Source organism: Pedobacter sp. AC379 (genome assembly GCF_979258145.1).
In genome coordinates this window covers 2,249,190-2,710,562 of the sequence record NZ_OZ409839.1, presented here as the reverse complement: position 1 = coordinate 2,710,562, position 461,373 = coordinate 2,249,190, and the positions used below count along the sequence as shown (strand labels likewise).

General features: G+C 37.9%; 443 protein-coding genes, 5 tRNA genes, 5 pseudogenes and 1 riboswitch (2 of these 454 running past the window's edge). Of the genes and pseudogenes, 205 read left to right on the top strand and 248 right to left on the bottom strand.

Translation table 11 applies throughout. From position 1 onward, the window contains the following. The 5 genes from ACZZZW_RS12215 to ACZZZW_RS12195 form a co-directional block, all read left to right on the top strand. A protein-coding gene (locus ACZZZW_RS12215; protein ID WP_055903941.1) for an efflux RND transporter permease subunit crosses the window boundary here: on the top strand, window positions 1-479 show its 3' portion. The gene continues 2,806 nt to the left of window position 1, outside the view; only the last 479 of its 3,285 coding nucleotides appear in the window; its start codon lies beyond the left edge, outside the window; its stop codon occupies window positions 477-479. Window positions 480-493: 14 nt separating this feature from the next. Further along, entirely contained in the window at window positions 494-1,594 is a 1,101-nt protein-coding gene (locus ACZZZW_RS12210) for an efflux RND transporter periplasmic adaptor subunit (protein ID WP_055903938.1), read from the top strand. Between the two features lie 24 nt (window positions 1,595-1,618). Continuing rightward, a complete protein-coding gene (locus tag ACZZZW_RS12205; protein ID WP_055903935.1) occupies window positions 1,619-2,560 on the top strand; it encodes a helix-turn-helix domain-containing protein in 942 nt (313 codons plus the stop codon). 289 nt (window positions 2,561-2,849) lie between these two features. Continuing rightward, window positions 2,850-3,854, top strand: coding sequence for a phosphotransferase enzyme family protein (locus ACZZZW_RS12200; protein WP_055903931.1), 1,005 nt, complete (start codon window positions 2,850-2,852; stop codon window positions 3,852-3,854). A gap of 61 nt (window positions 3,855-3,915) precedes the next feature. Further along, window positions 3,916-4,779 carry a dienelactone hydrolase family protein gene (locus ACZZZW_RS12195; RefSeq protein WP_055903928.1) on the top strand — a complete coding sequence of 288 codons (864 nt, stop codon included), beginning with the start codon at window positions 3,916-3,918 and terminating at the stop codon, window positions 4,777-4,779. A gap of 365 nt (window positions 4,780-5,144) precedes the next feature. Here the strand turns inward: ACZZZW_RS12195 and ACZZZW_RS12190 are convergent, their stop codons facing one another. From ACZZZW_RS12190 to ACZZZW_RS12125, 14 genes are all read right to left on the bottom strand, one after another. Next, entirely contained in the window at window positions 5,145-6,107 is a 963-nt protein-coding gene (locus ACZZZW_RS12190) for a hypothetical protein (RefSeq protein ID WP_055903925.1), read from the bottom strand. Window positions 6,108-6,115: 8 nt separating this feature from the next. Continuing rightward, window positions 6,116-7,213 carry a toxic anion resistance protein gene (locus tag ACZZZW_RS12185; RefSeq protein ID WP_055903923.1) on the bottom strand — a complete coding sequence of 366 codons (1,098 nt, stop codon included), beginning with the start codon at window positions 7,211-7,213 and terminating at the stop codon, window positions 6,116-6,118. Window positions 7,214-7,240: 27 nt separating this feature from the next. Beyond that, window positions 7,241-7,855 carry a TerD family protein gene (locus ACZZZW_RS12180; protein WP_055903920.1) on the bottom strand — a complete coding sequence of 205 codons (615 nt, stop codon included), beginning with the start codon at window positions 7,853-7,855 and terminating at the stop codon, window positions 7,241-7,243. A 4-nt stretch (window positions 7,856-7,859) separates the two neighbouring features. Continuing rightward, complete coding sequence (locus ACZZZW_RS12175) at window positions 7,860-8,414, bottom strand: TerD family protein (protein WP_055903917.1); 555 nt, start codon at window positions 8,412-8,414, stop codon at window positions 7,860-7,862. 2 nt (window positions 8,415-8,416) lie between these two features. After that, the gene (locus tag ACZZZW_RS12170) at window positions 8,417-9,253 is read right to left on the bottom strand and encodes a phosphoribosyltransferase family protein (RefSeq protein ID WP_055903913.1); all 837 of its coding nucleotides are present in this window, start codon (window positions 9,251-9,253) and stop codon (window positions 8,417-8,419) included. Next, on the bottom strand, window positions 9,240-9,944 hold the full coding sequence (locus ACZZZW_RS12165) for an HAD family hydrolase (protein ID WP_055903910.1): 705 nt from the start codon (window positions 9,942-9,944) through the stop codon (window positions 9,240-9,242). The genes ACZZZW_RS12170 and ACZZZW_RS12165 overlap by 14 nt, the downstream gene beginning before the upstream one ends. Window positions 9,945-9,990: 46 nt before the next feature. Further along, on the bottom strand, window positions 9,991-10,806 hold the full coding sequence (locus ACZZZW_RS12160; protein WP_055903906.1) for a DUF475 domain-containing protein: 816 nt from the start codon (window positions 10,804-10,806) through the stop codon (window positions 9,991-9,993). Window positions 10,807-11,141: 335 nt separating this feature from the next. Further along, window positions 11,142-12,158 carry a WD40/YVTN/BNR-like repeat-containing protein gene (locus ACZZZW_RS12155; RefSeq protein ID WP_463493728.1) on the bottom strand — a complete coding sequence of 339 codons (1,017 nt, stop codon included), beginning with the start codon at window positions 12,156-12,158 and terminating at the stop codon, window positions 11,142-11,144. Window positions 12,159-12,165: 7 nt separating this feature from the next. Further along, complete coding sequence (locus tag ACZZZW_RS12150; protein ID WP_055903901.1) at window positions 12,166-12,597, bottom strand: DUF2147 domain-containing protein; 432 nt, start codon at window positions 12,595-12,597, stop codon at window positions 12,166-12,168. A gap of 99 nt (window positions 12,598-12,696) precedes the next feature. After that, window positions 12,697-13,077: a DoxX family membrane protein gene (locus ACZZZW_RS12145; RefSeq protein ID WP_463493727.1), complete on the bottom strand. Its 381-nt coding sequence runs from the start codon at window positions 13,075-13,077 to the stop codon at window positions 12,697-12,699. Between the two features lie 349 nt (window positions 13,078-13,426). After that, window positions 13,427-13,843: a VOC family protein gene (locus ACZZZW_RS12140; RefSeq protein ID WP_055903895.1), complete on the bottom strand. Its 417-nt coding sequence runs from the start codon at window positions 13,841-13,843 to the stop codon at window positions 13,427-13,429. Window positions 13,844-14,160: 317 nt separating this feature from the next. After that, complete coding sequence (locus ACZZZW_RS12135) at window positions 14,161-14,577, bottom strand: hypothetical protein (protein WP_055903892.1); 417 nt, start codon at window positions 14,575-14,577, stop codon at window positions 14,161-14,163. Next, window positions 14,578-15,093, bottom strand: coding sequence for a DinB family protein (locus ACZZZW_RS12130; RefSeq protein ID WP_055903889.1), 516 nt, complete (start codon window positions 15,091-15,093; stop codon window positions 14,578-14,580). A gap of 2 nt (window positions 15,094-15,095) precedes the next feature. After that, window positions 15,096-15,590, bottom strand: a complete 495-nt coding sequence (locus ACZZZW_RS12125) for a DinB family protein (protein ID WP_055904007.1) — start codon at window positions 15,588-15,590, stop codon at window positions 15,096-15,098. 135 nt (window positions 15,591-15,725) lie between these two features. Here ACZZZW_RS12125 and ACZZZW_RS12120 point away from each other — a divergent pair, with 135 nt between their 5' ends. Beyond that, entirely contained in the window at window positions 15,726-16,685 is a 960-nt protein-coding gene (locus ACZZZW_RS12120) for a GlxA family transcriptional regulator (protein WP_055903886.1), read from the top strand. Window positions 16,686-17,097: 412 nt separating this feature from the next. On the opposite strand, the gene ACZZZW_RS12115 is transcribed toward ACZZZW_RS12120, so the two are convergent. Then, entirely contained in the window at window positions 17,098-17,310 is a 213-nt protein-coding gene (locus tag ACZZZW_RS12115) for a hypothetical protein (RefSeq protein WP_055903882.1), read from the bottom strand. A gap of 251 nt (window positions 17,311-17,561) precedes the next feature. Then, window positions 17,562-18,431 (bottom strand): AraC family transcriptional regulator, encoded by an 870-nt coding sequence (locus ACZZZW_RS12110; RefSeq protein WP_055903879.1) that lies wholly within the window; start codon window positions 18,429-18,431, stop codon window positions 17,562-17,564. A gap of 183 nt (window positions 18,432-18,614) precedes the next feature. Between ACZZZW_RS12110 and fucP the strand changes: the two genes are divergently transcribed. From fucP to ACZZZW_RS12095, 3 genes are all read left to right on the top strand, one after another. Continuing rightward, window positions 18,615-19,925, top strand: a complete 1,311-nt coding sequence (gene fucP, locus ACZZZW_RS12105; protein ID WP_463493720.1) for an L-fucose:H+ symporter permease — start codon at window positions 18,615-18,617, stop codon at window positions 19,923-19,925. Window positions 19,926-19,931: 6 nt separating this feature from the next. Continuing rightward, window positions 19,932-21,569: a UxaA family hydrolase gene (locus ACZZZW_RS12100; RefSeq protein ID WP_463493718.1), complete on the top strand. Its 1,638-nt coding sequence runs from the start codon at window positions 19,932-19,934 to the stop codon at window positions 21,567-21,569. Window positions 21,570-21,752: 183 nt separating this feature from the next. Then, window positions 21,753-22,535 carry an L-fucose dehydrogenase gene (locus ACZZZW_RS12095; protein WP_463493716.1) on the top strand — a complete coding sequence of 261 codons (783 nt, stop codon included), beginning with the start codon at window positions 21,753-21,755 and terminating at the stop codon, window positions 22,533-22,535. 304 nt (window positions 22,536-22,839) lie between these two features. Here ACZZZW_RS12095 and ACZZZW_RS12090 read toward each other — a convergent pair whose 3' ends face one another. The 6 genes from ACZZZW_RS12090 to ACZZZW_RS12065 form a co-directional block, all read right to left on the bottom strand. After that, window positions 22,840-23,469, bottom strand: a complete 630-nt coding sequence (locus ACZZZW_RS12090; protein WP_463493714.1) for a DNA-3-methyladenine glycosylase family protein — start codon at window positions 23,467-23,469, stop codon at window positions 22,840-22,842. 177 nt (window positions 23,470-23,646) lie between these two features. After that, window positions 23,647-23,733: transfer RNA gene (locus ACZZZW_RS12085), tRNA-Leu, on the bottom strand. 87 nt (window positions 23,734-23,820) lie between these two features. Next, the gene (locus tag ACZZZW_RS12080) at window positions 23,821-24,585 is read right to left on the bottom strand and encodes an MBL fold metallo-hydrolase (RefSeq protein ID WP_463493712.1); all 765 of its coding nucleotides are present in this window, start codon (window positions 24,583-24,585) and stop codon (window positions 23,821-23,823) included. Window positions 24,586-24,628: 43 nt separating this feature from the next. Beyond that, on the bottom strand, window positions 24,629-24,901 hold the full coding sequence (locus ACZZZW_RS12075; protein ID WP_055903999.1) for a hypothetical protein: 273 nt from the start codon (window positions 24,899-24,901) through the stop codon (window positions 24,629-24,631). 587 nt (window positions 24,902-25,488) lie between these two features. Then, window positions 25,489-26,139, bottom strand: coding sequence for an outer membrane lipoprotein periplasmic chaperone LolA1 (gene lolA1, locus ACZZZW_RS12070; protein ID WP_055903838.1), 651 nt, complete (start codon window positions 26,137-26,139; stop codon window positions 25,489-25,491). A 61-nt stretch (window positions 26,140-26,200) separates the two neighbouring features. After that, window positions 26,201-28,798 carry an FtsK/SpoIIIE family DNA translocase gene (locus ACZZZW_RS12065; RefSeq protein WP_463493709.1) on the bottom strand — a complete coding sequence of 866 codons (2,598 nt, stop codon included), beginning with the start codon at window positions 28,796-28,798 and terminating at the stop codon, window positions 26,201-26,203. Between the two features lie 905 nt (window positions 28,799-29,703). Between ACZZZW_RS12065 and ACZZZW_RS12060 the strand changes: the two genes are divergently transcribed. Continuing rightward, window positions 29,704-30,360 carry an ankyrin repeat domain-containing protein gene (locus tag ACZZZW_RS12060; protein ID WP_463493707.1) on the top strand — a complete coding sequence of 219 codons (657 nt, stop codon included), beginning with the start codon at window positions 29,704-29,706 and terminating at the stop codon, window positions 30,358-30,360. A 68-nt stretch (window positions 30,361-30,428) separates the two neighbouring features. On the opposite strand, the gene ACZZZW_RS12055 is transcribed toward ACZZZW_RS12060, so the two are convergent. From ACZZZW_RS12055 to pyrF, 6 genes and pseudogenes are all read right to left on the bottom strand, one after another. Then, a complete protein-coding gene (locus tag ACZZZW_RS12055) occupies window positions 30,429-30,647 on the bottom strand; it encodes a PspC family transcriptional regulator (protein WP_086545426.1) in 219 nt (72 codons plus the stop codon). A gap of 110 nt (window positions 30,648-30,757) precedes the next feature. Next, window positions 30,758-30,973 carry a hypothetical protein gene (locus ACZZZW_RS12050; RefSeq protein WP_055903824.1) on the bottom strand — a complete coding sequence of 72 codons (216 nt, stop codon included), beginning with the start codon at window positions 30,971-30,973 and terminating at the stop codon, window positions 30,758-30,760. 51 nt (window positions 30,974-31,024) lie between these two features. Continuing rightward, window positions 31,025-32,308 carry a DUF2851 family protein gene (locus tag ACZZZW_RS12045; RefSeq protein WP_463493704.1) on the bottom strand — a complete coding sequence of 428 codons (1,284 nt, stop codon included), beginning with the start codon at window positions 32,306-32,308 and terminating at the stop codon, window positions 31,025-31,027. A gap of 96 nt (window positions 32,309-32,404) precedes the next feature. Beyond that, window positions 32,405-33,313 carry a DMT family transporter gene (locus ACZZZW_RS12040; protein WP_463493702.1) on the bottom strand — a complete coding sequence of 303 codons (909 nt, stop codon included), beginning with the start codon at window positions 33,311-33,313 and terminating at the stop codon, window positions 32,405-32,407. 48 nt (window positions 33,314-33,361) lie between these two features. Beyond that, window positions 33,362-33,670 (bottom strand): annotated as a pseudogene (locus ACZZZW_RS12035) (GxxExxY protein); the annotation flags it as partial. 132 nt (window positions 33,671-33,802) lie between these two features. After that, window positions 33,803-34,642: an orotidine-5'-phosphate decarboxylase gene (gene pyrF, locus ACZZZW_RS12030; RefSeq protein WP_463493700.1), complete on the bottom strand. Its 840-nt coding sequence runs from the start codon at window positions 34,640-34,642 to the stop codon at window positions 33,803-33,805. A gap of 425 nt (window positions 34,643-35,067) precedes the next feature. Here pyrF and rho point away from each other — a divergent pair, with 425 nt between their 5' ends. Further along, entirely contained in the window at window positions 35,068-36,822 is a 1,755-nt protein-coding gene (rho, locus tag ACZZZW_RS12025; protein WP_055903813.1) for a transcription termination factor Rho, read from the top strand. Window positions 36,823-36,887: 65 nt separating this feature from the next. After that, entirely contained in the window at window positions 36,888-37,583 is a 696-nt protein-coding gene (pssA, locus tag ACZZZW_RS12020) for a CDP-diacylglycerol--serine O-phosphatidyltransferase (protein WP_463493697.1), read from the top strand. Between the two features lie 112 nt (window positions 37,584-37,695). Here pssA and folK read toward each other — a convergent pair whose 3' ends face one another. After that, on the bottom strand, window positions 37,696-38,202 hold the full coding sequence (gene folK / locus ACZZZW_RS12015) for a 2-amino-4-hydroxy-6-hydroxymethyldihydropteridine diphosphokinase (RefSeq protein WP_463493694.1): 507 nt from the start codon (window positions 38,200-38,202) through the stop codon (window positions 37,696-37,698). Between the two features lie 40 nt (window positions 38,203-38,242). On the opposite strand from folK, the gene sppA reads away from it, so the two are divergent. Continuing rightward, the gene (gene sppA / locus ACZZZW_RS12010; RefSeq protein WP_463493692.1) at window positions 38,243-40,009 is read left to right on the top strand and encodes a signal peptide peptidase SppA; all 1,767 of its coding nucleotides are present in this window, start codon (window positions 38,243-38,245) and stop codon (window positions 40,007-40,009) included. A gap of 88 nt (window positions 40,010-40,097) precedes the next feature. Here the strand turns inward: sppA and ACZZZW_RS12005 are convergent, their stop codons facing one another. Continuing rightward, the gene (locus tag ACZZZW_RS12005) at window positions 40,098-40,265 is read right to left on the bottom strand and encodes a hypothetical protein (RefSeq protein ID WP_463493690.1); all 168 of its coding nucleotides are present in this window, start codon (window positions 40,263-40,265) and stop codon (window positions 40,098-40,100) included. A gap of 671 nt (window positions 40,266-40,936) precedes the next feature. Further along, on the bottom strand, window positions 40,937-41,566 hold the full coding sequence (locus ACZZZW_RS12000) for a hypothetical protein (RefSeq protein WP_463493688.1): 630 nt from the start codon (window positions 41,564-41,566) through the stop codon (window positions 40,937-40,939). Window positions 41,567-41,655: 89 nt separating this feature from the next. Here ACZZZW_RS12000 and ACZZZW_RS11995 point away from each other — a divergent pair, with 89 nt between their 5' ends. From ACZZZW_RS11995 to murA, 6 genes are all read left to right on the top strand, one after another. After that, on the top strand, window positions 41,656-43,335 hold the full coding sequence (locus tag ACZZZW_RS11995; protein ID WP_463493686.1) for a helix-hairpin-helix domain-containing protein: 1,680 nt from the start codon (window positions 41,656-41,658) through the stop codon (window positions 43,333-43,335). Window positions 43,336-43,395: 60 nt separating this feature from the next. Next, window positions 43,396-43,998 (top strand): DUF4254 domain-containing protein, encoded by a 603-nt coding sequence (locus tag ACZZZW_RS11990; protein WP_463493684.1) that lies wholly within the window; start codon window positions 43,396-43,398, stop codon window positions 43,996-43,998. Between the two features lie 34 nt (window positions 43,999-44,032). Continuing rightward, a complete protein-coding gene (locus tag ACZZZW_RS11985; RefSeq protein WP_463493682.1) occupies window positions 44,033-45,064 on the top strand; it encodes a glycosyltransferase family 9 protein in 1,032 nt (343 codons plus the stop codon). Further along, window positions 45,057-45,554 carry a SixA phosphatase family protein gene (locus ACZZZW_RS11980; protein WP_463493680.1) on the top strand — a complete coding sequence of 166 codons (498 nt, stop codon included), beginning with the start codon at window positions 45,057-45,059 and terminating at the stop codon, window positions 45,552-45,554. The genes ACZZZW_RS11985 and ACZZZW_RS11980 overlap by 8 nt, the downstream gene beginning before the upstream one ends. A gap of 640 nt (window positions 45,555-46,194) precedes the next feature. Next, the gene (locus ACZZZW_RS11975; RefSeq protein ID WP_055903785.1) at window positions 46,195-46,887 is read left to right on the top strand and encodes a DUF4290 domain-containing protein; all 693 of its coding nucleotides are present in this window, start codon (window positions 46,195-46,197) and stop codon (window positions 46,885-46,887) included. A gap of 93 nt (window positions 46,888-46,980) precedes the next feature. Beyond that, entirely contained in the window at window positions 46,981-48,306 is a 1,326-nt protein-coding gene (gene murA / locus ACZZZW_RS11970; RefSeq protein WP_463493677.1) for a UDP-N-acetylglucosamine 1-carboxyvinyltransferase, read from the top strand. A gap of 560 nt (window positions 48,307-48,866) precedes the next feature. Here the strand turns inward: murA and ACZZZW_RS11965 are convergent. The 8 genes from ACZZZW_RS11965 to ACZZZW_RS11930 all read right to left on the bottom strand — a co-directional run bounded on the left by ACZZZW_RS11965 (window position 48,867) and on the right by ACZZZW_RS11930 (window position 55,265). Beyond that, entirely contained in the window at window positions 48,867-50,228 is a 1,362-nt protein-coding gene (locus ACZZZW_RS11965; protein WP_463493675.1) for a pyridoxal-phosphate dependent enzyme, read from the bottom strand. Between the two features lie 155 nt (window positions 50,229-50,383). Further along, window positions 50,384-50,569, bottom strand: a complete 186-nt coding sequence (locus tag ACZZZW_RS11960) for a DprA-like winged helix domain-containing protein (RefSeq protein WP_463493673.1) — start codon at window positions 50,567-50,569, stop codon at window positions 50,384-50,386. Continuing rightward, window positions 50,554-51,477: a DNA-processing protein DprA gene (dprA, locus tag ACZZZW_RS11955; protein ID WP_463493671.1), complete on the bottom strand. Its 924-nt coding sequence runs from the start codon at window positions 51,475-51,477 to the stop codon at window positions 50,554-50,556. The genes ACZZZW_RS11960 and dprA overlap by 16 nt, the downstream gene beginning before the upstream one ends. Window positions 51,478-51,528: 51 nt before the next feature. Beyond that, complete coding sequence (locus ACZZZW_RS11950) at window positions 51,529-51,795, bottom strand: hypothetical protein (protein ID WP_055903776.1); 267 nt, start codon at window positions 51,793-51,795, stop codon at window positions 51,529-51,531. A gap of 146 nt (window positions 51,796-51,941) precedes the next feature. Further along, entirely contained in the window at window positions 51,942-53,432 is a 1,491-nt protein-coding gene (locus ACZZZW_RS11945; RefSeq protein WP_463493669.1) for a S41 family peptidase, read from the bottom strand. 2 nt (window positions 53,433-53,434) lie between these two features. Beyond that, window positions 53,435-54,043: an HAD hydrolase-like protein gene (locus tag ACZZZW_RS11940; RefSeq protein ID WP_463493667.1), complete on the bottom strand. Its 609-nt coding sequence runs from the start codon at window positions 54,041-54,043 to the stop codon at window positions 53,435-53,437. Continuing rightward, window positions 54,043-54,522, bottom strand: coding sequence for a hypothetical protein (locus tag ACZZZW_RS11935; RefSeq protein ID WP_463493665.1), 480 nt, complete (start codon window positions 54,520-54,522; stop codon window positions 54,043-54,045). The genes ACZZZW_RS11940 and ACZZZW_RS11935 overlap by 1 nt, the downstream gene beginning before the upstream one ends. A gap of 92 nt (window positions 54,523-54,614) precedes the next feature. Further along, window positions 54,615-55,265 carry an ABC transporter ATP-binding protein gene (locus tag ACZZZW_RS11930; RefSeq protein ID WP_055903763.1) on the bottom strand — a complete coding sequence of 217 codons (651 nt, stop codon included), beginning with the start codon at window positions 55,263-55,265 and terminating at the stop codon, window positions 54,615-54,617. 258 nt (window positions 55,266-55,523) lie between these two features. Between ACZZZW_RS11930 and ACZZZW_RS11925 the strand changes: the two genes are divergently transcribed. The 8 genes from ACZZZW_RS11925 (at window position 55,524) to sucC (ending at window position 61,560) form a co-directional block, all read left to right on the top strand. Continuing rightward, window positions 55,524-56,159, top strand: a complete 636-nt coding sequence (locus ACZZZW_RS11925; RefSeq protein ID WP_463493662.1) for a hypothetical protein — start codon at window positions 55,524-55,526, stop codon at window positions 56,157-56,159. A gap of 2 nt (window positions 56,160-56,161) precedes the next feature. Further along, window positions 56,162-56,458, top strand: a complete 297-nt coding sequence (locus ACZZZW_RS11920) for a winged helix-turn-helix domain-containing protein (RefSeq protein WP_025142943.1) — start codon at window positions 56,162-56,164, stop codon at window positions 56,456-56,458. A gap of 43 nt (window positions 56,459-56,501) precedes the next feature. Next, window positions 56,502-56,813, top strand: a complete 312-nt coding sequence (locus ACZZZW_RS11915) for a hypothetical protein (protein ID WP_463493659.1) — start codon at window positions 56,502-56,504, stop codon at window positions 56,811-56,813. Window positions 56,814-56,815: 2 nt separating this feature from the next. Then, entirely contained in the window at window positions 56,816-58,381 is a 1,566-nt protein-coding gene (locus ACZZZW_RS11910) for a DUF4153 domain-containing protein (protein ID WP_463493657.1), read from the top strand. Between the two features lie 16 nt (window positions 58,382-58,397). Next, the gene (locus tag ACZZZW_RS11905) at window positions 58,398-58,946 is read left to right on the top strand and encodes a hypothetical protein (RefSeq protein WP_463493655.1); all 549 of its coding nucleotides are present in this window, start codon (window positions 58,398-58,400) and stop codon (window positions 58,944-58,946) included. Window positions 58,947-59,090: 144 nt separating this feature from the next. After that, window positions 59,091-59,399, top strand: a complete 309-nt coding sequence (locus ACZZZW_RS11900) for a hypothetical protein (protein WP_463493653.1) — start codon at window positions 59,091-59,093, stop codon at window positions 59,397-59,399. 110 nt (window positions 59,400-59,509) lie between these two features. Next, on the top strand, window positions 59,510-60,196 hold the full coding sequence (locus tag ACZZZW_RS11895) for a hypothetical protein (RefSeq protein ID WP_463493651.1): 687 nt from the start codon (window positions 59,510-59,512) through the stop codon (window positions 60,194-60,196). A 164-nt stretch (window positions 60,197-60,360) separates the two neighbouring features. Continuing rightward, a complete protein-coding gene (gene sucC / locus ACZZZW_RS11890; protein WP_055903741.1) occupies window positions 60,361-61,560 on the top strand; it encodes an ADP-forming succinate--CoA ligase subunit beta in 1,200 nt (399 codons plus the stop codon). Window positions 61,561-61,948: 388 nt separating this feature from the next. Here sucC and ACZZZW_RS11885 read toward each other — a convergent pair whose 3' ends face one another. Genes ACZZZW_RS11885 through ACZZZW_RS11870 form a run of 4 tightly spaced genes read right to left on the bottom strand, consistent with a single transcriptional unit; the run spans window position 61,949 to window position 63,666 of the window. Beyond that, complete coding sequence (locus ACZZZW_RS11885; protein ID WP_082458621.1) at window positions 61,949-62,155, bottom strand: helix-turn-helix domain-containing protein; 207 nt, start codon at window positions 62,153-62,155, stop codon at window positions 61,949-61,951. 4 nt (window positions 62,156-62,159) lie between these two features. Next, window positions 62,160-62,651 (bottom strand): DUF2975 domain-containing protein, encoded by a 492-nt coding sequence (locus tag ACZZZW_RS11880; RefSeq protein WP_463493648.1) that lies wholly within the window; start codon window positions 62,649-62,651, stop codon window positions 62,160-62,162. 2 nt (window positions 62,652-62,653) lie between these two features. After that, complete coding sequence (locus ACZZZW_RS11875) at window positions 62,654-63,247, bottom strand: hypothetical protein (RefSeq protein ID WP_463493646.1); 594 nt, start codon at window positions 63,245-63,247, stop codon at window positions 62,654-62,656. A gap of 2 nt (window positions 63,248-63,249) precedes the next feature. Further along, complete coding sequence (locus tag ACZZZW_RS11870) at window positions 63,250-63,666, bottom strand: hypothetical protein (protein ID WP_463493644.1); 417 nt, start codon at window positions 63,664-63,666, stop codon at window positions 63,250-63,252. 372 nt (window positions 63,667-64,038) lie between these two features. On the opposite strand from ACZZZW_RS11870, the gene ACZZZW_RS11865 reads away from it, so the two are divergent. Then, complete coding sequence (locus ACZZZW_RS11865; protein ID WP_010601359.1) at window positions 64,039-64,899, top strand: sigma-70 family RNA polymerase sigma factor; 861 nt, start codon at window positions 64,039-64,041, stop codon at window positions 64,897-64,899. Window positions 64,900-65,305: 406 nt separating this feature from the next. Beyond that, window positions 65,306-65,965: an ATP-binding cassette domain-containing protein gene (locus ACZZZW_RS11860; protein WP_463493642.1), complete on the top strand. Its 660-nt coding sequence runs from the start codon at window positions 65,306-65,308 to the stop codon at window positions 65,963-65,965. A gap of 368 nt (window positions 65,966-66,333) precedes the next feature. Here the strand turns inward: ACZZZW_RS11860 and ACZZZW_RS11855 are convergent, their stop codons facing one another. From ACZZZW_RS11855 to ACZZZW_RS11770, 18 genes are all read right to left on the bottom strand, one after another. Continuing rightward, entirely contained in the window at window positions 66,334-67,197 is an 864-nt protein-coding gene (locus ACZZZW_RS11855) for an AMP nucleosidase (protein WP_055903993.1), read from the bottom strand. Window positions 67,198-67,289: 92 nt separating this feature from the next. Further along, on the bottom strand, window positions 67,290-68,528 hold the full coding sequence (clpX, locus tag ACZZZW_RS11850; RefSeq protein WP_055903726.1) for an ATP-dependent Clp protease ATP-binding subunit ClpX: 1,239 nt from the start codon (window positions 68,526-68,528) through the stop codon (window positions 67,290-67,292). After that, window positions 68,512-69,219: an ATP-dependent Clp endopeptidase proteolytic subunit ClpP gene (gene clpP / locus ACZZZW_RS11845; protein WP_055903722.1), complete on the bottom strand. Its 708-nt coding sequence runs from the start codon at window positions 69,217-69,219 to the stop codon at window positions 68,512-68,514. The genes clpX and clpP overlap by 17 nt, the downstream gene beginning before the upstream one ends. A 156-nt stretch (window positions 69,220-69,375) precedes the next feature. Next, on the bottom strand, window positions 69,376-69,735 hold the full coding sequence (locus tag ACZZZW_RS11840) for a four helix bundle protein (protein ID WP_463493639.1): 360 nt from the start codon (window positions 69,733-69,735) through the stop codon (window positions 69,376-69,378). 69 nt (window positions 69,736-69,804) lie between these two features. Further along, window positions 69,805-71,154 carry a trigger factor gene (tig, locus tag ACZZZW_RS11835; RefSeq protein WP_463493637.1) on the bottom strand — a complete coding sequence of 450 codons (1,350 nt, stop codon included), beginning with the start codon at window positions 71,152-71,154 and terminating at the stop codon, window positions 69,805-69,807. Between the two features lie 166 nt (window positions 71,155-71,320). Next, window positions 71,321-71,402: transfer RNA gene (locus ACZZZW_RS11830), tRNA-Leu, on the bottom strand. 211 nt (window positions 71,403-71,613) lie between these two features. Next, window positions 71,614-71,695, bottom strand: a tRNA-Leu gene (locus ACZZZW_RS11825). A 164-nt stretch (window positions 71,696-71,859) separates the two neighbouring features. Next, a complete protein-coding gene (locus tag ACZZZW_RS11820; RefSeq protein WP_463493635.1) occupies window positions 71,860-72,162 on the bottom strand; it encodes a hypothetical protein in 303 nt (100 codons plus the stop codon). Window positions 72,163-72,239: 77 nt separating this feature from the next. After that, on the bottom strand, window positions 72,240-73,037 hold the full coding sequence (locus ACZZZW_RS11815) for an ABC transporter substrate-binding protein (RefSeq protein WP_463493633.1): 798 nt from the start codon (window positions 73,035-73,037) through the stop codon (window positions 72,240-72,242). A gap of 99 nt (window positions 73,038-73,136) precedes the next feature. Next, a complete protein-coding gene (locus tag ACZZZW_RS11810) occupies window positions 73,137-73,820 on the bottom strand; it encodes an ABC transporter ATP-binding protein (RefSeq protein WP_055903709.1) in 684 nt (227 codons plus the stop codon). A gap of 74 nt (window positions 73,821-73,894) precedes the next feature. After that, the gene (locus ACZZZW_RS11805) at window positions 73,895-76,315 is read right to left on the bottom strand and encodes an ABC transporter permease (protein WP_463493630.1); all 2,421 of its coding nucleotides are present in this window, start codon (window positions 76,313-76,315) and stop codon (window positions 73,895-73,897) included. Between the two features lie 77 nt (window positions 76,316-76,392). Beyond that, window positions 76,393-78,792, bottom strand: coding sequence for an ABC transporter permease (locus tag ACZZZW_RS11800; RefSeq protein ID WP_463493628.1), 2,400 nt, complete (start codon window positions 78,790-78,792; stop codon window positions 76,393-76,395). A 236-nt stretch (window positions 78,793-79,028) separates the two neighbouring features. Then, window positions 79,029-81,404, bottom strand: coding sequence for an ABC transporter permease (locus ACZZZW_RS11795; protein WP_463493626.1), 2,376 nt, complete (start codon window positions 81,402-81,404; stop codon window positions 79,029-79,031). Window positions 81,405-81,470: 66 nt separating this feature from the next. Next, on the bottom strand, window positions 81,471-83,852 hold the full coding sequence (locus ACZZZW_RS11790) for an ABC transporter permease (protein WP_463493624.1): 2,382 nt from the start codon (window positions 83,850-83,852) through the stop codon (window positions 81,471-81,473). 73 nt (window positions 83,853-83,925) lie between these two features. Further along, window positions 83,926-86,298, bottom strand: a complete 2,373-nt coding sequence (locus tag ACZZZW_RS11785; RefSeq protein WP_463493622.1) for an ABC transporter permease — start codon at window positions 86,296-86,298, stop codon at window positions 83,926-83,928. Window positions 86,299-86,382: 84 nt separating this feature from the next. Next, window positions 86,383-88,752: an ABC transporter permease gene (locus ACZZZW_RS11780; protein WP_463493620.1), complete on the bottom strand. Its 2,370-nt coding sequence runs from the start codon at window positions 88,750-88,752 to the stop codon at window positions 86,383-86,385. Window positions 88,753-88,922: 170 nt separating this feature from the next. After that, entirely contained in the window at window positions 88,923-89,621 is a 699-nt protein-coding gene (locus tag ACZZZW_RS11775; protein ID WP_055903687.1) for an ABC transporter ATP-binding protein, read from the bottom strand. A 244-nt stretch (window positions 89,622-89,865) separates the two neighbouring features. Further along, window positions 89,866-91,110: an efflux RND transporter periplasmic adaptor subunit gene (locus tag ACZZZW_RS11770; RefSeq protein WP_463493617.1), complete on the bottom strand. Its 1,245-nt coding sequence runs from the start codon at window positions 91,108-91,110 to the stop codon at window positions 89,866-89,868. Between the two features lie 270 nt (window positions 91,111-91,380). Between ACZZZW_RS11770 and ACZZZW_RS11765 the strand changes: the two genes are divergently transcribed. The 3 genes from ACZZZW_RS11765 to ACZZZW_RS11755 all read left to right on the top strand — a co-directional run bounded on the left by ACZZZW_RS11765 (window position 91,381) and on the right by ACZZZW_RS11755 (window position 96,450). Then, window positions 91,381-92,751 carry a sigma-54-dependent transcriptional regulator gene (locus ACZZZW_RS11765; RefSeq protein WP_463493616.1) on the top strand — a complete coding sequence of 457 codons (1,371 nt, stop codon included), beginning with the start codon at window positions 91,381-91,383 and terminating at the stop codon, window positions 92,749-92,751. Between the two features lie 69 nt (window positions 92,752-92,820). Then, entirely contained in the window at window positions 92,821-94,176 is a 1,356-nt protein-coding gene (locus ACZZZW_RS11760; RefSeq protein ID WP_463493614.1) for a sensor histidine kinase, read from the top strand. 84 nt (window positions 94,177-94,260) lie between these two features. After that, window positions 94,261-96,450, top strand: a complete 2,190-nt coding sequence (locus ACZZZW_RS11755; RefSeq protein ID WP_463493612.1) for a bifunctional alpha,alpha-trehalose-phosphate synthase (UDP-forming)/trehalose-phosphatase — start codon at window positions 94,261-94,263, stop codon at window positions 96,448-96,450. Between the two features lie 589 nt (window positions 96,451-97,039). Here the strand turns inward: ACZZZW_RS11755 and ACZZZW_RS11750 are convergent. From ACZZZW_RS11750 to ACZZZW_RS11695, 12 genes are all read right to left on the bottom strand, one after another. Further along, the gene (locus ACZZZW_RS11750; RefSeq protein WP_463493609.1) at window positions 97,040-98,824 is read right to left on the bottom strand and encodes a glycoside hydrolase family 15 protein; all 1,785 of its coding nucleotides are present in this window, start codon (window positions 98,822-98,824) and stop codon (window positions 97,040-97,042) included. Between the two features lie 1,534 nt (window positions 98,825-100,358). Then, window positions 100,359-101,627: a glucose-1-phosphate adenylyltransferase gene (locus ACZZZW_RS11745; RefSeq protein ID WP_055903669.1), complete on the bottom strand. Its 1,269-nt coding sequence runs from the start codon at window positions 101,625-101,627 to the stop codon at window positions 100,359-100,361. Between the two features lie 8 nt (window positions 101,628-101,635). Next, entirely contained in the window at window positions 101,636-103,048 is a 1,413-nt protein-coding gene (locus tag ACZZZW_RS11740; RefSeq protein ID WP_463493607.1) for a glycogen synthase, read from the bottom strand. 1,111 nt (window positions 103,049-104,159) lie between these two features. Then, window positions 104,160-104,954, bottom strand: a complete 795-nt coding sequence (gene cobA / locus ACZZZW_RS11735) for a uroporphyrinogen-III C-methyltransferase (RefSeq protein ID WP_055903662.1) — start codon at window positions 104,952-104,954, stop codon at window positions 104,160-104,162. A 256-nt stretch (window positions 104,955-105,210) separates the two neighbouring features. Continuing rightward, a complete protein-coding gene (locus ACZZZW_RS11730) occupies window positions 105,211-105,675 on the bottom strand; it encodes a hypothetical protein (RefSeq protein ID WP_463493604.1) in 465 nt (154 codons plus the stop codon). 228 nt (window positions 105,676-105,903) lie between these two features. Further along, window positions 105,904-107,154 (bottom strand): sulfate adenylyltransferase subunit 1, encoded by a 1,251-nt coding sequence (locus ACZZZW_RS11725; protein ID WP_463493602.1) that lies wholly within the window; start codon window positions 107,152-107,154, stop codon window positions 105,904-105,906. A 173-nt stretch (window positions 107,155-107,327) separates the two neighbouring features. Then, on the bottom strand, window positions 107,328-108,233 hold the full coding sequence (gene cysD / locus ACZZZW_RS11720) for a sulfate adenylyltransferase subunit CysD (protein ID WP_463493600.1): 906 nt from the start codon (window positions 108,231-108,233) through the stop codon (window positions 107,328-107,330). A gap of 255 nt (window positions 108,234-108,488) precedes the next feature. After that, a complete protein-coding gene (locus ACZZZW_RS11715) occupies window positions 108,489-109,193 on the bottom strand; it encodes a phosphoadenylyl-sulfate reductase (RefSeq protein ID WP_055903651.1) in 705 nt (234 codons plus the stop codon). Continuing rightward, window positions 109,193-110,704 (bottom strand): TSUP family transporter, encoded by a 1,512-nt coding sequence (locus ACZZZW_RS11710; protein WP_463493597.1) that lies wholly within the window; start codon window positions 110,702-110,704, stop codon window positions 109,193-109,195. The genes ACZZZW_RS11715 and ACZZZW_RS11710 overlap by 1 nt, the downstream gene beginning before the upstream one ends. Continuing rightward, a complete protein-coding gene (gene cobA / locus ACZZZW_RS11705; RefSeq protein WP_463493595.1) occupies window positions 110,688-111,458 on the bottom strand; it encodes a uroporphyrinogen-III C-methyltransferase in 771 nt (256 codons plus the stop codon). Before cobA (ACZZZW_RS11705) ends, ACZZZW_RS11710 begins: the two co-directional genes overlap by 17 nt. 103 nt (window positions 111,459-111,561) lie before the next feature. After that, window positions 111,562-113,652, bottom strand: coding sequence for a nitrite reductase (locus tag ACZZZW_RS11700; protein WP_463493593.1), 2,091 nt, complete (start codon window positions 113,650-113,652; stop codon window positions 111,562-111,564). Between the two features lie 1,817 nt (window positions 113,653-115,469). Then, on the bottom strand, window positions 115,470-115,916 hold the full coding sequence (locus ACZZZW_RS11695) for an RrF2 family transcriptional regulator (RefSeq protein WP_055903643.1): 447 nt from the start codon (window positions 115,914-115,916) through the stop codon (window positions 115,470-115,472). Window positions 115,917-116,185: 269 nt separating this feature from the next. Here ACZZZW_RS11695 and ACZZZW_RS11690 point away from each other — a divergent pair, with 269 nt between their 5' ends. Next, a complete protein-coding gene (locus ACZZZW_RS11690; RefSeq protein ID WP_463493591.1) occupies window positions 116,186-117,406 on the top strand; it encodes a metallophosphoesterase in 1,221 nt (406 codons plus the stop codon). 178 nt (window positions 117,407-117,584) lie between these two features. Next, window positions 117,585-118,211: a M23 family metallopeptidase gene (locus ACZZZW_RS11685; RefSeq protein WP_463493589.1), complete on the top strand. Its 627-nt coding sequence runs from the start codon at window positions 117,585-117,587 to the stop codon at window positions 118,209-118,211. 75 nt (window positions 118,212-118,286) lie between these two features. Here the strand turns inward: ACZZZW_RS11685 and ACZZZW_RS11680 are convergent, their stop codons facing one another. The 15 genes from ACZZZW_RS11680 to ACZZZW_RS11610 all read right to left on the bottom strand — a co-directional run bounded on the left by ACZZZW_RS11680 (window position 118,287) and on the right by ACZZZW_RS11610 (window position 145,428). Next, the gene (locus ACZZZW_RS11680) at window positions 118,287-118,673 is read right to left on the bottom strand and encodes a hypothetical protein (protein WP_463493587.1); all 387 of its coding nucleotides are present in this window, start codon (window positions 118,671-118,673) and stop codon (window positions 118,287-118,289) included. A 136-nt stretch (window positions 118,674-118,809) separates the two neighbouring features. Further along, window positions 118,810-120,012: a glycoside hydrolase family 27 protein gene (locus tag ACZZZW_RS11675; protein WP_463493585.1), complete on the bottom strand. Its 1,203-nt coding sequence runs from the start codon at window positions 120,010-120,012 to the stop codon at window positions 118,810-118,812. A 137-nt stretch (window positions 120,013-120,149) separates the two neighbouring features. Further along, on the bottom strand, window positions 120,150-123,314 hold the full coding sequence (lacZ, locus tag ACZZZW_RS11670) for a beta-galactosidase, LacZ type (protein WP_463493583.1): 3,165 nt from the start codon (window positions 123,312-123,314) through the stop codon (window positions 120,150-120,152). Between the two features lie 300 nt (window positions 123,315-123,614). Continuing rightward, the gene (locus ACZZZW_RS11665; RefSeq protein WP_463493581.1) at window positions 123,615-125,315 is read right to left on the bottom strand and encodes an alkaline phosphatase family protein; all 1,701 of its coding nucleotides are present in this window, start codon (window positions 125,313-125,315) and stop codon (window positions 123,615-123,617) included. Window positions 125,316-125,326: 11 nt separating this feature from the next. After that, window positions 125,327-127,285, bottom strand: a complete 1,959-nt coding sequence (locus ACZZZW_RS11660) for a M60 family metallopeptidase (protein WP_463493579.1) — start codon at window positions 127,283-127,285, stop codon at window positions 125,327-125,329. 17 nt (window positions 127,286-127,302) lie between these two features. After that, window positions 127,303-129,036 (bottom strand): hypothetical protein, encoded by a 1,734-nt coding sequence (locus ACZZZW_RS11655; RefSeq protein WP_463493577.1) that lies wholly within the window; start codon window positions 129,034-129,036, stop codon window positions 127,303-127,305. A gap of 27 nt (window positions 129,037-129,063) precedes the next feature. Beyond that, window positions 129,064-130,746 (bottom strand): DUF5008 domain-containing protein, encoded by a 1,683-nt coding sequence (locus ACZZZW_RS11650; RefSeq protein WP_463493575.1) that lies wholly within the window; start codon window positions 130,744-130,746, stop codon window positions 129,064-129,066. A gap of 31 nt (window positions 130,747-130,777) precedes the next feature. Next, on the bottom strand, window positions 130,778-131,443 hold the full coding sequence (locus tag ACZZZW_RS11645; RefSeq protein ID WP_162235781.1) for a fasciclin domain-containing protein: 666 nt from the start codon (window positions 131,441-131,443) through the stop codon (window positions 130,778-130,780). A gap of 86 nt (window positions 131,444-131,529) precedes the next feature. Beyond that, window positions 131,530-133,071, bottom strand: coding sequence for a RagB/SusD family nutrient uptake outer membrane protein (locus tag ACZZZW_RS11640; RefSeq protein ID WP_463493573.1), 1,542 nt, complete (start codon window positions 133,069-133,071; stop codon window positions 131,530-131,532). An 11-nt stretch (window positions 133,072-133,082) separates the two neighbouring features. Continuing rightward, window positions 133,083-136,241, bottom strand: a complete 3,159-nt coding sequence (locus tag ACZZZW_RS11635; RefSeq protein WP_463493571.1) for a SusC/RagA family TonB-linked outer membrane protein — start codon at window positions 136,239-136,241, stop codon at window positions 133,083-133,085. 35 nt (window positions 136,242-136,276) lie between these two features. Beyond that, window positions 136,277-137,323, bottom strand: coding sequence for a DUF5007 domain-containing protein (locus ACZZZW_RS11630; protein ID WP_082458617.1), 1,047 nt, complete (start codon window positions 137,321-137,323; stop codon window positions 136,277-136,279). Window positions 137,324-137,327: 4 nt separating this feature from the next. Beyond that, window positions 137,328-138,002, bottom strand: a complete 675-nt coding sequence (locus ACZZZW_RS11625) for a hypothetical protein (RefSeq protein WP_463493569.1) — start codon at window positions 138,000-138,002, stop codon at window positions 137,328-137,330. Between the two features lie 14 nt (window positions 138,003-138,016). Then, the gene (locus ACZZZW_RS11620; protein WP_463493567.1) at window positions 138,017-139,615 is read right to left on the bottom strand and encodes a RagB/SusD family nutrient uptake outer membrane protein; all 1,599 of its coding nucleotides are present in this window, start codon (window positions 139,613-139,615) and stop codon (window positions 138,017-138,019) included. 18 nt (window positions 139,616-139,633) lie between these two features. Beyond that, entirely contained in the window at window positions 139,634-142,627 is a 2,994-nt protein-coding gene (locus ACZZZW_RS11615) for a SusC/RagA family TonB-linked outer membrane protein (RefSeq protein ID WP_463493565.1), read from the bottom strand. A gap of 1,094 nt (window positions 142,628-143,721) precedes the next feature. Further along, on the bottom strand, window positions 143,722-145,428 hold the full coding sequence (locus tag ACZZZW_RS11610) for an FAD/NAD(P)-binding protein (RefSeq protein ID WP_463493563.1): 1,707 nt from the start codon (window positions 145,426-145,428) through the stop codon (window positions 143,722-143,724). Between the two features lie 442 nt (window positions 145,429-145,870). Between ACZZZW_RS11610 and ACZZZW_RS11605 the strand changes: the two genes are divergently transcribed. Next, complete coding sequence (locus ACZZZW_RS11605; RefSeq protein WP_463493561.1) at window positions 145,871-146,431, top strand: DUF1543 domain-containing protein; 561 nt, start codon at window positions 145,871-145,873, stop codon at window positions 146,429-146,431. An 11-nt stretch (window positions 146,432-146,442) separates the two neighbouring features. Here ACZZZW_RS11605 and ACZZZW_RS11600 read toward each other — a convergent pair whose 3' ends face one another. After that, window positions 146,443-147,234, bottom strand: a complete 792-nt coding sequence (locus tag ACZZZW_RS11600; RefSeq protein ID WP_463493559.1) for a DUF4350 domain-containing protein — start codon at window positions 147,232-147,234, stop codon at window positions 146,443-146,445. Window positions 147,235-147,441: 207 nt separating this feature from the next. Beyond that, window positions 147,442-148,557, bottom strand: coding sequence for a DUF1015 family protein (locus ACZZZW_RS11595; RefSeq protein ID WP_463493557.1), 1,116 nt, complete (start codon window positions 148,555-148,557; stop codon window positions 147,442-147,444). Between the two features lie 467 nt (window positions 148,558-149,024). On the opposite strand from ACZZZW_RS11595, the gene ACZZZW_RS11590 reads away from it, so the two are divergent. Beyond that, window positions 149,025-149,492 (top strand): Lrp/AsnC family transcriptional regulator, encoded by a 468-nt coding sequence (locus ACZZZW_RS11590; RefSeq protein ID WP_463493555.1) that lies wholly within the window; start codon window positions 149,025-149,027, stop codon window positions 149,490-149,492. A gap of 52 nt (window positions 149,493-149,544) precedes the next feature. Here ACZZZW_RS11590 and ACZZZW_RS11585 read toward each other — a convergent pair whose 3' ends face one another. Further along, window positions 149,545-150,132, bottom strand: a complete 588-nt coding sequence (locus ACZZZW_RS11585) for a pentapeptide repeat-containing protein (RefSeq protein WP_463493553.1) — start codon at window positions 150,130-150,132, stop codon at window positions 149,545-149,547. Window positions 150,133-150,164: 32 nt separating this feature from the next. Further along, window positions 150,165-150,710 (bottom strand): TetR/AcrR family transcriptional regulator, encoded by a 546-nt coding sequence (locus tag ACZZZW_RS11580; protein ID WP_463493551.1) that lies wholly within the window; start codon window positions 150,708-150,710, stop codon window positions 150,165-150,167. A 115-nt stretch (window positions 150,711-150,825) separates the two neighbouring features. Here ACZZZW_RS11580 and ACZZZW_RS11575 point away from each other — a divergent pair, with 115 nt between their 5' ends. Continuing rightward, window positions 150,826-151,071, top strand: a complete 246-nt coding sequence (locus ACZZZW_RS11575) for a hypothetical protein (protein WP_463493549.1) — start codon at window positions 150,826-150,828, stop codon at window positions 151,069-151,071. 45 nt (window positions 151,072-151,116) lie between these two features. Here the strand turns inward: ACZZZW_RS11575 and ACZZZW_RS11570 are convergent, their stop codons facing one another. Continuing rightward, complete coding sequence (locus ACZZZW_RS11570) at window positions 151,117-151,746, bottom strand: DUF4159 domain-containing protein (RefSeq protein WP_463493547.1); 630 nt, start codon at window positions 151,744-151,746, stop codon at window positions 151,117-151,119. 150 nt (window positions 151,747-151,896) lie between these two features. Here ACZZZW_RS11570 and ACZZZW_RS11565 point away from each other — a divergent pair, with 150 nt between their 5' ends. The 8 genes from ACZZZW_RS11565 (at window position 151,897) to ACZZZW_RS11530 (ending at window position 164,257) form a co-directional block, all read left to right on the top strand. After that, window positions 151,897-152,895, top strand: coding sequence for an AAA family ATPase (locus ACZZZW_RS11565; protein WP_463493545.1), 999 nt, complete (start codon window positions 151,897-151,899; stop codon window positions 152,893-152,895). Further along, window positions 152,895-153,782 (top strand): DUF58 domain-containing protein, encoded by an 888-nt coding sequence (locus ACZZZW_RS11560; RefSeq protein ID WP_463493543.1) that lies wholly within the window; start codon window positions 152,895-152,897, stop codon window positions 153,780-153,782. Before ACZZZW_RS11565 ends, ACZZZW_RS11560 begins: the two co-directional genes overlap by 1 nt. A 3-nt stretch (window positions 153,783-153,785) precedes the next feature. Continuing rightward, window positions 153,786-155,156, top strand: a complete 1,371-nt coding sequence (locus tag ACZZZW_RS11555; protein ID WP_463493541.1) for a BatA domain-containing protein — start codon at window positions 153,786-153,788, stop codon at window positions 155,154-155,156. Next, window positions 155,143-157,275, top strand: a complete 2,133-nt coding sequence (locus ACZZZW_RS11550; RefSeq protein WP_463493539.1) for a DUF4175 family protein — start codon at window positions 155,143-155,145, stop codon at window positions 157,273-157,275. The genes ACZZZW_RS11555 and ACZZZW_RS11550 overlap by 14 nt, the downstream gene beginning before the upstream one ends. 2 nt (window positions 157,276-157,277) lie before the next feature. After that, entirely contained in the window at window positions 157,278-159,062 is a 1,785-nt protein-coding gene (locus ACZZZW_RS11545) for a hypothetical protein (RefSeq protein WP_463493537.1), read from the top strand. 461 nt (window positions 159,063-159,523) lie between these two features. Continuing rightward, window positions 159,524-161,158 carry a TldD/PmbA family protein gene (locus tag ACZZZW_RS11540; protein ID WP_055903557.1) on the top strand — a complete coding sequence of 545 codons (1,635 nt, stop codon included), beginning with the start codon at window positions 159,524-159,526 and terminating at the stop codon, window positions 161,156-161,158. 2 nt (window positions 161,159-161,160) lie between these two features. Then, entirely contained in the window at window positions 161,161-162,477 is a 1,317-nt protein-coding gene (locus tag ACZZZW_RS11535) for a TldD/PmbA family protein (protein ID WP_463493535.1), read from the top strand. A 139-nt stretch (window positions 162,478-162,616) separates the two neighbouring features. Next, on the top strand, window positions 162,617-164,257 hold the full coding sequence (locus tag ACZZZW_RS11530; RefSeq protein WP_463493533.1) for a TldD/PmbA family protein: 1,641 nt from the start codon (window positions 162,617-162,619) through the stop codon (window positions 164,255-164,257). Between the two features lie 1,080 nt (window positions 164,258-165,337). Here the strand turns inward: ACZZZW_RS11530 and ACZZZW_RS11525 are convergent. Together ACZZZW_RS11525 and ACZZZW_RS11520 are read right to left on the bottom strand one after the other, a co-directional pair. Continuing rightward, the gene (locus ACZZZW_RS11525; RefSeq protein WP_463493531.1) at window positions 165,338-165,676 is read right to left on the bottom strand and encodes a luciferase domain-containing protein; all 339 of its coding nucleotides are present in this window, start codon (window positions 165,674-165,676) and stop codon (window positions 165,338-165,340) included. Window positions 165,677-165,765: 89 nt separating this feature from the next. Beyond that, the gene (locus tag ACZZZW_RS11520) at window positions 165,766-166,677 is read right to left on the bottom strand and encodes an SRPBCC family protein (RefSeq protein ID WP_463493529.1); all 912 of its coding nucleotides are present in this window, start codon (window positions 166,675-166,677) and stop codon (window positions 165,766-165,768) included. A gap of 215 nt (window positions 166,678-166,892) precedes the next feature. On the opposite strand from ACZZZW_RS11520, the gene ACZZZW_RS11515 reads away from it, so the two are divergent. From ACZZZW_RS11515 to ACZZZW_RS11505, 3 genes are all read left to right on the top strand, one after another. Continuing rightward, window positions 166,893-166,963 (top strand) — tRNA-Cys (locus ACZZZW_RS11515). A 25-nt stretch (window positions 166,964-166,988) separates the two neighbouring features. Beyond that, a riboswitch (SAM riboswitch) is annotated at window positions 166,989-167,088 on the top strand. A gap of 82 nt (window positions 167,089-167,170) precedes the next feature. Then, window positions 167,171-167,377 (top strand): hypothetical protein, encoded by a 207-nt coding sequence (locus tag ACZZZW_RS11510; RefSeq protein ID WP_463493527.1) that lies wholly within the window; start codon window positions 167,171-167,173, stop codon window positions 167,375-167,377. 9 nt (window positions 167,378-167,386) lie between these two features. Continuing rightward, window positions 167,387-167,959 carry a DUF4833 domain-containing protein gene (locus ACZZZW_RS11505; RefSeq protein WP_463493525.1) on the top strand — a complete coding sequence of 191 codons (573 nt, stop codon included), beginning with the start codon at window positions 167,387-167,389 and terminating at the stop codon, window positions 167,957-167,959. Window positions 167,960-168,113: 154 nt separating this feature from the next. Here ACZZZW_RS11505 and ACZZZW_RS11500 read toward each other — a convergent pair whose 3' ends face one another. Next, complete coding sequence (locus tag ACZZZW_RS11500) at window positions 168,114-168,653, bottom strand: hypothetical protein (RefSeq protein ID WP_463493523.1); 540 nt, start codon at window positions 168,651-168,653, stop codon at window positions 168,114-168,116. Window positions 168,654-168,830: 177 nt separating this feature from the next. On the opposite strand from ACZZZW_RS11500, the gene ACZZZW_RS11495 reads away from it, so the two are divergent. Next, entirely contained in the window at window positions 168,831-169,724 is an 894-nt protein-coding gene (locus ACZZZW_RS11495; RefSeq protein ID WP_463493521.1) for a winged helix-turn-helix domain-containing protein, read from the top strand. A 111-nt stretch (window positions 169,725-169,835) separates the two neighbouring features. Here the strand turns inward: ACZZZW_RS11495 and ACZZZW_RS11490 are convergent, their stop codons facing one another. Both ACZZZW_RS11490 and ACZZZW_RS11485 read right to left on the bottom strand, forming a co-directional pair. Continuing rightward, complete coding sequence (locus tag ACZZZW_RS11490) at window positions 169,836-170,024, bottom strand: hypothetical protein (protein ID WP_055903536.1); 189 nt, start codon at window positions 170,022-170,024, stop codon at window positions 169,836-169,838. Window positions 170,025-170,088: 64 nt separating this feature from the next. After that, entirely contained in the window at window positions 170,089-170,922 is an 834-nt protein-coding gene (locus ACZZZW_RS11485) for an LCP family protein (RefSeq protein ID WP_055903533.1), read from the bottom strand. A 240-nt stretch (window positions 170,923-171,162) separates the two neighbouring features. On the opposite strand from ACZZZW_RS11485, the gene ACZZZW_RS11480 reads away from it, so the two are divergent. The 8 genes from ACZZZW_RS11480 (at window position 171,163) to ACZZZW_RS11445 (ending at window position 188,292) form a co-directional block, all read left to right on the top strand. Beyond that, window positions 171,163-172,110, top strand: coding sequence for a glycosyltransferase family 2 protein (locus ACZZZW_RS11480; RefSeq protein ID WP_463493518.1), 948 nt, complete (start codon window positions 171,163-171,165; stop codon window positions 172,108-172,110). Window positions 172,111-172,230: 120 nt separating this feature from the next. Further along, window positions 172,231-173,397 (top strand): glycosyltransferase family 2 protein, encoded by a 1,167-nt coding sequence (locus ACZZZW_RS11475; RefSeq protein WP_463493516.1) that lies wholly within the window; start codon window positions 172,231-172,233, stop codon window positions 173,395-173,397. A gap of 340 nt (window positions 173,398-173,737) precedes the next feature. Beyond that, window positions 173,738-180,241, top strand: a complete 6,504-nt coding sequence (locus tag ACZZZW_RS11470) for an amino acid adenylation domain-containing protein (RefSeq protein WP_463493514.1) — start codon at window positions 173,738-173,740, stop codon at window positions 180,239-180,241. A gap of 10 nt (window positions 180,242-180,251) precedes the next feature. Continuing rightward, on the top strand, window positions 180,252-184,301 hold the full coding sequence (locus ACZZZW_RS11465; protein ID WP_463493512.1) for a non-ribosomal peptide synthetase: 4,050 nt from the start codon (window positions 180,252-180,254) through the stop codon (window positions 184,299-184,301). Continuing rightward, window positions 184,291-184,995 (top strand): 4'-phosphopantetheinyl transferase family protein, encoded by a 705-nt coding sequence (locus tag ACZZZW_RS11460; protein ID WP_463493510.1) that lies wholly within the window; start codon window positions 184,291-184,293, stop codon window positions 184,993-184,995. Before ACZZZW_RS11465 ends, ACZZZW_RS11460 begins: the two co-directional genes overlap by 11 nt. A gap of 13 nt (window positions 184,996-185,008) precedes the next feature. Next, window positions 185,009-185,863, top strand: a complete 855-nt coding sequence (locus ACZZZW_RS11455) for a cupin-like domain-containing protein (protein WP_463493508.1) — start codon at window positions 185,009-185,011, stop codon at window positions 185,861-185,863. A gap of 171 nt (window positions 185,864-186,034) precedes the next feature. Then, complete coding sequence (locus ACZZZW_RS11450; RefSeq protein WP_463493506.1) at window positions 186,035-187,375, top strand: UDP-glucose dehydrogenase family protein; 1,341 nt, start codon at window positions 186,035-186,037, stop codon at window positions 187,373-187,375. A gap of 23 nt (window positions 187,376-187,398) precedes the next feature. Further along, entirely contained in the window at window positions 187,399-188,292 is an 894-nt protein-coding gene (locus tag ACZZZW_RS11445; protein ID WP_463493504.1) for a glycosyltransferase family 8 protein, read from the top strand. A gap of 217 nt (window positions 188,293-188,509) precedes the next feature. Here ACZZZW_RS11445 and ACZZZW_RS11440 read toward each other — a convergent pair whose 3' ends face one another. Next, the gene (locus ACZZZW_RS11440) at window positions 188,510-188,845 is read right to left on the bottom strand and encodes a serine O-acetyltransferase (protein WP_463493502.1); all 336 of its coding nucleotides are present in this window, start codon (window positions 188,843-188,845) and stop codon (window positions 188,510-188,512) included. A gap of 430 nt (window positions 188,846-189,275) precedes the next feature. On the opposite strand from ACZZZW_RS11440, the gene ACZZZW_RS11435 reads away from it, so the two are divergent. Genes ACZZZW_RS11435 through ACZZZW_RS11425 form a run of 3 tightly spaced genes read left to right on the top strand, consistent with a single transcriptional unit; the run spans window position 189,276 to window position 192,297 of the window. Next, window positions 189,276-190,631 carry a lipopolysaccharide biosynthesis protein gene (locus tag ACZZZW_RS11435; protein ID WP_463493500.1) on the top strand — a complete coding sequence of 452 codons (1,356 nt, stop codon included), beginning with the start codon at window positions 189,276-189,278 and terminating at the stop codon, window positions 190,629-190,631. 15 nt (window positions 190,632-190,646) lie between these two features. Next, complete coding sequence (locus ACZZZW_RS11430) at window positions 190,647-191,510, top strand: glycosyltransferase family 2 protein (protein ID WP_463493498.1); 864 nt, start codon at window positions 190,647-190,649, stop codon at window positions 191,508-191,510. Between the two features lie 7 nt (window positions 191,511-191,517). Further along, the gene (locus tag ACZZZW_RS11425; RefSeq protein WP_463493497.1) at window positions 191,518-192,297 is read left to right on the top strand and encodes a glycosyltransferase; all 780 of its coding nucleotides are present in this window, start codon (window positions 191,518-191,520) and stop codon (window positions 192,295-192,297) included. Here ACZZZW_RS11425 and ACZZZW_RS11420 read toward each other — a convergent pair whose 3' ends face one another. The 13 genes from ACZZZW_RS11420 to ACZZZW_RS11360 form a co-directional block, all read right to left on the bottom strand. Then, window positions 192,298-193,395: an acyltransferase family protein gene (locus ACZZZW_RS11420; RefSeq protein ID WP_463493495.1), complete on the bottom strand. Its 1,098-nt coding sequence runs from the start codon at window positions 193,393-193,395 to the stop codon at window positions 192,298-192,300. It abuts the gene before it with no gap. Window positions 193,396-193,595: 200 nt separating this feature from the next. Next, window positions 193,596-193,799, bottom strand: a complete 204-nt coding sequence (locus ACZZZW_RS11415; RefSeq protein WP_463493493.1) for a hypothetical protein — start codon at window positions 193,797-193,799, stop codon at window positions 193,596-193,598. Beyond that, window positions 193,796-194,995 carry a glycosyltransferase gene (locus ACZZZW_RS11410; RefSeq protein ID WP_463493491.1) on the bottom strand — a complete coding sequence of 400 codons (1,200 nt, stop codon included), beginning with the start codon at window positions 194,993-194,995 and terminating at the stop codon, window positions 193,796-193,798. Before ACZZZW_RS11410 ends, ACZZZW_RS11415 begins: the two co-directional genes overlap by 4 nt. A 10-nt stretch (window positions 194,996-195,005) precedes the next feature. Then, window positions 195,006-196,172: a glycosyltransferase gene (locus tag ACZZZW_RS11405; RefSeq protein WP_463493489.1), complete on the bottom strand. Its 1,167-nt coding sequence runs from the start codon at window positions 196,170-196,172 to the stop codon at window positions 195,006-195,008. Window positions 196,173-196,267: 95 nt separating this feature from the next. Further along, window positions 196,268-197,545, bottom strand: a complete 1,278-nt coding sequence (locus tag ACZZZW_RS11400) for an O-antigen ligase family protein (RefSeq protein ID WP_463493487.1) — start codon at window positions 197,543-197,545, stop codon at window positions 196,268-196,270. 13 nt (window positions 197,546-197,558) lie between these two features. Continuing rightward, on the bottom strand, window positions 197,559-199,691 hold the full coding sequence (locus ACZZZW_RS11395) for an exopolysaccharide transport family protein (RefSeq protein ID WP_463493485.1): 2,133 nt from the start codon (window positions 199,689-199,691) through the stop codon (window positions 197,559-197,561). Window positions 199,692-199,705: 14 nt separating this feature from the next. Then, window positions 199,706-200,383 (bottom strand): TolC family protein, encoded by a 678-nt coding sequence (locus tag ACZZZW_RS11390; RefSeq protein WP_463493483.1) that lies wholly within the window; start codon window positions 200,381-200,383, stop codon window positions 199,706-199,708. A 33-nt stretch (window positions 200,384-200,416) separates the two neighbouring features. Further along, a complete protein-coding gene (locus ACZZZW_RS11385; RefSeq protein WP_055903482.1) occupies window positions 200,417-201,490 on the bottom strand; it encodes a sugar transferase in 1,074 nt (357 codons plus the stop codon). Further along, on the bottom strand, window positions 201,490-201,894 hold the full coding sequence (locus tag ACZZZW_RS11380; RefSeq protein WP_463493480.1) for a response regulator: 405 nt from the start codon (window positions 201,892-201,894) through the stop codon (window positions 201,490-201,492). Before ACZZZW_RS11380 ends, ACZZZW_RS11385 begins: the two co-directional genes overlap by 1 nt. 212 nt (window positions 201,895-202,106) lie before the next feature. Then, on the bottom strand, window positions 202,107-202,463 hold the full coding sequence (locus ACZZZW_RS11375) for a serine O-acetyltransferase (protein WP_463493478.1): 357 nt from the start codon (window positions 202,461-202,463) through the stop codon (window positions 202,107-202,109). A gap of 801 nt (window positions 202,464-203,264) precedes the next feature. Then, a complete protein-coding gene (locus ACZZZW_RS11370) occupies window positions 203,265-204,875 on the bottom strand; it encodes a hypothetical protein (protein ID WP_463493476.1) in 1,611 nt (536 codons plus the stop codon). A gap of 109 nt (window positions 204,876-204,984) precedes the next feature. After that, complete coding sequence (locus tag ACZZZW_RS11365) at window positions 204,985-205,176, bottom strand: hypothetical protein (protein WP_055903471.1); 192 nt, start codon at window positions 205,174-205,176, stop codon at window positions 204,985-204,987. A 284-nt stretch (window positions 205,177-205,460) separates the two neighbouring features. Next, complete coding sequence (locus ACZZZW_RS11360; RefSeq protein ID WP_055903467.1) at window positions 205,461-206,096, bottom strand: response regulator transcription factor; 636 nt, start codon at window positions 206,094-206,096, stop codon at window positions 205,461-205,463. A 378-nt stretch (window positions 206,097-206,474) separates the two neighbouring features. Here ACZZZW_RS11360 and ACZZZW_RS11355 point away from each other — a divergent pair, with 378 nt between their 5' ends. Continuing rightward, on the top strand, window positions 206,475-207,224 hold the full coding sequence (locus ACZZZW_RS11355) for a sensor histidine kinase (RefSeq protein WP_055903464.1): 750 nt from the start codon (window positions 206,475-206,477) through the stop codon (window positions 207,222-207,224). Window positions 207,225-207,574: 350 nt separating this feature from the next. On the opposite strand, the gene ACZZZW_RS11350 is transcribed toward ACZZZW_RS11355, so the two are convergent. The 3 genes from ACZZZW_RS11350 to ACZZZW_RS11340 all read right to left on the bottom strand — a co-directional run bounded on the left by ACZZZW_RS11350 (window position 207,575) and on the right by ACZZZW_RS11340 (window position 209,327). Beyond that, entirely contained in the window at window positions 207,575-207,829 is a 255-nt protein-coding gene (locus ACZZZW_RS11350; RefSeq protein WP_055903459.1) for a hypothetical protein, read from the bottom strand. A 370-nt stretch (window positions 207,830-208,199) separates the two neighbouring features. Next, the gene (locus tag ACZZZW_RS11345; RefSeq protein ID WP_463493473.1) at window positions 208,200-208,808 is read right to left on the bottom strand and encodes a hypothetical protein; all 609 of its coding nucleotides are present in this window, start codon (window positions 208,806-208,808) and stop codon (window positions 208,200-208,202) included. Between the two features lie 237 nt (window positions 208,809-209,045). After that, window positions 209,046-209,327, bottom strand: coding sequence for a helix-turn-helix domain-containing protein (locus ACZZZW_RS11340; RefSeq protein WP_463493471.1), 282 nt, complete (start codon window positions 209,325-209,327; stop codon window positions 209,046-209,048). A 143-nt stretch (window positions 209,328-209,470) separates the two neighbouring features. Here ACZZZW_RS11340 and ACZZZW_RS11335 point away from each other — a divergent pair, with 143 nt between their 5' ends. Next, on the top strand, window positions 209,471-210,271 hold the full coding sequence (locus ACZZZW_RS11335) for an SDR family NAD(P)-dependent oxidoreductase (RefSeq protein WP_463493469.1): 801 nt from the start codon (window positions 209,471-209,473) through the stop codon (window positions 210,269-210,271). A gap of 91 nt (window positions 210,272-210,362) precedes the next feature. On the opposite strand, the gene ACZZZW_RS11330 is transcribed toward ACZZZW_RS11335, so the two are convergent. Together ACZZZW_RS11330 and ACZZZW_RS11325 are read right to left on the bottom strand one after the other, a co-directional pair. Beyond that, a complete protein-coding gene (locus ACZZZW_RS11330) occupies window positions 210,363-211,130 on the bottom strand; it encodes a DUF72 domain-containing protein (RefSeq protein WP_463493467.1) in 768 nt (255 codons plus the stop codon). Window positions 211,131-211,182: 52 nt separating this feature from the next. After that, complete coding sequence (locus ACZZZW_RS11325) at window positions 211,183-211,365, bottom strand: hypothetical protein (RefSeq protein WP_463493465.1); 183 nt, start codon at window positions 211,363-211,365, stop codon at window positions 211,183-211,185. A 248-nt stretch (window positions 211,366-211,613) separates the two neighbouring features. On the opposite strand from ACZZZW_RS11325, the gene ACZZZW_RS11320 reads away from it, so the two are divergent. The 10 genes and pseudogenes from ACZZZW_RS11320 to ACZZZW_RS11275 all read left to right on the top strand — a co-directional run bounded on the left by ACZZZW_RS11320 (window position 211,614) and on the right by ACZZZW_RS11275 (window position 220,912). Next, a complete protein-coding gene (locus ACZZZW_RS11320) occupies window positions 211,614-212,615 on the top strand; it encodes an SDR family oxidoreductase (RefSeq protein ID WP_463493463.1) in 1,002 nt (333 codons plus the stop codon). Window positions 212,616-212,627: 12 nt separating this feature from the next. After that, window positions 212,628-213,122 (top strand): DUF421 domain-containing protein, encoded by a 495-nt coding sequence (locus ACZZZW_RS11315; RefSeq protein WP_463493461.1) that lies wholly within the window; start codon window positions 212,628-212,630, stop codon window positions 213,120-213,122. A 251-nt stretch (window positions 213,123-213,373) separates the two neighbouring features. Next, a complete protein-coding gene (locus ACZZZW_RS11310) occupies window positions 213,374-213,883 on the top strand; it encodes an RNA polymerase sigma factor (RefSeq protein ID WP_463493460.1) in 510 nt (169 codons plus the stop codon). Window positions 213,884-214,452: 569 nt separating this feature from the next. Beyond that, window positions 214,453-215,199 (top strand): chemotaxis protein CheB, encoded by a 747-nt coding sequence (locus ACZZZW_RS11305; RefSeq protein ID WP_463493458.1) that lies wholly within the window; start codon window positions 214,453-214,455, stop codon window positions 215,197-215,199. Between the two features lie 12 nt (window positions 215,200-215,211). Next, a pseudogene (locus ACZZZW_RS11300) lies at window positions 215,212-215,286 on the top strand (hypothetical protein); the annotation flags it as partial. A 42-nt stretch (window positions 215,287-215,328) separates the two neighbouring features. Continuing rightward, window positions 215,329-217,389, top strand: a complete 2,061-nt coding sequence (locus ACZZZW_RS11295; RefSeq protein WP_463493456.1) for a CheR family methyltransferase — start codon at window positions 215,329-215,331, stop codon at window positions 217,387-217,389. Window positions 217,390-217,394: 5 nt separating this feature from the next. Further along, window positions 217,395-219,008, top strand: coding sequence for a PAS domain-containing sensor histidine kinase (locus ACZZZW_RS11290; protein WP_463493454.1), 1,614 nt, complete (start codon window positions 217,395-217,397; stop codon window positions 219,006-219,008). Between the two features lie 2 nt (window positions 219,009-219,010). Continuing rightward, window positions 219,011-220,000: a chemotaxis protein CheB gene (locus tag ACZZZW_RS11285; protein ID WP_463493452.1), complete on the top strand. Its 990-nt coding sequence runs from the start codon at window positions 219,011-219,013 to the stop codon at window positions 219,998-220,000. Between the two features lie 21 nt (window positions 220,001-220,021). Next, a complete protein-coding gene (locus tag ACZZZW_RS11280) occupies window positions 220,022-220,669 on the top strand; it encodes a response regulator transcription factor (protein ID WP_463493450.1) in 648 nt (215 codons plus the stop codon). A gap of 60 nt (window positions 220,670-220,729) precedes the next feature. After that, on the top strand, window positions 220,730-220,912 hold the full coding sequence (locus tag ACZZZW_RS11275; RefSeq protein WP_463493448.1) for a hypothetical protein: 183 nt from the start codon (window positions 220,730-220,732) through the stop codon (window positions 220,910-220,912). Window positions 220,913-220,976: 64 nt separating this feature from the next. Here ACZZZW_RS11275 and ACZZZW_RS11270 read toward each other — a convergent pair whose 3' ends face one another. The 4 genes from ACZZZW_RS11270 to ACZZZW_RS11255 all read right to left on the bottom strand — a co-directional run bounded on the left by ACZZZW_RS11270 (window position 220,977) and on the right by ACZZZW_RS11255 (window position 225,594). After that, entirely contained in the window at window positions 220,977-221,417 is a 441-nt protein-coding gene (locus ACZZZW_RS11270) for a response regulator (protein WP_463493446.1), read from the bottom strand. 453 nt (window positions 221,418-221,870) lie between these two features. Then, the gene (locus ACZZZW_RS11265; RefSeq protein WP_463493444.1) at window positions 221,871-222,380 is read right to left on the bottom strand and encodes a hypothetical protein; all 510 of its coding nucleotides are present in this window, start codon (window positions 222,378-222,380) and stop codon (window positions 221,871-221,873) included. Further along, complete coding sequence (locus tag ACZZZW_RS11260; protein WP_463493442.1) at window positions 222,380-223,816, bottom strand: hypothetical protein; 1,437 nt, start codon at window positions 223,814-223,816, stop codon at window positions 222,380-222,382. The genes ACZZZW_RS11265 and ACZZZW_RS11260 overlap by 1 nt, the downstream gene beginning before the upstream one ends. Further along, window positions 223,813-225,594 carry an O-antigen ligase family protein gene (locus ACZZZW_RS11255; RefSeq protein WP_463493440.1) on the bottom strand — a complete coding sequence of 594 codons (1,782 nt, stop codon included), beginning with the start codon at window positions 225,592-225,594 and terminating at the stop codon, window positions 223,813-223,815. Before ACZZZW_RS11255 ends, ACZZZW_RS11260 begins: the two co-directional genes overlap by 4 nt. A 335-nt stretch (window positions 225,595-225,929) precedes the next feature. On the opposite strand from ACZZZW_RS11255, the gene ACZZZW_RS11250 reads away from it, so the two are divergent. Both ACZZZW_RS11250 and ACZZZW_RS11245 read left to right on the top strand, forming a co-directional pair. Continuing rightward, on the top strand, window positions 225,930-226,199 hold the full coding sequence (locus tag ACZZZW_RS11250) for a hypothetical protein (protein WP_463493438.1): 270 nt from the start codon (window positions 225,930-225,932) through the stop codon (window positions 226,197-226,199). Window positions 226,200-226,259: 60 nt separating this feature from the next. Then, window positions 226,260-226,646 carry a response regulator transcription factor gene (locus ACZZZW_RS11245; protein WP_463493436.1) on the top strand — a complete coding sequence of 129 codons (387 nt, stop codon included), beginning with the start codon at window positions 226,260-226,262 and terminating at the stop codon, window positions 226,644-226,646. Between the two features lie 174 nt (window positions 226,647-226,820). Here the strand turns inward: ACZZZW_RS11245 and ACZZZW_RS11240 are convergent, their stop codons facing one another. Then, window positions 226,821-227,321 (bottom strand): hypothetical protein, encoded by a 501-nt coding sequence (locus ACZZZW_RS11240; RefSeq protein WP_463493434.1) that lies wholly within the window; start codon window positions 227,319-227,321, stop codon window positions 226,821-226,823. A 264-nt stretch (window positions 227,322-227,585) separates the two neighbouring features. Between ACZZZW_RS11240 and ACZZZW_RS11235 the strand changes: the two genes are divergently transcribed. Both ACZZZW_RS11235 and ACZZZW_RS11230 read left to right on the top strand, forming a co-directional pair. Continuing rightward, the gene (locus ACZZZW_RS11235; RefSeq protein ID WP_463493432.1) at window positions 227,586-227,783 is read left to right on the top strand and encodes a hypothetical protein; all 198 of its coding nucleotides are present in this window, start codon (window positions 227,586-227,588) and stop codon (window positions 227,781-227,783) included. Window positions 227,784-228,025: 242 nt separating this feature from the next. Next, complete coding sequence (locus tag ACZZZW_RS11230) at window positions 228,026-228,922, top strand: SDR family oxidoreductase (protein WP_463493430.1); 897 nt, start codon at window positions 228,026-228,028, stop codon at window positions 228,920-228,922. A gap of 45 nt (window positions 228,923-228,967) precedes the next feature. Here the strand turns inward: ACZZZW_RS11230 and ACZZZW_RS11225 are convergent, their stop codons facing one another. Further along, the gene (locus ACZZZW_RS11225; protein WP_463493428.1) at window positions 228,968-230,035 is read right to left on the bottom strand and encodes a PAS domain-containing sensor histidine kinase; all 1,068 of its coding nucleotides are present in this window, start codon (window positions 230,033-230,035) and stop codon (window positions 228,968-228,970) included. 573 nt (window positions 230,036-230,608) lie between these two features. Here ACZZZW_RS11225 and ACZZZW_RS11220 point away from each other — a divergent pair. From ACZZZW_RS11220 to ACZZZW_RS11200, 5 genes are read left to right on the top strand one after another with little or no spacing between them, the layout of a single operon-like run. Continuing rightward, window positions 230,609-231,586, top strand: coding sequence for a glycosyltransferase (locus ACZZZW_RS11220; RefSeq protein ID WP_463493426.1), 978 nt, complete (start codon window positions 230,609-230,611; stop codon window positions 231,584-231,586). A gap of 10 nt (window positions 231,587-231,596) precedes the next feature. Then, window positions 231,597-233,498, top strand: a complete 1,902-nt coding sequence (locus tag ACZZZW_RS11215) for a glycosyltransferase (RefSeq protein ID WP_463493424.1) — start codon at window positions 231,597-231,599, stop codon at window positions 233,496-233,498. After that, complete coding sequence (locus tag ACZZZW_RS11210; protein ID WP_463493422.1) at window positions 233,488-234,108, top strand: D-glycero-alpha-D-manno-heptose-1,7-bisphosphate 7-phosphatase; 621 nt, start codon at window positions 233,488-233,490, stop codon at window positions 234,106-234,108. Before ACZZZW_RS11215 ends, ACZZZW_RS11210 begins: the two co-directional genes overlap by 11 nt. Further along, window positions 234,056-235,558, top strand: a complete 1,503-nt coding sequence (locus tag ACZZZW_RS11205; protein ID WP_463493420.1) for a PfkB family carbohydrate kinase — start codon at window positions 234,056-234,058, stop codon at window positions 235,556-235,558. Before ACZZZW_RS11210 ends, ACZZZW_RS11205 begins: the two co-directional genes overlap by 53 nt. Beyond that, on the top strand, window positions 235,558-236,628 hold the full coding sequence (locus tag ACZZZW_RS11200; protein WP_463493418.1) for a glycosyltransferase family 9 protein: 1,071 nt from the start codon (window positions 235,558-235,560) through the stop codon (window positions 236,626-236,628). The genes ACZZZW_RS11205 and ACZZZW_RS11200 overlap by 1 nt, the downstream gene beginning before the upstream one ends. Here the strand turns inward: ACZZZW_RS11200 and ACZZZW_RS11195 are convergent. The 4 genes from ACZZZW_RS11195 to ACZZZW_RS11180 all read right to left on the bottom strand — a co-directional run bounded on the left by ACZZZW_RS11195 (window position 236,606) and on the right by ACZZZW_RS11180 (window position 241,946). Then, window positions 236,606-237,586, bottom strand: coding sequence for a glycosyltransferase family 9 protein (locus ACZZZW_RS11195; protein ID WP_463493416.1), 981 nt, complete (start codon window positions 237,584-237,586; stop codon window positions 236,606-236,608). The genes ACZZZW_RS11200 and ACZZZW_RS11195 overlap by 23 nt on opposite strands. A gap of 1 nt (window position 237,587) precedes the next feature. Further along, a complete protein-coding gene (locus ACZZZW_RS11190; protein WP_463493414.1) occupies window positions 237,588-238,559 on the bottom strand; it encodes a glycosyltransferase family 2 protein in 972 nt (323 codons plus the stop codon). Continuing rightward, a complete protein-coding gene (locus tag ACZZZW_RS11185; protein WP_463493412.1) occupies window positions 238,501-240,276 on the bottom strand; it encodes a carbamoyltransferase family protein in 1,776 nt (591 codons plus the stop codon). The genes ACZZZW_RS11190 and ACZZZW_RS11185 overlap by 59 nt, the downstream gene beginning before the upstream one ends. Before the next feature lie 170 nt (window positions 240,277-240,446). Then, the gene (locus ACZZZW_RS11180; protein ID WP_463493410.1) at window positions 240,447-241,946 is read right to left on the bottom strand and encodes an MFS transporter; all 1,500 of its coding nucleotides are present in this window, start codon (window positions 241,944-241,946) and stop codon (window positions 240,447-240,449) included. Window positions 241,947-242,594: 648 nt separating this feature from the next. Between ACZZZW_RS11180 and ACZZZW_RS11175 the strand changes: the two genes are divergently transcribed. Next, on the top strand, window positions 242,595-242,951 hold the full coding sequence (locus tag ACZZZW_RS11175) for a response regulator (RefSeq protein WP_055903433.1): 357 nt from the start codon (window positions 242,595-242,597) through the stop codon (window positions 242,949-242,951). 204 nt (window positions 242,952-243,155) lie between these two features. Then, window positions 243,156-243,404, top strand: a complete 249-nt coding sequence (locus ACZZZW_RS11170; protein ID WP_463493407.1) for a hypothetical protein — start codon at window positions 243,156-243,158, stop codon at window positions 243,402-243,404. A 230-nt stretch (window positions 243,405-243,634) separates the two neighbouring features. Here ACZZZW_RS11170 and ACZZZW_RS11165 read toward each other — a convergent pair whose 3' ends face one another. From ACZZZW_RS11165 to ACZZZW_RS11155, 3 genes and pseudogenes are all read right to left on the bottom strand, one after another. Then, on the bottom strand, window positions 243,635-244,930 hold the full coding sequence (locus ACZZZW_RS11165) for an NAD(P)/FAD-dependent oxidoreductase (RefSeq protein ID WP_463493405.1): 1,296 nt from the start codon (window positions 244,928-244,930) through the stop codon (window positions 243,635-243,637). 185 nt (window positions 244,931-245,115) lie between these two features. Then, window positions 245,116-246,750, bottom strand: a pseudogene (locus tag ACZZZW_RS11160) (alpha-amylase family protein). Window positions 246,751-246,830: 80 nt separating this feature from the next. Further along, window positions 246,831-247,088: a hypothetical protein gene (locus tag ACZZZW_RS11155; protein ID WP_463493403.1), complete on the bottom strand. Its 258-nt coding sequence runs from the start codon at window positions 247,086-247,088 to the stop codon at window positions 246,831-246,833. Window positions 247,089-247,428: 340 nt separating this feature from the next. Here ACZZZW_RS11155 and ACZZZW_RS11150 point away from each other — a divergent pair, with 340 nt between their 5' ends. After that, a complete protein-coding gene (locus ACZZZW_RS11150) occupies window positions 247,429-247,623 on the top strand; it encodes a hypothetical protein (RefSeq protein WP_463493401.1) in 195 nt (64 codons plus the stop codon). Between the two features lie 224 nt (window positions 247,624-247,847). After that, window positions 247,848-248,318, top strand: a complete 471-nt coding sequence (locus tag ACZZZW_RS11145; RefSeq protein WP_463493399.1) for a BON domain-containing protein — start codon at window positions 247,848-247,850, stop codon at window positions 248,316-248,318. 91 nt (window positions 248,319-248,409) lie between these two features. Here ACZZZW_RS11145 and ACZZZW_RS11140 read toward each other — a convergent pair whose 3' ends face one another. The 5 genes from ACZZZW_RS11140 to ACZZZW_RS11120 all read right to left on the bottom strand — a co-directional run bounded on the left by ACZZZW_RS11140 (window position 248,410) and on the right by ACZZZW_RS11120 (window position 252,391). After that, window positions 248,410-248,895 (bottom strand): hypothetical protein, encoded by a 486-nt coding sequence (locus ACZZZW_RS11140; protein WP_463493397.1) that lies wholly within the window; start codon window positions 248,893-248,895, stop codon window positions 248,410-248,412. A gap of 63 nt (window positions 248,896-248,958) precedes the next feature. Beyond that, complete coding sequence (locus tag ACZZZW_RS11135) at window positions 248,959-249,261, bottom strand: hypothetical protein (protein WP_463493395.1); 303 nt, start codon at window positions 249,259-249,261, stop codon at window positions 248,959-248,961. 148 nt (window positions 249,262-249,409) lie between these two features. Beyond that, on the bottom strand, window positions 249,410-251,602 hold the full coding sequence (locus tag ACZZZW_RS11130; RefSeq protein WP_463493393.1) for a catalase: 2,193 nt from the start codon (window positions 251,600-251,602) through the stop codon (window positions 249,410-249,412). A gap of 8 nt (window positions 251,603-251,610) precedes the next feature. After that, complete coding sequence (locus ACZZZW_RS11125) at window positions 251,611-252,165, bottom strand: YciE/YciF ferroxidase family protein (RefSeq protein WP_055903403.1); 555 nt, start codon at window positions 252,163-252,165, stop codon at window positions 251,611-251,613. Window positions 252,166-252,187: 22 nt separating this feature from the next. After that, entirely contained in the window at window positions 252,188-252,391 is a 204-nt protein-coding gene (locus ACZZZW_RS11120; protein WP_055903399.1) for a hypothetical protein, read from the bottom strand. A 226-nt stretch (window positions 252,392-252,617) separates the two neighbouring features. Here ACZZZW_RS11120 and ACZZZW_RS11115 point away from each other — a divergent pair, with 226 nt between their 5' ends. From ACZZZW_RS11115 to ACZZZW_RS11100, 4 genes are all read left to right on the top strand, one after another. Continuing rightward, complete coding sequence (locus ACZZZW_RS11115; RefSeq protein ID WP_463493390.1) at window positions 252,618-253,103, top strand: CinA family protein; 486 nt, start codon at window positions 252,618-252,620, stop codon at window positions 253,101-253,103. An 11-nt stretch (window positions 253,104-253,114) separates the two neighbouring features. Next, a complete protein-coding gene (locus ACZZZW_RS11110) occupies window positions 253,115-253,792 on the top strand; it encodes a DUF6766 family protein (RefSeq protein WP_463493388.1) in 678 nt (225 codons plus the stop codon). Window positions 253,793-253,999: 207 nt separating this feature from the next. Then, complete coding sequence (locus ACZZZW_RS11105) at window positions 254,000-254,500, top strand: ankyrin repeat domain-containing protein (protein ID WP_463493386.1); 501 nt, start codon at window positions 254,000-254,002, stop codon at window positions 254,498-254,500. 48 nt (window positions 254,501-254,548) lie between these two features. Continuing rightward, complete coding sequence (locus ACZZZW_RS11100) at window positions 254,549-256,108, top strand: FAD-dependent oxidoreductase (protein WP_463493384.1); 1,560 nt, start codon at window positions 254,549-254,551, stop codon at window positions 256,106-256,108. A 649-nt stretch (window positions 256,109-256,757) separates the two neighbouring features. Here the strand turns inward: ACZZZW_RS11100 and ACZZZW_RS11095 are convergent. From ACZZZW_RS11095 to ACZZZW_RS11065, 7 genes are all read right to left on the bottom strand, one after another. Beyond that, window positions 256,758-257,585 (bottom strand): transporter, encoded by an 828-nt coding sequence (locus ACZZZW_RS11095; RefSeq protein WP_463493382.1) that lies wholly within the window; start codon window positions 257,583-257,585, stop codon window positions 256,758-256,760. A 40-nt stretch (window positions 257,586-257,625) separates the two neighbouring features. Continuing rightward, window positions 257,626-258,357: a DUF3891 family protein gene (locus tag ACZZZW_RS11090; protein WP_463493380.1), complete on the bottom strand. Its 732-nt coding sequence runs from the start codon at window positions 258,355-258,357 to the stop codon at window positions 257,626-257,628. 137 nt (window positions 258,358-258,494) lie between these two features. Further along, window positions 258,495-259,469 (bottom strand): TIGR03885 family FMN-dependent LLM class oxidoreductase, encoded by a 975-nt coding sequence (locus tag ACZZZW_RS11085; protein ID WP_463493378.1) that lies wholly within the window; start codon window positions 259,467-259,469, stop codon window positions 258,495-258,497. A gap of 201 nt (window positions 259,470-259,670) precedes the next feature. Next, window positions 259,671-260,192, bottom strand: coding sequence for a YciE/YciF ferroxidase family protein (locus ACZZZW_RS11080; protein ID WP_463493376.1), 522 nt, complete (start codon window positions 260,190-260,192; stop codon window positions 259,671-259,673). Window positions 260,193-260,267: 75 nt separating this feature from the next. Next, complete coding sequence (treY, locus tag ACZZZW_RS11075; RefSeq protein ID WP_463493374.1) at window positions 260,268-264,320, bottom strand: malto-oligosyltrehalose synthase; 4,053 nt, start codon at window positions 264,318-264,320, stop codon at window positions 260,268-260,270. Continuing rightward, the gene (gene treZ / locus ACZZZW_RS11070; protein ID WP_463493372.1) at window positions 264,313-266,181 is read right to left on the bottom strand and encodes a malto-oligosyltrehalose trehalohydrolase; all 1,869 of its coding nucleotides are present in this window, start codon (window positions 266,179-266,181) and stop codon (window positions 264,313-264,315) included. The genes treY and treZ overlap by 8 nt, the downstream gene beginning before the upstream one ends. A gap of 147 nt (window positions 266,182-266,328) precedes the next feature. After that, entirely contained in the window at window positions 266,329-266,868 is a 540-nt protein-coding gene (locus ACZZZW_RS11065) for a DUF4142 domain-containing protein (protein ID WP_463493370.1), read from the bottom strand. Between the two features lie 434 nt (window positions 266,869-267,302). Here ACZZZW_RS11065 and ACZZZW_RS11060 point away from each other — a divergent pair, with 434 nt between their 5' ends. Further along, window positions 267,303-268,778, top strand: a complete 1,476-nt coding sequence (locus ACZZZW_RS11060) for a sensor histidine kinase (RefSeq protein WP_463493368.1) — start codon at window positions 267,303-267,305, stop codon at window positions 268,776-268,778. Between the two features lie 117 nt (window positions 268,779-268,895). Here the strand turns inward: ACZZZW_RS11060 and ACZZZW_RS11055 are convergent, their stop codons facing one another. After that, a complete protein-coding gene (locus ACZZZW_RS11055; protein ID WP_463493366.1) occupies window positions 268,896-269,345 on the bottom strand; it encodes a BLUF domain-containing protein in 450 nt (149 codons plus the stop codon). A 187-nt stretch (window positions 269,346-269,532) separates the two neighbouring features. On the opposite strand from ACZZZW_RS11055, the gene ACZZZW_RS11050 reads away from it, so the two are divergent. From ACZZZW_RS11050 to ACZZZW_RS11040, 3 genes are read left to right on the top strand one after another with little or no spacing between them, the layout of a single operon-like run. Beyond that, window positions 269,533-270,663, top strand: coding sequence for a Gfo/Idh/MocA family oxidoreductase (locus tag ACZZZW_RS11050; RefSeq protein WP_463493364.1), 1,131 nt, complete (start codon window positions 269,533-269,535; stop codon window positions 270,661-270,663). A 41-nt stretch (window positions 270,664-270,704) separates the two neighbouring features. Further along, window positions 270,705-270,953 (top strand): DUF72 domain-containing protein, encoded by a 249-nt coding sequence (locus tag ACZZZW_RS11045; RefSeq protein ID WP_463493362.1) that lies wholly within the window; start codon window positions 270,705-270,707, stop codon window positions 270,951-270,953. Beyond that, window positions 270,887-271,444 carry a DUF72 domain-containing protein gene (locus tag ACZZZW_RS11040; RefSeq protein WP_463493360.1) on the top strand — a complete coding sequence of 186 codons (558 nt, stop codon included), beginning with the start codon at window positions 270,887-270,889 and terminating at the stop codon, window positions 271,442-271,444. The genes ACZZZW_RS11045 and ACZZZW_RS11040 overlap by 67 nt, the downstream gene beginning before the upstream one ends. A 71-nt stretch (window positions 271,445-271,515) precedes the next feature. On the opposite strand, the gene ACZZZW_RS11035 is transcribed toward ACZZZW_RS11040, so the two are convergent. From ACZZZW_RS11035 to ACZZZW_RS11025, 3 genes are all read right to left on the bottom strand, one after another. After that, window positions 271,516-271,686, bottom strand: a complete 171-nt coding sequence (locus tag ACZZZW_RS11035) for a hypothetical protein (protein WP_463493358.1) — start codon at window positions 271,684-271,686, stop codon at window positions 271,516-271,518. Between the two features lie 63 nt (window positions 271,687-271,749). Then, on the bottom strand, window positions 271,750-271,995 hold the full coding sequence (locus ACZZZW_RS11030; RefSeq protein ID WP_463493356.1) for a DUF4142 domain-containing protein: 246 nt from the start codon (window positions 271,993-271,995) through the stop codon (window positions 271,750-271,752). Beyond that, window positions 271,977-272,345: a hypothetical protein gene (locus ACZZZW_RS11025; RefSeq protein ID WP_463493354.1), complete on the bottom strand. Its 369-nt coding sequence runs from the start codon at window positions 272,343-272,345 to the stop codon at window positions 271,977-271,979. The genes ACZZZW_RS11030 and ACZZZW_RS11025 overlap by 19 nt, the downstream gene beginning before the upstream one ends. 253 nt (window positions 272,346-272,598) lie before the next feature. On the opposite strand from ACZZZW_RS11025, the gene ACZZZW_RS11020 reads away from it, so the two are divergent. The 4 genes from ACZZZW_RS11020 to ACZZZW_RS11005 all read left to right on the top strand — a co-directional run bounded on the left by ACZZZW_RS11020 (window position 272,599) and on the right by ACZZZW_RS11005 (window position 276,919). Next, on the top strand, window positions 272,599-273,237 hold the full coding sequence (locus ACZZZW_RS11020) for an MgtC/SapB family protein (RefSeq protein WP_463493352.1): 639 nt from the start codon (window positions 272,599-272,601) through the stop codon (window positions 273,235-273,237). Between the two features lie 39 nt (window positions 273,238-273,276). Further along, entirely contained in the window at window positions 273,277-274,104 is an 828-nt protein-coding gene (locus tag ACZZZW_RS11015) for an MBL fold metallo-hydrolase (protein WP_463493350.1), read from the top strand. Window positions 274,105-274,298: 194 nt separating this feature from the next. Then, window positions 274,299-274,658, top strand: coding sequence for an SPW repeat domain-containing protein (locus tag ACZZZW_RS11010; protein ID WP_055903338.1), 360 nt, complete (start codon window positions 274,299-274,301; stop codon window positions 274,656-274,658). An 80-nt stretch (window positions 274,659-274,738) separates the two neighbouring features. Further along, the gene (locus tag ACZZZW_RS11005; protein WP_463493347.1) at window positions 274,739-276,919 is read left to right on the top strand and encodes a hypothetical protein; all 2,181 of its coding nucleotides are present in this window, start codon (window positions 274,739-274,741) and stop codon (window positions 276,917-276,919) included. Window positions 276,920-277,436: 517 nt separating this feature from the next. Here the strand turns inward: ACZZZW_RS11005 and ACZZZW_RS11000 are convergent. Together ACZZZW_RS11000 and ACZZZW_RS10995 are read right to left on the bottom strand one after the other, a co-directional pair. Beyond that, the gene (locus tag ACZZZW_RS11000; RefSeq protein ID WP_463493345.1) at window positions 277,437-278,501 is read right to left on the bottom strand and encodes a zinc-dependent alcohol dehydrogenase; all 1,065 of its coding nucleotides are present in this window, start codon (window positions 278,499-278,501) and stop codon (window positions 277,437-277,439) included. 54 nt (window positions 278,502-278,555) lie between these two features. Further along, a complete protein-coding gene (locus tag ACZZZW_RS10995; protein ID WP_463493343.1) occupies window positions 278,556-279,311 on the bottom strand; it encodes an SDR family oxidoreductase in 756 nt (251 codons plus the stop codon). Window positions 279,312-279,610: 299 nt separating this feature from the next. Between ACZZZW_RS10995 and ACZZZW_RS10990 the strand changes: the two genes are divergently transcribed. Next, the gene (locus ACZZZW_RS10990; protein ID WP_463493341.1) at window positions 279,611-280,303 is read left to right on the top strand and encodes a DUF421 domain-containing protein; all 693 of its coding nucleotides are present in this window, start codon (window positions 279,611-279,613) and stop codon (window positions 280,301-280,303) included. A 2-nt stretch (window positions 280,304-280,305) separates the two neighbouring features. Then, window positions 280,306-281,013 carry a DUF421 domain-containing protein gene (locus ACZZZW_RS10985; protein ID WP_463493339.1) on the top strand — a complete coding sequence of 236 codons (708 nt, stop codon included), beginning with the start codon at window positions 280,306-280,308 and terminating at the stop codon, window positions 281,011-281,013. Window positions 281,014-281,371: 358 nt separating this feature from the next. On the opposite strand, the gene ACZZZW_RS10980 is transcribed toward ACZZZW_RS10985, so the two are convergent. Further along, window positions 281,372-281,548: a hypothetical protein gene (locus ACZZZW_RS10980; RefSeq protein WP_463493337.1), complete on the bottom strand. Its 177-nt coding sequence runs from the start codon at window positions 281,546-281,548 to the stop codon at window positions 281,372-281,374. A 196-nt stretch (window positions 281,549-281,744) separates the two neighbouring features. Between ACZZZW_RS10980 and ACZZZW_RS10975 the strand changes: the two genes are divergently transcribed. The 5 genes from ACZZZW_RS10975 (at window position 281,745) to ACZZZW_RS10955 (ending at window position 284,827) form a co-directional block, all read left to right on the top strand. Then, complete coding sequence (locus tag ACZZZW_RS10975) at window positions 281,745-282,266, top strand: DUF4142 domain-containing protein (protein ID WP_463493335.1); 522 nt, start codon at window positions 281,745-281,747, stop codon at window positions 282,264-282,266. 45 nt (window positions 282,267-282,311) lie between these two features. Beyond that, entirely contained in the window at window positions 282,312-282,503 is a 192-nt protein-coding gene (locus ACZZZW_RS10970) for a hypothetical protein (protein WP_463493333.1), read from the top strand. Beyond that, window positions 282,496-282,711 carry a hypothetical protein gene (locus ACZZZW_RS10965; RefSeq protein ID WP_463493331.1) on the top strand — a complete coding sequence of 72 codons (216 nt, stop codon included), beginning with the start codon at window positions 282,496-282,498 and terminating at the stop codon, window positions 282,709-282,711. The genes ACZZZW_RS10970 and ACZZZW_RS10965 overlap by 8 nt, the downstream gene beginning before the upstream one ends. A 477-nt stretch (window positions 282,712-283,188) precedes the next feature. Continuing rightward, window positions 283,189-284,340 carry a zinc-dependent alcohol dehydrogenase gene (locus ACZZZW_RS10960; RefSeq protein WP_055903310.1) on the top strand — a complete coding sequence of 384 codons (1,152 nt, stop codon included), beginning with the start codon at window positions 283,189-283,191 and terminating at the stop codon, window positions 284,338-284,340. Window positions 284,341-284,344: 4 nt separating this feature from the next. Then, window positions 284,345-284,827, top strand: a complete 483-nt coding sequence (locus ACZZZW_RS10955) for a hypothetical protein (RefSeq protein WP_463493328.1) — start codon at window positions 284,345-284,347, stop codon at window positions 284,825-284,827. A 107-nt stretch (window positions 284,828-284,934) separates the two neighbouring features. Here the strand turns inward: ACZZZW_RS10955 and ACZZZW_RS10950 are convergent, their stop codons facing one another. The 4 genes from ACZZZW_RS10950 to ACZZZW_RS10935 form a co-directional block, all read right to left on the bottom strand. Further along, window positions 284,935-285,147 (bottom strand): hypothetical protein, encoded by a 213-nt coding sequence (locus ACZZZW_RS10950; RefSeq protein ID WP_463493326.1) that lies wholly within the window; start codon window positions 285,145-285,147, stop codon window positions 284,935-284,937. A 56-nt stretch (window positions 285,148-285,203) separates the two neighbouring features. Continuing rightward, on the bottom strand, window positions 285,204-285,422 hold the full coding sequence (locus ACZZZW_RS10945; protein ID WP_157255318.1) for a hypothetical protein: 219 nt from the start codon (window positions 285,420-285,422) through the stop codon (window positions 285,204-285,206). 159 nt (window positions 285,423-285,581) lie between these two features. After that, entirely contained in the window at window positions 285,582-285,848 is a 267-nt protein-coding gene (locus ACZZZW_RS10940; RefSeq protein WP_463493324.1) for a hypothetical protein, read from the bottom strand. 95 nt (window positions 285,849-285,943) lie between these two features. Then, the gene (locus tag ACZZZW_RS10935) at window positions 285,944-286,168 is read right to left on the bottom strand and encodes a hypothetical protein (RefSeq protein WP_463493322.1); all 225 of its coding nucleotides are present in this window, start codon (window positions 286,166-286,168) and stop codon (window positions 285,944-285,946) included. Window positions 286,169-286,533: 365 nt separating this feature from the next. Here ACZZZW_RS10935 and ACZZZW_RS10930 point away from each other — a divergent pair, with 365 nt between their 5' ends. Continuing rightward, window positions 286,534-286,731 (top strand): hypothetical protein, encoded by a 198-nt coding sequence (locus tag ACZZZW_RS10930; protein ID WP_463493320.1) that lies wholly within the window; start codon window positions 286,534-286,536, stop codon window positions 286,729-286,731. A gap of 70 nt (window positions 286,732-286,801) precedes the next feature. Here the strand turns inward: ACZZZW_RS10930 and glgX are convergent, their stop codons facing one another. Then, the gene (gene glgX, locus ACZZZW_RS10925) at window positions 286,802-288,919 is read right to left on the bottom strand and encodes a glycogen debranching protein GlgX (RefSeq protein WP_463493318.1); all 2,118 of its coding nucleotides are present in this window, start codon (window positions 288,917-288,919) and stop codon (window positions 286,802-286,804) included. A gap of 254 nt (window positions 288,920-289,173) precedes the next feature. Between glgX and ACZZZW_RS10920 the strand changes: the two genes are divergently transcribed. The 3 genes from ACZZZW_RS10920 to ACZZZW_RS10910 all read left to right on the top strand — a co-directional run bounded on the left by ACZZZW_RS10920 (window position 289,174) and on the right by ACZZZW_RS10910 (window position 290,790). Continuing rightward, window positions 289,174-289,425: a hypothetical protein gene (locus tag ACZZZW_RS10920; RefSeq protein WP_055903305.1), complete on the top strand. Its 252-nt coding sequence runs from the start codon at window positions 289,174-289,176 to the stop codon at window positions 289,423-289,425. 570 nt (window positions 289,426-289,995) lie between these two features. After that, entirely contained in the window at window positions 289,996-290,319 is a 324-nt protein-coding gene (locus ACZZZW_RS10915; RefSeq protein WP_463493316.1) for a hypothetical protein, read from the top strand. 9 nt (window positions 290,320-290,328) lie between these two features. Next, window positions 290,329-290,790 (top strand): DUF4385 domain-containing protein, encoded by a 462-nt coding sequence (locus ACZZZW_RS10910; RefSeq protein WP_463493314.1) that lies wholly within the window; start codon window positions 290,329-290,331, stop codon window positions 290,788-290,790. Between the two features lie 78 nt (window positions 290,791-290,868). On the opposite strand, the gene ltrA is transcribed toward ACZZZW_RS10910, so the two are convergent. The 3 genes from ltrA to ACZZZW_RS10895 form a co-directional block, all read right to left on the bottom strand. Further along, window positions 290,869-292,143, bottom strand: a complete 1,275-nt coding sequence (ltrA, locus tag ACZZZW_RS10905) for a group II intron reverse transcriptase/maturase (RefSeq protein ID WP_463492318.1) — start codon at window positions 292,141-292,143, stop codon at window positions 290,869-290,871. Window positions 292,144-292,878: 735 nt separating this feature from the next. Beyond that, the gene (locus tag ACZZZW_RS10900; RefSeq protein ID WP_463493312.1) at window positions 292,879-293,166 is read right to left on the bottom strand and encodes a hypothetical protein; all 288 of its coding nucleotides are present in this window, start codon (window positions 293,164-293,166) and stop codon (window positions 292,879-292,881) included. 72 nt (window positions 293,167-293,238) lie between these two features. Beyond that, complete coding sequence (locus tag ACZZZW_RS10895) at window positions 293,239-293,421, bottom strand: hypothetical protein (RefSeq protein ID WP_055904749.1); 183 nt, start codon at window positions 293,419-293,421, stop codon at window positions 293,239-293,241. A 112-nt stretch (window positions 293,422-293,533) separates the two neighbouring features. Between ACZZZW_RS10895 and ACZZZW_RS10890 the strand changes: the two genes are divergently transcribed. From ACZZZW_RS10890 to ACZZZW_RS10875, 4 genes are all read left to right on the top strand, one after another. Next, a complete protein-coding gene (locus tag ACZZZW_RS10890) occupies window positions 293,534-293,749 on the top strand; it encodes a hypothetical protein (RefSeq protein WP_463493310.1) in 216 nt (71 codons plus the stop codon). A gap of 7 nt (window positions 293,750-293,756) precedes the next feature. Continuing rightward, window positions 293,757-294,503 (top strand): type 1 glutamine amidotransferase domain-containing protein, encoded by a 747-nt coding sequence (locus ACZZZW_RS10885; RefSeq protein WP_463493308.1) that lies wholly within the window; start codon window positions 293,757-293,759, stop codon window positions 294,501-294,503. Window positions 294,504-294,526: 23 nt separating this feature from the next. Then, window positions 294,527-294,724: a hypothetical protein gene (locus ACZZZW_RS10880; RefSeq protein ID WP_055904752.1), complete on the top strand. Its 198-nt coding sequence runs from the start codon at window positions 294,527-294,529 to the stop codon at window positions 294,722-294,724. An 88-nt stretch (window positions 294,725-294,812) separates the two neighbouring features. Continuing rightward, window positions 294,813-295,595 (top strand): inorganic diphosphatase, encoded by a 783-nt coding sequence (locus tag ACZZZW_RS10875; RefSeq protein WP_463497740.1) that lies wholly within the window; start codon window positions 294,813-294,815, stop codon window positions 295,593-295,595. Window positions 295,596-296,322: 727 nt separating this feature from the next. Here the strand turns inward: ACZZZW_RS10875 and ACZZZW_RS10870 are convergent. Further along, window positions 296,323-297,567 carry a Y-family DNA polymerase gene (locus ACZZZW_RS10870; protein ID WP_463493305.1) on the bottom strand — a complete coding sequence of 415 codons (1,245 nt, stop codon included), beginning with the start codon at window positions 297,565-297,567 and terminating at the stop codon, window positions 296,323-296,325. After that, window positions 297,551-297,979: a LexA family protein gene (locus tag ACZZZW_RS10865; RefSeq protein ID WP_463493303.1), complete on the bottom strand. Its 429-nt coding sequence runs from the start codon at window positions 297,977-297,979 to the stop codon at window positions 297,551-297,553. The genes ACZZZW_RS10870 and ACZZZW_RS10865 overlap by 17 nt, the downstream gene beginning before the upstream one ends. A gap of 172 nt (window positions 297,980-298,151) precedes the next feature. On the opposite strand from ACZZZW_RS10865, the gene ACZZZW_RS10860 reads away from it, so the two are divergent. From ACZZZW_RS10860 to ACZZZW_RS10850, 3 genes are all read left to right on the top strand, one after another. Further along, complete coding sequence (locus ACZZZW_RS10860; protein ID WP_463493301.1) at window positions 298,152-298,391, top strand: hypothetical protein; 240 nt, start codon at window positions 298,152-298,154, stop codon at window positions 298,389-298,391. A gap of 27 nt (window positions 298,392-298,418) precedes the next feature. Then, window positions 298,419-298,847 (top strand): hypothetical protein, encoded by a 429-nt coding sequence (locus ACZZZW_RS10855; RefSeq protein ID WP_055904770.1) that lies wholly within the window; start codon window positions 298,419-298,421, stop codon window positions 298,845-298,847. 63 nt (window positions 298,848-298,910) lie between these two features. Continuing rightward, window positions 298,911-299,192 (top strand): hypothetical protein, encoded by a 282-nt coding sequence (locus ACZZZW_RS10850; protein WP_055904773.1) that lies wholly within the window; start codon window positions 298,911-298,913, stop codon window positions 299,190-299,192. 45 nt (window positions 299,193-299,237) lie between these two features. Here ACZZZW_RS10850 and ACZZZW_RS10845 read toward each other — a convergent pair whose 3' ends face one another. Beyond that, window positions 299,238-299,390: a hypothetical protein gene (locus ACZZZW_RS10845; protein ID WP_463493298.1), complete on the bottom strand. Its 153-nt coding sequence runs from the start codon at window positions 299,388-299,390 to the stop codon at window positions 299,238-299,240. 183 nt (window positions 299,391-299,573) lie between these two features. Between ACZZZW_RS10845 and ACZZZW_RS10840 the strand changes: the two genes are divergently transcribed. The 4 genes from ACZZZW_RS10840 to ACZZZW_RS10825 all read left to right on the top strand — a co-directional run bounded on the left by ACZZZW_RS10840 (window position 299,574) and on the right by ACZZZW_RS10825 (window position 304,097). After that, complete coding sequence (locus tag ACZZZW_RS10840; RefSeq protein WP_055904776.1) at window positions 299,574-300,086, top strand: RNA polymerase sigma factor; 513 nt, start codon at window positions 299,574-299,576, stop codon at window positions 300,084-300,086. Window positions 300,087-300,349: 263 nt separating this feature from the next. Beyond that, window positions 300,350-300,820 carry a (2Fe-2S)-binding protein gene (locus tag ACZZZW_RS10835; RefSeq protein ID WP_463493295.1) on the top strand — a complete coding sequence of 157 codons (471 nt, stop codon included), beginning with the start codon at window positions 300,350-300,352 and terminating at the stop codon, window positions 300,818-300,820. Continuing rightward, window positions 300,813-301,832 (top strand): FAD binding domain-containing protein, encoded by a 1,020-nt coding sequence (locus ACZZZW_RS10830; RefSeq protein ID WP_463493293.1) that lies wholly within the window; start codon window positions 300,813-300,815, stop codon window positions 301,830-301,832. The genes ACZZZW_RS10835 and ACZZZW_RS10830 overlap by 8 nt, the downstream gene beginning before the upstream one ends. A gap of 27 nt (window positions 301,833-301,859) precedes the next feature. Further along, a complete protein-coding gene (locus ACZZZW_RS10825) occupies window positions 301,860-304,097 on the top strand; it encodes a xanthine dehydrogenase family protein molybdopterin-binding subunit (RefSeq protein WP_463493292.1) in 2,238 nt (745 codons plus the stop codon). Between the two features lie 91 nt (window positions 304,098-304,188). On the opposite strand, the gene ACZZZW_RS10820 is transcribed toward ACZZZW_RS10825, so the two are convergent. Together ACZZZW_RS10820 and ACZZZW_RS10815 are read right to left on the bottom strand one after the other, a co-directional pair. Then, entirely contained in the window at window positions 304,189-304,701 is a 513-nt protein-coding gene (locus ACZZZW_RS10820) for an HAD domain-containing protein (protein ID WP_463493291.1), read from the bottom strand. Beyond that, complete coding sequence (locus tag ACZZZW_RS10815) at window positions 304,698-305,183, bottom strand: hypothetical protein (protein ID WP_463493290.1); 486 nt, start codon at window positions 305,181-305,183, stop codon at window positions 304,698-304,700. Before ACZZZW_RS10815 ends, ACZZZW_RS10820 begins: the two co-directional genes overlap by 4 nt. Before the next feature lie 206 nt (window positions 305,184-305,389). Here ACZZZW_RS10815 and ACZZZW_RS10810 point away from each other — a divergent pair, with 206 nt between their 5' ends. Genes ACZZZW_RS10810 through ACZZZW_RS10800 form a run of 3 tightly spaced genes read left to right on the top strand, consistent with a single transcriptional unit; the run spans window position 305,390 to window position 307,458 of the window. Then, window positions 305,390-306,367 carry an SDR family oxidoreductase gene (locus ACZZZW_RS10810; protein WP_463493289.1) on the top strand — a complete coding sequence of 326 codons (978 nt, stop codon included), beginning with the start codon at window positions 305,390-305,392 and terminating at the stop codon, window positions 306,365-306,367. Window positions 306,368-306,370: 3 nt separating this feature from the next. Further along, window positions 306,371-306,967, top strand: a complete 597-nt coding sequence (locus ACZZZW_RS10805) for an arylesterase (RefSeq protein ID WP_463493288.1) — start codon at window positions 306,371-306,373, stop codon at window positions 306,965-306,967. Then, on the top strand, window positions 306,964-307,458 hold the full coding sequence (locus ACZZZW_RS10800) for a hypothetical protein (protein ID WP_463493287.1): 495 nt from the start codon (window positions 306,964-306,966) through the stop codon (window positions 307,456-307,458). The genes ACZZZW_RS10805 and ACZZZW_RS10800 overlap by 4 nt, the downstream gene beginning before the upstream one ends. Before the next feature lie 16 nt (window positions 307,459-307,474). Here ACZZZW_RS10800 and ACZZZW_RS10795 read toward each other — a convergent pair whose 3' ends face one another. The 3 genes from ACZZZW_RS10795 to ACZZZW_RS10785 all read right to left on the bottom strand — a co-directional run bounded on the left by ACZZZW_RS10795 (window position 307,475) and on the right by ACZZZW_RS10785 (window position 308,924). Further along, the gene (locus tag ACZZZW_RS10795; RefSeq protein ID WP_463493286.1) at window positions 307,475-307,789 is read right to left on the bottom strand and encodes a hypothetical protein; all 315 of its coding nucleotides are present in this window, start codon (window positions 307,787-307,789) and stop codon (window positions 307,475-307,477) included. A 173-nt stretch (window positions 307,790-307,962) separates the two neighbouring features. Beyond that, window positions 307,963-308,382, bottom strand: coding sequence for a hypothetical protein (locus tag ACZZZW_RS10790; RefSeq protein WP_463493285.1), 420 nt, complete (start codon window positions 308,380-308,382; stop codon window positions 307,963-307,965). A gap of 182 nt (window positions 308,383-308,564) precedes the next feature. Then, window positions 308,565-308,924 (bottom strand): response regulator transcription factor, encoded by a 360-nt coding sequence (locus ACZZZW_RS10785; protein ID WP_463493283.1) that lies wholly within the window; start codon window positions 308,922-308,924, stop codon window positions 308,565-308,567. 402 nt (window positions 308,925-309,326) lie between these two features. Between ACZZZW_RS10785 and ACZZZW_RS10780 the strand changes: the two genes are divergently transcribed. From ACZZZW_RS10780 to ACZZZW_RS10740, 9 genes are all read left to right on the top strand, one after another. Further along, window positions 309,327-309,542 carry a hypothetical protein gene (locus tag ACZZZW_RS10780; RefSeq protein WP_463493282.1) on the top strand — a complete coding sequence of 72 codons (216 nt, stop codon included), beginning with the start codon at window positions 309,327-309,329 and terminating at the stop codon, window positions 309,540-309,542. A 191-nt stretch (window positions 309,543-309,733) separates the two neighbouring features. Further along, window positions 309,734-311,710 carry a PAS domain-containing sensor histidine kinase gene (locus ACZZZW_RS10775; protein WP_463493281.1) on the top strand — a complete coding sequence of 659 codons (1,977 nt, stop codon included), beginning with the start codon at window positions 309,734-309,736 and terminating at the stop codon, window positions 311,708-311,710. Window positions 311,711-312,205: 495 nt separating this feature from the next. Next, on the top strand, window positions 312,206-314,089 hold the full coding sequence (locus ACZZZW_RS10770) for a phage baseplate assembly protein V (RefSeq protein WP_463493279.1): 1,884 nt from the start codon (window positions 312,206-312,208) through the stop codon (window positions 314,087-314,089). 2 nt (window positions 314,090-314,091) lie between these two features. Then, window positions 314,092-314,952 (top strand): hypothetical protein, encoded by an 861-nt coding sequence (locus tag ACZZZW_RS10765; RefSeq protein ID WP_463493277.1) that lies wholly within the window; start codon window positions 314,092-314,094, stop codon window positions 314,950-314,952. Window positions 314,953-314,992: 40 nt separating this feature from the next. Beyond that, window positions 314,993-316,459, top strand: coding sequence for a DUF4280 domain-containing protein (locus ACZZZW_RS10760; RefSeq protein ID WP_463493276.1), 1,467 nt, complete (start codon window positions 314,993-314,995; stop codon window positions 316,457-316,459). 3 nt (window positions 316,460-316,462) lie between these two features. Next, window positions 316,463-317,158, top strand: a complete 696-nt coding sequence (locus tag ACZZZW_RS10755) for a HEAT repeat domain-containing protein (RefSeq protein WP_463493274.1) — start codon at window positions 316,463-316,465, stop codon at window positions 317,156-317,158. Continuing rightward, window positions 317,159-317,494 (top strand): hypothetical protein, encoded by a 336-nt coding sequence (locus ACZZZW_RS10750; RefSeq protein ID WP_463493272.1) that lies wholly within the window; start codon window positions 317,159-317,161, stop codon window positions 317,492-317,494. Between the two features lie 94 nt (window positions 317,495-317,588). Continuing rightward, a complete protein-coding gene (locus ACZZZW_RS10745) occupies window positions 317,589-318,056 on the top strand; it encodes a hypothetical protein (protein ID WP_463493270.1) in 468 nt (155 codons plus the stop codon). Between the two features lie 10 nt (window positions 318,057-318,066). Then, on the top strand, window positions 318,067-318,408 hold the full coding sequence (locus ACZZZW_RS10740) for an immunity protein YezG family protein (RefSeq protein ID WP_463493268.1): 342 nt from the start codon (window positions 318,067-318,069) through the stop codon (window positions 318,406-318,408). Window positions 318,409-318,923: 515 nt separating this feature from the next. Here ACZZZW_RS10740 and ACZZZW_RS10735 read toward each other — a convergent pair. Beyond that, window positions 318,924-319,262 (bottom strand): hypothetical protein, encoded by a 339-nt coding sequence (locus ACZZZW_RS10735; RefSeq protein ID WP_463493266.1) that lies wholly within the window; start codon window positions 319,260-319,262, stop codon window positions 318,924-318,926. Window positions 319,263-319,624: 362 nt separating this feature from the next. Between ACZZZW_RS10735 and ACZZZW_RS10730 the strand changes: the two genes are divergently transcribed. From ACZZZW_RS10730 to ACZZZW_RS10720, 3 genes are all read left to right on the top strand, one after another. After that, window positions 319,625-320,395, top strand: coding sequence for a DUF4142 domain-containing protein (locus ACZZZW_RS10730; RefSeq protein WP_463493264.1), 771 nt, complete (start codon window positions 319,625-319,627; stop codon window positions 320,393-320,395). Between the two features lie 200 nt (window positions 320,396-320,595). Next, on the top strand, window positions 320,596-321,486 hold the full coding sequence (locus ACZZZW_RS10725; protein ID WP_463493262.1) for an AraC family transcriptional regulator: 891 nt from the start codon (window positions 320,596-320,598) through the stop codon (window positions 321,484-321,486). 66 nt (window positions 321,487-321,552) lie between these two features. Then, on the top strand, window positions 321,553-322,290 hold the full coding sequence (locus tag ACZZZW_RS10720) for an SDR family oxidoreductase (protein WP_463493260.1): 738 nt from the start codon (window positions 321,553-321,555) through the stop codon (window positions 322,288-322,290). Window positions 322,291-322,491: 201 nt separating this feature from the next. Here the strand turns inward: ACZZZW_RS10720 and ACZZZW_RS10715 are convergent, their stop codons facing one another. Together ACZZZW_RS10715 and ACZZZW_RS10710 are read right to left on the bottom strand one after the other, a co-directional pair. Next, the gene (locus ACZZZW_RS10715) at window positions 322,492-323,433 is read right to left on the bottom strand and encodes an alpha/beta hydrolase family protein (RefSeq protein ID WP_463493258.1); all 942 of its coding nucleotides are present in this window, start codon (window positions 323,431-323,433) and stop codon (window positions 322,492-322,494) included. 139 nt (window positions 323,434-323,572) lie between these two features. Then, window positions 323,573-324,445 (bottom strand): helix-turn-helix domain-containing protein, encoded by an 873-nt coding sequence (locus tag ACZZZW_RS10710; RefSeq protein WP_463493256.1) that lies wholly within the window; start codon window positions 324,443-324,445, stop codon window positions 323,573-323,575. Window positions 324,446-324,711: 266 nt separating this feature from the next. Between ACZZZW_RS10710 and ACZZZW_RS10705 the strand changes: the two genes are divergently transcribed. The 8 genes from ACZZZW_RS10705 to ACZZZW_RS10670 all read left to right on the top strand — a co-directional run bounded on the left by ACZZZW_RS10705 (window position 324,712) and on the right by ACZZZW_RS10670 (window position 328,970). After that, window positions 324,712-324,930, top strand: a complete 219-nt coding sequence (locus ACZZZW_RS10705; protein WP_463493254.1) for a hypothetical protein — start codon at window positions 324,712-324,714, stop codon at window positions 324,928-324,930. A gap of 354 nt (window positions 324,931-325,284) precedes the next feature. Further along, window positions 325,285-325,641 carry a response regulator gene (locus ACZZZW_RS10700; RefSeq protein WP_463493252.1) on the top strand — a complete coding sequence of 119 codons (357 nt, stop codon included), beginning with the start codon at window positions 325,285-325,287 and terminating at the stop codon, window positions 325,639-325,641. Window positions 325,642-325,890: 249 nt separating this feature from the next. After that, complete coding sequence (locus ACZZZW_RS10695; RefSeq protein ID WP_463493250.1) at window positions 325,891-326,145, top strand: hypothetical protein; 255 nt, start codon at window positions 325,891-325,893, stop codon at window positions 326,143-326,145. A gap of 230 nt (window positions 326,146-326,375) precedes the next feature. Next, window positions 326,376-326,702, top strand: coding sequence for a hypothetical protein (locus ACZZZW_RS10690; protein WP_055904851.1), 327 nt, complete (start codon window positions 326,376-326,378; stop codon window positions 326,700-326,702). 103 nt (window positions 326,703-326,805) lie between these two features. Then, window positions 326,806-327,168, top strand: a complete 363-nt coding sequence (locus tag ACZZZW_RS10685; RefSeq protein ID WP_055904854.1) for a response regulator transcription factor — start codon at window positions 326,806-326,808, stop codon at window positions 327,166-327,168. Window positions 327,169-327,593: 425 nt separating this feature from the next. Beyond that, the gene (locus ACZZZW_RS10680) at window positions 327,594-328,034 is read left to right on the top strand and encodes an Hsp20/alpha crystallin family protein (protein ID WP_463493247.1); all 441 of its coding nucleotides are present in this window, start codon (window positions 327,594-327,596) and stop codon (window positions 328,032-328,034) included. 82 nt (window positions 328,035-328,116) lie between these two features. Beyond that, window positions 328,117-328,425 (top strand): hypothetical protein, encoded by a 309-nt coding sequence (locus ACZZZW_RS10675; protein WP_463493245.1) that lies wholly within the window; start codon window positions 328,117-328,119, stop codon window positions 328,423-328,425. A 98-nt stretch (window positions 328,426-328,523) separates the two neighbouring features. Continuing rightward, a complete protein-coding gene (locus tag ACZZZW_RS10670) occupies window positions 328,524-328,970 on the top strand; it encodes a response regulator (RefSeq protein WP_463493243.1) in 447 nt (148 codons plus the stop codon). Between the two features lie 46 nt (window positions 328,971-329,016). Here ACZZZW_RS10670 and ACZZZW_RS10665 read toward each other — a convergent pair whose 3' ends face one another. From ACZZZW_RS10665 to ACZZZW_RS10640, 6 genes are all read right to left on the bottom strand, one after another. Continuing rightward, a complete protein-coding gene (locus ACZZZW_RS10665) occupies window positions 329,017-329,406 on the bottom strand; it encodes a response regulator (RefSeq protein ID WP_463493241.1) in 390 nt (129 codons plus the stop codon). A gap of 501 nt (window positions 329,407-329,907) precedes the next feature. After that, window positions 329,908-330,681: a DNA-formamidopyrimidine glycosylase family protein gene (locus ACZZZW_RS10660; protein WP_463493239.1), complete on the bottom strand. Its 774-nt coding sequence runs from the start codon at window positions 330,679-330,681 to the stop codon at window positions 329,908-329,910. A 2-nt stretch (window positions 330,682-330,683) separates the two neighbouring features. After that, a complete protein-coding gene (locus tag ACZZZW_RS10655) occupies window positions 330,684-330,956 on the bottom strand; it encodes a DUF3606 domain-containing protein (protein ID WP_463493237.1) in 273 nt (90 codons plus the stop codon). A 1-nt stretch (window position 330,957) separates the two neighbouring features. Further along, entirely contained in the window at window positions 330,958-331,149 is a 192-nt protein-coding gene (locus ACZZZW_RS10650) for a hypothetical protein (protein ID WP_463493235.1), read from the bottom strand. Window positions 331,150-331,156: 7 nt separating this feature from the next. Beyond that, window positions 331,157-331,363, bottom strand: coding sequence for a DUF2188 domain-containing protein (locus ACZZZW_RS10645; protein WP_463493233.1), 207 nt, complete (start codon window positions 331,361-331,363; stop codon window positions 331,157-331,159). A gap of 132 nt (window positions 331,364-331,495) precedes the next feature. Then, window positions 331,496-331,813 (bottom strand): hypothetical protein, encoded by a 318-nt coding sequence (locus ACZZZW_RS10640; RefSeq protein ID WP_463493231.1) that lies wholly within the window; start codon window positions 331,811-331,813, stop codon window positions 331,496-331,498. Between the two features lie 270 nt (window positions 331,814-332,083). Here ACZZZW_RS10640 and ACZZZW_RS10635 point away from each other — a divergent pair, with 270 nt between their 5' ends. Together ACZZZW_RS10635 and ACZZZW_RS10630 are read left to right on the top strand one after the other, a co-directional pair. Next, window positions 332,084-333,622 (top strand): sensor histidine kinase, encoded by a 1,539-nt coding sequence (locus ACZZZW_RS10635; RefSeq protein WP_463493229.1) that lies wholly within the window; start codon window positions 332,084-332,086, stop codon window positions 333,620-333,622. Between the two features lie 105 nt (window positions 333,623-333,727). Continuing rightward, entirely contained in the window at window positions 333,728-334,201 is a 474-nt protein-coding gene (locus ACZZZW_RS10630) for a DinB family protein (RefSeq protein ID WP_463493227.1), read from the top strand. A gap of 169 nt (window positions 334,202-334,370) precedes the next feature. On the opposite strand, the gene ACZZZW_RS10625 is transcribed toward ACZZZW_RS10630, so the two are convergent. From ACZZZW_RS10625 to ACZZZW_RS10545, 17 genes and pseudogenes are all read right to left on the bottom strand, one after another. Next, window positions 334,371-334,450, bottom strand: a tRNA-Leu gene (locus ACZZZW_RS10625). Window positions 334,451-334,538: 88 nt separating this feature from the next. After that, window positions 334,539-334,832 (bottom strand): DUF3817 domain-containing protein, encoded by a 294-nt coding sequence (locus ACZZZW_RS10620; protein WP_463493225.1) that lies wholly within the window; start codon window positions 334,830-334,832, stop codon window positions 334,539-334,541. Window positions 334,833-335,019: 187 nt separating this feature from the next. Continuing rightward, a complete protein-coding gene (gene hscB, locus ACZZZW_RS10615) occupies window positions 335,020-335,556 on the bottom strand; it encodes a Fe-S protein assembly co-chaperone HscB (protein ID WP_463493223.1) in 537 nt (178 codons plus the stop codon). A gap of 84 nt (window positions 335,557-335,640) precedes the next feature. After that, entirely contained in the window at window positions 335,641-337,029 is a 1,389-nt protein-coding gene (locus ACZZZW_RS10610) for a site-2 protease family protein (RefSeq protein ID WP_055914471.1), read from the bottom strand. Between the two features lie 29 nt (window positions 337,030-337,058). Beyond that, window positions 337,059-338,218: pseudogene (locus ACZZZW_RS10605) on the bottom strand (1-deoxy-D-xylulose-5-phosphate reductoisomerase). 232 nt (window positions 338,219-338,450) lie between these two features. Beyond that, on the bottom strand, window positions 338,451-339,998 hold the full coding sequence (locus tag ACZZZW_RS10600) for a GH3 auxin-responsive promoter family protein (protein WP_463493220.1): 1,548 nt from the start codon (window positions 339,996-339,998) through the stop codon (window positions 338,451-338,453). A 42-nt stretch (window positions 339,999-340,040) separates the two neighbouring features. Next, window positions 340,041-340,829 (bottom strand): hypothetical protein, encoded by a 789-nt coding sequence (locus tag ACZZZW_RS10595; RefSeq protein ID WP_055914480.1) that lies wholly within the window; start codon window positions 340,827-340,829, stop codon window positions 340,041-340,043. After that, window positions 340,826-341,794 carry a glycosyltransferase family 2 protein gene (locus tag ACZZZW_RS10590; RefSeq protein ID WP_463493218.1) on the bottom strand — a complete coding sequence of 323 codons (969 nt, stop codon included), beginning with the start codon at window positions 341,792-341,794 and terminating at the stop codon, window positions 340,826-340,828. The genes ACZZZW_RS10595 and ACZZZW_RS10590 overlap by 4 nt, the downstream gene beginning before the upstream one ends. A gap of 68 nt (window positions 341,795-341,862) precedes the next feature. After that, window positions 341,863-342,813, bottom strand: coding sequence for a glycosyltransferase family 2 protein (locus ACZZZW_RS10585; RefSeq protein ID WP_463493216.1), 951 nt, complete (start codon window positions 342,811-342,813; stop codon window positions 341,863-341,865). A gap of 115 nt (window positions 342,814-342,928) precedes the next feature. After that, complete coding sequence (locus tag ACZZZW_RS10580) at window positions 342,929-343,462, bottom strand: DUF4199 domain-containing protein (RefSeq protein WP_055914488.1); 534 nt, start codon at window positions 343,460-343,462, stop codon at window positions 342,929-342,931. A 12-nt stretch (window positions 343,463-343,474) separates the two neighbouring features. Further along, window positions 343,475-344,143 (bottom strand): hypothetical protein, encoded by a 669-nt coding sequence (locus tag ACZZZW_RS10575; protein WP_463493214.1) that lies wholly within the window; start codon window positions 344,141-344,143, stop codon window positions 343,475-343,477. 101 nt (window positions 344,144-344,244) lie between these two features. Then, the gene (locus ACZZZW_RS10570) at window positions 344,245-345,501 is read right to left on the bottom strand and encodes a dihydroorotase (protein WP_463493213.1); all 1,257 of its coding nucleotides are present in this window, start codon (window positions 345,499-345,501) and stop codon (window positions 344,245-344,247) included. Further along, the gene (locus ACZZZW_RS10565) at window positions 345,498-347,537 is read right to left on the bottom strand and encodes a BatA domain-containing protein (RefSeq protein ID WP_463493212.1); all 2,040 of its coding nucleotides are present in this window, start codon (window positions 347,535-347,537) and stop codon (window positions 345,498-345,500) included. The genes ACZZZW_RS10570 and ACZZZW_RS10565 overlap by 4 nt, the downstream gene beginning before the upstream one ends. A gap of 101 nt (window positions 347,538-347,638) precedes the next feature. After that, on the bottom strand, window positions 347,639-347,911 hold the full coding sequence (locus tag ACZZZW_RS10560; RefSeq protein WP_463493211.1) for a Txe/YoeB family addiction module toxin: 273 nt from the start codon (window positions 347,909-347,911) through the stop codon (window positions 347,639-347,641). Next, window positions 347,911-348,165, bottom strand: coding sequence for a hypothetical protein (locus ACZZZW_RS10555; RefSeq protein WP_463493210.1), 255 nt, complete (start codon window positions 348,163-348,165; stop codon window positions 347,911-347,913). Before ACZZZW_RS10555 ends, ACZZZW_RS10560 begins: the two co-directional genes overlap by 1 nt. An 87-nt stretch (window positions 348,166-348,252) precedes the next feature. After that, complete coding sequence (locus tag ACZZZW_RS10550) at window positions 348,253-348,657, bottom strand: hypothetical protein (RefSeq protein WP_055914500.1); 405 nt, start codon at window positions 348,655-348,657, stop codon at window positions 348,253-348,255. A gap of 19 nt (window positions 348,658-348,676) precedes the next feature. Then, window positions 348,677-350,239, bottom strand: coding sequence for a L,D-transpeptidase family protein (locus ACZZZW_RS10545; RefSeq protein WP_463493209.1), 1,563 nt, complete (start codon window positions 350,237-350,239; stop codon window positions 348,677-348,679). Window positions 350,240-350,514: 275 nt separating this feature from the next. Between ACZZZW_RS10545 and hisG the strand changes: the two genes are divergently transcribed. From hisG to ACZZZW_RS10495, 10 genes and pseudogenes are all read left to right on the top strand, one after another. Continuing rightward, window positions 350,515-351,366, top strand: a complete 852-nt coding sequence (gene hisG / locus ACZZZW_RS10540) for an ATP phosphoribosyltransferase (RefSeq protein WP_463493208.1) — start codon at window positions 350,515-350,517, stop codon at window positions 351,364-351,366. A 49-nt stretch (window positions 351,367-351,415) separates the two neighbouring features. Then, window positions 351,416-352,696 carry a histidinol dehydrogenase gene (gene hisD / locus ACZZZW_RS10535; protein ID WP_463493207.1) on the top strand — a complete coding sequence of 427 codons (1,281 nt, stop codon included), beginning with the start codon at window positions 351,416-351,418 and terminating at the stop codon, window positions 352,694-352,696. 96 nt (window positions 352,697-352,792) lie between these two features. Beyond that, window positions 352,793-353,833: a histidinol-phosphate transaminase gene (gene hisC, locus ACZZZW_RS10530; protein WP_463493206.1), complete on the top strand. Its 1,041-nt coding sequence runs from the start codon at window positions 352,793-352,795 to the stop codon at window positions 353,831-353,833. A gap of 1 nt (window position 353,834) precedes the next feature. Then, window positions 353,835-354,968, top strand: a complete 1,134-nt coding sequence (gene hisB / locus ACZZZW_RS10525; RefSeq protein ID WP_463493205.1) for a bifunctional histidinol-phosphatase/imidazoleglycerol-phosphate dehydratase HisB — start codon at window positions 353,835-353,837, stop codon at window positions 354,966-354,968. A gap of 200 nt (window positions 354,969-355,168) precedes the next feature. Then, window positions 355,169-355,762 carry an imidazole glycerol phosphate synthase subunit HisH gene (gene hisH / locus ACZZZW_RS10520; RefSeq protein WP_055914522.1) on the top strand — a complete coding sequence of 198 codons (594 nt, stop codon included), beginning with the start codon at window positions 355,169-355,171 and terminating at the stop codon, window positions 355,760-355,762. A 1-nt stretch (window position 355,763) separates the two neighbouring features. Then, entirely contained in the window at window positions 355,764-356,513 is a 750-nt protein-coding gene (hisA, locus tag ACZZZW_RS10515) for a 1-(5-phosphoribosyl)-5-[(5-phosphoribosylamino)methylideneamino]imidazole-4-carboxamide isomerase (protein WP_055914524.1), read from the top strand. A gap of 42 nt (window positions 356,514-356,555) precedes the next feature. Beyond that, window positions 356,556-356,945: pseudogene (locus ACZZZW_RS10510) on the top strand (endonuclease domain-containing protein); the annotation flags it as partial. A gap of 9 nt (window positions 356,946-356,954) precedes the next feature. Beyond that, on the top strand, window positions 356,955-357,752 hold the full coding sequence (gene hisF / locus ACZZZW_RS10505) for an imidazole glycerol phosphate synthase subunit HisF (protein ID WP_463497737.1): 798 nt from the start codon (window positions 356,955-356,957) through the stop codon (window positions 357,750-357,752). A gap of 64 nt (window positions 357,753-357,816) precedes the next feature. Then, window positions 357,817-358,440: a bifunctional phosphoribosyl-AMP cyclohydrolase/phosphoribosyl-ATP diphosphatase HisIE gene (gene hisIE, locus ACZZZW_RS10500; protein ID WP_463493204.1), complete on the top strand. Its 624-nt coding sequence runs from the start codon at window positions 357,817-357,819 to the stop codon at window positions 358,438-358,440. Between the two features lie 89 nt (window positions 358,441-358,529). Beyond that, entirely contained in the window at window positions 358,530-359,426 is an 897-nt protein-coding gene (locus ACZZZW_RS10495) for a WD40 repeat domain-containing protein (RefSeq protein ID WP_463493203.1), read from the top strand. Window position 359,427: 1 nt separating this feature from the next. Here ACZZZW_RS10495 and ACZZZW_RS10490 read toward each other — a convergent pair whose 3' ends face one another. The 3 genes from ACZZZW_RS10490 to ACZZZW_RS10480 form a co-directional block, all read right to left on the bottom strand. After that, window positions 359,428-359,892, bottom strand: coding sequence for a nucleotidyltransferase (locus ACZZZW_RS10490; protein WP_463493202.1), 465 nt, complete (start codon window positions 359,890-359,892; stop codon window positions 359,428-359,430). Beyond that, on the bottom strand, window positions 359,889-360,095 hold the full coding sequence (locus ACZZZW_RS10485; protein WP_055914532.1) for a hypothetical protein: 207 nt from the start codon (window positions 360,093-360,095) through the stop codon (window positions 359,889-359,891). The genes ACZZZW_RS10490 and ACZZZW_RS10485 overlap by 4 nt, the downstream gene beginning before the upstream one ends. A 281-nt stretch (window positions 360,096-360,376) precedes the next feature. Next, complete coding sequence (locus tag ACZZZW_RS10480; protein WP_463493201.1) at window positions 360,377-361,162, bottom strand: C40 family peptidase; 786 nt, start codon at window positions 361,160-361,162, stop codon at window positions 360,377-360,379. A gap of 110 nt (window positions 361,163-361,272) precedes the next feature. Here ACZZZW_RS10480 and ACZZZW_RS10475 point away from each other — a divergent pair, with 110 nt between their 5' ends. Next, complete coding sequence (locus tag ACZZZW_RS10475) at window positions 361,273-361,725, top strand: universal stress protein (RefSeq protein ID WP_055914956.1); 453 nt, start codon at window positions 361,273-361,275, stop codon at window positions 361,723-361,725. 314 nt (window positions 361,726-362,039) lie between these two features. Here the strand turns inward: ACZZZW_RS10475 and ACZZZW_RS10470 are convergent, their stop codons facing one another. Next, complete coding sequence (locus ACZZZW_RS10470) at window positions 362,040-362,390, bottom strand: 4Fe-4S dicluster domain-containing protein (RefSeq protein ID WP_055914541.1); 351 nt, start codon at window positions 362,388-362,390, stop codon at window positions 362,040-362,042. A 78-nt stretch (window positions 362,391-362,468) separates the two neighbouring features. On the opposite strand from ACZZZW_RS10470, the gene ACZZZW_RS10465 reads away from it, so the two are divergent. From ACZZZW_RS10465 to ACZZZW_RS10440, 6 genes are all read left to right on the top strand, one after another. After that, entirely contained in the window at window positions 362,469-363,485 is a 1,017-nt protein-coding gene (locus tag ACZZZW_RS10465) for an acyl-CoA reductase (RefSeq protein WP_463493200.1), read from the top strand. Window positions 363,486-363,553: 68 nt separating this feature from the next. Then, window positions 363,554-363,757, top strand: a complete 204-nt coding sequence (locus ACZZZW_RS10460) for a hypothetical protein (protein WP_057932355.1) — start codon at window positions 363,554-363,556, stop codon at window positions 363,755-363,757. A 1-nt stretch (window position 363,758) separates the two neighbouring features. Continuing rightward, window positions 363,759-364,442, top strand: coding sequence for a cell division ATP-binding protein FtsE (locus tag ACZZZW_RS10455; protein ID WP_055914548.1), 684 nt, complete (start codon window positions 363,759-363,761; stop codon window positions 364,440-364,442). Window positions 364,443-364,570: 128 nt separating this feature from the next. Next, window positions 364,571-365,152: a nucleotide exchange factor GrpE gene (locus tag ACZZZW_RS10450; RefSeq protein ID WP_463493199.1), complete on the top strand. Its 582-nt coding sequence runs from the start codon at window positions 364,571-364,573 to the stop codon at window positions 365,150-365,152. A 176-nt stretch (window positions 365,153-365,328) separates the two neighbouring features. After that, a complete protein-coding gene (dnaJ, locus tag ACZZZW_RS10445) occupies window positions 365,329-366,492 on the top strand; it encodes a molecular chaperone DnaJ (protein ID WP_055914551.1) in 1,164 nt (387 codons plus the stop codon). A gap of 690 nt (window positions 366,493-367,182) precedes the next feature. Beyond that, window positions 367,183-368,163 (top strand): Ppx/GppA phosphatase family protein, encoded by a 981-nt coding sequence (locus ACZZZW_RS10440; RefSeq protein ID WP_463493198.1) that lies wholly within the window; start codon window positions 367,183-367,185, stop codon window positions 368,161-368,163. Between the two features lie 33 nt (window positions 368,164-368,196). Here ACZZZW_RS10440 and ACZZZW_RS10435 read toward each other — a convergent pair whose 3' ends face one another. From ACZZZW_RS10435 to ACZZZW_RS10395, 9 genes are all read right to left on the bottom strand, one after another. After that, window positions 368,197-368,883, bottom strand: a complete 687-nt coding sequence (locus ACZZZW_RS10435; protein ID WP_463493197.1) for a carboxypeptidase-like regulatory domain-containing protein — start codon at window positions 368,881-368,883, stop codon at window positions 368,197-368,199. A gap of 52 nt (window positions 368,884-368,935) precedes the next feature. Next, a complete protein-coding gene (locus ACZZZW_RS10430) occupies window positions 368,936-369,502 on the bottom strand; it encodes a Maf family protein (protein WP_463493196.1) in 567 nt (188 codons plus the stop codon). A 69-nt stretch (window positions 369,503-369,571) separates the two neighbouring features. Then, window positions 369,572-369,961 (bottom strand): Spy/CpxP family protein refolding chaperone, encoded by a 390-nt coding sequence (locus ACZZZW_RS10425; RefSeq protein ID WP_055914962.1) that lies wholly within the window; start codon window positions 369,959-369,961, stop codon window positions 369,572-369,574. 183 nt (window positions 369,962-370,144) lie between these two features. Continuing rightward, on the bottom strand, window positions 370,145-370,672 hold the full coding sequence (locus ACZZZW_RS10420) for a KdsC family phosphatase (protein WP_463493195.1): 528 nt from the start codon (window positions 370,670-370,672) through the stop codon (window positions 370,145-370,147). Between the two features lie 75 nt (window positions 370,673-370,747). Next, the gene (gene iscX / locus ACZZZW_RS10415) at window positions 370,748-370,990 is read right to left on the bottom strand and encodes a Fe-S cluster assembly protein IscX (protein ID WP_025143141.1); all 243 of its coding nucleotides are present in this window, start codon (window positions 370,988-370,990) and stop codon (window positions 370,748-370,750) included. Window positions 370,991-371,080: 90 nt separating this feature from the next. Then, complete coding sequence (locus tag ACZZZW_RS10410; RefSeq protein WP_029275355.1) at window positions 371,081-371,413, bottom strand: 2Fe-2S iron-sulfur cluster-binding protein; 333 nt, start codon at window positions 371,411-371,413, stop codon at window positions 371,081-371,083. A gap of 40 nt (window positions 371,414-371,453) precedes the next feature. After that, window positions 371,454-372,218 carry a Rossmann-like and DUF2520 domain-containing protein gene (locus ACZZZW_RS10405; RefSeq protein ID WP_463493194.1) on the bottom strand — a complete coding sequence of 255 codons (765 nt, stop codon included), beginning with the start codon at window positions 372,216-372,218 and terminating at the stop codon, window positions 371,454-371,456. A gap of 4 nt (window positions 372,219-372,222) precedes the next feature. Further along, complete coding sequence (gene ccsA / locus ACZZZW_RS10400; protein ID WP_055914575.1) at window positions 372,223-374,688, bottom strand: cytochrome c biogenesis protein CcsA; 2,466 nt, start codon at window positions 374,686-374,688, stop codon at window positions 372,223-372,225. A 5-nt stretch (window positions 374,689-374,693) separates the two neighbouring features. Then, window positions 374,694-375,128 (bottom strand): cytochrome c maturation protein CcmE domain-containing protein, encoded by a 435-nt coding sequence (locus tag ACZZZW_RS10395; protein ID WP_463493193.1) that lies wholly within the window; start codon window positions 375,126-375,128, stop codon window positions 374,694-374,696. A 252-nt stretch (window positions 375,129-375,380) separates the two neighbouring features. Between ACZZZW_RS10395 and ACZZZW_RS10390 the strand changes: the two genes are divergently transcribed. The 3 genes from ACZZZW_RS10390 to ACZZZW_RS10380 all read left to right on the top strand — a co-directional run bounded on the left by ACZZZW_RS10390 (window position 375,381) and on the right by ACZZZW_RS10380 (window position 379,623). Further along, window positions 375,381-376,061, top strand: a complete 681-nt coding sequence (locus ACZZZW_RS10390) for a hypothetical protein (RefSeq protein WP_463493192.1) — start codon at window positions 375,381-375,383, stop codon at window positions 376,059-376,061. A 29-nt stretch (window positions 376,062-376,090) separates the two neighbouring features. Beyond that, on the top strand, window positions 376,091-378,151 hold the full coding sequence (locus ACZZZW_RS10385; protein WP_463493191.1) for a hypothetical protein: 2,061 nt from the start codon (window positions 376,091-376,093) through the stop codon (window positions 378,149-378,151). 71 nt (window positions 378,152-378,222) lie between these two features. Then, entirely contained in the window at window positions 378,223-379,623 is a 1,401-nt protein-coding gene (locus ACZZZW_RS10380; RefSeq protein ID WP_463493190.1) for a hypothetical protein, read from the top strand. Window positions 379,624-379,846: 223 nt separating this feature from the next. On the opposite strand, the gene ACZZZW_RS10375 is transcribed toward ACZZZW_RS10380, so the two are convergent. The 4 genes from ACZZZW_RS10375 to ACZZZW_RS10360 form a co-directional block, all read right to left on the bottom strand. After that, the gene (locus ACZZZW_RS10375; protein WP_055914591.1) at window positions 379,847-381,268 is read right to left on the bottom strand and encodes a Glu/Leu/Phe/Val family dehydrogenase; all 1,422 of its coding nucleotides are present in this window, start codon (window positions 381,266-381,268) and stop codon (window positions 379,847-379,849) included. Between the two features lie 653 nt (window positions 381,269-381,921). Then, window positions 381,922-382,140 (bottom strand): CcmD family protein, encoded by a 219-nt coding sequence (locus tag ACZZZW_RS10370; protein WP_463493189.1) that lies wholly within the window; start codon window positions 382,138-382,140, stop codon window positions 381,922-381,924. A gap of 1 nt (window position 382,141) precedes the next feature. After that, complete coding sequence (gene ccsA / locus ACZZZW_RS10365; protein ID WP_463493188.1) at window positions 382,142-382,804, bottom strand: cytochrome c biogenesis protein CcsA; 663 nt, start codon at window positions 382,802-382,804, stop codon at window positions 382,142-382,144. 41 nt (window positions 382,805-382,845) lie between these two features. Next, a complete protein-coding gene (locus ACZZZW_RS10360; protein WP_463493187.1) occupies window positions 382,846-383,511 on the bottom strand; it encodes a heme exporter protein CcmB in 666 nt (221 codons plus the stop codon). A gap of 119 nt (window positions 383,512-383,630) precedes the next feature. Between ACZZZW_RS10360 and ACZZZW_RS10355 the strand changes: the two genes are divergently transcribed. Genes ACZZZW_RS10355 through ACZZZW_RS10345 form a run of 3 tightly spaced genes read left to right on the top strand, consistent with a single transcriptional unit; the run spans window position 383,631 to window position 385,079 of the window. After that, on the top strand, window positions 383,631-384,110 hold the full coding sequence (locus tag ACZZZW_RS10355) for a methylated-DNA--[protein]-cysteine S-methyltransferase (RefSeq protein WP_463493186.1): 480 nt from the start codon (window positions 383,631-383,633) through the stop codon (window positions 384,108-384,110). A gap of 14 nt (window positions 384,111-384,124) precedes the next feature. Continuing rightward, complete coding sequence (locus tag ACZZZW_RS10350; RefSeq protein WP_463493185.1) at window positions 384,125-384,514, top strand: cupin domain-containing protein; 390 nt, start codon at window positions 384,125-384,127, stop codon at window positions 384,512-384,514. A gap of 55 nt (window positions 384,515-384,569) precedes the next feature. Further along, window positions 384,570-385,079: a lipocalin family protein gene (locus tag ACZZZW_RS10345; RefSeq protein ID WP_463493184.1), complete on the top strand. Its 510-nt coding sequence runs from the start codon at window positions 384,570-384,572 to the stop codon at window positions 385,077-385,079. Here the strand turns inward: ACZZZW_RS10345 and ACZZZW_RS10340 are convergent. The 4 genes from ACZZZW_RS10340 to ACZZZW_RS10325 all read right to left on the bottom strand — a co-directional run bounded on the left by ACZZZW_RS10340 (window position 385,076) and on the right by ACZZZW_RS10325 (window position 387,976). Continuing rightward, window positions 385,076-385,474: a hypothetical protein gene (locus tag ACZZZW_RS10340; protein WP_463493183.1), complete on the bottom strand. Its 399-nt coding sequence runs from the start codon at window positions 385,472-385,474 to the stop codon at window positions 385,076-385,078. The genes ACZZZW_RS10345 and ACZZZW_RS10340 overlap by 4 nt on opposite strands. A 307-nt stretch (window positions 385,475-385,781) precedes the next feature. Next, window positions 385,782-386,117: a gliding motility protein GldC gene (gene gldC / locus ACZZZW_RS10335; protein WP_055914613.1), complete on the bottom strand. Its 336-nt coding sequence runs from the start codon at window positions 386,115-386,117 to the stop codon at window positions 385,782-385,784. A gap of 142 nt (window positions 386,118-386,259) precedes the next feature. After that, a complete protein-coding gene (locus ACZZZW_RS10330) occupies window positions 386,260-386,532 on the bottom strand; it encodes a hypothetical protein (protein ID WP_055914616.1) in 273 nt (90 codons plus the stop codon). 97 nt (window positions 386,533-386,629) lie between these two features. After that, window positions 386,630-387,976, bottom strand: coding sequence for a DEAD/DEAH box helicase (locus ACZZZW_RS10325; protein WP_463493182.1), 1,347 nt, complete (start codon window positions 387,974-387,976; stop codon window positions 386,630-386,632). A 290-nt stretch (window positions 387,977-388,266) separates the two neighbouring features. Here ACZZZW_RS10325 and ACZZZW_RS10320 point away from each other — a divergent pair, with 290 nt between their 5' ends. The 4 genes from ACZZZW_RS10320 (at window position 388,267) to ACZZZW_RS10305 (ending at window position 391,226) form a co-directional block, all read left to right on the top strand. Next, on the top strand, window positions 388,267-389,601 hold the full coding sequence (locus tag ACZZZW_RS10320) for a dihydroorotase (protein ID WP_463493181.1): 1,335 nt from the start codon (window positions 388,267-388,269) through the stop codon (window positions 389,599-389,601). Window positions 389,602-389,637: 36 nt separating this feature from the next. Continuing rightward, complete coding sequence (locus ACZZZW_RS10315) at window positions 389,638-389,835, top strand: DUF2683 family protein (RefSeq protein ID WP_055914625.1); 198 nt, start codon at window positions 389,638-389,640, stop codon at window positions 389,833-389,835. Between the two features lie 54 nt (window positions 389,836-389,889). Beyond that, window positions 389,890-390,072 carry a Txe/YoeB family addiction module toxin gene (locus ACZZZW_RS10310; protein ID WP_463493180.1) on the top strand — a complete coding sequence of 61 codons (183 nt, stop codon included), beginning with the start codon at window positions 389,890-389,892 and terminating at the stop codon, window positions 390,070-390,072. An 80-nt stretch (window positions 390,073-390,152) separates the two neighbouring features. Next, entirely contained in the window at window positions 390,153-391,226 is a 1,074-nt protein-coding gene (locus tag ACZZZW_RS10305; RefSeq protein WP_463493179.1) for a DUF3810 domain-containing protein, read from the top strand. A gap of 36 nt (window positions 391,227-391,262) precedes the next feature. On the opposite strand, the gene ACZZZW_RS10300 is transcribed toward ACZZZW_RS10305, so the two are convergent. Next, a complete protein-coding gene (locus ACZZZW_RS10300; protein ID WP_463493178.1) occupies window positions 391,263-391,844 on the bottom strand; it encodes a MiaE family protein in 582 nt (193 codons plus the stop codon). Between the two features lie 151 nt (window positions 391,845-391,995). Between ACZZZW_RS10300 and ACZZZW_RS10295 the strand changes: the two genes are divergently transcribed. From ACZZZW_RS10295 to ACZZZW_RS10285, 3 genes are all read left to right on the top strand, one after another. Continuing rightward, a complete protein-coding gene (locus ACZZZW_RS10295) occupies window positions 391,996-393,231 on the top strand; it encodes a glycosyltransferase (protein WP_463493177.1) in 1,236 nt (411 codons plus the stop codon). A 307-nt stretch (window positions 393,232-393,538) separates the two neighbouring features. Continuing rightward, window positions 393,539-395,395, top strand: a complete 1,857-nt coding sequence (gene hscA, locus ACZZZW_RS10290) for a Fe-S protein assembly chaperone HscA (protein WP_463493176.1) — start codon at window positions 393,539-393,541, stop codon at window positions 395,393-395,395. 605 nt (window positions 395,396-396,000) lie between these two features. After that, the gene (locus ACZZZW_RS10285; RefSeq protein WP_463493175.1) at window positions 396,001-397,032 is read left to right on the top strand and encodes an Atu2307/SP_0267 family LLM class monooxygenase; all 1,032 of its coding nucleotides are present in this window, start codon (window positions 396,001-396,003) and stop codon (window positions 397,030-397,032) included. A gap of 1 nt (window position 397,033) precedes the next feature. Here ACZZZW_RS10285 and ACZZZW_RS10280 read toward each other — a convergent pair whose 3' ends face one another. Continuing rightward, a complete protein-coding gene (locus ACZZZW_RS10280) occupies window positions 397,034-397,477 on the bottom strand; it encodes a DUF4395 domain-containing protein (RefSeq protein WP_463493174.1) in 444 nt (147 codons plus the stop codon). A gap of 205 nt (window positions 397,478-397,682) precedes the next feature. Between ACZZZW_RS10280 and ACZZZW_RS10275 the strand changes: the two genes are divergently transcribed. Further along, window positions 397,683-398,321, top strand: a complete 639-nt coding sequence (locus ACZZZW_RS10275) for a zinc dependent phospholipase C family protein (RefSeq protein WP_463493173.1) — start codon at window positions 397,683-397,685, stop codon at window positions 398,319-398,321. Between the two features lie 14 nt (window positions 398,322-398,335). After that, window positions 398,336-398,638: a hypothetical protein gene (locus ACZZZW_RS10270; protein WP_463493172.1), complete on the top strand. Its 303-nt coding sequence runs from the start codon at window positions 398,336-398,338 to the stop codon at window positions 398,636-398,638. Here the strand turns inward: ACZZZW_RS10270 and ACZZZW_RS10265 are convergent, their stop codons facing one another. From ACZZZW_RS10265 to ACZZZW_RS10190, 16 genes are all read right to left on the bottom strand, one after another. Continuing rightward, entirely contained in the window at window positions 398,639-399,325 is a 687-nt protein-coding gene (locus ACZZZW_RS10265; protein WP_463493171.1) for a DedA family protein, read from the bottom strand. Window positions 399,326-399,391: 66 nt separating this feature from the next. After that, window positions 399,392-400,093 carry a DUF4397 domain-containing protein gene (locus ACZZZW_RS10260; protein WP_055914658.1) on the bottom strand — a complete coding sequence of 234 codons (702 nt, stop codon included), beginning with the start codon at window positions 400,091-400,093 and terminating at the stop codon, window positions 399,392-399,394. A 60-nt stretch (window positions 400,094-400,153) separates the two neighbouring features. Further along, window positions 400,154-400,831, bottom strand: coding sequence for a DUF4397 domain-containing protein (locus tag ACZZZW_RS10255; RefSeq protein ID WP_055914662.1), 678 nt, complete (start codon window positions 400,829-400,831; stop codon window positions 400,154-400,156). A gap of 80 nt (window positions 400,832-400,911) precedes the next feature. Next, entirely contained in the window at window positions 400,912-402,036 is a 1,125-nt protein-coding gene (dnaN, locus tag ACZZZW_RS10250) for a DNA polymerase III subunit beta (RefSeq protein WP_055914665.1), read from the bottom strand. A 34-nt stretch (window positions 402,037-402,070) separates the two neighbouring features. Continuing rightward, window positions 402,071-403,690, bottom strand: a complete 1,620-nt coding sequence (gene gldG, locus ACZZZW_RS10245; RefSeq protein WP_463493170.1) for a gliding motility-associated ABC transporter substrate-binding protein GldG — start codon at window positions 403,688-403,690, stop codon at window positions 402,071-402,073. A gap of 66 nt (window positions 403,691-403,756) precedes the next feature. Beyond that, window positions 403,757-404,482, bottom strand: a complete 726-nt coding sequence (gene gldF / locus ACZZZW_RS10240; protein ID WP_463493169.1) for a gliding motility-associated ABC transporter permease subunit GldF — start codon at window positions 404,480-404,482, stop codon at window positions 403,757-403,759. Window positions 404,483-404,643: 161 nt separating this feature from the next. Beyond that, window positions 404,644-405,300: a porin family protein gene (locus tag ACZZZW_RS10235; protein ID WP_157255511.1), complete on the bottom strand. Its 657-nt coding sequence runs from the start codon at window positions 405,298-405,300 to the stop codon at window positions 404,644-404,646. Between the two features lie 172 nt (window positions 405,301-405,472). Next, window positions 405,473-406,003, bottom strand: coding sequence for a hypothetical protein (locus ACZZZW_RS10230; protein WP_463493168.1), 531 nt, complete (start codon window positions 406,001-406,003; stop codon window positions 405,473-405,475). A 160-nt stretch (window positions 406,004-406,163) separates the two neighbouring features. Then, a complete protein-coding gene (locus tag ACZZZW_RS10225) occupies window positions 406,164-406,694 on the bottom strand; it encodes a DUF3575 domain-containing protein (protein WP_463493167.1) in 531 nt (176 codons plus the stop codon). Window positions 406,695-406,933: 239 nt separating this feature from the next. Continuing rightward, window positions 406,934-407,476, bottom strand: coding sequence for a hypothetical protein (locus ACZZZW_RS10220; protein WP_463493166.1), 543 nt, complete (start codon window positions 407,474-407,476; stop codon window positions 406,934-406,936). A 3-nt stretch (window positions 407,477-407,479) separates the two neighbouring features. After that, window positions 407,480-408,187 (bottom strand): ATP-binding cassette domain-containing protein, encoded by a 708-nt coding sequence (locus ACZZZW_RS10215; protein ID WP_463493165.1) that lies wholly within the window; start codon window positions 408,185-408,187, stop codon window positions 407,480-407,482. Window positions 408,188-408,333: 146 nt separating this feature from the next. Further along, window positions 408,334-409,254, bottom strand: coding sequence for a glycerophosphodiester phosphodiesterase family protein (locus ACZZZW_RS10210; RefSeq protein ID WP_463493164.1), 921 nt, complete (start codon window positions 409,252-409,254; stop codon window positions 408,334-408,336). Between the two features lie 129 nt (window positions 409,255-409,383). Then, window positions 409,384-410,016, bottom strand: a complete 633-nt coding sequence (locus tag ACZZZW_RS10205; protein WP_055914691.1) for a response regulator transcription factor — start codon at window positions 410,014-410,016, stop codon at window positions 409,384-409,386. After that, window positions 410,013-410,798 carry a sensor histidine kinase gene (locus tag ACZZZW_RS10200; protein WP_463493163.1) on the bottom strand — a complete coding sequence of 262 codons (786 nt, stop codon included), beginning with the start codon at window positions 410,796-410,798 and terminating at the stop codon, window positions 410,013-410,015. The genes ACZZZW_RS10205 and ACZZZW_RS10200 overlap by 4 nt, the downstream gene beginning before the upstream one ends. Continuing rightward, window positions 410,777-411,424 (bottom strand): hypothetical protein, encoded by a 648-nt coding sequence (locus ACZZZW_RS10195; protein ID WP_463493162.1) that lies wholly within the window; start codon window positions 411,422-411,424, stop codon window positions 410,777-410,779. Before ACZZZW_RS10195 ends, ACZZZW_RS10200 begins: the two co-directional genes overlap by 22 nt. A 10-nt stretch (window positions 411,425-411,434) precedes the next feature. Then, a complete protein-coding gene (locus ACZZZW_RS10190) occupies window positions 411,435-412,073 on the bottom strand; it encodes a hypothetical protein (RefSeq protein ID WP_463493161.1) in 639 nt (212 codons plus the stop codon). Between the two features lie 253 nt (window positions 412,074-412,326). On the opposite strand from ACZZZW_RS10190, the gene ACZZZW_RS10185 reads away from it, so the two are divergent. The 13 genes from ACZZZW_RS10185 (at window position 412,327) to ACZZZW_RS10125 (ending at window position 426,203) form a co-directional block, all read left to right on the top strand. Continuing rightward, window positions 412,327-413,733, top strand: a complete 1,407-nt coding sequence (locus ACZZZW_RS10185) for a S8 family peptidase (RefSeq protein WP_463493160.1) — start codon at window positions 412,327-412,329, stop codon at window positions 413,731-413,733. After that, window positions 413,730-413,933, top strand: a complete 204-nt coding sequence (locus ACZZZW_RS10180; RefSeq protein WP_055914702.1) for a hypothetical protein — start codon at window positions 413,730-413,732, stop codon at window positions 413,931-413,933. The genes ACZZZW_RS10185 and ACZZZW_RS10180 overlap by 4 nt, the downstream gene beginning before the upstream one ends. 294 nt (window positions 413,934-414,227) lie before the next feature. Then, window positions 414,228-415,871 (top strand): glycine--tRNA ligase, encoded by a 1,644-nt coding sequence (locus tag ACZZZW_RS10175; RefSeq protein ID WP_463493159.1) that lies wholly within the window; start codon window positions 414,228-414,230, stop codon window positions 415,869-415,871. A gap of 527 nt (window positions 415,872-416,398) precedes the next feature. Further along, on the top strand, window positions 416,399-417,169 hold the full coding sequence (locus ACZZZW_RS10170) for a DUF6252 domain-containing protein (RefSeq protein ID WP_463493158.1): 771 nt from the start codon (window positions 416,399-416,401) through the stop codon (window positions 417,167-417,169). Window positions 417,170-417,440: 271 nt separating this feature from the next. Then, the gene (locus ACZZZW_RS10165; RefSeq protein WP_055914709.1) at window positions 417,441-417,848 is read left to right on the top strand and encodes a helix-turn-helix domain-containing protein; all 408 of its coding nucleotides are present in this window, start codon (window positions 417,441-417,443) and stop codon (window positions 417,846-417,848) included. An 86-nt stretch (window positions 417,849-417,934) separates the two neighbouring features. Beyond that, the gene (locus tag ACZZZW_RS10160; RefSeq protein ID WP_463493157.1) at window positions 417,935-418,699 is read left to right on the top strand and encodes an SDR family NAD(P)-dependent oxidoreductase; all 765 of its coding nucleotides are present in this window, start codon (window positions 417,935-417,937) and stop codon (window positions 418,697-418,699) included. Between the two features lie 187 nt (window positions 418,700-418,886). Further along, a complete protein-coding gene (locus tag ACZZZW_RS10155; protein ID WP_463493156.1) occupies window positions 418,887-419,576 on the top strand; it encodes a CAP domain-containing protein in 690 nt (229 codons plus the stop codon). Between the two features lie 128 nt (window positions 419,577-419,704). After that, window positions 419,705-421,225: a catalase gene (locus tag ACZZZW_RS10150; protein ID WP_463493155.1), complete on the top strand. Its 1,521-nt coding sequence runs from the start codon at window positions 419,705-419,707 to the stop codon at window positions 421,223-421,225. Window positions 421,226-421,365: 140 nt separating this feature from the next. Further along, window positions 421,366-421,878, top strand: a complete 513-nt coding sequence (locus tag ACZZZW_RS10145; RefSeq protein ID WP_055914721.1) for a GtrA family protein — start codon at window positions 421,366-421,368, stop codon at window positions 421,876-421,878. Between the two features lie 512 nt (window positions 421,879-422,390). Next, entirely contained in the window at window positions 422,391-424,172 is a 1,782-nt protein-coding gene (locus tag ACZZZW_RS10140; RefSeq protein WP_463493154.1) for an aromatic amino acid hydroxylase, read from the top strand. A gap of 251 nt (window positions 424,173-424,423) precedes the next feature. Then, window positions 424,424-425,125 (top strand): SDR family oxidoreductase, encoded by a 702-nt coding sequence (locus tag ACZZZW_RS10135; protein ID WP_463493153.1) that lies wholly within the window; start codon window positions 424,424-424,426, stop codon window positions 425,123-425,125. A gap of 52 nt (window positions 425,126-425,177) precedes the next feature. Next, window positions 425,178-425,540 carry a DUF4870 domain-containing protein gene (locus ACZZZW_RS10130; protein WP_463493152.1) on the top strand — a complete coding sequence of 121 codons (363 nt, stop codon included), beginning with the start codon at window positions 425,178-425,180 and terminating at the stop codon, window positions 425,538-425,540. Between the two features lie 117 nt (window positions 425,541-425,657). After that, window positions 425,658-426,203 (top strand): C40 family peptidase, encoded by a 546-nt coding sequence (locus ACZZZW_RS10125; RefSeq protein WP_463493151.1) that lies wholly within the window; start codon window positions 425,658-425,660, stop codon window positions 426,201-426,203. On the opposite strand, the gene ACZZZW_RS10120 is transcribed toward ACZZZW_RS10125, so the two are convergent. The 5 genes from ACZZZW_RS10120 to ACZZZW_RS10100 form a co-directional block, all read right to left on the bottom strand. After that, the gene (locus ACZZZW_RS10120) at window positions 426,204-426,809 is read right to left on the bottom strand and encodes a YdeI/OmpD-associated family protein (RefSeq protein ID WP_463493150.1); all 606 of its coding nucleotides are present in this window, start codon (window positions 426,807-426,809) and stop codon (window positions 426,204-426,206) included. Window positions 426,810-426,819: 10 nt separating this feature from the next. Continuing rightward, window positions 426,820-427,338, bottom strand: coding sequence for a hypothetical protein (locus ACZZZW_RS10115; protein WP_463493149.1), 519 nt, complete (start codon window positions 427,336-427,338; stop codon window positions 426,820-426,822). Between the two features lie 89 nt (window positions 427,339-427,427). Further along, a complete protein-coding gene (locus tag ACZZZW_RS10110; RefSeq protein ID WP_463493148.1) occupies window positions 427,428-428,315 on the bottom strand; it encodes a flavin reductase family protein in 888 nt (295 codons plus the stop codon). A gap of 240 nt (window positions 428,316-428,555) precedes the next feature. After that, a complete protein-coding gene (locus tag ACZZZW_RS10105) occupies window positions 428,556-429,551 on the bottom strand; it encodes a fumarylacetoacetate hydrolase family protein (RefSeq protein WP_463493147.1) in 996 nt (331 codons plus the stop codon). 66 nt (window positions 429,552-429,617) lie between these two features. Further along, a complete protein-coding gene (locus ACZZZW_RS10100) occupies window positions 429,618-430,073 on the bottom strand; it encodes a hypothetical protein (RefSeq protein WP_055914747.1) in 456 nt (151 codons plus the stop codon). Between the two features lie 279 nt (window positions 430,074-430,352). Between ACZZZW_RS10100 and ACZZZW_RS10095 the strand changes: the two genes are divergently transcribed. Both ACZZZW_RS10095 and hppD read left to right on the top strand, forming a co-directional pair. After that, entirely contained in the window at window positions 430,353-431,519 is a 1,167-nt protein-coding gene (locus ACZZZW_RS10095; RefSeq protein ID WP_463493146.1) for a homogentisate 1,2-dioxygenase, read from the top strand. Between the two features lie 112 nt (window positions 431,520-431,631). After that, the gene (gene hppD, locus ACZZZW_RS10090; protein WP_463493145.1) at window positions 431,632-432,762 is read left to right on the top strand and encodes a 4-hydroxyphenylpyruvate dioxygenase; all 1,131 of its coding nucleotides are present in this window, start codon (window positions 431,632-431,634) and stop codon (window positions 432,760-432,762) included. Window positions 432,763-432,978: 216 nt separating this feature from the next. Here the strand turns inward: hppD and ACZZZW_RS10085 are convergent, their stop codons facing one another. Next, a complete protein-coding gene (locus ACZZZW_RS10085) occupies window positions 432,979-434,715 on the bottom strand; it encodes a thiamine pyrophosphate-dependent enzyme (protein WP_463493144.1) in 1,737 nt (578 codons plus the stop codon). 412 nt (window positions 434,716-435,127) lie between these two features. Between ACZZZW_RS10085 and ACZZZW_RS10080 the strand changes: the two genes are divergently transcribed. Continuing rightward, window positions 435,128-435,580, top strand: a complete 453-nt coding sequence (locus tag ACZZZW_RS10080; protein WP_463493143.1) for a hypothetical protein — start codon at window positions 435,128-435,130, stop codon at window positions 435,578-435,580. 65 nt (window positions 435,581-435,645) lie between these two features. Here the strand turns inward: ACZZZW_RS10080 and ACZZZW_RS10075 are convergent, their stop codons facing one another. The 8 genes from ACZZZW_RS10075 to ACZZZW_RS10040 all read right to left on the bottom strand — a co-directional run bounded on the left by ACZZZW_RS10075 (window position 435,646) and on the right by ACZZZW_RS10040 (window position 445,796). Continuing rightward, entirely contained in the window at window positions 435,646-436,164 is a 519-nt protein-coding gene (locus ACZZZW_RS10075; protein WP_463493142.1) for a DsbA family protein, read from the bottom strand. A gap of 2 nt (window positions 436,165-436,166) precedes the next feature. Continuing rightward, the gene (locus ACZZZW_RS10070; RefSeq protein WP_055914766.1) at window positions 436,167-436,628 is read right to left on the bottom strand and encodes a redoxin domain-containing protein; all 462 of its coding nucleotides are present in this window, start codon (window positions 436,626-436,628) and stop codon (window positions 436,167-436,169) included. Window positions 436,629-436,698: 70 nt separating this feature from the next. After that, window positions 436,699-437,616 (bottom strand): DUF58 domain-containing protein, encoded by a 918-nt coding sequence (locus tag ACZZZW_RS10065; RefSeq protein WP_463493141.1) that lies wholly within the window; start codon window positions 437,614-437,616, stop codon window positions 436,699-436,701. Window positions 437,617-438,241: 625 nt separating this feature from the next. Next, window positions 438,242-439,459, bottom strand: a complete 1,218-nt coding sequence (locus tag ACZZZW_RS10060) for a PQQ-dependent sugar dehydrogenase (RefSeq protein ID WP_463493140.1) — start codon at window positions 439,457-439,459, stop codon at window positions 438,242-438,244. A gap of 126 nt (window positions 439,460-439,585) precedes the next feature. Continuing rightward, the gene (gene trxA, locus ACZZZW_RS10055; protein WP_029275428.1) at window positions 439,586-439,906 is read right to left on the bottom strand and encodes a thioredoxin; all 321 of its coding nucleotides are present in this window, start codon (window positions 439,904-439,906) and stop codon (window positions 439,586-439,588) included. Window positions 439,907-440,060: 154 nt separating this feature from the next. Next, window positions 440,061-444,494 carry a DNA polymerase III subunit alpha gene (gene dnaE / locus ACZZZW_RS10050; protein ID WP_463493139.1) on the bottom strand — a complete coding sequence of 1,478 codons (4,434 nt, stop codon included), beginning with the start codon at window positions 444,492-444,494 and terminating at the stop codon, window positions 440,061-440,063. Window positions 444,495-444,921: 427 nt separating this feature from the next. Then, entirely contained in the window at window positions 444,922-445,371 is a 450-nt protein-coding gene (locus ACZZZW_RS10045) for a lipocalin family protein (protein ID WP_463493138.1), read from the bottom strand. A 194-nt stretch (window positions 445,372-445,565) separates the two neighbouring features. After that, a complete protein-coding gene (locus ACZZZW_RS10040) occupies window positions 445,566-445,796 on the bottom strand; it encodes a hypothetical protein (protein ID WP_463493137.1) in 231 nt (76 codons plus the stop codon). Between the two features lie 148 nt (window positions 445,797-445,944). Here ACZZZW_RS10040 and mdh point away from each other — a divergent pair, with 148 nt between their 5' ends. The 8 genes from mdh (at window position 445,945) to ACZZZW_RS10000 (ending at window position 452,858) form a co-directional block, all read left to right on the top strand. Further along, complete coding sequence (gene mdh, locus ACZZZW_RS10035) at window positions 445,945-446,883, top strand: malate dehydrogenase (RefSeq protein ID WP_463493136.1); 939 nt, start codon at window positions 445,945-445,947, stop codon at window positions 446,881-446,883. Window positions 446,884-447,024: 141 nt separating this feature from the next. Continuing rightward, on the top strand, window positions 447,025-447,450 hold the full coding sequence (locus tag ACZZZW_RS10030) for an aspartyl protease family protein (RefSeq protein ID WP_463493135.1): 426 nt from the start codon (window positions 447,025-447,027) through the stop codon (window positions 447,448-447,450). Window positions 447,451-447,455: 5 nt separating this feature from the next. Beyond that, complete coding sequence (locus ACZZZW_RS10025) at window positions 447,456-447,851, top strand: group III truncated hemoglobin (RefSeq protein WP_463493134.1); 396 nt, start codon at window positions 447,456-447,458, stop codon at window positions 447,849-447,851. A 64-nt stretch (window positions 447,852-447,915) separates the two neighbouring features. Further along, window positions 447,916-448,449 carry an SRPBCC family protein gene (locus ACZZZW_RS10020; protein WP_463493133.1) on the top strand — a complete coding sequence of 178 codons (534 nt, stop codon included), beginning with the start codon at window positions 447,916-447,918 and terminating at the stop codon, window positions 448,447-448,449. A 728-nt stretch (window positions 448,450-449,177) separates the two neighbouring features. Continuing rightward, a complete protein-coding gene (locus ACZZZW_RS10015; RefSeq protein ID WP_055914798.1) occupies window positions 449,178-449,855 on the top strand; it encodes a response regulator transcription factor in 678 nt (225 codons plus the stop codon). Beyond that, on the top strand, window positions 449,856-451,208 hold the full coding sequence (locus ACZZZW_RS10010) for a sensor histidine kinase (RefSeq protein WP_463493132.1): 1,353 nt from the start codon (window positions 449,856-449,858) through the stop codon (window positions 451,206-451,208). It begins immediately after the preceding gene. Between the two features lie 202 nt (window positions 451,209-451,410). Then, the gene (locus ACZZZW_RS10005; protein ID WP_463493131.1) at window positions 451,411-451,908 is read left to right on the top strand and encodes a hypothetical protein; all 498 of its coding nucleotides are present in this window, start codon (window positions 451,411-451,413) and stop codon (window positions 451,906-451,908) included. Window positions 451,909-451,931: 23 nt separating this feature from the next. Beyond that, complete coding sequence (locus ACZZZW_RS10000) at window positions 451,932-452,858, top strand: bestrophin family protein (protein ID WP_055914807.1); 927 nt, start codon at window positions 451,932-451,934, stop codon at window positions 452,856-452,858. Window positions 452,859-453,001: 143 nt separating this feature from the next. Here ACZZZW_RS10000 and ACZZZW_RS09995 read toward each other — a convergent pair whose 3' ends face one another. The 3 genes from ACZZZW_RS09995 to gyrB form a co-directional block, all read right to left on the bottom strand. Further along, entirely contained in the window at window positions 453,002-453,685 is a 684-nt protein-coding gene (locus ACZZZW_RS09995; RefSeq protein ID WP_463493130.1) for a hypothetical protein, read from the bottom strand. Next, window positions 453,686-454,024 (bottom strand): PadR family transcriptional regulator, encoded by a 339-nt coding sequence (locus ACZZZW_RS09990; RefSeq protein WP_463493129.1) that lies wholly within the window; start codon window positions 454,022-454,024, stop codon window positions 453,686-453,688. It lies immediately after the preceding gene. Window positions 454,025-454,172: 148 nt separating this feature from the next. Next, the gene (gene gyrB / locus ACZZZW_RS09985) at window positions 454,173-456,131 is read right to left on the bottom strand and encodes a DNA topoisomerase (ATP-hydrolyzing) subunit B (protein ID WP_055914816.1); all 1,959 of its coding nucleotides are present in this window, start codon (window positions 456,129-456,131) and stop codon (window positions 454,173-454,175) included. Window positions 456,132-456,967: 836 nt separating this feature from the next. Here gyrB and ACZZZW_RS09980 point away from each other — a divergent pair. The 3 genes from ACZZZW_RS09980 to ACZZZW_RS09970 all read left to right on the top strand — a co-directional run bounded on the left by ACZZZW_RS09980 (window position 456,968) and on the right by ACZZZW_RS09970 (window position 459,031). Further along, window positions 456,968-457,564, top strand: coding sequence for an OmpH/Skp family outer membrane protein (locus ACZZZW_RS09980; RefSeq protein ID WP_055914820.1), 597 nt, complete (start codon window positions 456,968-456,970; stop codon window positions 457,562-457,564). A gap of 81 nt (window positions 457,565-457,645) precedes the next feature. Continuing rightward, complete coding sequence (locus ACZZZW_RS09975) at window positions 457,646-458,122, top strand: nucleoside deaminase (protein ID WP_463493128.1); 477 nt, start codon at window positions 457,646-457,648, stop codon at window positions 458,120-458,122. Between the two features lie 135 nt (window positions 458,123-458,257). Beyond that, entirely contained in the window at window positions 458,258-459,031 is a 774-nt protein-coding gene (locus tag ACZZZW_RS09970; protein WP_463493127.1) for an EcsC family protein, read from the top strand. Here ACZZZW_RS09970 and ACZZZW_RS09965 read toward each other — a convergent pair whose 3' ends face one another. After that, window positions 459,032-459,430 carry an RNA-binding S4 domain-containing protein gene (locus ACZZZW_RS09965; protein ID WP_055914829.1) on the bottom strand — a complete coding sequence of 133 codons (399 nt, stop codon included), beginning with the start codon at window positions 459,428-459,430 and terminating at the stop codon, window positions 459,032-459,034. 179 nt (window positions 459,431-459,609) lie between these two features. Between ACZZZW_RS09965 and ACZZZW_RS09960 the strand changes: the two genes are divergently transcribed. Both ACZZZW_RS09960 and ACZZZW_RS09955 read left to right on the top strand, forming a co-directional pair. Next, entirely contained in the window at window positions 459,610-460,428 is an 819-nt protein-coding gene (locus ACZZZW_RS09960; RefSeq protein WP_055914833.1) for a 2,3,4,5-tetrahydropyridine-2,6-dicarboxylate N-succinyltransferase, read from the top strand. A gap of 15 nt (window positions 460,429-460,443) precedes the next feature. Further along, a protein-coding gene (locus ACZZZW_RS09955) for a glycosyltransferase family 4 protein (RefSeq protein WP_463493126.1) crosses the window boundary here: on the top strand, window positions 460,444-461,373 show its 5' portion. It continues 270 nt past the right edge of the window; 930 of the gene's 1,200 nt are visible here — the first part of the coding sequence; the start codon lies at window positions 460,444-460,446; the stop codon falls past the right edge of the window.

Genomic DNA, 461,373 nt, shown 5'->3' with positions numbered 1-461,373 from the left:
TGGTCATTTTAGCTACAGTACCGGCCGTAATTTTAGGTTCATTATTACTTTTAACCATCACCGGATCAACCTTAAACTTACAATCTTACATGGGAATTATCATGTCGGTTGGGGTATCTATTGCCAATGCGGTGCTATTGATTACCAATGCCGAACAACTGAGAAAACACAATGGTAATGCGCTCGAATCTGCACGCGAAGCCGCAGCATTACGTTTACGGCCGATTATAATGACGAGTATTGCGATGATTGCAGGGATGTTACCAATGGCAATTGGCCATGGAGAAGGTGGTGGAGCTGTTTCACCTCTTGGAAGGGCAGTTATAGGTGGGTTGTTGGCCTCAACATTCGCAGTATTAATTATCTTGCCACTGGTATTTGCATGGGTTCAAGGTAAACAGACTACCAATTCAATATCGCTCGATCCGGAAGACGAAGAAAGCATCCATTACATTAAAGGTTTACAAGAAAACGAATAAATCATCATCAACAAATGAATACGAAGATATTTTCAACAGGATTAATAAGTTCAGGATTATTAATGTTAACAGCTATTTATGGCTGCGGGCACTCAGAATCGAAAGTAGCACCCAAGAAGGAAAAAGAGGCAGCTATTGCAACTTTCGACCTTAAAAAGGGAAAGCTATCAACCAAATTGAGTTTACCAGGAGAACTAATTGCTTTACAACAGGTTGATTTATATGCTAAAGTAAGCAGTTTTGTAAAAAGCTTGAAGGTAGATATTGGATCAGAAGTTAGTAAGGGCCAGTTGTTGATGACTTTAGAAGCACCAGAAATGACCTCGCAACTTGCCGCAACTCAATCGAGAATAAAAGCACAGGAAGCCATTTATACAGCAAGCAAAGCCAATTACAACCGTTTGTACGAAACCAGTAAAACACCTGGTACGATTTCTACCAACGATTTGGATCAGGCTTTGGCCAAAAAGAATGCTGATTTAGCTCAACTCGAAGCAGCCAAAGCGGCCTATAAAGAAGTGGGCTCCGTGCAGGATTATTTAACAATCAGGGCACCTTTCAGTGGAATTATTTCTGCCAGAAATGTAAATTTAGGTGCCTATGTGGGCCCAACAGGCAAGGGTTCTGATTTGCCGCTGTTTACTTTACAAGATCAGAAAAACTTGCGTTTAGCGGTTTCCATTCCTGAGGTTTATACAGGTTATTTAAAAGCAGGAGATGAAATCAGTTTTACGGTTAAATCTTTGCCAAGTCAAATTTTTAAAGCAAAAGTGAAACGTTTATCAGGTGCTTTAGATCTCCGCCTTCGCTCTGAACGTATTGAAATGGATGTTCCAAATGCATCAAAAGTTTTATTGCCAGGTATGGTGGCCGAAGTAAATATTCCGCTTCCCGCCAATGCAAGTACTTTTATTATCTCCAAAAAAGCCTTGTTAGATACCAGCGAAGGATTATTTGTATTAAAAGCAGCAGATAATAAGGCGGTTAAAGTAGCTGTTAAAAAAGGCAGAGAAACGGATGATCAGGTTGAAGTTTTTGGGGATTTGGCAGAAGGTGACAAATTAGTTGCAGAACCTACGGAAGAAATGCATGAAGGAACGCTGATTAAACCCTAACTTTACGTATTAAGCACTTAAGTTATGTTATCAAAAAATCAAGAGCTTTCTACCCTTCAAAAAAAGGAAACCCTGGAAGATTTTTATAATAAATTAAAAATCACCCGTCCGGAAATTCCTACGCCAAGTTTAGGAATGATTAACGACATTGGCCATTTCAATGTTTTTAACCGCGGTACCGTTTGTACCAATGTACCATCAGCTTTTAGCCGGAGGGATTTCTATAAAATTTCATTAATCATTGGCAACGGGATTTTGCATTACCCTGATGCACAGATCGAAATTAAAGGCAGGGCGCTATTATTTACCAACCCGAATATCCCGTATTCATGGGAAAGTACTTCGCCAAAGCCTGCTGGTTTTTTCTGCTTGTTTACTGAAAATTTTATCCATAACCGCAACGAAACCCTTCGCGATTCTTTGTTATGGCGCATTAACGATAGTCCCGTAATACATATTGATGAGGAGCAGGAAATAACCTTAAGGGATATATTTACCAAAATGATGAAAGAAATGGATGGTGATTACATCCATAAATATGATTTATTGAGAAATTATGTTCAATTGATTGTACATGAGGCTTTAAAAGTAAAACCACAGGATGCTGTTTTCAAACAGAACACCGCCTCGGCAAGGTTAACTTCATTATTTCTTGAATTACTGGAAAGGCAGTTCCCCATTGGTTCTACAGAGCATATTCTGGAGTTAAAAACAGCTCATGATTTCGCCTGCCGCTTATTGGTACATGTAAATCATTTAAATCATGCAGTAAAAGAAGTAACAGGAAAAACCACTTCAGAGCATATTTCGAGGAGGATTGCAACTGAGGCTGTAGCTCTATTGAAACATACAGAGTGGAATATTGCACAGATTGCTTATTGTTTGGGTTTTGAATACCCGGCCAATTTTAACATATTTTTCAAACGCCAGATGCAGTGTACCCCGAAAGGTTTTCGGGCCAATTAAATTGCAAATGAGTTAAACTTTTAAACTAGTCGTTTAAATATCCAAAGCGCCAATCCTACAACGAGGAAATGGCGCTTTTTTATTTTATAATTTTAACGCGGTGTAAAGCAATTCCGAATCTTGTATTGGAAATCTATCCATTTAATTTTAAATTTTTATCAATAATGATCTCAAAAAAAAAAGCTGAAACATGTTCAGCACCACGCTGCTAAGGTTGGTAAAGTAGTCTTATTTAATGATTAGGAAGTCGTTTCTAACATTTATATTTGAAACCCCAAACGCGCTACTTATGCAAAACATTTTCCCCGCACAATACTCCACATTATCAGCAACTGCTTTAAAAGATTATTTAATTGAAGCTTATCATTTACAGCCCGATACAACCTGTAAGCTTTTGATTAGAAATGTAAGTGATGCGTATATCCTGGAAAATAAGAACAAAAAATACATCTTCAAAATTTACCGTGATGTACACAGAAAGCTGAACCAAATTGAAGCAGAAGTAGAACTGCTCAATATTTTAAAAGCAAATGGAAATTCGGTTTCTTACCCTATAAAAGATGTAAATGGTAAACAGATTCAGCAGTTTGATGCCATTGAAGGGATACGGAACGGCATACTTTTTTCTTTTGCTGAAGGAAAGGTTATTTTAGATCTTGAATCAACACAGCTCATTCAATTGGGAAAGGATATAGCCAAACTGCATCAAAGTACCTCTTCAATCAAGCTCCATAATCCACGTCCGGTATTCAATTTTGAAACTACCTTAGCCGGGCCATTGCAAACTTTAAAACCTCACTTTGCAGAAATGCCTGTAGAATTTAAATACCTTTCTGATGTTGCTGATAGAGTGGTAAAAAAATTCGAAGAATTTGACACATCCAAGTTCAGTTATGGTTATTGCCATTACGATCTCTTCCCTAAAAATTTCCATTTTGATGAAGCAGGGAACATTACATTTTTTGATTTCGATTTTGCGGGTGAAGGTTATTTGATCAATGATTTAATGACTTTCCTTAACCATTATTTCTTCCATCAACTGAATAACCTGATCGCTAAAGAACAGGCTGAAAAGGATTTTGAAGTTTTTTTAAATGCCTACCAACAAGTGAGGCCCTTAACTGATGATGAGTTAAAAGCCATTCCTTTCCTCGGCATTACCTTTCATATTTTCTTTTTAAAATTCTTTTACGACAACTATGATGATTGGTCGAATACTTTTTTAACGCCCAGATATACCAAACACCGCGTAGCAATGATTAAAAAATGGGAAGAAATGTATTGTAACTTTTAGGCAATGCGGCTAAAATCTCAACTCCCTTGTTTATCTTGTAAAGTAAATCAAAATCAATAAGATGGATCAGAAAATAATCAACCTGTATGATGAGTATACCCATAGTCAGATCGGCAGAAAAGATTTTATGAAAAAATTGGCTGTTCTTGCGGGCAGCACAGCACTTGCAATGACTATTTTGCCAATGCTCGAAAATAATTATGCTTCAGCTGCAGATTTCCAAAGTGATGATATTGAAGTTGAAAACATTACCTATCCAGGCATTGATGTTGATATGAAAGCGGTTTTAGCCAAACCAAAGGAAAAAAAGAACTTAGGCTGCGTACTGGTAATACACGAAAACCGCGGGTTAAACCCACATATTATTGACGTAACAAAACGTGTGGCTGCAGAAGGTTTCTTAGCTCTTGGAGTAGATGCACTTTCTCCATTGGGCGGTACACCTGCCGATGAAGATAAAGGCCGCGAACTGATAGGTAAGTTAGATCCTGAAAAAAACTTGCAGAACTATTTAAAAGGACTGGAATACTTACGCAATAGAAAAGATGGAAACGGTAAAGTAGGCTGTGTGGGTTTCTGTTGGGGCGGTGGAATGGCAAATAAATTAGCCGTTAACGATCCCAAATTGCAAGCTGCCGTTGCTTACTATGGCGCACAGCCAAATGCTGCCGATGTTCAGAAAATTAAAGCCAGTGTAATGCTACACTATGGTGGTTTGGATGAACGCATTAATGCAGGAATACCAGCTTATGAGCAAGCCTTAAAGGAAAATAAAATTGATTATAAAATATACATTTATGATGGTGTAAACCATGCATTTAACAATAACACCTCACCTACCCGATACAATGAAGCTGCAGCAAAACTGGCCTGGAGTAGAACAATTGAGTTGTTTAAACATAAGTTGGCGGTATTGACGAGGTAATTGTCGCATCTTAGAGAAAAGAAGTCAAGTTTTAAAAACTTGACTTCTTAATACCTTAACTTTTCTATTTAAGAAGATAACAAATTAAACACTTAAATAGCAATAAGCTTTTTACAAGCGGCGGTATTTCTTAATGATTGATGCAGAGACCATTCATTCACAGCCCCGATTGTAAGTAAAGCCCGGAACGAAGCATGATTGAGGACTTGGAGTAAAAGCGGGATAGTATTTTACCAAGCACCACTGGTTTTGCGCTTCAAAAAATACTGAAGTTATTAATCGCTTTAATTAGCAGGATAGCCCCTGAAATCAATTCAGTGTGACGAAAAAAATAATGATTGATTCCTTTGGCTAGGAATTAACCCTTAAAACAAATCCGTTTTAAGCATCGTTTTTAAAATATTTGATTGTACGTCGAAATTATTGAGGTGATTTAAGAAATTAATATCCGAAATTTTATGATAACTGTCTTCCAGTAAATTAACAACTTCTTTTGGGATAGCCGTTTTCAACACCGCAGCATTACTTTGCAGTTTATCGTTTTTATACTGCAGCTCCTGTACAATCCTTTCTCTTTCAGAAAGATTTGTAGACTTATCCAAATCGTTTAAAATGGTTAAATCGCAGAACAAAAACAGGTTCCTGCTCGGAAAAAACAGGTAATAACTATCTATATCCAAAAACTTATAAATTTCAATTACCAGCTCACCAGATTTTAATCCGATATAAAATTCAGTTCGAAAATCATATTTACACAACTTTCCCATCAGTTTTTTCTCAATAGTTGCATACACATTGGTATACACCTGCTTATCCTGAAAATTAATCAGTTTAGAAAATTGATCGGTGGTGAGATCGAAATAAAAATCGTTGGCGTATTTAGAACTAAAAACGTTAATGTTTTTTGAAAAAGGGAAATCAGCGCTTAAATCGGACAGTACACTAAATAATTTTCGCAGTGATAAATTAACTTTAAGCGATTGTCTTTGTTTATCCTGCTGGAAACTTTTCTGATCAACAAGTGCACTCGCCATACGATCAATCAGCTCCTCGTTCAGGTCGATTTCATCGTAAATGAGCGAAACATTTTTCTCATTGCTCTTTTTGATCTTTTTAAGCAGTTCGATTACACTATCGGTAAACTGAAGGTGAAAAAGATCTAATTTTTCAACCTCAAGTTCATCATTATTGGCAAAAAGCTGATGAATAACCTGGCTCCTTAAGTAGATTTTATAAATCACTTCATCATCAAAAAACACAGAGAGCAACTGTAAACGGTTGATCTCTGCGCTTGATTTTTTGAGAATATTTAAGCGGTATTCATCCATAGATTAAATTAGTTCACCCGCGTAACGTTCTTTTTCAACTCTGTTTCCAAAGTTTTAAGTTCGCCATCCAACACACGTCTGCTTTGTGCACCTGCCTCATGAATTTGCTTCACTTCATTTAGCGTTTCAATTAGTGATGATGTGGTACGTTTAAGGGTTTCCAAAGATACCACAGTTTTTTCATTTTCTTTGGCTACATCGATACTGTTCTGTTTCAGCATCTCTGCATTTTTTTGCAAAATGGTATTCGTCGTGTCCGAAATCTTTTTTTGCATTTCTACATTGGCTTTTTGCCTTTGTAAAGCAACTGCAATGGTTAATTGGTTTTTCCACACCGGAATGGTTGTAGAAACAATCGACTGTGCCTTTTCTGCAATTGAAGTATTGTTATTTTGTACCACGCGGATTTGCGCCAGTGATTGCAACATAATAAAACGAACAATTTTCATATCGGCCAGTCGTTTATCCAAACGACTGATGAAATCCCTTAAATCGGCAATTTCATAATCCTGGTAATCAGCCGGCCTTCCTTCCATTTCAGCAAGCTTAATATTCAGTTCGTTGTATTTTAGCTGTCCGGCAATAATCAGTTCTTCCATCTGGTGGATGTAACCAACATTACTATCGAACATGGTTTGCAATGAACTGTTATCCTTAATTGAATTTAACCTTCCTGCTTTGATTTTGTTGGTAATTTTATCAATATTATTCACCACCACATCATACTTCTGAAAAAGTTTTTTTACATCAACAACCAAACTCTTTAAGAAAGGAATTTTGGAGATAAAACTCTTAAAACCACTTTGTTCGAGTTCAGAAACATCGATATAGTTCAGTTCGGTAAGCAGTTCGTTAATTAAACCGCCTACTTCGCCGCTATTGTAGGTACGTACAGACGATAAGAATTCGTTACTGTATTTCTCCATTGAGTTTTGGGCATCGCTTCCGTAATTCAGGATCGAATTAACATCTGATGGTTCTAACGATTTTCCAATCTCTTTATATTTAGTCGTTTCCTCGGAAGTTATCTTCTCAAGATCCACATTGCCCTCTTTATCCAGTTTTACCGGAGTAAGGGCTTGGGTAACGTTTGGGTTGGTTTCCATAGTTTGATCAATTATCGGCTTTGCAGCTTATAAATAATTTTGGGTCACGGTTTTAACGGTATCTTCCAGCTTTCTATCTTTGGTTGGTTCGCCTATGGCATTAAATTTCCATTCGCCGTTTTTCTTGTAAAAAACACCCATTACCATTGATACATGCCCTGCAAAATTAGCTCCGTGCGCAATATCAAATTTAGCAAAAACTTCGTTTACACGCTTGGTTGTACCTTCATAAATGCGGATGGACGCAAATGGAATGCTCCCAAAATCGTGACCTCTAAAACTGTTCAATACAAAAGCAACATAAGCAACGTTTGCATCCAGTTGAGAAAAATCGAGCGTGATGATCTCATTATCCAAACCATCATCACCACCCATATCGCCTGTTAAATCGTCGCCGCTATGTTTTACCGAACCATTTTTAGATTTAAGGTTGCCAAAGTAAACCACCTCTAAAAGTTGTTTATTTTCGTTATATAATGCACAGCTTCCATCTAAATCTACGGCTTCTTTTGAAGATCCGAAACCGAATAAGCCCTTCTTTTCAATAGCACCCCAGTTAATGCCTACACAAACATTTTGAAGTTTGCTCCCGTTGCTTTTTTCCAGACTGATGCGCTGTCCTTTTTCAAGATTGATTGCCATAATATTATTGATATTTGTTTAAATAATCCTGTAAACCACCTTTCATACCTACGCCAACTGCTTCAAACTTCCATTTGCCTTCACGTTTGTAAATCCGACCAAACTCTACCGCTGTTTCGATAGAAAAATCTTCTTCCAACTCATATTTTAAGATTACTTCGTTGGTTACCGCATCAAAAATACGGATGAATGAATTTCTTACCTGACCGAAGTTTTGTCTTCTGCTTTCTGCCTCATGGATCGTTACCACAATACAGATTTCATTTACTTTAGCATCTGTTTTGGTTAAATCAATTTTGATCTGCTCATCATCGCCATCACCATCACCGGTTAAGTTATCGCCAGTATGTTCAACCGAACCATCCGGAGAAATCAGGTTGTTATAGAATACAAAGTTCTCATCAGAAACCAGTTTCTTCTGATCGTTTAATATAAAAATCGAGGCATCTAAATCGAATGCAGAACCTGTAGAAGAGCTGTTGGTATCCCAACCCAAACCTATTGTAAATTTAGGAGCATCGATATTTTCTCTTTGCCCCTTTTGCAAATTAATAGCCATATTTAAATTAATTTATAATTATTGTTTTTGATATAGTCTTTTATAAGATGTAAATTTTTAGAATAAGCTTCTATCGTATGGTAATTATTACCTAAAGACAGATCATAAAGCTGATTAATAAAATCAGTGCTCCTACGTTCTAAAAAGATGGTAAAACTGCTCGAAGTACTGTTTAAAATGTATTTCACAATGCGGGTATTGAAACTGAAACTTCCACCATCAATTATTTCTTCAAGGTCGAATATAGATTTGATCTGATGGTAGTTGAGGAAATTTTCTACATTGGGATGGATATTTTTATTCACCAATTCGGCAAAATAAAGCATGTGCATTTCGTTTTTTAAGCCATAGGCTTTCGCCATTTTTAAAATCATGCGTTCATGGCTTCCGGTAATCCGGATATCATCCAGAAACAAAAGTGTTTTACCTGCCAGAAATTCCTTATCAATATGGAAAGAATCATTTCCGATTAGCGAAAGGCGTTCTTCGGCACTTAATTCACCATAATCTTCTTTGTAAGTAATGGTGCGGTGCACTTTCGTTTCCTGTACGGCCAAACCTCCATTTTCGACCAGCCAACGGTTAAGCTGGCAAACGAAATAGTTTTTCATGGCAAAAGTTGCCGTTGGAATAAAGCTGTAAGGACTGGAAATTACCACAATCTGATCGGTAATTAGGTTATCGGCGAGGTAATACCTGATAAAACCATCGGCTAGATCTTTCCCGAAAGAACGGGCAACCAGATCATCGCCAAATTTAAAGCGGCTATAATCATCTGGATTAAAGCCAAAATCGACGGTATTGTCAATTTTATGGAGTGAGAAATTAAACGGTATCATAGAGTAGGTTTGAGATAGATAGGTTGTTGGAATTGATCAGCATGCTGTTTATACCCATGGCTTCTGCCCCGCGTACATCTGCATAAGGGTTATCACCAACATGGATAACCTCTGTTAATAATAATTCAGGGTGTTTTTCCCTGTCGATGGTATCCAGCATCAACTGAAAAAAGCCAGCGCTGGGTTTCGACATGCGCACTTCATCAGAATATAGCTGAAAATCGATAAAGGCATCAATGCCTAAATGTTTAATTACTTTTTTTAAGGTTTTACCTTTAATAAAACCGGTGTTACTGAGTATGTTAGTAGAGCTTTCGCCCGATTCTTTAATTTTAGCAAGCACATCCAAACAATCGCTGCAATAGAGTTTGGGCATGTGGTTAAACACAATCTGTTCCATATCATGATCGAGCATTTTCAGGTCTATATCTCGAAAGTTGTAATCGTAATCATTGATTATACTGATGATCATTAGATACATTTCATCAGCATCAACATTTTTCCCTGCTTTTTCATTTATGGCATTCACCATTAAATCTACCTGCCGGAACGTAATGGCAATTTCATCAAGGGTTTTATGCTTGCCGTTATAATTCCTGTAAAAATACTGTACCCGTTCCTGCTTGTACGTTGGATTAGATTTAATCAGCGTTAACCAAAGATCGAATGAGTAATGTTTGTAAAAAGCCATCGCACCTTGTTTTCTAATCTGTTTTATAAATACTAAGCTTTAAGTACTAAGATTTATCCAATACTTCTTCTGCATCTTCCGAAATGATGATGTCGCTTTTATGCTTTTTAGGAAAGTTGAACAAAAGCGATGTTATTACTGGTATAATGAATATGGCTACTGTAAAAATAGACACGAAAAGATCTGTTTTTTCACCTTCTATAGCATGCGAAACAGGAGATTCGGGATAAAAATGTGTAAATAAAGATGAGGTAAGTTTAACACCAAGAACCCCGATTACTATAAAAGCAACTGTTTCTAAAAAGGTAAACTTCTCCATTAGTTTTACAAATGCCTGCGCTACAAAACGCATGGCAAGGATACCGATAAAAACACCGATATAAATTAACCAGATATGATCGGTAAAAGCAACCGCAGCAAAAACATTATCAATTGAGAAGGCTAAATCCATTACTTCTACCAGCGCAACGGTTGCCCAAAAAGTACCAACCAACCCAACGGTAGATTTATAAATCCAGCTTTTACTTTTATCTACTTCCTCTTCTTCCTCGTTCTTTTTGCTGCTCTTTTTTCTAAAATAATCGAAGGCCAGGTACAACAGGTATAAACCACCAAGTGGTTTTAACCACCAGATTTTTACCAGCCATGCCGCGAGGAATAAACAGATCCCCCTGAAAACATATGCACCAATAATACCATACTTTAAAGCCTTTTCTCTTTGCGACTTTGGCAAATCCATTACCATGGTAGCCAAAACTGCTGCATTATCAACCGAGAGCAAACTCTCAATCACAATTAAGTTTAAGATAATTAATAATCCGGCCTGTATATCGTCACCTAAAATCGTGTGCAAAAAATCCATTGAGTGAGTGTGTTTTTTAAATTAAAGTTTTAGTTAGACAACAAAGAAACAAAATTTTATCATTTCCGCTGTCTCATTCAGTTTTATTTATTGAATCGTTTTACGGATTAGATACTTAATCGATAAAACTGTTACGTACAGGATTGAAATTTATTAACGGGTTTACGCCAAATTTCACAACCTTTCGCCACCCTGAATCTATTTATTAGCAGTTTTTATTGTTTTAAAGGTCTGATAACTACTTCGTGGTCAGCGTCTTTCTTGCTAAAAGATGCTGAAATAAGTTTAGCAGGACGATGAGGTGAAATAAAAATGAATTTGTTATGCACCCCTTATCAATCAGTGGTTAACTGATAAATAGCACCCTTTTCTCCGGCCAGTAATACTACATTACCTTTTTTTGCTTTTTGAACGGCATTAAAGCTTTTATCAGCAATATGTTTCCAGTTTAAACCGCCATCCGTAGAAATATCGGTACCGGATGTACCTGTGGCAATTAATGTTTTCGCAGTGATGTAGCTTACGGCAGAACGAAAGCCCAAAACCGGACTAACGGGCTTATGCCAGGTTTTACCACCATCGTTACTTAAAAGTACATTATTTGCATTTTCCTTAACTTTAATATAATTGCCGCCTACAATAATACCTTTTTTCGCATTAAAAAAATCGATAGAGAAAGGTCCTGTACTATTTTCGCCCTGTAAAATAGGACATTTAAATACCTGCCAGTTTTGACCATAATCAGGAGAGAAATAGATATTAGAAACCGTTCCGCCGGTGGCAATCCAGGTTTTACCATCTGCTAATGTTTTAATGGTAGTACCACTGGCCGCAAAACTCGCTTCGCCTTTGGCCATTTGGCTTTTTAGGTTTGCAGAAATATCCTGCCAGGTTTTACCCGCATCTATGGTTTTAAGCAATTGCAGTTTATCATTTATCGGATCACCGAAGATTATACCCTTGTTTTTCTCCCAAAAACTTACTCCATCCAAAAATATGGCAGAATCGACGTTTTTATAGTTTTCTGTCCAGGTTTCGCCCCCATCTGTTGTTTTAAGAATATAAGCTGGTGATGCAATACCTACGATAACAGCATTTTGCGCATCAAAAGCTTCAATATCCCTGAAATCGATTTTCTCATAACCTTTTGGTTTTATCCATTTCCAGGTGGTTCCGCCATCGGTAGTTTTACCCACCGAGCCGTTGCTCCCACTAACCCAGGCAACCTGATCTGAAACAACACTTAAGCCACGTATACTGGTTTTGGCACTTTCATTCAATGGTTTTATCGAATACGACTGTGCGGCGCAAAAAAAAGGTGCCAATAAAAGGCACCATAAAATTTTCTTCATCTATATATTATTTAACCCGTCTGAAAGTTTCCGATCTGCCTAAAAGTGAAATGCCTACATAACCACGGATGTTTAGTACGTCAGCACTTTTTAACGTCATGTTGCAGCTATAAGTTTTACCACTTTTCGGGTCATATATTGTTCCATCAGTCCATTTACCATCATCGTAAACAAAATCTTTAAGGATTTCGAGATTTAACAAAGCACGTTTCTGTAAACTGGCATCAGGGTTTTTAATATCCAGTTTTGGTTTACCATTGATATTAGGTTCCTTTATCCATGCCAGTTTTCCGAAAAACTTATCGCCTTTTTTATAGATTTCAATCTGTCCTTCTCCTGATGGATTAAGCCATTTGCCTACAATCGCATCTTTATTTTGTGCAAAGGCAGAAAATGATACCGCTACAAAGAGCAGCATTAAAAATGGTAACTTTCTCATATTTTTATTTCTAGTTAGTTTTTAAAGATAATTAATTAAGCTTTATATCGAAACACTAAATAAAGAGAAAAAGTATAAGAAAGTTTTAAAAACCCAAATTTACTTAGAAATGATTGGTAAACACTTAGCCCTGTAAGCATAAAACAGGAATAAGTTAAAGAGTAGCATTACTGCAACCATTGGTAATTGTTTCGGACCTAAAAATGCATGGTAAAGAAAAATGTTTAAGGTAACCGGAAAAATAAGGAGTGCAGCTAAAGGCGCAGTACGGCCAATAAGTAAGAGTACCCCACCTATTAACTCTGTAACCTTAATTAAGGGCATTAAATAAACTGAGGCCATTACCCCAGACATAAATGTGCTTTGTGCGGCCGACATTGCCGGAGCATCTTTAGGCATTAAATGGAGAAAAAAGCTTACGGATGCAAAAAGATACATGGCGCCCAAAAGAACGCGAACAATAATAACTGCAATTTTCATGGTGCTTAAAATTTTGGTTTATATAATTAAAAATAATAATTTATTAGATTATTTTATTAGTGCTTTGCTCAGGATAGTTAATTGGTTCATCAAGTCGAAAAGTCTAAATAAGCTAACTCTTTCATTAGATTCTGAAACAAGTTCAGGAGGACGATATATAATGAATGAACAATGCTATGGTTTAGTGCCAATTATTTATGAACCATAAACGAAGAGCCATGAACTATTAACCATTGACTATGAACCATTGACTATCAGCTATGAACTATCAACCATGAACCATTAACTATGAGCCATTGACTATGATTCATCTGCAAAATAATTAGGACTCAAGACTTCCGACTCAAGACTATTTATAATCATAATTCACCATCCACTGAATACCGAATTTATCAGTTGCCATACCAAACAGTGCGCCCCAGAAAGTTTTTTCCAAAGCCATGGTTACCTTTCCACCAGCAGAAAGGCCATCGAATAGGCGTTTTGCTTCTTCTTCGCTTTGTGCATCAACTGATAATGAAATACCAGTTCCAAAAGTAGCTGCCGGCATTGGGTCGGTGATATCTGTTCCCATTAAAATGTTGCCACCAATTGGTAAAGCGATATGCATTAATTTTTCCTGATCGCCAATTGGCATACCTTCACATCCGGGCGAATCTTTATAGCGTTGCACCACCGCAAACTCGCCTCCAAATACTGATTTATAAAAGTTAAATGCCTCTTCGGTATTGCCATTAAAGTTTAAATACGTGTTTACTGTTGCCATTGTTTTGTTGTTTTATCTTGTTAAGACTGGTTATTTATTATTTGTTTAATTGTTACACTAGTTGTTACCCTGAGGGATAATATATTTTATCAAATCAATATAAATGACAGGAGATAATGTTGGTAAATCGCTTCAAAGTATCGTCATCCATTAGCTATAGGATGCAAGAAGGAACGACGAAGCAATCTTTCATGTTTGGTAACCCAGCGATAAAGATTGCTTTACTGTAGTCCGTTAATAGTAGCGTAGTCGAACGGCTGCTTATCATAAGATTCTTCGCTACATCCAATCTATCACATCTAAATGACCAAGTACGGTTACGATACTAGCTTCGTCAACTTAATATCCATCCAGTCCACCCATTTTGTACCGTCAAACTGCTCCCAGGTACCTTCAATCGTATTGTGTTTGAAATTCCCTTTAAAACGTTCCTTATCAGCAAATATTAAAATGATATCATCAAAAATTTTAAGCGTAGCTATTGAAATATTTCCTTCATTATCGAAGGATTGTGACCTGAATACATCTTCCATGTCATCATAAAGCATAATCTCCAATGCCTGTACCTGCCTTTTACCGAACACTACCTCCACCCGATGAGTTAAGAAAAAACCTCCTTCAATCCATTCGTAAGTATCTGTTCCGGTAATTACTTCACCTGTTTTTGTTAAACCATCTGTTTTCCATTTACCAATATAAGGATTTAGCAGATCGAGTTTATTGTTTCTAACCATTTAGTTTAGTGAATTAACGGCAAGCTTTTGGTAAATATTCTTTAACTGGTGCACATGCCGCTGGGTATGATAAATTACAAAATAAACAGCCTCTAACCGTGTAAGATAACCATAGCCGGGCAATTTGTACGAAGCACAGGTTTTGGTTAAATCCAACCCGGTTACCGCATTAGATATTCCTGCTCTTATCTGCTTTAAATTTTGCAGTAATGCCAACTGGTTGTAAGCTTTATCTTCAGGGTAGATCTCTTTTGGCGAATTATACTTTACATTAAAATTTAAAAAATCCTTCTTTATTTCCGCTACCAATAAATCGGCAGGCTTATCTGTTTCTGTTACCGGACCATTAATTACCTGTAAAAATCCATTGTTAGCTAAAACGAGGTGCTCTGCCAACTGCCCTGCAGACCAGCTGCCTGCATAAGGGATTTGGTTAATTAAATTTTCTTCAAATTCCGAAAAAACACGCTCCAATGTCAATAATGTTTCACTGGTTTCATTCAATACCTTTTCCATAATTACATATAATTCATTCCAGCGTAGCCCAATAACCTGCGCCACAAAGCAATCTGCCCGATACAGTTGGCCTCGCGGTAGGTGGTAAAACCAATCATTTCAAACAGCGTAATTTCCATCCCAGGCATACTCAGTTTCTCTTCTAATTTTTCATCTGTAGCCTGGGTTAAAGCATCTTGCAATTGCGGCGAAATGCTTTTCCAATCTCTAATAAGTGCTTCCAATGATGGATAATCAGCATCATCAACAATGCCTTTGTTATTGGCAAAAAGTTCGTCGGTTATGGATGGCAGGTTGATACCGAATGATTTAGCGAGGAAATAACGGCCCTGCACAATACTCCCTGTAATCCACGCAATATGGTTGGCATTGGTATCCAATCTTTTTTGCTTATCCTTTTCCGCTATGCCATCAAGCGCCCTTAATAAAAAATCTGTATGCATTTCGTACAGCACTATAAAGCCATACATTCTGCTACTTGTTGGGGTGGTTTTCATATCGTTTATATTTAGCTGATGAAAGTAAAATAAAGTTAAAGCTAAATGCAGCTGCACAGCGTTGCCGTAAAAGTCAATCTTAAGGGGCATTTCAGACAAATTTTATATATTTACGATACCTAAATTTTTAACCAAATGATACAAGTAGGTGTTTTACTGCCCAAAAACTTCCGTTTATTAAGCATAGCGGCCATTTTAGACGTATTTGATACCGTTAACGGATTTTACAGGAAAGACGATCTTGAAATTCCATTTAACATTAGTTTAATCACATTAGATGATAAAGATTACCGTTTTAGCGATCATCCATGCGTGCCTTTACAAAAAGCGACGAACCTTAACCTCATTCTTGTACCATCGTTTGCAACTAATGACATTAAAGATTGTATTGCTGTAAACAGTATATACATACCATGGTTAAATAAACAGCACCAGGCGGGGGCAGAAATTGCCACCTTTTGTACCGGTGCTTTCCTGCTTGCGGCATCCGGCTTGTTGGATGGCAAAGCAGCTACCACCCATGTTGATGCCTGCAGTGCATTTACCTCGGCTTTCCCATTGGTAAATTTAAAGGCCGATAAAACGGTAACGCAGGATGGCAGATTATTTACCAGCGGAGGTGCAACCTCCACCTTCCATTTATTGTTACATCTTTTACAGCTTCATTGTGGAAAGGACATGGCCGTTAAAGTGGCAAAAATTTTCGCCATCGATATGGACCGCGTAAACCAATTGTACTTTAGCACCTTTCAGCCTATCCGCCACCATAATGATGATCTGGTAGCTTCGGCGCAAGAAAAAATAGAAAACAATTACCAGGATGTAGCCACAATTGAAGAAATGATTAAAGATATTCCATCGAGCAGGCGGAATATTGTGCGCCGGTTTAAACAGGTAATTGGCATTACGCCTATCGAATACCTCCAGCAAACCCGAATAGAAGCGGCAAAAAAACTCCTGGAGCAAACTGCACAACAGATGACGGAGGTGATTTACAACTCTGGCTATAACGACCCCAAAGCGTTTCGAAAAGTGTTCAGGAAATCAGTTGGGATGACACCAACGCAGTACCGCGATAAATTTCAGGCAAGGTAAAAACAGATAATATTAGGCTGAGATGGCCGAATAACTATAAATGACTGTTTAACTATACAAATAGTTTTCAACATTAAAATAAAATATGTTAATAATTAACATAAAATAAATGCACCACCATGCATAATTTAAGATAACTTAACGTTATAATTACACTAACCAAATAACTATTTATATGAGCACATTCCTTTTAATCACCGCGGCATTTTATATTATTTCCTTTGGATTAATGTTATACTGCTATTTCTCCGCTGAACAGATTTCCAGTGAAGACGAAAATTTTTAATCAGTTCTATTTCCCGTCATCAAAATTAACGTCTCCCTTTAAATAAAATACATTTGGCTTTCTCACAGAAAGACAATAAACTGTATGGCCAAACTTAGTCCACGTTCTTCTTTAAAAAATTATTGATTATTTATTTGCGATCCACTTAATTAAGTAGGGTGCTGCACCAGTGTACCATAAAACTGCTGAGATTAAAAATATAGCAATCAGGATCCACAGAATTGGCCATCCTTCAAATTTATGCTTTGAAGCCGGGATATAAGACTCATCAAGTTTATTATGGTCATTGTCCATCCTTTCACCCCTTTTTTCTGGTTTCGGATTAGATATATTGCTCATAAAATATTTAGTTAGGAATGCAAACTTAAGCTATAAACCTATAAATCAAAAATTAGTTTTAACATATGTATAATTTAATTTCAAAAAGAAATTGAAAAAACTCAGAAAGCTATACAAAACAGCCCTCATTGAGTCAAATACTAACAAAAGCCAAATTCTTTGCAATTATTTTAAATACAGTGATCAAAAAATAGGCTAAAAACCTGTAGCATAGTGAAGTCAATTTATTAAAATAAGGCCTTCGGGTATTTTTATTGTTTGGAAAATGCCTGCTGGTATTTTAACGGGGTTTTGCCAGTAATTTCGCGGAAGTATTTATGGAAACTGGTAAAGTTGTAAAAGCCGCAATCGTAACAGATTTCTTTTACCGTAAGGTCGTTTTCAATCAGCAGTTTGCAGGCTTGTCCCACCCTTATTTCGTTCAGAAACTGTGTATAGGTTTTTCTGCTTTTGGTTTTAAAAAACTTGCAAAAGGAGTTGGGACTGATTTTCGCCACGGCGGCAATTTCTTTCAGTTCGATTTTATTTTTGTAGTTGCTGATGGTGTAATTGTAAATTGATTGAATCCTGTCTTTTTCATTCTCCAGGAAATTGGGTTTAAAACCTAATGAAACCAGGATACTTTTCTCCTCACAGTTGGCTATTTCGGTTAAAACCTCCAACAGCTTAATGATGCGCATGGTACCTGTAGCCGCAATAATCTGCGGCATTAAAGCAGCGATCTTTGTTTTAGAGGCACCCTCCAGTTTAATTCCCTGTTTAGATTGTGCGATAACTTTTTTGAGTTCCTGATTCTCGGGAAGGTCTATAAATTCCTTTCCCAAAAAATCTTCTTTAAAATGGATCGCATATACATCAACAGATTCATCGGTTGTTTGCTCAAAAAACTCAGGATCGAAACGCCAGTAATGCGGCAAATTGCTCCCAAGTAAAACAACATCGCCATCACTAAAATTTTTAATGCTATCACCGATAAACTGCGTGCCCCTACCCTTTTTGATGTAGATTAACTCCAAAGCAGAATGGTAATGCCACAAGTTGTTTACATCGGGCATAATATCTCTTCGGGCACTAAAAGAATCTACCGTATTGGTAGATACATTGAGTAAATGCGGTTTCATAAATTCTTAAAAAATCAATCTAATATGCAGTAATATTTCGCAATGTATAAAATTGAGACAATATCATTTAATAATTAGATCATAAAGTTAAATTTTTATTAGCACTTATCGGCTTAATTTGTAAAGCAACATCTCACCATCCTAGGCAGATTTTGCTTAACCAATACCATAACCAAATCAAATATGAGCCACACCACATCAACAAATTTTAAAGTCTCTGATGTACCAAATAATGGTAAAGGATACTTATTTCCATTAATTTTGGTTACCAGCCTTTTTTTCTTTTGGGGCTTTGTACACAATCTCGATCCGGTATTAATTCCGCATTTGCGTAAAGCTTTCCAATTGAATGTTTTCGAATCCACATTGGTCGATTCTTCGGTGTTTATTGCTTATTTTCTTTTGGCCCTGCCTGCAGGTTACATCATGCGGAAGTATGGTTATAAAAGCGGTATCATATTGGGGTTGGTATTGTTTGCAATTGGTTGTTTATTGTTTATACCCGCGGCAAATACGGCAAAATACATCTTTTTTTTAGGTGCCCTTTTTGTAATTGCTTGCGGTTTAACCTTTTTAGAAACAGCAGCAAACCCTTACGTTACAGTATTGGGACCGCCAGAAACAGCAACACAGCGTTTAAACTTTTCACAATCTTTTAATGGTTTAGCAGCATTTTTAGCCCCGGTTTTAGGAGGCAAATTTATTTTTACCGAAGCTAAATACACTGATGCCGAACTGGCTAAACTGCTTCCTTTAGAAAAGCAGGCTTATGTGCTCGAAGAGGCTTCTACCGTGAAAGCACCATATTTAATTTTAGGCATCCTGATTATTGTGGTTGCTGTGCTGTTTATTTTTACTAAACTGCCCGATATTAAAGAGGAGGAAACTGGAAATGAAAAAAGTTCTTTTGGCCATGTTTTAGGGCATAAGCATTTACGCTGGGCCATTATCGGGCAGTTTTTCTACGTTGGCGCACAGGTTTGCGTACTCAGTTTGTTCATCAGTTTTATCACATCATCTGCAGGAATCAGTCAGTACGAAGCAAAATGGTATGCTAGCGCGGCAGGATTAGCTTTTCTGCTCGGCAGATTTGCCGGTACGTTTTTTATGAGATTTGTTGCTCCCCACAAACTGTTAATGCTTTATGCCGTCATCAGTGCAGCGCTCACCCTGGTGTCCATTTTTGCAACCGGAATGATAACTGTGTATGCTCTAATTGGAGTAGCCTTTTTTATGTCGATCATGTTCCCTACCATATTCTCATTAGGCATAGCAGGTTTAGGTAAAGATACCAAACTGGGTTCGTCGTTAATTGTAATGTCGATTGTTGGAGGAGCTTTTTTACCACCGGTATTGGGTTTAATATCAGATGCCGCACATAACATACAATACGGCTACCTGGTACCTTTCGTTTGTTTTTTAGTGGTATTTTATTTTGGATGGAAAGGCTGGAAACCCAATCATATAGAAAAAGAAATAAGTTTAGAAGTATAAGTAACGATGAAAAAATTAGTCATTAAGATTAACAGTGCAGATAATGTTTTGGTTGCGTTACAGGATTTGCCAGCACAAACCACAATAGTTTACGATGGGCATACCTACATAACCGTTGAAGAGATTGCGGCAAAGCATAAATTTTTTATGCAGGATATGAAAGCGGGTGATGAGGTGATAATGTATGGTGTTTTGGTAGGTAAGGTTCAGTTTGATGTAAAAACAGGCATGCGGTTGAATGTAGAAAATACCAAGCATGCTGCCGAACCCTTTGCGTACCGCAATGTTAATTTTAAGTGGGAAGCACCCGATGTAAGCAAGTATGCGCAAAGGAGTTTTAATGGCTATCACCGTAAAAACGGAGCTGTTGGTACAGCAAACTACTGGCTTTTCATTCCAACTGTGTTTTGCGAAAACAGAAACCTTGATATCATTAAGGAATCGTTATATAGCGAATTGGGTTATGCTGTGGATGCTCAATACAAATCTTACACACACAAACTCGTTCAGGCCTTTGAAAATGGAGAAGATATTAACAACATCAGCTTTGAGCCTAAAGTCAATAGCGCCAACCGCACTTTTAAAAATGTAGACGGGATTAAATTCCTCACCCATAATGGCGGTTGTGGCGGTACACGGCAAGATTCGGATACGTTGAGCAAGCTATTGGCCGCTTATGCCAACCACCCAAATGTAGCGGGCATTACGGTTTTAAGCTTGGGCTGCCAGCATTTACAGGTTGCAGATTTTAAACGTGATCTTTTTGCGCTTGACCCTGATTTTGATAAACCTCTTTTAACTTTTGAGCAGCAAAAAGCACAAAGTGAAGAACAATTGATTCAAAATTCGATAAAAAGTACGTTTGAAGGATTAATGTTTATTAACCAGCAGAAACGCGAAGCAGCACCTTTAAGCAAATTATGTGTAGGTGTAAAATGCGGTGGCAGCGATGGATTCAGCGGAATTTCTGCCAACCCTGCCGTTGGTTATTGCGCCGATTTATTGGTAGGCTTGGGTGCGAAAGTTTTGTCTGCAGAATTTCCTGAGTTGTGTGGTGTAGAGCAAGAGATGATCGATAGATCTGTAGATCGACCAACGGCAGAGAAATTTATCCGCTTAATGACAGAATATGACGATTTAGCGCATAAAGTTGGTTCGGGTTTCTACATGAACCCTTCTCCGGGTAATATTAAAGATGGTTTAATTACCGATGCAATAAAATCGGCTGGTGCTGCACGTAAAGCAGGTTCTTCGCCAGTTGTAGCTGTTTTGGATTATACTGAACCGGCAACCAAGCCCGGCTTAAGTTTGGTTTGTACACCCGGCAATGATGTGGAGGCCACCACCGGAAAAGCTGCCGCAGGCGCAACTTTAATTTTATTCACGACTGGCTTAGGTACTCCAACAGGAAATCCGGTTTGCCCTACCATTAAAGTGGCAACAAATTCAATTTTGGCCAAACGCATGAGCGATATTATCGATATTGATACCGGCGCAATTATAAATGGGGAGAAAACCATTAACGAAATGGGGGAAGATATTTTAGAATACTGTATCAAAGTGGCCAGTGGTGAAGAAATCCCTAAAGCAGTACAACTCAATCAGGATGATTTTATTCCATGGAAAAGGGGTGTAAGCCTTTAGGTGATGGATAAGATCTTCGATATAATCTCAAAAGATTCATTGCTTATTTAAGTGAACGAATGTCAAAGTAAGCGTAGTCGAAGATCAATCTTTTATGGTTACTGAATAATAGTCTTCAATTACGCTCAACTGATAATCATGATTATTTTGCTATTAAATACAACAACAAAACATTAACCAAATATGAATTTAAATTTAGACGGAAAAATAATACTTGTAAGCGGTGGTGCAAAAGGAATTGGTGCTGCTATTGTTAAGGCTTTGGCCATAGAGAAGGCGTTTCCGATCATCATTGGCAGAAATGAGGATGATAATCAAAAAATGCTTCAAGAGGTTAAAGATTTAGGTTTAACAGCCGATTATTTCACCGCAGAACTTACCGCGCCCGAAAGCTGTAAAATTATTGTTGATGCTATTTTAGCAAAATACAACAGAATTGATGGTTTGGTGAACAATGCCGGTGTTAACGACGGTATAGGCCTTGAAAACGGAACCTATGAAGCCTTTATGGAATCGTTGCATAAAAACGTAGTACATTATTATTTACTGGCCAAACATGCCTTGCCTGCACTAAAAGTAAGCAAAGGTGCTATCTTAAACATCGGGAGCAAAACTGCAGAAACCGGTCAGGGCGGAACTTCTGGTTATGCTGCATCCAACGGTGCCCGCAATGCGCTCACGCGAGAATGGGCTGTAGAATTATTGCCATTTAGCATTCGCGTTAATGCCATTATCGTTGCCGAAGCCTGGACTCCGCTATATGAAAAATGGATCGGTTCTTTCGAAAACCGGGATGAAAAACTGAAAAGCATTACCGATAAAATCCCATTTGAAAATAGAATGACAACCGTTGATGAAATAGCAAATACCGCGGTGTTTCTGTTGTCTGATAAATCAAGTCATACCACGGGCCAACTAATTCATGTAGATGGCGGTTATGTGCATTTGGATAGGGCTTTGTTGTAAAAATCCCTCGGTCTGTGTCTCCACTTACCGAAATGAAAATAAAGTTAATGGTCTGTGAGGACACAGACCATGGGTTTAAATACAGATTTATATTTAATTCATGCTTCCTCGGTCTGTGTCCCCACAGACCGAAATGAAAATTAAGTTTAATGGTCTGTGAGGGCACAGACCATGGGTTTAAATACAGATTTATATTTAATTTATGCCTCCTCGGTCTGTGTCCCCACAGACCGAAACATATATAACCTAATTGCATTAAGATTCCCAATTGAGTCAGGAATGACGTAACTAGCTAAGGAATATATTACTTTCTCTTCCTTTCTTCCAGGTAAACATGCCATAAAAGCATAGTGGCGATGGTTCGGTAAGGTTTAAACTGATCAGCAGCAGCCAATACCTCATCTTTACTTGTACCCGCCGCCAGGCCCTTTACTTTTTTCAAAGCATTAACCGCTGCCAAATCACCTATCGGAAAAACATCGGTGTGGTGGAGCATAAAAATCAGGTAAATATCCACTGTCCAATCGCCGATTCCTTTAATTGTTTTCAGCTTGCTCCGGATGCTATGATCATCCATCTTTTCCAGTTCGCTTAATGATAATGATCCGCTGAGGAGGCTTTCAGCCAAATGGCGGACATAAACTGTTTTTTGTCTGCTAAAATAACAGTCTCTCAACTCCTTGTCGGTAAGTAATAACAACTTTGCTGGCGTAGGCTCACCTATTTTCTCTTTCAATTTATTGAGCGTAGCCAATGCCGAAGCCAAAGAAACCTGTTGTTCTAAAATGATGTGCACCAGCGATTCGAAGGTATTGGGCCTCGACCAAAATGGAGGATAACCATACTGATCTAAAATGGCTTGCAGATCTGCATCTCTGTTGGCCGTTAAATCGCAAAGTTGGTGGAAGTTGGCTTGATCAAAGGTTTCGAACATGAAAGTGATTTTATTCAAATTAAAAGCAAGAGTCAATTTACCGCCGCTTAACAAGTTATCCTTGACAGCCGGTTGCCACAGATAACGTTTGCCAGCTACATATAACTAAGGATTGTATATTAGATTTATATCTAATAAATAAACGCCTTGCAAAATATTGCAAGGCGTTTTTATTTTTGGTACCCAAGAGGAGATTCGAACTCCCACACCCATACAGGCGCCAGCCCCTCAAGCTGGTGCGTCTACCAATTTCGCCACCTGGGTTTGTATTGCACAATATATAAATTGCTATTAAAATAGCCACCTAATTTGTGCTGCAAATATAATTTAATTTTGGATTTTAAAAAGCCTTTAAACTTCTATTTTTAAACCATCGTAAGCCAGTTTTATATTTCCTGGTAAATCTTTATCTACATCGGCATGTTTACCCAAATTATGGCTAATATGTGTAAGGTAAGTAGTTTCGGCCCCTACCCTGTTTGCAAAAGCAATGGCTTCGTTTAAGGTGAAATGAGAAATATGCGGCTCATTTTGCAAGGCATTAAGCACCAACACCTTTGAGCCTTTTATTTTTTCGAAACTTTGCGCTGATATGGTTTTGGCATCAGTGATATAAGTAAAATCGCCAATCCTATAGCCGGTAATCGGTAGTAAATGGTGAATTACTTCGAAAGGAATAATGGTACTTTGGCCGATTTTAAAATCTTCTCCATTGGTTACCGTATGCAGGTTAATTTGCGGTAAACCATGGTATTTGGTTTCGGCAAAAATGTAATAAAACTCTCTTTTTAAAGCCGTTTGTACCCTTTCGGTGGCATAAACATCTATTACCTTATGCAATAAATAATTAAACGGCCTAATATCATCCAAACCGGCAATGTGATCTTTATGCTCATGAGTAAACAGAACGGCATCAAGATCTTTTACCTGCTCACGCAAAAGCTGGTAACGAAAATCTGGTCCGCTATCTACCACGATGGTTTTATCGGCTGTTTCAATTAAAATAGAAGTTCTTAAACGGTTATCTTTCTTATCAGAAGATAGACATACCTCACAGGTACAGGCAATTACAGGAACGCCTTGTGATGTACCGGTACCTAAAAAAGTAACTTTCATCTGCTCAAACTTTCCTTTCTAAAATGGCTGTGCTGTATCTTCATTAAAATAATTCGGTTTGTTGTAGGGATTGATAAAACTGACGCTGTTTTTCGTCTAAACCGTTTTCATCTGTATTGGTCTGTTTTACAAGTGTAACCAATGCGGCAATTTTTCCTTCCAGGTTAGAAAATTTATTCACTACAATTACCTTATTGTGCTCGAGCAAACAAGAACCTGTTTTAAAGTTCCCTTTCTCGTAGCGCACCTTATAACCCATTGCGAAAAGCAGGGCTTCTAATTTCTCTAAAGTATGGTTTGTTAGTGATAATGACATTGGAAACAAACTTAGATAAATCTGCGCAGCATTCATAAACACATGATGAAAAATTTATCAACCACTATGTTCATTTCGAAAAATCAGCGTCATCTCGACCGGAGCAAAGCGTAGTGGAGAGATCTTTGAACTAGACTAAAAGATCTCTCCTCCAAAGGAGCTCCTTTGGAACACTGCGGTGGAGACGATTCATTGTAAAACCTGTCATCGAGTTCCTGTATTTTAGCCAAATGCTAACTTCTATCAGTGTTCAGGAACCGCGTTCGATCCCTACCAGTTTTATTGAAATGTGCTAACCTTATTATTCTAAAGAATTTATTCGATTTTTTGAATGTTGCTAGAAAACCATTGTTTCTTAAAAGGAATGTGCCACTTAAACCCGACAGTAGCAGCAGCGCCCGATTTTTCATCGGGCCTATAGCGAATGGCGGGACTAGTGTAACCTAAGAATTACTGTAAATGCTTTCCAAAAAAGCAATATATAGCCTGCGATACACCTAAAAATCTGATTTCAATAAAACTAAAAAAGGTTCAGTTGTTTCCAACTGAACCTTTTATGTTTCATCCGCTTGGCGCAGAAATTATGATTATCTTAAATCTACCACTTCAACACCAGGATATTTCTTTGCGTCGAAAGCAAAAGTAGTTTCTGGGACATTTACATTAGGTGAAAAAGTTTTCACGTTGTAAGTATATTTATTCCCGTTTTTATCAAATAAAACAACATTTGCAATTTGCTTAGCAGCTTTATCAATACTTAAACGCACTTTAAAAATCGATTTTTTTGCATCCACAGGAGTTAAATCAATCATTTGATAAGTTTTAGCACCAGCTTTTTCTTCGCCAGTATAAACATATTTAAATCCTTTTTCATAAACCGTAAAAATCTTTGCGGGGTTAATGGCGTCACCGCTGTTATCTACATTGCTTACCTGCACTTCTTTATCTTTTTTAAGGTAAGTCCACTGGCTTTTACCATCACTAAACAACTCCTGGTTAGTCATGGCAACTTTGTATTTGTTAGAGTTGGCTTTAACGTATAAAGTACCTTGTTGTGTTTCTTTTACTTTAGCTTTTGGATTATCCAGGGTAAAGGTAAAATCAGTTTTTACAACATTATACGATTTGTATTTTTTACTTACCTCAGCTAAAATTGCTTTAGCTTTCGCATCAGTTTGAGCATAGGTTGATGTTGTAAAAGCAACTACAACCATCAATGCTGAAATTAATTTCTTCATCTTTTCTTTTTTAAGTTTTTTCTTTGAAACGTTAGAGTAGATTTTTTGGTATTGGTTTAATCTAGTCTTTGTCGTTCATGCTATTCAAGAACTGTTCCAAAGCGTATTCATCAGGATATAAAACCTCACGGGCCTTACTTCCTTCAAACGGACCAACAATACCGGCAGCTTCCAACTGATCGATAATCCTACCTGCCCTGTTGTATCCTAACTTAAGTTTACGCTGTATTAACGACGTAGATCCTTGCTGATGCATCACAATCAATCTTGCAGCATCTTCAAAAAACTTATCGCGTTCATTTGGGTCGAAATCAGCTTTGCTTCCCTCGCCTGCTTCATCAACATATTCTGGCAGCTGATAAGCATCTGCATAACCGCGCTGGTTACCGATATATTCAGAAATACGATCAACCTCAGGTGTATCAACGAAAGCACACTGTAGCCTGATTAAGTCGCTCCCCGTAGATAAAAGCATATCACCACGACCGATTAACTGATCGGCACCACCACTATCTAAAATGGTACGCGAATCGATTTTCGACAAAACCCTAAACGCTAACCTTGCCGGGAAATTGGCTTTAATTGTACCCGTAATAATATTTACCGATGGCCGCTGTGTAGCCAAAACCAGGTGAATACCGATTGCCCTTGCCAACTGAGCCAAACGTGCAATTGGGGCTTCAACCTCTTTACCGGCCGTCATCATTAAATCGGCAAACTCATCAACTACTAACACAATGAAAGGTAAAAACCTGTGCCCGTTATTAGGGTTAAGCTTGCGCTTGATAAACTTATCGTTGTACTCTTTTAAATTTCTTACCTGTGCATCTTTCAATAAATCATAACGCTGATCCATTTCAATACAGAGTGAATTTAAAGTATTTACTACTTTTTTGGTGTCGGTGATAATCGCATCAGCCTCACCAGGGAGTTTGGCCAAAAAGTGCCTTTCTATCCGGTTAAATAAAGTTAACTCTACCTTTTTCGGATCAACCAATACAAATTTTAATTGCGCAGGGTGTTTTTTAAATAAGAGGGATACCAGAATGGCATTAATACCTACTGATTTACCCTGACCGGTTGCTCCGGCCACCAATAAATGGGGCATTTTAGCTAAATCGGCTATAAAAACCTCGTTACTAATGGTTTTACCTAAGGCAATCGGTAAATCCATAGTGGTTTGGCTCCACTTTTCGGTATTTAAAATACTGCGCATCGGCACCATTTCAGGGTGTTGGTTAGGCACCTCAATACCAATTGTACCTTTACCGGGCATTGGGGCAATAATACGGATCCCTAATGCGGCCAGGGAAAGTGCAATATCATCCTCAAGGTTTTTAATCTTCGAAATCCTAACCCCTGGCGCAGGAATAATTTCGTAAAGGGTAACCGTTGGGCCAATTGTTGCCTTAATCTTATCAATTTCGATATTGTAATGGTTAAGGGTTTCTACGATTTTATTCTTATTGGCTTCTAATTCTTCGGCATTAACTGAAATTTTATTGGTACCATAGTTCTCCAGCAAATCGATTGTAGGATATTTATAACCTGATAAATCTAATTTCTCGTCATAATTACCAAACTGCTCAACCAGATCTTCTGATTTTTTTTCTTCTTCTGTTTTCTCAATTGTAAAAGCAGGTTCTTTTTCTACTTCTATTGGTGGCTCAACCGTTAATGGCAATGAAGCAGCCGCAGCAGTGGCCAGAGGTAAATTTGTAGCCAATGGAGACAATACAACCGGTGGAGCTATTGTTTCTTCCTCTTCTTTTTCTTCGTAACGGCTAGGCTGTAATACTACATTCTGTTGTTTACGCTCATTACTTACAGGTGCTTTATCGCGCACGGGGAACTCAATTGGCTCAGTTGGGTCTTCAAAAGTTTTGCTTTTTACCGATTGTTCCCTGATGTCGTTAACATAATCTGGTGTCTCATTATCCAGGTAAACTTCTTTCTCTTTACGCTCAGGAAATTTAAAATCGATATTGTATGCAATTATTAAAATGGTTAAACCAGCAAAGGCAATTAAACCGGCAACTCCAGCTGCCCCAATTTGGGCACCCAATAATTTATTGCTCCAATAACCAAATTCGCCCTCTAAATAATGTGGTGATTCTGACCAGAAACTGTGCGCAAAACCTAACGTTAAAGAAATAAATAATAAAAAGAAAAAGCTATAACCCAATGTTTTAGAAATGGAAAGGATTTTAACCTTAAATAACAAACGGTAGCCGATAATAAAAAAAGCAAGTACAAATAAAAATGAGGCAATACCGAACCATTCGTAAATAAACTGGTGCGATAATAAAGCACCAAATTTACCCAACCAGTTTTGTACTACTGGAGTGGTTACCCCGGCTTCTTTAAGCTCATCGGTTGTTTTAAAAAGATTGCTCCACCCACCATTGGCATCAATTACATAACTCTGATCATCTTGCCAGGTAAATAAATACGAAGTAAAAGCAATTAAAAAATATAGCGACAATATCACAAAAAACAGACCTACAATTTTAATTGCACGCCCATCAGCCAGATCGAAACTTGGCAAAAATTCTCGTTTTTCTTTTGCCTGGCGGCCTGATGATGATCTGCCGGGTGCACTTTCTGCACCTTTATCTCTGAATGTATTGGTTTTAAACTGGTTACCCCTTACCGACATTTTCTATCCTAAATAATTTAATATTGAACAAACTTAGATAAAACTGCGCAGCATTAACGAAAGCCTTACAAAAAAAATAATCACTTATCGCAACTGATACTGTAATAAGCAGTTTTACTACCTCATTTATTATAATTACATCTAATTAACCACGATAGAAACATTAACTATCTTTAATTTAGTGTAATTCTATAATCCGCCTTAAATTAAATAAAAATATTCATCGGGCATTAAACCTTAAACAGAAATTAGCGTCTATTATTTTAACAACGCACAAGTTGTTACGTTTTGTCAAATGAGACGGATTTTGTTTTAGGTTTTATCCCGTTTTACCTGGAGAGGTTAAACGGGATTTTTATTGTAGAATATAATCAAACACACTTGGGTTAATAGTTGGCTTATTTTAGAAAAGCAGGGTTCGGTGCTTTTAGGTTATAACAGTCCTGCTACCGCTCCAAGTCCTTTCCCGATGGAAAAATCGGGATCCGGGCTTTCCGCTTTATCAGGTTTATTTTACTTAAAATGGTAATTATTAGGCTTCTAACTAAGTATAACAAATGATTTTTGGGGCACGAACATAGCGGCAGGTATTAAAATTATGCCTAAAAAAGTGGGTTTTGCGTTAGGGATTGTAAGGGTTCAGTACCGATTTTTCATCGGTACCGGAGCGCAGCGCAGCCCTGAAAAGCCCGGCCCTTGCGTAGCTTGGGTAACGCCCAAATCAATTAACAGTTTTCAGTTAGCAGTTTTCAGTTGACAGCTTTCAGTTGACAAATACCAGTTTCCAGTTAGCAGTTTTTTAAGGTACTATATCTTGATAGATTGCCTTACACTATATATATTTAAGCATTAATTTAACATTTTCTTATTTTTTGTTAATTTAAAGCGATTTATGAAATAATATTATGAGCATAGCGCAACTTGAGGAGCAAATAGAAACAGGAAATCTACAATCGGTTAAAGAAATCCTGATTGAAAATCCAAAACTGGCAAATGTTGACACCTCTCATCACATTTCTCCGTTATTATTGGCCTGTTATTACAAAAAACAGGAAATAGCCGATTTAATTGCAGAATTTGTTGATAATATTACCTTATTTGAGGCCTGCGCTGTTGGCAAATTTGATGCCGCGTCGCAATTAATTTTTCAAAACCCTGATGGTATTAACCAATTTTCGGAAGATGGTTTTACTCCACTTGGCTTAGCTTGTTATTTTGGGCATGAGGATTTAACCCGCTTTCTGGTATTAAAAGGCGCAGATGTTAACCTGGCATCTAAAAATGGGTTTAATGTTTTTCCAATCCACTCAGCAGTTGCTGCAAATAATTTCAACATCACCAAAATGCTTTTGGATGCTGGTGCGTATCCTAATGTTTGTCAGAAAGCAGGGTTGGCTCCTTTGCACACGGCAGCACAATTGGGAAATATAGAGCTGATTATTTTATTGCTTGAACACGGCGCTGAAGTTTCTTTACGAATGGAAGGTGGAAAATTGCCGGCAGATTTAGCCGCAGAAAAGGGTTTTAATGAAATAGCCGAAATTTTGAGAGATGATGATTAGTTTCCAGTTAACAGTTTATAGTTTTCAATTGATTAACTTCAAATCAAAATTAGAAATTTCAACTAAAATCATTCCCAAATTCTAAGGCGCATTCTTTTCATGTAAGTCCTGATATCAAGCACTACTGCTGCTAAAAAATAAAATAATATCGGGAAACCTACCGCTAAAAAAGAGGAGTAGATAAAAAACAAACGGACTTTGGCAGTGCTCATATTTAACTTACTGGCTAAATAGGTAGAAACCCCAAAACTCTGTTGCTCAAAATAAGTTATAATTCTCTGGAACATATTAAGCTTATTTTAAAAATTATAATAACGGCAATATTAAATCAATTATTGCAAACCCTAATCTAATAAAATTAATCGGTTAACGGTGCGATTAATTTTTAGGCTGAAGTTTATGCCAACACGAGTTTTTCAAAATCCTGTTTATCTTCATGTTTTATAAAAAGCGTTTGTTGCTCTTCTAAATCTGAAAATTTATCGATCAAATCTGCTTTAAATTTATGAATGTCGACATCTTTGTTCAAAATAACAGTTAATGCATCTGCATTTCCTCTTACTTCTATAATCTGATTTGGATAAAGTTCTTTTAGTTCGTGTGGGAATTCCATAATTTAAAAACAGATTATAAGGTAGAAAGTTTTGTGTGCAATTGTTATTGGTTAGGCTTGCTTTAAAATTTTAATTCCAATACCACAAGATAAGCATTTTTTCTGATCACAATATTGCTTTTTTAACTGCAAAATTCCTTGTGAAGCAAAAGCGTGTTCCATTTTAACGCCTGCACTCATAAATTTATCAGTAATGGCATTTTGCTCGGCGGGCAGACTTTCTAACAATTTTATCGAACTATTGATATAAAACTGTGTGGCTATATGTTTTCCGTAAGCAAATAAAAACAAGGCAACAGTGTTTAACAGGGTATTATCTACGGATGTTTTTCCAATTTGGATACCACCAGCAGCAGTTTCTTTTTTAAAATGATAATGCGTTTTCCAGTATTCATTTACAGGTAAATTTTCGAACAGCATGCGCAATTGTGCTACATCTTTAATCTCCATAACTTTTGAAAAAAGATGATTGGTTTTTACAATTAATGCTGCAAACTGTGCCAGCCGGATGGTTGGGAAATTTTGCGGGCGCATTCTCATAAATTTCCAAAGCGAAACTTCTACAGGCTTGATGTTATATTTCTTTCGGAGAAACTGAAATTCAGCCTTTAGTTTATTTGGATACTCTTCCTCAAAATCATCATTTAAAAAACCAGCAGCACCAAATACCAATGCCTCTATTTGGTATGGATTATTTTTATGCTTGGCATATATTTGTTGTGGAACAGCTTTCGCCAACAGTTCGAATGGAAGGGCATTTACTTTGAAACCAAAATTACGCGCCATAAAACGGTAAAAAGTTTCATCCCAATTGCCTTTAAGTTCATTTAGCGTTTCGGTAACAGCACGCGTTTTTTCTTCAAAACGCTCTATTAAAGTGCGGGATAAAAATGAATTGACTATTAAATTATCTACCGTTCCAATTTGAGCAATACATGGAAAATCAGTTAATGTAAGAAACAGGTTTTCGTATTTTTGAATGAATGCCTGAGAAACCCTGTTCTTTAATTCTAAAACCGGTACTGTAGAATTATCTATTCTTTTAATCTCTATATCATGCTCAAAAACAACATGCAGAATTACATTTTCGTATGCAGGATTAATCTGATGATTGTGTTTTAGCCAATCTGATGATTTGAGATGGATTTCTACATTCCCTGCCCATGTAGTTGTACCAATCTCAACTTTCGCGTAAAAAAAATCTGGACCTGCGTTATTATTAAGTAAACCCGGATTAATAATTTTCAGGCTTTCTCCATTGGTAGTTTGCAACCCATTGTTATCAAACGACCTGAACTGCCATACATAATGAAGAAAATCTTCAGGAAAATTCATCCCTAAAAGTAATAAAATATTCTTTAATGTAGTATTAAATAAATTTATTTGTCGTAGTAAAGTATTATTAAGTAATTATTATAATACAATTTATGTTTATGCTTCTATAACTTTTATTTTCTTTTTATAATTGGTTATAAATACCCCGGCAATAATCAAAGCAGTGGCAACCACTAAATCCAACCCTACTTTTTCATTTAAAATGAGCCAGCCTAAAAAGATTGCAATGATGGTATTGAAATAAGTAAGGATAGAAACTTCGGATGCAGAAACTTTTTTAAGCGCATAATGGTAGCAAAAATAGCCTAAAACGGAACCAAAAACTGCCAGGTAAACCGTTGCAAATATGCTTTCTATCTTCCACAAACTTACATCGGCTTCGCCAGAAAAAATCTTGGCTAAACCCAATTGAATAATGGCTGAAAACACAAATTGATAAAATAGGTTTAAGAAAATATATTGTGGTTTACCGCAATGTTTTTTTGAATAGATGGTGCCGATTGTCCAGCCTGATACAGCAACAACCAGAGATAAAATCCCGTTCCGGTAACCGGGTTCAAGTAAATCATTCAAACCATCTCTAAAAATAAAAACGATACCTAAAAAACCTATAAACACACCAATAAAGCCCTTTAAACTTGCTTTTTGAATCCCCAAAAACACACAACCCATAAATACAAGCAATGGAGAGGTTGCATTAATCAGAGAAGCCAATCCGCTTGGAATGGTTTTTTCTGCTACGGTAGTCATTCCGTTTGCAATTACTACCATTAATATCGATAAAAGTATCTGCCTTTTAAAGCTTGTCCATCCGATCCATTTTAATTCTCTCTGTTTAATCAGGAGCACAAAAATTATTAAAGATGCTATTGCCTGACGGATAGCGGTAACATACCAGGCAGGAATACTTTTTACAGCCACGCTAATTGCTAAGTACGTTGTACCCCATATCAGTGCTACGCCAAATAAGGCGAGTATAAGTTTAAGATCTATTTTCGATTTCATGATTGATATATGTTTAACCACAGATGGATACAGATAAACACAGATAGTCTAGAGGTTGTAACCGCTGAGCATTCTTTTTATTTCAACTCTGGGCTTACCAAAATTTATGATTAAAACACATTGTCTGTTACAAGCGATCAAATAGTTCATTAATTGTGCCTGGTGAATATCGGTTATTACTTTAGCTATTTTTAATTCAATCACAACTTCATTTTCAACAAACAGGTCTACAAAACAATCTCCAACAACCTGATCATCATAAAAAACTTGCAATGCATGTTATTTTGTGACGATTAATCCAGCTTTTTTAATTTCAACAAACAATGCATTTTCATATACCTTTTCTAAAAAACCACTCCCAAAGTATTTGAAACTTTATATGCAGCTCCAATTATTTTTTTGGTGATTTCATTTAGATTATCCATAAAACCACTTTATTAGAAATATTTCAACACAAGTGATGAAAACCCAAATCTGTGTTTATCCTTTTTATCTGTGGTTAACTAGTTCAGCAGTAATGAGAATCTGCTCCATTTCTTTTTGCAGTTTCAATGCTTCTTCCCTTGCTTTTTCGGCAAAATCTTCTCCATTGCCGGCATAAATAATTCCTCGAGAAGAGTTGATCAGTAATCCACATTGCGAATTTAATCCATATTTACATACTTCATTTAAATCGCCACCTTGTGCGCCAACACCTGGTACCAAAAGAAAATGATCTGGTGCAAGTTTTCGTACATCGCCAAATGCGGCACCACGCGTTGCACCTACTACATACATCATCTGTTCATCTGTGGCCCAGGTTTGGGAGGTTTTAATTACTTTTTCGAAAAGTTTATCTTCACCAATCTCCTGCAATTGAAAATCGGCATGGCCTGCATTTGATGTTAAAGCCAATAGAATTACCCATTTATTTTTGAAAGTTAGAAACGGAGTAACCGAATCGCTTCCCATATAAGGTGCTACGGTTACCGAATCGAAACTCATTTCGGAAGATGCAGCATTAAAAAATGTTTCGGCGTACATGGCCGAAGTGTTGCCAATATCGCCACGTTTTGCATCTGCAATAGAAAAAATATCTTGCGGAATATATTTCCAGGTTTCGATTAATGTTTCCCACCCCTTTTTTCCATAACATTCATAAAAGGCAGTATTTGGTTTGTAAGCTACGCACAGATCTTTTGTTGCATCGATGATTTGTTTATTGAATTCCAAAATTGGATTTTCGTACTTCAACAGGTGTTTTGGAATCTTATCTAACGAAGAATCTAATCCGACACATAAAAAAGAACGTTTTTTTTGTATCTGCTCGAAAAGTTGTTGCTTGGTCATATATGGGCTTATTTGCTGCAAATATGAAGATTTTTAAGCTTTCTGAGCGACAAAATAATCCTCACATGAAATATTTTTATAAACATTTTAAACTTTTGCTTGCAGATTACGTTTCAAATACATACAATTGCAACATAATTTCTCAACCGTTTATCTGAATATCCCAGAAAAATTTATCAAGACTTGTTTTTTGTTACCATTTTTTAAAAGCAAAATTTGCTTTTTATTCAGCTTATAAACAATTATGAAACAATGTGAGCATTTTCTCTAATGAACTCATTTAATGTTTTATAGCCTTAAGAACTTATACACAATGAAACTGCCGGGCATACGCTAACACAAATATATTTAAGCCTGTGTAGATTTATAACAGAAAACATCCGTTATAAACAAATGAAAAATTTCTTGAAACATATATATTTAGAATGTTTAGTAAAACAGAATTAAATGATAAGCTCACAACAGAATTACGTGAGCTAGCAAAAAGCTATGGCATTGAAGGTGCCGACTCCCTAAGAAAAATCGACCTTGTTGAGGTTCTTTTACACCAACAAGAAATTATAAATGCCGCTAAAGCCGGTGCAGACCCTTATAGCGAAATTGAACCTGTTGCAGCAACTCCTGCACCTAAAACAAAAGCTACAAAAACTTCTAAAGTTGCTGCAGCCGCTGCCGCTTCTGTAGCAGTAGCAGAAAACGCAACCGTGGCTGATAAGCCTGTTGCAGCAGATAAACCTGTTGTTGCAGATAAGCCAGTTAAAAAGAGAGCCCGGTTAAGTAAAGATGAACCTGCAGCTCCAATTGAAAGAAGAAGAGATGCCGTAACTTTGTTTGATGAGCCGCAACACCATCAGCAGCCAGATAGAATTGTTGAATCTGAGGAAAGTGTAAAACCCATCTCAGCTTTAATTGAAGAAAGTGCAGAAGTACTGCCTGTAGCGCCAAAACAAAAACAAGAGCCAAAAGAGAAACAGGAAAAACAACAACGTGATGAAAACCGCCCGCAAAAGCAACCAGGCGGAGGAAATCACCACAAAAATGAAAACAGTTATTCAAACCTGGATTTCGATAATGTAATTACAAACGAGGGTGTTTTAGAAATTATGCCTGATGGTTACGGTTTCTTACGCTCTGCAGATTATAACTATTTAACCTCTCCTGATGATATTTATGTATCGCAGTCGCAAATAAAACTTTTTGGCTTAAAAACCGGAGATACTGTAAAAGGTAGCATCCGTCCGCCAAAAGAAGGCGAAAAATATTTCCCATTGGTGCGTGTAGAAACCATTAATGGCAGAATCCCTGCCGAGGTTCGCGACCGTGTTCCTTTCGATTATTTAACACCTCTTTTCCCTACCGAAAAATTAAATTTATTTACGGATAACAGTAACTACTCTACCCGTATTATGGATTTATTTACACCAATTGGTAAAGGACAGCGTGGTTTAATTGTAGCGCAACCTAAAACAGGTAAAACCAATTTATTAAAAGAAGTTGCCAATGCAATTGCCAAAAACCACCCGGAAGTTTATTTAATTATTTTATTGATTGATGAACGCCCTGAAGAGGTTACCGATATGGCACGCAGTGTTAGGGCTGAGGTTATTGCCTCAACTTTTGATGAACCGGCCGAGCGCCATGTTAAAATTGCCAATATTGTTTTAGAAAAATCTAAACGTTTGGTAGAAAGCGGCCATGATGTGGTAATCCTTTTAGATTCGATTACCCGTTTGGCAAGGGCTTACAATACAACTGCACCAGCATCAGGTAAAATATTATCAGGTGGTGTTGATGCAAATGCATTGCATAAACCTAAACGTTTCTTTGGTGCGGCACGTAACATCGAAAATGGTGGATCATTAACCATTTTAGCTACTGCATTAACCGATACAGGTTCTAAAATGGACGAAGTAATTTTCGAAGAATTTAAAGGAACCGGTAACATGGAGTTACAGTTAGACCGTAAATTATCTAACAAACGTATTTTCCCTGCTATCGATATTACTGCATCGAGTACCCGCCGTGATGATTTATTACTTGACAGAGATATTTTACAACGTGTATGGATTCTACGTAACCACCTTGCTGATATGAACAGTCAGGAAGCGATGGAATTTGTTCAATCTCAAATTAAAGGAACAAAAAGCAACGAAGAGTTCTTAATTTCGATGAATAGCTAAATAAGTTTGGCGTTTGGGGTTTGGAGTAATTTGTTTCAAACCCCACGCGCTTAGCGCCCAACCCCATGCTAAAAAAACATCTCCCTAATGCGATTACCTGTGCAAACCTTTTATCAGGCTGTATCGGAATCGTTTTTGCATTTAAAGGAAATTTAGAAACCGCAGCTTATTTCGTTATTTTTTCAGGAATTTTCGATTTTTTCGATGGAATGGTTGCCCGTTTATTAAATGTTAAATCGGCAATCGGGAAAGATCTCGACTCTTTGGCAGATATGGTAAGCTTCGGTTTTTTACCTGGTGTAATTATGTTCCACCTTTTAAAAGCAAGCGATTATTCATCTGATTACCTCCCTTATTTAGGTTTTCTAATTACTATTTTTTCAGCCTTGCGTTTGGCTAAATTCAACAATGATGAAAGGCAGACTGAAGATTTTATTGGTTTAAATACGCCAATGAATACCTTATTTATCTGTTCATTGCCTTTTATTGCCAAAGATTATCCTCAAATTATTTCTTCCAGTATTTTACTTATCGCCATTACTGTTATAACAAGTTTTTTACTGGTAAGCGAAATCAAAATATTTTCATTAAAATTCAGCAATCTCAGCTGGGCAAAAAATAAAATTAAATTTATCTTTCTTATCCTATCAGCTGTATTAATTGCCGCATTAAAATTTGCTGCAATTCCGTTTGTGCTGGTTTTATATATTGCTTTATCTTTTCTGCATTTTAAGGGAGCTAATGCGAATAATAAGGTATAATTAAGAAAAAGGTCAACCAGAGCAGTTAATCTCTTTTGATTTTCATTAATAAAATCCTTTTACTCCGCTTATACTTACATCAACAGAAGATCAACATTAATAATTTATAAAATCAAAGCTTTTTAACCTCCAGTTGATCTTCGATGTTTCGGCATATTGATAGCATTGTTTCGCCCAGTAGAGGGTGTACAACATCTGGTGCAATCTCTGCCAAGGGTTCCATTACAAATTTCCTTATTTGCATGTGAGGATGTGGCACCTGAAGTTTATCGGGAATATTGATGACTTGATTTCCAAATAAGATAAGGTCAATGTCAATCAAACGTTCGCCCCACTTATCTTTTCTAACCCTGCCCAATTCCTGTTCAATACCCAACGCTAAATCCAAAACTGCTAATGCACTTAAATGAGTTTCCAACGCTACCGCCTGGTTTAAAAAAGCTGGTTGATCGGTTTTACCCCAGGCAGCCGTTTCGTAAAGGGATGAAACAGATGTTACCTTGCCAATTTTATCACTTAAAAGTTCGATGGCTTTTTTTAAATTTCCTTCCCTATCCCCTAAATTTCCACCAAGTAACAAATAAGCAGTGTGGTACTCTAAAGCTTTATTAAGCATCATGTATTTTTATATCTTTACAGCACAAAATTAAAACATTTAAATGAGAGAATTCTTTAAGTATTTATTTGCCTCCATGTTGGGCTTTTTCTTATCGATGGTGATTATATTTATTATCTGCTTCGTTATTGTTGTAGGTGCCATATCATCTATCGATAGCGATAAAACAGTTGTAGTATCGAACAATTCGGTACTGTTTTTAAATTTAGACCAGCCCATTACAGAACGTACACCAAAAAACCCTTTCGGAAACCTGCCAATAGTTGGTAGTGAAGAAAAAGACGGCATTGGTTTAAACGACTTTTTAAAAGCGGTACAGAAAGCAAAAACAGACGATAATATTAAATGTATTTACCTAAATGTAAGCAGTCCGAATGCTGGTTATGCCACCTTACGCGAGGTGAGGAATGCATTGATTGATTTCAAAAAATCACATAAAAAAATTATCGCATATAGCGAAGTATATACACAAGGTGCTTATTATCTGGCATCAGTAGCAGATAAAGTATATTTAAATCCAGAGGGGGCATTAGAATTTAAAGGATTTAGCTCAGAACTTACTTTTTTTAAAGGAACATTGGAAAAAGTTGGTGTAGAAATGCAGGTTATCCGCGTAGGAAACTATAAAAGTGCTGTTGAGCCATTTATTTTGGATAAAATGAGCGATTATAACCGCAAACAGGTTACAGCTTATGTTGGTGGTTTGTATAACACTTTTTTAAGCGACATTGCACAGAGCAGAAACATTGAAAAAGACAGTTTATACAGCATTGCTGATAACTATAAAGTACAACAGCCACAGGATGCGGTAAACTTTAAGATGATTGATGCATTAAAGTATAAAGATCAGATTTTAGAAGAATTAAAAGGATTATCCGGCCGAACCAGGGGTGAAAATATCCGTTCGGTTAGCATTAACGACTATGCCAAAAATAATACCGATAGCGGTGAAGGAAAAGATAAAGTAGCAGTAATTTATGCAAATGGTGAAATTAATGGCGGCGAAGGTTCTGATAACCAGATAGGTTCGGAACGTATTTCGAGAGCCATTAGAAAAGCACGTTTAGATGATGATATTAAAGCTGTTGTTTTGCGTGTAAATTCTCCCGGAGGTAGCGCTTTGGCTTCGGATGTAATTTGGAGAGAGATTGTACTCACCAAAAAAGAAAAACCTGTTATTGCCTCTTTTGGAGATGTGGCCGCATCTGGTGGTTATTACATCGGCTGTGCAGCAGATAGTATTTTTGTTCAGCCAAACACCATTACTGGCTCTATTGGTGTGTTTGGCATTATCCCGAACTTTCAAAACTTAATGACCAACAAGTTAGGAATAACCTTTGATGGGGTTAAAACAGGTAAATATGCCGATATTATGGCTACTAACCGCCCTATGACAGCAGGTGAGCGATTTATTATTCAGAATGAATTGAACCGGATTTACAGCGGTTTTGTAAGCAGAGTGGCCGATGGCAGAAAGAAAAGCAAAGCATATATCGACAGCATTGGCGGTGGCCACGTTTGGATTGGAACTGATGCCGTACAAATTGGTTTAGCAGACAGAATAGGAAGTTTTAACGATGCGGTTAAGGCAGCAGCTAAAAAAGCTAAACTGAAAAAATATAAGGTGGTAGAATACCCTGATGTTATTGATCCATGGAAATCGTTAATGGATGAAGGTACAGATAAGGTTAAAACCTATTACACTAAACAAGAACTTGGCGACAATTACATGCTTTACCAGCAAATGAAAAAGGTTATAGCAAGTTCAGGAATTCAGGCCCGAATGCCTTTTGAAGCAGTAATTAAATAACATAAAACCCCGCAGACCAAAAAACCTGCGGGGTTTTGCAATTATAGGTTTCATTAAACGCTGGGTTTGCGTTAGGGATTGTAAGGGTTCAGTGCCAATCTTTCATCGGCACCGGAGCGTAGCGCAGCCCTGAAAAGCCCGCCCCTTGCGTAGCTTTGGTAACGCCCAAAAGAAAAATAAGCAATATCGTTCCTTTAATATGGACAGAAAAACTCCAGATCATTTGTCTTGTCCATGGTAAATAGCCAATAGCCATATCGTATGTCCCCGCAAGCAATTGACCATTAAACTATGACCTAATTAACTTCTTTTCTATTCTACCAACTTCCACTCCGGATGCAAAGTAAGGTATGTAGCATTAACCGAAGTATTGACCGGATGAAAATAATGTAAACATAGCAGAGCACCAAAACCTGCCGGGTTATTTATAAAATGGATATATTGTTAATAGTCCATAGTAAATAGCTGATAGCCATGTATGTCCCCGCAAGCAATTGACCATGAACCATTAAACTATGATCTAATTAACTTCTTTTTTATTCTATCAACTTCTACTCCGGATGCAAAGTAAGGTATGTAGCATTAACCCAAGTTTTGACCGGATAAATAATGTAAACCCCGCAGACCAAAAAACCTGCGGGGTTTTGCAACTATAGGTTTCATTAAACGCTCGGTTTGCGTTAGGGATTGTAAGGGTTCAGTGCCGATTTTTCATCGGTACCGGAGCGTAGCGCAGCCCTGAAAAGCCCGCCCCTTGCGTAGCTTGGGTAACGCCCAAAAGAAAAATAAGCAACATCGTTCCTTTAAAATAGACAGAAAAACTCCAGATCATTTGTCTCGTTCATGATAAATAGCCAATAGCCATGTTGTATGTCCCCTCAAACAATTGACCATGAACCATTAAGCTATGAGCTAATTAACTTCTTTCTATTCTATCAACTTCCACTCCGGATGCAAAGTAAGGTAAGTAGCATTAACCGAAGTATTTACGGGATGAACAGTGATGGAAATACTTCTACCTTTTAAAAATTCAAAGCCTATACCCTCTTTTTTAGCATCATAAACGGCAACAGTATCTTTATCTGCATTTAAATAGGCTGAGAGTTTTTTGATAGCTGGGAACTTCTTTTTTGTTTCTTCTATCGTGCTACCAGTTGTCAGGCCATCCCGGGTTTTAAACTTATCTGAAGTAATTCTGATTTGTTTAACATCTTTCACCCGCATACTCGTATCACGATAGGAAGAATATACGGCAATTTCGTTGCGCTGATTCCCCGTAGAATCTTCGCTGTACCAAATGCCCCAGGCTTTTCCCATTGCGGCATCACCTGCATTTGGCCTTCCTAACTTTTTCCCAACCTGCTCCATATCTTCGCCAAGCGTAATTTCGCCAACAGCACGGCCAGCTACAATTAAAAAACGCTCATCTAAAGTTTGTAGTGAAGCAGCAGTTGTTTTAGCTGATGAATCAGCCTTGATTTCACCTGATTTAGTGTTGGATTTACATGCCGCCAAACCTATTGATAGCCCTAAGAGTGCAAATTTTATATTTTTCATGAGTGTAAAACAACACTTTACTAAAATTGTGTTTTAATTTATAAGCACTGAACAAGATTTGAGGCATTATTTCCTAATTTTACCCCCTTATGGAAAATAAAACCATCGCCCGCACCTTACGCCTTTTATCGCAGCTCATGGAACTGCATGAAGAAAATCCTTTTAAAATAAAATCTGTAGCAAATGCCTATTTCAAAATAGACAAATTGCCAGTGGCTTTAAAGGATAAACCTGTTGATGAAATTGACAAAATTGATGGTATTGGTAAAGGATTGGCTTCCAAAATTATTGAGCTTTTACAAACGGGAGAGCTGAAAGAGTTGAACGAAATTCTGGAAAAAACGCCTGAAGGAGTAGTAGAAATGCTGGCCATAAAGGGCATCGGACCGAAAAAGATTTTCATCATCTGGCGCACACTGGGGATAGAAAGTATTGGTGAATTGTATTATGCCTGTAACGAAAACCGCTTAATTGAGGCGAAAGGATTCGGTTTAAAAACCCAGGAAGAAATTAAAAATGCCATCGAATTTAAACTGGCTGCAAACGGGCGGTTTTTATATGCCCAGGTAGAAGGTTTTGCCAAAATGTTGTTTACTCAACTATCTGCGTGGACGGCAAACATTGAAACTGATGCACTTTTAGCTTTCGCTGGTCAGTACCGCCGTGCCTGTGAAATTATTGATGAATTAGAAATTGTAATCGGTGCAGCACAAATTGATGCCATTAAACAAAACTTACCTGCTTTTGAACCACTTTCACTCATAGAGACAGAAAATTCTTTCATCTGCACCACTGAAGCTGGTTTTAGAATAAGAATTTACACAGTTGAAAAAACTGACTTTTATTTGAACTGGTTTAAACTAACCGGAAATACCGAACACGTGCAAAAGGTTTTGGCTTTGGCTGGTGAAGGGCCTTTTGCCAGCGAAGAAGAAATTTACAGTAAAGCGAGTCTATCATTTATTGCGCCCGAACTACGGGAAGATTTCGACGAGATTGAACTGGCAAAAGCAAATAAATTACCTACATTAATTCAATATGAAGATTTAAAAGGCAGTTTGCACAACCACTCTACCTGGAGCGACGGTGTACATACCCTCGAACAAATGGCGGTATACTGTAAAGAAAACTTAAATCTTCAATATTTAGGCATTTGCGATCACTCCAAAACCGCTGTATATGCCAAAGGATTAAATGAACAACGTGTATTTGGCCAGCACCAGGAAATCGATGAATTAAATAAAAAACTAGCCCCTTTTAAAATCTTTAAAGGTATTGAGAGCGATATTTTAAGCGATGGCTCATTGGATTATTCGGATGATATTTTAAAAACATTCGATTTCGTAGTGGCCTCGGTTCACAGTAACCTGCGCATGGATGAAGCCAAGGCAACAGCGCGTTTGTTAAAAGCGATTGAAAATCCATACACAACTATTTTAGGTCACCCAACTGGTCGTTTATTGTTAAGTAGGGCCGGATACCCGATCGATTATAAAAAAATTATCGATGCCTGTGCAGCAAACAAAGTAGTGATCGAAATCAATGCCAATCCTTTGCGTTTGGATTTAGATTGGCGCTGGCACAGATATGCATTAGAAAAAGGTGTATTGCTTTCTGTAAATCCCGATGCACACCGAACCGAAGGTTTCCACGATATGCATTATGGTGTTTTAGTAGCCCGCAAAGGTGGTTTAAGTGCTGATAAATGTTTGAATGCTTTTACCTTAGAGGAGATAACTGCATACTTTAATCATAAAAGGCCAAATTAACCACGGATGAAAAGGATGAACACAGTGAAAATCTGTGGTAAAAAAACATAACTTTGCCCCATGATAAGTGAAATTGCCAACCGCATATTTAATCAGGTAATTACAGACTACCACAAGTTTGATGATATTGACCATCCGGTTGAAAACCCGTACGACGCCGAAAGTTTGGAGCATCTTTTTTATGTTAAAAACTGGATCGACACAGCGCAATGGCACATGGAAGATGTAGTGCGCAATCCTCAAATTGATCCTGTTGAAGGTTTAAGCTGGAAACGACGAATTGATGCACAAAACCAGGTACGCACTGATATGGTCGAATTTATTGATGGCTATTTCTTAAATCTTTACCAGCGAGTTTCGCCCCTTCCAGATGCTAAAATCAATACCGAAAGTCCGGCATGGGCAATAGACAGGCTTTCCATCCTGGCATTAAAAATTTACCACATGCAGGAAGAAGCAGCGCGCGAAAGTGCTTCAGCAGATCACCGTGCACAATGCCAAACAAAATTGAATGTACTCTTATCGCAGCGTGATGATTTATCAACAAGTATAGATGAATTATTGGCCGATATTGAAGCAGGCAAAAAATACATGAAAGTATATAAACAGATGAAAATGTACAACGACCCGAGTTTAAACCCGGTATTGTATAAAAAAGGTTAAAAAAAAGAAGAAGACCAAGCTGAAAGCGGAAAGCATGTCATCAACCCAAAAAATTATCGTTTTACGTTTTTCGGCAATGGGCGATGTAGCAATGGTTGCCTCCGTTTTACGCGAGTTTTCTGAGCAAAACCAATCTGCAGAAATCATCATGGTTAGCCGGCCTGCTTTTAAACCATTTTTTGATGGGATCCCAAACCTAATCTTTCATGCGATACAACCTAAAACCAATCATAAAGGAATTGATGGCTTGTATAAACTTTATCAGGAACTTCGCAGCTACAAGCCAACAGCAATTGCCGATTTACACGATAATTTAAGAAGCAGAGCGATATCTACTTTCTTTCGTTTAACAGGATTGAAAATTAAGCGGATAGATAAAGGAAGGGCAGAAAAAAAAGCACTAACCCGCGAACACAATAAGATTTTTAAACCCCTTCGCCAAACCGTAGAGCGTTATGCCGACGTTTTTCGTGCATTGGGATTTAACATTAAATTGAGTCATCACATTACTAAATCACCTCAGCCTATCCCGGCGAAGGCCGAAAACTTATATACCGGCAAAACCAGCAAAAAAATAGGGATCTCCCCTTTTGCGCAGCACATTTATAAGGTTTACGCTTTAGAAAAAATGGAAGTCGTAATTGCTTCATTAAGTAATTTGGGCTATGATCTATTTATTTTTGGTGGCGGAAAATCGGAACAGGCTGTTGCCGAAAAATGGGCAGAAACATATGCCAACACCTATAATTTAATCGGTAATTACAACCTTAAAGAAGAACTGGCCATTATTTCGAACCTCGATCTGATGTTAAGCATGGATTCTTCAGGCATGCACATGGCATCTTTAATGGGCGTACCCGTTGTATCAGTTTGGGGGCCAACACATCCTTATGCCGGCTTTTTAGGGTACGGACAATCGGAAAGTGATTGTATTCAGATTGATCATCCATCAAGGCCAAATTCTATCTATGGAAACAAACCCTGCATGTGCGGTGTTGAAAACTGTATAGACTTAATTCAACCTGAAACAATTGTTAACAAAATCAAAGAGAAACTAAATGGCTAAGCAACTATTATTGGTCCGACATGGGAAATCGGATTGGGGAAATTTAGATTTAAAAGATTTCGATCGCCCACTAAATAAACGTGGCAAGGAGAATGCACCAGAAATGGCAGAGCGGTTGGTAAAACGGGGTTTCAAACCAGATTTAATTCTAAGCAGTCCGGCAAAAAGAGCAAAATCTACCGCAAAATTCTTTGCCGAAGCCTATAATATTGATCAGATCCAATTCGAGGAATCTATTTATGAAGCCAATACCACTGCCTTACTGAAAGTAGTTAATGGCTTAAATGATGAAGCTGAAAAAGTAGTGATATTTGGTCACAACCCTGGTTTTACAGATTTTGCAAACGAATTGAGTGATGCAGATATTTATAACATACCAACCGCAGGCATGGTATTAATCTCTTTCCCTTTTGATTCATGGCAAATGGTGAGCAAAGGTACAGGAGAACTGATCTTTTTTGATTATCCTAAAAATAGCGACGAGGTGTAATTGAGGTGAAGGAACTATTTTAATAATTCTAAGCTTACATGGAATAAATAATGAAAATTGCATTTGTAATGCAACGTCTTAGTTTAGCCCCAATAGCCCAATAGTCCTCGTTTGTAACGAGGATTGATGAGATTTGCATTTGTAATGCAAAATCTTAAGTTGATAGCGATAGAATCGTTTTGCTCTTTATAACTATTTTTTACCCGATAGTCCTCGTTTGTAACGAGGTTTGCATTTGTAATGCAAAATCTTAAGTTAATAGCGATAGAATCGCCTTTCTCTTTATCACTATTTTTTTTTCGCCACGGAAACACTGATTTACACGGAAACGGTTTCTCCTAAAAGCACAACCAGAAGCAAAATAAACCCGGTAGTAGCGGCAGCCCCCCGATCCTTTTCATCGGGGCTATAGCGTATAACGGGACAATAAAGGCCAAGAACTTCTGCACCCTAGTTTCCAAAAAACTAAAGCATATATTTTGAATCCAATATTAACATCTCTAATCAAATAATTTTATTATCTTTGACTATATAAAACGAAATTCTGGCAATAGACATTTCGGTGAATTCATAACCTAATCTCCTCTGGTTATTTCATAATTCGTATCGCCAGAAAATTTATCCATTAATTTATCTGTACATGAATTTTGATTATAATACTACGCGTAGCCATTTAATTCTATCCGAATATGGCCGTAACGTACAAAATATGGTGAAGTATATCTGCGAATTGCCCACCATTGAAGAACGCAATAAATATGCCCAGGCGGTTATCGACCTGATGGGATTTTTGCAACCGCATTTGCGCGATGTTGCCGATTTTAAACATAAACTTTGGGATCACTTACACATTATTTCGGGCTATCAAATTGATGTAGACAGTCCTTACCCAAAACCTTTGATTGAAAATGCTTACATCAAACCAGAGCCTCTGGCCTATCCTCAACAAAGAATTACCTATAAACACTATGGTAAAACAGTTGAAAATCTGATCGAGAAAGCCATGCGGGAAGAAAATCCTGAATATAAAAAAGTAATGGTTCAGGGCATTGCAAACTTTATGAAAATGGCTTATGTTACCTGGAATAAAGATAACGTAAGTGACGATACCATTATTAAGGATTTAAAATACCTTTCAGGCGGATTATTATCTCTTGATGAAGGTGTAAATCTTGCCAAAGTTGAATTTAGGGCACCAAATCCACGTCAAAGTAACAACAACAATAATAACCGCGGCAGAAGCAACAACAATAACAACAACGGAAAAAACCGTCAAAATAATAATAACAATAATAACCGCAGGCCGAACAATAACAATAAACCTAAATATTAATAACCATCCATCATTTTGAACTTAATTCAGAATCTTTAAAATAGATACTGAAATAAATTCAGCATGACGAACGAGTTAGCAAAAAAAGCATATATGAACGCATTTGAAATAACAGGCGGAATTAAATTAAAAGGCGAAATTACCCCTCAGGGTGCCAAAAACGAAGCACTGCAGATTTTATCAGCTGTATTGCTGACAGAAAAGAAAGTAACCATCAGCAATATTCCAGATATTAAAGATGTTAATAAACTGATTGAACTGCTTGGCGATTTAGGCGTTGCAGTTGAACGCATCAATAAAGACACGTATACTTTTGAAGCTAAAAATATTGATTTAAACTTCTTTGAATCTGATACCTTTAAAGCTAAAGGTGGTGGTTTGCGTGGTTCGATAATGATTGTTGGTCCTTTATTGGCACGTTTCGGTAAAGCAGCAATCCCTAAACCAGGTGGCGACAAAATTGGGCGCAGAAGGTTGGATACCCACTTTATCGGTTTCGAAAAATTGGGGGCTAAGTTTGTATATGATAGTAAAAAAGCATTCTTTAATGTTGATGCAACCAATTTACAAGGTGCTTATATTTTATTAGATGAAGCATCGGTTACGGGAACAGCTAATATTGTTATGGCGGCTGTTTTGGCCAAAGGCACTACCACTATTTACAATGCCGCCTGCGAACCATACTTACAACAGCTTTGCAAAATGCTTAACCGCATGGGCGCAAAAATATCGGGCATTGGATCTAATTTATTAACCATCGAAGGTGTTGCTGTTTTAGATGGAACCGAGCATAGAATGCTGCCAGATATGATCGAAATCGGTTCATTTATCGGGATGGCAGCAATGACAGAATCTGAAATTACCATCAAAAATGTGTGTTATGATGAACTTGGTGTTATACCAGAGGTTTTTAAGAAACTTGGAATTAAATTAGAACGCCGAGGCGACGATATTTATGTACCTTCTCAAAAGCATTACGAAATTGATACTTTTATAGATGGTTCGATTTTAACCATTGCCGATTCCCCATGGCCAGGTTTTACACCCGATTTATTGAGTATTGTACTTGTGGTGGCCACACAGGCGAAAGGAAACGTTTTAATCCACCAAAAAATGTTCGAGAGCCGTTTATTCTTTGTTGATAAATTAATCGATATGGGTGCTCAAATCATTTTGTGCGATCCACACCGTGCTACCGTTAATGGTATCGATAAGAAATATAAATTACGTGGAATCAGCATGACTTCTCCGGATATTAGAGCGGGAGTTTCGTTGTTAATTGCTGCTTTATCAGCTGAAGGCAAATCGACCATTTATAACATCGAACAAATTGAACGTGGCTATCAAGACATCGATACCCGCCTACGTGCCCTAGGTGCGCAGATTAAGCGTGTAAATGCTGATGCACCAAGCCATTAAGGTTAAAGGCGTAAAGGTGGAGGGTAGACGGTAAAACCCAAAGCAAAAACATCAATTATAAGAATGCCCGGGTAAAATTTTACTCAGGCATTCTTATTTTATAAATATCGTCATGCTGAATTTATTTCAGCAACTTATCCCTGAAATAAATTCAGGGTGACAACCAAGAGATTGCTTTATCGTTAGTCAGGATTTTTAACGAAAATCGTCATGCTGAATTTATTTCAGCATCTTATCTTGTCTTAAGACCCTGAAATAAATTCAGGGTGACGATCGGGTGATTGTTTTATCTTTAGTCAAGATTTTTTTGAAAAATTGTCATGCTGAATTTATTTCAGCATCTATAAATCATTTAAAACCCTGAAATAAATTCAGGGTGACGACCGGGAGGTTGACTTTATCGTTAGTCAGGTTTTTAACGAAAATCGTCATGCTGAATTTATTTCAGCATCTTTCATGCTACAAGATCCTGAAACAAGTTCAGGAAGACGATCGCTCGACTTAATCCACTTTCCATCTCACATCTCACATCTCACGTCTCACATCTCACGTCTTCTCCCTTACCCCGATATCGCATTAATAATATCATACTGGGTAATAATCTCAATCTTGCCGGTTTCATCTTCTACTAAAACAGCTGAGTTTTCTTTGTTAATCAGAGATGAAATTTTGTCAATTGATGTATTTAAATCTACAAAAGGGAAAGTAGCTGTCATAATTTCTGAAATTGGTGCAGATTTTAATCCTGGATTTTCCAACAATGCGCTTAAAATATCGCTTTCCGCAATTTTTCCCACAATCATTCCTTGTTGAGTAACCGGAATTTGAGAAATATTCATCGATTTAATCGTATTAATTGCTTCCAATACAGATTTTTGAGCATCTAAGGTTACAATCTCCGTACTTTCTTTCTTAGCAAGGATAGATTTAGCAGTTAATTTTTCATCTTGTAAAAATCCTCGCTCACGTAACCAATCTTCATTGTACATTTTTCCCATGTAGCGACTTCCATGGTCATGAAAGATTACGACAACAACATCTTCAGGTTTTAGTTTATCTTTTAATTGAATCAAACCACCAATTGCTGCACCGGCAGAGTTACCTACAAAAATACCTTCTTTGCGGGCAATATCACGTGTCATTAAAGCAGCATCTTTATCGGTAACTTTTTCAAATAAGTCAATTACATCAAAATTAACATTTGCCGGAAGAAAATCTTCTCCAATACCTTCTGTGATGTAAGGATAAATTTCATCCTTATCGAATATTCCAGTTTCTTTGTATTTCTTGAAAACCGACCCATAGGTATCAATTCCCCAGATTTTGATGTCAGGATTTTTTTCCTTTAAATATTTTCCTGTTCCGGAAATGGTTCCACCTGTACCCACACCAACAACCAAATGGGTTATTTTCCCTTCAGTTTGCGCCCAAATTTCAGGTCCGGTTTGCTCATAATGTGCTTGAGAATTGGCCAGATTATCGTATTGATTGGGTTTCCATGAATTTGGCACCTCACGCTCTAATCGCGAAGAAACCGAATAGTAAGAACGGGGATCTTCAGGCTCCACATTGGTTGGGCATACAATTACCTCTGCACCAAAGGCACGCAGGGCATCAACCTTTTCTTTTGATTGTTTATCAGTTGTGGTGAAAATACATTTGTAACCCTTTATAATGGCCGCCATAGCTAAACCCATCCCTGTATTTCCTGATGTTCCTTCGATAATTGTTCCCCCTGGCTTAAGCTTACCACTTTTTTCAGCATCTTCAATCATTTTAACCGCCATACGGTCTTTAATTGAGTTACCTGGATTGGTAGTCTCTATTTTTGCCAGAATTGTTCCGGGAACGCCTTTCGTTATCGTATTTAATTTAACTAAAGGCGTATTGCCAATAGTTTCTAAAATATTATTGTACCACATGATACAAAATTAAGCAAAGGCATTAAGTATTTTACAAACTAATATTTATTTGAAACATAATTTCGAAAATCAAAAATTTATAGAATTTAATTACATAATCTATAATAATGATAGGCATTATAGATTGATTATTGGGCGAATGGCAATTCCTTTTGTTATGCAAGCTTATAAATTTTACCTGGCAAAGAAACAATTATGCCCTGCATTTCTAAAGTCAGGATCACGATTGCAAGCTTACTCTGCTGAATATTTAGTTGAATGCTAAGTTCATCAATTGAAAGCTGACCATTTTGCAAAGCTTCAACAACTTTTTGTTCGTTTGGCGTTAAACTAAGTTGCAATGTAGTTTGGGCCACTCTTTTTTCTCTTTCACCTCATCATCCCAACCCAAATAATAAATCAGATCATTGGCGTTATTTATCAAGCCTGCCCGATTTGTTTTAATCAGAAAATTACAACCTTCAGAAAAAACATCGTTTGTTCGTCCGGGAAAAGCATAAACATCTTTATTGTAAGAATTGGCTATTTCGGCTGTAATTAGTGCCCCTCCTTTTATCGAAGCCTCTACTACAATGGTTGCGTCGGCAATTCCTGCAATGATCCGGTTTCTTTGTGGAAAATTCTGCCGGTCTGGGTTGGTTAATATCGGAAACTCAGTAAGCAAACCACCATTTAAAACCATTTTTTGTGAAATACTTTTATGAATTTTAGGGTATAAACGGTCAAGGCCATGCCCAAGTACGCCAACTGTTGGAATCTGATTTGCCAAACATTCTTTATGGGCAGTAATATCGATCCCGTAAGCAAGGCCACTTGTAATTACTACATTGTAAGGAGCTAAAACTTCGCATAACTCTTTACACAGGTTTTTGCCGTAAGTTGTTGCATTTCTTGTTCCAACGATACTCACAATGCGTTGATGGTTCAAATCTGCAGTACCTTTGGCGTAAAGCAAGATGGGAGAATCGAAACAGTTTTTTAATCGTTTCGGATATTTTTCGTCTGAGAAGAATAAAACATCTATGTCGTGTTTTTCAACAAAATCCAGTTCCTGCCTAGCTCTTTCGAGGGCATTTGTTCCGTTAATTGCTGCTATTGTTTTCTCTCCAATACCTGGAATTTCCAGCAACTGCTTTTTTGATGCCGAAAATACATTTTCGGCACTTCCACAATATGCAAGAAGGTTTTTGGCCGTTACCGGTCCAATAGATTTAATAAATGTTAAGGCAATTTTATGGAGCGTGCTCATATTTTAATAAGGTTAAATAAATGCGGGATGATTTATTTCCTTAAAGCAAGCTTAAAAATCAATATCGATTAAACTTTTTAATGGAATGTGAATGTTATTTTTTAGTTGTATATATTTCTCTGTAACTGCCCAAACTGTAGTATCAACACGCTTAGGACCAATTGTTGTGTTGAATGTAATTACGGCTTTGGATTTAAATTCGTTACCGAGGCGTTGGGCTTCTTCTAGTTTGGTTTTTAATTCACTGGAATGATCTTCTTTTGAATTGATAATATTTAAATAGCTTATATGTTCCTTTTCTACAATTTCTATTGGCATGGTATCTCTTTAACGATTAATGTTAAACAAGCTTATCAAAATTTTAGAAAATAAACAACAGTATTTATTCAATTTTTGTAATAATTATTAAAAAAAAGGCCGATTTTGAAATACAAAACCGGCCTAAATAACTTATTTATTGTTAATTACTTTAATTTCAGCTTCCTGGTTTCAACCATTCCCTTAAATTCATGGTTTAACTTTTCGTTTGGATTGTCAGTTGCAATTTTTGAGACTCCACTGGTGCTACTTAATGCATTATCTTTGGCTAAAGCCATAAAATTGTTGTTTGCTGAATAATATAAAGCCTGGGCCAACATTCTTTCTTCCGGATCTCCAAAATCTCTGCCTAAATCATCCGTTACATCTTTATCAACTGTCATACCCGAAAAGTAATCACCTTGATCAAGTTGATTTTTGGTTTGAAACTGTGGGATGTACAGATCGTTTTTATCGATTCTTATAGAGAAAAATCCAACAGGCTTACCATATGTTGTTTTACCAATCAATTTAACATCCATTACAGGTTTTAAATTATTAATTAACAGCTCACTGGCAGAAGCTGTACCTCCGGTTACTATAAAATATACTCTTGTTAAGCTATTCAATGCACCACGTTTTTTAAAAAGTTCCTGATTTTCGGCTGCTATTGTTGGTTTATAAGAATAATCAAACAAAGAAAAAAGACGTGTATTGCCCTGGGTATCTTTACCGTAAAATTTCTGGTTTTGTAAAATGGTTGCGGCTCCATCCTGCATGGTTTTGGTCCAATAGGTAGTATACATTATTTTCCCATTTTGTGATGGCGGTGCGATCAGATTTGTAAAGGCCTCAGACGTAGCTACCGAACCACCACCGTTATATCTTAAATCGACAACAAGTTCGGTTACACCATCTGCCGTAAATTTTGCAAAAGCAACGTCCAATGCAGGAACTGCATTGGTGGTAAAACTGTTAAACACGATATAACCTACCTTTTTCGCACCAATTGTATAAGTATTGGTGTATAAAATAGGATTAATATTGTAGTTGGCCCGGTTAATTACAATGTCCTGTAAGCTTCCATCCGTTTTTTTAACTGTGAGAGAAATAGAAGGATTATCTCCAAATATTGAAGCATTTAAGTTAGCAATATCGGTACTGCTTGATCTTGAAGTTCCACCACCGTTAACTTTAGTAATCTGGTATCCTCTTTTTAAACCTTGAACGTCTGCAGGAGAGCCCGGATAAACATATTTCACACGCAGAAGATCAGAGAGATCAAAATTGGCTGAAAAACCATAATCCTCACCTGCCCCACCAAGTTGAGTGGCTACGCTACCATCATCAATAAAAGAATATTTATCCTTTCCTCCGGTGCTCGGTAATAATTTTATTGCCGATAAAACCGCATTATTTGATGCATACTGCCTTGGGTTGAAAGATGCATAACTAGGCATGCCAACATTCCAATAATAGGTTTGTTGGGCGTAGAGGTAAATTGAATCTTTGGTTAATTCTGCCCTTGTTCCGGAAGCACCCTGCTCTACTCCATTGGCATCGCCACCGTTATTGGATTTTTTACATGATGTTGTAAAACCAATAACTAAAAGTAAAGCACCTATAAAAGCATTTTGCGTAATGAAATTTCTAAGCATATTTATTTGTAAATTTCTAGTGACTCAATATACGGCAAATTAATTGATTTAGATTGTTGCTCATCAAAATTATTTGCACCAACAACTAACGCTTTATCGGATGATAAATTATTGTTGTTTAGTATGTTCTGGAAAATTTCTGCTTTAGGCTGATCTAATTCTTCAGCAAAGAAAACAGTAAGGTATTGTTCTAATCCATTCCACTCGGTTTGCTTGATTTTATTCAGCTGTTGTTCCGGATTTCCTGCTGTTACAATAAATATCTGCTTACGATCTACCACAAGTTCCTGCATAAACTCAAGTATATTTTTGTAGAGCAACAGCTTTAATGGTAAGCGTGCATTTTGATACAAAAGATCGAAATTATATTGGTATTTATGATCAATTCCGAATTGCTTTGCCGTTTTTTCAAAAAGTTTGTCTGCTCCTGTATTTTCATACTCTGCCCGCATAAATTCAATTATAGGCTGCGCCCCTTTTTGTTCAGTATACTCTATAAACTGTGCAAAAAGGTAATATACCTGGAGCAAATAATCTTTTTCAGGAAAAAGCACATTGTCTAATTCAAAAATTACAATCTGCTTGTCTTTAACGTATTCGTAAGCGTTCATTAAATTGTAAAAAGTTTTAGTTCATTGTTATTGTTGTAACCGAATACCCCATTAAAGGTTGAAGGTAATTTATTGGCCACCGAATTGCTTTCACTGGAGAAAATGCAGTCGCCATGAATGTAAACCGCAAAATTTTGATAGTTTACTTTTTCCTCAGTGATATAACCGGCAATTAAATCAGCATCAGGAAGCAAAACCTGAATACCATATTCGCTAAACAATACTGAAGATTTAGCCAGGGGTTCAACTTCATAATCATGCAGCGGGATAATACAATCTATTGCTTCTGTAATGCAAAAATTAAGTAAAATATGTGCTATGCTGTCTATATTTAATAAACCGAGCGATGAAAATGCATAGTTTTCTGTTATTATGCCTGGTACATCACCATAATCTGCCAGCAAAACAAAATGGCTCGGAAATGCTTTCATCAACTTTAAAGCTTTGGCATTATTTCCGCCTGTTATCAGTATTTTCAAGATTTAATGATTGAGTGAGTAAATGACTTAATTTTGAATGATTGAATGAGAAATTTAATGAATGCCCGAAAACCTTTTAGAATCCTTTAATCCTATACAATTAGTCCATCTTTCATGCTCACCACCCTATCGCTTGTTTTAGCCAGGTGTTCATTGTGCGTAACAATAACAAACGTTTGGTGAAAATTATCGCGCAAGGTTACAAAAAGCTGGTGTAAGCCGGCAGCATTTTCAGAATCGAGGTTACCAGAAGGTTCATCAGCTAAAATAATCGAAGGATTATTGATCAGTGCTCTTGCAATTGCCACACGCTGCTGTTCTCCACCTGATAGCTGATTGGGTTTGTGTTGAGCCCTATCTTTTAATCCAAATAAATCCAATAATTCGAGTGCCCTTGTTTCTGCCTGTTTTTTATTTGTTTTCGCAATAAATGCCGGGATGCAAATATTTTCAATCGCGCTAAATTCGGGCAAAAGATGGTGGAACTGGAATACGAAACCAATATTCTGATTGCGGAAAGCACTCAACAAATCGCCACTCAATTTATTGATTACCGTTCCTTTTAATTCTACAGTACCATCATCAGGTTTATCCAAAGTGCCTAAAATATGTAATAAAGTACTTTTACCAGCACCCGATGGACCTATTATACTTACAATCTCCCCTTTTTGCACTTCAAAATTTACACCTTTTAAGATTTGTAGATTTCCGTACGATTTTCTTATTCCCGTGGCTTTTAGCATGCTTCAAATTTAGTAAAATGGTTGGTTAGTTCAATAGATCGTTGGTCATTAGTTCATGGGTTAATTGGTTCATAGCTTATTTGGTTCACTGGGCAAAAGTTCAATAGAAAATAATGTACCAAAGATTGATTATCTAATTCCAATGTTTGAACTTCATCATCATAAACTATCCAACCGTTAGCATCAACCAATTTAAATTTAAAAAGATTTGGAAATAACAAATTTCTATTTAACTTTGAAAAACAAAGCACTTTCAAAATGAGTAATCAAGAAGAACAATTAAATGCCTTAAAAGATATCAGACAAATGATGGATAGGTCGTCGAGATTTATCTCTTTGAGCGGCTTATCTGGTGTTTTTGCTGGGGTTATTGCACTAATTGGAGCTTATTTTGCCAACGATGAAATCAATAAATACATAAATAAGCGTGGTTACGGTTATGGTGTTGATGGAGAAATGGATCTTGAATTTAACCTGGTAAAACTTGGTATTTTTGTACTGATTATTGCTTTGGCCGGTGGGATTTTGTTTACTTACAGGAAAAGTCAAAAGAATAATCTTCCAATCTGGGATAAAACTTCAAAATCACTCTTGATCAACCTCATGATACCTCTGATGGCTGGTGGCCTGTTTATTATTGCGCTTTTGATCAATCACCCCAACACTTATAGTATTATTGCACCAAGCTGTTTGATTTTTTATGGGTTATCACTCATCAACGCCAGTAAATTTACTTATAGTGATATCCGCTACCTGGGTTTTTGTGAGGTTATCCTCGGATTAATCTGCATGTTTTTTGTAGGTTATGGCTTAATTTTCTGGGCTTTCGGTTTTGGTGTTTTGCACATTGTTTATGGTCTTTTAATGTATTTTAAATATGAGAGAGGTCAGTAAGGATGAAAAACCCGATAGCAGATTTAAATAAAATATTCGATAGCCGGATCAGGTTGGGCGTAATGTCTATGTTGGTGGTTAATAATGAAATTGGCTTCAACGACCTTAAACAGATGCTAGAGCTAACAGATGGTAACCTGGCCTCGCACCTGAACACTTTGGAGCAGGCCGAATTTATTAAAGTGCATAAAGGTTTTATCGGTAGAAAAACAAGCACTACCTATTCTATTACAGCATTAGGCAAACAAGCCTTTAAAGCACATTTGGATGCACTTGAAAAAATGATCAAGAAACTATAATTTTTTTTAACTATTTACTTTGAAATTCAAAGCACTTTTAAAAATGGAAACTAAAGAAATAAAACGGCCTTTACTTATTGAAACCGGCAAATGGATGGCCGTACTTTCTGCCGCAATTGGCACCATTATACTATTAGCATATTTTGCATTAAAGGTTAGCGAATTGATGTTAGTTGGCTTCATCTACATATATTTTGCAGCCGCCATAAACGGATTATTCTTCCTTGTTCTCCTCCTCGAGTGTTTCAGACAACAAAATCATTGGAGAAAAATTGTAGCAACCATGATTATCATGCTGTTAAATATTCCTTTAGTCATATTCTATATACTCATTGTAAGTTATTTCAATTCTTAAACATGAAAAATAAATCCAACCTCTTGCTACTTTCTACCTTAATTGGCGGACTTCTCTTTAGCTACATTTTTTGGGATCAATGGTTAGCGTTAAACCAATTGATCTATAGTGTTTTTATTATCACAGTTACCATTTTTAATCAAGAGGTAATTAAAAGTACCAAGTTTAAAATGTATACACTGGCACATTTACTTGCAGGCATTTTGGTAGTGGTAAATAATTCTGCACTAACCGCTGTAAGCTATTATGTTAGTTTAATGCTGTTTATTGGCTATACACACTACCCGGCCGTAAAAACCATTTATATTGCAGTTTTGGCAACCATTGTGCAAATGGTAACTGTTCCTGCAAGCTTAATTAAAAGACTGTCGGACGTTAATATTGGTAAATTTAATTTGAAACCCGTTTTCAGGCCGATTAAATACATCATACTTCCAATAATTATTCTTATTGTATTTACAGCTATTTACAGCGGCGCAAACGAAGTTTTTGCACATTACATGGATCTGCTACTCACCAATATTTCTAATTTTTTCAATAATATCTTCGGGTTTATATTTAAGGATTTAAGCCTTGCCCGTTTCTTTCATTTCTGCCTGGGTATATTGGTAACTGCAGGTTTAATAATCACTTTTTATAATAAAAGTATCGAAAAACTGGAGGCCAGCTGTAATGAACAACTTTTACGGATAAGGCGAAGTCAGAAACCGAAAAGCATCTGGTATGAAGTTGCTCATACCTTTACAAGTCAAATTATTACCAAAAAGATGGCTTTAAAAACGGAGTATGTGATCGGTTTTATTTCATTTATTTCACTAAACCTACTCTTGCTCAGCGTTAATTTGATCGACATTTCTACACTATGGTTTGGCTATAAACCTGCCGGTAATTTCTCTTCCGACCTTCATGATGGTACCAATGCATTAATTTTTAGCATTATATTGGCTATGGCGGTGATTTTATATTTTTTCCGTGGCAACTTAAACTTCTACAGCAAAAGTAAAACCCTTAAAACTTTGGCCATTACCTGGATGGTTCAAAATTTTATTCTCATTATTTCTGTTTTTATCCGCGATGGTTATTATATCGAATTTCATGGCTTAACCAACAAAAGAATTGGTGTACTGGTTTTTGCCATTCTTTGTATCATTGGTTTAGCAACAGTTTATTTAAAAGTAGCCAAACAGCGAACCCTATTCTATTTATTTAAAATAAATGGCCATATCTGGTTCGTTTTATTGCTAGTTTTTAGTCTTGTTAACTGGGATGTATTTATTGTAAAATATAATTTAGCCAAAAGTGACCAGGTGGGTGTAGACGCCGATTATTTGCTTTCACTCTCAGATAAAACTTTGCCTATTTTAGATAAAAACCGCTCAAAATTACATTATGAACCTTCTAAAAGGCTTTATGAAAGAGAAATTGCAAAACCGGGAACTGCGAATTTTTATGAAAATAAACTAGACGAACGTATTGGTTATTTTAAAGAACGATATGAAAGCGTAGGTTGGTTATCGTGGAATTTACCAGATTGGAATGCTGCAGAATATTTTGGGTTGAATAAGTAAATCGGGGTTAAACATTATGGATTACTTCATTTACAACATTTTACAAGGCTTGCTACTCGTCACACTTCTAGCAATTCTACCAATAATATTAATTTATTTCTTAGTTAGAAAGAAATCAAACTCAAAATGGAGATGGATAATAATTTCAACTTTAAGCACCTTACAATTATGGGTTTTTTACTCTATTTATATTGCATTTTATCCTCAAGATTCATTTTACTTTGAAGAATATGCAACTGTAGTGGGAAGACCAGCCCCAACATCGGCTGAAATTATTAATAAAATAGCAAGCTATCCGGATATCCATGGGAGCTATAGTTCTGTGTCATTATTAAAATTATCCAATCAAGATCACATAGACTTATACCGAGAAATATCTCAAAACAATTATTTTGAGGGTGCTGAATTAATTTATTCGGAAACGCTTATTGAAATCTTAAACTCAACCGATGCTAAAAATATTGTCTGGAAACAAAGAAAGAAATTAAAGGAAGATATAAACGATTATTTCATCGGATTTTTAAGCGATCAAAAAAGCATCATAGTTTATTATTTGAATGATTAAGTTATTAATTCAAAAATTTTAAATAATTAACCTCTCGCTTTTGCCTAACAATTGTTGGATTTTGTTTACCAGTGAAATTTGCACTGGGAAGCAAAGGTTTGCCAATTGAAAAATTTTAACCGTAAATTATAAATTTATAAAATCATGAAAAATCAAACATCACTTAGTACAAGTAAATTCAGAATTATTATCATTTTGAGTATAATCGTATTTTTACTGGCTATTCCACTTATTGCAATGCAATTCACCAAGGAAGTAGTATGGACATTCTCCGATTTCTTAATAGCAGGAATTTTGTTGTTCAGCACCGGACTAGCTATTGAACTGGTAATCAGGAATCTAAAAACAGGTACTTTAAGAACAATAGTACTTGTTGTAATTTTATTAGCCTTATTTCTTGTGTGGGCAGAATTGGCCGTTAATATCTTCGGAACACCCTTTGCCGGGAGTTAACCTGTTTTTAGAATAGGTTCTAATGTACTGCGAGATACGACATGGCATCCGCAACTTTAAAATAATAAATACTTATTGGCTATATTTCAGCCTAATCAAAATTAACGACAATGAAAAAAGCAATCTCAATAACAGTATTAGGTTTTACCTTACTGGCATCATCTTGTACAGAGGAAACCAAAAGCATATCAACAGATGAAAAAAGTAACATCGAAACTAAAAGTCAGCCAAAAATTCAATATGATTCCCCAATCATTATTGGTAAAACAGATATTATAATATATCCATTAAGGCTTAATGGTGGGGATTATGAAAGTTATAAAAGAGACGTAAATTCCAACTACTGGAACCTCATCTTTCACAATGTTATTTCCGGTAAAAGTGAATTATTGACTAAAGAAAAAGTTATTATCAATTCCTTTGATATTGGTCATGCAAAAAATAATCAAAATACTTTATCCGACCAGTTTATCTACTATACCATCACCGATTTGGATTATGATGGCAATAAAAAGCTAACAGACAAAGATCCTAATAAACTTTACCTCTCTACTTTGGACGGAAAATCATTTATCCGGATTTCTCCAAATAATTACGATCTGTATAGCTGGAAAATAGATGACAAACATGATTTAATATTAATGGATCTGATAAAGGACACCAATAAGGACAAGGAGTTTAATGAAAAGGATGAAATTGAATATTTTACCTACAACTTAAAAACAGGTGTGCTTAAACGTGTTTTTGATCAGAATTTTAAAGAAGAAATTGAGAATTTAGCAAAAAGAGTGTTATAAGGCTTCTACGCGTGATACTTTTATTTAGGTTATACTCCATTTATTAATTTATGCACCACACCGCTTTTAACGATTAACATAAAACGTTCATTTTCTGAAAAAATCGGCAATTGCTATTTGTTTAAAGGGTTTGAAATTGTAGCTTTGGGCAAATTTTGTAGCAAATGAATATTCACGAATACCAGGGTAAACAAATATTAAAAAGTTTCGGTGTTAACGTTCAAGAAGGAATAGTTGCCGATACTCCCGAGCAAGCTGTTGAGGCTGCTAAGCAACTGAAAATAGATTACAATTCTGATTGGGTTGTTATTAAGGCGCAAATCCACGCTGGTGGTCGCGGTAAAGGTGGTGGTGTTAAATTAGCCAAAAACCTTGAAGAAGTTAAACAACGCGCAACCGATATTATCGGCATGCAATTGGTTACTCCTCAAACCGGACCGGAAGGTAAATTGGTGAGTAAAATTTTAGTTGCTCAGGATGTTTATTATCCAGGTGCTTCTGAAACCAAAGAATTCTACATTTCAGTATTGTTAGACCGTGCAAAGGGCCGTAACATTATTATGTATAGTACCGAAGGTGGTATGGATATAGAAGAAGTTGCTGAGCACACTCCACATTTAATTTTCAAAGAAGAAATTGATCCTAAAGTTGGCTTACAAGGTTTCCAGGCTCGTAAAGTAGCTTTTAACTTAGGTGTTAGCGGAGCTGCACATAAAGAAATGGTTAAATTTGTAACTGCTTTATACAAAGCATACGAAGCTACCGATTCTTCAATGTTCGAAATTAACCCGGTATTAAAAACTTCTGATGATAAAGTAATTGCTGTTGATGCTAAAGTGAATTTAGATGAAAACGCATTATTCCGTCATGCTGATTATGCAGCAATGCGTGATGTAACGGAAGAAGATCCAATGGAAGTTGAAGCAAGTGCTTCTAACCTTAACTTTGTTAACCTTGATGGTAACGTTGGTTGTATGGTTAACGGTGCTGGTTTAGCAATGGCTACCATGGATATTATTAAATTGGCTGGTGGTGAGCCTGCTAACTTTTTAGACGTAGGCGGAACTGCAAACGCTCAAACCGTTAAAGCGGCTTTCAATATCATTTTAAAAGACCCTAACGTTAAAGCAATCTTAATTAACATTTTCGGTGGTATTGTTCGTTGCGACCGCGTTGCGCAAGGTGTAATTGATGCATATAAAGAAATCGGTAATATACCTGTGCCAATTATTTGCCGTTTACAAGGTACAAATGCTGAGGAAGCTAAAAAATTAATTGACGAATCTGGCTTACAGGTTTATTCGGCTATTGCTTTAAAAGAAGCTGCTGATTTAGTAACCAAAGTATTGGCTGAACAAGCATAAACTTAGGCTCTAAGTTGAAAAACTAAAGCTCAAAGCAATCATATTTTAAAACCTTTCGGTGAAAACTGAAAGGTTTTTTTTATTTCCATCTTTTAGGGGGGTGTCCGCAAGCCGGGGTATTTTCTAACCTAATCATTACCCAAAACCTGATAGGTTAAAATTTAATAGCCATTTCAGTAAAACGTACTAATGTGTATAAGGTAGTCAATATTATTTTGAAAATTAGGGGTTCTGTTATTATGGCGGCCTCCTCTCCTGCTATCTCTTCAAGTCCTCACCCGATGAAAAATCGGGTTGCGGGCTTTTCGTTCTATCAGGTTTATTTAACATGGGTTTGTAGTTACTCTGAGTCCGATCAAACCTCGCAGGTTTTTGAAACCTGCGAGGTTTACTCTGCACGAAATTCTAAAATATCACCTGGCTGACAATCCAACACTTTGCAGATGGCCTCTAACGTTTCCAAACGGATAGCTTTCGCCTTACCGGTTTTTAATATTGATAAATTAGACATGGTGATGCCTACACGATCACTTAATTCGGTAAGCGACATTTTACGACGGGCAAGCATTACATCTAGATTTATAATTATGGGCATGAGCTTATATCGTTAAATCGTTTTCTTGTTGCAACGCAATTCCTTTTCTGAATACAAATGCAATTGTTAAAAGGGTTAAACCAAAAATCAATAACCAGATCTGAAAATCAACATTTTCAACTATCTTAAATACTAAATCCTGGCGATTATTTAATTGATTTGTGTAAACCATAGCGTTGTAAATAAAAAGCAGGAACGGAATCATTGTGCAATACCATCCCATATGCGTAAGCCGCCCTACGTTTTCAGTACTGAAAACATTGCCAATCTCTATCGAATTAATAAAACGATAAAGATAAATCAATACCCTTGAGCAAAAGAACATAATTATCAATATGAATAAGCCCTGTACTATACCCAACAAATCGCCTTTCCCACCGTCTGCATATCCTTCTTTAAAGCCTTTGGATGCATCTTTAAGCGAAAACAGTATAACGGTTAAAAGTGTTAACAGATAACCCATTTTGATTAATTTAATTTGATTCTGTGTCTTCATAACTAAATGGTTAAATCATTTTCTTGTTTCAACTTTCTTGAATATGAGAGCAGCTCATAAACTACAGTAAAAACAGCTACAATTGATAATACATTCAAATTAACATCTCCAATGCTTGAATAATAATATTTGAATGCATGATGTGTTAAATCATCAACACAATTATCAACAAGAAACTTTGTTAAAAACTTTAAAGCGAAAAACAAAACTGATCCTGCGAAAACAAACTGCCATAACCTATTTTCAGTTAGGTTTTCGAGCCATTTTGGTTTTAGGTAGGCGAGCATAATAATAATCGACCCTAATATCAGGTAAAACAGTGCATTGGAGCCATTATCAACAATTCCATCGTTAGACAAAAGTATAGACTGCAATAATGTTGGTTTAAATTCATATGAACCAATGTGACTATTGGTAAACATTGCTCCATCAATCATCTGTACATCTTTTGGTACATTTTTCTTTACTAAGTGAACTGATATCAATCCTTTATTGTAATCAACGATTGCTAAAATTAAATGGTTGGAAATAAATATTATTGAAATAATTATTAAGCTCAAACCTGCAAATCTAAAAACTTTTAAAATATTGTTCATTATTATATAGTTAAATCGTTTTCTAGTTTTAGCACCTCATTTCTTTTGAGAATAGCAGAAGCATAAAAAATTAACAGGGTGATTATGATAAAACTTCTATTAGGAATAGAAACCATCGGCCACACCCGTGTGTAGGCATAAATAATATATGCAATAATTTCTTTAGGCCAGGCAAACAGGTTGTTTTTAGCTGTTAAGCTAATTAAAATCAATGTAAAGCAAAGCGGAACCCATTTTAAAATGTTGAGCCATTTAATTAGGTTGTCTTTCAGATCGTGTTTTAAAGAAGCTTTTAAATACCATTCTAAAAACACAAAAAATAGTGCATAAAAAAATGTAGATGTTAAACTATACCAGTATTTTGGTCCATTGTTCCTGTCTGCGTCAAAACAGAATAAAAAATAAAATACGGTTATCATGCCGAGTAATCTGACAAAAATTCTTAGGCTTAAAATCTTCCAATAACTGGCAGGTGAATTTTTAAGCTTAAAGATGAGAAATTTAAGAAACGTCATATTTATTTAATTATTTACACCACAAACATAAAAATTTATTTATTACAAATCAAAATATATTTATTGATTTACAATAAATATTAATTGAATAGCAGCTACTACACAACAACATACCTAAACTATGTCAAAAACTTTCTTGGAATGATTTTTGTTATAAGTAAAAGTGTAAAAAACATGTGCAAACGGTAACATTTTCAGCATTTTATCCTTTCGGATTGCCATACAATTTCGTAACTTTGCACACTTCAATAATTAAAGAGCACACAAAACGTATAAATGAGACAACTCAAGATAACGCAATCCATTACCAACCGTGAAAGTCAGTCGTTAGATAAATACCTACACGAAATTGGTAAAGTAGATTTAATAACAGCAGAAGAGGAAGTAATTTTAGCAAGGAAGATCCGTGAAGGCGATCAGGCTGCATTAGAGCGGTTAACAAAAACCAACCTACGTTTCGTTGTATCTGTTGCAAAACAATATCAAAATCAAGGTTTAACCTTAGGAGATTTAATTAACGAAGGTAATTTAGGTTTAATTAAAGCAGCAAAACGTTTTGATGAGACTAAGGGTTTCAAATTCATTTCTTATGCTGTTTGGTGGATCCGTCAATCTATTTTGCAAGCAATTGCAGAACAAAGCCGTATTGTACGTTTGCCTTTAAACCAGGTAGGTTCATTAAGCAAAATCAGTAAGGCTTTCTCTAAATTAGAACAGGAATACGAACGTGAGCCTTCTCCAGAAGAACTTGCAGATATTTTAGAAACTACGGTAGATAAAATCTCTGATACTTTGAGTAATTCTGGTCGCCATGTATCGATGGATGCGCCTTTCGTTCAAGGTGAAGAAAATACATTATTGGATGTATTGGAAAACCACGAACCAAATACTGATAGCTCGTTGATTAATGAGTCATTATCAGAAGAAATTAAACGTTCTTTATCTACTTTAACTGAAAGAGAAAGAGAAATTATTGTTTTATTCTTTGGTTTAGGCTCTAACCACCCACTTTCATTAGAAGAAATTGGTGAGAAATTTAACTTAACCCGCGAACGTGTTCGTCAGATTAAAGATAAAGCGTTACAACGCTTACGTCATACATCAAGAAGCAAAATTTTAAAATCGTATTTAGGATAAGTAATTATCATTGTACAAATAATTGAAAGATCGGCAAATGCCGGTCTTTTTTTTGCCGTTACATAACTAAGTTTATCGTTATGATTTCATATCTTTAGATCATGTCGATTAGCCTCCTCAAAAAATCCATCCCTATATATAAAACCATTTTCATATGGAATATATTGGTAAGTATCTTAACAGTAGTATTTTTCATTTTAAATGGCTTTAAGCAACCGGGTATTTATTCTTTCGCCATATTCCTCAAACTTATAGGCTGGTCATTTTCTATAGGGATATACTTTATGTTTTATTCGCCTACCTCCTATTTTTTTAAGAACCAAGGCATAGGTTTTAAAAAAATCATGATAAACCTAGTGCTGTATGATTTAATTATATTTATCGGAATCTTAATAATAATCTGGCTATGCAAGGACTTTTTATTGATAGTGTTAACCAATCTTTTGCAGGTCGAGAAGTATTAAGCAGTGTTTACCTCAATTGCAAAGTTGGTGAGGTAGTTGGCTTACTAGGCAGAAATGGATCAGGTAAATCTACCCTAATGAAGATCATTTTCGGAAGTGTAAAAGCAAACTTCAAATACCTCAATATCAACAATAAGATCTACAACAAAGGCTACTTATCAAAAAACTTATGTTACCTACCTCAAGATAGGTTTATTCCGGACCAGATTAATGTTGAGCAGGCTATTGATATTTTTTGTAAAAAGTACCGCTCCCTATTATATCAAATTGACTTTGTTGCCAATCATCGGCATTCGAAATTTTATAATTTATCAGGCGGCGAATGCCGTTTTTTAGAATGCTTACTAATGATTTACAGCGGTACTGAATATGTATTACTAGACGAGCCGTTTTCGCAATTATCGCCTTTATGGGTAGAGGAACTGAAAAACCATATTAACCGGGTAAAGGCCTATAAGGGTTTTATAGTTACTGACCATTATTATCAATCCATTTTAGAGGTTTCAGATCGGATTGTACTACTGCACAATAGATGCAATTATGATATTAAAACAGAAGATGATTTAGTGTTACATGGCTACTTACCAGGATTTGCTTTATAAATTAATGAAGCAGTCGTCCTGCTGAATTTATTTCAACATCTACTGAAACACAAGTTAAAGATCCTGAAACGAGTTCAGGAGGACGATTGCGCTATAAACTCAGGAAGACGATTGCCCACCCCATGCGTCCTGCTGAATTTATTTCAGCATCTATTAGAATACGAGTTAAAGATCCTGAAACGAGTTCAGGAGGACGATTGCTCTTTAAACTGAGGAGGACGATTCCTCCACCCCGTACGTCCTGCTGAATTTATTTCAGCATCTATTAGAACACAAGTTAAAGATCCTGAAACAAGTTCAGGAGGACGATGGTTTTAAAAGTGCAGGAGGACGATTGCGCTATAAACTCAGGAGGACGATTTCTTATGTTAAAACAACAAATGTTTAACCGTTAAACCGTTATTGATTAATTGCTTTAATGAATCAATACCAATTCTTAAATGTGTTTCTACGTATTTTTCGGTAACACTGCTATCACTTTCGGCAGTTTTAACACCCTCTGGTATCATCGGTTGATCTGAAACCAACAGTAATGCCCCTGCAGGGATTTTATTTGCGAATGCCGTGGTAAAAACCGTTGCAGTTTCCATATCCACAGCCATTGCCCTCAAAGTTTTTAAATATTTCTTAAATTCCTTATCATGCTCCCAAACCCTGCGGTTGGTAGTATAACAGGTTCCAGTCCAGTAATCTCTTCCGTGATCGCGTATTGTGGTAGAAATCGCTTTCTGTAGCGCAAAAGCTGGCAATGCAGGTACTTCAGCCGGAAGATAATCATTTGATGTTCCTTCGCCTCTAATGGCCGCAATAGGAAGAATTAAATCACCCAATTGATTTTTCTTTTTCAACCCACCACATTTACCCAAAAACAAAACGGCCTTTGGTTTAATTGCAGTTAATAGATCCATCATTGTAGCTGCTAAAGGACTCCCCATACCAAAATTGATAATGGTTATTCCATTTGCAGTAACGCTTTGCATCGGCTTATCTAACCCCATAATAGGGGCATTATCATTCCATTCAGAAAACATGGATACATATTTGCTGAAATTCGTTAACAGGATGTAATCGCCAAATTGATCTAACGGCCTGCCTGTATAGCGTGGCAACCAGTTTTTAACAATTTCATCTTTGGATTTTAAGCCTGATTTAACCGGACTTTCTACTTCTTTTATTTTTTTTGCTTTCTCTACTATTTCTTCGTCTTTTTTTACGTCTTTTTCTTCATTCATACTTTTTGGTTTAGAGCCTGGCGCATGGCGCATAGCGTTAACAATACTATATTACAAAAAATCCCTCCCGATTACGGGAAGGATTCGATTTTTTATGCGGCCTGCAACTTTTTAAAGTCGGCCTTTTCAAATTTCTCTATCGCATAATCGAGATTAATGTGCAATTCCTTGACATCCGTCTGTGTTGGCGTATCAAACATGGCATCCAACATAATCGCTTCACAAATTGATCTTAATCCACGTGCTCCAAGCTTATATTCCATTGCTTTATCAACAATAAAATCCAAAACTTCATCCTCAAAAACCAATTTAACATCTTCGTAAGCGAAAAGCTTAACATATTGTTTAATTAATGAGTTTTTAGGCGCAGTTAAAATGTTTCTTAAAGATTCTTTATCTAAAGGATTAAGATGCGAAAGAACTGGTATACGACCAATTAATTCCGGAATCAATCCAAAAGATTTCAAATCCTGAGGTGTAATATACTTATAAAGATTTTTAAGATCTAACACTGTCTCATCTTTCTTTACCCTATACCCTACAGCCTGTGTACGCAAACGATTGGCAATTTTACGCTCAATCCCATCAAATGCCCCTCCACAAATAAATAATATGTTATTTGTATTTACAGGAATCATTTTTTGATCTGGATGTTTACGTCCGCCCTGAGGTGGAACATTTACTACAGTACCTTCTAAAATCTTCAATAAAGCCTGCTGAACACCTTCTCCTGAAACATCACGTGTAATGGATGGGTTATCACTTTTACGCGCCACCTTATCAACTTCATCAATGTAAACAATACCGCGTTCTGCGGCAGCAACATCATAATCAGCAGCCTGAAGTAAACGGGTTAAAATACTTTCAACATCTTCACCAACATAACCTGCTTCTGTTAAAACAGTTGCATCGCAGATACAGAAAGGCACATGAAGGATTTTTGCAATGGTTTTGGCTAAAAGCGTTTTACCTGTTCCGGTTTCGCCCACTAACATGATATTTGATTTTTCAATCTCAATCTCGTCTTTATCAACTTTTTGATTTAGTCGTTTGTAGTGATTATAAACTGCAACAGCCAATACTTTTTTTGCATCATCCTGACCGATCACGTACTGATCGATATGTTGTTTTATTTCAAGAGGCTTTAATAAATTAATCGCCTCCTGAATATTTTTAGTCCCTTTTGTTCCCAATTCCTGAGCAAGCAACTGATTGGCCTGGGTAACACATTTATCGCAGATAAATGCATCCATGCCTTCAATTAACATTAAAGTTTCATGCTTGCCAGAATGGCAGAATGAGCAACGGGATTCTTTATTTTGTTTCGCCATTTTTTCTTGCGTTTCTCGATAACACTTCATCAATCATACCAAATCCTTTGGCTTCTTCGGCACTCATCCAGTAATCACGATCTGATGCTTTCTCTACCCAATCATAAGTTTGACCAGAGTGCTCTGAAATGATATCGTATAATTCTTTTTTCAATTTCAACATTTCTCTTAAGTTGATCTCCATATCAGATGCAACACCTTGTGCACCTCCTGATGGCTGGTGAATCATTACTCTTGAGTGAGGTAAGGCAGAACGTTTACCCTCTGCTCCTGCAACCAATAAAACAGCACCCATTGATGCGGCCATACCGGTACAAATTGTAGCAACATCCGGCTGGATATATTGCATAGTATCATAAATACCTAAACCAGCATATACTGAACCTCCTGGTGAGTTAATGTAGATTTGAATGTCTCTATCCGCATCTGTTGATTGCAAAAACAATAACTGAGCCTGAATAATGTTTGCATTCTGATCATAAATTGCATCTCCCAAAAAGATAATACGGTCCATCATTAATCTCGAAAATACATCCATTTGCGCTACGTTCATCTGGCGTTCTTCTATAATATATGGCGTCATGTTCTGAGGGTTCAGATTAGCCTGTGCAATAAATTTATCTACGTGTAAACCGCCAATCCCCTGATGTTTAACGGCAAATTTTCTGAATTCTTGTGAATCTATGTTCATTATGTGAGTTTTTTAGCAGAGAGCATAGAGTTTTAAGCTCCAGTTCCCCATCGTTACGTGAATAATAAAAACCAAAATATAAATAATATTTCAATTATGTAATGGTTTAGACAAAGAGTATACCACATCAAAATTTATGACAATATAGCACGCCCATTATTTTAAACTTTTAGAAAAGCTTGAAATCATCCTTGCTAAAATATCCAAATCTTCTAACAAATCTGCCAAATCCTTGTCAGAAACGAGTAATCTTAAATTTAATACCAAAATATTGTTGGCATTTTCAAAAACCGATCGATGGGCAAAGTTTAAGAATCTACGAAAATCGGCTGTAGAATTAGAGCCTGATCCTTCTGCAATGTTATTAGATACGCTAAGAGCAGCTCCTCGAAGCTGCTCTGCGAATCTAAACTTTTTTATTTCTTCTAATTTCTCAGAAATATCAATCAATTTATTACCTACAACTATGGCTCTCTGCCAAATTAGCAAGTCTTGAAATCTGAATTTTGCCATCATGCAAAATAAGATTTTAAATCGATTATACATTAAGGCATGAAAAGCTCTTCGCTCCCTGCCCCATGCTAATTACTTTTTCTCCAACTCAATAAACTTATCGTAATCAATATCTTTTTGTTCTAAAGTAACAATAGATTTGATTTGTTCGAAAGTTTTTAATGCTTTTACTTCTTCGAAAACACGGTTTGCATTTTCTTTTTCCTGTAAAAACTGAACTGCATATTGAGCCAATTGATCTTCAGGAAGTGGACTTGGGCTGTACATTCTGAACTGTGCGTCTAATTTTGCTTTAGCTGCCTGAACTACATCCTCGTATTTAATATCGATAGCGTTATCTTTAATGATTTTATTTTCGATTAAAGTCCATTTAAGATTTTTAGCAAAATCATCATAACCTTCAGCCAGTTCTTCGTCGGTTAATTTTTCATTTGTTGCTTTTAACCAGCGGCGTAAAAATTCATCCGGTAATTCGAAGTTGTGTTTTACTAAAAGTGCTTCGTAAATATCGTTCGATAATTTACGTTCAGCATCTTGTTTAAACATGCTTTCTACTTCTTCAGTTATTTTAGCTCTGAATCCTGCTTCGTCTGTTACAACACCTTCACCAAATATTTTATCAAAAAACTCCTGGTTTAATTCTGATTCTTCTAAACGGTTTACGTTTTTTACATGAAGTTTAAAGTTTGCTTTCAATTCAGCAGCTTCTTCTTCAGAAATATTTAAAGCTTTAGAAATAACCGTAGCATCGTCAAATGCTTTTTGAATATCGATAGTTACTTCATCATCTTTCTTTAAACCGATTAACGATTTAAGGATTTTTTTATCTTTAATCTGATCTAAACGAACACTTGCAGTGCTGGTAATACCACCTTCAACAGTTGCACCATCTGCATCAACCTGGGTTAATTCTGCATAAAGAACATCATCATCGGCAGCAACTTCAGGGTTAGTCATTTTACCATAACTGCGACGGATGTTTTTAATGCGGCTTTCTAAAGTTTCCTGATCAGCTTTAACCACATATTCAGTAAATTTATCTTTAGATGAAACATTTACATCAAAAGCAGGTGCTAAACCCAACTCATAATCAAACTCGAAATCATCAGTATTGTCCCATTTGAATTCGCGCTCATCATCCATTTTAGGCAGTGGCTGACCTAGAATCTCTAATTTTTGTTCAGCAATGTAATTTGATAAAGTATCGTTTAACAAGTTGTTAACCTCTTCTACCAGGATACTTTTGCCATACATTTTTTTAATATGGGCAGCAGGAACCATTCCTTTACGGAAACCAGGTAATTGTGCTTTTTTAGCTTGATCTTTAATGGCTTTCTCTACTTTTCCAGAGTAATCAGCAGGTGCGATTTTGATTTTTACAACAGCATTTAAGTTGCCGGTTTTTTCCTGTGTAATATTCATTTTTTTGAGATATGATATTGAGATGTGCAATTAGAGTTGATGATGGAGATATGAGACAAACGAAACATATCACTTCAATTAAAACAGCACATCAATTTTTATTAATCAATGTTTTTAAAAACAAAACCGTTTCGATGTTTAAATCGAAACGGCCTTTATCTTGTTGTGCGGAAGAAGGGACTCGAACCCCCACGCCGTGAAGCGCCAGATCCTAAGTCTGGTGCGGCTACCAATTACGCCACTTCCGCAGTTAGGATGTTGTAAGGACTGCAAAGATAGAAACAAGATTGAATAATCAAAAGGCAATAACAATATTTTATTGATTATTTCCATCTAAAACCGCTAACTGTTTAATTTTTAAGCAGAAAAATTTCAATAAACAAGTCTTTTTCAATATTTAGGATGACTCAGTACCATAAAAAAACCGTTCTGAATTAATCAGAACGGTTTTTGTTTTTGTGCGGAAGAAGGGACTCGAACCCCCACGCCGTGAAGCGCCAGATCCTAAGTCTGGTGCGGCTACCAATTACGCCACTTCCGCATTAGGATGTTTTAAGGATTGCAAAGATAGAAACTAAATTGAATAATCAAATTTTTGCATTACTTTATCAAATACAGAATTTAATTGATGTTGGAAGTGCAGCACAAATCATTGTTAGCGAAAAAAATCGTCAACCACAATTTCTCTAGCCCTATTACCTCAACTTAAAACTTAACCAGTGTAACATCAATCAATTCTGGTCCGCCATCAACCGGATAACCAACAACTTTTCTTCCTTTAATGGTTACCTTTCTATCTAAATAGGTATCAAGATTTATAGACCCACTTTTTAAAGCGTAGGTTTTATTTTCTGTTTTTAACAAGTGTGTACCATATTGAAAAGTACTCATTCCTAACTTTTGAAGAGTTCCACTCGCCGTTACAGTAGCTCCTAAGTTTGCATTTTTCAATGGACTACAGCCAGAAATTACGGCTATAAACAGGGATAACGTCAATATTTTTTTCATGGATATTATTTTGTTTTACTGTTAACGGGATGATTTAACCTTTTTTCTACAAATTACCAAAATATAATTGCCAATAACTAATAAAGTTCTTTTTGGAATTCAAAAAAGTATTGAACGGCTTTAACCAACCTACTTCCGTACCAGCTAAACATCTCACCATCAACTAAGATAATTTTGGCGTTGGGAATAGCTTCTTTTATTTCTTGCATGTGTTTTTCGCCAAAGGGATATGGTTCGGATGACAGTAGAATTAATTCGCAGTTTAAAGCTTTCAGTTCTTCTAGTGTAACTGATGGATAACGGTCTTGTTTAATTACATTCGTCATTCCATTGATCAGTAAAATATCGTCGATATATGTATTTTTACCCGCTACCATGTAAGGTTTACGCCAGATGAGATAAGCTACCTTTTTATCGATACCGTGTTGAAGGGCAAGGGTTTTAAGGTCGTTAAACCCGGCAGAAATTAAATGGTTAAGGTATGCTGCTTCAGGCTCCCGATCTACCAAAGCGCCTACCTCAGCAATTGTTTTTATCGCATCTTCCAAAGTAAAAATATCACTCATCCAAACCGGAAAATCTTCAGCAAGCTCTTCTATATCACTTTGTGTGTTTTCTTCTTTATTGCCAATAATCAAATCGGGCTTTAAATCTTTGATTAAATCGATATTCAGTTTTTTTGTACCCCCTACTTTAATTCTTTCGGCAAATTTATCTATCGGATGGATGCAAAACTTGGTTAATCCGATAATTTCTTGATCCAAACCCAAATCAAACAGCAATTCAGTTTGAGATGGAACGATAGAAATAATCCTTTTCGGTGGAAAATTAATAGTGATTTCCCTCCCCATCTGATCGGTGAATGATTTTTGCATGAGGCAAAGGTAATTTAACCGCAGCTAAAAATGGGTAAACACAGCTAGAAATTGTTAAATTTCAACACTGCCTTTACCTAAAAAAAATTTGATGTTGGGCTAACTTAATACGGCTAAATCCTCTTTCACTACACCATCGGCAATGTGCAGAATCCTGTTTCCGTATTGTGCATTTTTCTCTGAATGTGTTACCTGGATAATGGTAATTCCATCTTCCTGATTCAATTTTTTAAAGAGTTCCATAATTTCTTCAGCCTGTGCAGATTGAAGGTTTCCGGTAGGCTCATCTGCCAAGATAATGGATGGCTGGGCTGCCAATGCCCTTGCAATACCTACTAATTGCTGTTGCCCGCCAGAGAGCTGATTGGGAAATAAATCTTTCTTGGCCACAATATTAAAACGATCCAGCAGATCTGCAATCCTGCTTGCACGTTCTGAGCTACCCACTTTTTTATACAGCAATGGTGCTTCTATATTTTCGTAAACCGTCATTTCATCAATTAAATGATAAGCCTGAAATACAAAACCGATATGGTTACGGTAAAGTTCAATGCGTTTGCGTTCGTTCAGCGAGGTTACATTTTCACCTAAAAATTCGTAGGTTCCATAAGTAGGCTCCTCCAACATGCCAATAATGTTCAGCAAGGTAGATTTGCCGGCTCCAGAAGGGCCCATAATGGAAACAAACTCTCCCTGTTTAATGGTCGTAGTAACCAAACGGAGCACATAATTTTTAATGCCTTTGTTGGCGTAATATTTTTCGATGTTGGTTAATTGTATCATATTTTGTGTGTTAGGTGATATGCGTTAAGTGAAGGCATCGATTTATCGACATAAGAGAAGCACTACACGCAGTTTTATTCATATTTTAGGGCATTTACCGGATCGCCTATTGCTGCTTTACGTGCCTGAATGGTTACTGTTAAAACAGCTATTATAATTGAAACTGCGGTTGCAAGCAAAAAAGGAAAAATAGGCATTTCAATCCGATAGGCAAAGCCTTGGAGCCATCTTTTAATTAAAATGTAAGCTATGGGCCAGCTGATTAAATTGGCTATAATAACCAGAATTAAGAATGACTTATTCAATAAATTTACAATCTGAACATTAGATGCACCCAAAATTTTTCTTACAGCTATTTCTTTGGTACGGCGTTTGGCTATAAAAGTAGAAAGTGCAAATAAACCGAGTAATGATAATGAAACTGAAACCGCACTGAAGAGGATAATCATATTCATAAAGCGGTTATTTTCTTCAAGCACGTTTGAAAAAGCTTCATCCATGGATTGGTAATGCAAAGGAAAATCTGGATAGAGTTTTCTCCATTCGTTTTGAATGTTGTTAATAATGCCTTTATAATTTTTGGTTTCAAAGCGTACCAGTAGGTTATTTGTATTAGAGGTACCACCTAATTTGGTTACCTTATAAACAGTAGGGAGCACCGTTTTATCAAAGCCTTCGTTATGGTAATCTTTAATCACCCCAACAATTTGAAATGAAATGATTTTCTTATCATAATTTACCTTATTATAGGTTTTTCCAACCATATTTTTGCCCAGTAAATTTGCCGCAGCCTCATTAAGAATCACTGCGTTGATGGTATCCTGTTTATATTCTTTAGCAAACAATCTTCCTGATACCAGTTTTACACCAAGGGTTTGTAAGGCATCCATGCTAACGCTTACCCCGTTAAGGTTAAATGTTTGGCCCTTATAAATAATCTCACTTTTGTTGTTAAAGGCATTTCCCATCACCTGGGTAGTTGTAGATACGTATTGAACACCTGGAATACGTCTTATCTTATCGGCAAAATTTTGCTCGTATCCAGTTTGAAGGTTAATTAACCGATCGCGCTCAAAGCCTAAATCTTTATTGCTGATGTATTTCGTCTGCAGCTGCATCACACCAATTGCAATGATGAATGTTACCGAAATGATAAACTGAAAAACAACAAGCACGTTACGCAAAGCCATGCCTTTTAAACTGTTTCCATAATTGCCTTTTAGCACAGCAACAGGGTTATAATTAGATAATACCCATGCCGGATAAAAACCTGCCAGAAGTGTAACAAATGCAAAAAGCGCCACAAGCTGGATCATTAACATGAGCAAATGATCGTTGTACCAAAAACTCAATTCAACATTGAAGTGGTGGTTAAATGCAGGCAAAAGTACTTCAATTAAAATAATGCTTAAAAACAATGAAATTATACTTTGCAGTGCCGATTCTGTCAAAAACTGACTTACAAGTTGTTTTTTATATGAGCCAAGCACTTTCCGTACCCCAACTTCTTTAGCCCTTTGTACTGATTGTGCAGTTGCAAGATTAACAAAGTTTATAATGGATACAAGCAGTAAAAAAATAGAGATACCGATTACTGGTTTGAGTTTTGTTAACCAATTAATTGCAAACGGTGGATTGGCATGAACATCTTTAAGGGCAATTGCTTTAAGGCCTGGCCTTTTTCCATCCTTATAAATATCTTTAAAATTGATGTTTTGCTCGGCAAATGACTTTTTCTTATAATCTATATATACTTTTTGTAAACTGTTATTTGCCACCAAGGTATCTACTTTGCTTGCAGATTTGGCATATACCTGGTTGTAATGGGAACTTCCCGGCTGATCGGGATCGTGATCCTGATCGCCAGTATGGCTGATGGCATTAAAGGTTACACTTTCGGGCGTATTTACATCGGCTACAACGCCGGTAATCTTCATCGGTGTGCCTTTATCATCCCGCCATCTCACCAATTTAAATTCTTTTCCCAGTACATGGTCGGTTCCATAGAGTTTAATGGCCAGGCTTTGCTTTAAAACAACTGTATTAGGTTCCTTTAAAGCTCTTTCTCTATCACCCTGAATAAATTTGTAAGGGAAAACATTAAAAAATGCAGTATCAGCATCTTTGATAGCCTTAATTAATATCGGATCGGCATTATCGATCTTAACCGAAAAGCCATTTCCCCATTCCGAATCTACCTTTGTAACGGCTGTAAATTGCGGCACATTTTGTTTTATAATTCCTGCTATACGAGAATTGCTGATCTCTTGCCAGTGATCTTTATTATCGGGTGTGAAAAACTCATGCTTTTCACGGATCTGATAAACATGTTGCAGATCAGACGACCATGTATCGTAACTTTCTTCGTGGTTGATATACAACAACATTAACAGGAATGCGGTTAAACCCAATGCCAATCCACCGATATTTATAGCCGCGTAGATTTTGTTTTTCCAGAGGTTTCGCCAGGCGATTTTTAAATTTAATCTGAACATATTTTTAAGGTTGAGCACAAAGCGTTTGAGGGTTTGGCGTGGATTTATCGCCTTACGCCAAACGCTGTCCGCAGGTCTTACTCATATTTTAACGCATCAATGGTATTGGCAACTGCAGCTTTGTAAGATCGGATGCTTACCGTTATTAATGTAATCACCATAGAAACAACCATAGCAAGTATGAATGGCCAGATGTTAAGATCAATACGGTAACTAAAGCTAGCCAACCACTTGGAAACAAATAAGTATGCCAGTGGCCAGGCCACCAGATTGGCAATAAAAACCATCAGCAGAAATGAACCATTTAACATTTTAACCAATTCTATTGTAGAAGCACCCAAAACCTTACGGATGGCTACTTCACGCGTTCTTTGTGTGGCTACAAAAGAGATTAAACCGAACAAGCCGATAAAAGAAATAAAAATAATTACTCCCGCAAATACTTTAAACAGGGCACCCATTATTTTTTCAGTTTCATAATATTCACTGATCTTATCATCCATAAAACTGGCATCGTACACGTACTCGGGCAGCACATTGTTCCACGTACTTTCTATAGCTTTCATTGTGGGTAAAATGAGTTTGCTATCTAGTTTAACAGCTATTGTGGTATACGATTCTTTGTCGCTGCTGATCACTATCGGAGAAATCGGCTCGTGCAGGCTTCTATTGTTAAAATCTTTAACCACACCGCTAATAATACCTACTTTACCATGAATCCTGATGGGTTTACCAATGGCATCGTAATGGTTAACAATGTTTAGTTTTTTGAGCATGGTTTCATTAACCACAAATTCTTTAAGGGTATCGCTTTTTGATAAACCTTTACCGGCAATAATTTCCAATCCAAATGTTTTGAAATAATTATCATCCCCTGTTTTGGTATTGACCTGGAAATTAGCCAGAGCTGTTCCATTGTACCTGAAATTACTTTCATTGTTAAAATCAGAAGATGGCGCTGCACTGCAATAGCTGGTAGTTATTACCCCAGGAATTTTACTGATCCGATCCTGCAGACTATGGTAACGGGTAATGGCGATACTATCGGATGGAACATCAATCAGAGCAACTGCTGTAGGGATAAAACCTAAGGGTTTTTCTCTCATGTAATTCATTTGCCTTAACACCACCAAAGTACCTATTATCAGTATAATTGTAATCGCAAACTGCACCACAACAAGTATTTTCCTTAAGCTTAAACCGCTTGCGTTTGCAGTAATTTTATTTTTGATGGCCAATGCAGGACTATAACCAGACATCACCATTGCGGGATAAAAACCTGCTAAAAAGCTTACCAACAATACCAAAACAACCATAAATACAAATATGACCGGGTGTTCGATAATGCTAAAAGAAATATGATCATCAAAAAGACTTTGCATACCTGGCAGGGCAACTTCGGTAAGCACGCACCCTACAAGTAAAGAGAGTATGGTAATGGTTAATGTTTCGGTTAAAAACTGAACAATTAATTGCCTGCGCAAACTGCCCATCACTTTACGTACACCTACTTCTTTACCCCTGCTTACGGCTTGGGCCGTAGCAAGATTTATAAAATTAATGCATGCTGTTAGCAGTAAAAAAGCACCGATGATGCCCAGGCCATAAAGTTCTTTTTGGGGCATTACTTTGTTTGCAAAATTGCCGAGATCTGCATTGTAATGGATATCCCGAAGTGGCTGAAAGCGGTGCCCTTCTTTAGAAATGGCATCTTTCTGGTAATATTTGTTTGTAAACTGAGGAATACTTTTGTTTGCCTCATCAATAGCAACACCTTCTTTTAAAAGCACATAACATTCTGAATTTGACGAAACTGTACCCCAATTTGTTAACTCCTCGGGAGCGAAATTCTGGTATGTTTTATAAGAAATAACAATTTTAAGCGGAAAGGAGCTATTATCGGGGGGTTTTGCTATAATCCCTGTTACTTTAAGATCAACCTTGTTCTTAAAATTAATACTTTGACCCATTGCCTTATGCCAATCGCCAAAAAGCTTATCTGCCATTTCATCAGAAAGCACAACGGTGTTCGGCTGACCAAGTGATTGCTGTGGATGCCCTTCGAGCCATTTGAAACTTAAAATTTCAAAAAAATCTGGCTCGGCATAATAGACCCTTTCAGAAGTTTTGATTTTTTCTTTACCTGATTCATCTTTCACTTTAATAATACCACCGCCAGACTGGATAGCGGCAACCTTATCAAACTGTTGCTTAAAATCATTTCGCATAGCCGCAGGAAGGGGTCGCGGTGTTCCAGCAGATTCAAAAAAGTTATCAGGAGTAGTCCAATTGCTAATTACCCGATATATGCGGCTTTCGTTTTTAAAACCTTCATCGAAACTCAATTGGTAACGGATAAAAATAAAGATGAGAATACAACTTGCCATCCCGATAGAAAGACCTAAAATATTGATTAAGGTGTAACCCTTGTTCTTCCAAAGGTTTCGCCAGGCAATTTTTAAATTTAATTTAAACATGTATCCAATAATTAATAGAATGATATCTTAACTGCTTTATGCCAATTTTATACCAAACACTAATAAAAATATAAAAATCTGATTACCAGTTAGATAAAAATACACAATAAGTAATTTTGTCCGTTAATGAACAGTAGCTGTACGGTACCGAACGGCGAGTAGCGCGGAGCGTTTGGTGTTAAGCGTTTGCGTTTGGCGATAAATCCGCGCTAATCGCCAAACGCCCTCTGCAGACCTTACTCGTATTTGAGTGCATCTACAGGGTTTGCCTTAACCGCACTATTGGCTTGGACACTTACTGTAATAATCGTTAATAAAATGGTCAATCCGGCACTGATCAAAAAAGGTAAAACTGACAGGTCAATACGGTATGCAAAGGTTTCGAGCCATTTTTTGGTTAAAACATAAGCCAATGGCCAGGAGATGAAGTTGGCGATAAGTACCATGATAAAGAATGAACTGTTAATCAACTTAAAGATCTGTAGATTACTTGCGCCTAAAATTTTCCTTACGGCAATTTCTTTAATCCTGCCGGTTGTAATGTATTTTGCAAAGGCAAAAAGACCAAGTATAGCGATAAAAATAGTGAGCATGGCTGCCGCAAAAAAAACAGATTGCAATTGCTCCTGTTTTTTAAACAACTTACCGTACATTTCGTCGAGAAACTGGTAGCGGAAATTTTCACCGTCCAACTTATTTATTCCGGGCCATTGTGATTTTAGGGTGTTTAGCACTTCCGACATCCGGCTTTCCTCTATTTTCACCATAATTTGTGTTTTGGGATTTCCACACGGATCATTTATAGAATAAATAGCTGGTTCTACAGGTTTTTCAAAACCTAGCGTTTTAAAATCTTTAATTATTCCTACAATCTTATATTCTTTATTCTGGCAACCTTTAATTGTTTTGCCAATTGGATCGGTTAATCCGTATTTGGCTACTGCAGCTTCGTTAAGAATGGCAGAATTTGCCGTGTCTGTTTTAAATTTCCTCGAAAATAGCCTTCCCTCTTTAATCTTGATATTCAAAGTCTCGAAGTAATCAAAATCTACATCTGTAAAACTTAAACTTTGCTCTTTCCCATCAATTGTATACCTGTTTTTGCCACCTTTAGAACCATCTGGTAATTCATTGGCTACAGTTACTGATTTTACTCCCGGAATATTCATTATTTTATCCCGGATAGGGTCAAATTTACTTGGAGATACAAAATATGCCATGTTTTTAATATACACTACCTGTTCTGGTTTAAAACCAACATCCTGTGTTCGCATGTACTTAAGCTGTGCATTAATGATCCATAATCCTATTATAAAAACGACTGCTATACTAAATTGAAAAACCAATAAACTGTTACGCAACCAGTAACTTTGCTTGCTGGTTTGAAAATTACTTTTTAAAACAAGTGCGGGCTTAAATCCGGATAATACCATTGCCGGATAAACGCCAGCAACCAGGGTTATAAGAATGAGAATTAAAGGAAATTGCCAGAACAGGCTGTTATTAGCCGTCCAAATGGATAAGTTAACCACAAACAGGTTATTAAATTTCGGCAGGATAATTTCAGCAACGATCAGTGCCAATATAGTGGCAGCAATACATTGAATTAAAATTTCTGTTAAAAATTGTAAGGCCAGTTGAAAACGGTAAGCTCCCATCACTTTTTTAACGCCTACTTCTTTTGCTCTTTTAGCTGCCTGTGCAATACTCAGGTTAGTAAAATTTATACAAGCAATAACCAAAATCAGGATACCTAAAACAGATAACGCGATCAGGATTTTATAATTTGCATCTGAACCTGCCTTTGGCTTGAGGTGTTGATTTTTTAGCGGATCAAGAAATGCTTTTGTGGCCTTAAATGTTACATTATTTGGATCTTCTCCATCTTTAAGGAGTTCCTTTTTATAAAGGGCATTAATTTTATTTTCAACTGCTTTAATATTTGTACCCGGCTTTACCTGAATGTAGGTGTTGTAATTGTTATAGCCGTAATTTTCACCTAAACCCATCTCTTTTACAACCGAAATGGCATCAAAGGCAATATTAGAATGTGGATTGGCAAAAATACTTCCACTTAATCGGCCTGTCATACCTAAAGATTTGCTACCTACCCCAATCATTTCAGGCTTTCCGCTTTTATTATTCGGAAAAAGCGTTTTATAGTTTTCATTATTAAGGTAAAACAGATTTTCGGTCGTGCTTTCTGGCCTGGTTAAACCACCGCTGGGTTTAATGTTAAACATTTTTGCTGCATCATAATCGAGGTAAAGGCACTTACTTAAAAAAACCACTCCATTATGGCTGGTGACTTGAAACTCGAAAAAGCTCATTTTCATAGTACCAACAGATACCACTTCTGGTATTTGTGCCTTAATCACCTTACCCAATGGCGGTGGAGTATTATTGGTTTTTAAATCGGGTAACTGCCTGCCCACGATATAAATATCATTGTAATTCGGATTATCCTTATCAAAGCCTGTTTCGTAGGTAAAATACATTGTAACCAATATAAATGCAGCCAAAGCGATCGCAAGGCCACCAATATTGATAGCGGTAATTACCTTATTTCTCCAAAGGTTGCGCAATGCGATTTTTAAGTTTAATCTGAACATATTTTTGAGGTTTGGCGTAGCGTTTGGCGGTCAGCGTAGATTTATCACTTAACGCCTCACGCAGGTCTATTCATATTTAAGTGCATCAACAGCATTTGCTTTGGCCACTTTAAAAGTTTGCAGGCTCACCGTTAAAATGGCAATAATTACCGAGGTTAAAAGCGCCAGTAGAAAAGGCCATGGGTTAATAGAAATCTTATAATCGTATTTCTCGAGCCATTTGGCAACCAGAACATAAGCTACCGGGATGGCAATTACATTGGAAATAATCACCAGCTTCATAAAATCTTTATTCAACAATATCAGGATATCAGAAAGATTGGCTCCGAGTACTTTGCGGATACTGATTTCTTTACTGCGCTGTTCTGCTGTATACAGTGCCAAACCAAGCAAGCCCAGGCAGGAAATGAAGATTGCAAAGCCACCAAAAATATTCGAAAGCACACTTAACAACCTTTCACTACGGAGCTTTTCGGCCATGCCCTGACTAATCATTTTTACCTCGATCGGGTAGGCTGGGTTTAAACGCTGACTTATTGATTTTATCTTATCGATGGATGTGGAAAGCGATTGTTGTGGATTGAGTTTTAGCAGCAAAACGCGACTGGTTTTAACATTATAATAGTATACTGTTGGTTGTGTTTTGGAAGCTAACGATTCACTTGAATAATCCTGTACCACACCAATTACTTTTAGTGGCGGGTTATCGCCCCAATGGATAATGGTACCGATAGGGTTTTTAAGACCCATAATCTTTACTGCACTTTGGTTAAGTAAAAGCGATGTAGCGGTATCGGCAGAAAATTTAGGATCAAAATCCCTTCCCTCAAGCACTTTTACGCCAGTTGTTTTAGCGAAATCGAAACCTGTACTTCTATAATTGATGATGGATACGTCATTTTTAGCTTTGCCCGGCCATTCAATATTTCCTGTAATTGATCCCCCATTGGTAAATGAGCTGGCATATTCTGTAGTTGCAATTGTAGCTCCTGAACGTTCGAGTTCACTTTTAAACGTGTTTAATTTTTCGGGTTTGGTCCACTCCCCTTCCAAATCGATTTGTGCCAATGCAGACTGATCAAAACCCAGAGGTTTATTTTTAAGGTGCTGAATCTGGCTGTAAATTACAATTGCTGAAATAATCATGCAGATGGATAAACTGAATTGCACCACTACCAATGTTTTTCGGATTGATAATGAACCTGCCGAACCTTTAAAGCCTTTTAAAACCTTTACCGGAATAAATGAAGAAAGGTAAAATGCAGGATAACTTCCGGCAAGAAAACCAGTAATGAGTACAATTGAAAGCAGCACGCCCCAAAACTGATAAGCATTGTAATCAATTTTGATGGAAATATCGAGCAGGTTATTAAAATATGGCAAAGATACTTCGAGCATTGCAAAAGCAATTAACATGGCAAGGAACGACAATAACAATGATTCGACCATAAACTGCCCCATTATTGTATTGCGTGTCGATCCTAATGCTTTTCTCACACCAACCTCACGTGCACGTTTTTCTGACTTTGCCGTAGAAAGGTTCATGTAGTTGATACAGGCGATAAATAATACGCAAATGGCAAGGAAAACAAATAACCTTAACTGATCAATTTTACCTCCAACTGCTTTTCCACCTTCAAAATCGTCGTATAAATGGATTTTACTTAACGGAAAAAGAAAAGGCTCATAGGTCATTTTTTTTAAGTCAGGCTCTTTGTTTACGATAAAATACTTTAAAGCTGCGTTTGTGGCAGTATATGAAGCATTTTCTTTAAGTTGAAACAAGGTTAAACAGGTAATTGCCCCCCACGCGTTTTCATTTTGGGAAGGATCTTCCTTTTCTAAAAAGGCCCAGGGTTGTAACAGATCATACTGCATGCTCTGGTTTTTAGGAAGATCTTCGATTACTGCACTCACTTTTAAGTTAATGCGGTTATCGTACTTAATAAGCTGCCCCACCGGATTTTCATTACCAAATAATTTTCGCGCTGTAGATTGACTAATGAGCACGTTATTGGGTTCGTTTAAAGCTGTATTGGCATCTCCGTAGATAAATTTCTGATCAAGAATTTTTAAAAAATCAGGATCAACATTCATCCCCACAAATTTATAATGATGCTGATTGCGGCTGTACAATTTCTGCCCGTTATTCATTGATATCCGCGCAGCACTTTTAATGCCTGGCAATTCTAAGGCTGCAGCTTTGGCCAGTTTATTGGGTACGGCCATTGTTGTAGCCAGTTTACCGTTAAACTTTAAATTTAGGGCTGCAAAATATACTTTATCGGCATTTTTATATTGCTTATCAAAGCTCCACTCATAGTTAACATATAGCAATAACATTAAACAGCATGCCATCCCAATGGCAAGGCCACCAACATTTATTAGGGTAAAACCTTTGTTTTTCCAAAGGTTACGCAGTGCTATTTTTAGGTTTAATCTGAACATATTTTTGAGGTTTGGCGTAGCGTTTGGCGGTCAGCGTAAATTTATCGCTTAACACCAAACGCCTCACGCAGGTTTATTCATATTTAAGTGCATCAACCGGATTTGCATGGGCTGTTTTATATGCTTGGAAACTTACGGTGATCAATGCCATCATTAAAGTGCCTAATCCGGCAACTGGCATAATCCACCATGATATTTCGGTATGAAACTCAAACTTCAACAGCCATTTATTCATCAGCAAATAACTTAATGGGATAGCGATAACTATAGAAACCGCAATCATTTTCACAAAAGAAAGCGACAATAACTGCATCAGGTTAAATAATGAAGCACCCAGTACCTTACGCACGCCAAATTCTTTGGTTCTTTGCTCTGCGCTGTAGGCTACCAATCCAAAAAGCCCTAAACAGGAAACGAAAATGGCCAAACCACCAAAAAGATTGGAAAGAATACCCAAAGTTTTTTCGGCGTTGTATTTTTCACTGTATAAAGCGTTTAAAAAATTGATTTCGGCTGGATATGCTGGATTTATAGACTTTGTGATTCTGCTAATTGTTTCAATATTACTTTGTAAATTATTTTTTTCATTAAGACGCATGGTAATTGTTCCTGTACGTTTTTGATCGAAGAAAACAATCATCGGGTTATTTGATTTGTATGGAGAATCCCACACGTAATCATTAAAAACGCCGATAATATTAAACCTATCTCCAAAAATAGTTACACTTTTACCTACCGGATTTTTGTACCCAAAAGTTTTTACAGCAGAAGCACTTACCATTACAGCGCTAGAATCTGAAGCAAAATTTTCGGAGAAATCTCTTCCCTCAGTTATTTTAATTCCATTTGTTTTAATGAAACCATAAGTGGTAGAAACCTGGTTAAACAGTTGTGTATTATCAGGCTTAGTCATGCCCTCCCATTTAATATCCATAAAGTTGTGCCCACGATGAGATAAACTCACAGATGATTGAAACATGGAGGTTACGGCTCCCGATTTAAGCAACTGAGCACGTAAAACATCATATTTTGTTTTCAGTTCTCCATCTTGTGGCATCTCTGCCAAAGCATTTACATCGAACCCTACAGGCCTGTTTTTAATGTACTGGATCTGTTTATAAATTACCAGCGTAGAAATGATCAGGATAATGGCAAAACAGAATTGCCCTACAACAAGCACCTGCCTTAAGCTGATTGAAAAGAAACCGCCAGTTTTATTTTTTCTTTTTAAAGTTTGTATTGGGTTAAAAGATGAGAGGTAAAATGCAGGGTAACTTCCGGCAATTAAACCTGTAGCAAATACAATCCCTAAAATGCCTATCCAACTTTTACTGTCGAAATAAGACATATTTAATTTTATCGCAATCAGGTTGTTAAATGTTGGCAAAAAGACTTCTAAAATTGCAATTGCAACAATTACCGCAATAAAAGTTAGCACCATCGATTCCGTTAAAAACTGCATAATCAATGAGCCCCTGTTTGCGCCAATGGTTTTCTTGATGCCTACTTCTTTTGCACGTTTTTCTGATTTGGCCGTGGCCATGTTCATAAAATTAATACAGGCAATCAGCAAAATACCAAACGCAAGGCCCATAAAAAGATAAATCTGTTCTATTGCACCACCCACACTTTTACCTTCCTCAAATTTACCATGCAGGTGAAGTTTTGCCAATGGAAAAAGCATTTGCGATTGGTAGTTGTCGTTGTTGTGCTTTTTGAGGACTTTGAATATTTTTTGATTGACTAAATCTAAATTTGCCTCATTTTTTAACATCACCAGGGTTAAAAAACTATAATTACTCCAGTTGAGGTCTTTAGCGCTTGGATCAACTGCTTCGTATAACGCCCAAGGCATCAAATAATCAAATTTGTTTGAGCTGTTATCAGGCTGATCTTTAATTACTCCTGTTATATTCAAATCGTATTGATCTTTAAAACGGACGGTTTTATTTAATACATCAGTAGTTCCAAAAAGTATTTTAGCTGTGGATGCGGTTAAGATAACAGAATTGGGGTTATTTAAAGCAGTATTGGCATTGCCTTGAATAAATTCATAATCGTACATTTTTAAAATGTCGGCTTCGGCAAATTTAGATTGACGCTTGAATGAATTCTGCCCATTGGCAATTAAATTTTTGCCACCGTAATCCATTCTTGCAGTGTATTTAACCTCAGGTATTTCCTGTTTAATGGTTGGTGCGAATGCCGTTGTAGAACCATCAAAAGTTATTGAAATTTTATCATTATCACCAGGAATGTTGGTCATCGTCATAAAAACATGGTCTGCATTTTTACCTTGTTTGTCGAATTTCCATTCGTAGGTAACATACAACAGTAATGTTAAACATGCAGCCAAACCGATAGCAAGGCCAATTATATTAATAAATGAGCTTACCTTATTTTTCCAAAGGTTACGCAATGCTATTTTAAAGTTTAATTTGAACATAAGGTTTAAGGTTTGGGGTTTGGGGTATAAGGTTTAAGGTTTGGGCGTTTTAACCTTACGCCCTAAGCCTTTCAACCTTACACCTTATTCGTATTTTAAAGCATCTACAGGGTTTGCTTTTGCTACCTTAACCGATTGAATACTTACGGTAAGTACAGCGATTATCACTGATAAACTAATGGCTGCAATAAACGGTAATGCGGAGATAGATACGCGATATTCGTAGCTTGAGAGCCATTTATTAATGATAATATAAGCCAACGGAAAAGCAATTACGTTTGCTATAGCTACCAGTTTGATAAAATCTTTATTTAACAATGTAAGGATATTGGCTGTTGTGGCACCCAAAACTTTCCGGATACTGATTTCTTTTTTACGCTGCTCGGCCATGAAAAGTGCTAATCCCAATAAGCCTAAACAAGAAATGAAGATGGCAAAACCACCGAACCAGTTTGAGAGCGTACCTAAAAGTTTTTCATTTTTGAATTTCAATTCAAATGATTCATCAACAAATTTTCTGGTAACAGGATAATTTGGTTCCATTTGTTTAACCAATTGATCTATTTTTTCGAGCGATGAGCTAATATTCTGCTCCGGACTTAGACGGGCAATAATTACCTCGGCACCATCTCTATAACTTGGATAAAATATCATTGGTGCAACTTTTTGATAAGCACTTTCCACAACGAAATCTTTAATAATGCCAACATTTTTTAATTTAGTGTCTCCCCAAGTAATGATGGCACCAACAGGATTTTTTAGCCTCATCATTTTTACAGCAGCCTCATTTAGCATTACACTACCGCTATCATTTTTAGTTGTCGATAAAAATTCTCGCCCCGCAACTAACTTGGTTCCAATAGTTTTAATAAAATCTGGACCTATGCCTCTGTTATTGAATAAAATAGATTCATTAGGATTTTTTCCCTCCCATGAAATGGCTGTAGTATTGTTGCCATTTTCAGTAATATCTCTACTGAAAAAAGTAACTTGAGATGCCGCCCCAGATTTTAAAAGTTGAGTTTTTAATAATTCAAGTTTACTATTTTTGGCAATTTTACCCTGTATCGCAATTTGGACCAGGTTAAACTTATCGTAACCAATTGGTTTATTTTTTACATAATTAAGCTGTTGATAAATAACCGATGTGCAAACAATTAAACAAGCAGCAAAAACAAATTGAACAACTACAAGAACTTTACGGATAGAAACGGATGAATCTGATTTTATTTTTAGCCCTTTTAACACTTTAATTGGTTCAAAAGAAGATAAGTATAGTGCAGGATAACTTCCCGCAATAAATCCTGTAAAAGTCATTAAAGCAAAGAAAGTAATCCAGAAAGTGGCATTTCGATAATCAAGCTTTAACTGAATATTTAATAAATTATTGAAGTAGGGCAAACTAACTTCAACCAAAATGAAAGCTAAAACACCTGCCATACAGGTTATAAATACGGACTCAATCAAGAATTGTCCAATTAACGATTTACGGGTTGAGCCAATTGCCTTACGGATTCCTACTTCCTTTGCTCTACGCTCAGAACGGGCAGTAGATAAATTCATAAAATTTACACAGGCAATTAATAAAATACAAAAAGCAAGCATTAAGAATGTTCTGAGTTGTTCTATTTTACCTCCTACAGATTTTCCATTTTCAAAATTATCATATAAATGCCACTTGGTTAATGGGTGCAATAAAGCCTCTGCATTATTCTCTTTTTGATTACGCTTATAGATACCTTTCATTGAGGCATTCGATTCAGTAAAAAAATTATTATCCTTTAATTGAACCAGTGTTAAACACATGTTATTTCCCCAATTAATATCTCGTGACCACGATTCTCTTTTTTCAAATAACGCCCAAGGCATTAAGCATTCAAAAGCTATGCTGCTATTTGCTGGAATATCTTCAATTACAGCTTCAACTTTTAATACATCCTGGTTTTCAAGCTTTACAATTTTATTTATTGGATCCGCATTGCCAAATATTTTTTTGGAGAGAGATTTTGTTAAAATAATTGTATTAACACCTTTTAAAACCTCATTGGGATTCCCTTTAATAAATTTATAATCTAATATTTTCAAAAATGATGGATCTGCGAAAACAGCTCTACTATTTATCTTACTTTCACCACTGCTAAGTAACTTATTGTTTGGGTAAGTAGAATGAGATGCAAATTTAACCCCTTGTATTTTTGTTTCAACCTCTCTAGCCATAGCGTTAGGTGTCCATGCCCAGCTAAAAATTTTACCATTTGCAGGTGCGTTTTGATAAACTACATACGTTTTATCGTGATTGGAGAATTCCTTGTCATAACTCCACTCATAAGCAACATACAACAACAAAATCATGCAACTCGCCAAACCAATGGCCAAGCCACCCAAATTAATCAAGGTAAAACCTTTGTTTCTCCAAAGGTTGCGCAAAGCTATTTTAAAATTTAATTTAAACATATTTTTTCTTGTTGGGCAATAGGTGTTCAGCATGTGGTATTTAAAACTGACCGCTGATGGTTTTTAACATTGCGCCTATCCCAAATCTCCCCATCCGGGAAGATTGTGGGCGGCTATCATTAACTAAACTAAAATCTTTTTTGGGGTTGAAAACTGCAGGTTTTAAGCCTTTATATCAGTTCTTCATTTCTACTCTTATTTATCTTTTCAGATATTACATGTCCATCTTTCAGGTTGATAATCCGGTTTGAAAAACTTGCATCATGACTGGAGTGTGTAACCATTACAATGGTGGTTCCGGTTTCATTCAGTTCGCAAAGCAATTCCATTACTTCATTACCATGAGAGCTGTCCAAATTTCCGGTAGGCTCATCAGCTAAAACCAATTTAGGTTTGGTAACCAAAGCCCTGGCAACGGCCACACGTTGTTGCTGACCGCCCGATAACTGCTGCGGAAAATGGCCGCTACGGTTTACAATGTTCATCCGCTCGATAATTTCGTTTACCAGTTTTTTACGTTCTCCTGCTGGAATTTTATTATAAATTAACGGCAGTTCGATGTTTTCGAAAACTGTCAATTCATCAATTAGGTTGAAATTCTGGAAAACAAAACCCATGTTCCGCTTACGGAAATTAGAACGTTCCCGATCGTTAAGCGTTAAAAGTTCTGTATCGATAAATTTATAACTTCCGCTTTCAGGTTTATCCAATAAACCCATTACATTTAATAAAGTAGATTTTCCACAGCCTGAAGGACCCATAATGGAAACAAATTCGCCAGCTGCTACATGGAGGTTGATCCCATTAAGTGCGGTTGTTTCTACCTCTTCAGTTTTGTAAACTTTTTCCAGATTTTCTATTTTAATCATCTTATTAAGTATTATTCAAGTATCATTTATTTAGTATCAAGTATCAATACGTGATTATATTAATTCTTAACTTTATATTCTATTTTTTCCAAAGACCAAAGACCAAAGACCAAAGACCAAAGACCAAAGACCAAAGACCAAAGAGCAAAGTCCAAAGTCCAAAGACCAAAGTCCAAACTCCAAACTCCAAACTCCAAACTCCAAACCCCAAACTCCAAACCCCAAACCCCAAACGCCAACCACTCTACTTATTAATCTCCACCTGATCGTATTGATTAAACTGATCATATGAAGAAGTAATTACCTCGTCGCCTTTCTGCAAACCATCCAATATTTCGTAATAGAGGTAGTTTTTTCTTCCAATTTTTACATTTTTCTTGCTCGCTTTGCCATTGTTTACCACAAATACCCACGAGCCACCAGTACTTTGAAAAAATTGACCCTGTGCTAAAAGCAGCGATTTACTATTGTCAGACAAGGTTAACTTTGTTTGTAGTGATAAACCACGACGTAAACCTTCCGGGGTTGCTCCTTTAAAAACCATTTCTACCTGAAACTGACCCGCAGTAACCTCCGGAATAACCTTACTCACTATTAAATTATAGGTTTTTCCGTTAAATTCACAATTGGCAGTTTGCCCTTCTTTTACCCTGTTGATATAATATTCATCCACACCTGCCTGAAGTTTGTATCCTTGCAACACATCAATTTTTCCTATCATTTCATTAGAATTATAAGATTTTCCAATTACCGGATCATAGGATGATAGTTTGCCCGAAACAGGGGCTTTGATGGTCATGTTTTCGATGTTTTTACGGATCATTTCTAAACTTTCGTTCATTTGTCCCATCGATTGATCAATTTGAGCCAATTGCATTTTTCTGCTTTGATTTTCCTGTTTAATGGCCTGACGAACAATTTTTAATTTTCCCTGGTAATACTCGTAATCCTGACTTGATTTATTAAACTCTTGCAGCGAAATTACTTTTTTAGAAAATAATGAACTGTCTAACCTATATTGTCTACTTGCCGTTCTTAAGCTATTTTCTACATCCAGAACGTCTTGATTTAAAACCCGTTGATTTTGCTCTAAATCTAACCTCGACTTGCGTAACTGGTTAATCTGCTCCGTTGCCGCGGTTTGGCTGGAAGTATAACTCAACATGGCATTGGAATTTGAAATCCGTAACAACGGTGTACCTTTTACTACAGAAGCACCGTTTTCGGTAAAAATTTCGGCAACCGTACCGCCTTCTGATGAACTTACAATTACAGAAGTTAATGGAACAACACTGGCATTCAATAACACTACATCTTCAAAATCGCCATACGCTACTTTACTGATTGTTAATTTGTCGGCGTCGGCACTGTATACTTTTTTTAGTGATAAAGTATAGCCATAAATCACAACCACTACAAAAGCAATTGCGCCACCTATTATCAATAAGGTTTTTCTGCTAAATCTTTTCTTCTCTATTTTCTTATCCATGTGTTCGGTTGTACTGTTCGGTTTCTCTAATAACCAAGCTTGTGCCAAAAGCAAAATCATTAGATAAAACCTTAAATTACAATTAATTAAGTATTAATATCAATTCCACATGTTCATTATCGAACAGTTTATGTGCGGGAACGGACAGTTTTATTAAATTTGCTTCACCGAGAATAAAAGCAAGGTTCAGGCTTAAGCTTAGCTTTCTTTTTTGGATGCAAAAGATTGACAGAAAAAGAATAAATACATACTAAATAATAGGGAGAGGTTATGCTTGATGCCACAGTTTTAATTATCGATGATGACGACGACATTCTGCTTAGTGCCCGTTTGTTTTTAAAGCAACAGGTTAAGCAGGTAATTACCTGTAAATCGCCAAAAGAGATTAACGTTTTGTTGAGCAAAAATGAAATAGACATCATTTTGCTTGATATGAACTATCAAAAAGGAGCAAGTGATGGTAGGGAGGGCTTATATTGGCTCGAACATATTTTATCTATTGATAAAGATTATGTGGTTATTTTAATGACGGCTTTCGGCAATGTAGAACTGGCTGTTAAGGCAATTAAAAAAGGAGCTACTGATTTTATTCTCAAACCATGGGAAAATGAAAAGCTTTTCGCCACCATTTCTGCAGCATCAAAACTCCGCGAATCGACCAGAAAAGTAAAGAAACTCGAAAAAATACATTCCTCGCTACAAAAAGACCTGACACGTGGTTTCGAAAACATAGTGGGCCAGGCCGAAGGCATAAAACAGCTCCAATCTACCCTGATAAAAGTTGCACCTACTGATGCCAATGTGCTTATTTTGGGTGAAAATGGTACTGGAAAACAAGTTTTTGCATACGAAATCCACGGAAACTCGCAACGCAAAAACCAGGTATTTATGCATGTAGATTTAGGCTCGCTGAACGAAAATCTTTTCGAAAGTGAACTATTCGGCTATGCCAAAGGTGCTTTTACCGATGCTAAAGAAGATAAACCAGGTCGTTTTGAACTGGCCGATGGGGGCACAATCTTTTTGGATGAGATTGGAAATTTAACCTTACCCCTGCAAGCCAAACTACTGAGTGTTTTGCAAAACCGTACCGTAATACGCCTGGGCGAAAGTAAAGAACGGAAGGTAAATGTGCGCTTAATAACGGCTACAAACATGCCTTTAAATGAAATGGTAACGAAAAATACCTTCAGGCAGGATTTGCTTTTCCGCATTAATACAGTAGAACTTTTATTACCACCCTTACGTAAACGTGGAACTGATATTTTGCTGCTGGCCAATCATTTTATGCAGGTTTTTAGCTCAAAATACCACAAAGAGATTAGAAATTTAAGCAATAAGGCCCAGGATGTACTCTTAAATTACAAATGGCCGGGTAATGTAAGGGAGTTGCAGCACGTTTTGGAACGGGCCGTAATTATGAGCGACGGAAATGACATATCGGAAGAAGATTTACAGTTAAGTCCGCAGCGTTTTGCACAAAACAATTCCATACCGGATGAAATGGCATTGGAAGATATGGAAAAAATGATGGTGCAAAAAGCAATCGACAAACACAAAGGCAATATATCCAAAGCCGCAGCAGAACTAGGCTTAACAAGGGCTGCACTTTACAGAAGAATCGAAAAATTTGGAATCTAAGCTGAAAGCTAAAAGACCAGCACTTAAAACTTTAGTCTTTCACCTTTTAAGCTTTCAGCTTTAAAAATAATGTTTTACCAACGCTTTACCTTCCGTTTAATATCCCGCCTGCTCGTAATCAACCTGCTTGGCTATCTGTTATTTTACCTGATTAAAAATACACAGCTTTGGTTTACCATTATTGGCGTTGCCTTAATTTTACTCTGTACCATCATTTCGCTTTGGTTTTACATTAACGAAATCCGCTCAGACATTAACCGCTTTATACTTGCAGTAAAAACCCGCGATCATACCTTAAATTTTAAGAACAAAGTAACCAAAGGAAGTTTTCCTGAACTCTATGAATCATTTGGTGACATTTTACAGGTGCACAAACAGATCAGACTGGAACAGGAAGCCATGTTTCAACTCATTAAAACCATTTTAGAGCAGGTTCCTGTTGGCGTAATTGTAGTAAACAATACCAATGAAGAAGAAAATGAAGAGGTTGCATTTTTTAATCAGGCCGCATCCAACCTTTTAGCCGTACCCGCGTACAAATACTGGCACAGGTTAAAACAACACCTGCCTGGCTTTGCAACAGAGGTAGAACAGATTCTAACAGGGGGCAAACGGTTTCTCGAATTGAAAATCCAGGATAAAATGATTCAACTGTCAACAGAAGTTATTCCACTTAACCTTTATGGTAAAAATTATACCATTATCAGTTTTCAAAATATAAAAGATGAAATTGAGCAAAAAGAAACAGAGGCATGGAATAGGCTAATCGGAGTAATTTCGCATGAGATTTTAAATTCCATTACCCCCATCAGTTCATTATCCGATACCATAAACAAGATGGTTACTGATAAGAAAAACCTTACGGAGGATGAAATGGACGACCTTAAAACTGCATTGCAAACGATACAACGCAGATCATCAGGCTTACTGGATTTTGTTAAAGATTATAGGTTGATTGCAGAATTACCTACGCCAAACCTCGAATCGCATACCATTGGCGAAATACTGAAACACATCAAGGTATTGATGCAGCCCTTTGCAAAAGTTAAAAATGTGGTATTGGATGTAGAATTAACCTCTTCTAAAATTACCATTCAGCTCGATTTAAAGTTGATTGAGCAAGTGCTGATCAACCTTATTACCAACAGCATTTACGCTGTAGAAAATAGCAATCAACCCTACATCAACGTAAATTACCGGTTAGAAAACACCAAAGTTTATATAGATGTTACCGATAACGGGAAAGGTATAGATGCCGACGATTTAGAGAAAATTTTTGTCCCTTTTTACACCACACGGAAAAACGGATCAGGGATAGGGCTAACCATCAGTCGCAACATTATGAAAATGCACAGGGGGAGTATAGAGGTAATTTCTACTCCTGGTGAGGGTACCACTTTTTCATTGGTGTTCAATTATGTTTGATCATATTAGTGTTGTTTTGACCTAAAAATCCAAACAAAACCAGTTTGATATGCTTTTATTAATGTGGATACATTAAATACAAGCATGAAGACAGTTATAATATCGAACAGACTACCCGTTAAAATCATCGAAGAAAACAACGAGTATACATTTATTCCGAGCGAAGGAGGCCTCGCTACCGGACTGGGAGACGTATACAAATCCGGCAATTCCATCTGGATCGGCTGGCCCGGAATAGATGTGCCGGAAGAACGCCAGGAAGAAGTTACACAAAAACTGGCTCAATTAAACCTCTACCCTGTTTTTCTTACTCAGAACGAAATCAATTTATATTATGAGGGCTTTTCAAACGAGGTATTATGGCCCGTTTTCCATTACCTGGTAACCTATGCCAATTACGAACAAAGTTATTGGGACTGCTACAAATCTGTTAACGAAAAATTTGCCAAAAGTGCCATGCAGGTACTCAACAGGAGAGATAAAATCTGGATTCAGGATTATCAGTTACTTCTTTTACCTGGTATTTTAAGAGACAAACTGCCAAGTGCAACCATAGGTTTCTTTCAGCATATTCCTTTTCCTTCTTACGAAATATTCAGGCTGATTCCATGGCGCGAAGAATTGTTAAATGGTTTAATCGGTGCCGATTTAGTCGGTTTCCATACTTATGATGATGTTCGGCATTTTATCAGTACCGCAACACGCCTGCTCCCCGTACATTCATCATCAAATGTGCTCAACAGCAACGAAAGGCAAATCGTGATAGAAGCTTTTCCGATGGGGATTGATTACGATAAGTTTTCGGGCTTAACCCAAACTTATGAGGTAAAAAAGGAAATCGATTACTTCCGGTCAGGTAAAGAGGATATGAAAATAATTCTTTCCATCGATCGCCTCGATTATAGTAAAGGTATTTTAGAAAGGTTAAAAGCGTTAGAATTATTGCTTCAACACCACCCAGAATATATTGGAAAGATAGAACTTTTTATGATAGTTGTTCCCTCGCGTGATACAGTACCCCAATATAGCGAGCTTAGAGACCAGATTGATCAGTTTGTAGGCAATTTAAATGCACGTTACCGCTCCATCAACTGGATTCCGGTAAATTACTTTTACCGTTCCTTCCCAATTGAAGTATTATCAGCCCTATACAGCAGTGCAGATATTTGCCTGGTAACGCCAATGCGCGATGGCATGAACCTGGTGAGCAAAGAATATATTGCCAGCAGAAATAACAATGATGGCGTACTTATTTTAAGTGAAATGGCCGGAGCTTCCAAAGAGTTAACCGATGCTGTTATTGTTAACCCGAACAACATGGGCGACATTATGGAAGCCATTGTTACCGCCCTCAAAATGCCTTTAGAAGAACAACAGCAACGTATGAAAGCCATGCGCGCCGTTGTAGAAAAATTCAATGTAAAACATTGGGTAAATAATTTTATTTTAAGATTAAGCGAAGTGAAAGATTCTCAAAAATCATTATTAACAAAACATGCAGTAAATGCAATTAATGAAGTAATTGCTGCCAAATACGCACAAACAGCCGATAGGGTATTATTTTTAGATTACGATGGCACACTGGTTGATTTTACCGGAAATATAGATGATGCATCACCAGATGCTGAACTTTACGACCTCATCGAAAACCTGACCATTGATAATGCCAACAAAGTGGTAATCATCAGCGGAAGGCGAAATGAAACTTTGGAAAGCTGGTTCGGACATTTAAAAGTAGATCTGATTGCAGAACATGGAGCATGGCAAAAATCGTATGGCGACAAATGGAACAGCCTGCCGCTTTTAACCGACCAATGGAAACAAGAAATAAGAACTTTATTAGAAACCTATACAGACCGCACACCGGGCTCATTTATTGAAGAAAAAAGCTACTCACTGGTTTGGCACTATAGAAAAGCAGAAGAAGGGCTCGGCGAATTAAGGGCCAACGAGATTATTAGCCACATGAAAATACTTGCTGCTGATAAGGGCCTGCAACTGATGCCGGGAAATAAGGTAATTGAGTTTAAAAATATGGAAGTTAATAAAGGCAAGGCCGCGTTAAACTGGTTATATGGAAAACAACCTGATTTTATTTTAGCACTTGGCGATGACCATACGGATGAAGATATTTTTAGGGCCTTATCGGATGATGCCATTACGATTAAGGTGGGCAACAACATTTCGGAAGCAAAATATTACCTAAACGATTTTAAAGAGGTAAGGAAATTACTTTGGAGTTTAGTTAAGGAAGAATTTGTTGAACGGGGATAATCATGGGTAATTGTTGCGAGAAGGCTTTTCAAGAACGATCGTTTCATAGGAAACTAACTATAACCAAAGTCTGTGTCCTCACAGGACGTTTCAGATAAGCCGTATTGAATCGTCATTGTGAGAAGGCTTTTTCAGCCGACGAAGCAATCTTTTCTGTAAAGATTACTAACATGAAAGATTGCTTTGTCGTTCCTCCTCGCAATGACGATAGTTTCATAGGAAACTGACTATAACCGAGGTCTGTGTCCTTACAGACCTATCAGATAAACCCTAATAAATCGTCATTGCGAGAAGGCATTTTCAGCCGACGAAGCAATCTTTCCTGTAAAGATTAATAAGATGAAAGAATGCTTCGTCGTTCCTCCTTGCAATGACGATCGTTTTATAGGAAACTTCTATAACCAAGGTCTGTGTCTTCACAGACCTTTCAGATAAGGACTAACAAATCGTCATTGCGAGAAGGCTTTTTCAGCCGACGAAGCAATCTTTCCTGTAAAGATCACTAATATGAAAGATTGCTTCGTCGTTCCTCCTCGCAAAGACGATAGTTTCATAGGAAACTAACTATAACCAAGGTTTGTATCCCTACCTACAAAAATATTGGTCTATCCAATTTAATTGCAATTCGGTATGCTGCATTCATCAAGCCTACATGACTATACGCCTGCGGGAAATTACCCCATTGACTACCGGTTTTCGCATCCACATCTTCACTGAATAAAAGCAGGTGGTTACAATACTTAATAATGTTTTCGAATTCCTTAATGGCTTCTTCGGTACGACCTACGCAGGCCAATGCTTCTACATACCAAAAGGCACAGATTAAAAATGTAGTTTTCGGTTTTCCAAAATCATCGGCATGCAGGTAACGGTAAAACAAACCATCTTCGGTTTTCAGTTCCTTTTCCAATGCGATTAAATGATCCTTTGCCCGATCTGAAGCAGGATCAAGGTAATTCATCATAATTAATTGCAGCGTACTGGCATCCAAATGCGGACTGCCCACAGCATTGGTATACACTTTTCTTTCAGGATCGTAACAGGCTTCGATATGGGCCGCAGCTTTATCAATTAAAACCTGTGCTCTTTTTTCGAAATCCTGATTACCAATGGTTTTGGCCATTTTTAAAGCCGCCTGTGCCCCTGCCCACTGAAACAGATTGCTGTAGCAATGCACGTTGGCTATATTTCTGAATTCCCAAATTCCGGCATCCTTTTCATCTATTGTTCTTTCAATTTTAGAAAGCACACTTTCGATCCATTTTATAGAATCGCTACGTTCAGAAAATACAAATCGATGATCGGTATATAGGGGTAACATTGAAATTAACACCTGGCCGTAAATATCATTCTGAATATGCTCATAAGCCTGGTTTCCTATCCTGATGGGCTGTTCGCCCTTGTATCCTTCCAAATGATCGAGGGTACGTTCGGTAATTTCCCTTTCGCCGGCTATGCCATAAAGGGGTTGGTAGCGGGTATCCTCGGCATGCGAAATATCTGATAAATAATTAAAGTATTTCTCCATTTCTTCGAAATGACCGATGTGGTTTAGCGAAGTAAGCACATAATGCGAATCGCGTAGCCAGCAATACCGGTAATCCCAGTTTCGGGTACTGCCAGGCGATTCGGGCAAACTGGTGGTACTTGCAGCGATAATTGCACCGGTATCTTCATACTGATGAATTTTTAAAACCAGGGCCGATCGGATTACGAATGGCTGATAAAAGCCTGCAATTGAAGAATGCTTAATCCACAAACGCCAATATGCAACGGTTTCACGTAGAAAATTTTCTGCGGTACTTACCACTGGGGCTTCCAGGTTTTGCCCATATGTCATGATCAGGTATTTCACATCATTGAGCACAAAAGCTTTCTCATCCAATATATAGGTAACTGAAACATTGGTACTTAAGCGGATATTTTCATCACAGCCTAAATAATCAATATGATTGCTGCCGCGGCTCGATCTCATTTTACTTTTACCGTAATCGCAAACCGGTTCGCATTTTATGGTGATGCGTGGGTTTCCTTCCAAAGGTTCGATCTTTCTGATGAACATTAGCGGTTTAAAATAGCGCTCATAAAGATGAAAACGCGGTGCAAAATCGGTAATGCGGTATTTGCCGTCATCAGCCGTAATTTCGGTTCTTAAAACGTTGGTATTTTCGATGTAATATTGATCAGATGTGTATTCACCTTGTGGCAATATTGAAAATTCGCCACCCTTTTTTTTATCCAATAAACTGCCAAATACAAAAGGACTGTCGAAACGGGGCCAGCAAAGCCAAGATATGTCGGTATTTTTATTTACGTGTGCAATGAAAGCGCAATTTCCTATAATTCCTGTTTGATAAAGGTGTTGTTCGGCCATAAACTATTTTTTGTTTATTTTACTAACAAGAAGATTGGAAAAATGTTGGGTAGAATTGTTAAAAAAGACCTTTTATACTTAAACTGCCCGAGTAGCAACGAAAACCTTTATACTTATTTTTAAAACGGTGGGTTTTGCGTTAGGGATTGTAAGGGTTCAGTATCGGTTATTCACCGGTACCGGAGCGCAGCGCAGCCTGAAAAGCCCGACCCTTTACCGATTTTTCATCGGTATGGGTAACGCCCAAATCATTTTGCAATTGCAGGTTGCAGCTTTCTGTTAAAAAAGACCTTTTATACTTAAACTGACCGAGTAGCAACGAAAACCTTTATACTTATTTTTAAAACGGTGGGTTTTGCGTTAGGGATTGTAAGGGTTCAGTACTGGTTTTTCACCGGTACCGGAGCGCAGCGCAGCCCTGAAAAGCCCGACCCTTTACCGATTTTTCATCGGTATGGGTAACGCCCAAATCATTTTGCAATTGCTGGTTGCAGTTTTCTGTTAAAAAAGACCTTTTATATTTAAACTGACCGAGTAGCAACGAAAACCTTTATACTTATTTTTAAAACGTTGGGTTTTGCGTTAGGGATTGTAAGGGTTCAGTACCGGTTTTTCACCGGTACCGGAGCGCAGCGCAGCCCTGAAAAGCCCGACCCTTTACCGATTTTTCATCGGTATGGGTAACGCCCAGATCATTTTGCAATTGCTGGTTGAAGTTTTCTTTTAAAAAAGACCTTTTATACTTAAACTGCCCGGGTAGCAACGAAAACCTTTATACTTATTTTTAAAACGGTGGGTTTTGCGTTAGGGATTGTAAGGGTTCAGTACCGGTTTTTCACCGGTACCGGAGTGCAGCGCAGCCCTGAAAAGCCCGACCCTTTACCGATTTTTCATCGGTATGGGTAACGCCCAAATCATTTTGCAATTGCTGGTTGCAGTTTTCTGGTGTGGATGCTAACAGTTTAAACTTGCTAAAGCAATCATTAAGCCAGCTAATACGATAACATGCTCTTTTGATTAAATATTTAGCTATAAAAACTCAATCTCAATGGCTATTCTGAATCTTTCAGCCTTGATATTATTAATTTAGCTTACAATGATCAAATTTAACAAGGAAGTATTACCCTGAAGCGCAACAATTATCCAATTACGTGCGGTTTTAATCTCCCGCAACTCTGCAACTACAAATAATGCGCGATTTTAGCCTCCTGCAACATTGCAACGCTAAATTTTAAGCGATTTTGGTCTCCTGCAACTCTGCAACGATAAATAATGTGCGATTTTAGCCTCCTGCAGAAATGTAACGCTCAACTTTAAGCGATTTTGATCTCCTGCAACTTTGCAACAACAAATTATGTGCGATTTTGATCTCCTGCAGAAATGTAACGATCAATTTCAAGCGATTTTGATCTCCTGCAACTTTGCAACAGCAAATTATGCGCGATTTTAACTCCCTGAAAATTATTAACTGATAGCACACAAAAAAACCAGCCACGAAAATCGCGACTGGCCTAGTTAATGATTAATGATTATTTTAAATAACGGTTCCGCTAGGTACCACTGCTCCTTTTTTAATAACTACTATACCATCTTTAACGGCATAAAGTTCAAAATCCCCATCCTCTAAATGTTCGCCACCGTTAATTTTTACATCATTACCAATCCGGCAGTTTTTATCGATGATGGCGTTGTTGATGTAACAACGGTCGCCAATTCCGATTAGTGAATTTCCCTTACTTGTTTCGTCCTGTATCTCTTCAAGTGTTTGATACCGATCGCTACCCATGATATAAGCATTGGTAATTACCGTATCTTTTCCAATTCTCGATCGGATACCTAAAACGGCGTGTTCTACTTTGCTGGCCTGAATAATACAGCCTTCAGCAATAATGGTTTTATCCAAAGTAGTACCCGAAATTTTAGATGGCGGTAACATCCTTGCCCTGGTAAATATGGCATGGTTGCTATCAAACATATTAAATTTAGGAATTTCATCTGTTAAGCCCAAATTGGCTTCAAAGAATGATGAAATGTTACCAATATCCGTCCAATAACCTTCGTATTGAAAGCTTAAAACCCTGCTTTGTGTAATCGCCCTTGGCAAAATTTCTTTACCAAAGTCTTTTTCATCTTCATTCTCATTTAAGATGTTGATTAAATAATCACGATTGAATACATAAATCCCCATCGATGCCAAAAAATTACGGCCTTCGGCTTGCATATCTGCACCAGTATCTGATACCCAATCTTCCAAACCTGTTTTTGGTTTCTCGATAAAAGAAGTAATCATATTTTCCTCATCCGCTTTCAAAATACCGAAATCTGTAGCATCTTTAGCGTTAACAGGTATGGTTGCAATTGTAATTTCGGCATTGGCTTCGATATGTTTTTCAATCATATCTTTAAAATCCATCTGGTATAACTGATCGCCCGATAAGATTAGGATGTAATCAAATTCATGTGAAACGATGTGATGCATGCACTGACGAACGGCATCTGCAGTACCCTGAAACCAGCCAGAATTTTGTACAGTTTGTTCAGCCGCCAAAATATCTACAAAAGCCGTACTGAAATGGCTGAAGTGATAGGTGTTTTTAATGTGTTTATTAAGCGATGCTGAATTAAACTGTGTTAACACAAACATACGGTGGATGCCGGAATTAAGACAGTTCGAAATCGGAATGTCTACCAAACGGTATTTACCAGCAATCGGAACTGCAGGTTTAGAGCGTGTTTGTGTTAGTGGCGATAATCTAGAGCCCTGGCCACCGCCAAGGATAACGCCTAAAACTTTGTCAGTCATGTTTAAGCTTATTTTAATATTTGGTATAATTCTATATAATTCGATGCTGCTTTATCCCACGAATGGTCTATCTTCATCATTGTTTTTCTTACTGCTTTAAAAGCTTTCTTATTGTTGTATAAATCAACTGCCCTGTTAATTGCATGGGTAACATCCCAAATGCTCGTTTGATCGTGGCAAATGCCAAAACCGCCATCGCCTATATCTATCACAGTATCTTTTAAGCCGCCAACCCTGCGCACAATAGGAACTGTTCCATACCTTAAAGCGTACAACTGGTTTAAGCCACAAGGTTCAACCCTAGAAGGCATAAGCAGAAAATCTGCCCCAGCATACATCTCATGCGAAACCTGCTCATTATAACCGATGTAAACATTGTATTTTCCCGGAAAGATATCCTTTAACTGGTTTAACCTTCCTTCTACCCAATTTTCGCCAGATCCTAAAACCAGTACGTTGATGTTATCGCCATGTTGCTGTAAAGCCGTATAAAAAATATCGGGCAATAAATCAGCACCTTTTTCATCAACCAACCTACCAATGAAGGTAAATAATGGTTTCGACGCATCTAATTGAAAAACATTGCAAAGTGCTGTTTTGTTTGCCAATTTACCAGCTTCTACTGTTTTTAAATTGTAACTTTTCCCAAGCATCGGGTCTGTTTCCGGATTCCATACTTCACTATCGATACCATTTAAAATCCCGACCGACTTCCAGCGTTCTTGTCGCAGTAAACTTTCCAGTCCGCGGGCATTGCTCATCATTTCATCCAGGTAGCTTGGCGAAACAGTAGTTACTTTCCACGCACATTTAATTGCCGAAGCCAGTGGATTAATCGCATCATCCCAACCTAATAATCCACCTTTCCATAAATCGAAAGCTGGAATATAATATAATTTTTCCCATCCAAACTGACCTTGATATTGGGCATTATGAATAGTTAAAACGGTAGGTACTGAACTGATAGGAGTGTATTTTATAGAGTTGGCTACCATAAACGGAATCAAACCGGTATGGTGATCGTGGCAATGAATAACATCCGGGCGATGCTCCCACTGTACAATCCAATCAAGGGTAGCAATTTGAAAAGCTACAAAACGTTCGGTATCATCATTATAGCCATATACATTCGGGCGGTCTGTTAAACCTTGTATATGAACAATATATAAATCGAAGCCCAGTTTATTGGTTTTTTCTTTAAGTATGCGGTATTGAAAATGGTTGTTGCCATAATTTGCCCAGGCATCATAGGTAACCTCAAACTCGCTTTCGCGGATAAATTTAGTGTCGTACGCAGGCACAACCACTTTGGCAATGTGGCCTAATTTATTTTGGTACTTTGGTAGGGCCCCAACTACATCGGCTAAACCACCAACTTTTGCAACAGGGTAACACTCGGCGCTTATATGTATAATTTCCATCAAATATTTGGTGTAGATAACCTTAGTAAGTTACTAATTGTTTTGAGTTTTGCAAATAATGAAAATTATATTTCCAGTTGGTTATGTATCACCCAAGCCGGTAGTCTGGCTTAATTTATTTAAGGACCTTTTATGTAATTATGATCCTCTAATCCCATAGTCATGCTGAATTCATTTCAGCACCTATTTTGTAATTATGATCCCCTAATACGGTCGCCACTAAACTCGTCATTTCGACTGTAGCGCAGCGAAATGGAGAAATCTATCATTAATTGAATTTTATTTAGTATTGTATTAAAACCATCGTCATGCTGAATTCATTTCAGCACCTATTGCTATGGTTCCTTTCTCTTGATTATTCTAATGATGATCACACAGCTGTTTTGTAAGTGAAGGGGTTTGTGTTTTGTGGGAGGCTACAGTCCTGCTTTACGCTATAAGTCCTCGCTGCGCTCCGGGCTTCCGCTTCAATCAGGCTTAAATTTGAGGGTCAGTTCCTACAAATGCAAAACCTTACTGATCTGTATTAATTAAGTGATTTGCGGGTCGTCATTCTGAATTCATTTCTGTACCTATTTTGTAATTATGATCCCCTAACCCCATCGTCATGCTGAATTCATTTCAGCACCTATTTTGTAATTATGATCCCCTAATCCCGTCGTCATGCTGAATTCATTTCAGCATCTATTTTGTAATTATGATCCCCTAATCCCATCGTCATGCTGAATTTATTTCAGCATCTATTTTGTAATTATGATCCCCTAACCCCGTCGTCATGCTGAATTCATTTCAGCACTTATTTTGTAATTATGATCCTTTAACCCCATCGTCATGCTGAATTCATTTCAGTACCTATTTTGTAATTATGATCCCCTAACCCCATCGGCATGCTGAATTCATTTCAGTACCTATTTTGTAATTATGATCCCCTAACCCCATCGTCATGCTGAATTCATTTCAGCACCTTTATACTATAAGTCTCTCTCAGATTCATCGCACTAACCCATACATATAATGAATTGATTTACAATACATACTTCAACAAAAAAACCGCCTAAATCCATAGGCGGTTTTTAACAACAAAACAAATATATTTTTGGTTTAAAAATATCTAATACTCTTCAGCGATGATTTCGTAAAAATCGCGGATGGGTTGAAATTGTGGGTGCAAAGAAACCACATCTCCAAACACCAATAATGCCGGGGCAGTTATTCTCTTATCTTCAACAATTTCGGCAATGGTATCTACAATCCCAATTGCAATTTTTTCTTCTGGGGTAGAACCATTTTGTATTACCGCTACAGGCAACAGGTTTTTATTTTCGGATTGGAATATCGCAGCAATTTCTTTTACTTTTTCAATTCCGTTTAATACTACAATTGTAGCTTTTGTTTTTGCGGCAATGTACAAGTCTTCAGAAATTTCACCTTTTGCATTTGTTCCGGTTACTGCCCAAAAGCTTTCACTAAGGTCTTTATAAATCATAGGAATCTTTTGCAAACTTGGCGCACCGGTTGCACTTGATATACCCGGAATAATTTCGGTCGGAATACTGTAAGATTCAGCAGCGTCAATTTCCTCGTATCCTTTAGCAAAGAAAAAAGGATCTCCACTTTTTAAACGCACAACATGACCATAGTTTAATGCATAATCTACAATCAGTTTGTTAACCGCATCCTGAGAAAACGATTCATCGTCAGATCGCTTGCCAACGTATACTTTCGGAATTCCATCTGGCGCATGACACAATAAAGCTTCGTTCACATTTGCATCGTATAAAACAACATCAGCTGTTTTTAATGCTTTAACACCTTTTAAACTAAATAAATCCGGATCGCCAGGACCTGCACCTATTAAAGTAATTCGTGGTTCAATGTTCGCTTTTTCTACTTTATTCAAAATCATAACAGATAATTTATGCGCGTTATACGTTTGTTAATTATACAAATATATAAAGTCTATGGGAATAGTAGTAATTTATTTTAAAATAATTTTTATTAGCCTAGTATAACTGAAACAGAGCGAATAGCTATTACGTTTAGATTACGAAACGCTTTGAGCAATAAAAATCCTTCATGAAGTGCAGTTAAAGAATTAATGTTAAAGGTCTGTGGAAACACAGACCTTGGAGTTAGGAAAGAGCGTGATCAATAAATAACTCCTATTTGCAATTCACTTCAGTAAAGGTAAACTTACCTGCTTCGTAATTAATTGGTTTACCTTTTACAAAATATGACCTGCCCAATGTGGTTTCAATCTGTGCGACACCCATCATTAATTTGCCGTCCTTTTTTAAAAAAGCCAACGGATTGGTGAATACATTTGATTTATCATTACCTGTATTAAACCGGTAATCTACATAAAGTGTATCTCCACTGAATTTTCCGTTTATTGTGCCATTATTTTCAGGTTTTTCAGCATATTTCACCAATAAGGAACCCGTAATTTTTCCGGATGCCATTGTTTTCACAATCATTGCTGCACTATCTTTTTCAAATGAAGCCGCATAACAATTCTGATTGACTACAGAATCTTTGGCCGTGGTATCGGTTTTTTTCTCTGATTGGTTACAGGCGAAAATAAATGGAACAGCCGTTAAAGCAAGGTAGATAAGGTTTCTTTTCATATAATTAGCAATTTGGATTTAGGATGCAATATTAAAAAGATGAAAAATTTTAAAAATTTCCATAAATAAATATACAAAAAACCTGATAACGAAAAGCGGGACCACCATAGGCGTCCCGCTGAAATTGCTTCCCCTTTATCTCATTAAAGATTTAAAGGCTTCATCTTATATTTGGTCGTGTTTTATTCGATTGTAATTAATGTTACCATCACACCTCTTACCCGCATTTTATTCTACCGCTGCTCTGAACATTAATGCGCCAACAGTTAAATTGGTGCGTGTATCTACCAGAATTGCCGATCCGTTTGCCCGGTTATCATCGTATAAATCAAAAGCCAAAGCATCGGCTGTTTTAATAATTACACGTCCAATATCGTTTAATTTAAATTCGTCAGCAGCATGTTTTTCAAGGGTATTGATATCTACTTTATGCAAAATTTCGCTTATTTTACAACGGGTAATCTTACTGTTATGCTGAATATTGTACATAATCGAAGTATCCAATGCACGTGTATCCATCCAGCAAAGATCGGCTTCAATCAATTTTGATTCTTGTGGCAATGCTGAAGCATTTACAATGGTATCGCCACGGCTGATGTCTACATCATCCTTTAAATGAATAATCACCGACTGCCCTGCATGTGCAGCAGCGGGTGTTTGATCAAAAAATTCGATTTTCTCTACAGTAGAACTTGCGCCACTCGGTAAAACCGTCACTTTATCATTTAAGTTAAAAGTTCCGCTCAATACCCTCCCTGCATAACCGCGGTAATCGTGTAATTCTTCAGTTTGTGGCCGCACAACCCATTGTACGGGCATTCGGGCCAACTGCGATTTATCTAAATTATCAGTATCTACTTTCTCCAGGAAATGCAAAAGGCTTTCTCCTTCGTACCAGTCCATATTTTGCGAAGTTTGCACAATATTATCGCCTTTAAGCGCGCTAACCGGAATGTACGTTACATCGGCCAGTTTTAACTGCTGCGCCAAAACCTTATACTTTTCAATGATCGCGTTGTAAACCGTTTCGCTATAATCAACCATGTCCATTTTATTGATACAAACTACCACATGTTTAATACCCAGTAAGGAAACAATATAGGAATGGCGGATAGTTTGCTCTACTACACCATTACGGGCATCAATTAAAATAATGGCCAAGTTAGCGGTAGATGCTCCTGTAACCATATTTCTGGTATACTGAATGTGTCCTGGGGTATCTGCTATGATAAATTTACGTTTTTCCGTTTGAAAGTATTTGTATGCTACATCAATGGTGATGCCCTGCTCTCGCTCTGCCCTTAAACCATCGGTTAAAATGGCTAAATCTATAGTGCCGTCATCATTTTTACGGTTGGAGCTCTGTAAAGCGTCTAATTGATCGGCTAAAATAGAATCTGTATCATATAACAAACGGCCGATTAAGGTACTTTTACCATCATCTACACTGCCTGCTGTGAAAAATTTTAATATGTTCATTCTTTTAGATATAAGATAATAGATATGAGATATTAGACAGATGCAAGATTCTCAAATCTCACATTTCAATGCTCAAATCGTTCTTAAAAAATTTTAATATAATCATTTTAGATATGAGATATTAGACCGATGCAAGATTCTCAAATCTCACATCTCAATACTCAAAATCTCTCTTAAAAATAGCCTCCTTTTTTTCTGTCTTCCATTGCGGCTTCAGAAACTTTATCATCCAAACGGGCACCACGCTCTGAAATTTTAGAGTCGCTGATTTCTGAAATGATGTCATCAATCAAAGTCGCGTCTGATTCTACTGCAGCAGTACAAGACATATCTCCTACTGTACGGAAACGAACCTGTTTACGTTCTACCACATCTTCATCATCCATATTTAAAAATGATGAAGCAGCCATCAGCTGACCGTTTCTGGTAATGCAATCGCGTTCATGTGAAAAATATATGCTTGGAAGATCTATTTTCTCTCTGCGGATATAATTCCAAACATCTAATTCAGTCCAGTTACTGATCGGGAACACGCGGATATTTTCTCCTTTGTGGATTTTACCGTTATAAATGTTCCAAAGTTCAGGGCGCTGGCGTTTTGGATCCCACTGACCAAATTCATCACGAACAGAAAAAATACGCTCTTTTGCCCTGGCTTTTTCTTCATCCCGGCGCGCACCTCCAATACAGGCATCAAACTGGTATTTTGCAATGGTATCAAGCAAGGTTACGGTTTGCAAAGCGTTTCTACTGGCATTTTTACCGGTTTGCTCAACAACTTTACCTTGATCAATAGATTCCTGAACGGAACCAATGATTAATTTTTCGCCAATCCGCTCTACCATCTGATCACGGTAGGTAATGGTTTCTTCAAAATTATGACCGGTATCAATATGCACTAATGGGAAAGGAAATTTTCCCGGACGGAATGCTTTTTCAGCTAAACGAACTAAAGTTATCGAGTCTTTTCCACCCGAAAATAGTAAGGCTGGTTTTTCAAACTGACCTGCTACTTCACGCAAAATGTGAATCGCTTCTGCCTCTAGTTCATCTAAATAATCAAAATTGTATGTACTCATTTCAATTGTTGGAATGTTTTAATGCTGAATGATCGAATATTAAATAGCTCAATTATTCAACTTGTTATATTTGTTGTTGTATACTTAACTGTCGTCATTGCGAGGAGGCTTTTTCAGCGACGTGGCAATCTATCTTGCTATTCAAAATGACATTTGTTTTTATTCTATTTCTTTAAAAGATTGCTTTACCGATAAATCGGTACAGGCTGGCTCTACGCTTATCCGGCCTCGCATCCGATAGCTATCGGATGACGATCAAGATGCCGCGTGTAAACCACATTCTTTTTTACTCTGGTCTTCCCACCACCATCTTCCTGCCCTAAAATCTTCGCCTGGCTGTACTGCTCTTGTACATGGTGCGCAACCTATGCTCGGGAAACCTTTATCGTGCAGGGTATTATAAACAATATTATTTTCTTTGATGTAGGCTTTCACATCGTCTAACGTCCAATCGAATATCGGGTGAAATTTAATCAATTGATTGCCTTCATCCCATTCCAAATCGTGCATATCCTCTCGGTTGGCACTCTGATCGGCCCTTATTCCTGTTACCCAAATTTCGTTTCCTTTTAATGCCCTTTTTAAAGGTTCGATTTTACGGATATAACAGCATTCTTTTCTATTTTCAACCGATTCGTAAAAGCTGTTCGGTCCCTTTGTATTCACCATATCCTGCAACAATTCGTTTTTAGGATAATAAGCATGAATCGGTTTGTTATATATTTCCAGCGTACGGTTCCAAACGTAATAGGTTTCCGGAAACAAACGTCCGGTTTCTAAAGTAAAAACTTTAATAGGAATGTTATTGGCGAAAATTAAATGAGTAATCGCCTGATCTTCCCAACCAAAACTGGTCGAAAATATTATTCGGTCGGCATATTTTTCAGCCAAAAACTTCAGTTTATCAATTGTGTTTAAACCTGCCAGTGCTGCCTTTATCTCTTCTAGGTTTTCCATCATTAAATTAATTTTAAAATAAACATAATCACACTGCGCAAGCTTACCAGCATTACAATAATGCCTACAGCTACCATAATGGTTTTAGCAGAAATTTTGTTTGATACTTTGGCTGCTATCGGCGATGCAATGGCACTACCGATAATCAAGCCTAGAACGGCCTCCCAGTGTTTACCACCCAACATGGTAAAAAAGGTTAGCGAACTTAAGGTTGCAATAAAAAAACGACTGATTTTTACTGTTCCTAAAGAGAACAACGGATGCCTGCCACCGGCAATTAAGCTTGATAATACAATCGACCCCCAGCCACCACCAAAAGCTGCATCAATAAAGCCCCCAACAAAACCGAGCAAACCAATTTTTTTAATTTTCTGATCGGCTTTTTTACGTTTGATATTGAAGGCTTTCATTAAAATAATTCCCCCTAAAAACAACGTGTATACTGCAACAATTGGCTTTACGTAAGCACTGTAATGCTCTAATGAAGACAAAATGTAGGCACCCAAAACTGCACCGATTATGGCAGGGAGGATTAAAATTTTGAATAATTTCCAGTTTACGTTACCCATGCGGTAATGCATCCATCCTGCAATTCCGTTGCTCATCACCTCAGAAATGTGGATGGCCATACTGGCCGAAGCAGGCGGTAAGCCCATGGCCAGTGAAAACGAGGCTGTGGTAACACCGTACGACATTCCAATTGCACCATCAATTAAGGCGAATAAAAACCCGGCACCTAAAAACCAATAGAACAGAGGATCAATATTGATCAAAAATGTTTGAAACTCGGGTTCAGTATTCCACAAAGAAAAACCAATTGCACCGATGAGTAAAACCGCAGCCATCCAAATCAGCCACTTAATATTTCGCTCTGCAAAGCTTTTTTTAGGATTGATTAAGTTTTGAGTAACCTTATTCAGTTTTTTAACCTTTGCCGAAAAATCGCCATTTAAAGTCTGGCGTAAAGCACTCATGTTCTGTAAGGTTTCATCCAGCTCGGCCGGCAAACCTTCATTTAAAATTTGCTTTAACCGTTTTGCAATTGTTGGCGATTTACCGTTAGTGGAAATCGCAATCTTTAAATCACCTTTTTGAACGATTGATCCCAGATAGAAATCGCAAAGTTCTGGTTTATCGGCCACATTGATCAACAAGCCACGCTCATGCGTAACCTTTCTGATTTCTTCATTTAAGATATTGTTATTGGTTGCCGCAAAAACGATATCAATATCATTCAGATCATCTACGTTAAAACTTTTCTGTTTTACTTTAATCAGCGGATAGTTGGCAATAAGCGTATACACTTCTGGTGAAATAATTTCAGCAACAATTGTAATGGTAGCACTATGGCTGTTATTTACAATTGCTGTTAATTTTTCGAGCCCAATATTTCCTGCACCAATTAATAATGTACGCAGCTTGTTCAGCTTTACAAAAACTGGAAAAAGCTGGTTACCTTTTTCTTCTTCCGAAAAAGATGCTGCATTATCAGGTTGGTTAGGCAATACTTGCATATTGTTTAATTAATTTTTTAAATGATGGATGTAATGATACAACTTCTCCAAAAATTAATAAAGCGGGGGCTTTAATATTTTCCTGTTGTACCAAACCTTCGATGGTTTCTACTACACCAACTACTAATCTTTCATCTGCTGCTGATCCGTTTTGAACAACCGCAGTAGGTAAATGGTGTTTGCCTGCAGCTTTAAAAATCTCAACGATTTTAGCCAGTTTTTTTAATCCCATAAGTACCACTACCGTTGCATTAGATTGGGCAGCCTGGTAAATATCGGCAGAAACCTCTCCCGAAGTGGTGGTTCCTGTAATTACCCAAAAACTTTCGCTCATGCCACGGTGTGTAACCGGAATCTGTTGCAAACCTGGTACACCAATGGAACTCGAAATACCCGGAATTACACTTACCGGAATACTGTATGATGCGGCATAGTCCAACTCCTCATATCCCCTGCCAAAAACAAACGGATCGCCTCCTTTTAAACGCACCACATGGCCATAGTTTAAGGCGTAATCAATCATTAATTTATTGATGGTATCCTGTGGGTAAGAATGTTCACCTGAACGTTTTCCTACATAAACTTTGATGGCTTCTGCCGGTGCATGCTCCAATAAGGCTTCATTGGTTAAGGCATCGTATAATACCACATCAGCAGATTGCAATGCTTTAACGCCTTTCAATGTCAATAAATCAGGGTCTCCAGGACCAGCGCCTAAAAGGGTAATTCTTGATTCTATATTTTGATTAACCATGTTTCTTTTTAATTATTGAATTTTGAATGACTGGATAAAGATTTGTTTGGCGCATAGCATTTAGCGTTTGCAGTGCTCAAATCTCATTTTATAGTCTCAAATCTCATTTTGCTAATGCAGCTCTTTTTTCTTTAATTTGATTTAAAAACTGATTTGCTTCTTCGAAATATTTCTGTGCAAATTCGGCAGTAGGTTCATTTTTGTTAATCTGTAAAACCAGGTCAGAAAAATTGGTTGGTAAATTAAATTCGCCAGTTTCTACATAATGGTTATCAAACTCACGGATCACTCCTACCTGGGTGCTGCTGTTTACCCCTTTATCTAACAGTAAAGATTTTGCTGCACTTACAAAAGTGCTGTATGTATGGTAAATGGCATCAGCATAAGCACCTTTATCAAGGTTTTGCTTTGCCCATCCAAATTTTTCATCGGCTTCCAATAGTAATGTTGCAACCAAATCGATTACTACACCAGCACATTCGCCAACACCAATTGCGGTAACAAACTGCTCTACATGGCCCCAATCTACAAATTCTTCAGTTTGGAGGTTTGTTAAATCGGCCAGTGGTTTTAATAACTGATAGAAATGATCTTTTCCTTTTCTATCATAATATTGGTGGAAGTTTTCATTTTCCAGGTTATTGGCTTTAAAATCATTTAAAATGAAATGCAAAACACTTGTAGCCCTTTTAGAAGGCACTTTAATTACGCGTTCGGCCACCCTGCCCACACCGTTTCCAACGGTTCCACCGCCCAACATTACCTGTACTGCCGGAACAACTTTTCCTTCAGCCTTTACCGAGCTGCCATGGAAACCAATTTCGGCCAAACCATGCTGGCCGCAAGAATTCATACATCCGCTGATTTTAATTTTGATGTTTTTCTCGTAGATAAATTCAGGGAAATCGGTATAAATTACTTCTTCCAAAACTTCGGCTAAAGTCATTGAGTTGGAAATACCCAAATTACAGGTATCAGTACCAGGACAGGTGGTAATATCGGCTAAACTATCAAAACCAGCAGTTGTGAAACCAATTTTATTTAAAGCTGCATATAATGAAGGCAATGCATCTTTACGCACAAATTTCAACAGCAATCCCTGGTTTTGTGTAATTCTGATTTCATCAGCAACATATAGCCTAATGGCATCAACAAACGCCCTTGCTTTATCTGTTTTAATATCGCCTACCTGCACTTTCACATAAACGCCATAAAATCCGGCTTGTTTTTGCTCAATTACGTTGGTGGCCAACCAGTGTTTATAATGCGCTTCGTTTAATATTTCTACTGCAGGATATTCCTGTTCTAATGGCAAAAGCGGTTGAGGAACAGTATTAATATCTATTTTAAAAGTTTTTACTTTATTGGCAATTCGCTCTTCTGCAACCAAACGTAAAACCTCTTCTAAACCTAACTTTTGCACTAAATATTTTAAGCGGGCTTTGTTGCGGTTGGTACGTTCGCCATAACGGTCGAACACGCGAAGAACAGATTCTGTAAACGGAATTAATTGATCTTCAGGCAAAAACTCGTGCACTGCATTGGCCAAAAATGGCTGTGCTCCTAAACCACCTGCAAATAATACTTTAAAGCCACGTTCGCCGTTTTCATTAATTTTCGGAATAAAACCTAAATCATGCATGTAGCTAAAAGCTGTATCCCTATCGCTCGAAGAAAAGGAGATTTTAATCTTTCTACCCATTTCCTGGCAAATCGGGTTCCGCAAAAAGTAAGCAAATACCGCTTGGGCGTAAGGCGAAACATCAAATGGTTCTTCGGCATCAATTCCAGAATTTGGAGAAGCCGTTACATTACGTACCGTATTTCCACAAGCCTCACGAAGTGTAATATCATCCTGCTCCAATTTAGCCCAAAGCTCTGGAGTACGGTCTAAACTCACATAATGGATCTGGATATCCTGACGGGTAGTTAAGTGTAAATTTCCACTTCCATACTCATCGGCAATATCGGCAATACGCAACAATTGTTTAAACGTTACTTTACCAAAAGGCAATTTAATCCGTACCATTTGCACGCCTGGCTGTCTTTGTCCGTAAACACCACGGGCCAAACGGAGGCTTCTAAACTTTTCGTCGTGGATGGTTCCATCTCTAAAAGCTTTAATCTTATTCTCTAAATCGATGATGTCCTGCTCGACGATCGGATTTTCGAGTTCTGTTCTGAAACTTTGCATATGTGTTGTTAGCTTTATTCAAAAAATGCTTCCCTGTTACCGAGAAGCATTCAATATTTTATACATAAAATTATCTATAGGCTCCTGTTATTGCGTTTTGCAACAGCACATCATTTGCATAGCGATTAATTTGTTAGGTATAAAATTGAAGTTCATACGCCAAATATATAAAGTATATAGGAATAGTCGTAATTTATTATGAAAAAGTTTACGATATCCTGTTAAATTAAAATTGTTTTTCCGCTTTGCGTCATCCTGAACTTGTTTCGGGATCTATTTTTTTCCTCTTTGCGTCATCCTGAACTTGTTTCAGGATCTATTTGTATGGTTGGTTTGATTAACTAAAGGCTGAAAACTGCCAACTGAAAACTGATATTTGAAAACTGTCAACTGAAAACTGATTTGGGCGTTCCCCATCCCGATGAAAAATCGGTAAAGGGGGCGCGCTTACCAGGGCTGCGCTGCGCTCCGGTACCGATGAAGAATCGGCACTGAACCCTTACAATCCCTAACGCAGACTCAACGTAACCTTTATACCGCTTAATTAAGAACCGAAAGATTACTGTTTAATGTTAAATAAACCTGATATAAACGGAAAGCCCGCAACGAGGTACGAGTGTGGACTTGCAGCGTTAGCAGGACTACCGCAACCGAAATGTGCAGAAACCTGATTTCCAGATTAAAATCAATGTAATAAGTATTTACAAAGGCCCTTAAATAAATTCAGGGTGACGGATTTAGGTAAGAAAGTAAATATGAAAAATTTATACTTCTTTTTAAAATCATCGTTTTTTTTCCTCTTTGCGTCATCCTGAACTTGTTTCAGGATCTATTTGTATGGTTGGTTTGATTAACTAAAGGCTGCCAAACAGAAAATTGCCAACTAAAAACTGGTAACTGAAAACTCCTGAACTGATTTGGGCGTTCCCCATCCCGATGAAAAATCGGTAAAGGGGGCGGGCTTTGCAGGGCTGCGCTGCGCTCCGGTACCGATGAAAAATCGGCACTGAACCCTTACAATCCCTAACGCAGACTCAACGCAACCTTTATACCGCTTAATTAGGAACCGAAAGATTACTGTTTAATGTTAAATAAACCTGATATAAGCAGAAAGCCCGCAACGAGGTACGAGTAGGGACTTGCAGCGTTAGCAGGACTACCGCAACCGAAACGTACAGAAACCTGATTTCCGGATTAAAATCAATGTAATAAGTAATTACAAAGGCCCTGAAACAAGTTCAGCAGGACGGATTTAGGTAAGAAAGTAAATATGAAAAATTTATACCCCTTTGTAAAACCATCGTTTTTTTTCCTCTTTGCGTCATCCTGAACTTGTTTCAGGATCTATTTGTATGGTTGGTTTGATTAACTAAAAGCTGTCAACTTCCAACTAAAAACTGCCAACTGGTAACTGCCAACTAAAAACTCTCAACTGAAAACTGTCAACTGAAAACTGCCAACTGCTGAACTGATTTGGGCGTTCCCCATTCCGATGAAAAATCGGTAAAGGGGGCGGGCTTTGCAGGGCTGCGCTGCGCTCCGGTACCGATGAAGAATCGGCACTGAACCCTTACAATCCCTAACGCAGACTCAACGCAACCTTTATACCGCTTAATTAGGAACCGAAGGATTACTGTTTAATGTTAAATAAACCTAATATAAGCGAAAAGCCCGCAACGAGGTACGAGTAAGGACTTGCAGCGTTAGCAGGACTACCGCAACCGAAACGTGCAGAAACCTGATTTCCAGATTAATATCAATGTAATAAGTAATTACATAGGCCCTGAAATAAATTCAGGGTGACGGATTGGGAAATATTATAAATTAATGATTCCGATTTTCAAATTATCCTCGCGGCCAATTACATCTGCTATACTCGTTTCGGTTAAAACCTTAAGCGTAGCATCTCTCACATCAATAAAGGCACTTCTTATACCGCAGGTTTTCTCGTCTACACATTCATCACATTTGTGATAAAAATTTAAACTTGCGCAAGGAACCATCGCAATTGGTCCGTCGGTTACACGCATTACGTGTACCAATAATATTTCTTCTGGTTTTTTGTTGAGGCTGTAACCGCCACCTGCACCTTTTTTACTGTATAAAAAGCCAGCGTTACGCAGATCGAGAAGAATTTGTTCTAAAAATTTTTTCGGGATATGCTCCTCCTCTGCAATTTTCGAAATTTGCATAGGTGGTTTATCTAAATTTTTGCCAAGCGCAACAAGCGCTTTAATGGCATACTTTGTTTTTTTGGACAGCATATTCGCACAAAGCTAATAAAAGAAAGTAAATTATAAAATATGCAACAGGAAGTTAAGTGTACCACAAATTGGTTAAATGTTCTCCTGCCTGTCATGAAAGTTCAAGATTCTGCAATAACGGATGCTGAAACAAGTTTAGCAAAACGTAGCGATGAAGTATAAACATTAATCAATCCTGCGTAAAAATAACTGCCACAAAAAACAGAACAACTTTTATCAGCGTTTAAAATCTATTTTTACCACCTATTCTGATTTACAGATTTCTAATAATGAAAAGAAAACTCAATCTATTGCCGCTCCTGATAGTTGCAATCATATTTTTTGCCTTAAATGCTTATGTTTTATCAGGCTTGGGCACCATTAATCAATCTACCTGGTTAAGCCCTATTTTTTGGGTATTTATAGTAGGATTAACTTTTGCGCTGTTTTATGCCATTCAACAAATGCGTATTCAGGGAATCAACCGCTTTTTTCAGATCGTTAGTCATGCTTTTTTAATCATTTTCTCTGCTGAATTTGTATTTGCCCTTTTTCTCCTGCTTGGCGATATTTACCGGTTGTTGGTGGGTTTATCAACCAATTTCCAACCGGGTGGTTTTCATATATTAGGCCGCAGCAACTATTGGGTCGATTTCGCGTTTATAATGTTCTGTTTAACGATTGCCCTATTTGCTTATGGCATTACGCAGGGCAAATATGCTTACCGCGTAATTAAACATACTTTATATTTTGATGATTTGCCTGCAAGTTTTGATGGTTTTACCTTAACGCAGATTTCTGATGTACATGCCGGGAGTTTTACCAACCCTAAAGCTGTGCAAAAAGGTATCGATATGATTAATGCACAAAAAAGCGATCTTTTTGTGTTCACCGGAGATTTGGTTAATAACGCATCATCAGAAATTGTACCCTACATCGGGCACTTCTCACAAATTAAAGCCCCGTTCGGACAATTTTCTGTGTTAGGCAACCACGATTATGGCGACTATATTAAATGGCCGTCGGAAGCAGATAAAATACAGAATTTGAACCAGTTAAAAGCTTATCATAAAGAACTGGGCTTTAAGCTTTTGTTGGATGAACATATAGAATTGCACAAAAAAGGAGAAATAATAATACTTGCAGGAATAGAAAACTGGGGAATTGGTTTTGGAGAGCGTGGCGATTTAAAAAAAGCGTTACAGCATACTGAGGTAAACGATTTTAAAATTCTTTTGTCGCATGATCCTTCTCATTGGGATGCGCAGGTAAAAAATTATCCTTCAAAAATTCAGCTGTCACTAGCCGGGCATACCCACGGTATGCAGTTTGGCATCGAAGCGTTTGGCATTAAATGGAGCCCTGTAAAATACCGCTATAAACATTGGGCGGGCATTAAAACTGAAAATGGCCGATATTTAAATGTAAACCGTGGATTTGGTTTTCTGGGCTTTTCTGGCCGGATTGGGATATGGCCTGAGATTACGGTTATTGAATTGAAACGGAAATAATAAACCGTCATTCTAGGGATGCAACAAAGCCAAATAACTATCAATATCGACCTGTTCAATCTGCTTTTTTAAGTTTATATTTTAAGTGATTCTTCCTATAACTGTGAATAAACTCAAATAACTACACAAATAGTTTATAACAATTAAATTATTATCTTGCTTTACAATAAGCCTTAAAATGAAAGCACTATTATTTATTCTTTTATCTACTTTTTTATTTGAAACACCAACTATCGAGAAAGACCGTGACCGCTGGAAACCTTATTATACTGATACAGCTCCTGCAAAAACAGCCAATAATTGGTTTCTGCCTTTCGATGTATCGAACCGTAAAAAAGTAAGCAATATTAAGATCATCAGTATTTTTGGCGACCATAGAGATAGTTATGTAAAAGGGCATATCCACACGGCTATTGATATCAATCCAGCTCAACCTAAAACAAAGCTAATTACTGTTTATGCGATGGCAAACGGAATTGTTTGCTCTGTGCATTTGGGTGAAAACCAGCGTACTGTTGTGGTAAAGCATAAATTACCGAACGGATTAATCGTATTTACCACTTACAAACACCTAAAAGAAGTTTATGTAAGTAACGGACAAAATGTAGATCAAAGCACGAAACTGGCCCGGTTATTTACGCCTCAGGAAAGTAAAAAATACGGTGGTGATTATCACCATCTTCATCTGGAAATTAGAAAAAAGTTTGATGATTATGGTTGTGCGAGTTGTTTAACTTTCAATAACAAACAACTAAACGAGCGATTTTACAACCCTCAGGTTTTTATAAAAGAACACCTTAAATAGCGTTGAATAATAGGTGTCTTACAAACCTATTTTATTTGTTTAAAATGACGAATCTAACAAAAATTTGAGGTAAAACTAATAGGTGAACTTCGGTTTTCCGTTTTCGCAAATTACGCCTTTGGGCTGTATTACCAATGAGCAATCTGAATACATACCATTTTTTTTATTGTACTCGGCTTGTAATTGGGTAAACTGTTCAACTTTTTTGAGGAAACTGCTTTCATCTATTTTTACAGAATAAGCAATATAACCTGAAGCACCGCCGCATGGTTTTGATCCAATCGCTATAAATTTCCATTCGCCCGCATTTTGGCAGCTATACTGATTGGCCATTTTTTGAATATCGTTGTAAAGATTATCCAATCCAAGCTGAGTGGCATTCTGCAAGGTTTCATCATGCTTTTTACATGCCAAAACCATAATCAAAGCAATAGAAGTTAAAATAACCAGCGGCCGTTTCATCGTAATTTTAATTTACCCTAAAACGGGTATTAAAACACAAACGCTACAGCCTTAAACACTTATGAACTACTCTCATTCATTATTAAATTACCAATTATGTGTAACTCCAGGTTCAATCGCCGGAGTTGTTTAATTATTAGACCTTTTTTAACCGAAAAACTTTGGTTTCGTGTGTTTTTACTTCGCCACTCCACATTTTATTTTTGCCGATTATTTTATGTTGCCATAAATCCCTGATCTGGTAATGGCCAGATAGGCCTAAATCGGTGAAGTTTATTTTTGCATTTTGGGCAGATGCCGATTTATTTAAAACTGCTATAGCGAAATCTCCATTGGCTAGTGGGCGTACAAATACATCCCAGGTATCTGTTTTGATTTTTCTTTCGGCCTGTTTACCTAAAATATCCTGATTTAATGCAATTATTTCTTCGTTTGTAAAAATGGTTTTGGCTTCATTATCCATTTTACGGATATCGCAACTTGCATACAATGGCGAATTGAGCATACTGTATAAACTCATCTGACTTTGATATTCGGCCTGGCTACAACCAATGCCTTTAAACGCAGAAGACGGACCTTTTGTACCGTGTAAACCAGCCACCAACATATCGCCATCATTCCATTTTCCCGGGCCTGAAAAGCTAGCCAATCCGGCCATTTTATCTACCACATTGTAAATACCAACACCCCCTTGGCCTTCCACATCAAGCCATTTATCCCTGATATCATAAGTAGTACGCCAGCTTTGGCCACCTGCCTGCGCACCCCAGTTCCAGGGTTCGCGTGGGCCCCACTCGCAAATTCCCAATACAATATCTCTACCCGATTTGCGTAGGGCCTGGGCAATTGTACCATAACGTTTTTTCGCAGTTTCAACATCTTCCGGTGCATTGCAATAATCATATTTTAAATAATCAATTCCCCACGAAGCAAATGTTTTGGCATCCTGATCTTCAAAGTTTAAACTTGCCGTATACCCGCCGCAGGTTAATGGAGCTGCGTCTGAATAGATGCCTAATTTCATCCCGATGCTATGCAGGTAATCGGCCAGGGTTTTAATGCCTGAAGGAAATTTCTTCGGATCGGCGATGATGTTGTTTTTGTTATCCCGTCCGCCCTGCCAACAGTCATCTAAAAAAATATATTGATACCCAGCTTTCACCATTCCGCTGTTTACCATTGCATCTGCCATTTCCTTAATGTCTTTTTCGTTCGGATTTTCAGACATGATGTTCCAGCTCATCCAGCCCATTGGTGGTGTTGCGGCTAATTTTTTTTCTTGTGCAAAGCTGATCTGCACAAATAAAATTAAGGTGAAACAGATTTTGATAAATTTCATATTTTCTTTGATGAATAGTTCTTCAATTCTTAGGAGAATAGTCGTCATTCCCGCCCAGGCATGTATCTTAGTGCAACATGTAACCTAGCTTTAGCATTAAGATTCTTAATCGAGTTGGGAATGACGAACTAGGTATTTTACTTAATTGGCTTGATATAATAGCTGTACTGGTAATCTTTAAAAGGAATCTGGTATTGAATTAAAGGCATAGAACCCCAGCTATCAATCCCCTGTACACCCAATTGCTGCATATCCATGTGTACATAGATCTGGTTGCGTTTTACCAATTCGCCAGAGTGATATTGTTTTTTCTCCGCCTCCGGATCTAAATCCTCTACAGAATATGGTAAGGCATTAAAACTCAACAACTGATCGGCAAATTCGAACCGTAAACCTTTACCTGCTTTATTGGTAAAAGCAACCCAGCGCACATCGGTTTTATTGCCACTTTCTTGCGGACGGGCATATGCATAATACTGATCTGCAACTGTTGATTTATAATTGCCAATTAAAGAAGCCGTTTTTCTATCAATATAATTTTCGCCTGGCCCCCTACCATACCATTGAATATTGCTGTAATCATTTTTCAATTGCAAATCGTTACCAATACGCATTAAACTTTTATAATTGCCTGTTATGGCTTTAAATTGGTTATCAATTTTGATGGTACCATCAGCAAAAACTTCAAATTTCTGTGTAGTTTCGGCATCTCCTTTAAGCAAAGATGATGTTATGGTTAATGTAAAACCATCAGCAGTTGAATTTACAGTAGCTTTGATATGGCCAGCATCATTATCCTGATACACATTGCGCCACATCCGTAATTTTGTATTTAAACCCGCACCGATGTCATTATCGGTTGGTGCACGGTAAAAGCCAGGTTGTGGTCCTGAGGCCAGCAATTCTTGTCCTTTGGAGATATAACTAAGTAATGTACCTTTAACTAAATCGAAAGTGATTGTAAAATCGCTTCCTTTTACTACGGCTTTTTCTGCTGTTTGCTCAACCTTTAAAGCTTTTTTGTTGCTGCTGTAAACATTGGCTTTTGGTGCTCCTGCCAAAGCAATCTGCTCGTAAGCAACTTCATAACCTTTTTCTAAAAATGGTTCAGCCGTTTTTAAGCGGTAATGAACGTTTAAGAAATATTCTTTTCCTGCAGTATAATTTGTTTTAAATGGAATTTGTATCATTTGAGTTTGGCGTGGCCCGATATTCAGGTTACTCACTACACCGGTTTGAATTACTTTCCCATCTTCTACCAGTTCCCAGTTAAGCTGTACATTGCTAATATCTTTAAAAAAATAGCTATTATTTACATTGATCTGGTTGGTACCATTAAAAGTAGTTTTGATATATTGATGTACTTTTTTCAATTCTACTGCCATCGGCGTCATGCCACGGTATGCTGTAACCACTCCTTTTACGCAAAAATCGTTATCGCTAAAGTTCTCATCAACAGGGCCACTCAGCGGAAAATCACCACCATAAGCCATAATGCGCTTGCCATTTTTAACGGTATCGATAGATTGATCGATCCATTCCCAAACAAAACCACCTTGCAGCTTAGGGTTGTTCTCTATGGCATCCCAATATTCTTTAAAATTACCCAAACTGTTACCCATAATATGGGCATACTCGCTCATAATAAACGGACGGGTTTCTTTATCCTGTTTTGAGTAGCGCGGAAGATAGTTTGGCGAAGGATATTGCGGTACAATCATATCGGTATTGAAATCGCTCTCTGCTCTTTCATATTGTACCGGGCGAAAATCTTTCCCTTTAAGCCATTGGTAGGCCTCATAAAAGTTAACTCCATTACCTGCTTCGTTGCCTAAAGACCACGTGATTACGGATGCGTGGTTTTTATCTCTTTCGTACATCCTGGTAATGCGCTCCAGATGAGGAATGCGCCATTGTTTATCGTTGGCGAATGAGGTTTCTAAACTGTAATAACGGCCATGTGATTCGATATTTGCTTCATCAATTACATATAAACCATATTCATCGCAAAGTTCCATCCAATAAGGATCGGGTGGATAGTGAGAATGGCGAACGGCATTTACATTTAGTCTTTTCATCATTTCCATATCTTTTTCCATATCGGCATGGGTTAAAGTATGGCCTTGAGTGGCATTGTGCTCGTGCCTGTTTACTCCTTTTAAAAATACACGTTTACCATTAACCAATAAATCGCTTCCTTTAATTTCTACAGAACGGAAGCCTACTCGTTGTGGAATTACCTCGATTATTTTATTGTTTTTATCTTTTAAAGTGATGTAAAGCGTATATAAATAAGGAATTTCTGCCGACCAATTTTTAACATTGCTAATTTGTGTTTTAAAAGAAAGGTCTGTTTTATAATTGCCCAATACTTTTTGGTTTGTGGAGGCATCTTTCCAAACGTTATTTCCTTTGGCATCAACTAAATCGAGTGCCACATAAAAACTATCGGGGCGACTGTGGTTGGTGCGTTGATCTATTTTATAATTTTCGACTGATAAATCTACATTCAGCAAACCATTGGTGTAGCTTGCATCTAATCCACCTACCACTTTAAAATCGCGGATATCCAAATTAGGTGTAGCATACAAATAAACTTCGCGTTCGATACCCGAAATGCGCCACATATCCTGACACTCTAAATAACTGCCATCACTCCATCTGTAAACCTGCAAAGCGATGGTATTTTCGCCCGGTTTAACATATTTGGTAATATCGAATTCAGCAGCAAGTTTACTATCTTCACTATAGCCTACTTTTTTTCCATTTACCCAAATGTAAAATGCCGATTTAACTGCACCCAAACTGATGAACACCTGTCTGCCATCCCAATTTGCTGGAATATTAATTTTCTTACGGTAAGAGCCTACAGGGTTGTTATCAACAGGAATATCGAATGGAGGGTTCATTTTAGCTCCGGTTAACTGCCTGCCCGCAAATTCATAGGGTTGGTTTACATAAATTGGTGTTCCATAACCATTCAGTTCCCAATTTGCGGGTACCTTAAAGTTATCCCAGCTTTTATCGTCGAAATCTACTTTATAAAAATCTGTTGGGCGTTTACGTGGATCTTTTACCCAGTTAAACTTCCATGTTCCATTTAACGATAAAAAGTATGTTGATTTTTCTTTTGCTTTTTTGGCGGCGAGCTCCTGGTTTTCGAAGGCAAAAGCTGATGCCCGCATGGGCAAACGGTTAAGTGAAACCACTTCTGGAGTTTGCGTTTCGGATGGTAAATCTTGCGCGCTGATTTGCCCTGCAAAACCTAAAAAAGTAAATAAAACGACTAATTTTCTATTCATTTTGTGTGATAATAATTGTTTGTTCATCCAAATTACTGATGATTAGTTTATGATGATGAAATTGTTTCTGCGCAAACGTTTGAGTTTTAAAGATGTTACCGAGCTGTTGGTTTGAATACATGAAATGAATATTGAGTTATTGGTTATGAGTGAATATATAGTATTAATTTTACCATTAAGAAGTTAAGTAATTTAGTTTTATCGGCTAGAATTAATTTAGAGTATATATTGATCATCCTAAAACAGAAAAAACCCCTTACCACCAATTGGCGGCAAGGGTTTCACTAACTAAACTAACTACTATTTTAAAAATTCTATTTCAAACTGGTTTAGGAAAGGGTTTCCATCAATACCAAAATCCGCCAAAATTTTAATATTCATCCAATAAAGCATGTTTGCACTTACTGTTGCAGGTGTTAGTGCGATAGATTTCCCGGAAGCATCGGCATCTGGTGTTACTGATGGAGGAGCATCTGTTCCCATCGCTTTCCAGGTAAAAGGGCCATATAACGACATATCGTATCCGCCTGGTGCTTTATTGCCCAAATAGGCGTCAGTTCCTTCATTATTTTGCCAATATCCAATCAAATTGGCATAATTGGGATGCTTGGTGATATCTTTTAGGGCAACGTTTGCTTTTACAGTGGCTGCATCAAGTGCTGTATTAAAATAGGCAAGATCTGCCCCTTGAAAACTTAAACCTGTTCCTCCTGAAAATTGTTTATAGCCCAATGTTAATTTCTCTGGTGTTGATAAGCTTTTATGTGCGCTAATATTTATGGTTTGATTTTGAGTACCATCGGTATAAAGCGTAACGGTTCTGGTTGTGGCATTAACATATTTAACCGTCATGGTTAAGGTATGCCACGCGCCATCGAACACTATGCCTCCGGCGTTAACCTCTTGCCTACCAATACCAGAGCCATTATTTGCACCACCAAATGAAACGTTCCATTTTTTAGAGTCGGTTTGAAACCACATCCATCCTGTTTGTGTGCTACCACTGATTATAGTACTTTTGGATAGGAAGCCAACATAATAATTCTCAGTATTAAATTTGGCCTGCATCTGTACGGTAAAATCTTTAGTTGCGCCTGCATCGTACAAGCCGTTATCGTTAAACACCTGTGCACCTATACCTGTACTGTTAAACAAAGGAGTGTTAAATCCCCTCTTTTTAACCTCTTCCTGCTTAAATTTTTGGTTTGATGCAATTAAAAAACCAGGTTGCGGGTTGGTGCTGCTTCCGCCATGGTTAGTGGTAACAATAACCAACCAATCTTCTGAGGCATAATTTTTCCTTGCCTTTAAGGCTGTAATGATATTGCCAACATATTCATCAGTTTTTATAATCGCGTTTTTATAATTATCATTAGTGGCTATATATCCTCCGTTGGCTCCGGCAGTTTCCGCATCACGGAAATTTATCATTACCGCACCAACGTTAGTTTGTGTATTTAAAATGTTAACCGCACTATCTTTCACCCCTAAATCGGAAGATACCACAGGCGAAAAGTCTGCATTGCGGAGGTAATTGCGAAGATTAGTCCAAGGCGTTACAATTGCCGTTTTTGTGGCTTTATATTGGGTAATATAGTCGAATACGTTCCTATACGATTTGATTTCTGCATGATCATCTCCATTTGGATCCCGTAAGCGTTCAAAATTATCAGTACCAATAGAATGTTTACCATAACTTACGCCAGTGGCCATTGTTACCCATGAGGAAACATCATTACCTATTCCGCTTTTTATCACTTCAAAAGAAAATTTCCCTGTTTTTTGCAATTCCGAAATCTTTGGAGGCGCAATGGCTTTAATTTCGCTACCGGTAACACCATCAATACTAATTACTAAAACTTTGCGCTGTCCACCTACCTGTGGTTTCAATTCTTCGTAAACTGCTGGCGGATTGGCATATTTTTTACAAGCAGCAAAACCTAATATGATTATTGCGCAAGCCCAAAAGATGATATGATTTATTTTATTGTTCGTTTTCATAATAAGCGCCATTAAGGTTTAATAAGGTTACATTCTGATAAGTTGGCATATGTAGGATTTACGCCGCTTTTAATTACCACCTTGATAAACTTTGCACTAACGTTTCCACCTGGGAAATTAAAGTTATAAACTGCAGTTGTTTGCGGTAAGGTTGTTGTACCCACACTTACAAAATTTACGTTATCGTTACTGGTAAATATTTCTACATCTTTTACAAAACCGCCACTATTATTTTGTCGTTGAGCAAAAGTTACCCCTTTAACCGCTATCGGAAGAAGCGAACCGGTACCTAAAACGATATTAATAGGATAGCCTATGGTATTTGTAGCTGTTGCTGTACCATAGTTAGAATGCCAGTAAGATGCAGCCGAAACTACACCATCAACCAGGGCAGCTGTTGTTCCATCTCCAGATTGGCTTGAACTTACCGAAACAACGGTAGTGGCATAGGTGATTGGTGCTGTTCCGCCTGTTTTATTTAAAGGATTATAAGTCCATAATGCGGTTTTTAAAGTTGGATACTTTGCAGCTACTTTTGCCACAACAGCATCGCTGATCAATATACCCCAGGCACCGAAAAATGGCGATAAATCTGTTTTAGTGTAATCAGATAGTTTTTCGTAAACAAAATTGTGCTTGGTAATGTCGTTCGTGTTTAAACGTTCAGCATGGCGGGCCTCTGTATATAAATATGTCATTGCACCGTAACCGTATTTCTCAAAAATCTGCACAAAAGGCAATGTTTTCATAAACGGAGCTTCGTCTACCGTATTTATGGCTGCGTCCGTATCAAAATTTTTGGTACCGGCAGTGCTGGCATAGGCAATTGCTTTAGGATAACCGCTTGATACCGCAGGGTGCAAAATATTGTAATTTGCACCAATCCTGTTGGCTACTTTAAAACTGAAAAGGTTGTTTGTGGTTTCGCCAAGTGTACTCCAGCTCCAGATGCTTCCTTGCTGACAGTTGTGTCCAAATTCGTGATAGGTACCCCACTGGCCCGAACTCGTAGTAATTGAATTTAAACTTGTAAAACTGGCAAACCAATACGAATCGTTTAAACCCACAAAAGGAAAACCAGAGTGGCCATAGCCTAAGCTAAGCTGAATATCCAGTATACCACGCCATTGGCTTTGTGGACTTCTATCTCTAATATCGGCAGCATTATCTGATAAGCCCATCCAGGCATTGTAATCAAGATCAAAAACATCATTCCATTTTGTAAATACGGCTGTTGGATTGGTAAACGGCTCATTAGAATTAAATGTGGCGATTACCTTATCTCGAGGAATGGTGAAGATAACCCTTTTAGCCCTTAACTCTAACCAGGGAACTTGCGAGGCCTTAACTTTAGCAACCCATTCGGCATCAGTTGTTTGGCCTAAAATAAAATCTGGCGATACCACTGCACCTGTAATGGTAAAGGTAACCGGATTGGCATAGGCAAATGTAGCCAGGATGTAAATATGCCCGCCATAAAGGTTACGGATGTAGTTGACACCCGAAACCAATTGCTTTCTGTTGTAAATTACAGGATCACGCAACAATGGCGATTTACCTGCAAGATTATCGGTGTGTGCGCCTATTTGCACGCTTAAGCCATCTACGCCTGCCGGTACCACAATTTTAATCAACTCACCCGGTGCAGCATAATAACCTGTGCTATATTGTGGCGATGGCGCAACAGAGATTCTTAGGTTTTGTGCCGTTTGATCGGTAAAGTTAAGGTCTAAAGTAAGCTGAGCATCTTTTACCCTGGGTTCTGACTGATCTACCAGCCCTGGGAATACCCTTGCCTTTGCATACATCGATTTATCGATTAATTTCATATTGGTATCAATGGTACCGTCGGCCACATTTTCTGAGTTATCCGGATAACCATCGGGAACTTCATAACCGTATTTCTTACAGGCAGTAAATGCAAGCAATAAAAACAGGCCAAATATTTTTGTTAACTGATTAAATTTCATCTTATTAATATTTAAAGTTAATTAGTTGGTAATGCCACACTAGGACTATAAATTCTGCCTGCTAAGCCCCATTGGCTTGAAACGGAGATATTTAACCAGTTGTAAATAAGTAACGGAATATCAACACTGTTAGAAACAGCGGTATAAGCTGCAGGTGAAATATCAGGCGAAATATTGGGCGAAATTTCTTCAAAATTGGCAAATGCCACATTACTGCTATAAGTAAAATTATTGCCTTTACCAGATTGATCAAGCATTACAGTTCCGCTTGTTTCGTTTCCAGGCCAAAACCCAAGCAGGTTGTTAAAAAAAGGAGTACTGGGCTTAATTTGTGTACGCATAATTGCGGTAACATTGCTAGCAGATAAAGCCACATTAAATAAGGCTACATCTCTAATCAGTATATTGGTTTGGGTATTTCCATCTGTTCCAACATTTCCTCCTAGCCTGAGCGGAATGTTATTGTCGATATTTTTTCCGTTTATAGAGCCCGAATATCTCGTTAAACCATCAACATATAAGGTGAGGGTTCTTACCGCATTTAATAAACTGATTGTAAAGGCTACGGTATGCCAGCGGCCATCACGGATATCGATGCCAAATCCAGGTCGCGGAGAACCGCCCCAATCTAACTGAGCTGAATTTGCACCAAATAAAAAGCCCCATCCTGTAGAAGTAACAGAATCGAAAGGCCCTCTTTTTGCTAAAAACATTGGATAGTAATTTGCCTGTCCGTAATCATCTCTAAATTTAAACATGAAGGTATAATCACCGGCAGTACCAAAATTACCCAGTGTTGTACTACTTTGTGTGGCTGTAACGTTTGAAGAGGTAGTGGCTACAAAACGCGGGGCAGTACCCACAAACGGATAGCTACTTGGATCGGGCTGAGTAATCTGTGTAGATAAAAACCTTGGGTTATAAAAAGCGATATAGGCATTCCTTGAAGCATCGTTAAAAATATTTGATCCAGGTGTGCCGCCAGATGGCCCGCCACCTTTATTAGAAGCAATAATAACCAGCCAGTTCTCTCCTGAATATCCCTTTCTCGCTTTTAAGGCAGCTAAAATTTCGCCAATGTAGTTATCGATATTTTTAATGGCAGCAGCATAAGCCGGTGTGCCTGCAGTGTAACCATTTGCTGCACCTGCAGTTTCGGCACTGTGAAATTGGGCAACCACCACAGATGGGTTATTGGTGCTTAACTCTGTAACCACTCCTGTTTTAACAGCCTCATCATCAGCTACGGTTTGTTTTACAGTTGCATCTGCCGCCAGTTTATCATTAAAAACCGGAGTTGAAGCAATTGATACCGACCTGGAGTTGCTAACAGCGCTTTTAATGCGGGTAAATATTGTTGGCGTACTTTGCAGGTTTAAACCCGAAAAATCTTCAGTAGTTACATTGTGTTTGGTATAATCGTAACCGGTTAACATTGTTGTCCAGGCTGATGCATTGGTAATAACATTATATTTGTTATCAGCCAAGCCATCATAAGTGTATGTAGCTTTGGTATTTATCTGCACCAGGTTTGTAGGTGCAAGTGTTTTAATTGCTGCACCTGTTACACCATCTAAAACGATATATAAAACCTTTTTTCCTGCCCCTAAACCAAGGGTATCGTTCCGGAAGTTTTTTGGCAGTGTATTTTCAAAATCCTTATTACAACCAGCGGCCATAAAGAATAGCCCAAATACCAGGGCTAAGCCAAAATATTTTAAGGTTTCGGTTATTGTAAATCCTTTTTTCATCTCTTATTATATTTGAAACTGTATTGATCAATTAGAAAAATTAAGGCGCAACAGGTTGTGTGGCAACGTACCATTGAAACGTAGAATATTACCCACAAAAATTACCTGCGTACCGTTAGTGATGCTGGTTTCTATCATATCGTAAATAAACCCTTGGAAACCTCCGGTATTGTTATAACCTACAGCCAGCTGTCCGTTAGCCTCCAACACCATAAAACCCTGGCGCAAATAATCGCCATACTTATTAAAAGTGCCTGCTACAATTATTTTTCCGTTGTTTAGCTGGCCAACAAAATTTGTGATGCCACCTGTTATTGCCTGTCCGTTAAAAGTGGTTACGTTAGAGCCATCGGCATTTAGCAGGTTAACGCCTGAGGCTGCTTTACCATTAAAACTTGTAAATGAACCGCCCACCACAATTTTATTGGTGGTTGCATTGTATCGAATGGAAACAATATCACTATTTGCTCCGGAGCCTGTATTAAAACTGTTATCAACACTTCCATCAAGGTTAATTCTTACAATTCTATTGGCTTGTACCCCATTAAAGGTACTAAAACTACCCACCAGGATCAGTTTCCCATCCGTTTGTATCATTGCATCAGAAATAATTCCGTTAGCCCCTATGGCACTTTGCCGGGTAGATTTGTTGTAATGAAAGGTAGAATCCATGGAACCATCCATATTTACCCTTACCATTTGGCGCATCCGTGTATTGTCGTAAACTTTCTCATCGAAGCTTGAATTTGGCAGATACATGCGTTTGTAGTTGTTAAAGTTGCCAATCAGATAAACTTGTTCGTTAAAAACAAATGTTTTTCTAACCGCACCATCCACACCTGCATTAAAGGCACTTACGGTATCGCCGTTTTTATAAGTTTCTTGAGGTTTTGGATTTATTACATCTCTGAGAATTAAACTATCAAGAGATCCATTGGTATTTAACCTGGCCACATTATTTAACGTTTGCCGGTTTGTACGCGTTGAGTTAAAACTGGTAAAACTGCCGCCAATAATGTATTTGCCCGCCTGCGTTCCGGTTGGGATGCGGGTAATGGAGGAAATATACTTTTCGGCACCGCCAACTCCTTTGCCAAAACTAACCCCGCTGGTAGAATACGCTCCGTCGCCCAAAATTTGAGCTATTCCTCCAATCGGTAATTTTTCGGTTCCTTTTAATTCAAAATCATTAAAGCCACCTCCCAGAAAAAAGTTACCCCCAGGTAATGGTTCAATATCAAATATAGCACTGGTGCCCAAACCGTTGGTATTATTTGTTGCGCCGTTGATTACTTTCCAATTGGGATCGACACTTACTTTGCCACCAACTTTAACAATCGGACCGAAAAAACTTTGTCCTTGCGAGGTAATCCACATACTGCCGGTACTGGCAGTTATCGGCACCTTGAAAGTTAATGTACTGTCATTTGTAGATGCAGGTATTACTTCGGCTTCTATTTCATTTACATATACTTTAAAGTCGTTAATGTATTTGCTCAGGCCTTTTACCCTTACGCTTAAAACATCGCCAGGGTTTACCACATCTGGATCAATTGTTCTGGAAATGAAGGTAAGATCAAGCGTTTTTTTCCCGCCAGCATAGGGATCTTCAGTAAGGCCCCTCTCTTTTTGGCAAGATACAATAGCCGTTGTTAAGCCTATGGCTCCAAACAAAAACAGCTGAATTTTATATTTAATGTGAGTTAACATTTTAATTCAATTTGCGGATGAAATAATAAACCTATGGTGTTCGCGGATTAATGCCTGCGGATATCGCCTGCTCAATAAAAACATTGGTATTAAAGCCGAAATTATGTTTAAACTTATTTAATACATGTAAAACACCATTGGTGGGCTGTATATCGGAAGTGGCAATTGGAATGTTAACCAATGACACCTGCGGGTTAGACAGATCGGGGATATAAGCCAGGTACAACTGGCGGTAACCTGCATAAGCCACTCGTGAAAGCACTTCCCCTTTATCACTCAGTACCACTGCATCATTAAAAATCACCCCTACATTCATAATCCTCCCACTATACGAAGTGTAACCCTGACCAGGGAAAGCGAGGTATGATAAGGTATCACGCTGTGGGTAATCTTTTAAGCGGTTGGCACCTTTAAAAATGTATTGCGAAAGTATATTTTTCCATACCTCTGGTTTAATTTGCGACAACTGTGAAACGGTATCTTTTCCAGTTACCCTTAATTCGATGTTTAAGCGCCTGATCGACTTAAAAATAGATCCACTTGGTGGCGCAAAAAAGGTAATGTTCTCTTTGCTAATTACATCGGCCAAACCAGCCAGTTTGATTACAGTAAGGGTAGAATCAAAAAACGGTTTCTTTTCTTCCATGTATTGCATGATGTTGCCGTTATACTTGGCCTCATGAACCCCGGTTTCCATATAGTATTTTTTGCAGCCAGTTAAAACTGATAATACACAGATTAGTGAAAACAGCATTCTTTTATAATTTTTCATCATCATATCTATTAGTTCCAAAAATTATTACCAATTAAATTTGGGTTTGCGCTCCGCTCGGCGTCCGTAATGGTTAATGGCCATGTCCATGCCCCAGCATTAAGGTTGGCTACCGACATTGGCGAGCCTGTAAAATCGGAGCTGATTACTCTTTTTGTTCTTACCAGATCAAAATAAAACTGTCCTTCACCAATCAATTCCCTGCACCTTTCCCTGTAAATTTCATCTTTTAAATCCTGGCCATTTTGAGTAATGAGCGGGGCATTTGCGGCAATGGTAACCCTGTTTGCAAAATCTTTGGCACCACTTTCATCACCAAGTTCGGCCAATGCTTCGGCTGTTAATAAATAGCAATCGGGCAACCTGAAAATAATTGCGCTATCATCACTTGTTACCGATATTGCAGTACCCGAACCGGTTGTGTAGGTATTTGCGAATTTTTTAAACTGGAAAGTTCCTGATTGTGAATCGTAATTTTCGAACCAGGTGGTTATACGTGCATCAGGAGAACCCGGAGGATAAAGCTTGCGCATATAATTACTCGAATAATACATCGAACTTGATGTTTTGGTAACGTTGCCCTGGTACGGAAAGTGGGAGAAATAATAAGAATAACCTGCCGTAAGCGAAAAGCCTTCTCCATAGTTAAACTCCTGTAAAATACTGAACAGGTTTTCACTGCTTCTTCCTTTAAAAATTTTTAAGGTATTTGCAGGTGTAACAGGCAATATTTTGTAATTGCTATAAGTATCCAGTTCGGTGGCCAATGTTTTTACGGCTTCGTAATATTTTGTTTTCACACCGTTATCCCAGGCGGCGGCCCACATATTTAAATGCATTAAAAGCGCAACTGCTGATGCCTTGGTAGGCCTGAAACCATTGGATGTGGCATCGTTGTAAGCAGTTGGTAAATCGGCTTTTGCTGCAGTCATATCTGCAATACACTTGTTCATTACGGTTACCTGTGAGGTTCTGCCCAATGGGGTGCTGTGATAAGCCTCTGTATAATAAACGGCATCACCAAATAACTTGCAGATAAACATATAACTAAGGTTACGCAAGAATACGGCCTCGGCCTTGTATCTCTTTTTATCAGCATCCGGTAAGCTCGATGAAGGCACCTTATCTACTTCAAAGTATAAAATGTTTGCTGCTGCAATAACATCATACCACTCTTTCCAGCTCATAATTTTCTTCATCATATCGCTAAACCTGCCACTGCTGTTAACTATGGCTCTCATGTTGTTATTGGTAAGCGAATTAAAAATGGCTGTACCATCGTTGCCCAAACTAATTCCAGCAATATTATTACCCCTTATTTCCAAAGCAGGAAAAAATGCGCGATCGTTCTCATTAAAAAAAGTAGGTGTACCTGCTACTTTATCTTTTAGCCTTGCATAAATGCCGTTTGTAAATCCTTCTACATCTTCGCGTGTTTTCCAAAAATTGTTACCACTTTGTGCTTCGATGGGCGTTACATTTAAAAACTTTTTGCAACCAACCGTGGTAAATACCAGTGCGGCAAACAGGATTATATATTTTGTATTTTTCATCTGTTTAATTTTTAAAACTCAATGTTTAAACCTAATGTAAACTGGCGTGGAGAAGGGTAACCCCCTGAATCATCTCTACCCAAACTGGTTACATTTTCGGGGTTTGGACCTGTGTAGCGGGTAATAAAGCCAAGATTTGCTGCTGTAGCATTAATACTTACCCTGTTCATTCCGAACTTGCTGGTGAATTTTTTATCAAAAATGTAATACACCTTAACCGAGTTTAACTTAAAATAGGAACCATCTTCCTGAAATGCTGTTTGATTTAACCTAAAAGGATCGATAATACGTGCGCGTACAAAATCGAGCGGATTGGCATAAGTGGCATTATCACCAGCGGTGCTCCAATAATTTAGTTGTTCTAACGGTACTAAACTGCCCAATTTATTAAAATCAGTATAGGTCTGTAACTGTTTGCCCAATGGATTATTAATAATATCGCGGATCAGCGTAAAGGAAGTATTGACCTCCAAACTCCAGTTTTTCCATTGCAGGTATGACGTGAAACCTCCGGTAATTTGCGGCTGTGAATTTCCTGCAATAACCCTATCATTACCATTAAGCACATAATTACCATCCAGATCGGTAAAAATAGGATCTCCTGCTTTAAAATAATTCAGGCGGCCGTTACCACCCACGCGGTAAGGCAAACCGGTATTCGGATCAACAGGAACCTGTGAATTGGTAGAATATACCCCCTTTGTATTGTACAGGTAATTGGATAACGAATTAATACCCAGGCGGTAATAAGTATCCTGTTGTAAGTCTTTATCATAATAAATGTAATCTCTTAAACCATCAGGCAATTGTGCCAAAATTTCTCTGTTGATGGCTAAATTTGCTGAGATTGTCCATTTAAAAGGGCTGTTAGGACTTAGCGGACGGGCAGTTGTTTGAAACTCCCAACCATAATTTACGTTACTGATTTCATTGGAAGCAATGCTACTAAATGAATTGGTACTCGAAATATCCTTGTATTTAAAAATATTGTCGTTTTGCTTATAATAAGTATCAAAAACAAAAGAAAAACGGTTTTGAAACAAGCTAAAATCAACACCCGCATTGTAAGTAGTGGCTTTTGTAGGCTGTAAATCTAAATTTGGCAATCTGTTGAGGTCTAATATTACAGAATTTGCATTGTTATAGCGGTTCCAACCCACATATTTACCATAACCATCAAAAATACCGCCTACGGGCTGAATGTTTGAGCCATAACTTAAACGGATATCTGCATAATCAATCCATTTAATGTTTTCCATAAACTTTTCTTTGTTAAAGTTCCATTTTAAAGCGATTGATGGATTGGCAATGTACTTTGCATTTTCGCCATTGGCCGAATTGGCATCCAAACGGTAATTAAGGTCGAGTACGTATTTTTGTCTGTAGTTATAAGAAAACGCACCTGCAAAAGCAACGCTTCTCACATCAGTATAATCTATAGTTCCACCTAACGAGGTGAGGTAATCGGTCATATTGGTTAATGGCCCTCTTAACTGATCGTTAACCCCTCTTTCGTTTAAAATGGCATCAGCCTTAAAAAAGCTCGAGTTAATTTCGGTAAAGGCAAACAAGTTAAAATTATGGGCATCTTCACCGGCAGCATCTTTTAAACTGTACACATATGAAAACTGGTTACGGTTATATAATTTGGTTGCACGATCGTTATAAGTGTAATATTTCGATTGGTTGCCATTTAATGCCGCCGGCGAAAAATTATCTTTAGTACCTGTGCTATTGGTATAGTTTAAAAATGTAGAAATCCTGAAATTCTTAAAAACTTCATACTCTGCATTGATGGTTGCAAAAGTCTGTAACGATTTATTGTCATTATCGGTTTGGAGCTGAGCCAACACACCACTTTGTGATGAAAATAATGAAGGCGAAGGCAATAAACTGGATGCCGAACCTGTAGTCGCCAAGCCACTGTTTAGCAAGCCATTGCCACTACCCGTTTGTTGTTTTTGTATGGAATTTTGCAGCTGCCCAACCAATTTAAATTTAGGAGTGGGGTTATACTGCATGTTCATATTCAGGTTATACCTGGAATAGCCTGTATTTTCCTGAATCCCTGTTTCATCATAAGCACCCACACCAACCTTATAGTTAAAAGCTACATCACCACCAGAAATGCTCACATTGTGTGTTTGGTTAAAGGTATTGCGGTAAAAATAAGATTGCCAGTCGGTAGAATTGTTGTAGTAAGCATTCAAACTGTCAGACAAAATTGGTGAAGAATTTATCAGGTCTACAGCATGGTTATATGTAGTGTCGTTTTGCAAAATCTGCCAGATCCGCAGCTGCCTTTCTCCCTTTCCACCAATAACGCTACGCAATTGCGGCACCATCGAAAAAAATGAGGCACCATTATAACGAACCACCGGTACTTTGGAATTACCACGTTTAGTAGTAACCAAAATTACTCCATAAGCACCTCTCGATCCGTATAATGCTGTTGCAGCTGCATCTTTTAGTACCGTAAGGTCTTCAATATCTTCTGGCGGAATTTGCGAGATTGGTGATACACCAGGCCCTGCCTGCTGGAAACCGTACGAATAATTGGTATTGTCATCAACAGGAACCCCATCTATTACAAATAACGGTGATGTTGGCGTTAAAAAACTCGAACTTCCTGAACCTGATATATTAATGTTAGAAATACCACGTAAAGTAATAGAACCCCTGAAACCAGGTGCCCCTGTACTGTTCTGGATATTTAGGCCGGCAACTTTACCTTGTAAAAGCGACATTACATCACTTGCAGGCTGCCCCTGAATATCTTTACCCGATATGGTAACGGTAGATCCTGTACTTAAAGTTCTGGTTTTGGTTTGGTAACCAGCCGTAACCGTTACCTCTTTAAGGGTGGCATTATCGCCCTGTAAGGTAATATTAATTATGGTTCTGTTATTTACCTTTATGGTTTGTGAAATGTAGCTTAAATATTTAAAGGAAATTTCTGCATTTGATGCTACCGTTACCCTAAAACGTCCATCTCCATCAGTTTGGCCTAAAACCTTGCCACTGCTTAGAATACTTACGCCAGGTAAAGTTTCCTTCCTTTTCGATTCGCCATCGTAAACCGTACCCGTAACCGCAATTTGCTGTTGGGCCAAGGCGAGATTATGCAAACCAAAAATCAATAAAATTACTATCGTGTAAAAATACTTCATTGGAAATATGTTATGTTTTGATTTAGTTAGTTCCATCAGTCATTATCAAATTTTGGTTTGTCCGTTTTAAACTGAAAAATAATTTCCCAATCGCCCTCCTCATAGATTTTGAAATTTAAGGCCAGGTAACAGTGAAGTAAAACAGCACCAAATGCTTGCCTATCGAACCTGAAAACTACCCTTGCTGCACCACCATCGTTTGTGGTAAATTTGGTAGGGTATGCAGTTAGTGGAACAGGATAAGCCACATCGAATTTTACTTTTGAGGCATCTTTTACCATATTAAAACCATGTACCAGATTGCCCCAATCGGTTAAGGCAAACTTATTTGGATCGATAACCTGGGCAAGCGTATCAATAAATTTAAAACTGATGCTGTGCCCCGAATAACCAGGTAAACCTTTAGGAAGTTTATTAAACACAACCTGTACATCGCGTGATGTTAAAGATTGATTTGTTCGGGTACCAGTGATAAACAAATCTGAAGGACTAACAGAAATAGATGTTCCCTGCCCGGTTACCGGATCAAGTGGCGATGGCTCGTAAGGGCGCTCACGCAGTGGACTTAACCTAAAATTCTGAAAATACTTTCTCCCTCCTGTATTAGACATTTCTACATCGAACACATAACCCGAATCAGGCTGCGCCTTAATCATATTGGAATTGGCCTCTGCCCACATTAAAAACTCACCAGAGTGCGGGCGGACTTCGAATAACGCGTGATTCTCGATCACTCGTTTTGCCTCAATTTCGGCCAGCGATTTTTCAGTACCATCGTAAGCCGTTTTCCAAACTTTTACCGGGTACAACCTGGTAAGTTCGGGTGCGGGCTCGCCGCCAAAGGTGCGCATGTTTACAATTTTAAAATCTAATGGCCTACTTGAGTTGCCATAGGTAAAATTGTTCGTAAATAAAGTATTGCGGCCTAATGTAGGCTGATATATAAACTGTGTATATTGGCTATCACTGGCAATGGATAATCTGTTATCAGGTAAATTTTTCTTACATGCGGCCAATAAGAGCATCATACCTGATAGCATGAGCGCTACACTAAGAAAGTAATTTTTAGTTTTCGTCTTCATAAGGCTATTGGTCTAATCTGTAGGTAAATTCATCAAACCCGAAGTTGTGCAAGGGCGTTAAAATGTTAATGGTTGCATTATTGGTTTTAATATTAATTGCATTGGTATTTGTGGTAACCCAATTGGTTTGGATTGTTGAACCATACATATCGCTGTACTCGAGCGTGGTAGCCCCACCCCCAACAAATCCCGAAGCATTCGCTTTTACTGCTTTAATGTGCATGGGATAATTGAAACCAATAGCATTCAGCGAAATTCCATCCACTGTTGCTGCATAAGTATCTGCCGTTTTATTGCCTCGTATAATATACTTGGTAAGCATATATAATAATTGTTCAGGATCACCGGTTCTTAAATAAATAGGTGCTCTCCCCTCGGCCTTTCTGTATTGGTTTAAATATTTAACCGATGCCGCAAAGTTTTCATTTACAGGTGCAAACAGGGTAACCTGCTGATTGGTTAATGAATCCTTTAGAAAAGGGAAACGATCTAGCACCACTAACAGCGAATCGAAAGTATTGGGCTTCGATTTTAAATAATCCATTGCCGTTCCCTTAAAAGTTTGTACCGTATTGGTGTAATCGTAATATGGTGAGTCGCTTTTTTTGCACCCACTTAAATAAATGCCTATAACCGCTAGTAGCAATAAAAGGCTACACTTATATAATTTCTTTTTCATGATTATCTGATTGATTATTGCCAGTAAGCATTTTGGGTAACCGATGGATTTGCATTGATTACATCTTGAGATACTGGCCAGTAAATACCGCCCATACTTTCAAATTGCCTGAATGTTAGTGGTGTACCGTTTCGCTTGATAAATGTTCCCGTAGGATTTTTAAGGCGGTTAAAACGTACAATATCATACCATCTCCAGCCCTCGCCCATTAGTTCGCGTCTGCGTTCTTCAAAAATGGCATCTACCAAATCCTTACCCGATGCCGGATCGTAAGGATCGGTACCTCTTAAATTAGAAGCCTTGTTTAAGGCTGAAATTGCTTCATCGCGCTGGCCTAAAGCTGCGCATGCTTCTGCCCTCAGCAGGGTAACCTCCTCTATGCGGCTAAACAGCATGGTAGAACTGAACAAGGTTAAGTTACCCGAGGTTTGAGCCGTATAAATTACCTTGATTTTGTTAAAAATCGGTTGCTCAGAGGTGAAGTTGTAAAAGTAATTAGTGCGGTATAAACCATTTACCGGGTTAACGCTAAATCTTAAATCAGCTGGGTCGGTAAATATGTTAAGGATACTGTCTTTCGGTACAAACATTTCCTGCTGTGCTTTCGGTATAAATGGCGATGCCAGGGTTAACTGTTCAATATGCCCATTAGCAGTTGATAAACCATTACCGGCCTCGAAAGGGAAACCCACCAATACTGTTGCACGTTTAAAAGCGAACGGACTGTAATAATTTACATTCTCTGTTAGCGCATCCATATCCAAATAAACAATGCCATTAGAACCGCTTCCGTTTGATCTGGTATAATTATCGAGCACAAATTTTGTATAAGTGGCCGCATCCAGGTAATTGCCCTGCCATGCCGCAATATGGCCTAAAATGATATAAGCTGATAACCTGGTAAAAATATTTCCATTCCAGCTAGACCAACCTGCCCCATAATAAAGGCCGGGAAGTATAGGATCATCACCGCCATATTTAAAAGGTACAACCTGTGCCGCAGCCAATAATTCAGAAGTAGCAAACTGTAAAACCTTATCTTTACCCGTTCTTGGCAGTTTTACAAAATCTCCATCATGAGAAGATGTTAACAAAGGCACATCACCCCAAATCCTTACCATGTAGAAATAAGCAAAAGCCCTTAATATTCTTGCTTGTGCAACATCTACATTGTTGTTTATCTGCGTATAACGCGAATCTAATGGGATAATTTGTTTTGAACGCTCAATAAACAGGCTTGCCGCATTAATTACAGCATAAAATCTGCGCCAGTTGGTTATTCTGTTAATTACAGGGTATTGTGCGTTTAACTGGCCAATAACGATTGATTTTAAATCGGCCCTGTTGGTAATTTGAAAGTCGCCCTGGCGTAATTCGCCCATTAACCAGTGGGTATTATCTGATACGGTAGCCGAGCGCATCAGCCCGTATACCGAAAGAAGGTTTGCCCTTGCATCTTCCAGGGTTTTCCAGTTACTTTCTTCGGTAGCTAACCTGGTTGATTGAACATCCTCAATTTTCTTGCACGAAAAATTGCCGATACCAACCAGGCTTAGTAATAAAGCAAGCGCAACCATTCGGTAGCTGCTCATTTTATAATTAGAATATTTCATATTAATCATGGTAATATTTTATAAATCCAGTTTTAAGCCCACAACAAACGTGCGTGGGATAGTGATATTTGCGCCATCGTATATTCCATTGTAATTGATCAGTTCTGGATCAACCCCTGAAAAATCGGTAAGTGTTAACACGTTTAAGGCCGTAGCATATAAGTATGCTCTCCTTATTTTTCCACCTGCTTTTTTAAAGAGGCCCATTTTACTGAAATCATACCCCAGTGTAACCGATCTTAATTTGATGTAAGAAGCACTTTCTAAAAACAGATCCTGGTCGGTACGGTAAGCATCAACCGGACTCCATGGATTATATATTGGATAATTTTTCTCATTATCGAACGATTGCCACGAAGAAACCTCTTTTACAGAGTTGATATCGTTACCAGCCTCGCGGTTTACAAAACTATATCGGGTGGCTTCGTATTGGTTAATTGCTTTTTGGCCCGCAGCAAAAATAAAATTGAAGTTTAAATCGAAGTTTTTATAAGCCAGGGTATTGTTCCATCCTCCAACAAATTTTGGCAATCTGTCTCCTGTTAATATTTTATCCTTACTGTCTATCCGGTTATCATTATTATAATCAACCCATTTCGGATCGCCTGCTTTTAATGGAATGCCATTAAACGTTCTGCCTGCCGGCACCTCAGCATCACTATTGTAAATACCCTGATTGGTGTATAACCAGTAGCTTCCAACCGATTTACCCACTTCAAGTTTGTTATCATTTTGATAAATCAGTTCATTTAAGCCATCTGGCAATGCCGATAATTTGTTTTTGTTGTAATTTAGGTTCAAACCTGTACTCCAGTTCAAGCCATTTTTATGTTGTAAAACCGATCCGTTAATTAAAAGCTCAATACCTTTATTGTTGATATCCATACCTGATTTGTATTCAGTAGAATAACCTGTTTCAACTGGCACAGGCAAACCGATTACGCTGTTTTTATCTTCACGGTTATATACTGTTACCGCAGCATTGAGGCGGCTGTTTAAAAACGATGCATCTAAAGTAACACTGGTCCGATCTGCGAAAGGCAAGCTGATGTTATAACCAATAAAACCACTGTTGTATGGGCGGTTAATGCCCAATAAACCTCCATAACCCGGGATGGTTGGCTCTTCTTCCCATCCATTTTCTGAACGGTACTGAGGACCAGCGGCAAAACGGTCATCCTGAAAAATTCTTAAAGTACGCCCCCAGGAAGCGCTTAAATGAAGAGCATCTATTATTTTACTGTCTTTTAAAAATTGCTCTTTTAAACTCCAGTTGGCACTGAAAGCCGGCGTAGTTACCCAGCGGCTATCTGGCTGACCATTGGAAGCACCATCCCTCCTAATCAATGCGCTTAACGTTAATAAATTTTTATAAGCATATTTAGCGGTACCATAAAACGACATTAAGTTATTACGTTCCTTATCGATGTACCTAAATACATAGAAATTATTGTTGGTTAGTACATTCAGGTAGTCTGGATTGGGAGAGCCGGATTTCGTTGGATTTCCATCGACAAAAGATAGTTTTACATAATCATTCGGACCATTATAAGCCCTGGCGTAGTTATATTTATAAGTATCGCCCTGTAAACTTTGGCCAATTTCAAAATCTACAACATGGTTTTTATTGATACCATATTTATAGCTAATGCTATTGTTGATGGATACCCTTTGGCTATAACCAAAATAGTTGGAGATATAACTGATACCTGCCAACAGTGTAGAGGGGATAAAATAATCTCTAACACCCTCATTGTAGTTAAACAGGCCAGTGCTTGAGATCACGAATTTATTTATTTTAGCACTTAGGGTTAAACTTCCATTTAATACCGTAGAACGGTTGTTATCTACATTCCTGTCGTTTTGCGTTAAATACGAAGCATACGAATCGGCATTTGGAGATAATGGACTGCTTAAATCGGGTATGTAACGTGTTTCGGCAAAACGATCGCGCAAGCTTTTATTCCGGGTACGGTCTAAGCGGGCCGTATTAACTGTGCTTGATACGGTAAGCCATTTAAATGGCGCCATATTGATCCCAAAAAATAAATTATAGCGATCGATACCGGTATCATCGGCGTTTCCGGCATTCTTTGTACCGGAACCAAAAAACCTGAAATTCGCCCTTTCCGTGCCACCGGTAATTCCTAAATCGGCCGAAAAGGTGGGGGTATTCTGATAGTATAAATCTGTCCAGTTGGATGGGCCAAAATAGGCCACGTTAGTAGAATCGCGTAAATAAGATGCCGGGCTACCGCTTGGGTTATATTTTTGATAAAACTGGCTTCTGAAGTTATTTTCATAAACTCCGTTAACCGTATTTACCTTTGGTGCAGTTACATAGCCAAAATAAGTGTTTAAACTAATGTCCCTCAAGCCTGCTTTTGCATTTTTAGTGGTGATATAAATCGCACCATTAGCGGCGTTTGGACCGAGTTTGGCCAGCTCGAATGGATCTTTAATTACGGTAATCGACTGTATATTATTGATATCTACCTGGGATAGCAAGTTTGTTGCCGGGCCAATTCTGTTGTAATCGTATTTTTGCACATCGAAAGCAAAAGGATTATCTGCAACCAATGGCACACCATTTAAATAGATGGCAGGCTGGAGTGCATAAATGTCTTTCTTGTTAAACAATAAGCCTGATGTACCCTGAACAATAATGCTCTGCTCCGTACCAGGTTCTCCGTTTGGCTCCTGTACGTAAACCCCGGCTAAATTACCTTTGATAATTTGCTGTAGCGATAAATTTGGAACTGCAATTGCCGAACGGATATTGATAGTATCGCGTACCGTTTTAAATTTCTGTAAGGCCTTAATCATTAAACCGATGGTATCAGTTTTAACGGAATAGGCGGATGAATCTTTTTTAGATTTAGTGGTATCCTGCTGAAATACAACATATTTCAAGCCAACACCCTTAATCGAAGCCTTATTGGCATATAAAGATTGAAATCCAAAAACAGATAAAAACAAGGCGAAACAAACGCTTGTATAAATTTTAACCATTTTAATAGTTTAATTAAAGTTTAAGTGTTTAAAGAAGAAGCTCGATTTTTAAAAAGCGATAGAAAAATTAACCCGGTTTGAGTTTTTTGGGCATAGCAATGCCTGGGGACAAAGTGTAAAATTTTTGAACATGCGGTTGAAATTAGGATGATTGGTTAATCCATAGCATACAGTAATGCCATGAATGATTAGTTTTTTGTTTGCTTGTGTATTATACCTTGGTTAGAGGTTCTTTATTTATTATTTTATTATCAATTATTTTCCTGCCGGTTAACAGTTTTTTGCTCGTAATATTAAAATAAAATGTCGGCTCGTTATGATTTGGTAATGCAAGATATAGATTAAGCAAAGACGATTTTTATTTTTCTTAACGCAAACGTTTGCCTAAAAAAATGCGTTAACGATTCAATGATAGGCACATATGGTATAATCAAAGCCGAAGAAATACCTTAATTTTAATTTTTCGGCAAGAGAAATTCAGCTATCAAACTAAAGTGTTAAGAAAACATTAAAATGACAATTGATCTTTAAGGAGAAAATCGGGATTGCAATTGTTTTTTGATTTTTATTTGAGCTTTAACCACAGCTTATTTACCAATACCTTAATTATAAAAAACAAGAAGCAGCAAATTAAGCGCAAACGTTTGTTTTTTAATCAGGCAATGAAGGAATGTAAAAATAAACCATTGATTGATAGCGTTTTATAAAAAAATATTCAAGTACAGCATTTACAAACTTCTAATAAACTAGCTTTTTTAAACTTCGCTAATCAGCTACAAATCTGTCATTTTTTCTAAGGTTTTTTACCATTTTTAACCCTCAGGATGACAAATTAAGGGATGAAAACCTATAAATCTCCGTGCTTTCTGTGTTTCCGTGGCAAAAACTGATCTGTGTTGATTTGTGTAAATCTGTGGTGAATCCTTCGAATATGCTACATTGACAGATTCTAATAAAAAGCGTCGTCATTCCGAGGAGGAACGACGAAGCAATCTTTCCCACTAGTAATCCTTGCCATAAAGCTTACTTCATCGACTGATAAAACCTTCCCGCAATGCCGCCCGCGGTACCATTTTGTCAGCCTGAGCATAGATTTAACTCAAGATACTTTTCAGCACCGCTTCTGAAGCGGCCTCACAAAAATCAATTCCAGAATAATCGGGGTTATAACCACCAATATAAGGAACTGCCATAATATAAATCCGTTGATTGGCCTCCCCTTTTTTATCCACTACCTGAAAATGATCATTAATAGTGATCCCTGGCACCGTTAAGTAGTAGATATTATCCTCTTCTTCCGTAACCAGGTCATTTTCCTTTACCTGCGCTTTTCCGTTTTCTGCAGATTTAAATTGCAACCTTGCCGGACTCACCGTACCCTTATTTATCAAACTTTTAAAGGGAAAATCATTAAATGAAAGATGTGGTTGCCCAATACAATCAACAAATGTATCAAAGTGAACAGTTACTTCCTCATCGGCAACCTTATAACTATAATCTGCCCCTCCAGTTTCAAGTGGCTTAACCACCGCATCATCTCCAACTGCAATTATGCTTAAAACACCGGCATTGTGCAGTGCCAGTAATTCTCTGCACGAACTTTGAGGCACAAAAGCAATTACAATCGAAATTAATGGCATTAACACTTTCTGAAGCCTTTCCATATCTTCTGCCGACAAATATTTAGCAGGATAATTCATGGCGAAACTTAACACAGCCAATGCTTCTTTCCAATAAATAGATTCTCGCTTCTCGATAGATTCTGCTGCTTCATCATATTCTTTCTTAAAAAGTTCAAAAGGCTCCATTTTTTCCCTGAAACCCATCATGGCACCAACAAAGGCTTCAAGATTCATGTTTTTAATCAGTTCATAAAACGAAGGATCTTTTTTGATAAACATTGCTTTAAAATTCCTTTCGAAAACAAAGTCCAAAGGCAAAAATCCGCTATTTTCAGCAATACTTTCCTGGATTTCGGCTTTGCTCAATGTTTCATCCTTACCAAGGTGCGAATCTGCTAAGTGGAACCTTATTGCAGGCAACAGGCCACTACGAGAATGCATTACAAGCTTAAAACCCTCGCTTTCCAATTTATATGCATAAGTGCCATCCTCATTGCTTTCGAAACTACCATTATGCCTGGCCAGCGTTCTTAAAGCATCAATAGCAGTTAAAGATGATCCCATGATGCCAACAGCATGGTTAAGCTTTAACGACAGTTTTTGGGGCGGATATGGCGAATCAAAATAGTTCGGAATCTTACCTTCATATTTCTTTGGCCAGTTGTGCCCTGTACAAATTATGACCTGGTCAAAATGTTTTTCATCTTGGTTTTTAACTATTACAGCTACTTTATTTGCATCCGTAAAATCAATAATATCTTCAACAATGCAATTTAAATGAATGTTGGTTATAATTCCCTTCTTTTCAGCAGCTTCCTTTAAGAGTTGAAACTGAGCAGATAGATACTCACCGAAAAATAACCTTGGTAGTACTTTGTATTCGTTAAATTTTTCTTCGTTGATATCAAACTTTTCCAAAATCTCTTTTGGTGCAATTTTTACCCAATCTTCTATAGAATTAAAAATTACCGGAATTTCATTGTCTGATACATTGGTAATATGCTCAACATTTGCACCTTCAGCACTATAAGGCATACCAGCTCCTAAATAATCTTTACGCTCAAAAATATCGATTTCTAAATCTGACACTTCAGATTCTGTTAATCTTTTATACATAAAAAGCCCACTCGGCCCACCTCCTATAATCGCGATTTTCTTTTTTGCTGTGTTGATATCCATTTATAAATGCTGTAAGTTCCTATACATTCAATGATACAATCGCAAAAAGTTGAAATTGTTTTGAGCGGATGGAAAATGTAAGATGGATAATGGAAATGTATGGCTCAAAATGCTGACAATAAACAGTTTATTTTGCAAAACAAAAGTATAATTGGTTTAAAAAAAATAAAACTGACCTCATTTTAAGTAAATGAACATCCTTGGCGTAACATTTTGCAATAAGAATCAAAACTAGGCCTCCGCTCAATTCTCATTGTACAATTGCGGTTAAATCAAAATTTCTAAGAACCAATTTTCATTATTGCTGTTAAGAGGTAAGTTAATGCGGTATGGATGCTCAATTTCCAATATTAAACGAACCCATTAGGAGCCAACATTCATACTGGTGCTATGCCGTTACACGCAATTAACCGATTTATACAAATACCGATTAACCACAAAAATGAACGATTTAAAACTATTTATGATCCTGCTCGGATCAAAAGCACCTAAAAGAAACGTAGAACAGCACGATTATTTTTTTGGCATTGCCAGATCACTTAAAGAACTTGTTCCCGAAATAAAAGCATTTTGGCCAGAGGCAGGAACAAGCCTGCATTTAGATGGCTGGCGCGAGGTGAATAAAGTAGATGATTATGAAATTTCTATTAAGCTGAGAGATGAAGATACGCCACGCTCGGCACATAAATTATTTTTTATCAACCTGGGAGGTTACCAATCGGGCAAATTATACGAACAACATTACATTGTATTATCGGTGCACGATGAAAGGGCAAAAGCCATACAGGACGCCAAGAAAACGGTTTTTTTCAAAACGAATTCCATCAAAGGAGCCAACTCCCATATCGATGAAAAATATGGTATTGATGTAGATGATATTTACAAAATCGAGGATATTTTGAGCGAAGAAGCCAAGTTAAAGTACCATATCGAAATAAAACCATCTTCAGCTTTACCTGAAGATGAGATTCATTTAGGTTATTTTAAATTGGATAAATTATAAAAAAAACAGTTTTATTTTTTGCTCAGCGTTTTTAACCAAAGCACTAAATCAAATGCGGCTTTATCATTTTCGAAACCCATTTCTTTAGGCAAACGCCCATTAACATATTCATCATACAACCATGGATCGGCAATGGCAATTACATTTCCTTTGCCAAATTTGGCCGAAGCAATAACCGTTGCACCTGCGGCATTTTTAAGCACTGGTTTTGCGCCATTTTTGGTATCGATGGAACAAACATCCTTCATAAAAATTTTACCGGCTGTTTTAAATACCGGATTGTTTTTAATAACAATCGCACCATCTTCAAAATGAGCATCATCAATTACATGATTTTGCATTTCATTGGTAAAATGCATGCCGAATGCGCCGGCCAGTTTATTAAAGTGCGGCAATTCTACATTGGCACTATCATTGGCAAACATTACCAATGTGCCGCCTTGTTTTACCCAGGCAGAAATTTCGGCAATATCTTTAGCTTCGATGTAGTTTGGTTTCGGATTTTCTTTCGGCCTGTCCGGATCTACAATCAAATAAACACTGCTTTCTTTTAACTTGGCAAGGGTTGGCGCAGTTTCAAGCGAATCCAACTTAAAGCCTTGTTTCTTAAAAACATCGCCCAAAATAGAAAAACCGCTCATGGCATGTTCATTCCATAGGTAATGAAACCTGATCTCTTTACCCTGTTTATCTTTATGGGTTTCACGGTTGAAGAAATAATCTAAGGTTACAGTTTGTGCGCCCGCCAGTATTGATGAGCAGGTTAAAAGAGAAAAGAAGCAAAGTTTAAAAAGAATTTTCATATAATTAAGGTTAGATAACTAGAGCGGAAACCCAAAAATATAAAATTTAGCGGTATTCAAATGGCATATTCCTTGCAAGCCTATTATTTTAAACTGTTTATTTAAGCCGTTTTTTATATAACGCAGCAATAAAGAAACAAATAATGGTAAAGGTTGCCATCAACTGACCGATACTTTCCAAATCCAAATCGAACATATCTGTTAATTTTAGCGATTTACCTTTTCGCCTTTGGCTAATATGGCTACAGGACTGGTGGCCATAAAACCCTGAGGTATTTTTGGTGCTATCCAGGTCGATTTCGGTGGAAGAAACCTACCCTTTTTTGCAACAGCGATAAATTCCTCTGCTTCCATTGGATGAAGTGTAAAGCCTATTGTTGTGGTTGAAGTTCCGAGCTGAGCCAAAAACTGGCTCCATTTACCATCAGGAAAATAACTCAGGCGGGTATCTTCTTTCGGGTTGGTAATGCCGAGCACAGGTTTAAGGATCATCTCTTGTAAAATGGCTGTATCCGGCATTTCTGCTAAATCCGCCAAATCAGGCTTAAGGTCTAATTGGTACCACTCACCTGCAAAGTAAAGTCCCATTCTATTTTTCCGGTCAGGATTTAAAGCTTTATTGTTCGGAATTTTGGAGATGTAATAATACTTTTCAAGCATTTCCATCAAGGCTTCCTTTGTGATATCAATTTCTTGGATCAGGCGGTGAAAGGCGGCAATAGAAATCGATCCTGCCGAAACAAATAAACTGCTGATTTGCTGTGGAACCGTTTTTTGTAATGCGTAAGCGGCTTCCAACCGGTGGTGGCCATCGGCCAGGTAAACCTGCTCAAGTTTTGCAAATTCAACACAAAACCGATCAATAAGTGAAGTATCAGCAATCTGGTATAAAAAATGGCCCAATTGAGACCATTCGCTCTCTATCGGTTTTTGATCTGCGATAGCCAAATCAATCAAGCTTTCTAAATCATTATGCTGATATACCAATAAAATAGGCGACTTTTCTATTTTACCTTTTCCTTTATCGGTTTTAAGCGATGCAACTTTAGCCGAAACGGTATCTTCGTGCCGTTTTATAGCACTTGTTGCCGTTGAAGCAAGATCAGTCATTGCCCAAATTCCCCTCATGGTTTTACCTTCACCACAAAATTCGTAGATATAGATGGAAGGATCTTTTTCGAGCGCACATCCAAAAAGGTTGATTACATCTTCAAAAGAAAGTTGTTCATTTTTATGCACCTTTCCATTCAGCTGATCAGAAATCATCAGTTCAAATATATCTTTGCCTGGCTTTAATGCCTTTAAAGGGGATATTTTTATCATCACTTACATATTATTCAATTTCAAGCACTGCTTTTTTATTGTATATCCTTTCAAAAAACCGACCATTATGCCAACCAATATTTAAACGCCCGAAGGTATGAGCGCATTGTAAAGCAAGGTCATGAATCCGCCAAGTATACGGTAAATTTATACCTGCGATTTCTTAATCAGCAGCAAAATATAAAGATCAGCAGATAAGTAAATTATTAATCCTCAACCTTGTTTTTTGGTAAAAATTATTTTTACAAGACGTACAGCATCCCAAAAGTTTTGTTCTACAGATATTTTAACCAGGCTTACAGAATTTAATTTGCATCATAAACACAAAATTTTATTAATATTGTAATATATACACTAAGTAAGAATTAAAGAAAGCACCAAATATTAACCTAAATATACCTTATTTTAACTATTTTTAGGCATTACAATACCAAACAAAATAGAAAAATTATACACTAAGTATTTACATGCAGCCTCATAAAGTTGATCAGACTGATATTGAAATCCTCAACCTTTTGCAACGTGATGGATTATTAACCTATAAGGAAGTTTCGGGGAAGCTTAGAAAAAGCATGACTCATGTTGTAGAACGCATTAAAAAACTGCGCACAAATGGCTACATTAAATCAACAGTAGCCATTGTGGATATTGATAAACTGAGGTCACATTTTATAGCCTTTCCGCACATTCAGCTCACCATGCATTCAGAAGATATTGTAAGGGCTTTTAAAGCCGAAATGGAAAAATATCCGGAAGTAATGGAATGTTACCACCTTACCGGGCATTTCGATTTTATGCTTAAGGTTGCCATGCCCGATATGGTTTCGTACAACAATTTCCTGAGAGACAATATAGGCGCACTGGCTTATGTTGGCAATATCCAGAGCTTTTTAGTGCTCAACCAATCAAAGGCAGAAACCGCTTATGCATTGTAAACTTATTAAGCTTATTTGTTAAAATAGTTTAATCCAAATCCAACATCCTGGTTTAATCTTCAATGTCGAGCTTAAAATGATCCAATAAACCCGAAAGGTTAGCCGAAGAAAACCTTGCTTTTTTCACGTTGTTCTGCGCAGGATCGAAAGAGAAATTACTTGCAGTACGGAAATCAGTTTTCTCCAGAATTGTACGGTTAAATGATGAAGCTGAGAGATCGCAGTGATTAAAAACGGCAGCGGATAAATCAGCCGCTTCAAAATCGACCTCCTTTAGTGAGCAATTAATAAAATTCGTTTTCCTCAGCTTTGCACCATAAAATATAGAATAATCCAAAATGCAACCTTTAAAAGAAAAGGAGAACATGAATTTATTACAGCTGGAAAAATCAATGCCCAGTATTTTACAGTCTGTAAATGTTACATTACTAAAACCAGTACCAGAAACCTGCGTAAGGGAAAAATTGCAATTGATAAATTCGCAGTCAACAAAATCGTTATGGCTCAGGTTACTTTTAGAAAAATCGCACCTGATGAATTCGCATTTGATAAACTCTCGCTTTTGCAGCTGTTTACCAGCATAATTAACATCAGTAAAGGCTTTATTTTGATGAACGGTTGTTTCGCCGGGTTCTTGCATAAATATGATTTGTAGCTGGTGCAGGATTGATTTTAAAGCTTAATCAAGGTTTCCAACATCTGTTGCTTTTTTTCCAAACTGATGTTATAAATACCAAGGTTATCCGAACACCATAAGCCATCGGCAACCAGCATAATAATGAGGTGTTTTATACTCAACTCACCGTTATCGCCATTACCAATATAAAATTTAAACCATTCATCCCACCCTTTACGGTATTCCTCGTTAATGAGTGCCACCTGCATCACAATTTTCATGGTTCGGCGGTAATATAAATCATTACTTTTATTAATTATAAAGCGAAGGTAAGCCAAACTTCCCTCCTCCTTACCCGAAGCTTTTTTTTCTGCTGTAATCCACTCTGTGAGCTCTTTCAAGCTTTGGCCCATCAATTCTTTAAGCAAATCCTCTTTATTACGGAAGTGATGGATAATTCCTCCTTTACTCAAACCCGTTTTATCTGCAATAGCCTGAAAAGTAACGCGGTGCCAATCTACAGCACCAATTTCTGCTGCTGCATCCAAAATGAGCTGTTTGCTTACCTCAGGTTCCTTTTTTCTTTTATAGGGATTTTCCATTCTTCAAAGATACCAAACATTTGGTTTGTTTACAAAATATATTTACATTTGTTTATATAAAAGATCAGTTTCATCCAGCTTGCATCTTAAAACATCAAAATAATTACGCTAAAATATGTCCAGATACATCACCATCCTCTCTACCATTATAGAATCAGACAGTGATACTGATTTAATTGCATTGGCCATTGCAGGGCTAAAGGATATTTCAGCATGGAGTATCGATCTCGAAGATTGCGATAAAGTAATCCGTATTGTTTCGGCAGAGGATATCGGCAATGAATTTTGCGATAAATTGGCATTATTAGGTATAAAGGCATCAGTAATGGAAGTTTTTGATAAAAAATACCATTTAATGTAAGCTTACAGAATGTTAACCATTTGAAACAACCGACAGCACAAAAAATCAACTGTTAATCCCCATGGCGTAGAGGATAATATTTACCCCAAACTTGGTATTGTCTTCAGCTAAAAAACGTTTGTTTCTAAAATCGTAATCCCATTCGCAGCCATAATCTTTGTTGCTGTACAGCACCCCTATCCTATTGTTAACCGTAATGGCTTTCAGGTAGTCGTGCACCAAATCATCACCCCAGCCATTTAACTCAAAAGATGTTGTTGGTGGTCCTTTTTCGAATTTGAAAAATGAATTGTAAATGCCATGGTTATTTGGTATTTTCTTTAGAGCCTGGGCACCAAACAGATTACTCATCTGCGTTTCAAAAGAACGTGCAAATAAACCGTCAATATCGTGGTTGCAGTCATCTACAAAAACAAAACCGCCATTATGCACATAGGTTTTAAAATTTACAGCTTCCTGCGTACTAAATTGCACCAGTTTATGGCCACTTAGGTAACAAAATGGGTATTTGAATAAATCCCTACTGCTCAGCTCCACAATTTTTTCCTCCTCATCCAAAGGGATTGTAGTATACTCTAAAAGTGAATTGAGGAGATTTGAAGGCATGCGCTGATCCGTATCCCAGTCGCCAGAATTGTATTTTAACCTCGCAAATGTAAATTTAGCTCTTTGCACAGCCTAAAATTACCTTCATTTTTTAATAATCAGGATTTTTAAGTCAATTATCTTGTAAATTTTTTGATATTCTTTCAGCAAGGCTAAAAACTATCTACCAATATCCCCTATATTGAAGCACCATATCGTCAAACTAAAAAAAACACCATTTTGGAGCGTTCAGAAAGCAACCTAAAAACATTGATCGATAAGATCTCCCAGTTAAAAAGCGAAATACAGAAAGTTATTGTAGGTCAGGATGTAATCATTGAAGAAATGCTGATTGCTTTGATGGCTGGAGGGCATTGTTTGCTCGAAGGTGTACCCGGACTAGCGAAAACCTTAATGGTGAGAACCATGTCGCAGGCTTTGGATCTCTCATTTAGAAGAATCCAGTTTACCCCCGATTTAATGCCAACCGACATTGTGGGTACCGAAATACTGGAAGAAGACCATGTAACCGGAAAACGGTTTTTCAAGTTTAATAAAGGTCCGTTATTTGCCAATATTATCCTGGCAGATGAAGTTAACAGAACGCCACCAAAAACACAATCGGCACTATTGGAGGCCATGCAGGAGTTTGAGGTTACGTATGGCGGACAAACCTATCCATTGGATCGCCCGTTTTTTATACTCGCCACACAAAACCCAATTGAGCAAGCCGGAACTTATCCATTGCCCGAAGCGCAATTAGACCGTTTTTTACTCTACATTAAAATCGGCTACCCTACTGCAGCCGAAGAAACCCAGATATTAAGCAGTACAACAGGCAATAAAAAAGCGGTTATTAATCCGATAATTGGTGCTGAAGAAATTAAAGCTTTACAAGCCATTACGCGAGAGGTAAGCATTAGCGATGATTTAATTACTTATGTAAGCGAAATAATTAGGGCCACGCGGCCTGATACCACAGCAGTTAATTTTGTAAAGGAATGGGTACGTTGGGGAGCAGGCCCAAGAGCAGGGCAAGCCTTAATTTTAACAGCTAAAGCAAGGGCATTGTTTAAAGGCCGGTATGCGGTAATTCTGGAAGATTTGCAGGCAATGGCTTACCCCGTACTGCGCCATAGGGTACTAATGAACTTTAAGGCCGAGGCTGAAAATGTTTCTTCGGACAAAGTGACGGATGAACTGATTAAAGCAATCTCGAAACCAAAAGCCAATATTTAATGAGTAAACTGCTCGATCCGAAAGTATTGATGGCCATAAAAGACCTTTCTCTATCGGCTAAAATGACGATAGATGGTTTTATGAATGGCATTAATAAAAGCACCGTAAAGGGGCCTGGACTGGAGTTTAGTCAATATAGAAGCTACCAGCCGAGTGATGACCTGCGCTCGCTTGACTGGAAAATGTTTGCGCGGTCTGACCGTTATTACATCCGCGAATCGGAAGTAGAAACCAGTATTGCTGTGCGCATATTGATTGATGCCAGCGCCTCGATGAACCACAATGATGGCGACTTTAGCAAAATAGACTATGCAAAATATCTTGGTGCATCAATAGCTTACCTGGCCAATTTACAAGGCGATGCCATTGGCTTATACGTGCTTAAAAATTCAGGAATTTTTTCGATGACGCCAAGGCAGGATTATCAACACTTAGCAAGGTTATTTTACCAATTGGAGCAGATTAATCCTGATGGGAAATTTACAAAACCTATTTATTATAAAGAGTTGTTTACAGGGGCGCAAAAGCGCGAACTGCTAATTTTTGTAACCGACCTCTATCAATCTGATGATGAAATTATAAAACTTTTAGATACGCTCAACACGCTCAGGCATGAGATTGTAGTGTTCCATGTTTTATCAAAAAACGAACTTGAACTCGATTTTAAAGGATACAGCAATTTTGAGGATCTTGAAACAGGCGAAACGATCCAGATCGACCAGGCAAAAGCCAGGGTAACTTATAAAAATAAACTAAGTGCTTATTTGGAAGAAACCAGGATTAAGATGCTAGACAGGAGGATTTTTTACAGAACCATTAGTACTGACGAACCGCTGGATCAGGCTTTGAGAGATTTTTTAAAACAGAGAAGTAAACTTAGAATTTAAACTGTGCAATTTTTATATCCAATAGGTTTAATGGCTTTTGCAGGATTAATAATCCCGCTTGTAATACACCTGTGGAATGTAAAACAGGGCAAAACGCTCAAAATAGGTAGCATTGCATTATTGGGTGAAAGCTCGAGGGCAAGTGCCAAAAGTTTCAAAATTAACGATTGGCTGCTCTTTGTACTGCGTTGTATACTTTTAATTTTACTGGCATTTTTACTCGCGCAGCCTTATTTTAAAGAAATTACCTCAATTAGCAATAAAACGGGATGGATTTTGGTCGATAAATCAATATTTCCACAGGTTTTTAAAGCGCACAATACAACAATAGATTCATTATTAAAAAAAGGCTATGAAATTCATGATTTTAACCCTGGTTTTGTACAATTATCAATAAAAGATACTGCATCAAACACCGCAAAGCCTGTCGATACCTTAAGTTACCGTACATTATTAATGGCGGCCAATCAAAATATCCCTTCGGGTGCGTCTGTGTATCTTTTCGCCAGCCGCCGCTTAAACCGTATTGGAAACGAATTGCCTGCAATCCATTACAAATTAAACTGGATTCCATTTAACCAGGCAGATACCCTGAGCAGCTGGATTACGACATATGCCGGAAAAAAATACGAAGCAAAATCAAATCCATCCAACACCACTTACCAGGCTTTAAATTCTACAGATGAAGGTCCAATAAGCATCGCCATACACGAAGCCGCAGGGATTACCGATGGAAAATATCTTATCGCCGCCATACAGGCAATAAGTGGTTTTACCAAACGCAAGCTGATTATTACCCCCCAGGGCGAAAAGGTTGATATTGGTTTTTGGCTTTCTGACGAGGCTGTTACACCAAGCTTTAAAGCTGCTATTGTTCAAGGTGGGGCATTATTGAAGTATGAAAAGGGCAAGGTAGTTGCCGAACCTTCATTTATGGTTATTGATGGCCGCAATATTAAATTAAGCAGAAGGATAACCTCTGGCAATCAAGCTGAAAAAATATGGACAGACGGCTTCGGAAACGCAATCCTGGCCAAGCAAAAGAGCCAAATGCTAAATATCTACCATTTTTATAGTCGCTTTAACCCGCAATGGAATGATTTAGTTTGGAATGGCGTATTTGTAAAAAGCTTAATGCCGATCGTGATCAGGGATCAAAATCAGCCAGATTTCGGTTTTGAAAACAATATTGCAGATCAACGCAGTTTATCAACAAATCAAAAAGTGGTTAATGAAATTAATAAAATAGAGGCTCCAACAAAAAACACTCAAAATAAACCCCTGGGGAAACTCTTTTGGATAGCCGCTTTATTGATTTTTACCACAGAACGCATTTTATCATTCAGAAAAAAAACAGATTATGTTAAAAACTGAAGGACAAAACTGGATTAGAAACTTAAGGATAAGGTGGATTAGCTTAAACCTGATCAGCACTTTGGTAACTGCATTGGCCATATCATTGGTAATAACAACAATCGGTAGCCATTTGATGCACCTTCCTTACTGGCTTTTTGCAATTCTGTTTCCAATTATATTATGCACATTACTATTAAATAAACCAGTTTGGAAAATTACCGATCGTGATGTTTCGCGTTATGTAAACCACCAATACCCTGAACTGGAAGAAAGTGCCGATTTACTGCTCCAAAACGAAGCCGATTTATCTATGTTGCAGCAACTGCAACGCCATAAAATTGAGAATATAATTCCGAACCTTTCCAAACCGAAAGAACCTTTTAAAAAATTATATACGGGCTTAGCAATACTTGCCTTAGCCTTAAGTATCAGTTTTGGAATTAGCAAAATCCATTTGATTAAAAACATTAATGCGGCCGATCCTGCAATTAAACCCATAATACCTGTAATTGAAGAGCATATTCCACCAGAAATTGCTGACTTTACAGCCACCATTACACCACCTGCTTACACAGGTAAAGCCGGGCGAAAACAAAAGCAGTTTACCATTTCTGCTGAAACCGGTGCGCAAATAAACTGGAAAATTGAAACCAACATTGGCATCAAAAAGCTGAAGCTTATTTTTAACGATAAAGAAATGGTGCTGCTTAAACCTGCAAACACAGCCCACACGCTATGGAACCATAGTAAAACCATTACTAAATCTGGCTTTTACCAACTGGAACTTGATGGTAAAAAATCAGATCTCTACCAAATTGAAGTCATTCCTGATTTGCCTGTAAATATTAAAATTACGCAACCAAAACAGCATACCACCATTGATATCGGTCAGCCGCAAAAATTTAATTTAAATGTATCTCTTACCGACGATTATGGTGTTCATGATGCCTTTATATCGGCAACAATGGCCAGTGGTAAGGGCGAAGGTGTTAGTTTTACAGAGAAAAAACTGTCTTTTAACACCAGTTTTGATAACAGGAAAAATCTTTCGCTACATAAATTGATCGATTTAAAAAGTCTTGGCATGAAACCCGGTGATGAGCTTTATTTCTTTATCAAAGCAATGGATAATCATGGCCAATCGAGCCGCTCTGATGTATATTTTGTATCGATTGTAGATACCACGGAGTTAATGAGTTTAGCTGGCATGACGAATGGTGTTAACCTCGTTCCAGAATATTTTAGAAGTGAAAGGCAGATTATTATTGATACGGAGAAGCTGTTAAAAGAACAATCGGCTTTGCCTGTAACAACTTTTAAAACCCGAAGCAACGATTTAGGGATAGACCAAAAGTTGCTGAGATTGCGTTACGGACAGTTTTTAGGTGAGGAAAATGAAACTGAGATTGGCGGTGATCACGATGACCATGATGAGCATGCAGCGCATAAAGGTGAAGGCGAGAAATTTGGCGATGTTACTGCAATAATGGATAAATATGCGCACAAGCACGATATTGCAGAAGATGCAACTTTTTTTGAACCAGAAATGAAGGCGCAGTTAAAGGCCGTTTTAACCGAAATGTGGAATGCTGAACTCCGTTTAAGAACTTATAAACCGCAGGAAGCTTTACCATACGAATATAAAGCATTAAGATTATTGAAAGACCTGCAACAGAAATCGCGGGCTTATGTGGCCAAAACCACCGTAAAAACAGCTGCACTGAAACCCGAAAAACGTTTGAGTGGTGAGCTCGACAAAATTATGCAACCGGTGCAAAAACTAACATTTGAGCAAAAAGAAAAAAGGATAGCCAACTTAAAAACAGCACTCGCGCTATTGGAAAGCAGAAAAACAGGAAAAAAATTTGCTGAAAAAGATCGTTACTTGCTGAGCAAAACAGAAAAATATATGATCGGCGTAGCGGCAGATAACCCTAATACCTATTTAAATGCGCTGAGCGGTTTAAGAAAGTTAGCTACAGGCAATAAACTGATCGTTAAAGACATTGATCTGGTTGAACAAGCCATAGTTAACATGATTAATGTTGAGGGAGCAAAACCGCAAACACAGGGGACCGGAACAGCATCGGCATTGTATCAAAACTATTTTAATAACCTTAATAAAGTTAACAGATAGATATGGAGTTTAAATACATCGCTATTGTTGCTAGTTTATTGTTATTGGCTTTTTTGCTTTACAAAGAGTTGCGTAGAACTAATAAAGCAAGAATTACCTGGCGGATTTTAGCAAGTATTATCGCTGTTGGCTGTTTTGTGCTGTTAATTGTGCCCATCAAATATGAAACAAACGTGCAGCAAAATGCAGATGAAATTATTTTACTCACTGCAGGTACAAACCCTGATTCAGTGGCAAAACTCAAAGAAAAAAAATACGCGCTACCTTTTGTAGATGTAAAAAACATTAAAGCCTCCACCATTAACGACCTTTCTTATTTCTTAAAATCGAATCCAACTATCCACAAACTGAACATATACGGTTATGGCTTAAATGCAACTGAATTAAAGAACCTTAAAGGATACCAGATTGGGTTTCATCCTTCGGCAAAGCCAACCGGAATAATTGCCGCCAACTGGTTAAGCAGGTTAAAAAGCAGCGAAACTTTAATCGTTCAAGGAACTTACCAGAATATGGGTAATGAAACGGTTAAACTTTTACTTAAAGGCTTTGGTAAAGCAGTTGATTATATCGTTATTGGTGCTAAAACAAATAAATCATTCTCATTCAAAACCAGCCCAAAGCATATAGGAAAAGCGGTTTATGAGTTAATTGCTATGCAAAAGAAGGATACACTTTCCAAAGAGCCTGTTCCGGTACAGGTGGGCGACCAGGAACCAATGAAGGTTTTAATCCTGGCTTCTTTCCCAGATTTTGAATATAAATTTTTAAAAAACTGGCTGTACGAAAACCAATATCCATTGGCATTCCGGAGTCAGATCAGTAAAAATAAGTATGCTTCAGATTTTCTGAATATGGATAGTTTGAATCTCAATCAGATCAATACTTCACTGTTGAAAAAATTCGACATGCTGATTATTGATGAGGACGAGCTAGCGGCTTTAAATTCAAACGAAAGGGCTTCGATAGATATAATGGTTAAAAATGGAATGGGATTACTGATCAGGGTGGCAAGTACCAAACCATCTGCCCCACTTAGTGCATTATTTGCCCGATATGAATCTCCTGTTTTAAAAGGAAAAACACTGAATTTAATGCTTACAGAAGATCGTTTTAAGTTTAATCCTTTGCCCCTTGAGCAAACATTGTTTTTAAAAACCAATCAAAATGACCTGCCGCTTATTACGGATGCTACAGGTAAAATATTGGTGAACAGCAGCATTAAGGGTTATGGCAAAGTACTCATCTCAACTGTTTCATCTACCTACAATTGGTTGCTTTCTGGAAAAAAAACTGATTATGCAACTTACTGGTCTAAACTTTTAGCCAATGCAGCCAGGAAAAGAAATGATAGCCAATCGGTTAACATCATTCCTCAATTCCCTGTTGTTGATCAAAAAATAAGAATCATTGCTGACTTGGCTGCTTCTGGAAAGTTGCCCATCTTAAAAATAGACCAGGTTAAGTTAAGTCCACGTCAAAATATGGAATTGCCTTTTCAATGGGATGCGTTTTACTGGCCTCAAAAAACAGGCTGGGTAGATTTACAGGTAAACCAAAATATTGAGCCGCTGTATATTTATCGTAAAACCGATTGGCAGGCACTTAAAAATCAGCAAACGTTAAATGATACTCAACAGTTTGTTAAAAATTCTGCCAATGTTAATAATAAATCAAAGGTAAATAATGCTGTTATCGAAGAAGAAATATCCATTTGGTGGTTTTTTGCAGGATTTTTAATCTCAGCCGCTTTTTTATGGTACGAATCGAGGATATTAGCAACTTAGTGCAGTAAAGCTTGTTACATAACTTATTGGTTGGAAAAATAATCCTTCTACTCTGTTGCTATTGACGGATCTATTAGGAAAGATCGTCATTGCTGAGGTACGAAGCAAGCTTTCATGTTAATGAGTCTTGCAATAAAGATTGCTTCGTCGGCTGAAAAAGCCTTTTCGCAATGGCGATAATCATAGGGTATTCATTTCCTTAAATTATGTCACTTATATTGATTTGGATAAAATAAATTACTTCTCAGGATGACAATTAAATAAATATTCCGTGCTTTCTGTGTTTTCCGTGGCAAAAAAACCAATAAAACACTTAAAATCGTGGCTCTATCAACCTAAAAACATGTTTTCATAAAAAAACATCCCATATTCAGCATTGAAACTAAAATGTTATAATCAATTTGCCTATTTAGGGTCGCAAATCGCTATCTTGAGATCGTAAACCTACTAAACTAAACCAATTGAAAAGAAAAGATTTCCTCTACTTATCCGGAATGGGTATGGGTGCATTACTCCTGCCCGATCTCGCTGCATTCGGAACTCCGATAGACCCGCTACAAGCACTTGATGGAGTGGATGTAAAAATTAAAAAAGAACTGGCTGATGTTGCCCTAAATGCAGCCAAATCTAAAGGCGCAACTTATGCCGATATCCGTATCGGGCGTTATTTAAACCAGTTTGTAGCCACCCGCGAAAAACGAGTTCAAGGCGTAGCCAATACTGAATCTTACGGTGTAGGCATCCGCGTTTTAGCCAACGGATGCTGGGGCTTTGCCGCAACAAATAACGTAACTAAAGATGCCATTGCCAAGGCAGCAGAGCAGGCAGTAGCCGTTGCAAAAGCCAACGCCAAAATACAAGGCGAACCCGTTCAGCTTGCTCCACAAAAAGGTTATGGCGAGGTAAGCTGGAAAACACCAATCGAAATTAATGCCTTCGAGGTTCCTGTAAAAGAAAAGGTAGACCTGCTTCTAAATGTGAACGATGTGGCCATGCAAAATGGTGCCAACTTTGTAAACTCCGTTATTTTTGCGGTTAACGAACAAAAATACTTTGCTTCTACTGATGGTTCTTATATCGATCAGGATGTTCACCGCATTTATCCAACCTTTAATGTAACCAAAGTTGATCGCGAATCGGGTAAATTTAAAACCCGTAATTCCCTTAGTTCGCCAATGGGTAAAGGTTATGAATACATGCATGCCCGCCCTGAGGATAAAGTTACCGGTATTGTAACCCGGTATAAGGGCAGGTATGATATGCTTGAGGATGTAAAGGAAGCTGCACGTGTAGCCAACGAAAAAGTAAAAGCCAAATCGGTTGAGCCAGGAAAATACGACCTGGTATTAGATCCTTCTCACCTTTGGTTAACCATCCACGAATCTGTTGGGCACCCTACCGAATTAGACCGCGTTTTAGGTTACGAGGCCAATTATGCCGGAACAAGTTTCCTTACGTTAGACAAATGGGAATCGAAAAAATTTAAATTCGGCAGTGATAAAGTGAATATCCTTGCAGATAAAACACAGGTGGGATCATTAGGTGCTGTGGGTTATGATGATGAAGGTGTAAAATGTAAAAACTGGGATTTAATTAAAGATGGCGTATTGGTTAGTTATCAGGCCATCCGCGATCAGGCACATATTATTGGCTTAAAAGAATCAAATGGCTGCTGCTATTCTCAAGGTTGGGATGATGTACAATTTCAACGTATGCCGAATGTATCCTTACAGCCGGGCAAAGAAAAATTAAGCGTGGATGATATGATCAAGAATGTAGAAAAAGGCATTTATATCATCGGCGACGGCAGTTTTTCTATCGATCAGCAACGTTATAATTTCCAGTTTGGCGGACAGATTTTTTACGAAATTAAGGAAGGTAAAATTGTAGGTATGCTTAACGATGTTGCTTACCAGGCCAATACACAAGAATTTTGGAACTCATGTAATGCCATTTGCGATGAAAGCGATTACCGTTTAGGTGGATCGTTCAATGATGGAAAGGGTCAGCCTTCACAAAGCAGTGCTGTTTCACATGGCAGTTCTACAACACGTTTCAATGGAGTTAATGTTATCAATACAGCAAGAAAAATATAATTATGGCCATATTAAGTAAAGAAGAAGCCCAAGCGATATTAAAAAAAGTAATTGGTTTTTCGAAAGCCGATTTCTGTGAAGTAGGTTTAAATGGTTCGGATGGCGGAAATATCCGTTATGCGCGCAATGCAGTTTCTACCGCCGGACAGATTAGTACCATGAGTTTAGGTGTAAGCTCAACCTTTGGTAAAAAAACAGGCTCCGCAACAATAAATGAATTTGACGATGCCTCTTTGCAAAAAGTGGTAAAGCGGGCAGAAGAACTGGCCATGCTGGCTCCCGAAAACCCAGAGTTTATGCCCCTTTTAGGTCCGCAAACCTTTGCAGAATCGAATACTTTCAATCCTAAAACTGCAGCCATGACGCCCGATACCAGAGCCGAAATGGTGGGGAAAAGTTTAAGTGTATCAAAAGCAGCCGGTTTGGATGCAGCAGGCTTTTTAGAAAACTCGACCCGTTTTAATGCGATTATGAATTCTAAAGGTTTGTTCGCCTACAATAAAGGTACAGATGTTTCATTTTCGGTAACTGTACGCAACAAACAAGGAACAGGTTCAGGCTATGTTGAGCAAAGCTTTAACGACCTTGATAAAATGGATACACTTGCCCTAAGCAAAATTGCGGCAGGTAAAGCGAATGGTTCAGCTGGTGCAAAAGCGATTGAACCCGGAAAATATACCGTTATTTTAGAGCCTCTTGCAGCCAGCGATATATTAAGCAATATGTTTAGAGGCTTCGATGCCAGAAGTGCAGATGAAGGCAGAAGTTTCATGAGCAAAAAAGGGGGTGGTACGCGTTTAGGTGAGCAGTTGTTTTCAGAAAATGTAAACATCTATTCCGATCCGATGAATAGCGAAATCCCTTCTGCAACTTGGAGTGGCGATGGTTTACCGGTAAAAAGAACACAGTGGGTAGAAAAAGGAATTGTTAAAAACCTCTCCTACTCAAGATATTGGGCTGCACAAAAAAATGTTCAACCCGTTCCGTTTAGCCGCAGCGTAATCATTGAAGGCGGCACGCAATCGTTGGAAGATTTAATCAAAAGCACCGAAAAAGGAATCTTGGTTACCCGTTTCTGGTACATCCGTTCGGTAGATCCGCAAACATTATTACTAACAGGATTAACGCGTGATGGTACTTTTTACATCGAAAATGGCGAGATTAAATTTCCGATCAAGAATTTCAGGTTTAATGAAAGTCCGGTAATTATGCTTAACAATGTAGAAGCTTTGGGTAAACCAGTAAGAACTGGCAGCGGATTGATCCCACCAATGAAAATACGGGATTTTACATTTACCTCATTATCAGATGCGATTTAATTGAATCGTCATCTCAACCAAAGTACAGACATAGGCGATTAGTCATTCCCGCGTAGGCAGAAATCCTAAAGCTATTGCATTACGATTCCCAATCAAGTTGGGAATGACGACCCACTTAAGAATTTAAAAATACTAAAAATTGAGAAGAAGAGATTTCTTATATATGACAGGTGTTGGCCTTGGTGCCAGCATAATACCCAACATCCCTGCCTTTGGCAAAATCATTTCTGTTGAAGAATCTTTAACACCTGTAGATGTTGCGCTGAAGAAAAAAATGGCCGATGTTGCACTTAATGCCGCTAAAAGCAAAGGTGCCACTTATGCCGATGTACGCATAGGCAGGTACCTGAACCAGGTTGTGGCCACCAGGGAAACCCGGGTAGAAAACATCTCTAATTCCGAATCGTATGGTTTAGGTGTACGTGTAATTGCCAACGGAAGTTGGGGCTTTGCAGCAACCAACAATATGGATGATGCCAGCATTGCAAAAGCTGCGGAAGCAGCTGTAGCCATTGCAAAAGGGAACTCCAAATTAATGGAAGAGCCTGTGCAGTTGGCCCCGCAAAAAGGATATGGAGATGTAAGCTGGAAAACACCCATAGAAATTAATGCTTTTGAAGTACCCATTGCAGATAAAGTTGATCTTCTTTTAAAGGTAAACAGCGAAGCCATGAAGGGTGGTGCAAAATACATCAGCTCCAATCTTTTTATGATTAATGAGCAGAAATATTTTGCCTCAACTGATGGTTCTTATATCGATCAGGATATCCACAGAATCTGGCCAACTTTTACCCTTACAAAAACAGATGCAGCCAGTGGTAAGTTTGAAACCAGAAATGCTTTAAGCGCACCAATGGGGATGGGTTTTGAATACCTTAAACCAAAAGAGGAAGAAAAAATTAAAGGTGGCCCGGTTACCATGTATAAAAAGCGTTACGATATTTTGGAAGATGTACGCGAGGCAGCTGTACATGTGGATGAAAAACTGAAAGCCAAGCCCATTGCCCCAGGTAAATACGACCTCGTTTTAGATCCTTCTCACCTTTTCCTAACCATACACGAATCTGTTGGTCACCCAACCGAATTAGACCGCGTTTTAGGTTACGAAGCCAATTATGCAGGTACCAGTTTCTTAACGCTGGATAAATGGGAGAGTAAAAAATTCAACTTTGGCAGTAAAGAGGTGAACATTCTTGCCGATAAGCTGGAAACTGGATCTTTAGGTGCTGTCGGTTATGATGATGAAGGTGTTAAATGTGGCAAATGGGATATTATCAAAGATGGCATATTAGTAAACTATCAAACTATTCGCGATCAGGCACATATTTTAGGATTAAAAGAATCGCAAGGCTGTTGCTATGCCGATAGTTGGGACAGTATTCAGTTTCAAAGAATGCCAAATGTTTCATTGGCACCAGGAAATGCAGCCTTAAGTGCTGCCGATATGGTTAAAAATGTTGAGAAAGGGATTTATATGTTCGGCCGCAATTCATATTCTATTGATCAGCAACGTTATAATTTCCAGTTCAGCGCACAGCTGGCTTACGAAATTAAGGAAGGCAAGATAGTGGGCATGTTTAAAGATGCTGCCTACCAGGCCAATACACAAGAATTCTGGAACTCATGCGTACAACGCTGCGATAAAAATGATTACAGATTGGGCGGAACATTTTCTGATGGGAAAGGCCAGCCAGGGCAGGCAAGTGCAGTATCTCATGGCAGTGCCACCACTCGTTTTAATGGTGTAAATGTGATCAATACCGGAAGGAAATTGGGATAAACTTATCTCTAATGAAGTGCAACACAATGGAGAAATCTATCAAGCAAAATATCGTGTCGATTTGCAATCGGGATTCATGAGTAAGGCGATTGTATCGCCATATATAACTATAATCCTTCATTGAAAATGCAGCACTCATCGATCCTCGTTGCAAACGAAGATCACATACGCAACTATTTTTATTCGCAGGGACTAATATTTTCTTGCTTTCCCTAACGCGATCGTCATGCTGAATTTATTTCAGTATCTTTTTGCAAAAATATACCATGATCCTGAAAGTTTAGGACAGTATGACGATTCTCCTAAAACGCTTCTAACGGAGAGATACACTATAGATTTTTCGACCTAAATCGTCCCAATTTGCAATTTGGATGCCCTAGAGAGGAGATTGTATCGCAATATTTAACTATAACCCTGCATTGAAAATGCAGCACTCATCGATCCTCGTTGCAAACGAGGACCATATAAGCAAATTTTTAATTCGCAGGGACTAATATTTTCTTGCTTTCCCTAACGCGATCGTCATGCTGAATTTATTTCAGTATCTTTTTGCAAAAATATACCCTGATCCTGAAAGTTTAGGACAGCATGACGATTCTCCTAAAACGCTTCGAACGGAGAATAAACTATAGAGTTTTCGACCTAAAATCGTCCCAATTTGCAATTTGGATGCCCGAGAAAGGCGATTATATCGCCATATGTAACTATAACCCTGCATTGAAAATGCAGCACTCATCGATCCTCGTTGCAAACGAGGATAATATAAGCAAATTTTTAATTCGCATGGACTAATATTTTCTTGCTTTCCCTAACGCGATCGTCATGCTGAATTTATTTCAGTATCTTTTTGCAAAAATATACCCTGATCCTGAAAGTTTAGGACAGCATGACGATTCTCCTAAAACGCTTCTAACGGAGAAATTAACTAGAGATTTTTCGACCTAAAATCGTCCCGATTTGCAATTTGGATGCCCTGTAGAGGCGATTGTATCGCAATATGTAAGTATAACCCTGCATTGAAAATGCAGCACTCATCGATCCTCGTTGCAAACGAGGACCATGTTTAAAGTAATTAAATTGCTAATACAAGTTGCCGGCAGCTTTATTATACGATAATTTCAACAAGAACAGGGCATAATCAACATCTTCAACATGCTGAATATAAAAACTTATCCATCCTGACTTTTTAAATACATGATGTTGTTCTACCCTTCCATCAATCATCAATTCAGCCTTAATTTTTTGTGTAAAAAGAATATCTAGCAGTCCGTTGCTGTGAATATGAGCAAATTCTAACTGTTTGTAATTAAACTGAGAACCACCAAACTTATGTAGACTAACAGAGGTATCTTCCCATGTTAGAACTGTGTTTTCTATACCATCAATCTGATCTAGCCGCTCAGGTTTAGTAAGCAGCATCCACATTTTTATTAAGCTATCAAATATCAGAGCAAACAAGGGGATAGATTTAAAAAAACTTAACCGCCTGACTATAAATGAAAACATATTTAATTCTTTTCGCTAAGTACTTTAATATGATCCATTACGCGTAAATGAACATTTCTAGTTATACTTTCTGCCCATAAATCGTAATACCAAATCGGAAACACCTTTAAACTATACCAGCTATTACCAACAAGTGTTGTGGTTCCATCGCCATTATCTTTTAATAAAAACTGCCCCCTTTCAATATCAATATGCCCCATAATTTCAGGATCTTGCGGCTGCCCGAAAATATCAAATGTTAAATCCTTATTGATATCAAAAGTTACGATCTTTTCATCAAATACATACCCATTGCTAAAAATACATTTTCTTCCCGCTCCTTTTTTATAAGCGGTAACTGTAGTCTGCATTGGGCTAGGCATTCCTGCTCTAAAAAGCCAGTAGCTATTTGCTTGTTTGATTTTTTCGAACGCCACTACATTTTTCCAAATTTTCTCCGGCCTAGCTTTAATAACTATCTCGTCACTTACCATATTTCTATAATGGTGATCAGAAATGGAATCAGCTATAAAAACAACAAGCAATAAAGAAACAACACTTACATTTAAGGTTTGATTACGCTTCTTAAACATTGCTTTACCAATAAATGCACCTGTAATTACAAAAGCAAAAATAAGTGGGGAAACAATAATTAAACAAATTGTTCCCTCTTTTAAAAAAATGTAACTCAATAAAATGGCAAGTAAGCCATTTAGGATAGAATACCAGATCAATATTCTGCTTTTCAGATTAAGATCTCTCCAAAACCAGGCACTAATTATACCCATTAAAAGTGGTAAAATTACAAATTCTGAAAATACTAAAATACCATCTTTCTCACTATGGAGCAGATTATTTAACCAGATAATAAATAAGGTTACCACATTTGAGATAATGATTCCCAGCAGCAATTTTGATTGGAGAAACGTTTTCATATTATACTGATATTTGATCAAAAGTATAATATATTTTTAAACTTTCAAAAATTATTGAAAATAAAAATATCAAGTTTATTGAATTGATATAGAAAATAAAACATATGTAAGAAATTACAATTATCTACTATTTCTATAGAATTTATAGTAATTATTATTACTTTTGCTGGGTCTTCTTTAAAAGCTGGTTAAACGGCTTCTAAAAAAGATCATATAGTCATGTGGCCGAGTGGTTAGGTAAAGGTCTGCAAAACCTAGTACGGCGGTTCGATTCCGTCCATGACGTCTAAACATTAAATTGTTTACATACATACTTATCAAGAAAGACGTAGGGAATGGCCCTTTGATGTCTTAGCAACCTGTTGATTAACAAGGTGCTAATTCCTTCTGCAATTGCAGAAAAGATGAGTTTGAAAGCAGATTAATTTCTGCGTTCAGCGAATGATCAAAAAGCTATCCCCCTACCGAAAACTGGTAATTTAAATTTTATGATATGTCGGTATATTTTGATTATCCATCAATAAGGGATTTTTTTGAGATTCAGGGAAACAATTCCTGCGAAAAATTAGATGATTATGAACATTGTAGGGCAGAATCGGATTGGCTTTATAATGCACAGCGAAATGAAAATGAGGAAACAATTTCGGCAGAAGATCAACATCAAAAAACACCTAATACATACTACCGCTCTTATACATAAAAAAATAAAATGTACCAAACACCTTTAAGAATATCAAAAACACTATTTACAATTGTTTTAAGCCTTGTAATTTTTTCAACTCAAAGCCATGCACAAGGTAAAGATCCATCCCCTATCAATTTTCCGACACCAAAAAATATAGATCATTTGCTATTTTATATTCAACGTGATCCAAATACGAATACCCTCATTTATGCGCTAAACCTTAAAGAAAATGGCACTATCAATACCAAAAATCCTATTCAGGTGTATTGGATCAGGTATGGTGAAAAAGGGCAGAAAAAAGACCTGGGGTATATCCAAAGGAAGTTTGCTTATGGCATTGATACAAAAGCATTGGGGACAGATAAATATGAATTTAGATTTGTATCACACAAAAAACTGCCGTTTTATTTACAAAGATATAGTGATAAAAGCTACCATGTTTCGGTAACGATAAACAACCGGACAATAAGGGTTAAGCGATTATTTGTGAGGATACAAGGAGGCAGTTTCTGGCTCCCAAATGTGAAATATGCAGAAATTGAAGGCACTGAAGAATCAACTGGTAAACCTATAGTGGAGCGGATAAACGTGAAGTAAAATAACGGTCAATAGTTTATGTAATTGTTTTTTACTACAAAACACTAATGGCAACGCCATAGACATTCATTATTACTTAAGCTTCAAATACTTATATTACTTATAAGATAAAAGAGAGAAATGGTCTGTGGAGACACAGACCATGGATTCGTACTCAGCAACCACCTTTTTTAGGAATGCGTTTAAAAATAACCTGATGATCTCGCTCCACATATTCGCAGGATATTATTGGATATGAGTACTTGGGTGCATGTGATATACTGTGGCTTTTAATCATTATTTTGTCGTTAACTCTCAGGCTATGCAATTGTTCAAGTTGTGACTTTTCTGGCTCAAATTGTAAAATATAATCGTCGCTATTAATCCTAACCATCACAGCAAAACCTAACCTTGATCCTGGTGGAAGCGAAAGAGCAGTTACAACAGCTTCCATATTGGTAAAAGCAGTTGTATGCTTCCTTATTTTAGCCGCACTGGTAAACACTCTTTTACCTTCAGGAGAAGCCTCCCATTTTTTGTATTTAATGCCATCGGGTGTAGACTCCCACTTTTTTCTTTCGGCATTCCTTTCAGCAATAGAACGCGGCTTTGAAGACGGCTTCTTAGTCGTATCATTGCCAATTTCAGGATTAGCAAATACTAATCCGCCCACTACAACCAGTGGTAACATCAGCGCATAAATCAATTTTTTCATAATTTTTGTGTTTTACTAAATACTTATAGATTCTCTTGGTTATTCAAAAGGAATAGATATGTTTTATTTTTCCATATGCTATCCTAGTTGATGCAGCAAAACTACCTTGATCTTTTTCCACTTGAGAAATTTGGATTGTAAATAAAAATGTAATCTTTGTAAATAAAAACTTGACGTATGCAATTCAGCCGAAATCTGCTTACCCGAAAACCTAAATACCTGGTTGTATTGATATTGCTTTCATTAATTGCTGTAATTTATGTGGCTTTCCATATAAGTGATAAAAATACTTTTGATTTCGCCAGAAGGGAAATTTTGCTTCGTCAAATCGGGCACGAACTGCTTTTACAGTCGGGTGATAGCACATCTAGAGTGCTTCCGATAAAAAAGATTTCTGAAAATGAATATCAAATCAGCTTTGAGAAGGAACTTACTTTTAAAACCGATTCTTTATTGAACACCACAGTGCATGTGTTGGCTAAAGATCCAATGGCAACTGATTATGTTGTAAACGTAATGAACAGTGCTAACCAAAGTGTAACCTATGGCTTTGCAGTGGCCAAAAACAAACGAGATGATATTGTGGCTTGCAAAGGAAGGAAGCAACCAAAAGCGAGTTACATGGTTGATCTTAAATTTAAACCAACAGGTACAATTACGGCAAAGAAACACCTTTTATTGGGCAGCATTCCATTTTTAGCGTTTGTTGGCTTTATTTTTCTCAGATCTGCTAAGCCAAACAGCACTTCAATTCAAGAAAGTAAGGATTTGAGTATAATTACTTTAGGTTCAGTTTTGTTCGACGCAAAGCACAGAAAACTGATTATAAACGAAAAAATGATAGATTTAACCGGAACGGAAACCCGATTACTTTCAATTTTCGCATCATCACCAAACGAAATGATTGCACGAAACCGGCTGCAGAAAGAGATATGGGAAGATGAAGGCGTTATTGTAGGTCGCAGCCTGGATATGTTTATCTCTAAACTTAGAAAAAAACTGGAAATTGATCCTAATATCAATATCGTTGTTGTTCGTGGAAAAGGATACAGACTTGCAATTAATGCTTAAAAACAAATTGTAGCCATTATAAATTTTTATAAAAGGATTATGATAAGGTTGCAGCTATATTTAAATTGTTTTTAGCAGAAAACTTTAAAAACGGTAAAATGCCACACTGAATTAAATCAACATAATATCGATCGCCACCAGGCCACTACTGCTTAAATCAATTTCAAACAGCACTTCATCGCTAACATCAACCTTGGTGTTTAAGCTTTCCAAATTAAAAATAATTTCCTGCTCATTTTCATCTTCAATGAGGCCGTGTCCTCGAGCTTCATCTACGCTCAGTATTTTTCCTTTTCGCATTTAAATAATTGTAATTTATTAGGTATTAAATCAATTCACAAAACTCCGGTTGGTAACCACAGGTTTATCTTATCATATCATTCAGGTCGTAAGATGCCGTTCTGAAATTTTTAATCTTCAGTACAAGTCCTACACCATCAATCCTTTCATTGGTATATAAATTTCCATTCGGAAATACCTGCGATCGCGGCAGGCGTTGTTTGTTTAAAAATGTGCTGAAAGTTTTAAAGTAATCTTTCAGGTTAATGTCTGTATCTATCATCGACCATAAATCTGATATATTTTTCAACGCTAAAGATTTATTTTTCACAGCATAGCTAATTACAGCTTTGGTTACATCTTTTTGTCGCTCAACCCTTGCATGATCGTCGTAACAAGTTCCAGCCACCCTAACACGGGCATAAGCCAGGGCTTGGTCGCCAGTCATTTTAATAGTGCCGGTGCGGGTAAGCGGCAAAAGCGGCACACCCTTTAAATAGGCCTGTTCTCCTATATAATTATTTACATAATGGTGGATGCCTTTATTTATTGTTAAAGTTATTCCTCCAAAAGAGTCGATCACCCTTGCCGTATTGCTAAAATCGGTAACGATGGAAGAAACCAGTTTGGTTTTAAAATTTGCATTAATGGTAGAAATCAATAATTCCTTCCCTCCTAACCGGTAAGCAGCATTTAATTTCTGGTTGCCATATCCCTTTATATATACATACGTATCACGTAAGATAGAAGTTAACCTTACTTCCTTTTTTTTCACCGTAATAACCATTATTAAATCGGCATTGCCTCTTTTATTCTCTTCCCTTGAATCTGATCCGATCAGTAAAATCTGCTGTGCATAAAGCGAATGTGCAAACAGCATGAGTAATACGGTAATTAAGAAAGTGGATTTGATTTTCATAGTTGTAGATAACATTGATTTATAAATGAATTTTGAGGTTTTTAGTTGCGTGCAAAGCTACCATGAGGCTTTTGCCTCCCATATAGCCTTTTCTCACTAATTGGATCGGCTGCTGACTTATGTAAACGATACAGAGCGGCTTATAATTAACATTTTATAAGCAAATTGTACCGGTTGCGCATCATAAACCACCCAAAAAGGCTATAGATTTGTACCAGTGCTTTAGGTAGTTTTGCAGAAATGGCATTAACCTCAATCATTACCGTAAACTATAATCAGCCCGGAGTTACCCTTGATCTGTTGAACTCAATTCAAAATAATTGTGCTTTAGATGAGATCGAAGTAATCTTGGTTGATAACGCCAGTGATATCGATTATGAAACTCAGTTTAAAGCCAGTTACCCAACACTAAAATACATCCGTTCGGAGGTAAATCTTGGTTTTGCAGGAGGCAACAACCTGGGTATACAACAAGCCACCGGACAGCATATTTTAATGATCAATAATGATACTGAACTCATACCAGGATTTGTTGAGCAGCTTAATGCAGAAATGCTTGCCCACCCTGAAATAGGTATCCTCTCTCCCCTAATACTTTATCACGATGATCCGGATATTATTCAATACGCAGGTTACACACCTATAAACTTAGTCACCGGGAGAAATAAAACCATTGGTTTAGGCCAGTTAAATAAAGGCCAGTATGCCAATGCCAGTTATGAAACATCGTTTTGCCATGGTGCTGCAATGATGTTAAGGAAAGCAGATATCGATCATATTGGAATGATGCCTGAGCAATATTTCCTGTATTATGAGGAATTGGATTGGTGTGAAATGTTTAAGCGTGCGGGCAAAAAAATCTGGTTTACGGGTAAAACACATATTCTCCACAAAGAATCGATGAGTGTAGGAAAAGAAAGTACCATTAAAACATACTTTCTTACCCGCAATCGCCTGTTGTTTATGCGGCGCAATAGCAGTATGATCAACGTAATGCTTTTTAGCCTGTATTACTTCTTAATAGCGGTTCCGAAACAATTATTTGGCTACCTTCTTAAAGGCAGAACCGATCTAATACCCTTTGTTTTCAAAGGACTGCTCTGGAATTTATTTCATTCGAAAAACCACCTTACAAGCCAACTGGCCAATAATTTAATAATTGCGCCCACTGTAAGTAGCTCGAAATAGAATGGTATTAAAGGACTATTGAGCAACAATGCTGTTTAGGCTACCTTCGTGCCAATCGGCAATAGGGAAATGATAAACCTGCCTACTGCTGTTAACGACTTAATTCAAAGCTGATAAACAATGATTATTTTCCTCTGGACCTGCCTTTTTATTGTAACCTATACTTTTGTTGGTTACGGATTGGTGCTATATGTACTGATAAAAATTAAACGGTCATTTTCTAAACCTAAAAATTTCCTGGCAGATGCCGCACTCCCTTCAGTAACTTTGCTTGTAGCCGCCTGGAATGAGGAAACAATAATTGTAGACAAAATTAAAAATACGCTCCAGCTTGATTATCCAAAGGAGCTGTTACAGATCATTTTCATTACAGATGGATCTACAGATCATACCCCTGATTTGATTAGCCCGTATAAAGAGGTGATTTTAATGCACAATAACGACCGCCACGGCAAAATGGCGGCCATTAAGCGGGCTATGCCAAGTGTAGATGGTGAAATTATTGTATTTTCTGACGCGAATACCTTTTTAAACCAGGAAGCCCTGCGTGAACTGGTAAAACATTACCAGGATAAAAAAGTTGGTGCAGTTGCAGGTGAGAAACGGATACTGGTAAACGAGCATGCAGATGCGAGTTCGGCAGGAGAAGGTTTTTACTGGAAATACGAATCGAGACTAAAAAAATGGGATTACGAATTATACTCAAATGTAGGGGCCGCAGGCGAGCTTTTTAGCATTCGTACCTCTTTATATGAACCAATTGAATCGGATACGATTATCGACGATCACATGATTGCGATGAGAATTGCCGAAAAAGGTTACCTAATTGCGTATGAACCTGCAGCATATGCCAGTGAAACTGCATCAGAAAATACAGGTGAAGAACTTAAGCGAAAGATCAGAATTGCCGCTGGTGGAATTCAATCAATCCTGCGGTTAAAAATTGCAGCAAATCCTTTCCGGTATCCTGTTTTAACCTTTCAATATCTTTCGCATAGGGTATTAAGGTGGACCATCACTCCTTTCTTACTGGTTATGGCCCTTTTAACAAACATTTGGATTGTTTACAACCATGGTGCTCCATTTTATACGGTTTTACTTACCGCGCAATGTGTTTTTTATGTGCTGGCAATACTTGGATTTTTGATGGAACGCAAAAGTATCAGAATCAAACCCCTATTTATTCCTTACTATTTCTGTATGATGAATTATGCAGTGGCAGCAGGGATTGTGAGGTATATTAATAAAAGCCAGAGTGCGGCCTGGGAAAGATCGTTGAGGAAATAGCTTTCAAATAGTGTAAAATTTGCAATTTCCCTTCATAAATGGAGGGAAATTCAACAAAAATCAATTAAAATTCTCCCGTATTTGTATTCTTTTGCCTACTTCGCATATCATTATGCGCCATCTCCTTATTCACAAGAACAGGTTGTTACAGTGTCTATTTAACATTCTGGTAACCTGATTATCTCAATTCCTAATAGCCCTTTCGCACTATTTCAATCTACATCTATATAAGGTAATTTAGTAAAAAAAATTAAACAGTAATAACACGTCACAAAACTCTTAAAAACAGCAATTTACGTTATTATATATTAAAATGCGGCGCTATCAATCTTAATCTCGTATGCTTAATAATACTTTATCTGCCCTTATCACTGCCCAATGTAATGTATCCCCAAATAACATTGCTCTTGAATATAATGATCATTCGCTTGCCTATGGCGAACTTGATACCCGATCTAATCAGTTAGCTAATTTCCTGATTGGAAAAGGTGTAAATAAGGATTCGAGAGTTCCTATATTGCTTAACAGATCATTTGAAATGATTATTGCGGTTTTGGCGATAATGAAATGTGGTGCAAGCTACGTCCCGATTGATCCATCATATCCTATGGAAAGGATTAGTTATATAATTGACGACATTGACGCAAATTTTCTCATCACTGCATTAAAAACCCCTCCAGGTTTCACTGGTACCACTATACTGCTGGATGGGAACCCATCTCCTGTTGATAAGGCTCCAAAAACCCCATTACCAGCAATTACGGACGAGGAAGCAGTAAGTTATATTATTTATACTTCTGGCTCTACAGGCAAACCAAAAGGTGTGGTTGTACAAAATAAAGCGGTGAGCAGCTTCATCATCAATCAAAGCAGCTATTATGGCATAACAGCAGCAGATAGAATTTTGCTATTTTCCAGCATATCATTTGATGCTTCCGTTGAACAAATATTTTTAGCCTTAACCACCGGCGCATGTTTGGTTTTGTTGCCCGAGGAGTTATTGGCAGATGTAGAAAGGTTTACAAAATATGTTTCCGATAAGGAAATCACACATCTTGATGTAACTCCGGGTTTTTTAGAAAACCTTAACCCCGAAAAATATACAACACTAAAGAGAATCGTTGTAGGTGGAGATGTTTGTCCGAAAGCCTTATTTTTAAAATGGCAGTTTAAAGGCGATTTTTATAACGTTTATGGTCCAACCGAAGCAACGGTAACCACTACTGCCTTTAAATGCAATGCTGATCAGATTTCGCTTTCCGAATCTTTACCCATTGGTAAACCTCTGGCCGGAACAACCATTTACATTCTTGATGAAACAAAACAAGAGGTAGCAGCAGGAAAAGTAGGTGAAATTTACATCACTGGCCCTCAACTGGCTAAGGGCTATTTAAACAATGATGCACTTACGGCACAAAATTTTATAAGCATAAATTCACTTGGCAACCAACTGTTTTACAAAACCGGTGATATGGGAAGATTGCTGGCAGATGGCAATATTGAATACATAGGAAGAAGTGATGAACAGGTAAAAATAAGAGGTTACAGAATTGAAATCGGTGAGATTGAAAATGCGTTAAATGCAAGTCCGATGATTAGCCAAAGCGTTGTGTTGGTTAAAAGTAACACTGAAAGTGATAAGCAATTGGTTGCATTTGTGGTTTCTGATGCATCTTTTAACAAAACCGATACCGAAGCCTACTTAAGCAATAGATTACCCGAATACATGATACCCAGAATTTGGGTTCCGCTTGAGCAAATGCCGCTTACCATTAGTGGCAAAATTGATAGAAAGCAACTCGTTATTCCAGACTATTCCGATTTGCTGGCTACCCCGTATGTAGCACCACGATCAGCGTTAGAAACAAAAATTGCTGCCGTATGGAAAGAAGTATTAGCAGTAAAACGCATCGGTGTAAATGATAATTTTTTCGATCTTGGCGGCAATTCACTTTTATCGCAGCGTTTAATTATTGCCATGGATGCCCAGGATATTAAAATCCCTGTGGTAAAGCTTTATCAGTATCCAACTGTTTCGGGGCTTGCAAATTACCTTAACAAGGCATTAGAATCCACTCGGTTAAAACGTCATTCTAATGGCAATAAATCAAGGGATATTGCTGTAATTGGCATGGCAGGTAGATTTCCGGGAGCAGAAACTATTGCCGAACTTTGGGATATACTGGCGCAGGGAAGAGAAACAACCACTTTTTTTAGTGATTCAGAACTGGATGTTAATATACCCGAACAGGTAAAACAAGATCCCCTGTATATCAAAGCCCGTGGCATTATTAAAAACCCAAAAATGTTTGATCCGGATTTCTTCGGTATTAACAGAAAACTGGCCGAATTAATGGATCCGCAGCACAGGATATTCCTCGAAATTGCTTTTGAAGTGTTAGAAAAAACAGCGCATCTTCCTGCTAAGGTAAATTACAAAACAGGAGTTTTTGCAGGCTGTGGCCCTAATTTCTATTACGAAACCAATGTATTGGCGCATCCCGATAAAATCGAAACAATGGGTAAGCTTCAGGTTACCACAGTTAACGATAAAGATTACATTGCCTCCAGAACAGCTTATCATTTAAACCTTAAAGGCCCCGCAATTAACATTAACTCGGCCTGCTCAACCTCTTTACTAGCCATTTTAGAGGCTGTAAACAGCCTAAGGGCCATGCAGTGCGATATTGCACTGGCAGGTGGAGCAAGTATAAATGCATCCATCAATAGCGGCCATATTTACCAGGAAGGAAGTATTTTAAGTAAAGATGGCCATTGCCGCCCTTTTGATGATGAATCAACAGGTACAGTTTTTAGTGATGGTGCAGGGGTGGTTTTATTAAAAAGACTCGAAGATGCTGAGGCAGATGGAGACACAATATATGCGGTAATAAAGGGTGTTGGGGTAAGCAATGATGGCTATGAGAAAGCCAGTTTTACCGCTCCAAGCACTGACGGACAAGCAGATGCAGTACTTTCTGCCATTGTAGATGCCGATATTGAAACTACAGAAATAACCTACATTGAAACACATGGTACCGGAACACCAATTGGCGATCCGATTGAATTTGAAGGCCTCGTGCAGGCATTTGGAAACCAGGTAAATAATCAATACTGCGCCATAGGGTCGATAAAAAGCAATTTCGGCCACCTTACAGAGGCGGCCGGTGTGGCCAGTTTTATTAAAACCTGTTTATCTATTTACCATAAAAAATTAGTACCCTCAATCGGTTTCAATACTCCAAATAAGAATATTAATTTCGATAATAGCCCATTTTTTGTAAATAACCGCCTGCAAGATTGGAATGATCAAAAGCGAATTGCTGGCGTGAGTTCGTTCGGCGTAGGTGGCACAAATGTGCACGTTATTTTGGAAGGTTATGAAAATAGCATCAATGCCACAACTACCAGCCGTGAGTTTGAACTCATTCCTATTTCTGCAAAATCAGCCGAGAGTTTAATCAGCTACAAATCACAGTTAAAAAACTTTGCATCACTACATACCGAAACGCTTGCCGAAGACCTTGGTTTTTCCCTGCAAAACTCACGTGGCGTTTTTAACCACCGTGGTTTCGTAGTTGTTGATACTAAAAAAAACCTGGCAGAACAGCTGGCAACCAACAATCAGGATTTATTTTTGAATAAACAGTTGACAAAAAAAGCGAACGACCTCGTTTTTATGTTTCCTGGGCAAGGCTCACAATACCATAATATGGGCTTTGGTCTTTATCAACAAGAAGCCATTTACCGGCAGGCTATTGATGAGTGTGCAGAAATTTTAAAAGAATTGATGGATATTGACCTCATAAATCTTTTATTTTCTGCTGATCAAAGTAAAGATGTATTGCAGAACACTCAATATGCTCAGCCGGCAATTTTCGCTACAGAATATGCTATGGCCAAATTATGGATGAGTTTTGGATGTAATCCTGATGTATTTTGTGGCCACAGCGTTGGCGAATATGTAGCCGCACATTTAGCAGGTATTTTTTCGCTTGCAGATGCACTGAAACTGGTTGCCCTGAGGGGGAGAATGATAAGCGAATTGCCCGCCGGCGGAATGTTATCTGCCAGGGTTAAAAATATTGATCTCCTTAGTATTTTACCGGCAGATCTTTCTGTTGCAGCAGAAAACACCAAAAACTTATATGTTATTGCCGGTCCGGTTGAATCACTTTCCAACTTTCAGACAAAACTTGAAGATATTGGCATTCCAAGTAAATTTCTTTCATCCAAACATGCGTTTCACTCCTCCATGATGGATCCGGTGATACCAGCTTTCCGTGAGCTTGTATCTACAATTGCCCTTTCTACTCCAAAAACACCTATAATATCAACAGTAACAGGCAGTTTACTTACCGATAAGGATGCACTTAGTGTAGATTACTGGACAGATCATTTAAGAAAAACTGTAAAGTTCGAGGCCGCTGTAACGCATATTACTTCCGCATACGACCCAATATTTCTGGAGCTTGGCCCTGGTGATACCTTAAGTATTTTTACCAAACAGATCATAATGGAGCAGCCTGTTGCGAGCACAGTAATTGCGGGCATAAAACAAGGTGAGGCAGACACCAAACAGATTATTTATGCTCTTGGAAAACTTTTTTTAGAAGGCCGCGAAATAAACTGGAAGGAATATTATAAAAATCAACAACGGAAGTTTCTCGAACTTCCATCGTATTGTTTCGAAAGAAAAAAATACTGGGTAGAGCCCGCCACAAACCATTTGCCGAACCCGCTAAAAACTAAATTTAACGATATTACTATGGATACTGATCAGAAAGAGACGCAAAAGAAGATGCTTATTACAAAGGTGAAAACGGTACTGGAAAATTCTTCCGGAATTGAGTTTGAAGGAGTAGATATCAGTAAAAACTTTTTGGAGATTGGTTTTGATTCACTATTGCTTACCCAAGTAGCGAGTTCGCTCAAAAAAGAGTTTAATGTGCCAATTACTTTCAGACAGTTAAATGAAGAATGCTCTTCCATACATACGTTAACCGATTATATAAGTAAATTTATTACGCCAGAACAGCCTATAGCAGAACCTCAACCCATTTTTTCAGTTCAAAGCACTCAACCGCAAACTCAGGATCATACTGCTTTATCACTACTTTCGGCCCAGCTTGAACTTATTGCCAAACAGATTCAGTTGTTAACCAACCTTCCGCAGCCTGCGCAACAAATTAGCTCAATTATTCCTGTAGCAGCACCTCAGCAAGTAAATAAACCAATAAAAACCGCACTGGGTGAATTATCAAATGAAGAACGAAAAGAAATAAGCAAACCTTTTGGTGCCACTCCAAAAATTGAATTTACCAAAACAGAACTTGATGGAAAGCAACGCCTTTTCTTGACGGAACTTACTCAACGTTACAATTTAAAAACTTCGAAAAGTAAAAACTATACGGTGGAAAGCAGACCTTACATGGCCGATCCACGGGTAGTAAACGGCTTTAAACCAGCACTTAAAGATTTAATTTACCCGGTAGTTGTAAAAAAATCAGAAGGCAGCAAACTTTGGGATCTGGATGATAACGAATACATTGATGCATTGAATGGATTTGGATCCAACATGCTGGGCTACCAACCTCCATTTATTAAAGAAGCACTCCATAACCAGATTGAAAAAGGTTTTGAGGTGGGTCCGCAGCACGAATTGGCAGCTGAGGTAAGCAAACTGATTTGCGAATTTACCGGATTTGACCGGACAGGTTTATGCAGTACTGGTTCAGAAGCGGTAATGGGCTGTATCCGCCTGGCTAGAACCGTTACTGCCCGCTCAATAATTGTAGCATTTTCTGGCTCTTACCACGGTATTTTTGATGAGGTATTGGTAAGGGGAACGAAAAAATTAAAATCTTTCCCGGCAGCAGCAGGTATTATGCCCGAAGCCGTAGAAAACATACTCATCCTTGATTATGGAACAGATGAAACACTATCGATAATTAAGCAAAGAGCAAACGAAATTGCGGGAGTTTTGGTAGAACCAGTACAAAGCAGACGGCCGGAATTTGTACCGGTTGCGTTTTTGACCGAACTCCGTAAAATTACCCATAATCATGACATCGCGTTAATTTTTGATGAGGTAATAACAGGATTCAGGATGCATCCAGGTGGTGCACAAGCCCAATTTGGCATAAAAGCCGATCTGGCCGCTTACGGAAAAGTAGTAGGCTCGGGTATTCCGATAGGTGTAATTGCTGGTGAAAGAAAATTTATGGATGCGCTTGATGGTGGCTCATGGAATTATGGCGATAGTTCGATACCTGAAGTAGGCATTACCTATTTCGCCGGTACCTTTGTTCGTCATCCACTTGCACTTGCCGCAGCCAAGGCATCACTTCTTTATATGAAAGAACAAGGACCTGCCTTGCAACAGCGGTTAAATGATAAAGGAAATTTTATCGCTCATGCCCTAACAAAAGAAATTGCGGCAAGGCAGCTGCCAATCAATATCGTTAACTACGGTTCGCTATGGAAAATAAAGTTCGAACAGGATATTCCCTACAGCGAACTGCTTTTTGTACTGATGAGGGAAAAAGGGATTCATATCCTTGATGGCTTTCCTTGCTTTATGACAGAGGCTACCACTTATGATGACATTAATAAAATAATCAGTGTTTTTACCTCTTCCATGGATGGACTTATAGAAGCAGGCTTTTTTCCGGATCACCGTGGTGAAAAAGCGGATGCAATACATCAAAATACGGCCATTGTAATTGACAATAATACTCCTCCAATTGCTGGAGCAAGATTAGGAAAAGATCGTTTTGGTAACCCGGCCTGGTTTTTAGAAGATCCGCAAAACGACAAGAAATTCTTACAGATTCAATTATAAGTTACCGAAGATGATGCCTTTAGAATTAGAAATTGAGCCGTTAACAGTTGATTTTAATCCCTTCGAAGATGAGCGGGCCATAAACAAAGTGATCTCCATAAACAAAGCACAGCAGGAAATTTTTATATCCTGTTTATTGGGTGGAGATGAAGCTAACCTTGCCTACAATGAATCGGTTACAATTAACCTGGCTGGTAATTTCGAAATTGAATACTTTAAAGCAGCTTTTGCCCAAGTGATAAACAGGCATGAAGCCCTGCGAAGCGTAATAAGTGGAGATGGAGAAAAACTCATCATTTACAATGAAATGCCTTTCGAAATTGCGGTGCAAAACCTTTCTCATTTACCGCAAAAAGGCAGAGAATTTGAGTTTAGCACTTTTTTAGAAGCGCAGATGGCCATACCTTTCGATTTAAACGAGGGGCCACTTTTCAGGGCATTTGTACATCGCAACGAAGTAAAACAACATCAAATTACCTTAATTTTTCACCACATTATCTGCGACGGGTGGTCATTTGGCATTATTCTCGAAGAACTTAGTAAACTATATAGTGCATATGCCAGTGGATCAGCGCATTCCCTTCCTGAACCTTACCAGATCAGCGATTTTGCAGTTGTAAAAGAAACATACCGCAAAAGCCCTGACTTTAAGAACACTGAGGAATTTTGGTTAAATGAATGCGCCGGAGATTTACCTACAGTAAACCTGACCACAGATTTTTCTAGGGGTACTCAACGAAGTTATCAATCAAACAGAATCGATCAACACTTAAGTGGCAGTGTAATTAAAGACTTAAGAAGCCAGGGTGCCAAAATAGGATGCAGTTTGGTAACCACCATGTTATCTTTATTTGAAATCCTTATTTTCAAAAAAACAGGTCAGGCCAATTTGATTATTGGTTTACCCTCGGCAGAGCAGGCAGTAGGTGAATTTTACGATCTGGTGGGCCATTGCGTTAACATATTACCGGTAAAAAGTTATGTTGATGCCGAAATGCCGCTAAATGATTACCTGAAAGGGCGTAGAGAACACCTGATGAATGTTTATGAACACCAGCAGTATAGTTTTGGTGAACTTTTAGAAAAACTTAAAACCAAGAGAGACCACTCCAGAGTGCCGCTTGTACCCATTGTGTTTAACATCGACATGGGTATGGACAGTGATGTGAGATTTGATGGACTTGAGCACCAGATTAACTCCAATGCAAGATGCTGCGAAACTTTCGAACTTTTTGTTAATGCCACCGATTCACCAGACGGACTTATTTTAGAGTGGAATTACAACGCAAAACTCTTTTCTCAGGCACGTATCGAGGCCATGATGCAGGATTATGAGCTCTTGATCAACAGTATGATCAAAACTCCATCCATTTCGATATATGATGCGATAATGGATGGAAAGCTTAAATCAGTAACAATTGGCAAAGCATTGGCTAACAATCAATCTTTCGTTGAACTTTTTAGCAACAGCGTATCACAGTTTCAAAACCGCCGGGCAGTAAGTTTTGAGCAAAATACACTTACCTTTTTATCGCTCGATAAAAAATCAGATGCATTAGCTTCCGTTTTAAAAAGTAAAGGAATAAGAAAAGGCCATATTGTAGCCATCTCAATCAGCCGTTCCATTGAAATGCTAACCGGAATAATTGCCATTTTAAAAACTGGTGCTGCATACCTCCCGATCGACCCTACATTGCCCGCTGAGCGGATAAATTATATGCTCACCGATTCGGGTGCAACATTTTTATTTTCTAATTTACTGGCTCATGTTCCCGTAAAACTGGAAGTACTCAATCCTGAAGAAATTTTTACCTCACTGAATGCACATGTAAACAACTGGCAAACTCCCACCATCAGTTTAAACGATACCGCTTATTTACTATATACCTCAGGCTCTACCGGGCGACCGAAAGGGGTTAAAATAAGTCATGGCAACCTCGCAAATCTTTTACTGAGTACAAAGGAAATGCCTGGCATAAATTGTGAAGACCGTTTGCTGGCAACAACAACCATTTCTTTTGATATTGCTGCGCTCGAACTCCTTTTGCCGCTTATTACCGGTGCAGAAACAGTAATTGCTGGTGATGCCGCATGTAAAGACGGAAGGTTGATCAACAATATAATTTCAAGCCAAAAAATTTCGATTATTCAGGGTACGCCATCCACCTTGAAAATGATTTTAAATTCTGGTCTTGAAACAAACAGCCTCAAGGTTTTTGCAGGTGGTGAGCAGCTGGATCTTAATCTGGCTAAATCGATTATGGCTACAGGAGCCAGTTTATGGAACATGTACGGCCCTACTGAAACCACCATATATTCGATAGGTAAACAAATATCGGTTAGCGATGAGCTGATTACGATTGGCAAGCCCCTTCATAATACGGTAATTTACATTAACGATGCCGCAGGCCGGCCCGTGCAAATTGGCGATGTAGGAGAAATTTGTATCGGTGGAGAAGGTGTTGGTTTAGGATATGTAAATAATAATTCGCTCATGAGCGAGAAATTTATTTTCGCAAACGACGGCTCCAATATCATTCTTTATAAAACGGGCGATCTTGGCATTATGCTCAACAATGGAGAAATACAATGTCTTGGAAGAATAGATCATCAAATCAAAGTGCGTGGGCATAGGGTAGAATCGGGTGAAATTGAGAGCATTATAAATGCTCAACCAGAAATAAGCGATTCATTAATTATTCAGCGCAATGATACCGGGGCAGATGATTGCCTCGTGGCTTACCTCACAATTTGCGAAACCCAATTGGCCAATAAGGAAATTGTTCTCTCTAAGGAAACAGATAACACTGGAAATCAACTCCTTTTGAACAGAAATTACAGCAAGTTATTGAAAAACAGACTTAAAACCCTTTTGCCAGATTATATGGTGCCGGATTTTTTTGTTGCAATGCGTGTTTTCCCACTTTCTGCAAGTGGAAAGGTAGATCGTGATTTATTGCCTAAACCCGAAAGAGCGCAATATCCTGTAAATAAGGATATCACTAAACCGATAAACGCAACCGAACAGCTGCTCATAAACCTTTGGAAAGATACCCTGGGTGTTGAAAAACTGGGTATTGAAGACGATTTTTTCGAAATGGGCGGCAATTCGCTGATGGCAGTAAGGGTAATGGTGGCTTTGGAAAAAAGGACAGGTATCCGCCTGCCACTAAATGTACTCCTTACCCATTCTACAATAGAAAAACTTGCTACACAGTTTGTTACTACAGATAGTGAGCGTTCAAAAACGATTATCCCGATCAGAACAGGAGGCTCTAAAGCACCCGTTTACCTAATTCACGGCAGTGGACTTAACGTATTATTATTTAAATCGATAATTCCCGCCCTGGATGATGACCAACCAATTTATGGAGTGCAGGCAATTGGTTTAGACCGTTATGAAGATCTTCCGGATACCCTTGAGGAGATTGCGACAAGATACCTTGACGAAATCCTCGAAATCAATCAAAATGGGCCATATAACATTGTTGGTTATTCATTAGGAGGCTTTATTGCCTTCGAAATGGCCAAACAACTTAAAGAAATGGGTAAAACTGTTAATCTTTTGGGTGTAATTGATACTGATACAGGCCAAAATGCACCAATTGGGCAATTAGACAATAATTTTGGTCATTTTGTTAAACGACAGTTCAAAAAAATTCCTTTTATAGCCAATTCTTTTAAAAAGAGACCTGTTAACACGGTTAAATACCAGCTTAATGCTACAAAAAAACGGCTTTTCAAAAACTTTGTAAACCAACACGACAGTGATTGGGGATTATTCACCGATCGCGAGAAAGAGTTGTATAACCAATACGATCAGGCATTGGAGAAATACTACCTACAACCAAGCGATTTAAAGGTAACCTTATTTAGAGTAAGTGAAAGGTTATATTTCCTTGATGACCTTACTTATCTTGGATGGGACCGCTTTGCACTTCAAGGCGTTGAGGTTTGCGAAATCCCCGGCGACCATAAAACTTTTATATCCGCCCCACACAACGAGGTATTTGCAAATATTTTACAAACAAACCTCAACAAGCATCAATATGCTAGCTAACATACTGCCCGTTATTTTAAACGTGGATTGGCGAAGCCTTGATGATCCTGAAGATATTGACCTGACGAAAAACAACATTTTCAAGATCAATTTTGAGCTTTATTATCAAAAATTCTGCAACCAGATTAATGAAGTACTTTCGCCAGAGGAGATAAAAAGATCCGGTTATTTTTTAAAAGCACAAGATACGCGACGTTTTATTGCTACAAGGCTTGCCATCAGGAAAATAGTTTCACAATATACCGGCACCGTGCCTCAATCGGTAATTTTTAACCAAACGGCAAACAAAAAGCCATCTACAGCTGGTATCGAATTTAACATCAGTCATAGTGCGCAATACATTATGATTGCCATGAGCGAAAATCCGATCGGGATAGATGTTGAACATATAGACCACCCTGTTGATGTGGGCCAGCTAATCCCCTACTGCTTTTGCACAGCCGAGGAAGAATTTATAATGCTATCGGAAGATCAGAAAGAATCCTTTTTTACCTTATGGACGAGAAAAGAAGCACTGCTGAAAGCTACAGGAGAAGGACTTATCGATAATCTGCTGGAAATTAACTGTTTGGAAAATATGCAAACCAGATCAAACAAACCTTACCGCCTGGTAACAATGCGTGCAGCTCCCGACTATATCTTTACCCTTGCTACAAGTGAAGATCTGGAAACCGTTTTTTTGAATTTAAATTAAACACAATCAAGCAATGCAAACCGTAAATAAAGTAGATCACATCTCCTATACAGAATTTATAGCAGAACATGTAAATAAAAGAAATCCTGTTGTTTTTAAAAATGCTTCAAAAGTTTGGGGTCAGCATACCTTCGGACCTGATTTTTTTAGTGCACATTTCGGTAATTACAAAAAAGAATTTGAGGGAAAAATGTATACCATCAACGAAATTTTGGAACTCACCCTAAAAAGCACCCCAAAAAACCCTGCACCTTACCCAATTACTTTTGAACTTCCTTACGATATACCAGGCTTCATGGAGCATATTAATCCAATCCATATGAATTATGCTACGCCAAACTGGTTCGATTCGAAGATTTTTCCTTATGGGAGATTTGGAAAAAACATTAACCTTTTTTTTGGTGGCCAGGGCAACCAATATTCGCTGCACAAAGATTTTTATCATACCAACGCCTGGATTACACAGCTTTATGGCGAGAAAAAATTTATTCTTTTTCCTGGTGAGCAGGATGAGTTTTTATACGCAGGCAAAAAAGGATATTCCAATTTTCTTTCCCCTGTAAATATCTTAGATCCGGATCTGCAAAAGTACCCCCTTTATAAAAATGCCAGATCGGTAGAAGTTACACTCCAACCCGGAGAAACCATTTTTGTACCAAATGGGGTATGGCACACAACTGTAGCTCCTGCACAAAATATCTCCCTTATTTTTGATCAGATGAACGCTACAAATTATAGTGCATGGCGTACAGATATGTATAACATCAAAAAGCAAAAAAGCCAAACCGGGGCTATAGTAAATTACGGCTTTGCCCTTGCAGCAGGCATGATCTGCAAATTAAAAGGTTTAGTTAAAACATCATCATAAGCTGCTTTAGCATACATCAAAACCATAATGCTATAACTAATGCAATTGCCCGACTAAAACCCATTGATTATAATGGTATTAAAGGGCTATTGGCTTAAAATTAGGCAAAGTTTACCTTCGCATTGATCAAAAATCAGATCAGAAAAAAAATTATAGCCCTTAAAAAGAAATATGAAAATAGCAGTAATTGGCACTGGTTATGTTGGCTTGGTAACAGGCACTTGTTTGGCAGAAACGGGTAATCACGTAACCTGCGTGGATATCAATACCGATAAAATCGAAAAGATGCAAAGCGGTATATTACCGATATATGAACCAGGGCTGGAATTACTTTTCCACCGCAACATCAGCCAAAACCGACTAATCTTTACAACCGATCTTGCATCTGCTATTAAAGAGGCACAAATTATTTTCATGGCTTTACCAACGCCTCCGGGTGGAGATGGAGCAGCCGATCTTTCTTTCATTTTAGGTGCCGCCAAAGATATTGCTGCGTTAATTACTGATTATAAGGTTATTGTGAACAAATCTACTGTTCCTGTAGGTACTGCAGATAAGGTTAAAGCAATTTTTGAGCAATACAGTACGGTTGAAGTGGATGTGGTTTCTAACCCCGAGTTTTTACGGGAAGGAGTTGCCGTAGAGGATTTTATGAAGCCAGACCGTGTAGTATTGGGAACGACCAGCGAAAAGGCAACAAAAATAATGAGCGATTTATATTCACCATACGTGCGCCAAGGGAATCCTATCCTGTTTATGGATGAAAAATCTTCAGAACTTACTAAATATGCAGCCAATTCATTTTTAGCCACAAAAATTACTTTCATGAACGAAATTGCCAACCTATGCGAATTGGTTGGAGCAGATGTGGATTCAGTTAGAAGAGGAATTGGTGCCGACGAAAGAATAGGAAAACGCTTTCTTTTTCCTGGCATTGGTTACGGAGGTTCGTGCTTTCCGAAAGATGTGCAGGCATTGGTAAAAGCTTCGGATGATTATGCATATGATTTCAAAATATTAAAATCGGTAATCGAGGTTAACGACAGTCAAAAAACAGTACTTGTTGATAAAGTACTTAAATACTATGGTGATGATGTGAACGGAAAACATTTTGCTTTATGGGGATTGGCTTTTAAACCGGAAACCGATGACATTAGAGAAGCACCATCACTATATATTATAAAAGCATTACTTTCTAAAGGTGCTACAATAACAGTTTTTGATCCTGAGGGAAGCGAAAATACCAAAGCCTTTTTTGGAGATAAAATTTCTTATGCCACAAACCAATATCAGGCGATTAAGGGAGCAGATGCGCTTTTAATTGCTACAGAATGGTCGGTATTTCGCAATCCGGATTTCGATCAGATGAGTATTTTAATGAATGAAAGGGTAATTTTTGATGGCAGAAACTTATTCAATCTTGAAAAAATGATCGATCTGGGTTATTATTACAATAGTATAGGTAGAAAGTTAGTTTCTCAGGGTCAAACCATTCAACAATCTTTGCGATAACCACTTAAGAATATTCACCACCCATGATGCAACAATCTGAAAGTATAACCATTGTAACCATTTGCGACAACCAATTTGTTGTTTTGATGGCTGCAATGCTAAGGTCCTTAGAAGAAAATCACCATTCAGGAGAAGCAATCAACCTGTATATTGTATCGGATCACATTAGTGAGAAAAACAGGTTGAAAGTAATTGCCAGCCTGTCGACAGATAAGCTTACCTTAAATTGGATTCCAATAGAAGAAGCTTTACCAAAGCAGTTTAAATTGCCAAGAGATAAGTCATCTTTTCCCGCCAATGTTTATATGCGTCTGTGTATTCCTTATTTTATTCCACAGGAAGCTACGAAAGCAATTTACCTGGATGTTGACATGATTGTGCTGGATGACATTTCCAAATTATGGCATACCGATATAGGTGAATATGACTTGGGTGCGGTACCAGATCTTTCGGGAGTAGTAAGTTCTCCATGGGGAGGAATTAATAATTATAAAGAACTTGGTCTTAATCCAAACAGTAAATACCTTAATGCGGGCATGATGTTGCTCAAACCACAGCGCTGGCGTGAGCGTAACATTACTGCCAGGGCTTTTGCTTGTGCTGCAGAAAACGCCGAATATCTAAATTTCGCAGAGCAATACACACTTAACGTTATTTTTAATGAAGACTGGTTTGAACTTGACCCTTTATGGAACTGGTTTGCAAAAAACCACACTGCTAGTCCCTATCTCATCCACTTCACCGGCATGAAACCTATATATAAAGGTTACTCCGGTCAGGAACAATATAAAACCCAGTTTTTCCATTACCTGAACCAAACGAAATGGGCAAACTACGGCACCAGAAGTGATGCGATGAGTAATCTGAAAAAGATCTATAACAAAATAGAGAAAAAGCTCGTTCTGGCTTTCAGGTAATTAACTATTACGGAAAATCATTGCCGAATTCCTCGCCAGCAACAGCTGCAGAATAACTATTTTAATGTTTACTCCGATAAATAAAGATATATACCCCCGTTTTTTCATTACCAGAATATAATGAAATGGGCAAAATACTGCATCAGATTGATGCGGCGATAATCTCTAAAAAATCTACAATAAGACAGAGAATAACCTTAGTCTGGCTTTCACGCAATTAACTACTTCGGAGGATCCTTGCTGGATTTCCGGCGGCCACAGCGCCTGCCGGAATGGATTTTACCACTACCGAACCCGCACCAATAGTAACTCCATTTCCGATAACGATATCGCCAATAATCACAGTATTGCAGCCAATGTCTACACCATCACCAATTATTGGTGCTTTAATGATACCTGATGCACTGAAATCCTGTTTTACCCCAATTGTTGTGCACTGCCGTACTGAACAATTTTCACCGATCACTGTATCGGGGTGAATAACCACACCACTGCCATGCCAAAGCTGGAAGCCACTCCCAACTGATGTTTTCCAGTTGAGTTCTACACACATAAACCATTCGATAAAAACCCTGTAAAACAAGAGATACCAAAAAAGAGAATCTTGGTAAGTTTACGTCTAACGATAAGCTGCGCGATCCTAAAAAGTACCACGATATATTTACCCTTTGTGGGGTTGGCCAGATTGGCTACCCTATCTTGAAAGATATACTTTCTTATACCCATATTAAAAGATCCCGACCACAGGGCCGGCATTGATATTATTGTGTGTTAATATTAAAAAATTCCTGGCTAGGCCACAAAAATGCATCTACTGATTTTTGCTGGAAACATTCAAAATTAACACCTTAAAACGATGCTTTTATTAGTATTTAAGGGCTATTTATATAGCACCCCGGGATGAGTATTTTTGAACAACATTAAGATATAACACCAATATAATGTAGGCTGCTAAATAAGCAAGATAAATACTTTCTCATTGAATGAAATTAATTTCTAAATTAAAAAATATACACTTCCTGTCTTTAATGGGTACGGGGGGAATGTCACTGCTCACCTTCCTTTTTACAGCCATTTTGTATCGGTCGTTAAGCATCAAAGAAATCGGTATCTGGTTTTTCTTTCAATCCATGTTATCTTTTCTTGATACCTTCAGGCAGGGTTTCCTATCTACGGCATTTGTAAAGTTTTATGCAGGTACTTCACCTTCGAGAGGTCAGGAAGTTATCGGATCTACCTGGTTTATTGCCACCGCAACTACAATTATTCTCCTACTGCTCAACATTCCCCTTATTTTTATTGCTTATCTGATCAAAGATGAAAGCCTGATCTATTTTGCGAAATTTTATTCCATCAATATACTGGCATCTCTTCCTATGATCGTAACAATGTGCATTGCACAGGGCGATCTGCGTTTTGGTCGTTTAATGTATATCAGGGTTTTTCAGGTTACTTTCCTTATCGTTTGCCTTGGTTTCTTAATATTAACAAAACAGAACAACCTATATAACCTAATGTATATCAATATTATTGCAGTAGCAATAACCAGTACATTATGCATCGTTTTAGGCTGGTCTGGTATAGGTTTCCTTGGCAAACGCACTAAAGCCTGTACAAAAGAGATTTTCGATTTCGGAAAATATACCGTTGGCACTTCAATAAGCTCAAGCTTGTTCGGGGTTACCGATACCTTTGTGATCAATTTTATGTTGGGTCCATCGGCACTGGCTGTTTATAATCTGGGCCGAAGGTTAATGGAAGTGGTGGAAATTCCGTTGAGAAGTTTCGTTGCAACCGCTATGCCAGCCTTATCAAGCGCTTTTAATCAGAATAATAAGGCAAAACTCATATCAACCATGAGCAAATATATCGGCATCATCACGATTGGCCTTATCCCTTTTTTACTGGGCACCTATATATTTGCCGGTTATGCCCTAGCCATTATAGGTGGCGGAAAGTATGATGGTACAGAAGCAGGTGAAATTGCAGTAAACATTTTTAGAATTAGCGCAACAATTGCCTTACTATACCCTGCCGACCGCTTTATGAGCGTTACCCTTGATGCAATACACAGGCCTCAAATCAATTTATACAAGGTAATTGTAATGGTTATCGTTAATGTAATATCAGATTTTGGCGGAATATACCTTTTTGGAAACATATACGGACTTGTTGCCGGCACCTTCTTCCCTACCTTAATAGGCATTATTATCTCTTATTATTACATCAATAAGGGCTACCAGAACTTCTCTATTTTTCACAGTTATATCCTAAGTTTTAGAGAGATTAAAAAATTTATATCCAATGGATTCAAAACTTCCACTACAATTTCAAATTAAAAAAACTGTTAACCCATGAAAACGTTATTTTCAGTACCCAAATGGGTAAACCAATACGAATTTGCTTTTAAAAGCGTTAACGACGTGCCTCCATCTTTTTATCAGGGAATTAACACTAAACTAAGTAAACTGCAAAGTCCTAAGCCTGTAGTAACAATTTTAATCGCAGCCTGGAACGAAGAACTCAATATACTCCGTAACATTTCAAGCCTGGCCAATATGGTTACAGCTTATCCACTGGAAATTATTGTGGTTAACAACAACTCTACGGACAGAACACAGCAAACCCTTGACAACCTTAACATTACCAGTTATTTTCAGGAAATTCAGGGTTGCGGCCCGGCAAGGCAAATGGGAATGGAACGTGCAAACGGCGAATACATTTTGCTTGCAGATGCAGATTGTGTTTATCCTGCCAACTGGGTTAACGATATGATGGAGAAACTTACCATACCTGGTACTGCTTGCGTATACGGCCGCTATTCGTTTTTACCCGAACCAGGTTTTTCGCGTTGGAAACTTTTTCTTCTTGAAAAAATGAAAGATTTAGCTGCAGAACTCAGGCAGGTAAAACGGCCTTATTTAAATGCATTTGGCATTAGCATGGGTTATGTTAAAGCGTTTGGTTTAGAAGCTGGATATGTAATGCACAATATTAGGGGTGAAGATGGCAGATTATGCTTTGACCTGATGAAATTCGGAAAAATTGTACCGGTACGTACCAACCGTGCCCGAGCATGGACAGCCCCACGTACTTTGCAACGAGATGGTGATTTTGCGGCTGCGCTGCTTTCGAGGATTAAAATACAATTTAGCAACCTTACCAGCCTATTGCGTGCGCACCCTGCGCATGATACGAAGACAAGTAAAAATGAATAATCCCATTATGAAAACATTTAATTTTCCAGAAATATCATTACTGATCACCCATTATAACAGGCCGGATTCCTTGGAAAACCTTTTAGGCAAATTAAAAGAAATTGGCTGTAATTTTGGCGAAATTGTGGTATCTGATGATGGCAGCAGCCTGATCATCCGCAACCGGTTAGCAGAACTTAGTAAGCTTTATGGTTTCAAATTAATTGGAACGGAAAAAAACCGTGGCTTGGGCAATAACCTGAACAAAGGACAGGATGCCGTTTTAAAGCCCTATACCTTATATCTGCAGGAAGATTTTGAGCCTAGTGCTCTTTTTAGCGAAAAGCTAAACGCAGCACTGGCTGCTATGGCCAACGATGCGGAAATGGATATTGTAAGATTTTACGCCTATTCTGCCTATCCTTATCGTAAACCTTTTGATGATGATTTCGATGAAATGTTTATGCCAGCAATGGCCCTTGATTATTCTAAAATTTACTTTTATTCAGACCACCCCCATTTAAGAAGATCCAATTTTTTCGACAAGTTCGGCAGGTATCCAGAAGGCATAAAAGGCGATTTGACGGAATATAAAATGTGTATTTCATTTATCCAGAACAAAGGAAAAGGCTTGTTTTATAAAGATTTTGCAAATTTGCTTTTACAACGCAATTCAGTTAACGAGCCAAGCACCATGCAAAGAGCAAATTGGAAACACAGCCCTAATATAATGATTAAGGTAGTGCGCGATAGTTATCGCCAGGTAAAATACAACCTCGATATACTTACCATGAAAAGGTTAAAGTAATTAATCTACAATAACCTTTTTCTTGGATTTATACTGAAATCTCATTTCGATGTGCTGATAGGTAAACTTTGCAGCATAATAAATAATAATACAATTTGGGATAAACAAGTAGGCATACGCTTCTTCAGGCAATTTAAAGAGCCTAATAAAAATCACATTGAACACACTGATAAACAGCGTATGTACCATGTAAATGGAGTAGGAATACTTACCAAGTTTTTTGAGTAGATCGATTTTGATGATGGATTTTGAAACCAGTCCTTTTTCGAATGCAAATATCGTTATCGATATAAAAAAGACAATTTCGTAAATGAAACCGTAATGTTTTACTACCTGGCCACAAACAATTACAACGACAATTAAAATCAGCGCCCCAACTTCCAGCACGCTAAATAGCGATTGCCCGAGTTGAGCATATTTCTGATGCAGGTATTGAAAGCAATATAGACAACACGCACCGGCGAAAAACCCTATTAATCCTCTTAAAAAACCATAATCATAGGTATAATCTAGCTTAAATGAGCCTGTTATGGCATACAGTAACACTGCAGCTAAAATGGCTATTAACAAATAAGCTATTGGTTTTGAGATTTTTATCTTCCGTACACTTATAAAATAGCAACTGATAGCAAATAATAAATAACTGATTACCTCGGCACTTATAGACCAGCTTACAATATTCCAACTCACATCGTGTACATGAGGGAGTTTGACTGAGTTGATGAGAAATAAGGAAGAAAAAAATGTGATTGCTGAGTTATCAAGAAAGTTGTTGATTTTGATGTGGTTAACCAAACCGAGTTTAATTCCTTCTATCGCGAGGAAAATTAACAACATTAATAAATGCAGAGGATATAATCTCCTGATTCTTTTGGTTAAAAATAATTTTAATTCCTCAACATCATCAATCTGCTGATAGGAATAGCAAATAACAAATCCACTAAGTACAAAGAAAAAATCCACAAACATATCAGCATTCATTACAAAGCTGTTGTTTAATATTGGGGTAGCAGAAAAAGCGCTCATGTGATAGAGTACAACCAGGGATGCAAATATTCCCCTGAACATATCCAACACTAAAAATCTATGTTTCATCATGATTGATCGAATATTTGATCTAAAACGCCATATTCCGTAAAGGCTGTTTTTATTTTTTTATTGAACATTTGTACAGATTTTTTCATCAATCTGCGAGAGCATTTCCGCATCGATATCGATATCAAACTTGAGTGCAAAAAATTTTTCAGAATTACTGATACTTACAAAATCTGCTGCTCAGGTATATTTTATAAAACGCATTAGCTTGTACTGAAATTTGATTTAGTAGTTAGATGCCGTACAAAATGAGAATATTGACCATGCTGCAAATACTGAAAGTTGGCTATGGCAATTTTCTTATCCAAGTGGATATAAAAATCAAATTCAGGATGCGCTATGGCTTCAATCATCAAACCCAATTGCATTGGGTTTTTATATGCCATTATTATATTTGCAACTCTCATGTGCCAACAGGATTAACTTTATTGATATATCCATACATCATCCCAACTGAGTTTTTCCAGGTATGCGACCGGGCAAAAGCTTTCCGCTCATCTATCAAAACCGGATCTTTTTCATTTAAAAGCTTTTCTATACCATTACAATAACTTTTAGCATCGTTTGCCAAAAGCACATGATCGCGGAATGGCTCCATCGCATCCGTTTTAGTGGCTATTGTAGGTTTTCCAAATGCAAGATATTCATCAATTTTTCTTGGATAATTGCCAATAGTAAGTGCATTAATCAGCTGAGGATTAATACAGATATCAAATTCATCAATAAAACCTGGCAGTTCAGTTACTGGCCGGGCACCTAAAAAATGAACATTAGGTAACTGGTGTAAAGTACTTTGCTGAAAGCTGGTATCTTCGGGCCCAACCAGTACAATATTCCAGTCAGGTTTAGCATTTGCTATATTTGCAATGAGCGAAATATCTAACCGGGCAGCAGTTAAAACGCCAACATAGCCAATTCTTGGATATGCAATATGCGCCAATTTTTTTTCTTCCTTACCCGGAACAAATTCATCGAAAGCTGTAAAATCGCATCCTTGCCCTACATTGTACGAATTTGGGTTATATTTTTCACAATAACTCGCTAAATAGGCAGAATTTGCGAAACATAAATCACTTTGGGCAATTATTTTGGGTTCCATATAGGCCCCGTGTTTTTTATAATAATCTGTAGCGAGCATATTGTCGCGTGAGTAATAAATGCTCAATTTTGGCTTTAAAAGCGTTTTTAGAAAGAAACTTCTAAACATGTCGCTATCATTAAACAGCACATCGTTTTTAAAGGATAAACTATCGGTTACTTTTTTTATGGCCTTAAACAGCCTTTTATTATTAAGCCTGTTGAGGTAGTTGTAAATTTGCCCTGGAGGTAAAAAGTTGATGGATTCTAACAGGCAATCACAATTTAAAACATATAAATTGTCATTAATTTTTTCGAGGCCGTTTTTTTTGCTAGCAATAACATCAAGCTTTTCAATAACCTCCTTATCTTTTCCGTTACGCCATTTTGTAATCCGATCAAGCGATGGGTTAACATACAAAACACGGTTAGCGGCCGAAAATTGTACAGCAATATCTTTGCAATTACTCCCTATTTTGGTATCCCAGCCCTGCTGCCCTACGATGATAATATCTAAGTTTTCCAAATTGCTGTATTTAGGGTTGAATGATGTGTTTGGTTGCTACTGATCGCTTATTTGCAGTTCTGGCATAGATAAGGGAAACTACCTGAAAATAAATAAATTTTGGAATACCTGCCAGCGATTTGTAAATGCGGGCATCAGTTGGCTGTCTCAACAAAGCAATTAAAAAGCTGATTAAGAAGCAAAAAATTGCAACAATCCAGTAAACCGCAGCTACACTTCCTGTTAACAAATTGATCATCAGGAAAAAAACCGATAGAATAAGAAAAATAAACAAAGGTGGCCTAAGCAGAATAATACCAAAAAGCATCTGGTTTAAATTCATCCTCTTTATTCCTTTGCCTATTATACTTATGCCATAACCGCAGAAACGGAACCAGGTATTGATCCACCTGGCGCGTTGATTAACTAGTTGAGCAGAATTGACGGTTTTTTCATCGTATACAATTGCATTTTTGGCAAAAGCTATTCTTTTACCCGAAAGTAGAATGCCCGCCTGAACCACCTTATCAAATCCAGCACCATGAAAATCTAGCTTTGCGATAGCCTGGCGGTATAAATCAGCTTTAAATGCCATCCCCGAGCCTGCCAGGGTTGCAGATGAGCCAAGCTTAAAAAGCAACTCCCCATCGTAAAAGTGATAATATAAATCTCTGGCCGCATCCAGGCAAGCGTAGGTGCTGTTTAAGTTTTTAGCTGCCCTAAGCCCTTGTATGGCTTCAAATCCCTGGTCGAAATAGTTGTTCAGTTCATTGATATATTCAGGATGCACCAAATTATCACTATCTATAATGGTAATGATATCATGGGCTCTGGTAAAGTTTTTAATCGCATAATCATGAGATTTAACGTTACTGGCAAGCGTATGTGGAGGCCTTAAAACCAAAACACGGTCTGAATTAAATGTTAATACAGCTGCCGAACAATTATCTGCAACGATATAAATCATGTAATTACTATAATTCAAATCAAGCAAAGATTTCACAACCTGTTGCAAATAATCTATTTGTTCGTAAGCAGTTACAATAATTGCATAATCGGGTGTTTGCTTTACCAAAGTTTTTTTCATTCGGCTACGCACAAAAACGGAGAGTACAACCATTAACAATGGAAGTACCAGGTTGTAGCCTATCAAAACCTGGATAAGCAGCCAAAAAAGATTAAGGAGGTTAGTGATCATGGCGGGTATGTGTTTTTTTAGCATTTCCCAATGCCTTATAAAAAGCATAGATAAAGCATATCAATCCGGGTAAAACAAAAAATTCGAATGGCATATTAAGCAGCTAAATTGTTTAATTCTTTTGGTTCGTCAATCGGTTTATCCATTTGGCGGGCATTATATATGAAAGCCCACGAAAGGTAGATCACAATGGCAGTGGGCATGGTATTAAGCACTTCGTTTCCGTAACTGCAAAACAGTACGCCGCCAAAGCCTGAGGTTAGTGCAACGAGCTTGATCCGTAAATCTTTATCACGGATTGACCAGGTGATACCACAGCATTTCCCCAAAATAAACATCATAATGGAGAACCATACCGTAAGACCTACAACCCCATACATGGCCCATATTTTCACAAATAAGCTATCTGGCGGGAAGGTAGAAAGATACGTACCACCATTATATAACATGCCGTTATAGCCCAAACTGCCTAGTCCACCACCAAAAGGGCGGCTTTCCATATAACTTTTTAAATTATTTTGATTGATCAGCCTAACATTTAGAGAGGCATCTTCGGGATTTAGTGCCGTGCGTAATCTGTATATCTGATAATTATTATCACCAAGGTGTGTAAACATTAAAATACATAACAATGCAACTACTGTAGCGAAACCAAGAAATATTGCCTTTAGGTTTTTACTCAGTACAATTGCCATTACACCACCCACCAACAGCGCAAAAAGTGCTCCGCGAGTACCCGAAATAAGCATGCCATAAATACAAAAAGCCGAGCTGGCCAATAGTGCCAGGCGTTTCCATAATTTCATTTTACCAAAAGATAAAATCAATGCGATTAAGCCTATATGAGCCTGCGACGCCCCAAACTGACCTGCATCGGTATAAAATGAAAAAACCCGTAACCTTCCCCAAAGCAGGTGAGTACCAGCATTTGCTTGTAAAAACGCATTTTCTCCTGGCGATAAACCGATAAATAGTTGCTTAATGCCATTTAAAGTTGCCAATACCGAAAGCGAAATAATAATGGTTAAAAAAAGATTCAGGTCTTTTCGTTCTTTAAAAATAACAAGTCCTAGCCAGGTCATTATAAAAGGATATAGTGCTATACTGCGTAATTCTGCAAGCCAACCCAATAAGCTCCCTTCAGGGTTAAATGCTTCAAGTAAACTCAACACAAACCATATCAGCAGCGAATAGAAAAGATCGTTATTGCTACTTTTGGCATCAAAGCCCGGCTTACAAACAAGGGTTGCAATAATGGTGAGCACCAGAAAACCCTCAACAAAAACTCCGAAAGGCAGCCCTGTTATTTCACGGGAAAGTATTCCAAAAGTGAAACAATAAACCAGAAGAACTATAAATATGCTTCTTTGCATTAAATATTATAGATTAGTTTATCGGATGATCATAAAAAACCCAACCGGCAAAACCTTGCTGCTGTTTAATGTATTCAATATGTTTCCGTTGATCATCAGAAATGGTGTTGCCAGATCTGAAAACCATTACACTCATATCTACAAACAGCAGCCATTCTTTTGTTAGGTTAAGATCTTGAAGGCTACTGATATCGATCACAATATTATCGAACTCTTTTCTAAGCTCCTCAAAAGCACTGCGCAGGTTTTTAAGACTTTGCGTTTCTAAAAGCGACTTTTTAACAGCATTTTTTGTCATTACCGTAATCAGATCTTCTGTTTGCAGCTTACGTTTAACGATAAAATTCTGGAAACTTTGGCTCGATTCTATCTTTTTTTGCTCAGTATTTTCAAGTGGTAGTTCTTCAGCAATAAGTAAGGTTTTTCTGCCTACCATTGCAAAAGAATACGCCAGATTATAGGCCAGCTGAGTTTTCCCTTCCTTAGGCAACAAACTTGAAATGCCGAGCACCTGTTCTTTGTTCTGATCCATTTTTTTCAGCAACTCAAACCTCAGTGATCTGATTTCATTTTTATAATTATCATGCGTAACGCCACTGTTATCATTCCAGATAAAACTAGGATTGCGCTCGCCCGTGGTAATTTTACTGAAACTCCCGATCACTTCAGATCCGGTTGCAAGTTTAAGCCTATCTACATCTTTTATTTTCTGATCAAACACAAGTACGAGCAGCAAAACACCAAAGCATAAACCAAAACCAACAAAGCCTGATCCTATTACATATAACACCTTTTTAGAGCGCAATGCTTTACCAGGCAAACCTGCCTGTTCAATTTTAAGGTGCATCCCTAAACTTTTGCTCGTTTTACTTTGATTAGATTGATCGAGCGCAGCCATATATTCTTTTGTGGCTAAATCAGCATCGCGTTGATAGTTCTGAATATCAGCATCGTAAGGCACCATACTGGCGTATCTTCCTCTTAAGGTAGATAACTCATGATCAACCGTTTGCATACTGCTTTTAGCTTGTTGAAGCTTAATTTCCAAATCGAGTTTCTGCTGTACCAGTGCCTGTTTCGAAGTACGCGGATCCAAAACGTCGTCATCCGAATTCATATTGCTTCTGGCTGCAAGTAACCTGTTTAAAGAATCGATCTTTCTTTGACCAGAAACTTTAAATCCGCCATCTATGTAGGCATTATTTGCCAATTCCAACTGCCTTTTTAAATTCACAATAGCTTTATTATCGCTAGAACTGCTTCCGTTTACAAAAGCATCTCCACCTCTTAATTTGCTTATTATTGTACGTATTGCGGCCTGATTGGATGCAATGGTACGAAGCATTTCTGCACGCTGACTTTCGTATTTGGATATTTCATTGTAAACCGTTGCCGATTGCTCATTTAAGTTTAATACCCCTTTTGTTTTTTTGAATGATGATAAAGAAGAATTCTTCTTGTTCATATCCAGTTCTTTTACCTTAAGTAATGAATCCAAAACGGCTGCTGCATTGTTCTGGTTGGTAGAAACATCAGAGCTGTAAATATTGATACATTCCTGGCTCAGGCTGTTTACTACAAATGCCGAAAGATTGGGATCTTCAGAGGTAAAGCCAACTGTAATAAGATCACTGTTGCCTGCATGAGCAATTTCAAGCTTGTTTCTTAATGCATCTTCTCCATAGCCCATATTTTCAGCCAGGTCATAAATTGCATATGCTCCATCATTATCCTGCAAAGTAAGCAGCGATTTTGTAGCCAGTTTTACTTTTAATAAGCTGAGAATTTTAGCCCTCGAAGCTGCATCGATCGGTTTTAAATACTTTGAGTGATCTCTAAAAGCATGTTTGGCATCGCTCAAATCATGAATCATCAGGTTATAGCTAAGGATGCTTAACATCCTTTTCATGCCAAATTTTTCAATAATGTTAGAAAATTGCTGATTAATTGCAAAAAAATCTACAGACTGACTGCTTATTGCTTTTTTAGAGGGATCTAGTAATCCGGTAGATATCTGTGTTTCGGAATAATACTGTTTCGGAATTCGCTTAACTAAAAAGTACGCAACTATCCCCACAATCAGCGGAGATAAAATCAGTACCCATTTATAGCGCTTAATGAGTTTTAAAAATATTTTGATATCCATTACGATTTTTTTATTTATTTAACCTCTGATAATGGCTGTCCGATTACCTCTTCCAGTAAATCTTTTGCTTTCAAATAATCAGATTCGGCTTGCACCTGTAACGAAATGGCAGTTGTTTGTGCAATACGCATTTGGTTGTATACATCAAGTGTTACCTGGCCTTTTTCAAATTTGTATCTCGAACTTTCAGCCACACCTTTACTGTCTTGAGCACTTTGAGTATAAACCTTTAGCAGGCTGGTTTGCAGTAAAAGATCATAATATCTCTTCTTCACTTCAACAATTAATCCGTTGTCGAAATCGAGTTCCTGGTATTTGGCAATCATATAGTTTGCCTTTGCCTTTTTTACATTATAGGGTTTTTGCAAAAATGTTCCAAGGTTGAAATTAATTCCAAGTTGAAAACCATTCACATTATAAGGATTAACCGGATCTACAACTGTTTTGCCCTGCGGACGGTAAATGTAAGATGCACCAAAAAGATCCAAATAAGACATTTTTGCTACATTGATATCCTGTTTAAGGCTTTCAGTTGTAGCCTGTTGCACTTTTCGCTTTGCATAATTCTTTTTCGCAAGTTCGATGTATTTTGTAAGCTCAGTGTTATCAACTGCACCGATTACTGCTTGCTGGGCTTGAGATTGTAAGCCGATAATACTACAGGCTATAATAAGTAAGAATGAAATTTTCATGGAAATAAATTGTATAATTTTATAGAACGTTTGTTACACATCTTCTTTTTGAATCAGTGCGGGTAATGTTTTTAGAATAATTTTAAAATCGAGAAAAATAGAATAGTGGTTGGCGTAATAGTTATCCAGTTCTTTACGCTCACTCTCAGACATATCCTTTTTTCCCCGGCGGCTTATCTGCCAAAGGCCTGTTAACCCTGCAGGGCCGTTAAATCTCGTCGACCATTTATTTGTAGTAAGCTGCTCGGCCTCGTAAAGTGGCAAAGGCCTGTTTCCTACTAACGACATGTCTCCGATGAATACATTAATCAATTGAGGAAGTTCATCAACACTGGTTTTTCTCAGTATTTTCCCTATTTTAGTAATCCTTGGATCGTTAGAAAATTTAACAAATGCTGATTTTCCCTTTGGATTGCCCTCGTTGGCATATTGGTTAAGGTTGGCAAGCTGGCCAATCATCTGATCTGCATCACTGCGCATGGATCTGAATTTATAAAAATCAAAAATCCTGTATCCTGCGCCAACCCTCTTGCTTTTATATACAATAGCACCTTTGGATTCGAGCCTGATCATAATCGCAATGATGATAAACAAAGGCATTAATAATAGTAGTGCTATGCCCGAAGCAACAATATCGAAAACCCGCTTGCTTAGCGGTATCTGATAGCGCTCTTGCATATCTGCAGAAATTTCGAGTACGTTAGGTTTTATGGCTTTGAATTTTACCAAAAAAGCAATCCTGGCAATAAAATCATCCTGCGGAAATGGATGCAGGTAATAATCGTTGGCCCTAACCTGTAGTGCTTTTTTGCGCCAATCTGCATTTTCTGTTGTACCGATTAGTACAACAATTAAATGACTGAGGATAGGATGTTGCCTGATGTAAGAAACCTGATTAAACCAATCGGGGTTTTCATCCACTTCAATCATTACCAAATCCGGCAGACTTAAAAAAGTTTGCTGTTGGATATAAGATTGAAAATCATCAATAAAAATAAGTTCTTTTGTGCAGCCGCCCAGGCTCTCAAAAATCGTGTCTCTCAACAATTTACCAAAATACACCGACCGTACATTGGCCACAGCACTATCTTTGTTCGGAGTATTCATTATGCGATTAGCCTGCTGATCTGAGTCTTCAAAATCGTTGGATCGAAAGGTTTTTCCATATAACTATCGATTCTAAAAGCCATGCTTTTAACTTTTTCTTCGAGGTTTTCCTCTCCTGAAAGTACCATTATTGGTGTGTTACGGTAGAAACCGCTGCATTTAAGGTTTTGAATAAAAGCGTTCCCATCAAAATATGGCATTCTTAAACTAGAAATGATCAGATCAGGGTCGTTACCCTCTTCCAACCAGCTCAGCGCGTCAATACCACTGGTTTTAATGGTTAGCCTATATTCTGGTGCCAAAATGAAGTTCAATAACTTTCCGAGGTTTAATCCTCCATCTACAAGAAGAATTTGTTTCTTGGTAAAGCTTTTGATGTTGTTCTTTAAAATAAGATTTTTCATTGAGTTTTTTCTATTGCTGACGTTAATATTCTTCAGTATAATTAGCAGGATTTATAGGTTTCATAGATCGACGTAAAGGTCATATATCCACCAGCCTAAATCAATAGCCCGATAGGGCTAATCCCCCTATATGAGGTACTAAAAGCACTAAAGCAATATTTTTCATCAAAATTTTATGGATAAATAAGGAGTATTAAATAGGGATGGTATCATTATGTATTTTCAACTGAAATAATATATTTCTTCTTTAACACAGTGGCGGTATTACCTACCATTACGCTATTATCTTCAACATCTTTGGTAATTACCGAGCCGGCACCTATTATTACATTGTTGCCTATTTTTACATCACCAAGTATTACCACATTAATTCCTATATCCACATTATTACCAATTCTGGGTGCTTTACTGTAGCTTCCATTTTCTTTTATTTTCGAACTGATGTTGGTAAGCTGCCTGATGTTACAGTTTTCACCGATTATGGTATTGCTGCCAATCACCGTTCCGAAGCCATATTGAATTTTAAGGCCCTTACCAATAATAGCACTTGAATTGATACCAACATTCATTAACCAGCCGATAGCAAACTTGTAAAGCAGTAAATACCAGAAAAAAATAAACCGTAAAATTTTGTACCGATATATTATTGAAGATATTCTGTAGAAGAGCATGATCATACGGGACTTAAAATTTCCTTTATTGTTCTTCCAATCTTGAAAGATATAAAGTGATTGTTTCTGTCCCTCAGAAATCATTATTAATCGTATTTATATTCATATAAATTAAGGCTCATTCAAAGTTAAATCCACACGCCAAATCGTGTTTAGATCCTAAGCCTTAGCTCTTACAAAGCTATTGGTTACATCCCCTGCGCTCAATAGCCCTTAAGTATCAATAAAAAAACCGGCAATAAACACTGTAAGAATACTCAATACTGGCTAGTTAGATATTTTGCTGAGATAACCTGTTGTAGTTGAAAAAATGATTAATCAGGATCAGTACTTGGGTTAGGTAATTTGATGTGAAAAAGGCTTTTCTAACGAAATACTTAAGTCTTCGGCTCCGCTCAGACTAACAAGCAAAAACTCAAACTTTGTTAAATCTAAGCTCAGATAATCGTACGGTATTAATCAAACAAACCTAAAGGACTGGAGCGAGCATCCCGATTTTTCATCTGGTTAAAGCGGATGGCAGGGCTACCGTAACCGAAAAGTTAGCAGATGTAGCAACTCCAGTAAGCAAAGCGGAAAAGAATTATAATATTAAATGAATGTACTTGAAAAGTAGAAACCTTGAAGGAAGCAGTTTAAAAAAAAATGGACGATAGTTTATCGCTATCATCCATTTAAAAAATCTATTTAAATCTCTATTTATTTTGCCTGTACAAAAATCGGGGTTTCTGTTACTAAAATCTGTACAGTGCCATTTTTGGTTGCTACTGTTTTAGCATCCATTTGATCTTTACCGATAGCGAAACTATAAACAATGGCTTCTTTACTCGATCCAAGATCAAGATCATAAGTTTTCGTTCTACCTACCTGATCAGGTATGGTTAGTACAAAAGTTTTTTTGCCGTTAAGCATGTATACATCAACCAATGGATCTTTACTAATTGTTGATGAATAATGATATTCACCTATCAATTTATTCGCCTGGAGTACATAATCGGCAGAAGGCCTGCGTGAGAAATCTGGATTGATAAAGCCCGATGAACTATATTGCGTCCAGCTGTTCACATCAACATTATCGAGCATGTAAAACATACATTTGGAAATGCCTGATCTTGCATATAAAAGTGCAGTACGCATGTTCCAATCTGCCTGGCTAACCATCGAACTTTTGCTGCCAATTTTTATTGCTCTTTGTGGCGTATGTTCGCCAACATCATAACCAGTTTCGGTTACCCATACCGGGATGCCGCCGTTTACTGATTTTGCAAACTCTTTAAAAAGCGATGCTACCCTACCTAAATCTGAAAGTTCGGGTGCCAAACCTACTGTAGCATTTCCGTTATTTTTAAAAGCATCATTGGCATATTGATGGTAATTAATAACATCAAAGCATAAATCTATCTGCCCGTTAGCCCTGGTTCCCCTGTTAGTTTTACACCATTGCACCATTTTGCGCACAAACTCAGGGTCTGGATCAGCAATACCGCCCATTACAACAATCATATTCGGATCGGCATTTTTTACACCTATTCCTTTACCAAGCGTGCCTTTATGGCCATCGTAAAAAGCAGAAAGATTGGCTGCATATTCTTCTGCAGATTGCTGTGCAAGCGGCCCTTTCCACCATTTATCGCGCTCATTATCGCATTCAATATAAGTGATAAGCCCCAAACCAGCTTTTGGCACATTTTGTGGATCATCTCTCCATCTTACCGTTGGATCGGCCAGAAGTAAACTTTTATCAACATTTTTGTTCGAACCATAACGGGCTGCAAGCTGAAAACCCACACGTGCCTGTTTAATATAGCTAGCAGGTTCAGACCGGTTTAAACCATAAGGCGCAGGAACGTTTTCAGCATCACGCTTACCAACAGGATAAGTGGCTAAAAGCCAATCCGGACAGCCCTTTAAATCTATAAGAACATCTTTACCAGCATCCTTCATGCGTTGATAAATCTGATCATAATCCCAATCCCCATAGTGTGATGGGCTGTAAGTAAACGATCCATCCTTATTTTCTATCCGCTGCCAATCTAAATAGTGCCTTATTCCTGAAAAGGATTTAATAATCTGAAACCTCGCTTCATCCACTTGCCCGTGGTTTGCATCTGTGGTATAATCCCACTCGAAGGCATTTACGCCAAGGAAAGCTTTAAAAGGTTCGGCACTTAATGGAGGGGTTACTCCAACAGTTTCTGGAGGAACAACATTTTCCGGGGCGGCCAAAATGGCCTTTTTACAATTTGAAAACGTAATAGCAATAATAAAAGTAACAGCAACACCTACTTTAGCAAAATAACGTTTCTTCATGACGATCGGATTTGGCTACAATATAGCAATTTTCTCCACTCAATGAATATAAACGAATGTTTTGTACCAATAAATTAATATTGCTGTAACAATGGATGCTATATTACAGTCAACCCGAAGTACAGAGAATAAAAATGGTTTGTCTGCTGTCTAACAGAAATATAAATTCGGTAAACTTATCTTTAATATTTTTGGTTATCTGAGTAACCCTACCTGTAGACTGATATTCATCAGTAATTTCATCACCAACCTTAATCTTATCAAGTCTGGAAATTGGAGTGCTATACGCTAATTTAATCATATGGAAAATAAACTTTAAAATTGGTTACTGCCTATTAAGGCTAATTAAAATCGATTAGATCAATAAGGATGACCTCACAATAATAGGGATTGACAACAACACAACAACAGGGTGTACTTTTAAAGGTTTTCATATAATTTCATTCTGCTTACATATAATGCGTTAAACGAAATCGGAACTATAAAATCGCCAGTCTAGTCCATACGAATATTAGAATGGCTTGGTTTTTTGGTTATGTTGAAACAAGCGTACTAGGGAATACGCATACAATGGTTAATAATGTTTTAGTTATAACTGTAATCTTTAAATTTATTCAGTGCTTCTATCTTATTTTGTACATGAAGCCTTTTATAGATGTTTTTACAATGATTTTTCACAGTATTCGGACTTATAAAAAGCATTTCTGAAATTTCTTTATATAATAAACCTTTACTTAAAAGTGATAAAACTTCAAGCTCACGTTCGCTTAAGCCTAAATCAAGTTTTTGCTTTGTAGGCTTGCTTCCCTGGATAAGGCTAATCACTTTTCTGGCAATGTAAGGGCTCATTGGCGAACCTCCGTTATAAAGCTCAATCAGTGCATCGTGAATTTCTGTCGATGTAGAACCTTTAATGATGTATCCGGATGCTCCAGCCTGTAAAGCACTGAAAATCTTTTCATCATTCTGGAAACCCGTGCACATTAAAAAAAGTGTTTTATTTAAGCCTTCTTTACTCTGCATCACAAGATCAATACCCGACATGTTGGACAACTTGATATCTACTATAGCGATATCCGGAGATTCGTTCGGCAATTTTTCTAATGCTTCTTCCGCCGAGGAATAAACACCTTTTAATTCAAAAGACTTGTTTTCGAGGATGGAACTTGCCAAAATGTTCCTGTAAAGACTGTGATCCTCAATAATTGACACCGAAATCATAATAATGCGTTATTTTTAGGTAATATTGTTATATGCCTTACCCCTTTTTTATTTTATCTTCACAGTTTTTTCGGTAAACCACTCTAAAACATGTTGATGCTAGTGTGGCTTAAGAAATTTATTAAGAAGGGAGACAACCTTTTTATTCATTTTACTGAACGGTACAAACCTATAAAAAAGAAAAGTTTTATCTATGCCCTTTGATATCACATAGTTACAACGTATGATTTGTACTTATTTAACCTATGGCAAATACATATAAAGGGCGAAATAGTAATACACATTAACGCAAAAATGGGTAAATTTAGTAGTATAAATAATACAAAAAGTTACCATAATGAACAAATAGGCACATCCATCTAATAAAGACCAAAAAATATGCAGCTCAATTTTCATCAAAAACCTTTTGATTTTTTACACATTTTATTAGCCGTTCTCATTCTGTTCACATTGTTCATTCTGCTTAAATATTATAGAACTTCAGTAAAATTTAAAAGAAAGTATAAAAACCAGGCTTTACTGATCAAGGCAGAACGTGACAGAATCAGTGGAGAAATACATGATGATATCGGATCGGGACTTACTGCAATAAAGTTATACGCCGAACATATAGCCCGGATAATGCCTGAGGTTACCGAACTTAAAAACCTGGAAGGCATGATAAGTGAAATAACGGTGCGAATCAGAGAAATTATCTGGAGCTCGAATGCTGAAAGCGACCATCTGGAAAGCTTGATCTATTTCATTGATGAGCAGGTTAGAAAAATTTTCGAACATACTGATATTGTGTTCAGCTCCGAACTTCCCGAAATTATTCCGGCTGTTGAATTGGAAAGTCAGAGTAGACGCGATTGTTATCTCATTGCTAAAGAAATTGGTCATAATGTGCTTAAACACTCCAAAGCTACAGAGGTAAAACTTCTGATCGAGGTTGAAAAAGATCAGCTTATATTTTCTATAAAAGATAACGGCATAGGTTTCGATCCGGCTGAGCATAAATCTGCAGGAGTAGGCATGGAAAATATCAGGATAAGAGCCAAAAGGCTAAAAGCAGGTTTAATTATCGAAAATTACAGAGGAACAAGGGTAAGAATTAACATCCCAATGAAACACAACCTACCTTACTAACATTTAATGTGAATAAATAATAAGCTGTATTATAAAGTGGCTATTGGTTTAAGTAATATAAATCTATAACTTAGGTAAATCATTTAAAACACCACCTCTCATCCGAAAGGTGGTGTAGAAAAAAAATCGTCCCGTGATTTATGAAGAATACAAAAGTAGCACTACAACAGGCAGTGTCAAATAGCCCTTTATAGTCATTAAGCTTACTATAATTGGCTATACTTTTGGTTCTTTATTGATAAACATCCCATGCAGTGTTTACTGTGTACCTTATAATTCACGCTTTTACACTATGAAAGTGATGCAATTTATCTTAAATAATAGTGTTAGTGAATTTGGGCTAAGCGCAATTAGCCATTATTTACTTTAGAAATGCTATAGTCAAGATTGGATGGGATAATACTTCTATTGATTACCCTAACCACTTCCCAAAAATAATTGCCATTTAAGTCACGTCCGCCCATAATGCGGACTTCATACGCTACCCCCAGGTAGCTTGTTGATACTTCCAGAAAGTCATTCTTAATATCCAAAGGTTTAAGGGCAGGCCTTAGGCGCTTTAAGATATCTTTTTTGAAACTGTCGAATTCAGAATTGTTAAACATAGGTTCGTAAGAGATAGTTGATTAAAGCATATGCTTTTTCAACTTTTGTGCCACATCGTTTTTTTGAAGGCTAAGAACTAGGTAAATAGTTATTTTATTGACATATGTCATCTTTCTGGCCAATAAACCCACATACAATAATTTAATTTTGACGAGTTCCCGACAATTTTTAATCCTTGTAACCCGAAATATTGTATAATTTAAACTACTAAACGCAGAATCCTTGAGAATTTGACAGATAAAAACTTGAGGTTAGAAATGTTGCAGAAAATAGTTATTACAATAAATTAAGGTTAAAAAATGTTCAAAACTACAAAAAATATCAGCTTATTCTCCACTTTTAGCAGAAAAATTAGCAAAATACAACTATTTAAGGCTTTCCATCAAGCAGGCCTTTTACCAACATTTTCCATTGCGGGTATGACAGACCTAATTTAGCACCCAACCCGACAATAAGATTCCTACCCCTATCGAGTAAGTTTCCTTCATTTGTATTGGCTACCTCATTTCTACCGTGTTCTTCTGCCCAAACTGTTATTCTATCGCGCCGGATGATGAAAGTAGATGTAGCCTGATCTTTTAGAAAGTGAGCAACCTGCTGACCTTTGCTAAAAGGGTTTGAACAGGGCCGCACACACATTGCGATCATTTCACAATCGCCATCATTTTCTATATTTATTTCTTCCACACGCACCCAATCAAATCCACCACCAGCTATGGATCCTGGTCCTGGTATATCAATGCAGATAAAATCTCCTTTCTGAGCAGGCCGCGATAATTGGTTGCCATCAGAATCATATATTTTAAAGTCAGACAAACCCGAAATCCTTCCCCATTCATTAACAGCCAATAGCTTTTTAGCGGCAAGGGAAAAAAATTCCTGTGCCTGGCTTAAACTACTCAGTTTTAGCTCCTCTACCACATCCATCTGTGTACCCACCACCTGTTGTGGCACCAAGTTGTTACCCGATTTTTCCATGGATTTTTTATTTTAATTTATCTCTTTATCTGTCTTTCAGCGGCATTACAAGCTAAATTTTCAGAAACATTTACTTCCTCATCACGCCCGCCAGTAAGCCTGTGTGTAACATTATTTTCTTCTGAGGTGTTTATCTATCAGGCTTTAAACTATGATTTTAATGCTGACTGCCTCATTGCTTTCTTCTCTATTAAAACAATGGCCATTTCTACTTGGTTTAGAAAAGTTAACAATGGATTACAACATTATTGGATTTGATACCCGGTCAGATATGGCTGTTTTTAACACATCATCGGGTTTAATGGTCAACAAAATCAATGGATCTACTTCAAGCACATCAGCAATTCCAAAAAGATGATCAATGGTGAGCCTTATGGCACCAAGTTCGAGCTTACTATAGCCATTCTGAGATATTTTTATTTTACTGGCCACGTATTCCTGGCTGTATTCCCTATACTGCCGTAACGTTCTAATATTCGCAGTAACATTTTTGGTTTTCACTTTTAACGTTTTTTCCATAGGTATTGACGATTTTTTCATTTAAAACATTATAAATGAGTAACCGGTTTAACTTTTGTGTGTTGAAGTGATTTTAAGAAAATCAAAAAAATAAAATCTTTTTCAGTTTTGGCTATGTTGAATTAATAACTAATAAGGAAATTATGGATAGTCAAAAACATTTCGCGCTAATTACCGGCGCTACAAGCGGCATCGGCTTTGAGCTTGCCAAACTTTTTGCAAAGGATAACTTCAACCTAATTATTGTTGCCCGTGACCAGCAAAAACTCGAATCGACCACAGCAGTTTTGGAACAGCAAGGTATTGAGGTAATTGCGATAAGTAAAGACTTGTTTCTACCAGGCGCAGCGGAAGAACTTTATGAACATATACAGGCATTGGGCCACCAGGTTGATGTATTGGTAAATGATGCAGGACAAGGCGTTTACGGCAAATTTATAGAAAACGACCTTAAACGTGAATTGGATATTATTCAACTGAACATTGCATCTTTGGTTACGTTGACAAAGCTTTTTGTGAAGGATATGGTAGCAAATGGAACAGGAAAAATTCTGAATCTTGCGTCAATTGCAAGTAAAGCTCCAGGGCCTTACCAGGCGGTATATCATGGTACAAAAGCATTTGTGCATTCATTTAGTGAGGCCATCCGCAATGAATTGAAAGATACAGGTGTAAGCGTAACATCCCTTTTGCCAGGAGCTACTGATACAGATTTTTTCAGAAAAGCGGATATGCTGAATGCAAAAATTGTACAGGAAGGAGAACTTGCCGATCCACAAAAAGTTGCACAAGATGGCTACGATGCTTTATTGGCTGGCCAGGATATGGTGGTATCTGGTTTTAAAAATAAAGTACAAATTGCCCTTGGTAATGTTACTCCCGATAGTATACAAGCTACGCAAATGGAAAAAATGCAGGAACCTGTAGAACCTAAAAAAGATTAGCACAAGGAATTATAATACTAAATTAATTTTGTGAAATAAACTTCCATTCTGATTAGGGGTGGAAGTTTATTGAAACATTTACCTGAGAAAATTAGGATAAAACGTCTCCTACAAATCGATTAAGTGTATTCAGGTTATCAATTGCATTCCCCATGGTATTGTTAAAATACACATAAACGGTTTTGTTTCCTTCAATCCATTCATTGATATATCCTGCATATTCCCAAAGCAGATCATCCTGGTAACTTCCCCTGTAATTACCACCCGGCCCATGAAACCTTACATACCTGAAATCACTCTTTAAGGCATCAAATATGCCAGTTTCGTTTCCCTTATCATGAATAACCAGGCCGAAACCATTTTCTTGCAGAAGATCTAAAACTTGCTGTATGTAAAGGGATTGATGCCGGAACTCGAATGCTATATTCCACCGCTTTTGGTCATTACAATCACTCAGCACGTCCATTAAACGCATTAACTGACCGATTTGCGCAATCCTTACACTTGGTGGAAACTGTATCAAAATGGAGCCCTTTTTATCTGCAACATTCGAAATCACTTCCATAAACCTGTAAACATCGGATGGATCGAAGCCAAGTTGCGGATTATGGGTAATTCCTTTAAAAAGCTTAAACGTAAACCTGAAATCTTCCGGAACATCCTGTGCCCATTTTTTTACCGTTGAGGCCATTGGAATTTTATAAAAAGAACTATTGATTTCGATGCTGTTCATCAACGAAGCATAATAGCAAAGTCTTGATTTTTCTTTAAATTCTTCCGGGTAAAAAGCTTTATTGGGCACTGGGAGCAAAAGTCCGCTGGTACCAGTATAAAAGCTATTGGTAAATTGGTTTGTCATAAGGATTATTAATCAATTGCTTTTGCAATTTTATCAATCTGTAAAAAGCTAATTAGCCATCAGCATCGCTACCTTCTGGAGTATTGGATTGCGCTTCATTTTTCTCTTTTGTATTTTCCCCAAACTCACCATTTTCATCATAAGCTTTATCAGCATCGCTACCCTCTAACTGCGAATCTGGAACTGGAAGAACCTTATCTTCATCAGTTGTGTGTTTATCTTTCTGTGTATCCATAATTTTAAAATAAAACCGTTTTATATATTATATATATATATGTTAACATTATAAATTGTCGAATTGTTCGGATAAACAGAAGCTGCTACAGCTTCGAAAGATGCTGAATAGCTATGACTCCCATAAGCATCTTAAGAAATAAGCCTAACCGGTTTGAGAAAGATCATCTGATAAACTTCTAAAAAAAAGCAAACCATCTAATTCCTGCTCTGGTTATATAAATACCTATAATAGATATCATTATGAACATGGAAAACAAAATTACAAGAAGAAAGGCTATTGGCGGCCTTAGCCTTGGGCTGGCGGGTATGGCCATATCGCCAAATTTAAGTGCCGCAACTTTAACCGAAGATAATACTTGGCCTCCTGCAGCACTGGAAGACCCGACAACAAAGCACCCTCGTCCGCCTTTTAACCACCAGAACCAACCATGGCCGGCATTGGCAAGCAAAATGGAGCCAAGACCCGATCATGGAGAAAACAGTTACAAAGGCTCGGGCAGGCTGATGGGTAGAAAAGCATTGATTACCGGTGGCGACTCTGGTATGGGTAGAGCAGCTGCAATTGCATATGCCAGGGAAGGTGCAGATGTTGCAATTGGTTACCTTCCGCAGGAAGAGCCTGATGCTAAAGAAGTTATAGAACTGATAAAAAAAGCGGGACGTAAGGCTGTGGCTATCCCTGGGGATATCAGAAATGAAGATTTTTGCAAAAAAATGGTTGATACCGCCGTGGCGCAACTTGGTGGCCTTGATATACTGATCAGCAACGCAGCCAGGCAACAAAGTACTCCATCTCTTGCGGATTTAACGAGTGAACAGTTCGACTGGACGATTAAAACCAATATATATGCGCCATTCTGGATTATTAAAGCAGCATTACCGCATTTAAAACCTGGTTCATCCATCATTGGTACTACCTCTGTGCAGGCAACCGACCCTTCTCCTGACCTTTATGATTACGCGCAAACCAAAGCCGCCACCACTAATTTTGTAAAATCGCTGGCAAAACAGCTTGGTCCAAAAGGCATTAGGGTAAATGGTGTTGCTCCGGGCCCAATATGGACACCATTACAAATGGGTGGAGGTTCTACACCCGAAAAATTGAAAGAATTTGGTAAAGAAACACCACTGGGAAGGCCAGGCCAACCCGCAGAACTGGCATCTATTTATGTGCAGCTTGCCGCAAATGACGCAAGTTTTTCTACCGGACAGATTTATGGCGCTGCTGGAGGAAGCGGACAACCTTAATTTCAAAAAAATATGGAAACAATACAAAACCTGATCGAAAAGAACGATGACTTAACTGTGCTTCAAATGTCGGTTAGGGGTGTATTTGTTTTTATACTCGCATTTTTGCTCATCAGGATTTCAGGCCGGAGATCTTTCGGCATGAAAGGCCCTGTTGATAACATTATTGCAATTTTACTAGGCGCAATTTTAAGCCGTGCAGTTGTGGGTGCTTCTCCACTTATACCAGTAATGGTAACCTGTTTCGTTGTGGTGCTCCTCCACCGGATCTGGGGTTGGCTGATCAGCAGCTATCCACGATTGGAAAAATTTACAGAAGGCAAAAAAATCCTCCTTTATCACCAGGGAAAGTTTAACGAAATTAAAATGAAACGGGCATTGATTTGCCGTTCTGATATTATGCAAGAAGTTAGGAGCCTCCTGCACCAGGAAGATTTAAAACACGTTGACAGTATTTTTATGGAAAGAGATGGAAAAATCTCCATTATATTAAAATCTGAAAGCTAAGAATCTCCTACACTATACTTTAAAACTTCTATTATCCATCTCTTTCCCGAAGACCATCTTATCTGTTTAAACTGCATTTTTTCTGGCCTGAAACAATATTTAAATAGATGCATTTACCGCATTAAATTAGATATCTGTATGATTTTTAGGTGATTTGCGGTTTATACGTGAGCCTCTGAAATTACCAAAACCACAATGCCAAATGGTATATGCTTTGAGGAAACTTATTTACATCCTTAAACACTTTACCTATGACACAGTACGAATTTTCAAACAGCATCAATCTTCATGCAGGCGCCTTGCGTTCGCATGCATTAAAGTTTACCAATGATATTGATGACGCAAATGATCTGCTACAGGATACTTTGGTAAAGGCCACACGATTTGCCTCAAAATTTGACCAGGGAACCAATATCAAGGGCTGGCTTTTTGTAATTATGCGCAACACGTTTATCAATAGTTACCGCAAACAGCAACGCCACAGGGAACGCGTTTTACAAGTGGAAGAAATCTCATCAGAGCAGCTTTGCACAAGCGCAACCACAAACCATGCTGAGAACAAATTTGCTTTGGAAGACATTAAAAATGCACTAAAAAAGCTCCCCACAACCTATTCAGTTCCCTTTATTAAATATTTTGAAGGCTATAAATACCAGGAAATAGCACTCGAACTTGATATACCTGTAGGCACGGTTAAAACCCATATCCATCAGGCCCGGCTATTGCTAAAAAAGTCGTTAAAACAATACAGGAAATACTAAATAACAGGGCTTCAAAGTGTAAGCCCTGTTTAAAAAATTACCCACGTATTTTGCAACAAATCCGAGTCAACTACCTAAATTAATGAAAATACTACCTGAACTTTAAATTAAGAATCAAAACAAAAGCTTTAACATTATTACACTTATTGCAAAAAAGTGTAAACCACTATTTAGGATTGGCTAAAACGCTTAATTAAGCCAAAAGATAATTATTTACCAACAGAACGGTTAAAACAAAGAATGTATTAACATTTTTATAAAAAAATCTAGTTAGCGCATCCTCTTCTTTCCCAGCACAATGACAATAATTATCATTTTTAAGTTCTCGATATGTAAACCCGGGCCACTTTTGTTAATTATTTCTGAGGGCAGGATGCGCTTTGACAGCGTTTAAATTTCACTTATATTTATCCCTTTATCATCCTTAAAAAGCCTAACCGGTGCTTTGCCAGGATTGATATCCCCCAGGTTCCGCTAGGGAAGATAATGCAGCCCTGGCAATGTAAAATAGTATCGGCGTTCTCCTTTTCCACTTCCCATGGTAACCGGAAATGCAAAAAATAAATTAAATGCAAGAAAACCAAGATAAGGTCCGGGTAAACCGTTCAGAAAAGCTGAACAGGGAAACGCCACCACACGAAGCATCATTTCCTATAATAGGTATGGGAGGAGCAAGTGGCTCCATATCAGCTTACCAAAAATTCTTCACCCATATGCCCGCGCGTTCGGGAATGGCCTTTGTGGTCATTGTTCATCAAGACAATACCGAAGCGGAAGATTATCCTAAATTGCTCAAGCAATATACCAGTATGCCTGTATTAATCGCTGATGATGGGATGCAAGTGCGCGAAAACCACGTTTACATCATCCCTCCAGGTACTGATATGGGCATACATAACGGCCACCTTTTACTTTTTAACCCATCTAGGCAAAAAGGTGCCCACATGTCTATCGATTATTTTATGCAAAGCCTTGCTGAAGATCAATGGAGCATGGCTGTTGCCATCATCTTTTCGGGCCTGGGTGCTGATGGAGAAACCGGCCTCAGGATGATCAAAGAAAAGCTGGGAATGGCGATGGTGCAAGACCCTGAAACGGCAGAATTTCCGAGCATGCCTTCTGCGGCGATAAAAACAAATATGGCAGATTATATTCTTCCACCGGAAGAAATGCCATTAAAATTGATTCAATACCTAAACCATCCGGCACTTGCCGCCGAAGAAAATTCAGAACTCAGCTCTCCGGTAGCCAACAAAGTTTACATACAAAAAATATTGATGTTGCTGCGTTCGCAAACCGGGCATGATTTCAGTTGATACAAAAAAAACACCATTTCGCGACGGATAGAACGCAGAATAGCTTTTCATCAACTACCTGATTATGAGGGATATGTAAATTATTTAAGGGAAAATCCGGCAGAAATTGATATCTTATTTAATGAACTATTGATTGGCGTAACTAAATTTTTTAGGGATCGCCATGCTTTTGATAGCTTAAAAGAGCATATTAACCGCTTACTGAGCCAGAAAGGCCCTGAAGAACCGATCAGAATCTGGATTGCAGGATGTTCTACCGGGGAGGAAGCGTATTCTGTAGCCATTATCGTTACTGAGTTTTTAGATGACCTTAAATCCAAACGGAAACCCAAGGCACAGATTTTTGCCACAGATCTTGATCCTAATGCCATAGACCATGCACGCGCAGGATTTTATTTTTCAAATATTACTGCCGAGCTTTCTCCACAACAGCTTGAACGCTTTTTTATCAAAAAACCGAATGGATATACGGTAAAAAAGGAAATTCGTGAGATGATTGTTTTTGCACAGCATAATCTGATTAAAGACGCACCATTTACCCGATTAGACCTTTTGTGCTGCAGAAATGTGATGATTTACCTCACCACTGATCTTCAGAAAAAGATTATCCCTGTTTTTCATTATTCCCTGCAACCAAACGGACTTTTATTTTTGGGGCCGGCAGAATCGGTGGGTACTTTTAACGATATTTTTAACAGTCTTGATTCGAAATGGAAAATATTCGAACGGAAAGAAGGTGTAAGCGCGCTCGGAAAAATACTTGATTTCCCCTTCCATATTGCCAACCAGGATAAGCTTGGTAAGCCAGATGGTGCAGCTAAAACAATAGCGAAGACCCCGATGGCCGAAAATTTCAATAAGGTATTGCTGGAGAACTACACCCCTGCTTCATTATTGTTGAACGAAAAAGGCGAAATCCTGTACATCAATGGCAAAACGAACCGGTTTATACAGCTCAATCCCGGCGAGGCGGTGATGAATATACACAGAATGGTGCGCGAGGAGTTGAAATATGTACTTGGAAACGCCATACATCTCTGTTTGATGAACCATACAAGGGTTGAAATCTCAGACATCAAAATCCGTGAAAATAACCGCTCTTACTTAATGGGCTTTTCAGTTGATTATTTAAGCGAGCCCGCCTTACAAGGGCTTTTATTGGTAAGCTTTTATGATAAAGGGCCCGTTAGAAAATCTTTTTCAAGGAAATCCAAATCAACAGGCGACATTAGCGAAGGAGCGGTTGAAGAACTGGAAAAGGAACTTACTTACACTAAACAGCAACTGCACACCACTATTGAGCAAATGGAAACTTCGTTAGAGGAACTTAAATCTACCAACGAAGAATTGCAGAGTACCAACGAAGAACTGCAAAGCACAAACGAAGAGGCTTTAACCACTAAAGAAGAAATGCAATCGCTTAATGAAGAGTTGATGACCATTAATTTGCAGTATCAGAACAAGGCCGAAGAGCTTACACAGCTTAACAACGATATGAAAAACCTGCTGGACAATACGGAAATCGGCACCATATTTCTGGATAACCAGCTTAACATTTTACGCTTTACCCCCCAGGTTACCAGGCTTTTTAATGTGATTGGCAGCGATATCGGTCGGTCCATTACCCATATCGTATCCAATTTCGAATATCCATCAATAGAAATTACAATTAAGGAAGTAATTGAAAGCCTTGCTGGAAAAGAACTCGAAATTAAAACCAAAAACGGCGATTGGTATAATCTGCGCATCATGCCTTACCGTACCATGGATAATTTCATTAACGGGGCGGTACTTACATTTACTAAGATTACGCCAATGAAATCGATGAATGCAAGGATAACGGGATTGTTACAATATGGGCAATTAACTGCCGATCTTCATCCTGAAGCCACTGTAGTGCTTGATGCTGACCGTAAAGTACTGGTATGCAATGAAAAATTTCAGGCCATGTTTAAGATGAAGGAATATGAAATCAGAGAACTTTCTTTTACAGAAATTGTTGTGAATAAATGGCAGATGGATCTTCTCTCCGACAGGCTCTCTGATCCTTCTCCATCAAGTGAAGAAATTTATGTGCAACATCATTTTAATGGAATCGGTACGAAACACTTGGAAATTAAGATTGAAAGAATCATGGAAAAGGGAACAGAGAGTACCCTCATCATGGTGCTAAGTTTTAGGGAAAAATAAAAAGAGTGAACAAAACATCAAAAGAAGTAATCCTTTCGGCACTGCGTACAAAAGCGGAAGAACTGCTCTCTGAGAGGGTATTTAACGGTACTAAGTTACCTGCCGATACTGAAATGGCTGTGCTGCTCAATGAGCTTGAGATCCACGAGATAGAGGTAGATATGCAGAACGATGAGCTTCGCGAATCTTACCGTGCTACTGACCTTGAACGTGAGCGTTTTACAGGCTTTTTTGATGCTGCCCCAATAGGCTATTTTATTCTTGATAACAAAGGGACCATACTTGAGGTTAACCGCAAGGGAATGGACATGCTCTGCTTAAAAAATAATGCCCTTTTGGGTAAACAGTTTTCATTTTGTTTAATGCCTGAGGTGAGGGAGCATTTTTATGCTTTTATGATCAGCCTTGAAAACCAGGAAGCAAACAGCATGTACGAAACGCTTATGTACAACGCACACGAAAAAGTGGTGCATGTGCAAATTGGGGGTGCAGCAATAAAGAATTCATCAACAGGTGTTACCGAATATTATATTACCGTAACAGATATAACAGCTTCAAAAAATGCTGTACAATTACTCAAAGAAACAACAGAACGCCTTAACCAAACTCTCGAAGCATCTTTTACAGGCACCTGGGGCATTTGGCCGGAAAGCAAAAAAGTTTATTTCGATGAGTTTAGCAAAAATATACTTGCAATAGGTCCTAATGATTTCGATGATACTTTAGATGGCCTGTTGCAACTGATCATCAGCGAAGACAGGGATAAAATTAGATCGCTGTGCGAAACTGGCAGTTCCTTACGTGAAATTGATATGGAATTTCGCCTACAATTTAACCATGGACTTATTAAAACCATTATGGCCAAAGGTAGAGAGGTTTCAAAACCTGGAGAAGACAGTTATTTTACTGGTATTTTATTTGATATTACCGAGCGTAAACGTGCTCACGAAGCGGAAGAAATAAATAAACGCCTGCAACAAAAAATGTTAAGCCAGGCTGTATTGGAAGCGCAGGAAAAAGAACGGGCTAAAATCAGTTCTGCCTTACACGATAGTATTTGCCAGTTGTTGTATGGCATCAGGTTTAATATTAACCACCTTAAAAGGGCAGATACTACTCAGCTCAAGGCAGAAATGAGTAATGTAACCAAACTGATTGACCAGGCTATACAGGAGATCAGAGACCTATCTTACGAACTTACACCTTCGATACTTAGGGATTTTGGTTTCATCGCCGGCATCAGGGAAATGTCTCAGCGGTTGAGCAACAGTGCGTTTAAAATTAATAACCAGATCCATATTGATGCCGATAAACTGCCAGAAGATGTACAGTTATACACTTTCCGCATTATCCAGGAACTCATTAACAACAGCATTAAATATTCTGGTGCTACACAGGCCTCCATATCCGTTTGTTCGGAAGCGGAGAAAGTAAATGTAACCGTATGTGACAACGGTAAAGGTATTGACTTGAAAAGCGAAAAGTATTTGCGAAACGGATCGGGCCTAAGGGGGATAAAAAACAAGGTTTCGATGTTAAACGGCACATTTAAGGTTTATAACAATAATGGAGCTTGTTTCAGCATCACTTTCAATCCCTCTGAATTAAAAGACTTTTGATTATGCAAAAAAAAATTACAAATATTATTACCATAGGTGCCTCTGCCGGAGGGTTATCGGCTGTTTCCAAATTACTATCCACACTTCCTGCACAATTGGATGCAGCAGTATTTGTGGTGATCCATCTTGGAAAAGCAGCAATGTTGGATGTAGTATTGAACATGCTGGGCAAAAATTCGGCTTTTCCGATTTCTGTGCCTGAAGATGGTACCCCAATAAAAAACCAACAGATTTACCTGGCACCTGCTGATGCACACATGATGTTGCAAAAAGATGAGATATTGATTAAACGTGGCGCAAGAGAAAACCACTGGCGGCCCTCAATTGATGTACTTTTCCGCACTGCCGCAGCAGCATACGATTCGTGTGTAACAGGCATTATCCTAACAGGACTTTTAGATGACGGAACCTCTGGAATGGCCGCAATAAAAAAATGTGGCGGCCGCTGCATTGTACAGGAACCCGAAGGGGCAGAATTTCCGGATATGCCAAACAATGTGCTCAGCAATATGGAGGTTGATTACCGGGTTCAGATTGAAGAAATGGGCTATATCCTCAGCGATCTGTATTCGAGAAATGAATGTGATATTGCACCCGTACCTGATGAAGTAAAACTGGAGGCAGAAATCACCATGAGGATGTCTACAAGTCTTCCAACCAATTCACAGCTTGGAAAGCCTACGCCATTTACCTGCCCTGATTGTGGTGGTGTACTCACGGAGGTAGAAGATTCAAATGGCATTAAGCACTACCGCTGCTTTACCGGGCATGCGTTTGGCGAGCAATTTTTGGATGATGAATATGCCGATAAAACTGAAGAAACACTTTGGGTAGCCATCAGGATGATGGAAGAGCGGAGAAACTTTAAAAACACGATGCGTAATGGTGGTAACAGCCCTGAATGGGAAGAACGTGACAGGCAACTCCGTGAGCATATAGACAGGTTAAAGGATATCATGCAAAAAGTGGCCAAAGACCGTACAAAAAATTGAACTATTTAAAAAAAAGCAACTTTGAAAATAATACTCGCAGAAGATCACAAAATCGTCCGGAATGGCATTAAAATGCTTTTGGAATCACAAGGAGAAATAACTGTTGTGGCCGAAGCAAACAACGGAATTGAAGTGCTTAAATACTTTAAAGAAGGTGGAGAGGCAGATGTTGTACTTACCGATATCAACATGCCGGAAATGGATGGTATTACATTAATCGGCGAGCTTAAAACTGTTAGTCCGGCTACACAGGTAATGATGCTTTCGATGCTGGATAATGAAAAATACATTGCACAGGCATTTATTGAAGGTGCCCGCGGTTATTTATTAAAAAACATTAGCGAGGAAGAGCTTAATTTTGCACTGCGTTATGTAAGCAGCGGTGGCAGGTACCTGTGTGCAGAACTGTCAGAAAAACTGCTCGATAAGCTAACTTCTAATCCGCTGCAACAAGCTAACGCAGTTGGGCAGAATATAGATTTTTCACTCCGGGAAATGGAAGTGCTGCACCTTATAGCTGAAGGATTTACCAATACCGAAATGGCCGACAAGCTTTTCTTAAGTAAAAGAACGATTGAGGGCCACCGGCAGGCACTTATTGATAAAACCGGAGCAAAAAATACGGCAGCTCTTATACGCTTTGCGGTTATAAACGGTTTTATTAGCTAATAAAAAATATTGAAATCCACCATTTTGTGTTTTACGTATCTAATTTTAAGATACATGACAATGGTGGAAAAGAAAGAGAAATTGGAACTGCTTCTTAACAGGCGTTTAATTTACATGAGTGGCTTTGGCGGACTAACGAATGATGGAAGAATTGTTGACCGCAGGGAATATCCGAATGCGGTACCTATAATGGAATATCCACTATTTGGCATACCCGAAAGCAAAAAAGGACTTGAGAATTAAGTCAAATCTGCCCTCATCCAATTTTCATTCTGTGCAGGCTAAGTGTTTTTAATAATTACGCCTATTACTTCACTTTAACCTTTTTTCTGGAGGCCAATAAGCGTTTTATAGGCATCATTATTTCTTCTATGCTGAAGGGTTTCTCAATAAAACAATCAAATGAGCTACCGTCCAGGTTGAGAATGATTTTACTGTAAGCAGAAATTACAATTACGGGAACCTGGGCTAAATTTATATTTTGCTTAACAGCTTCGCAAATTTCGGCTCCGTTTACTTTTGGCAAATGATAATCAACCAAAATAAGATCAGGATCAAATGCCTCAATATGACTAATATCGGGTGCATCTGCCTCAAAACCGCAGTAAAATCCCAAATCGGTAAAAATATTTGCCAGTACTTCTGAAAGTGCAGCATCGTCTTCTATAATCAACAACCGTTTTGGCGGCCTCCGTTGATATTCTGGTTTTGCAATATATCCAGCTTGTCTTATTGCATTTTGTTTCATGCTGTTCCGTTTGGGTAAACTCTTATCTTCATTTAACGCTGCTGATTATAGTGGAACAGCCTTAACTGATTACCGCTTTTAATCTGATGAATGTTATATAAGGTTTAATCCAATCGCCGAATAAAAAGTTTTATAAATACTGGCTGAGGATAAAAAGACGTGTTAACCGCATGAGCAATAAGTAGTTTACTTGGATATTGAAATGAGGGAAAATTAGGGGCAACTTTTATAAAATTTCTAATTCAAGAAAGAGAAAATGTCTCTTATAACCGAAAAAAAGCATTTATTTTTTTTTAAAAAGAAAGTTTTAATTCATTGCGTGCTGTTTATTATTGAGAATTCTTATCTGTTTGTAATTCGATTTACCTGGTGCACCTGTGTATTTTAAAATATGGTTAAAAAATGAGCGGTATTATAACCGCTCATTTGTTTACTTAATAATTAGATATTTTTTTATGAGAAATCGGTTATTGAAATCAATCTATCCTGCTTTATTATCCATTTCCCATTCTCTTTCTGTAAGAAATAAACTATACTGGATGATGATCCACCACCTGTATCGGCTAATTTCACTATTGAAACTGCTAAATTGCCATCAGCACTCAACATAATTGGTGCGAAGATTAATGTACGTTTCACCTTTCCTTTGTTTTTAAACCATGGTTTACCAGCCGTAGACAAGGAATAGTTCGGAACGGCCGAAGTATCAACGCTGTTCAGAAAATTTTTCCATTCAGCCCTTTTCCAGATATTTGACGCAGATGTATCGATACCATCTGGATTTTTAAAATCGAAATTTCGGATTATATTTTTTTTTGTGCTACCGTAGACGGTATATTTTCCCTCTGACGATAAGCTTTGCTGCACCAGCTTGTGTATCTTATAAAGCTCTTTTTTATCTATTTGTGCTTGCGCCTGTATTCCTATAAGGGATATTAGCAGGCATGTTATGAATATTTTCATTAGCAATCTTTTTTAGTAGTTGATCCTTGTGAGTGTTTTGCTTCTTTAAGTACATTTGATTCAATCCTAGATTTATTCGGTGCAGAACGGTAAGCTTTAGTTTTCATCAAGCCACCCCATGCAAGATCTTTACAATATTCATCTATTGTTAGAGACGCATCTGGTGATGTAATATTGTTTATCCGAGCATAAAAAGCCAACATACCTGCTAATTGTTCAACATATTTCTTCGCAATCAGCTCATGCTGTGCTTGTTCTTTATCTCTTATTTCACCTCCATCCTTCTTATATAGAAGATCATTCGCTTCAAGAAAAGCAGCATATCCTGGTTCATGGGCTTTTGCCATCCCATAAAGGAAATATGCGTGCATGCTTTCGTGGATCATTGTCCTTGCAATTGAAAGGTTAGTGCCGGCATTCAATAATGTTTTATTAAAATCTATGTGTGCACTTCCGTTAAGTCCGTAGGTGTCTGCGTTTGTCTGTGTGATGCTACCGGTATTAGGATCTTCCTCATCCGGAATTTCTTTTTCTCCAATCTTAACATCCCAACCCGGGGTAGTAGCAACCTTTTCAAATATAGCAGATACATTATTCATTCCTGTTTCATAGTTAAAGATTTTCTTCAGGGAAGAAAGAACATTGGCAGATGCCTTCAGGTCTAATAATATACTTTTTAAACAAGGTCTTGCTGAAGTGTCCAATGAGGCTTCTGGAAATTCATAACTGTCTTCACCAGAGATATTACCGCCAATGCCACCTCCTGAACCACCACCTTCTCCATTTCCAGTCCCAGTACCTCCTCCATTATTTCCACCCGGAAGAGAGATAGGGTTAACCGGAAAAGCTGGATCGCCAGGAGTTGTTGGCGGCGGTGGAGTTCCATGGATCGTTACTTCCTCTAAATCAATACCACCACCGTCTGCCATAATCCGGTTCATCGGTGTCAAGCTCTGTAAGGCTGCTATTTTTATCTTTGACTGTTTCATTATCCCCCGGTCGGAATCGTATGCACCTGATGTTAGTAAGCTGCCTGTACTTGAAAACATTTTTACATCAAGCTTATACTGGTCGTTTCTATGATACTTTTTGATAATACCATAAGCTTTTTCACCAATCAAAACTACGTTCATTTCAATATAAGAGGAATCACTAAAGAACATAGGCACGCCTATTACCTTTTGATGATTAGAGTTGTTGCGGTAACGAGCTTTTGTCCACATTGGATTATACTCCCTAATATTTAAATCATTTGGTAAAGCTGCCCTAACAACTTTAAGCTGGTCCTGCCTCCATTGTTTTGCAGCAGCGAGTAGGTCGGTGTTGATTGGTTGTTCAGCCTGTGCGTTGGAGGAGTCTTTCCTGCAGGCATTGATTCCTAATAGCAAGGTAATCAAAATGCTAAATAGTACATAAAATTTAGATCTGTTTTTCATTTTTTTTGGATTTTGTATTTAAGTATAGAAGATTGTGTTTCTTTTTTTATAAATAGTGCTTCATGATTCTTGATCTTAATAGGTGTATACTTGATCTCTTTAGCTGTATTAAGGTATCTTTCCCAATTTCCTGTTTTCTCATATAGCTTAAAAAGAGCGAATTTCTGGCTTAACATACATGGAATCATATAGGTGGATCTTTTAAAATATGTCTCTGCCTGCTTATAGTGCCCTATATTTTCATATGCTTGACCGAGCTGATTGTTTACCAAAACATTATCCCCTAGCCTCCTGCATTGAGTTAGGATATTGATTGCCTCAATCGTATGGCCATGCCTTAACAGTTCTGCTCCGTAATTGTACATAAATGGCCAATTGGAAGCCAGATCAGCAGCAATGCGATTATATTCTTTCAGTGCTTGGTATTCATTATAATCCCACATAGCACTTGCAGCCTTCCACTGTTTTATTGAACTAATGAAATGGAAAGTTGATATGAATATAAATATGTATATAGGAATGATCATCCAGCCCATATTTCGAGCAATAGATTTTATATAAATAGTTTTTGTAGGTATAAGTGCAAGTAGTGCAAAAAATACACAGCAATTGGTATCCACAGCAAAAGGATAAGAAAAAAGTGAAAATATTAAAATTGAAAAAACTGAAAGATGTAGGGGGATGAATTTCCGTCCTGCGCAACGTATAGTCCTTATCAACTGTAATATAATCTTAACAAAAAGAAATAGGCCAAAAATACCACCCTCGATCAATATTCTTAAAAATTCGTTAAAAGGGACATATACTGGTCCAGCCAACATTTTTTCTGTAGATGTTCCCATCGATAATTGAAAATATTCGCCTTGGTATGTGTTATAATTTGCCATAAAAGCACCTGAACCATGGCCAAAGATTGGTCTTTCCAGAAACATCTGAATGCTTACCTTCCATATCAAGATCCTGCCTTGTACAGAAAGTGGATTTAATTTATACAATTGAAACAGTAGTAAAACAGTTACGCAAATAATCAAACTTGGTATTATATACACAAGCCTGTTTTTAATGATTTTTGACCACGGAAAATAACATATAATCAAAGGTATAGCTGAAGCGATGTATGCAGCCCTTGAAAAACTTAGATATAATGTTACAGCTAAAAAAAAGATAAAAATACCTTTAATCCATTTTGACAGGTGGACTGGCAAATTTAAGGTAACTACTAGAGGGATGACGCTGGCCATAAAACCACCTAAAGACCCAGGATTAACAAAAAAACCACTAACTATAGCCAGATTGTTAGAATGTGATATAATTCCAAAAAACTGTAATGCTACAAGTATTACATTTGTGAAAGCAACTAAAAGAATTACATTGATTACCTTCAGACTTAACTGATCTCGTCTACATGTAATCCTGATTGTAGTGTAAATGCAAGCATAAGAAATATAGTTATATAATAGTGATTGATTGACAAAAGGATACGTGTAGTTTATTGTACGGTATAAAAAATACCCAATGTAAAACATTACATAAACATCAAGTATATTAATTGAGATGAATCCTGTTTTAAAAAGTGTAAAAAAACTAATTATAGCTCCAATCGTTAAACATGTTAATTGAAAGATCGGAGAATGCAATTGTTTGCCAAAGATATCACTCTCCAAATTAAATGAAAAAGAAGATATTAGGCATGCAGCAAATGCAACAGTGAATCTATTTTTTTTTAAGTAAAGTAAACTTTTAATAGAGAAAATATTTATGTATGATTTATCATGCATTTAAGTATTAATTAATGTTGTCAAAATGACAAATATAAAATATTTAAGTGTAATATTAAAACTCATAAAAATCGAATTAGTTAGATTGTTCTTAAACTCTAGTATTAATTAATCTATTTTGTCCTTGAAAATTAAAATCAAGAGAACTTAAGGTTGCAACTTTTTCATATGAAATAAGTTTATTATATCTTCTCTTACCTTTAACTACCAGGGCTACATATTAAGAGATTATAAAATGCAACCTATTATCTCATCTATAATCCTCACCACAAACCTTTTTTCTCAAGCATAAAACTTTAGTCTTTTTTTCATTGTTATCTTTTAAAAGTATAGATATGGCAGATACAGATTATAACGAAGAACAAACCGAGCAAAATAATGGGAGAAAAGATCCCGACCAGTTAAGCCAGATTGCACTTGGCAATGATGCTGTAGAAATTACTCCTGAGCGCAACAACAATGATCTTTTAAGTGTACCAAAAACTTCGGGTACCGGATCTAATCCAACCGCAGCAGCTCCTGAATCACTTATTGTACATGATGACAAAACAGGAAAAGAAAGATATGAGGATGGTACAAAAGATAAACCTGCTGATGATGAATAGTATCAACAGGCATTTCTTATCTAATCACACAAATCCCATACAAAACACTATAATTTCAATATGAACAAATTAATCGGAATTCTTGAAGATGATGAAGGCATACGGGATATATTAAATTTTCTTCTCACAGAGGAAGGCTACCAGGTAGAATGCTATAGCACAGTGAATAATTTTCTTACTAAAAAAGACTCAGAACCAGATCTTTTTATTTTAGATGTGATGCTTCCTGATGGTAACGGACTGGAAGTTTGCAGACTGCTAAAATCGACACCAAATACCAGTAACACACCTGTAATTATGATGAGTGCACATGCCGATCTGCAACGCATGAACAGCGGTTGCAAGGCAGAAGAATTTGTGATAAAACCCTTTGATATTTTTGCACTGCTCGAAAAAATCCGTCAATTGATTGATAAAAATCCAAAGGAAAATATAGCCTTAAGTTAAAAGCATACTATAATTGTCAACATTGATCTATCATCCTGAGCCTGTCGAAAAACTTAGTTAAAAATGCTTTAAAGTGTTTCGGCAGGCTCAAAATCACAACATTACGTTAAGTTTCCATTATGATGATATTCTATTTTGGTTTACTAAACGATTTGTAGTGGAAATTTTAAAATGTCATTTTAATAATTGCAATTCATTTAAATCTGTTGTCCAGTAATGCAGCTTTTTTTCGGCCCAAACTCTTAAATCTGCATTCTCCAAACCGGTAGAACCCGTTGCCTTTACATGATAGCCTATAATTTTTTGGTCAGAATCAATTAGTAATATTTTTAAATCGGCTAACCTTACCGAATCCTGACTGCGAAGAAGATTAAGTTTTTGAATATGTTCTTGCTGAAGCGGAGGCTGTTGCTGAATATTTGCGTTTGCAGCTAACTCTTTAAAATAGGCTTCACTATCTGTTGCTCTTTTATACCCCAAGCTATTGATATCTTTCCGGTTTGGGATTTTTTGCAATTCGAGATTCAATTGTTGCTGGTAACGCATTTCCGGATAAACGGAATCAATAAACTGATCATCGCGCATGGCAAATTCCGATTCATCGTGCTTGCAACTATATATAAGCGGTGCAATGGTTAGCAATAAACAAAAGCTTAATTTTTTAGCGGTTTTCATTAAGTAATAATAGTAATGGTGATACAGCTGTAGCCGGCACAAATTATTCAGGCAAGAGCAATTTGGTTTAACACCTATAAAACAAAGTGAAAACAGCGAAGGTTTGAAAAAAGATATCGCAAAATATCTGAAAGGTTACTTATATCTACAAAATAATAATTGCTGCATAACTGGCGGAAGATGAATATAAGCTTTGCTAAAAACACTAAACTTTAACAAAAGAACTATTGTTTTATAAGTGGTATTAACAAAAACCCAATACTTATGAAAAAACTTATGATGATGATGCTTGCACTTACGATCAGTGTGGCCTCAATTGCACAAACCCGTCAGGACACTACAAAAAAGAAAACGGAGAAAACTAAACCTGCTAAAAGCAAACAGTGGCCGTCTAAAAAAGACAGCAGTAAGCGCGATACCCTTAAAAGGGATACCACGCGTAAAACAACTCCACCATTTTAAAGAAAAGCCCATTATTGGGCTTTTCTTTTTCAATTTTTTATTGGTGTAAATTCTGCTTCAATTTTACATTATGGACGATTCTATGCACAGTTTTTATTAGATCTGCTATTCCAATTTCGTTCACATCAAAACCGTATAAATACCTAAGAAGTGATTTATACTTATTTTAAAAAAAACAAAAAACTCCATACCATCAGGGGCTGTTAAACCTTAAACAACATTTAACCTTAGTACATTAAATTATGGAAAACAATCAGCAATTATCAGATAATCCAACAGAAAAATATCCAAACCCGCCATTCCCACGCCAGGATCAGCCAATACCTGGAACAGAAAGTGAGCTCGAACCTAAAGCAGATCACGGAGAGGAATCATATAGAGGCAGTGGTAAGCTTGAAGGAAAAAGAGCGATTATTACCGGTGGCGATTCGGGCATCGGGCGGGCAGTAGCAATTGCATTTGCCAGAGAGGGTGCCGATGTATTAATCAGTTATCTGGATGATTTAGAAGATGAAGATGCAAAGTTTACCGCTGATTTGGTTGAAAAAGCTGGACGGAAATCGGTTTTGGTCAAGGGAGATATTCAAGAGGAAGAACATTGCCAACATATTATAGATACGGCCGTTAAAGAACTGGGGGGAATCGATATTCTGGTTAACAATGCAGCCTTTCAAATGGCACGGGCAGAACTAAGTGATATTACCGCTGAGGAATGGGACAAAACTTTCCGCACCAACATTACGGCAATGTTTTACATGTGCAAAGCTGCAGAACCCCATCTTAAACCTGGCAGCAGTATCATCAACACCACATCTGTAAACGCTTATTCTCCGAGCGAGCAATTATTGCCCTATGCAGCAACAAAAGGAGCAATTCAGAACTTTACAGCCAACCTGAGCCAGATACTTTTATTAAAAGGTAAAGGAATCAGGGTAAATGCGGTTGCACCCGGACCAATATGGACACCCCTGATTCCTTCAACAATTCCAAACCATGAGGAGTTTGGTAAAGATACCCCAATGGGTAGGGCCGGTCAGCCCGCCGAGGTAGCACCAGCCTATGTATTTTTAGCCTCGCAGGAAGCCAGTTATATTGCAGGGGCAACCATCCCGGTAACCGGCGGACGGATAACCATTTAGTACCATATATTGAATTTCCATGCTTGATTGCTTATCGAATAAGCATCAGGCTTTTGGAAGTTCAATATAAAATTTTGTTCCATTATTTTCTTCACTTTCAAACCAGATTTTTCCTTTGTGCCATTCTACAATTGTTTTGATGATGGACATACCAAGGCCTGTAGATTGTTCACCATTTAATCCGCTCCTGCGGGCTTCGGTAAATTTATCAAAAAGTTTTTCGTGGTATTTCCGCGGAATTCCAATGCCGTTATCACTTACCGTAACCAATACCTGTTTTTTATTGTCCTGAATGTAAATTTCAATAAAACCATCTTTAGGCGTAAACTTTAATGAGTTGGAAACCAGATTGTTAATTACCTGCATAAATTTATCTTCATCAATTTCAGCAAAAATCCGTTCTTTATTCGAGTGGCACGAAAACTTTACCCTTAACCCTTCCATCATATCGAAATATTCTTGAGTGGCCATAGAAATTTTGCTCACCAGCTCTACCCTCTTCTTCACCAGCTCTACACCTGCACTTTCCAAAAATTCCTGATTTAGGAAATCGCGGATCAGTTTCAGGCTTTTTTTGGTAATCCTGTCAATTAGGGCAAGATAACGGCTAAGGGCAGGATCTTCAGATCTTTTGGCATCTTTGGCAAGCATATCCGAAATATTTCCAATCGCCCCGATGGGGCCGGCAAGATCGTGTGCCAGAATATTTAATATGGAGTTTTTTTTGCTGTTATGGTTGTTTAGCGTATCTGCATTTGCTTTATAGTTGGTAATATCTTCGGCAGTACCGATTAAGAGATGTTCGCCATCATCATTAAATAAATAAGGAGTGGTATTTAACCAACGTTCATTTTTTCCACGTTGTATTCTGCATTCAACATCACTTACAGCTTTTCCATCATTACACTCTTTTAATTTAAAAAGTACATAGCGCCTGTCTTCAGGATGTACCATATGCAATAAAAATTTAGATCTTATCTCTATTGATTCCAGTCCAAAAAAATTCAAGCACGAAGGGTTCATATAAACAAACCGGTCTTGTTTCATATCAAATATGAAGAATAATCTGTGCGATCGATTAGCGAGATGAGTCAATAGTTTTGAAATTTCCATTAAATCAGGGAAACGTTATAATCCGTCAGGCGCTTCAATTACAATTTAATATTTTTTTCAAACATCGGCACCCTTGCCCACAGCTCAATTAACTATTCAATACTCAATAATACCTTTTAATAACCCATAAAAGCAACAATGCGGTTTACCGCAGCCTTTTTTCGGGTAGTTAACCCCTCAAAACAGGAGGAAATACAAAATCTTACAAAAAAAAATAGAGATGAACGATCAGCCAAAGCTCCAATCAGTTTATCAATTCTAACCAATTGAATTACATTTTTATGCCTTGCTGCACTTATTCAACGTTTGAGTAAATTTTGGCATCCCTTTATCTAATCCTTTGATAAAATTATTCCGGTGTATTGCAATACATGAACGCGCTGCAATTTGCGTAAAACCACGACGCAAAACTGTTCTAAACAAGGGTTTACAAGCAGCACATACAGGTATTTTTCCGGGCTAAAACAGGTATTTGCACAACGAACAATACACCAAGAAGTGCAGTTATTTAAGCATCAACCCTTAAGACGATCATTTTGGGTGTTAAAAAAGCAATCAAAATAGACCATAATTATGCAAGATACCAACAGGATAAAAATTTTTACATGGCACATCCATGGCAGTTACCTATTTTACCTTTCACAAGGGGATTATGATATTTATATTCCTGTAAATGAAACTAAGAGTGAGGGTTATGTTGGCCGCGGAGAAACTTTTCCATTTGGTAGCAATGTAATAGAAATCCCGGCGGCACAGGTGCGGGAGCTGGATTTCGACATCATCTTGTTTCAAACTGATGAAAATTACCTAAGGGATCAATTTGAGGTACTTTCTGAAGCGCAACGCAGCCTGCCAAAAATATACCTGGAGCACGATCCACCGTGGGACCATCCTACCGACGCGCGGCATCCGGTAACCGACCCATCTGTTACGCTAGTACACGTTACGCATTTTAACAGTTTAATGTGGCATAGCCCCGGATTGCAAACGCTGGTAATTGAACATGGCGTAACAAGCAGTAAGCACCTTTATAAAGGCAGCCTTGAACGTGGAATTGTAGTAATTAATAATTTACCTGCCCGCGGCCGCCTGTTAGGCTTCGATATTTTTGAAGAATTAAGTAAAACCATACCGCTTGATCTGGTGGGTATGGGTGCTGCAGCATATGGCATCGGTGAAGTGCTTCATCCGCAGCTTCCTGAGTTTATTTCCAATTACCGTTTCTTTTTTAATCCCATCCGCTATACCAGCCTTGGCCTGGCAGTATGTGAGGCAATGATGCTGGGTATGCCAATCATCGGCCTTGCCACTACAGAAATGTCGGTTACTATAAAAAACGGTTATTCGGGGTTTGTCCGTACCGATATTGAGATGTTAAAAAGAGATATGGAATTGCTACTGGAAAACCCCGAGCTTGCCAAAAACATGGGCAACAATGCACGTAAAACAGCAGAAGAACGCTTTGGTATTGAAAGGTTTACCCACGAATGGCATAGGCTGTTTGAAAAAGTAAGGGCGAAGAAGCTTATAGAAAAAACTAATCACATCTAAAACTATACCTATGACTAACAGAATTGCATTTATAAGTGAACATGCTTCACCCCTTGCCCTACTTGGGGGAAAAGATAATGGCGGCCAAAATGTTTATGTTGCAGAAATTGCAAGGCAGCTGGGCGAGCAGGGCTATCAGATAGACATTTTTACACGCAGGGAAAACATCGTTTCCAAAGAAGTAAATACTTTTTGTACGAATGTACGTGTCATCTTGGTAGATGCAGGCCCTAAAGAGCAAATTGATAAGGAAGACTTGCTACCCTATATGAAGGATTTCAGAAAGGAGATGGAATATTTCATCAAGCGCAACAAAATATCGTACCGGCTTATCCATGCCAATTTCTGGATGTCGGGACTGGTGGCCATGGAACTGAAGGAGCGGCTGGATATCCCATTTGTAATTACCTTCCATGCGCTTGGCCATATCAGAAAAATCCATCAGAAGGAAATGGACCGTTTCCCGCCTGAGCGTGTTGATATTGAACGTGCCATTGTGCAGCAGGCCGACAAGATCATTGCAGAATGCCCACAGGATGAAGAAGATTTACGCACTTATTACCGTGCTGATCCTGAAAAAATGGTGATGATTCCTTGTGGTTTCAGTCCTGACGATTTCTACCCAATCGCAAAGCCTACGGCAAAAACCCTGCTCGAAATAGGTGACGAAGAAAAAATAGTGCTACAGCTGGGCAGGATGGTTAAGCGTAAAGGTATCGACAACGTTATCCAGGCTTTTGCAAAAGTTAAAACCGACCATAAATTGCGCCTGATAATTGTGGGGGGCGAACAGGATTCACTAGGTAAAGATCCCGAACTGGAAAGATTGAAAGCATTAGTCAGGCAGCATGGCATTGAAGGTTCAGTTGATTTTGTTGGCCAGAAAAACCGCGGATTGTTAAGGTATTACTATAGTGCGGCCGACATTTTCATTACTACACCATGGTATGAACCATTTGGCATTACCCCAATTGAAGCCATGGCCTGTGGCACCCCGGTTATCGGATCGGCTGTAGGTGGCATTAAATTTACCGTTAAAGATGGCCATACGGGCTATTTGGTTCCGCCAAATCAGCCTGAACTACTGGCAAAAAAAATAGAACAATTGTTGTCTGATTCAGCTTTACTCAATGAAATGTCGGATAATGCCATCCGGCATGTACAGGAAAATTTTACATGGAAAAAAATCGCCTTGCAACTGCACGATTGCTATCAGGGCATTCACGCCAATCAACATAAAATGCAGCAGCAGGAGTTCGAAATGATACAACAAGCTTTTGAAGAAGGAGCCAAAACTTTTGAGCGCACTTCCAGATTGTTAAGTACAAAAGTTGCATTGGCTGGCGAAATGATGAGCAGGGCATTAAAAGCAGGTCATAAAATTCTGGTTTGCGGAAACGGGGGCAGTGCGGCCGAAAGTCAACATTTTGTAGCGGAGTTGGTAGGCCGTTTTGAAGTACCTCACCGCAAAGGGCTTCCGGCAATATCCCTCAATTCAGATATGGCTATTATAACAGCCTGGGCAAACGATTTTGGGTATGATGATGTTTTTGCCAGGCAGGTACAAGCTTACGGAGAGCAGGGCGATGTATTGCTTTGCCTGAGCACAAGCGGTAATTCGGATAACATTATAAAGGCAATGCAAATGGCAAATAAGAAAGGAATCTGTTGCATTAATATGTTAGGGAAAGATGGTGGGCGCGCAGCAAGCTATGGCGAATTGAATCTCGTGGTTCCATCTAACAGCACCCAACGCATACAGGAAATGCACCTTCACCTGGTTCATCTGCTTTGTACAATAATTGAAAATAGAATGTTTAATGTAGCATTTACCAACAAAACTGCGGCTAAAGAACAACTTTTGCCAGCATTATCAAAGCCTGAAACAGTTTTTAACAGTTATGGCAGCTAAATGTGCAATTTTTTTGGATAAAGACGGAACACTTATTCCCGATATCCCATACAATGCAAACCCGGATCTGATCAGCCTGGAAAAAAACGTGGGCGAAACCCTTGCAATGCTCTCCGGGCATTTTAAGCTCATCGTAATATCGAATCAGAGCGGACTTGCATTTGGCTATTTCAATGAAAATGACTTGCAAAAGGTAGAAAAACGCATGGCAGCACTTCTGTATGATTATGGAGTAAACTTAAGCGGTTTTTATTTCTGTCCGCATCACCCTGATGGTAGTGTTTCACATTGTGCAAAATTATGCAACTGCAGGAAACCCAATCCGGGCTTAATTATCAGGGCTGCAAACGAACACCAGATTTCGCTTAACGGCTCATGGATGATTGGAGATATTCTGAATGATGTAGAGGCCGGGAAAACTGCCGGATGCAGATCGATATTAATTGATAACGGAAACGAAACCGAATGGGATATGGCAGATGCGCCTCAACGTATTCCAGATTTTATCGCTGGTGATTTTGCTGCTGCAGGCGAATATATCTTAAAAAACCTAAAACATGAAAACCATTTCAACCCCATACCAACAAATTTTAAAGCACTTCAGAAATAAAAAAATACTGGTTATCGGAGATTTGATACTCGATCGATACCTGCAAGGTAACTGTAGCCGCGTAGCACCTGAAGCGAGCGTTCCGGTAATCGATTTGAATTTAAACAGCGCCTGCCCCGGCGGTGGGGCCAACGTTGCTGCCAACCTGCGCGCATTAGGTGCCGAGGTAATGTTATGTTCGGTAACCGGCAACGATAGCCACAGCGAAACGCTTTTAGCACTACTTAAAAACCTCAATATAAATACGGGTTTAATCATTAATGATAATCAGCGGGCCACACTTTGCAAAACAAGGGTGAGTTCTTCTACACAATTAATTGTGCGTTATGATGAAGGAAGCTGTGAGCCTGTTGCAGCGGCTACATGCAAACAACTTATCAGCAATATAAAAAAAGTTTTTAAGCAGGTGGATGCAATATTTATTTCCGACTATGAAAAAGGAGTAATTACCAATGAACTGATTGATGGCTTGCGATTACTTGACGAAAGCAATAAAAAAATAATTGCGGTTGATGCAAAAAATTTAACCCGGTATACTATGCTTAAACCCACACTGATTAAGCCAAATTATATAGAAGCATTAGCATTATGCCAATTAAATGGCGTTAACCTTAACCGTGCAGAACAGGTAAAAAATTGGGGCGAATGCCTGTATAAGCACAGCGGTGCAAAAAACATCCTGCTCAGCATGGATGAGGAAGGTGTTTGCTGCTTCGAAAAAGGTAGTTTCAGTTTTCATCATCCGGTGCCAAAGGTGATAAATCCACAGGTAAGCGGTGCCGGCGATACTTTTTTAGCCACAGCACTAATGGCTTTGATCAGCGGTGCCGACCTTGCCTGCGCCACCACCCTCGCCGTATGTGCAGCCTCAGTTGTAATCAACCAGCCCCATACTGCCGTATGTAGCATTAAACAACTGGAAGACCATTTTAGCGAAAAACCCAAATTATTAAGCAATAAAAAGGAAATTAAAGAACTGATTGACAGTTACAAAGCACAGGGAAAACGTATTGTATTTACAAATGGTTGCTTCGATATTCTGCATAGTGGCCATGTGAGTTATTTAAAAGGATCAAAAGCGGAAGGCGATATTCTAATTGTAGGACTGAACAATGATGATAGTATAAAAAGGTTAAAAGGGCTTCAACGCCCAATTAACTCATTAAACGACCGGATTGAAGTACTTTCTGAGCTATCATGCATTGATCATATCATTCCGTTTGGAAAAATGGACGATGATACGCCTGTTCCGCTCCTTAAACAGATCCGCCCGCATGTTTTTGTTAAGGGTGGCGATTACCGCCATAAATTTTTGCCCGAAGAGGAGATTTTACGCAATATTGGCTGCAAAATCGTTTTTCTTCCAACGGTGGCAAACAGGTCGACAACCAATGTAATCAGCAAAATTAAGCAGAACTTAACGCTTTTTAACTCCAATACCGTAAATTAATGGAATGGAAATCATGTAAGAAAATATTGGTTATCCGGCCAGATAATATGGGCGATTTGCTGATGTCGGCCCCTGCGATCAGGGCTTTGAGCGAAAGTTTTAAATGTGATATTACCCTGCTTACCTCCACCATGGCATTGGAAGCTGCATCACTTTTACCCTGGATAAATGAGGTGATATGCTATGATTTCCCCTGGATAAAAACCGCAAATGCTTTACCCTACGATGCATTTTCAGATGCAATTGCAACGATCAGGTCGCGGGATTTTGATGGTTGTATCCTGTTCAATGTTTCCAGTCAGAATCCTGCCCCATCAATAATGATGGCTTTTATGGCAGGGATCCCATTGCGGGCGGCCTATTGCAGAGAAAACCTTTATGGCCTGCTTACCCATTGGTTGCCAGATCCTGAGCCCTATTTTGAAATTACACACCAGGTAGCGCGTGATTTAAAACTTTGCGCTTTTATTGGTGCCACCACATCAGATCAAAAGATTAGGATCGCTGTTCAGAAAGATGCCGCAAATGCCAAATTAAATGAGCTTGGACTGAAAAAACATGGCTTTTTTATCTTCCACATAGGTGTTTCTGAAGAGAAACGGCAGTTTCCAGAAAAAGAATGGATAAAACTGGCAAAACTGGTGGCCAGTAAATACGACCTCCCTATTTTATTAAGCGGAAACAGCAAAGAGCGAGAAACAATAGAAAATATTGCTGTAAAAATAGGTAATTGTGCCATTGTTGTTGCGGGAATGTTTAATTTAAAAGAACTTACCTCCTGTATTGCAATGGCCAGAGCAATGGTTAGCGTTAACACGGGCCCTATGCACCTTGCTGCCGCGGTTGGCACGCCAGTACTTGCCTTATATGCAAGAACCAACCCTCAACACAGCCCGTGGATGGTACCTTGCAGGGTTATCGAATTCGATGTTCCCAAAGCCTTACAAAGCAGCAACCAGGTGTTACGTTTTCAATCAGAAAAAGCTTATCCTTTACCAGCAACAGTTCCAGATGCAAAAAAAATACTAAGTGCTTTTGAAGATTTACTTAATGAGACAGCATCTGTTTAACAGCCTCTTCTACCAATGCGTAATCCGGTGTTTTTGTCCAATCAATGGTTGTATGTATAGTGGTATCAAGCGGGCCCCATCGCTCTGGTTCGCCGTCCATACTCATTACAACACTTTTTACCTTAAGGGCAACAGCCAGATGAGATATTCCTGTACAGTTCGATATCAATCCACCCGAGCGTTTGAGCAATGCCCCTAACATGCCCAGATCGGTTTTACCGGCCAGAATTATTGGTTTCTGTTCCATCAAAGCTGCTACCTGGTTAATAATTCCGAGTTCTTCAGCTGTTCCGGTAAGTACAACCTGGAAAGAATGTCTGGCACAATAATCTGCAATACCCGCAAAATTAGCGGGTGGCCATTGGCGCCAGGCACCACGCGAACCACAATGCATACAGATATAACCTTCGCCAACATTTAACTTATTAAGCCTTTCAAAATCAGCCTGATGCAGCGGAAAAAACATTTCTTTTGTTGCCAGTGGTATGCCCAGGTGCTGCATTAAAGCAAGGTGCCTTAAACTTTCGTGCCCGTAATTGGGATAAAGCATTAATAAAGGATTGGCTGCAAGCTCGCCAGCATCAATCGCAAATCCGGCAAGCAGGGACTTCCCCGAGCATTTTTTGAGCATTGCGTTCACAATGGTTCCATTTCCCTGCATTTGCAAAATCAGATCAAATTCCTCAAGCGCAATATCATTACAAAATCGATTAAACCTGTTTTCATCAAATGGAATTTCGGGCAATCCCGGATAACCCGGAAATTTAATAAAACGATCAAACAGTTCACTGTAACGTTCAATTAAGCTCCTGGAAGAGGGCAGCCCTATAAAAACAATTTCTGCATCTGGATAGGCCAAACGAAGATTTTTAAACGCCGGCATGGCACACAACAAATCTCCAAGCTGTAAAGCCCTGAATATCCCGATTTTTCTCAATTGCAATAAAGCCAGCTCCATATTAAAAGAGGAGTTTCCTGTAGCGGATAACCCCACAAAAACGGTAATAAACAGAGAGGAAAGGAATAAGTGCCGAGGTAACCAGCATTTCGGCCACATGTTTGCTGGATCGACTTGTTTTTTTAAGCCGTTTTATTGCAAAACCTATCATTAATAACAGCATCCCACAAATAATCCATTTAGAAGCTGCTGTGTAACCCGATAATGCTGCAGAAATGCCAAGTAAACCCAGCAGTACAATGAGGTAATAGTTCCATATGGGAAAGCGCTGTATTTTTTGCCTGTACAGCCCTGGATATTTTTTAAAGAGCAGCACATCGTATATCCCTTTTCGCTGTTCTTTTAAGCTTACCCCCCAGGCCGCCTCACGTACCGGATGAACAATTACTGCGTCTTCATTCCTGAAAATGGGGATATTTGCCAGCATCAATTTAAATTCCAGGTCAGAATCTTCTCTCCAGGCCATTGCAAAACGCTCATCAAAACCTCCGGTTTTAAAAAGTGCAGCTTTTGTACAGGCACAGTTGGCTGTTATAAAATCTGCTTCTGAAAGTCTGGAAGTATTGAGCGCAAAGTCAGTTGGGTTTGGATAAAGCGGAACAATTGTTTTTCCACTGTAAGCGGCCAATTCGCGGTTTTGATGATGTTCGAGAAAACTTTTCAGCCAATCCCTGTGCGGCAGGCAATCGTCATCGGTAAAAGCCACAAGCTGTGCATTGGCCATCAGCCAACCCAGATTCCGGGCGGCGGCAGGACCTTTTTTTTCAGCTGTACAGCGCAAATACAAGTGAAAATTATAGTTATTCTTTTGGCTTTCAAGGGATTTAACGATCTGCTCATCAGGTCCGTCATTTACCACAATAACTTCAAAATCACTGCCAGCCAAACTTTGTTTATTCAATGCTTCTAAGCAATTACACAAGAGGTTGAACCTGTTGTAGGTTGGTATGACTACCGATATTTTTTTTTGCATCTGTTTTGGTAATTAAATATGATCCTATAATAAGTGCATCAAAAGGTGATGTCCAGAAACATTCAACAGCATCACGTGGGGAGCAAACGATTGGTTTACCCAAGGTATTAAATGAGGTATTGATCAATACAGGCACACCAGTAATTTCTTTAAAGGCACGCAACAGCTGGTAGTATTGCGGGTGTTGCTGTTCATTAATCGTTTGTACCCTTGCAGTACCATCCGTATGCCTTACTGCAGGTATCTGATCTTCTTTTTCTTTGAGTACATCATAAATAAAGAGCATAAAGGGCGAAAATTCTGCACTTTTGAACCAAAGATGTGCATCTTCTTCTAACACCACAGGTGCCACCGGGCGGAAATCTTCGCGGTCTTTTACTTCGTTAAGCATCGCCTGCATGCGCGGATCTATTGGCGAGGCCAGGATTGATCGGCTACCTAGTGCCCTGGGGCCAAATTCCATCCTGCCCTGGTACCACCCAATAATTTTATTATCGGCAAGTAAGGTGGCTGTTTCAGTTGCAATATCATCCATTTTGGTAAAAGGTACTTTTGCCCAGTTTAAAAACCGTTCAATTTCTGTATCGCTATATTCAGGGCCCCAGTAAACGTGATCCATCACAAATTCCCTTTTCTGCGTTTTCCGTTCGTTAATATCTACATACATGGCTGCTCCAAGTGCAGTGCCCGAATCGCCTGCGGCAGGCTGCACCCAAACATTTTCGAACGGGCCTAAATCCCTTATCCTGGCATTTAACACACAATTTAAGGCTACACCGCCTGCCATAACTAAATTGGGCACCTGTGTTATCTGGTGAAGATAATCTACGAGTTTGAGTACAGTTTCTTCCAATACCAGTTGCAGTGAGCGTGCAAGATCAAAATGGAATGCCGTAAAAGGCTCATCCCTTAATCTTGGGGCACCAAAACGCTGGGTTAAATTTTCATTGGTTACGGTATACTGGCCGTTGTTGCCCACCTGGATAATCTCCCTAAACTGCTCAGCAAATCGGGGTTCTCCGTAAGAGGCCAGCGCCATTACTTTATATTCATCAGAAGAATGCAGAAAACCCAAATGCGTGGTTAGGCGTTCGTAAAGCAAACCCAATGAATGCGGAAGGTTAACCTGGTTAATCCTTGTCATTTCTGTTCCCCTGCCAATACCATAAGTTGTAGCGGCCACCTCTCCTCTCCCATCAAGGGTAAGTATAGCTGCTTCATCATAAGGTGACGGGAAAAAGGCACTTGCGGCATGTGCTGCATGATGATCTACATAATGCCATTGCCAGTCGCTCGTTTTAGCACCGTAAAAGCGTTTTTGCAAATGGTGTGGGTAACCATCAACCAACTGGTGCGGTGCATGTAAAATGGAAGATAGAAAGAGGTTATCCCATGGGTTGCCTGTAGTACTATCGGTAATGTTGCCTGGATAAAGCGGGATTTCGCAAACAGGTTGATTTTTAAGGTCTGGATTTATAAGTAACCCGGGATCAAATGAGTAGGCTATATGGTCAACATCTTTTAAGTGAATTCCTGCAACTTTTAAGCAATAATCTATCGCATGGAAAGGGAGTTCGTAAGTGTTAAATGGTATTGGCCGTTTGCCATGTTTAATATGGGTAAAGCGCTCATCTTCTGCGGCAGCGAGTAGTATTCCATCTTTAAGGATACAGGCCGCAGAATCGTGAAAAACTGCATTGATACCGAGTGTAATCATACTATAAATGGTTTAAGTGAAGGAAGTATTCGCTTTAGTAACCATTTCTACAGGGAAGTGATTTTGTTTTTTCACAAACAGGTATAATTCGCTAAAAACATCGTACAAATACGTATAGTGCATGCGTTTTAACCGCCTTAATGATTAAAATGTATTTTGTGCCTCGTTATTTAAGGATTCTGCTGATCGGCACCATTAGGTAGTTTAATTCTGTTCCGCCTGGCCCTTACACTGGCTTTTAACTGTTCGTGTATGGAAATGATATCACCAATGAGGAAGTAATCACGCAGGTTATTTTTGATTGCAGTGCGCATAATTCTCCGCACGGTATTTTTATGGATTTCTCCAATTTCTTTTACGCGTGAAAGCCTGCTGAGGGACAATAAGGCAAAAAAAGCACCGATTACAAATAAAAAGTTCCATTCGTGAAGTTCGAGCATTTTGAATGTTTTATGGAGTACAGGCGAATTCCAGTCGATGGTGACAAGCAGTTTCCGCCTGGCAAAAAATACCGCCAAAACTCCGCCAAGAAGCGGGCCTAATGAAGAGGCTACAGCTACAACAATATTTTTAACTGAAAGATAAACGATTGCATCTTTTTTTGGTGCCAGCTTAAGCCCTATATTATTGAGAGAAAGATTGATGCCGGCAGTTGCAAAACCGCTTAACAAATGGATACACAATAGCAGCAGCAGATTGGCGTACTGCTGTGTATAAATGCCCACAAAACACCAGGCTAAAATGCAAATAATGTAAAGTGGCGCAGCAACTCCTATAATGCTTTTGTTGCTGTAACGATCAGAAAATGTACCCCAAAGCCGGAGTGTTAATATACCTGCCAACTGCCCTGCAACGCCTAAAACAATTACATAAGAAATTGATAATTTTAAATCTGCAAGCATAAAAACAGTAAAAAAAGGCGTTGCAATGTTTAGGGCAAATGCCCAAGCACAGTTAAATACCAGTAACCTACGGAAATTAGGGTCTTTTAATGGAATTTTAAACAGGCCAAATACATTCTGGTCGGACAGGTACGACTGTGGTTCCTGGGCTTTTGAAAGAATGAAACCACCGATAAGCCCTACAGTACCGGCCACAGAAAAAAATATGGCATAAACACTGAGCTGTAAATCCGGATACTGTTGTTTGATGTAATCCAAAAGGAAAGCCAGTGCGATACTTAAAACTACGTTTAGGATTTGGGTATAACGGCTTCTTCGCGAAAAATATTCTCCGAGCATATTTTCCGGCACCATATCTTTCATCCAGGAGTTCCAGCTGGGGCCTGCTATGGAGCCGAAAAGGTAATGGAAAAAAAGCATAAAAATTAGCAGGTTTAAAGATAACCCAGAGAAGATAAGTACACTGCAACCTACCAAAAGCAGCGGTATCCTTGCAAAAAAGGCACAAAGTACAGCAACAATACGGCGGTTGTGGTAACGGCCAACCAGCCATACCGAAGCAAGCTGAAAAACATTTGTTGCCAATGGCAGGGCAGCCAAAACACCAATTTGTAGGCTATTAGCACCCAGTAACAGTGCCATTGAAACTAAAAATGTACCACTTGAAAAAACCGTCATTGCTTCTGCGGCCAAACCATCCCAAATCACTATTTTTAGTCCTTGGTTAACATCTTGTTCGCTCAGCGATTCTTTCGGTTTTAGCAACATAATAAATGGTTTAATCTTTAAAATGCCTTAAAAACAGCATTCTGGATTAATGAATGATAAAAAAGCTTATCTGTTTCCCAATTTTATCAGCATAAATGAATTGAAATTCCATTTATCACCCGTTTTTTAATTTCGAATGCATTTATCCTTGCAAAAAAGATAAAATTTTGCCTTGGAGCCAGAATAAATTATTGTTTTAGCTACAATTACACAAAGGTAATTTCAGGCGAATCATTAAACATGAGGATTCAAACCTATTTTAAAAACGCATAATTGCTACAGGTAGTTTTATACTGTGTAGGTGCTTAAGTAAAAATTGGATTGAAGATTAGATTAATCGTACTTTCCACCGTAAAAAAACAGGTATTTATACTTATTCATTAAGGAAAAATACCTTCTATACCATACAAATACCTTTTTTATGTTTTTCGCTCGTAATTGATTTTGCTTATGCATAAATTTATTCCTGTCTACAAAGTAACCGGAGAATAAGGTATTGTCAAAAATAATGAGGGGCCTAGAGGTAAGTGTTTTGCCTTGCGTTTTCCTCAAATGATGACTAAAAGCAGTTCCAATCGGCATTTAAATACTTTACGCTCTAAAACATGCGGACAATAGCTTTATTTATACCATCCAAACAAAAAACTTATGTCAAAGATTCTTGTACTTGATGACGATCAGAGCAATGCAGAAGCCATCCAAGCGGTTCTGGAAGACCAGTATTTTGAAGTACTGAGTATTGTTGATAGTGATGAACTAGAAAATTCGATAACAAGCTTTAAGCCAGACCTTATTGTAATGGACATTTTATTGAACAATGGCGACGGAAGAGAGCTCTGCAATTTAATAAAACATAAAAACGAAACGCAGAAAATCCCTATCCTGCTGATAACAGCGATGCTTGAAGCACAGGCAAAAAAAATTCCTAGTTTGGCCGACGGGATTATATTTAAACCATTTGATTATGCCAAACTTCACAGTAAGGTTCGTCACCTCATTGCCTGATAACCACACCAGAAATAATCCGTTTACAGTTTATATAAAATTTAATTAATAAGTTAAGCTTCAGGGATGTTGTAGGGGTATAATCCAAAACTTCCCGGAGGATGATCATTTCAATAACCATTTTACCACACCAAATGGGTAAAACTATTTAAGGTTTTACTTTAAATGAAAAACATTGGCAGCGGTACTAAATTAATAAAACAGATGAGAAAAGGACAGGTCCTTGCCTACAATAAAACAGCTGGCGTTGGCTTAATTAATGATACCAACGATGAGCGAATTAAATTTTACGCTGATGGTTCTTCCCAAATTCCCTTAAGGGGTGATGAGGTTTCGTTTAAGATTGATCTCCGTAAAGGTTATCTTGTTGCTATTGAAGTAGCTGTAATCGGCTCTTATGGGACATATAGCAACATTAATATTGAATCGGCAGCAGCCACTAAATCGATTTAAATAATGGATTCGAAAATTACAAAAAGGAATTATAACGTTCAGAAAACAAGTACATGTACTGTTTAATTTGAGTATAAAACCACTTTAAATTAATGCTCTGATCTGTTAATTTTACAATATCAATTAAATCAACGGGACGATTTAGATTAAAACAGCCCTCCAGAAACGGAGGGCTTTTTACTTGCCCGAAATTGCAGAATGCGTTTTATAGATTGACTTTAAATGTAATTTTATTGCGCCCTCTTAGCCGTTTGTGCAGTGGGTTGACTTACATCTTTTGTTTGCGTATCTGGCCTTACAATAAGCCTAAGGGTTGGATCGTTGGTTAAAAAACTCCACAGCCAGTTGAAGGCAAGTTTTGCTTTGTTCCTGAACCCGGCAATAGGAATGATATGGATAAACAGCCACACCAGCCAGGCAAAAAATCCGCTAAAAAATCCTTTCGGAAGATCTACCACAGCCTTAAATTTAGCAATAATGGCCATAGAGCCTTTGTCGTTGTATTTAAAGGCATCCCATTTTTCATTTGTTTGCTTATTAAGGTTTTTACCAAGGAGGTTTCCCTGCTGAATGGCCACTTGCGCAAGTTGGGGATGGCCATTGGGAAAAGCCTGATCAGTGGTTTGGAAGCACTGATCGCCTATTGCGTACACATCCTGAAGTTGATTTACCTTATTAAATTCATCAACAAGAATTCTTCTACCCTTGCCTAGCGATGTTTCCGGAACTCCATCAGCTTTCCTTGCAACCACACCAGATGCCCAGATCAGCGTTGAAGAAAAAATCTCCATTCCATCAGAAAGTGAAACCTTTTCGCCATCATAGTTCTGAACAAGCTTGCCGAGTAAAATTTCTACACCGAGCTTTTTTAACACCGTAATTGCCTCTTCCTGGCTTTTTTTGCTCATGGGTGCCAAAAGGGTGGGCAGCCCATCTACCAGGAAAATTTTGCCTGGCCAAGCATCGGCTTCCGGGTAATCTTTACTGATCACATTTCGGCCCATTTCGGCAAGCATTCCTGCCAGTTCTACACCTGTGGGGCCACCGCCTGCAATAACAATATTGGAATACCTCACCCGATCTGCATGAGCTGTTGCCCGCACAGATTTTTCGAGTTGGAGCAAAACATGGTTTCTCAGTTCCAATGCATCATCAATAGTTTTCATTGGAAGCGCATACTTTTTAACCTGCTGATTACCAAAAAAGTTGGTTTCGGTACCCATGGCTAACACCAAAATGTCGTAATCCAATGTGCCGTTATCCGTAATTACCTTTTTTGCAACCGGATCAATTCGCTGAAATTCTCCCATAAAAAAACGGATATTCTTGCCGTGGAACATCTTTCTGAAAGGATAACTGATATTTGATGATTCGATAAAGGCAGTACCTACCTGATATAAAAGCGGAGGAAAAAAATGGTAGTTGTTCCTATCAACCAGTATAATTTGATGCTCCGCATTTTTAGATAAGCGTTTGGCCAGATTCAGCCCGGCAAAACCGCCACCTATAATTACAATTCTTTTCATATTCGTTTTTACTTAATAACAGGCTTGATTCTTGAAGAAATACAAGCCAAATCAATTTTCTTTCTCCCTTTTGTGATTTTTTTGCTTGCCGTTTTTAACAAAACATACAATCACTCTATTCTATACTGGAATAAAGCTTTTTTTTACGTGCTTTGTTTCCAGCCAGGTTTTTTTTATTAAAAAAGTCAATTTTTAAGCCACAATTGGCCATAAGCTGCAATTTTAATTTTTCCATTTTTTATGCTTTTTGGATTTCCAACAAGCACCTTTTCGGCGCCTGTGATGGGAATTTCTACTTCAGCCGCTTTATTCCCAAAATTATGCACCGTGATAATCTTACCGGATGGTGTTTTATACTCAATAGCCAGAATCGCATCGTTTTTAAGCTTGAGTATATGCCAATCTGAAGTGCCAATTTCGGGTAGGGATTTCCGTATGGCGATCAGCTTTTTGATAAAATTGAGCAAAGATTGATGATCTTTTAATTCAGCAGCAACATTCACTTTCTGATAGGCATAATCGCCCATTGAAATTACAGGTCTGAATGTTTTTTTAGCCGTACTAAACCCTGCGTTTTTTGTGCTGTCTCACTGCATTGGGGTACGTACCGATAATCTTTCGGCTAATGTAAGGTCATCTCCCATTCCAATTTCCTCTCCTGAGCGGATAACTGGCATGCCCGGCAATGAATACAGTATGCTGTAGGCCATTTTAATCTGTTCCATGTGATGTAACATCGGTGCCAAACGCCGCCTGATGCCCCGGTTGTAAAGCTGCATGTTTAACTCAGGACCGAATTTTTCGTAAACTTTGTTGCGTTGGGATTTGCTGAGTCTGCCAAGATCGATCTCATCATGGTTACGCAGAAAATAAGCCCATTGTGAGGGTAGCGGCTTTTGCCTGGTATCGTTTAAGGCATCTATCAAAGTTTCTGTTTTCCCTTCTGCCATGGAATAAAAAAGGTATTGATTGACATAAAAATTAAACATCATTTGTAACCTATTGCCCTTTTCACCGAAATAATCCAGGTTTTCTTTTGGTGCAACATTCGCCTCTCCCAGCAATAAAGTTTGCTGATCAATAGATTTGGCACCGCTAACGATGGAATCCAGTACACCAAACATCTTTGCCGGATTTGCCGCACCAGACTCAGGCACATCAATAATAAAAGGAACTGCATCAAGCCGGAAGCCCTTAATCCCTTTTGCCGACCAGTAACGGAGCACTTTAATGGCTTCCTGTTGTACCTCTTTGTTCTGGTAGTTTAAGTCTGGCTGAAAATCATAAAAACGGTGAAAATAATAACGGTGCGCAATTTCATCATAAGACCATGTTTCGCTTTGAAATCCTTCAAACACCATTCCTTTATCGAAATCTTTTGGTTTCTTTTTCGACCATACATATCGGTTACGGTATTTGCCACTACTATCGGCCCGTGCCATTTGATACCAGGGATGTTCGATAGAGGTGTGGTTGAGCACCATATCCATAATTATTTTGATATTGTGTTTTTTCGATGCGGAAATGAAAGCCTCAAAATCGGCCATAGTTCCCAATCTTGGATCAATACCATAATAATCGCTCACATCATATCCATCATCTTTATCCGGTGTAGGTTGAAACGGTGAAAGCCAGATTACATCTACTCCCAATGTATCCAAATAGGGCAGTTTCTGAGTAAGCCCTTTAAAATCGCCGATCCCGTCACCGTCACTATCTTTAAAAATATCTACATCAAGGTTATATACAATACTATTGCGGTACCATGCGTTGGGTACTGATGCAGAAGAATTTTTACCTTCCTGCCTGCAGGCTGCCATACCAAAAAGGCAAACAAAGAGTGTTACAATGTACTTTAACCCCATCCTATGATGATTTTTAGTTACCATAACCGAATGTGTTAATTTTTTTGATTGCCTTTATTTCTTTTGCTTTTGTACGGAATCCGCCCTATGGTATCCTTTTTTGCAGGAATATTTTTCAAACTATCGCGCTTTGGCCATTTGGTAGCTTTTTTATTGTATTTATCCGCAGCTGGAACAGTTTTTTTAATCAATGTATCATTTGTACTGCGCTGTCGCGTTCCGGTTGGAACCTGGCAAAAACCTGAAGCGCAAAAACCTACTAGAACAATAAAAAAACAAATAAATTTAGCCATAACTGAAATTTTAATCCCCTATTTTACAGGGTTTACAACGAATATGTTTATTAAAAAAACCGATCTCCCGCAGCAATAGTTTTATGCAACTCCAATTATTAAGAGCATAACGATCGGTAACCCGCCGTATCCAGAGTTCCATATTTCTGTGCTAAAGTTCATTGCAACACGGCATTATCACTAGCATAACAGCACTAAAGCCTGGGTAGTTTGGATGTAGAATACCGTTTCGTGCTACGTTAAGTACGTGAATTTGTTTTATAAGGGAGCAAAATATACCTGAAAATAAAAATTACAAAACCGAGCTGCATTTCTGCCAGTTCCCTATTAAAAAAAGATCATGGAAAAACAGAGAAATAGTGCGCAAAGGGATAAGATCTCCATAGCAGAACACATTGATGACAAACGCCAACGGTTGCATGTACCACCTGGCCAGACGACTTTCGTAGAACGGAGCCGAACTGGATTAATAGATGGGAAAATTGTTAACCTAAAATGGAAAGCGCCATCAAACGGAATAGCAGGCCTGTTATAGGCTGAATATTAATGTCATTTCGATTGAAGTTTACCGGTTTTAATAGGTTGTTTATCGAAAAATCTTTAACCTTTCTGCAACATCGTTTAAAGATTTCTGATCTCCAATTTAAATCGGATTTTGCTTCAGTCGGGATGACAATTTTCTCTTGTATTTTGCCTTTAAGAGCAGTCGGTTATATAATGACATTTACATACCAATTTATTATTCTCACAATCAAAAATATGAAACGCCACGCCATCCTTTACTTTTTAGTATGCATCCTATTAATAGTTTCTTGCAACAGCTATGAAAAAGATAAGCAAATCAAGGCCGATCTTACCATAAAAGCCAAGGAAGATGTAAATTTCGCTGGTGTAAACTTTACTGTTAAAAACCGGGATGTAAAAATATGGGGTAACTGCCCCACTTATAAATCTAAAATGGCCATTCTTCAAAAGCTGGGTACTATCCATGTAATTAAACATATTGATGATCAACTGGCAATCGGACCACTTTATCTTGGTCAGGATCATGACCTGAAATTACTGGCAGATAGTTTATTGGCAAAACACCCGGAATCATGGGCGGTTATAACAGATCAAAACGTAATTTTAAAGGGAAATGTAAAGGAAAAACAGCTTCCGAAGTTGTTGGAAGCGATTCATCAGCAAATTCCTGAACGTGCACTGATCAATCAGACAACGGTGAACTGAGCCGTTTAATGGATAAATTATGCTTTATGGCAAGTGATGCATATGGAATACATGCCTGAATAATGCTTGAATAGTTAAATTTTTAACTGAGCTAAATGCTTCCTTGCTTTTCTATATCATTTTTGCGCTCTTCTTGTTTTTGCATCGCCTGGTAAGCAATTGTTGCAAATATTGCAAATACGATATGGGCAGGAATACGCTGTAAATAAAAACGCTTATAATTCATTAATGGACTTAAAGGATGCGCGGCAAATGTTGCTTTCCATATGGCGATTCCGATCAGGCCGCTTGCCGCACCTAAAGTGAGTCCGCAGGTTGCGGTAGGTTTCAATTTTTTAGATTCCCAAAGCTTTACATAAACAGCTGAAAATGCAGCTCCCATTGCATAATGTGCTGCCCAGGCAGAAAGCGATCTTGCTTTTTTTGGGATAAAGGGCAATGCTCTGGTAATTAAACCTCTTAAACGTTCAGGCTCTCTAAAATCCTGGCCTATTAACGACATTAGCGCACTTGAGGCAGTCATCATCGTTGTTCCGGCAATACTACAAACTACTGTTTTAACAAAAGGATTTATCATATCTGCTAATGCTTATGTTTTACAAAATTTATTTCTTAACGCAGGTTTACATTATAAAATAGCTTATTCCATTTCCTGTTCGGCAAGCCCTTCGAGGAACCATCCCGATTTATATTCGAAATCTGCACGCTCACCTGATTCATTAATTACATAACTGGTGAAATCATGGGCTATAATACGCTCATTTTCTAACGACTTTTTAGCTAAAGAAGCATATTCCTGTACATTCAGACCATTTTTAATTACATAATGTGGTTCGCCTGTTTCGCTCCAAACAGTTTCGATTACGCCCGCTTCAAATTTTTCTGCTTCTTCTGCGGTTAATGGCTTGCTTGTTTCGTTAAATTCTGTCATTTCTTTATTCATTAAGTATTTAATATTTTAATAACAGGTGCTACAAAGAATTTGTTCTTTATAAATGGATAATGAATGGAAAATAAGGCCTTAAATTAACGCACAACCAAAAAAAACCGGGGACAGGCCCCGGCTCATTAAAATATAATATATTGTACCGTTAAGCTGGCACTTTTCTTGGCACCTCACGATCCCAGAACCGGTGCATTGCAATCATTCGCGGAAATAAATCTGAAAGTGTAGAAAGGTTATCTGTTACAATTATACCTTCTCTCAACACCGTATCTTCTGAATATTCTGCAGGCAGTTTTTTGTAGAAATAACCTGCTTCGAGCACTTGTATGGCTGAGCTATCGGCAGCAATTGCCTTACAATGTTTAAATGCTTCATTTAAAAAATGAACAGCATTTGCTTCCGCTTCTAATGTTGCAGAACTGTTAACACCGCCCGGAAGATAAACTGCATCATACAATACTGATGCGGCTGTAAGGAAACTTTCATCAACCTGAATCAACTGATCTTCGGCAGAAATAATGTCGCCAAGTTTTGGAGCAATAATGTGTACAACAGCCCCTTTAGCAACAAGGCTATCTTTAATTTTGCTTAGCGATTTTCCATCTACTCCATCAGCAGCCAGAATAGCTATTTTTCGGGTAACGATAGAATCTTTAATGGTATCTGCCATACTCAAAGCCTCCGATTTTGCAATACTTCCTTCTTTTTGTTCAGGCGTATAATCACCTGGCAAAGCATCAGCCGGAACACTTCCATTCAGTTCTTCGAGTGGAATTTCTGGTACGTGCAACCCTAGCGCATAGGCTATTGCTGCGGCTAAAGCCTTATCTACATGCGCCAACAAGCCTAGCATACGTTCGCGGATGGGTACCATTTTTACCTTACCTAGCTCAAAGCTAAAGGCATCGATTAAGTGGTTTTTTTCTGCTTCAGACTGGCTGTTTAAAAACAATCTTGCCTGCGAAAAATGGTCGAAAAAGCTCCTGCTTCTCGCCCTTATTTTTTTGGCATCTATACGTTCGTTATAAGAAACAAAGCCTCCTTCTGATGCTTTTACCTGGGCGGGATCATTTGCGGCAATACCATTCGGGCCATAACTGGTTTTACCCCTGTTAATGGTTTGGCGCATATAACCATCACGTTGGTTATTATGAACAGGTACTACGGGGCGGTTAATCGGAATTTCATGAAAATTCGGTCCACCTAACCTGATCAGCTGGGTATCGGTATAAGAAAACAACCTGCCTTGTAAAAGCGGATCATTGGTAAAATCGATACCTGGCACTACATGCCCAACATGAAATGCCACTTGTTCGGTTTCTGCAAAAAAGTTGTCAGGATTTCGGTTCAGTGTCATTTTCCCGATGCGCTGCACAGGTACAAGTTCTTCGGGGATAATTTTGGTGGGGTCCAAAAGGTCAAAATCATATTTAAATTCATCCTCTTCTGGTACAATCTGCACACCAAGTTCCCATTCTGGAAAAGCGCCAGCTTCAATGGCATCCCATAAATCGCGACGGTGAAAATCCGGATCTTTTCCAGAAATATTCTGCGCCTCATCCCAAGCTACAGAATGCACACCAAGCAATGGTTTCCAGTGAAATTTAACAAAACTGGCCACCCCATCGGCATTAACAAACCTAAAGGTATGTACGCCAAATCCTTCCATCATTCGGTAACTGCGCGGAATTGCCCTATCACTCATCAACCACATAATCATGTGCGATGATTCTGGCATCAGCGAAATAAAATCCCAGAAAGTATCATGTGCAGATGCTGCCTGCGGAATTTCATTATCCGGCTCGGGTTTTACCGCATGTACCAAATCAGGAAATTTCATCGCATCCTGAATAAAAAACACAGGCATATTATTGCCTACAAGGTCAAAATTGCCTTCCTGGGTGTAAAATTTTACTGCAAATCCCCTAACATCACGTGCAAGATCTGTTGATCCACGAGAACCTGCTACGGTAGAAAACCTTACAAATACAGGCGTTTCTGCACCTGGATCGCAAAGAAATGCTGCCTTGGTTAAAGATGACATATCCTCATATACTTTGAATACGCCATGGGCTGCCGATCCCCGGGCATGCACAATGCGTTCAGGAATCCGTTCATGATCGAAGTGGGTGATTTTTTCGCGAAGGATAAAATCTTCTAACAATGTTGCTCCACGATCTCCGGCTTTAAGCGAGTTTTGATCGTCATTTATTTTAACACCATGGTTGGTCTTCATTTTTTGTGCAGTAGCATCTGCAACAAATTCTTCCAACTTATTGGTTTTGTCGTTAACTGCCTGAGCGGGCTTACCGCTAGCTGGCGTTGTTTTTTTTGCCATTATTTATGTTATAATTCGTCTGCTGCTTTATAATTAACTTCATTTCCGGCAATATCAGAGAGTTTACTGTCGGCAAGTTTCTCTTCAGAAAGGGTTTGTTCAAGCACATCTGCTACTTCCTGAAGCCCCAGCGTTGTGGCTAACTGATAAAGGCCGTTGTAAGCAGCAATTTCATAGTGTTCTACCTTTTGCGATGCCAATATAATACCTGCATCTCTTGTGGCACTTCCGGGCTGGGTTTCTTCAATTACACCCTCTCCTTCTTTGGTTAATCCCTCCATAGCATCACACTTTTTAGCTACAGCTTTTTCGCCAAGTAGCGTAAATATTTGCTCTATCCGGGCTACATGTCCTTTTGTTTCGCTCAGGTGAGATTCTATAGCAGAAATGAGTGCTGATGAAGTTGCAGCAGAAATCATTTTTGGAAGTGATTTAACAAGGTGGTTCTCGGCCCAGTAAAGGTCGCGGATACCATCAATAAAAAGTTCTTTGAGTGGGGAAGATTCCCCGTTTACCGTTTTGGTACTCAGCTTAGGTGAGCTACCGCTGTCTTGTTTTTTCATGTATGTTTTGTTAGGTAAAATTTTAAATGCCCCGGATTAAGGGATTTTCATCCGTTTCGTTGTTGTTGTAATCTGCTTCTCCGGACAATGCATTGTTTTCTGATGCCATCGGCTCACTTTTTAAACTTGCTTTTCCGGCAATGCCACGGTAATCCGCGTTTTCCGGTAGCTCGGTTTCTTTAGGTAAACTGGTCTGGGAAGTGGTTTCCTGTTGATTGTTTTCCATAGTTGTGATGATTAATCTGTTATTAATTGCAGATGGCTTTTAAAAGAACCTTCACAAAAACAAAAGGTTTTATAAATTTTTACGTTTTTCCCACAGAATTTCTTCGGTTATGCCTGCTTAATTACCAATGAGGCTCTACAACCATAAGTTTTAACACTTCGTAAAAACCACTACAGAAAAAAGAATGTTTAAGTAATGAACCTAACAGGAGAAACATCAATAAAATATGATCAGCGAAACACTTATACAGGTGGGCAAAATGCTCATTACTAAAAAGCTTTCTCTGGCCTTTGCAGAAAGCGCAACGGCAGGCCGTTTAACTGCCGATTTTTCATTAATATATAATGCAGGCAATTTTCTTAAAGGAGGAATAGCCTGTTATGATGCCAGTTTGAAAGAAGCTTTATTAAATGTAGAACATGCCCTTATCGAAAAATTTACCCCTGAATCTATGGAGGTAACAAAGGCCATTGCCGAAGGGCTTAAAGTGCTTATCCCGGCAGATATCCACATCGGCGTTACAGGACTTACCTGCCCGGGCGGAAGCGAAACCACCGAAAAACCAGTAGGAACCATGTTTGTTTATGCCCACAGCAATGGCAAACATATTTTTTCCGAACGGATGAACTTTCACGGAAATCAAACAGAAATTGTTGCAGGTACAGTAGAAAGAATTGCTCAGTTGCTGCATAACTACCTTAACACCATATAAATCAACATAAAATGACCAACGATAAAAGGTTCCCTAAAAAAACCTGGCTTTATAGAAACGGACTCTCTGTATTTTTCATCACCATTTTTATCATCACACTTGCTGCACAAGCATTTACGGGCTGGAAAGAACATAATAATGAATTAAATGACGAGAAAGCTGCATCAATATCCCTTAGCACCTACCTGTGCAGCGGGCACTTTATTTCGGCCACCTTCGAAAATTTTGAAAGTGAGTTTTTGCAAATGGCTTTATATGTAGCCCTTACAATTTCGCTCAGACAGATTGGCTCGGCAGAATCTAAAAAACTAGACGAACCTGAAGAGGTAGACCGCCAACCAAAAGCTTCACCTGAGGCTCCGTGGGCAGTAAGAAAAGGTGGGTGGATACTCAAAGTTTATTCGCATTCGCTTTCCATTGTGTTTGGGATTTTATTTTTAATCAGTTGGGCACTCCACTTTTATGGCAGCTGGCAGGATAACAACATCACACTGCAGCTTAAAGAAAAATCAACGATAAGCATGATTGAATACCTGGGTGAACCGAATTTCTGGTTTGAAACTTTCCAGAATTGGCAAAGCGAATTTTTATCGGTGGCTTCAATCGTTATATTAACAATATTCCTCAGACAGAAAGGATCTCCGGAATCTAAACCGGTAGATGCCCCGGATATGGAAACCGGAAAATAAACGGAATAGTGTTAGGAATAACTGTTAAAACAGGTATTCTATTTTGCCAGCCGAAAAAAAATCAAACCAAACGCTTCGGTTCACAGTTCTAATATTACTTATTGAACTATAAAATTAGCAATTTAAAAACTTTTAGGTTAACAACTAAACTTGCAACTTATTAATATACAACCTAATTAAACTCATTCATAAATAATTTTAAACCAAATGGAAAATATCGAACAGCTGATTATACCTGCTTCCAGAAAAGGAGAAACAGAGGTTATAAGAGAGCTTATTAAGCGCGGAGTAAACCTAAACTTTCGTGATGAAAAAGGTTTTACACCACTTATTATTGCCTGTTACAATAATCAGCTTGAAACGGCCAAATTGTTACTGGAAAATGGAGCTGACATTAATAGTGGCGATGCCGGAGGAAATACTGCCTTGATGGGCGCAAGTTTTAAAGGCTATCTTCCTATTGTAGCCTATCTGATTTCGCAAGGGGCTGCGCTTAACCTTCAGCATGGAAACGGGGGCACTGCCTTAATGTTTGCAGCTATGTTTGGTAGAAACGACGTGCTAGAATTATTACTTGCAAACGGAGCTGATGCCGATATAAGAGACGTTAGAGGACAAACTGCTGCTGATTTGGCAAGCATGCAGGGAAATGAGGAAGCACTAAAACTGTTGGACAAGGAAAAAATCGATCAGCAGGCAGCTGATTAATGTGATATATTAGAAATTAATAATGCACACCTACATATTTAAAGCCATATGAAAAACAATAAAACAAATGGACGGGATGGGAACAATATCAGCCTTTGGCAAGCAAACGAAAAGATCGAAAATTCCCAGCAAGAAAATAGCACCGACATTTATGATGCAATGATTATTGGCGGTGGCATTACAGGGCTAACTACAGCCTATAACCTCCAGCGCAAGGGAAAAAAATGCCTGCTTGTTGATGCCCATAATTTAGGATATGGTACAACCGGAGGAACAACTGCCCACTTGAATACATTTTTTGATGCCACCTACCCAGAAATTGACAGCGATTTTGGAAAAGATGCATCTAAGCTGATTGCAGCAGCTGGTAAAAAAATGATCGCATCCATCAAAAATAATATTGATGAACTTCATATTGATGCCGACTTTGAATACAAGGATGGTTATCTTTTCTCTCAAAATGATGAGGAAACGGAACAACTTCAACAAATTTTCAGCTCATCTCAAGAAGCTGGCGTAGCGGTAACCGAATCTGGAAAAAACGGGGTTCCAATCGAATTTCAACATTCCATCTGCTTTAAGGAGCAGGCACAGTTTCACCCGTTAAAATACATTTACGGGCTGGCAAAAGGTTTTAAACAGCTCGGCGGAGAAATATTGGAAGGAGTTAAGATTAAAGAGACAACATTTAAAGAAGGTATCCACACGGCAGCTTTTACAGGGGGAGAAATTAAGGCAAAAAACCTGGTATGGGCAACCCATATTCCGCCAGGAATCAATATTCTTTCGCTTCGCAATGCACCTTACCGTAGCTACGTGCTGGCGGCAACATTAAGTGATGATGCTTACCCAGAATGCCTTTCTTATGATATGAAAGAACCATATCATTATTTCAGGAGCCATGAAATAGATGGTCAGAAATATTTGATTATAGGTGGTGCCGATCACAAAACCGGTCATGATGATCCGGAAAAGGCTTTTGAAGACCTTGAAAACTATGCCCGCCAACATTTTAAAATAGCCGAAATAAATTTCCGTTGGTCATCACAATATTATGTTCCTGTGGACGGACTACCGTATATCGGCCAAATGCCTGGCGGAGATGATAGGACATACCTTGCTACAGGTTTTAATGGTAACGGAATGATTTTCGGGAGCCTTTCGGGAGCACTGATTACCGATCTGATTTTGGGCAAAGAAAATGAACTTACCAAACTGCTTTCACCATCAAGGCTGAAACCTATTTCCGGTTTTAGTGAATTTGTTAAAGAAAACGCCGATGTTGCCTATCATTTTGTGGCCGACCGTTTTGGTAACCAGGTATTGGATTCATTAAATAACCTGGCAAACGGCGAAGGAAAAATTGCATCGTTTGATGGCGAAAAACTGGCCATTTACAAAAGTGAAGAAGGAAAAGTTACCGCGCTTGATCCGGTATGTACCCACGCCGGGTGTATAGTGAACTGGAATGCGAGCGAAAAAAGTTGGGATTGCCCTTGCCATGGCGGAAGATTTGATACTGATGGTTGCGTGCTCACAGGCCCTCCCCGTGAACCGTTAAAAAAAGTTGAAATTTCGGGAAATAAAATTGTTGACGAAGCAAAATAGCTTCATTTAAAGCGCATTAAAAGAGGTTTTATCATAAAACGATTCTTATTGAGATTATGTAATGCTGATACTGTAGAAATACCTTATTAGGTGCTTAATTAAGCTACGACTGATAAATTCTAATAGAAATCGTCGTCATCTCGACTGGAACGCAGTGGAATGGAGAGATCTATCCCATTAGATTTAGCTATCCTTGTAAGATTGCTTCGTCGGCTGAAAAAGCCTTCTCGCAATGACGATAAACTGAGGATATTCATTTATGGAAAATGTTTTAATTAGTATCCCCGCATACGCGAGGAGGACGAAGCACTAAAAAATTATTCCGTGTTAATCTGTGTTTCCATGGCAAAAACTGATCTGTGTTGATTTGTGTAAATCTGTGGTCATAATTGTCAGGTACGAAGCAATCCTAAAGCACACGCTAGTAGCGATCGTTGTAAGATTGCTTCGTCGGCTGAAAAAGCCTTCTCGCAATGACGATAAACTGAGGATATTCATTTCTGGAACATCTTGTCATTAGTATGCCCGCATACGCGAGGAAGACGAAGCACTAAAAAATTATTCCGTGTTAATCTGTGTTTCAGTGGCAAAAACCAATTATCATCTTTATTAATTGGTGCTTATTTGGTTGATCATCAATTTTCCGTGTTTATAACCTGAAAGAGAGTCCTACAAAGTAGCTTTTCCTGGCATCGTGCTGAATGCCATAATTAAACCCACCATCGATAAGGAAATCTTTTGATAACTCATATTGCAATGCAGCATTAAGAAAGTTTTTTAAGTGCTCATCTTTAAATTCGTAGGTATAATAAGTTTCAATAATGCCATCAAGCTTTTTGGTAAGCGGGTGCGAAACGGTAAGCGTTTGTAATAGCTCATTGTGATGGCCATTTCCTTTCTCATCCTGTAAACGGTCTGCTTCAACCTGAAAGCCCAATTTCCAGTCGTTTCCTAATTTAATACTCATCGGAATAATAATACCACCTTCGTACTGGCTCTCCTGATCTGCATGTGAAGTTGGAAACTTAAGGTATGGAAGCAGAGCAATGGCAAATTTTCCTTTATCATTGCCTAAAATATTTTGTTTTAACCTCAAAGTGATATCGCCAAAGCCACTGCTCCGCTCAACACTCCCTTCATAATCAAAATCTTTTTTTACTACATAACTCTCAAATGTAAGTTGGATAGCTGTGGAATGGGTGAGTCCAAGCTTTATATTCGCCTGGTTAAAAAGATATTCATCACTCCTGCCTTCATCTTTATTTTCCCGCTGAAAGCGCATAAGATCGGTTTCGAACTGAAAATGCCCGGCATCAACAGTTTGCGGACTTTCGGTCACATCTGGCCTGTCGGTTTCCATTTCGCGCAAACTATCTTTAGGAACTGGCTTAAATAGATGATAAAAGGGTTTTTGCTGTCCGAAAGCTTCAATACTGAAAATACTTAGCAGAGCGAGAATTAAAATACTGTTTTTCATTTTTAACATTTACGTATAAACAAGAGTTAAATGAGAAAGTTTAGGCTTTAGCTGAATCCTGAAGGTTTTTAAATTTTAAGCCAATTTGCACTACCTCCGCTTTTTCAAAAGCTGCTCTAAAGGCTTTATCATTAGAAAAAGTAAGTTTATCAAGATGCCTGCACTCGTAATCGACATTAAATTCGCTTGTTTCGAAAGGCCACGGAGAAATTACCAGGCAATCATTCTCCATAAAAAGCTCATATGTTGTGCCAGTCGGACCTTGGCCAATTTCTACTTTTCGGCCTTCTGGTGGAATAATTTCCTGACAGATAATTAAAGAAAGTGCATCACAAAACTCCAATAATTCATAAGCACGGTTTACTTCTGCTTCGCTAACTTTGGCAGATTTAAGCCAGTATTTTTCCTTTTTTTGCAGATATAAAAGAAATTTTTTCGCCTTTGGTTCATTTCCATGTGTAAATGCAATATGCCTGGAAACCAACAGGGCAATAAAACTGCCTTTCATTTCTGCACGGTTAATGAGTTGGGTAGAGAGGTTTTCGTCAAAATTATTCATTTTAAAATCAACCGGACCACCGTTTGCATTTACCAGCGGGCCGCATTCCAACTCATTAAATACATCATCATGTTCTGCGGTTGCAATCAGAATATCCACCCAACGCACCAGCTGGTCAGAGAGTTTCCACCGGGCACAGATCTGTGCAGCCAAAAGGCCATGAGAACGCTGCGCAATTATCTGCCAGCCGTTTGCTTTATAATTTACAATCATTAAATATCTTTCTTTTCAATTTTACCTGCAATGGATATCCTTAAAACCGGGATAATTGAGGTATTGTTTAAGCAGGAAGGTAATTTTGAAAAAGAATTTACGATCAACTCAAATCAATGGGATAATAAGCAGCATTATTACGCTACAATATCATTTAAAGCCGGAAGAACATGCGTTCCAAAATCACTTATAAATTTCGATTGTTCGCGGTTTACGTTATGAAGGGTAATTCCGTTGAATCCTATCTTAATAAAATCCGTTAACCAATCAATGTGCTGCGAAATCTTATCCGATATCAGTACATGTTTGTGCATCTCCTCAGAGGATACCATTTTTGCCGCTTCATCAAAATGCGCTGTTGTTGGCAAGTCACCGAGTAAGCCTGCAGAAAATATATTTGTTCGCCATTGCTCATGGGCTCCCTCAATTGCTTTCTGTTCATTTTCTGCATAAGATAGCTGCACTTTCAGATAAACTGGTTTTCCTTGGCCACCGCCGCTTCTAAATACGTTTATCAATTCCTGCAATTCATCATGCGGGCGGTGGGTGGTAATTAAACTATCTGCCCAGGCACCGGCCCAATACGCGGTTTCTTTACTCACCGCAGCGCAAATAAGCTGTGGTTTTTTGCCCGGCAAGGTATAAAGCTTAGCATTTTCGGTTACTACAAGCCCGTTATGGTTAACTGTTTCGCCCTCCAGCAACCTGGTTATAATATCATAGCACTCACGCAGGCGTTGGTTACGTACAGTTTTTTCTGGCCATTTTTCTCCTGTTATAGATTCATTAAGGGCCTCACCGCTTCCGAGGGCTGCCATAAACCTGTCGGGAAACATTTCATTTAAAGTGGCAATTGCCTGTGCAACAATAGCCGGATGATAACGCTGCCCAGGACAGCATACTATACTATAAGGAAGTGAGGTAAGTGCCATTGCAGCCCCAAGCCACGCAAAACTGAAGCCACTTTGCCCCTGCCTGCTGCTCCACGGATGAAAATGATCTGAACTGGAAATACCGCCAAACCCAGCTGATTCTGCGGCAACGGCATACTTTAAAAGTTCACTTGGGGCAAACTGTTCATGAGAAGCATGATAGGAAAATATTGTTTTCATTTGGTTTAAGGAAGATGAGGTTTGAGCGAAAATGACAGCATCTAAACCTGAAGGGAATAAAAAAAAGACTGTATCATAATTAATCCCCTAAAGATTATGTCATATAAGCCTAAAGAAACACCATAATGGTTATTATATAAGTGATTCAACTAGCTTAAGATGACAAATTACAATTATGATACAGCCTTTTTAAATGTGTTTTTAAGCTGAAACGCCTGTGTTTGCTTCACTCAGCGCTATTTCGGTTAACAAACTATCGGTATCTTTTTCTTCAGCAAGTGTGGCAGCAAGTAATTCTTCGGCTTCCGAATGCTCCATCAGCTTTGCAAAGGTTACCAAGGTACCATAACTCGCAATTTCATAATGTTCAACCTTTTGAGCGGCTGTAATTAATGCAGCATCAAGCACTTGAGGGTCATCACTAAAGCTTTCGATAATTTCGTCTGCCTCTTCAAGCAGCCCCTGCATTGCTTTGCATTTTTTAGCACGTGCGTTAATGCCTAATGATTCAAAAACCTGCTTCAATCGGTCAATCTGTCCTTCGGTTTGACTGTAATGGGTTTGGAAAGCATCTTTTAACTTTTCACTTCCGGCAGCATCGGTAAGTTTTTTAAGGCCTTTAAGCAATTGCTTTTCCGCACCAAGTATATCCTTTAATTCATCTACGAATAATTCATGCAGATGCGCATTTGGCATCTGTACATCATTTTTTTTATTTGCCATATTTTTATAGTTTAATGTTCGTTATAAAAACATTGCTCGTTAAAAAAAGGTTTAAAAAATTTGAATACTTTACCATTAAGCCCTGCCTGTCCTTTCTGCCATTTTTAGAAGATTCTGTGCTATTTCTTCCCAAGGCAATTGTTGCTCCAGTTTCCACTCCCAATTTCCCTCTGCCGTTCCGGGAAGGTTAATCCTGCTATTTCCACCTAAGCCAAGCACATCCTGCAATGGAACAATTACGGTATCTACAGCAGCTGAATAAGCGAGATTTAACATGGCAGTATCGATATTTGAATCATCTACCTGAAAACCTAAATATTCAGAAATCCTTAATCTGGTATCATTGTCAGTTTCAGCATCGTACCAACCCCTTACCGTATTGTTATCGTGGGTACCGGTGTAAACAAATGAGTTTGTATTGCTAAAATTATGCGGAATATTTGGAGAAGAAGGCAAATCGGCCCCGAAGGCAAACTGCAATACTTTCATTCCCGGAAGTCCGAAATTATCTCTGAGTTTATTCACATCATCGGTTATTTCGCCAAGGTCTTCAGCAATAAGTGGCAGCTCTTTTAAGCTCTTTTTAAGGATTGAAAACAATTTTTCGCCCGGTCCGGGTTTCCATACCCCATTAATAGCCGATTCATCGGCAGCATTTACTTCCCAATAAGCAGAAAATGCCCTGAAATGGTCTAATCGAATGATGTCGAATCTTTCCAGGTTCTTTTTTATGCGGTTTACCCACCAACTGTAATCATTTTTCTCCATGCTGGCAAAATTGAACGTTGGCATGCCCCATAACTGGCCGCTGGCGTTGAAATAATCGGGCGGAACACCTGCAATGGTGATCATTTTTTTATCTGCATCAAGGTTAAAATTTTCTGGTTCAGACCATACTTCTACCGATCCGTAATCAGGATAAAATGGCAGATCGCCGATAAGCTTTACCGATTTTTTATTGGCATAGGCTTTAAGTTTATGCCATTGCCTAAAAAAGATAAACTGCTCCCATTTTATCTGCCGAAGTGCTTCAGCAGATTCTTCTGTAAACGCTAATATCTTGGGGTTATCCTTAAACTTAAACTCCGCAGGCCATTTGTACCAGTTTTGCTCTTTAAAGTGTGCGCCCAATACAACAAACAAAGCATAATCATCAAGCCAATCCTTTTCAGTTGAACAAAAAGCATCAAAAGCTTTCAAAAGGTCATCATGGGTAGAGCGGGTAAAATTTTCGAACGCTTTTTTTAATAAAGCGCTTTTCTTTTTTTGTGTTTCCTGATAATTTATAAGGTCGGCGTTCGCTTGTAAGGCATTTTCTAAATCAGATTCATCTACAAGCCCATCGTTGTATAATTCCTCCGGACTGATCAAAAGTACATTTCCGGCCATTGCAGAAGGCGAAGAATATGGAGAATGGCCTTTATCGGGCATTACCGGGTTAAGCGGGAGTACCTGCCAGTACTGATGCCTGCTCTGGTGTAAAAAATCGATAAATCTATAAGCCTCCGCGCCAAAATCGCCTATACCAAACGCACTTGGAAGGGAGTTTACAGGTAATAATATCCCGGCAGTACGCTTATTTTGCTTTGGAATAAGTTTAATCACTGCTACAGGAAAGGCCTTAAAAAGTGTGCCTACATCAATTCCTTTTTTAAGAAAATCTTTATGCCCCTCTTTTTTATTCAACAGATCCGACCAGGCCAACGGCGCACCATCCGGTAGTAATATTTGTGTATCCTGCCAGTCAATATTTCTAACGTCTACCTTCTGTTCTCTGCATAATTGAGCTACACCAAGCGGTACGGCAATTATTATATAGCTATCCTTAAATTTCCTGGCAAAGGCGAAAACATTTGCTGCATAACTACCTATGGTTTTCAATGGAATATAAGTACCTTCTCCAAATAGGCCATTTTCAGCTTTTCTAAGTGCTAATAAATTTTTAGTGAGCCAAAGCTTAATTTTACCTGAAAAGCGTTCTTCCCAAAGTACATTTGAGGTGGTATTTGATAAATCATCGAGGTATCCTTTACGAAGATCGTAATCTACAGGCCGGCGGTTATCCGGATCTACCAGACTTAAATCCCACAGCTCGCTCCCCTGGTAAACATCGGGAACTCCGGGGCAGGTAAATTTAAGCACCAACTGCGCCAAACTGTTAACCACAGCAAAATCACCAATTTGTTGAAGAAAACCGATTATTTTTTCTCTAAAAGGATATTTTTTATCAGCTAAAGCGAGCGCAAAACGGCTCAGTTGCTCTTCATATGCAAGGTCAGGCTCGGCCCAGTCTGAACGCTTTTTCGCTTCGCGGAGTGCTTTCTGAATAAATTGCTCAAGGCGGTTTTCTATATCATCAGCATCCGTATTTGGGAAAGGAAGTGCACCAACCAGGGTTTGGATCACCATGTAAATATCGTTCGGGTGCAAGGATTTAAAATCTGGTAAATCTTTACTGAGCGTTTCTACCGAAACCTGTAATTCTGCAACAAGGGTGTCCCATTCATCGTAAAGATCGGTTAACACGTTCAATCTCGCCCGTACATCCTCCCCTTTTTTGGTATCGTGGGTAGAACTTCCGTTCATGGCCAAAGGCCAATTGTTAAAACGATCGAGCATGTATTGGTGAAATTGCCCTGTTGTTATTCCAAACGAATCAGGAGCATCGCCAACCTCACTATGGCCAATAAAACGGTTGTAGGTAAACATTGCTGTATCTTCTACACCTTTAGCCATTAAAGGCCCTGTAAATTGCATCAACCGCTGGTAAAACGCACCTATTTTTTCATTATAATCATCATTTCCCTTCAATGGCTCCTCTAAAAGTGCATTGTAAAGCAATTTTGCTGATTTCTCTAAAGTTTTATCTTTTAGTATTGGTTCAAAAATCTGCACCAGGTTTTCCCTGCTTTCTCCGGTTAAAGGAAAAACATAATTATAATACCTGTAAACCGGCATGCCAATCATTAATTCCCCAATGGTGTTTCGAAGTTCATCTTTTTCTGTTTCCTTAATTTCAACCAAGTTTAACGATAGGAATAAGGCAAGCAAATTGTTGAGTTCTCCCTGCATGTGCCCGTAAAGGATATCTTTTTTCTTTTCGCGGATCAGCGCATTTGGGTCGAGTTTTTTACCTGTTATCTCGCGATAAGTTTTTTCGAAAGGTTTTACAGCCGCTTTGTTTGTAAACAGATTGTTTACCTGGGCAAGAAAATCGTAGCCTGTGGTTCCCTGTACCTCCCAATTTTGAGGCAGCTCCTCACCCTCTTCTAAAATTTTCTCTACCACAATATACAGATCGTTTCCGGCTGCTTCCCTGAGGTTATCAATGTACTTTTGTGGATCATAAAGTCCATCAATATGGTCAATTCTAAGTCCTTGAAATATTCCTTTATCCACCAAAGTGAAGATGTATTGGTGGTAAGCTTTAAAAACGCTTATGTCTTGAATGTTTAAGCAAATCAATCCGTTAACGGTAAAAAACCTCCTATAATTGATCTTGCTGTCTGTTTCATTCCATGCGCAAAGCCGGTAATGTTGCTGTTCCGCAATCTGTAAAATCTCCTGTTTGTTTGCATTCAATTCTTTCAGATTTGCCTTTTCCAATTTGGCTGTACTTGCTGCATTAAGCGGCCATTCCATGCCACTTGTATTTATAAAATATTTCTCATTTTGTTTTGAAATACTTACTGCACCATCTTCAATTGACTGATCAAGACTTGTACCCAAAAAAGGCACCATTACTTTACCATCGTCAAGTGTAAAATCAATATCAAAGTAAGGTGCATATTCAGATTCAGACCCATTTTCGAGTACATCCATAAGCCATTTGTTGGATGGATGAAATGCCATGTGGTTGGGTACGATATCCTGCAGCCAGCTAATGCCTGCGGTTTTGAGCTTTGCCGCTATTCCTATCAATTGTGCTTCTGTTCCTATTTCAGGATTTAAACGCAAGGGGTTTACCACATCATAACCATGTGTACTACCGGGAACGGCTTCAAAAATTGGCGATGCGTATACTGTATCTACCCCCAAAGCAACCAGGTAAGGAATAATTTTATCGAAGGCAGCCAGGTTAAAATCTTTATGGAACTGGATGCGATATGTTGATTTTGGTTTAAACATGTTTTTGTGTAATTATAACGATAGATTCGGGTGGTGAAATAAATTTACCTTCGATGATGTTTTCTGACGAAGTTGTACCTGGGCCACCCCATTCAACAGCAGAAGAATTAAGGATGAGTGACCAATTATCTAAACTTCCTCCAATAGTTAAATCTTGCTTTTGCTGGGAAAAATTAAGGATACAAAGTATTTTATCTTCATCTTCTCCTCTGGTTAGCAATATGCAATTTTGCTCCTGAAAAGCCTGTGCATGGGTAGCACCCCGATCAAGAACTGAAAGTGCAGGATGTGTTTTACGAAGGGTGATGAGTTTTTTGTAATAGTTAAGCATGGTATTATGCTGCAGTTTTTCAATTTTCGCCCAATCGGCTTTTGATTGTAAAAAAGTTTCTTCTGACTGGGGATCAGGCGTTTCCTCACCATTGTGGAAATATGCAAACTCTGCCTTACGTCCTTTCCTTACCGCTTCGGCAAGTTCTGCGCCCTCATGACTTGTAAAAAATAAAAAAGGGTTTGTTTCGGCCCATTCTTCTCCCATGAATAAAAGCGGTATAAACGGACTGCAGAATACTGCACCTGCCATTAGTTTAAGCATTTCGAAGCTCACCAGTGTGGCCGACCGCTCCCCGAGCATTCGGTTGCCCACCTGATCGTGATTTTGCGAAAACACAACGAATTGCGCACCAGCGTTCCCTGTTGCAGGTGCTCCAAACTTTTTATCTCTATGGGCAGAATATTGACCATCATAAACATAGGCATCATTGTAGGATTTAGCCAGGCTGCCCACTCCGTCAAAATCTGAATAATAGCCATTTTTTTCCTGCCCTGCAGATACACGAAGTGCGTGGTGAAATTCATCAATCCATTGGGCATCCATTCCGTAACCGCACTGGTGGGTAGGATTGATAAAACGGTTATCGTTCAAATCAAGCTCAACAATAAGCCGGTGATCTTTCCCTGTTGCTCTTGAAAGGTCTAAAACCTTGTTTTTTATTTCTTTTAAGATATGTTCAGGTCCAAAATCGCGCAGGGCATGTACCGCATCAAGGCGGAGTGCATCGATATGAAAATCACGGAACCACATCAATGCATTTTCGATAAAATAATTGCGTACGCCATCGCAACCGGCATCATCAAAATTAATTGCCTTTCCCCATGGGGTAACATATTTATCAGTAAAATAAGGGCCAAACTGATCAAGATGATTGCCTTCAGGCCCGATATGGTTGTAAACAACATCCAGTATTACGGCCAATCCTTTTTCATGGCATGTATTTACCAATTGCTGCAGGGCAAGCGGCCCACCATAAAAATGCTGTACAGCAAAAGGATATACCCCATCATAACCCCAGTTTCGGTTGCCTGGGAACTGGGCAAGCGGCATAATTTCGATAGCGGTTATGCCCAGTTCGATTAAATGATCAAGCTTGGTTTCGATCGATTTCAGATCGCCCTGAGGTGTAAAAGTTCCGGTATGCAGTTCGTAAATGATAAAATCTTTTAAGCTGATTCCTTTCCAGTCGGCATCTGTCCATTTAAACGCCTTTAAATCAAAGGCCGTTGAATCTCCTCCAACTCCATTTGCCTGGTAAAGTGAAGCCGGATCAGCCAACTTTAAAGTTTCTTGCTGATCATTTTCATTTTTTTGCAAAAGCTGAAACAAATATCCATCGCCCGGCTTTAGCTGATCCGTTTCGAGCTGCCAATACCCACAGCCGGTTTGTTTCATTGCCAACTCACGATTATCAGCAGATAAAACAATCCCAACCTGAGAAGCGGAAGGTGCCCAAAGCTGAATTTCGGCCGTTTCGTCGCCATTAAAATTTACCCCTATATTTCTCTTTAGTATATCGTTTTCCATGTATAAATTTTGTTATTACGCCAAAAACACCAGCATTTTTTAATTCAGAATTAGCCTGTCCAAAAAAAAGCAACCTGGTATTGGCTGCCAAGTTGCTTTAAGGCAAAGAATATATCACCGTATAAAAACCGGATGAATCTTTTAAGGTTAACCCAGTTTTTTCAATAGGATCTGGCCTCTTTCGGTGTGTTCTGTAATTGTAGCCAAAGCAAGACTGGCTACATGTTTAACATGTACATCAGTACTTTGTTTCAGCAATTCTGATACTGCCTGGTGAAGTTTTTGATGTGTATCTACCTGCCCTAGCATAAATGCCTGATCGAAGGTCTTACCGCTTGCAGCCTGAAGCTTAGCCAGCAGTGCTTTTTGTTCTGCACCGGGAGGAGGAACAACCGTACCCATATCTTTTAAAATTTTACCAATTGTTTCCTGTTCAGCAGTTTCGAATTTGGCAAACATTTTCACTTCCGGATTTACTGCCTTTGTTGCAGCCAATAAACTAGTTTGAAGTGACGCATTGCCCAATAGGGCAATTTTCGATTGAATTGCCGCTGTTGATCCTTGTGCTGATAAGGTAAACGGCTTAAAAAATGTTCCTGCAAAAGTAGCACTGGCTCCAGCAAATACTGCCGCGCCGACGGAGGTTGTTAGAAACTTCCGACGTGAATGGTTTGTAATGTTTTTCATAGTTTTTTTCTTATAAAACATTAAAAATATTTTAAAGGTTTAGCGATTATATTTTTTTTGGATGGTTCGGGCTTTGGTTAGGCTGGCTAATAGAAAAGATTTTTCCAGCTCGCTTTTAACTTTGAGTGCATGTTTTAGGTTAACGCACTCTTTTTTTGCTTTCAAGAGCATTTTAATGACTATTTCTAATAAAAATTAGCTTTTTCGGCAATTCAATTAAGGTAATTCAAGCATATGCTTTGTGCTGATATAATACAGATAAAGTAGCTGTTGGATGTGAAATGCTATAATGGAAAAAACACGGAATACCAAAGGAAATAAACACGATCTATAGGCCTAATCCATTAAAATCCACATTTTGTTTAAAGAAAAAGTTTAAAATTCAGAACAATATTGCCCGCTGATAGTTATTGAATATTTAAAATATCGCCAGGATGGAACAAATTATTACTAACAATACAAATTCTTCCCTTAATGAACTGCGCTTTAGCGCGCTGATTAATGCGACAGCGAATGTACTGTTTCGCGCTACTCCCGACTGGAAAATTATAGCGGAATTTAATCACCATCAGGAAGCCAAAAATGAGGGATGGAACTACCTGGTTTCTGAATGGATAGAAAAATATGTTTTTGAAGATGACAGAATGTTTGTTGCCAATGCAATTAACAAGACGCTCGAAAGCCAAAGTAAATATGAACTTGAATATAGAATTATACGCGCTGATGGCTCCATTGGATGGGTTTTAGCACGTGCGGTGCCGGTATTGAATGATAAAGGCGAACTTATTGAATGGTTTGGATCTACCACCGATACAACTTATTCGCGGCAGAACAGGGATGATTTGAAGGCAGCCTACGAATTTTCAGACAAACAGAAAAGGGTTTATGAAGCCATTACAAGGAACACGCCAGATTTGATGTATGTATTCGATTTAGATTACCGTTTTACTTATGCAAATGAAGCTTTGCTGGAAATGTGGGGAAAATCGTGGAATGAGGCCATAGGAAAAGGACTGATTGAAAATGGATATGAGGCCTGGCACGCTGAAATGCACGAAAGGGAGATTGATACAGTAAAAACCACCGGGAAACCAGTTCGTGGGGAAGTTAGCTTTCCGCATGCTGTAATGGGCAGAAGAACCTATGACTATATATTTACACCAATTTTTAATGATGAGGGAGTGGTTGAAGCTGTGGCTGGTACAACCCGCGATATTTCAGAGATAAGAGAGCAGGATCAGCGCAAAAATGATTTCATCGGTATGGTTAGTCACGAACTTAAAACACCCCTTACCTCGCTTCTGGCGTATCAGCAGTTGCTATCTACACAGGTTTCAAAATTCAGCGATCAGGCCATATTAAAGGCTGTAGATCAGTCAATTAAGCAAATCAGAAAAATGACTACGCTTATTACCGGCTTCTTAAGTCTTTCAAGGCTAGAATCAGGAAAGCTCATTATTGAAAAAAACCATTTTCAGCTGGAGAAACTTTTTGAAGAAATTAGAGAGGAAGTGGCCATACTTCACCCCAATCATAACTTTACCTTTTGCCAGGACGAAAATTATAAAATAAATGCAGATTACCTCAAAATTTACCAGGTTATAATGAACCTGATCAGTAATGCGGTAAAATATTCAGCATTGGGTACCGAAATTAAAATCATCACCAAAATTACCGATGATGGGTTAATAATTGAGGTTGTAGATGAGGGCGTTGGAATTTTCAAAGAAGAAATACCGAAGCTTTTTAACCGTTTTTACCGTGCAAGCTCAAATAATTTAATTTCAGGCTTTGGGATAGGTCTTTTTCTTTGCAAGCAGATCGTTACCGGCCATGGCGGAAAAATTTGGGTAGAAAGTGAATTGGATAAAGGAAGTACTTTTAAGTTTACCATTCCGAACTTAAAGTAAAACTTAGCTTTTGATTATATTCTATTAAAACTGCAGCAAATTATTAGGCTTTAATTCAGCGTGGAATTATTTTTTGCGTAATCTTTATATGAGTTTCGAAAGCTTCTTTTCTCCCCGCTACAATTTACTGCTTACTTCGTAAAAAGACTTTAAAAAGTCCATCGCATCATTACCTTCCTGAGTATCTTCTTTGGAGAGAAAATCGTCCTTAAGTTGAAAAAAGCCAGATAATTTTTCATGTTCTTCAGGATTTATGGTTTTAAAGCCCATGGTCCAATCCGGGAAATTGCGTTCTTTTTGAAATGACTCTCTCAATAAAAGTATATCCTGATGCCTATAATCGGTTTTTATCATTTCAAAAAGTATTTTAACATCGCTTTCACTACCTTCTAACACCTGCATAAAACGGCCTTCATATTCCGAAAAATACCGGCCCTCCATATATAATAGCATCCCTGTAAGGCCATTTGCCTGGTTATACACCCTCGATACGTTGAGTAAACTGGTAAGGCCATCATCCGTCATTAACGCCCGGGCTTTGCTGAAGTAGATTAAATAAAATAACAAGTTGAATAAATTAAGTAAAAACCAAATCAAAATTATGAATTTATTCTCATCAGCCAATTTTGAATAGATAGATTGGGCCGTGCGAAAAGCATTCTGATTTTTTAAAACCTTCTATTTAAAAAAATTGTTTTTTTAGTATTCAACATTCAACGGCGGCATATCGACCGCCGCTAAAAATCTATAATAGATGAGGAAATATAAAATAGGCATAATTGGATATGGAGGCTTTGGTAAATTCCTTCATTACTGGTGGGAAAAACTCCCTAATGTAGAAGTAGTGGCAATTGCAGATCCGCACAAAAATTTTCCATCAGATGAAAATTATGTGGTTTATCGCGACTGGAGAGAATTGATCCAGGATGAAAATGTAGATATTGTAAGCATTGTTACTCCACCGGGCTTACATACTGAAATGGCTTGCGAAGCCATGAAAGCAGGCAAACATGTGCTCTTAGAAAAACCTGTAGCTATAAGTGAAGAAGGCGGGCTCGAAATTATCGAAACGCAAAAGCAAACCGGTATGGTTATCACAGTAGATCATATGATCCGCTATAATCCAATTATTCAGAATTTAATTAAATTAGGGCAGGCAGGTACTTTTGGCAAATTAAGGCATGTTGTGGTAAATAACTATGCGCAAGATGAGGCTTTACCAGCTGAGCACTGGTTCTGGAATAAAGAAATGTCTGGCGGGATTTTAATCGAACATGGGGTACACTTTTTCGATATCGTAAATGCCTTGGGCAACCAACATTATACTGAGGTTTACGGTTGTTCTGACAGTAGAAATGAAAACCAGCGCGACCGTGTGGCGGCAATGGTATTGTACAATGAAGGTTTAATTGCGAATTATTACCATGCTTTCTCCGGCCCCGGTTTATTTGAACAAACAACCATCCACCTCGCTTACGATCTTGCCCGAATAGAAATTGAAGGATGGATGCCCATGAAAGGCACTGTAAAAGCATTGGTAAACAGCGAGAATAAAGAACAGCTGGAAAATTTACCAGGTTGGAAGGTTACCGAAGCAGGTGGATTAAATACTTTACGAGATGTTTCGCGGCCTGAAGGTTGGGGCAGTGAAGATGTACAACCAGAAAGTCAAGCCATAGTGTGCAGCGGAATAACTTACCAGGTAGATGAAATGCGCTCGGGCACTTTCGAAATTCCGCAAACCAAGGGAGAGGTTTATGGAAAATGTGTGCAGTCTATTATATTGGATATTATTCAAAAAATAGAAAACAACGATCATAAACTCACCATAACGATAGAAGATGCTTTCGAAAGTTTAAAAACAGCTGTTCTCGCATCTAATTAGCTGAATACAATAAAGGACCTGTTAAATATAGTACATTAAAAATGACGAAATTGGGCAACACTTTTATTGGCACATCTGGTTGGAAATACCGCCATTGGGAAGGTACTTTTTATCTTCACGATTTAAAAAAGAAAGACCAGTTTAATTATTTTACTGAATATTTTTCTACTGTAGAGTTAAACAATTCATTTTACAGGCAGCCAAGTGCCGATAATTTTAAGCAATGGAACTTGTTAAGCCCGATAACTTTATTTATGCGGTTAAGGCCAACAGGTATTTTACCCATTTAAAAAAACTCAATGTCAATGAAAATGAAATTCACGATTTCTTAGAGGCCTGTGGGGCCTTGAAAAATAAACTTGGCCCCATCCTATTTCAATTGCCGCCCAAATGGAATTTAAATTTGCAAAGATTGGAACAGTTTTTAAAAATGCTTCCAAATCACTACCGTTATACTTTCGAATTCAGAAATCACAGCTGGTATCATGATGATGTGTTTGCCCTGTTAAACAAGTACAATTGTGCTTTTTGCATTTATGAACTGGAAGGACATCAATCTCCAATAATTACTACAGCAGATTTTATTTACATCAGACTGCATGGCCCCAAAGGAAAATACCAGGGGAGTTATAGCGAAAAAAGTTTAACGGATTGGAGCGAAACGATCATTTCATGGAGCAGGGAAAATAAAGATGTTTACCTATATTTTGATAATGATGAGGCTGCTTACGCTGCATTTAATGCCATCGAAATAAAAAAAATAATCGAAGCACGCAGCTAACATTAAGCTGGATATTTTATAAATCAACTAAGCTGACGCAAAAAAGCACATCCAATTGATTTAAAACAAAACTAATTGTGCCGGTTAAACCGAATAGGTGGCATTTCCTTTATTTCGGGCAAGTATTTGCCATTTCTTTTTTTACCCTTGGGTGCAGCCATTTCAAATGAACTCGAACTGGCCACCCGGGTAGCCAGTGGTGTTGCATTGCTGTTTTCAATTCTTTTTCTTTTGTTTTTCATGTTATTAATTTTAATGATGGTAAATTTCAACAGCAAAAAGCAATGCAAGTTCCTGGTGAATGCTTAACTGCCTTTCTGCGCAAAATTGTTCAAAATCTCAACTTCTTTGTTTACCGCAGGAAGATTTTGGTTTACAAAATCTTTAACCCTTTGCTGCCGCGCGTGCCTGGCGTTTTCATAGGTATTTACATTGTTTTTGAGCAAAACAGACATCCGGTTAACCCATAACTTATTAAAGGAAGCTTCAGGAAGTTTTGACAACAGATGAAGCGAATCGATCTGCTCGGCATTCAATTTCTGATCGAGCAAAACTTATTTTCATTGCAAAATTTTTCGAGTGTCTTTTTTTGAAACCGGATGCGTTCTCTTGCGCCCTTAGCATAGGTTTTAATCTTCTGATTGCCTTTTGAAGACAGTGCAACAGTAAGCAAACTATCCTGAAGCGTGAAGTTTTTACCTGCAGCCTTAAGGTAATCTGCGGCTTCCTCCTCCATAGTTGTTTCAAAGGTTTCTACCTCGCCTACCCTGTTAACCGTGGGCGTATCGTTACTTAAACTATCTTTTTCTAATGATGAACGTTTATCTGCCACATTGCAACCATAAACCCCCAATAGGGCAATCAAAATTATGCTACTTTTCTTCAATGGTATCTTATTCATATCGCTTTATTTTATGGTAAAAACAAAAGCAAATCGGGTATTGTTGGCTGCTCCCTGGAGCCAAATGAAAAACACGTACATCGCCCCGGTTAGCAAGTACTTGCCACCATCAAATGTGAAAAATCACACCCTGATAATCCCCGGTAAGTTAAATTAAATTAGGTTTTACATTTTGTGGAGGCTTTCAAACGGAGCATTGAATATTTCAAAAACCGAATCATCAGCACACATGTTTTATATATAAGAATAAAACATGATTGACCTGACTATAGAAATACGCGATATAATTGCCATGTTGGTTTCGGTAATATGTGGTGGCATTATCGGTTTTGAAAGAGAATATAGAAACAAATCTGCCGGCTTCCGAACGATTATACTGATCAGCCTCGGATCAACAATTTTTACAATTGTATCCTGGCATGGAAGCGGCACCGACGACCGCATTTCGGGCAATATTATTACTGGCATCGGTTTTATTGGTGCAGGAGTAATTTTTAAAGACCGTATATCGGTAAGAGGACTAACCACGGCTGCTGTAATCTGGACATCGGCCGCAATCGGCATGACAGCTGGTGTTGGCTACCATGCGCTTGCATTTGTGCTAACCATTTGTACACTTTGCGTTTTGGTTATGGTAAGTTATGTAGAAAAAATCATCGCAGATCTGCAAAAGGAAAGAATGGTAACGATTACTTTCATTAACAACTCGTTTTCCAATGTACTGCTGCTCGAAAAACGGTTAAATACCACAGGCGCACAGATTGAGCGTTTGGAAGTATCAAAAGAAGAAGGACGGATAAATGTAGTTTACCTGATCAGAGGCAAAAAGGCCTCCGTAAATGAGCTTAACAGGCAGTTGGCAATGGCAGATGAAGTTGCGAGTTTTTCTTAAATAACAGGTGTATTGGATAAACCTTAAAATAAATATCGAATGGAACAGAGTAAAGACAATAGAATCATTCCGATGACATCGTTTTCCAGTGGAAACGGAGAAACTGTAGCTGATGATGTGTATTATTTCACCAACCAGATCGTTAATGTTGTAATGCTTGGCCATCCTGTTGGAGATTGGATTTTAATAGACTGTGGCATGCCAAAGTGTGGAGAGGAGCTTATAGCTGCTGCCGAAGAACGCTATGGCAAAGATAAACCACCAAAAGCGATTTTTTTAACCCATGGCCATTTTGATCATGTTGGCGGCATTGTTAAAATACTCGAAAAATGGAAAGTGCCCGTTTATGCTCATCCATTAGAAATGCCATTTATTACAGGCAAACAAGAATATCCTGAACCCGATAGTTCTGTTGAGGGAGGGCTGCTTGCCAAACTATCATCCATTTACCCTCACGAACCAATTGATATTTCCGGCCATGTATCTCCTTACCCCGAAGATGGAAGTTTACCTGATGCACCAAACTGGCGTTGGCTTCACGCACCAGGCCATTCGCCTGGTCAGGTTGTTTTTTTCCGCGAGGCAGATAAAATTTTAATCGCTGCTGATGCATTTATTACCGTTAAGCAGGATTCGTTTTATAAGGTTTTAATTCAGAAACGTGAAGTACAGGGACCACCCAGGTATTTAACCACCGATTGGCAGGCTGCCTGGGATACGGTTAAAAAATTGAGGGATCTCCGTCCTGCTATTGTTGTTTCAGGTCACGGCCAGTATATGAAAGGCGCGGAACTTAGGTTAGGCCTTAAAAATCTTGTCGAAAATTTTAGCACAGTAGCAATACCGAGTCATGGCCGTTTTGTATAAATCGATCCAAAATGTTTCTTTTTAACCTTAATACTTCACAATACTTAAAGTGAAGTACTTAATAAATGTGATAAATACGTTTTATAAGGCTTTATAAATCCCGCAACCAATAAACATGGTTTTCTTGAGGGATAAATGTTAAGCGCAGATCAGCCCCTGGGGTAAAAGCCCTGAAAATAAAATACAAATAAAGCATGAAAAGAATATCAAGAAAAACACATGGAATAATTGATTACCTATGGGCCGCAGTGATAATTTCTGCCCCGTTTATTTTAGGTTTCATTAACGTTATGCCAGCCGCAATGTGTTTTTTTATTGCGGCACTCATTGTGATTCTCCAATCTCTTTTCACCAACTATGAACTTGGCATGTGGAAAAAGCTGCCAATGGCATTTCATCTTGATATGGATGTTGTTTTAGGATTTACCTTAGCAATTTCACCCTGGCTTTTTGGCTTTTATCAGCAAATTTTTTGGCCGCATGTAGTTATGGGTGCCTTTTCGATAGTGGCCGGATTAACCACAAACAGCAACTCCCTGATTAAAGATATTTGATACCGCCAAAAACATGAGCCAGCAATAAGAAGAGCCGGTTGTTTTTCAATTATAAAAATTAGTTTTTATTATATACCTATATGAAACCAATTTCCATCTGGGCAGCAAATGCCCAAACAGAGCTTAAATCGTTAGCACCAGTTGCCGAAATTTCTAAATCGCTTCAGCTTAATGCTTATTTATCAAGCGATACACTTTGGCTGGTAAAAGAAAGGCCAGATGGAAACCGGATAGCTTTCCGCACGGCTTTCTCACCCTCCGGAAAATTAGAAATTAAGAAAATCCACCATGATGAAGGTGAAACTACGGTGAGCCTTGCCTGCTCAACAATAGTTTTCCAGGTAACCATTCAGCACGAAGCAGGAAATGAATTTTTCCACTATACTGTTATGGCAACACCAAAGGCACCCCTATTTATTCCATACTGGCCAAGAGATATTATCTGTTTCGATGATAAAGGTAAGATCAAACAACGGGGAACAATTCATACCCAGCAGAGGGGAACCCGTTCCGGAATACTTTTTTTTAACGATGGCACTTCTGGCTCTGTATTTTATTTTCAAAACCTAACCGCTATTAACGGTTACTGCGAAACGGCAAAATGCAGTGCAGGTGGTGCTGTAGGCGGAGAATGGCCTGAAATTGGCTTCGCTTTACCTGCAACAACTGCGCCTTTGGAAAAAGGTAAAAGCTACTGCTTTAGTGACGGTTTTGTAAGCCTATCCGATCAACTCCCTGCTTCGCCTGCCGAAATTGCAATGTTATATCTTGATCAGTTAGCCGAAACCTACATCAAAATTCCAAGGCCTGAGCGCTTTTACCACGACTGGCTTGATACTGTGGAAAAAGGCCTTGAAGATTTGACTTACCACAAAGGCTGTTGGACATTTGCCGGAGGACATAGCTATCTTAACGCTTATGTTGCTGATTATAAAACGCCGCCCGAGGTAATGGTTCAACTTGCAGTATTGCTCCCGATGCTCGATTACCTGGATTGGAAAGGGGAAAGCACTCACCAACTGGTAACCGACTTAAGGGATGGGCTTGAGGCATTTTACCAAAAAGATATGGGAACAATTGTGAGGTGGCTCCCATCTGCCGAAAAAAATCTTGATCATTCTGAAGAACAGAAAAAGCCGCGGGTAATGGACGCCTGGTATTTGCACCATCCATTAATGAACCTTGCCCGCTTGAGCACCCGTGGAGATGAAAATGCAAAAAAAATGCTGCTCAATTCCATTGATTATGCAGTTAAGGTGGCCCATAAATTTAATTACCAGTGGCCGGTATTTTATCAGATGGATACTCTTGATATTATAAAAGCAGAAACTGCTGAAGGAGCTGGAGGTGAAAAAGACGTTCCGGGTACATTTGCTGATTTAATGCTGAGAATGTGGAAAATAACAGGAGATAAAAAGTTTTTTGAGGAAGCAAAAAAATCAGCAGCTAAATTAAAAGGCCTGAGCTTCGAAGTGTTTTATCAGGCCAATAACACTGCGTTTTCTGCCGGAGCCATGCTCAGGTTATATAAAGAAACCCAAGATAAAACTTTCCTTGAGCTGAGTTACATATGTTTAGCAGCAATTTTTGATAATGTACAACTTTGGGAATGTGATTATGGGAACGCTAAACATTTTCCAACATTTTTTGGGGTTTTCCCATTGAGAGATGCTCCTTATACCGCGGCTTATGAAGAGCAGGAGGTATATTCTGCCCTTCATGATTACCTGAAAGAAGCAGAAGGCATAGAAATCCTTCCATCGGTAAGGTTGTTAATTGCAGAGTTCATCAGGCACATGATGGGCCGTGTGGCGCATTATTATCCTACCATGCTGAAAGAAGAAGCAGTGGCTAAAGAAAGTAAAACAGGTGAAATTGACCGCAGGTTATGGATTGCCCTTGAAGACCTGCACGATGGCTGGGAGCAATCTGGAGAGGTAGGGCAGGAAGTATATGGAGCAGGGATAGCATTTGGCGTAATCCCTAATCAGTATTTTAAAGTTAAAAATGAATCTTTTATTATTTTCTGTGATTATCCGATAGCCAACTTTAAATGTAAAGCAAATGCAGCCACTTTAACCACTGGTGGAGACGAAAGGCTAAATTGCAGGATGATTATTTTATTCCAGGGGGGAGATAGACCTAAAAATTTAGAGGTAAAATCTGTAGAGAGAAAAGAAAAATACAATGCTGTTAAAAACAACCCTGATCTTATTGAATATAACATCGCAGGGAATCAAAAAGTGAACATTACTTGGTAGGTTTTAGCAATGTTGATGCACGAAATATGTTTTCTTAAATGGTAGCGTAGTCGAAAGATTTTCACCACGGATTTACACTGAGAGCAGTTTTTGCCACGGAAACACAGAAAGCACGGAATAATTTTTTAGTACTTCGTCATCCCCGCGTATGCGGGGATCCTAATGCTATGAATAGTAAAATTTCAAACCAAGTTGATAAGTGATGTGCAAATTATGGCTTGTTATTTTCTTAAAATCAATCTGAGTGACAAGATTTTAAAGAAATGAATATCCTAACGGTATCGTCATTGCGAGAAGGCTTTTTCAGCCGACGAAGCAATCTTACAACGATAGCTATTAGCCTGTACTTTAGGATTGCTTCGTACCTCGCAATTACGACCCCTTTACTGAAGCCCTGTCAATGGTAATATAGTTGAAGACCCTTTGTTTAATTTACCAAATAGAAATTTAAGGCCATATAAGCTCTTTGGCAAAATGATCTTTCGACTCCGTAACGATTAACATGCTCCAAAATATTTTATACCGTTAGTGCCACAAATACTGCCCCGGTTTCTTTTTTGTTCTGAGCGGTTTCGAAAGCTTCATTAATCTGATCCAGTGAAAACGAGTGGGTAATCATTTTTTTCGCATTAATTTTACCTTTGGCCAAAAGATCAAGGCAAACCGCCATTTCCGGATAGATATCCCAAAAGCCATAACTTGCACTTGGAATAATGGTAATGCCTGATTTTTGCAGCTGCTGCCAATCCATTTCTATGCTGGTGTTACCAGCTTCAAAACCACCCACTACGATTACTTTACCCCCTATGCGGGTGAACGAAACGGCCTGAGGAAGGGTAATCGGCATTGAAGGCCCTCCGGCACATTCAAATGTAATATCTGCTCCCCTCCCATTTGTAAATGCCTTCAGTCGCTCTAGTCCATCTTCATTTTCTGTATTTACCACTTCATCCGCACCAAGTTCTTTAGCAAGTTGCAGTGCACTGGGTACAATATCGAAAAGAATTACATCTGCACCTGATGCTTTTGCAAGCTGAAGTTGTGCCAGTCCTATCGGCCCACCACCAATAACCGCCACCTTATCGTTAATATGCAAGCCGCTTAACTGTTGTGCGTGTAAACTAACCGAGAAAGTATCAAGAAGGGTAGCTTCCTCATCGCTTACATGATCGGGCAGTAGATGAAACTTCGTTGCCGGCCCAATAAGGTATTCGGCAAAAGCCCTGGAAATGGTTTCCATCCTCACTTTATATAAATTTGGACACAGGTTATATTGTTGAATGCGGCACCAATCGCAATCGCCATCACCCAAAAGGGTTTCAACTACTACTCTATCGCCTGGTTTTACATTTTTTACGGCAGGGCCCACCTCCACTACTTCGGCGGCAAGCTCGTGCCCCATAATTTTACATTCCAGGTCGGGTTCGTGTTTTTTCCAATGCCGAAGATCTGTTCCACATATACCAGAAACTTTAATCCGTGCCAGCACCCAGTCTGGCGCAGGTATTTCTACCCGGTCTACTTCCTGAACCTGAAAGGTTCCATCCGGCTTTTTTAACGCCGCTTTCATTTTATTGCTCATGCTGTCAAATTATAATTGAATATTCATTAGCTAATTGCTTATTAAGTAAATACCCTAAATAATCTGCATCGTTGGACGGATCTTCAGATTAACCACATCAGATGCTGGCGGTTGCGCAATACAGAAAGCAATGGCCCATGCAATATCTTCTGCGCGGAGCATTTCTTGATTTTTTATCTGTTCTTGTTTTTCCTCCTGGCTGGCCTCCTGCATATCGGTATCAACTGCACCAGGTTCTATAAGAGAAATTTTTATGCCGAGTGGGTTCACTTCTTTACTCAGCGACTCTGAAAACCCCTGTATTGCGGCCTTAGTGGCAACATAAACAGAGCTACTTTCTTCCCTTACATCAGCACTCATGGAGCCGATATTAATAATCTGGCCGGAGCCCTGTTCCTTAAACCTTACAATTGCCTCTTTGCTACAGGCCATGTAAGCCAATAAATTGGTATCGAGGATATATTGCCAGTCTTCGTAGCCTCCCTCGAGTATACTTCCATAGCCCAGGGCAGCATTGTTAATCAATATATCCAGTTTGCCAAGCTGTTCATCGGCTTCTTTAAAAAGTTGCGCTACACCATCCTCGCTTGAGAGATCAACCGCAATACCAAAACTGTTTAGCCTGTTTCTTGCCGAAATTGCCTGGAGCGTTTCGTCTATTTGCTCCTGATGACGGCCACAGATGATGCACTGGGCACCCAACGAGCCAAGTAAAATTGCTGCCGCTCTCCCAATGCCTGTGCTGCCACCGGTGATCATAATTTTTTTGCCTAAAAAGGCACTGCTGAAATACGAATTAAAATCTTCCATAGCTTTTATTTAATTGTTTAATTTCTGCTGATTGATCAGCTATATTAATAACCTACCCTCAGGATGGTTTGTTGAGGTAGAAACTACGTGTTTGCTTGTAGCGAAATACCGTAATCATAATAATCACCTAAACTTAATACAGCTATTTTTGATGAAAAGCTACTACCCGTTGAAATACGGGGACCTTTATGCTGTAAGTACGCATTTTCTTCTTCAATAAAACTGAACCTCAGCAAGCAATGTTGAGCATTTAACTAGCTCAATTAAAAGGTATAACTCATACCTGATTTAAATTAAACATGAAAAAAGAAGAGATACATTGGGGTGACTGGCACCGGATTTTTATAGGTACAGCACCCATAGAATTTTTACTGGAAGTTTTAATCAGAACAATTATTATTTATTTGTTTCTATTGATTACGCTCAGGCTAATGGGCAAAAGAATGGGCGGTCAGTTAACCATTTCCGAGCTGGCCGTAATGCTTACGCTCGGTGCAATTGTATCTGTGCCTATGCAAATACCCGATAAGGGCCTGCTACAGGGAATCCTGGTGCTTTTTTGTGCTTTTGCCTTTCAAAGAGGCATTACCTACCTGGCTTCGAAAAACCATAAAATTGAGCTCATTACCCAGGGAAGCGAATCGTTATTGGTTAAGGATGGGGTAATGCTTGCTGCCAAACTTGATAGCATGAAAATATCCCGCGAGCAATTGCGTGCAGTACTAAGAAATCAAAATATATACAACCTGGGCGAAGTACAAAGGCTTTACCTGGAAGCTTGTGGTATTTTCTCTGTTTTTAAATATGATGAGGCAAAACCTGGCTTAAGCCTGCTCCCCCCTGCTGATGAGAATGCGGCACAAGAATTTAATGTAATTAAAGAATCCAGCATTTGCCAGGAATGTGGAAATCCTGCCCCTGAATCAGATACAGAAAAAGAATGTAAAAATTGCCACGCCGTTAATTGGGGCCAGGCTGTAATTGCGAAATAATTATGAAAGAATACGAAATTAAACTGTCTGATATTCAACGCATCCTCCTTGGTGAAGTTCCTTTTCATTTTTTTATCGAGGTAATTCTCCGTACAGCTTTTATTTACCTCATCCTCATGGTATCAATGCGGCTGATGGGCAAACGGATGTCATCTCAACTCAGCCGTAATGAGATGGCGGCGGTAGCCTCACTTGCAGCAGCTGTGGGGGTGCCGTTAATGAATCCTGACAGAGGCCTGCTCCCAGCGGTGGTAATCGCTATGGTAATTATCACGCTCCAGATCTTAATTGCCAAAATTGCGACAAAGAATAAAAAGTTCGAATCATTAACGCAGGATAAATACAATATGCTGGTTAAAGATGGTGTGCTTAATTACAAAGCCATGATGCTTACGCGTATTACCAGGGATAGGGTACTTTCGCAACTTCGATCAGGAGGAATTAGCCACCTTGGCATGGTTAAGCGTTTGTACTTTGAAGCTGGAGGATCTTTTAGCTTACTTAAAAAAACTGAGCCTGTGCCGGGGCTATCTTCCATTCCGGAATGGGACAGGGAAATGTCTGATAAAATACATCGGCAAAGCACACAGCAGGTGTGTAAATTTTGCGGTAACTACCATACGGGGCCTGCAAACAAAAAATGCGAAAACTGTGGAAAAAACTCCTGGGTATATGCGGTAAGTAACGTCAATAATCCTGCAAACAAATAACATGTAGGATATTGCGCTAACCCGAAAAACAATTTTTAACCATAATGATATAGCTAATGAAGGATGCTAATAAGCGGGCCCTCAGTTATGAGGAGAAACGAAAGTCGGTACAGACTTCCCCTATCGTTTGGACACATGTTTGGTTTGGGTATTTATGCGTTTTGCCAACGGATGCAAATAAAACAAGGGTTTTGCCTAAAGGCACCTCAAACCCCAGTGGCCACATTATTAAATGAATAAAACCACACTAACATTCGTTCTTAACAAGTGCTTAAATAGCGTTAATATATTGTCGTTTTAAACGATAGGTGATGCAATGCTTATTAAAAAACGGGCATTAGCTTAAAACATCAAGTTATTAATAATGATTCTTAGCTGCCCACGGCAGGAAGGTTTCAAAGTAACTTTGATTAGTCGCTGCCCACGGCAGGAAGGTTTCAAAGTAACTTTGATTTGTCGCTGCCCACGGCAGGAAGGTTTCAAAGTAACTATGATTGGTCGCTGCCCACGGCAGGGAGGTTTCAAAGTAAATCATGCTTGCGTTCGTTTTCAACGCCTGCATCAATAGCTTTACGATGCTATTATTATAAACCAATCACATTTCACAACACATACTTCTACGAATAAATACGGAAGCAAATTCAGGGATTTATCAGCTTCTTTCGGGTATTTCACCCCTAAACCAGCACATTAAAAAAATGGTTTTCATTAGAAACAAAAGATAAGAAATTATGAAAACACTAAAAACATTAATGATGGTAGCACTTACCATATTGAGCTTACAAGGCTGTAAAAAGGACGACGACGAAAATTACACGATGGACAACCAGTCGTTTGTAACCCAGGCTTCGAGCAGTAACAGTTTTGAGATACAGGCAGGTGCAATAGCCACTCAAAAGGGGCAAAATGCTGCGGTAAAGCATTATGGCGAGCACATGACAACAGATCATACCTCCGTAGGAAATGAAATGAAATCGCTAGCAGCAGCAAAAGGATGGAATGTACCAAATGCTTTGCAACCTAAAGAACAGGCAAATCTTGATAAACTTAACAGCGTAGATCCATCATTATTTGATAGGGAGTTTATGAAAATTATGGTTGCTTCCCATCAAGATGCGATTGCACTTTTCTCTAATGCAGCAGGCGATATGGGCGTTTATGATGCAGACCTTAGGGCATTTGCCGCTGCCAAACTGCCTTCACTGCAAACCCACCTGCAAGAAGCCGTGAATTTACAGGCCCAAATAAAATAGCCTTACAACTTAACAAAATACATTAACCACATTAGCAAAGGCAAAATGACTGACAACGAAAAAGCAAAACATGGGCTCGAAGATGAACCTTTAGGCAATGAAGATCAGCAAGCGGAAAACGGGCCACAATCTTTTGAAGATAAGCGACCTGCTGATCCTGATATCCCAAAAGGAGATAGCATCGATACAGATACCAGCCGTAACCCTACCGATTGGGAAAAAGAGCCGGATGAATAAAAGTTATACCATGAAAGATAACAGCAAAAATAATAACCTGAAAAAACAAGGGGAAGTAAACAGCGATCTTTCACTTGAGCAAGAGATTATTAAAACACTTGAGAAAAAAAATAAACAGATTGAAGGCGGAGTAGAACAACTGTACAACAATGTTAGCAAAGGAAAAACATCAGGCGGATTTGATAAGTGGTCGGTTTCATGGCCATAGTAAAACCCAGTCCCATGGTCTGTATCCCACAAACAATTAATTAATTCAAAATATGGTCTCCAATACCATGGTCTGTATCCTCACAGATGATATTTCCAGTCCCATGGTCTGTGTCCTCACAGACCATTCATTAATTCAAAATGTAATTAGTGGACACACAGACCATGGCATAATGGGTGAAAAGTCCCAATACCATGGTCTGTGTCCTCACAGACCATTAAATAAAATGGTGATTAGTGGAGATACAGACCATGGCATAATGGGTGAAAAGTTTGTTATTCCATGCAGAAACATCCCTCACCTGTAAATATTTGAATGATCATTGTCGTATTTAGCAAGCAATCTCAATAATTTCAAACCTGTTGCTAAAAACCAATGTTCTAATTAAGTAACACAATACTTTTTCTCAATTAACCCCTTAAAATGGTGTAGTAACCAACAGAAAATTATCATTTACTTAAATTAAATTTTAAAATTATGTTAGCAATGAACTACCGCGGCCCTTACCGGGTACGTACCGTTGAGCGGCCAATGCCTGAAATCCTTCATCCGGAAGATGCGATTGTACGGGTTACAAGGACTTGCATCTGTGGCTCAGATCTTCATCTTTACCATGGCATGGTACCCGATACACGCATAGGCTCTACTTTTGGGCACGAATTTACCGGTATAATAGAAGAAGTTGGCCCTTTAGTAACCAATGTCAAAGTTGGCGATCAGGTATTGGTACCTTTTAATATTGCCTGTGGAAAATGTAATTTCTGCAAGCAGGGCCTTTACGGAAACTGCCACGAATCCAATACCATGGCCACCGCTGTGGGAGGTATTTTTGGTTACTCGCACACTGCCGGTGGCTTTGATGGCGGGCAGGCAGAATATGTAAGGGTGCCCTATGCAAATGTTGGTCCAACTGTAATTCCTCCTGATATGGACCCTGATGATGCCGTGTTGTTAACAGACGTGGTTCCAACAGGTTACCAGGCAGCAGAAATGGGCGGCATAAAAGAAGGCGATACGGTTGTGGTTTTCGGCGCAGGCCCAATAGGCATTATGGCTGCAAGGTGCGCATGGTTTTTTGGTCCTTCAAGGGTAATCATTATCGACCATGTAGACTACCGCCTCGAGTTTGCAAAAAATTATGCAAAGTGCGAAGCTTACAACTTTAAATCAATGGCCGATCCTGTTGTTTTCCTTAAAAAAATTACTGATTGGTATGGAGCCGATGTATGTATTGATTGTGTAGGCTGCGAAGCAGAAGGAAACACGCTACAAACCTTTACCGGTAAAGTAACCCTAATGCAAGCCGGAACAGCAACTGCGCTGCAATGGGCAATAAACTCAGTTAAAAAAGGAGGAATTGTATCTGTAGTTGGCGTTTATGGCCCACCATTTAATTATGTTCCAATTGGCAACATCCTTAACAAAGGAATTACGCTGAGGGCAAACCAGGCATCAGTTAAAAGGCTTTTGCCACGCTTGATCGATCACGTTCAATCTGGAAGGCTTAACCCTAAAGGCCTGATTACCCATAGAGTGCCGCTCGAAGAAATTTCGGAAGCTTACCGGATTTTTTCATCCAAGTTAGATGAATGTATTAAAACTGTACTTATCCCATCAACTAAACCTTAATGTTATGAACAATCAAAATCAAGATTACAAAAATATTCCGGGATGGGGAATGGATATCGATCCAGATAACGAACCCACCTATCCCATTAAAAACTACACCGGAGACGACCATAACCGGAGCAATTACGAAAAATCAGCGCAGCAGCCTATAACCGTTGAGCTGCTAAAATCTACTGAGCGGCCTCAGCCCAGCGTAGTATTCGGAACCTCCGCACCACCATCAGGACTTAGCGGAGCAATACGCAGGTATGCTTTTAAACACAGTGAAGACAGGTACCGCCACTGGATACCCTTAATTTTAGCCGATCGTGTAAACGCCTGGGAAGGAATTATTGATGACTTTAAAAAAGGTACAATTCCAAATATTATTAAAGAGAGGGGCTGGAAATCAGAATTCAGGCATAACCCTGTAGGTATGATCGGCAAGGTAGCACTTGCCCTCACCGTAGGTACACTGGTAATAAATCATTTTTGCAAAAGAAAATAAAAAAAGAACCTGCCTTGGTATTAAGTACCAGGGCAGGTTCAATTTATTCACAGTTATCAATTTACTTTGTTTTACAATTGCTTCAATTGCAATAAAGGCATTATATATTACTCCCCATCACGCGGGCCTGGGTAAGCACCAGGATCAGTACCGTGCTGCTCTTCCTCATCTATGTCTTCAGCCGAACGGTTGTTTCGCAATTCTTTTATGGCATCATCTTGTCCTGCCCCTTTTATTATATCTTCTGAAGGTGGCCTTACAGGTGTGAGTGATTCGTTTTCTGATGCCTCTTTTAAATCATTACTATTACTATTTTCCATAATCTTATTTATTTATTGGGCTGCATACCTGGTTTGCAACCAATTGCAACCCCTTTTTAATTCTTATGCGGAGGGCTCCCCATTATTGTACTATCTTCAGTTGTTCCCTTCATGCTTTTTGCACTACCATCAGCTCCAAAAGAATCAAGCCTGCTACTATCCTGAGCAGTAGAATCAGCACCTGTTGATTTGCTGTTCTTTTCTGTCTGATCAGAGTGGCAGCCCGCACTGGCCATCAATGCAGCCGTTACTAAAGCAAAAATATATTTTCTCATAAACTTTAAATTAAAACAAAATGAATCTTTTAATACCTCTCGATTAAATTTTGAGCCGGGGTACATTACACAAAAATAACGTCAGCAAGGCAATATTTGCTTTGCTGACGTGATGTTGCCCGACTCAAATCAGCCGGTTTTGGTAACCTTCAGGGCTGGTTAACCCAACCCGGGATTTCCTGTGCCTTCATCAATGTCGAGCTCGCTCGCATCAGATTCCTCATCTTCCAGCGTGTTATCAGTACCTTCTGTATTTTCTAAATCATCTGATGATTCATCTGGAGATTGTTCGTTACCAGATTGTCCCCCAAGCGTACCGCTTTCCTGGGTATCATCATTGCCAATGTCCTGTCCGGCATTCTGTTCTGTGCCACCGTCTTGTCCAATTTCTGTTTCTTCCGGGGTTGATTGATTTTCCTGTACCATTTTCTTATCATTTAAGTTTAAAATTTAAGCCAGTGCTTTGGTAAAAAGGGGGTAACGCATTGCTGTAGCTGTACCCAACGCGCAACCCATCATTTCTATTGTTGTGCCTGCTGTGTGCCTGCACTTCCGTGCTTGGTAGTATCAGTAGTTGTGGTATCAGTGCTTGTAGTTGTGCTATCCTGCATAGGATCGGTAGCACTCATAGAGCTCATTGAAGTATCATTAGCACTAGAATCGCTACCTGATGAGCGTTTTTCTGAATTGCAGGCCATTAATACTGAAATTAATGCAGCTGCCACGAATAATATTTGCTTTTTCATATCTGATAAATTGTTTTAATAAAAATCCTTTACCCAATCAAAAAGTTTTGTTTAAAGGTGCAATGCTGCCAAAACAGGGGTTAACCGCAGGCTTGCCGGGGTATTTATCCCCATTAAATCAGGTAAAAGAAACATCAGGTACATGCTAATACCCCTCCCATTAAACAATTGCCTAAAATTTGGCGGTATAGTAAACTTACAACATCAAAAAAGATTGACTTACATTGATTTATTTAAGATTACTACCATTATGAGCGGTGATTTACAACATTAATAAAGAATAAACACGGTTAATAAGTTGCTGCAAAACGATGGCGAAAACATAAGTGTTTTTAGTAGAAAAGCTTTGATACTCTGTATTTAAGATGCAACAAAATGTTTTCCCCAGGTTTAATGAACACCTTACCGGTAACATTTCGCATAAATACCAGTTAAAAATGCCACCCAAGGCTGCTGATACAACCGGATCTATTTATAAACCCATGGATGAAGGGCGCGGAGTGGATGATGGTGTAAATGAGCGTTTAAAAGAAAACAAGAAATTAAGAAAGCAGAAAGATTAAACACCCTGTATTTGTTTAAGCTTATTTGCTCAAAATAGATTTACTCACTTATTTAACATTCAAGACAGATTTATTCTGCCCTGAATATTAATATACTATTTTCTTCTACAGGTACAGTTTCTTCAGCTGCGTACCTCGGCTTTAATGTTTTGGTATCCCCTGTCGAAACCACCAGCTCCCAACTCTTGCTAAACCGGCTTTCAGGAAGCTTAAATTCCGAAGTAGCAAAACCTGCATTAAAAATAAGGAGGAAATGATAATCAGAAACCTCGTTCCCATGTTCATCCGTTCCCTGAATTCCTTCGCCATGCAGAAAAATGCCCAGGCACTTCTGGTGTTCATCATACCATTTCTGCTCATCCATAAATTTGCCATTACCGGCAAACCAGGCTACATCTAAAAGCCCGTCAGAATCTATCCGGTCGCCAACAATCCATTCCCTCCTTCTCAGGCTCGGATGCTGAAGCCTTAATGCGATTAACTTGCGGGTAAAGGCTACCAGCTCAGCATCCATATTAGCCCAATTTAACCACGAAATTTCATTGTCCTGGCAATAGGCATTGTTATTTCCTTTCTGCGTTTTGCCCATTTCATCTCCGGCAGTAATCATCGGTACGCCCTGGGAGAGTAAAAGTGTAGCCAAAAAATTCCGCTTCTGTTTATCCCGGAGGTAATTGATCTGCACATCGGCTGTAACACCTTCTGCCCCACAATTCCACGAATGGTTATGCTGTTCGCCATCCTGATTATCTTCGCCATTGGCCTCGTTATGCTTTTCATTATAACTCACCAGGTCATTCAGTGTAAAGCCATCGTGTGCAGTAATAAAATTTATACTGGCTGTTGGCCTTCGGTACTCCTGCATGTATAAATCAGGGCTACCCATAAAGCGCTCGGCAAACGCACCAACCATGCCCTCGTCTCCTTTCCAAAACCTGCGCATGGTATCGCGGTATTTTCCGTTCCATTCGGCCCAGCCCGGCGGAAATTTACCTACCTGGTATCCCCCTTCCCCAACATCCCAGGGCTCAGCAATCAGTTTTACCTGCGAAATAACAGGGTCTTGGTGGATGATATCAAAAAAAGCTCCCAGCCTGTCCACTTCATGCAGCCCCCTGGCCAGTGTTGATGCCAAATCGAACCGGAAACCATCTACATGCATTTCCTTTACCCAGTAGCGGAGGCTATCCATAATAAACCTCAACACCGAAGGCATCCTAGTATTAAGCGTGTTCCCAGTACCCGTATAATCGGTATAATAGCGTTTATTGTCTTGCTCCAACCGGTAATAACTCTCATTGTCAATCCCTTTAAAAGAAAGTGTTGGCCCTAGTTCATTTCCTTCAGCGGTATGGTTATAAACTACATCCAATAGTACTTCAAGCCCGTTTCTATGCAGTTCTTTTACCATATCCCTAAATTCATTTACCTGCCCGCCCCGGCCATCTGATGAACTGTATTTTTCGTGGGGAGCAAAAAACCCGATGGTATTGTATCCCCAGTAGTTACTCAGGCCACGGTCTTGCAAATGCCCGTCGGATATAAACTCATGTACCGGCATCAGCTCAACTGCGGTAATACCAAGCGATTTTAAATATTTTATGCTTTCCGGATGTGCAATGCCAGCAAAAGTACCACGCAACTCTTCGGGGATTAATGGATTGAGCTCACTAAAGCCCTTAACATGCAACTCATAAATAACCGTTTGATGGTAAGAAATGTCAGGAGGAGTATCATCTTCCCAATCATAAGCCAGGTTTACCACTACCGATCGGGGTACATAGGCTGCACTATCAAGGTCAGAAAAACCAAGGTCCTTATCTTCTCCATCAATATCATATCCAAATACCGCTTTGTTCCAGGTTAAGCCGCAGCAAATGGCCTTGGCATATGGATCGATCAGCAACTTATTCGGGTTAAACCGTTTTCCTTCAGCAGGGAGGTAAGGTCCGTGTACGCGGTAGCCATAAAGCTGGCCCGGCAAAACCTCATTTACAAAGCAATGAAAAACATGGTGGTCGCGGTCTACAAGCTCTATCCTTCCCGTTTCGTTTCCATCATTATCATATAAACAAAGTTCAACCTTTTCTGCACTCTCGGCAAAAAGCGAAAAATTAGTACCCTTGCCCGTCCAGGTAGCACCCAGAGGAAATGGTTTTCCAGGTTTGATTGAATATTTATTTTCCATAAGCCAATATCTCTAGCTTAAACACCTTACTTTTCGGCCCAGTTTTGCCGCATTTGCCTTTTTATTAAAAACCGTAACTGTGTCGGGTATTTATACTGGATTATAAAAATGCTTGATCTTATGCTAAACGGAACCGATAGATAGAAAAAATAAACCATTTAGTTTTGGAAGTGTTGCTCAGATATAACCAATAGCTTAAGCATAATGCCATTTATGTTTAAGCTGATAATAAGGCATATAAAACAGTAGTTGATATGAAAATTTGGGAGAGCATAATTATAGAGTCTATCAGGGGCGAGCGGGTTCTGGTGCTGCTTTGCCAAAGCTTATCAGAGCAAGAACGTCTCCATCAGTACCTTATGATCGACGCTTTTGAGTTTAAAAAGAAAATTGCCGAAAGCAAACCCGAAATAGATTTCCTTTCTACAGGCCAGCTGGATGATAATGGGGATATTAACTGGAGAGATGATTTGATCGACTTACCCAAATGGTACGATTTAAACTGAGGGAATTTTAAATAACATAAGAAAAAGCGTGTTTATGTTATTTAATGCTCAACATGGACTGCTTGTTACTTGTATCTCCTAAAGCAGTTAAAATGTTATTATATTGATGTTTGATTTTGTGGTCGGTGTGTGGTCTGTGTCCCCACGGAGGACTTTACTAACTCAAGTTTTGTGGTCTGTGGGGACACAGACCACGGAGTGCTTTACATAGGGACACAGATTACGGTGCGATTTTATACTTCAACCTTGTGGTGTGTAGGGTCACAGACCATGGAGTGATTTGCATAGGGACACAGATTACGGAGAGATTTAATACTTCAACCTTGTGGTCTGTGGAGACACAGACCATGGAGTGATTTGCATAGGGACACAGATTACGGAGAGATTTAATACTTCAACCTTGTGGTCTGTGGAGACACAGACCATGGGGTGCTTTTACATGGGGACACAGACCACGGAGTGGGAGCAATTCACTACTATGCACTTACAGCTAATTTACCCAAGCAAGCTGCCCAAAACCAAACTTTAGCCTTTCTTAAATGTTAAATATTAAAACTAATTAATGGAGTTATGACAGAAGAACAAAAAACCGAAGCGATAAAATTAGTAAAACAAGGCCTTGAAACCATCCAGGCCCGTGAGTATAGAGAAATTGCCGAGATTCCTACAGAAGGCAAACAAAACTTCGAAGTAAAGTACAGCTTTGTTAACGAAGGCGTAGAAGGCATTTTTAATATTACCGGGGATGGAACTGAAGGAGAAGGTGCAGTCACTTTAATGAGCGAATTTACAGATGATCCGCTCAATTCAATTTCTGATTTAACCAAAGAGCAGGTAAACACTGATTTAAGAAGTGCACAGGAGTTTGTGAATAAAAATTTAAACATGGCATAACCAACAACCATGGATAAGCCGAGCTACCTGAACTTCGACATTGCAAAATACGCGTGGAAGCCGGATATAGATTATAGCAAACACCCCGAAATGTATCGGGTTGGCAAAGGCGAACAGGGCGTTTTAATCTGTGAGCCCTATAAATCGGAAATCGGGCAGTTTTGGCGTTTTAAAACACCCGAAATTGCGCTAAAAAGTAGTGAGAAGATTTATGCACTTTTTATAAAATACCTTAAAGCAAATGATTTTGTGGGTGCAGATATGGCCCGCAAATACCTCCAAATGGGCTATACCCGGGCACGGCGGTATGCAAATTATAAAAGAGGTAAAAAGTACGATAAAGATAACGGCTATATAGCGCTTGATCGTGGTACCGGAGATGAGAATAAAGCTATATCGGCCTCTATATTTTGGAAAAAATGGAAACAGGCAGAGGCAAATGAAAAATATGCCAGTCAGAAAAAACAGTGATCGAGTAAGAAGCAGGGAATTAGTTTCCCTGCTGTCTCCTCACACCACCGTACGTACCGTTCGGTATACGGCGGTTTGTTAGAATAACTTCGTTTGGTGTGTCGTTTTCCAATAGTAATAATTGGTAAATCCATCAAGTCCATGCCTCAAAAAGAACTTCTTGTCAAGGGTTGTAAGTAATATCGGGCTGTTTGCAGTCCTACAGTACCCCTTACGGGTATTGGCCAATTGATAGGCCCTTGATTTTACCAACCCCATCTTCATTAAATTCCGCGCTCTACCCGTTATACTCTTCCATTGCTTCCAAAGAACAATCCGCAGTCTGGTCCTCATCAACTCGTCCAGTCTGGTCATATGACTCTTTGCTTCTGCAATAGAGAAATAATTAACCCAACCATGAATGATTTCCTTAAGCGTTAATATTCTTTCTTGGAATGGAACTGGTTGGCTACGTTTAGTTTGCTCCCGGATTTTCTCCTTGATCGCTCTTAGAGATTTGGATGAAATTCGCATCTTCCATCCCTCTTTGCTACCATAGAATGAAAACCCGAGCAGACTACTTTGGCTTGGCCTGCTAACCTTACTTTTCTCCCTGTTAACCTTCAGTTTCAGGCAGTCTTCCAGATATACTGAAATACTTCTCATTACCCGGTGTCCTGATTTCCTGCTTCTTAGATAGATACTGCAATCATCAGCATATCGCACGAACCTGTGCCCACGCTCCTCGAGCTTAACATCGAGTTCGTGAAGGATAACATTTGATAGTAACGGACTTAATGGACTGCCTTGTGGCGTTCCTTCTTTTCTTGGGCTGACCAATCCATTCTCCATGATCCCCACACTCAAATAAAGACGAATAAGCTTCAATGTCCGCTTATCCTTTATCTTTACTGACAGCAGATGCATAAGTTTATCATGGTTTACCCGGTCAAAAAATTTGTCCAGGTCAAGTTCCACAATCCAGGTGTAACCTGTGTTAAGATATTCCTGAGCCTTTAACACTGCCTGATGGGCATTGCGATCTGGCCGGAAACCATAACTATCAGAGGAAAAGTCGCCCTCGTACTTGGGGCTCAGCCATTGAGAGATGGCCTGCTGGATCAACCGGTCAATGACCGTTGGGATGCCAAGCATCCTCTTACCACCACTGCCTTTGGGTATCTCTACCTTTCTTACAGCGTTCGGTCGGTAATGGCCTGATAAAATATCACTCCGTAATGCCTGCCAGTTAGCATTCAGGTAGTCGCGAAGTTCATCGGTCTGCATACCATCAATACCACCAGCACCCTTATTGGCAGTAACCTGCCTAAAGGCTCTTTGTACATTTCGGATGTCTAATATTTCTTCAAGCATAATACTAAAAAAAAAACTCCTTCCCAGGCATTGTGTACATTGGTTGCACGGCTCGGCTCAGCTCCTCTTATAATTTACTCTCGGATTCCGTCCTACCCTCATATAAGCAGTTCTCTAATGTGGTTCCGCTGTAAACGCTCTGCCATAAACTTCCTGTTTCCTTTGCCATCCTAACATTTGGTCCTTTCTGCATCCGAAAAATGCAGTACTACGACCGCTGCTGACTTCTGATTGAGGCATTTAACATCTCTGCCAAATGTTTCTTCTCCTGTAATCGCGCTTACAATTGACAGAACTCATTCAGATCTCCCGGGGTAAGACAATCTACTTCCTATGGATGTGGCCTCTGTATCTGCGTAATAGTCCCCGTGCAGTATTGGGCTTCTGTTTGTTTCGCAACATCACCCGGACTAAATCCGCCTCGTATACAGTTTCTGTTCGTAAGCCCCCATATTTGCCGCGGACTTCCTTCAGATTCGCAGTCACCCACGACACCCTTGTCTCGAGCTAACACTTCCTACTGCTAAGCGTGTTCGGGACTTGAACCCTATAGTCGATTGCCATGCCCGGCGCACGAAAAAAGAAATAGGTTAACCATCGGTTAACCTATTTTAAACAGTTCAATTATTTGTAAATCACTCCAGAATGTAATGCCTTTACATAATTTATTTAGCAATGGCCTATCCCAATTCAAGTAATTCAATAGTTCTTATCAAATAAGATTTGCTGCATAAACTAAGGCAAACTTTCTTCATCATCACTATCTTCTTTACTCACCGAATTGGGCATGTTACCTGCAGTTCCGCTGTTTCCTTTTTCCCAATCGGCCCTTGCTTCTTCCGAGCCGAAATCTCCTTCGCCTACTTCTCTGCTTAAAAATCCGGCCTCACTTTTAACCCTGTTCTTTTCATGATTTTCATTACTTCTAAACCTTGGCACCTGGTTATCGGGCATATTGGTGCGTTCTGCGCTGTTTTCAGCATTCTTATCGCCCAGGTTGTTATTTTTTTCTTCAGTTCCCATTATGGTGATCCTTTAAAATTGTACAAATTAAATAGTGTTAAACCTTTAGATAATGGAACAGCCATTAATCAGTTAAGTATTTCCGCCGGCATTGCCTGCAAGGTCTCCGCCAACATCTTCCTCATCGTCTGTTTCACCTGTAAGGCCACGTTGTACTTCGTTATCATCAACTTCCTTTTCCTCATTCGGACTTATTTGCGACTGACCGTTGCTGTCTTCAGCATCTGTGTCTCTTGGTTCAATGTTATCGTTCATAATCGTTTTTCTTAATAAAACACGTAAAAAGGCGATAAGGTTTAAACATTTAAACCAATATTAAATAATAGCGCATTAAACAGATGTGTATTGCCAACAACCAGATCTTTTTATGCGGTTAAGTATTTCTTTTCAGCTTTGGCGAACCATTGCTTGCTTAAACTTGTTATCTCTTTGTATTAAAAATCTTAAAAACATGAAAGATCCAAAAGAACAGGAAGAAGAAAATGTAGATCAGCAAACTGATAATACACAAGATTCGAATTGGGATGAACACCAGCGCGTTGATGAAGAAGGTAATGAACTTGATCCTGAAGACATAAAATAAGCAACTTATGAAAAAGATATTAATGGTGATGACCTCTCATCGCGACATGCAAAATACTGATGATAAAACCGGAGTTTGGCTTGGCGAATTTACCGATCCATATTACGAATTTATCGATGCAGGCTACCAGGTAGATCTGTTTAGCCCTAAAGGTGGCCGGCCACCGGTAGACCCAATGAGTGAACTGACAGAAAACATAACCGGATCCAACCGCAGATACCAGGATGATGAAAATGCAAAAAATGCATTTTCACACACCAGCACCTTAAATCAAATTAGGGTTGAAGATTATGACGCCTTGTTTTATCCTGGTGGGCATGGCCCCCTTTGGGATCTGGCTGTTGATAACAATAGCGGAATCCTGATTCATGACTTTTTAGATGCTGGCAAACCGGTAGCAGCAGTATGCCATGGCCCGGCTGCATTGCTTGGTGCCGAAAACATTCGCCCTGGTTTTTTAAAAGGAAAAAGAATTTCGGCTTTTAGCAATACCGAAGAAACGCTGGTTGGCCGTGGCGATCATGTTCCTTATCTGTTGCAAACAAAACTGGAAACATTAGGGGCAGAAATTAAAAATAGTTTAGTGCCCTTCCTTTCTCATGTAGAAATCGATGGCTTGCTGATTACCGGGCAGAATCCATTATCTGCGGGTCCTGTTGCTAAGGCACTTATAGAAAAGCTTGCCGAAGTACCGCAAAATCAATCCGCACAAGCACCAGAAACAGTGCTGCCAGAAAGTAGTACCGAAAATTAATTACACCTATAAAATCAATAGCAATGGAAAACACGAATGGCAATGCTGGCGAAAAGGAAAATAAGGAAAACATGGGTTTTCCCGAAAACGAGGATGATAAGCGAGAAGTAGGTGAAAAACCCGATGAGTCATTACCCTCAGACGGGCCTGTGAGTAAAAGCCGGACACTGGATTCAGAAAATTTGGCTGATACACATACAGCGGAAAATGAGGGCAGCTAGAGACTATCAAAACAGATAATTAATTTTAGGTCGGATATAACAGACCGCTCCAGGATATAAGAAAACTGAAGAGCAGCAGGTAAGGGTAATTATTGAAACACCAAAAGGCAGCAAGCAAAAATTTGATTACGAACCTGAACAGAACATTTACGTACTCAATAAAGTAATGCCTGCCGGAATGGTGTTTCCTTTTGATTTTGGTTTTATCCCAGGCACATTAGGAGAAGATGGCGACCCTTTGGATGTGCTGGTTATTTCTACTTTAGGAACTTTTACAGGCTGCGCCCTAGATTGCAGAATTGTTGGCGCAATTAAAGCTGACCAACGGGAAAAAGATGGCCACAAAACGGAAAATGACCGGATTATAGCGGTTCCAATTATAGATCAAAACATGGCCAAAATTGAAACCATCCATGATTTGGAGCAAGATTTAATTACACAAATTGGCCAGTTTTTCATCAACTATAACGAATTGGCGGGTAAATCATTTAAAATTAAAGGTTTAACAAGCCCTGCTGCTACCTGGAAACTCATTAGCGAAGGGGAAAAGAAAAATAACAGACAGGATACGCTCGTTCAGTTATTTATACCCATAACTGAGAGCAGCATTTTTAACCGTACGTTGCAAAAGCTAAAAAAAAGTTTGACAGAAAAATTTGGAGGACTAAGCCTTTACACCCGCCAACCCATAAAAGGCATCTGGCAGGATGGCAACCAAACCGAATACGATAAGCTAATTGTAGTTGAAGTAATGACGGCTCATTTTAATGCCCCCTACTGGAAAGAATTAAAATCGAACCTGGAGAAAACACTTCACCAAAAAGAAATCATCATCAGGCATTATAAAGTAAGCACCTTAAAAGATAGCTAACCCTTACATTCCTATTCAACATCATCGGTAAAATGCTTTTAACTTCTAGTGATGTAAAGATAAGCCCGGTGCCGACCCTCTGAGGGGTGGTTAAGGGTGCAAAAGGCCCGAAACCGAGGCTAAAAGGCTCGGTGCCGACCCTCTGAGGGGTGGTTGAGGGTGCAAAAGGCTCGAAACCGAAGCTAAAAGGCCCGGTGCCGACCCTCTGAGGGGTGGTTGAGGGTGCTAAAGGCCCGAAACCGAGGCTAAAAGGCCCGGAGCCGACCCTCAGAGAGGTGGTTGAGGGTGCAAAAGGCCCGAAACCGGGGCTAAAAGGCCAAATCGTCCTCGTTTGTAACGAGGATGTACGAATAAAGCGATTTTATCGCTCTTAAAGGAGTTATTTTCGCATTGCAAATGCGTTCCTCAAAAATCCTCGGCACAAACGAGGAATATTTAAGTTATCGTCATTGCGAGAAGGCTTTTTCAGCCGACGAAGCAATCTTTATGGCAAGAACCGATGTAAGGGAAAAGCGATTTTATCGCTCCTAAAAGAATTATTTTCGCATTGCAAATGCGCACTCAAAAACCCACGTTACAAACGAGGACTATTTAGCTATCGTCATTGCGAGAAGGCTTTTTCAGCCGACGAAGCAATCTTTATGGCAAGAACCGATGTACGAGAAAAGCGATTTTATCGCTCTGCGCTTGCCAATTAAAAATCCCCTCCAAAAATGGTGAGCCTATTTTAAATCACTTTAATAATATCAGGCCATCGGGTGGTATAACCTTTAGAAAGGTATTCGTGCTTTAACCGCCACTTTTTCTCAAACCCTTCAGTCGCCATTCTAAGCGTTCCCCTGCCATAAGCGAGGTTAAGTTTATCGAGTACAGCAGAAACCTTATCCTTTTTACCACTATCATGGGCCGCAAAAACATTCAGTTGTAATTCGCTCTCTGGTACCAGTCCGGTGGCAATTACACCAGCTTTTCTATACTTTACACCATCCTTAAAAAGCCGTTGTGCTACCTTAACAGCAATGCTTACCAAATCGGTGGTATTGTTACTCGCCAGCAACAGTTTATGCGTATAACTGGGAAAATGCTGTGGACGGTCTTCCCTGTTTTTATTGGTGTATAAAAAAACCTGTAAATAAAGGCAGCGCAGCTGTTCCCTGCGTAATTTCTCGGCCAGTCTGCTGGCATATAAGGTAACAGCCTCAGCTAAAATATCAGGCTGTTCAATGTAATTTCTAAAAGATCGGCTAACGGTAATCCCTTTGGTATTTTCCCTTACCGCATCCAGAGGGATGGCCGGCCTACCCCACAACTCATTCCACATCCGCTGCCCCATAACGGTTAAATGCTGCTTAAACCACATTTCGGGCATTTCCCTGAGCTCGCCTGCGGTAGTAATGCCGAGTTCCTGAAATTTCTTATAATACTGACGGCCCACTCCCCATAAATCACTTACAGGAAAATCTTTTACCGCAGCACTTATTTTCTCATCAGTATCCAACACCATTACCCCACCACTTTTTTTAGAGAGTTTGTTGGCCAGCTTTGCCAGCGTTTTAGTTGGTGCTACGCCAATAGAAACAGGTATACCGGTATTCTGAACTACCGAATTACGGACCATAGGCACATAAGTATCAAGGTTGCCAATTCCGCCAAGCCAACCAAAAGCCTCATCAATGCTATACACATCGAGCCGTGGAAACCACCTGGCCAGGTTGTGCATCACCCGTTCGCTCATGTCGCCATAAAGAACATAATTGCTGGAGAAAACATGGATAGAAAACTTTTTAATCAGATCTCTCACCAAAAATTCGGGATCACCCATTTTAATGCCACAGGCTTTAGCTTCCTCACTCCTGGCAATTACGCAACCGTCATTATTGCTCAGTACAACAACGGGCTTGCCATTAAGCTCCGGGCGGAAAAGCCGCTCGGCCGAGGCATAAAAATTATTGCAATCACAAAGTGCAAACATCCTTGTACCTCCCCGTTCTTAAAGCCTTTGGCAATACATTTCTGCATACCGAACTCACCACACCCCAAATCTGCAACACCTCCATCTCCGTTTCCCTTACAATATCCGAATCGTTTTTAAGAAAAAAACCCTGCTTATCTTTCAACAACAGCCGGCAGTTAAAAAAACCTGTTACAAAGGCAATCACAAATGCACCTTCAATGGGTTTTAAAGATCGGTCGATCACTAAAATATCTTCATCACATATTCCATAACCGGCCATGGTATTGCCCTGCATCTGAAAATAAAAGGTAGCATGAGGATCGATCACTAATTTTTCGGTAATATCGAGCCTACCCTCCAAATAATCTGCAGCTGGCGATTGAAACCCCGAAATCTTCTGCTCTGCTCTTTTCTCAAACGTCCTGATCATAACCAATTAACTCTTATTAAGAACAAAATTATACTAAAATTTTTAGCATTTATAATTCATCATGAACTAAATTCACAACCTCTCGGAATAATAAACCACTACATATTCAAAACCATTACTGTGTGGCATTTGTATTTAAGATGGTCAGAAAGGCCAGACTAAATATTCGAAAATGGAAAAATTACTTTTATCTGAAACCGCCAAACAGTTTATGGATTATGCGGTAGATACACTTGCTGCAATGGACGGTGCGCCTGAGCATGATGAAGATAAAAAAGCAGAAATAAAAATGCGTTTCGCAAAATTGCGCGAATACCTTAACGTGGTTGAACAATCGTACATCGAAAATACGCCGGCAGATGTTGAGCCACAAGTAGATCCAGCCTATATTGCTGAAGTAGGCCATAGTTAACAATAACAAAAATTTAAACACCTGAACATGGGAAAGATAACGAACCTACTGGCCGGCCTTGGAGGTGCGGTGGTGCTGAATATCCTTCACGAATCACTTAAAAAGGGTAAAGATATGCCACGTATCGACCTGTTGGGCGAAGAAGCATTGCAAAAATCTTTAGGTTATTTAGGTACTTCTATTGATGATGATAAAGAATTATACTTAAGTACACTTGCCGGTGATGTGGCAGGAAACGCAATTTATTATAGTTTAATCGGCGGTAGTTACAGCCTGATATGGCCAAAAGCCATTATATTGGGCCTTGCCGCAGGAGTTGGCGCAGTTAAATTACCTAAGCCAATGGGCCTGCAGCCTGAACCAACCGCAAAAAATGTAAAGGTAAGTGCATTAACCATTGCCTATTACTTAACAGGAGCCATAGTAACCGGAGCGATCCTGAAAACACTTAAATAACAAAAAATTACCTTTTTGCAGGGGCATGAAACTATTTTTAACCCTTTTCCGTTTATCGCTAATATGAGCAATTACACGATTCAGGAACAATTCAATCAATATTTGGACCTTTTAAATAAAATCCACAACATCGGGCATGATATCGATGCATCCATAAACGAGGTAGAGATAAAAGACCTGGAAGCAAAAAGAACTGCTTTTAAACGCAGACTACAAATGGTGACCAAAAACCTTGTTGATTCATTAAATAAAATGGATAGCAGGTATCCAATTCATAACTATCTTGGCAACCGCACCACCTACCTCTATACCGAAAACAATAAACTGATGTTTGAATACCATTAAAAAGCATAAAAAAAGCTCCGTTAACGGAGCTTTATACATTTATTTTTAGTCTGGTTTGTTTTCTTTCTTAACTAAGTAAGGATAATCGCTATCATATCGGGTAACAACAGCTATTTTATCAATTTCTGTTTTAATATCGTTGAAACCTGTTTCCAGCGTTTCAATTGTATGTGATGATTTTCCCTGTAATAAATCCACCTTTTCAGTTATTGAATTTTGTTTTAATAATAGTGCTTAAAGAAAAACAAATAAAATAGCCGATATAATGTTGGTTTACAGCTTATGGGTGCCATACATTTGGCCGCAGACAAATTGTATTAGAAACGATACAAACCACATAAAAATTTTTATGGTTGATTAAGTACCTAAAAACATTTGTCTATGAAAACAGCCACATTCAGCAGTATGGTTAGTAGCTACGCTGACCATCTCCGCGCACATGCGATGAAATTTACACGAGACCTTGATGATGCCGACGACCTTGTACAGGATACTTTGATCAAAGCACTTCGTTTTAAGGAAAGCTTTGAAAAAGGATCAAACTTTAAGGGTTGGCTATTTGTAATTATGCGCAACACTTACATTAATGATTACCGCAAAAAGGCAAGAAAAAATTCAGTAATAACCACTGAAGAAGAAATCAGCAGCATGCATCTTTACAAAAGTGCTACCACAAACGTAGCAGAGAATAGATTTGCCATGCAGGACATTCAAAATGCATTAAACAATTTACCCGAAGCTTACCGTTTGCCTTTTGTAAGGTATGTAGAAGGTTATAAATACCATGAAATAGCAGATGAACTCGAAATTCCGCTGGGCACCGTTAAAACACATATTCATCAGGCGAGGATGGAGTTGAAAAAACGCCTGAAACAGTATAGAACCGCTGTATAAATTAAGCGTAAAACAGATATTCATACCTTAAATGTCGGTTTAGAAGCCAGGTAGGTATGAATATCTGTTATTAATATAATTTTTTGCCCATATCCCGGTTTTGCTTCGCATAACCAATTCTTTAAAGAACTGATTACCTCCGTTCTAGCCCCCCTCCAATCTCAAAGTTGAGCCCATAAGCTGCATTAATCTTCACTATCTAAAACTTTTTAAACTGCATATTAGTTTTACCAATAGGCATACCAACTTCAAAACATAATTAAATGGCCAAAACTATACTCACAGTAAATGGGATCCGCCATGAACTGGACTTAAGCCCTTGGGTTTCATTACTCGATGCACTTCGCGACCGCTTACTACTTACCGGCACAAAAAAAGGATGCGACCATGGCCAATGCGGCGCATGTACCATTATTTGTGATGACAAAAGGATATTAAGCTGCTTAAGCCTGGCTGTGGCGAAAAACGGATCAGAAATTACCACAATAGAAGGTTTGGGTGATGATGACAATCTCCATCCCCTGCAAAAGGCATTTATTGATCACGATGCTTTTCAATGCGGTTACTGTACCCCCGGCCAGATTTGCAGCGCAGTAGGCATGTTAAAAGAAAACCGCGCAACAACCCGCGATGAAGTTAGCGAACTGATGAGCGGGAACCTATGCCGTTGTGGTGCCAATAAAGGAATTATCGATGCAATTATGCAGGTAAAAGACGGAGGCCATTATGAATAATTTCGAGTACTTACAGGCTGCTGATGCCGACCAGGCCATTAACCTGCGCGATAAAGATATAAATGCTCAATACCTTGCCGGAGGAACCAACCTTGTTGATTTATGGAAATATAACCTCACCCATCCCTCTGCACTTATTGATATTAACCACATCAGCATAAACAATAGCATAACCGAAAACCCTGATGGAGGTGTAAGGCTTGGCGCAGCAGTGAGAAATGCAGATACTGCCTACCATTCATTAATTGAAGAAAGGTATCCCTTACTGTCTAAAGCTATTTTAGCAGGGGCTTCCGCACAAATCAGGAATATGGCCAGTAACGGAGGCAATTTATTGCAGCGCACCCGTTGTTATTATTTTTATGATGATCAGGTACCATGCAATAAACGCATCCCCGGATCAGGCTGCCCTGCAAAAACAGGCTATAACCGCATACATGCAATATTGGGAACGAGCGACAGCTGCATTGCAGTATTCCCTTCAGATATGTGCATAGCACTTTCGGCATTAAACGCCAGGGTAAATGTAATCGGTTTGGATGGCGAACGAAGTATCGATTTTGCTGATTTCCACCGTTTGCCCGGCGATGCTCCTGAGCTAGACAATAATTTAAAAACCGGCGAACTCATCACTTCGATAGATCTTCCTGAAAATGGTTTTAAAGATCACTATTCATACTTAAAACTGCGCGACAGGCATTCTTATGCCTTTGCGCTGGTATCTGTTGCTACTGCACTAAAGCTTGATGGAAAATTGATCACTGAAGCCCGTATTGCCCTGGGCGGTGTTGCACACAAACCCTGGCGGGTTGCCGAAGCCGAAGATTTTTTAATCAATAAAGAGGCCAACCGCGAAAACTTTTCGGCCGCAGCAGAGCTGATTGTACAAGGTGCCAAAGGATATGGCGATAATGATTTTAAAATTGCCCTTGCCAAAAAGGCAATTGTAAGAAACTGTATGATGGCACTTGATCCATCAAGCCAGCAACCCGGCGCACAGCCTTCGGCTTAAACAATACAATCAACTATCGAAAAAACAATGGATAAAGATAAAATCGTTGGTAAGCCGATAAGTCGGCTCGAAGGTAAACTAAAAGTAACCGGTGCTGCCAAATATGCTGCAGAATATGAGGTAGAAAATCTGCTGCATGCTTATGTGGTAAACAGCCCCGTAACCAAAGGTAAAATTAAAAGCATCAACATTGATAAAGCAACCGCATTACCTGGCGTAATAACAGTATTATCGCATGTAAACCGGCCAAAACTGGCTTGGTTCGATCTCCAGTATGCCGATATGGATGCCCCTCCCGGAACAGTGTTTAAACCTTTTTATAATGATGAAATTTTATATAACGGTCAACCGATTGCACTGGTGGTGGCAGAAGATTTTGAAACCGCACGTTATGCAGCTACACTGGTAGAATTTGATTTTGAAGAGAAACCTTTCGAAACCTTCCTTACCGATCATACAGAGCAGGCACGACCGCCTAAATTTGGGCTGGCCACTGCACTTAAACCACCACCGCCCCCACCTACTGGCAATTTTGAACAAGCCTATCAAAATGCCGCAGTAAAGGTAGAAAGTGAATACCTACATGGCACTGAGCACCACAACCCAATGGAAATGTTTGCCACCACAACGGTGTACAATGGCGAGGGCAAACTCACCATTTACGATAAAACGCAGGGCACCATTAATAACCAGCTTTTTGTAGCCAATGTATTTGGTTTAAAATATAAAAATGTAAGGGTACTTGCGCCTTTTGTTGGTGGCGCATTCGGTTCGGGTTTACGCCCCCAATACCAGTTGCTTTTATGTGCAATGGCCGCTATCCACTTAAAACGCAATGTGCGCCTGGTGTTAGACCGTAAGCAGATGTTCTTTTTTAGCCACAGACCGCCAACTAAACAAAATCTTAAGTTTGCAACTGATGTTAATGGCAGGCTTACCGCAATGGCCCATACCGCCTTGAGCGAAACCTCCAGTTATGAAGATTATTTTGAATCGGTAGCTTCATGGAGCCATAAGCTTTACCCTGCGCCCAATACGCTGTTTGAGCAAAAGGTTGTTCCACTGGATGTTTGTACCCCTCTAGATATGCGGGCACCCGGCGGCAGCACAGCTTTACATGCCATTGAATGTACTATGGATGAGCTGGCTTATAAACTTAAAATTGATCCGCTCGAACTCAGACTGCTTAATTATTCAGATACCGATCCTTCTGCAAAAAAACCTTATACCAGTAAAGCACTCAGAGCGTGTTACCTGCAAGCCGCAGAACGCTTTGGATGGAAAAACCGGACACCCGAACCAAGAAGCATGACGCGTGGAAATAAACTGGTAGGCTATGGCATGGCCACAGGGATTTGGGATGCTTTGCAGTTCCCATCACGGGTAGAAGCCATGATTAATGCTGAAGGTAAACTGATCCTCAATAATGCAGTAACCGATATCGGCACCGGAACTTTTACAGTAATGACCCAGATTGCAGCTGATGAACTTGGTTTACCCATTGAAGATGTGGATTTCCGTTATGGCGACAGTCAGAAACCTTTTTCTATGTTTCAGGGCGGCTCTGCAATGACTGCCTCAACAGGTGTGGGAATTGTTGTGGCCACTAAAGAACTGAAAAAGAAAATACTTAAGGTAGCCCGGAAGATGGACAATTTTCCTTTTGCCAAAAGTGATGATAAAGATATCGTATTCGAAGGTGGCAGAATTTACCTTAAAGCTGATCCGGGAATATCAATCTCCTTTAAAGAGATTGTTGCTTTTAATAAAGGCCGTACGATAAAAACCACAAATATGGGTAAGCCGCATATGCTGAAACTCAGGAATTACAGTAAGGCCACGCATAGCGCATCGTTTGTAGAGGTAGAAGTAGATATTGAACTAGGAAACGTAACCGTTACCAGGGCCGTTACCGCAGTAGCAGCAGGTAAAATCATCAACCCGAAAACAGCAAAAAGCCAGATATATGGTTCCATGGTATGGGGTATTAGCAAGGCCCTGCACGAAGAAACCATTATGGATAAAAAACTAGGTAAATACATCAATACTAACCTGGGTGAATACCATATTCCTGTTCATGCAGACATTAAAGATATGGACGTAATTTTTGCCGAGGAAGAAGATGAGCTTATTAATGAACTCGGTATTAAGGGGGTTGGAGAAATTGGATTGGTGGGCATGCCCGCAGCCATTTCTAATGCAATTTTCCACGCAACCGGAAAACGCATTAATAGCTTACCGATTCATTTTGATGAACTGATGTAATGTTAGTTTATCAAAACTATACACCTCGAATAAAATGTTGATGATAAAAACAATCAATTTGATTGATTATAATATTACAGGCAACTAAAGATTAACCTTTGGTTTGCCTGTAATATTTGTATTCCATTCTTGTATAGCTTTTTAATTCTCTATTAACAACTTGTTTTAAATCTTCAACATTATTAAGTCCTGTATAAGAATTAGTTAAGCAAAGCCGCTGTTTTAATCCTACAGGAAGCTCGTTTAAAGATTTATCATCATCTAGTATCACAATGTCATTATAGTTAATATCATTATCAGATATCCAAGTTTCAATTTCTTTACGTCTGGTAACTTTCAAATTAGATGAAAAACTAACATTCAAAATTGTTATTTTCCTACTCGAAATTCCTCTATCCTTGAGAATAGTTTTCCATTCATTAACAGAATACCTATACCGATGTGAGGTTGACAATATTAATTCATCTTTACTAGTTCTAAACATTAAATTAAATATTTCAACTGCCTTATTATTAAATTTATAAAAGCCATCATCTTCCAGTTCCACACGTCTGTGTGGATTGGCATGAACCATTACTCCATCAATATCTAAAACAAATTTCATTCTTTCTTAATCCAATTTTTATCTACATAGTTATCATCACAATATTTTTCAGTATCCTCATGATTCGCATCCCAATCATCTTCGGAAATATATACTTCATTATATTTTTTTAACACATCGCAATGACTACTTGTATGAGGCCTTATCTCAAAATCTATACCAGCTAGTTTATATGCAATAAATCTATGGTTCCCTTCGACAACCATTTGTTTATATTCGCAAACTTTAACAACCCCAAGCTCATAAATAAAGCACCTTTTATAAATTCGCCTAATCTTCGCAAAGCAAAGCTTAGTTTGGGCAGTGCCATATGGATGTTGTTCATCTACTAAAAATTGTCTTAGGCGTTCAAGGGTAAGTTCAAAATGGTGAGGAGCGATCAATTTATATATATCTTCTACAAAGATAGCATAACACTTATTATCTTTAATGTAAGATACCGCTTTTATTTGTGAATATGAAAAACTTTTCTTACGTGGCATGTTGCTTACAACCTTATACTATTGATGAATAAGCTTCATAATTCAGTAAAGCAATAACGGAATTTGGGTAAATTTTTGAAATCATTACTTATTTAATTACAAAGATGAAGTCTATTTAATTCAGGGATTTAAAAACGCAACCCATTTAATAGTTTAAACATTAGACAAAAAGAAAACATTCCCTGATTTAAGCTGGTTTAAATAATATGAAACAGCAAATTACAGAAACAAGCAGGAGAACGGTGGTTATTACAGGTGCATCTAGCGGTGCAGGAAGTGCAATTGCACTGGCATTTGCTAAAAATGGCGACCGAATTATAATTGCCTCAAGAAACCTTAAAGCCCTTGAGGAACTGGCAAACGAATGTGCAATTTATAAAACTGAAGTTAAATGTGTGGTTTGCGATACTTCGGATTACCGATCGGTGATTAACCTTGCCGCAGCAGCAGCTGATATAAACGGTACAATTGATGTTTGGGTTAACAATGCAGGCGTACTCGCCATTGGTGAGTTTGATGTTACCCCGATGGAGGTTAGCGAACAAGTGGTAAAAACAAATCTACTGGGCTATATGCACGGGGCACATGCTGTGCTTCCATATTTTAAAACCCAGGGCCATGGAATTTTGATTAATAATATATCGATAGGTGGTTTTCTTCCTGTGCCTTTTGGCGCAGGTTATTCGGCAGCAAAGTTCGGCCTTCGAGGATTCTCGGCAGCACTAAAAGCAGAGCTGCGCCACCAACCCAATATACATGTATGCGATGCTTTCCCAGGCTTTTTAGATACCCCAGGCATGCAACATGCAGCTAATTATACCGGAAAAGTGCTTAAGCCCGGCCCAATCGTGTATGATCCTAGCAGACTGGCAAATGAGGTCGTAAAACTTTCGATAAACCCAATGGCCGAAAAAATGGTTGGAAGTTTTTCTACATTAATGCGTTTTTCACGCACGATTTTACCCGGCCTAACCACAGCAATTGCCGGAAGCGTAATCCGCACCTATTTAAAACACGCCAAAAAAACAGAAACAACAAGTGGCAATGTTTTTAACCCCGTAAATTTTGGAAACTCGGTTTATGGTGGATGGGGAATCCCAGGAAAGCCAAAAGCCCACCGAAAATACATTGCCCTTGGCGCAGCAGTACTGTTATCGGCTTTACTGATAAAAAAGAACGCATAGTAAATGGAGAAAATTGTTTTTTTTGGCAACAGCCTAATCGCTGGCTACGGCCTAAAAGATCCTAAAAGCGAATCCCTGCCAGCATTAATTGATCAGAAGTTGAAACAACAAGGATTCAGTTTCGAAGTGGTGAATGCGGGGCTGAGCGGCGACACTACAGCTGCTGCCTTATCTCGGATAGCACCGTACCTTAAAGGAAACATTGCCATTTTTGTTATTGAACTGGGTGCCAATGACTTTTTAAGGGGCCTATCTCCTACCCTTATTTATAATAACCTACAGACAATACTATCTCGTGTGCGGGTTGCACAGCCATTTGCATCCATACTTATACTGGGCATTGCACTGCCACAATGGGCATATGGGCACGGCAGCGGCTACCAAGGCATTTATGAAAAGCTGGCGAAAGAAAACGGTGTGGCAATAGTACCATCATTTTTAAAAAACGTAGCCGGAAACCGGAGCCTAAATATGCCAGATGGTGTTCATCCTTTAGCCTCAGGATACCGGATTGCAGCAGAAAACATCTGGCCGGAAATTCATAAATTAATTCAGGCACGAGCCGATAAAAATAGTCCGCAAAGCAACCAGTTGACATGAGCAAAAAGAGCAAGATTATGGAGGCAGAAAAATTTGCAAGTGCCAGAAACCTTGAAACTGCAAATGAATTTGCGCAGGCCATTAAGGCTTATCAATCGGTATTGAAGAAAAACGCCTTGCATACCGGTGCCACATCAAGATTGCTGATTTTATACAGAAAAGAAAAAAATATACAGGCTGAACTTTCACTGCTAAAAGATTCGATTAAATCGCACGAAAATCATATTGAACAGGAAAAGCGCGAATGGATTAGTGAGCATAAAAAAATTGCCGAAGATTCTCGTCCGCTTGCAAAAATGCTTGGTATGCTTGGTCCTAATGAGCTGCCCAATTACGAGGACGAAATAATACAAAAGTGGCAACGCAGGCTAAACGCACTCGAAAAGCGGATAAAAACGAAGGCCATTAAAAAAACAACCGCAAAGCAAACCAAGGCACGAAAAGCCCCTGTTAAAAATAAACCTTTAAAAAAAGTTAATCAATCTAAATGATGTGTAATGGTTAAACTTACCACAATGCCTTTTCTTGTTCCCTTGCAATGCTTTTATAAAGAATATATCCCAACCTGCCGCAACGTTCTTTAACAAGCATGTCTACATCTGGAGGTACATCACTCATAATTTGATAACGGATTTTATATTTCTGGTTGTAACTCAATTGAATGGTAAGCGAGTGTACGTTTGATCTTTTTGATAAAAGGCCGATAAGGTGATAATCCTGAAGTTCTTTCGCTGCCCTCAGCAACCTGTTGTCCATTATCTTTGCCAATGCTGGCTCCCTACTAAACGCTGTCTCTAAAATAGCAACTACACTCACCTTCATCAGGCAAAATTACCATCTTCATTGTGATTTGCAAGTGGGCAAAAGGTAACCCGTTGAAAACGAGAATCATTTTATTTATGCACAAAAGTTACCCTCGTACAATGATTGTACAAGCATATTTAAAGGCCATAACGGCAAATGGATTGTAAAAACTTAGGGTTAAGCCAGGTTAATTACTTCTTTTTAGTACCGCTGGTTTTCCTTATCGCAGCTACTCCGCCAATGGCGAGAAGAATAATAGAAATTGTTTCGCCTTTATCAAGCGGACAATTATAAAGTTCAGCAATAGTAACATTTGCTCCTGTATTAACCCATTGTATACTACAGCCACCAGAGTAAGGTGTTGTATAGCTCACCCTCGCCTCACAATTACCTGTACCTTGTTTATAACTGGTTGATAGGGAGTACATTCTTGCTCCATTATCAGGATCAATCCCTATAAAATCAGTAAAAACGCGTTCAGCCCCATTATAGTAAATAATGCAACCGTGAGGATAATCGTCTGAAGCGAAAGATTTGGAAATTGACAGAAAAACGAAGAGGATAACACACACCAAAATTTTGGGCATGATACATTGAGGCGAAAATTTCATACTTTTAAAACGATAGATAGACGTAAATAGTATTCCTAAAACATCTATTTCACTTAAAAGTTTTGAATTTTAAATATTATTTTATATAAAATCGATTTATTATAGCGTATAGTTTGATTATCGACAATCAAAAAAGCCCACATTTAAAATTAAAGTTGCGTTAAAAGAAAATAATGAAAGGTTTATTTCAGTAATTGGTTAATTGTATACAGTAAAGAACTGTTGAGGAAAGGCTTTCCAATAATAGCATCTGCCGAACAATCTATATAAGCAATCTCATCAAAAGTGAGCCCGGTAAGTAATATAATGGGAATATGAGAAGTAGATGTTTCAGATTTTAATTCATCGCAAACTGTTCTTCCATCAGCAGTATCCAAACGGATATCCATCACAATTAAATCAGGCTTAAAATCATTAACCGATTGTATAATCTGCTCCGCTTTGGCAACCTTATGTGTATAGAAGTGCTCCATCATTAAAAAACAATCAAGTGCCTCAAGCATCAATTCGTCATCGTCAATCAGTAAAATTTTATTATTCATAATTTAATCAAATCTGCATAAGCAGGTATACAAATCTAAATACTTTGCACCAATAAATACCACAACTCATAGCTATAACATGTTAAATTACTACGTTTAAACATTGATTATAACATGAGCACAAGAAGTATAACAAGATTGTCACAAACATTATTTATACAATTGCATACAAAGCTGTAAATTAAACATCCTACTATAGGATAATAAGAAAACTAATTGGAAAAGGAACAGGCATAAGATATGAGACAATATGACTTTTTTTATTCAGCGCTAAGGATACAGGTACTTTCAACCTGCAAAATTGAAACCCTTTGCATAACAGATTGCAAGGAAATATCAATAAAAATATTCGCTAAAGACAGGAATTACCTGTCGGAGACTACGATAAAGCGCTTTTTTGGAGTGCTTAAAGATACAGCTGATGCATCGCCATTTGTGCTCGATAGCCTGGCGATATTTACCGGCTATACAGGATGGGAAGATTTTAAACAACAAAACAAGACTAATAAAGTATGCAATGATACAGTTACTGACCCTGAGCAAATTAAAGCCCGCGAACTGGAGAGGGTAATGAAATTACATAAGATAGAATTTCGCAACCCTAATCATAAGCTTTAATACACATACAATGAATTTCCTGACTAAAACCATCGACCCTTCAGGAAAGATTAAAAGAAAGCTAACCAAAATTAAGGGCCATCCCGCTTTTATTTACTGTTTTATTTTATGTTTTTTTGGATATTAAGTGACGCCATATTGATTATGACTTCATATTAAATTTATTCCAATTTGCATATCTTTGACTATTGATGAATACCGAAGAAAGACCGCACGACAACAATTTTAACGACGAACTGATATTCCAGGCACTCCAGTCATCTCCAGAGCCTACTGCAATTTATAGTGGCGAAGATATGGTGATCCGTTTTGCAAACGATGGAATGCTGGCCCTATGGGGAAAAGATATTTCGGCAATAGGCAAAACACTATTAGCGGCCATACCAGAGCTTGAAGGTCAGCCGTTTTTGCCCCTTCTTCAACAAGTATGGCATTCGGGCGTTACCTACTCCGTAACAGATGCCCCTGCACAACTCATCAAAAATGGAATGCCGACAATCGGTTATTTCGATTATGAATACAAAGCATTAATAGGTAGCGATAAAAAAACTTACTGCATCTTAAATACTGCAAAAGATGTGACCGCAAGAAGAGCTTACCTCGAACGTATTCAGCAAAAAGAAGAAAAAGAACAGGCCCTAATTGAAGAAATGGCGACCACAATGGAGGAGCTGACCTCTACAAATGAAAACCTGAACAGTTCGCTTAAGCTTTTAGAAGAAAGCCGCGAACACGTAAGAACCATTATTGAACAGGCACCAGTAGGCATTGCGGTATTACAGGGCCCAGATCATATTATTGAAATAGCCAATCCCGCAATCCTGAACATATGGGGCCGCAAAGGAGAAGAAGTAATTGGCGAACCACACCATACAGCCAGACCAGAACTTAAAGGACAGCCAGTAAACGCATGGTTGAATAATGTTTTTTTAACCGGCCAGCCGAAGATTAATAAAGAATTTTTGGTAAAACTCCGTCATAACGGTGGATTAAGGGAAGCCATTGTAAACTCTATTTATCAGCCCATAATTACCATGGGTACTGTAACAGGCGTATTGGTGATCCTTGAAGAAATTACCCAACAGGTGCTAGATCGCCGCAGAAGCGAGAAAGACCAACAGATGCTTGCCCTTGCCCTCGATGCAGGAGAACTGGCAACATTTTATTATGAACCGGCAAGCAACCTCTTTTCTGGCAACCCATTGCTAAAATCGTGGTTCGGACTTACGGCAGATGAAAACCTTGATTTATCATTGGCGTTAAATTCCATTCACGATGATGATAGGGAAAAAGTAACCGCAGCCATTAGCGAATCGTTAAGAGATGGATCAGATGGCCACTATTTTATTGAATACCGGATAAAAATTCCTCAGGAGACTAACGATAGAATGGTACAGGCCAGAGGAAGAGTATTTTACAATTCAGACGGTAAAGCTGCTAGCCTGAATGGAACTTTAAGGGATATTACCGAACAAAAAAAGGATGAGCAGCGTAAAGATGACTTTATGGCCATGGTTAGCCATGAACTTAAAACGCCATTAACATCTTTAAATGCCTATTTACAGGTACTCCAACGCCAGGCTTCACTTGCAGAGAACACAGCACAGCAAAGCATACTTGAAAGGTCGGTAAGGCAGGTGCGTAACATGAATTCCATGATCAATGGCTTCCTGAATATATCCCGACTGGATTCGGGAAGAATGCTGATCGAAAAATCAGCAATTGACCTTAAAAAACTTTTTGCCGAATTGGAAGAGGAAATGCTTTCCACAATCCATACCCATATTATCGAATTTGAACCTGCGGAAGCACTAACGCTGATTGCAGACCGGGAAAAAATTTCACAGGTTATTCAAAACCTGATCGGAAACGCAGTTAAATATTCTCCAATGGGAAGCAGGATCACCATTGCCTCCAGGAAATCAGTACCTGACAAAATACAATTTTTGGTAAGTGATGAAGGTATAGAGATTGCAACAGAAGACCACGAAAAGATATTTGAGCGGTACCATAGGGTTCAAAACCCACAGATCGGATCGATTGCCGGTTTTGGAATCGGCCTCTACCTCTGCCGGGAAATTATCGAACTGCACCAGGGGCAAATCAATGTAGAAAGCGGTAAAGGCAAAGGAACAACCTTTGTAGTGGAACTTCCGACAGGAAATTAAAAACCACTTATTTCACTTTCAAAATTGACTCCAGTTTATTGTGTTGCGTTATATATTGCGCAATACAAAAGCTTGATTTCTTAATCTTTCCTCTCAGCCAATTACTGTGCTGTTTTCATTCCCCACCCCAATTCGGGGAAATTTAGAAACAATACGGGGAAAAATTACACGCCTTTTATAAATGCACCGGATCGCATTATCCGCATGTATCATTTAAATATTAAGCTGAACAAAAAATAAATATTTCTCTCAGTAATTGCTTTTAGTCGCTTCATGCACTAAAAACAGCAATTATTTATGATAGGAATGGATTTTTTCATTATATCCGGCATCAGCTTAACTTTTTCATACCTCATTATTAACACCTTAACTTATACAGGGTTTGATTTTTGCCTTATCTGTTTGATGCGGATGCTTAAAACAAATAATTAATGCTCACCGTAATCAAAAGCGAAAGCGAGCATACTTGTTTACAGGCATTTTAAAAAACCCATTATGGAGAACAAACTTATTGCGGAAATCAATATAGAAGATAAAGCCATTAATCATTTTGATGCCTTCGTGCTTAAACAACAGTTTAACGGTCATCATTATTTTGAACTTAGGTTTAAACATGATCAGCTGGCAATACCCGGCCTGATACGGCTTGACGATAACAGAAATTTTGTAGGCAAAACGCTTACGGCTTCCTTTGGCCACCAAGCGGATAAAATGCAGGAATTTGCTGGCCTGGTTACAAAAGTGGAACTGGCACAGGATCATGGCTATCATGGTGTACTCATTGTGAGTGGTTACAGTCCAACGATTTTGATCGATCGCGGGCCCGACCTTGGCTCCTACCTCGCCAAAGACCTGAATGAGATTGTAAAGCTGGCCACAAGAGATACCCCGGCCAATGACTTAAAGATTGTGAGCAATGCCAGCCGTAAAACGCCGATAGACTACCTGATCCAATATAAGGAGAGTGATTTCGAGTTTTTGAACCGGCTCTCCGGAGAGTACCACGAGTGGTTTTATTATGATGGCACACAGCTTAATTTCGGCAAACCCGATAATCAGAAAGAAGTAGCATTGTTTTACGGGCGCGATGTGCAGCGTTTGCAATATTCAATGGAAGTTGCACCGATAAAACATAAACGTTTTGCTTACAACCCCGGGCAGGATGAAATGCTGGAGAACGAAAGTAGCGGCACAGCAGCTGGAAGCCCCGATCTGGCACATGCGATTGAAGCCTCCAACTCCATGTACAGCAAAACGTTCAATCAACCTTCCATGATCAGGGTTGATAACAGCAACGACATCAAAAGCCATGTGGATAACGAAGAAAAGGCCAATATTTCTGAATTGTTAAAGATCAGTGCCAAAGGCGATAACGCAGAACTGAGTATTGGCAGCATTGCCGAAATTACGATGAGCATTAAACAGGAGCTTGCTTTTGTATCCGAAAGCCTGGGCAAATTTCTCATTACCGGAATCAATCACCACATCGACGTAGCAGGAAAATACCACAACACTTTTGAAGGACTGACAGCGACAATAGAACGCATCCTGGTGAAGAATTTTGAAAAGCCTGCACCGGATATGCAACTCGCCGATGTACTGGACAATGACGACCCTCAGGGCCAGGGCCGGATCAAAGTAAAATTTAAATGGGAATGCCTCACCAACGATCCCAGTGAATGGTTAAGGGTGGTTAGTCCGAATGCTGGCAGCGGCGATACAGGCAAAAACCGGGGCTTCCATGTGATACCCGAAAAAGGCGATCAGGTTGTTATAGCCTTTGAAGAAGGCAATGTGGCCCGCCCTGTTGTGATGGGCAGTGTTTACCATGGCAAAAGCGGTGATAGCAGCAGTTTTAAAAACAGCAACACCAAGGGCCTCACTTCAAGAAAAGGAAGTGCCCTAACTTTTGATGACCTGAACCATGCACTTAACATGGGAACCAGTGCAGCAAACTTTATCAATATCAAAAATAGCCAAGCTTTGTTAACAGCGCAGGCAGGGAATAAAATTGTAATCCATACGGGCTTAAGTACAATTACCATGGATAAGGAGGGTCACGTATCCATTACCGGAAAATCCTTAAGTGTCGATTTTTCTGAAAGCATCGATATCCAGTCGCCAAAAATAACCATGGGCAATCTTGCCCCTACTGAGGGTGCTACACCTGAACAAACGGCCGCCGCAACAAAAACCATTGATATAAAAGCAGAAATCATTACTGCTGAAGGAAAAGACCTGATCGATGCGCAGGCAAAGGCCATGAACCTGGCCGCATCTGAAAACGATTTCACGATTGATGGGCAAAAGAACCTGACGATAGGCGCAGCAGCAACCGCTTCCTTAAATGGTGGCAAGGTAGAGATCAATAAGAGTTAACCATGCTGCACAAAGAAACCTATCCAATAAATTTTGGATTAAAAGCAGGCACATCGGCAACATACCGGATAGAACAGCAGATCACTTATACAGTTGATGGTTACGGATATCATAATGAAATAAAAACAGAAGTGCAGCTTTCGGTAGAAAAAAAGACGGAAACAAACAATCTGTTTTCCATCCGGATATTAAAACAATGGCAGCTTAAAAATAATGGAACAGACGCAGTTGACCTGAGCATGGCCCAACTGAGAAAGGAACTCAAAATTGAAACGGATACACAGGGCAACATACAACAGGTAACCAACCTTGCCCAGATTAAGGAAGAGTGGCTAAAAATAAGGCCCGGGCTTGCAAAAAAATATGCAAATGATGCAAAAAACAAAGAACTGATCAACGGTGCAGTTTTACTGCTCTATACCGATGATGGGCTGAACAAGGCGGTGCGGTCATCATACCTGTACCATGCGCTACTGCCGGGATTATTGAGACAGCGTTTCAGTAAAAGCAACAATTATTCTGTTGGCGGTTACCGTGAAATACGCAATGCATTTGGTAATACTTCATTGCCCTTTAAAACAACAGTTACACTGGCAGATTACAACGGGGAACTGGATAGTTGCACCATAAAAATAGATGGGGAAATAGACAGGGAAAATTTTGATCAAAACAGCGTGACCGAAATGTTCAGCCATCTGCTTGACATTTATAACCTTGATGGCCGTGTTGATGGCTTTCACCTGGAAAGTTACGAGTATGATAAAAATAGTTTGCCCGTACAGTCGTCACAGCTAACGCAATATGCGATTGAAGGCGTGCTGATGTACCGGAGTAGTTGCATCCTTACACCATTAAACAGTTAGCTATGGCAAAAAAATACGTTCCAAACGGGGCCTATCTGGTATGCAACAAAGGGCTTGGGTATGGAAAGTAAAAGCAACCAACCATAAAAATGTAAGCCTGTACGGTAAGCAGTCGGCCACCGAGGGCGATAAAATACCGATGGTAAACATCCCCTGCCTTGGCATCTGCTCCATTACGAAAACCCCATGCCAGCCTGTTCCCATCCTGTGGCAAGGGGTGCAGGAAGGCATTACCATTGGCCCCTACCGCAAGCTGCTCGAAGATTCAAAACTGCCATGCGGTATCGGTGGTAAAATCGGCATCCATTTCAGTGTTCCGTCAGCCCTGGCTGCTATTGATGCCAATGTATCGGCAATGAAAAGCCGACAGGTTAAAAGCCTTGGTGCAAAAGTGGATGATTGGTTTCAGAAAGGCTTTGATGCGCAGGAAAAAGCCAACAACAAGATTGGCGGTATCAACGGCAAATACGAAAATTTTAAACTCGGTGTTAACGAAGGGATTTATGGTGGTGTAAGAGGCATTGGCGAAGGAGTTTTGTTCCTCGGCGAAATGAGCGACAAAGCGCGTGGGGCAGCCCTGCACGCAATAACCCACCCAACAGAAACCGCAGGTAAAATAAAAGATGCAGCGGTAGCCACTAAAAACACGGTAAGCAGTGCGGCTGATTGGGTTACCACCGATGGGAACGTAGATAAAGTAGTAAAAGATTTTGGGCAGGCACACGTAAATGCCTATAATTGGGTAACCACACCGGGTAACGTTCAAAAAGCAGCGGGCACAGCCCTCAACAACACTGGCGAAGCCCTGAAAGATGCTAAAAATTGGGCGGTTAAGCAAAATCCCCGCGATTGGGGCAGATATACCGGACGCGGTGGCTTTGAAGCCGCACTGATGTTTACAGGCGTGGGCGAAGCAAAAGCCGTAGTAAGTGGTGCGGAGGCGGCAAATGTAATAGGTAAAACAGGCGAAGCAGCTAACGTATTATTCAAAACTGCTGAAGCGGCTAGATTGACGAAGGTAGCCGAAGAAGTTAATGCTGCTGCAAAAGTTACTGAAGCAGCTAATGCGGCAGAAAAAGCGAAAACAGCAAGAACGCTTGGTGAGGTGGTATCAGAAAGTGCGGATGACTTTTCTACAATTATTAGAGATAAAAATGGAGTTCTGCGAAAAAAAAACGGACAGTTTGCAAAAGATTCCAATACTGTAGAATTTAAAAGAAATATTTTTGAAAGGAAAAAGGCTTTATTAAGGGATGCAAAAGATCCAAACAGCGAACTATCAGATAAGGCAAGAAAGGAAATTACGAAATCTAACGGAAATAAAGTACCTAAAGGCTATGAAGTTGATCATACGGAACCTTTGTATACAAGGAAAACTAATGAGGGTAAACAATCTTTAGATAAAGCTGAGAACATGAAAACAATGAGGAAGAGTGAACATAAAAAACTTCATACTCCTTGCAATAAAATAAAATATCACAAATATTCACCAAATAAATACAGATAAATCATGAATTTGGAAGAGCTAAAGCAGTTATATTTTAAATTGACCCAAAAAAATGATGAGGTCAAATTAACAGAATTTACATGGGGACTAGCTAAATTAAATGATATTGATGCATTAGAATTTCACTATAGCTTATTAAAAAATCAAGAGAACATCTACTTATTTTATGGTATTAGAGGCAATTTTGAAAGGCATGGCGAGGTGGGTAAAGAATTTTTGTTAAAGAAAATATTCTCCGAGACAGATCCTGATTTGAAGGCTGAAGCGTTATTTATTTTGGGTACAATGGATTGTGCTGAAATTAAACCGGTAGGAATTAGTTTCTTGCAAAGTGAAAACTATAAAGAGCAATACTATGGTATAATCGTAATTGGTTGGATTGGCAAAAGTGAAGATATTTCCATACTGAAAAATGTATTGACAAGTAACGGAAACCCGGAGTTAAGGGCTTATGCTGCTACAGCGCTGAGACAAATCGCTTTCAGTAATTCCAGACTAAATAAGAAAGTAGCTGGTGCCTATTCTGGGGCATATCAGAGTGAAACTAACGAAATCGTCCGAAAAACAATCATTGTCTGTTTTCAAGATTTAATTAAAGTGAAATTTGGATTAAGAGAGTTACAAACAGGAGAAATAACTGGAGACTTAAGTTTAGCAGAACCAAAATTTAAAAATGCATTGATAAGTTATTTATGTTAAATGAAAATATTCTTATTTGATCCTGAGTACGATTATGAATTGGAAGATTATGAGGCCAATTTAGAAGAAGCAATAGAAGCTTTTTATAATTTGCCAGACGTAGAAGGTGCATTCTTTGGATTATTTGATAATAACAACCGCTTTGTGCAATTTGCATGGATAACACAAGACAAATGGTTAGTTGATATTCCTTCCGAATCTTACGAAACAACAGGGGAATCTTATCAATTTTATGAATCTTACAATAAATGCATTGAAATAATTAATGCAATTTTCCGTAAAGTAACCGTGAATCAATTACAATTAGAAATAAAAAATAAATCGTTTTTTGAATAATAATGGCTTTATATCAAAACTTCTTTTGCTAATATAAAGAAGATAATAATAAAACAATTTAAAACTCACTGATGAACTTTAAGATTAGTTAACCATGAGTTTGACAAATTTAACCAAAGAAGAATTAGAGGAAAAATTTGAAAATTTTATTTTCAACATTGACGATTATCTAGAGAGTTTTATAGATAAAGCAGAAGAACAGGGTTACAATCTAGATTATTCGACCAATAGCTTGAATGATTTAGAAAATTACTTGACAAAAAACAAAATTGATAAGGATAACGATGATGTTAATGATGCTGCCGCTTATTTTGGGGAAGTTGTAAGGAAAAACTATGGAGGAAATTGGATATGTAGCTTGGATATTGAAAATAATTCTCTTTATTACGGAAAACCTGTTATAGTCGGTCATACGCAACCAAAAGATTTGCAACTTTCTCCTTTTGATTCTGTATTAATCTTTGTTATAAGACCACGTAAAAATCATTTTCTCAAAGTTGTGAAAAATCATATTGACCCAGAAGAGCTAGATTTAGATGAATTTCCTACAGAAAACGGTTGATAGATAGAGCATGACAGTCGACGAAATCTATACAGCTATTGCCAAAGAAATCTTAAATGTGATTAATAACGAATGGGAAAAAGCTTGCCTGGAATTTGAATTTGTTGGGGAGGGAGTTGTAGGCTATACTGGTGATTATTTTAAAAATGATACTAGAAAAAATATTGAAGTTGAAAATATTGATGACAGTATTAGTGATTGGTTAAGTGAACTTCACGAAATAACTACAGAAGGTGGTAACAACAAATGGAACCGTTCCGTATTTACACTATTCTCAACAGGTAAATTCGATATGGAATTTATTTGGGATCACGAGTTAAATGATGAAATAGAGTGTTTAAGCAAGGAATAAGAATTAATTACCTGGGCCTCATGAACATAGCAAATAACCTCATAAATGAAATTATTCAAATCTCAATTCCAATATCATATCAGATAATTGGGATAGCTTTACTATAAATATTTTCGCAATAAATAAAATGATATCCATTAAAGCATTAAGCTTATTCTAAGAAAAAAGGGAAAAATGCGCGTAGTAAAGCCGATTGGTTTAAAGGCAAAAATGGTCGGGGCGGTTATGAAAATACTTTAAAAGGGCAAATGGAGCATTGCCGATGATGAAGATTATTACAAAGAGAGCCATGATGGTTTACACATGGTTACCGATTTTTGATCCTTATAATTCAGAACTCTTTCCAATGATTATTATTGATGTTTTCATGGACCGAAAAACGCCTCAGTTAATGCGTCAACAAGCTGAACAATATTTAGGTTTGACCAAGCCATGAGTTTGAGAAATTTAAGCAAATTATTTATGGAAATAAATTCCTTTGCTCGACCCTTTGTAAAGCACTAATAATTAACAACTTATCTTCTCAGCGCAATTAAGCCGATAGCCAATAAAACAGGAAGGAGGAAATATTCTATCCCCTTATCAAAATTACAATTAATTACACTATAGGTGCCGTATGTACCTGGGTAAGTGGTAAAAGTAAACGGTATACGGATGGTACAAGGTGTCCCAACGGTCATAGGAGGAAGACACATTGCACTGGCATCGAAACTGGTACCACTAAAGTTGTAAGATCCATCAAGGAGTGTTGTTGTGTAAGCAATCCCAGTGCTGTTTCTCCGGCAGGCAGGCTGAGCTGAAATTTGTAAAATAAATAGAAATACCGATGCGATCGAGAGTAAGAGATGTTTCATTAATTGTTTGGTTTTACTGTATTGCGTATATGAACGTAGCAGTAAAACAGGCGGTTCTTATTCATTTTGTTCATCTAAATTCCAACCCCATAAGGAGAAATTTGCTATGAACTCCAATAGCACCAAACAAGCACAACCCACTGGTAATGAAACGATAACATTAACATCATTTCTCTTTATTATTAAAACTATCCTTTGAATTTAAATCCACGATTTTAAATTCACTTATGAATAACATCCGGATCCTTATTATAGATAATTTAGGTAAGGCATCTATATCCGAAACATCGAATTAGCATAAACTTTCATGAAATAAAAAGGTTTTTATTAAAGACAATAATAAATTCACTACAATGAAAATTATGAAATTATTTCTCGCTTCTGCCATTATATCGATCAGCCTTCCGCTATTGGCGGTGGCGCAGGCACCAGTAAAAACGAAGGCAAATGCTAAAGACAAACAATTCGTTGAACAGGCCGCACTGAATAACTTTAAGGTTGTTGGTGCTGCCAATATGGCCAAAAGAGTAGCACACGACGAAAAATTAAAAGCCTTTAGCGAAATGGAACTTTCAGAACACAATGAGGTGAACATTCAGCTGAACAATTTAGCTAAATCGAAAAATATTGATTTGCCAAAAACTTCCGATAGTAAAAATGGAAAAACATTAAGCGGTAAAAGTGCAGATCGAAAAGGAGGTACTAAAACAAATAGTTCCACATCAGCAGTACTTTCTGATCAAAATTCACAGGGTAAAGCTATTCCGAAAACCGGTGAGGGAGCCAACAACAGTGCGAATGGAAATGCCAGCGGTAGTATGATTTCTGGGTCAACATCAAATACAAATGGAGGTACGTCAGATGAGATCAACACAGACACAAGGAAAATACTAAATCAACAAAATATTAGTGACGCATTACACGAGCTTAGTAATTATGACGGACTGGCCTTCGATGGCGTTTATGTTCAAATGATGATCAGCGACCATGAAAATGCTGTTGCGCTTTTTGAAGCGGCCGAAAAATCAACAGATCCTCAAATTAAATCCTTTGCTTCCAAAAATCTACCCATCCTACGCCGCCATTTAAAAACAATAAAAGAAATCCGGATTCCTTCAAACGTCAGTCATTAAATTAATTAAAAAATCAGTTCAGTACATTAATATGCTCAGCAGCAATTTGCTTTATATGTTTCCATAGTGTAATTATTTACGGTATTAAATAGGTTAAGCTTCTGTTTACAAAACACTTACGATCTTTTCAAAACAAAAAATTAAGGAACGTTAAAATTCAGAGTATTGCATAAGGAACAAATTAATCATAGTTTTAACTGATGAATATTGCTGAACATACCCAACAACTTCCTATTTATTCCCTGGTTCCGGATCGGTTAACAGCGAACAAAAACTTCAGGGTATATAATTTTGAAGGTAACCTGCCGGATGAAGAAGATTTATTATTGCCTCATCGAAAAAATCATTATCTGATCGTTTTAATGAGGAAGGGAGAAACCCGGCAATGGATCGATATGACTCCTTTTACACTTAAAAGCAATACAATATACTTTTATATTCCTAACCGGATTATTGTTAAAGAAGGTACCGATGCGCTTTGGGCAACCGGCATAGCCTTTACTAAAGAATTTCTAAATATGCAGGGAGATGTTTCTATAAACAGACTTCCAATTATCGAATGCCCGCAAGGTGGCCATGAGCTGCTTCTGACAGATAATGATCTGCTTTTTATTGAAGATTTGCTGGAAAATATAAATAAAGAATATATCAATCCGAATGATTGGCAACAGCGGATGCTATCGGCATGCCTTAACCTTTTACTCACCTATTTAAGTCGCCTGTATACCGAACAATACAAACCACAAGAAAATTCTCCTGAAAAAACCCTGCTGCGCAGCTACCAGTCGAAGGTAAACGAGTCTTTTCGCGAGTTAAAAGAGGTTGGAGCGTACGCCAGCCAGTTAAATATTTCGGCAGGACATTTAAGTGAGGTGGTTAAAATGCAAAGCGGAAAACCAGCCATCAAACATATTCACGAGCGCGTAGTGCTTGAGGCAAGACGATTGCTTTTCCATACCAATGATTCCTTAAAAGAAATTGCATTTGATCTTGGCTTTTCTGATGCCTCATACTTTAACCGTTTCTTTAAACGCGAAACAGCATTAACCCCTGCAGAGTACCGGGCAAGAATCCGTAAAATGTACCATTAATACCGCTGTATGTATAACAAATTACAATGCCAGGTCGATTAGATTTGCAGTGTTAAATAAATAAATATGAAAACAGCATTAATAACAGGTGCAAACAAAAGTATAGGTTTTGAAACCGCCAAACAATTAATAAAAGAAGGCTATTATGTATATCTGGGCTGCCGCGATTTAGAAAAAGGCCAGCAAGCGGTTAAGCAATTGGAGTTGGAAAGACTGAATAATGTGGAACCCATTTTAATAGATGTGAACAACCCCGCCTCCATAAAAGCAGCGAAAGCGCTTTTAGAAAGTAAAATTTCTGTGCTTGATGTATTGATCAATAATGCGGGTATTGCAGGTGGTTTTCCTCAAAATGTATTGGAAACAGCTGTTGAAACTTACCGCGATGTTTTCGACACCAATGTATTTGGCGTGATTGAAGTAATACAAGCTTTTACCCCGATCCTTAAAAATTCAGAAGCACCAAGAATTGTAAATGTAACTTCAGGTTTGGGATCACTCACTTTGCATTCCGATCCATCATGGAAATATTATCCGGTTAAACCAGTTGCTTATCTGGCATCAAAGGCAGCACTTAATGGTTATACCATTGCATTGGCTTATGAACTTCGTGATACACCGTTCAAGGTAAATGCAGTTGATCCGGGATATACCGCTACAGATTTTAATCACCACAGTGGCCCCGGAACTGTTGAAGATGCCGCCTCGAGAGTTGTTAAAGCAGCTACATTGGATACAGACGGACCAACAGGCCAGTTTTATAGTGATGACAATTCGCCTGAAACAGGAATTAGTCCTTGGTAATTTAATCGATTCCAGCCTATGCTGGGAGCAATTGTTTTCTATAAGATAACTCTTTCAGAAAATACGGGCTGCAGTTTTAATCAACTTGCAGCCCTTATTCGTGGGATTAAAATTACTCGAATCATTCTGCCCATTAAAAACCTGGTTTATTGAAAAGCTATAAACAGAATGCGCTTTAACAATAGGTAATTTGATTTTCAATTACTTAACGTCTATTTTTCCTATTGCATTAGCACTTTCAATCAACCACTTAGAAGCTTCTGACCAGGAATCATTTTCTGGATACAAAGCTGAGGTAAGATAAGCCCAGCTCAGGTATGCAACTGTTTCCACCCGATCAGGATTTTCATCAGTTGTTTCTGCAGCTTCATAACCCGAAATTCCGCCAAGGCCATGCTCTGCGCCATAAAGAGTAAGCAAGGCGTTCGTACCTGGGCTTAAATAATAGGCATCGGTAAACCATTCCCAACCGCGAACCGTTAGTGCCGATATATCCTTATCCCCTGCCACAACCAGCGAAGGGGTGGTCATCTCCGTGTAACTTGGATTCATAAAAGGAAAATGCTCGGCTGCGAAAGCACTTAAATCGGCTCCTCCTTTTCCTGCTGGCGTTAATAGCACACCAGCTTTAATCCGGTCATCAGACAAATCTTCACCTGGTTTTCCATCGGGTTGAATAATCCTTGCCCCCAATAGCATACCTGTGGTTTGTGCGCCAAAAGAATGGCCTACAGCGGCAATCCGGTTTCGATCTGTACGGCCTTTAAGTCCAGGGATGTACCCTTCAATTGCATCAAGCTCATCAAGCATGTGTTTTACATCCTCAACCCGGAATTTCCATAACAAAGGTGTGCGTGGATCATCAGCCGGGATCGCAAACCGTCTTGAATCGAGAAAAGTACACTGCACAACAACAAAACCATGTGCTGCCCAAAAGTTTACAAGCGGTGCATAGCTATCTAATGACTGGCCATAACCATGCGCAAATACAATAATCGGCAAATTATTTCCAGTAGAGGGAGCAGAAATACGTACCTGCAGTTCGTTACCTCGATTATTAAAAGTAGCCATGTTTATCGGACTAACTGATATAACTGGTACGGGTACACCGAAAGGTGCTTTAAATTTTAATTTTTCCATCATTTTTGCAATAAATTATAAAAGAAATGCTTCGGCAAACCTTGCTGAACAAAATCTCATTTTATTACTTCAAAATTCTGGTTATTAGCGTCGTAAAGCTAAAGAGAATCAAACCAAAAAGTATGATATTCATACTTTTTATTTATCCCTTTCTAAAGGAATTTGGTTTGCTGCCGGTAACCCTTTTAAAATAATTGTTAAAATAGGTAGGGTATTCAAAACCAAGCCCATACGCAATTTCAGCAATACTCCAGTTGGTATGCTGTAAAAGTGCCTTTGCTTCAGCCGCAATACGCTCTGCAATATGAATAGAAATGGGTTTACCTGTAACTTCCTTTACAGATCGGTTTAAATAATTTACATGTACTGCAAGGCTTTCGGCAAAGTGTTGTGCAGTACGCATCCGCAACGGATTTTCTATATTTTCAATTGGGAACTGTTTTTCAAGAAGCTCCATAAACAGGTGGGTCATCCTTGTAGCAGCATTTTTTTCCTGAAGCCTTTCTTGGGGCAAAATTCGCAATGCTTCATGGATAACAAGGTCGATACAATTTTTGAACATTTCATCTCTATGGCTGTAATCACTACCATAAACAAGGAGCATCCGTTCATAAAGTCCGGAGATAAACGCCGCCTGCTCATCATTAACAGGTACCACTGGCATCCCTTCAAAGCGGAATATAGCAGCATTAAGCAAACTGTCTGCACGTTCCCTTCCATCAATAAAACTTTCGGTAAAAAGACAGGCATAACCACTCTGGCCGGGTGAGAGGTGTTCAACAGAATACGGAATATGAGGGTTTCCAAAAAAAAGAAAAGTGCCGTTTACACGAATGGTTTGGTCTCCATAACAAATTTTCATGTCACCATTACCCAACACAACTTTATAATAATCCCGTCGCCCGTATATTAAAGGAGGATATGCCTCACCGGCAATCCGATGAACTTTATACCCCCTGGTTTGCAATTCATTTTTTTTAAAACCGGCAACACTGCATTCCATTACTGACTTCATGCAACAAAGTTAATAAATTCAAACTTTTTTCTTGATCAAGTAAAAGAAGATAAAGAAGCATTATTAAGGAAAAAACAGCAGAATTGCTTAAATAAAAATACCCATAGCAAGCAATACAGAATCTAATTTTTTAAAAGCATTTTGATTTAACCAAGCTTATCACCAAAACATACAGCAAGTTATTAACCAATTTACCTGAAGGTGTGGAATAAAAGATTTCCTGGCAAAGCTTTTTATACATTATCTTTGCATTAATGAGTTTACCAATGCGAATCACCTTTGAAAACAGAGATTACACCTACAGTGTGCTCACTAAAAACATCAATAAAGATACTGTAGAATTTAAGATCAGTTTACAGGGAGAAGAACTTACCCTGGTTCGAAGCGTAAATAAGGAATGGGACTGCCCTGAACTAACCGTTGGCAACAACCACAACCTGCTTAAAGCAATAGGGAAAAGTATCGCCCTGAGGTATCGTCTTTAAAAATAGTTCAACTCTGTTTCAAATTCATTTCAGCTATTCCGCAAAATTATTTGTGCTCATTTTCGCATATATACCCTTTTTAAACAAGTAATTAACATCACAGACGGGGTTAACTACCAAATCTTCAATACAAGTACTGGTTTTGCTTCGGATGAAGAAAACATTAAAAAGATGTTTTGTAATTTTCCAGAGATCAGAAACCAAATGCGGTATACCAATAAACTAAAAACCGATGTTTTACTAAAGGCTAAGCAGGCTATAGTGGCATAATATTCGCTTCGGAATAAGTTGTGGGTAAAAATCGTTATTTGGATAATGTGAAACAACCATCTATCGATTGACGCAAAAAAACATATGGCAAAAATACTTGTACTTGATGACGACCAGAGCAATGCAGAAGTGATACAACTGGCCCTCGATGACCAAGCTTTTATTGTTACCAGTATCTGCCACTCCGACCAGCTCGAGAAAACCATAACCGACTTTCAACCCGACTTACTGGTAATGGATATTTTATTGGATAAAGGCGACGGCAGAGAACTCTGCAATATAATTAAGAAAAATACCGGCACAGGCCATATCCGGATTTTATTGATTACTGCTATGTTAGAATCTCAGGCACTAAAAGTACCGAGCCTTGCAGACGATATTATCTTTAAACCTTTCGACTACAAAAACTTACATCAAAAAGTATGTCAGTTAATTACGTAATAAGAATCAATGGCAAAGCGGATGAACTGATGAAGCACAACCTTAAATAAATATTTAACAAACTTTCCAGAATTTGATATTGTTTTTTATAAGCTTGGTTTTTTCGATAAGGGTTGCTGTTCTATTGAATCTGCAGCCCTTACTCGATTTTAAAGAAAATTAACAGTAAGCAACCGGGTTTTCCATCAACCAAACTAAAGTTGAATCAACCTGGAAGCGAAAACTTGAATAATTCATTTATAGCATTATATGAAACTTCACACTTCACTCTTAAACATTATCAATAAAACATATCAACCGGATAGCTTCTTGGAAATAAAATTTGGCCGTTATGATCTTGCCCTCAAAACTGACACAGATGGCCGGGCAATTATGATCTTTCTTGGTAAAAAGGATGCTAACGGAAAAATCAGGGGCGATCGCTATGCCAGAAGATTAAAATTTGGAAAAAACAACGAATTGATTAAAGACCATTGGGAACATAAAGGTCCGGCGACACCATAAACAACATCTGTTTGTTTAAACACCCTTAATAAATTCAATTTGCAAACATTATAGCTGATTTATAGCCATTTATAACAAAAATAAAAAACCAAAATACAAAGCTCAATGTTTTATCAATGTTGCTGAAATAAAAAACGGGTAAGATATTCCTAACGATAACAGATTATAACAATAAAATTATCACAAAAAGCATCAAAAGCAATTCCTTATTTTTTATCAAAACCATCAAAATGAATATTCCTGAAGAAAACCTGATTAAAATACCGCTTAAGGGTATTGCCAAAAAACTTAATCCATCTGTTTTTCGAAACGGCGGTTCGGTTTGCGTACTTTACGGTACAGACCCTCAGCATGGTATTTTTGGCTGCGGAAATTCTGTTGAAGAAGCGTTGGATGATTGGGACACTAACCTGCGTAAAGCGGTAAGCAGTGATATTGATATTAAAAGGATAATTGCAAATATCGATCCGCCTGAAGACGTTAAAAATTTCCTGAATGAATACCAGTTACGTGCTAAAAATGATGACACTGCTTATCGGTTAAATAAAAATTATTAGCATACCTTATAGTACAACATTGAAATTGAAATTCTACTTTTTCGATAATTAAAACAATTTAATGGATTAAACACTTATAGTAGGTATAACATTAGGTTAGATTATGGCAAAGAAAATATATGTTCTCGAAGATGACCCGGATATCAGGAGTATTATTGAGATGATTCTTATTGATGAAGAATATGAAGTAATGAGTTTCTCCACAATTAATGAATTTATGCAAGATAAGCATGAACATGCAGATTTGTTTCTTTTAGACATCAGGCTGCCTGACGGGAATGGAATAAATGTTTGTGAAGCACTTAAGAAAGGTTTTAATACGAAAAAAGTTCCTGTTTTAATGATGAGTGCCCATTCTAGCCAAACCGAAGTAGAAAACTCTTGCAGTGCGCAGGGTTTTATTGCCAAACCTTTTGATATAAATTATTTGATAAACCAGGTAGGCTACAGCATTGCACACAATTAAAAAATTTAAAGAGTGTATTTAATGTATTAATTGAATACACATAAAATGATCTACCATTACGCTATTTTTGAATCCAAAATTCACAACCATCTTTTCTTTTGCGAAAAAGCGTATCCTTCCACCTGATATATCCTAATTTTTATCGCTTAACTACAGCTATATTGTGGCTTATACTATATTTATCTGCGATAACCTTGGTAAAGGAATATTTAAATGCCAGCTGAAAATTTTTCAGCGCTAAACTGAAAAATTTTCAGGAAAAATGCTTTTTTTTCAGTTTAATGAATTCAAAAGCATCAAAACATCGATTAAAATACCATTGGCACGCAGCTTGATCTAAGAATCCCAGAACCGCTTAAGGTTTTAGAGAAAATTAATTGATTTATAGTCCGTTTATTATTAAATTATTAAAATGAGAATTCACTATGACATTGGTTAAATTCAATCCAGAAAAGAAAAACAGTACATTATTGCCAGGCTTTAATGACATTTTCGAATCCGTATTAGGCGACACATTTTTTTCAGACCGCCGCACCAACAACATTCCTGCTGTAAACATTTCAGAATCCAATGAGGAGTATCATATCGAACTTGCAGCTCCTGGACTGAAAAAAGAGGATTTTAAGATTTCGCTTGAGCGTGACATGCTGACCATCTCGACAGAACAACGCATGGAGAACAATGTATCTGAGAAAAGCTATAACAGACGGGAATTTAGCTATTCTGCTTTTACCAGGGCATTTACGCTTCCTGAAAGTGCGGATGTAGATAACATCCAGGCCACCTACAATGATGGTTTGCTTAAACTTACTCTGCCAAAAAAAGAGGAAGCAAAAGCAGTTTCCCGACAAATTTCGATTAGCTAATTAACTTTAAAAATGCCGCTTAAAGCGGCATTTTTAATTAAAGTTAAGTCTATTGAACATTGCAAACCTAAAACCTGAACAAATGGAATCAACATTAGAAATTACATTGGCACTTCATTTAAAGGGCACTGAAATTACGTATGGAAAATTTGCATTGGGAACCGACCGAAAAACCGCCATTGAAACATTTAACCTTCTTAAAGGAGCAAAAGAGCACACGGGTGGCTGTATGATTCAGGTTGTGCTTGCCCAAACCCTGGCAGATCTTCCTATCCCGTTGGATACAATATTTTGCAACATGGACCAGCTAAAGGAAAATGTAGGTATTATTTCGAGAGAGATTTTTCGCATTGCACAGCTCGAAGAAAAGACAATTAAACCATTGCAGTAGGAAAAATAAATGATTAAATTAGTAGTATAAACAGCATGTTTACAAGTTTAGATGGTTTTGAAAATTATAAATCTCCAACAAAACAAAAACCAGGTATAATGGAAGCAAAAAAAATATTTATTGTTGAAGATGATTTGATGCTACTTGAAACTTTACAGGAAATTTTCGAGTTGCACGGCTATCAATGCCAGGGCTCCCCTGATCCTGAAAAAGCAATAGGACTTATTGCAAACTACCGCCCTGACCTTGTAATTTTGGATTATATGCTGCCTGAATGGAACGGAGGAGAACTTTGCGGTGCCATCCGCGCTTTAGATAGATTTGAATACGTTCCCATCATTATTACTTCAGCTTATACTCAAATTCTATTTTCATTAACCGACTATGGTTGCGATGCGATATTGGAAAAACCTTTTTCAATTCAGCAAATCACCCAGCTTGTTAGCGATCTGCTTTCAGAAAAACGAAGCGATAGTGGCTTACTTCCAAAAATCAAAACGGCAATAAAAAATGCTGTGCAGGGCTTTAAGGCTAAAAATATTTAATCAGTTTTTGAGCTAATGTTAAACAGATTGATGATTTAATTTGGAATTATAAATCAGAAATTTCCTCTTCACAGGCTTCTGATTTTGCAATGTACTTGCGCAAAATAGTGTAAAGCTCCTCAATATCAAATGGTTTGCGGATATAATCATCAAAACCATGTTTATCATAATCTAAATGGATATTTGAATTGCAACTTAAGGCAAGCACGGGTAGGCATGGATATTTTTCCTTGATAAGCGCACATATCTCCGCTGCTTTTTTTCCGTCGAGCCGATAATCCAACACCACAACATGTGGGCGGTAATCGGCTATCTTATCCATAAAGTCAGGCTCAAGCCCTAACGATCCCATTACGGAAAATCCTCCCATCTCTAATGCGAGAATGAGTACGTCCATTATAGATTGTTCGGTTTCCTGTATAAGCACTTTGCCCATAGCGTATTCACAATTAGATCGCAAAGATATACAATTCGACCGATGTTCCATCCGTCAACGTAGATGTCGAATCTTAAAATCGGAATAATCAATTTACGTTAACACTGTATTTTGCAAATAAAGGCGTTTAATACAGATAAAACAAAAGAATGAATATAAGATAGCGATACATTTTACCTTAAATGGAATTTTTCTAAATTATAATTCTTCTAAAATTTAAAGCATTTCAAATCTGTGGGTTTTAATTGAACCTTTATTAAATGGCTGATAATTCTTGTTCGGTGAAAAATCAACCTAAAACAACTTAAGTTTATAGATAAAAGTTATGAAGCAAATATCAGAATCAACACCCGAATAATCGAAATTGTTGAAGAAATCCTGCCGGAAAAATTAACAAATCAAAATGTTGATGAAGAACCTGAAAATAAACCCTTGCAAAAAACCGATGCAGTGGAACGTAAATGTGGATGAATTACATTTGAGCTTCTCCCAATAGTGGCATTATTTAAAAATTTCTTGCCCTTTCACAAAATAACTCATCCTTCCACCTATTTTCTCTGTAAAAATTTCTTCTCCCTTTTCTGTTTTCTTTAGCTTGGCACTGTGCACCTGCATAAAATCACGCAATTCGCCTCTAAGTTCATCCCCATTTTCTTCAGCAATCTGCTTAATGGCTTTTTTGAGCACTAAACCAATACTTTGAAATAATTTTTTACCCTGTTTTTCCGGGATCATTTTAGCGATGGATAAAGGAGAAATGCCGGCATGATAAAGGATTTCATCTCCATAAGAATTACCGATTCCACGGATAACATGCTGATCCATTAGTAATGTTTTAATTACGGTTTTCTTTTTGGCGAGCAAATTCAAAAAATAATCCTGCTCCATATCCAATGCATCCGGAACGGTTACCTGTTCAGGATTTAATGTTGGTGTAGCCTGCTTTTGAAGATCAACAAGGGCAAATGCATCTCCTCCTTCGAAATGGAAACCCAAAACCTGGAATCTTGGCGGCTCATCCTGATCAATCAACTCCAACGCTCCACGTAACATCAGGTGCAACCCCAAAACTTGCGACCCGGAGAAAAACAGCTGAAGCGTTTTCCCCGAGCGTTCTAACTTAAGCAACTCCCTGCCTTCAAGGCTTTTTTTAAGTTCTTTTGGTGTTACATTAAGTTTTTTGGCAACGCTTACTTCAAGCGTTTCAAGCACCTTACCTTTAAATCTTTTAGTTAGGGTTTGGGCAAATACAGTTAAATCTGGTAACTCAGCCATAATTATACCGATAAAAATCTTTTAATTTCAGCTATAGAATTTCCGCGAAGTAAAACCGTTGCTTTCAGCTCATCTTTACTAATTTGAAACTGCTCAGACCAATATTCGAGTGATTTTGGGTCGCTCACATCGACCGTTCCAACATCAGTTCCAAAAGTTTCAGGCTCAAGCGTATCTCCATCAGATTCTATCTCATGCAGAAGGTTTTCCTCTGGCTGATCTGCATTAATTTTATATTCGGCACTACCCAGCGGATTATTTTCATTTATCCTCATATTAATATTTCCTAACTGTATCCTGTGGATCTACCCTGGGCTGGGCAGCTGCCGAATCTGCAGGACTTTTCTTTGCAGTATCGGCATAATCTTTCTGATATGGGCCTTTTGCTCTTTCAGAAGGGCTTGTACAAGCTGTTAATACTGATGCTACAAAAGCAGCAGCGATAAAAATTGTGTGTACCGTTCTCATATTTTTTCTATTTTACGTAATCAATTTTTGTTATTTTTTTTATCTGCTGTTCCCTTTTAAAATGCTCACGGGCACGTTTCAATCCCGTTGCAATTGCAATACCCTCCTCAAGGCCTTCAGCTAAAAGTGCATTGGCAATTTCTACAGCTTTTTCCCTTAATGGTTCAGGCTGGTTTTTGTATGAGGGCGGATAATCTCCGTTAAACCATGGCATATCGCATTACTTAATTGGTAACTATAAAACAAGGTCTGGAAGAACAATGTTTTAGAAACGTTAAAAGCGACGATAGAAACAAAAGTGAAATAAAATCTTAACACTGAAACAGCGGTAGCAAATCAGGTTACATCATTCCCTCCCATTAAAATTTAATACATTGCTCGCGTAAATTGCAACCTCATCATCCTTATCTGCGGTAGCCAATCGATTATAAAGCTGGTTTTCCCAATCCAATACGGCATCAAAAGGAGAAGTTCCTTTTCCCAAAATACCCTTTTCTCTGTCTGGCCCTAAAAGACAGCTATAATAACCTCCATCCAAAAACACGCAAGGCTTGAGCTTTTGGGCAGCAGGGGTAATTGGCCAGTCTTCGAAATCTAAAATAATTTCTTTTTTAGGGCTAATATTCATCTGTTCCATAGGCACTGTAGCTTTCTTTAATAACATTTATACAATAAAGCTGGTTTTGAAAAACGTGCAGCAACTTAATTTCAAGGATTAAAAGGCGAACAATTTTATTAATAGAACTACACAGATTAACACCAATTAGCACAATTACGGAGGCCAAGATCCTAAATCTCTGAAAATAAGCTATCTATTCCCGATTAAAACTTTTATTCGTCGAACTGGTTTGGTCTTTAGCACCAGTATGTAATTTATGTTTAATTGCAGGGATATTAATTGGCAACCTTAAGCTATCATTTTATAGATTTGTACATGAATCCGCAAAGTAGCAACTCACATCAGGATGGCTCGAAGGCAAGCCCTAATGCCCACAATCAGGATAATGCGCTTATTTCAGATCAGCCTTCATCTACCTTATTGCTCAATGAAATTCCTCAACAGGTTTGGACAGCAAATACTGTCGGAGAGATCAATTATGTAAATGATACTGCTTGTATGGATTTTGGTCAAACCAGGGAAACGATTTTGGCATATGGCTGGACCGCATTTGTACATAAAGATGATTTGGCGGCAAGTATTGACCGATGGAAAGCATCATTAGAAAGTGGCCAGGAATATACCGCTGAGCTCCGTTTGCTTTTTTCGGATGGTAATTATTACTGGCACCTTGCAATTGCCAGGTTAGTTAGCCAAGGAAACAAATCAGCTATCTGGATAGGAACCAATACAAATATCCATATCATAAAAACCAGTGAAGCCAGAAAAGATGAGTTTATTTCTATAGCCAGCCACGAACTTAAAACACCACTTACAACCAGTAAAGGCTTTCATCAACTGCTTTTAAGAATGGTTGAGGAGGGAAAAATCAAAACCTATCTTGAGCGTTCGGCCGGACAACTTAACCGCCTGGAAAAGCTGATTGCCGATTTATTGGATGTAAGCAAAATCAATGCTGGAAAAATGATTTTCGATTCAAAAATTTTCGATTTTTCTGCAATGCTAATGAATGTTGTTGCAGAAATGCAGCAAATCTATCCATCGCATAAATTATTACTCACAGCGGAAGATAATATCAGCTTTACAGGAGATCAGTTTAGGCTGGAGCAGGTTGTTCATAATTTTATTTCAAATGCTGTAAAATACTCGCCAGATGCCAACAAGGTTGAAATCAGCGTTAAAGTTATTGATGAAAATATTATTGTTTCGGTAAAAGATTATGGTATTGGAATAAAATCGAACCACCTACAGCAGTTATTTGAGCGCTACTACAGGGCCGATAATTCCTCGACACGTTTTGATGGCCTTGGCCTTGGACTTTACATTTCAGCTGACATTATAAAACGGCATGGTGGAGGTTTTTGGATAGAGAGTTCGTTTGGAGAAGGGTCGGTATTTTCTTTCAAATTACCGTTAATTAAAAGCATTTCGATAGCGCCTGATATACGCACCAAAAGCTATTACAAAGATAAACACCTGATTATAAACTGCCCGATAGGAAGCGATATTATGTTTGTAGAATGGACGGGATACCAGGATATTATTACTGTTAAACGTGGTGGGAGCCTGATGATAGATTATTTAAAGGAAAACAAGCGGAGTAAGGTTTTTAATGACAACCGTTTGGTTCCAGGAACCTGGTCTGAAGCATCAGATTGGGCGGCCACTACCTGGTTGCCTTTAATGGAACTGGCAGGACTTAAATATTTTGCATGGATATTGTCTGAAAGCGCATTCAGCCAGTTATCTGCAAAAAAGAGTGTGGAAAATGATGAAAAACATGCTGAAATTTTATTTCTTACACAAGCAGAAGAAGGTTTGAAATGGCTGGACGAAAAACCATCTAACAGATAATAATATCTTCGCAAGATTGAGATCAATTTTGAACTTTAAGAGTTAGAAGATTATTTTAGAGATGATTGCGATTTCTTCCCTTGTTAAATACTTATACCAATTTAAATGATTAACGAAGATTTTGCATGTAAAATTTTAAGAGCGAGTAGAATTAGGCTACGCCAATTAATAGATAAAACTAATCATGAAATATTATTTAAAATTCCAGAGGGATTTAATAACAATATAATATGGCAAATAGGTCATTGTATTACATCACAACAGAGACACATGTATATGCGTAGCGGATTACCAATGCATATAACTAAAGAATTTATGGAATCTTTCAAGATTGGATCATCTCCCAATTCCTGGAAAATTAACCCCGATGTTAATCAGGTTAAACAACTACTTATTGAAACAGTCGACCTTCTTGAATCAGATCTTAAATCCAGAAAATTTGTCAATTACCAGCCTTTTGAGTTACCTATAGGATTTCACGTAAAAAATCATCTTCAAGCACTACAAGCGGCCATCTATCACGAAGCAGAGCACAGTGGCGTAATTTTTACATATTTGAAGCTATTAGCTAAGGATTAATTATATCAACGAACACGCAAATTGTTAACTTGATCCAAAGTTTCAAGATTAGTTTTTGCTAAGAAATAATCCATGAACAGAATTTTATACATCATAATATTCTGTTCCATTCGATAAAAAATGAATAAAAAACAAAAATCCCCCTCTAAGTGATTTAGAGAGGGATTAGTACCCGGAGCCGGAGTCGAACCGGCACGGTTTCCCACAGGTGTTTGAGACCAGCGCGTCTACCAATTCCGCCATCCGGGCATTCTTGTTGGACGGGGTTGCAAATGTAGATAACGAAACCCTAATTCACAAAATTATTTTTAATTAATTTTAACTCACTGAAGCACAATTATTTTGGTCGCTCATCTTTCAATTTGCGGTCTACCACAAAGGGCATAAACGGCAAAAGTGATGCTAAAAAGATCAAAACGGCTTTACCAAACTTCCATTTTTGCTCGTGCCAGGCTAAAATTAAAGTAGCTGCATACAACACAAATAATAATCCATGTGCCCAACCGGTATACTTTACATATAAATGCAAATTTGCAAAATATTTTAAAGGCATGGCTACAAATAACAAGAGCAAATAGGATATACCTTCTGCTACGGCTACTTTACGAAAAATAGAAAGGGAGCTATTCATTGATCTGATTGTTTTTCCGAAAGTAAAATAAAGCCACTGCTTAACAAAAACTAAAAAATGATTTTACAATTGAGTGTTTTAAAGAAGTTGAAGGTAGAAGTATAAGGGCTTAATCTTAAGACCTTTGCTACCTGACTTTACAGCCTAATGTTTTCGTCCATTTCCATCCGAAATCTTCCATCCACTCCTATTTCACCAGTCGCTCTCTAATCCTATCAATGTATTTTTGGCGGTAAAAATTATCTTTTATTGAAGGTAACAATGCATCAGATGCTTCAGGGTTGCTATCGAACTGATTGATAAGATCATTTAATTCCTTTGCCAAATCTTCTTCTATTGATGCAACATCTCTTTTTACCTGCTCAAGCTTTTCTGCATCCGGCTCAAATTCCAAATCCATTAAAACTTCATTTACATCCATCATTTCCATCAAAAAAGATTGGGGAAGTTGGTAAGCCTCATCAGTTTCTACAACTCCCTTTAGTTCAAGCACGTATTTTAAGCACTTTTTAGCATTACTTAATGTTTGGTAGGCCTTGTTGTTCAAAGTGGACAGATCGAGTACTTCCTGCTGCTTCTCTTCACTTTCATTGGCATAAAAATCGGGATGAAACTGTTTGCTCAAAGCATAAAACTTTGATTTTACAGCATTTTGGTCTGGTTTGAACTGTATAGGAAGATCGTAAAATTCGAAATAATTAGGTTGTTGTACTGCTTCGCTCATGATACTTATTAAATTAAAAAGCCGCAGATGTTCAGATGGGAAGATTCCAATCTGTGCATCTGCGGCAATTATATCAATTTGATTTTACTTACCGAAAGATTTTAAAATATCATTACCAAAAGCAAACACCATTAAACAAATCAGGATTACAAAACCAACGATTTGGGCCTTTTCCAACACTTTTTCGCTTACAGGCTTACGTTGTACCATTTCAATTAAAAGAAACACCACATGGCCCCCATCAAGCCCGGGTATAGGCAATAAATTCATAAATGCCAATGCCATAGAAATTAATCCTGTTAGCGTCCAAAATTTAACCCAATCAAAAGTACTTCCATATACTTTGGCAATTCCAATCGGACTGCTGATATTACGGGCACTTAATTTCCCGGTAATCATTTTACCAATACCTTTTGCGTTATCTAAAAAAGTACTCCATGCCATATTTGCACCAACCGGGAGCGATTCGATAAAACCGAAATCCACGTGTGCAGTTTCGGGCATTTTTAAATTAGGGCCAATTCCAATTGTGCCATCTTTGCCTACTTTAAGATCGAATGTAATCGCTTTGCCTTTGCGCAACGCATTAATGGTAATTGGTTTTAATTTATTTGTAGAAACTTCTTCTTTAAATTGATCGAAAAAGGTAATCTGTTTGCCGTTAACCGATAAAATACTATCGCCGGGTTTAATGCCCGCAGCATAGGCCGGGTAAACTGGCTTTTCAAATTTCCGTCCAAATAGTTTATCAAAGAACGAAGGTTTATCTGCTTTCTCATCCGGTGCACTCACTTTATCTACACTTTCCATCCGATAACGCGGAGAAATAAAATTCTCCTTATCGTTTTTAGAAATCTTATTTAAAATGGTATCCGGAACGGAAATATAAAGTGTTTGGTTACCTCTTAAAATGGTTAACTGCGCGCCATCAAATAAAACTTTACTTGATATCGCATCCTCAAAACGGATCAGTTTATTGCCATTAATGGCTAGAATTTTATCTCCGTTTTTTAAACCAATTTCTTTACCGATTGCACCAACAGAAATACCATCATTTAATTTACTGTTAACCGTATAATTTTGTCCGATATTAAAAGTCAGCATCCAAAAGATAAAAATACCAACTATTACGTTTACGATAATACCACCAAGCATCACAATTAAGCGTTGCCAGGCCGGTTTTGAGCGGAATTCCCATGGTTGCGCAGGTTGAGCCATTTGCTCTGTATCCATACTTTCATCAATCATTCCGGCAATTTTCACATAACCACCAAGTGGTAACCATCCCACACCATATTCAACATCACCTTTTTTGAAACTGAAAAGTTTGAAACCCCAGGCATCAAAAAATAAATAAAACTTTTCTACTTTAATACCAAATGCCCTGGCTGCCAAGAAATGCCCTAATTCGTGTAATATTACCAATAAAGACAATCCGAGCAGCAGCTGCCCCGCCATAATCAATCCATTCATATTTTCTTATAAAATTTTTATGTTAGATGTTAAACTATATTTTTTGTTACTAATTCGCCGGCTAAGATACGGCTATGTTTGTCAGTTTCTAAATAATCCCTCAATTGTGGTTTTTCCACGAAACTGATTTCAGCCATACACTGTTCAATAACTTCACTCATCTGCAGAAAACCGATCTTATCATTCAAAAATGCCGCTACAACAATTTCATTCGCCGCGTTTAAAATACAAGGCATGTTCCCCCTTTTCGTAAAGAAGTAAATGCAAGTTCTAAATTCCTAAAGGTTTCCATGTCGGCTTTTTGAAAGCTAAAATTTGGGTAATCTAAGAAGTTAAAACGCTTAAAATCGTTTTTTAGCCTATCGGGATAATTTAAAGCATATTGAATGGGCAGTTTCATATCCGGAACACCTAGTTGTGCTTTCATCGAACCATCGGTAAACTGCACAATAGAATGGATAATGGATTGTGGATGAACAATTACATCAATCTGATCTACATCAAGATCAAACAGCCATTTCGCCTCAATTACCTCTAAACCCTTGTTCATTAAAGAAGCAGAATCGATCGTGATTTTTGCTCCCATTACCCAGTTGGGATGTTTTAACGCCTGCTCTTTTTTTACGGTTGATAAAAAATCTTTGCTTTTACCTAAAAATGGGCCTCCCGAAGCGGTAAGATAGATTTTTTCGATTTCATTCTGCGTTTCGCCAACCAAACACTGAAATATTGCCGAGTGTTCAGAATCTACAGGTAAAATTTTAACCTGATGCTCAACGGCCAGTTTCGTTATCAATTCTCCGGCTACCACTAAAGTTTCTTTGTTGGCAAGCGCAATATCTTTCCCTGCTTTTATAGCGGTAATGGTTGGCTCTAGCCCTACTGATCCCATTAAAGCAGTTAATACCACATCGCTTTCCTGATAGGCAGCAACTTCGGATAAAGCAGCTTCGCCAGCCAAAACTTTGGTATTTAGCGCAGATAAGGCATTTTTTACTTCAATATATTTGCTTTCATCACAGATTACCACAACATCGGGTTTAAATTCCAATGCCTGTTTTATCAGTAATTCCGAATTTTTTAGCGCAGATAATACCGTTACTTTAAAAACTGTAGGGTGGTCTCTAACAACTTCAAGTGCTTGCGTACCTATGCTGCCTGTAGAACCGAGTATTGTTATTCTTTTCAAATTCTTTTAATATCATGGTGCTTAAGTTTAATTAAGCATTTTATCTAATTTTTTGTTGTCCGCTTGCCCCTATCCTTCTCGCTGTACTTCGTCATTGCGAAGCTGAACTTGAGCGCGCTGAAGCTATCTGATTTGTTTAATAAGATCGCCAACCCTCATTGCCATGGTTCGTGTTTCCTACAAATCATTTTTCTCATTTCGTTTCGTGAAGATACGAATCGAGTAAGATTAACTAAACAATATACTTCTCCAACCCGTCTGCCAGTTTCCGATCATTACTTAAACGCGGCACTTTATTTTGTCCGCCTAGTTTCCCCTCACTTTTCATGTAATTTACAAAAGCATCTTTTTGCAAAGTACGTATAATCAATGGCTGTAGGATGTTTCCTTCAATCAGGTCAAAGTAATAAATATTTTTCTTTTGCAAAGCCTCATCAACTTTTTTGCTAAACGCAAGCATATCTTTTGGTGCAGACGAAAACTCTACAAACCACTCATGATAAGGCAGTTGCCCAGATGCTGGATTAACCTGAGGCGCAACTGTAAATTCTGTAATTTCTACCTGCTCTTGGTTTGCAACACTCAAAATTGCCTGCTCAACCTCCTCGCCAATTACATGTTCGCCAAAGGCAGAAATAAAGTGTTTTATCCGGCCAGTTACTACAATTTTATAAGGATTTTTCGATACAAACTTCACTGTATCGCCAATGCTGTAGCCCCATAAACCTGCATTGGTATTTAAAATCAATGCATAATTGATATCAAATTCTACTTCTCCAAGCGATAATCTTGTCGGGTTATCATTATAATATTCATCGGCAGGCACAAACTCATAAAAAATACCTGCATCAGCCAACAAGAGTAAGCCTTTATCTCTCTGCGAATCCTGATAAGCAATAAATCCTTCAGAAGCTGGATAAGTTTCTATCGCATTTATCTTTTTGCCGATACTTTGCTCAATTTTAGCACGGTAAGGCTCAAAATTTACCCCGCCATATATAAAAAGACTAAAATTCTTAAATATTTCGCCTATTTTCTTTCCACCGGATTTTTCTGAAAGTTTATCAAAATACATTTGTACCCAGGGTGGAATCCCCGAAATCAAGGTCATATTTTCATTGAGGGTTTCCTCCACAATGGCATCAACTTTTTGTTCCCAATCTTCAATTGTATTGGTTTCGTAAGAAGGTAATCGGTTTTTTTGCAGGTAAGCGGGTACGTGGTGGGCTACAATTCCTGATAAACGGCCTACATTAATTCCATTTTTTACAGTTAAAACCGGGCTTCCTTGTAAGAAAATCATTTTTCCGTTTACAAAATCGGCTTTGCCAGTTTCATGAATATAGGTTAGGATGGCATTACGGGCAGCTTTGATGTGCTCGGGCATCGATTCTTTTGAAAGCGGGATATACTTTACACCAGATGTGGTGCCTGATGTTTTTGCAAAATAAAGTGGTTTCCCTTTCCAAAGTACATCCGGTTCTCCTGCCACCACACGATCTACGTAAGGCTTTAGTCCTTCATAATCCCGAACAGGAACATGTTTTTTAAAATCATCATAGGTTTTAATATCGGAAAAATGATGATCTTTCCCAAACGCTGTATGTCTGGCCTCCTCAATAAGCTTTTTCAGGATCTTATTTTGAGCATTAACGGCATTATGCTTCCATTTGTTAATCTGCCAAACTGCAAATGCCGCAAAGGGCTTACTTAATGCTGCTTTAAGCCCCCACCCCGCTGAAGGGGACTTTTCCTTTCTATGGTTCTGTTCTTTTTCCATAAATTTCTAATCTGATTTTCACCCCCTTCAGGGTTTAGGGGGTTAAACGATATTATGCAAAATATCCGGATGCTCATCGCCTTTATACTCACCCGAAATTTTACGGTATGCAACCGTTAAAGCTACACTGGAAAGCGGAACAATGATAAATGAACTTAAAATATTTACAATGAAAGCAACAAGCGGCCATTGCAGGTAGTTTAGCAATAGATAAATTAAATATCCTCCACCTAAAACAACCAATAACAATAAAATTTTAGTGAAATTTCCTTTTGTAGTAGCTAAACTCAATTTAATCGAATCAAATGGTGTTGCACCTTTATCGATGATAAAAAACGGGAAAAATGAAATTCTTAACCAGGTAATAAAAATAGCTATGATACCAACCGAAATAGCCACATTTTTTACAATAGCAACATTAATTCCTGTATAAATAAATGGGAAAGCGACGAGTATAACCACCAGGTAAACACCAAGGATGCAACCTACAAAATAAAGAGTGGCTACTAAAAATCTAATAATTTGTTGCCTCGTTGGAAGTGTATCTACAATTTTTACATCGTTTTCTTCATCATCCATTAAATGGAAAATATATTTAAACAGCGAAAGGTTGATGGTAAAATAAAGCAATACAAAAATAATTACCATGATAACGCTCAGCGCTTTGCTTACGTCCTTTATAAAAAAGGCCATTAAACTTGATGCACTTGCCGTAATAAACATTAAAAAACATAGCGTAGCAATCGAGAAATAGTGTTTCTTGGTAATGCTCCATGCCTTTTGCATTACATCATTAACGGCGAACGTACTTTCTTTTAGATAATTGATCATTGTTGTTTAAATACCACTCGTTTAAATAAATCCTGTATAAATCCTAAACCATAAGCGGTTAATTGGATAAATGAAGATATAATGCTCAAAAATGCAACTTTTAAAGATTTATTTACAGACCATGAATGAAAAAATATCAACATAAAGTAAATCAATAAGAAGAAGTTACAAACATATGCCAGCGGTGGATAAATAAAATTACACAAAATAGTGAAACCAAAGCCTAAAGTAAATAATGCTGGAAAAAAGTGTACAAGCTTTAATTCTTTTGGAAAATGTTTATAAATATTAATTCTTGCCCTTCCAAAAAAGTGTAATTGCTTATAAAACTGGCTAAAACTTGTTCTGCGTTTATGATAAACCTTTGCCTCTGGAATTAGGCCGATTTTAAATCCGTTTTCATGAATCCGGATGCTGTACTCAATATCCTCACCCAATCGGGTTAATATAAAACCACCTACCTTTTCCCAAGCCTGGCGGGATATACCCATGTTAAAACTACGGGGGTGAAATTGCCCTACATGCTGCTTGTTACCGCGGATACCACCAGTGGTGAAAGGTGATGTCATGGCGTAACTGATTGCTTTTTGCACAGGAGTAAAACTGTCATGCGCAGCATCCGGGCCACCATAAGCATCTAAATGATGCTCGTATAAATAATTTTTAACCGTTTCGAGGTAATTTGAAGGGATTAAACAATCCGAATCGAAAATTACAAAGTAATCACCTGTAGCCCGTTCAAAACCAAAATTACGTGCGAAACCTTGTCCGGCGTTTTCCTTAAAATAATATTTAATATCCAGTTTATCAGCATAAGAGGCTACTATTGCCTTCGCATCGTTTTTGGAACCATCTTCAATAACCAGCACTTCAAACTGCAAATAAGTTTGTTTAGTTAAGGTATTTAATAACTCGTCTATTTCTTGTGGACGATTATAAAGGGGAATAATGATGGAGAAAAACATGTCTTTAAGCTGAAAGCTAAAAGACTAAAGACCAAAGCGCTTTATGCTTTAAGCTTTAGTCTTTCAGCTTATTTAATTTCTTTTTCTATTAAATACTGGTTTCTTTCTGGTGCGTTGCGTGATAATAGCTCGGCGATAAAACCAGCTAAAAACATCTGCGATCCTACAACAATGGCAACCAGTGACAAATAAAATAAAGGCTGATCGGTTACATCACGATAAGGTAAGCCTTTCCAGATTAAAATTTGCTTTTCTACAAGTACGTAAAGCGACATTACAATTCCTAAAAAGAAACTCAATACGCCCAAAGAGCCAAAAAAGTGCATTGGCCGCTTACCGAATTTACCAACAAAAAATATGGAAAGTAAATCTAAAAAGCCATTGATAAACCTGCTGAAACCGAATTTTGTTGTGCCATATTTACGGGCGCGGTGTTCTACCACCTGCTCTGATATTTTACTAAATCCTGCCCATTTGGCTATAACCGGAATATAACGGTGCATTTCGCCATAAACTTCTATGGTTTTGATAACATCACTACGGTAAGCCTTTAATCCACAGTTAAAATCATTCAGCTCAATGCCACTCATTTTGCGGGTAGCTGCATTAAATAATTTCGTAGGGATGGTTTTCGTAATTGGATCGTAACGTTTCTTTTTCCAGCCGGATATAATGTCGAGTTTTTCTTCTCTAATCCTTCGGTATAATTCAGGAATTTCATCCGGACTATCCTGTAAATCAGCATCCATGGTAATTACCACATCGCCCTGTGTAGCTTCAAAACCTACATTTAGTGCTGCAGATTTACCGTAATTACGCCTAAATTTAATGCCTTTTATGGCCGGATTTTGAAGCCTTAATTGTTCAATTACCTCCCAAGATCTATCAGTACTGCCATCATCAACCAAAATAACCTCGTAACTGAAGTTATTGTCTGTCATCACTTTATCAATCCAAGCCGTTAATTCTGGCAAAGATTCATCTTCATTAAATAAGGGTACTACAACTGATATATCCATTTTTTAAGCATAAACCCCGCAAATTTTAAAAACATGCGAGGTTTGTTTAAATTAAAACGTGCAAATTTCATCAAATTAAATGATAAAACCTGCACGTTCAAAATTTATAAGGAAATTAAACTCTATCTTTTTTTATTACTGCGGCAGTGATTAAGCTAATTACCAAACCAATCAGCGTATAGGTTATAGCAGATCCGAATGCAATCATATAGATCATATACTTGCTCATCATATTTACCCCTTTAAGTGTTTGTTCGTTATCCCCTGCGGCTTTGATTTGAATATCCAAAATATTTTGTAATGCACCTTTATCTATAACGCCATAATAGAGCATCATTAATAAACCAATAAAAAGGCCTGAATACGCAGCTACTTTAAAACCGGCAGAAAATGCTCTACCGTAAGTTATAAAACCACCCAATTCATTTTTATGCTTGTTCTGAGCGTAGTAAATTGCCAAAATAAAAGTACCATACGACAGGATAACTGAAATTACTTTTTGCCAAATTGGTGTACCTTCTACCTGCGCACTTACACCAAGCAGGTTCATGATGAATATTAATGCTAAAGTGTAAAACGCAAAAGCAATTGCTACTTGAAATGCCAATGCATTGGGTTTCTTTTCTTCCTGAAGTATCTGTTGTTCCATGATCAATTTAATTTAGTTATTAATTGTTGTAATTAATATATAAGTAGCAGAATCGAATGATTTGTTACGGCTAAACTGAATTATTTCTTTAGTTGTTTCTGCACTACCTTCTACATCAAGGAAAAAAGCCATAAAAGGAACAAACAATTCTTGCATTTCTTCGCTGATATTTAGCGTAGCTGCCGTTTTGCAAATTTCTTCTACACTGCTTTCGGCCAATTGCTGATTGCTGATCAGTTCTTCGTAAATCTCAAATTCATCCTGAAACTCATCATCCTCCACCAACAAAAATTCTTTTAAGAAATCGCCCAATTCGGGATCTAAATCTTCATCCTTGCATTCTTTAATATACAACAGAAGGTTTAAGAGTTCTGTTCCCCTATCAATGGTTTCTTCTTCTATATTTGCCCATTCATCACTTTCCAGGTAATCTTCTTCCAGTTTCTGTACATCGCTGCTAAAGAAGTTTACCATTAATAAATCGAAAAATACTTCACGTAGTTCTTCAAATTTAGGATGCGTATCAAAAACGGCATCAAAAGCAGCCGCTTTATCTAAAAAATTAACATCTAGCTCGAAAGCAGCCAATAATTCTGTCTCAAAACCTTCTACGTTGGTTGCCGAAACCTCAGCATATTTATTAATGGTTGCGCTCAGCGCTTTTTTTACTCTGTTATCCATGATTAAGATTTTTTGGATTTAAGGATTTTTAATGTCAATAGTGGATCATGCAATATTTATTTCAGCAACTATCCATGATAATGACAGCCAAATATTTTCAACTAACTTTCCGAATACTGATTGTTATTATAAACCAACTTCACTTTTCCTGTAAGTTCAGTACCCAATAACGGACTGTTTGCCGATTTTGAATAATTACTTGCAGCATTATACAACCATTTTTCTGTCGTATTGAAAACGGTAAAGTTAGCTTCAGCTCCTTCTTCTATTACCGGAACAGCTAAATTTAACAATTTACGTGGATTTATAGCCAATTTCTCAGCAATTAAAGTAATATCCAAACCTGCTTTTATTAACAATGGTAGTACAGTTTGCAAAGCTATAATGCCATAATGAGCAATTTCGAACTCCACATTTTTAAATTCAATTTCCTCTGGTCGGTGCTGCGAAGTTAAGGCATCAATGGTTCCGTCTTTTAAACCGGCAATTAGTGCCTTTAAATCTGCTTTTCCCCGTAGTGGTGGCTTAACTTTGTAATTGCTATCAAAATCGCTTAAAAGTTCTTCTGTAAACACCAGGTGATGCGCCGTTACATCGCAGGTAACCTGCACCCCATCTTTTTTAGCCTTACGGATCAATGCTACTGCACCTGCGGTAGAAATATTGCTGATGTGAATTTTAGTATCGTTATAAGCTGCCAGGAAAATATCGCGTGCAATATGCATTTCCTCGGCAAGCGCGGGTAAACCCTTCATGCCCAAAAGCACTGAGTTTTTACTTTCATTTATTTGCGATTTCCCTGCAATGGATTTATTTTCGGGGTAAACCATTAAAAGCGCATCGAAACCTTTGGCATATTGCAAAGCACGGCTCATAAAACCATCATCCTGTATGGCCCTATCACCATCAGAAAAAGCTACAGCACCAGCCTGCTGCATATCAAAAAGTTCGGCAAGTTCTTTTGCTTCACGGTTCTGGCTTATTGCCCCTACCGGAAAAACATCAACCAAGTTGTTTTTTGCCCTGTTAATTACATATTCTACCTGAGATTTTGATTGTACAACCGGGCTTGTTTGTGGTAATAAAGCCAATCCGGTAAAACCACCAGCCTTTGCTGTAGCGGTTAAGGTTTGAATATCTTCCTTGGTTTCGAAACCCGGATCGCCGGCTACGCAATTTAGATCGAAAAAACCTGGAGTTAAAAAGGCACCTTGAGCATCAAAAACCGTTTCGTTTTTATCGGCAGTTAATTTACCTATGTTTTTAATTTTACCATTATCTACCCGAACATCGCATTGTTGAGTGTTAAATTTACTTTGCGGATCGGCAATGGTTACATTTTTAACCAGGAGATTCATATTGTTTTTTTTGTGTTGTTAAAAAATCGGATGAGCAAAATTTCTGCTGCAATAAAAATCAGCGACAAAATTAGACAAAGTTTCCATAAAGTTCGGCCGATTTTATTGGCACCGGCAATTAATTTAATGGCATCTTTATCGGTATCGAATATTTTCAAATTACTTTTACCTGCCAACAGATCAAGTTCTGCCTTACTCAAATAATGCATATCAGATTCGGTTCTGCCGCTGTTAAAACTATAAACAGCAACTAAGGAATCAGCAAGTTTCAGGTTATAAAAACCCGCATTTTTTATTTGATCGGCGATGTAAATCAGTGTTTTCCCATCTGCCTGACGGATTTCGGGAATGGCTTCGAAATGGTCTGCGGTAATTTTTAAACTTTGGTTTTTACCCAACGTAATCTTTTTACCGGCCAGGGCATTATCATTGCCCAGATTGTAATATAAAGGTGTTTCATTTCCTCCACTTAAGGCTAAACGGTAAATTAAAGGCACAAAAACCGGATGACGGGCCAGATTTCCTTCATTGGCATTTAAGCCAGAAGCTGATAAATAAACCTGTCCGTTACCTACAGCATATTTTGAGAAAAAAGGTTTCCTGCCTGGCAATAACATAATATCTTCCTTGTTGGAGGTATTTTTCTCAACAAAAGAATAATAACGGTTAACAGTTGGCAGATCTAAATTCTTAGGAATTTCTTCAAAAACAGTTTTGAAGATCGGATTTTGCAAATCGATCTGATCAACCTTTGTTGCTGTAGTATTTAGTGTTTGAATTGATGGAAGTGATAAAGCAGTTAAAAATGAATTGTAATTCTGAATATCAGCCTCTAAATCAGGAAACAGAACCACAGATCCACCGGCATTAAGAAAAGTTTTTAACTGTTGTGCCAATCCCGTTGATGGATTTTTTAGCCCATTTAAAACAATTAATCCATAGTTGGCAAAATTGCTATAATTAACATTGCTTTCAGCATTTTCGGTTAATTTATAATAACGATCGGCGGCAAAAAGTGCTTTAATGTAATTGCCTGCACCAGGCCCGTTAATACTTAATACAGGAAAACTTTCGTCTACTTTAAAACTAAATGATAAGGTATCATCGAAAGTTACCGGAAAATCTTTAATGCTAATGATGCCTTTTTGCCATCCTGCATTTAATCCGGAAAAGTTCAAGGTATCTTTAACTGTTTTACCAGCGGGAATACTTACAGCACCTAAACCTTTTTGTTGGTTGTTGATGCTTAATTTTAAGGGGATGTTTTTTGCTTCTTCTTCTGAATAATTTTTTAACTGTACAACCAATCGCTCATTTGCACCGGGTTGATGATTTGGCGAGAGCACCCAAACACTATCAACTGCAACATTGGGTAATGTATTGGCATTCAGTTTTAAAAATGAATATTGAATATCAGTTTTGGTTTCTAGCTTTTTAGTTGTTGAAATATTTTTCTGAAAATCAGAAATTAAAAAACTGTATTTGTTATTTGCTCCGGTCAAAATATTTCCTTGCCGGTTCAGAATTTGCTGCAGGTTTCTATTCGCTGCAGAGATTTTTACATCATCAAGGGCTTTTAAAAACTCTTCCTCATTTAAAAGTCGTTGGAGTTTCCCTTCGAAATTATTGGTTAGCAGTTGAAAACGATCATTGATACCAAAACCCTTTACGAGTTCTTTGGCTCTTCTTTTCGCTTCATCAAGCAAGTTACCATCTTTATTGATGGCTTCCATACTGTAAGAATTATCGATATATATGCTCACTAAATTATTAGCGGCAGTTGTTTTTTGATTTTGCTCTGGTAGATAGGGTTGGGCAAATGCCAGCACCAAAAACACAATAGCCAAAACCCTCGAAAGCAGTATTAACAGGTTTTTAAGTTTTTCTTTGGAAGAGTTTTGCTGTTCTACCTCTTTTAAAAGCTGAACGTTAGAGAAATAAACTTTTTTAAACTTCCTGAAATTGAATAAATGAATGATAACCGGAATGGCAACCGATATTAGTGCGAAAAGAAAGCCCGGATAAAGGAAATTCATTAAAAACCAAAGATAGAAAAATTATGGAACTGCGAATAACTTTCGTTATTTATTATTATCAATGTTTTGATGGTGAACATTGTTAACATTGAGAAATTGATCTATTTATCGTTGTAATGACCAGCAGCAGATAAAACCAATACGCTAATTGTTTCATCATTTATTTGATAAATGAGTCTATGTTTTTGGCTTACTCTTCTCGAATACAAGCCTGATAATTTATATTTTTTTAGTTCAGGCTTCCCTGTGCCGCTGGTTGGATGATCAATAAGTTCCAATAATAATTTTCGAGCCTTTTTATAAGCACTTTGATCTGTTTTCTTTAGCCACTTAAGATCTTCTATTGCCTGGGGAGTAAACTCTAGGCTATACATTATAAATCTTTAAGAAAATCTACTAAAGCATCTTTTCCTGTAACCTTTGTAACTTTTCCATTTTTTGCCTGCAAAAGTGATTTTTCAATTTTTTCGACCATCTCTTTTGAAAAATAGATGTCATCATTGGTTATTGGGGTTATTGAATATGCTTTATTTTTACCTCTTTGAACAATAATCTGTTCTCCATTATCGGCCATATCCATATACTCAGCCTGTTTCTCCCTAAATTCTCTACTGCTTACCACTAACATAAATTTAATTTAAGTGTACCATATTGGTACAAATATAACTATTAATACTGTTATAGTGATAAGGTTAATTGTAAATCATGAACCCAATCAATAACTAAACCCCGGAAATTCGATATTTACAATTTTCCAGCTGCCGTTATATAATGCAAAGTAAAGTTTGAAAGGCCCGCTTATAATTTTTGATTGTTTTTGGATAACAGCTCTATAACCAGCTACGCCTTCAACAAAGCCCATACCTTTGCCTTCGTTCATCAATTCAAAATTAACATCGATAATATCATATCTACCGCCAACATATTCATCAGAACGACCGAACACACCTTTTAAACGTCCAATAATTACATCCTTGCCGATAATTTTATTACCAGGGAGGATAAAAAAATCATTCAGTTCGTTGGTGATGGCCTTCGATTGTTTAAACCAAGAATTTATAAATCTAATGGCACTATTTACGATATCAGCCTGATTATTGAATGCAGGGGTTTCTTCCATTTTGCAAAATAAAGCTTTCTTAGCGATACTTTTTCATCGCAGCCCAAAGTTTTTCATCCATACCATAAACATCAGGTCTGTATTCAATCTTATCATTTTGCGCCCAGGCCGTAATATAAGTGATAATTAATGGCACAGCTTTTTTCGGTCCGAACCATGCTGGTTTGAGTTGAAAAGCTTTGGTGGTATCTGCCTTTTGCGCCATCCGTTTTTTATACCATTTTACATGTGTACTATCGATCGGTGGCAAATCTACCTCTGCCCTAAGCTTATCATAAGTGTAAGAATCCTTTACCAAAAGTTCGGCAAATTCTAGCGGTTTTTCAATGCGCACACAACCATGACTGATGGCCCGGTTAGTGAGGTTAAATCCATTTTTATTATTGGTGTCGTGAAGGTAAATACTAGAGCTGTTATCGAAGATAAATTTGAACTTTCCTAAGGCATTTCCACCACCCGAACCTTGCTTAAATTTGAAGGGTAATTTATCACGCGAGTACTTGCTCCAATTTATTGTATCCGGCTCTCCAATAAGCTTGTCTTTATAGTAAACTTTGATGTTACTATTAGATAAATAAAAAGGATCTTTTCGGGCCATCCAATAGATCTCACTTTGTGCAATACTTACCGGAATATTCCAAATTGGATTGGCCTGAATAGAATTGATTTTACTGAACAACAATGGCGTTTCGTGGTTCTTAGGTTTATCATCCAAATTGCCCGATTTTGCAAAGGCTTTTAACTTCTCTTCATATCCATTTTCACGCTTGCCACCTACACATACTTTCATCGAAATTACGGTATCTTTTTTATCCAGCCAGGTTAATCTAAAATCAGGAATATTTACCTGCACATAGGTATCTCCTGTCTCCGGCATTTTCCAGCGAAACCTTTCCATATTTAAAAGTAAAATACGCTTTTCATCTTCGCTATTTGCCGCTAAATATGCTGATTGTAATGCTTTATATTGCGCTGATTTTGGTTGAACAGATCTTAAACTATCAACCAGGCTTTTACTGGTTAAAAAATTGATCATTCCCAGGCTATCCGGACGCTTAACCTTGATGTAATAACGCGAAAAGATTGCACGCGGATTAACCACTCCGTATTTGAGGTAATTGGTATAATTTAAATAGGCATTTGCTGATAACAGCTCCAGTTTGGCAATTACAGGATAACTTTCATCAACTTTTTTAAATTTATTGGCAGTTAATTCATCCAGTAAACCTTTAATTTCTTCACCTTTAAAAATTTTAGGGTTGAAACCGTGTACCTGGCTTTGATTTAAATAGTTTACGAGCGAATCTAATTCACCATTGATGTAAAATTGAGTTACCAGCCTTGGCTGTGTATAATTATTGGCATAAAAAGCCTTAATCGTTTTAGGATTAACAAATTTAGCCGAAAGACTGTCCATTGTCTTCACAAAAATGCTATCATAAGCTACAGTATCGAAATCTTTGTAAATTTTATTTTTAAAATGTTCAGATAACACTTTTCCGATCTCGGGCGGGCTTTTAAACCATCCACAGGCAGAAATAAACAGAATAAACGGTAAAATTAGAAAGCGAAACTTTTTCAAAATGTTAATTTTATGATACAAAATAAGTGTTGTTGGCAATAAAAACACGATAATGGCAAATTAAGTGCCATTATTTTTTGTTTTCCCATTTCAAACGCTATATTTGCCATCGCATATCAGCTAAAGTATTGATACTGGCAGAAATAATTTATGAATTTAACTTTGAACCATCACTTACATTTACACCATCGCCGATAGGCGATATGATATGTTTGTTTTGTACTTCAAAACTTTTTTCCGTAAAATAATTTCTTATTCACTCTATATTCAATACTTTGAAAACACTTAAAATCGCTATCCAAAAATCGGGTAGGTTAAACGAAAAATCTGTAGAAATACTTAAAAACTGTGGTTTATCTTTCGAAAACTACAAAAGTTCACTCATCTCAACCGTTACCAATTTTCCTTTAGAAATTCTTTTCCTCCGCGACGATGATATTCCAGAATATGTTCAAGATGGTATTGCCGACTTAGGTATAGTTGGAGAAAATGTTATTGTAGAAACCAAAGCCGAAGTAGATTATCTTCAAAAGTTAGGCTTCGGAAAGTGTACTTTAAAAATTGCAGTTCAGGCCACAAGTAATATCCAAAATCTTGAAGAATTAAACGGCAAAGCTATCGCTACTTCTTATCCTGTTATTCTCGAAAAATTCTTAAACGAAAAAGGCATACAATCTGACATCAGAACCATTTCAGGATCGGTAGAAATTGGTCCGGGCTTGGGCTTAAGTGATGCCATTTTCGACATTGTTTCTACAGGCGGAACATTAAAGAGCAATGGCCTAAAACCTTTTGCCGATGTAATGCAATCTGAAGCGGTTTTAATCGGAAACAAATCAATCGCCGACAATCCTGAAGTTGCAGAATTGCTTCAACGCATCCGCTCAGTGCTCAGTGCAAAATCTAACAAATACGTGGTACTAAATGTATCAAAAGATAACCTTCAAAAAGTAGTGGATTTATTGCCAGGTGTTAAAAGCCCAACAGTTGTTCCGCTGTTCGAACCAAACTGGGTAGCCGTGCATTCTGTAATTGCCGAAGAAGATTTCTGGGATAAAATAAACAGTTTAAAAGCTGCTGGTGCCGAAGGTATTTTAGTAATACCAATTGAGAAAATAATTAAGTAAAATCGTTTAAATTCATATTAACTATTAGTTAATTTAAAATTATAAAACATTGAAAATCTACAATTATAAAGATTTATCTGAATCAAAAATTGAAGAACTTTGTTCAAGGCAGATTGAAGACGATAAACTGGTTGAAGAACGGGTAACTGACATCATCAGCACGGTAAAAAAAGATGGTGACCAGGCACTTTTCAATTTCGCAAAAGCATTTGATAAGGTTGATTTGGACAAACTATTTTTAGATGCAGAAGAATTGAAATCAATCGCATCTACCATCACTGCCGATGCGAAAAAAGCAATTGATACAGCATATCAAAATATCAAAGCTTTTCACCAATCGCAATTAAAAATCGAAGATAAAATTGAAACAATGCCGGGCGTTGTATGCTGGCGCGAATCGAGGGCAATTGAAAAAGTTGGACTTTACATTCCTGGAGGAACAGCAGTTTTACCGAGCACATTTTTAATGCTTGCCACTCCGGCAATCATTGCCGGCTGTAAACATATTGTGGTATGTTCTCCTCCGCAAAGTGATGGTAAAACCAATTGTTATTTAGCTTACTGCGCGGTGCTATTGGGAATCGATAAAATATACCTGGTTGGAGGCGCACAGGCTGTGGCTGCAATGGCTTTCGGAACGGAAAGCGTACCTCAGGTATATAAAATCTTTGGCCCTGGCAACCGTTACGTTACAACGGCAAAAACAATGGTTCAAAATAAGGTGGCTATTGATATGCCTGCAGGTCCTTCGGAAGTATTGGTCATCGCTGATGAAACTGCCAATCCGTCATTTGTTGCTGCAGATCTACTTGCTCAGGCTGAACATGGTGTTGATAGTCAGGCAATTTTGGTATCTACTTCAAATCAGATTATCGCTGACACGATTAAAGAAATTGAAAATCAGCTCACTATCCTACCACGGCAAGAAATTGCAGCTAAGGCCATAGCAAATTCTTATGCGGTTTTAGCTGAAAACCTGGATGTTGCAATGAAATTTTCAAATGAGTATGCTCCAGAGCATCTGATTTTAGCAACTGAGCATTTTGAAAGCCTGATTCCATTAATTGTAAATGCAGGATCTGTATTTTTAGGCAACCTTACACCAGAAAGTGCTGGCGATTATGCCTCAGGAACAAACCATACTTTACCAACCAGTGGTTTCTCAAAAGCATATTCTGGCGTATCAACAGATGCTTTTTTAAAGAAAATAACTTTTCAGCACCTGTCTCAGGAAGGGCTAAAAAACATCGGCAATACGGTTGAGATTCTTGCGGAAGCAGAAGGATTACATGCGCATAAAAATGCAGTAACTATACGACTTAAAAATTAGATTAGATCACTATCTTCAATATGCATCGTGCTAAATTTAGTTCAACACCTAACAAGGCCCTGAACTAAATTAAGAGTGACGAATAAAAATATAAAAATGGACATTAACGATTTAGTAAGAGAAAATATAAAAAACCTTCGCCCCTACTCTACTGCGAGGGACGAATTTAAAGGGCAGGCATCTGTTTTTTTAGATGCAAATGAGAACAGTTATGGTTCGCCGCTACCAGCAAATTATAACCGTTATCCTGATCCTTTGCAACTCGATTTAAAAGATGCAATCAGCAAAATAAAAGGCGTACCAATTGAAAATACTTTTTTAGGAAACGGCAGCGATGAAGCGATAGATTTATTGTTTCGTGCATTTTGTAACCCAGGGAAAGATAACGTAATTGTGCTGCCACCAACTTATGGAATGTACGAAGTTTCGGCCAACATTAACGATGTAGAAATCCGTAAAGTGAGCCTGCTTCCAAACTTCCAATTGGATATGGAAAAGATTGCAGAAACCATTAATAAAAACACCAAATTAATCTTCATTTGTTCGCCAAATAATCCGACCGGGAATTCGATAAACCGCGAAGATATTGAAACCATTTTAGCCAACTTTAATGGCATCGTTGTAGTGGATGAAGCGTACATAAATTACGCCCGCCAAAAGACGTTTATCCAGGAGTTAACCGAGTACGGAAACCTGGTGGTTTTACAAACTTTTTCTAAGGCTTGGGGGCTCGCCGCTTTACGTTTGGGCATGGCATTTTCATCAACAAAAGTGATCGATGTTTTAAACAAAATTAAGCCACCTTACAACATCAATCAGGCCACGCAGGATTTGGCTTTTGAAGCCTTAAAAAACATCGCCCAGGTGAACGATTGGATTAAAGAATCTGTTGCAGAAAGAGACCGTTTAAGCAAAGCATTAACCACACTAAATATTGTTAAAAAAGTATATCCTTCTGATGCTAATTTTATCCTTACAGAAGTTACAGATGCACTGAAAATTTATGATACTTTAGTTGAGCAAGGCATCATTGTACGCGACCGTTCTAAAGTAACTTTATGTGAAGGATGTTTAAGAATTACCGTAGGTACAAAAGAAGAAAACGACAAACTATTAACTGTTCTAGAGAATTTTTAAAATGAAAAAAGTATTATTTATAGATCGCGATGGAACGTTAAATATCGAACCAGATGATGAACAGGTAGATAGTTTTGCAAAGCTTAAATTTTATCCGCGATCATTATATTATTTATCAAAAATTGCAGCCGAGCTGGATTACGAACTGGTAATGGTTACCAATCAGGATGGATTGGGTACTGCTTCAAATCCTGAGGAAAATTTCTGGCCGATCCACAATTTTATTTTGGATACTTTTGCTGGCGAAGGTGTTCATTTTAGCGAAATCGTGATTGACAGAACTTTTGCTAAAGATAATGCGCCTACCCGCAAACCAGGTACTGCATTATTAACCAAATATTTTAGCGAAGATTACGACTTAAAAAACTCCTTTGTGATCGGCGATCGTTTAAATGATGTGGTTTTAGCAAAGAATTTAGGGGCTAAAGCAATTTTTCTGCGCCAGAATGATGCATTGGGTTCAACTGAAGCACTTGATAAACATGAAACGCTGTTAGATGTAATCATTTTGGAAACCAAGAAATGGGAAGATATCTATAATTTGCTTAAAGCAGGAAGCAGAAAAATTTACCATGAGCGTAAAACCAATGAAACAGATATTACCATTAACCTTGATCTGGACGGAACAGGAAAAGCAAAAATTGAAACAGGTTTAAACTTTTTTGATCATATGCTTGATCAGATTGCCAGACATGGAAGTGTTGATTTGGAGGTAATTGCAAAAGGCGATTTGCATATTGACGAACACCACACCATAGAAGATACCGGTATTGCATTGGGTGAAGCCTTTGCTAAAGGATTAGGCAATAAATTAGGCATCGAAAGGTATGGTTTTTGTTTGCCAATGGACGATTGTTTGGCCCAGGTAGCCATCGATTTTGGAGGAAGAAACTGGATTGTTTGGGATGCTGAATTTAAACGCGAAATGGTTGGAGATATGCCTACAGAGATGTTTTATCATTTTTTCAAATCGTTCAGTGATGCTGCAAAATGCAATTTAAACATAAAAGCAGAAGGCGATAATGAGCACCATAAAATTGAAGCCATATTTAAAGCATTCGCAAAAGCCATTAAAATGGCCATAAAACGCGATGCAGAGAAAATGGTATTACCGAGCACAAAGGGACTATTGTAAGAAAGGTGAAAGGCTGAAAGGTTTAGGGCGGAGGGTTTTGAAGCCCATCCGCTGTTAAATAAACCTGATAGAGCGGAATAGCCCGCATCCCGATTTTTCATCGGGAGCGGACTATAAGCGATAGCGGGACTACAGGCCCTATGAAAAGCCGACTTTCATTTTCAAACCTCATAAATAAAAGGAATCTGAAATACAAAACTATGATTGGAATAGTAAACTACGGAGCAGGAAACATTTTCTCCCTTACCGCTGCTTTAGACCGCTTAAATGTGACCTACGGAATGGTAAATACTGAAAGTGACCTCGAAAAATATAGCCATATTATCATTCCAGGCGTTGGCCATGCGGGTGCTGCCATGGAAAAATTAAAGGCAACAGGTTTGGTTGAAGCGATTAAAAAACTAACTAAACCAGTTCTTGGAATTTGTGTGGGCATGCAACTGATTACCGAACATTCGGAAGAAGGTGATGCAGCACTTTTAAACATTGTTCCGGTTAAAACCAAAAAATTCGATAAGCTACTGAATATCAAAATACCACATATGGGTTGGAATGCAGTAAGCCCAAAAAGCAATTCATTATTTGAAGGTGTTGAAGATAATACACAATTTTACTTTGTGCATTCGTACTTTATTGAATATAACCCTATTTTTGACATCGCATCTGCCGATTATGGATTAAAGTTTTCGGCAGCGGTACAAAAAGATAATTTTTACGGCGTTCAGTTCCACCCCGAAAAATCGGGAAAAGCCGGCGAATTAGTATTAAAAAATTTTTCAAACTTAAGCTTATAAAATGTACATAATACCTGCTATTGATATTTTGGATGGAAAAGTGGTCCGTCTTCGTGAAGGTGACTATAACCAAAAAACGGAATATGATGTTTCTATCCCCGAAATGATAGAAAAATACCGTTCAAATGGTACAGATTTTATCCATATTATTGATTTGAATGGAGCCAAAGGTGATTTCAGTAATCAAAAAACGCTTTTCGAAATCATCAAGAAAACTGAGATGAAGGTGCAGTATGGCGGTGGCATCAGAACCATTGAGCAGGTAACAAATTTACTAGATGCCGGAATTCACCGCGTAATTGTAGGTACACAAGCCATTACCAATCCTGAATTTTTACCACAGTTAAGCGAGGCTTTTGCTAAAAAAGACGATTATGCTAACCGAATTGTAATTGCAATTGACGTTTTAGATGAGGTAATTAAATATTCTGGCTGGATGGAAAGCTCGCCGATTAAACTGATGGATTACGTTGATAAATGTCTTTCATTAGGATTTTTCCGCTTCTTATGCACTGATATCAGCAAAGATGGAAAATTAGGTGGTGCAGCAGTCGATTTATATGAAAAATTGCTTGAACACTCTCCAATGATCAAATTAATTGCTTCAGGAGGTGTAAGTTCTATGGAAGATATTTATGAATTGGCCAAATACCCAATTAGAAGTGTAGTAGTTGGAAAAGCAATTTACGAAGAACGCATTACCATCGAAGAAATTAAAGAGTGGAATTTGAAGGCCTTATCAAGTATCTAACCCCCCAACCCCCTAAAGGGGGAGTTAATAGCATAATTAAAGATGACTTATAAAATAATTGAGGATGATTTTGATTTTTTACAAGTCAATGAACCTAATATGTTCTATGGTGCATCAAATATGATTTTTGAAAATGCTAAACGCCTAAGAAACAAAGTCACTGAAGCTGAAAATTTACTATGGCATTTTATCAGTAATAAGCAATTAGGAGTAAAATTTAGAAGACAACACCCTATTTCATCTTTTATCGCTGACTTTTACTGTCATGAGGCAAAATTAATTATCGAATTAGATGGAAGCATCCATGATCTACCGGAGGTTATTAATAATGATATTGAAAGACAAAAAGTTCTCGAGGGATTTGGAATTAAGGTAATGAGATTCAAAAACACTGAACTTTACAATAATTTAGACTCAGTTTTGGAAAAGATAAAAGAAGCCATACAGGCTAAGCAATTCGCATCTCCCCCTTTAGGGGGCGGGGGGCTAAGTAAAAGAATAATCCCTTGTTTAGACGTTAAAGACGGCCGTACGGTAAAAGGTGTAAACTTTGTTGATTTACGTGATGCTGGCGATCCGGTTGAACTAGCGGCACAATATGCACAACAGGGTGCTGATGAATTGGTTTTCCTTGATATTACGGCTACTCACGAGCGTCGGAAAACGATGATTGAAATGGTTAAATCAGTTGCCAGGCAATTAAATATTCCTTTTACCATTGGTGGTGGAATAACCGAAATTGCGGATGCAGAAGCGTTATTAAATGCAGGAGCGGACAAAATCAGCATCAATTCGGCCGCAGTTAGAAATCCAAAGCTAATTGAAGACCTGGCTAAAACTTTTGGAGTACAATTTGTGGTTTTGGCTGTCGATACTAAACATGTAGACGGTAAAAATATGGTTCACTTAAATGGTGGACGATTAATTACCGAGCTGGAAACCGAAAGCTGGATAAAACAGGCAGAAGATTTAGGCGCAGGAGAAATCCTGTTAACCTCTATGGACCATGATGGTACAAAAGCAGGTTTTGATTGTGGATTGCTAAGTAAAGTAAACCAAATGATCAATATCCCGATTATAGCATCAGGTGGAGCAGGCAATATGGAACATTTTACTGAGGTTTTTGAAAAAGCCAATGTTGATGCCGCACTTGCAGCTTCGGTATTTCATTATGGCGAAATCCTGATTCCTGATTTAAAGCAAGAATTAAAAAGGAATAATATCCCGGTTAGAATATAAACCCCTAAATCCCCTAAAGGGGACGTTACCACTCAATATGGTAAAGTATAAAATAGAATAATACATGATTGAAAAAAAAATAGATGTTAGCCAAATTGACTTTGGCAAAACTCCCCCTTCAGGGGGCTGGGGGGTCCCGGTAATCATTCAGGATCATAAAACTTTAGAGGTTTTAATGTTAGGCTATATGAATGCTGAAGCATTGGAAAAAACGCAAGCTGAAGGCAAAGTAACTTTCTTTTCGCGTTCTAAAAATCGCCTTTGGACAAAAGGTGAAACCAGCAATAACTTCTTGTTTGTTAAAGAACTTTTTGTAGACTGTGATAACGATACCATTCTGATTAAGGCCGATGCCGTTGGGCCAACCTGCCATACTGGTAGCCGCAGTTGTTTTAAAACAGATTTCAATCAAAATTTCATCTTCGAACTCGAAAACATCATTACCGATAGATATGAAAACCCGGTTGAAGGTTCGTATATCAATAAAATGCGTGCTAAAGGCTTAAACAAAATTGCTCAAAAAGTTGGTGAAGAGGGTGTAGAAACCGTAATCGCTGCCCTTGCCGAATCGGAAGAAGAATTAATTGGTGAAGCATCAGATCTTGTTTTTCACCTATTATTTTTATTGAAAGAAAAAGGTTTATCGATTCAGGATATTGCGAAGAATTTAGAGAAAAGACACAAATAAGGTTTGAGGTGGAAGGGGGTAAGGTTTAACGTGCTATATGCCTAACCCTACACCCTACACCGTAAACATTAAACCATGAACCTCAAGAAATGCTCAAACACCTACATACCTTCCCCGGTCACCAAAACCCTGTTTATGCGCTTGCCAACTCAAATGAAGATGGTGTATTTTTTAGTGCAGGGAACGATAAGGGGGTTGTAGAGTGGTCGTTAAATGAGATGGCTTTTGTGAAGATTAAAATGCCAGTGCAGAGTTCAGTTTACTGTCTACATTATTACAACAATCAATTATTTGTTGGGGAAAGGAGCGGTGCTTTTAGTGTTTATGATTTTAAAGAGCAAAAAGTAATTTTCAGGATAAATGCTCACACTAAACCGATTTTCAACATACAAATCGTAAAAGGAAAAAATGAGCTTTTAACCACTGGAGAAGATGGTACTGTTGCGGTGTGGTCATTAGTAGATTTTACAGAAATTTATCGTTTCCAGGTGGCTTACGATACCGTTAGGGCTATTGCAATTGCACCCAATGAAAGCGAAGTTGCATTTGGTTGCAAGGATCATTTGATCAGGATTTACAACCTTGCAGATTATAGCTTGAAACAATCATTGGAGGGGCATTCATTACCTGTTACCTCTTTGGCTTATCATCCCACAGGCAAATATTTAATTTCAGGAAGCCGAGATGCACAACTAAAAATATGGGATCTGCCGAATTACGAACTCAGAGAAACCGTTCCGGCGCACATGTTTACCATTTATGATATTGCCTTTCATCCTATCCTGCCTTATTTCGCTACGAGCAGTCAGGATAAAAGCATTAAACTTTGGGATGCAGAAAACTTTAAACTGTATAAAATATTAAGTTTAGAAAAAGCGGGTATAGGCCATACGCATTCTATCAATAAAATTATTTGGAGCCATGATGGCAAATACCTGATTTCTACAGGTGATGACCGGCAGGTGATGGTTTGGGAGATGGAATAATTTAAGATTTCTTTTTATTTATTCTTTTCTGCAGCTCTTTTATATCAGCTAAGTCTTTGAGCCTTCCAGAAGCAACCTTATTGGCAATAAAATCCTGAACATTGATAAAAGGCGTGACTAAACCATCAATTTCAGCATCAATTTTGTTTTCGAAGGCTTCATCAAACTCAACACCCGAAATTGCATTTAATATATCAATCCTTAATGGTGGATAGCCAATTTGTGAAACATAGTTTTCTTTTAAAAAATCATCTTTCTTAAACCCTAGTGATGCGAAACCGAATTCAGTCAATACATCAATCATTTTTTCAGCGTTTTCGTGATCTGGCTTAATCCAAATGTCTAAATCACCAGTATGTCTGGGTCTGCCATGATATGCTAAAGCATGAGCACCCACAATCATATATTTAACATCATGCTTATTTAAGAGTTCTATAAACTCTATAAAGTCAGGCTCAAATATCATAATTTACGATGTGTTATAACCTTATCCATTTTTTCAGGAAATGAACTGTTTAACCAGGTGAAATAACTTTTCCTTAAAGAAACGACAGTTTTAAGCCGTTCTTCTGGAGCCTGAGCAAGCCAAAAGGCAATATCCAAAGCATCTTCATCCTCCATCTTTACCTGATTGAACACCATTGCCATTTTCCTTATTTTCGGCTCCATATTCGCTTTAATTATCTATACAAATATAATCAAAAAGAGCAAAAAAGGGACATAGATGATGCTTTGCATAAAGGTTTTGTGTTGTTGGTCGGCAAATTATGGTTTAGGAGATGGATAACTAGTTTTTTTAATTTTAAGCTCCGTCATGCTGAATTTATTTTACAAGTAGAAATATTATTTTTAATTGTCTTGTAGCTCCTGCGTGGTCAGCATCTTTCTTGATAAAAATACCCTGAAATAGTTTTTGTGTGCCATTGCCTCCAAAACCGTATTCCACAAACTTAATCCACAAATCGCTTAATAATTCTTAGCTTATGTGAATATTTACCTAATTCTTTATTAAAAATACCCTGATCATCAATTGGATCTATTTTTACTTTGGCTGAGGAATGGATAATTTCATTGGGGCTCAGCATAATACCTACGTGAGTAATTCTGCCTTCGTCGTTATCAAAAAAAGCAACATCACCAGCCCTGCATTCTGCCAAAAAGCCGACCAATTCGCCTTGTTCAGCCTGCTGTGAAGCATCTCGGTTTAACTTAATACCCAACATTTTAAATACGGTTTGGGTAAAACCAGAACAATCAAGGCCAAATAAATGCCTTCCACCCCACAAATATGGTATGTTCTGAAAAAATTTAGCAGTTTCAGTCACCTTATCTGTAAAATTTACAGCACTTTTATCATATGCTTCGAAATTTAACTTAAACTTTTCTTCGCCCGCATAACAAAAATCATCCTTTAAAAATGGAAGGTTACTGGCCGGACTCAAATGATAGCTACTTCCATCAGCCGCTGTTAATACGTTATTAAAACTTAATGGGGCAAGTAACTTACAATCATGCATTTCTGCAAACTGATTTTGGGTAATTGGTGCCAATTGCCTAAAATCCATCCAGCCCTCATAACCGTCATAACCATTCTGAATCAGCCACCATCGATCTTCTTTCTGTATAATTTCGACATGATCGCCAAATAAAAGTTGCGAAACAATTTCTGCCTGATCTGATGCATCTGCTCTTAAGGGTGCTACAGCAACCCTACAAATACCGTATTGATTTTCCATTTAAATCTGCTCGTGAAACTATTGTAAAACTAATAAAATACATCCATTGCCTAACATTTTGCATGCAAATTTGTTATTTTTATGATGATCACCTTTTAAATCAGCTTGCCATGAATTTTAAAAAAATATTAATCGCCGTTGATAACAGTACCTGTTCAGAAAAAGCGGCAAAAGCCGGTTACGACATGGCCGAAAAATTTGGAGCAGAAGTTGCATTGGTTAACATTATCGAACCAGTACCTGCCAATGTAAATCCAGATTTAACCCTGGCACCTGTATTTTTGGAGACTTACGACAATAGTGAAGAAAACAGCCATATCTTACTTAAAGAAATGGAAACTAAATATGGAAAAGGAATTACCACGACTTATTTAAGCATAGTAGATACCGCAGCGCATGGCATTATACAGCAATCTGATGAGTGGGGTTCTGATTTAATTGTAATTGGTACTTACGGCCGCACAGGATTATACCACTTTTTAATGGGAAGCGTTGCAGAACACGTTGCAAGGAAATCGGCCTGCCCAGTGTTAATTATCCCTAATAAATGTGATGTTGATTAGGTTTTGGGTAATTGCGGACTGATTAATAGATTAATAGTCTACGTCGTCATTTCGAGCGGAGTGCAACGAAGTCGAGAAATCTAATAGCTTTCAGCCTTGCTACTATTTTTGTCATACAGAACCCGTTCGCTATCTTTTTACATGAATAATACCACGCTTATAGATTTCTCCATTCCACTGCGTTTCAGTCGAAATGACGTGTCTTCTATTTAATCTCTGCCAATACGTAAAGCTCCGGCAAAAAGAGTGAAACCTTATAAAACAAAAAAAGTCTCACTTTAGGTGAGACTTTTTTTATAAATATTTAAGTTTGACTACCCTTCCTGGTGTAACCAGGCTTTTTTAGCCAACAATTCATCTTCTGTTTCGCGGATATCTTCGTCATCTACACAACAATCAACCGGACAAACTGCCGCACACTGTGGCTCATCATGGAAGCCTTTACACTCCGTACACTTATCGGATACAATGTAATACACTTCATCCGAAACTGCTTCCTGTGCTGAGTCAGCCTCAATTTGTTGATTACCAAAATCAATGATACCATTTAAATTGGTACCATCAGAAAAACGCCATGCAGTACCGGCATCGTAAATTGCGTTATTAGGACATTCCGGTTCGCAAGCCCCACAATTTATACACTCATCTGTTATTTTAATCGCCATGTTTTCGTCTAATTCTTTTGCTTAGTTTACCTTTGCGATGCAAATATAATATATAATCACTTAATAATAATTCTAAATATGTCAGCATTAACTCAAGAAAAAGCAATATCCGCGTTTAACCAACTAGGCACATTGCTTACAAACCCTACTGACATACTAGGAAATGCATTTTATAGCGCTGAAAATACCAATGCATGGTTCACCGCAGAAAATATAAAAAAATCTATTTTATCTTTTGCTGAGATGTTAAATGAAGCCGATTTAACCGTTTGGTTCAAATCAATCAGGTTTAGTAACTCCCCAAAAAAGGTGGGTTTAATTTTAGCAGGAAATATTCCTCTTGTAGGTTTGCATGATGTTTTAAGTGTACTGGCTACTGGAAATATTGCCCTTATAAAACTTTCTTCGGCTGACGATAAATTGATTAAAGCGGTAATTGCAGCACTGATAGAAATAGAGCCCGCTTTCGATACTCACATTCAATATGTAGAACGTTTGAAAGATTTTGAGGCCGTTATTGCCACAGGAAGTAACAATTCATCGCGCTATTTTGATTATTATTTTAGCAAAGTGCCAAACATCATCAGGAAAAACAGAAACAGTGTTGCCGTTTTAGATGGTTCGGAAAGTTTTAAAGACATCCAGAATCTGGGCAACGATATTTTTGATTATTTTGGATTAGGCTGCAGAAATGTAGCAAAACTTTATTTCCCGAAAGGTTACGATATTACTAATTTTTATGAAGGAATAGAAAGCTTTCAGCCCATAATAAACCATTTTAAATACAATAATAATTACGATTACAATAAATCTATTTACCTGGTTAATGCAGCTAAGCACTTCGACAACGGATTTTTATTGTTAAAAGAAGATGAAAGCCTTACCTCGCCACTGGCTGTTCTTTTTTATGAAGAATATGAGCATCTGCAGGAGGTTGAAGAAAAGTTGAAAGATAAATCTGAAAACATTCAGTGCGTGATTACCAAATCTCCGTTAAATTTTAAAACTTTTGATTTCGGCCAAAGTCAGCACCCAAAACTTTGGGATTATGCCGATGATGTAAATACAATTGAGTTTTTGAACAAGCTAAACTGAATTTCTGTATTTTAGTCTTTCAGCTTTCTCCTTTGGGCTTTCAGCTTAAATAGCTATTTTTGGACACAATGTATATCGTTAAAGTTAAAGGCATAGCCAAAATTCCAGATTACGTACAGTTAAGAGATGACAAGTTTACACTTTTAGCTTATTTTAGGGTTGATAGACCTGATAAATCGTTGGAAAAACTCGGACTTGGCGACAAGCAGGAATACATTATGGAAATGGTTAAAGATTTGCCTTTCGGGCAGATTGCAAAATTAGAAATATAATATGGCAGGCAATTCAGTAATTCATTTAAGCAATGTTGATGTTTTTCAGCAGAAACATTTAGTCCTCTCCAACGTAAATTTACATATCGAAAAAGACGAATTTGTTTTCCTGATCGGGCAAACAGGCTCCGGTAAGAGTAGTTTGCTTAAAATATTATATGGCGACCTTCATATTGGTAATGGCGATGGTAATATTGCCGGTTTCGACCTTAAAAATCTAAAAGAAAGTCAGGTGCCTTTTTTACGCCGTAAATTAGGAGTGGTATTTCAGGATTTTCAACTACTTACTGATAGAACAATTGAAAAAAACCTCGAATTCGTACTCAAAGCAACAGGCTGGAAAGACGAGAAACTAATTAATGAACGCATTAAAGATGTTTTGGACAAAGTTGGTTTACGTTCTAAAATTAAAAAAATGCCACATGAAATTTCGGGAGGTGAACAACAGCGTATCGTTATTGCGAGGGCTTTGCTAAACGATCCTGAAATTATACTTGCTGATGAACCTACAGGAAATTTAGATCCGGAAACTTCAGAAGAAATTGTAACCCTTTTAAAGCAAATCAGCCAGGCCGGAACTGCGGTTTTAATGGCCACTCACGATTACCACATTATCCGTACTTTCCCTTCACGCATTATTAAATGTGAAAATGGTGTGGTGCATGAAGATGCACAAATCGTATAAAAAATTCTGACATCCGTCAGCTAATCAGCCAATCTGTTCAGATAAATACAAATAAATCTGACAGCTTGGCTGATTTCAGTTTATGGCAAAATAGTTGAGATTAACACAAAAAAATTCAGCCTAGTATTATGTTTAATAAGAAGAAAAATAACGATAAAGAAGAAAATATAATGAATCCTGAAAATACATCAGAAAATACTGCTGAAAATGTAGAGAATACTGATGCTTCTGCAAATGAAACTGAGCAGGCTCCAGAATTATCTGCTGAAGAAAAATTGCAAGCAGAAGTTCAACAGCTTAACGACAAATATTTACGTTTATACGCAGAATTCGACAATTATAAACGCCGTACCCAAAAAGAACGTGTAGAATTATTGCAAACAGCTGGTAAAGATGTAATTGTATCGCTTTTACCAGTTTTAGATGATTTCGACCGTGCATTAAAAGCAATGGAAACTGCTGCTGATGTTGCTCCGGTAAAAGAAGGTATTTTGTTGGTTAGTACAAAACTGAAAAACACACTGGCACAGAAAGGCCTGAAAGATGTAGAAAGCATCAGCCAACCTTTTAATACCGATTTCCACGAGGCAATTACCAATATCCCAGCCCCTACTGAGGATTTAAAAGGAAAAGTAATTGATGAAGTTGAAAAAGGATATACCTTAAATGATAATGTAATCCGCTTTGCTAAAGTTGTAGTTGGAGCATAAAAAAGTAAATTATTGAATGATTGAAATGAATGGTTGAATGCTAAATACCATTCTCTTATTCCATCAGTCATTTAATGATTAATACAGAAATAATTATTGAATAATTGAATTTTGAATAATTGAATTAACATTCTCTTATTTCCATCACTCAATCATTCAATCATTTTATAAAGAAGATGAGTAAAAGAGATTATTACGACGTATTGGGCGTAGCCAGGGGCGCAGCTGCTGATGAGATAAAGAAAGCCTACCGCAAGATGGCGATTAAATATCACCCGGATAAAAACCCTGGGGATAAAGCTGCTGAAGATAAATTTAAGGAAGCTGCCGAAGCCTATGAGGTATTAAGCAGTCCGGAGAAAAAACAACGTTATGATCAATATGGTCATGCAGGAGTTGGCGGCGCAAGTAGCGGTGGCTACGGCGGTGGCGGCATGAACATGGACGATATTTTTAGCAATTTCGGCGATGTATTTGGTGGCCATAATCCTTTCGAAAGCTTTTTCGGCGGTGGTGGCGGCGGCCAGCAACGTGGTGGCCGTAGGGTTGCCAAAGGTTCTAACCTACGTATAAAAGTTAAATTAACCCTTGAAGAAATTGCACACGGCGCAGAGAAAAAAATCAAGGTTAATAAATTAATCGTTTGTAAAACCTGCGATGGCTCGGGCGCAAAAGATAAATCATCGGTAAGTACCTGTGGTACCTGCGGAGGTAGCGGCCAAGTACGCAGGGTAACTAATACCATTTTGGGCCAGATGCAAACAGCATCTACATGCCCTACTTGTAATGGTAGCGGACAACAGATTACTTCTAAATGTACTGTTTGCCATGGAGACGGTGTGGTACGTGGAGAAGAAACCATTACCATTAACATCCCTGCCGGAGTAAGTGAAGGCATGCAGTTAAGCATGAGTGGAAAAGGAAATGCAGCTCCTAATGGCGGTATCCCAGGTGATTTAATTATTTTAATTGAAGAAACACCACACGAAACCTTAAAACGTGAAGGCAATAACATTGTATACGATTTGCATTTAAGCTTTGTTGATGCTGCTTTAGGAATGAGCATCGAAGTACCAACCATTGATGGTAAAGCAAAAATTAAAATCGATCCAGGAACTCAAAGTGGTAAATTATTGCGCTTAAAAGGTAAAGGTTTACCAGAAGTGAACTCTTACCATAGGGGTGATGAAATTATCCATATCAACATCTGGACACCAAAAGCTTTAAGCAGCGACGAACGCAGTGCTTTAGAGAAACTTCGTGAATCTCCAAACTTTAAACCTCAACCAGGTAAAAATGATAAGAGTTTCTTCGAAAGAATGAAAGAATACTTCGAGTAATTATTAAATATTAAATTTAAGAACCGATGTCGCAAGCATCGGTTTTTTTTATGCAATCGTCATACTGAATTTATTTCAGCATCTGTATTAATTCACCTCACCTATCTGAGAAATTGTTTGCCTTGGGGGTTGCCAAATTTGCAAAATAGGTATTAAACAGCAATATAGATGAATTCAAAAATGCCTTTAGAAAAAACTCAATAGCAGTATCAATATTCACCTATAGGTCGGTGCCTCACCTACCGAAACTAAGCAGCCTTTATAAGAGAAATTACATGATTGCTTTAACTTAATATTTTTACCAGTAAGATAACAGTAATTTGAAAAGCAGTTGAGTAATTATATTGGCATCAATCGGGCTATACGCTATAGCTCCGAATAAAAATCGGAGGCTGCCGCTGCTATCCCGTTTATTAACAACAGTTTTTGCTACTATTCAAGGTAGCCTGGCCAGCGCCAATTTTTCACCTATCGGTTGGTGTTTCACTGACTGAAAATAAGCAGCATCAAAGGATCAAATTACATGATTGTTTCACCTATCAGTTGGTTTCTCACCGACCGAAACTAAATAGAACTTGATAAACACCATGCTATTTCCCCCAAAAACCACAGGCCTCAATAAAATAAACCTGATAGCAATGGTATTTCGGTTCACTTCATTTAATTTAGCAAAAACATTAACGAAATTTAATGGATAGCAGGACCACAGTTTCCGAAGAAACACTGCAATTGCTTTCCAAAATACAAAAAACTATGCGCATTGCTATTATCGATCTTGGCACCAACACTTTCCATTTGCTTATTGCTGAAACAGAGGGAAAGCAATTTGAAATTCTTTACAAAACCAATGTACCCGTTAAGTTGGGCGAAGGTAGAATTAACGATAATCTCATCATTCCTGAAGCCTTTGAAAGAGGAATAAGCTGTCTTGAAAATTTTAGCCGGACCATCTCCGAGTTCCGGGTTGATGAGGTAAGGGCAACAGCTACTTCTGCAATTAGAAGTGCTGAAAATGGAAATGAATTTGTAGATGTAGTTAAAACTAGCGCAGGAATAACGATCGAAACCATTACTGGCGATGAAGAAGCTGAATTAATTTACCAGGGTGTAAAACTAAGTGGTGCAGTTACTGAGCTATCGTTAATTATGGATATTGGAGGTGGGAGCGTAGAATTTATTCTTTGTGATACCGAAAGATTAATCTGGAAGAAAAGTTATAACATTGGCGCTGCACGTTTAATGCAACAGTTCTTTAAATCCGATCCATTGGCCGATGAAGAGAAAAATGCCATTTTGTTCCATGTTCAAAATCAATTGACAGATCTATTTGATATCTGCGAAAAATATAAACCAAAAATACTAATCGGTTCAGCTGGTGCATTTGAAACATTTGCAGCACTTATCACGAGAAAAAACAATCAAAAGGCAGACATTGCAACAATGAAAACTTTAGCATTGAATTTTGATGATTACATAGAAATAGCAATTAAAATACTCAACTCTACACATCAGGAAAGAACCGAAATGCAAGACATAATTCCTTTACGGGTAGATATGATTGTTATTGCTGCCTTGATCACCAATTACATATTGGGTAGAACAAAAATAAACCATTTGAAGCTTTCTACATATGATTTAAAAATGGGCGTACTGGCCAGTATGATGCAATAACAGATATCCATTTCTATAGGTGACTTCTTTACACTAATGTAATTTACTTTTCTTTGGTGCAATAATCATACGCCCCATAATCATGTGTTCTGCTTTTTTAAGCTTAAGATCATTCTGTTTGTCTTTAGAAAAATTGAATATTAGCATACCATTATACTGTATACTTTCAACAATCATCTGGTTATTTTTAACGTTAAATTTATCATCTAAACTTATCTCATACCGGCCGTTTTCATCGGTTGTTGCAAAAAACTTGGTATCAACAATCGTTAATCTAATCCCTGCTGCAGGCTTGTTATCGGCACCAAAAACATAACCATATACTTTTTTAGGTATAATCGGCTTTGTATCTCCGTGTTTGTGGTTAATACTTTTTATAGTTTCAATTGGTGCTTTAATATTTTTAGCCTGTGCATCCATCACAAAAATGCTCATGCCTATAGCCAGTACACCAAGATATTTCATCCAGTTTCTATTTGTTGTTGGCATAACCGACAAATGATAATTAAGCTGGTTTAATTGAGTTTGGCTCAACCGGCCGCATACAGAAGAACCTGAATTGGATAATACACCGATGATTTCGGCATTAGTATAGCCTGAAAAATCAATTACATTTTTACTGCAGGCCGTACAGAAATTAAAACCTGCACCCTTTTCCATTTCATCCCAATTTTGCAAACAGGGTTCAGCAATGGTAACTTCGTTAATTCTCCTTTTCATCGTGATCATTTTATTAGATGATGTAACGATGTAGGATATTCCACAAAGAGATTTAAATAAATTTAAGGAGTTCGTTATAAAGCTTTTCGGTTGGCAAGCCCATTACATTCGTATACGAACCCTCAATGCGCGTTACTACAACAATTCCCCACCAATCTTGCACACCATAACTGCCTGCTTTATCATATGGTTGGTAATTATCAATGTAGAAATCAATTTCCTCACTGTTAACGGCTTTACAGTACACTTCCGTACGATCATAAAATGAATAGCTTTTATCGCCTTTAACAACCGTTACGCCTGTAAATACTTCATGCCTGCTGCCTGAAAGTTTCTTGAGCATTTCCTGTGCGTGTGCCCTATCGGTTGGTTTGCCTAAAATTTCGCCATTTAAAGCTACAATAGTATCGGCGGTAATGATAATTTCACCATCTCCGGTAAATGCCTTTGCTTTTTGCTCTGATATATAAACTGCAATTTCTGCCGGACTTAAACCATCAGGATAACTCTCATCAACATCTTTTAATTCTACTTTAAAATTTAAACCCATAAGGGTTAACAGTTCTTGTCGGCGTGGCGATTTAGAGGCTAAAACAATAGGGGGAAAATTTACAGGCATATTTTATTTTTTTGCTAAAATAAGAAAAGCGGCCTAAAGCCGCTTTCTTATTTAATATTTTAACAAGATTTAGTTGTTGCCACCACCTTGTCTACGTTTCTCCATTTCGGCACGTTGCTCTTTTTGCCAGGTTTCGTAAGTTTTTTTCTGATCGTCAGTTAATACAGCATTTACTTTTGCATCATTATCAGCACGCATTTTTTGCATTTTCTCTCTCATTGCATCTCTATCACCACCTTGCATTTCTTCGCGCATTTTTTTCATGGTTTCTGCCTGCTCAGTAAAAACAGCTGTTAATTTCGTTTTTTGATCGTCAGATAGTTTTAATTTCTCGTCTAACTGTTTTACGCGGTCTTCAGGTTTCATCATCATTCTGCCTTGTCCACCACCTTGTTGTTGCGCGTTAGCGAAACCAGCTATACCTAGCATTAATCCGCAAATCATCATTAATTTTTTCATGTTGTTTTTGTTGTTTTTGGTTGAAAATTGAGATGGTTTGAGTCTAAAAAAAAACAATAGTTTAATGGCAAAATGTAACTTAGCTGTTGCAAATTACAATGTGCCGCGTTTCACACCTTCTGAAATAACCTTGTTAAGACGGAATTATTATGCAGCACCCAATAAATTATAAATTAAGCTAATTTACATGCCAGAATCGGCAGCGTTCGGATTTTCATCATGCCATCTGCCCTGCACTTTCATCACTTTTTCGATAATATCGCGAACAGCAGTTTTGCCTCCTTTATAGGGAGATACAAATGTAGAAATAGCTTTTATTTCTTCTACGGCATCAGCCGGACAGGTTGGAAGACCTACAAGTTTCATAACTTTTAAATCAGGGATATCGTCGCCCATATAAAGCACTTCTCCGGCAATAATATTTTTATCCTGAAGGTATTGATTAAAGATGGCTACCTTATCTCCGGTTCCAAGGAAAACATCGGTAACCCCTAAATTGAAGAAGCGTTTTCCCATTGCAATACCATCACCACCAGAAATGATACAAAGGTTATATCCCTTTTTAACTGCCAATTGCATGGCATAACCATCTTTAATGTTAAATGTGCGTAGCGATTGACCATTATCAGTAACCTGAACTGACCCATCGGTAAGCACACCGTCTACATCAAAAATGAAAGTGGTGATCTCTTTTAGTTTTTGGAGAAACATCTTTAGCTGGGGTTTGGAGCTTGGAGTTGGAAGTTAATGGAGCATCAAAACTCTAAACTCATTACTCCAAACAAATTACTGATTATCTCTCCACTCGTACACCCAGGCAGATTGAATTTGCTCTAAATGCCCTTCGCTGCTTTCCTCACGGGTACCCTTAAAGTTTGGTAAGGATAAAACCCATTCTAAAAGTTCGGTAAAGCGGATACGGTAGATTTTAGCTTCTGTAAAGTCATCACCGAATTTCTCATATAAAGACATTGCAATATCTTCATAATCATTCCAGTAAAAAGGTAAAGCAAATTTATCGTTGTTCATGTTGTTTTGTTGGTTAATTGTTGAAATTGGTTAATCGGTTAAATTTATAAATTGGCTAACCGACTAATGACTTTTGCTTAGGGACTATAACTAGTGACCCATAAAGTCTGATTGATCTGGAATGGTAACTTCAATATCGCCATTAATTACCACACATTGGCAACCCAGGCGGGAAGTAATTTTCGGACGGACAGCTCTGTCGATAAAGTCTTCTTCTTTGTCGGAAATCTCTTCGATATTATCCATGCCCTTTGTTACGTATACATGGCAGGTACTGCAACCACAAACACCACCGCAGTTGTGTTGTAATTCGATTCCGTTATCCAGACAAACATCTAAAACAGATTCTCCCGCGGCTATTGGCAATTCAATAGATTCGTGATCTGCTTCTTCAAAATTTATTTTTAATTTAAAAATGCTCATAATTATTTTGCAAAAGTAATAAGCAAAAGCCGTAATAATACTATTTCAGCGTTAATTTTATGCTATCGCTTAATGTTTGATAAATATTCTGCAACCCGGGCATGCTTGTTAACATGCTCATGTGCTTATTTAAAGTATTTTCATCAGCCCGTACTGCTGGTCCCGTCTGCACATTTTCAGGCAGATTGCTCATTACCTTATCAGCCGTCTCGGCAATTAAAGGTCTGATGATTTCGAAATCCAAATCATTCTGATTCAAAATTTCATTGGCTAAAGTGTAAAGGTGGTTCGGAAAATTACAGGCAAACACGGCAGCCAGGTGTAATACTTTTCGCTTTTCTCCACCTAACAGATATACTTTAGTACTTAATTTGGTTGCTAAATTGGTTAAAACAGTTAATTGATCTTCGTTACTAGCTTCAATACAAAGTGGAATATTTACGAATGAAATTTCCTTCCCTTTAGAAAAAGTTTGCAAAGGATAAAAAACACCCGCATTTTTCACCAGTGAGGATAAAGTATTAATATCTGTAGTTCCTGATGTATGCACCACTAAACCATTTACATTTTTTAATGATCCGGCAACTGCGGCAATGGCATCATCTTTTACCGAAATAATATATAAATCAGCATTCTGTTCAAGATCATTTAAATCGCTTACTGCTTTGGTTTCTATTAAATTAGCTAAAAACTGTGCATGATTTAGATTAGGGCTATAAACTTGCACCACTTCTTCACCTACAGCCTTTAAAGCCTTGGCCAATTGTGTGGCAACATTACCCGAACCTAATAAAACAATCTTCATGTTGTTATGCTACTTTGGCCTCTTTTCTTCTTCTGAAAATTGAAAGTAAGAAACCAACAACCATTACAATGGTACCTGCCCAATATAAATTGATAAAAGGAAACTCAATTGCCTTAAAAACAACCCAATCTTTAGCTTGCTGAGGTTTTTCAAAAATCTGAAGTTCCACTTTTTTCTCATCCGGTAATACCCTCGAAAAACGGAATTTCAGATCAAGTTCATCAACCTTACGTGCGAAATCAAAAGTATTGTTACCTTTTATTAAAAAGATAGGCTCTGTGTTGTAAATTTTACCCGCAGCACTAATCTCTAAAGGTAAACCAACAGCGTAATCGCCCTGGCCTAATGCTAAATCTTTTGCGGTAGGTTTTCTGTTTAAATCTTTAACGGTAACTATTCCACTTGAGGTATGAATGGTATCCCCTACAGAAACCTTTACAATACGAGGTGCTTTATAGTTTTCATCATCCGAATGCCCTTCATGGTCATCATGCGATTCTTGTTTAACAGCCGCACTCGTAATGTGTGTATAAACATCGTAAGTTAAATAGTGCTTGGTATCAGGAGATGCAATTAAGCCCATTTTTTCATTTGCCTGAACATGCGGATGCAAGTTAAAATCTTCTTTAACCTTACCTTCTTTATCTAAAACTTTAAAATTAAGCGTATAAATGGTATTTGGTGCCACTGTGGTATCGGCTACATAGGTTACAGTATACTTACCCATTTGTTTTGGCTCGTTTTTGTATAACATAATGTTTTCGCCAGGCTTTTCTGTTTTTTCAAAACCTTCTACCGGAATAAATTTATTCGCATTAATGGAAATTGGCTTATTTGTAGCGGCAGAAATTAATGCACCTAAAATTAAAAAAGCAAAACCAATGTGAGCAATTGCAGATCCGGCCAGTTTGGCTTTACCACCAAAAGCCTGATACAATATGGCTGCATTGGAAAGTACAGCAAATAAACAACTAAAAGTAATCAGAATGTACATGGTGTTGGTGTAGATTTCTGCTACATACACCAAACCCGCAGTTAAAACAATTGAAAAAACAATTGCAGAAATTAAGCTGCTATAAAATTTTCGCGGGTCGGTTCTTTTATATTTTAAATATTGAGAGAAACCTGAAATTAATGTAATTAACACCGCAAATGGTGCCTGCCATTGGTTGTAATACTTTACAGCATCAATAGGAGGAGTAAATTTAGTACCGAAAGCCTTATTAAAGACTGGCACTGAAGTAGAGAAAATAACCTGAATACAGGCAATGGTTACTACCAAAGCTCCGATAAACATCCAGAATTCGCGCGAATAGGTTTCTTCATCTTTGGTGGTAATCGGCAATTCTTTCCACCTGATTACAATTAGTACAACTGCTAAAACGGCGAATACTACATTGTATAAAATTAAGTGCCCAAACATACCCATATCGGTAAATGAGTGAACGGATGTATCGCCTAAAATACCGCTTCTGGTTAAAAACGATGCATAAAGCACCAATAAGAAACTTAAAAATACCAATGCAATGGCTGTAAAATAAGCATGACCGGTATTTTTATATGCAATCATTACGTGTACAGCACCAATTAAGGTTAACCATGGAATTAAAGAGGCATTTTCTACAGGATCCCAAGCCCAGAAACCACCAAAATTTAAGGCTTCATAAGCCCAAAACGAACCCATAATAATACCTGTACCTAAAACCATTACCGCAAAAAGCGTCCATGGTAATGCTGGTTTAATCCATTCTTTATATCTTTTTTGCCATAAGGCTGCAATTCCGTAAGCAAAAGGCACAACCATACTTGCAAAACCCAAAAACAAGGTTGGCGGGTGAATAACCATCCAGTAATTTTGCAACAATGGATTTAATCCTCTGCCATCAGTAATGAATTTTAAATAATTAGCGAAATTTTCAGGATTTGCAAAAACAACAGGCGCCATTGATTTTAAATCAAGAGAATCTCTTAGTAGTATAAAAGGAGAACTTCCGATGCGCTCGCCTAAAATTTCTACACCCAAAAGCATCGATGTTAAAAACACCTGTGAAAAGGCCACAACTGTCATTACAGGGCGCTCCCAGGTTTTAGCTTTCCAGATTAATAAAGTACCTAAAAATGATTGCCAAAAAGCCCAAAGCAAGAAACTACCTTCCTGACCTTCCCAAAAAGCAGAAATAATAAAGTGTATTGGAAGCTGTTTTGATGAGTGCCAATAAATGTAACTGTACTCATTGTAGTGGCCTAATACCAGGTAGAATAAAATTGCTCCTATACCAATAATACAGGCAAAATTAATTAAGAACCCAATACGGCCTAAATTTCGCCAGGATTTATCTTCTAAATTCTTCTCGCGACTGGCATAAAAGTATGCGATTGTTGAAAGTAATGATGCACTAAACGCCAGTACAATAAAAAACTGACCGATTTTACCCGGCAGCAGGTGTTCGCCTACAAATTGAATATCCATTAAAATTAGTTATATTTTTTTTCGCCGTACTTACCTACAGTATCAACCTTACCATCCTTGTTGATTTCAACCAGGTTATCGTTATATTTAGAAGGGCATTTCATTAAAATTTTGGATGCGTAAAATTTGTCCTGATCCATTTTACCAATCAAAACCAATTTTTCTGACTTTTCAAAATCCTGTGGCTTAGTACCTGCATACACAACCTCTCTTACTTCTCCCTTTTCATCTTTCATATGGAATGAAAAATGGTTGGCATCTTTTACCGCATCGTAATACGTACCTTTTGATTTTTCCCAATAGCCCATTACGTGCTCTTCTTTGTTAGAAGTAGCGGCTTGTTTGAAATTAGAGTAAGTATCTGTATTTGCGTTTAAGCTAAATAAAATCCCTACGGAAATTGCGATTGTAATTAACCCAATGATTGCACTTTTCTTCATGATGATGTGTATTGTAAAAGCTGGGAACAAAGATAGAAAAATAGGCTTAGCAAGCATTCTTTTACATTTTTCTTGTCTTTATATTGACAATTACCTGATTTTTATCAGAAATATTTTCAACAAGAGCATCTATTTATAACTGATCTTAAGGAATATCTTAAATCCGATAAAACTTAGCTTCGAAATTATTAAGTTTGACCCATCAGATTTTATTCCTTTTTACATCCCACAATAAACATAAACCGGATAAACATGAACTTGAAACAGTTTTATAAGCTATTGCTATTTATTTTTCTAATACCCATTTTAAGTTCCTGTTTTGAAGTTGTTGAGGAAATTACCTTGAAAAATGATGGAACCGGAGATGTTGTATTAACCATAAACCTGAGCCAGAGCAAAACCAAAGTGGCTTCGGTGATGCTGCTTGATAGTGTACAGGGATACAAAGTGCCGAGCAAACAAAAAATACAACAAGAACTTAATGAAGCTGTAGCTTATTTAAAAAAATCGGAAGGCATTTCGAATGTTAAAAGCACAAGTGATTTTAGCAATTACATTGCAACCATCAGTTTTTCATTTAAAGATGTTTCAAATATCAATAATATCACTAAAAACATCCTTGCTCAGCAAAAAATTAAGGCTACAAATACATCCTCATACAGTTATAACAAAACCACAAAAACTTTTAACAGGAAATATCAGCCTGTAAGTACAGCAAAAACCGAATTCAATAAATTAAAGGCGAAAGACAAAGCTGTTTTTAATGGCGCAACCTATACCAGTATTTACCGTTTCGAATCTCCTGTAACAAGTAGCACTAACCCGGCATCAAATGTGTCGAAATCCAAAAAAGCAGTAATGTTAAAAAGCAGCATCATGGATTTAATTAATGGAAAAATTAACGTATCGAACACGATACAACTGTCTAAATAAAATCACACTTTCCGAAAAACCCTATCTAAATGAAAAAAATTCTAATTGCCATCTCTTTCTTTTTATCCTTTCAACTGGCGCAGGCACAGGATTTAATTAAGAAAATCCCTTCAAATGCATTTACAGTAGCTACTATTAAAGGCGACAATGTTTTTAAACTCATGTTTGTGAAAGACTTTAACGAATCTTTTGTTGGCAAAAAATTACTTACGGAAACATCAAAGTCACTGGATAAAAATTTTACCAGCATTGAAGATTTTGGCATCAACCTGGAGAAAAACATGTATTATTTCAATCAGTTAAGCGATAGCATTACTTATAACTGTTTCTTGATCCCTATAAAAGATGCTGCAAAATTTGAAACTTTGATTGAAAACAAAGAAAAAAAGTATACTCAGCAAGGCGATATCCGTACAATGATTTTGCCAGATAGCACGAGTATAATCAAATGGAATAACAACATGCTTTATTTTGTAACAGGAAGCATTAAAAGTTCTTTCTTTGCTGATTCTGTCAAATCTGCACGTTATGGAATTAAAGACACAAAATATGGATGGGATACAACGGTAACTGACAGTACAGTAGTTACTGTAGATTCTGTTGCAACAATTGCTTACCCGGAAACAATTGATCAGCCTACCACTATAAAACCTTATAAAAAGGCCAAAACCGCTGCTAAAAAGAAAAAACCAACAAAAAAATCAACCAAAGTTAAAACCCGTAAAAAAGCTACCATTGCCAAAAAGAAAAAACCGGTAAGTGATGGCTTTATTGATGATGAAACTGCGCCTGATATGGCTGATGATGTGGTAACAGACAGTGCTGCAACTTATGTTTCGGGCGATGTTGCAGATGCGGCAAACTACAATCAGGCCGGCGATGAAAAACATTATCAGGATTATCAAAAAGAGCTTACCGAGCAGGATGTAAAGAAAAAAAGATTAGCCTTTACCTGGATGACGACTCAAGCCGATCAGATTTTTAACGGCACTTACGAATCTATCGAAAACAATAAATCCTATACCGCAAGTTTGGACAATAAAGCCATTGCAGAACTTTGGGTATCGAGTTTACAGGATGTTTACAATTCAATAGCACCCGAATTTGGCACCTATGGAAAAGCTGGTTTAATGAAAGGTTATGGCAGTTTAAATGCAAAGGTTTTTATGGACAATAAAAGTTTCCGTATCTCTACAGGGTTGGAAATGGTTCAGGAACAGGCCGATGCTTATAAAAAAATCATGAACAGGAAGTTGAACAAAAAATTCCTGAAATATGTAAACAGCGAAAAAGCACTTGGTTTTATGAGTTACTCGATTGATACCAAAGCTTACCTGGAAGAGTTTCCTAAATTAATGAAACAAGCCTATGGATCTTTTTTAGGAGCAAGAATGGATGAAGAAATTGATTTGGGAGCTGATCTGATCTCACTTATTTTGGATGAAGAAGCTATAAGCAAAGTTGTTAAAGGCGATGCCCTGTTTGTAATTAACGGTTTAAATACTAAAGACGTTACCTATACCACTTACGAATATGATGATGATTATAAGCAAAAAGAGGTAGTTAAAACGAAACAGGAAACCCTGCCTGATTTTCTTTTCATGTTCTCATCTGAAGATACCAGATTGATTAACAAAGCAATTAAATACGGGCTGAACAAGAATTTTATCACTGTTGAAAATAACATATACAAATTCCAGGAAAAGAAAAGCCCAATTGACATTTATTTCATGATTAAAGATGGTATTGTGTTTTTTGGCAACTCATTAACAGAGATGCAGGGAATTAGCAACAATCAATACAACAACAATAAATTAAGCAAATTGCATAAAGATTTATTAAGCAAAAATAATTTCAGCTTTTTATTTAATGCCAAAAACCTGGTGGGCAAAGTACCGGATTCGGAAATTGGCGGCGAAGAAACGGCTAAGAAATTTAACAGCACTTTAGAAAAAATGGGCAATGTATATATGAAATCGAACCCGATTAAAGGTAGATTGGTTTCAGCAGATATTAGTGCAGAAATACCGAACGGACACGAAAATGCATTGAAATACCTGTTCTCTTTAATAGAAAATGCAGCGAAGTAATCACTTGCTTGTTTTAATAACAATTTTCAAGTAGTTAACCTATTAACCACTTTAAACAGTTAACCTTTTCTATGATGAAATTTTTAAAAATAACAGCAGCAATAGTAATATTGCTGCTGATCTGTTATTTCGGCTTTTTCAAGTATCGGCAGATACAGGCGAATAAGATATCAATCCCAACTTCTGCCACTGCCCTGCTAAAAATTAATGTTGATGAATTATATAAAACCATCGCAATTAGTTATATAAAACATCCCAACCAATATACTGGAGGGGATAAAAAAGGCATAAAGGATAAAATAGAGGATTTAAAAACAGGCTTGAAAATTCCGGCAAACATCTATATATATACCTTGGCTGAAAAAGCAAAAACAACCTTCTTTTCGAGCCTTGAAATTACAGATACGTTGGCTTTTAACCGATTTATTGAGAAAAATACTTTCCTGCCATTAATGAAAAAAGAGTCAGGTTTCTTTCAATCAAAAGATTCGACCATCTCAATTTTATTCAACAAATCAAATGCTGTTTTAGCCTTTTCTCCTCAAAAAGAACAGGTTAAAACAGTACTTACAGATATCCTGAATAAAAAAAACATTGTAAAAATTGGTGAAAGCAAATTCAACAACCTCGTTAACCTCACCGATCATTTAGTTTTTCAGGATAGCAACAATTTGTGCAAGATTAGCTTTACCGATGGAAAAATCAGTTTCAGCAATGAATTTATCAATAAATGGATTGAACCTGCACTGCAACCAAAACATCGCGTTTTGAATCCTGAAAGTACCGTAAGCATGTGGTTAAACGGAAAATATAAATCCGATGTATCGAAAAATAATCAGTCACCAAATACTTCTATTCTTTCAAAATATAACTTTTCGAAATTTTACAAAGATTACCTTGATTTTGAATGGACCAACACCATTACCCAAGTCGATACTGTTGTTGGTTATGAATATAATGATGATTTTGAACGGGTGGAGAAAAAAATTCTTCAGGACAAAAAGATTCCGGCTATATCTATTAACATGAGTGCAAATGATCAGGAAGTAAGTAATTATCTAAAATCTTTAGGTGCGCTGGATGAATCAACCGGAAAAATCAGCAGAACAATAATTCCACTTTATCAAACTTATTTTAAAGGTACCAAAGGCAATATTCAGTTGAGTACTTTACCAAATCTTAAACCTGACCTTAATAAAATATCCTCCGAAGATTTCTTTTACCTTAAAATAGATTTTAAAAAATTGTTGAAGCAAATGCCAATGCCACTTATCGCTGAGAATTTAAGCAACTTTAGCCAACTGGAAATTAAAGCAAAAAGCACAGGAAAAGATAAAATTAAACTGGAATCGGAATTACTGTTTTCAAATCAAAACGCAAATGCATTAATTCAGCTTTTAAAAACCTTTAAAAATGGTATCAACAGCCAGATCAAATTTAATTTACCAACTGATATTCCGGTACGCAAATAGGCTAATTTTGCAGATAAAGGGTGATTTAAAGCAACTCTAATAAGAATATTAATACAGGAGCATTCATTTCAAAATAAAAAGAGCTAGAAACGGCTTTAATAGTTGGCAATATATTCAGATCATAACTCTTAAAAACGAATAAAAAAAGCCTTGCAGTTTTAATCCTGCAAGGCTTTCATTTAGTTCTTGATCCTTCAAAAAGCTCAGGATAAAAAACTAAGCATTATGGCCAAACGCCTAAATTCATATAAGAAACTGCAATTTTATCGATTGAATTTACAAAAGCAGCAGTTCTTAATGTCTGCGTGCCTGGTTTATTCTTCAAAGTTTCGCGAATTTCATGATAAGAATGGATCATGGTATCTTCTAAACCAGAGTTTACCAATTCCATTTCTGAGGCACCCTTAACAATCATCAAACGGTGCTCAGGCAAGATCGTTTTACCAGTCAGGTTTTCTAAAGTATTGATCAGGTTTGCATTAGAATTTGCCGCATAACGGTTTTCCATACGTCCGAAAGCAACATGAGAAAGGTTTTTTAACCATTCGAAGTAAGAAACCGTAACCCCGCCGGCATTGCAATACATATCAGGAATAATAATTCCACCCATTTCAGTAAAAATAGCTTCAGCTTCTGGTGTAGTTGGTCCGTTTGCACCTTCAGCAATAATTTTTGCTTTAACGTTGCGGATGTTAAGCTCAGTAAACTGGTTTTCTAAAGCCGCCGGAACAATAATATCGCAATCTTGCTCTAAACCTTCCATTGAGTTTTTAAAATCGGTAGCACCTGGGAAACCTAAAATAGAGCCTGTATTTTTACGGTGTGCAAAAACTTCATCAACATTTAATCCGTTGGGATTATAAATTGCGCCTTCATATTCACATAAGCCTACGATAGTAGCCCCAAATTCGGCCAAAAATTTAGCTGAGTGATAACCCACATTACCTAAACCCTGTACAATTACTCTTTTATCACCTAAACCTGCTTTAAAACCAATTTTGGCCATATCTTCTGCAACTTCTACACATTCGCGTACGGCATAAGCCACACCACGGCCGGTAGCTTCTTTACGACCACGGATACCATGTAGAGCAATTGGTTTACCAGTTACGCAGCCTAAGGCATCCAACTGGCCAGGGTTCATGGTCATATAAGTATCGGCAATCCAGCTCATTTCGCGTTCTCCAGATCCATAATCAGGAGCTGGAACATCAATACCGGGACCGATAAAGTTTTTCTTAATTAATTCTGTAGTATAACGGCGGGTAATCGTTTCCAATTCGGCAACGCTATATTGTTTGGTGTTAATTTTGATCCCACCTTTTGCACCACCGAATGGAACGTTAACAATAGCACATTTGTATGTCATTAAGGCTGCAAGTGCCATAACCTCATCTTCGTTTACCATTTCGCTATAACGGATACCACCTTTTGTAGGGCTCATATGGTGAGAGTGCTCTACACGCCAGGCATCAATTACTTCAAAACCGTTTCCGCGGCGTATTGGGAACTGGAAACGATATACACTATTACATGTTTTAATCTGGTTCAATAAACCTTCCGGATGATTGGTGAATTGAGCCGCACTGTCAAAGTTTTTACAAACATCTGCAAAGAACTTGTTCTCGTCTGCTAGATTAGCCATTATTTATTTTTTAATATGAATAAGTTTTCGATGCAAAATTGCCTAAAAAAACCGCACATATCCAAATGAAAAAAGACTTAGTGTACACCAAACACCACGCTGATTTGCAGTATCCATAGTACTTATACCAATTGTAGCGAATTGTTCAAAAACAATACTAATACCTATTTAAACGCAGATAAATGCTTTGGGAAAGATTAGAAAAACGACCATTTTTATCGCTTTTATTAAAGCTTATTTCAACCTAAAAAAATTATAAAAAAAATATTTAAATCATGCTTTTATTACAACGCTTAACAAACAGGGCAATAAAAACGGGCTAATATTACGAATATTGTAATTCGACACGGGAATTAAGACATAAAAAAAGTGACCAATTATGTTGATCACTTTTCAATGTTAATCTAAATCGTCCCGTTGATTTAATTTTTAACTAACCAAACTTGATCAATAAATTATCAAAAAACAATACTGCGATGTAGGTATTTTATGTCTTTACTGGCTTGTATCTTTAATTAGCACTTTAAAAATCGATAACATCCTATTTTACAATAAGATAAATATAAAATTTATGAAATTATCAGCAATAACGCATTTATTTATTGCCATTTGAAACGATAAAATATTTATAGCTATAATCCTTTAAGGTACTATTATTTGCTATTGTGGTTTTCTTTTTCAATTTTCTTTAATCTTTTATCAATTGTGAAAAGATAAGCAAGCAGGCCTACAAGAATAATTACGATACAAATTACAACAACGTAGATTTTTCCATTGCTGCGAAGGCTATCGGCCATTTCTACACCGTTATCCTGAGCAAATAGTTGCAAAGTGGCGATCATTAATATTAAGGAGAAAAATATCTTTTTCATTTTAATTATGTTGTTGTTTGTTTTCTATTGAACGTATTCTGAAACGGATGGTATAAATCCAAAAGCCAATAATAGACCAACCAATAAATGCTGGATATAAAACTGCTCTCATTCTGCTATCTAAATCGTAACTATTAAAGCCTGGGTTGCCACCATTGCCAGGGTGTAATGAATCTGACAGCCTTGGGAGTACCATAATAAGGACTACCATCATAGGAAAAGCAAAAATATTGTAAATGGCTGATATTTTTGCTCTTTTTTGTTCTTCATCAATTGCATTGCGAAGAATTAAATAAGCAAAATATAATAATATTGCAATTGCACTAAAATTTTGTTTAACATCAAAACTCCAGAATTGTCCCCAGGTATATTTTGCCCATAACGACCCAGTTATTAAACCGAGGATACTAAAGACCACCCCAACATTTACACTTTCAACTGCTCTAGTATCATAGCTTTCTTCTCCCTTTAATAAAAACATAATACTATAAAAAACTGAAATAGAAAAAAGTGTAATCATAGCGAACCACATGGGTACATGAAAATACAGGTTCCTTATAGTTTCATTCAAAATTGCTAACCTAGGTACACCAATTAATAATCCACCTACGGTTGAATACAAAACCAATATGGCTCCCAGAACTTTCCACCATGTTTTACTCATATATTATAATATTTATTAAACTCTATAATTTTTATACTACTTTACTCTCTCCAAAGGTAAGGAAATAACAATAATGCTGTTGCAACAGTAACAACGTTAACGGCTAAAAGCATGCTTATTTCATCATAACTCGTATCCCACGGCAGGCCATCAACTGCATTCTTAGCTAATCTGATTAAGAGTATGAGTACCGGGATAATAATCGGAAAACTTAAAATGGCCATTAACATACCACCATTGCCAGCCTTACTCGCAATGGCAGATACCATGGTGAAAACAGTCGAAAAACTAATTGCACCTAAAATAATAGCAATATAATACATTAGTAGATTAGTATCAGGATATGTACCAAAAACTAAAATGTAAAATCCAAGCGCAATTGTAGTCAAAGCCAGCATTAAAAGGATGTTGTAAACCATCTTAGAAATTAAAACTGCAGCAGGGCTGGCCAGAATGTAACTGTATAATTGCTGTCCTTTAGTTTCTTGCAAAAAGCTTTTCGATACGCCGTTAATGGAGGCAAAAAGCATGATAATCCAAAACAAAGCATTCCAGGTTAATTTATCGCCAAGGCTAACAAACGACAGGTAACAGGTAAAAATAGTAGAAACCACATAAAGCAATACACCGTTAATGGTGTATTTTGAACGCCACTCTAGCAGTACTTCCTTATGTATTAAATATTTAACCTCTTTGGCCAATTGCATAACCGCAAATATACTTTTATTGATAAATATTGCGCGCTTAAATTGTTGTATTGTTGTAATTTTGTTTTAGATAAAACCCTAAGGAAATTAGCCACGAAAGTACAGAAGGCATAGAAAACATGGATTACGCATCAGTTATAGAATCGCCAGTTGGAAAAATAACCATCTTTGCTGATGATGAATTTGTGTATGCTATTACTTTTGCCGAAAAAGACACTAAAGGTATGGCAGAAAACCAGCTTACTGCGAATGTTGCAAGGCAAATAAATGATTATTTTAAAGGCGAACTGCAGGTTTTCAATTTCCCTATGAAACAAACGGGAACAGCGTTTCAACAGGAGGTTTGGCAGAACTTAGTAACCATACCTTTTGGTGAAACCACTTCATATGCCAAATTTTCTGCGCATCATCCTTTGGCGATCCGGGCTATTGCATCGGCAAATGGAAAAAACAATATTGCAATAGTAGTACCTTGCCACCGGGTAATTGGCAGCAACGGCAAACTGGTTGGTTACGCGGGTGGCCTATGGCGCAAAAAATGGCTGCTTCAACATGAAAGTGAAGTTGCCAGAAAAGGACAAACAGAATTAAAATTTTAACCCCTATTTAGCAGATGAATACAAACCAAGCCGGAACGCCAAACAACTACTTAAAAGCTATACGTTTAATCAATATTGAAGGCGACAAATGTGCATTTGAAACTGGCAAGATCCCAATCCGTCAGCACATTAATGCAAATTACTTTTTTGCCCAAACCGATGTTTCCACTTTAGAGAAAATCCCTCATCCGGCACCAAGGAGACAATATGTTATTACGCTTAAAGGTAAATTGAAGTTTACAGTTAGTAACGGAGAAACCTTTCTTATAGAACCAGGAATTGTGCTTATTGCCAATGATACCGCTGGAGAAGGGCATACCTGGGAAATTGTAGATGGTATTGAATGGGAAAGAATTTATATTCCGCTGGAAGAAGATGCAGATGATTATTTTACTTTAGACTAAGACTGTTAAAACCAAAATTGGGTCAAATCCGTAAATAATAGCAAAACCTACTATTATGAAAACGATCTGCTCACTCCTGCTTGTTCTTTTAACTTACCTGCCCATGGAAAAAAATGTTCCTGTGGCTAAATTAGATTTAAAAAAATATTCTGGAACATGGTATTCGTTATATTCTATTCCTACAATTTTTGATAAAGGAAGCCGGGAAACAACCACAAAGTATACCTTGAATAAAGATGGTTATTACAATGTATTTACTACCTATAAAAAACCGGGCGATGATAAGGTGTACTCCAGGAGTTCGAAAATGTTTCCTTCAGAAGATGGTGATAAAGGAGAATTACAGGCGCAGTTTATTTGGCCGATAAAGGTTGATTACTGGATTATTGAGCTGGCTGATGATTATTCTTACGTGGTGGTTGGCCACCCTGATCATAAATTTTTGTTCATCATGAGCCGTAATCAAACAATGCCAAAGAAAACTCATGATGAAATAATAGCCAGATGTAAAGCTAAAGGATATGAGGTAGCTAAACTAACCTCGCAGTTGCACGAAAAAGTTTAAGCTGTAATTTTTTCGCCGCGTTTAACACTAAAGAGCATAAATATTACGCCTACCAAAAGTACAATCCAACCCCATTGGAAGTGTACTACTTTACCGATCAACTTATTGGCGAAACCATATTTGGTGTAATTGTTGGCGGTAAAATAAACGGCTACAACAGCTAAAACATACCATATTGCCATAACAAAACTCATAAACCTAAATGCACCAACACTTCTGATAAAAAGGAATAGAACTGAAATGGCTATTATCGCATAGGTAATTAGAAATAAACGCGCATCTGATTGATACAAATTCCAGTTCCCTTTAATAGGTACCTTTAAAATTGGGCAAAAACCAGCAATAACGCATAATATTATGCCTAACCAAGCCCTGAATTTATTTAATACTAACATTTTTATAATGGTTAATTGTATGAATGGTCAAACTGTTTTGGAGTTAATGATAGTCCACGGTAATATAATTAATTGGCCTGCCTATCTCAAAACTTCCCTAATGGATAAATTGTTTGGATTAGTATCTGTTTCAGCATTAGTTAATGTGCAATAGTTGATTGCCTATAGTGTAACAGCCTAATCTGTATTTTTCAAAAATTCTAAATGCGAAAACTATTAGAATTGATTAACACATCTGACACAAGCTGATGGTTTCAAAATTTTCAGCTAAATGCCTGGCATTTTTATCCATTAACTATTGCCTAAACTACTGCCCTTCAATAATCCCCATTTTATCGGCAAAGTGTGCACAGTAATCGCGCAGATCTTCAACTATTAAAGTTTCGTTTGTGGCTTTCAAAAAGCTATCTCCCATTGTTTGCAAAGTTTCGTAAAAGAAACGTTTCATTTCATCAACAGGCATATCTTTTGTCCAGAGATCAATACGCATCGAGTTTTTGTAATTATGATCCCAAAGGGCAAGAATCATCGATTTTACTGGCACCTGATCTGTTGTTTGTGCATCGGTACTTTCCCAAAGAATATTCTCTGGCATATTGTTATCGTCTAACTCAACGGTTATTTTAATTTCTGCTTTTCTCATGTTAATATTGATTGCACCGCTTCAATAGATTTCTCCAATTAGATCGGTTAATTTTTCCGGATGCAAAGATGCTTATTTAATTTGATTCCTCTGATTGGTTGCTTAAACCGATAAAGATTGAACAGCGATTTTTACGGTTTGATTACGTTACCTTTTGTAAAATCAACATAATTACTGCTGCAATTACAATAAAAATCAGTTCTACTACCCAAATTCTTTTTAAATCTTTTAAGGTAAAACGAAAAATCATATCAGTTATAAATGTTACCACAATTAAACAGCCCAAAATAAGCAGGTAAAAACCATCCATGTTTACATGTCTGGGTGCTGTACTTTTATCCGATAAAAGATTTACAACCACAAGCCCTAATCCTGCGGCACTAATGATATTCAAAGGCGTAATCCTAAGTTTCATCTGTGTTTATTTATTGTTTTAAATTGTCAGATGGAGCCTTTGACGATTTAAATAATTATTTAGAAAATTAACACTTATTTTAATTGCGTCGGGTTCATTACTTTTTCTTATCGAATTTTTTACCTTTTTTAAAGCTCTTAATCTGCTTTCCGGCCTTTGCTTTCGCTTTTTCCCTTACCTTTTTTTCAATTGCAGCAGCATGTTTTTTCTCATGGAAAGCACCTTTAAAATCAGGATCTTCTTTCCGTTTTTGCATATCAATTTCCTTCGCAATGTGTTGACGTTCTTCGTAAGGGGTTTCATCAATAAAAACTCCTTCAGGAATTTCAACAACAGGAATATACTGGCGGATCAGTTTTTCGATTTTGCGGATATAATATTTTTCAGCATCTGTAGCAAAAGTTATCGCATCGCCTTTGGCAAAAGCCCTACCTGTACGCCCGATACGGTGCACATAATCTTCAATAATGATAGGCACATCGAAATTAATTACATGACTTACATCACTTACATCAATCCCTCTACTCGCAACATCTGTAGCAACCAAAACCCTGATATTGCCTTCTTTAAAGCTATTTATAGAGTTAATTCTTGTATTCTGACCTTTATTGGCATGTATTACGCGAACATTATCGGCACCATACCTCCGTTCGATAAAACTATATATGTTATCTGCAACGGTTTTGGTTTTACAAAAAATAATCAGGCGGTTAAAAGCCTCGTCATTCTTTAGCAAATGCTGAAGCAAGTTAATTTTCGTTTTAAAATTCGGAACGTAATATAAGGCCTGTGTTACATTTGCAGCCGGGGTTGCTTGCGCAGATGCCTCAATCACAAGTGGATTATTCAGGAAATCGCCGGCAATTTTTTGCACTAGCTCACTCATTGTTGCCGAAAACAGCAAATTTTGGCGTTTACGTGGAACAATTTCTAAAATTCGGTGAATTGAGCCAATAAAGCCCATATCCATCATTTTATCAGCTTCATCCAACACTAAAAATTTAAGACTTTGGGTATTGATATCGCCAGACAAGTACAAATCCAAAAATCTCCCAGGGGTAGCAATCAAAATGTCGATACCCTTAGCAATCTGTTCCTTCTGCGTTTTTGGACCAATTCCACCGAAAATTACCAATGAACGTAGATCGGTATGTGTAGAAAACAACTTTACATGCTCTGCAATTTGCATGGCCAATTCGCGGGTTGGAGATAAAATCAAAGCCCTGGGATTGTCACCCTGAGCATATTTTAATTGCATTAAAATAGGCAAAACAAAAGCCGCGGTTTTCCCTGTACCGGTTTCGGCAATACCAAAAATATCCTGTCCCGATAATACCGGAGCAATTGCTTTTTCCTGTATCGGCGTGGCAACGGTGTAACCTGCATCGGCAACTGCATTTAAAATTTGCCTGTTTAACTTAAATTCTTCGAACGATTTTGCCATAGCGCACAAAGATAGTGATTAAGGTTGAGGGTTTGAAGGTGTTAGGCAGATGGTTTCCATCACATTCAAAAACAGGGCTCCTTTTATAAGAATGAGTAGAAAAGCAATTTCAGGAATTCTTCTTTCATCAAGCCCCACAATCTGCTCTACTTCATGCCAGTAATTTTCCGGTTTATTTTATTCAAAACAGTAACATTAAAACTCTTCTATACCTCTTTCTGCTTAACCAGCGTGTCAAAATTCTCAAATCTCCTATCTAACTTCTCAAATCTATTTTTACCTTTGAAAGTATGAATACTTACCTGATAAAAGCCGCCACAATTGTAAATGAAGGACAAAAAATTGTTGCTGATGTATTGATAAAAGATGGATTGATAACCAAAATAGGCCAAAATTTATCTGCTGCCGATGCACAAGAAATTAACGCAGAAGGCCAATACCTTTTACCAGGAATGATTGATGACCAGGTGCATTTTCGCGAGCCGGGCTTAACCCATAAAGCAGATATTTTTACCGAAAGTATGGCTGCCGTTGCCGGTGGGATTACATCCTTTATGGAAATGCCTAATACTGTACCCAATACCTTAACACAAGATTTACTGGCTGATAAATATGAAATTGCCGCACAAACTTCGCTGGCCAATTATTCATTTTATATGGGCGCCAGTAACGATAATATTGAAGAGGTACTAAAAACGGATCCAAAAAATGTTTGCGGAATTAAAGTCTTCATGGGCTCATCCACAGGAAATATGCTGGTTGATAACGAAAAAACGTTAGAAAACATCTTTAGCAAAGCACCGATTTTGGTAGCAACCCATTGCGAAGATGAAGCCACTATTCGCCATAATCTTGCCGAATTTAAAGCAAAATACGGTGAGGATCTTACAATTGAAATGCATCCACTGATCCGTAGTGCTGAGGCTTGTTATAAATCATCCTCATTAGCGGTAGAACTGGCTAAAACTTATCAAACGCGTTTACACATTCTACATATCTCTACAGCAAAAGAAATTGCTTTATTTGATAATATTACTCCATTAAAAGATAAAAAAATTACAGCCGAAGCTTGCGTGCATCACCTATGGTTTAACGATAAGGATTACGCGGCAAAGGGAAATTTTATTAAATGGAACCCGGCTGTGAAAACTGAAGATGATCAAAAAGGGGTGCTCAAAGGTGTGTTAGAAAATTATATCGATGTAATTGCCACAGATCATGCACCACATACATTGGCAGAAAAGCAACAGCCTTACAGTCAGGCTCCATCAGGGGGTCCATTGGTTCAGCATGCTTTGCCTGCTTTGCTGGAAATGCATTTACAGGGTAAAATTTCTTTAGAGAAAATTGTTGAAAAAACGGCACACAACCTCGCGATTTGTTTTGATATAGAAAAACGCGGATTTATACGCGAAGGGTACTGGGCTGATTTAGTTTTGGTAGACTTAAAAGATTCATGGACGGTAACCAAGCTTAATAATTTTTACAAATGTGGCTGGAGCCCATTTGATGGAGATACTTTCCAGGCGAGTATTACACATACTTTTGTATCAGGCAATTTAGCTTATCAAAAAGGTAAATTCACGACTGATCGGATCGGAAAACGCCTAACTTTTGCCAGATAGATTTGTTATATTTGTTTTAATATAAAGTTATTATATATGGAAACATTAATTGCACATCCAAAAAACGAAGAAGAAGCTACTGCCTTGAAAGTTGTTATGAAAGTTTTGAAGATCGATTTTGAAACAGAAGAAAGTCCGTATAACCCAGAATTTGTAGCTAAAATAAAAAGAAGTCAAGAACAAATGAAAGCGGGAAAAGGTGTCAAAATTGCCGTAGAAGATTTATGGAAATAAGCTCTTGGTGACGTATAAACCATGATAAAATAAATCCATTAAGCGCTCAATACCATGGATATTATATATTATGATGAAGCCTTAGCCGACATCAAATTTTGGAAAAAATCTGGAAATAAAACAATTCAGAAGAAGATTCGACAGTTAATTATTGCGATTTTGAAAGACCCGTATGAAGGGATTGGAAAACCAGAACCTTTAAAACATAGTTTATCCAGTTTATGGTCCAGAGAATAAATCGCGAACACAGAATCATCTATCAGATATTAAACGATGCCTTACATATCCATTCACTAAGAGGCCATTATAAATAAATCATGATAGCCCGACGATTACTCATCAAATTATTCATTTTACTTGGTCTTGCCATCTTAATTTTCACCTTTGGCTTCTTCCCCACCCTTGTCCAAAAATATTATTCAACAGGCTTTTACCCTTATATTTCTTCAGCATTAAGATTTATATCGTCCATTTTCCCTTTTGCCATCGGCGATATTATCTATGCTTTGCTTATTGGCTTTGTATTTTATAAGATTTTTAGGTTTTATAAGCAACGAAAATCACTAAAAAAGACGGATAGGATTTTTGTTCCTTTACAAGTGCTCAACTTTTTTCTGGTTCTCTATACCATTTTTAAAATTGTATGGGGCTTAAATTACAGTCGACCAAGTGTTAGTGAAGAATTAGGCATAGGCAATGAAAAGTATAACCTTAAAGAATTGGTTCTCCTTGGTGATTATTTTGTGCAAAAAACCAATAACCTTAAGCTTAAACAAGGCAAAATCCCCGCTTATACGATTAAGAAACTGGAAGTAAAATCGTCAGAAGCTTATTCACTCATGTCGCAAAAGAATCACTTATTTCGATATCAAAACCCTTGTTTAAAGTCGGTTTTAAACGCATGGATAATTAGTAAAATCGGAATCGAAGGCTATTATGCCCCGCTTTCAGGCGAAGCCAATATGAATATGAATCTTCCTGACTTTGTAAAACCTTATGTAAGTTGCCACGAAATCGGACATCAACTTGGCATTGCCTACGAAGACGAAGCTAACCTATTGGGGTACCTAACGGCCAGTAACAGTAGTGATGTGAATTACCAATATTCTGCCAATTATGAAATGTTGCGGTATATTTTGTTCGAAATCAGAATGAAATCTCCTGACGATTATAAAATACTTTATTCGAAAATTTTGCCACAAGTTTTAGCAGATTTTAAAACAGAAAAAGAATTTTGGAGAAAATACAATGGCGATATGTTCGGTTACATGGATGCCGCTTTCGACAGTTTCTTAAAGTTAAACAACCAGAAAAAAGGAATAGATAGCTACCAGGATATTGTAATCTGGTTATGGAATATACATAAAAAGGAGTTAACAGTTGCCAATTAACAATTGACGATGAAAAACTGCAAACCGAAAACTTAACTATCCGTGTATTGCTTCTTTAGTTCCGAAACTCTGAATCAGTTCTCCTTCAAAATCCAGCCACTCTTTCCAGCGTTTATCCACATCTACATCAGTACTGTATTTACGGGCGAAATTTAAAAATGTAGTGTAATGGCCAGCTTCCGATACCATTAATTCGTGATAAAACCTGGCCAGTTCCTCATCTTTTATATTTAACGATAATACCCTGAAACGTTCGCAGCTTCTGGCTTCAATCATTGCGGCAAACAACAATCTGTCAATAAATGCCATATTCCGGCTACCATCTTTTTTGCTAAACTTTACCAAACGGCCAACATAGTCATCTTTACGTTCTCTACTTAAGGTATAACCGCGTTTTTTTATAATGTTAATTACCATTTGAAAGTGTTGCATTTCTTCGATGGCAATCGCTGTTAACACATCTACAAGATCCTGATGTTCAGAATTTTGCGTAATCAAGGTAATTGCATTTGTTGCTGCTTTTTGTTCGCACCAGGCATGATCAGATAAAATTTCCTCTAAATTCGATTCCGCAATATTCGCCCAACGCGGGTCTGTCAATAATTTTAATCCTAACATGTAATGCTTTGTGTTGAGCTACAAAATTAGGAATATTTAAGATACGTTTAATATTTTGGGCAGATTTTTAGATCATGTAGATTTTACTTTTCACGCTGCAAAACTAAATTTATCTGTGGGAGCCGAAAAAAAGAGTTTATTTTGCAGGAACATGAATAAAGATGCTAAGAAATTATTGATAATCGGATTGGTGTGGCCCGAACCCACTTCATCAGCAGCGGGAACAAGAATGATCCAACTGGTTAATTTATTTCTATCAAAAAATTATCAGATCACTTTTGCGTCAGCAGCATCAAAAAGTGATTTTAGCTTTAATTTTAATGAAATTGGTGTTTCTGAGCAGGAAATTAAACTGAATAACGAAAGTTTTAACGCATTTTTGAGAGAACTGCATCCCGAAATCGTACTTTTCGATCGTTTTATGATTGAGGAACAGTATGGCTGGAGAGTACAGCAGGAATGCCCACATGCACTAAGAATTTTAGATACTGAAGATTTACACTTACTGCGGAGTGCCCGCGAGCTGAGCGATAAAAAAAAACAAGCTTTAGATTTATTTTCAGATACCGCTAAAAGAGAAATTGCGTCAATTCTACGTTGTGATTTATCCTTAATTATTTCAGAAACTGAGATGGATATTTTAACAACAGATTTTAAAATTGACCGCTCATTGATTTATTATCTACCTTTTCTTGAAGAAGAAATTGATACCGATACCATCAAAAACTGGATACCGTTTGAAGATCGATCTGATTTTATTTTCATAGGTAACTTCCTGCACGAACCGAACTGGAATACCGTACAGTTTTTAAAAACCAAAATATGGCCAATACTACGGAAAAAACTCCCTGGAGCAAAGCTTAATATTTATGGTGCATACCCCTCTCAAAAGGTTCTACAACTGGATAATAAAGTCGAAAAATTTATGATCAAAGGTAGAGCACTAAATGCCAAAGAAACCATTTCCAAACATAAGGTATTGTTGGCACCCATTCAATTTGGTGCAGGAGTAAAAGGCAAATTTATCGATGCCATGCAGACAGGTACACCATCCGTTACCACTTCTATCGGTGCAGAAGCCATGAAAGGCAATTTAGAATGGAACGGTTATGTTGAGGATAATTTAGACGAATTTATAGTTAAAGCCGTAGAACTTTATCAGGATAGAAATAGCTGGCAAATAGCGCAACAACATGGCATTCAGATTATTAACCAAAGATATTCGGCAAAACAATTTATTGATCATTTTACATCAGAAGTTGAAAGGTTAATTTCAGGTTTAATTCAACACCGTCAGGATAATTTTTTTGGCCAAATTCTAAATCACCACACTGCACAAAGCACAAAGTACATGAGCCTGTGGATTGAAGAGAAGAATAGAAAGTAGTTTGGAGGTTTTAATGGAGATTAGGTAGTTCATGACCAAATAATTATATTATTAATCCCTCGGTCTGTGTCCCCACAGACCAAAACATCTTCACACTCACGCAATACAATCCTTGTAAAATAAACCTGATGGTACGGATGCCGATCCTTCAATCGGCAAAAGGGACAGCAGGACTGCAGCAACCAAAGAATTACCAAACACTTCATTTCCAAACCCTAATTCAATTTGAGAAAAACGAATTTCAATCTTGACAACATTAAAACATTTCAACCCTAAAACCTTACAACATTATTGTAAATTTGCAACCATGGCAAAAATATCAATTAACCTTGCTACAGGTTCGTTTCAGAAGGAAGAAATTATAGTTGGAATCGATTTAGGCACAACCAATAGTTTGGTGGCGTTTATCAATCCAGATAAAAATCCACAGGTAATTAACGATGCAGGTAAAGGAATATTGGTACCATCGGTGGTATATTTTAATGGCCAAAATGAGGCCGTTGTAGGTAATGAAGCGAAAGAATACTTAACAACAGATCCTTCAAATACCATTTTTTCTGTAAAAAGATTATTAGGCCGCTCTTACAAAGATGTAGCCGAACACAAGGATATTTTTTCTTACAAGATTATAGACGATGATAGTGATGCGTTGGTTAAAATCCATGCCGGCGACCGTTTCTACACACCGATTGAATTATCCGGTGAGATTTTGAAAGAACTCAAAGCAAGAGCAGAACATGCGCTAAAAACACCTGTTAATCGCGCCGTAATTACTGTTCCAGCTTATTTTAACGACAGTCAACGCCAGGCCACCCGCGATGCAGGAAAGCTGGCCGGTTTAGATGTGATGCGCATTGTGAACGAGCCTACCGCGGCAAGTTTGGCTTATGGAATTGGATTAGATCCTTCGCAACAAAAAACAATTGCAGTTTACGATTTAGGCGGAGGAACATTTGACGTTTCTATTCTACAGATTCAGAATGGAATTTTCGAAGTTTTGGCCACAAACGGCAATACTTATTTAGGTGGCGATGATTTTGACCGCGCCATTTTAAATTATTGGTTAGAAAAAAACAACCTTGATGTAGCAGAAGTTGCGCAAAACAATATATTGATGCAAACTTTGCGTTTACAGGCAGAGGCAGCGAAAAAAGCCTTATCAACTCAAAATTTATATAACGAACAGGTTGGCGATATTTGGTGTACGCTTGATAAACAAACTTTTGAAACGTTAATTTCATCAAAGGTAGAAGAAACCATCACTGCCTGTAAAAATGCATTAAAAGATGCAGATTTATCTGCAAGCGATATTGATGAAGTAATTTTAGTGGGAGGTTCTACCCGAACACCATATGTAAAACAGGCTGTAGAAAATTTCTTCGGTAAAAAACCACAGGATAACATCAACCCTGATGAAGTAGTAGCCCTTGGCGCAGCCATTCAGGCTGATGTTTTGGCTGGAAACCGCTCCGATATCTTATTGTTGGATGTTACGCCATTATCTCTAGGTATAGAAACTATGGGTGGTTTAATGGACGTTATTATCGCAAGAAACAATAAAGTACCTACAAAAGCAGGTCGCCAATACACCACCTCTATCGATGGACAAGTAAACATGAAAGTTTCTGTTTATCAGGGTGAACGTGATCTGGTGAAGGAAAATAGAAAACTGGCAGAGTTTGATTTAAAAGGAATTCCTGCAATGCCGGCCGGTTTGCCTAAGGTGGATATTAACTTTTTGTTAAATGCCGACGGCATTTTAACCGTTCAGGCAATTGAATTACGTTCTGGCGTTAAACAAGAGATCGAAATTACACCAAGCTATGGCTTAAGTGATGACACTGTTGAAAAAATGCTTTTAGATAGCATTGAGCATGCAAAAAGCGATGTAGAACAACGTATGCTGATAGAAGCAAGAAGTGAAGGTGAACAACTGGTTTATACCGCTGAAGGTTTTATTAAAAAACATGCAGAACATTTAACTGAAGCTGAAATCGCAGAAACGGTTGCCTACATAGAAGCACTAAAAACAGCACTGTCTACCCAGGAAAAAGATACCATTTTGAAAAAAGCTGATGACCTGAATGAATTTACACGTCCTTTTGCAGAGCGCGTAATGGATGCAGCGATTTCCACAGCAATGAAGGGGAAGAAGATTGAGTAGTTTTCAGTTGACAATTGTTAGTTGATAGTTGTTAGTTGATAGTTATTAGTTCATAGTTACCGTTTTTTAACATATTCACGTCTCCCTGAATTTATTTCAGGGTCTATTTCTAGAAGTTGCTTTAACAAGTTCAGCTAGATTATTGCGGTTAAAATTAATAGCCAGAAAGGTTAATCGTCCCCCTGAATTTATTTCAGGGTCTATTTCTAAAAGATGCTGTAACAAGTTCAGCAAGATGATTGCAGTTAAAATTAATAGCTTTAAAGGTTAATCGTCACCCTGAATTTATTTCAGGGTCTATTTCCGAAATGATTTAACAAGTTCAGCAAGATTATTGCGGTTAAAATTAATAGCCAGAAAGGTTAATCGTCCCCCTGAATTTATTTCAGGGTCTATTTCCAAAAGATGCTTTAACAAGTTCAGTAAGAAGATTGCGATTACATATAATCGCCAAAACGAATAGTCGTCCCCCTGAATTTATTTCAGGGTCTATTTCCAAATGCTTTAAAAAGTTCAGCAAGACGGTGGCAATCATCATTTTCTTACCATACATCAAAAATCACTACCAGTATACTAATTACCTTTGTTAAAATTATTTAAACATTATGGAATTAGGTATCGGTATGTTTGGCGATTTGCAGATCAATGCAAAAGGAGAAATTCAACCCGCACAACAAAGACTTCAGGAAATTATAGCAGAAATAAAATTAATGGATGAAGTTGGCTTAGATTTTTATGGAATTGGTGAACACCATCGCCCCGATTATGCTGTATCGAGCCCTGAGATTATTTTAGCTGCTGCTGCTACCGTAACCAAAAACATCAAATTAAGTAGTGCGGTTTCGGTGTTAAGTTCGTCAGATCCGGTTAAGCTTTACCAAAATTTTGCAACTATAGATTTAATTTCAAACGGAAGAGCAGAGTTAATGGCTGGACGGGGAAGTTTTATCGAATCTTTTCCTTTATTTGGTTACAATTTGCAGGATTACGATGAACTTTACGAAGAAAAATTAGAATTGCTGCTTAAAATAAATAAAGAACCAAAAATCAGTTGGAAAGGTAAATTCAGACCTGAACTAAATAACCAGGAAATATTACCAAGAGCAGTGAACGATAACTTAAAAATTTGGGTAGCCGTTGGTGGCACGCCAGAATCGGTAGAACGTGCCGGCAGATTAGGTTTACCTGTGATGTTTGCTATTATTGGCGGTCAGCCCATACAGTTTAAGCCTCTTTTTGATTATTATAAAAGGGTTTATGAAGCTTACGGACATGACATGGCTAAATTTGAAGTAGGCGTTCATATGCATGCTTTATTTGGAGAAAACAGCGCTGAAGTAGCAGATTATTATTACCCACTTTATTCTGCACAAATGAATAGAATCGGTAAATCGAGAGGCTGGGCACCTTACCAGCGCAATCAATTCGATGCGGGCAGAAGCAATAGCGGTGCCCTGATTATTGGTGATGTAAACGAATCAGTAGAGAAAATTCTTGCCATGCAAGAAACCTTTGGATTAACACGTTTCTCTGCACATATGGATGTAGGTGGACCATCACATATGGCCTTAATGAAATCAATTGAATTATTTGGAAGTAAAATTGCGCCAAAAGTACGCGAGGCTTTAAAGAAATAAATTAAGCCGCTTTCTTTTTAGAAAAAATCTGTAAAAAGGAATAGATATAACAGCCTACACAAATGGCGAACAAGCTCTCTAAAAGAGCGAAAATGATCATAATTGAGGTAAAAATCAATGCCGAGTTATAAAAATCGAATAAAGATACCGCGGTAATCAACAGGCAAAATCCAAAGCCCAAGGTTGACGCGAACTTTTTTGGTGCCAGATCTTTCATTTTAATTGGTATTGAAAAGACATTGGAAATTTTTAAAGCTATAATTTTCAACAAGCTGAATTTGCCTGATGAAAAAGCCCTTAATGCGAAATCAATAAGTAAAAAAACTATCGCCCAATAATTAGAAAACGCGATACAGGCAAGGGCAATAAGGGCAACCATAAATGCAATGATCCTTACTACATTTTCATTTACTCTTTCGGCTGATATTGGGCAGGATAATTCCATAGGATAATTTTACGATAAAAATAAGAATTTATTTATCCACCTCCACATTAAAAGAAAATCAGAATGAATTGCATGAACGGATTTCATTTATGTTAAACTTTTTAAATGGTGAATAAAATATTAAATAGACACAAAAAGCTCAAAATACATCATTTTAAACGACTAACTATAAGTGCATTAAAATAAAAATACATACATTAGAGATATGAAAAGATTAACGATTTTAGCCGCGTTAATCATCCCAATTTTTCTATTTACTTCGTGGGGATTCTTTGCACACCAAAGAATAAACAACCTTGCCATTTTCACTTTACCAGGTGATATGATTGGTTTCTATAAAAAGAATATCAAATACATCACCGAACACGCCGTAGATCCTGATAAACGCAGGTATGCAGATACTTTGGAAGCACCCCGGCATTACCTGGATGTAGAAAATTATGAAAAAAATATTGATAGTATTCCTGAAAAATGGAATGATGCATTGGCTAAATATGGGCTGAAAAAGCTAAATGCAGATGGGATTGTGCCGTGGCAAATTCAGCGCACCTATTATAGCTTGGTTAAAGCTTTTAAAACTCGCGATTCGATAAAAATCTTGAAATATTCGGCTGATTTAGGTCATTACATCGGCGATGCACATGTTCCCCTCCATACTACGGCCAATCACAATGGTCAACTGAGCAACCAGGTAGGAATCCATGCCTTTTGGGAAAGCCGCTTGCCGAATTATTTTCAACCAATTATAATTTTGTTGTTGGCAAAGCAAATTATATCGAAAACCCACTCAAAGAAGCTTGGAAAATACTTAAACATACACATAGCCTTGTTGATACGGTATTAACTTTTGAGGCCGACTTGAATGCATCGTACCCTTCTGCACAAAAATATAGTTTTTCAGAGCGGAATAATGCCGTACTTAAACAGTACTCTAAAGCATATTCAAAAGCTTATCACGACAGGATGAATAACATGGTAGAAAAGCAAATGCGGTCTGCAATACTGGAAATTGGATCTTTTTGGTACTCAGCATGGGTTGATGCCGGCCAGCCTGTACTGAAAAACCTCGTTAAAACAGAATTATTACCTGATGAGAAAAAAGATGAATCAAAAACCGAAAAGAAATACCAACAGGGCTCAGTGATTGGCCGCGAACTTTAATTATCCTTTAGGGTTTTCTACTTCAATAATTTCTTCAATCTTCTTAGGCTGTAAACGGCTTCTAACTGCTGCCCAGATGGCGGGAACAAAAGTTACAACAGCAATGAAGATAATTACCAGCTCAAAATTATTTTTAATTACGGGAATCTGGCCTAATAAATAACCTCCCAACAGCAATGCAACTATCCACGCAACACCGCCAATGATATTATAGTAAGTAAAACGCCCAAACGGCATTTTGGCAATTCCGGCTACAAAAGGTGCAATGGTTCTAAAAATTGGTAAAAACCTACTTAGCATAATCGCTTTACCGCCATGTTTCTCAAAAAATTCGTGTGACTGATGGTAATATTTCAGCTTTAAAATTTTGTTTTTTTCCTTAAATACACCTGCTCCCAATACCGTTCCGAGTTTGTAATTTACTGTATTCCCTAAAATTGCGGCCACAATTAAGATAACCAACATGATCCAGATATTTAAACCAGTTTCATGTTCACCTGCAATTAAAGCACCCATTGCAAAAAGCAGAGAGTCGCCCGGAAGAAATGGTGTTACCACAAAACCAGTTTCAGCAAAAATAATTAGGAATAAAATAAGGTAAGTCCAGGTGCGGTATTCGTTTACAATTTCTGCTAAATGAACGTCGATATGAAGAATAAAATCTAAAAGCTGATGTAGTAATTCCAATTGATCTGATTTTGGGCAAAAGTATGAATAGTATAGAGATTATGTGCTAGTAAATTGCAATAAATATTAATTGGTGGATATTATCCTATTTTTAAGCTCACCTTTTCTATCTCCATCAAGCAATATGAGGTAAACCCTACCCTTATTAATATTAAAGGTATCAAGCGGTGTTACTATTGGAGGCGGATTTGTTGCGGTAGGGCTTGATAGCTTGAAGGCAAATTTCATTGCTTTGTTAACCTTCACTTTAAAAGTTTTGATACCACCGTAAGCAAGAGTAGATTCTTTAGGGCTTGCTACATTTGTACTGTCGGTTATAACCACACTGGAACCTAAGGTATAGCCCAGGTTTAAAAATGTTAGTTTAGCAGAGTCAAGATCGGGCTTTACATCATCTTGGTAGATTTTTAACTTGGCTGGCTTATCGATAGCTTCTTTAAGGTAAAAAACAGAATAATTCTGGCCAATTTTAAATGCCTGATCTGGAAGAGAAGTAACATCAACCCCGCTATTGATATTTTTCGTTGTAATTTTAAAAGTAGAATCTCCTGGAATTACAACATAACTCGTATTCGCGTTGTAAGTTACAGAAGTTCCGATCTGGATTCCGTTTAAATAAAAATTTTGCGTTGTATCTGTAGAAGCGGCATGGAAAAAACGAATTTTTGCATCGCCTTTAATAAAATTATTGTTTTTAATACAAGAGCTGATTAAAATGGCACAAGCAAAAAGAAAGAATGTTTTAACAAACACTACTGTATTTTTCATAAGGTAAAACTGATGCTAATAAAACGTAAAGATAACAGAAACCATATGAATTTGTTAAAATTAATTATCGGTAATAATATGTGCCTGTAACGTTGCTGCAGTTGTGCCACTAAACCAAATCGTATAGATTTTACCAGCCTCTAAAGCAGAACTATCAATGGTTTTAATGTTACCAGAACCTACAACATTATACCTTAGATTAAAAGTTGTATCAACCGTAAAGTAAGAAGAAGCTTCTTTAAAAGCCAAACCGTTAACAAATTGCGTTCCTCCTTGTACCATTACATTAATACCTGTTGTAAAATTAGGGCTCAAACTGATTAATTTAATTTTAGCTTTACCAATTTCAGTGTTGCTCAAATTATCTTCATAACTTACAACCTCCATATCGCCTTTTTTATTGGTAACTAAAAATGTGGTGTAGGTAATAGATGGCGTAAAATTTAGTGATGTATCAGTACTTGCGCTATTTGTTCCGGTATAAGAAATGTTTCTGTTGCCTGAAGGTATTTTAACATATTCACTGCTTTCGCCAAAAGCCAAAGCTGTAGCTGTTAGTTTTTCATTGTCTAAATATACATCCTGGTTAACAGCAGCTTGCGAGGCGTTAACAATTTTCACCTTGGCCTGTCCTTTAACAACTTCGTCTGGATCGTGTTTTTTGCAGGCTGACAAGCCTATTGTTAGAAAAGAAATAATTAAAATTAATGATTTCGAGAGAGAAGTATAGATTTTCATAAGTTGGTTAGTTTGGTAAACAAGAATGGCTCGGTCAAAAACCAAGCCATTTTATATACAAAACTAAAAAACTAGTAGATTTAGTAGCTATTGTTTAACATTACCGGCATTACCAACATTAAAACATCTTCGTTTTCATCATTGGTTTGAGGAATCAAAAGCCCTGCCCTATTCGGTGTCGAAAGTTCTAAAGTAACTTCATCGCCACTTAAATTGCTCAACATTTCGATCAAAAAACGAGCATTAAAGCCTATTTCAAGGTCTTCACCATCATATTGACAGCTTAAACGCTCATGTGCTTCATTTGCAAAATCTAAATCTTCGGATGAGATATTTAATTCGCTACCACTGATTTTTAACCTTACCTGGTGAGTGGTTTTGTTTGCAAAAATTACAACCCTGCGAAGTGTATTTAAAAATAAACTTCTATCAATAATTAATTTGTTTGGGTTGTTTGTAGGAATTACTGCCTCATAATCTGGATAACGCTCGTCTATTAAACGACACACCAGGTTTATATTTTCGAACTTAAAGAAAGCACTTGTAGCATTATAATCAACTGAAACATTAATATCTGTTGATGGCAATGCAGCTTTTAATAATGTTAAAGCTTTTTTTGGCAAAATAAATGATGTTGCTTTATCAGCTTTACTATCCATACGGCGGTAGCGCACCAATTTATGTGCATCTGTTGCCACGAAAGTGATGTGCTGAGGAGATAACTGGCAGAAAACACCTGTCATTGCCGGACGAAGTTCATCATTACTTACAGCAAAAATGGTTTTTGTAATTGCTTCTGTTAAAACCGATGCTGGTAAATTTACTGAAGAAGCATTTTCTACAATCGGAATTTTTGGAAAATCATCACCGTTTTCGCCGCTCAATTTATATTTACCGTCGCCTGCGCTAATCTCAATTGCGAAAGTACTGTCATCAATGTTGAATGCAATTGGCTGATCGGGTAATGTTTTAAGGGTATCTAATAAAATTTTAGATGGAACTGCCACTTTACCTTCTTCCTTAGATTCTACAGCCAAAGCAGTTGTCATGCTGGTTTGTAAATCGGTAGCTGAGATAGTTAAGTTTCCATCTTTAATTTCGAAAAGAAAATTTTCTAGTATAGGTAAAACTGTACTGCTGCTTGATGCACCATTTACAGTTTGTAAGTGTTTTAATAGAGTTGATGTGGATACAATAAATCTCATGATATCATTTTAGTCTTCTTCAAAAATATAAAAATTATTTAGCGTACTTGTATTTGCGGTAATAATGTTGAAAAATCGCAAACAATATTAACAATAGCAAGGGAGCCACAACATTTATGAACTGCCATTTTGTTTTTTCGAGTTTAATTTTGGCTTTATCCAATAACCTTATCTTCACTTCTTTATTTCTTAGAGTAATTAAGTTATCATCATCGGTAAAATAATCAACTATATTCAATAACAAAGCTTTATTTCCAAAAGTACGTTGCGAATATCGGTCGTATCCCAGTGGGAAAGGATTTCCATTTTGCTCGGATACCTGATTTTTGAATACATCACCGTCGCCAATTACAATCATTTTTGCCGGTTTACCTATACTTTGTACACTATAAGGTTGTGTTATTGTAGCGGGTAATGGCCTGCCTGCAAAAACAGATGGGAAGTTTCCTTCCAGCATTAATCCAACATTTTCTGGTTTGCTCTGGAAAGATCTTGGATCCAACTGTTCGCCAACCATCTGCAAGCTAAACAATTTAGGCACATTATAAACCTTATTAAATGCAGATGTTGTTAAAATATATGATTTCTTTACTCCCCTGGCTCCAATAGTATCCACCGTGCTCGGAAATTCAGATTTTATGCCATCTAACTTTTTCACAACACTTTGAGCCGTATCAGGCAACAAAACGGGATAGTAAATCCATGGTACCAGTTCCATTTGATTTTGCCCGCCAACAACACCTGTAGATACCGGAATTTCGGCACTGTTTGCAGGATCGGCAATGATATTGTAATTAATCCTTGCACCATACATAAAAAGCATATCATTTAGGTTCAGATCACGATTAATCGCCATTTGACCGCTTCTGCCCCTTAAACTATCCAATTCTGCATTCACCTGATCTATGCTCCAAAGAACCCTGCCACCATTCATCACAAAGTAATTGATTTTATACTTCTCTGCTTCAGTAAAAGGCTTTTTAGGCTTTGCGATAATTAACATTTTCAATTTATCCAATCCAGCTTTATCGATACTGTTTAAATCAATACGACCTACTAAATAACTGCCAGAAAGCGTATGGATGGCATCAGCTAGTTGCAAATCAGAAAGTTCGCCATTTGATTCTGAAAAACCAATCCTGGGATTATCGCCCGAAAGCACTTTTTTCAAACTTGAAGTGAAAATATACTCCAGGTTTTCAATAGATCGGTTAATATTGTCTTCATAATTACCACGGGTATCCAGATTCTGAAAAAGTTTAATTGGAAATTCCTTTCCATCATTTTCTATCATGGCCATTGGAAATACGAGTTTCTGTGTTAAGCCATCTTCGGTTTTAACACTTAAATTGGTCGCTTCAATTCCTCTTTCATACAGATTATTGATCACGGTATCTTGATCTGCCTGATTCAAACCTGCAATCGGATCAACAAAAACCACTTTTACATTGGTTTTGGCATAGGCCCGATAATCAGATAAAATATCTGAAACCGCAGCTTGCAACCGCTTAAATGCCGGCGGCAGCTCACCAGCTAAAAATACTGTGATTATTACCGGTTTTTCATTTTTTTGAAGAATCGATTTTGTTTTTTCGCTTAAAGGTGAACCGTTTATCTGCTGTAAAATCGAACCTGTGGAAAATGTATTGACCAACAGTGTTTAAAATGACCAATACCGCTATCACTATAATAAAACCGAACCATTTATTTTTCTGCTTCACTATCGTTTCCCTCCTATTATTAATTTGGTGAAACATAAAAACAGCACTGAAAAGGTAATAAAGTAAATTAAATCCCTCGTATCTAAAACCCCGCGACTGATGGAAACGTAATGCTGATTGATGCCTAAATTTGTGATTGTGCTATCAATTGCTTGCAGGGCAGGGATTTTACTCAGGTAATCGAATCCCAAAAAGGAAAAGGCACACAAAGCCGCACAAATTACAAAAGCAATTACCTGGTTTTTAGTTAAAGACGAAGAGAAAATACCAATTGAAGTAAATGCTGCTCCCAATAAAAATAAACCAATGTATGAACCAATTACCGATCCCGAATCAATATTACCTTCCGAAAAACCGAGTTTTGAAATGCTGTAATAATAAATTAAGGTCGGAATTAAAGCAAAAAGCACCAATACCAGGCTTGCAAAGTATTTTGCTGCAATTACCTGCCAGAGTTGTATGGGTTTGGTAATTAAAAGTTCATAAGTTCCTTCACGCCTTTCTTCTGCGAATGACCGCATGGTAATTGCAGGAATTAGAAACATAAAAAGATAGGGAACCAGGCTAAAAAAGCCATCTAATTCTGCATATCCATAATCAAGAATGGATGTATCGGGAAAAAACCAAAGTAACAGGCCCGAAACCAATAGAAAAACGCCAATGGTTATATAAGCAACCATCGAACTTAAAAAACTGAATAACTCGCGTTTAAAAACTGCGTACATGTGCTATTAAAACGCCGAAGTTAACCATTTATTCCTGCAAAATTAAAAGGACTTTGATTAAATACAGGTTATAAAAATCTATTTAAAAATAAGAATTTCCAGTACCAACCAGAAATCCTTATTTTAAAAAAATGCATGAAGATTAAAGCGTTTCTTTCAGTTTAGAAAGAAAAGCCTAAACCCACAGAGAAAACTTTATTTTTAAAGGTAATTTCATCCGATAGATCTGTATCTGCAATACTGCTTAATCCTAATCCGTAGCCAGCATGGATATTGATACCATTGTTCAATTGATAACCTGCCAAAAAGTTAATCCCAAAATCGGTACGCTTAAATTCTGATTCATTCTCACCGAACTTGATGTCTTCTTTAAGTGAACCATATTTAACATTTGCATTGATTAAGTAGGCAAAATAAGGTCCGGCACCAACAAAAAACTTACCAGAGTTGCCCAATTTAAAATTGGCCAATACGTTTACCGGCAACTCCAGATAATTAAAGTTCAAAGTTACTTTTTCATCAGTGTCAAAATCATCAGTTCCGAAAGCAAAGTTGTCGTTATTTAGTTTTGTTCCTTTGCCGATAAAACTTAAACCTGGTTGGATTGAAACTACATCCGATATGGCAAACTCAGCTGTTCCACCTACATAGAAAGATGTTTTTGTATCGAAACTTATTGAGGTGCTACCTGAAGATACGGTCATATTTGGAAAAGCTACCCCTGCTTTTACACCAAAAGTTACCGGTTTGTTAGTTTGAGCTGAAGCTGCAAAGCTTAAGCCTGCAACTGTTAATAAAGATAATACGAGTGTTTTCATCTGATTTTTTAAGAATTGTTTTTAGTTTCCGTGTTTTCACCTGTAAGCGAAAACGTTACAATGATAAACAAACTAATTTGATAGTTAACAAAAATGATTAATTATTTTAATCAGTATATACAACAAAACCCCCAATTTAGTGGGGGCTTTGAAAATAAATTATTGATTAATATTATAAACCAAATGCAAAAGCAGCACGTAAGCCAATAAAGCCTGTAGAACCGCCATTTCCTGACCAGTTTTCATAACGTAAACCGAAATCCAAACTAGATTTATCAGCAACTGAAAATGATGCACCTAATGTTGGAGCAATAGCAAATAAAGTGCTACCACCGGTTTCGGTACTAATTGCAGCACCTAATTCGCCGGCACCATAAAAGTTGCCTCCAAAATAATATTTAGCACCAGCTTTTAATGGAACAACACCTACACTTGTTTTAGCGCCTATAGCTTTTAGATAATCTTTAGCATCGCCAGTAGCCATTACAGATAAATAACCAGCAGAACCGGTTAAACTTAAAGATTTAGCAACCGGATGTTCATATTGTAATGAACCGCCTACAATTAAAGCATTTGAATTTTTTTCGGTTGGCAAACCAAACTCAGCACCGATGCTTAATTTTTGAACCGCTCCTTCTGTTTGAGCTGATGCTACAAAGCCAAAGCCTGCAACAATTAATAAAGAAAGTAATACTTTTTTCATTTGATTTTTGTTAATTAAACTTATTATTTAGTTAAACAAATAGACACCATAAAAAGTAAAAAGTTACACTAATATTTAAAAACTTAAGAAAGTTACCATCGATAAAAAACAAAAAACGCCCTGAAACTATTCAGGGCGCATTTTTTAATGTGAGTTTACGTTAAAAAGAAAAGCCTAAACCAAAACCTAAATTTGGTAAAACACCGCTACCTTTTAAGGTGGAAAAAGCACCATCATTATCATCATATTTAAATGAAGAATAGGCAGCACCAAGGTTTAAATCGATCACAAAACCGCTATCAAAGGCCCATTGGTAACCTGCTTTTGCACCAATATTCAGCGATCCATAATTGGTTTTGTAATCTTTACCGTCATTAAAATCTTCAATCTTTACTTTTCCGGAAAGGTATCCAACTTTTGCACCTAAATACCAGCCATGTAAGCTTTCGCGGAAATAATAACGGTATTGGGCCTCGCCACCAATACTGGAGTATTTAGAATCAGAAAGTTTATAGCCAGCTACACCTAAACCAGCACTCACTGAACTGTTGGCACCAATTTTAAATTCTCCACTTACTAAATCCGTACCTCCTAAAAGTGCGAGAGGATTAGCTTTAATTGCAATTGTTTGAGCTTTAGTTGCAAATCCTAATCCTGCAACCATTAATAAAGACAATAGTGTTTTTTTCATTATAATTATTTAAAGTTTAATTGCAAGCGTAAGGCAAGCGATGTGCCATCACGAACTATAACTTTAGTAAATAGCCAACAAACAGCCTTTACAATGCATTAAAGCCAGAAAAAAACTATAAAATAATCTTTGCTATTAAAGCAGTAAGAAAATTCGGGTTTTCATTACTGTGGATTTATTTCAACGAAATGGGGAAAATATTCCACATGTGAAATAAAACAATTATTAATATTTAAGAATTATAAATTAAAAACATAAATAAACCTGATGCCAACAAAGCCTTTTGTATTAGATTTATTGATGACAACAACATCATTTTTACCTGTCCACGCTTCGTACCTGATCCCAAAGTCGAGTTTATTGCCCCCTGATAATTTAAACTGGTTTCCAATGCCTGGCGACCACACGAATAAAGTTTTTTGACCATTGTTTAAGGGTAGCGCGGCCCCTACCTGGCCTTCAGCATAAAAGCTTTCGCCAAATTGATATTTCAGTCCTGCTTTAACAGGTAAATAAGTAAGATCCTGTATTTTAAAAATTTGATTTCTTTTGCCAAAAAAATTAATAAAACCGCCATTTACCGTTAAGGCAAAATTTTCTGCGATAGGAAAATCGGCTTTAACTGATACTCCAACACCGATGCCTGATACTCCTGAGAAATTACCCGATGGCAGGCCGATTTCTGCGCCAAACCCAATAGTGCTATTGCTCTGGGCTTTTAATGCCAGGGGCAAGAAAAATAAAATTGCAATTGAGGTAACTATAGTTTTTAGGTTAAACATGTATTAAGCAGTAAGTTTTCTAAATATATCTTCCAATGATTGTTGCTGATGCGCTTCTTTAAGGCCTTCGAGCGAATCGCTTGCCACAATTTTACCTTTATTAATGATGATAATATCGTCGCAGATGGCTTCAACCTCCTGCATAATGTGTGTAGAAATAACAACGGTTTTAGCTGTTCCTAATGTTTTAATCAATTTTCTGATATCAACGAGTTGGTTAGGATCAAGGCCTGAAGTGGGTTCGTCTAAAATAAGCACTTCCGGATTATGGATAATGGCTTGCGCCAGCCCTACCCTCTGGCGGTAGCCTTTTGATAACATGCCTATCTTTTTATGTTGTTCTGGCGTTAAACCCACCATTTTGATCACCTCATCAATCCGTATCGTTAAATTGGAAAGTTTATAGGTTTGACCTACGAAGTTTAGAAATTCCTTAACATACATATCCGCATAAAGCGGGGTGTTTTCTGGAAGATAACCAATGTGTTTTTTCGCTTCGATGGCTTCTGAGAGGATACTTTTACCAGAAATTTTGGCTTCGCCAGAGGTGGGTTCCAAATAACCGGTAAGCATGCGCATGGTGGTGGATTTACCAGCTCCATTTGGACCTAAAAAACCTAAAATGCGACCTGGCCTGGCTTCAAAACTTATTGAATCGACTGCTTTTTGCTTATCGTAATGTTTAGAAAGATTTTTAACTGAAATACTCATATTTGTATATTTAACCGCAAAGAACACAAAGGCTTTCGCAAAACAAGGTTTAGGATTATGATCCTTACATGGCACCTAGCAAACCCACAACGATACCCCATTGTGAACACTTTAAGATTGCTTCATGCATCGCAACAACGAACATATTAATTAATATGCGATGAACTTAACTTTTTATTGTACCTAAACTTATCCAATTCTTCTGCTGCCTGTGGTAAATTATCACCCGATAAAATGTCGGCACCATTATTAATGAGATGGTAATAAACATTTTTTGCAGGGCTTGCCATTGCACTTTTATCAATATTGCCCATAGTACCTAAAATAGTGGTAATGCCTTTATCATGAAGGTATTTATAAAAATCTTTATCAGGTGCAGAAACACCAACAAAGGCCACTATCCGATTATTTGGGATGCCCATGTTATTTAAGCGTTTTAATTCTGCTTTCTTTTGAACTGATGCAGAAATCATCATTTCAGGAGCCAATTGGTGTACTTCTCTCGCCTGATCTGCAGTATACGTAATAATTATCGAATTGCTTTCAACCTTATATTGCCTAACTTTTTCGATCACTCGGGCATATGAAACACCTTTCTTTAAATCGATGGTTAACAATGCTTTTCCTTTACTCCAGCTTAGCACACTATCTAAAATTGGGATTTTAAACTTAGTTTCTTCGCCATTATTATCGATCAGATTAAAAGCTTTTAATTCTTCATATGTATAATTGCCAATCGCCCCTTTACCTGTCGAAGTTCTATCGAGTTTATCATCATGCATAATTACCATTACCGAATCTTTACTGTAAGCAATATCAAATTCGATTATAACGGGATTATAAGTAGTGGCATTATCGAATGTTTCGATACAATTTTCAGGAAAACCAGGCATTGGTCCGCCGCGATGTGCACTAATTAATGGAAAACGGCTTTCTGGCGACCATTTTAAGAACTGATGTAATTCTTGGATGTTCTTAAAGTGAATATATTGATGACTTTTTTGTTTCGGTTTGCAAGAGAAAAAAACCGCAACCATAACCAGAAATAGTAAATGATGAAATTTCATGCATCAAAAGTAAACAAATTGGTTAATTGTTTTGAAGTGGCATAACCGATTAGGTGTTGAGATTGGTTTTTCGCTTAATTTTTGGCATGTTGAGCGGTTAACTCCTTTATTCAGTTAAAAAAATATTCCTCAGGCAAATCCATTTTTGATGGCAAAAACAGCCAATCCTACACGGGTTTTAAGTTCTAGTTTTTCGCAGAGCTGATCGCGGTAACTTTCCACAGTGCGTGGACTACAGAACATTTTATCAGCAATTTCTTTATAGTTAAGCTCGGTAACGGTATACTTAAGAAATTCTTTCTCGCGGTCTGAAATTTTAATTTCAACATCCTTGCTTTTATTAAGGCTGGAAAAAATGATTTTTGAAGCCCAGTCGGGATAGAAAAAACCGTTGGCATTTAATTTCGTAAGTGCATTTTCAAGCTCTATCGGATGTGCGTTTTTTAACAGATAAGCTTTGGCTCCATTGCTCACCATCTTAATAACGCTCTTTTCTTCCCCTTGCATGCTTAATGCCATTACCTTTACTTCCGGAAAGTGTGCGGTTAACCAGCTAACCGTTTCAAATCCATCCATAATGGGCATACTGATATCTAAAAGTACAATATCAGGGATTTTATTCTTGTTTTCGAAGTTTTGAATCAGTTCTTTCCCATTTTCACAGACATAAATTACCTCGAAAGCCGAAAAATTATCAATAATGCCTTGTAGCGCCTTTGCTATCAGCATATGATCATCAACAATAACTACAGTTTTTTTCATGAAGGGCCATTTAAAATAACAGTAAGTGTTGTGCCGAAACCTGGTTTACTTTCCAAATTGAACTTCCCTCCTATTATTTCGGCTCTTTTTTTCATGTTTTTTAGTCCAATTCCGTCAGAAGTTAATTTACTAAAATCGAAACCTTCCCCGTCATCCTGAATGCTTAAGGTTAAAAATATCTCGGCAGACGAATAAAGTTTGATCTTGATCTTGTTGCAATTGGCATGCTTTAAACTGTTTTGAAGAAATTCCTGAGTAATACGCAGCAGGACATTCTTTTTCACAAATTCAAGGAAAATTCCATCCGCATTGTGTTCAAAAATCACCTTGCATTTTCTTAAAGCATTGATGTTGTTTACTTCTTCCTGTATTAAAGTTACAATTTCATTTTCACTTATATTATCGTCGGTTAAATTTTTCGACAAACTCCTCAAATCTTGCAACGATGAATTAATTATCTGATAAATCTGTTCTATTCTTTTACTTGCTTGTGGCACCTTATTTTCGTGCACAAGCTGTTGGGTGTACAAACTTACCAGTGTTAATTTTTGGCCGATATTATCGTGTAGTTCTCGGCCAATCTGCTGCATAGTAGCCTGTTGTATTTCCAATTGGGTGGTTAAAAGTTCTTTTTGGTGTATTTCGTTACTGATTTCGATCTCATTCAGAAACTCTCTTTTCCGTTCTTTATATTTTTTGATATACACCAGTATGGCCACTACAAAAAGCACAAAAAACAGATTGAAAAGGATAATTGTAATTAAGAGTTCTGTTTTCCCCATATAAATGAAATTGAGAATAGTGCATACATAACAATTCCTGAAATGAGGAAATAATCGAAATAAACAGTCCAGATCTGAATATATACCCTTAAAAGTGAATAAAAAGTGAAGAAAGGCAATGTTCCGATGTAAAATAAGGTAACCCCCAAATTAATATAGAACATTCTATTTTTATTGAAGTGCAATATATTAGCTGAGTTAACCTGATTATAATATTCCTTAATTACTAAAAACATCAGCAACAAACAGCCCATGGTATAACTAAATGAAAAGTAAACTTTACTTTCTTTAAAGAAAAGCCTGCTGAGTATAAAGGAGACAACATAGACGGAAGCTATAACCCAAAAAAGCTTTTTATTGTTGAATGATTTTAAGGCATAAAGCCAGTAAAAAAATACAAACTGGAAAGGGATAACGAAATAATTATAATATTTTGTTTTTGAAAAGCTGATGTATTCCCCTCCCCATTTGCCAATAACTTCACAAATAAAAACGATGATTAGGTAATAAATAAAATATCTCCAATACTCACCTTTTAATCTTTTTAAATATAATAAGGAAATGAGAGCCGCCGCTCCCTCAACCCAAAGAAAACTATCGCTTAAAAATTGCTGAAAGTTATTCATTATCAAAATATTAATAAGACTCTACTCCTGAATCTGCAGGTGGAATGGTTTGGCCGTGGTTTTGTGCCATAACCTGGCGCGATTGGGTATCACCAGCATCAGAACTCATCGCCATCAAGGTTACCGGGCGATCGTTTTCGCGTTCCTTTATTATAAATGTTGTTTCATCCAAAGGATTAAAGTCATAATCAAGGTTGCTTCCCTGGCTGATTTTCTTTTTTAAAGTAGGGATCATGATTAGCGTATGTTTCTGGGCATAATCCTTTCCTATTGCTTTTTCATTGGCCATATTTTCCCATTCACCTTCTTTAGGGTAAGCCGCGTAATAAAAACGGATGCCAAGTGTAGCAATTCCAATACTGGAATTTCTTTTTTTGGTTTGGTATTCAATATCTGTAATAAATTTTTTGAGTGTTTTCAAATCAAAAGATACCGAATGTGCATCATCCAATCCCAAAGTTTTATTAATGGCATCCAGGTGGTTAGTTCGATAGTTATCAACCATGTGATGGATAATTTTGGGATCCATGGTGTTGGGATATTTTCTTTCGCTTTTATCTATTGCGCTGATCAATTTTTGAAACAGGTATAGCACTAAAGCACCACATAAAAAAACAAAGGCATAAACCGGTAAATTTTGCATTTCCATAATTTTTGAGTTTTAATTAAAGTTAACTTTTATTCTCAAATGTGCTAAAACTTTTATAGATAACTGATGGGGTTTTCCCCATATTTTATTGCTGTTTTTACTGCTTTTCATTTTGTTGCCATCACTACTGATTTCTAGTGATTTACCTAAGGTTATTCTGCCACTATTCTAACAATTTTGGGAAGTGTTTAACACGAACCGGAAGAAGCCGAAAATCCGGAATAGAGTAGGCAAAACTTACACCCTTAAAACCATGTCGAAAACATTAAAAAAAGAAGAAAAAGTAGAGTACACCGGCAGATACCTTGTACTTCTACCAGAAGGTTCGAACACAGCAGATTCGATCAGCCAGATCAACACCATCAGCGGGCTTAACCTAAAAAGCTCTTTAGAATTTGAAAACGAATTTTTTACCGACAAAGATCTTGATAAAACTGATGGTATTGTGTTGGATAAATTGGGCATTGCTATCGTAAATGAAAAACCCAAGGCAGAAAATTCCATCAGCAGTTTAGGCGATAACGAAATGATCGTTGAAAAAGAACGGGTAGTTTATGCCATCGGTATGCTTGATGAAAGCACCCAAAATTATGTGGAAGGCTATCGTGATGCGGTAAACCAGATGACCAATATGCTGGTTGGTACTGAAACAGAGAATTTTAATTTTGAAGAGCAGGATTCGGAAGTAGAATCAGTTGGTGCCACCTGGGGATTAAAAGCTACCAATGTTGTACCAAGCACCTTTTTAAGGTACAATCCATACAATGGAGCAGGCATTAAACTAGCAATATTGGATACTGGTTTCGATTTTAACCATCCAGATTTTGCTGGCCGCCCAATTGTTCATCAAAGTTTCATCAGTGGCGAAAGCACACAAGATGGTCATGGCCATGGCACCCACTGTACTGGTACATCTTGCGGTCCGGCAAGTTCTCCATCAGCAACAGAAAGATATGGAATAGCCTATGCGGCGAGCATTTACATTGGTAAAGTTTTAAGCAATGGTGGTTCTGGTGGTGATGGAGGCATTCTTGCAGGTATTAACTGGGCAATTGCTAACCGTTGTGATGTGGTGAGCATGTCGTTAAGAGGTTTGGTAAACGGAACCGGCTATTCGGCTGTATTCGAAACTGCCGCAACACGCGCACTGGCCCAGGGAACTTTAATTATTGCCGCAGCAGGAAATGATTCGGCCCGACCAGGGATTGTAAAACAGGTAATGCACCCTGCAAACTGCCCATCTATTATGGCTGTGGGGGCGGTAGATGTAAATATGAATGTTGCAAGTTTCTCTAACGGAGGCCTATACCCAACTTATGGTGCGGTAGATATTGCTGCTCCGGGCGTAAATGTGTACTCTTCTACAAAACTACCAACTAAATATGCAAGCTGGAACGGTACCAGTATGGCTACACCACATGTTGCTGGTATTGCAGCGCTGTGGGCACAGGCTACCGGCTTAAGGGGCATAAACCTTTGGCGTAAATTAACTTCAACCGCAAAAGCATTACCTTTACCTGGCAGAGATGTTGGTGCAGGATTGGTACAGGCACCTACAAAAACAAGATTAATCAAATTCCCAATTGATAAAACTCCGATTTTGATTCATCCAAAGTTCCCTTTCGATCCAATTGGTCCAATTGAAAAAATTATACGATGAAAACGAAGTGGTTAATATCTGTAGAGCATGGTGCAATGGAACAAGTGGCTAAAGAACTGCGCAAAACGGGCATTGCTGATATAGAAGCCCTGGATGCGATAGGTGTAATTGTTATTGTTCCCGGCGAACAAAAAATTGCAGATATCAAAAAAATCGATGGCGTAATAAATGTTGAGGAAGAAAGGGACATTAGCATTTAATAGAAACCATTAATCATTAACCTCTTAAATCGGTGTAGCCTTGTGTTGCACCGGTTTTTTTTGTGGGGAAATATTCTTTTTGGAGCCTAATTTTTATTGAAGTAAGCATTTTTACAACAAGGTTTGCAAACAAGAAAGATCGCTTCTAAGGAAAGCCAGGCGTGGCTGTCGGCTGAAAAAGTATTCTCTTGATCTACAACATTTCTTTAAACCCTAAGGCTACTTTGCTACTGATCAAAAACCTTAAGTCCTTTACCTTTAAACCCTGCACCTTTTTATTATCTTTGCTGCATTATGGCTCAAAAGAATAACGACGAACAATTTAAAAATGTAATATCACACGCTAAAGAATACGGTTTTGTATTTCAGAGCAGCGAAATATATGATGGCTTAAGTGCTGTTTACGATTACGGCCAATTAGGTGCCGAGTTAAAAAACAACATTAAAACTTACTGGTGGAAAGCCATGGTGCAAATGCACGAAAACATTGTAGGAATTGATTCTGCAATTTTTATGCATCCTAAAGTTTGGAAAGCCAGCGGACACGTTGATGGTTTTAACGATCCCATGATCGACAATAAAGACTCTAAGAAACGTTACCGTGCCGATCAGTTATTAGAAAATAAAATTGATGAACTATATTCAGAATTGGCCAGTTTCAGTGCAGAAAACAAAGCTAAATTTGAGGAGTTTCAGCAAGAAATATTAGGATTAAGTGATGAAGGACAAGCAGCATGGATTCCAAGTTTTAAAGATGAGGCTACCATTTTAGACCATGAGAAATATCCTTTTGTTGATGAAACAAGCTGGAGATTTGTTAAAAAAGGTTTAGCACTTGAGGTGGAAATGAATCTGGCACTTAAATCAGAAAATCTGGCACAGTTAAAAGATTTAATTGTTGGTTATAAAGTAATCTGCCCGATTTCTAAAACCTCAAACTGGACAGATGTACGGCAGTTTAACCTAATGTTTAGCACGCAATTTGGTGCTATGGCAGAAGGAAGTGATGAAGTTTATCTTCGTCCGGAAACAGCTCAGGGTATTTTTGTTAACTTTTTAAATGTTCAAAAATCTGGCAGGATGAAAATTCCTTTCGGTATAGCGCAAATTGGTAAAGCTTTCAGAAATGAAGTAATTGCACGTCAGTTCATTATGCGTATGCGCGAATTTGAGCAGATGGAAATGCAATTTTTTGTTCGCCCAGGTGAAGATAAAAAATGGTTTGAATACTGGAAAGAAGCGCGTTTAAAATGGCACAGGGCTTTGGGTACTGCTCCTGAAAAATACCGTTACCACGATCACGTTAAACTGGCGCACTATGCCAATGCTGCAACTGATATCGAATTCGAATTCCCATTCGGATTTAAAGAGGTTGAAGGAATCCATAGCCGCACTGATTTCGACTTAACGCAACACCAGGAATTTTCGGGCAAAAAAATGCAGTATTTCGATAATGATTTAAATGAAGAAGGTAAACCTTATGGCAATTACGTTCCTTATGTAATCGAAACTTCAATCGGTTTAGACCGCATGTTCCTCTTAACCATGATCAATGCTTTTGAAGAACAGGATTTAAGCACCGGTGATAAACAGGATAGCCGTACATTATTACGTTTACACCCTGCTTTAGCGCCTTATAAAGTAGCTGTTTTTCCATTAACGAAAAAAGATGGCTTACCTGAAAAAGCACGCGAAATTATGGATACGCTTAAGTTTGATTTCAACTGCATTTACGAAGAAAAAGATGCCATTGGTAAGCGATATCGCCGTCAGGATGCGGTAGGAACTCCATTCTGTATCACGGTTGATCATCAAAGTTTAGAAGACAATACCGTTACCATCCGTCACCGCGATAGCATGGATCAAGAACGTGTAGCCATTGCAGATTTAGGAAACATTATAGGTTCGGCAGTAAGCTGGAAAACTTTGTTGGCATAAAAAGTATCATTATTCTGATATTTTAGATATGATTCAAAATCGTTAAAATGCCGATTATTTATAAAGTTGTCATTTCGAGCGAAGTGCAACGTAATTGAGAAATCTTCCTTTGTAGATCTCTCCATTTCGCCACGCTTCAGTTGAGATGACGAAAATTTTACGAGGTCGCAGGTTTAAACCTGCGACTTTTTTTTATGCCACACATATGGATTTAGCCGAACGTAATCCGTTTCAAATAGAACTAAAAAATAAAGTGCGTTGCTAGTCTGATAAAAACTCATGGAATATTGATTTTCGCACCTTTGAAATAAATAAAATTGAACTGGTTTATAACGATTGGTACCAGAGGGGAAAATTTGTTCAAAAATTGCATCAGTTTTCTTTATCTTAGCCTTTAAATTAACCATAACAAATTAACACTCGTGAAATTACCTTTCAAACTATCCCTATTGGCATTTGTATGCCTATTAATTACATCATCCTGCAAAAAAGAAATCGATTATCATCAAGATTGGGTTACATCAACCATGAGCGCAAAAGTTGATGGTACTTTGTTGCAATGTACCATAACTACGGCCCAGGTTTATGATGCTGGCGGAAAAATAAGCGCACAAATTTCGGGTTTTAAAGGCTCTACTGCATTTACATTAATAATTAGCGATTTTAAAGGCGTAGGCACTTACAGTTTATCTGATAACAATTTAGCTAGTTATCTTACCGGTACATCCTTCGCTCAGGATGCTTACATCGGAGGTAGTGCAGGAACAATTAAAATAACCAGTTATTTAGCGGATAAATACATTAAAGGCACTTTTGAATTTAAAGGAGAAAATGTATCTACGTTAACAGTTAAAACCATTACTGAAGGACAGTTTAATATCAGTTTGGTTCCTGTTAAACTCCCTGAAACCAACAATAGCACTAATAATTTAAGTGCAAAGGTAGATGGTACCAAAATTGGATTTACCGGAGAAGCAACATCAACCAATGCTCCCATTATTGGCAACTTCCTTACTATTGTAACCATAAATGGTGATAAACGTATGATTCTTGGCGTTTTAGGTTATAAAGGTGTAGGCACTTACGACTTTTCAACGGATGGATCTGCAACATATATGAAAGATCAAAGTCCTACAGGTTCATTTACAGCAACAAGCGGCTCGTTAGTAATTACGAGTGAAGCTGGCGGCAAACTTAAAGGAACGTTTTCATTTAAGGCACCCAATGAAAATTCTACAATCAATACATCGGTAACTGTTACTGACGGAACTTTTGACATGCCTTATAGCAAAAAATAAGAGTTAATTTTCTTAAATATGAAGGGCAGCATTATCATTAAAGATTTGTGATCATGAGCTTGTCGAAGCCTATTTAAATACCCTTAAAGTGTTTCGACAAGCCCAACGTGACATAATAATTTAAAGAGAAATACTTTTATAATGCATCCTCTTTTGTTATAATGGAAATTAATAGCCGTAATCCTTCAGTCACAAAAGGCAAATGCCCAGTGTGTAATTTCTTATTCATTTTACCGAATGGTATATTTGTTTAGCGATCAAAATCATTTATATGAATATTCCACAGAAGTTTTTTGCCCGTCGACATGAAATTGCGGCAGATTATTTAAAAGAATTAGATAAACATCTCGACGATATTGTATCTGGCCGTGCAACTGAAATGTTTGAGGTAAGGGATTTTGCCGATTTAATCCATGTACATCCAACTCACCTAAGCAACACTATTAAAGCCGCTACAGGCCATTCGCCATGTTTCTTTTTCGAAGAGCGTTTAATGGAAATTTCAAAATCGATGTTGCAAAATGTAAGTATGCCCATTGCAGAAATTGCACGGATATTAACTTACGATCCATCCAACTTTACCAAGTTTTTTAAACACTTTGCAGGCCAAACCCCAAAACAGTATAGGGAAGCTTATTTTGAATCTTTGGCAACAAAAAAGGAAATTATCACCATATAATACTTAAGCTGTCACCATTTTTACTTAAGCTATCACCATTTTTACAGCATATTTCCATCTAATTTTGTTTAACAAATTAAAAGAAAATGGAAACACAAAATAAAATTGCCCTGGTAACCGGCGGTAGTCGCGGATTAGGAAAAAATGCAGCCTTAAAAATCGCTTCTAAAGGGATAGATGTAATTATAACCTATCAATCCAAAAAGGAAGAAGCAGAACAAACCGTAAAAGAGATTAAAGAATTCGGTGTTAATGCAGCTGCTTTACAGTTAAATGTAGCTGATAGCACTACTTTTGATGCTTTTTTCGCTAAAGTTAAAAACGTATTAAAAACTGTTTTTAATGCAGAAAAATTCGACTTTTTAATAAACAATGCAGGTGTCGGCATCCACGCTTCTTTTGCCGAAACCACCGAAGAACAATTTGATACTTTGGTAAATATCCATTATAAAGGTGCTTTCTTTTTAACGCAAAAAGCCCTGACCTTATTAAATGATGGAAGTGGGATTATTAACGTTTCCAGCGGTTTGGCACGTTTTGCAACTCCGGGTTATGCGGCCTATGCAGCTATGAAGGGTGCAATGGAAACATTAACCAAATACCAGGCAAAAGAATTAGGCGCAAGAGGAATCAGATCAAATATTATTGCTCCAGGAGCTATTGAAACCGATTTTGGGGGTGGTGTTGTACGCGACAATGACCAGGTAAATGCAGGAATTGCTGCTAATACCGCTTTAGGCCGTGTAGGCTTGCCAGATGATATTGGTGGCGTAATAGCATTCTTATGTACTGAAGATGCAAGATGGATCAATGCCCAACGCATTGAAGCTTCAGGCGGTATGTTTTTATAATCAAAACGTAGTTTTTGACCACGAATGCACTAAGGCACCAAAGTTAATAGCTTGGTATTTTGGTGTATTTGTGGTTATTTTTTTTCCTAATTGAATAATAAACGCCCTACCCAGACATAACGCCAACTAAAATTCATTAAACAGAAAATAATCAGCATCAAACGGCGTTATCCATGAAAATCATCCCATGTTTAAAATACTGCTACCAGCACTTTTTGTATTCCTTATTATAGGCCATGCCAATGCCCAAAAGTGGACAGATGCCGAATTTCGTAAAGCAAATACCGCAGCAAATGCAGCTTACTTAAACAACGAAGAAAAAAACATAGTGATGTACATGAATCTAATCCGAATTGATGGAGAAAAGTTTTATTATACCTTTTTAGAAGATTACATTAATAATTACAATGCCAAAGTTCGCCAATATAGAAATTACAATGAACTTAAAATTACACGAAACAACTCTTACTATACCTCTTTATTGAAACATTTACGCGGCATCAAAAATTTGCAGATGTTTTATCCTGATGATAAACTTACCTCATTAAGCCGCAACCATGCCCAGGATTTAAACAGAAATAACCTCAATACACATGAAAGTAGCAATGGCGATAAATTTTCGAAGCGTTTATCTAAATATTTTCCTAATAAAGCCATGAGCGAAAATATCGATTTTGGTTATTCGAACAGTTTAGATATTGTATGCCATTTGTTGTTGGATTGTGGCGTACCATCTCTTGGTCACCGCTTTAACCTATTGGATCAGAAATACAAACTCAATACGGTCGGCGTAAGCATTCAGCCGCATCCTTCTTACTCCTGGTGTGCAGTAATCGATTTTGTTGCGCAACCTACATTTTACACTAATAACCAATAAATTATAGTAGATTTATCTGTTGCATTTTTTTTTAAATGCATCAATTTTCTCTATGTCAAAATAGAAAAAAACTATTTATTTGCTTGCGAAAATTACTCCATTTTATACCAGATTACAAACCCTAAACGATGAGCGAAAAGAAAAAGCTAACAAGTGCATCGGGCATTCCATACGCAAATAACGAAGATAGCATGACGGTTGGTCCACGTGGCCCGATTCTGATCCAGGATTTCATTTTACACGAAAAAATGGCTCATTTTAACCGTGAGCGGATACCTGAACGGGTGGTACATGCAAAAGGATCTGGTGCTTATGGAACTTTTACTGTTACCCACGACATTACAAAATATACAAAGGCCAAACTTTTCTCCGAAATTGGCAAGCAAACCCGTACTTTCTTACGCTTTTCTACTGTTGGCGGCGAAAAAGGTTCGGCCGATAGTGAACGCGATCCGCGTGGCTTTGCGCTTAAGTTTTATACTGAAGATGGAAACTGGGATTTAGTTGGTAACAATACGCCCGTTTTCTTTGTGAAAGATCCGAAAAAATTTGGCGATTTTATTCACACCCAAAAACGCGATCCGCAAACAAATATGAAAAGCCCGACCATGATGTGGGATTTTTGGAGTTTGAATCCTGAAAGCTTACACCAGGTATTAATTTTAATGAGCGATAGGGGAACACCATTTTCTTACCGCCATATGGATGGTTTTGGCAGTCACACCTTCTCCTTTTACAACAATAAACACGAGCGTTTTTATGTGAAGTTTCACTTTAAAACTAAACAGGGTATCCAGAACTTCACCAACAACGAAGCTGTTGACATGAAATCTCAAGATCCTGACCATTCACAACGCGATCTCTTTGAAGCCATAGAAAGAGGTGAGTTTCCGAAATGGACACTTAAAGTGCAGATTATGCCTTTTGATGAAGCCAAAACTTACCACATTAATCCATTCGATTTAACCAAAGTTTGGCCACACCGCGATTATCCATTAATTGAAGTGGGTGAATTGGAATTGAACGAAAATCCTGACAATTATTTTGCGCACGTAGAGCAAGCCGCCTTTGCTCCTGCACACGTAGTTGATGGCATTTATTACTCGCCGGATAAAATGTTGCAAGGAAGGATTTTATCTTATCCGGATGCACAACGTTACCGTTTGGGTGGCAATTACGAACAAATTCCGGTTAACCGATGTCCGTTTATGACCAATAATTACCAGCGCGATGGTTTAATGGCAGTTAATGGTAACGGTGGATCGAACCCAAATTATTTTCCAAACAGTTTTGATGATATTGTGGTTGATGAAAGTTATAAACAACCCGCCTGGCCTTTAGAATCTTTATTGGCCGATAGTTACAATAGAAATGCTGAAGGTGAAAACGATCATTATACGCAACCAGGCAACTTATTCCGTTTAATGGATCCCGAAGCCAGAAAAAATACCATTGCAAATATTGTAAGTGCAATGGGTGGCATAAATGGTGTTAAAAAGGATGAAATTGTAAACCGACAGCTTTGCCATTGGTTTAGAGCAGATATGAGTTTAGGCCTGGCCATTGCAAAAGGTTTGGATTTAAATTTAGACCAAGCAATGGAAGGTATGGTGCATGCAGATCCACCCCATAAAGCCACTAACGGGTAACGGTATTAAAATGTCTCCAAAATTGGAGGCATTTTTTGTTTCTATAATATTCTGTATAAAAAATTACCTTTGCGCGTAATAATGATATGCGATAGCTCGTTTTTGATCATTTGAGCTTATAAATTTAACTTTGAACCCCAATGCGTAATGCAATTTTAGCCATAATAGATTTTTTCTACCCTCCTTTTAAAAAATACATCTCTCCACATAATTTCAGGTATTTGGCTACAGGTGGTGGCACTTTATTATTGGGTATACTAAGCTATTATTTCGCTTACTTTTTCATTTTTAAAACAGCGGAAGTAAATTTTGGAGTAATTGTACTTCAAAGAGAAACCGCATCACTACTGGTAGATTATTTAGTTGCCATACCAACCAGTTTTTTACTGAATAAATATGTAATATTTACACACAGTGAACTAAAAGGCAGGGTTCAGCTCTTCCGTTTTTTAAATCTTCAGTTTATCAATATTCTTGCAACATATGTTTTTCTAAAGTTTTTATTGGAGCTTTTAAGAGATTACCCCGCTTTATCTATTTTATCAAGAATATTAGTTTCTGTTTCAATGGCACTTTTCAGTTACCTGTATCAACACTATTTTACATTTAGTGTAAAAAAAATCGGGGATAAAAATGAAAAGAAAAATCAATAATTCAGTTTGGCAATAGCATTGTTTTGCCACGGAGACACGGAAAGCACGGAAAGACTGCATCGTCCTCGTTTGTAACGAGGATGTAAGAGTAAAGCGATTTTATCGCTATTAAAGGAATTATTTTTGCATTGCAAATGCATACCTTAAAAATCCTCGTTACAAACGAGGACTATTTAAGTATCGTCATTGCGAGAAGGCTTTTTCAGCCGACGAAGCAATCTTTATGGCAAGGCTCACTAGCATAAAAGATTGCTTGGCACCTCAGAAATGACGACAGATATACTAAAACCTGTAAATGGTAGCGGAGTTGAAGAACAGTAAAAAGATTTGGCAAAAAGGCATTCAGAACCCCTCCGATAAAATTCCATCATTCCTTCACTAACCATTAATTTTTCTTTTTTACCACCCAAAACCTTTATTACTTTAACCTGTTAATTAATCCTGTTGCTTACTTGTTAAGATAAAAACAACAAGCTAACTTAGCTGCCGACCAACTTATTTTCAGAATAACCATGAGCCATTTTAATGATTTTAATAATGCGCAGGTAGCAAAATTGCCCAATCATTTGAAGCAATTTATTGTTGACCAGAATTACGCAAAATATACGCCGGTTGATCAAGCAGTATGGCGTTACGTAATGCGCCAGAATTACAGTTACCTAAAAAATGTTGCTTATTACCCATATATAAAAGGTTTACAGCGGGCTGGCTTGAGTATTGAGCACATTCCTGATTTACAAACCATGAATGATAATTTGGGTAAAATTGGTTGGGGGGCTGTAACGGTTGACGGATTTATTCCACCAGCTGCTTTTATGGAATACCAGGCTTACCGTGTTTTGGTAATTGCTGCCGATATCCGCCAGATTAACCATATCGAATATACTCCGGCACCCGATATTATACATGAAAGTGCAGGCCATGCACCTATTATTGCCGATGCCGATTATAATAGTTATCTAAGTTATTTTGGTTCAATCGGGACCAAAGCCATGTTTTCGGCCAAAGATTTCGAACTTTATGAAGCCATTAGAAAGCTTTCTATTTTGAAGGAAGCTAATGATGCCGACGAATTTCAGATTGCCAAAGCAGAAAAAGAACTCCGCTACATTAGCGATAATATGGGCGAACCTTCTGAAATGGCATTGCTTGGCCGCTTGCATTGGTGGACGGTTGAATATGGTTTGATCGGCACATTAGAAAATCCAAAAATTTATGGTGCAGGCTTACTTTCTTCTATAGGTGAAAGTGCAACCTGCATGCAGAATGAGGTAACAAAACTTTGGTATAACATGGATACCATTAATTATCCATACGATATTACCAAGCCACAACCACAACTTTTTGTGACTGAAACTTTTCAGAATTTAATTGATGTTTTAGAAACTTTTGCCAACACCATGGCTTTTAGAAAGGGCGGTACAGAAAGTATAATGAAAGCCATTGCCTGCAAAAATATAGCAACAGCAGTTTACAGCTCGGGCTTACAGGTGAGCGGTATATTTACCGATATTGGTGTCGGCATGAAAGATGAAGTAACTTTTATTAAAACAACTGGTCCATCTGCACTAGCCTTTAATGGCAAACAACTAATTGCACATGGAAAAGATTACCACGCCGATGGATTTTCTTCGCCGGTTGGTAAATTAAAAAACAGCACAAAGGCTTTAGAAGATAATAGCACAGCAGAATTACAGGCTTTAGGTATTATTTTAGGAGAAAAAGCCGAACTTTTGTTTGAGAGTGGCATTAAAGTGGTTGGGCTTATAAAAGATATTTTATTTAAAGAAAATAAATTGATTTTAATTGCTTTTAAAGATTGTACTGTTACAGAAAGCAACGGAAATATTTTGTTTAAACCCGAGTGGGGCATTTATGATATGGCAGTAGGCGAGAAAATTATCTCGGTTTTTAATGGCGCTGCTGATAAAGATGCTTATGAAGAAATTACTTTAATCAGTGGAGAGAAAACCCATCAAATTGCCTACGATGATAAAACAACAAAGCTACATGCTTTATACCAAAAAGTAAGGGAGATTAGGGAAAGTGGAGAAAACCTGGATATGCTTTCTGAAATTTTCGCGGAATTAAAAACCGGCTACAGGCAAGATTGGCTTTGTGCATTAGAAATTTTGGAGATTGTTTACCATAAAAAGATTTACCACCAACTTGAAAAAGAAGTTCAGGTATATTTAGAAATTAAAGCAGGCAGGGAGTTAGACCATTCCAAACTGATCAGTGATGGCTTGCATGTGATTAAAAATCCGGTGAGCCAATTGCTTGTTGACGATTGAGTACATTGAGAATGGAATAGAGAATTAATTGCTTATCCAACAATGCTCTTCAAACAAAAACTATAATGAGGCTTAAAAAGCGGTCGTAAACCTAAATTATTTCATGGTATTATTCAAAATAGTTGCTGATTCTGAAGATTCCGTTCAGCATAACGAAACATTGCTCAAATATTATGAATTTTCTTTCAAGCTAGAATTATCTTAGGCTAAAACATTCCAATCTTTTAACTTTACAACAAATTAAAATTTTAATGAACATTATAATTACAGGTGCTAGTAGTGGAATTGGGTTCGAAACTGCTTTAGAATTTAGCTTACAGAAAGAAAATAAAATAGTTGCTATTGCCCGTTCGGCTGATAAGCTACGTAAATTGTTGGAAATAGCTAAGGGCATTAATCCTGACTGCACCCTTTTGCCAGTAGAGTTTGATATTGTGAATGATGATTATGCAGCCTTATTGCCATTTTTAAAAGAGCGTTTAGGAACAGTTGATATTTTGATTAATAACGCTGGTGCATTGATTAACAAAGCATTTTTAGAAACTACAGAAGTTGATTTGGGTGTAATGCTCCAAAGTAATGTAATTTCACATTTCAAAATGATTCAGAGTGTTTTACCCCTATTGCAAAATGGAAGCCATATTGTAAATATTGGCAGTATGGGCGGTTTTCAGGGGAGCGTAAAATTCCCTGGTCTTGCTGCCTACTCTGCAAGTAAAGCAGCCTTGCACACTTTAACTGAATGTTTGGCATTTGAATTGGCCGAAACCGGAATCAAAATTAACTGTTTGGCATTGGGATCGGCACAAACTGAGATGCTCGAAGCTGCTTTTCCGGGATATCAAAGTCCGGTTATGGCCTTTGAAATGGGAAAATATGTAGCTGATTTTGCAAAAACAGGACATAAGTTTTTCAATGGAAAGATTTTGCCGGTAGCGGTTACTACGCCTTAATATTCATATTTTTTAGTAATTTACAAGCCTAAACGGAAAACTAAAAAAATCTATGGAAACAAACTCCCCTTTTAAAACTGTCGATAACGGAAAAAATGCAGCAGTAGTTAGCTACATCTTCCTTATTGGTTGGCTAATATCATACTTTGGTATGTATAAAGACAATAAAACGCCATTATCTAGTTATCATTTAAGACAATCTTTATTGCTTCATTTAGGCATAATTGTACTTAATGTGGCTGTAACCATAATTATTATGATTATTCCAACGGCAATTTTTGGTTACCTAAGCTATGCGATCTATATTGCGTATATTATTTTCATTATTTTAGGTGCAATAAGTGCAAATAATGGCGAGCAGAAGCCTCTTCCGATAATCGGAGATAAAGCACAAACGATGTTTCCAAGTATTTAATCGAATTCAAATATTTTAAATGAGAGTCTGGGTAACAAATCCCAGACTTTTTTGTTTTAACTCGTTTTCAACATTTTAACCGACTTTAGATATTTTTTATATCTTTGGTTCCAACATATGAAGAAAATAATAGTCCCGATTTTGTTTTTCATTTTGTCTGCTACGGCAGGAAAAGCCCAAACAATCTTACCCGCACAGTACCAGGAGTTGGTAAAGAAACTTGTTGCCACCCTTCCTAAAGAGGTAACCGTTACCGAAAACAATTCTACAACAAACTCAACATCACTTATCGATTTTGCCAAAAGCATGCTGGGAATTCCCTATCGTTATGCCACCAGCAACCCAAAGGTTGGCTTTGATTGTTCTGGCTTTGTTAGTTATGTTTTTAGCAATTTCGGGTTCAAAGTGCCACGCTCATCGCGCGAATTTAGCTATGCAGGCAAAGAAACGAGCTTGGAAAATGCAAAAGTAGGCGATGTGTTAATTTTTACAGGAAGTAATTCGAGAGTAAGAAGAATTGGCCATGTTGGCATTGTTTATTCAATTGATGAGAACGGGATTAAATTTATCCACGCATCGTCGGGCAAAGCACACCAGGTAACAATTACCGATCTGGATGGTCATTATAAAGCCCGTTTTATGAAAATTGTGAGTATTCTTTAGTTATTTCTTATACTTCCACATCCTCGTTTTTCCTTCGGCAAGCCATTCTAATGTGGTATCTAATCTTTTTAATCTGGTTGCTTCGGTTTTAGCCTCTTCCAGCCATAATATATAATCTTTTTTATTGGATAAACTAAAATTCTGGAATACAGCCATTGCCTGGGGTGCTTCATTTAAGGCCTCTATAAAATAATCTGGCAAAATGAGTTCTTTTTTCTCTGTAGATTTTGGTTTTGGTGGCAGTTTAATATTGTCCTCATTTAATTGAATTGCCTGCTGGATATAAGCAATAAGAATTTCATCGGGAGGTAAATCATTAAAAGAAGTTATTTTACCAAGCAAGCCCATTGCATTAGAACGTTCTTTAAAAATACCATATTCATCTTTCATCAATGATCCTTTCCAAAAGCCAAAGGCACAATGATTTTTAAAAGATGCCATATGGCAAACCGTTCCCTTGAAATCGAAAAAGGGCATCCCCCACTTAATTTTTTCTTCAATCCGGGCATCGGCTTTATGTATAAGGTTTCTTAAATGATCCAAAATTGGAATCGCAAATTCTGCCGAGTTTATGATGTACTGATCTACCTGAACAATTGTATGCATAGTTAAATGATTACCATGTAATATTATCTGGACTTTTTAATTTGATAAGATTCATTTGCGCCTCTTTATTTAAAATCAGAATTACTTTCTTAAATGAACTTATCCGTAGATTTACTTTAAATTCAGTTTGAATTTCCTTATCTGCATCATACAATATAATTAAATCATAACATCTCCGTAAGAAATTAAAGTAACCTAATCTTCTATCATCAATAGGGTTATAAAAACCTCTGGCATAATCAAAACTATTGAAATGATTAAGGTTTATACTAACATTTTTATTCCATGGAAAAATATAATAAATATTCATTTCCATCGCACTATTTACTTCTATTATAGCACTATATCTTGAAAAAAAAACATAAAAAAGGATGATCAATACTGGCAAATAAACTAGCATGCCCAACAAATTTGCACCATAAATAATCGTAAGCAGAATGGAAGCAAGTGGTAACAAAACAAGTAAATATATATTTATTGGATAATTAGATTTATATCCTATATATTGTAAGGAAGGCTTTTTTGACATAATTTGGAAATTTCATCCTTTCAATAAAAATCTATCCATTTAACTATAGCTTTAGTACTAATATATTAAATACCAAGCTTAAATTACCTTTAAAGCAAAACTATTTTTAAAGCAAGTTCTACTTCTCCGAAATTGAGAAACTTCTTTGCAAGCTCATGCAGTTCCCTTTCGCGGTTGGTGCTATCGCCGATAGTAGCATCCAGCACCTCTTTAACATCTGCGTGATTGCTTACCAGATCAATTTCCTCGTCGCTGGGTAAGTGTTCAACATTGCCTAACCTCCCTAAATCATTTCCGGTTAATACTTTCGAAAAACGGACGGAGTGAGGCAAACGATCTACCCCTATACCCAGTTTAGCCAATGGTTTTGCAACCTTAAATAGGTTATTGTCTGTAACCCTGCAATACCAATCGCCACCTAAACGCGCCACCAGATCGATTTTATGCTGATCTATTCTACCGTTTTCATCTAAAATATCCTCGTTAATATGAATCAGCTTAATTTCTGCCAGAACAAGATTGCCGGCACCATGGTTATTGCCCAAAGAAATTACTTCATTCACTACACACTCAAACTGCACCGGCGCTTCCGCCACTCTCGGTGGTTGTACCATCTCAGATTTTAACATCGTAAAACCCGCTTTTTCAAATTCGTTAACCCCTTTTGCATACTCAGTACTGGCCAAACTCATCTGCTGTACCATATCATAATTCACAATATTGATTACGCATTCTTTTACCTGAAGTACGTTTTCTAAAGTATGTTTGGTGGTATTATCGCGAACCCTTCTGGATGGAGAAAACACACAAATTGGCGGCTTTGTGCTAAACATATTAAAGAAACTGAAGGGGCTTAAATTGATATTCCCATCAGCATCAATGGTTGAGGCAAAGCAAATTGGCCGCGGAGCGATAGCGTATTGTAGATAATTCTGTAAATCTACAGCAGAAAGATCGGAGGTATTTAAAGTCAACAATATTTACACAGGTTAAATTGTGGTTTAAATGAAGATTATAACAAGCAAAGTTTGGCATTTCGAGCATTGTGAAACCTAGTCGGTAATGCAAAAAAGATACATTTCTTTACCTGCTCTGCCACAATCAAGCGGATGAATTTTACCTACCTAGATGAATCTGATAGCTATCTGAACAGGATGCCGACTGCTTCCATGAACCACGAATAAATGATAACAATGCTTATTATTTGAGCGCATATATTATTTCTTCAAACCTAAGATAGAAAAATCTGTATCAGCTTTTGTAATGGTATTGGTTAGTGCGCCGAGGCCTGTAATTTCCATTTCCACCACATCGCCTGGTTGCAACCACTGTACTTTGTAATTGGGATCGTTAAGCAAACCTGTTCCGTTTAATTCTAAAAAACAACCTGTACCTACCGTACCTGAGCCAATTACATCACCTGGAAGAATATCGACCCCATAAGCACAACGTTCTATAATTTCGGCAAATGTCCAGTCCATATCTGCTGCATTTCCTTTCGAAACTTCGATACCATTAACGCGGCAGGTCATTTTAAGGTCGTATGCGTTACCCACATGGCCTTCTTTGGGTGCAACTTTATATTGCAACAATTCATCTGGTGTTACCAACCACGGACCAATTACGGTAGAGAAATCTTTTCCTTTTGCCGGGCCTAAATTCAGGAGCATTTCTTCCATTTGTAAGGTGCGCGCACTCATATCGTTCATTACCATATAACCGGCAATGTATCCATCGGCTTCTGCAGCTTTTACATTTCTCCCCTTCTTACCGATTACAACGGCAAGCTCAAGTTCAAAATCGAGTTTATCAAAATGATCTGGCATGCATTCGATTTCTCCTGTGCCTTGAATGGCATTATGATTTGTGAAATAAAAAATCGGATACTCATCAAACTGAGGAATCATATCAACCCTTCTGTTTCTCCTTGCGGCCGCAACATGCTGCCTAAAAGCGTATCCATCTCTGCAACTTGTGGGATGAGGAACAGGTGCTAAAATTTCATAAAAAATTTCTTCTTTAGCTGTTAAACTTCCTTCTTTTATCTGATCATCAATCTTTTTTGCCCGTTCCATCAATACCTCTCCACCAAGCAAAAACGCGTTCATATTATCTGGAATAAGCTTATCGCAGCTATTTAAGTTATAGATATGTCCACTTACAAACACACCAAGATGCTCTCTGTCTTCGGTTTTATAGGATACTAGTTTCATATATCATTTGGTTAAATATGCGGTAAAGCTAAGCAATTAGGGCATTCAAAATAAAATTTAGTCGTATTATTTTAATACGGTATATTGCTTTAGGTTTGATTTAATCAGTGGAAAATCTTTTGCCTGTAAACCTTTGTAATTTTTTTTATTGGAGAACAATCCTCCGATCAACAACCCTCCTGAAACGCCAACAGGCACTCCCGCAGCAATAAGCACTACAGATTCTACCAACTTATCGCTCTTGGCAGCCAATACAAAAAAAGTTAAACCTCCGGCAATGGCTAAGGGTGCCGCAATTCCTTTCCGGTGAATGTACAACGCGCTAATGCTATCGGCACTGAGTTTTACGGTATCCCTTCGGTTTCTGATTATGGTTACACCATCATCGGCAGCAGCATAAAAAGAACCTCTTGTGGCGTTGCCACTCCGATCAACAACCCTAACTGTGTATTTGGCTCTTTGTTGTGCATTTACGGTATAACTTAAGGCTATACAAATTAAAAATGTAAAAATTAACTTCATAAAATAACGGGGCTATATGCAATTAAAGGTAAATTAAAATTTCAACTTTTAAATAAAATACTTACCTTGGCAGCATTAAAACCATGATCTTAAAAGCATTACATATTAACTTAGTGAACGACGCCATAGCTGCCCGTCGCTATAAGATGCTATCTAAGCTGATCATGGCTCAATATTCTCTGTAATTTCCGCTACCCTTTCTTGCTGATTGAAACGCATTTCCGTTTTAATTGTTAATTCATTAGGATTTTTCTTTTCTAACCATAACATCATTTAACTATGCCTATTTATCATAAATTGGGGCAGATTCCAGCTAAACGCCATACGGTTTTTCGTAAACCTGACGGAAATCTTTATGCAGAAGAACTCGTATCAACCGAAGGATTTTCGAGTTTATATTCGCTGGTTTACCATTGCCATCCACCAACAATTGTAAAAAATTTAGGTGAACCTTATAGCGTAGAACCTACTATTGCCCGCGAAAAGCACTTAAAGCACACCAGTTTGATCGGTTTTAACATTAAACCTGAAAACGATTTTCTGAAAAGCAGGAAAGCAGTTCTGGTAAATAGCGATCTGCATATTGTTTTGGCAGCACCAAGAAAATCGATGACGGATTATTTCTACAAAAATAGCCAGGCAGATGAAATGATTTTTCTCCATGAAGGTTCTGGGAAATTGAAGACAGGTTTCGGCGAGATCAAATTTGCTTATGGCGATTATCTGATTATCCCCAGAGGAACCATTTACCAGATGGAATTCGATAACGAGCAGAACAGGCTTTTCATTGTAGAAAGCTTTAGTCCGCTTAGGCCGCCAAAAAGATACTTAAATCAATTTGGCCAATTGATGGAACATGCTCCCTATTGTGAGCGCGATTTAAGATTGCCCGAAAACTTGCAAACGCATGATGAATATGGCGATTTTAAAGTGTTGATTAAAAAGCAGGGCTTAATTTATCCATATACTTATGGTACACATCCTTTCGATTATATAGGCTGGGATGGTTACCATTATCCATACGCGTTTTCAATACACGATTTTGAGCCGATAACAGGCCGTTTACACCAACCACCTCCTGTTCATCAAACTTTCGAAGGGCACAATTTTGTGGTATGCTCTTTTGTTCCGCGGAAATACGATTACCATCCAGATTCTATTCCGGCCCCATATAACCATAGCAATGTAGATAGCGATGAGGTGCTTTATTATGTTGATGGCGATTTTATGAGCCGGAAAAGTGTAGTTAAAGGGCAAATTACCTTACATCCGGGCGGTATTCCTCACGGGCCACACCCGGGTACCGTAGAAAAATCGATCGGAAAAGAAAAAACAGATGAGCTGGCAGTAATGATTGATCCTTTTAAACCTTTAATGCTTACACAGGATGCCCTGGATATTGAGGACGAAAATTATCATAAAAGCTGGCAGATTAACGTAGAGTAAAGCTAGGATGATTAAGATTTCGGGATTATAAGATTTAAGCTCTTTAAAGTAACATGCACAGTTAACCGATTTAAACAATTAAGCGGTTAACCATTTAAAAATAACAACAACAATGGAAACACAAACATTCGCAGAAAAAATATCAAAAGCACCAGATTTTCTGCCAATTAACGGAACTGATTATATTGAATTTTATGTGGGCAATGCCAAGCAGGCTGCGCATTATTATAAAACCGCATTTGGTTTTCAGAGTTTGGCTTATGCCGGACCAGAAACTGGTGTTCGCGACCGATCTTCATACGTATTGCAGCAGGGCAAAATCAGATTGATCTTAACTACGGCATTAAAATCTGATCATCCGATTGCTGAACATGTTAAAAAACATGGCGACGGGGTAAAAGTATTGGCCCTGTGGGTTGATGATGCTTACAGCGCGTTTGAAGAAACCACAAAACGTGGTGCAAAACCTTATATGGAGCCGAAAACTTTAAGCGACGAGAATGGAGAAGTTAAAATGAGTGGCATTTATACTTATGGCGAAACCGTTCACATGTTTATTGAGCGTAAAAACTACACCGGCACATTTATGCCTGGTTACCGCGTTTGGGAAAGTGATTACAAGCCTGCTGATGCCGGGCTTTTATACATCGACCATTGTGTAGGCAATGTAGGCTGGAACCGCATGAACGAGGCCGTACAATGGTATGAAGATGTAATGGGATTTGTAAATATTTTATCTTTTGATGATAAGCAAATCAATACCGAATATTCGGCTTTAATGAGCAAAGTGATGAGTAATGGCAATGGCTTTTCAAAATTCCCGATCAATGAGCCTGCAGAAGGTAAAAAGAAATCGCAGATTGAAGAATACCTTGAATATTATGAGGGCGAAGGTGTACAGCATATTGCCGTGGCCACCAAAGATATTGTTACAACCGTTAAAGAATTAAAATCGCGTGGTGTAGAATTTTTAAGTGCTCCACCTGAAGCATATTATGATATGATGCCACAGCGTGTTGGCAAAATTGATGAAGAAATAGCCTTATTGGAGAGTTTGGGCATTTTGGTAGATTGTGACGAGGAAGGGTACTTGTTGCAAATTTTTACCAAGCCGGTAGAAGACCGTCCTACCCTGTTCTTTGAGATTATTCAACGCAAGGGAGCACAAAGTTTTGGCGCGGGTAATTTTAAAGCCTTATTCGAATCGTTAGAGCGTGAGCAGGAATTGAGGGGAAATTTATAATACAGGGATTCCTAATATTATTTCGTCATTTCGAGCGAAGTGCAACGAAGCCGAGAAATCTTTTTAGATAGATCTCTCCGGTCTGCTGCGCCTCAGTCGAGATGACGTTTTTTTATTTAGCTCGTCATTCCCGCGCAGGCGGGAATCTTAATGCTTATGAAACATTAATATGCATTAAGATTCCCAATCAAGTTGGAAATGACGAAACTTTCTATACTACAGCACTTCTCCCAAATGTTTATAGTTCGATTTTATCGTATCCAAAACTTCGCTCATTTTTCCGCCAAGCATTAACTTTGCCATCGATTCTGTCATCCCTTTAACCTGCGTCCATTCTATTTTTGGTGGCATTGCCAAAGCATTGGGATTAGTCATAATATTTAACAAAACCGGTCCATCTTCACTTAGCGCATGACTAATCGCAGTTTCAACTTCTTCAGGCTTAGAAACTGTAATTCCTTTAAAGCCCATGGCCTGCGCCACCAATGCAAAATCCGGATTGATCATATCGGTTTCGTTATCAGGCAATCCATCAACTTCCATTTCTAATTTCACCATTCCTAAAGCCCTGTTGTTAAATACAATCAGTTTTATAGGAAGATTATATTGTTTAATGGTAGCCAGATCTCCCAAAAGCATCGATAAACCACCATCGCCGCAGAGTGCTATAACCTGTTTTTCCGGATGCGCCAAAGCAGCGCCAATTGACATAGGCATGGCATTTGCCATTGAACCGTGGTTAAAAGAACCTAACATTTTGCGTTCGCCGGTTCCATCAATAAAACGTGCACCCCAAACACAGCACATCCCGGTATCTACGGTAAAAATGGCATCCCGAGCAGCCAATCTGTTTAGGGTTTCGGCTACAAATTCGGGTTGAATTTTATTTTCTTCTCCCCTATCTTTAACATAAACCTGTTGTCTTTCTATTACTTTCTGATAAAACTCAAGCTGAGCTTTAAGGAAACTTTCATCCTTTTTTTCTTCCACAAGCGGCATTAATGCGCTAATAGAATCACTTATATTTCCACATAAACCCATGGTAAGCTTTGCTCTTCTCCCCAATCGTTCAGGTTTTTCGTCAATTTGCACAATCTTGTTCTTTTCGGGCATAAAGTTTACATAAGGAAAATCCGTTCCTAAAAGCAATACAACGTCTGCTTCGTGCATGGCATGGTAACCCGATGGCTGACCTAAAAGCCCCGTCATACCAACTTCATAAGGATTATCGTATTGAATGCTCATTTTACCACGGAACGAAAATCCTACAGGTGCCTTTAGTTTCGCTGCCAATGCTACTACTTCATCATGGGCTTCGGCGGCTCCTATTCCGCAATAAAGCATAATTTTCTTTTCACTATTTAACAGTTCTGCCAGGGTATTCAGCTCCATATCGGATGGACGGATTACCGGTTTATTATTAAACAGTTGCATTGCGGTTATACTTTCTACAGCATCCATTTGGGCTACATCGCCGGGCAAACCGAAAACGGCAACACCTTTTTTATGAATGGCGTGTTGCACAGCGGTTTGAAACATTCTTGGTGCCTGTGCAGCAGTTGTGGCTACCTGGTTGTAGTAACTGCAGTCATCAAATAATTTTATGGTATTGGTTTCCTGAAAAAAGTCCATCCCAAACTCACTGGTTGGGATAGTGGATGCAATGGCAATTACAGGAACATGCGAACGGTGGGCATCGTAAAGGCCGTTAATTAAATGAACGTGGCCCGGGCCGCAGCTTCCGGCGCAGCAAGCAATGCCATCGAGTTCAGCTTCTGCTGCTGCGGCAAATGCACCTGCTTCTTCATTACGGACGTGGATCCATTTAATTTTACCGTTTCTTTTTACCGCATCATTAAAATAATTTAAACTGTCTCCAGTAACGGCATAAACTCTTTTTACGCCAACTTCAACCAGCATTTCAACCAGTTGTTCTGCCACATTTTTACTCATGAAGATATTTTTTAATCAGGGATTGTTTAAGATAACTTATAAAGAGATTAAGCACCAATATTGTTTTTATTATACCTACAAAATAAGCCAAACTGACTCAACAAAGACTTTTTATCCTAAGTTGTAACATAAGTATCGCATTAGGGAATGGATAAAGTTTTCTTCACTAAAACTTCATAAATGAAGTGCACCTTTGAAATAACAAAACACGAAGCGATTTCAATTTTGTTAAATTCTAAAAACTCATAATTAGTTTTTTAGTTTTCCGGTTACCCTTATCTGATACCTCATGTATTGCAAAATACATGAGGTTTTTTTATGCAAAATGCGGCTCCATGAGGGCATGATCATGCGATAGGTTTAATTTTAGAAAAAAAGCAATAACTTACCGTTAATCACAACTACTCAAATTATGCTTACTAAAGGATTCGGAATATTATTAATTATCTGTTGTGGAGCTTTTGAAATGCAATTTCAGAATATGAGCAAAAAGGTAAGACATGAAAAAATTACGGCAGCTCAAAAACCTGAACCCTCAAAATCAATGTTAAACGATACCACTTACAGGCGAAAACCTGTTTATGTTAAAGAAATCAAATATATACGCAACAGCGATTTAGGTACATTTGCTAAAATCATAATCAAAAACACCACCAAACAAGTAATCACTGATATTTCTTTTTGCCTTGATGGTTATGTGGCCAAGGGCTGTAATAAAAAATATCATATTAAACAGAAGATTAACCTTAAACCAAATGAAAACTTAATCATTTCCCAGCGTTTAGTTAAAGATGATTGTGAAGTTCATGTAATCAGAGACCTTCGTATCAAATACACTTTAAATGTTAACTTTACGCTCGATTAAAAAAGGCTTGCTATAAATCAATAAGCCCATATATAGGAAGGTTTATTGCCATTATGCATTTTATCCTACCCGGCACTTTCGTTCAACATCTGGTAAAGATCTGTTGCTCCACCATCAAACTTAGTTCCGTTTACATAAAATGAGGGCGTACCATTTACACCGCTTCGTACACCGCTGTCAAAATCATCTTCTATTTTCGTTTTAATTTCAGCAGAAGCACTGTCTTGCTGAAACTGCTCCAAATCCAGTCCAATTGTTTCGGCCAGTTCATCAAATAAATCAGCAGTTAACCGGTATTGGTTTTCGTAAAGTGCATCATGCATCTCCCAAAATTTACCTTGTAAGCCAGCTGCTTCGCCTGCTATTGCGGCAGGGAAAGCCAACTCATGTGCATTGGCCAAAGGAAAATGCCTGAAGATGAATTTAATCTGATGTCCGAAAGTTTCTTCAATCTCTTTTATAATCGGGTAGGCATCGCCACAATACGGGCATTGGTAATCGCCAAATTCCACAATGGTGATGCTTGCAGAATCATCACCTTTAATGTGATCCTGGTTGCTTACTTCAGGTTTTAATGTGCTCATAATTATTTTTTGCTTAATTCTTCCAATGCATCCAAAATCCCATCGGCACCAGGGTTAACCGCTATCGGAGATAAATAACTCCATGCAATTTTACCTTCCTTATCAATTACAAACAGTGCACGTTTACTTTCGCCAAGTTCATCGTCGTAAGCACCATAAGCTTTAGAAACTGCTCCCTTTGGTTCAAAATCGGCCAAAAGTGGAAAATGTAACTTTCTATTCTCTTCAAAAGCAAGGTGACACCATACGCTATCTACAGAGATACCAAAAATCTGCGCATCGTGCTTATCAAAATATTTTAACATTTCGTTGTATAATGCCATCTGGTCGCTGCACACCGGGCTCCAGTCGGCAGGATAAAAAGCCAGGATTACATTTTTACCTTTAAAATCTTTAAGTTTTATTTTTTGATCGGGTGTAGCATTCAATTCGAAATCTGGTGCTGTAGCGCCTTTTTCTAACATATCAGGGAGTTTTTAATTTGAATTGTTATAAGTTTAACATTGCTGGCCTCGGGGTTGTTTTGTAAAAAAGTTAACCTAATTTCTGCCGCTTAATTAAGTAAGATTGTAGAATGGGATAATAACCTTCATGTATATCGGCATCGATCAAATCGATTTTATACTGGGCGCATTTCAAGGCAATCTGCTGGCGGTAATCAGTAACCGCAGCCATGTAATTGTCTTTAACCTGGTTGGTGTGCACTTTGATGGTATCGCCGGTTTCCATATCGATAAACTGGTAAGGTCGGTTTTCAAAATTGAAATCAACCTCTTTTGATTTATCTACCACATTAAAAACCACAACTTCGTGTTTATTAAATTTTAAATGTTGCAGCGCATCAAAAAACTGATCCGTTTTATCAGTACTGGTTTGCGTATTAAAAAGATCACTAAAAATAATAACCAGCGAGCGTTTATGAATCAGTTCGGCAACCTGGTGCAGGGCTTCGCTTAAGTTGGTTTGTGAATTTACGCTCGGTTTCTGCAGCAGCTCCTCCAACTGGGTAAATAAATATTTCTGGTGTACAGTGGTCGATTTTGCTGGCGAATTTAAAAGGATTTCATCCGTAAACAAGCTCAAACCAAATGCATCGCGTTGTTTTTTAAGCAGGTACATTAATGATGCCGCAGCCTGTATAGCAAAAGTAAGCTTGTTATTTTTTGGCTCGGGGAAATACATCGAAGAGGAAACATCGATTACAAACTGGCAACGGAGATTGGTTTCCTCCTCAAAACGTTTGCTGTACAATTTATCGGTTTTAGCATACAATTTCCAATCAATATTTTTAACATTATCACCATTATTATATTGGCGGTGCTCAGCAAACTCTACCGAAAAACCATGGAAAGGGCTTTTATGCAGGCCTGTAATAAAACCTTCTACTACTTGCTGGGCAAGCAGTTCTAAATTACCATAACTTGTTTCGTTTTCGTAGTTTACAGCCTGCATATGGTAAAGCTAATAAAAGATTTATAAATAATCTGCTCAGGTATTAAAAACCTAATTAAAGCGTAAAACAGGAAACGGCAAACTGGTAATTGGGAGTTGTTAATTTTTAACTGCGAAATGGCTATTGTGAATTGCAAACCGAAAACTATCAATTCAAAACTGATAATTGTTAACTGCAAACCAATAAGTATAAACTGAAAACTAATAACTATCAACTGAAACTGAAAACTGAAAACTGATAAGGGGAAACCGATAAGTATAACTGCAAACTAATAACTGTCAACTGAAAACTGTCACCTGAAAACTGAAAACTAATAACTGAAAACTGTCAACTGATAAGGGCGTTCCCCAAGCTGCGCAAGGGGGCGGGCTTTACAGGGCTCCGCTTCGCTCCGGTACCGATTAAATATCGGCACTGAACCCTTACAATCCCTAACGCAAAACCCACCGCATTAAATCAATCACTGCATCTTAAAACGAGTTGTTATTAATTGTAAACGGAAAACGGCCCAAAAAACCCCGATAAAAAAATGAACCCTCCTTTGCAAAAAAAGTAAAGTGATTTAAAACAAAAATCCCGAACTCAATAAATGAATTCGGGATTAGTATTTAATAAATTATATTATCATTTCTTCGCTATTCTATACAAATGACCGTTATCGGTAACCGAATAAAGTGCACCATCTTTACCCTCTACCATATCGCGGAAACGTTCGCCTTTGCCTTCCAGTAGTCTTTCTTCTCCAACTATCTTATCGTCTTTAATTACTAAACGGATAATGTGCGAACCACCTAAACCACCCACAAATAAATTCCCTTTCCATTCAGCAATTTTAGTGCTGTTGTAAAAAGCAATGCAACCCGGTGAGATACTTGGATTCCAGTAATAAACTGGTTGTTCCATGCCTTCTTTCTGCTGAATTCCATCCCCAACTTTTTTTCCACTATACTCAGTTCCATAGCTCATGATCGGCCAGCCATAGTTTTTGCCTGGTTTAATGATATTTACTTCATCGCCACCCTTTGGTCCAAATTCAGCCTCCCATAAGTCGCCTGTTAAGGGGTTTATGGCCAAACCATCAGGATTGCGGAGTCCGTAAGCATAAATTTCTGGTTTTGCATCTCCTTTTCCTGCAAACGGACCGTTTGGAACCGCTTTACCATCAGTGGTAAGGTGAAGGATTTTCCCCAATGAGGAATTTAAATACTGCGCCTGGATTCTGATATCGTTTCCTGAACGCTCACCGGTACTCACAAATAAATTGCCGTTTTTATCAAAAACAATCCTCGAGCCATATTGAAGTTTACCGCCATAAGCAGGGCCGGCACGGTAAATAATGGTTTGGTTTTCTACCGTAGTTTCATTAGCAGCCAGTTTTCCTTTGGCAATGGCCAATAAAGAACCTTTGTCCTGTGGCTCTGAAAAAGCCCAGTAAATTATTCTGTTTTTTGCAAAATTAGGGTCTAAAGTTACATCCAATAATCCTCCTTGCCCAGATGGATCTACTTTAGGTAAGCCGGTTATCTTTTTGCTTAATTTACCATCAGGCGTAAGAATAACCATGGTGCCTTGCTTTTGTGTAATTAAAAAACCACCATTCGGAAGCACTGATATGGCCCATGGGTTCTCTAACTTCTCGTTGATAACCGAAATATCCAAAGGGGTTTTGGTTTTTACACCTGCAATTCGGGTTTGCCCGGCAAAGGCGGGTTTATAATCAGCCGATGGTTCATTGGTTTCAACAGGATTTTGTGCAGCTACACGTGCTATATTTGCACTGTTTAAAGCCAAACCCGCCAATAAAATACCAAAAGTTTTATTGCTAAATAAGTTAATAGACATGGTTGTTAGTTTTTTATTAAAGAAACAAAATTATGTTTGCAATAAAAAACCCAAATTCATCAAATGAACCTGGGTTTTAAATATGTTACAAGCCTTTGAGCTTGGTGTTTCTGCTTTGAGCTTAAACTAAGCCAGTTGCTTGTTTAATTTTTCTGCCAATACTGATTTTGGAACAGCACCAACTTGTTTATCTACAACCTGACCATCTTTAAAGTATAATAAAGCCGGAATGTTACGGATACCAAACTGCATTGAAATTTGAGGGTTGTTATCAACGTTTACTTTTCCAACTACCGCTTTACCATCATATTCTTTAGCGATTTCTTCTACTACTGGACCAACCATGCGACAAGGGCCACACCATTCTGCCCAAAAATCTACTAATACGGGTTTATCTGATTTTAATACAAGCTCCTCGAAGTTTGCATCTGTGATTTCTAATGCCATAATTATTTTTTTTATGTTCAAATATATGTATTCAATTGTAATGCCAACACATTTCCAATGTCAATTTGACATTATTCTGAGGTAGAGGCAGGAAGCGGTATGCGTGGGGCGGTTAGCGTTAACAAGCTAAACGCATATCGCTAAGCGCCAAACGTTAGTTTAATTTGTAATTTACAACATTCAATCCGAGCAATTGTTCCAAAAACTTATTGTTAGGGTTTATCTTTAGGTTTTTTGAAGGCAAATCGAGCATGATTTCTTTTTCACGGTCAAAAATTGCGAAGTTAAGATGGCAGTTCTGCTGCTCGGTGTTTGCCTTATTGTCTGCTAATATAGCTTCAATTTCGCGCATCAGTTGATCGTTAACCCGCTCAATCGGCACCTGTATCGTTAAACTTTTAGCCAGTTTATCCCTTAGTTCAGACATGAGGTTTATCGCTGTTATTTTAAACTCCCAATCGCCTGCTTTACCGAAACGTTCTCCTACCCTTCCTCTAATCTGTAAAAAGTATCCCTCTGTTAAAAAAGACTTAAACTTTAAAAAGTCTTCTCCGAAAAGGGCCATTTCGCTGGCATCATCATAATCTTCGAACACGAAAGTACCAAAGGGTTTACCTGTTTTGGTAATCCGTTGTGATGCCGTAACCACCAATCCTCCTACACAGAGCTCGCGGTTTTTCAGTTTCTCAAATTCGGCTAAAACTTCTTCATTGTTATCGCCCATGCGCACTTTGTTGATGATACTCAGCTGCCTTACGCCATGTGTACAAAATTTATCAAGTTCAAGTTTGTAATTATCCAACGGGTGGCCGGAAAGGAAAATTCCGATGGCATCTTTTTCATACTTCAACCTGTCCATTAAAGCCCATTCTGGCGAAACCGGCAAACTTGGTTCTAAAATTAAATCAGCTTTAGATCCACCGAACAATGATGCCTGCGAAGTGCTTTCGTTATTCTGAAAATCGTTGGCATATTTAATAATCTTTTCAATACCATTCATTTTATCATTGGGGCCGATATAGAAATATTGTGCCCTATGCCCTCCAAATGCATCAAATGCGCCACTATATACAAAACTCTCGTATGCTTTTTTATTTACAATACGGGTGTTAGAACGTTTTGCAAAATCATAAACGTTGCTGTATGGACCATTGCTCAATCTTTCTTCAATAATACTTTCTACCGCTTTTTCGCCCACACCTTTTACTGCCGACATACCAAAACGGACTTCACCTTTGGCATTAACCGAAAATTTAAGGTCAGATTCGTTTACATCAGGCCCCAATACGGTAACACTCATCTGGCGGCACTCCTCCATAAAGAAAGCCACCTGTTTAATATCGCTCATGTTGTTCGATAGTACCGCAGCCATATACTCGGCAGGGTAATGCGCTTTTAGATAGGCTGTTTGATAGGCAATCCAAGCATAACAGGTGGAGTGCGATTTATTGAAAGCATAGGATGCAAATGCTTCCCAATCTTTCCATATTTTTTCTAAAGTTGTGGCATCATGACCTTTTTCGGCCGCTTGTTTCACAAACTTTGGTTTCATTTTATCCAGTACATCTTTTTGCTTTTTACCCATTGCCTTACGCAGTACGTCGGCCTCACCTTTGGTAAAACCAGCCAGTTTCTGCGATAAAAGCATCACCTGTTCCTGGTAAACGGTAATTCCGTAGGTTTCTTTTAAATATTCTTCACAAGCATCCAAATCGTACTTAATTTCTTCTTCACCATTTTTACGGCGAACGAAACTCGGAATGTACTCCATTGGTCCTGGGCGATATAACGCATTCATCGCAATTAAATCGTCGAAAACTGTTGGCTTCAGTTCCTTCATGTATTTCTGCATCCCCGGACTCTCATACTGGAAGATACCGATTGTTTCGCCACGCTGAAAGAGTTCGTACGTTAGTACATCATCGATCGGAAAATTATCAGGATCTAGATCGATACCGAACCGTTTTTTAACCAGTTTTACGGTATCTTTTATCAGCGTAAGGGTTTTTAAACCCAAAAAGTCCATTTTTAATAAACCCGCGCTCTCTACAACGGAGTTATCAAACTGGGTCACATATAAATCAGAATCCTTTGCGGTAGATACGGGCACGAAATTGGTAATATCACTTGGCGTAATAATTACCCCGCAGGCATGAATTCCTGTATTCCTTAACGATCCCTCTAAAATCTGCGCCTGTTGGATGGTTTCGGCACTTAAATCTTTTAAACCGCCTAAGTTTTTCAACTCCACCACCCGTTCGTATTCATCCGGGCGAAGCGATTCTTTCAGCGTTTTCTCATCCAGGTTGAAGATTTTTGCGAGCTTCATGTTCGGAATCAGCTTTGCAATTTTATCGGCTTCGAAAAGTGGCAGATCCAATACCCTCGCAGTGTCGCGGATAGAAGATTTGGCCGCCATTGTACCATATGTGATGATTTGAGCAACCTGACTGGAACCGTATTTATTAATTACATATTCCATCACACGGCCACGGCCCTCATCATCAAAATCAATATCAATATCAGGCATGGATACACGATCCGGATTTAAGAAACGCTCAAAAAGGAGATCGTACTTAATCGGATCGATATTGGTAATCCACAAACAATAGGCAACCACCGAGCCGGCTGCAGAACCCCGGCCAGGACCCACCGAAACATCCCTGCGGCGTGCCTCGGCAATAAAATCCTGTACAATTAAAAAGTAACCCGGATAACCCGTTTTTTCAATGGTTTGTAATTCGAAGTCTAAACGTTCGGTAACTTCGGGTGTTAAAACACCATAACGTTTCTTTGCTCCTTCGTAAGTAAGGTGGCGCAAAAACTTATTCTCACCGCGCTTTCCGCCATCGGCTTCATCTTCTTCTACCAAAAATTCTTCAGGAATGTCGAATTTAGGTAAGAGTACTTCGCGGGCAAGTTTATAAATTTCTATTTTATCTACAATCTCTTGAATATTTACAATCGCCTCTGGTAAATCGGCAAAAAGTGCTTTCATTTCATCACCAGATTTGAAATAGTATTCCTGATTTGGCAGGCCATAACGGTAACCCCGGCCGCGACCAATTGGTGTAGCCTGTTTTTCGCCGTCTTTTACACAAAGCAAAATATCGTGCGCATTCGCATCTTTTTTGTTAATGTAATAGGTATTGTTGGTAGCCACCAGTTTAACAGCATGTTTGCGTGCCAGGGCTATTAATGATTCGTTTACACGGTTTTCATCTTCCTGATTGTGACGCATTACCTCAACATAGAAATCATCGCCAAACATGTTTTTCCACCAAATTAAAGCTTCTTCGGCCTGGGTTTCGCCCATGTTTAAGATTTTGTTCGAAATCTCACCAGAAAGGTTACCCGATAATACTATAATATCATCTTTATATTGCTCAATTATCTGCCTATCAATACGGGGCACATAATAAAAACCCTTGGTATAGGCGATAGATGACATTTTAGCCAAATTGTGGTAGCCTTTTTTATTTTTAGCCAACAACACCATCTGGTAACCATTGTCTTTAGCGGTTCTGTCAAGATGATTATTACAAACAAAAAACTCAACTCCAACAATAGGGGTCATTACCACCTCTGTAGGTCGTTCGCCAGCTTCAATGGCGGCGGCATTTTTTGCTTCTGCGGCTTTATTATGGTTTAAAACTTGGTTTACAAAATGGAAAGCCCCCATCATATTCGCATGATCTGTCATCGCAACGGCAGGCATTTTCTGTGCTGCTGTAGCTTTAATCAAATCGGGGATGCTAATGGTACTTTGCAATACCGAAAATTGGGTATGGTTATGCAAGTGCACAAAAGTTGCGGCGGCAAGTTCCTGTTTATTCCCGGCAAGTTCTTGTTTGGAAATTCCTCCGCCTTCAGCTTTTTGTAAACGCTTACGAATTTCATCCGAAGCAGCTTTTAAATTAATGTGTTTTAAACCAACACCCTCAATAGTAGCCGGATTTACTTCTCTAAAACGGGGAAAGTATGCTACATCAACCTGTAATTCTTCTATCTTAAAAACTTCTCTTTTTACCAGCTCCAAAAAACAACGCGTGGTTGCTTCCACATCGGCGGTAGCGTTGTGTGCCTCGTTAAAAGGAACACCGAACAAGTAAGAATGCAGCTCGGTTAAGGTTGGCAATTTAAATTTACCGCCTCTACCTCCGGGCAATTGCAACAACTGCGCGGTAACTTCGGTACAGGTATCTAAAACCGGCATTTCTGCCAAGCGGTTAGCAACACCAAAACGGTGAAATTCGCAGCCCATAATGTTTACATCAAAGCCAACATTCTGACCTACAATAAACTTGGCCTTATTTAAAACTTCATTAAACTTAGCCAGCATTTCATCAAAACCAATACCTTGTTCGGCAGCAAGTTCAGTAGAAATACCGTGAATCCGCTCTGCATCATAGGGAATGTTAAATCCCTCTGGTTTAACAAGATAATCCTGATGTTCAACCAATCTCCCCATCTCATCGTGCAATTGCCAGGCAATCTGTATACAACGTGGCCAGTTATCCGTATCGGTAACTGGTGCATTGTAATTGCGGGGCAAACCCGTGGTTTCAGTATCAAAAATTAAGTACATAGTGTGCGGTAAAGAATTAACCGTTTAGAAATAATAACGGTTCTTCAAAAATAAGGAATTTGAGGGTTGAAGTTGTCAGGATTTTATCAACAAAATGTGACGAACAAACCTCGCAGGTTTTTGAAACCTGCGAGGTTTAAAAAGGATGTGTACAAACTTCAACTAATACTTATTTAAGAGCAGATGAAGTTCTGTTACGCTTAGTTTAATAATCCTCTTTTGTAACGAGGATTATTGAAGTACGCATTTGTAATGCGAAAATAATCAGTTTAAGAGCGATGAAATCGCTTTATTCGTACGTCCTCGTTACAAACGAGGACGATGTATTTTATTTTAACAAGTACATCGACAAGCAAAAGTATTAAAAACTTATATTTCCGAGACTTGAATAAGCGCAATCTTAAATATACCGCTACATTGAGGCAATTTAATGCTCCTGGCTCACCAGTTCGCTAACCTCATACCCTTTCAGTCTGCATCTTTCGATGATATGTACCAACAAATCGGCTTCCATTTTAGGCTCTCTGGCCATAATAAACAGGTATTTCTCGTCTGGGTGACCTACCACAACATAACTATAATCGTCGGCCAGTTCGATAATCCAGTAACCAATTTTAAATGGCCATAAAAACTGGGCTTTCATATCGCCATCGGTTTTTTCTGTATCAAAAAACAGTTTCGAAGTGATCGATTTTTCTTCAGGCTTTCCCTCCTTATGGTAAGTAGTATACACATCGAAATGATCATCATCAGCCAAAGTATAGGTTTCGGTAGTTTGCTTCCAATGTTTATCCATTAAAGTAGGGATTGAGTATAAAGAATACCATTTACCTTCAAAGGCTTTATAATCGATTTCTGAAATGGGCTTGTTTTCCATGGATTTAGTTTATTGAATAACTTCAATTACGGAATAAGGTTTTAATTAAATTGCTATTTCGGCACCTATCTGTTTTATTAAATGATTTAGCCACTGAAACACGGAAAATTTTATCTCCAGCCTTCCAGCATCGATTTCTTTCCTTACCAGTATCGATTTCTTCCTTACCAGTATCAATTGCACCCTTGCTGAATCTATTGCAAACGCTTCACTATCGACTTCGTAAGTTTCAGCATCGTTTGCGTAAGCTTCAGTATCAATTGCGTAAGTTTCAGCATCGTTTGCGTAAGCTTCACTATCAATTGCGTAAGCTTCAGTATCGATTGCGTAAGCTTCAGCATCGATTGTGTAAGCTTCAGTATCGATTGTGCCCCATCCAGTATCAATTGCAAACGCTTCAGTATCGATTTCTTAAGTTTCAGCATCGATTGCCTTGGATACAATCTTAATAGATGCATTAACAAAGCATCAAAATGCATGACGATAAAGTTTTCAGAAAAGGATTTTTAAACCTTATATTTATTTCTACCTTCGATTAATATTTAACGATAGCAAACCATTAAAATAAAATATATGAAAGTAACGGTTGTTGGCGCAGGCGCAGTTGGTGCCACTTGTGCAGATAATATTGCCCGCAAAGAATTGGCAAACGAGCTTGTTCTGTTAGATATTAAAGAGGGCTTTGCCGAAGGTAAAGCCATCGACATGATGCAAACCGCAACCTTATTGGGTTTCGACACAAAGATTACCGGTGTTACCGGCGATTACAGCAAAACAGCTGGTTCTGATGTTGTTGTAATCACTTCTGGCTTGCCACGCAAACCTGGAATGACCAGGGAAGAGCTGATTGGCATTAATGCCGGCATTGTAAAAGGTGTTGCCGAAAATATTTTAAAATTCTCCCCGGAAGCCATTTTCATCGTAATCAGTAACCCGATGGATACCATGACTTACCTCGCCCTGAAATCGCTCGGATTACCTAAAAACCGCTTAATCGGCATGGGTGGAACACTTGATAGCTCGCGTTTTAAATTCTATTTATCTCAGGCTTTAAATTGCAATCCCAATGATTTACAGGGTTTCGTAATCGGTGGGCATGGCGATACCACCATGATTCCTTTAACCCGTTTGGCTACTTACCAAAGTTTACCCGTTAGTAATTTATTAGATAAAGAAACACTCGATAAAGTTGCATCCGATACCATGGTTGGTGGTGCTACGCTAACCGGATTAATCGGTACATCTGCCTGGTATGCGCCTGGTGCCGCAGGTGCCGCATTGGTTGAAGCCATTTTACGCGACGAGAAAAAACTGTTTACCTGTTGCGTTTCACTCGAAGGAGAATACGGCCAGGAAGATATTTGCCTAGGTGTACCTGTAATTATTGGCCGTAACGGTTGGGAAAAAATTATCGATTTTAAATTAACCGATGATGAACAGGCAGCCTTTAATAAAAGTGCTGATGCCGTAAGAAACATGAATAGCGTACTGGCAGAAATGAAACTGGTTTAATACGGTTTATTTTTCGCCACGGACGCAGAAGCACGGAATAGATTGTTATCCGTGTGTTCCGTGCTTCCGTGGCTATTTCTTTTGCACTTAAATACTTGTTACCCTAAGTATAAAAGAAAGGGCTTAGACATCAACAAAATAATGAAATCAATTTCAATTCCCTTAAAGCTTATAAATTTACAAGATGATGGTTACCACCTTTTACTGGAAGTTATCGTTTTTAAAGAAAAACATTTTGCTGTTCTAGATACCGGTGCATCAAGAAGCGTATTCGATAAATCATTAATCGAAAAACATCTCTCCGAAACATTACAGGTATCAGATGAGATTAATGCTGCAACTCTTTTTACCACCACAACCACCATTCAGGCTACCATCCCCGAACTAAAAATTGGTTCTTTAAAGATCAAAAACTACGAAACAGTTGCTTTCGATCTCCAATCGGTTAGCGAAACTTACCAGCAATTTGGCCACCCCCCTATTATAAGTATTATCGGTGGAGATATTTTAATGCAGTATAAAGCCGTTATAAATTATGATAAAATGATTTTAAGACTTTATAAATAAAGGCAATGAAAAAGGACATCAGCGACAGGAATGATATTATTCTTTTAGTGGATACTTTTTACGAGAATGTTTCGCTTAATAAAGTTATAGGCCCAATATTTACCGATGTTGCTAAAGTAAACTGGGAACATCACCTGCCTAAAATGTACGATTTTTGGGAAAGTATTCTTTTCGGTATGGCAACTTACAAAGGCAACCCCATGCTTACCCATTTTGCACTGAACGAAAAAACTCCCTTGCAAACCGAAGCATTCGACACCTGGAAAAACCTCTTTTATAATACCGTAGATGAGTTATTTACCGGCCCGAATGCTGAGTTGATTAAACAAAAAGCACAATCTATTGCCGATTTAATGCATTATAAGATTAATTCGGCCCCACCGAAAATTAGAATTGTTTAAAGCAGTTTCTCTTTGATTTACACTGCTTTATTATTAAATTTAGTTAACCAAACTAAATTGAATCATGAAATTTCTCAAAATCTTATTAGCGATTATTGTCGTACTGGCAATAATTATTATTGGAGGCAGCTTCCTCTTACCAAAAAGTTATATTGTGAGCAGATCTACGGTGATCAATGCTGCTGATAGTGTGATTTACAAAAACATCGCAGATTACAATGAATTTTACAAATGGAATGTATGGTCTAAAATGGATCCACAAGCGAAAGTAACCATTACAGGCACTATTGCAACTCCTGGTCACCTTTACCAGTGGAACGGAGAAAAAAGTGGCAACGGACAAATGAAAATCAATAAAGTTGATGTCAATAAAATGGTAGATATGGAATTGAAATTCATTAAACCAATGGAAAGTGTAGCCGATACCCGATTCGATATCACAAAAGAAGCCAATGGAAATAAAGTAATCTGGACCATGAGCGGAGAAAGCAAAGGAATAATAAATAAATGGTTTGGCCTATTTATGGACAAAATGATCGGCAAAGATTTTGAAGACGGATTAAAATCACTAAAAGAAAAATCAGAAAAAGGTGTTTAATTGTTTTGTAATTTAAGGTAGCGCGTAGAGATTGCCACGGAGACACGGAAAAATGAAATAAATTTATTAAATACCGTCGCCATTCCTAATACCGTCGTCATTTCGACCGCATTGTAGAAATCTTTTAATATCGTCCTTTTTAGTCGCGCCGTCATTTTAACCGCATTGTAGAAATCTTTTAATATTGTCCTTTTTAGTCGTACCGTCATTTCGACCGCAGTGAAAAAATCTTTAAAAACCGTGCTTTTTAGTCGCGTCGTCATTTCGACCGCAGTGGAGAAATCTTTTCAAATTGCATCTTAACTTCATTTCCCTATGATATCTCCATTCTTTTGCATTCCAGTCGAAATAACAATAAAAGAAATAGTCCTCTCCCACAGTATCGTCATTGCGAGAAGGCTTTTTCGGCCGACGAAGCAATCTTTCTAACATTTGCTTTTAATAGAGAATTAAGAGAATTGCCACGGAGGCACGGAAAAATGAAATAAATTTATTAAATACCGTGGTCATTCTAATACCGCCGTCATTTCGACCGCAGTGGAGAAATCTTTGAAATTGCATTTTATAACTTGTCCGAAAAATCACTCCAATCCCTTGCATTCCACAGGAGAAGGTCAATACCCCTATTCCAAACAATTGTGTCGGCTTTGCGTTAAAAAACCATTAAATATCAACTTACCGCAATTAAGATTTTGTAATTCCCTATTTTTTAGATTACTTGCTAACAAATGAATTTATTACTTGTAGAAGACGAACCGAGTGTGGTATCTGTAATTTCGAGGGGACTAACCGAAGAGGGTTTTACAGTAAGTATTGCTCCCGATGGCGCTATTGGAAAACAGATGGCCTTAGATAATCAGTTCGACCTGATTATCCTCGATATTATGCTGCCTGGAATAAATGGATTAGAATTGTGCAAAATTATTAAAGAAAAAAAACCGAATACCCCCGTTATTATGCTTACCGCTTTAGGCACTACCGAAAATGTGGTAAATGGTTTGGATAATGGTGCGGATGATTACCTGATCAAACCTTTTAAATTTGCTGAACTTTTTGCACGGATCAGGATGTTATTGAGGAGGTACCATGGCGCAGTTTCACAAGATCAGATTATCACCATAGCCGATCTGCAGATTAACTTAAGTGCGAAAACAGTTAAACGGGATCAACAGGAGATTGTACTCACTGCAACCGAATACCGCCTGCTGGAGTATATGTCGAAAAATAAATCCAAAATTTTATCGAGAATAGATATCTTAGAAAACGTATGGGATATCGATTTTAACCTCGGCACCAATGTGGTTGATGTGTATGTAAACTATCTCCGCAAAAAAATAGATAAAAATTCCGATCAGAAACTCATCCATACAGCGGTAGGTTTGGGATATATATTAAAAGAAAAATAAATGGAGATAGCCAAGAAAATCACTTTACTTTTTGCCATTTTATCGGCAATTATTATCTCTCTGCTAAGTGGTTTTGTATGGTATTTTTCTAACGACTTTGCTTTTGAAGATTTTTACAAACGCCTGGAAGCGCGGGTTAACATTGCCGCACAGATAAAATTGTACGAAGATGGAAACAATAAGGTGTATGCAAAAATGCGCAACCAATACCTGGAGCGCTTACCTTCCGAAAGAGAATTTATTGTAGAAGCGGGCAAAGCTCCTGAAAAGGTTGACCGCGAATTGCCTGCCAGCTTTTACAACCGCATTAAGGCAGGTTATATGGCCCGCTACCGGGTAGAAAATCACTTTTATGCCGGAAAATATTTTAGAAATCACAATTCAGGATACATCGTTATTGTTTCTGCAAATGATCCTTTTGGTTTCAGGGAGTTAAAAGATCTCCAGCGGATCCTTATTATCGGTTTTTTCCTTTCCGTTATTTTATCATTCGTAGTGGGCTGGAAGTTTTCGAATTACATGCTGATGCCTTTAAGAAACATCATTAAAAGCGTTAAAAAGATCAAAGCAGAAAATTTGCATTTAAGGCTTGATGTTAAAAATGGAAATGATGAAATGTCGCAATTGGCCCAAACCTTTAACAACATGCTTAACCGGCTGGAAACGGCTTTCGAAACACAGAATAATTTTATCAGCAATGCCTCTCATGAGCTGAGAACACCTTTAACCATTATCAGCGGCGAAGTTGAGCTGGCCCTTAAAACCATCGATGATACAACTAAACAAGAGAAAGCCTTAGCTAAAATTAAAGATGAAGCCGAAAGGTTGGAGCATATTTTAACCAGCTTACTGGGCTTGGCGCAATCGGGTTTCAACGGAAAAAATCAACCTTGGGAAGAAGTCCGCATGGATGAATTGCTTTGGGAAATTAAAGAATCGGTTAATCAGGTTCATCCAAACAGTAAAATTGAGATTGATTTTAGCAAACTCCCCGATGATGATGAACTGCTTTCACTAAAGATAAATAAAAACCTGATTAAACTTGCCATCAGCAACATTGTAAGTAACGCCTGCAAATATTCAAATGAAAATCTGGTAAGCATCAGCATTGAGGGCAATGCCAATATGCTTTCAATCGCGGTAACCGATCGTGGCATCGGAATTCCACAAACCGATATACAACATATTTTTGAACCTTTTTACCGCGCATCAAATACCAACGACTTTAAAGGTTATGGTGTGGGTTTGCCCCTTTCTTTAAACATCATCCGCTTGCACAGAGGTAGCATTGCCATTAAATCGCAGGAAGGAATTGGCACTGAAATTAAAGTTTTATTACCTGCAAAAGGTTAATTGATGAAAGATTTAACATGGTTAACTGTATTTCGGACGATTGCACGATACAATTAACTGATTTAAACGGCTAGGAAATTTCAGCAACATTCCAAAAAAGAGTACACTCTAATCTCATTCTAATCTTGTTCTTATTCGGCTGTAATAACATCGCGCTAAACTTGTATAAATAATGTTTCAATTCATTTAAACAAGATATGCCATGAAAACAGTATTAATTCCTACCGATTTTAAACTAGAGAGTATTAAAATTATTGATACGCTTGTTCAACACCAAAAAAATGAAACACTAAATATCATTTTTGTGCATGCGTTTAAATTATCAGATTCCATTACCGATATGTTAATGTTAAGTCGCCGCAGCCGTGATTACGAAAACGTTAGCGACGAATTTTATCAACAGCTAAGCCAGGTTAAGGCCAAATACGCCCCTCAAATTAATGCCATCTGTATAGAATATTTTTACGGCAGTACGGTAGCAGCCTTTAAAAATTTTATCGAAGCTTTTGATGTAGAATGTATTGCTTATTTAAAAGAATACAATTTTACACCGATCAACAAATATAGCATCGACCCTAAAATTTTAACTGAACGTGCTGGCTGCGAAGTGATTCAATTGAATACCTTAACTGTACACGCCAGCGAAAACTTAATTGATACAAAAATACACGAAGCAAAACTTCAGAAAGCAAACGTTTAATCATCTCATTTAATAATACTATCATGCTGTTACGAAATAATATTCCGCTCACTTATATATTCGGAAAGATCAAAAAAGAACTCCTGTTTGTAATAGGTTACTCCATAGGAATTGTGGTGTTATATGAAAATTTCCATGTTACACGGATCTCCATACCTGTTGCAGTACCTGCATTACTCGGAACAATCATTTCACTTTTACTCGCATTTCGATCAAACCAGGCATACGATAGATGGTGGGAGGCAAGGATTCTTTGGGGCGCCATAGTTAACGATTCGAGAACCATCTCCCGCCAAATATTGTCGTTCGTAGAAAACCCTTATGGTTTAGAAGAAATAGAGGAGTTTAAGGCAAGGTTTATTAAAAGACAAATTGCCTGGTGTTACGCTTTGAGCCAATCTTTAAGGGGTTTTAATCCACGTAAAGGTTTGGAAGAGTACATTTCAACTGAAGAAATTGCTTTCATTAAAAAACGTAAAAATGTAACCGCCTCTATTCTGGAATTGCATGCCATGGATTTAAAAAAGGCTTTACAGGAAGGCTGGATTAATAAATACCAACAGATAGAGATTGATAAAACAATAACAGGTTTATGTAACCACATGGGTGGATCGGAAAGAATCAAGAATACCGTTTTCCCTGTAACCTATAGCAAGTATATCAATATGTCGATCCATTTATTCATTGTATTGTTGCCTTTTGGTTTGATTGAATACTTTGGTTATATGGAAGTTCCGTTAGTGGTAGCCATTGCGGCATTCTTTTTATTGGTAGAAAAAATGGCTGTACATTTACAGGATCCTTTCGAAAACAAACCTACAGATACCCCAACTACAACAATCTGCAGAACGATTGAACGCGATCTTTGCCAAATGTTAGACGATAATAAAATTTATGAGGACAAACCCCAAACCGAACTGGCTCCTGTTGGATCCTACTATATTTTGTAAGATAATCGAAGCCGAAAAATCAATCTCATTGTTCGAGATGGTTAGTTAATCAAGAATGTGTTGGCTCTGGATGGAGCAAACCCTTTTAGAAAGTTTATAGTGACAAAAAGCCATTCGGTTGCGAATGGCTTTTGTTTTTTAAATTAATTATATAAAAGTCTATATTTCTCAATCAAGGACTTAGTTTCCCTTATACTGATCTTAGCTGTTCTAATTGCAGCATTAAAATAGAGTATAAATAAAACGATAGAAAGTGACACAACTAATTGCTGTACATTAATTGCAAAAATCGTGTATCCGACTGGTACAATGTTCATGGCAAAATTAGTCAATAGTATAGTACCGCCTAATAGAGGAAGAAAAGAAGTTCCAGATTTAAAAGACGCAAACTTTTTATAAAGCGCAGGTTTAATAGTAGAAAACACAGAAATTCCAAACACACAGAGCAGACCAGCAACTAAAAATATATAAAAAACATTTGCCGTAAGTAAGCCTTGCATTTTGTAAATTCCAAAAATTGAAAAACAAAGCAGTAACACATATTTATATCCAAAAGCCGAGAAAAAAAATCTCCAAAACAAACGGCTGTATTTAGCACGAATTGAATTGGTTAAGCCATCGGCAAAGGCACTAAGTCCCATGACACCAAATGATTGAATTGTTTCGTTTACCGCAGCATCAAAATTAAGGGCTGGGTTCTCAATCATTTTTTCTTCAACTGATGAGGCGATATGATCTAAAATTTCCATCTGTATATCTACCTCTAGAAAACCCCTCTTAACTATAAGGTCTTTAATTTGGTGCAATTGTTCTAGATTGAGATTCATTTAAAAAGAAGATTTTAAGTTTAATAATACTTGTAAATGTGCTATAAAGTCTTTTGCTTCCTGAAGTTTATTCACCACTTCTTTTTCTCCGCTTTTTGATAGTGAATAGTATTTACGCACACGGTTGCCTACTACCTCTGTGGCAGTATCTAATAATCCATCAGCCTCCAACTTATGCAAAGCAGGATATAAAGCACCTTCTTTCAGCAATAATTCGCCTTGAGTTATAGCTTTCACCTTTTGCGTAATTTCATATCCGTACATCCTTTCATTTTCAGATAATAAATTCAAAATAATAGTTTGTAAAGTACCTTTAAACAATTCGTTATTTACAGCCATGAACAAATGTAAATATATTTATATACATAAGAAAACTATGTATATAATTTTTATACATTAACTTAAATTCCAGGGCAACAAAAAACCCTCTTCAATTTGAAGAGGGTTGTATATTAGCTTTAGCTCCTGTCCTGACGTTTACGCTTAATTAAGCATCAATTTTTGCATATTTTGCATTACGCTCAATAAACTCCCTACGTGGAGCAACTTCATCGCCCATTAACATAGAGAAAGTATGATCGCATTCTGCAGCACTTTCAATAGTAGCCTGTAATAAAGTACGTGTAGCCGGATTTAAAGTAGTATCCCAAAGCTGTTCTGCGTTCATCTCACCCAAACCTTTGTAACGTTGAATGTGTACGCTATCTTCTTTACCATTACCTTTTATGCGTTGTACAGCAGCATCGCGTTGTACATCATTCCAGCAGTATTCGAAATCTTTACCTTTTTTAACCTGGTATAGAGGTGGCGAAGCGATATAAACATAACCCGCTTCAATTAAAGCCCTCATATAACGGTAAAAGAAAGTTAAAATCAGGGTGGTAATGTGAGAACCATCAATATCCGCATCCGTCATGATTACGATTTTGTGGTAACGCAGTTTGGTTAAGTTTAATGCTTTATCATCTTCAGGCGTACCGATACTCACACCGATTGCCGTAAACATATTTTTAATCTCGTCGTTTTCGTAAATTTTGTGCTCCATCGCTTTTTCAACATTCAGAATTTTACCTTTTAAAGGTAAAATAGCTTGAATATTTCTATCGCGACCTTGTTTAGCGGTACCACCCGCAGAATCACCCTCTACCAGGTAAATTTCGCATTTTTCGGGATCACTATCAGAGCAATCGGCAAGTTTACCCGGCAAGCCTGAACCGCCCATTACACTTTTACGTTGCACCATTTCGCGTGCCTTACGTGCCGCAGCACGTGCCGTTGCAGCTAAAATTACCTTGTTAACGATCATTTTAGCTTCTTTTGGATTTTCTTCCAAATAAGCACCTAATGCCTCGCCCACAGCTACATCTACCGCACCCATTACCTCACTGTTACCAAGTTTGGTTTTGGTCTGTCCTTCAAATTGAGGCTCCTGAACTTTTACAGAAACTACCGCAGTTAAACCTTCTCTAAAGTCATCACCTGTAATTTCCATTTTAAGGTTTTTCAACAAACCAGATTTATCAGCATAACTTTTTAAGGTACGCGTTAAACCCCTGCGGAAACCTGCTATGTGTGTACCACCTTCGTGGGTATTAATGTTATTTACATAAGAGTGAACATTTTCTGAATAACTGTCGTTGTATTGAAAAGCCAGCTCAACCGGAACACCATTTTTAATGCCGTCGATATAAATTGGTTCAGGCAAGAATGAAGCTCTTGTACCATCTAAAAAGGCAACAAATTCTTTCAATCCACCATCAGAATGGAAAACTTCTGATAAAAATTTACCGTCTTCTAAAACTTCACGCTCATCTGTTAAGGTAAGGGTAATTCCTTTGTTCAGGAAAGCAAGCTCGCGCAAACGGCCAGCCAATGTATCATATTTGTACTCGGTTGTTTGCGTAAAAATAGTTGCATCCGGGCTAAAAGTTACAATTGTACCACGTTTATCGGTTTTTCCAACTTCTTTAACATCGTATAAAGGCTTACCGATATTATATTCCTGTACCCAAATTTTACCTTCGCGGTGAACTTCAGCTTTCAAATGCGTAGATAAGGCGTTAACGCAACTTACCCCCACACCGTGTAAACCGCCGGAAACCTTGTAAGTATCTTTATCAAATTTACCACCTGCGTGCAAAACCGTCATTACGATCTCTAATGCCGATTTATTTTCTTTTGTATTGATACCGGTTGGAATACCACGACCATTATCTTCAACCCTGATGGAGTTGCCTTCTAAAATTCTAACATCGATCGTATCTGCGTGACCGGCCAAAGCCTCATCAATTGAGTTATCTACAACCTCGTAAACCAAATGGTGTAAACCTTTAACACCAGTATCACCTATATACATTGAAGGGCGCTTACGCACCGCTTCTAAACCTTCTAAAACCTGTATATTATCTGCCGAATAATTTGACTTTAAATCCTGTTCTTCGCTCATATTTTAATTAAAAACAATAAGTATCAAAAATACGCAAATTTTGCCATTTAACCCAATATGTGGATAAGTTTTAGGGTGTGAAAAAGAGTTAATCTCTCTACACTAAAGCATTAGGCATAAAGTAGGTTAAGGTTATTTAAAAGGGTTTTAAAAAGCAAATCAAAAGTTGTAAACAGTCCTTAGCTTACCTTTTATTGGGTGTTTGGATGTTGCTTAAAAAATTACGCTGATCGTTAGAAATTATTAAGGTTGTTTGAAAAGCAAATTCAGCGTTTCAAACGGGTGTGAGTCCCGCTTTTTATTACAAGTCCCGATGAAAAATCGGGAGCTTTCCATTTCAATCGGGTTTAGATGGCCACAACCTACACAAATGAAAGGATTTCTCATCAGCATTCACCAATCGTTCCTACGGAACGTAACGCCAATTATACAATTGGCTACCCACCAATCGTCCCGCTGGGACGCCAAGGACTAATTTCCACAGCGCAAACCGTTCCGTAGGAACGACTCATGGGTAGAAAAAAAAACAGAATGTTTTTTTACGTTCCATCGGAACGTTTGGTATTCTGAGATTTGCTATTTCCGCCCTGCAACCCCAGATAGCATCACTGGCCTTGCCACCTAAACCCGATGGCAGCGGGCACAAAGTAAAGCGGACAGCGGGTGTAACTTTAAAATGAAATGCAGGGCCTGATTTTCAAAAAAAAAACGAAATGAATTAAGCGGAACTGAAAAAAAAGCCATCAAGTTTTGCAACCTTAGTTATTTATGCGATTGGCTTTAAATTGCATATCAAAACTAATTTATATAAGTTTGTTAAAATTTATTAAACAATAATGGAAAAAAGAACCTTCAAAACCTTTGGTTTATTTGCAACAGCAACTTTAATTACCGCTTTTTCTGCATGCCAAAACAAAGACACTAAAACTACTGAAATTAAAAAAACAGATAGCGCAACTGCAGCAGTTTCTGCAAGCGAGAAAATTGTATTTGTAAACCAAGACTCTTTATTGAACAAATACGAATACTACAAAGACTTAAAAATAAAATTTGAGGGCAAAACTAAAAATGCACAAGCAGATATGCAGGCAAAAGGTCAGGCTTTTCAAAGGGAGGTTGCTCAATACCAACAATCTGCATCAACTTTAGCTGCAGACCAACGCAAAAGTACTGAAGAGCGTTTGGCTCGTAAACAACAAGAATTACAAACCTACCAACAAAATGCTGGCGGTGCATTACAAAACGAACAAGCTGTAGAAACCGAAAAACTTTACGATAAAGTTGCTGGTTACTTAAAAACATACGCCAAAGAAAAAGGATATAAAATGGTGCTTTCATACACAAAAGGAAGTACAATTTTATTTGCTGATGAAAGTTTAGATGTTACTTCGGATGTAATTAAAGGTTTAAACGCCGAATACACCAAAAAGTAAGCAATAAGATATTAAAAAATGATGCTCCGAATAAATCGGGGCATTTTTTTTGTGTTATAATTTATAAAAACACCAGGTAAGATGGAGAAAAAAGATCAGGAATTTATGCAAATGGCAATTGACTTATCAGTACAAAATGTTAGTGAAAGCATAGGTGGGCCTTTTGGTGCAGTTGTGGTAAAAAACGGCAAACTGATTGCGAAATCAGCAAATAAGGTAACCTTAACAAACGACCCAACAGCGCATGCCGAAGTTTCAGCAATAAGACTGGCCTGTACCGAACTGAATACTTTCGATTTAAGCGGTTGTGTAATTTATACCAGTTGCGAACCCTGCCCAATGTGCCTGGGCGCTATTTATTGGGCAAAAATTGATACAATCTATTATGCAAATACTAAAGCAGATGCAGAAAACATTGGCTTTAGCGATAAATTTATTTACGAGGAGTTAGATAAAAAAATGGAAAACAGAAGTTTGCCGGTAATACAGCTCATGCGAGATGAAGCCTTAGCTGCTTTTAAATTATGGGAAACTTCGCCAATGCGGGTAGAATATTAGATAAAAGATTATTTGCCAATGCTTACCACAAATTACGAATGTGCCAACATAAAAACTTGGTCAATAGTAAATTACCGTTTTAATACTTTCTATTATTAATGAAGTTTTAAGGAATAGTTATTGCAGGGAAATGTTATGACCTATGAACAGAAGATAACGAGCGAATTGGATTTTTGGAAATTTAAAACTTTACAAAAACCTTCTCTTATGAGCAAAGTAACTGATAAAGTTCAGAAGAAAATTAACAGTTATATCCCCGATCAGGTGCATAATGCAATTACAACTGCAATAAAACAAATGGTTAAGGCAGTGCTTTTTGGTTCTACATTTACAACTTCGAAACCCATTACCAATTTAACCCTGATGCACCGGGAAGCCCTGGTAAAACAAAAAATAGACACGTATAAAAAAACTGGTGCCGCGGAAGGTGGAATTACAGGAGCTGGTGGTTTTTTAATGAGCCTGGCCGATTTTCCTTTACTGCTGGGTATAAAAATGAAAATGCTTTTTGATATTGCCGCAGTTTACGGATACGATGTGAAAGACTACCGCGAACGTTTATATATTTTGCACATTTTTCAGCTGGCATTTTCAAGTAAAGAAGAAAGTAAAAATATTTTTATTAAAATGCAGAGTTGGGATGATAAAGCCCACCAACTACCAACCAATATTGATGAATTTGACTGGCTAACCTTTCAGCAGCAATACCGCGATTATATCGATTTGGCAAAACTTGCACAGATGCTTCCATTCGTTGGAGCAGCAGTAGGCGCAATAGCAAATTATAAATTGATCGAAAAACTGGGAAAAACAGCGATGATGAGTTATCGGATGCGTTATTTTAGTCTACAGTACGCCGTAATCAGCTCGCAGGAAACTGAAAACCGTAAACTAAAAACTGAGCAATAATTATTCCTCTTCAAACATTCCCCCGATTAAATCGTCAGTCTCCCTTCTATCTTTTTTAGTGGGCCTGCCCGTCCCCCTATCGCGTTTTAAACTAGGCGAATGGAACATCGATTTAAAAGCATGTGTTTCTTCAACCGGAGTTAAATCTTTGTATTTCGTTAAAGCAGTTGGCGAATCGGTTCTGTTGTAAGAAAGTTCTACTACTTCGATAATTTTCTTTTCAATTCCTTTCGATACCTGGTAAACATCGCCAACTTTTACAATTGCAGAAGGTTTAATATTCTGCCCCTTCAACTTCACTCTTCCTGCTTTACAGGCATCCGTTGCAAGGCTACGGGTTTTAAATAACCTTATCGCCCATAAATATTTATCGATCCTAAGTTTTTCTGTCTCTGTCATAAAGTTCAAAAATACATAATTAGGTTAATTGTTTAAACTGGTTAATTGCTATTTCAGTGCATGATGTACAGTGAATCATTTTAAACGGTTAACCAATTAACCTTCTGGGAAAACAATTTAAACAATTAACCATTTAATAAGCAAAAATTGATTTATTTTGCGTAAAATTTAAAAACATCATGTATTCAGATTTAAAGAAATTAATTGAAGCCGCTTGGGAGGATAGAACCCTTTTAAAATACAGTAATTATTGTGAAGCCATTGAAGCCGTTGTTATGGGCCTTGATAAAGGTGAAATCCGTGTTGCTGAACCAGTTTTAAACTCTTGGGGCATTAATGAATGGGTAAAGAAAGCAGTAATTTTGTATTTCCCGATTCGTGAGATGAAAGAAATTAAAAGTGGTCCTTTCGTTTACCACGATAAAATGGATTTAAAAACCGACTATAAAGCAACCGGTGTACGTGTTGTGCCTATGGCAAGTGCGCGTTACGGTTCGTTTTTAGCCAAAGGTGTAATCATGATGCCATCATATGTAAACATTGGTGCTTATGTTGATGAAGGTACCATGGTTGATACATGGGCAACAGTAGGGTCTTGTGCACAAATTGGTAAACGCGTTCACTTAAGTGGTGGTGTGGGTATTGGTGGTGTTTTAGAGCCTGTACAAGCTGCTCCGGTAATTATCGAAGATGATTGTTTCTTAGGTTCTAGAGCGATTGTTGTGGAAGGTGTTAAACTTGAAAAAGAAGTTGTTTTAGGTGCAAATGTGGTACTAACCGCATCAACTAAAATTATTGATGTTACCGGCCCTACACCAGTAGAATATAAAGGAGTTGTTCCGGCACGTTCGGTAGTAATTCCAGGAAGTTATACTAAAAAATTCCCTGCCGGAGAATATCAGGTACCTTGTGCTTTAATTATTGGTAAACGTAAAGAAAGTACAGATAAGAAAACATCACTTAACGATGCGTTAAGAGAAAATAATGTAGCAGTTTAAGCTGAAAGCACAAAGGTGAAAGCTGAAAGTGAAACTCAAAAAGCCGAAAGTAACGAACTTGATCAATCAAGCTTTGGTCTTTCGGCTTTAACCTTTTCGCTTAAAATTGGATTCGATGGCAAGCGTGCCGCCAATAACTTAACAGGATTGGGAAATTACAGCCGATCATTAATTGAGCACCTTGCGCATCAATTTCCTCAACATCAATACCTCATTTATACGCCAAAAGTAAAACAGGCCAACCAGATTGATGCCTTTCTTGAAAAAGAAAACATCGAACTAAAACTTCCTAAAAACGGACCTTTTTTATGGAGAACTTTAAATATCCTTAAAGATATAAATCAGGATGGCTGCCAGATTTTCCATGGCTTAAGTCATGAGATCCCCCTAGCCATACAACACACCAGGATTAAATCGGTCGTAACCATCCACGATCTGATCTTTCTGCGTTTCCCTCAATATTATAAATTTATCGACAGAAAATTATACGAGTGGAAAAGTAAATCAGCCTGTAAAAGAGCCAATAAAATTATCGCGATCAGCGAAAAAACCAAGGAAGATATTGTAGAATATTACGGCATTAATCCTGAAAAAATAGAGGTAATTTACCAAAGTTGCGATGATAATTTTAAAATTTCACTACCAAAGGAAACTTTAAGCAGAATTAGGGCCACTTATCAATTACCAGAAAAATACATTTTAAATGTTGGCACCATTGAAGAACGGAAAAACCTAAAATTGGCTGTACAGGCATTAAAAGAGGTAGATGAAGCCTATAAATTAGTGGTTATAGGTAAACAAACCACTTATTTTAAAACTGTTGAACAGGAAATAGAAAAACTTGGATTAAAAAACCGAATTCTATTTTTAAAGAATATTCCATTTGCCGATTTACCAGGAATTTATCAAATGGCCAATGTTTTTGTTTACCCATCATTTTATGAG

Bases quoted from the DNA above. Each gene is read 5' to 3' on its own strand.
- ACZZZW_RS12210 (WP_055903938.1), top strand. From the start codon at position 494: ATGAATACGAAGATATTTTCAACAGGATTAATAAGTTCAGGATTATTA.
- ACZZZW_RS12205 (WP_055903935.1), top strand. From the start codon at position 1,619: ATGTTATCAAAAAATCAAGAGCTTTCTACCCTTCAAAAAAAGGAAACC.
- ACZZZW_RS12200 (WP_055903931.1), top strand. From the start codon at position 2,850: ATGCAAAACATTTTCCCCGCACAATACTCCACATTATCAGCAACTGCT.
- ACZZZW_RS12195 (WP_055903928.1), top strand. From the start codon at position 3,916: ATGGATCAGAAAATAATCAACCTGTATGATGAGTATACCCATAGTCAG.
- ACZZZW_RS12190 (WP_055903925.1), bottom strand. From the start codon at position 6,107: ATGGATGAATACCGCTTAAATATTCTCAAAAAATCAAGCGCAGAGATC.
- ACZZZW_RS12185 (WP_055903923.1), bottom strand. From the start codon at position 7,213: ATGGAAACCAACCCAAACGTTACCCAAGCCCTTACTCCGGTAAAACTG.
- ACZZZW_RS12180 (WP_055903920.1), bottom strand. From the start codon at position 7,855: ATGGCAATCAATCTTGAAAAAGGACAGCGCATCAGTCTGGAAAAAAGC.
- ACZZZW_RS12175 (WP_055903917.1), bottom strand. From the start codon at position 8,414: ATGGCTATTAATTTGCAAAAGGGGCAAAGAGAAAATATCGATGCTCCT.
- ACZZZW_RS12170 (WP_055903913.1), bottom strand. From the start codon at position 9,253: ATGATACCGTTTAATTTCTCACTCCATAAAATTGACAATACCGTCGAT.
- ACZZZW_RS12165 (WP_055903910.1), bottom strand. From the start codon at position 9,944: ATGGCTTTTTACAAACATTACTCATTCGATCTTTGGTTAACGCTGATT.
- ACZZZW_RS12160 (WP_055903906.1), bottom strand. From the start codon at position 10,806: ATGGATTTTTTGCACACGATTTTAGGTGACGATATACAGGCCGGATTA.
- ACZZZW_RS12155 (WP_463493728.1), bottom strand. From the start codon at position 12,158: ATGAAGAAAATTTTATGGTGCCTTTTATTGGCACCTTTTTTTTGCGCC.
- ACZZZW_RS12150 (WP_055903901.1), bottom strand. From the start codon at position 12,597: ATGAGAAAGTTACCATTTTTAATGCTGCTCTTTGTAGCGGTATCATTT.
- ACZZZW_RS12145 (WP_463493727.1), bottom strand. From the start codon at position 13,077: ATGAAAATTGCAGTTATTATTGTTCGCGTTCTTTTGGGCGCCATGTAT.
- ACZZZW_RS12140 (WP_055903895.1), bottom strand. From the start codon at position 13,843: ATGGCAACAGTAAACACGTATTTAAACTTTAATGGCAATACCGAAGAG.
- ACZZZW_RS12135 (WP_055903892.1), bottom strand. From the start codon at position 14,577: ATGGTTAGAAACAATAAACTCGATCTGCTAAATCCTTATATTGGTAAA.
- ACZZZW_RS12130 (WP_055903889.1), bottom strand. From the start codon at position 15,093: ATGGAAAAGGTATTGAATGAAACCAGTGAAACATTATTGACATTGGAG.
- ACZZZW_RS12125 (WP_055904007.1), bottom strand. From the start codon at position 15,590: ATGAAAACCACCCCAACAAGTAGCAGAATGTATGGCTTTATAGTGCTG.
- ACZZZW_RS12120 (WP_055903886.1), top strand. From the start codon at position 15,726: ATGATACAAGTAGGTGTTTTACTGCCCAAAAACTTCCGTTTATTAAGC.
- ACZZZW_RS12115 (WP_055903882.1), bottom strand. From the start codon at position 17,310: ATGAGCAATATATCTAATCCGAAACCAGAAAAAAGGGGTGAAAGGATG.
- ACZZZW_RS12110 (WP_055903879.1), bottom strand. From the start codon at position 18,431: ATGAAACCGCATTTACTCAATGTATCTACCAATACGGTAGATTCTTTT.
- fucP (WP_463493720.1), top strand. From the start codon at position 18,615: ATGAGCCACACCACATCAACAAATTTTAAAGTCTCTGATGTACCAAAT.
- ACZZZW_RS12100 (WP_463493718.1), top strand. From the start codon at position 19,932: ATGAAAAAATTAGTCATTAAGATTAACAGTGCAGATAATGTTTTGGTT.
- ACZZZW_RS12095 (WP_463493716.1), top strand. From the start codon at position 21,753: ATGAATTTAAATTTAGACGGAAAAATAATACTTGTAAGCGGTGGTGCA.
- ACZZZW_RS12090 (WP_463493714.1), bottom strand. From the start codon at position 23,469: ATGTTCGAAACCTTTGATCAAGCCAACTTCCACCAACTTTGCGATTTA.
- ACZZZW_RS12080 (WP_463493712.1), bottom strand. From the start codon at position 24,585: ATGAAAGTTACTTTTTTAGGTACCGGTACATCACAAGGCGTTCCTGTA.
- ACZZZW_RS12075 (WP_055903999.1), bottom strand. From the start codon at position 24,901: ATGTCATTATCACTAACAAACCATACTTTAGAGAAATTAGAAGCCCTG.
- lolA1 (WP_055903838.1), bottom strand. From the start codon at position 26,139: ATGAAGAAATTAATTTCAGCATTGATGGTTGTAGTTGCTTTTACAACA.
- ACZZZW_RS12065 (WP_463493709.1), bottom strand. From the start codon at position 28,798: ATGTCGGTAAGGGGTAACCAGTTTAAAACCAATACATTCAGAGATAAA.
- ACZZZW_RS12060 (WP_463493707.1), top strand. From the start codon at position 29,704: ATGAGCATAGCGCAACTTGAGGAGCAAATAGAAACAGGAAATCTACAA.
- ACZZZW_RS12055 (WP_086545426.1), bottom strand. From the start codon at position 30,647: ATGTTCCAGAGAATTATAACTTATTTTGAGCAACAGAGTTTTGGGGTT.
- ACZZZW_RS12050 (WP_055903824.1), bottom strand. From the start codon at position 30,973: ATGGAATTCCCACACGAACTAAAAGAACTTTATCCAAATCAGATTATA.
- ACZZZW_RS12045 (WP_463493704.1), bottom strand. From the start codon at position 32,308: ATGAATTTTCCTGAAGATTTTCTTCATTATGTATGGCAGTTCAGGTCG.
- ACZZZW_RS12040 (WP_463493702.1), bottom strand. From the start codon at position 33,313: ATGAAATCGAAAATAGATCTTAAACTTATACTCGCCTTATTTGGCGTA.
- pyrF (WP_463493700.1), bottom strand. From the start codon at position 34,642: ATGACCAAGCAACAACTTTTCGAGCAGATACAAAAAAAACGTTCTTTT.
- rho (WP_055903813.1), top strand. From the start codon at position 35,068: ATGTTTAGTAAAACAGAATTAAATGATAAGCTCACAACAGAATTACGT.
- pssA (WP_463493697.1), top strand. From the start codon at position 36,888: ATGCTAAAAAAACATCTCCCTAATGCGATTACCTGTGCAAACCTTTTA.
- folK (WP_463493694.1), bottom strand. From the start codon at position 38,202: ATGATGCTTAATAAAGCTTTAGAGTACCACACTGCTTATTTGTTACTT.
- sppA (WP_463493692.1), top strand. From the start codon at position 38,243: ATGAGAGAATTCTTTAAGTATTTATTTGCCTCCATGTTGGGCTTTTTC.
- ACZZZW_RS12005 (WP_463493690.1), bottom strand. From the start codon at position 40,265: ATGGCTATTGGCTATTTACCATGGACAAGACAAATGATCTGGAGTTTT.
- ACZZZW_RS12000 (WP_463493688.1), bottom strand. From the start codon at position 41,566: ATGAAAAATATAAAATTTGCACTCTTAGGGCTATCAATAGGTTTGGCG.
- ACZZZW_RS11995 (WP_463493686.1), top strand. From the start codon at position 41,656: ATGGAAAATAAAACCATCGCCCGCACCTTACGCCTTTTATCGCAGCTC.
- ACZZZW_RS11990 (WP_463493684.1), top strand. From the start codon at position 43,396: ATGATAAGTGAAATTGCCAACCGCATATTTAATCAGGTAATTACAGAC.
- ACZZZW_RS11985 (WP_463493682.1), top strand. From the start codon at position 44,033: ATGTCATCAACCCAAAAAATTATCGTTTTACGTTTTTCGGCAATGGGC.
- ACZZZW_RS11980 (WP_463493680.1), top strand. From the start codon at position 45,057: ATGGCTAAGCAACTATTATTGGTCCGACATGGGAAATCGGATTGGGGA.
- ACZZZW_RS11975 (WP_055903785.1), top strand. From the start codon at position 46,195: ATGAATTTTGATTATAATACTACGCGTAGCCATTTAATTCTATCCGAA.
- murA (WP_463493677.1), top strand. From the start codon at position 46,981: ATGAACGCATTTGAAATAACAGGCGGAATTAAATTAAAAGGCGAAATT.
- ACZZZW_RS11965 (WP_463493675.1), bottom strand. From the start codon at position 50,228: ATGTGGTACAATAATATTTTAGAAACTATTGGCAATACGCCTTTAGTT.
- dprA (WP_463493671.1), bottom strand. From the start codon at position 51,477: ATGAGCACGCTCCATAAAATTGCCTTAACATTTATTAAATCTATTGGA.
- ACZZZW_RS11950 (WP_055903776.1), bottom strand. From the start codon at position 51,795: ATGCCAATAGAAATTGTAGAAAAGGAACATATAAGCTATTTAAATATT.
- ACZZZW_RS11945 (WP_463493669.1), bottom strand. From the start codon at position 53,432: ATGCTTAGAAATTTCATTACGCAAAATGCTTTTATAGGTGCTTTACTT.
- ACZZZW_RS11940 (WP_463493667.1), bottom strand. From the start codon at position 54,043: ATGAACGCTTACGAATACGTTAAAGACAAGCAGATTGTAATTTTTGAA.
- ACZZZW_RS11930 (WP_055903763.1), bottom strand. From the start codon at position 55,265: ATGCTAAAAGCCACGGGAATAAGAAAATCGTACGGAAATCTACAAATC.
- ACZZZW_RS11925 (WP_463493662.1), top strand. From the start codon at position 55,524: ATGAGTAATCAAGAAGAACAATTAAATGCCTTAAAAGATATCAGACAA.
- ACZZZW_RS11920 (WP_025142943.1), top strand. From the start codon at position 56,162: ATGAAAAACCCGATAGCAGATTTAAATAAAATATTCGATAGCCGGATC.
- ACZZZW_RS11915 (WP_463493659.1), top strand. From the start codon at position 56,502: ATGGAAACTAAAGAAATAAAACGGCCTTTACTTATTGAAACCGGCAAA.
- ACZZZW_RS11910 (WP_463493657.1), top strand. From the start codon at position 56,816: ATGAAAAATAAATCCAACCTCTTGCTACTTTCTACCTTAATTGGCGGA.
- ACZZZW_RS11905 (WP_463493655.1), top strand. From the start codon at position 58,398: ATGGATTACTTCATTTACAACATTTTACAAGGCTTGCTACTCGTCACA.
- ACZZZW_RS11900 (WP_463493653.1), top strand. From the start codon at position 59,091: ATGAAAAATCAAACATCACTTAGTACAAGTAAATTCAGAATTATTATC.
- ACZZZW_RS11895 (WP_463493651.1), top strand. From the start codon at position 59,510: ATGAAAAAAGCAATCTCAATAACAGTATTAGGTTTTACCTTACTGGCA.
- sucC (WP_055903741.1), top strand. From the start codon at position 60,361: ATGAATATTCACGAATACCAGGGTAAACAAATATTAAAAAGTTTCGGT.
- ACZZZW_RS11885 (WP_082458621.1), bottom strand. From the start codon at position 62,155: ATGCCCATAATTATAAATCTAGATGTAATGCTTGCCCGTCGTAAAATG.
- ACZZZW_RS11880 (WP_463493648.1), bottom strand. From the start codon at position 62,651: ATGAAGACACAGAATCAAATTAAATTAATCAAAATGGGTTATCTGTTA.
- ACZZZW_RS11875 (WP_463493646.1), bottom strand. From the start codon at position 63,247: ATGAACAATATTTTAAAAGTTTTTAGATTTGCAGGTTTGAGCTTAATA.
- ACZZZW_RS11870 (WP_463493644.1), bottom strand. From the start codon at position 63,666: ATGATAACCGTATTTTATTTTTTATTCTGTTTTGACGCAGACAGGAAC.
- ACZZZW_RS11865 (WP_010601359.1), top strand. From the start codon at position 64,039: ATGAGACAACTCAAGATAACGCAATCCATTACCAACCGTGAAAGTCAG.
- ACZZZW_RS11860 (WP_463493642.1), top strand. From the start codon at position 65,306: ATGCAAGGACTTTTTATTGATAGTGTTAACCAATCTTTTGCAGGTCGA.
- ACZZZW_RS11855 (WP_055903993.1), bottom strand. From the start codon at position 67,197: ATGAATGAAGAAAAAGACGTAAAAAAAGACGAAGAAATAGTAGAGAAA.
- clpX (WP_055903726.1), bottom strand. From the start codon at position 68,528: ATGGCGAAACAAAATAAAGAATCCCGTTGCTCATTCTGCCATTCTGGC.
- clpP (WP_055903722.1), bottom strand. From the start codon at position 69,219: ATGAACATAGATTCACAAGAATTCAGAAAATTTGCCGTTAAACATCAG.
- ACZZZW_RS11840 (WP_463493639.1), bottom strand. From the start codon at position 69,735: ATGATGGCAAAATTCAGATTTCAAGACTTGCTAATTTGGCAGAGAGCC.
- tig (WP_463493637.1), bottom strand. From the start codon at position 71,154: ATGAATATTACACAGGAAAAAACCGGCAACTTAAATGCTGTTGTAAAA.
- ACZZZW_RS11820 (WP_463493635.1), bottom strand. From the start codon at position 72,162: ATGAAAAAAATATTGACGTTATCCCTGTTTATAGCCGTAATTTCTGGC.
- ACZZZW_RS11815 (WP_463493633.1), bottom strand. From the start codon at position 73,037: ATGCAAAAATCATTCACCGATCAGATGGGGAGGGAAATCACTATTAAT.
- ACZZZW_RS11810 (WP_055903709.1), bottom strand. From the start codon at position 73,820: ATGATACAATTAACCAACATCGAAAAATATTACGCCAACAAAGGCATT.
- ACZZZW_RS11805 (WP_463493630.1), bottom strand. From the start codon at position 76,315: ATGTTCAGATTAAATTTAAAAATCGCCTGGCGAAACCTCTGGAAAAAC.
- ACZZZW_RS11800 (WP_463493628.1), bottom strand. From the start codon at position 78,792: ATGTTTAAATTAAATTTAAAAATTGCCTGGCGAAACCTTTGGAAGAAC.
- ACZZZW_RS11795 (WP_463493626.1), bottom strand. From the start codon at position 81,404: ATGTTCAGATTAAACTTAAAAATCGCATTGCGCAACCTTTGGAGAAAT.
- ACZZZW_RS11790 (WP_463493624.1), bottom strand. From the start codon at position 83,852: ATGTTCAGATTAAACCTAAAAATAGCACTGCGTAACCTTTGGAAAAAC.
- ACZZZW_RS11785 (WP_463493622.1), bottom strand. From the start codon at position 86,298: ATGTTCAAATTAAACTTTAAAATAGCATTGCGTAACCTTTGGAAAAAT.
- ACZZZW_RS11780 (WP_463493620.1), bottom strand. From the start codon at position 88,752: ATGTTTAAATTAAATTTTAAAATAGCTTTGCGCAACCTTTGGAGAAAC.
- ACZZZW_RS11775 (WP_055903687.1), bottom strand. From the start codon at position 89,621: ATGATTAAAATAGAAAATCTGGAAAAAGTTTACAAAACTGAAGAGGTA.
- ACZZZW_RS11770 (WP_463493617.1), bottom strand. From the start codon at position 91,110: ATGGATAAGAAAATAGAGAAGAAAAGATTTAGCAGAAAAACCTTATTG.
- ACZZZW_RS11765 (WP_463493616.1), top strand. From the start codon at position 91,381: ATGCTTGATGCCACAGTTTTAATTATCGATGATGACGACGACATTCTG.
- ACZZZW_RS11760 (WP_463493614.1), top strand. From the start codon at position 92,821: ATGTTTTACCAACGCTTTACCTTCCGTTTAATATCCCGCCTGCTCGTA.
- ACZZZW_RS11755 (WP_463493612.1), top strand. From the start codon at position 94,261: ATGAAGACAGTTATAATATCGAACAGACTACCCGTTAAAATCATCGAA.
- ACZZZW_RS11750 (WP_463493609.1), bottom strand. From the start codon at position 98,824: ATGGCCGAACAACACCTTTATCAAACAGGAATTATAGGAAATTGCGCT.
- ACZZZW_RS11745 (WP_055903669.1), bottom strand. From the start codon at position 101,627: ATGACTGACAAAGTTTTAGGCGTTATCCTTGGCGGTGGCCAGGGCTCT.
- ACZZZW_RS11740 (WP_463493607.1), bottom strand. From the start codon at position 103,048: ATGGAAATTATACATATAAGCGCCGAGTGTTACCCTGTTGCAAAAGTT.
- cobA (WP_055903662.1), bottom strand. From the start codon at position 104,954: ATGATTTTGAATAAAGTAGAAAAAGCGAACATTGAACCACGAATTACT.
- ACZZZW_RS11730 (WP_463493604.1), bottom strand. From the start codon at position 105,675: ATGAAAAGAAACCTTATCTACCTTGCTTTAACGGCTGTTCCATTTATT.
- ACZZZW_RS11725 (WP_463493602.1), bottom strand. From the start codon at position 107,154: ATGAACATATTAAAATTTTTCACAGCAGGCAGTGTAGATGATGGTAAA.
- cysD (WP_463493600.1), bottom strand. From the start codon at position 108,233: ATGAGTACATACAATTTTGATTATTTAGATGAACTAGAGGCAGAAGCG.
- ACZZZW_RS11715 (WP_055903651.1), bottom strand. From the start codon at position 109,193: ATGATGGAAAACCTAGAAGAGATAAAGGCAGCACTGGCAGGTTTAAAC.
- ACZZZW_RS11710 (WP_463493597.1), bottom strand. From the start codon at position 110,704: ATGCAAGTATTGCCTAACCAACCTGATAATGCAGCATCTTTTTCGGAA.
- cobA (WP_463493595.1), bottom strand. From the start codon at position 111,458: ATGGTTAATCAAAATATAGAATCAAGAATTACCCTTTTAGGCGCTGGT.
- ACZZZW_RS11700 (WP_463493593.1), bottom strand. From the start codon at position 113,652: ATGCAAAGTTTCAGAACAGAACTCGAAAATCCGATCGTCGAGCAGGAC.
- ACZZZW_RS11695 (WP_055903643.1), bottom strand. From the start codon at position 115,916: ATGCTGTCCAAAAAAACAAAGTATGCCATTAAAGCGCTTGTTGCGCTT.
- ACZZZW_RS11690 (WP_463493591.1), top strand. From the start codon at position 116,186: ATGAAAAGAAAACTCAATCTATTGCCGCTCCTGATAGTTGCAATCATA.
- ACZZZW_RS11685 (WP_463493589.1), top strand. From the start codon at position 117,585: ATGAAAGCACTATTATTTATTCTTTTATCTACTTTTTTATTTGAAACA.
- ACZZZW_RS11680 (WP_463493587.1), bottom strand. From the start codon at position 118,673: ATGAAACGGCCGCTGGTTATTTTAACTTCTATTGCTTTGATTATGGTT.
- ACZZZW_RS11675 (WP_463493585.1), bottom strand. From the start codon at position 120,012: ATGAAATTTATCAAAATCTGTTTCACCTTAATTTTATTTGTGCAGATC.
- lacZ (WP_463493583.1), bottom strand. From the start codon at position 123,314: ATGAATAGAAAATTAGTCGTTTTATTTACTTTTTTAGGTTTTGCAGGG.
- ACZZZW_RS11665 (WP_463493581.1), bottom strand. From the start codon at position 125,315: ATGAAAACGAACAATAAAATAAATCATATCATCTTTTGGGCTTGCGCA.
- ACZZZW_RS11660 (WP_463493579.1), bottom strand. From the start codon at position 127,285: ATGAAATTTAATCAGTTAACAAAAATATTTGGCCTGTTTTTATTGCTT.
- ACZZZW_RS11655 (WP_463493577.1), bottom strand. From the start codon at position 129,036: ATGAAAAAAGGATTTACAATAACCGAAACCTTAAAATATTTTGGCTTA.
- ACZZZW_RS11650 (WP_463493575.1), bottom strand. From the start codon at position 130,746: ATGTTAACTCACATTAAATATAAAATTCAGCTGTTTTTGTTTGGAGCC.
- ACZZZW_RS11645 (WP_162235781.1), bottom strand. From the start codon at position 131,443: ATGGAAACCGGGGTTCATGAGGCCAAGTATAACGGCAACATCATGCAA.
- ACZZZW_RS11640 (WP_463493573.1), bottom strand. From the start codon at position 133,071: ATGAAAAATACAAAATATATAATCCTGTTTGCCGCACTGGTATTTACC.
- ACZZZW_RS11635 (WP_463493571.1), bottom strand. From the start codon at position 136,241: ATGAAGTATTTTTACACGATAGTAATTTTATTGATTTTTGGTTTGCAT.
- ACZZZW_RS11630 (WP_082458617.1), bottom strand. From the start codon at position 137,323: ATGAAGACGAAAACTAAAAATTACTTTCTTAGTGTAGCGCTCATGCTA.
- ACZZZW_RS11625 (WP_463493569.1), bottom strand. From the start codon at position 138,002: ATGAAAAAGAAATTATATAAGTGTAGCCTTTTATTGCTACTAGCGGTT.
- ACZZZW_RS11620 (WP_463493567.1), bottom strand. From the start codon at position 139,615: ATGAAATATTCTAATTATAAAATGAGCAGCTACCGAATGGTTGCGCTT.
- ACZZZW_RS11615 (WP_463493565.1), bottom strand. From the start codon at position 142,627: ATGGTTAAAATTTATACAAGCGTTTGTTTCGCCTTGTTTTTATCTGTT.
- ACZZZW_RS11610 (WP_463493563.1), bottom strand. From the start codon at position 145,428: ATGGATATCAACACAGCAAAAAAGAAAATCGCGATTATAGGAGGTGGG.
- ACZZZW_RS11605 (WP_463493561.1), top strand. From the start codon at position 145,871: ATGAACGATTTAAAACTATTTATGATCCTGCTCGGATCAAAAGCACCT.
- ACZZZW_RS11600 (WP_463493559.1), bottom strand. From the start codon at position 147,234: ATGAAAATTCTTTTTAAACTTTGCTTCTTTTCTCTTTTAACCTGCTCA.
- ACZZZW_RS11595 (WP_463493557.1), bottom strand. From the start codon at position 148,557: ATGATAAAAATATCCCCTTTAAAGGCATTAAAGCCAGGCAAAGATATA.
- ACZZZW_RS11590 (WP_463493555.1), top strand. From the start codon at position 149,025: ATGCAGCCTCATAAAGTTGATCAGACTGATATTGAAATCCTCAACCTT.
- ACZZZW_RS11585 (WP_463493553.1), bottom strand. From the start codon at position 150,132: ATGCAAGAACCCGGCGAAACAACCGTTCATCAAAATAAAGCCTTTACT.
- ACZZZW_RS11580 (WP_463493551.1), bottom strand. From the start codon at position 150,710: ATGGAAAATCCCTATAAAAGAAAAAAGGAACCTGAGGTAAGCAAACAG.
- ACZZZW_RS11575 (WP_463493549.1), top strand. From the start codon at position 150,826: ATGTCCAGATACATCACCATCCTCTCTACCATTATAGAATCAGACAGT.
- ACZZZW_RS11560 (WP_463493543.1), top strand. From the start codon at position 152,895: ATGAGTAAACTGCTCGATCCGAAAGTATTGATGGCCATAAAAGACCTT.
- ACZZZW_RS11550 (WP_463493539.1), top strand. From the start codon at position 155,143: ATGTTAAAAACTGAAGGACAAAACTGGATTAGAAACTTAAGGATAAGG.
- ACZZZW_RS11545 (WP_463493537.1), top strand. From the start codon at position 157,278: ATGGAGTTTAAATACATCGCTATTGTTGCTAGTTTATTGTTATTGGCT.
- ACZZZW_RS11535 (WP_463493535.1), top strand. From the start codon at position 161,161: ATGGCCATATTAAGTAAAGAAGAAGCCCAAGCGATATTAAAAAAAGTA.
- ACZZZW_RS11525 (WP_463493531.1), bottom strand. From the start codon at position 165,676: ATGCTGCTTACTAAACCTGAGCGGCTAGATCAGATTGATGGTATAGAA.
- ACZZZW_RS11520 (WP_463493529.1), bottom strand. From the start codon at position 166,677: ATGAAAACGTTTCTCCAATCAAAATTGCTGCTGGGAATCATTATCTCA.
- ACZZZW_RS11510 (WP_463493527.1), top strand. From the start codon at position 167,171: ATGTCGGTATATTTTGATTATCCATCAATAAGGGATTTTTTTGAGATT.
- ACZZZW_RS11505 (WP_463493525.1), top strand. From the start codon at position 167,387: ATGTACCAAACACCTTTAAGAATATCAAAAACACTATTTACAATTGTT.
- ACZZZW_RS11500 (WP_463493523.1), bottom strand. From the start codon at position 168,653: ATGAAAAAATTGATTTATGCGCTGATGTTACCACTGGTTGTAGTGGGC.
- ACZZZW_RS11495 (WP_463493521.1), top strand. From the start codon at position 168,831: ATGCAATTCAGCCGAAATCTGCTTACCCGAAAACCTAAATACCTGGTT.
- ACZZZW_RS11490 (WP_055903536.1), bottom strand. From the start codon at position 170,024: ATGCGAAAAGGAAAAATACTGAGCGTAGATGAAGCTCGAGGACACGGC.
- ACZZZW_RS11485 (WP_055903533.1), bottom strand. From the start codon at position 170,922: ATGAAAATCAAATCCACTTTCTTAATTACCGTATTACTCATGCTGTTT.
- ACZZZW_RS11480 (WP_463493518.1), top strand. From the start codon at position 171,163: ATGGCATTAACCTCAATCATTACCGTAAACTATAATCAGCCCGGAGTT.
- ACZZZW_RS11475 (WP_463493516.1), top strand. From the start codon at position 172,231: ATGATTATTTTCCTCTGGACCTGCCTTTTTATTGTAACCTATACTTTT.
- ACZZZW_RS11470 (WP_463493514.1), top strand. From the start codon at position 173,738: ATGCTTAATAATACTTTATCTGCCCTTATCACTGCCCAATGTAATGTA.
- ACZZZW_RS11465 (WP_463493512.1), top strand. From the start codon at position 180,252: ATGATGCCTTTAGAATTAGAAATTGAGCCGTTAACAGTTGATTTTAAT.
- ACZZZW_RS11460 (WP_463493510.1), top strand. From the start codon at position 184,291: ATGCTAGCTAACATACTGCCCGTTATTTTAAACGTGGATTGGCGAAGC.
- ACZZZW_RS11455 (WP_463493508.1), top strand. From the start codon at position 185,009: ATGCAAACCGTAAATAAAGTAGATCACATCTCCTATACAGAATTTATA.
- ACZZZW_RS11450 (WP_463493506.1), top strand. From the start codon at position 186,035: ATGAAAATAGCAGTAATTGGCACTGGTTATGTTGGCTTGGTAACAGGC.
- ACZZZW_RS11445 (WP_463493504.1), top strand. From the start codon at position 187,399: ATGATGCAACAATCTGAAAGTATAACCATTGTAACCATTTGCGACAAC.
- ACZZZW_RS11440 (WP_463493502.1), bottom strand. From the start codon at position 188,845: ATGTGTGTAGAACTCAACTGGAAAACATCAGTTGGGAGTGGCTTCCAG.
- ACZZZW_RS11435 (WP_463493500.1), top strand. From the start codon at position 189,276: ATGAAATTAATTTCTAAATTAAAAAATATACACTTCCTGTCTTTAATG.
- ACZZZW_RS11430 (WP_463493498.1), top strand. From the start codon at position 190,647: ATGAAAACGTTATTTTCAGTACCCAAATGGGTAAACCAATACGAATTT.
- ACZZZW_RS11425 (WP_463493497.1), top strand. From the start codon at position 191,518: ATGAAAACATTTAATTTTCCAGAAATATCATTACTGATCACCCATTAT.
- ACZZZW_RS11420 (WP_463493495.1), bottom strand. From the start codon at position 193,395: ATGATGAAACATAGATTTTTAGTGTTGGATATGTTCAGGGGAATATTT.
- ACZZZW_RS11415 (WP_463493493.1), bottom strand. From the start codon at position 193,799: ATGAGAGTTGCAAATATAATAATGGCATATAAAAACCCAATGCAATTG.
- ACZZZW_RS11405 (WP_463493489.1), bottom strand. From the start codon at position 196,172: ATGATCACTAACCTCCTTAATCTTTTTTGGCTGCTTATCCAGGTTTTG.
- ACZZZW_RS11400 (WP_463493487.1), bottom strand. From the start codon at position 197,545: ATGCAAAGAAGCATATTTATAGTTCTTCTGGTTTATTGTTTCACTTTT.
- ACZZZW_RS11395 (WP_463493485.1), bottom strand. From the start codon at position 199,691: ATGGATATCAAAATATTTTTAAAACTCATTAAGCGCTATAAATGGGTA.
- ACZZZW_RS11390 (WP_463493483.1), bottom strand. From the start codon at position 200,383: ATGAAAATTTCATTCTTACTTATTATAGCCTGTAGTATTATCGGCTTA.
- ACZZZW_RS11385 (WP_055903482.1), bottom strand. From the start codon at position 201,490: ATGAATACTCCGAACAAAGATAGTGCTGTGGCCAATGTACGGTCGGTG.
- ACZZZW_RS11380 (WP_463493480.1), bottom strand. From the start codon at position 201,894: ATGAAAAATCTTATTTTAAAGAACAACATCAAAAGCTTTACCAAGAAA.
- ACZZZW_RS11375 (WP_463493478.1), bottom strand. From the start codon at position 202,463: ATGAATGTTGGTATCAATTCAAGTGCTATTATTGGTAAGGGCCTTAAA.
- ACZZZW_RS11370 (WP_463493476.1), bottom strand. From the start codon at position 204,875: ATGAAGAAACGTTATTTTGCTAAAGTAGGTGTTGCTGTTACTTTTATT.
- ACZZZW_RS11365 (WP_055903471.1), bottom strand. From the start codon at position 205,176: ATGATTAAATTAGCGTATAGCACTCCAATTTCCAGACTTGATAAGATT.
- ACZZZW_RS11360 (WP_055903467.1), bottom strand. From the start codon at position 206,096: ATGATTTCGGTGTCAATTATTGAGGATCACAGTCTTTACAGGAACATT.
- ACZZZW_RS11355 (WP_055903464.1), top strand. From the start codon at position 206,475: ATGCAGCTCAATTTTCATCAAAAACCTTTTGATTTTTTACACATTTTA.
- ACZZZW_RS11350 (WP_055903459.1), bottom strand. From the start codon at position 207,829: ATGTTTAACAATTCTGAATTCGACAGTTTCAAAAAAGATATCTTAAAG.
- ACZZZW_RS11345 (WP_463493473.1), bottom strand. From the start codon at position 208,808: ATGGAAAAATCGGGTAACAACTTGGTGCCACAACAGGTGGTGGGTACA.
- ACZZZW_RS11340 (WP_463493471.1), bottom strand. From the start codon at position 209,327: ATGGAAAAAACGTTAAAAGTGAAAACCAAAAATGTTACTGCGAATATT.
- ACZZZW_RS11335 (WP_463493469.1), top strand. From the start codon at position 209,471: ATGGATAGTCAAAAACATTTCGCGCTAATTACCGGCGCTACAAGCGGC.
- ACZZZW_RS11330 (WP_463493467.1), bottom strand. From the start codon at position 211,130: ATGACAAACCAATTTACCAATAGCTTTTATACTGGTACCAGCGGACTT.
- ACZZZW_RS11325 (WP_463493465.1), bottom strand. From the start codon at position 211,365: ATGGATACACAGAAAGATAAACACACAACTGATGAAGATAAGGTTCTT.
- ACZZZW_RS11320 (WP_463493463.1), top strand. From the start codon at position 211,614: ATGGAAAACAAAATTACAAGAAGAAAGGCTATTGGCGGCCTTAGCCTT.
- ACZZZW_RS11315 (WP_463493461.1), top strand. From the start codon at position 212,628: ATGGAAACAATACAAAACCTGATCGAAAAGAACGATGACTTAACTGTG.
- ACZZZW_RS11310 (WP_463493460.1), top strand. From the start codon at position 213,374: ATGACACAGTACGAATTTTCAAACAGCATCAATCTTCATGCAGGCGCC.
- ACZZZW_RS11305 (WP_463493458.1), top strand. From the start codon at position 214,453: ATGCAAGAAAACCAAGATAAGGTCCGGGTAAACCGTTCAGAAAAGCTG.
- ACZZZW_RS11285 (WP_463493452.1), top strand. From the start codon at position 219,011: ATGCAAAAAAAAATTACAAATATTATTACCATAGGTGCCTCTGCCGGA.
- ACZZZW_RS11275 (WP_463493448.1), top strand. From the start codon at position 220,730: ATGGTGGAAAAGAAAGAGAAATTGGAACTGCTTCTTAACAGGCGTTTA.
- ACZZZW_RS11270 (WP_463493446.1), bottom strand. From the start codon at position 221,417: ATGAAACAAAATGCAATAAGACAAGCTGGATATATTGCAAAACCAGAA.
- ACZZZW_RS11265 (WP_463493444.1), bottom strand. From the start codon at position 222,380: ATGAAAATATTCATAACATGCCTGCTAATATCCCTTATAGGAATACAG.
- ACZZZW_RS11260 (WP_463493442.1), bottom strand. From the start codon at position 223,816: ATGAAAAACAGATCTAAATTTTATGTACTATTTAGCATTTTGATTACC.
- ACZZZW_RS11255 (WP_463493440.1), bottom strand. From the start codon at position 225,594: ATGCATGATAAATCATACATAAATATTTTCTCTATTAAAAGTTTACTT.
- ACZZZW_RS11250 (WP_463493438.1), top strand. From the start codon at position 225,930: ATGGCAGATACAGATTATAACGAAGAACAAACCGAGCAAAATAATGGG.
- ACZZZW_RS11245 (WP_463493436.1), top strand. From the start codon at position 226,260: ATGAACAAATTAATCGGAATTCTTGAAGATGATGAAGGCATACGGGAT.
- ACZZZW_RS11240 (WP_463493434.1), bottom strand. From the start codon at position 227,321: ATGAAAACCGCTAAAAAATTAAGCTTTTGTTTATTGCTAACCATTGCA.
- ACZZZW_RS11235 (WP_463493432.1), top strand. From the start codon at position 227,586: ATGAAAAAACTTATGATGATGATGCTTGCACTTACGATCAGTGTGGCC.
- ACZZZW_RS11230 (WP_463493430.1), top strand. From the start codon at position 228,026: ATGGAAAACAATCAGCAATTATCAGATAATCCAACAGAAAAATATCCA.
- ACZZZW_RS11225 (WP_463493428.1), bottom strand. From the start codon at position 230,035: ATGGAAATTTCAAAACTATTGACTCATCTCGCTAATCGATCGCACAGA.
- ACZZZW_RS11220 (WP_463493426.1), top strand. From the start codon at position 230,609: ATGCAAGATACCAACAGGATAAAAATTTTTACATGGCACATCCATGGC.
- ACZZZW_RS11215 (WP_463493424.1), top strand. From the start codon at position 231,597: ATGACTAACAGAATTGCATTTATAAGTGAACATGCTTCACCCCTTGCC.
- ACZZZW_RS11210 (WP_463493422.1), top strand. From the start codon at position 233,488: ATGGCAGCTAAATGTGCAATTTTTTTGGATAAAGACGGAACACTTATT.
- ACZZZW_RS11205 (WP_463493420.1), top strand. From the start codon at position 234,056: ATGAAAACCATTTCAACCCCATACCAACAAATTTTAAAGCACTTCAGA.
- ACZZZW_RS11200 (WP_463493418.1), top strand. From the start codon at position 235,558: ATGGAATGGAAATCATGTAAGAAAATATTGGTTATCCGGCCAGATAAT.
- ACZZZW_RS11195 (WP_463493416.1), bottom strand. From the start codon at position 237,586: ATGGAGCTGGCTTTATTGCAATTGAGAAAAATCGGGATATTCAGGGCT.
- ACZZZW_RS11190 (WP_463493414.1), bottom strand. From the start codon at position 238,559: ATGCAAAAAAAAATATCGGTAGTCATACCAACCTACAACAGGTTCAAC.
- ACZZZW_RS11185 (WP_463493412.1), bottom strand. From the start codon at position 240,276: ATGATTACACTCGGTATCAATGCAGTTTTTCACGATTCTGCGGCCTGT.
- ACZZZW_RS11180 (WP_463493410.1), bottom strand. From the start codon at position 241,946: ATGTTGCTAAAACCGAAAGAATCGCTGAGCGAACAAGATGTTAACCAA.
- ACZZZW_RS11175 (WP_055903433.1), top strand. From the start codon at position 242,595: ATGTCAAAGATTCTTGTACTTGATGACGATCAGAGCAATGCAGAAGCC.
- ACZZZW_RS11170 (WP_463493407.1), top strand. From the start codon at position 243,156: ATGAGAAAAGGACAGGTCCTTGCCTACAATAAAACAGCTGGCGTTGGC.
- ACZZZW_RS11165 (WP_463493405.1), bottom strand. From the start codon at position 244,930: ATGAAAAGAATTGTAATTATAGGTGGCGGTTTTGCCGGGCTGAATCTG.
- ACZZZW_RS11155 (WP_463493403.1), bottom strand. From the start codon at position 247,088: ATGGCTAAATTTATTTGTTTTTTTATTGTTCTAGTAGGTTTTTGCGCT.
- ACZZZW_RS11150 (WP_463493401.1), top strand. From the start codon at position 247,429: ATGGAAAAACAGAGAAATAGTGCGCAAAGGGATAAGATCTCCATAGCA.
- ACZZZW_RS11145 (WP_463493399.1), top strand. From the start codon at position 247,848: ATGAAACGCCACGCCATCCTTTACTTTTTAGTATGCATCCTATTAATA.
- ACZZZW_RS11140 (WP_463493397.1), bottom strand. From the start codon at position 248,895: ATGATAAATCCTTTTGTTAAAACAGTAGTTTGTAGTATTGCCGGAACA.
- ACZZZW_RS11135 (WP_463493395.1), bottom strand. From the start codon at position 249,261: ATGAATAAAGAAATGACAGAATTTAACGAAACAAGCAAGCCATTAACC.
- ACZZZW_RS11130 (WP_463493393.1), bottom strand. From the start codon at position 251,602: ATGGCAAAAAAAACAACGCCAGCTAGCGGTAAGCCCGCTCAGGCAGTT.
- ACZZZW_RS11125 (WP_055903403.1), bottom strand. From the start codon at position 252,165: ATGAAAAAACAAGACAGCGGTAGCTCACCTAAGCTGAGTACCAAAACG.
- ACZZZW_RS11120 (WP_055903399.1), bottom strand. From the start codon at position 252,391: ATGGAAAACAATCAACAGGAAACCACTTCCCAGACCAGTTTACCTAAA.
- ACZZZW_RS11115 (WP_463493390.1), top strand. From the start codon at position 252,618: ATGATCAGCGAAACACTTATACAGGTGGGCAAAATGCTCATTACTAAA.
- ACZZZW_RS11110 (WP_463493388.1), top strand. From the start codon at position 253,115: ATGACCAACGATAAAAGGTTCCCTAAAAAAACCTGGCTTTATAGAAAC.
- ACZZZW_RS11105 (WP_463493386.1), top strand. From the start codon at position 254,000: ATGGAAAATATCGAACAGCTGATTATACCTGCTTCCAGAAAAGGAGAA.
- ACZZZW_RS11100 (WP_463493384.1), top strand. From the start codon at position 254,549: ATGAAAAACAATAAAACAAATGGACGGGATGGGAACAATATCAGCCTT.
- ACZZZW_RS11095 (WP_463493382.1), bottom strand. From the start codon at position 257,585: ATGAAAAACAGTATTTTAATTCTCGCTCTGCTAAGTATTTTCAGTATT.
- ACZZZW_RS11090 (WP_463493380.1), bottom strand. From the start codon at position 258,357: ATGATTGTAAATTATAAAGCAAACGGCTGGCAGATAATTGCGCAGCGT.
- ACZZZW_RS11085 (WP_463493378.1), bottom strand. From the start codon at position 259,469: ATGAAAACAATATTTTCCTATCATGCTTCTCATGAACAGTTTGCCCCA.
- ACZZZW_RS11080 (WP_463493376.1), bottom strand. From the start codon at position 260,192: ATGGCAAATAAAAAAAATGATGTACAGATGCCAAATGCGCATCTGCAT.
- treY (WP_463493374.1), bottom strand. From the start codon at position 264,320: ATGTTTAAACCAAAATCAACATATCGCATCCAGTTCCATAAAGATTTT.
- treZ (WP_463493372.1), bottom strand. From the start codon at position 266,181: ATGGAAAACGATATACTAAAGAGAAATATAGGGGTAAATTTTAATGGC.
- ACZZZW_RS11065 (WP_463493370.1), bottom strand. From the start codon at position 266,868: ATGAAAAACATTACAAACCATTCACGTCGGAAGTTTCTAACAACCTCC.
- ACZZZW_RS11060 (WP_463493368.1), top strand. From the start codon at position 267,303: ATGGAACAAATTATTACTAACAATACAAATTCTTCCCTTAATGAACTG.
- ACZZZW_RS11050 (WP_463493364.1), top strand. From the start codon at position 269,533: ATGAGGAAATATAAAATAGGCATAATTGGATATGGAGGCTTTGGTAAA.
- ACZZZW_RS11045 (WP_463493362.1), top strand. From the start codon at position 270,705: ATGACGAAATTGGGCAACACTTTTATTGGCACATCTGGTTGGAAATAC.
- ACZZZW_RS11040 (WP_463493360.1), top strand. From the start codon at position 270,887: ATGGAACTTGTTAAGCCCGATAACTTTATTTATGCGGTTAAGGCCAAC.
- ACZZZW_RS11035 (WP_463493358.1), bottom strand. From the start codon at position 271,686: ATGAAAAACAAAAGAAAAAGAATTGAAAACAGCAATGCAACACCACTG.
- ACZZZW_RS11025 (WP_463493354.1), bottom strand. From the start codon at position 272,345: ATGAATAAGATACCATTGAAGAAAAGTAGCATAATTTTGATTGCCCTA.
- ACZZZW_RS11020 (WP_463493352.1), top strand. From the start codon at position 272,599: ATGATTGACCTGACTATAGAAATACGCGATATAATTGCCATGTTGGTT.
- ACZZZW_RS11015 (WP_463493350.1), top strand. From the start codon at position 273,277: ATGGAACAGAGTAAAGACAATAGAATCATTCCGATGACATCGTTTTCC.
- ACZZZW_RS11010 (WP_055903338.1), top strand. From the start codon at position 274,299: ATGAAAAGAATATCAAGAAAAACACATGGAATAATTGATTACCTATGG.
- ACZZZW_RS11005 (WP_463493347.1), top strand. From the start codon at position 274,739: ATGAAACCAATTTCCATCTGGGCAGCAAATGCCCAAACAGAGCTTAAA.
- ACZZZW_RS11000 (WP_463493345.1), bottom strand. From the start codon at position 278,501: ATGAGCAATAAAATGAAAGCGGCGTTAAAAAAGCCGGATGGAACCTTT.
- ACZZZW_RS10995 (WP_463493343.1), bottom strand. From the start codon at position 279,311: ATGGAAGATTTTAATTCGTATTTCAGCAGTGCCTTTTTAGGCAAAAAA.
- ACZZZW_RS10990 (WP_463493341.1), top strand. From the start codon at position 279,611: ATGAAAAAAGAAGAGATACATTGGGGTGACTGGCACCGGATTTTTATA.
- ACZZZW_RS10985 (WP_463493339.1), top strand. From the start codon at position 280,306: ATGAAAGAATACGAAATTAAACTGTCTGATATTCAACGCATCCTCCTT.
- ACZZZW_RS10980 (WP_463493337.1), bottom strand. From the start codon at position 281,548: ATGATTTACTTTGAAACCTCCCTGCCGTGGGCAGCGACCAATCATAGT.
- ACZZZW_RS10975 (WP_463493335.1), top strand. From the start codon at position 281,745: ATGAAAACACTAAAAACATTAATGATGGTAGCACTTACCATATTGAGC.
- ACZZZW_RS10970 (WP_463493333.1), top strand. From the start codon at position 282,312: ATGACTGACAACGAAAAAGCAAAACATGGGCTCGAAGATGAACCTTTA.
- ACZZZW_RS10965 (WP_463493331.1), top strand. From the start codon at position 282,496: ATGAATAAAAGTTATACCATGAAAGATAACAGCAAAAATAATAACCTG.
- ACZZZW_RS10960 (WP_055903310.1), top strand. From the start codon at position 283,189: ATGTTAGCAATGAACTACCGCGGCCCTTACCGGGTACGTACCGTTGAG.
- ACZZZW_RS10955 (WP_463493328.1), top strand. From the start codon at position 284,345: ATGAACAATCAAAATCAAGATTACAAAAATATTCCGGGATGGGGAATG.
- ACZZZW_RS10950 (WP_463493326.1), bottom strand. From the start codon at position 285,147: ATGGAAAATAGTAATAGTAATGATTTAAAAGAGGCATCAGAAAACGAA.
- ACZZZW_RS10945 (WP_157255318.1), bottom strand. From the start codon at position 285,422: ATGAGAAAATATATTTTTGCTTTAGTAACGGCTGCATTGATGGCCAGT.
- ACZZZW_RS10940 (WP_463493324.1), bottom strand. From the start codon at position 285,848: ATGGTACAGGAAAATCAATCAACCCCGGAAGAAACAGAAATTGGACAA.
- ACZZZW_RS10935 (WP_463493322.1), bottom strand. From the start codon at position 286,168: ATGAAAAAGCAAATATTATTCGTGGCAGCTGCATTAATTTCAGTATTA.
- ACZZZW_RS10930 (WP_463493320.1), top strand. From the start codon at position 286,534: ATGCAACAAAATGTTTTCCCCAGGTTTAATGAACACCTTACCGGTAAC.
- glgX (WP_463493318.1), bottom strand. From the start codon at position 288,919: ATGGAAAATAAATATTCAATCAAACCTGGAAAACCATTTCCTCTGGGT.
- ACZZZW_RS10920 (WP_055903305.1), top strand. From the start codon at position 289,174: ATGAAAATTTGGGAGAGCATAATTATAGAGTCTATCAGGGGCGAGCGG.
- ACZZZW_RS10915 (WP_463493316.1), top strand. From the start codon at position 289,996: ATGACAGAAGAACAAAAAACCGAAGCGATAAAATTAGTAAAACAAGGC.
- ACZZZW_RS10910 (WP_463493314.1), top strand. From the start codon at position 290,329: ATGGATAAGCCGAGCTACCTGAACTTCGACATTGCAAAATACGCGTGG.
- ltrA (WP_463492318.1), bottom strand. From the start codon at position 292,143: ATGCTTGAAGAAATATTAGACATCCGAAATGTACAAAGAGCCTTTAGG.
- ACZZZW_RS10900 (WP_463493312.1), bottom strand. From the start codon at position 293,166: ATGGGAACTGAAGAAAAAAATAACAACCTGGGCGATAAGAATGCTGAA.
- ACZZZW_RS10895 (WP_055904749.1), bottom strand. From the start codon at position 293,421: ATGAACGATAACATTGAACCAAGAGACACAGATGCTGAAGACAGCAAC.
- ACZZZW_RS10890 (WP_463493310.1), top strand. From the start codon at position 293,534: ATGCGGTTAAGTATTTCTTTTCAGCTTTGGCGAACCATTGCTTGCTTA.
- ACZZZW_RS10885 (WP_463493308.1), top strand. From the start codon at position 293,757: ATGAAAAAGATATTAATGGTGATGACCTCTCATCGCGACATGCAAAAT.
- ACZZZW_RS10880 (WP_055904752.1), top strand. From the start codon at position 294,527: ATGGAAAACACGAATGGCAATGCTGGCGAAAAGGAAAATAAGGAAAAC.
- ACZZZW_RS10870 (WP_463493305.1), bottom strand. From the start codon at position 297,567: ATGTTTGCACTTTGTGATTGCAATAATTTTTATGCCTCGGCCGAGCGG.
- ACZZZW_RS10865 (WP_463493303.1), bottom strand. From the start codon at position 297,979: ATGATCAGGACGTTTGAGAAAAGAGCAGAGCAGAAGATTTCGGGGTTT.
- ACZZZW_RS10860 (WP_463493301.1), top strand. From the start codon at position 298,152: ATGGAAAAATTACTTTTATCTGAAACCGCCAAACAGTTTATGGATTAT.
- ACZZZW_RS10855 (WP_055904770.1), top strand. From the start codon at position 298,419: ATGGGAAAGATAACGAACCTACTGGCCGGCCTTGGAGGTGCGGTGGTG.
- ACZZZW_RS10850 (WP_055904773.1), top strand. From the start codon at position 298,911: ATGAGCAATTACACGATTCAGGAACAATTCAATCAATATTTGGACCTT.
- ACZZZW_RS10840 (WP_055904776.1), top strand. From the start codon at position 299,574: ATGAAAACAGCCACATTCAGCAGTATGGTTAGTAGCTACGCTGACCAT.
- ACZZZW_RS10835 (WP_463493295.1), top strand. From the start codon at position 300,350: ATGGCCAAAACTATACTCACAGTAAATGGGATCCGCCATGAACTGGAC.
- ACZZZW_RS10830 (WP_463493293.1), top strand. From the start codon at position 300,813: ATGAATAATTTCGAGTACTTACAGGCTGCTGATGCCGACCAGGCCATT.
- ACZZZW_RS10825 (WP_463493292.1), top strand. From the start codon at position 301,860: ATGGATAAAGATAAAATCGTTGGTAAGCCGATAAGTCGGCTCGAAGGT.
- ACZZZW_RS10820 (WP_463493291.1), bottom strand. From the start codon at position 304,701: ATGAAATTTGTTTTAGATATTGATGGAGTAATGGTTCATGCCAATCCA.
- ACZZZW_RS10815 (WP_463493290.1), bottom strand. From the start codon at position 305,183: ATGCCACGTAAGAAAAGTTTTTCATATTCACAAATAAAAGCGGTATCT.
- ACZZZW_RS10810 (WP_463493289.1), top strand. From the start codon at position 305,390: ATGAAACAGCAAATTACAGAAACAAGCAGGAGAACGGTGGTTATTACA.
- ACZZZW_RS10805 (WP_463493288.1), top strand. From the start codon at position 306,371: ATGGAGAAAATTGTTTTTTTTGGCAACAGCCTAATCGCTGGCTACGGC.
- ACZZZW_RS10800 (WP_463493287.1), top strand. From the start codon at position 306,964: ATGAGCAAAAAGAGCAAGATTATGGAGGCAGAAAAATTTGCAAGTGCC.
- ACZZZW_RS10795 (WP_463493286.1), bottom strand. From the start codon at position 307,789: ATGAAGGTGAGTGTAGTTGCTATTTTAGAGACAGCGTTTAGTAGGGAG.
- ACZZZW_RS10790 (WP_463493285.1), bottom strand. From the start codon at position 308,382: ATGAAATTTTCGCCTCAATGTATCATGCCCAAAATTTTGGTGTGTGTT.
- ACZZZW_RS10785 (WP_463493283.1), bottom strand. From the start codon at position 308,924: ATGAATAATAAAATTTTACTGATTGACGATGACGAATTGATGCTTGAG.
- ACZZZW_RS10775 (WP_463493281.1), top strand. From the start codon at position 309,734: ATGAATACCGAAGAAAGACCGCACGACAACAATTTTAACGACGAACTG.
- ACZZZW_RS10770 (WP_463493279.1), top strand. From the start codon at position 312,206: ATGGAGAACAAACTTATTGCGGAAATCAATATAGAAGATAAAGCCATT.
- ACZZZW_RS10765 (WP_463493277.1), top strand. From the start codon at position 314,092: ATGCTGCACAAAGAAACCTATCCAATAAATTTTGGATTAAAAGCAGGC.
- ACZZZW_RS10760 (WP_463493276.1), top strand. From the start codon at position 314,993: ATGCAACAAAGGGCTTGGGTATGGAAAGTAAAAGCAACCAACCATAAA.
- ACZZZW_RS10755 (WP_463493274.1), top strand. From the start codon at position 316,463: ATGAATTTGGAAGAGCTAAAGCAGTTATATTTTAAATTGACCCAAAAA.
- ACZZZW_RS10750 (WP_463493272.1), top strand. From the start codon at position 317,159: ATGAAAATATTCTTATTTGATCCTGAGTACGATTATGAATTGGAAGAT.
- ACZZZW_RS10745 (WP_463493270.1), top strand. From the start codon at position 317,589: ATGAGTTTGACAAATTTAACCAAAGAAGAATTAGAGGAAAAATTTGAA.
- ACZZZW_RS10740 (WP_463493268.1), top strand. From the start codon at position 318,067: ATGACAGTCGACGAAATCTATACAGCTATTGCCAAAGAAATCTTAAAT.
- ACZZZW_RS10735 (WP_463493266.1), bottom strand. From the start codon at position 319,262: ATGAAACATCTCTTACTCTCGATCGCATCGGTATTTCTATTTATTTTA.
- ACZZZW_RS10730 (WP_463493264.1), top strand. From the start codon at position 319,625: ATGAAATTATTTCTCGCTTCTGCCATTATATCGATCAGCCTTCCGCTA.
- ACZZZW_RS10725 (WP_463493262.1), top strand. From the start codon at position 320,596: ATGAATATTGCTGAACATACCCAACAACTTCCTATTTATTCCCTGGTT.
- ACZZZW_RS10720 (WP_463493260.1), top strand. From the start codon at position 321,553: ATGAAAACAGCATTAATAACAGGTGCAAACAAAAGTATAGGTTTTGAA.
- ACZZZW_RS10715 (WP_463493258.1), bottom strand. From the start codon at position 323,433: ATGATGGAAAAATTAAAATTTAAAGCACCTTTCGGTGTACCCGTACCA.
- ACZZZW_RS10710 (WP_463493256.1), bottom strand. From the start codon at position 324,445: ATGAAGTCAGTAATGGAATGCAGTGTTGCCGGTTTTAAAAAAAATGAA.
- ACZZZW_RS10705 (WP_463493254.1), top strand. From the start codon at position 324,712: ATGCGAATCACCTTTGAAAACAGAGATTACACCTACAGTGTGCTCACT.
- ACZZZW_RS10700 (WP_463493252.1), top strand. From the start codon at position 325,285: ATGGCAAAAATACTTGTACTTGATGACGACCAGAGCAATGCAGAAGTG.
- ACZZZW_RS10695 (WP_463493250.1), top strand. From the start codon at position 325,891: ATGAAACTTCACACTTCACTCTTAAACATTATCAATAAAACATATCAA.
- ACZZZW_RS10690 (WP_055904851.1), top strand. From the start codon at position 326,376: ATGAATATTCCTGAAGAAAACCTGATTAAAATACCGCTTAAGGGTATT.
- ACZZZW_RS10685 (WP_055904854.1), top strand. From the start codon at position 326,806: ATGGCAAAGAAAATATATGTTCTCGAAGATGACCCGGATATCAGGAGT.
- ACZZZW_RS10680 (WP_463493247.1), top strand. From the start codon at position 327,594: ATGACATTGGTTAAATTCAATCCAGAAAAGAAAAACAGTACATTATTG.
- ACZZZW_RS10675 (WP_463493245.1), top strand. From the start codon at position 328,117: ATGGAATCAACATTAGAAATTACATTGGCACTTCATTTAAAGGGCACT.
- ACZZZW_RS10670 (WP_463493243.1), top strand. From the start codon at position 328,524: ATGGAAGCAAAAAAAATATTTATTGTTGAAGATGATTTGATGCTACTT.
- ACZZZW_RS10665 (WP_463493241.1), bottom strand. From the start codon at position 329,406: ATGGGCAAAGTGCTTATACAGGAAACCGAACAATCTATAATGGACGTA.
- ACZZZW_RS10660 (WP_463493239.1), bottom strand. From the start codon at position 330,681: ATGGCTGAGTTACCAGATTTAACTGTATTTGCCCAAACCCTAACTAAA.
- ACZZZW_RS10655 (WP_463493237.1), bottom strand. From the start codon at position 330,956: ATGAGGATAAATGAAAATAATCCGCTGGGTAGTGCCGAATATAAAATT.
- ACZZZW_RS10650 (WP_463493235.1), bottom strand. From the start codon at position 331,149: ATGAGAACGGTACACACAATTTTTATCGCTGCTGCTTTTGTAGCATCA.
- ACZZZW_RS10645 (WP_463493233.1), bottom strand. From the start codon at position 331,363: ATGCCATGGTTTAACGGAGATTATCCGCCCTCATACAAAAACCAGCCT.
- ACZZZW_RS10640 (WP_463493231.1), bottom strand. From the start codon at position 331,813: ATGTTATTAAAGAAAGCTACAGTGCCTATGGAACAGATGAATATTAGC.
- ACZZZW_RS10635 (WP_463493229.1), top strand. From the start codon at position 332,084: ATGAATCCGCAAAGTAGCAACTCACATCAGGATGGCTCGAAGGCAAGC.
- ACZZZW_RS10630 (WP_463493227.1), top strand. From the start codon at position 333,728: ATGATTAACGAAGATTTTGCATGTAAAATTTTAAGAGCGAGTAGAATT.
- ACZZZW_RS10620 (WP_463493225.1), bottom strand. From the start codon at position 334,832: ATGAATAGCTCCCTTTCTATTTTTCGTAAAGTAGCCGTAGCAGAAGGT.
- hscB (WP_463493223.1), bottom strand. From the start codon at position 335,556: ATGAGCGAAGCAGTACAACAACCTAATTATTTCGAATTTTACGATCTT.
- ACZZZW_RS10610 (WP_055914471.1), bottom strand. From the start codon at position 337,029: ATGAATGGATTGATTATGGCGGGGCAGCTGCTGCTCGGATTGTCTTTA.
- ACZZZW_RS10600 (WP_463493220.1), bottom strand. From the start codon at position 339,998: ATGGAAAAAGAACAGAACCATAGAAAGGAAAAGTCCCCTTCAGCGGGG.
- ACZZZW_RS10595 (WP_055914480.1), bottom strand. From the start codon at position 340,829: ATGATCAATTATCTAAAAGAAAGTACGTTCGCCGTTAATGATGTAATG.
- ACZZZW_RS10590 (WP_463493218.1), bottom strand. From the start codon at position 341,794: ATGTTTTTCTCCATCATTATTCCCCTTTATAATCGTCCACAAGAAATA.
- ACZZZW_RS10585 (WP_463493216.1), bottom strand. From the start codon at position 342,813: ATGGATATATCAGTTGTAGTACCCTTATTTAATGAAGATGAATCTTTG.
- ACZZZW_RS10580 (WP_055914488.1), bottom strand. From the start codon at position 343,462: ATGGAACAACAGATACTTCAGGAAGAAAAGAAACCCAATGCATTGGCA.
- ACZZZW_RS10575 (WP_463493214.1), bottom strand. From the start codon at position 344,143: ATGGATAACAGAGTAAAAAAAGCGCTGAGCGCAACCATTAATAAATAT.
- ACZZZW_RS10570 (WP_463493213.1), bottom strand. From the start codon at position 345,501: ATGAATCTCCTGGTTAAAAATGTAACCATTGCCGATCCGCAAAGTAAA.
- ACZZZW_RS10565 (WP_463493212.1), bottom strand. From the start codon at position 347,537: ATGAATTTCCTTTATCCGGGCTTTCTTTTCGCACTAATATCGGTTGCC.
- ACZZZW_RS10560 (WP_463493211.1), bottom strand. From the start codon at position 347,911: ATGTATAGCCTAGAGTTTACTCCCCAGGCAATAGAAGATCTTAAGTGG.
- ACZZZW_RS10555 (WP_463493210.1), bottom strand. From the start codon at position 348,165: ATGTTAGTGGTAAGCAGTAGAGAATTTAGGGAGAAACAGGCTGAGTAT.
- ACZZZW_RS10550 (WP_055914500.1), bottom strand. From the start codon at position 348,657: ATGGAAGAAACCCCTGCATTCAATAATCAGGCTGATATCGTAAATAGT.
- hisC (WP_463493206.1), top strand. From the start codon at position 352,793: ATGGACATTAACGATTTAGTAAGAGAAAATATAAAAAACCTTCGCCCC.
- hisB (WP_463493205.1), top strand. From the start codon at position 353,835: ATGAAAAAAGTATTATTTATAGATCGCGATGGAACGTTAAATATCGAA.
- hisH (WP_055914522.1), top strand. From the start codon at position 355,169: ATGATTGGAATAGTAAACTACGGAGCAGGAAACATTTTCTCCCTTACC.
- hisA (WP_055914524.1), top strand. From the start codon at position 355,764: ATGTACATAATACCTGCTATTGATATTTTGGATGGAAAAGTGGTCCGT.
- hisIE (WP_463493204.1), top strand. From the start codon at position 357,817: ATGATTGAAAAAAAAATAGATGTTAGCCAAATTGACTTTGGCAAAACT.
- ACZZZW_RS10495 (WP_463493203.1), top strand. From the start codon at position 358,530: ATGCTCAAACACCTACATACCTTCCCCGGTCACCAAAACCCTGTTTAT.
- ACZZZW_RS10490 (WP_463493202.1), bottom strand. From the start codon at position 359,892: ATGATATTTGAGCCTGACTTTATAGAGTTTATAGAACTCTTAAATAAG.
- ACZZZW_RS10485 (WP_055914532.1), bottom strand. From the start codon at position 360,095: ATGGAGCCGAAAATAAGGAAAATGGCAATGGTGTTCAATCAGGTAAAG.
- ACZZZW_RS10480 (WP_463493201.1), bottom strand. From the start codon at position 361,162: ATGGAAAATCAATACGGTATTTGTAGGGTTGCTGTAGCACCCTTAAGA.
- ACZZZW_RS10475 (WP_055914956.1), top strand. From the start codon at position 361,273: ATGAATTTTAAAAAAATATTAATCGCCGTTGATAACAGTACCTGTTCA.
- ACZZZW_RS10470 (WP_055914541.1), bottom strand. From the start codon at position 362,390: ATGGCGATTAAAATAACAGATGAGTGTATAAATTGTGGGGCTTGCGAA.
- ACZZZW_RS10465 (WP_463493200.1), top strand. From the start codon at position 362,469: ATGTCAGCATTAACTCAAGAAAAAGCAATATCCGCGTTTAACCAACTA.
- ACZZZW_RS10460 (WP_057932355.1), top strand. From the start codon at position 363,554: ATGTATATCGTTAAAGTTAAAGGCATAGCCAAAATTCCAGATTACGTA.
- ACZZZW_RS10455 (WP_055914548.1), top strand. From the start codon at position 363,759: ATGGCAGGCAATTCAGTAATTCATTTAAGCAATGTTGATGTTTTTCAG.
- ACZZZW_RS10450 (WP_463493199.1), top strand. From the start codon at position 364,571: ATGTTTAATAAGAAGAAAAATAACGATAAAGAAGAAAATATAATGAAT.
- dnaJ (WP_055914551.1), top strand. From the start codon at position 365,329: ATGAGTAAAAGAGATTATTACGACGTATTGGGCGTAGCCAGGGGCGCA.
- ACZZZW_RS10440 (WP_463493198.1), top strand. From the start codon at position 367,183: ATGGATAGCAGGACCACAGTTTCCGAAGAAACACTGCAATTGCTTTCC.
- ACZZZW_RS10435 (WP_463493197.1), bottom strand. From the start codon at position 368,883: ATGAAAAGGAGAATTAACGAAGTTACCATTGCTGAACCCTGTTTGCAA.
- ACZZZW_RS10430 (WP_463493196.1), bottom strand. From the start codon at position 369,502: ATGCCTGTAAATTTTCCCCCTATTGTTTTAGCCTCTAAATCGCCACGC.
- ACZZZW_RS10425 (WP_055914962.1), bottom strand. From the start codon at position 369,961: ATGAAAAAATTAATGATGATTTGCGGATTAATGCTAGGTATAGCTGGT.
- ACZZZW_RS10420 (WP_463493195.1), bottom strand. From the start codon at position 370,672: ATGTTTCTCCAAAAACTAAAAGAGATCACCACTTTCATTTTTGATGTA.
- iscX (WP_025143141.1), bottom strand. From the start codon at position 370,990: ATGAACAACGATAAATTTGCTTTACCTTTTTACTGGAATGATTATGAA.
- ACZZZW_RS10410 (WP_029275355.1), bottom strand. From the start codon at position 371,413: ATGAGCATTTTTAAATTAAAAATAAATTTTGAAGAAGCAGATCACGAA.
- ACZZZW_RS10405 (WP_463493194.1), bottom strand. From the start codon at position 372,218: ATGAAGATTGTTTTATTAGGTTCGGGTAATGTTGCCACACAATTGGCC.
- ccsA (WP_055914575.1), bottom strand. From the start codon at position 374,688: ATGGATATTCAATTTGTAGGCGAACACCTGCTGCCGGGTAAAATCGGT.
- ACZZZW_RS10395 (WP_463493193.1), bottom strand. From the start codon at position 375,128: ATGAAGAAAAGTGCAATCATTGGGTTAATTACAATCGCAATTTCCGTA.
- ACZZZW_RS10390 (WP_463493192.1), top strand. From the start codon at position 375,381: ATGAACTTGAAACAGTTTTATAAGCTATTGCTATTTATTTTTCTAATA.
- ACZZZW_RS10385 (WP_463493191.1), top strand. From the start codon at position 376,091: ATGAAAAAAATTCTAATTGCCATCTCTTTCTTTTTATCCTTTCAACTG.
- ACZZZW_RS10380 (WP_463493190.1), top strand. From the start codon at position 378,223: ATGATGAAATTTTTAAAAATAACAGCAGCAATAGTAATATTGCTGCTG.
- ACZZZW_RS10375 (WP_055914591.1), bottom strand. From the start codon at position 381,268: ATGGCTAATCTAGCAGACGAGAACAAGTTCTTTGCAGATGTTTGTAAA.
- ACZZZW_RS10370 (WP_463493189.1), bottom strand. From the start codon at position 382,140: ATGAAAAAGATATTTTTCTCCTTAATATTAATGATCGCCACTTTGCAA.
- ccsA (WP_463493188.1), bottom strand. From the start codon at position 382,804: ATGAGTAAAACATGGTGGAAAGTTCTGGGAGCCATATTGGTTTTGTAT.
- ACZZZW_RS10360 (WP_463493187.1), bottom strand. From the start codon at position 383,511: ATGCAATTGGCCAAAGAGGTTAAATATTTAATACATAAGGAAGTACTG.
- ACZZZW_RS10355 (WP_463493186.1), top strand. From the start codon at position 383,631: ATGGATTACGCATCAGTTATAGAATCGCCAGTTGGAAAAATAACCATC.
- ACZZZW_RS10350 (WP_463493185.1), top strand. From the start codon at position 384,125: ATGAATACAAACCAAGCCGGAACGCCAAACAACTACTTAAAAGCTATA.
- ACZZZW_RS10345 (WP_463493184.1), top strand. From the start codon at position 384,570: ATGAAAACGATCTGCTCACTCCTGCTTGTTCTTTTAACTTACCTGCCC.
- ACZZZW_RS10340 (WP_463493183.1), bottom strand. From the start codon at position 385,474: ATGTTAGTATTAAATAAATTCAGGGCTTGGTTAGGCATAATATTATGC.
- gldC (WP_055914613.1), bottom strand. From the start codon at position 386,117: ATGAGAAAAGCAGAAATTAAAATAACCGTTGAGTTAGACGATAACAAT.
- ACZZZW_RS10330 (WP_055914616.1), bottom strand. From the start codon at position 386,532: ATGAAACTTAGGATTACGCCTTTGAATATCATTAGTGCCGCAGGATTA.
- ACZZZW_RS10325 (WP_463493182.1), bottom strand. From the start codon at position 387,976: ATGGCAAAATCGTTCGAAGAATTTAAGTTAAACAGGCAAATTTTAAAT.
- ACZZZW_RS10320 (WP_463493181.1), top strand. From the start codon at position 388,267: ATGAATACTTACCTGATAAAAGCCGCCACAATTGTAAATGAAGGACAA.
- ACZZZW_RS10315 (WP_055914625.1), top strand. From the start codon at position 389,638: ATGGAAACATTAATTGCACATCCAAAAAACGAAGAAGAAGCTACTGCC.
- ACZZZW_RS10310 (WP_463493180.1), top strand. From the start codon at position 389,890: ATGGATATTATATATTATGATGAAGCCTTAGCCGACATCAAATTTTGG.
- ACZZZW_RS10305 (WP_463493179.1), top strand. From the start codon at position 390,153: ATGATAGCCCGACGATTACTCATCAAATTATTCATTTTACTTGGTCTT.
- ACZZZW_RS10300 (WP_463493178.1), bottom strand. From the start codon at position 391,844: ATGTTAGGATTAAAATTATTGACAGACCCGCGTTGGGCGAATATTGCG.
- ACZZZW_RS10295 (WP_463493177.1), top strand. From the start codon at position 391,996: ATGAATAAAGATGCTAAGAAATTATTGATAATCGGATTGGTGTGGCCC.
- hscA (WP_463493176.1), top strand. From the start codon at position 393,539: ATGGCAAAAATATCAATTAACCTTGCTACAGGTTCGTTTCAGAAGGAA.
- ACZZZW_RS10285 (WP_463493175.1), top strand. From the start codon at position 396,001: ATGGAATTAGGTATCGGTATGTTTGGCGATTTGCAGATCAATGCAAAA.
- ACZZZW_RS10280 (WP_463493174.1), bottom strand. From the start codon at position 397,477: ATGGAATTATCCTGCCCAATATCAGCCGAAAGAGTAAATGAAAATGTA.
- ACZZZW_RS10275 (WP_463493173.1), top strand. From the start codon at position 397,683: ATGAAAAGATTAACGATTTTAGCCGCGTTAATCATCCCAATTTTTCTA.
- ACZZZW_RS10260 (WP_055914658.1), bottom strand. From the start codon at position 400,093: ATGAAAAATACAGTAGTGTTTGTTAAAACATTCTTTCTTTTTGCTTGT.
- ACZZZW_RS10255 (WP_055914662.1), bottom strand. From the start codon at position 400,831: ATGAAAATCTATACTTCTCTCTCGAAATCATTAATTTTAATTATTTCT.
- dnaN (WP_055914665.1), bottom strand. From the start codon at position 402,036: ATGAGATTTATTGTATCCACATCAACTCTATTAAAACACTTACAAACT.
- gldF (WP_463493169.1), bottom strand. From the start codon at position 404,482: ATGTACGCAGTTTTTAAACGCGAGTTATTCAGTTTTTTAAGTTCGATG.
- ACZZZW_RS10235 (WP_157255511.1), bottom strand. From the start codon at position 405,300: ATGAAAACACTCGTATTATCTTTATTAACAGTTGCAGGCTTAAGCTTT.
- ACZZZW_RS10230 (WP_463493168.1), bottom strand. From the start codon at position 406,003: ATGAAAAAAGTATTACTTTCTTTATTAATTGTTGCAGGCTTTGGCTTT.
- ACZZZW_RS10225 (WP_463493167.1), bottom strand. From the start codon at position 406,694: ATGAAAAAAACACTATTGTCTTTATTAATGGTTGCAGGATTAGGATTT.
- ACZZZW_RS10220 (WP_463493166.1), bottom strand. From the start codon at position 407,476: ATGTTTAACCTAAAAACTATAGTTACCTCAATTGCAATTTTATTTTTC.
- ACZZZW_RS10215 (WP_463493165.1), bottom strand. From the start codon at position 408,187: ATGAGTATTTCAGTTAAAAATCTTTCTAAACATTACGATAAGCAAAAA.
- ACZZZW_RS10210 (WP_463493164.1), bottom strand. From the start codon at position 409,254: ATGAAATTTCATCATTTACTATTTCTGGTTATGGTTGCGGTTTTTTTC.
- ACZZZW_RS10205 (WP_055914691.1), bottom strand. From the start codon at position 410,016: ATGAAAAAAACTGTAGTTATTGTTGATGATCATATGCTGATAGCAAAG.
- ACZZZW_RS10200 (WP_463493163.1), bottom strand. From the start codon at position 410,798: ATGGGGAAAACAGAACTCTTAATTACAATTATCCTTTTCAATCTGTTT.
- ACZZZW_RS10195 (WP_463493162.1), bottom strand. From the start codon at position 411,424: ATGAATAACTTTCAGCAATTTTTAAGCGATAGTTTTCTTTGGGTTGAG.
- ACZZZW_RS10190 (WP_463493161.1), bottom strand. From the start codon at position 412,073: ATGGAAATGCAAAATTTACCGGTTTATGCCTTTGTTTTTTTATGTGGT.
- ACZZZW_RS10185 (WP_463493160.1), top strand. From the start codon at position 412,327: ATGTCGAAAACATTAAAAAAAGAAGAAAAAGTAGAGTACACCGGCAGA.
- ACZZZW_RS10180 (WP_055914702.1), top strand. From the start codon at position 413,730: ATGAAAACGAAGTGGTTAATATCTGTAGAGCATGGTGCAATGGAACAA.
- ACZZZW_RS10175 (WP_463493159.1), top strand. From the start codon at position 414,228: ATGGCTCAAAAGAATAACGACGAACAATTTAAAAATGTAATATCACAC.
- ACZZZW_RS10170 (WP_463493158.1), top strand. From the start codon at position 416,399: ATGAGCGCAAAAGTTGATGGTACTTTGTTGCAATGTACCATAACTACG.
- ACZZZW_RS10165 (WP_055914709.1), top strand. From the start codon at position 417,441: ATGAATATTCCACAGAAGTTTTTTGCCCGTCGACATGAAATTGCGGCA.
- ACZZZW_RS10160 (WP_463493157.1), top strand. From the start codon at position 417,935: ATGGAAACACAAAATAAAATTGCCCTGGTAACCGGCGGTAGTCGCGGA.
- ACZZZW_RS10155 (WP_463493156.1), top strand. From the start codon at position 418,887: ATGTTTAAAATACTGCTACCAGCACTTTTTGTATTCCTTATTATAGGC.
- ACZZZW_RS10150 (WP_463493155.1), top strand. From the start codon at position 419,705: ATGAGCGAAAAGAAAAAGCTAACAAGTGCATCGGGCATTCCATACGCA.
- ACZZZW_RS10145 (WP_055914721.1), top strand. From the start codon at position 421,366: ATGCGTAATGCAATTTTAGCCATAATAGATTTTTTCTACCCTCCTTTT.
- ACZZZW_RS10140 (WP_463493154.1), top strand. From the start codon at position 422,391: ATGAGCCATTTTAATGATTTTAATAATGCGCAGGTAGCAAAATTGCCC.
- ACZZZW_RS10135 (WP_463493153.1), top strand. From the start codon at position 424,424: ATGAACATTATAATTACAGGTGCTAGTAGTGGAATTGGGTTCGAAACT.
- ACZZZW_RS10130 (WP_463493152.1), top strand. From the start codon at position 425,178: ATGGAAACAAACTCCCCTTTTAAAACTGTCGATAACGGAAAAAATGCA.
- ACZZZW_RS10125 (WP_463493151.1), top strand. From the start codon at position 425,658: ATGAAGAAAATAATAGTCCCGATTTTGTTTTTCATTTTGTCTGCTACG.
- ACZZZW_RS10120 (WP_463493150.1), bottom strand. From the start codon at position 426,809: ATGCATACAATTGTTCAGGTAGATCAGTACATCATAAACTCGGCAGAA.
- ACZZZW_RS10115 (WP_463493149.1), bottom strand. From the start codon at position 427,338: ATGTCAAAAAAGCCTTCCTTACAATATATAGGATATAAATCTAATTAT.
- ACZZZW_RS10105 (WP_463493147.1), bottom strand. From the start codon at position 429,551: ATGAAACTAGTATCCTATAAAACCGAAGACAGAGAGCATCTTGGTGTG.
- ACZZZW_RS10100 (WP_055914747.1), bottom strand. From the start codon at position 430,073: ATGAAGTTAATTTTTACATTTTTAATTTGTATAGCCTTAAGTTATACC.
- ACZZZW_RS10095 (WP_463493146.1), top strand. From the start codon at position 430,353: ATGCCTATTTATCATAAATTGGGGCAGATTCCAGCTAAACGCCATACG.
- hppD (WP_463493145.1), top strand. From the start codon at position 431,632: ATGGAAACACAAACATTCGCAGAAAAAATATCAAAAGCACCAGATTTT.
- ACZZZW_RS10085 (WP_463493144.1), bottom strand. From the start codon at position 434,715: ATGAGTAAAAATGTGGCAGAACAACTGGTTGAAATGCTGGTTGAAGTT.
- ACZZZW_RS10080 (WP_463493143.1), top strand. From the start codon at position 435,128: ATGCTTACTAAAGGATTCGGAATATTATTAATTATCTGTTGTGGAGCT.
- ACZZZW_RS10075 (WP_463493142.1), bottom strand. From the start codon at position 436,164: ATGAGCACATTAAAACCTGAAGTAAGCAACCAGGATCACATTAAAGGT.
- ACZZZW_RS10070 (WP_055914766.1), bottom strand. From the start codon at position 436,628: ATGTTAGAAAAAGGCGCTACAGCACCAGATTTCGAATTGAATGCTACA.
- ACZZZW_RS10065 (WP_463493141.1), bottom strand. From the start codon at position 437,616: ATGCAGGCTGTAAACTACGAAAACGAAACAAGTTATGGTAATTTAGAA.
- ACZZZW_RS10060 (WP_463493140.1), bottom strand. From the start codon at position 439,459: ATGTCTATTAACTTATTTAGCAATAAAACTTTTGGTATTTTATTGGCG.
- trxA (WP_029275428.1), bottom strand. From the start codon at position 439,906: ATGGCATTAGAAATCACAGATGCAAACTTCGAGGAGCTTGTATTAAAA.
- dnaE (WP_463493139.1), bottom strand. From the start codon at position 444,494: ATGTACTTAATTTTTGATACTGAAACCACGGGTTTGCCCCGCAATTAC.
- ACZZZW_RS10045 (WP_463493138.1), bottom strand. From the start codon at position 445,371: ATGGAAAACAAGCCCATTTCAGAAATCGATTATAAAGCCTTTGAAGGT.
- ACZZZW_RS10040 (WP_463493137.1), bottom strand. From the start codon at position 445,796: ATGCTGAAACTTAAGAAATCGATACTGAAGCGTTTGCAATTGATACTG.
- mdh (WP_463493136.1), top strand. From the start codon at position 445,945: ATGAAAGTAACGGTTGTTGGCGCAGGCGCAGTTGGTGCCACTTGTGCA.
- ACZZZW_RS10030 (WP_463493135.1), top strand. From the start codon at position 447,025: ATGAAATCAATTTCAATTCCCTTAAAGCTTATAAATTTACAAGATGAT.
- ACZZZW_RS10025 (WP_463493134.1), top strand. From the start codon at position 447,456: ATGAAAAAGGACATCAGCGACAGGAATGATATTATTCTTTTAGTGGAT.
- ACZZZW_RS10020 (WP_463493133.1), top strand. From the start codon at position 447,916: ATGAAATTTCTCAAAATCTTATTAGCGATTATTGTCGTACTGGCAATA.
- ACZZZW_RS10015 (WP_055914798.1), top strand. From the start codon at position 449,178: ATGAATTTATTACTTGTAGAAGACGAACCGAGTGTGGTATCTGTAATT.
- ACZZZW_RS10010 (WP_463493132.1), top strand. From the start codon at position 449,856: ATGGAGATAGCCAAGAAAATCACTTTACTTTTTGCCATTTTATCGGCA.
- ACZZZW_RS10005 (WP_463493131.1), top strand. From the start codon at position 451,411: ATGAAAACAGTATTAATTCCTACCGATTTTAAACTAGAGAGTATTAAA.
- ACZZZW_RS10000 (WP_055914807.1), top strand. From the start codon at position 451,932: ATGCTGTTACGAAATAATATTCCGCTCACTTATATATTCGGAAAGATC.
- ACZZZW_RS09995 (WP_463493130.1), bottom strand. From the start codon at position 453,685: ATGAATCTCAATCTAGAACAATTGCACCAAATTAAAGACCTTATAGTT.
- ACZZZW_RS09990 (WP_463493129.1), bottom strand. From the start codon at position 454,024: ATGGCTGTAAATAACGAATTGTTTAAAGGTACTTTACAAACTATTATT.
- gyrB (WP_055914816.1), bottom strand. From the start codon at position 456,131: ATGAGCGAAGAACAGGATTTAAAGTCAAATTATTCGGCAGATAATATA.
- ACZZZW_RS09980 (WP_055914820.1), top strand. From the start codon at position 456,968: ATGGAAAAAAGAACCTTCAAAACCTTTGGTTTATTTGCAACAGCAACT.
- ACZZZW_RS09975 (WP_463493128.1), top strand. From the start codon at position 457,646: ATGGAGAAAAAAGATCAGGAATTTATGCAAATGGCAATTGACTTATCA.
- ACZZZW_RS09970 (WP_463493127.1), top strand. From the start codon at position 458,258: ATGACCTATGAACAGAAGATAACGAGCGAATTGGATTTTTGGAAATTT.
- ACZZZW_RS09965 (WP_055914829.1), bottom strand. From the start codon at position 459,430: ATGACAGAGACAGAAAAACTTAGGATCGATAAATATTTATGGGCGATA.
- ACZZZW_RS09960 (WP_055914833.1), top strand. From the start codon at position 459,610: ATGTATTCAGATTTAAAGAAATTAATTGAAGCCGCTTGGGAGGATAGA.